The organism is Bacillus sp. FSL R7-0685 (genome assembly GCF_038002425.1).
GTDB lineage: Bacteria > Bacillota > Bacilli > Bacillales > Bacillaceae > Bacillus > Bacillus subtilis.
In genome coordinates this window covers 3253911-3715283 of the sequence record NZ_JBBOCN010000001.1, presented here as the reverse complement: position 1 = coordinate 3715283, position 461373 = coordinate 3253911, and the positions used below count along the sequence as shown (strand labels likewise).

Here is a 461373-nt window from a genome sequence, read left to right as displayed (position 1 = left end):
CAGTGTCTCACCTGTGCGAAATCAATATGGACAAGGGGACGGGGCTGTTTCCGTCATTCACAATGCAGAAATCGATCAAGTCGTCTATTATTCCGATGAACCGGATGATTGCCCGGATATCAGTGACATCACGATTGAGAACCTTGTTGTTGTTCCGCCGTTTTACGGCAGTCCTTTATCGGTGACGGGGACGATTGTGCTTGTACCGGAGCCGGAACCCGTCTACGCGTTTACAGCGAATCCAAATGATCAATCAGTTTCTGTGATTGATACAAACACCCATACTGTTGTGACAACGATTGCTCTTCCGTACAATCCGGCAGGTATTGAAATTACGCCAGATAAAAGCGCTGTGTTTGTCTTACATCCCAACAATAATGTGATTTCTGTCATCGATTATGACACATTAACAGTGACAGCAACTATATTGCTGGATCAGCCGCCTCGATTGATTAGATTTATCCCTAATCATGAGTTTGCTTATGTTTTCACCGGTACTGCCATTTATGTGATTGGAATTGATACGTTGACTGTTGAGAGGTCTATTCCTGTAGAAGGTTTTGATATTGCAATTGACCCCAATGGGTTGTTCGCCTATGTTCTTAATTTTGGGTTAGTGCAAAAAGTGGACTTATCTACCGGTGAAGTCTTAGGAACGATTGAACGAGAGCTTATCGTATCATCCATAGAAACAGATTCTACGGAGCGGTATGCGTATGTATTAGAACAAGAATTCTTATTCAATTATTTGACGGTTATTGATTTAAATACGTTTACGATCAGGGATACCCAAGAGCTGGAGCCTGACGGGCTATATGTAATGTTTACGAGTGGATCAGAGGTGTATTTACATGACAGCTTCACTGGCAATTTATATTCTGTCAGTCCGAATGGAGCAGGTGTAATTGGAAATCTTCCGCAATCAGCAACAGACTATGCGTTTACCCCGAATGGCGATTTTCTGTATGCAACTCGTTTTATAGAACAGAGCATCATTGTTTACAACACAGATGATTATTCTGAGGAAACTGTGATATCTCTTGGGGTTTCACCGGGTGCCATTACGATTTAACCGCTGCATGTTGTGCATTTCTAAAAGGACGTGAAATCATGAAAAAGAATGATCTTTCTGCTTTACAGGAAAATTGTTTCTGTTTTTGTGATGAGGAAATTAGCCGGGAAGCGCCGTTTCAAGTGCCGATAGATATCCCTGAGGGCTTCAAGGTTGATTCGGCAGAAGCGTCAGCGGCTGTTACATGGAGTACAGACAATTTGTCCTGTATCAGTGAGCCTTGCTTAATCCAGACTGGGCCGGAACCAGAAGGTATCGGTGTTCGATATGCCGTGAGAGTACAAGGGACCATTACGCTTCTTGTCAGTGTGTCGCCTGTGCGAAATCAATATGGACAAGGAGACGGGGCTGTTTCGGTGATTCATACCGAAGAGATTGATCAAGTTGTTTATTATGCAGCACAGTCTGACCGCTGTCCTGATTTTAGTCAAATGACAGTGGAAGATCTTCTCATTGTACCGCCTTTCTACGGCAGTCCGCTTACGGTGGCCGGGACACTTGTTTTACCGCCATCGCCAGACCCTCAATCATATGTGTTTACTGCCAATACTGGAGACAGCACGGTTTCGGTCATTGATGCAGATTTAAACACTGTTGTAAAAACAATCCCGTTTTCTGCTGTGCCAACTAATCTAGGCGTTACTTTCGATAAAGCATTCACGTATATCCTCCATGGAAATACCAACCTTGTCTCAGTGATTGATAATAAAACATTAACTATCATAAATACCATTACTGTTGGAGGAGGGCCGAGAAAAATCGAATTTGATCCAACAGATGAGTTCGCATACGTGATGGCCGCCGGATCTATATATGTGATTAACACGGCCTCTCAATCGGTCATTGATGTCATTCCGATACCCGGCGCTTTAGACTTTGCTCTTGATCCGAATGGACAGTATGTCTATACCGCTAATGGAAGCAGTTGGTCGGTTGATAAATATGATGTAAATACTGGGCAGTTGGTAGAAAGTATCATAGATTCATTTGAATTTCCCAGTTTAATTGCAACTCCTTACGCTGGAAATTTTGCGTACGTGTTGAATGGTGAGTTGTGGCCGAAAGGTGTAACGGAGATTAGTTTGTCTCCATTAAGCAGGGGAGGGGACTTCAGCCGTTTATTTGAAACGCTGATGACGATTGTATTTTCTCTCGATAGTACTAGAGCTTATTTTCTAGAGCCATATAGTGAACCGTTTCTCATTAATAACTTATATGTAGTTAATACGGCCAGACAGAGGATCATTGCAAACGTGTCTCTCCCCGGCGCCTTTGACCTCGCCGTAACGCCGGACAAACAGTATATTTATGCGGCACAGCCCAACGACAATGCTGTGACCGTGTACCGCACAAGTGATTATACAGCCGTGACGGTGATTCCGGTTGGCGCGGGTCCGTCTGCGATTGCGATGTAGCTATTTTATAGATCAAGCGGTGCTGCGATAAGAGAATCGTTTATAAATAAATGATCCGATTTGCTGAATGGCAGCCAGGATAATCAGAAACAGCAGTTCACTTATAGAGAAACTGAGCATCCACCAAATCCCGGCTGCTGCCAGCACTCCCGCAAACACTTTTCTGAACAGGCTGCCGTGCCGGAAAAGCTGCCGCAAATACGTTCGCATGCAAAACAATAAATACAGGATCAGTAGCATCGCAAGTCCCATTGAAAGGGCAGGGGGCGTATGAAGGCGGAAAGGGACGGCTTTAACGATTTCGAACATGCAGCCGAATATGAAGACTTGGCACAACACGGCAGCCATCACGTATGTTTGGCGGACGTTTTTATAGCTGTCACGCAGCGATTTGACGTCTTCTGCATATCGGCTGCACAAGTTGTGTTGCTGAAAGTCACAGCAGCTTTGATGAGACTGTGTGAGTTTCTGAAAAGCTGCTGTCATGTTTTTCACGGATTGGGTGACATAATGAAGATAGAGAAAAGCAGGCAGCATCAGGAGGGCAGCGGTACAAGCCAGCAGTCCGAGCCGCACAGCATCATTGTTGATCATCTGTACATATTGGGCGGCGGCTTCGGCAACGGCCTGAACCCAGCCGAAGGAATAAGCCGCCATACCTATAAGCAGCAATAAAAGGGTAAAGACAGTGTTTTTTTTCATTGTCTGATCGCCTCTTTCTGAGAAACGTGAATGATCGCTTTGTTAGAAGATGCCATTGCATCAATGAGAGACAAGAAAACCTGCGCATCCATATCTTGAATGATGTGGTACATGTCAAGAAACGAGCAATCGCACCTGTCACACTCGGCTGCCCACTCGAAGCATTTACGCACATAATCGCTGTCATAAATGATCGCGTCTGTCAAAGAGTCCTTGCCGTATTGAAGCCAGGCGGCAACCTGTTCTTTCTTCTGTGTGACATAGTATGAAGCCACATCGATATAAGCTGAAGAATGGGTCCCTTGACTGTGAAGGATCAAGAAACCGCCGTCCTCATATATATAAGTCTCGGCTGACAAGCGATCGATTTCCAGACGGTACGTTTGCTGAATCTCTTGAAAAAATGGTGAATCTAATTGAAATAGAATACGAGCCGCGATATCCCAATAAAGCTTTATCGACAACAGATCGTTTTGCCCGGGAAGTGCGCCGATCTGTAATCCGGTCCAGGTATCTTCCATCCGCTCCTCATCACCCAGCACCATTTTTTGTGAGAGGGCTGGAGGGCATGCCGGGATGATTTTTCTTTCAGCATGATAATCCGGACGCTTTTCCAGCTGGAGGTGAGGAGGCAAAAGCGTTTCTGTATTTTCTGAGCCCCCAATCAAAAACAGTGTCATCCGATGGGCTTGGTAGGCAGCCTTATAGGCTTTTTGTAAATCATTGATGTCCAGCGCCTCAATATCTTCGATTCTGCCTGCGGGGAAAACGGCAGCTGGTGAGGAGGGAGAAAGCATGCTGATCAGCTGATAATGATATGAGAGCTGATGGTTAAGGTGTGCTGTTTGAATTTCGCTTGTAATCACAGCTTTTTCCTGAGCGACAATCTTCTTGTCAAATGAGTGGTTCCATAAAGCATCAAGCAGGATGGGGATCGTTTGTTTGAGCCGATCCGGTAATGAGGTAAACATGAAATTGGTATCGGTGTAGGTAGTGAATGCGTTTAAAAGCGCGCCATGCGCAAAAAAATCACTGTACAGATTGCGGCCGTTATGCCAGAAGAGAAGATGCTCTAAAAAATGCGCTGTGCCATACGGAAGCAGTGTATCACCGGATTCTGCCCGTATACATACATCCCGGCTTCCAAAATCGATTTTTACATTGCACAGCCGCAGGTGGGCGCGGGGGAATTTCAATCTGAATATTTTTAGTCCGCTGTCTGTGTATCTGATATCGGTTCGTTCATCCAGTTGTTGAAAAAAGGCTTTCTTTTCCATCTCTTCATCCCCTTACTACATGAGCTCCGATATAATTGATGGTCGCTATGAATTGCAATACATCACGGCATGTAACCGCTGAGATGCCATCCAGCAAGGCTTCTTTCGTGTAGGAGAAGCGGCGCAGGATCCCCATATAGGCCAATAGACCTTCGGGAGAATCGAATTGCAGCAGCAATTCATTGCGTAAAAACTGCTTTGCCTGTTCTAGTTCCCGCTCATCTGTATGAAAAGCTGAGACAGCTTCCAAAACGCGCGGGGGAATGTCTATCTCATGAAGCTGATCTGTACATATTGAAACAAGCAGCAAATTGTTCATGACATCGTAACGGGTGATAACGTGATAGACTGCCAGATCCTTCTCTCTGAAGTGCTTGAATAAAGCGGAATGGCCGTACTTTCCCAGTAATCCGTCTATTAGCTGTATTTTGATATAATCGCTGGCATCTTTCATCTCTCCGCAGTCAAATCCGAGTGTCAAGACGGAAGGACCTGCAGCGCTGCGTGTCTCTGTTTCAAAAACATGCCGGTTTACGGGTATTCTTCCGGACGTTACAGCGGACGTTTGCGGGGCATGTCCCCGAACATCACATGCTTGTACTTGTCCCAATATGTTCAGCTGTTTTTGCTGGGACACTAAATCAACGATAAAGTCCGTTGCGTCGTGAAACCGTTTAGGATGAATCGCCTTTATCCTGTCTTTCCGGCCAAACATGCCTGTGCCGTACATCGGGTTTCCGAAGACCTCCTCAGCCAAGCGAGCCGCCGAGTAGGAGAAGGGATCAGTGAATTTCTTTTCGATTTTCAGCAGCAGCTCATTCCTGGCCTTTTCAACTGCTTCGAATGAAAGAGAAGAAGGGAAAGACAAGTCTGCAAAAGTTTTCATCAGGGCGTCAACATGAAGATTCCCGTTATATAATGGGTGAATCAAACGGGTCCCGCAGGTTTTCAGCTGCTGATCAAAAAAGAGATTCGCTGAGTACATGAAACGGCTGCCGGCAGCATAACCAAAAGCGTCAATGATTTGCTCCTTCAGGTATGCGGCGGCGCCGTAAAAATAAATTGTTTCTTCCTCAGGTTCCGCCGCGCTTTCGATCGGTTTCAGAAAGCTCGCGGCGATTGAAATAGTTGAAAATTGATGAGTCTTCAGCAGGTTAACTTCCAAGCCGTTCTCTTTTGCTTGTATCAAAGAAACCACCATCCTGTTTTTGCAGGTAATAGACTATGACCAGACCGGCTATCGGAATGACCGCCAAGGATACAGCGGTGCCGGCTAATGTGGCTAAGAATAGGGGAAGACAAAACAGATAAGACCGATATTTTGAGAAACCGCTCCATAGCTGCTGCTCCGTCTGCCAGCTGAAGGAGGGCCTTTTTTCATCCGCAGTTAACCTGATAAAAGCTCCCGCCAGCAGCAACTCAATGCACTGCAAAAAAGTGAGAACTGAAATCGGACGGCCGCTGATGAAACCCACAATCATCACGACAAGGAGAAATCCGCCTGCCAATAGGCCTGAATAAAAGCGATATTTCGCCCAAAACATCGTTTTCCGCTTGATCGGAAGCGTGATGAGCAACATCCGGTCATTTTTTTCAATTGAGTACAAAAGGGCGATCGGCGAGCAGATGAGCAAAAGCGCGGAAATCACGATATAAATCACTTGCTGATTGAAGATGCCGGTGTTCATCATCTGGAACGAAAAGAAGCCGCTGAACGCCGCCATCACCGCGTAATTTAACAGCATCGCTTTAGAAGAGATAAATCGGTTCCATTCTCTTTTGTAAAACGAAAATTCAGATCGCCGCATAAATGAATGCATCTTGCCCTGCTGCGGAGGTGCCTGCAGAAAGACAGGAAAGTCAATGACCACCGCCCACAGGATATGGACCGCGCAAAGCGGAATCGTGGCGGCCGGCATCAAAGCGGCACTGAGGCATACACAGGCGAATATCGCCGCATGCAGCAGAAACATCAAGTTCTTCTTTTTGACGAAGTGGTTGCTTAGCACAACTCCGAAAATAATGGAGTAAACGGTAAAAAACGAAAACCTGCCGAGCCAAAACAATGTTTGCGCCCCTGACAGCGTTCCGTTTCCAAATAAGAACAGCGGTAAAATAAAAAAGAATAAAGTTCTTCTCAAACAGGTATCGACAAACAAAACGACACTCTGGGCGAGCCAAAAGCTCCGTGAAGAAATCGGCAGCAGGCAGCTCAGTTTCATATAAGATTCCTTCCATTGAGATGTCACAGAAAGAAACACCATATATGCGTTCATTAAGAGAAGCGCGAGTATGATATACGTTTTGCGCAACACCGATTCATCAATGCCGGCCTGGCGGATCAGCCCGATTTCAAACACGGCCAGAATGACAAGGCCTGCGGCAATGCGGATGGCGTCCTTTTTCCCTTGCCGGCTGTAAAGCTGTTTGAACAGCAAAGACATGATGGGGATTATGTTATTCATGGCCGATCACCTCGAAAAATTCCCGCCGCAGATCGGTCTCCTCTCCAATCGGAATGACCTTTTGGATCTGTTTGTTGTGAAGAATAGCCGCATAATCACAAAATCTTTGCACGACATCGAGCAGATGAGAAGAAAACAAAATGGTCCCGCCTGCTTCACAGTACTCGCGCATTTTCTGATAAAAGACCTCTATCGATTCCACATCCAAACCGACGAGCGGCTCATCCAAAATAAATAGGGGAGCGCGCAGCATTAAGCCTGTCATCAATACAACTTTTTGCCTGTTCCCCAAGGACAGCTCCGAAATTCTCCTGTTGATGTATTTCGAAAAATGAAAGGCCTCGGCCAAACTGGCAAACTGCTGCTCTGAAAAATCCTTTTGATAAAGCGAATGGACGAAAGACACATAGTCCTTCGCCGTAATTTCTGTAAATAGCAGCGGATAATCGGCGGCGAAGTAACGGTGAGTCTTCAGCTGATCTGATGTTTTCTGCGGCATGCCGGCCTCCGCTTCAATTCCGCACAGTGTAAAGCGTCCGCTGAAATTGCGGTTCACGCCTGTCAGCGTATTAATCAGTGTCGTTTTTCCGGCGCCGTTTACCCCAAGCAACCCGTAAACGGCGCCTTTTTCTAAATGTAAATCCACTTGTTCTAAGATGACGTTGTCCCGTTCATACCAAACGGATACATCGTGTATATCCAAAATGCTCATCGCGAGTCAGCCTTCCGCGCGCGCATCCCGAACAGAATGGCAATGGCAATGAAAATCAGCGTAAACAGATAATCGCTTTTGACAAAATAGACGACTGCGCCGATGACAAAGATAAATGAAAGGATATACAGTAAAATTCTTCTTTGTGCTGGTGACAAATCGTTTCCCTCCTAAATAAGCTGGACCACGTCTTCTAATTGTTCATTTTTCGCCCAAGAGCAAATGTTTTTCCGGTGATATTTGTTAGAGTTCAGCCCTTTTAAGTAACAGCCTCCGCAATAGCCGCTGAACGGGCATTTGTCTTTCATGCAATGTTCGCTGAACCGCGGCGCTTGCGCTTGCCACAGTTTATGGACGAGAGGGGAGTTAAAGATGCTTTCATAGGAATCATGAAAAATATTTCCCAATGAAAATTCCTTTGGAAAGAGGGCGCAAGGACGTACTTCGCCGAACGGGCTGATCACAATGGACTTCCAGCCAGCGCCGCAATTTGCCGCGCGTTTTCTCTCATAAGGAATAATCGGAATCAGATCTTTAAACTCATCAATCACATTTTGCTCGTATTCCATAAACTTGCGGTGCTGCTCGGCGTCTTTCGTTGGATGGACAATATCCCTGCCTCTTCCGAAATCGTCAACCCAATTGTAAGAGAACGCCTTCGCCCCGAGATCCCGAACCTTTTGGGCCATATCGTGGATTTCCCACATGTTTTTTTCGAAGACAGACATAGCGACTCTGACAAATATACCGTGGTCACTCAACAATTTTATCGTTTTACAAGTTTGGGCAAAAGAGCCTTTTCTCCCTCTAAAGGAGTCATGGACCTCGGAATTGACACTATCAAGAGAAATGCCGACGATGATTTTTTGCTTGTAAGTCTTCAAAAGCTCCAGGCTCTCTTTTCGCATGAGTGTTCCGTTTGTTAAGACAGCGACTTTTTTGAACTTTTTACACACATAGTCAAGAATCTCATTGGCGTTTGGATGGACAAAAATTTCTCCGCCTGTGATTTCGCATGTCAATACACCGTTATCAAACAGCATATCAGCCGTTTTTTTGAATTGCTCAATCGACACGGTGCCGAGCGCTTCAGGTGAGCTTTCCAAATAACAGTGGGCGCATTTCAAATTACAGCGGTGCGTCAGTTCAAAGGTGGCGTGCAGGGGCATCGGAAATTCATTGCTTCCGCTCGTGGTGATTGTATGGCGGCTGGCCCGGTTTCCAAGCTGGATCACCTGCTTGTTCTGGAGCATGTTGAGCATGTCGTAATACCAATCTTTATGGTCTTCCGGTGATTCATCATACACTGCACATTGCTCAGCTAAAATCTGCTCAGCTGTTTTTTGGCCATCCATGCGCATGCAGAGCTCGTAAGCCGTTTTGTTGAGATCCAAATACTCAAAGTCAGAAATGGAGACATTATCGCGCAAGTAGTCGATTTCTAACACGCCGCCCTCAGGAAGCTGGTGAACTCTTACACTTTCATTAATAAATGGAAACATCTGCTCTATAAACAAAATACCATCCCCTATACATATGATTCAAATGAAAAACGGTTGTGTATGTATATCCAAGAGGTAGATTTTAGTTAAAAATTGTAATTTACTTAAAAAGGGCATAGTAGAATGACTATGCCCTTTTGGGAGATCCTTACCCCCATAGACCGAATAGACCTGTTGCACCGGCAATTTCAAAATCAGGGATAGGACCGTCCACTAGACAAGCGGCTCCGATCGAGCATGTTGCACAACCTTTGTTTTCTACAATGACAGCTTTTTTCATAATTGAATCCTCCCTTTTTTTGTTTTTCTAGCAGATCTATGTTGTACTTTTATCTTAAAACTATCAAATTACTAATTCAATACATATATTTTGAAAAAAATGTGAAAAGGAAATGATAGATTTCGGAAAAATGTAACATTTCCTAAAGGTAATTAGTGATATGATTTTCTCTTCTATATAAGGAAATGCTTTTTATGAGGTTTATCTTCAAATCTGATGAGCAATGATGGTAAGATAGAAGCAGTTGAAGTTTACAAACCGAATGATTATACTATTCAAGTCAAAGTGGAATGATGAAAAGGACGTGTCAGAATGAAGCAAGAGACACCGATAACACTCCATGTGAAGTCTGTGATCGAGGATGACGGAAACCAAGAAGTCATCGAATTCCGCACCACCGGATTTTACTATGTAAAACAAAATAAAGTGTATCTATTTTATTATGAAGAACACGACTTAGGCAAAGTCAAAACGATTGTGAAAGTAAGCGAAGGCGAAGTCCTGGTCATGAGGTCAGGCGCTGTCAAAATGAATCAGCGTTTCGTAACGGGAGCTTCCACAATTGCTAAATATAAAATGTCATTTGGTGAGCTTGAGCTGAAAACAAGCACAAAATCGATTCAATCTGATCTCGATGAAGAAAAAGGCCGTATCAGCATCGCATATGACATGCATGTCGGAGACGAGCAGGAGCATTTACATAATATGACGATCACGTATGAGGGAGGAACTCACGCATGAACATTGCGGAACAAATGAAGGACGTGCTGAAAGAAGAAATCAAAGCGGCCGTTCTGAAAGCGGGACTGGCTGAAGAAAGCCAGATTCCCAATGTTGTTTTAGAAACACCGAAAGATAAAACACACGGCGACTACTCAACGAATATGGCGATGCAGTTGGCAAGAGTGGCAAAAAAAGCGCCGCGTCAAATCGCTGAAGAGATTGTCGCTCATTTTGATAAAGGAAAGGCTTCGATTGAAAAACTGGATATCGCCGGCCCGGGTTTTATCAATTTCTATATGAACAATCAATATTTAACAAAGCTGATTCCGTCTGTACTGGAAGCAGGGGAAGCATACGGGGAAACGAACATCGGAAACGGTGAACGAGTTCAGGTAGAATTCGTATCAGCGAATCCGACGGGAGACCTTCACCTCGGGCATGCGCGCGGGGCGGCTGTCGGCGATTCCTTGTGCAACGTGCTTTCAAAAGCGGGTTACGATGTAAGCCGCGAATACTACATTAACGATGCGGGAAACCAAATCAACAATCTGGCGCTTTCTGTTGAAGTCCGTTACTTTGAAGCGCTCGGATTGGAAAAACCGATGCCGGAGGATGGCTACCGCGGCGAGGATATCATTGCGATCGGAAAGCGTCTCGCTGAGGAATACGGTGACCGTTTCGTTAACGAAGAGGAAAGTGAACGCCTCGCGTTTTTCCGTGAATACGGCCTGAAATACGAGCTGGACAAGCTTCGCAAGGACTTGGAAAACTTCCGTGTGCCGTTTGATGTGTGGTATTCCGAAACTTCACTGTACCAAAATGGAAAAATCGACACCGCGCTTGAAGCGCTCCGCGAAAAAGGCCATGTCTATGAAGAAGACGGCGCGACTTGGTTCCGTTCCACGACGTTCGGCGATGATAAAGACCGCGTATTGATCAAGAAGGACGGCACGTACACGTACCTGCTTCCTGATATCGCGTATCATAAGGACAAGCTTGACCGCGGCTTTGATAAGCTGATCAACGTTTGGGGCGCCGATCACCACGGCTACATCCCGCGTATGAAAGCGGCAATCGAAGCGCTGGGGTATGAAAAAGGAACGCTTGAAGTAGAAATCATTCAGCTCGTTCACCTTTACAAAAACGGCGAGAAAATGAAAATGAGCAAACGGACCGGTAAAGCCGTAACGATGCGTGACCTGATTGAAGAAGTCGGCTTGGATGCCGTGCGTTACTTCTTTGCAATGCGAAGTGCAGACACCCATATGGATTTTGACTTAGATCTTGCTGTATCAACATCTAACGAAAACCCTGTGTATTATGCACAATACGCGCATGCACGTATTTGCAGCATGCTTCGCCAAGGGGAAGAGCAGGGGCTTAAACCGGCGGCAGATCTTGATTTCAGCCATATTCAATCAGAAAAAGAATACGATCTGCTGAAAACGATCGGCGGCTTCCCAGAGGCAGTGGCGGAAGCAGCGGAAAAACGAATTCCGCACCGTGTCACTAACTATATTTATGATCTGGCTTCTGCTCTGCACAGCTTCTACAACGCAGAGAAAGTCATCGACCCTGAAAATGAAGAGAAAAGCCGCGCGCGCCTGGCTTTAATGAAGGCAACGCAAATTACGCTGAACAATGCGCTTCAGCTGATCGGCGTATCGGCTCCGGAAAAAATGTAATCACGAACAAAAGGACAAAGTCTTCGGGCTTTGTCCTTTTTTTATGAGAAAAACGTGTGATGTAATTCACAATCCTGTTTGCCGAGTTTTTGTATGATAAGACTGATTATTGAATCATTGAAAGGGGCAAGCCAAATGATCAACCGTCAACACATTCAATTATCGTTACAGTCATTAAGCTTGGTGGCAGGGTTTATGGTTTGGGTGCTGATTTCATCACTCATTTCCCAAATCACATTAGATATTCATTTAAGCAAGGGTGAGATTTCTTTAGTGACCGCGATTCCTGTGATCCTCGGGTCGCTTCTCCGCATTCCTTTAGGGTATTTAACGAACAGGTTTGGCGCGCGGCTCATGTTTATGGTCAGCTTCATCCTGCTTTTATTTCCTGTATTTTGGATCAGTATCGCGGATTCTCTGTTTGATTTAATCGCAGGCGGCTTTTTCTTAGGGATCGGGGGAGCGGTGTTTTCCATTGGGGTGACCTCCCTCCCGAAATATTATCCGAAAGAAAAGCACGGTGTCGTCAATGGGATTTACGGTGCAGGAAATATCGGGACAGCCGTTACGACATTTGCAGCGCCGGTTATCGCTCAAGCCGTCGGGTGGAAATCAACCGTGCAGATGTATTTGGTTTTGCTGGCTGTCTTTGCCTTACTGCACGTTTTGTTTGGCGACAGGCATGAGAAGAAGGTCAAAGTTTCTGTTAAGACTCAAATCAAAGCCGTTTACCGAAATCATGTGCTATGGTTTCTGAGCCTGTTTTATTTTATTACGTTCGGTGCCTTTGTCGCCTTCACTATCTATCTGCCGAACTTTCTGGTGGAGCATTTTGGGCTGAATCCTGCAGATGCCGGCTTGCGGACGGCTGGCTTTATTGCGGTTTCTACGCTGCTCAGGCCTGCGGGCGGATTCCTGGCTGATAAAATGAGCCCGCTCCGCATCTTGATGTTTGTTTTTGCCGGGCTTACATTATCAGGCATTATCCTATCGTTCTCGCCGACAATCGGCCTTTATACGTTTGGATCATTAACTGTGGCCGTCTGCTCAGGCGTAGGAAATGGGACTGTTTTTAAACTGGTGCCTTTCTATTTTTCGAAGCAAGCGGGGATTGCCAATGGGATTGTGTCTGCCATGGGCGGATTAGGCGGCTTTTTTCCTCCGCTCATATTGGCGAGTGTGTTTCAGGCAACAGGCCAGTACGCGATCGGGTTTATGGCGCTTTCAGAGGTGGCGTTAGCCAGTTTTGTCCTTGTCATATGGATGTATTGGCAGGAAAGAATGAAAACACACACGGAGAGAAACAGCCAGAGCATCAACTAACACTGGGCATTCACAAGATTGTTAGTTTTTTCTCGATGGGTACAAATCAATTCACGTTACAATAAACACACAACGTGACTTTCTTCGAGGTGAGCTCATGAATTTTCTCTCTGTTCGACCATCTGATAGTGATCTTATATCCAGCGATCTGCATGAATTGCTGGAATCGATCAGCACGAAAAGAAAAATGGAAAAACACACGTATTTGTTTCGAGAAGGAATGGATGCAGAAGAGCTTTATCTGATTCAATCAGGACTCATTGAAATCGGCAAGCTGACATCTGACGGAAAAGACCTGACGCTTAGAATCTGCCAAAAGCATGATATCGTCGGAGAATTAACACTTTTCACTGAAGAACCAAGGTATATGCTCAGTGCAAAAGTGCTAGAGGATGGCGAGGTGCTCGTCATTAATAAAAATAAACTGGAAAAAGAATTAATCCAAAACGGCGCTTTGACATTTGAGTTCATGAAATGGATGAGCACGCACCTCCGGAAGATTCAGTCCAAAATCAGGGATCTGCTTCTTCATGGCAAAAAGGGGGCGCTCTATTCTACCCTTATCCGCTTATCAAACAGCTACGGAGTGGAGCGAAGCGACGGCATTCTGATTAACATTGTCCTGACAAATCAGGATTTGGCAAAGTTTTGTGCGGCTGCACGGGAAAGCATCAACCGTATGCTGGGAGATCTCCGCAAAAAAGGGGTTATTTCGATAGACGAATCCGGAAAAATTATTTTGCACAAGCGGGACTATTTACGATGTGAGATTGAGTGTGAAAATTGCCCGCTGGAGATTTGCAATATTGACTGAAAAAAACAAGGACAGCGGTGTCCTTGTTTTTTTACCTTGTGATAAACAGGCACATGACGGCAAGAAAGAAGCAGGCATTCACGATTTCCAGAATGCCAATCGTTTTTACGGGCCAATCCCTTCCATGAAAAAACCATGCCCGCAAGCTGCTCGGGATAAAAGCGAGAAACGCCCATCCTGCTCCGAAAAGAGCGGATAAAAAGGGGAGCAGCAGGTGATATCCCCATGACCAGTATGCAAATGCCCTGTTTTTTCTCTCGCGGATCACCGATTTCACATAAAAGGAACTCCCGATAAAAAATAAAGCAGACTGCAAGAAAATAAACCAAGCCCAGCCGTCAAGGGTTCCCATCCCCAGCCAGCAGCTCGCAAACCCGCCCGAACAAAAGAACAAGACACCTGCAACATCATTCAATAAGGCTCGTTCGTTTTTTCTGCGGGCAAAATACATATGTATGAGAAACAGCGGCAGTAAAGAAACGCCCACCCAGATGAGAGGCGGCTTATGAAAGACCGAGATCATCAAAAAGCAGCAGGCGGGAAAACCGTAATAACACATCCACTTTTGATATGGTTTGCTTTGTTTCTTTTTTAAGGCAAGCGTAACGGGATAAACCGCTAAGTATAGGAAAAGCCAACCAAGGAAGAGCGGAATATGCCAAATAACGGGGCCTCCCTTGACCATGCCGAGTAAAAATGGGATCAGCAGCATCGCCCACGCCCCGTGCTGCTTCGGAATCAGCGCCTTCATCGAAATCCTCCTTTTTTCTTTCATTATAAATGCATTCACCCTCCTGATAAGTGACATTCATCATACAGGCTGTGAAATACATCACTGCTGTACAGGCTCAGTCGAGCTACACTAAAGCTATCCTTAGCACAGGAGGTTTTCCTATGAATCAGTGTGACTATTTATTATTTCTGAAACAACTTCCTATGTTTAATGAAGTGCCTCTATCCATTGTCGAAACCTTGCTGAAAAACGGCACGTTTATCCGCGGTTCATGTGATCAGTCTCCATCTTTTCTTCATTCTCAATCTGTTTATATTGTATTAAAAGGCAGTGTCCGTTTTATGGACACAAGGCTCCCTGAAGGGTCGAAAACCGTTGCGCTGTGGGAAAAAGGCGATGTGTTTCCGATTGATGAAAAAGGCGGGCTTTATTTATCGCCCTTTATCTCAGTCAATGCCACTTCAGACATTCTGATTCTCAACATCCCATATTACATATTTAAGAAAATGATGTCTTATCATCCGCAGCTGCAAATGAACTTTTTGGCTATGCTTCAGCAAAATGTTTTTTGTTCCTATCAATTATTTTTGCGGTATTTGCATACATCACAGGATGAAAACGCTGAGCCCGGTTCTTAAATAGAGCCGGTTTTTTTTGATCTTTGAATGAAAGGCAGCTAATGACCCAAGCGTTCTGCCTGAACGCAGCCTTCCTCACATCCTGTGAAAAGCCTTCCTTCTCCTTTGTGTGAACATTTTGTGAAAAAAGCAGAGTGTGTGACATAGTTCACAAGGAAACACGCTGTCTCTGTTTATAGTGAACTTAGCATCACCTGACTCGGAAGGAGTGAACTCTCATGAAGAAAAAGAAAAGGAGTCCGTTGTTTAGGAGATTGAATTATTTCTCTCCTATCGAACACCATTCAAATAAACATAGCCAAACCACCCGCGAAGATCGCGATTGGGAGAATGTATACAGAAACAGATGGCAGTACGACAAAGTCGTTCGCTCCACCCACGGCGTTAACTGTACAGGGTCTTGCAGCTGGAATATTTATGTGAAAAACGGAATTGTCACGTGGGAAGGGCAAAATTTGAATTATCCTTCAACAGGCCCGGATATGCCTGATTTTGAACCGAGAGGCTGCCCGCGGGGGGCCAGTTTTTCATGGTATATCTACAGCCCGCTGCGTGTGAAATATCCATACGTGCGCGGTGTACTGATTAATTTATGGCGGGAGGCACTGCAAGAACATCAAAATCCATTGGAAGCCTGGAAATCGATCGTCGAAAACCCTGAAAAAGCGAAGTCCTATAAACAGGCGAGAGGGAAAGGCGGTTTTGTGCGCGCTGAATGGCCGGAGGTGCTGAAGCTGATTTCAGCCTCTCTGCTGTATACAGTGATGAAATACGGGCCTGACAGAAACGTCGGTTTTTCTCCGATTCCGGCCATGTCCATGATCAGCCATGCATCAGGCTCCCGGTTTATGTCGTTAATCGGAGGCCCTATGCTCAGTTTTTATGACTGGTATGCGGATCTTCCTCCGGCATCCCCGCAAATTTGGGGTGACCAGACGGACGTTCCGGAAAGCAGTGATTGGTACAATTCCGGCTATATCATCACATGGGGCTCCAACGTTCCGTTAACGAGAACGCCTGACGCGCATTTTTTGGCGGAGGCCCGCTATAAAGGCGCTAAGGTCATTTCGATCAGTCCGGATTTTGCGGAATCCTCAAAGTTCGCGGATGACTGGCTGAGTATTCGCCAAGGGACTGACGGGGCGCTTGCGATGGCGATGGGTCACGTCATTCTGCAGGAATTTTACGTGAACCAAGAAACTGAACGTTTTATTGAGTACGCGAAGCAATACACTGATTTTCCATTTCTCGTCACCCTGTCAAAAGAAAATGGCGTATACACAGCGGGACGGTTTCTGCATGCGAAGGACATCGGGCGGAAGACAAAGCATGATCAGTGGAAGCCTGCGGTTTGGGATGAACAGACAAGTTCATTTGCCATACCCCAAGGGACAATGGGCTCGCGCTGGGACGGGCAGCAGAAATGGAACCTGCACATGATTGATGAAGAAACCGGGGAACCGATTGAACCCCGTCTCTCTGTGCTCGGAATAGAGGATGAAATCGGCACGGTGCGCATTCCTTATTTTTCAAATGACGGAAACAAAGTGCTCGAGCGGGATCTTCCTATTAAAAAAATGAACCTGAACGGTGAAGAGACGTACGTCACGACCGTGTTTGACTTGATACTGGCTAACTACGGCGTAAATCGGGGCATCGGCGAACAACAAGCTGTCTCCTATGATGATCCTGAGCCGTTTACGCCTGCCTGGCAGGAACAAATGACAGGAATCAAAAAAGAAGCTGTCGTTAAGATTGCCAGAGAGTTTGCTCAAAATGCGATCGATACAGACGGCCGGTCTATGATTATCGTAGGAGCCGGCATTAACCACTGGTTCAACTCCGACACGATCTACCGAGCAGTGTTAAATCTTGTTTTGCTTGTAGGCGCCCAAGGCGTAAATGGCGGAGGCTGGGCCCATTACGTCGGGCAGGAAAAGCTCCGACCTGCTGAAGGATGGCAGACGATTGCAACTGCAAAGGACTGGGAGGGCGTGCCCAAGCTGCAAAACGGCACTTCATTTTTCTACTTTGCGACAGATCAGTGGCGTTATGAGGACCAGCCGATCAGTGATTTGGCATCACCGATTGCTGCGTCATCCCGCTACAAGCACCACGCTGATTACAATGTGCTGGCGGCGCGGCTAGGGTGGCTTCCGTCTTACCCGACTTTCAATCAAAATGGCATCGATCTGTATAAAGAAGCTGAAAAAGCAGGGGCAGCAACACCTGAAGACGTAGGTGCGTACGTGGCCTCACAGCTCCAAGAGAAAAAACTGAAATTCGCGATTGAAGATCCTGACAATGAAGTGAATTTCCCAAGGAATCTCTTTGTATGGCGGGCAAATCTGATCTCAAGCTCAGGAAAAGGGCATGAATATTTTCTCAAGCATTTGCTGGGGACAACGAACGGTTTAATGAATGACGACAGCGACAGCATCCGCCCAGAAGAAATCAAATGGCGGGAGCAGGCGCCGGAAGGAAAGCTCGACTTATTAATCAATCTTGATTTTCGAATGGCGGGTACGGCGCTGTATTCCGATATCGTGCTGCCGGCGGCGACATGGTATGAAAAACACGATCTCAGCAGCACAGATATGCATCCGTTCATTCATCCATTTGCTCCGGCGATCTCAGCTCCGTGGGAATCGAAGTCAGACTGGGATATTTTCAAGGCGCTGTCAAAAGCCGTTTCCGATCTGGCAGAAGAAGTCAATATGGAGCCGGTGAAAGAAGTGGTTGCGACGCCGCTCCTCCACGACACCATGCAGGAATTGGCCCAGCCATTCGGCAAAATCAATGACTGGAGCAAGGGCGAATGTGAAGCCATTCCGGGAAAAACGATGCCGAACATCCAAGTCGTTGAACGGGATTACAAACACATTTTTCATAAAATGACCGCACTCGGTCCTAACGCTGCTTTAAAGCCGAGCGGAACAAAAGGGATGAGCTGGTCAATAGCCGATGAATATGAATCACTCAAAAAGAGACTGGGAGAAATCACCTCAGACAGCGTGGCAAAGGGATGTCCAAATATAAGTGAAGCAAAGCAGGCGGCAGAAGCGGTTTTAACCCTATCATCCACTTCGAATGGAAAGGTCGCCGTAAAAGCATGGGAATCACTTGAAAACATCACAAACCTGAAGCTGAAAGACCTGGCGGAAGAGCGCGAGGAAGAATGCTTTACGTTCGAACAAATTACAGCCCAGCCGAAAACGGTGATCACGTCTCCGGCATTTACCGGCTCTGAAAAAGGAGGCCGCAGGTATTCGCCGTTTACGACGAATGTTGAAAAATTAATCCCGTGGCGGACACTGACAGGCAGACAATCCTATTATGTCGATCATGAACTGATGATGGAATTCGGTGAAACGATGGCGACATTTAAACCGATCCTCCAGCACCGCCCGTTTCTAAGCAAGCGGCCTGATCAAGAGGGAAAAGAAATCGTCCTCAATTATTTGACGCCGCATAATAAATGGTCTGTCCACAGCATGTATTTTGATTCTCTGCCGATGCTGACGCTGTTCCGCGGCGGGCCGACCGTGTGGATGAATAAAGATGATGCAGAGGACACGGATATCAAAGACAACGATTGGATTGAATGCTTCAACCGAAACGGTGTTGTCGTCGCAAGAGCGGTTTTGTCTCATCGGATTCCTAAAGGAATGGCGTTTATGCACCATGCCCAGGACCGCCACATCAACGTGCCAGGCACAAAGCTGACGAATAACCGCGGAGGCACCCATAACAGCCCGACAAGGATTCACGTCAAGCCGACACAGATGATCGGTGGCTACGCCCAGCTCAGCTACGGCTTTAATTATTACGGTCCAACGGGGAATCAGCGCGACCTGAACGTCGTCATCCGCAAGCTGAAGGAGGTCGATTGGCTTGAAGATTAAAGCGCAAATCGGTATGGTCATGAACTTGGATAAATGCATCGGCTGCCACACGTGCAGCGTCACTTGCAAAAACACGTGGACAAACCGTTCCGGTGCGGAATATATGTACTTCAATAATGTAGAAACAAAGCCGGGCATCGGCTACCCGAAGCAATGGGAGGACCAGGACAAATATAAAGGCGGCTGGACATTGAAAAAAGGAAAGCTCGAGCTGAAATCGGGCTCGAAAACCAATCGGCTTGCAGGCCTTTTCTATAATCCGAATCAGCCGTCAATTGATGATTACTATGAACCTTGGAACTATGATTATGAAACATTAACGAACAGCCCGCAGAAAAAACACCAGCCGGTAGCACGCCCGAAATCGTCCTTGACGGGGGATTTCATGAATATCGAATGGGGACCGAACTGGGAGGACGATCTCGCAGGCGGCCACATTACGGGACTTGAAGATCCCAACGTACAAAAGATGGAGGAATCGATCAAAACAGAATTCGATGACGTCTTTATGATGTATTTGCCCCGTATTTGCGAGCACTGCATCAACCCGGCATGCGTCTCATCCTGTCCATCCGGCGCCATGTACAAACGCGAGGAGGACGGCATTGTGCTTGTGGATCAAAACGCATGCCGTTCATGGAGATATTGCGTCTCATCCTGTCCTTATAAAAAAGTCTATTTTAACTGGCAAACGAACAAAGCGGAAAAATGCACACTCTGCTTTCCGCGTTTGGAGGCGGGACTGCCAACCATCTGCTCTGAGACGTGTGTTGGCAGAATCCGCTACCTCGGCGTCATGCTGTATGACGCGGACAAAGTGGAGGAAGCGGCATCTGTTGAAAATGAAAAGGATCTCTACCATTCCCAATTGGACGTTTTTCTTGATCCGAATGATCCTGAGGTTGCCAAACTGGCAAAAGAACAAGGCATTCCGGCTGAATGGATAGAGGCTGCGCAGCAATCGCCGATTTATAAAATGATCATTGACTGGAAGATTGCGCTGCCGCTTCATCCTGAGTACCGCACCCTGCCAATGGTGTGGTACATTCCGCCGCTCAGCCCGATTATGAATCTCTTTGAAGGAAAAGGCAGCCGGCAATCCGCGGAAGATATTTTTCCGGCTATCGACCAAATGAGAATCCCGATAGATTATTTGGCGCAGCTGTTAACAGCCGGTGATACGGATCATATTCGGTCAACGTTGAAGAAAATGTCTGTCATGCGCCAGTATATGAGAGCGATCCAGACGAATAAATCAATCGACCCGGAACTGATCTCCAGTGTCGGCTTAACAGAACAGCAAATTGAAGATATGTATCGGCTGCTTGCGATTGCCAAATATGATGACCGCTTTGTGATACCGAGCAGTCATCGAGAAGAAGTTTCAGATTTATATGCTGAACAAGGGAGCTGCGGCTTATCATTTTCAGGCGGCCCCGGCTCCTGTTTCTAACTTTTGATAAATGAGGTGTAACAAGATGAACACCACAGACCGGCAAATGACGTTCTCCGCTCTTTCCACTCTTCTCTCTTATCCGGATGAAGAGTGGAGAGCCGAGATTCCCGATTGGAAGGCTCTTATCCATGAAATCAGCAACCGGCAAATCCGGGAGAAGCTGCTGCACTTTTTCGAAGCGTCAGCCAGCTTTTCACCGGAAGCGCTGATTGAACACTATGTCTATACATTCGACTTTGGGAAAAAAACAAATATGTATGTCACCTACTTTAACTCGGGCGAGCAAAGGGAACGCGGCGTTGAATTGCTGCATTTAAAAAACACATACGAGCAATCCGGTTTCCTGCCGACAGAGAAAGAGCTGCCTGATTATCTGCCGCTGATGCTGGAATTTGCTGCGGCTGCAGAAATTGAAGCAGCGAGAAGCGTGTTTGAGAAATATCTGTCCAATGTGAGGGAGCTGGCATCCCGTCTCGAAAAAAATGACAGTATATACGCTGAACTGCTGCACGTGCTGCTGGCCGCGCTTGAAAACATCGGCGTACGTGAAAGCGTTGAAGGGGCTGTTCAGGCATGAGCGGGCAGATCCTCTGGGGTATTATGCCATACATTGTATTGACAATCTTTATCGGCGGCCATATTTACCGCTACCAGCATGACCAATTTGGCTGGACGGCGAAATCAAGCGAGCTGTTAGAAAAGAAAAAACTTGCGGCGGGCAGCACACTTTTTCACTGGGGACTGCTGTGCGTTGTCGGCGGGCATGTCATGGGGATTCTGATCCCGGAAGGCGTGTATGCTTCCCTTGGCATTTCAGAGCATATGTATCACAAAATGGCGATTGGCGCTGGATTGCCGGCGGGCATTGCGGCATGTACCGGACTTGTCATCCTGACGTACAGAAGGCTGTTTGACAAAAGAATCCGCAAAACGAGCTCGCCATCCGATATCCTTACGCTCCTCCTGCTGCTGTTCATGATGCTGTCAGGCGTTGCGGCCACGTTTCTCAACATTGATTCGAAAGGATTTGATTACCGGACCACAGTCGGGCCCTGGTTCAGGGAAATCGTTTTGTTCAGGCCTGACGCCTCTTTGATGGAGAGTGTCCCGCTATGGTTTAAGTTTCATATTGTGATAGGATACGTCGTTTTTATCCTGTGGCCGTTTACAAGATTGGTTCATGTGTTCAGTCTGCCGCTCAAGTATCTGACCCGCAGCTACGTTGTATATCGGAAACGCTCGTGAAAATCCCCCTTGCAAGAGGGGGTTTTTTCTGCCAAGGTAATGGCTGGGCGGCCGGGAATCCTGTTGTGTTTGTATTTGGAAATAACATCAAGAATAAAACGGATTTTACTCATTTTAAACCGGCGGAACAGCAGATTATGACTCAGCCTGACTAACTCCTTATTTTCTTTCTGATCAATATCCCGTTTTATGTATTTTCTCTCATCAGAATGGGTATCAAATTTACTCTATCCACCGTATTTGCAGTCACAGCGCCGCCTCTTTTTCGGCGCGTGCCGGAGTGCTGAGCGGGTTCGGCCTGCCGTTCATGTTGTAGCATCAGGCTTCACTCGGCGTTGCCAATAGTCTTGCTTTATTTCTGCAGAAACGATGCGGATGAACCCCTTGACAATTAGTTTTCTCTAAACCTCTCCTCCTTTGGCGGAGAGGTTTTTTACTTACAAGGTTTATCGATTAGAAAAAAGAGGTAATACAGAGGTAATTGAATCAGATTGGAGAGAATCAGGATGCTGAAAAGGAGACTGGAATTTTTCTTTTTATATATGATGCTCATCGGGGCATATGTCATTTGGTTTTTTCCGGTTTCCAGGCTTGAGTTTTACGGAGGATTGCTTTGCTATATAAGCATTATTTTGTTCAGCATCTATTCATTAATTCTTGAAAACCGCACCTCGCAGCACACGCTGCTATGGATCCATATTCTTGTCTTTTTTCCAATCGCCGGCTACGTGTTTTATCTGTTTTCGGGACAGCTTTATGTAAAGGGAAAGCTGTTTAAGACAAAACGAATGTACAACAGGGAAAAGCTCAGGAAGCTGTTTGACAAGGAGGAAACGCCCGAAGTGACAGGGCTGAAGGACAATCAAGAGAGGTTCTTTACCTATTCCATCAGGGCTGCCCATATGAATATCAATACGAAAAGCAACATCAAAGTGCTGAAAAACGGCGAAGAAACCTTCCCGGACATTTTCAAAGCAATGAGAAAAGCGGAATCTTACATACATATTGAATACTACATGTTTAAATCAGACATGCTCGGACGCGGCATGATGGATATTATGATGGAGAAAGCGGGCCAGGGTGTCGAGGTGAGGTTTTTATACGATGCGGCAGGAAGCATGAAGCTGGCAAGAAGAGATATTATGAGAATGAAACAAGCGGGGGTGGACATCGTCCCGTTTTCTCCGCTGAAATACGGGTTTTTCAACCAGAAGCTGAATTTCAGAAATCACCGGAAAATCGTGATCATCGATGGGAAAACCGGTTTTGTGGGTGGATTAAATGTTGGGAAGGAATATATCAGCAGAGATCCGTACATCGGATTTTGGAGAGATACACACCTGCGGCTTGAGGGGGAAATTGTGCAAACGCTCCACGCTATCTTTATGCTGGATTGGGAATACGTCTCCAATGAAGTGTTAATTGATCAAGAGGAGTACAATACCCCGGTTCCCGTGGAAGGAGGAGGCATTTATCAAATTGTCGCGACAGGCCCTGACATGAAGGAAAGCATGAGCGACCTTTATTATGAAATGATTTCTTCAGCGCAGAAATCAATATGGATCGCAACGCCCTATTTTGTCCCCAATGAATCCATTCGCACGGCGCTAAAAGCAGCGGCGACAAAGGGGGTAGAGGTAAGGGTTATGGTGCCGGAGAAGAACGACAGCTTTTTGACCCAATACGCGTCGAGGTCCTATTTCCCGGAGCTGCTCCTTGAGGGCATTGAAGTGTACTCCTACCAAAAAGGCTTCATGCATCAAAAAGTCATGATCATTGATGGCGATCTCGCCTCCGTCGGCACCGCGAATATGGATATGCGCAGCTTTCAGCTCAACTTTGAAGTGAATGTGTTCTTCACGGATGCCGAAGCGATCCGAACCCTTGAGGCCCATTTTGAAGAAGATATGCAGGAAAGTGAAAAGCTCAGCCCTGTCGGCTTTTATAAAAGAGGCGTGGCTGACCGGACAAAAGAGTCATTTGCCCGCCTGTTTTCAGGTGTTCTGTAAGAAAAAAGAAATCTGATCTTTCAAAACAGCCCGTGTATAGTATAATTGAGAAATATTATCAGTTATTTATACATTGGGGGAAGATAGGGTGCTGCGGCAATTTTTTTCATATTATAAACCATATAAAACGTTGTTCTTTCTCGACTTTTTCTCAGCGATCGCGGGAGGTTTAATGGAGCTGAGTTTTCCTTTGATCGTCAATTATTTTATTGATACCTTGCTGCCGGGCAGGGACTGGGGGCTGATCATCGCGACCTCAATCGGGTTATTTGCGGTGTACGCGCTCAGCTCGGCTCTTCAGTATATCGTGACCTACTGGGGACACATGCTTGGTATCAATATTGAGACTGATATGAGAAAGTCGCTTTTTGACCATTTGCAAAAGCTCTCGTTCAAATTTTACGACAACAACAAGACGGGAACGCTGATGTCGAAGCTCACGAACGATTTAATGTATATCGGTGAAGTCGCCCATCACGGTCCGGAAGACTTATTCATTGCGGTCATGACCATTCTCGGGGCGTTCGGAGTGATGCTGTTTATTAACTGGCAGCTTGCTTTATTAACGTTTATCATTATGCCGATCGTCATTTGGCTAGCGCTTTATTTCAACAAAAAAATGACCAAAGCATTTACCACGCTGAACAAGGATATCGGAGACTTCAGCGCGCGTGTAGAAAATAACATCGGCGGCATCCGGCTTGTGCAGGCGTTCGGAAATGAAGCGTTTGAAAAAGAACGCTTCGCCGTCAACAACCAGCGTTTTCGTGTCACAAAGCTTTCTTCCTACAAAATCATGGCGAAAAACGGGTCAATCAGCTATATGCTGACCCGGTTTGTCACGCTGTTTGTCCTTTTGTGCGGGACGTGGTTTGTCATTCGCGGCTCCTTATCGTACGGGGAATTTGTGGCGTTTGTGCTCCTGACAAATGTGCTGTTCAGGCCTATTGACAAAATTAATGCCATTATCGAAATGTATCCGAGGGGGATCGCGGGTTTCAAAAGCTATATGGAGCTCATGGAGACAGAGCCGGACATTCAGGATTCACCTGATGCGAGAGATGTTTCCGGCCTGAAGGGCAATATCCGCTATAAACATGTTTCGTTTGGCTATGATGACCATCACAATGTCCTCAATGACATCAACCTATCCATTCAAGCGGGGGAAACGGTGGCGTTCGTCGGTCCGTCAGGTGCTGGGAAATCAACGCTTTGCAGTCTGCTTCCGCGTTTTTATGAAGCATCGGAGGGCGACATTACGATTGACGGCATCAGTATAAAAGACATGACGCTTTCTTCGTTGCGCGGGCAGATTGGCGTCGTGCAGCAGGACGTTTTCTTATTCTCGGGCACGCTTAGAGAAAATATCGCCTACGGCCGACTAGGCGCATCAGAAGAAGACATTTGGCAAGCTGTGAAGCAGGCGCATCTGGAAGAGCTCGTCCATAACATGCCCGATGGGTTGGATACTATGATTGGCGAACGCGGCGTGAAGCTTTCCGGCGGGCAAAAACAGCGTCTGTCAATTGCAAGGATGTTCTTGAAAAATCCGTCGATCTTGATTCTCGACGAAGCCACCTCAGCCCTTGATACAGAGACGGAAGCGGCGATCCAAAAGGCGCTTCAAGAGTTGTCTGAGGGGCGCACGACGCTTGTCATCGCCCACAGGCTGGCAACAATCAAAGACGCGGACAGAATTGTAGTCGTCACAAACAACGGTATTGAAGAACAAGGCCGTCATCAAGACCTGATCGAAGCCGGAGGCCTATACAGCAGGCTGCATCAAGCGCAATTCGGGCAAATGGTGCATCGATAGGAGGAGAACATGGAAAGAAAAACTGTGCTGTACATTGCTGTTTCATTGGACGGGATGATCGCAAAAGAAGATGGAAGCATCGATTGGCTGGATGAATTTGAAGGTGAAGGTGACAACGGCTACAGTGATTTTTATCAGCAGGTTGATACAGTCATTTTAGGGCGGAGCACATATGAGCACGTTAAAGTGCTAACACCGGTTTTCCCGTATCAGGATAAAACCTGCTATGTTTTTACAGGATCGCCCGACAGTTATCAAGATGAACATGTGACGTTTATCAATGAGGGAGCCAGAGCCTTCACTGCCCGTTTGAAACAGGAAAAAGGCTCAAACATCTGGATAGCTGGCGGGGCAGAGCTTGTGAATGACTTTATGAAAGAAGATGCCATCGACGAATTCATCATCACTGTTATTCCCGTCGTTTTAGGAAGCGGCATCCCGCTGTTTCACGAACTAACAAATGAAACAAAACTGCGGTTAAAAGGGACAAAACAATTTGGACAAGCGGTTCAGCTCCATTATGTAAGAGCATAAGAAAAAGGATAGACAGATGTCTATCCTTTTTTGTATGTAAGTTAGAGCGCTTCTCTCTCAGCAGGCTCGATGAGATTTTGGAATTTTTCAATGAGCTGTGATGCTTTTGTTCCTTCAACTACGATCAGATATTCCTTTTCATTATGAGCCATGCGGAATGTTTCAAGCTCAATTAAGCTTTTGATTTTGCACATCGTTTTCTTTGAATAAATATAAACCTCGTGGCTTCCGGAATGGCACATTTTATAAAGATGAATCAAATTTCTTAAAGTAAAGGCCTGTGCGGCTACTTTCAGAGACTTGATATTTTTCATGATCTTTCTCCTCCATCGATTGTTGTCTTATATAGCCTAAGTTCCCAAAGCTGACAAGTCGTAAACCTATTTTTGCACATTTATGACTTCCATTGCAGCGCACCGCCCCCGATGCGTTTGACACCGCGGATGGAGCTTAATTCATCCATCAAGCGGAGAAGCGCCTTGTCTTTCTGCTTTGCTTCAATCATGAAATCAATATTAGTTCCCCATTGCCTAAAGCGTTCCAACAGCGGCAGCAAAAAGTTGGCTTCAACATAATCGGCATGGCTGCGTATCGCTTGCTCCGATTTTGGGGAAGACAAGTGAACCTTTGGCTGAAGGCCGATCCGCTCCCACGTTTTGATCATGCGGGGCAGTGCTACATTCAGGTCGGCGTGATCGTCTGGATTGGCGTAAAAATGATGAAAGTCAAAGACAAACGGAACATCCTCCTGCTCACAGACCTGAAGCGTTTCTTCCGTTGTATATGTTTTATCATCATTTTCAAGTGTCATCCGCTCTTTGATCTCCTGCGGCAGCTGTTTTATATTTTGATGAAATTGTGCAGTGGCGGTGTCTTTATTTCCGTAAGCACCGCCAATATGAATGTTGATAACGGAGCGATCAGCAATGCCCATGGCCTCAAGCATGCGGTAGTGATAGGCCATATCGGTTACCGCATTTTTTGTGACGGATTCCTTCGGGCTCGTAAACAGAGTGAATTGATTTGGATGAAAGCTTGTTCGCAGTTGATGTGTTTTAACAAGCTCTCCAATCTCCCGAAACTCTTTTTGAAACGGTGTTACAAAATCCCACATCACGTCGGGATGCGTAGCCAGCGGCACAATCGAACTGGAAAAACGGTACAAAGGAATGCCGTGGCCGATGATATAGTGAAGGGTTCTCATCGTATTGCGCAAATTGGCTTTTGTCACAGTCAGAAGCGCTTCTTTTCTTTCAGTCTTTGAAAGCTTTGAATAACGCGCGAATGTCAATGTTTTAGCGGGAGACGCATCCCAAAGGCTCATCGCATTTGAAACGAACCCGAATCTGAAAATCATAGGAACTCTCCTTTATAAGAAATAAGATAATGCCCTGCCGAGCCATTCCGCCGGGCGCTGCCTGAATGTGCGCTTGCTGAAATCCTCCATCGTCAGCAGCTCCGACTTTTTCATATCCTCCTCAATCGTGGCATAGACTTCACTTGTAAACGCTTCGTCATCAATTTCAACATTCACCTCTTCATTTAAGAACAGGCTTCGTTTATCGAAGTTGGCTGTTCCGATAATGCTGAGATGGTCGTCTATGATGAGGGCTTTTACATGATAAAACCCTTGATAATAACGATAAATAAGGCAGCCGGCATCCAAGAGCTCCGAATAATACGTAAAAGCCGCTTCTCGTACCAGCGGATGGTCTGATTTCATCGGTACAATGATTCTCACGGATACGCCGTTTTTTCTTGCGTTAATAAGGGCCTCTTGAAGCGGTTTTGATGGAATGTAATAAGGCGTGCAAACCGTAAGGCGATTCTTCGCTTGGGCAATGTTGGCCAAGTATATGTTTTCAAGGGAATAACCGTCAGTCGCATAGATCTTGTGAGAAATAGTCCCTTGCTGAAGCTTTGGCCAAACATCCGAACCCAGTTCGATTCCGGTATTTCGTTTTAGATCAGAAGCAAAAAGCGTTTGAAGATCATGTACGCCTTCTCCGATCATGCGCAGATGATAATCCTCCCAATTGCCGAACTTCGCCTTCTTTCCAAGATATTCTTCGGCGATATTAAATCCGCCGATATAACCGATTTTTCCGTCTATCACCGTAATCTTCCGGTGATTCCGTTTTTGCATGTGAAAAAAGAAAAAAGGAAAACGGGGACGATTCATCACATGGACATGGACGCCGGCATTTTTCATCGTCTGCAGCGCCGTTTTTTTAATTGCCCGGCAGCCCGCCCAATCCAGAAGCAAATAAACGGATACGCCAGCTTGGGCTTTTGTTTTCAGCAAGGTATACATATTGTGGCTGACCTCATCATTTTTCATAATAAAAAACATCATGTGAACAGAAGAGGCGGCCTGGCGAATATCATTCATCATCCGCTCAACGAGATCAGCCCCGCAGTGGATCAATTCGATGTCACTCTTCTTTTTTGAAAAAACAGGCTCGTACGCCTTTTTTCTGTATCCGGCACGGCCCATGAAGATATCAAGCAGAATCAAGGCAAAGAAAATAACGACAATGATCATAATCACGATAAATACCTTCATACCGGCACTCCTTTCCGTAGTAAAGGTAGTGTGCCCGAACAGCAGGAATTTAATTATTGACTGAACACTCATTCATTATTTATCATAAAGATAATCTTATACAGATTCGGGGGTAGGGGATCGCGGTCTTTATCAGTAAAAAGGGGGAATTGGAATGAGCGGCTTTCTCATCGCAAATGCATTATTATTTCTGATTGTAACCGCTTACGCTGTCTATTTGTTTGTGTATTTGGTCAAAACGAGACTGGCCTACATCAAGCTCGGCCAGAAAGAACAATTTGATCAACGGTTCAAGGAACGGCTTCACGCCATATGGGTGAATGTATTCGGACAGAAAAAACTGCTCAAGGACAAGAAAAGCGGAATCATTCACGTCATGTTTTTCTACGGATTTATATTGGTTCAGTTCGGAGCAATTGACTTTATCATCAAAGGACTGGCTCCCGGCCGGAATCTGCCGCTGGGCCCAGTCTACCCCGCCTTCACCTTTTTTCAGGAAATTGTTACGTTTCTCATTTTAATTGCTGTTGGGTGGGCATTCTACAGACGTTATATCGAAAAGCTCGTGAGGCTGAAACGCGGTTTCAAAGCCGGACTCGTTCTCATTTTTATCGGAGGATTAATGCTGACCGTTCTGCTTGGGAACGGAATGAATCTGATTTGGCATGAGCATGGGCTTTCTTGGAGCGAGCCAATTGCCTCAGGTATTGCGTTTATGCTTAGCGGTGTCGGGAAAACAGGCGCGGCGGTGATTTTCTATATCGCATGGTGGATCCATCTTCTGTTCTTGCTTAGCTTTTTAGTGTACGTGCCTCAGTCGAAGCATGCCCATTTAATCGCCGGCCCGGCAAACGTCTTTTTCAATCGAATGGAATCTGCCGGAAAACTTGAAAAAATTGATTTTACCGACGAAACGAAAGAAAGCTACGGAGCGGGAAAAATTGAGGATTTCAGACAGTCTCAGCTGCTTGATCTATACGCGTGTGTCGAGTGCGGCCGCTGTACCAATATGTGTCCTGCAACAGGCACCGGAAAAATGCTGTCTCCGATGGACTTGATTTTGCGTCTCAGAGACCATCTCACGGAAAAAGGCGCTGCTGTCACCTCGCGCTCCCCATGGGTGCCCGCAGCAGCGTTTCGGCATACGAGAGGCAATCAGCTGGCTGCGGCGTCAGCGGGCAGCGGATCGCAGGAAGCCGCAGCCGCGCTTGATTACAATCCAAGCTTGATCGGCGACGTCATCACAGAGGAAGAAATTTGGGCATGCACCACTTGCCGGAACTGTGAGGATCAATGCCCGGTCATGAATGAGCACGTGGATAAAATCATCGATCTCCGCCGCTACCTCGTACTGACAGAAGGAAAAATGGACAGTGACGCCCAGCGCGCAATGACAAGTATTGAGCGGCAGGGGAATCCGTGGGGACTCAACCGCAAGGAACGTGAAAATTGGCGTGACGAGGCGCCGGATGCTGAGATTCCGACTGTAAAAGAAATGAAAAAAGAAGGAAAAGAATTTGAGTACCTTTTCTGGGTAGGCTCCATGGGGTCTTACGACAACAGAAGCCAGAAAATCGCAATTTCCTTTGCCAAGCTGCTCAATCACGCGGGCGTGTCCTTCGCGATCCTCGGCAATAAAGAAAAAAATTCAGGAGACACGCCGCGCCGCCTCGGAAATGAATTTTTGTTCCAAGAGCTGGCTGAGAAGAATATTTCTGAATTTGAAAAAAATGATGTCAAAAAAATCGTTACGATCGATCCCCATGCATACAATTTATTTAAAAATGAATATCCGGATTTCGGATTTGAAGGCGAGGTTTATCATCATACAGAAGTGCTGGCCGAGCTTGTGAAAAACGGAAAATTAAAGCCGCAGCACCCGCTTCATGAGACGATTACCTTCCATGATTCGTGCTATTTGGGCCGGTACAATGAAGTTTATGATCCGCCGAGAGAGATTTTGAAAGCCATTCCGGGCGTGCAGCTTGTTGAAATGGAGAGAAACCGGGAAACCGGCATGTGCTGCGGAGCCGGCGGGGGATTAATGTGGATGGAGGAAGAAACAGGCAACAGGATTAACGTCGCCAGGACAGAGCAAGCGCTCGCAGTCAACCCATCGGTGATCAGTTCTGGCTGTCCGTATTGTCTCACGATGCTTGGGGACGGCACAAAGGCGAAGGAAGCCGAAGACCAAGTCAAAACGTACGATGTCGTCGAGCTTCTGGCTCAATCCGTTTTAGGCGCTGATCTGAAAATGGGGGAGAAGCAATGAATTTTTCATTATCAGAAGAACATGAGATGATACGAAAATTGGTGCGCGATTTTGCGAAGCATGAGGTGGCCCCGACAGCGGCAGAACGGGACGAACAAGAACGCTTCAATCGCGAGCTGTTTCGGGAAATGGCAAATCTGGGGCTGACGGGAATTCCGTGGCCTGAAGATTACGGCGGAATCGGAAGTGACTATTTAGCCTATGTCATCGCGGTGGAGGAGCTGTCAAAAGTGTGCGCCTCCACCGGAGTGACGCTTTCCGCCCATATCTCTCTTTGCAGCTGGCCGCTGTTTGCCTTTGGGACGGAGGAACAGAAGACAGAGTACTTAACACAGCTGGCCCTCGGAGAGAAAATCGGCGCATTCGCTTTGACCGAAGCACGGTCTGGCTCTGACGCCGGCAGCATGAAAACAACAGCTGAACGAATCGGCGATGACTATGTGTTGAATGGTTCCAAAGTGTTTATCACAAACGGCGGCGTTGCTGATATTTACATTGTTTTTGCTGTCACCGATCCCGAGAAAAAGAAAAGAGGCATTACCGCTTTTATAGTAGAAAAGGATTTTGAAGGATTTTTTACAGGCAAGAAAGAAAAGAAGCTGGGCATCCGTTCTTCACCGACAACGGAAATCATGTTCGAAGATTGTGTAGTGCCCGCATCAAAGCGTCTCGGAGAAGAAGGAGAAGGCTTCAAAATCGCGATGAAGACGCTTGACGGAGGCAGAAACGGCATAGCTGCACAAGCCGTAGGCATCGCCCAAGGAGCGCTTGATGCGGCGCTTCAATATGCAAAAGAGCGAAAGCAATTCGGAAAATCGATCGGCGAGCAGCAGGGCATCGCTTTTAAACTCGCGGATATGGCGACAATGATAGAAGCTTCAAGGCTATTGACCTATCAGGCTGCGTGGTTAGAATCATCGGGCCTTCCATATGGAAAAGCTTCCGCCATGTCCAAACTGATGGCTGGGGATACGGCGATGAAGGTAACGACCGAAGCCGTGCAGATTTTCGGCGGCTACGGCTATACAAAAGATTATCCGGTAGAACGCTATATGCGTGATGCAAAAATCACGCAAATCTATGAAGGCACTCAAGAAATTCAAAGACTGGTCATCTCCAGAATGCTCGCGGATTAACGGAAAACATCTCTCAGTCGGATCACTCTTGTAAAATTATTTAAATTAACGCTGTTAAGGGTAGCATATTCTGTTTTATTTTGTTTATAATGAGAGGTATGGTTTGTATAAGAACGATACAAAATCGCTTTCATTATTGATAAAACAGATACATATAAGTAATAGAAAGGGAGTGTCCGACCTTGGGTATCAAACAATATTCACAGGAAGAGCTAAAGGAAATGGCTTTAGTTGAAATCGCTCACGAATTATTTGAAGAACATAAAAAACCAGTTCCTTTTCAGGAGCTTTTAAATGAAATCGCATCTTTGCTCGGCGTGAAAAAAGAAGAGCTTGGAGACCGCATCGCTCAATTTTATACAGATTTAAACATTGACGGCCGCTTCCTGGCGCTATCTGACCAGACGTGGGGGCTTCGCAGCTGGTATCCGTATGATCAGCTTGATGAAGAAACTCAGCCGACAGTCAAGGCGAAAAAGAAAAAAGCGAAGAAAGCAGTCGAAGAAGATCTTGATCTTGACGAGTTTGAAGAGATCGACGAAGACGACCTTGATTTGGATGAAGTTGAGGAAGAACTCGATCTTGAAGCCGACGATTTTGACGATGAAGATCTTGACGAAGACGACGACGATCTTGAGATCGAAGAAGATATTGTTGATGAAGATGATGAAGACTATGATGATGAAGAAGAGGAAATTAAATAGTATCAGATTTCATCTTCAAAACGATCTTGACTTTCATAGTCGAACTATGTAGTATGTATTTTGGGCTCTTCAAAAACGAAGAGAGAACATAGTACGTTATGCTCCCTTTCAAGAAATTGAAAGGGAGCTTTCTTATTTTCACCCCTCATTTTTCTTATAAATCATTTAAAAGGCTAAATGATTTTTTATAAAATAGTACATTTTAAAAATGTAGCTAAGAGCGAAGAGAGGAGCAAACGAAATGACGAAATATATTTTTGTAACCGGGGGAGTTGTATCCTCACTTGGAAAGGGTATTGTAGCAGCTTCATTAGGGCGTTTGCTGAAAAACCGCGGACTGAACGTGACGATTCAAAAATTCGATCCATACATCAACGTTGACCCGGGAACAATGAGCCCGTACCAGCACGGTGAAGTATTCGTAACGGATGACGGCGCTGAAACAGACTTGGACCTTGGTCACTATGAGCGTTTTATCGACATTAACCTGAATAAATTCAGCAACGTGACAACAGGTAAAATCTATTCAACAGTTCTTAAAAAAGAACGCCGCGGAGATTACCTTGGAGGAACCGTACAGGTCATTCCGCACATCACAAACGAATTGAAAGACCGTGTTTACCGCGCAGGGAAAGAGACAAACGCAGATGTTGTCATTACAGAAATCGGCGGTACTGTCGGAGACATCGAATCACTGCCATTCCTTGAAGCGATCCGCCAAATGAAGAGCGACATCGGCCGTGAAAACGTAATGTACATCCACTGTACGCTCGTACCTTACATTAAAGCTGCTGGCGAATTAAAAACAAAACCGACACAGCACAGCGTAAAAGAATTGCGCAGCTTGGGCATTCAGCCAAACATCATCGTCGTTCGTACAGAAATGCCGATTTCTCAAGATATGAAAGATAAAATCGCGCTTTTCTGCGACATCGATACAAAAGCGGTTATTGAATGTGAAGATGCGGACAACCTTTACTCCATTCCGCTGGAGCTTCAAAAACAAGGGCTTGATAAGCTTGTTTGCGAGCACATGAAATTGGCATGCAAAGAAGCGGAAATGTCCGAGTGGAAAGAGCTTGTTAACAAAGTCAGCAACCTGTCTCAAACGATTACAATCGGCCTTGTCGGCAAATACGTTGAGCTTCCTGACGCATACATTTCTGTTGTCGAGTCTCTCCGCCATGCGGGCTATGCGTTTGACACAGATGTAAAAGTGAAGTGGATCAACGCGGAAGAAGTGACAGAAAACAATATCGCAGAACTCACAAGCGGAACAGACGGTATCATTGTGCCGGGCGGATTCGGAGACCGCGGTGTTGAAGGCAAAATCGTCGCGACAAAATACGCGCGCGAAAATAACATTCCGTTCTTGGGCATTTGCTTGGGCATGCAGGTGGCGTCTATTGAATACGCACGAAACGTATTGGGCTTAAAAGGCGCCCACTCAGCGGAAATTGATCCGTCAACTCAATACCCGATCATTGATCTTCTTCCTGAACAAAAGGATGTTGAGGATCTCGGAGGAACGCTTCGTCTCGGCCTTTACCCTTGTAAGCTTGAAGAAGGCACGAAAGCCTTTGAAGTGTATCAGGATGAAGTGGTGTACGAGCGCCACCGCCACCGCTATGAGTTTAACAATGAATTCAGACAGCAAATGGAAGAGCAAGGCTTCGTATTCTCAGGCACAAGCCCTGATGGACGCCTTGTTGAAATCATCGAGCTGAAAGACCACCCTTGGTTCGTGGCTTCTCAGTTCCACCCAGAGTTCAAGTCAAGACCGACAAGACCTCAGCCTCTATTCAAAGGCTTTATCGGAGCGTCTGTCGAAGCTGCAAATCAGAAGTAATAAAAAAGACTTGCCGTTTGTCAAAAGCGGGCAAGTCTTTTTTATTTGTTTCCGGCAAGTTCCAGCATGTACAATAAGATATTATGCATACTCTTGCAGAATTTCTTTTAGTGTAAACGATAAAGCGTGATAGACATACAGTGCAGTCATTAAAGAGGGAAACCCGTAACGGGTGCCGTCTTCATCAGGAACAAGCGGCATTTTTAATTTAGAATCAATATGCACATCACAATACTGTTCTATTCCAGCACTGTCTTTGGCTGCGGGCGATACGCATACGACTCCCGCACCTTTTTCATAAAGCTCTTTTGCGAGCGCCTGTTCTTCGGCTGTGTCCGTCCCTGAGCAAAACATCAGCACCCTGTCGCTTTCTGTCACTTCCTCAGCGCTTTCTGGAAAGGCTTTGACAGATGGGAAGGGTTCTTTGCTTTCGGTGGCCTCATAAAAGACGCCCTGAAGCTCATTCGCTCCGTATAAATAAATGGAATGCCCGCTGATCACCGCTTGAGCAAGCAGCCGCGCCCCATCTTCAATCGCGTCAGATTCCTTATCCTGAATGCGGGAAAAAATACCTGTTAACTGCGTCGTGAATATTTTCAACATAAGTGAATCCTCCTTTATAACGTACAATATCAGTATACAACAAAAGAGAAAATGCTCAGAAAATGTCGTAAAGTAGACTATTATAATTAAAGGAAATAGGAAAATCAAACAGAATACATACAATACTGCTTACTTTTGACGAAAATCATAATATTGGGGTGTAAAATGATGAATGAAAAAATTTTAATCGTTGATGATCAATACGGCATTCGTATTTTGCTAAATGAAGTGTTCAATAAAGAAGGCTACCAGACGTTTCAGGCTGCGAACGGCCTGCAGGCGCTTGACATTGTGACAAAAGAACGGCCCGACCTTGTGCTTTTGGACATGAAAATTCCCGGCATGGACGGAATCGAAATCTTAAAACGGATGAAGGTCATTGACGAAAACATCCGGGTCATTATCATGACGGCATACGGAGAGCTCGACATGATCCAAGAATCGAAGGAATTGGGCGCTCTGACGCACTTTGCCAAGCCGTTTGACATCGACGAAATCAGAGACGCCGTCAAAAAATATCTGCCCCTGAAGTCTAACTGACAAAAAGAAGAAACAAATGAATCATGTCATTATGTTGCCGATTTGTCGAAAAGTTGGTATCCTAGTTATGGAGAAAAAGCGATCTGAGTATTTACATATGACAGCAATATATGGGTCATGCTAGGGTGGAAAGCTTTTTTCGCTAGAAGACAATCAGGCTACATAAGGAGGACATTCGACATGCCTTTAGTTTCTATGACGGAAATGTTGAATACAGCTAAAGAAAAAGGGTACGCTGTAGGACAATTTAACTTAAACAACCTTGAGTTTACTCAAGCGATTTTACAAGCAGCTGAAGAAGAAAAATCTCCAGTGATCCTTGGTGTTTCCGAAGGTGCGGGACGCTACATGGGCGGCTTCAAAACAGTCGTTGCTATGGTAAAAGCACTTATGGAAGAGTACAAAGTGACAGTTCCTGTTGCGATTCACTTAGACCACGGTTCAAGCTTTGAATCTTGTGCGAAAGCGATTCATGCAGGTTTCACATCTGTAATGATCGACGCTTCTCACCATCCATTTGAAGAAAACGTAGCAACAACTGCTAAAGTTGTTGAGCTTGCTCATTTCCACGGAGTATCTGTAGAAGCTGAGCTTGGAACAGTAGGCGGACAAGAAGATGACGTTATCGCTGAAGGCGTAATCTACGCTGATCCTAAAGAGTGCCAAGAGCTTGTTGAGCGCACTGGCATCGACTGCCTTGCACCTGCATTAGGTTCTGTTCACGGCCCTTACAAAGGTGAGCCAAACCTTGGCTTCAAAGAAATGGAAGAGATCGGAAAATCAACTGGTCTTCCGCTAGTTCTTCACGGCGGTACTGGAATTCCGACTGCTGACATCAAAAAATCAATTTCACTTGGTACAGCTAAAATCAACGTGAATACTGAAAACCAAATTTCTTCTGCAAAAGCTGTTCGCGAAACATTGGCAGCTAAGCCTGACGAGTACGATCCACGTAAATACCTTGGACCAGCTCGTGAAGCGATCAAAGAAACAGTTATCGGTAAAATGCGTGAATTTGGTTCTTCAAACCAAGCTTAATTCAATTGGAACTTTTTATAGCCGCCTGACAGCTTGACAGGCGGTTTTCCGTCTATCTTTAGAAAGCGCAATCATATTCGCAGTTCAGAAAATTTCTTAATCAGGGAGGCTTTTTGAAAATGTTATTCTTTGTTGATACAGCCAATATCGATGAAATTAGAGAAGCGAATGAATTAGGAATTCTCGCCGGTGTAACGACGAATCCTAGTTTAGTAGCAAAGGAAGCTAACGTATCATTCCACGACCGTCTTCGCGAGATCACAGACGTCGTGAAAGGGTCTGTAAGCGCAGAGGTTATTTCTTTGAAAGCTGAGGAAATGATCGAGGAAGGAAAAGAACTGGCGAAGATCGCTCCGAACATTACGGTTAAAATCCCAATGACGTCTGACGGTTTAAAAGCGGTAAGAGCACTTACTGACTTAGGCATCAAAACAAACGTTACATTGATCTTCAATGCCAACCAGGCGCTTCTTGCTGCCAGAGCGGGGGCAACATATGTATCTCCATTCCTGGGACGTTTAGATGACATCGGCCACAACGGGCTTGACCTGATTTCAGAAGTTAAACAGATTTTTGACATTCACGGCCTTGACACGCAAATCATTGCAGCGTCAATCCGCCATCCGCAGCACGTGACAGAAGCTGCTCTTAGAGGGGCTCATATCGGCACAATGCCGCTGAAAGTCATTCATGCGCTCACTAAACACCCGTTAACAGACAAAGGAATCGAACAATTCCTGGCAGACTGGAACAAATAATGAAAGGGGCGGCAAACAGCTTTATGCCTGTTTGCCGCGGCCTTTGTATTTCACCGACCTGATACAGCGGATCTTCAGATGCTGACGCCGCTTTACAGAGAAGGAATCATTGGGCTGCAGAAGCTGATATCGGAATGAAGGGTATGCGTACTGCTTTTGCCGGATGACGACGATGTCTCTCGAGCCGGCGGGTCTCTGTGCATCTTTTGAAACCTGTACCCCCCAAAGCTTCGCTATTTTCTTCCTGATATTTTACAATGTGTTGTATTCTTTCTCTTCGAATTGGCTAGATTTTGGACATGAGCTTTATTTGCAGAGACAGAATAAAATGACATTTTATTTAGCTCCGCAGCTATCTTCTTATGGAAGGAGACTATCATGGAAAAGTTGAATATTGCCGGCGGTGACTCGTTAAACGGTACAGTACATATCAGCGGCGCTAAAAACAGCGCTGTTGCGTTAATACCTGCAACCATTTTGGCAAATTCCGAGGTGACAATTGAAGGGCTTCCAGAGATTTCAGATATTGAAACGCTGCGTGACCTGTTAAAGGAAATCGGCGGCAACGTGCATTTTGAGAATGGGGAAATGGTTGTTGACCCTACGTCGATGATCAGCATGCCGCTTCCTAACGGGAAAGTAAAAAAGCTTCGCGCGTCATATTATTTAATGGGGGCGATGCTTGGCCGCTTCAAGCAGGCGGTCATTGGATTGCCTGGCGGCTGTCACTTAGGGCCCCGTCCGATTGATCAGCATATCAAAGGCTTTGAAGCACTCGGAGCTGAAGTAACCAATGAACAAGGCGCCATTTATTTGCGAGCTGAAAGGCTGAGAGGCGCACGGATTTATTTAGATGTCGTAAGCGTTGGGGCAACGATTAACATTATGCTCGCCGCTGTTTTGGCAGAAGGGAAAACGATCATCGAAAACGCTGCCAAGGAGCCTGAGATCATTGACGTCGCGACATTGCTTACCAGCATGGGCGCCAAAATCAAAGGTGCGGGCACCAATGTGATTCGAATCGACGGCGTGAAGGAACTGCACGGCTGCAAGCATACGATCATTCCGGACAGAATTGAGGCCGGGACATTTATGATTGCAGGGGCTGCAATGGGCAAGGAAGTCATTATCGATAACGTCATTCCCACTCATCTAGAGTCGTTAACGGCAAAGCTGAGAGAAATGGGCTATCATATCGAAACAAGCGACGACCAGCTTCTCATTGTCGGCGGGCAGAAGAACTTAAAGCCGGTTGACGTCAAAACCCTCGTATACCCGGGGTTTCCGACTGATTTACAGCAGCCGATGACGGCGCTCCTGACAAGGGCGAAAGGGACGAGTGTCGTCACAGACACCATCTACTCGGCAAGATTCAAGCACATTGATGAGCTGAGACGAATGGGTGCCAATATGAAAGTAGAAGGCAGATCTGCCATCATCACAGGTCCTGTCGAGCTTCAAGGCGCAAAAGTGAAGGCAAGTGATCTGCGTGCCGGAGCCTGCTTGGTGGTAGCCGGACTGATGGCTGATGGCGTCACGGAAATTACGGGACTGGAGCATATTGACCGCGGATACAGCAGCCTTGAGAAGAAGCTTGAGGGGCTTGGAGCGACAATTTGGCGTGAAAGAATGACTGACGAAGAAATAGAACAGCTTCAAAATTCATAATGGTTTCTTGTGAGAGGAGATCGTGTTGAAATGGAAAGAAGTTTATCAATGGAATTGGTACGTGTGACAGAAGCTGCGGCATTGGCATCAGCAAGATGGATGGGCCGGGGAAAAAAAGATGAGGCTGATGAAGCGGCAACAAGTGCAATGAGAGACGTTTTTGATACAGTGCCGATGAAAGGGACCGTTGTAATCGGTGAAGGGGAAATGGACGAAGCGCCAATGCTGTATATCGGGGAAAAACTCGGAAACGGGTACGGACCTCGCGTTGATGTCGCAGTTGACCCTCTTGAAGGCACAAACATCTTAGCAAGCGGCGGCTGGAACGCGCTGACGGTTATCGCGGTCGCAGACCATGGCACGCTTCTGAATGCTCCTGACATGTATATGCAAAAAATCGCAGTCGGTCCGGAAGCGGTGGGCTGCATTGACATCGAAGCACCTGTCATTGACAACCTTAAAGCGGTGGCAAAAGCGAAAAACAAGGACGTTGAGGACGTCGTTGCCACAATTTTAAACCGTGAAAGACACGCAAAAATCATTTCCGAGCTTCGTGAGGCCGGCGCCAGAATCAAATTGATCAATGACGGCGATGTCGCAGGCGCCATCAACACGGCTTTCGACCACACGGGCGTTGATATCCTGTTCGGATCAGGCGGCGCTCCTGAGGGTGTGCTTTCCGCTGTTGCGCTAAAAGCACTCGGCGGAGAAATCATTGGTAAACTTCTTCCGCAAAGCGAAGAAGAAATCACTCGCTGTCACAAAATGGGCCTTGATTTAAGCAAAGTCCTTCGCATGGAAGACCTTGTGAAGGGTGATGACGCGATTTTTGCAGCTACAGGGGTTACTGACGGCGAGCTGTTAAAAGGAGTTCAATTCAAAGGCTCTGTCGGTACAACTGAAAGCTTAGTTATCCGTGCAAAATCGGGCACTGTTCGTTTCGTTGACGGCAGACACAGCTTGAAAAAGAAACCAAATCTTGTAATCCGTCCATAACAAACAGAAAAAGCGGGTGTGAGCCCGCTTTAACTTTTGCAGAAAAGCGTCAACTCTATCAATTCCGTGTCAAAACCTTATTTCAGTTGAATAATTTTTTGAAATAAGGTAAAAATAAAGAGTGCTGCGAATTTTACTGCGTAATACCTTCTTTTAAGCACTAGGAAAGTTTCAATTTCTACCGCATACAGACGATATAAGTATTGATCTTCTCATGTTTTTGTCCTCGCTTCCTTCAAAACTCATTAAGACAATCCTTTTAACAAAAGCGCCGATCATGGGTGGAAGTGTTACCGATAGAAGTTCCTTTATGTTAAAAAAAGAATGTGCTTTGGCGGATGTTGTGCAAAAGCAGCAGATGACATGTTCAGAGTAAGATATTGACTATGAAAAGCGTGGTGTTTTTATGAAAGACGTATCTATTTCCTCTTTGGAAAATATGAAATTGAAAGAGCTTTATGAACTTGCAAGACATTATAAAATCTCCTATTACAGCAAACTGACAAAAAAAGAACTCATTTTCGCCATTCTGAAAGCGAATGCAGAACAGGAAGATCTGCTGTTTATGGAAGGCGTTCTCGAGATCATCCAGTCTGAAGGTTTCGGATTCCTGAGACCGATCAACTACTCTCCAAGCTCAGAAGACATTTACATCTCAGCTTCACAAATCCGCCGTTTCGATTTGCGGAACGGAGACAAAGTATCTGGCAAGGTTCGCCCGCCAAAAGAAAATGAGCGTTACTATGGACTTTTGCACGTTGAAGCAGTAAATGGGGATGATCCCGAATCTGCAAAAGAGCGTGTGCATTTCCCGGCTCTTACGCCACTTTACCCGGATCGTCAAATGGTGCTTGAAACAAAGCCGAACTTCTTGTCTACAAGAATTATGGACATGATGGCGCCGGTTGGATTTGGGCAGCGCGGATTGATTGTTGCGCCGCCGAAAGCCGGAAAAACGATGCTGCTGAAGGAAATTGCCAACAGCATTACAGCGAACCAGCCTGAAGCAGAGCTGATCGTGCTTTTAATTGACGAAAGACCTGAGGAAGTAACCGATATCGAGCGCTCTGTAGCTGGGGATGTCGTCAGCTCAACGTTTGATGAAGTGCCGGAAAACCATATCAAAGTGGCCGAGCTTGTGCTTGAACGTGCAATGCGTCTCGTGGAACACAAAAAAGACGTCATTATCCTGATGGACAGCATCACACGGCTTGCCCGCGCCTACAACTTAGTGATTCCGCCAAGTGGAAGAACGCTTTCCGGGGGGATTGACCCAGCGGCGTTCCACCGTCCGAAACGCTTCTTTGGGGCTGCGAGAAATATCGAAGAGGGCGGCAGCTTAACCATCCTTGCTACGGCTCTGGTTGATACAGGTTCACGTATGGATGATGTCATTTATGAAGAATTCAAGGGAACAGGCAACATGGAGCTTCACCTTGACCGCTCTCTTGCCGAGCGCCGCATCTTCCCTGCCATCGATATCCGCCGTTCAGGAACGCGCAAAGAAGAGCTGCTTGTGCCTAAAGAGCATCTTGATCGTTTATGGTCTATCCGCAAAACGATGTCTGATTCACCTGATTTCGCAGAAAAGTTCATGAGAAAAATGAAAAAAACCAAAACAAACCAGGAATTTTTCGATATTCTCAATCAAGAATGGAAACAGGCAAATCTATCATCTGCAAGAAGGTAAATTGTATTTGCAAAAGAAGTAAATCACTGATATAATTTTCTCATATGCGTTTCGGACAATGATCCGAAATAATAACTCTGTTTCCACACGGGATTCAGGGCGGAAGGAGATGGATACAATGAAAGCAGGAATTCATCCTAATTTCAAAAAAGCAACAGTTAAATGCGCTTGCGGAAATGAATTTGAAACAGGCTCAGTAAAAGAAGAGGTACGCGTTGAGATTTGCTCTGAATGCCACCCATTCTACACTGGCCGTCAAAAATTCGCTTCTGCTGATGGTCGTGTTGATCGCTTTAACAAAAAATACGGTCTTAAGTAATAATAGATTTCTCAACAGGCAAGCAGCAGTCTTGCCTGTTTTTTATATTGTCTAAAACACAGCTGGCAGAGAGAGGGGAGCGAAGCCTATGTACATAATGAAACAAAGCGGGTGGCTTGAGCTGATTTGCGGCAGCATGTTCTCGGGGAAATCTGAAGAGCTGATCAGAAGAGTGAAGAGAGCGACTTACGCCAAGCAGGAAGTCAGGGTATTTAAGCCTGTAATTGATAACCGATACAGCGAAGCTGCTGTTGTCTCCCATAATGGAACATCGATGACGAGCTATGCCATTTCGTCTGCTGCGGACATTTGGGATCACATCAGTGAAAGTACAGATGTGGTTGCGGTTGATGAAGTGCAGTTTTTTGATCAGGAAATTGTTGAGGTTTTATCATCTCTTGCCGATAAAGGCTACCGTGTGATAGCAGCAGGCCTTGATATGGATTTTAGGGGAGAGCCGTTCGGTGTCGTCCCGAATATCATGGCGATTGCGGAAAGTGTGACAAAGCTGCAAGCCGTCTGTTCTGTTTGCGGATCACCGGCGAGCAGAACACAGCGCCTCATTGACGGCAAACCTGCTTCTTACGATGATCCGGTCATTTTGGTTGGTGCATCTGAATCATATGAAGCAAGATGCAGACATCATCACGAAGTCCCAGGAAAATCTAAAAAATAGTCCAAAACATGGGTATAAAGATAGAATGCACCGGCTAAAAACACCGGTGTTTTTTTTATATTCTGATAATATTCAATTAAAAAATTTAAATAAGTATATTAAAAAATTAAGTAATTTTCTTCCCTTGAATTTTGATTTTGACAGGCATACAATAGCTTACGTAATGTAAATAGTTTTGAGACATTGTTCGAATAATTGTCACAAAGTCGCATAAAGATCATGATCGGTCATATTTTAGATGGGTTATTACTTAACTTGGTTAACTATTTCAAGAAAGAAGGAGATTTGCTTGAATAACATAAAAAAAACGAAAGAAGGCCACTTAGAAACAACTCTTAGAGGAAAAGAAGTTTTATCTATTCCTACTTTAAATAAAGGCGTTGCTTTTTCACTAGAAGAAAGACAAGAACTCGGCTTAGAAGGGCTTCTGCCGCCAACTGTACTTTCTCTTGATCAACAAGCACAACGCGCGTACGAGCAATTCCAAGCGCAGCCTGACCGCCTTCGTCAAAATGTTTACTTAAGTGATCTTGCAAACCGTAACGAAGTTCTTTTCTATAAATTGCTGAAAAACCATCTTCGCGAAATGCTTCCTGTTGTGTACACGCCAACAGTTGGTGAAGCGATTCAGGAATACAGCCATGAATATAGAAGACCTCAAGGAATCTACTTGTCAATCGACAACATTGACGGTATTGAAAAAGCGTTTGAAAACCTTCATGCGACAGCAGGCGATATTGATCTTATCGTTGCTACTGACTCCGAAAGCATTCTCGGTATCGGTGACTGGGGTGTAGGCGGTATTAATATCGCAATCGGTAAATTGGCTGTTTACACTGCTGCAGCTGGTATTGACCCTAGCCGTGTTATCCCGGTTGTGCTTGATGTCGGTACGAACAACGAAAAACTTCTAAACGATCCTTTATATATTGGTAACAAGCATGAACGTGTTCAAGGTGAACGCTACGAAGCTTTCATTGACGCTTATGTAAAAGCTGCATTGAAATTCTTCCCTAAAGCGCTTCTTCACTGGGAAGACCTTGGCAACAAAAATGCACGCAACATCATGAAAAAATACAATCATGAAATCCTGACATTTAATGATGATATTCAAGGTACTGGCGCGATTACACTTGCAGGTGTGCTTGCCGCTATGAAGAAAACCGGCGCTTCTATTAAAGATCAGCGTGTTGTTATCTTCGGTGCTGGTTCTGCTGGTATCGGTATTGCTGACCAAATCCGTGACACAATGGTGCTTGCCGGATTATCTGAAGAAGAAGCTAACAAACGTTTCTACACACTTGATTACAGAGGCTTGCTGACTGAAGACATCGAAGGCATCCTTGATTTCCAAAAACCTTACCTTCGCAATGCGGATGAAGTGAAAGACTGGAAGCGCGATGAAAAAGGTCAAATTCCATTCGATGAAGTGGTTCGTCAAGCGAAACCAACGATCTTGATTGGTACTTCAGGGGTTTCAGGTGCATTCACAGAGGAAATTGTAAAAGAAATGGCATCTCACGTAGACCGTCCGGTTATCATGCCGATGTCTAACCCGACTCACCTTGCTGAAGCTGTTCCTGAAGATCTGTTCAAATGGACTGACGGAAAAGTGCTTATTGCAACAGGAAGCCCATTTGACAATGTAGAATACAACGGTGTTTCTTATGAAATCGGACAATCTAACAACGCATTCGCGTTCCCTGGTCTTGGACTTGGTTCAATTGTAGCTGAAGCGCGTATCATTACACCTGCTATGTTTGCTGCAACTGCTGATGCGATTGCTGAAATGGTTGATCTTGAAACACCTGGAGCAGGATTGCTTCCAAGCATTGATAAGCTTCAAGAGGTTTCTATCCAAGTTGCGATTGCCGTTGCTGAAGCAGCAATTAAAGACGGCGTGGCAAATCGTCAGCCTGAAGATGTGAAACAAGCGGTACTTGATGCAATGTGGACACCTGAATACAAAAAAGTCATCGCGAAATAATTAGCGAGTAAATTTTTCTGTCCGAGGGAAAGCTTTTTGTAAAGCTAAAGTATACGGACATAGGATTTGGAGGAGAATATTTTGAGCATCTTAGATATCTTAATCCTCCTGGCGCCGATCTTCTTTGTTATCGTGCTGGGTTGGTTTGCAGGACATTTTGGAAGTTATGATGCCAAGTCGGCAAAAGGGGTAAGTACGTTAGTAACGAAATACGCACTTCCAGCTCACTTTATCGCTGGTATTTTGACAACTTCCAGAAGTGAATTTTTATCACAAGTACCTTTAATGATTTCTTTAATTATTGGGATTGTTGGTTTCTATATCATCATTCTTTTGGTTTGCAGATTTATTTTCAAGTATGATTTAACGAACTCATCTGTATTTTCTTTGAACTCTGCACAGCCGACATTCGCATTTATGGGTATCCCGGTATTGGGAAGCTTATTCGGAGCGAATGAAGTTGCGATTCCGATCGCGGTCACAGGTATCGTGGTTAACGCGATTCTTGATCCGCTCGCGATCATTATCGCTACTGTTGGTGAGTCTTCTAAGAAAAACGAAGAGAGTGGCGACAGCTTCTGGAAGATGACAGGAAAATCAATCCTGCATGGTCTTTGTGAGCCGCTTGCAGCTGCTCCGTTAATCAGTATGATCTTAGTGCTGGTTTTCAATTTCACTCTTCCTGAGCTGGGTGTTAAAATGCTTGATCAGCTTGGAAGCACAACATCTGGTGTTGCTCTCTTTGCTGTCGGTGTTACCGTTGGTATTCGTAAAATTAAACTCAGTATGCCGGCTATCGGTATTGCGTTACTAAAAGTTGCGGTTCAGCCTGCGTTAATGTTCTTGATTGCTCTTGCTATCGGACTTCCGGCTGACCAAACAACAAAAGCAATCCTTCTTGTTGCATTCCCTGGTTCTGCCGTTGCAGCCATGATTGCGACTCGTTTCGAGAAACAAGAAGAAGAAACTGCAACTGCGTTTGTGGTCAGTGCGATTCTGTCATTGATTTCACTTCCAATCATTATCGCGCTTACTGCGTAACAAAAAAAGCTCCCTTTACGGGAGCTTTTTGCTTTAGGTTTGAAATTTGAACAGTGACAGCAGCGGTTTTTTTCTTGTTTTGGTTTTTTCAGAAGCAGCAGCAGTCTCGGGGATCGGCTGAGCGGTGAATTCTTTCATTTGTGAGGTCAGTGATTGCAGATCTGCAAGAATATCATCGATTTCTCTGCGGTGCTGAAGCAGCTGGTAAGATACACCTTCATCGGCTTTTTGTTTCAGCTGGCGTTCCAGTTCCGACATCCTTGCCATCAATTCGCTTTCGTCCTGCCTTTGCTGTAAAAGGGTGTCCAGCTTTTGTTCAAGCTGCTCGATTCTTCGTTCTGTGTCGCTACTTGTTTTTTGTACAAGGAAGCCTGTGCGCTTTTTAGCGCTTTTCGGCAGATGAATATCCTGAATCGCCGTGCCTTCAGAGATTTGTTTTTGAACGGATTTTAGAACCTTCACGTCTTCTGCCGTGAACGAATAGTGTCCGAGCTCATTGCGTTCGGCCGGAAGATTCAGCTGCTTCACCCACCGCTGCACCGTTTTTGCGGAGACGCCGAGTTCACTTGCTACCATATTTGTATTCATGATCCCATACCTCCTTTTAAGCTAGGTATTCGACCATAGAATGCGGTTCCCTTCCCGTTAGACAAAACAAGAAAAGATTCGGCAAAGAAAGTGGGTATCTCCTTTTTTTCTTCAAAAACTGTTATTGTTCATACAGTTCTAATGGAAGCTGGTCAGGATCAAAAAAGAAGGTGAAACGCTTGCCGGTCAGCGGATCTGTTCTGATTGGCTCTGTTTCGATTCCTTTTTCATGAAGCTCTTGAACCGCTTTATCCAAGCTGCCGACTGTAAAGGCGAGGTGGCGCAGGCCTGCGGCTTCAGGCCGGGTTTGTCGTTCGGGCGGATAGGGAAACGAGAACAGCTCAATGACATACGAGCCGTTAAGCGACAAATCAAGCTTATAGGAGCCGCGCTCTTCGCGGTACGTTTCTTGAATCACCTGAAAACCAAGCTTATGTACGTAGAAAGCTTTCGACTTTTCGTAATCTGAACATATGATTGCAATATGATGTATGGATTTCAGCAACATCATCCCTCCTCGAATTCCAGTATAGCAGAGGGAGCTTTTCCAGCTGGGATTGAAATGCTTTTGACTGGGGTTAATCACTATACTATAATGAGAATGTTACGCACAGGAAAACAGAGGTGAAGACCGTGTTAGACCGTTTAAAATCAATTGAAGAACGATACGAGAAATTAAATGAGCTTTTGAGCGATCCAGAAGTAGTCAACGATCCGAAAAAGCTAAGAGAATATTCAAAAGAGCAATCTGATATACAAGAAACAGTTGACGTATATAGACAATACAGAGATGCGTCAGAACAGCTGGCTGATGCAAAAGCGATGCTTGAAGAGAAGCTGGATGCTGAGATGCGCGACATGGTGAAGGAAGAGATTTCTGAACTTCAGAAGGAAACGGAAACACTGTCAGAACGGCTGAAAGTGCTCCTGATCCCGAAAGATCCTAATGATGATAAAAACGTTATTATGGAGATCCGCGGAGCCGCGGGAGGTGAGGAAGCCGCTTTATTCGCGGGAAACCTGTACAGAATGTATTCCCGTTATGCTGAGCTTCAAGGCTGGAAAACAGAGGTCATGGAAGCGAATGTAACCGGAACGGGCGGCTACAAAGAGATCATCTTTATGATTACAGGAAGCGGCGCGTATTCTAAACTCAAATATGAAAACGGCGCCCACCGCGTGCAGCGTGTTCCGGAAACAGAATCAGGCGGACGCATCCATACATCCACTGCAACAGTGGCATGTCTTCCTGAGGCAGAAGAGGTAGAGGTTGACATTCATGAGAAGGATATCCGTGTCGACACGTTTGCTTCAAGCGGACCGGGCGGACAAAGCGTTAACACAACAATGTCTGCGGTTCGTCTGACTCATTTGCCGACAGGTGTTGTTGTATCATGCCAGGACGAAAAATCTCAAATTAAGAACAAAGAAAAAGCAATGAAGGTTCTCCGTGCCAGAATCTATGATAAATTTCAGCAGGAAGCCCAGGCTGAATATGATCAAACACGGAAATCAGCAGTCGGATCTGGTGACCGCTCTGAACGTATCCGCACATACAACTTCCCGCAAAACCGTGTGACGGATCACAGAATCGGTTTGACGATTCAAAAGCTTGATCAGATTCTTGAAGGAAAACTTGACGAAGTGGTTGAAGCGCTGATTGTTGAAGATCAGGCAAGCAAGCTTCAGCAGTCGGAAGGTTAAGATGAAGACGATATTCGAAGCCCTGAAATGGGCTTCTTCTTATTTAACCGAAGCGGGAAGAGAAGAAAATGCGGCCGAGCTCCTATTGCTTTATGATACCGGAATGGAGAGAAGCAAACTGCTCGCAAGCTTACAGGAACCGATTGGTGAAGACGAACTGTATCGCTTTAAGCGTCACGTTGAGATGCATAAAGAGGGCGTGCCGGTTCAATACATTATAGGAAAAGAGTTTTTTTATGGACGGGAATTTATGGTGAATGATGATGTGCTGATCCCGCGGCCGGAAACTGAAGAAGTTGTCTTTCATTTGCTTGAAAAATATCGGAGTGTCTTTTCTGAAGACGGCAAGCTCGAAGTTGTTGACGTTGGTACAGGGAGCGGCGCAATAGCCGTCACGCTTGCGCTTGAAAACCAAAGCTTTTCTGTGTCGGCGGTCGATATTTCGAAAGAGGCGCTGCAAGTCGCCTCTGCCAATGCAGAAAAACTCGGAGCGAATGTGCGCTTTTATCAGGGCGATCTGCTTGAGCCTTTTATTAAGGCGGGAAAAAAAGCGGATATCATTGTCTCAAACCCGCCATATATTTCAGAGGAAGAAATGGCTGATTTATCGGAAATTGTCCGTTTTCATGAGCCGCTGCACGCACTCACCGATGGCGGAGACGGGCTGAAATTTTATAAGCGGTTTATGGAAGACATTCCGCTTGTTATGAAGGATAAAGTATTTGTCGTTTTTGAAATCGGCTGGAAACAGGGAGCGGCGGTCAAAGACCTGATCCTCAAGGCGTTTAAGGGGGCGGAAGTGGAAGTGCTGAAAGATATTAATGGAAAAGACAGAACCATATGCGCTCTGATTCATAAAAATAAATAAGCAGCTTGCTGGCGAGTGAATGGATCAAGCTGTTTAACACCAGCAAAGGGGATGTAAACATGAAAAAGGCCCTGACAGCAGGAATCCTGCTCATTGCGATTGAGAGCATGATTGGCACCATTTTTCCGCAGGCTCTTTCATATGAAGCGATTTTTGGCGTTGCGTCTCTCGTTTTAGTGGGGCTCGCGATCATTACATCGGGTTTGGCTGTAAGCGGAAGCGATCAGCGGGCAAACTACCATTCAGAAACCAAAGAAGGCCGTACATCTCGCATGAAAATGGCGGCCGCTTTCTTTGTTGCGGCGATACCTTCCATTCTATGTTATTTACTGACGATTTTGTTTTAATAAAAAAGGAAGCCTCTTAGGCTTCCTTTTTTTGCAGTAAAACAGAATCCCATATCCAATAGATAAGAGCTGTTAATACAGCGAAAAGATAAAAGGCTGTATTTTGAAACAGAGATTGTCCCGAAGGCTGAAGCACGCCGAAAATGATCGCGTTGGCAATAAAAGCAGCGGCAAGGTAATACAGCAGATACAAAGGGCTGAAACGTTTCGGCTTTTTATTCATCATGATTTGAAGCGGCAGTGCGAAGATCAAATAAGGAAACAGAAAATAAAATGCCATTGTGATGAGAGCGGCAATGATAAATGAATGAATATAAATTACTGAATAAAGAACGGACATCGTGAATGCTGATAACAGCACTGTATAATTGTATTTCATCTTAAACCTCCTAAAACACTATCGTACCATAAATAAGATTAACAGCTTGCTAGATTTTTTTCACCCTGCACGTTTATCCCAGGCTCTCCTTGTCCATAATAGGGCTAGAAACAAAGCACGGAGAGGAACGGTGGGGACCGATGAAAAAAACAGTAATCATTTGTATATATATCTTTCTTTTACTATCTGGAGCGCTCGTAGGGCTGGCAAAAGAAGAGACGGCACAGAAATCGGAAAATCAGCCGGTGGTCATACCGGATCAGGCGATTCGTCTGAGAATATTGGCAAACAGCGATAGTGACCAAGATCAGCAATTAAAACGTCATATAAGAGACGCGGTGAATAAAGAAATCACAACTTGGGTAAAGGATATTACTTCTATTGAAGAAGCGCGTCGCGTGATTCGTTCAAAGCTGCCTGAAATCAAAGCAATTGCAAAGGAAACAATGGAGAAAGAAGGAGCGAATCAGTCGATATCCGTTGATTTTGACAAAATCTCGTTTCCGACAAAGCTTTACGGCAACATGGTATATCCCGCCGGTGAGTATGAAGCGATTTTGATTACGCTTGGAAATGGAGACGGAGCCAACTGGTGGTGTGTGCTGTTCCCGCCCCTCTGCTTTCTCGATTTTTCTAACGGGGAAGCCGTCAAAGAACAAGAAGATAAAGAAGCCTCAAAAAAGCAGACTGAAAAAGTGCTTGAGGACGTAACCGCTAAAGCGGAAAAAGCCAAAAAAGAAGAGAACGAAGAAAAAGAAGACGGCACAGAAGTGAAATTCTTTTTAGTCGAATGGATTTCCGACCTTTTTTCCTAATCATCTGGTCTAAAAATAGATTTGCCTCATAGATTGGAAGAAAGAACGCAAAAACGGGGTGAACGGATGTTTTATCAACTGCGGGTGGCAAGGGAAAAAGACGGAGATGTGCTCGAGGCATTTTTAAAACAGGCAAAAACCAGCTATGAAGGCGTGAAAGAAGGCTTCACTCAATTTCTTATGCTGGAGGACAGTGAGAAAAACATTGCCGGATGCCTCGGTATTGAAAAAATAAGCTGTGACCAGGGGCTGCTGCGATCACTTGTCATATCGGACAAGCTTCACCAAGGCCACATCGTCACGCTTTTTCAAAGCATGGAGGTGCTGTGCGAAAAGCATCAGATCAAAACCGTGTACCTAGTAGCAAATCAGCATTCCTCTGCGGACTTTCTGACGGCCATGGGTTTTGAAAGAGCTGAGAGTGTACCGGAGGAGCTGTTTTCTTCTGATCACTTCTGTGAATCGCGGCAAACAGAAGGAGCCGTTTTGATGAAAAAAGCGTCTGGATAAGTGCAGTTTATACACATACTTATCCACTTCTTTATTAGCGTTGTCCACAATTTGTGGATAACGCTTGTTTTATTACAGGACATCTTTTATACTTTCAAAAGGATTACACGCGTAAAACAATCGTTTTATTGTTGTGAATAAGGAGTTTGGTCAGAAATGAAAACGAAAAGATGGTTTGTGGATGTAACTGACGAGTTATCCACAAATGATCCACAAATTGCACAAGCAGCCGCTTTGCTCCGAGAAAATGAGGTCGTTGCCTTTCCGACAGAAACAGTATATGGCCTAGGCGCAAACGCAAAAAATACGGATGCCGTCAAAAAAATATATGAGGCGAAAGGGCGGCCGAGCGATAATCCCCTGATTGTCCACATTGCGGATATCAGCCAGCTTGAGGATTTAACGGGCCCGGCGCCGGAAAAGGCGAAAACATTGATGAAACGGTTTTGGCCGGGAGCACTTACGCTCATTCTGCCTTGCAAACCTGATGCGCTTTCACCTCGTGTAACGGCAGGTCTTGAAACGGTTGCCATTAGAATGCCGGATCATCCGCTTGCCCTTGCATTGATTCGGGAATCGGGACTGCCGATTGCAGCACCGAGTGCCAATCTATCAGGCAAGCCAAGTCCCACAAAAGCGGAGCATGTGGCTCACGACTTGGATGGCCGCATAGCCGGTATTATGGATGGAGGCCCTACCGGAATCGGGGTCGAATCAACCGTGCTTTCATGTGCGGACGACATCCCTGTTCTCTTGCGTCCTGGCGGCATTACGAAGGAACAAATTGAAGCGGTGATCGGGCCGATCCATGTGGATAAAGGGCTCAGCGACCAAAACGAGAAGCCGATTTCTCCAGGGATGAAATATACACATTATGCGCCGACAGCGCCTCTTGCCATTTGCGAAGGCAGCCCAGAGCGCATTCAGCACCTCATTCAAGAATATCAACAGGGCGGAAGACGGGTCGGTGTCCTGACGACAGAAGAAAACGCGGGCGTTTATTCCGCTGATTATGTGAAGAGCTGCGGAAGACGGGCTCAGCTTGAGACTGTTGCGGCAGGGCTGTATGATGCTTTGCGCAGCTTTGATGAGAATAAGGTGGACTTTATTATTGCGGAATCCTTTCCGGACACAGGTGTCGGTCTTGCTATTATGAACAGGCTGATGAAAGCCGCCGGAGGAAGAGTGATTCGCTGAAAGCAGTCAGATGTTCTAACCCTTTTTGGACACGCATAGGCTAAAAAAGCGGGGCGTGTCCAAGGGGGTTATTTATGTATGTCGGATTTGTTTATAGGCGAACTGATTACATTAAGCATCATGGCGTTTGCTTTAGGGATGGATGCTTTTTCTGTCGGCCTTGGAATGGGCATGGTCAAACTTAGAAAGAAGCAGATATTCTATATTGGTTTCATCATCGGCCTCTTTCACGTCATCATGCCTCTCGCAGGAATGGCGGCCGGTAACATGCTGTCAGGGCTCCTCGGCGTGTTAGCGGTTTATATCGGTGGGGCGCTGCTTTTTGTTCTTGGGGTTCAAATGCTTATGGCCTCTTTTAAACAGTCAGAAGAACGATTCATGTCACCGGCAGGGCCGGGCTTATTGCTGTTTGCCATCGGCGTCAGCCTTGACAGCTTTTCCGTCGGCTTGAGCTTGGGGATATACGGCTCGCATCCGCTCCTCACAATTACCCTGTTCGGGCTGTTCAGCATGATGTTGACATGGCTGGGCCTGCTGGTCGGAAAACAAGTGCAGTCATGGCTTGGCACATACAGCGAAGCGCTCGGGGGCATCATATTAATCGTGTTTGGACTAAAGCTGCTTTTGCCAATTTAATATACCAATAAAAGAAACGAAGTCGCCGTTTCTTTTTTCTTCATATATAATAGAGAAAAATAAGGGGTGACTGACATGGATATTATTTTTGTCTGTACTGGAAATACGTGCCGCAGCCCAATGGCTGAGGCGCTTTTTAAATCAATTGCAGAAATGGAAGGGCTGAATGTCAATGTCCGCTCGGCAGGTGTGTTTGCTTCACCTAATGGGAAAGCGACGCCTCATGCAGTCGAAGCGCTGTTTGAAAAACATATTGCCCTTAATCATGTGTCTTCTCCATTAACTGAAGAACATATGGAGTCGGCTGATTTGGTTCTGGCTATGACCCATCAGCACAAGCAGATCATTGCCAGCCAATTTGGACGTTATCGTCATAAAGTGTTTACGTTAAAAGAATATGTCACAGGCAGCCATGGTGATGTCATCGATCCGTTCGGCGGCTCAATTGACATCTATAAACAAACGCGAGATGAGCTTGAAGAGCTTCTTCGGCAGCTGGCAAAACAGCTGAAAAAAGACCGCAGATAAGTTGTCAGAAAATCTGTAAACAGGTCATTTGCAAATCCTGCGTGAAGGAGTAGAATATAGTGAAAAGCACATCATATGGTGTGAATCAAAGAGCGGACAGGCTGCGCGGTCAATAAAGCGGGCGGGCCGCATCACACACGCTGGGAGGAAAAGCAGATGAAAGTAGCCATTGCATCGGATCATGGCGGCGTTCACATTCGAAATGAAATCAAAGAGTTAATGGACGAATTGCAAATTGAATATATTGATATGGGCTGTGACTGCGGCAGCGGCTCTGTCGATTATCCGGATTATGCTTTTCCGGTGGCCGAAAAAGTGGTTAGCGGCGAAGTTGACAGAGGCATTTTAATTTGCGGGACAGGCATCGGCATGAGCATTTCCGCTAATAAAGTAAAAGGGATTCGCTGCGCGCTGGCGCACGATACCTTCAGCGCGAAGGCGACGAGGGAGCATAATAACACAAACATCCTTGCGATGGGTGAACGGGTGATCGGACCTGGTTTGGCTCGGGAAATCGCAAAAATCTGGCTGACTACTGAGTTTACCGGGGGAAGACACCAAACGCGTATTGGGAAAATCTCAGATTATGAAGAGAAAAACCTGTAGGGGTGCTGTTTAATGAATGAGTTGAAACAAACGTGGAAGACGATGCTGTCTGAGTTTCAGGACCAAGCGGAATTGAAACAAGATCAGCTCTTCGTCCTTGGATGCAGCACGAGCGAAGTGGCCGGCAGCCGGATCGGCACATCGGGCAGTGTAGATATCGCTGAAAGCATCTACAGCGGACTTGCTGAGCTCCGGGAAAAAACGGGAATCCATCTGGCGTTTCAATGCTGCGAGCATTTAAACAGAGCGCTTGTCGTCGAAGCAGAAACAGCCAAGCTGTTCAGGCTTCCAACCGTTTCTGCCGTGCCCGTTCCAAAAGCGGGCGGAGCGATGGCGTCTTATGCGTTTAAGCAGATGAAGTCTCCTGTTCTTGTTGAAGCCATTCAGGCTGACGCCGGAATTGATATAGGCGATACGTTTATCGGCATGCATCTGAAGCCGGTGGCTGTCCCTGTGCGTGTCTCTCAAAACAGCCTCGGTTCAGCTCATGTGACATTGGCGCGTACACGGCCGAAACTAATCGGCGGAGTGCGGGCGGTTTATGAGTGCGAATGAAAGGACTGCATAGCCAGTCTTTTCTTTTATTTTAAGACAGTGAAATAAATTCCGAACTTTAAATTAAATTTAAGTTATTAATATTCGTTTTTACCAATAAAAATTTAGATTTTTTAAAAATAATCTTTTACATCGGCCTTAAAAACCATGTACAATAGTGATGGTAAAAACAAAGAACAGGATACGGATAGGAGAGGATCTCGCTGATGAAACATTTACCTGCGCAAGACGAACAAGTGTTTAACGCCATTAAAAATGAGCGTGAACGCCAACAGACTAAGATCGAATTGATTGCTTCTGAGAACTTTGTAAGTGAAGCGGTTATGGAAGCACAAGGATCTGTTTTGACAAATAAGTACGCAGAAGGATATCCGGGCAAACGCTACTACGGCGGATGCGAGCACGTCGATGTCGTTGAAGATATCGCCCGTGACCGCGCGAAGGAAATCTTTGGAGCGGAGCATGTAAACGTTCAGCCTCATTCAGGCGCACAAGCAAACATGGCAGTGTACTTCACGATTTTGGAGCAAGGCGATACTGTACTTGGGATGAACCTCTCCCACGGCGGCCATTTAACACACGGAAGCCCAGTCAACTTCAGCGGTGTTCAATATAACTTTGTTGAGTACGGTGTAGATAAAGAAACTCAATATATTGATTACGATGACGTGCGTGAAAAAGCCCTCGCTCATAAACCGAAGCTTATCGTAGCAGGAGCAAGTGCGTATCCTCGTACAATCGACTTTAAGAAATTCCGTGAAATTGCTGATGAAGTCGGCGCTTACTTCATGGTGGATATGGCACATATCGCAGGACTTGTTGCGGCAGGCCTTCATCCAAACCCGGTTCCTTACGCTGATTTCGTTACAACAACAACACATAAAACACTTCGCGGTCCTCGAGGCGGTATGATCCTTTGCCGTGAAGAGTTTGGCAAGAAAATTGATAAATCGATCTTCCCTGGAATTCAAGGCGGCCCGCTGATGCACGTTATTGCCGCAAAAGCTGTTTCATTTGGTGAAGTATTGCAGGACGATTTCAAAACATATGCACAAAACGTCATTTCAAATGCGAAACGTCTGGCTGAAGCCTTAACGAAAGAGGGCATCCAGCTCGTTTCAGGCGGAACAGACAACCACCTTATCCTTGTTGATCTTCGTTCGCTCGGACTGACTGGTAAGGTTGCGGAGCATGTACTTGATGAAATCGGTATTACGTCTAACAAAAACGCGATTCCATATGATCCTGAAAAACCTTTCGTAACAAGCGGCATCCGTCTTGGTACAGCTGCTGTAACCAGCCGCGGTTTTGACGGAGACGCTTTAGAAGAAGTCGGTGCTATCATTGCGCTTGCATTGAAAAACCACGAAGACGAAGGAAAACTTGAAGAAGCAAGACAGCGTGTAGCTGCTCTGACTGATAAATTTCCTTTATATAAAGAATTAGATTATTAAGATCCTAAAACCCGCTTGGGCTTATGCCCGGCGGGTTTTTTGACGATGTTCTTGAAACTCAATGTCTTTTTTTGTAGAATCAATAGAAGTGTGTAATTGTTGATGGGACAATAAAAAAGGAGCTGAAACACAGTATGGGAAAGGTTTATGTATTTGATCATCCTTTAATTCAGCACAAGCTGACATATATACGGAATGAAAATACAGGTACGAAGGATTTTAGAGAGTTAGTAGATGAAGTGGCTACACTCATGGCATTTGAAATTACCCGCGATCTTCCTCTGGAAGAAGTGGATATCAATACACCGGTTCAGGCTGCGAAATCGAAAGTCATCTCAGGGAAAAAACTCGGAGTGGTTCCTATCCTCAGAGCAGGATTGGGAATGGTTGACGGCATTTTAAAGCTGATTCCTGCGGCAAAAGTGGGACATGTCGGCCTTTACCGTGATCCAGAAACCTTAAAACCCGTGGAATACTATGTCAAGCTTCCTTCTGATGTGGAAGAGCGTGAATTCATCGTAGTTGATCCGATGCTCGCTACGGGCGGTTCCGCAGTTGAAGCCATTCACAGCCTTAAAAAACGCGGTGCGAAAAATATCCGTTTCATGTGTCTTGTAGCAGCGCCGGAGGGTGTGGAAGAATTGCAGAAGCATCATTCGGACGTTGATATTTACATTGCGGCGCTAGATGAAAAATTAAATGAAAAAGGATATATTGTTCCAGGTCTCGGAGATGCGGGTGACCGCATGTTTGGAACAAAATAAAAAAATGAAATCCCCAAAAGGGGGTTTCATTTTTTTATCCAGTTTTTTGCTATTCGGTGAATCTGTATACAATTATAGGTGAAATTGTGAACATTCTGTGGAGACGTAAAGTATAAAAAGTTTTTTAACTTTAAACAGATTGACACATGTTAGGGGCTATTGTATGCTAAACGAGGGTATTATGAGAAGGTTTTCATAGCTTTCATTATAGTCCTCATCCTCAATGTAAATCCTCTCAGCAAACCCGTATTATGAGGATTTATTTAAGCGAATGAAACAGCATCCCTGCAAGGCTTGCGGATGAATGATTTTTTCGAACAGGCCCGTTTTGCCGGTCAAAAAAGGTCTTCTACTAAGGGTTAACCGCTGATTTTTGCCGTATCCAAGCTATACATTATTTTTTCATCAGGAGACAGATAATTGATGGACGATCCCAAGCTTACATTTAGCAGACAACGCAAATATTTATTGTTCATTTTGGCAGTGTATGTACTGGGTTATGGTTTAACAGCGTATAAAACCGTTTTTTTAGGCCTTATTCTGGGAACTGTTTTCAGTTTGTTTAATTTTTTACTGCTCGTCAGAAGAATGAATGCTTTTGACAGAGCTGTTGAGAAAGGAAAGTCCATACGATCTCTCGGGAGCGCAGCGCGGTGGTGCAATGCGATTCTTGCTGTGGCTGTTGCCTATAAAAATCCCGGATATTTTCATATGGCAAGTACAGTTATTGGATTAATGACAATATACCCTGTCATTATGATAGATTCCTTTATCCAGCTTAAACGTTCATCAATGGAAGAGAGGTGAAAACCCTTTGAATCATGGTTACAGAACTATAGAATTTCTAGGTCTTACTTTTAATCTGACAAACATTCTGATGATTACTGTGGCGAGTGTGATTGTTTTATTGATTGCTATATTGACGACAAGAACGCTTTCGATCCGTCCCGGAAAAGCCCAGAACTTTATGGAATGGATTGTTGATTTCGTCCGCAATATTATTGGCAGTACAATGGATTTAAAAACAGGGGCTAACTTCTTGGCACTTGGTGTCACATTGCTGATGTACATATTTGTGTCGAATATGCTGGGGCTGCCGTTCTCTATTACAATCGGACATGAGCTCTGGTGGAAGTCTCCGACAGCCGATCCTGCCATTACATTAACGCTAGCCGTGATGGTTGTTGCTTTAACCCACTACTATGGTGTGAAGATGAAAGGGCTCAAGGAATATTCCAAAGACTATTTAAGACCTGTTCCATTCATGCTCCCGATGAAAATCATCGAAGAGTTTGCGAATACGCTGACTCTAGGTTTGCGGCTGTATGGTAACATCTTCGCCGGTGAGATTCTTCTCGGCCTGCTTGCGGGATTAGCAACAAGCCATTATTCGCAAAGCGTGGCTCTCGGTCTTGTCGGTACAATCGGTGCCATTCTGCCGATGCTGGCATGGCAAGCATTCAGTTTATTTATTGGTGCTATCCAGGCATTTATCTTTACAATGCTGACGATGGTGTACATGTCTCATAAAATCAGTCATGATCATTAAAACATTATATCCAAACGGATAACATTTTAAAGGAGGAACTTTTTCATGAATTTAATAGCAGCTGCGATTGCAATTGGTTTAGGCGCACTTGGTGCAGGTATTGGTAACGGTTTGATTGTTTCACGTACGGTAGAGGGGATTGCCCGTCAGCCGGAAGCAGGTAAAGAACTGAGAACTCTTATGTTCATGGGTATCGCATTAGTTGAAGCCCTTCCTATTATCGCTGTCGTTATCGCATTCTTAGCGTTCTTTGGCTAAGCATAAAAGCCTTATATGAACTAAAAATGGCGAAGATCATTCCAAGAGAACCTTCGCCATTGCTTTATGTCTGATAAGCATCCCGCCTTGCCGGCTGAAAAGAGACAAGTGCGGCTGCTGGATCAGCAAAGAAAAACCTGCAGAAGGGAGTTGCCGTAGTAGATGTCTCAATTACCACTTGAACTAGGATTGTCGTTTAACGGCGGAGATATCCTGTTCCAACTGTTAGCTATGTTAATCTTATTAGCGCTTCTGAAGAAATACGCTTTAGGGCCGCTATTAAACATAATGAAACAGCGTGAAGACCACATCGCTGGAGAAATTACGTCTGCTGAAGAAAAAAATAAAGAAGCGCAGCAGCTGATTGAAGAGCAGCGCGTTCTTTTAAAAGAAGCAAGACAGGAATCCCAAACTCTTATCGAAAACGCAAAGAAACTGGGAGAGAAGCAAAAAGAAGAGATTATTCAGGCTGCACGTGCAGAATCTGAACGTCTGAAAGAAGCAGCAAGAACTGAAATCGTGAAGGAAAAAGAACAGGCGGTTTCTGCTCTCCGTGAGCAAGTAGCGTCTCTTTCTGTCATGATTGCGTCGAAAGTGATCGAAAAAGAACTGGATGAACAAGCGCAAGAGAAATTGATCCAGGACTATCTTAAAGAGGTAGGAGAAAGCCGATGAGTGGATCAGCTGTCTCTAAACGATATGCATCAGCTCTTTTTGATATAGCCAATGAGTCCGCTCAGCTGAATCAAGTAGAAGAAGAGCTAATTGTTGTAAAACAAGTATTTCAAAATGAAAAAGCGCTTAATGATGTGTTGAACCATCCGAAGGTGCCGGCTGCGAAGAAAAAAGAGCTGATTCAAAATGCATTTGGCTCTTTGTCACAGTCCGTACTCAATACGATTTTTCTTTTGATTGACCGCCATCGTGCCGCGATTGTCCCTGAGCTCACAGATGAGTTTATCAAACTCGCAAATGTGGCCCGTCAAACAGAAGACGCAATCGTATATTCAGTGAAACCGCTGACGGATGCAGAAATGTTACCATTATCACAAGTGTTTGCAAAAAAAGCCGGAGTCGCTTCACTGAGAACCAGAAATGAAGTGCAGACGGATTTAATAGGCGGCATTAAAGTCCGCATTGGAAACCGGATTTATGACGGCAGCGTAAGCGGGAAGCTTCAGCGCATCGAACGTCAATTAGCCGGGGAAAATCGATAGAAGGGGTGAAACCTAAGTGAGCATCAAAGCTGAAGAGATTAGCACGCTGATAAAACAGCAAATACAAAATTATCAATCTGATATTGAAGTTCAAGACGTAGGTACAGTCATCCAAGTCGGTGACGGTATTGCACGTGTGCACGGCCTTGACAACTGTATGGCCGGTGAACTTGTCGAATTTTCAAACGGTGTTTTGGGTATGGCTCAAAACCTTGAAGAATCAAACGTAGGTATCGTCATCTTAGGACCTTTCAGTGAGATCCGTGAGGGAGACGAAGTAAAAAGAACAGGCCGCATCATGGAGGTTCCTGTTGGTGAAGAGTTAATCGGCCGTATTGTAAACCCGCTAGGCCAACCGGTAGACGGACTTGGCCCGATCCTTACAAGCAAAACTCGTCCGATTGAAAGCCCTGCACCAGGCGTTATGGACCGTAAATCCGTTCATGAACCGCTTCAAACCGGTATCAAAGCGATCGATGCACTGATTCCAATCGGCCGCGGCCAGCGTGAGCTGATCATCGGTGACCGTCAAACAGGTAAAACATCTGTTGCGATCGATGCGATCCTGAACCAAAAAGACCAAGACATGATCTGCGTATATGTTGCGATCGGCCAAAAAGAATCAACAGTCCGCGGCGTAGTAGAAACATTGCGTAAACACGGCGCGCTTGATTATACAATTGTTGTAACGGCGTCTGCCTCACAGCCGGCACCGCTTCTGTACCTGGCACCGTATGCTGGGGTTACAATGGCAGAAGAATTTATGTACAACGGCAAGCACGTTCTTGTTGTATACGATGATCTTTCTAAACAAGCGGCCGCTTACCGTGAGCTGTCCTTGCTTCTTCGCCGTCCGCCAGGCCGTGAAGCGTTCCCTGGGGATGTATTCTATCTTCATTCCCGTCTGCTTGAGCGTGCAGCAAAGCTTAGCGACGCGAAAGGCGCAGGATCAATTACAGCTCTGCCGTTCGTAGAAACACAAGCTGGAGATATCTCTGCTTATATTCCGACGAACGTCATTTCCATCACCGACGGACAGATCTTCCTGCAATCTGATTTGTTCTTCTCAGGCGTACGTCCAGCGATCAATGCCGGATTGTCTGTATCCCGTGTCGGCGGCTCAGCGCAAATCAAAGCGATGAAAAAAGTATCAGGTACTTTGCGTCTTGACCTTGCGTCATACCGTGAGCTGGAAGCATTCGCTCAATTCGGTTCTGACCTCGACCAAGCGACTCAGGCAAAACTGAACCGCGGTGCGCGTACAGTTGAAGTGCTGAAGCAGGATCTGAACAAGCCGCTTCCGGTTGAAAAGCAAGTAGCCATTCTTTATGCGCTGACAAAAGGATATCTCGATGATATTCCTGTGGCGGATATCAGACGTTTTGAAGAAGAGTACTACATGTACCTTGACCAAAACCATAAAGACCTGCTTGACGGAATTGCGAAAACAGGAAACCTTCCTGCTGATGAAGACTTCAATGCTGCAATCGAAGGCTTCAAACGCACATTTGCACCAAGCAACTAACTCGAATGCTGATGAGAGAAAAAGGTTCTCTTTTTCTCTCTTTTTACGCAGATGAAGAGAAAAGGTGGTGAAATCTTTGGCCTCATTACGCGATATTAAGTCAAGGATCACGTCAACGAAAAAAACAAGTCAGATTACAAAAGCCATGCAGATGGTATCTGCGGCTAAGCTGAATCGTGCTGAAAACAATGCAAAATCATTTGTGCCATATATGGATAAAATCCAAGAGGTTGTGTCAAACGTCGGAAGAGTTTCCGGCAACGTAAAGCATCCGATGCTTCTCAGCAGAGAAGTGAAAAAAACGGCATACCTTGTTATTACGTCTGACCGCGGTCTTGCCGGCGCTTTTAACAGTTCGGTTTTACGGAGTGCTTATCAGGCCATGCAAGAACGTCATCAGTCTAAGGATGAGTATGCGGTGATTGCCATCGGAAGAGTGGGCCGTGATTTCTTTAAGAAACGGGAGATTCCGATCATTTCCGAGTTAACAGGACTTGGGGATGAAGTAACGTTTACAGAAATTAAAGATCTTGCCCGTCAAACGATCCAAATGTTTATAGACGGTGCGTTTGATGAATTGCACCTTGTTTATAACCATTTTGTCAGCGCCATTACTCAAGAAGTAACGGAGAAAAAACTTCTGCCGTTATCTGATTTGGGCAGCGGCGGCGGAAAAAGAACGGCGTCTTATGAATTTGAACCATCTGAAGAGGAGGTTCTGGAGGTTTTGCTTCCTCAATATGCAGAAAGCTTAATCTTCGGTGCGCTTCTTGACAGTAAAGCAAGTGAGCACGCTGCAAGAATGACGGCGATGAAAAATGCGACAGACAACGCGAAGGAACTTATCGATTCACTTTCGCTTTCTTACAACCGCGCTCGCCAAGCAGCGATCACACAAGAAATTACGGAAATTGTCGGCGGAGCAGCCGCTTTAGAATAGAAAGATTTTGTCAGGAGGGATAGCGATGAAGAAAGGACGCGTTAGCCAGGTATTAGGACCGGTCGTCGACGTGCGTTTTGAAGACGGTCACTTGCCTGAAATTTATAATGCGATTAAAATTTCACAGCCAGCTGCAAGTGAAAACGAAGTAGGTATTGATTTAACGCTTGAGGTCGCTCTTCATTTAGGTGATGATACAGTCCGTACAATCGCAATGGCATCTACAGATGGTGTTCAGCGCGGTATGGAAGCTGTAGATACAGGAGCGCCAATCTCAGTACCGGTTGGTGATGTAACACTTGGACGTGTATTTAACGTTCTCGGAGAAAATATTGATTTGAATGAGCCGGTTCCTGCGGATGCCAAAAAGGATCCGATTCACAGACAGGCGCCTTCATTCGATCAGCTTTCAACAGAAGTTGAAATTCTTGAAACAGGTATTAAAGTTGTTGATTTGCTTGCTCCTTACATTAAGGGCGGTAAAATCGGATTGTTCGGTGGTGCCGGTGTAGGTAAAACCGTATTAATCCAGGAATTAATCAACAACATCGCGCAAGAGCACGGCGGTATCTCTGTATTCGCCGGCGTAGGAGAGCGTACTCGTGAAGGAAACGACCTTTTCTACGAAATGAGTGACTCTGGCGTAATCAACAAAACAGCCATGGTATTCGGACAAATGAACGAGCCGCCGGGCGCACGTATGCGTGTTGCTTTGACAGGCCTTACAATGGCTGAGCACTTCCGTGATGTACAAGGACAGGACGTACTGTTCTTCATCGATAACATTTTCCGTTTCACACAAGCGGGATCAGAGGTTTCAGCCCTTCTTGGCCGTATGCCTTCAGCGGTTGGTTATCAGCCGACGCTTGCAACTGAGATGGGTCAGCTCCAAGAGCGTATCACGTCTACGAACGTTGGATCAGTTACATCTATCCAGGCGATCTACGTGCCTGCCGATGACTACACTGACCCGGCGCCGGCGACAACGTTCGCTCACTTGGATGCGACAACAAACCTTGAGCGTAAATTAACTGAAATGGGTATTTACCCTGCGGTTGATCCGTTGGCATCTACATCACGCGCCCTTGCTCCTGAAATTGTTGGAGAAGAGCATTATGCGGTTGCGCGTGAAGTACAGTCAACGCTTCAGCGTTACAAAGAGCTTCAGGATATCATTGCGATCCTCGGTATGGATGAATTAGGCGAGGAAGACAAACTTGTCGTTCACCGCGCACGTCGTATCCAGTTCTTCCTTTCTCAGAACTTCCACGTGGCTGAACAGTTCACTGGACAAAAAGGTTCTTACGTGCCTGTAAAAGAGACGGTACAAGGCTTCAAAGAAATCTTAGCCGGTAAATACGACCATCTTCCAGAAGATGCGTTCCGTCTTGTAGGCCGTATTGAAGAAGTTGTTGAGAAAGCAAAAGAAATGGGTGTAGAAGTTTAATCTGGTCCTAGGAGGGTAAAAGCATGAAGACCGTTAAAGTCAATATCGTTACTCCCGACGGCCCAGTATACGATGCGGATATCGAAATGGTGAGTGTGAGAGCCGAAAGCGGCGATCTCGGTATTTTGCCAGGCCATATTCCAACCGTGGCTCCTCTTAAAATCGGCGCTGTCCGTCTGAAAAAAGACGGGCAGACTGAAATGGTTGCCGTCAGCGGCGGATTTGTCGAAGTCCGTCCTGATCAGGTCACCATCCTTGCCCAGGCTGCCGAGACAGCAGAAGGCATCGATAAAGAGCGCGCTGAAGCTGCACGCCAGCGGGCGCAGGAGCGTTTGAATACTCAATCAGATGATACTGACATTCGTCGGGCTGAGCTTGCGTTACAGCGGGCTTTGAACAGATTGGATGTAGCAGGGAAATAAGAAAAAATCCTTCTCTTTATGAGAAGGATTTTTTTATGAACGAACAAGAGAATCAAACAGCGATAACAGCGGGCGATTCTCTTTTTGGCGCAGGTATAAACCATCACAGGCATTCATTGTATGCCACGATTTGCGATGTCTTCTAAAGCCAAGTGTATAAGCGCCGTCTTTATAGGGGTAAGGTTTTACAACCCATTCAGCATCTTTATGGCGTGCAATCACGCAATCTATAAGATAAACACTGATCATTTTCTCGAATTCTTCAATAGGAAGATTCCAGTCAGCAAGCAAAAGCTCTTGTATACTTTGAAAATAAAGGTTTTCAAGCTCTTCAAGGCTTTCTCTCGTATAGGTAAGAGAAATGTTAAAAAACTGACACAATTCATTCAGTTCTTCAATCTGTGACTGTCTATAATCATAATAGAATGCAATTGCTTCCCATTCCTGATCGAAAATTGGCAGGTCCTCACCATATTGCTTTTCAGGCTGAAAAAAAGAATGATTCACATTTGCCAGCTCCTTCCCAATAAAGTATACCATGTAAAAGAATCGCACTTTAAGCGGGGATTAGCCCTAGATTTGGCTGATTATTCCGTTCTGTATAAAATGTATCATCTTTATCTGTGCTTCTTATATAATAAGAAAGGGTATGAACGCAGAGAAAGGAGTGTAATAGATGAGTGTATTGGGACAGCAGGCTGCAATCGGCATTGTCGTTCACCTGATTTTTATAGCAGTGACTTGGTGGGCGTTGCAAGCCGTCAATATAGATCCGTTAATCAAAAAAGGCAAAGTCGTGCAGGCTAGACTCCTGATGATTTTGCTGACAATTGCCATTGGAACGGCCGTTGCCAATTTCTTTTTAGATTATCTCAATTATTCACAGCAGCTTCCCTATCTATTTTAATAGGTTTTGACCATCGTCATCATGGGAATGGTTGCAGGAAGCAGGTTGAAGCAATAGCTCGAGTTTTGACGAAGATTTTTACGTATGGCGCCTCTTGCCTCCGGTAAAACTGGGGATAAGGGGGAGAGATGAACATGAAGAAAAAACAAGTAAGCCACGCTATTATCATTTCCGTCATGTTAAGCTTCGTCATTGCTGTTTTCCATACCATTCATGCGAGTGAATTAACGCCGTTAGCACAGATGGCAGAGGGGATGGAACGCCAAGATGTGTCAATAGATAAGTGGACATTGCATGCAAAACAAAACATGTCACTGACCGAAAAAGAATTTTATCAAAAAGTGCAACGTTTAAAATCAGAGTATCGTCAATATGATTGGGTGATTGCACAGGAAGATAAAGTCGTAAAGGCAATTGGCACATATACTGACAAAAAAAATCGCACTTCTTTTAGACTGCAGCTTGTCACAACCCTCAAAAAACACAATCCAACTTCGTATTTATTATATGAGCAAATGAGTCTAGAGACACCGGATAGCTGGAATGATACATATGAACAGTTTGAACGGGAGACACTTGGGATATTCCAAGAAAAAGTAGTTATTTTTACTTGTCTAAATGGTCACTTAGATGATAATATGAATATTGTTTTGCAAAAAAAAGCAAATCAGTTATTAAATGAATTTCAAGCAAGATCAGTAGAACATGTAGTTGAGCCAAATTTCGTTTCTATTTCTGCGTTTACAGATGAGTGGGAAGAGTATATTATGACCTCGAAACATAAAATGAATTTGCAAATTGCACTTAGAAGTGCAGGAATGGGCGGAAAACATACCGTTACGGTTGGCACACCAATCGTTACGACTGAATATTAATATAGAGAATTTAGGGACGCGGAGGGGAATACCTTGGAAAAAATCATCGTCCGCGGCGGTCAGAAGTTAAACGGCACAGTCAAAGTTGAAGGCGCTAAAAATGCCGTTTTACCTGTTATCGCTGCATCTTTATTAGCAAGTGAAGAAAAAAGCGTAATTTGTGATGTACCTACGCTCTCCGATGTATATACAATTAACGAAGTGTTGCGTCATTTAGGAGCAGATGTGCATTTTGAAAATAATGAAGTGACTGTAAATGCTTCATACGCTTTGCAAACTGAAGCACCTTTTGAATATGTTCGTAAAATGCGTGCGTCTGTGCTTGTCATGGGGCCGCTTCTTGCGCGTACAGGTCATGCAAGAGTTGCACTTCCGGGCGGATGCGCAATTGGTTCCAGACCGATTGATCAGCATTTAAAAGGTTTTGAAGCAATGGGCGCAGAAATCAAAGTCGGTAATGGCTTCATTGAAGCTGAAGTAAAAGGCCGACTGCAAGGCGCAAAAATTTATCTGGACTTCCCAAGTGTAGGAGCTACAGAGAACCTGATTATGGCAGCCGCTCTAGCTGAAGGAACAACAACGCTGGAAAACGTGGCAAAAGAACCCGAAATCGTTGATTTAGCAAACTATATCAACGGCATGGGCGGGAAAATCCGCGGAGCTGGCACCGGCACCATCAAAATTGAAGGAGTCGAAAAGCTTCACGGCGTAAAACACCATATTATTCCTGACCGTATTGAAGCGGGCACATTTATGGTTGCTGCTGCAATCACTGAAGGAAACGTATTAGTAAAAGGAGCGGTTCCTGAGCACCTCACCTCTTTAATTGCAAAAATGGAAGAGATGGGTGTAACAATTAAGGATGAAGGTGAAGGTCTGCGTGTCATCGGCCCGAAAGAACTTAAACCGATTGACATCAAAACAATGCCTCACCCGGGCTTCCCGACTGATATGCAGTCACAAATGATGGCGCTTCTGCTTCGTGCAAGCGGCACAAGCATGATTACAGAAACCGTTTTTGAAAACCGTTTTATGCATGCGGAAGAATTCCGCCGTATGAATGGTGATATCAAGATTGAAGGACGTTCTGTCATCATTAACGGTCCTGTACAGCTTCAGGGAGCTGAAGTTGCAGCGACTGATTTGCGTGCAGGTGCAGCGCTGATTCTTGCGGGGTTAGTGGCTGAAGGTCACACACGTGTTACTGAATTGAAGCACTTAGACCGCGGTTACGTTGATTTCCATAAGAAGCTTGCCGCTCTGGGCGCAGACATCGAACGTGTAAATGATGAGTCTGCTTCTGGGCAAGAGAATAAAGAAGTCGTTTCTGACTTAAATGCATAAACTTACTTGAAAATCAGTATGTCACTCTGGCATACTGGTTTTTTATTTTTTGTGTATTATCATCATTATGCGCAAAATAGCAAAAAAGAATACGTAAATGACAAATAAAGTTTCTGTCCAAAACGAGAGTCATATTAGCTTGTCCCTGCCCATAGACTAGACTAGAGTCGAATCCCGAGCAGGAGGCAGCTGAATATGAAACAATTCGCAATCACACTATCCGTACTATGTGCATTGATTCTCTTGGTTCCCACCCTCTTGGTTATACCATTCCAGCATAATAAGGAAGCGGGGGCCAGCGTAGAATCAGAAAAGACAGCAGTCAGCACGAAACCAGCATCGAAAGGAGCAGAAACATTGAAAGCATCACCTGTTTCTATTCCCGTCTATCGAACCGCAAATCAATCCGTAGAAGACATTCCGCTTGAAGAGTATGTGATTGGAGTCGTCGCCTCCGAAATGCCGGCAACCTTTGAATCTGAAGCACTGAAAGCCCAGGCCCTCGCCGCCAGAACATTTATTGTCAGACTGATGGTGTCAAATTCAGCGGTTGAGGCTCCTAAAGGCTCACTGGTGGATGATACACAGATGTTCCAGGTGTATAAAAACAAAGCGGAGCTGAAAAAACAGTGGGGCACAAGCTATGAGACAAAACTGAAGAAAATCACAGCTGCGGTAGCCAGTACGCAAGGCAAAATCTTAACGTACAACAACCAGCCGATTGAAGCCTCCTTTTTCTCCACAAGCAACGGCTACACAGAGAATGCAGAAGCATATTGGACAAGTGCTATCCCATATTTAAAAAGCGTCAAAAGCCCATGGGATAAAAAGTCTCCGAAATATAAGGCAACGAAAACCTTTACAGCGGCAGAATTTCAGCAAAAGCTTGGCGTCAAGCTGGATGGATCTAGCGCAGTAGGGAAGATTACCGGCGAGACACCGGGCCACCAGGTTGCAACTGCCGTCATTAACGGCAAGACGCTGAAAGGAAGAGACATACGTGAAAAGCTGGGTCTCAACTCCGCAGATTTTGAATGGAAGCGAAATGGAGACACAATTACAGTCACGACGAGAGGATTTGGCCACGGTGTGGGGATGAGCCAATACGGAGCGAATTTTATGGCGAAAGAAGGCAAAACGGTTGATGACATTGTAAAGTATTATTACCAAGGCACACAAATTTCTGAGGCAGATTCGTTTTTGAATAAATATATGGCGAAAAAGTAGAAAAAGACGCTCATTGGGCGTCTTTTTCTGTTCCTGAATATCTTTTATCTAAGAGCAGCTGAAACGGTTTAGAGGAGCTTCTGACCGTCTTTAAGGATCAGTCCTTTTTTCCTGATTTCAGGCTTTGAGATTGTGGTAAAGTCATCCACATTTGTCGACAGACTTCGACAGACTCATATAACGAAAGCCGAAAGGCGGACAATCTTCTCTTTTCATAGGGGCGTTAGGTGGAAATCACTAATAAAAACATAGGTTTCTATGCAAAAGTAAACAACAGCAATGGGGAAGCCCGCCCTATTTATTTCTCGGTTTTTGTTGATTACGATAGATTATGTTCAGCGTTGAACATCTGCACGCAGAAACAAATTGGTAAAGGGGTACGAACATGAAGAAAAGATTTTCACTGATCATGATGACAGGATTGCTATTTGGATTAACTTCACCTGCTTTTGCAGCTGAAAAGTCAGAAACGGAGGCTAAAGCGCCGGCGAACGTGGCGGTCTTGCTTGATGCCAGCGGAAGTATGGCGAAAAGAATAGATGGTGTATCTAAATTTAATTCAGCCAAAAAAGAAATTTCAAAGTTTGCGAGCTCATTGCCAGAAGGAACTCAGGTGAAAATGAGCGTGTTTGGCTCTGAAGGAAACAATAAAAATTCCGGAAAAGTTCAGTCATGCGAAGCCATTCGCAACGTATACGGCTTCCAAAGCTTTAACGAGCAAAGCTTCCTCAATTCTCTCAATACAATTGGGCCGACTGGCTGGACGCCAATTGCCAAAGCGCTGAACGAGGCGAAATCTTCTTTTGACCAGCTTGATGCAAAAGGGGAAAAAGTGGTGTATCTGTTGACAGACGGTGAGGAAACGTGCGGAGGAAACCCGATTAAAACAGCAAAGGAACTGCAAAAAGACAATATCACTGTTAATGTGATCGGCTTTGATTATAAAGAGGGATACAAAGGCCAGCTGAACGCAATTGCGAAAGTAGGCGGCGGTGAATACTTCCCGGCTTATACCCAAAAAGATGTTGAGAAAATTTTCACTCAGCAATCACTAATGTTATCTAAATAAGAAAAAAGAGGCTGGTGATGGTCAGCCTCTTTTTGTATGTAACAAAAACTTCAAAACTAATTAGCTGTCTGCCTGTAGCATAGTAGCAGATTTCCGTTTTTCTGTCATAATCAAGGCGAAAAAAGAATGAATGATCACACAATCTGTTTATGCTTTCTGGGCGGAAATGGCTAAAAATGAACGGCATTTCAAGCGATTTTGGACAGATCGTGAAAGCAGCACAAAAGGCAGCATGTCCTATATCTTTTTGCATTTTCGTATTCTAGCATAAAGAAGAATCCAACATATAGTTGGAAAATATGAAAAAGAAAGGAAGTAACCGCATGAAAAAATTGCTGGCTGCCGGTATCATTGGATTGTTGACTGTTTCCATTGCCTCCCCGTCTTTTGCCGCTGAGAAACAGGCTGATACAAATGTAGCTGTTTTGTTTGACGGAAGCGGAAGCATGGTTCAAAAAACAGGAGGAGAGCGCAAAATAGACATTGCCAAAAAATCAGTAAAATCTTTTGCCGAACTTCTTCCGAAGGATACAAATCTTATGCTTCGCGTTTTCGGGCATGCAGGGAACAATAAACTGTCCGGTAAAGCCCTTTCGTGCAGTACGACGGAAACCATTTACGGCCTTCATCCATATGAAGGGTCTCTGTTTGACAATTCATTGAGTGAGCTCAAGCCGACTGGATGGACACCGATTGCCAAAGCACTTGCAGACACAAGAAAAGAATTTGAAGCATTTGACGCAGACGGGAAAAACGTGGTGTATTTAATCACTGACGGTGAAGAAACGTGCGGCGGAGACCCTGCGGCAGAAATCGAAAAGCTCCGTGCATCAAATGTGGATACGATTGTAAACATCATTGGCTTCAACTTTGATGTCAAGGGTAATGAAGAGATGAAACAAGCAGCTGTCGCTGGCGGTGGAGAATATATTTCAGCGAACAGTGCGGATGAGTTCGAACAGGCTTGGGAAAAAGAAGCACAAAAATTTACTGAGTAAGGAACCTAAAGATCAGGCGCTCCCCCAGGCGCCTTTTTTTATTGGTTTAAAAACAATTTGGGCGGGAATGATACCCTAAAAAGGGGTTGAACATATGAAATTATTCGGAATGATTTTTCTTATAGCCACCGTTGCATTCATATTGCTTGGTGTTCTTCTAAAACTGGCAGCCTTCTTTTTTGTCAGCATTCTCACCTTGATCGCAGCTATTGTGCTGTTTACGGTTCTGAAAAAGAATCAGCATAATCAAACATAGAGTCCTTTATATAGAGGGCTCTCAGCGTGTCGACAAACCCCGCGTTCGTTGTCAATGCACATTGGTAAAAGGAACGGCGGCTAAATGCTTAGGCGCCCTGCCTAAACACCGCCGTCATCACATCCTGTGAAAGCCCTTTATATAGAGGGCTCTTTTTGTGTCTCAGAATTCGACAAAATCCGAGGAGTGTGAAAAAATATAAAGGCAGGAACATTGCGGAGGGGAAGAGACATTGAACGATAAAGTAACTGCGGTCAGGGATGTATGGCGCTATGAACAAGGGGAAATAAGCAAAGTAGAAGACCGGATGGTGACGGAATTCCCTTTGACAGTGATACTGAATGGCAGTGAATTTGTGACGCTCGTTTGTACGCCTGAGCATATCGAAGAGCTTGTCATCGGATTTCTCGCATCAGAGGGTGTTATACGATTTCAAAAAGAAATTAAAAGGTTTACAATAGATGAAAGTCTCGGTTTTGTATATGTCGACCTCGTTCACCCTGAGACATTGGATCAAAAGGATTATACGAAACGGGTGATCGGCTCATGCTGCGGAAAGGGCCGTCATTTTTATTTTCAGCAGGATGTCAAAACAGCCAAGACGGCTGTCAGCCAAATCAAGATATCGCCTGAGGCATGTCTGGCGCTTATGAAAGACATGCAGCAAGGGAGCGGGACGTTTCAGGATACGGGAGGCGTCCATAATGCGGCGCTTTGCGACACAGAGAAACTTCTGTTGATGCGCACCGATATCGGTCGGCACAACGCACTTGATAAACTATACGGACACTGCCTTCTAAACGGGATGTCCGTACGCGACAAACTGATTGTGTTCAGCGGCAGAATCTCATCAGAGGTCCTGTTAAAAGCGGCCAAAATCGGCGTGTCGATTGTCATTTCCAAATCGGCCCCGACGGAGCTTGCGATTCAAATGGCTGAAGAATTGAATATCACAGCGATTGGATTTGTCAGAAACGGATCATTTAATGTATATACACACCCTGAGAGAATCAGGGAGTAGGAAGGGGCTGTAGCTATGATTACAGAGTCGCGTCAGATGTTGGATAAAAGAAACAGACCGCTGAGAGACCTTCGCATTTCTGTTACAGACCGCTGCAACTTCCGATGCACGTACTGTATGCCCGCCGAATTATTCGGCCCGGATTATCCTTTTTTAAAGAAAGAGGAGCTGCTTTCATTTGAGGAGCTGGAACGGCTTGCGACATTGTTTGTCACAAGATTTGGCGTTGAAAAAATCCGCTTGACCGGCGGAGAGCCCCTCATGAGAAAGGATATGCCGGAATTAATCAAAAAACTGGCCCGCATACCGGGTATTCGTGACATCGCGATGACGACAAACGGATCACTGCTGCCTGTTTATGCTAAGAGGCTCAAGGAGGCTGGGCTGAAAAGGGTTACGATCAGCCTTGATTCTTTAGAAGACGAGCGTTTTAAGAAGATAAACGGGCGCGGTGTTTCTGTCAGCAAGGTGCTGGAAGGCATTGAAGCGGCGAAGCAAGCGGGGCTCGGTGTTAAAATCAATATGGTCGTTCAAAAGGGCGTCAATGAAAAAGATATACTGCCTATGGCCCGTTATTTTAAAGAAAAAGGGCATATCCTGAGATTCATTGAATTTATGGACGTAGGCAACACCAACCAATGGGAAAAGAAAGACGTCATGACAAAGGCGGAAATCATAGATTTGATCAATAAACACATGCCGGTTGAGCCGATAGCGCCTAATTATATAGGCGAAGTGGCTTCCAGATTCCGCTACTTGGACGGCTCCGGAGAAATTGGCGTCATATCATCTGTATCTGATGCATTCTGCGGATCTTGCAACAGAGCCCGTCTTTCTGCGAGAGGAGAGCTGTTTACCTGCTTATTCGCTTCAAGCGGATTTGACCTCAGAGCTCCGGTTCGCCAGGAATTAAGTGATGACGAACTATCAGAAATGATCGGGACAGTATGGAAAAATCGGATCGATCAGTATTCAGTCGATCGTACGCTATCAAAAGCATCTGGCAAAAAGAAAGTGGAAATGTCTTATATTGGCGGTTAATTTGAAGTCAAAAGCTTATCGGCACTGTCCGGTAAGCTTTTTTATTAGAATCCGAGTGCAAAAAATACGTAGAAAAACCGAAATATATAAGGATAGGCATAAAGAAGGAATCATTGTAAGAAAATTTAATTCCAAAGCCATACATTATGATAAAATATAACCAATTAGAAAATAGAAAGGGTTGGAGGGGCATGGCCGCGTACGAGATCCCGTCATCTCAAGTAGGAGTGAAAATCAATAAGTGGTATAAGCACATTTTAGCATTTCAAGTGGCTGATGCCGTAAAGCTGAAAGAAGAAATTGATCTAGATATCGAACAGATGGAAGAGGATCAGCTGCTTCTCCTGTATTATCAGCTGATCAGCTACCGGCACCAAATTATGCTGGATTATGTAAAGCCTGACCTGCACGAGGAATCTCAGCTTCAATATCGTGAATTGATCAAAACGCTGGAAAGCAATCAGGACAGCATCTCCGGATTATCTGAGTATTATTTTCACTTGTTTAGAGGAATGTACGAATTTGAACAGAACAATTACATCTCGGCTATATCCTTTTATCGGAAAGCTGAGAAGATGCTTGCGTTTGTAGAAGATGAAATTGAAAGAGCGGAATTTCATTTTAAAGTGGCGGAAGTCTTTTATATTATGAAGCAGACGCACTTTTCCATGAACCATGCCGTACAGGCGCTGGAGACGTATAAGGCTCACGATTTTTACAGAGTCAGAAGAATTCAATGCCATTTCGTCATATCAGGAAACTACATTGACTACAGAAATTATGAAAAAGCGCTTGAACATTTAGATGACGCGTATCGCCTTGCTTTATTGGAAGGACAGCCCCGTTTGATCGGATCAGCCCTTTATAATATTGGTAATTGCTATGATGACAAGGGGGAGCTGGATCAGGCCGCCGAATACTTTGAAAAAGCGCTTCCTGTCTTCGAGGATTATCAGCTGGAACAGCTTCCAAAAGCGCTCTTCAGCCTGACTCGCGTTCTTTTCAAAAAACAAGATAGCCAAGCCGCGATACGGTACTATGAAAAAGGGATTGCCATTGCCCAAAAACGAAACGACTTCTTCAGTCTGGCAAAATATAAATTTCTGCAGGCATTATATGTGGAATCTGTCAATTTGGATATGATTCAAGAAGTATTTGATTATATGGAAGAAAAGGGCCTGTATGTATATATTGAAGAATTTGCTTTAGATGCAGCCTCTTATTTCAGTCATCGCGAACAATATAAAGAAGCGGTGTATTTTTATGAAAAAGCGGTCAGCATGAGAGAGATGATTCAAAGGAACGATTGTTTATATGAAGTATGAGACAAAACCATCTGCTGGCAGATGGTTTTTTTTTATGCAAAAAAAGGGGAGCATCGGAACGTTTATTTCCGGGGAGAACAGGAAAAATCGCTACAGCACTGTTTTTTGAACAAAAGCCGTTTTGGGATGCAGATATGCATGTGAGGGGGAATTCAATGTTTGGTTTTAATGATATGGTGAAGTTTCTGTGGTCTTTCCTCATTGTTCTGCCGCTTGTACAGATTATACATGTTTCAGGGCACAGCTTTATGGCTTTTATTTTTGGCGGTAAGGGATCGTTGGATATAGGCATGGGAAAAACGCTGCTTAAAATTGGACCCATACGGTTCAGAACGATTTATTTTATCGATTCTTTTTGCCGGTACGGGGAGTTGAAAATTGACAATCGATTCTCAAATGCACTCGTGTATGCAGGGGGCTGCTTGTTTAACCTCATCACGATTTTTGCAATCAATCTGCTGATTATACACAGTGTATTAAAGCCGAATGTGTTTTTCTATCAGTTTGTCTATTTTTCTACGTATTATGTGTTTTTTGCCCTGCTGCCGGTCCGATATTCGGAGAAAAAGTCATCAGACGGGCTGGCGATATACAAGGTGCTCCGTTACGGAGAGCGCTACGAAATCGATAAATAACATTAGAATGTTTATTGCCTCTCAGATCGGGAAGTTAACAAGTACACACATAATTGAGAGGGGAGAATTAACATGGGTAACGATAGTGTAAAAGACAAAATGAAGGGCGGCTTCAATAAAGCCAAAGGAGAAGTGAAGGATAAAGTCGGAGATATGGCTGACAGAACGGACATGCAGGCTGAAGGCAAAAAAGATAAGGCAAAAGGCGAAATCCAAAAGGATATCGGGAAAGCCAAGGATAAATTTTCAGATAAAGATTAATCGTACGGAAGAGGCAGGAAACGAAATGTTTCTTGTCTTTTTTTTTTCGCTTTTTCTGATATGTGAATAAATATAACAAAAAAAGAAGCTGATTTGGTCAAGGTAACTAAATTTTTTAAATATTCTTTGAATTAATAGGCCTCTTCTATATAATGATGACATAAGTTGTAAACTTTTATAACATCATTTGAAGAAATCAAACAAAGGGGTTTTGATGACGGAATGTACTGCACCGAAGAAAGTGTCGGAAGCCACGGGAGTGCGAGAAAACAGTTGATATCGACACAAGCGGGGATTCAGTGAAGGCCGGAATTCTTCACTCATTAAGAGGAACGGTGGCGATCAGCGAAGTGACCGTCCATGATGCGGAGTTAATGGCAATAGTCGGGTTCTCGGTATCGTGGAGGTCGGCGCCTCAGACTGGCCTCCATGCATGCTTCCGGTTGCGGAGCAAAACAACGGGCTGCCATCAGGAATGTAACGTCTGGTTATGATCAATCGATGGTTTTGCACAGCCTTAGCTTCGCCCGGGGCAGATTGTCGCTGTATTAGGCCGACTCCGGCTAAACAGAGGGGGCTATTTGTTTTAATCAAACGTTTGTTCAAAACGAAAAGGCGGTCAACAGCAGCAGCTTGCAATCGCCAGAGCGCTGATGGTAAATCTGGAAAATATTTTACTTAATAAACAATTGGAAGGAATTCAGATTTTAATTGTCGAACTAGTCAGACAAGTTATTATAGAAATTTCCAAAAAAAAAGACATTTGTTATCTTAGTCGAGCGCAGTCTGGAAAACGCGTTAATCTGTGCTGACTATCTTTCTGTGATCGACAGGGGAACGGCTGTTACCATGGGAAGGCCTAAAGAAACGGCATGTCGCTTTGAAAGGCATCTTTCCGTATGACCCCCATTCTCGAAGAAAGGGAGGTGATGTCCCGCCTGACTGTTCCGCAAATTCGTAGTAGCCGCATCTGCTTTATATGACAAAAGAAGGAGGACTACAGATGAAACTGACACCGGTTGAACAAGAGAAATTGCTCATTTTTGCAGCGGGGGAATTAGCCAAACAGCGAAAGGCGCGGGGCGTTCTGCTGAACTATCCTGAGGCTGCTGCTTATATCACCTGCTTTATTATGGAAGGCGCACGTGATGGGAAGGGAGTAGCAGAGCTGATGGAAGCCGGCCGCCATGTATTAACGGAAAAAGATGTGATGGAGGGTGTCCCTGAGATGCTCGACAGCATTCAGGTGGAGGCCACATTTCCGGATGGAGTAAAGCTTGTTACGGTACATCAGCCAATTTCTGCGGAGGTGAAGTCATGAAGCCGGGAGCATTTCAAGTTGCTGAGGGAACCATTACGATTAATGAAGGCCGTGAGATACGGGAGGTAACGGTAAAAAACACCGGATCACGCTCCATTCAAGTCGGCTCGCATTTTCATTTTGCGGAGGCCAACGGGGCTTTATTATTTGACCGTGAGCTGGCGATCGGCATGCGTCTTGATGTTCCATCAGGCACATCGGTCCGTTTTGAGCCGGGAGAGCAGAAAACGGTCTCACTAGTGGAAATCAGAGGACGCAAGACAATTAGAGGGCTGAACGGGATGGCCGACACGTTTATCGATGAACGCGGCAAAGAAAAAACGTTGGCCAACTTAAAACAAGCCGGCTGGATGGAGGGTGTAATCCGATGAAAATGTCACGGGAGGAATATGCGGAGCTGTTTGGCCCGACAACGGGCGATAAAATCAGATTGGGCGACACGGATTTATGGATCGAAGTCGAAAAGGATTTCACAGTATACGGTGAAGAAATGATCTTTGGCGGCGGAAAAACGATCCGCGACGGCATGGGCCAAAACGGCAGAATCACAGGGAAGGACGGCGCTTTGGATTTGGTTATCACCAACGTGGTGCTATTGGATTACACAGGCATTGTCAAGGCGGATGTCGGTGTGAAAGACGGCCGGATTGTCGGTGTCGGAAAAAGCGGAAATCCTGATATCATGGATGGAGTCGATCCGCACATGGTCATCGGAGCGGGGACAGAGGTGATTTCCGGTGAAGGCAAAATTTTAACAGCCGGGGGAGTGGACACGCACATTCATTTTATTTGTCCTCAGCAGATGGAAGTTGCGCTTTCTTCAGGTGTGACAACCCTTTTGGGAGGCGGAACAGGACCCGCTACAGGAAGCAAAGCGACAACATGTACATCCGGCGCGTGGTATATGGCAAGGATGCTGGAAGCGGCCGAGGAGTTTCCGATCAATGTCGGCTTCTTAGGGAAAGGGAATGCATCCGATAAAGCGCCGCTGATCGAGCAGGTGGAAGCAGGCGCCATCGGCCTTAAGCTTCATGAAGACTGGGGCACGACGCCAAGCGCCATTAAAACGTGTATGGAAGTCGGTGACGAGGCTGATATTCAAGTTGCCATCCATACCGATACGATTAACGAAGCGGGCTTTTTGGAAAACACGCTCGACGCGATCGGGGACCGGGTCATTCATACTTATCACATAGAAGGGGCAGGCGGCGGCCATGCCCCGGATATTATGAAGCTCGCCTCTTACGCGAACATTCTGCCGTCATCTACAACGCCAACCATTCCTTATACCGTTAATACGATGGATGAGCATCTTGACATGATGATGGTCTGCCACCATTTAGATGCAAAAGTGCCTGAAGATGTGGCGTTCAGCCATTCCAGAATCAGGGCGGCGACGATTGCCGCGGAGGATATTCTCCATGATATCGGTGCGATCAGCATGACATCATCGGATTCCCAAGCGATGGGGCGGGTCGGTGAAGTGATCATCCGAACATGGCAGGTAGCCGATAAAATGAAAAAACAGCGCGGCGCTCTTGCCGGCGAAAACGGGAATGACAATGTGCGCGCAAAACGGTACATTGCCAAATACACGATTAATCCGGCAATTACGCACGGGCTCAGCCATGAGGTCGGCTCGGTGGAAAAAGGGAAGCTTGCTGATCTCGTTCTGTGGGACCCGGTATTTTTCGGCGTAAAACCGGAACTGGTCTTAAAGGGCGGCATGATTGCACGTGCGCAAATGGGAGATCCGAACGCGTCCATCCCGACTCCTGAACCGGTTTTCATGCGCCAAATGTATGCGTCTTACGGAAAAGCCAACCGCTCAACCTCGATTACATTTATGTCTCAGGCAAGCATAGAGCGTGGTGTAGCGGAAAGCTTAGGGCTGGAAAAAAGGATTTCTCCAGTCAAAAATATCAGAAAGCTGAGCAAGCTGGATATGAAGCTGAATTCGGCTTTGCCGAAGATTGAGATTGATCCAAAAACCTATCAGGTCTTTGCTGACGGGGAGGAATTGTCTTGCCAGCCTGTCGATTATGTCCCCCTTGGACAAAGATATTTCTTATTCTGATAAGACGCGGCCGGAGTGCATCCGGCCGTTCTATTGACTAAAAACGGTGCACAAAACCCGTGTATTTAGTGTATATTAGATGTTGACAAACGAATCAAATGTAACTATTATAGTTACAACGGTGGTGAAAAAACATGATTAACAGCCGTCTTGCTGTTGCCATTCATATTTTATCCCTCATCTCGATGGATGAAAAAACATCTTCAGAAATCATTGCAGACAGTGTCAACACGAATCCGGTAGTTGTGCGAAGAATGATCAGCCTGCTGAAAAAAGCTGATATTCTCACATCACGCGCCGGGGTGCCGGGTGCAAGCCTCAAAAAAGATCCTGCTGATATTTCTCTTTTAGAAGTGTACCGGGCTGTCCAAAAGCAAGAAGAACTCTTTGCGGTTCATGAAAACCCGAATCCGAAATGTCCGGTAGGGAAAAAAATTCAGAACGCTCTGGATGAAACGTTTGAAAGTGTGCAAAAAGCGATGGAAAATGAACTGGCGAGCAAGTCATTAAAAGATGTTATGAATCATCTCTTTTAATCAAAAGGGATGACTTCTCACCGCTAACATGTAACTAAAATTGTTACAAATAAGGAGGAAATGAAAAATGAAAATTGGTATTATCGGCGCAAGCGGGAAAGCGGGAAACGAGATTTTGAAAGAAGCGAAAACAAGAGGCCATGAAGTGACAGCCATCGTCCGAAACGCTTCAAAAGTGCAGGAGCAGGACGTAGCGGTTTTGGAAAAAGATGTGTTTGAACTGACTGCGGAAGACATCAAGCCTTTCGACGCGGTCGTAAACGCTTTTGGAGCAGCACCCGGCCAGGAACATCTTCATGTTGAAGCAGGAAGAGCACTCATCAGCATCTTAAAGGACGCGAAGCACACAAGATTGTTTGTTGTTGGCGGAGCGGGAAGCCTGTTTGTTGATGAAGCCAAAACAACCCGTTTAATGGATACGCCGGAATTTCCGAAAGAATATTTGCCAACTGCATCAAATCAAGGCGAGAACCTGAAAGATTTGCAGCAGACAGACTCCATTTCCTGGACGTTCCTCAGTCCTGCGGCATTTTTTGATCCAGCAGGAAAACGGACTGGCTCTTACCAAAAAGGAAAAGACAATGTCATCGTAAATGCAAAAGGCGACAGCTATATCAGCTATGCAGATTATGCCATTGCCGTGTTGGATGAGCTTGAACATCCCGAACACAAAAATGAACGCTTCACAGTGGTAAGCGAAGCGGAATAATAAAAAACCCGGAGCCAGCTCCGGGTTTTTCTCATTAATAAGTGCTGTACGTATCGCTGAAAAGGCCGTCAGCAATCCCAAGCATTAAAAAGATGAAGAAGGCGATAATCGCAAGAATGGATACAGCAATGCTTACGATCAAATAAATCCCTTGCATCTTTACGAATTTCGCGTAATTCTCCAGCATTAAGTCTTCAGACTGTCCGCTATTGTGTTCAGCCATTTGGCCTGCTTCCCTAGCTGACCTCATCAAAAAGATACCGGAAATAATTTGCAGTACGCCTGGCACGGCACCGATTAGAAAAATGAACGCGCCTGAAAGCGCGGTAATTGCGCCCATAATAATAAATAAAATGCCTGTAGCTTTTCCCCATTTCGAAATGCTGATGAGGGTTTTGTTCATTGTTTCAGGATTCATGTATACTGGCTCCCCTTTACAAAAAAATACTCACTTTTCATTTATACACTATTTGTGAGAAGTTTTGTATAGAAAATAACATTTTGGGGATTGACCCTAACGTTGCGTGATTGTTTACGATAAAAAAGAGGAGGTGTTATGTATGAAATATCAAGTTAAACAAGTGGCGGAGATATCAGGCGTTAGCATTCGGACGCTTCATCACTATGACAATATTGAGCTTCTGAATCCTTCAGCGCTTACTGATGCTGGGTATCGTTTGTACAGTGACGCAGACCTGGAAAGACTGCAGCAGATTTTATTTTTCAAGGAAATCGGGTTTCGTCTGGATGAGATTAAAGAGATGCTGGATCATCCGAATTTTGACCGGAAAGCGGCACTTCAGTCGCAAAAGGAGATATTGATGAAGAAAAAACAAAGAATGGATGAGATGATTCAAACAATTGACAGGACGCTTTTGTCCGTTGATGGAGGGGAAACGATGAATAAGAGGGATTTATTTGCCGGATTAAGCATGAAAGACATTGAAGAGCATCAGCAGACATACGCTGATGAAGTCAGAAAGCTGTATGGAAAGGAAATCGCAGAAGAAACAGAGAAAAGGACATCTGCATACTCGGCAGATGATTGGCGCACGATCATGGCTGAATTTGATTCGATTTACAGACGAATTGCGGCGCGAATGAAGCATGGGCCCGATGATGCAGAGGTTCAGGCCGCAGTGGGGGCATTTCGCGATCATATTTGCCAATATCATTACGATTGCACACTCGACATTTTCAGAGGACTCGGGGAAGTGTATATCACTGACGAGCGATTTACCGATTCAATCAATCAATATGGAGAAGGTCTTGCCGCTTTTTTGCGGGAGGCGATCATCATTTACTGTGACCATCAGGAAAACCCCCGGCCGTAAAGGCCGGGGGTTTTCGCATCTTATAAGATCGGCGACAACAGCCGCGAGACGGATTCTTTTATTCGAATCCACAACGGGCGCTGCAGATACTCCTCATAGGTGAATTTTCTGGATACTAGCAAATCTTCTTTAAAAGTTGAAACCAGTTTTTTAGCAATGGTGATATCGTAAATAAATGCATTAACCTCAAAATTCAGCCTGAAGCTTCGGACATCAATGTTCGCTGTGCCGACTGAAGCGATTTCGTCATCCACCACGATGGTTTTCGCGTGAATAAAGCCGTTATCGTAAATATAGACAGTGGCTCCGGCTTTCAGCAGATCGCCGATATACGAAAGTGTTGCCCAGTATACAAAGGCGTGATCGGGCTTGTTCGGAATCATAATGTTAACGTCAATGCCCGAAAGGCAAGCGATCCTTAAAGCATCCAGCAGGCTTGCATCTGGGATAAAATAAGGTGTTTGTATCAAAATGGAACGCTTGGCGTTCGAAATCATTTTGATGTAGCCATTTTTAATTTGTTCCCATTCCGAATCAGGGCCGCTTGTGACAATCTGCATCCCGACGTTGCCTTTTGGGCCGTAATCAGGAAAGTGATTTGGAATATATGTCAGCGTATGGTGATGAGAAGCTTGGTTCCAGTCAAGGATGAACCGTGTTTGGATGGCGTGCACGGCCGTTCCTTGCAGCCGGATATGCGTATCCCGCCAATAACCGAATTTCGGATTAAGCCCTAGATACTCATCTCCGACGTTAAAGCCTCCGACATAACCGGTCATTCCGTCTATGATCACAAGCTTTCGATGGTTCCGGTAATTCAGCCGCAGGTTAATCGGCCTGAGCTTTGAAGGGAAAAAGACCTCCACATGCCCGCCAGCCTCGCGAAGCTCTTTAAAAAACTTTTTTCTCAGCGTTCTGGACCCGAGTTCATCATAAAGCACTCTGACCTGAACACCTTCTTTCGCCTTTTGGATGAGAGCGTCCCGCAATTTTTTGCCTAATTCATCGCCTTTATAAATATAATACTGTAAATGGATATGATCCTTAGCCTTTGAAATGTCACTCAGCAGCCGCTGAAATTTATCCCGTCCATCTGTAATGACGTCAACTGAATTATCCTCTGTAAACACAGCATGGTTATTCATAATCAGCATATAAATTAAATCTTTGTTATCAAAGGTTGCCCGGTTGTTAAACTGAAATTGCTTGGTTTCTAAATCTTCAAGCTGATGCTTCAGCAGCCTTTCAATTCCAATCTTTTTCCGGTCTTCCCATTGAAACAAATGCTTGCGTCTGAGATTATGGCCGAATAATAAGTATAAAATAAAGCCTAAAACGGGAATAAAGAAAAGAACAAGCAGCCACGCCCAAGATGCACTGGCATCGCGCCGTTCTTTGAAGATGACAATGATGGCCAAAAGAATATTTAAAATGAAAAAAAGTGATAAAAGGATGGAAGAAATACTCACTTTGTAACCCCGCTCATTCATATTTATCAAGAAGATTGCCATTAGTATTCCATGAATAACAGTGATCTGATTCCCATTACAAATTATAACACTCACATTTTAAAAGAATAAAGAGCGGCGATCCAGATTCTTCGTGAAAAATACGGGCAGATTTCTTTAAAACCAGCTTGCACCTGCGTTAAAATAAACACATATGTAACGTTCGTGAAGATTAAATAAAGGGGGAGGATTATATGAACTTTTACAGAGTCGAACAAATGCCGGGGTTCATCAAAACAGAAATGCAAAAAATTCAAAAGGCCGTACAGCCTTTCATGAAAAAAACCGTCATTTACCGTTTTCTTGCTATTCCGCTTGCTGCATTCTCTCTCTTTAATTTAGCTGCTTTTCTATTTCATGCTTCAGCTGACAGGGAGTCCCTGATCAGCGCAGGCATATTCGCCATTTTGGCGGCGCTCGGGCTCGCATTTTTTAAAGAGGCAGGCTATCAGCATAAACAAATCCAAAAAACGGTTCACATCTATATGCTGAACAGGATCAAAAAGAGCGAAATCCTTTCAGAAGAGCGGAAAAGCTCCTACGCACGACAAATAAAGGAAGAGCCTTTTGCGATGCGGAGTTTTGTTGAATTTTTGACTGAGGAAGACAGACGCAAAAAAATGTATTAAAGAAGAGCTGCACCCGGATTGTTGAGTTTTTCCAGACGATCCAGGTGTGTTTTTTTGCATGCAGACACCCGAAATAAAAAGTGCGGTTTCGGATTGATTCCGGACTTCATCCGTTTTTTTGATATTCATTTCTGGGTAACAGCGTTGCTTTGTTGATTTCCTCTACTAGAGATGTCTATTGTATGCTTGCTTCAGGATTTGGTGTTTACGCCGGCCTGCTTTGAATAGTCAAATAAAATAGGCATGGTTCCGTTTATATGGAACTCATGCCCTGTCCTGTCTCATCATTATTCAAACACCGGATCATCCTCATAATAATAAGAATCCGGATCATCATACGAAGGCGTGTTCTCAAAAGCAGCAATGCCGATTACCACCAGCACGAAAATGGCTACAATGATCCCGATCAGGACAGTAACGATACTAGATGCTGCATAAAACAGCTGCATTTTTATAAATGTCCCGTAATTTTCAAGCATGCTTTCGCCAGCGCTGCCGGCTAGATTTCCTTCGGTTTCCGCGGCTGCTTTTGCTGAGCGCATCAAAAATACGCCTGATATAATGAGCAGTACGCCCGGGATGGCGCCAATCACTGTCATCAAAGCAGACAGAGTGACAAGCGATCCCATAATGATTAACAAGATGCCAGAAATTTTGCCCCACTTGGCAATGTCGGATAGCGACTTGACAGCGGAGGCGCTCAGCTGGCGGGTCTCCTGTTCAACAGGTGCAGTCTCCTGTTCAGCGAGGCTATTTTCTTCATTATGATTTTCAATTTCGTTTTCATCTTTATCCAGACTAATCATGAAAGCTCTCTCCCTAAAATTTTTAAATCGTATCTTTTCCCGTCCATTTCGGCGATGCCGGGGAATAGTCCCCATTCTGCAAACCCGTGCTTTTCAAACAGCTTCAGGCTTGGTTTATTATGCCCGAAAATGAAGGCCATAAGTGAGCGGATGCCAAGATTCGGGGCAATGCGGAGCGCTTCTTGAAGCAAATATGATCCAACACCTTTGCCGCGGCATGCTTCGTCAATGTATATGCTGACCTCCGCTGTTTTATTATAGGCTGGCCTTCCATAAAATGTTTCAAAGCTGATCCAGGCAGCGACGTTTCCGTTTTCGTCCTCGGCCACATAGAGCGGGCGTGACTCTGTATGTCCCAAAAACCATTCCATCCGGTCTTCAGGAGTTACCGGTTCGGTATCGGCTGTTACCATTCGAGAAGCAATCGTTGAATTATAAATCGCCACAACAGCCTCCAAGTCTTTATGTTCAGCAAGACGCAATGTCATGTTCATACGTTTTTGGCACTCCTCTCAAAAAAAATACATATTTTCGTTCAGTCTGTGCAAACTACATCTAAAAAAGTTTTTTTGGATAGGTTGTATATATTTTCAGAAAAGTGTTCAGAATGTTGCTGAGGTGATGAAACAATGAGAGAGGAAGAAAAGAAAACTTCTCAAGTCAAAAAACTTCAGCAGTTTTTTCGTAAACGCTGGGTGTTCCCTGCAATTTACTTAGTCAGTGCGGCCGTCATTTTAACAGCTGTCCTTTGGTATCAATCAGTATCAAATGATGAGGTGAAGGATCAGTTGTCTGATAACGGCGGAAACTCCGCATATGACAACAACGACGATGCAGTTGAAGTAGGAAAGTCAATGGAAAATGTCGCAATGCCGGTTGTTGATTCTGAAAACGTTTCTGTTGTGAAAAAGTTCTATGAAACCGATGCCGCAAAAGAAGAGAAAGAAGCAGCACTCGTTACCTATAATAACACGTACAGCCTAAGCAAAGGAATTGACTTAGCTGAGAAAGACGGAAAAGATTTCGATGTCTCTGCTTCTCTGAGCGGTACGGTTGTTAAAGCTGAAAAAGATCCAGTGCTGGGATATGTTGTGGAAGTAGAACATGCCGACGGTTTATCGACTGTGTATCAATCTCTTTCCGAAGTAAGCGTTGAGCAAGGTGACAAAGTAAAACAAAATCAAGTGATCGGAAAATCTGGCAAGAACCTTTACAGTGAAGATAGCGGAAACCACGTGCACTTTGAAATCCGTAAAGATGGGGTCGCAATGAATCCGTTAAACTTTATGGACAAACCAGTTTCTTCTATTGAAAAAGCAGCAGCAGCTGAAGAAAAAGCTACCACCCAAGAAACAGAGGAATCCATTCAGCAATCTTCCGAGAAAAAGGACGGATCAACTGAAAAAGGAACAGAAGAAAAATCCGGTGAGAAAAAGGATGATTCAACTGACAAATCTGGTTCCAAAGAAAGCAGCACAACAGAAGACACTGAACAGTCTTAATGAAGAAAACGTCTATCCTTGTGATGGGCGTTTTTTTCTGTTACTTTTTGCTTTGTTTTACCGTCTATGTAGTTACATGTAGGCACGTACGTTATAAAGGAGGTTATGTCATGAACCGCCTATTGCTCGCAGGCTGGATATTTTTTATCCTGCTTTCTGTCTGTACGGAAAGCTTCAGCGGCATGGTCGTATCGCAAACGGTGGCTTTTCATTTTCAGCCGCACCCTGATCTGTCTCAATTTTTAGTTATGGATTTTACTGAGCTTACTGTCCCTGAAGCGTTTATTCAAAAAATCGGACACGCGTTTTCCTTCTTTGTGCTGACATATTTGCTATGGAGACAGCGGGGCAGCATAAGATCAGCTGCAGCCGGTTCATTCGCGTTTGCTTTTTTCACAGAAGTTCTTCAGCTCTTCTTCAGCAGGAATGGTTGTATCCGGGATGTGCTCATCGATGCTGTTGGAATTGGATTGTTTTATGGTTTATATGTGTTGGCGAAGCGAAGAAAACAAGAGATGTATGAGAAATATTAAAGCCGGCTGTCTTGATTAAAGACGCCGGCTTTTGTCTTTCTTAGAAATTTTGATCGGTTGGTTTTTTCGTCAGTTTATTGATAATGGTTTCATAAATCCTCACGACCAAATCGACGAACGGGCGAAGCAGATCTGAAAATCTAAAGAAAAGGAACCCGATAATGATGGCGACAACGAGGCTGCCTAATACATCTACCGGATAGTGATGTCCCACCCAAATTCTCGAAAAGCCTGTCAAAAGCCCAAAAATGACAAGCGGCCAGCCGATTTTGCGGTTTCTGAAAAGCATCGCAATAGAAATCGCTAATGCACCTGTCGTGTGGTCACTTGGAAATGAAGCATCCGCAGCATGCGGAATCAGTGTATGCACTGTATGCGCAACGAACGGGCGCGGTTCGAAATAAACAAGCGTAATCAAATAGTTGATCACAAGGCCTGCAATTCCTGTGATGCCTGCGTATAGCACATGTTTTCTGCTTTGTGTGTTCCCAAACAGCCAGATTGCCAATAGGATAAGGGCATAGGCGACAATGGCATATTCCGTGATGAAGACCATAATGGAATCGAGAACTGAATTGTGATGAGATAGTCCATGGATTGCTTTAAAAATTTCGTAGTTCAAATAATCACCTTTTACATTTTTATATTTAGTAGACTAATCTTACTCATGAAAAGTTTCAAATAAAAATAGAGATTGTCTGAAATAACGGCGCTTGAAGAGAATTCGAAGAGGAATCGCGGTTTCTGGGGGGATTCTGTGCACAAAAAAAGAGATCCGGAGTGTCCGAATCTCGTACCGATATTAAAGTGCTTCAGGTCCTTCTTCGCCTGTGCGGATGTTGATCGTATTGCTGATTTCATAGACAAATATTTTACCGTCACCCGGTGATCCCGTTTTCAGCACCCTTTTAGCGGTCTCAGTCACTTGATCAACAGGAACCTTGCTGACCACAATTTCTATTTTTAAACGCTCGTATACATTGCTTTCTATTTTTACCCCTCGATAGAGCTCCGTATGTGCTTTTTGAAGGCCGCAGCCGTGTACATTGGAGAAAGTCAGAGAGGTCACTCCGATTTTTCCGAGTTCCTGCTTCAGCTTTTCAAAATTTGCCGGACGCGTTACAATTTCTACCTTGAACATTTGACCGCTCATAGCGTCACTCCTCACATAGAATCTTGATATGCTTTTTCCCCGTGCATCGTTAAGTCAAGCCCAAGTGACTCTTCTTCTTCAGTTGCGCGAAGGGGAAGGAAGAGGCTTACAAATTTAATAATAACGAAAGTGACAATAAATACAAAAACATAAGTGGCGGCGATGGCGACGATTTGTTTCCAGATTAAGCTTGCATCACCGTAAAATAACCCATCTGCGCCCGCTGAGTTAACAGAGGTTGTTGCGAATAATCCTGTTGCGATTCCGCCCCATGTGCCGCCGATCCCGTGCAGGCCAAAGGCGTCAAGCGCGTCGTCGTATCCGAATTTCTTTTTAAGCGAGAATACTCCCCAGAAACAAACAGCTCCGCCGATGATGCCGATAATAATGGAAGCGAACGGTGTGACAAATCCGGCAGCCGGCGTAATGGCGACAAGCCCGGCGATTGCGCCAGATACCGCTCCGAGCATTGTCGGTTTTTTGTTAATGATCCATTCTACTAAGATCCAGCCGGCGATCCCGGCTGCAGCCGCGGTGTTTGTGTTGATGAACGCGTACATGGCTACACCATCTAAAGTCAAAGCGCTGCCGACGTTAAAGCCGAACCAGCCGAACCAAATCAAAGCTCCTCCTAAGAAGGTGTAAATGAGGTTATGCGGAGAAGACGCTGTGCCGTCTTTCCGTTTGCCTAGCACAATGGCAAGAACAAGTCCTGCCACACCGGAGGAAATATGAACAACATTGCCGCCGGCGAAATCGAGCGCTCCAAGCTGGCCGATCCAGCCGCCGCCCCATACCCAGTGCGCTACGGGTGTGTAAACCAAAGAGGCCCATAAAACCGAGAATAAAAGAAAAGCGCCGAATCGCATCCGCTCTGCGAAAGCCCCGGAAATAATCGCTGTAGTCAGAACGGCGAACGTCATTTGGAACATCATAAATAACGAGTGGGGAATGGTATCGCTGTAATCTCCCGGATCAAATCCGACCCCTTTGAGGCCTGCCCACTCCAGCCCGCCGATGATTGAATTGCCTGGTGCGAAGGCAAGTGTATATCCGAACAGCACCCAAACGATGGAAACGATGGCAATGGAAGAGAAACTGTGCATGGCAGTGCTCAGCACATTTTTGCTCTTTACCATTCCTCCATAAAATAACGCTAATCCCGGGGTCATCAGCCACACGAGTAAAGCGCAAAAGAACATAAAAACTGTATCGCCCATTTGCATGTCTCATTCCTCCGTATCTTTCAGAATAAAAAGCAATTATTATATTTCTTCATTATAGAGAAAAAAGAATGATAAAACATTTTCATGTAAGATTTCCTGACATGGTTTTTAAGGAATGTTATCGAGGGACGGAAAGGAAGGAGAATGGCATTTTTTGCGATATAAGACTTTGTATCTATAAAAGAAGCTATTCATATGAGCTGAAAAGGGAATTGACATTAATTAGAATACTCTATACTGTATTAAGTGTACTACATCAAATAATACACTGAGGGGGATGTATGATGAATAAAGGCGGCAGGCTGAGGAAAGCGGTACGCAAGTCGATTCCCGCGACGTTCCGATTGTTTTTAGCCTTTAATTTTTTCGTGTACGGTCTGGCGAAAGTGGTAATTGGCCAGTTTGGCGAGGTGACGCCTGAAATCGAGGCGGCTGCCGGGAAGGGGTTTACGATCGCGTGGACATTTTTCGGTTATTCTCATGTCTATGAACTGTTTATAGGTTTTGGTGAAATCCTGGCAGCTGTTTTATTACTGATTCCGCGAACGGCTGCATTAGGGGCGGTTATTTTTATGCCCATTATTGTGAACATCGTCTTGATTAACTATTGTTTTGATATTGGCGTGCAGGATCTTAGCACGATATTAATGGTTATGTGTCTTATCCTGCTTTGGATGGACCGCCGCAAATTCATGGGCATTTTCAGGCAGGAACCGATAGACAGCAGGCAGGTGATGAAGCGATGACGCCCCTTATGATTACTGTGCTTGCCGGTTTGTTCGTATGCACAACCTGTTACTACTACATAAAAGAAAAATCATGAGAAAACGCTCCTTCTGAGAATTTCACAAGCATCATAAAAGAACTTAGGCAGTGTGAAGAGTAAAATATGCAATGTGAGAAACACTAACAGTATCAGGAGGAGACGTATGATGAATACACTCAACATTGATTTTCAAAAAACAGCATTGGTTATCATTGATTTACAAAAGGGAATTGTGCCGATTGATCAAAGCGGCCAGGTTGTCCCGAACGCGAAAAAGCTCGTAGATGAATTTCGGAAACATAACGGGTTCATCAGCTTTGTAAATGTAGCCTTTCATGATGGAGCGGACGCCCTGAAGCCGCAAACGGATGAGCCTGCGCAGGGAGGTTCAGGGAAAATGCCGGCGGACTGGGCCGAATTTGTTCCGGAAATCGGTGTGCAGGATGGCGATTATACTGTGACAAAACGGCAATGGGGTGCTTTTTTTGGCACAGATTTAGACTTGCAGCTCAGACGCCGCGGCATTGATACGATTGTATTGTGCGGCATCGCAACGAATATCGGGGTGGAAAGCACAGCACGGGAGGCATTTCAGCTTGGCTATCAGCAGATTTTTATTACAGATGCCATGTCCACATTTAGCGATGAAGAGCATGAAGCCACACTGCGCTTTATTTTCCCGAGAATCGGTAAATCGCGAACGACGGAAGAGTTTCTGGAACAAGTGAAATGATGTTGTCGAAAAAAAGCCGGGCTGTTTTTTTAACAGCGGTGGCTTCGGGAACAATGCTGAATCCGCTGAACTCGTCTATGATCTCTCTTGCGCTCCATAGCATCCAGCATGAGTTTCACCTCTCGTTTACAACGGTTTCCTGGCTGATTTCCTCGTTTTACTTGGCGAGTGCCGTAGCACAGCCCGTAACGGGAAAGCTCGGTGATTTGATTGGGCGGAAACGCTTGTTTTTATTCGGGCTTATTCTTGTTGCGATTTCTGCCATCGGGGCGCCGTTTGCGCCGACGTTTATGACATTATTGGTCATGCGGCTGTTTCAATCGGTGGGGAGCAGTGCGATTTATCCGTCAGGTGTCGGCTTGATTCGGAATCATATTCATGAGCGCCAAGCTTCAGCCTTGGCTGTACTCTCTATATTTGCGTCCGCCATGACGGCGCTGGGGCCGACAGTCGGCGGTTTTTTGATTGTATGGGGAGGCTGGCCGGCGATCTTTATCGTTAATTTGCCGTTTATTATCCTCAGCTTCTTATTGGGCCTGTATATGTTCCCGAAAGATCAGAAAAAAGGGGCAGGAATCAAAACCATTATTCGGCAGCTCGACATTCTTGGAATTGTTTTATTTGCCGGGGGAATCATTTTCCTTCTATCCTTTTTGCTGTCGTTCAGCACGTCGCCGCATGCGGTTGAAGGTGTGCTTGGCTTGCTTCTGCTCTGTGCGTTTGTCTGGCGTGAGCTGAAAACGGATAAGCCGTTTATTGATGTCCGTCTGTTTAAAACACAGCGAAACCTGTCAGCCGTGTATGTTCAGTTTATTTTACTGAATGTTTTCTTCTATTGTTTATTCTTTGGTCTGCCAAGTTACTTTCAGGATGAAATGCATCTTTCTGTTCAAACGAGCGGCCTGTTTATGCTGTTTATGTCTGGAATGAGCATCGTTGTGTCACCTCTAACTGGCAAATGGATCGACCGATCTGGTGTCGTCAAGCCAATCTTTGCGGGAGCGCTTTTGATGACGGCTGGAGCCGTGCTCTTAACCATCTTTTTTATCAATGTCCAGACCATCGGTAAAGGCCTCATTCTATCGCTCTTGGGTATAGGCTACGGACTGGGAAATGTCGCGCTTCAGGCAGCGATGCTGAAAACGAGTCCTTCCAACATGGTAGGAACGACTTCAGGCCTGTTTCAAACCTGCCGTTACCTAGGATCGATTTTGTCTTCGGTGATCCTTGGCATTCTTTTTGGTAAAGAAATCACGGCAGCCCATTTTGATATGATGGGAATCATTATGATTATAGCGGGCGGAGCAAGCCTGTTAATGGCTGTGAGATTTGCTGCATTAATGAAAACTGCATCTTAAGAAAGAGGCGGGCTCTGAGGTCTGTCTCTTTTTCTTGTTTAAGCTGTTCAAATACAAACGGGAAAATTGTATATCATAGCCAGTGTTATTGTCTGACTCTTCAGTTATATTAAGTGACATCTAATGTCAAAAAACATAACGTGATGACATATAGACAATATGGAAAGGGGAGCCGGCTATGAAATTAAAAGAGAGTCAGCAGCAATCCAACAGGCTGAGCAATGAAGATCTGGTGCCTTTGGGACAGGAAAAACGGACGTGGAAAGCAATGAACTTTGCCTCCATTTGGATGGGATGTATACATAACATACCGACCTACGCGACCGTGGGAGGATTAATTGCGATCGGCCTTTCGCCTTGGCAGGTGCTGGCGATCATTATTACGGCATCACTTATCCTATTTGGCGCTCTTGCCTTAAACGGCCATGCGGGGACAAAATATGGGCTGCCGTTTCCCGTGATCATTCGGGCTTCTTACGGGATATACGGCGCGAATATCCCCGCGCTTCTAAGGGCGTTTACAGCTATCATGTGGCTTGGCATCCAGACATTTGCGGGTAGCACGGCACTGAACATTTTGCTTTTGAATATGTGGCCAGGCTGGGGAGAAATTGGCGGCGAGTGGAACATTCTCGGCATTCACTTGTCCGGTTTGCTTTCCTTTGTATTCTTTTGGGCCATTCATTTACTTGTATTGCATCACGGCATGGAGTCGATTAAACGTTTTGAGGTGTGGGCAGGGCCTTTAGTGTATCTGGTATTTGGCGGCATGGTATGGTGGGCCGTTGATATTGCTGGAGGATTGGGCCCGATATACTCTCAACCAGGAAAGTTTCATACGTTTTCAGAAACATTCTGGCCGTTTGCTGCCGGAGTTACTGGCATCATCGGCATCTGGGCGACATTGATCTTAAATATACCTGATTTTACACGGTTTGCTGAAACACAAAAAGAGCAAATCAAAGGACAATTTTACGGCTTGCCGGGAACGTTTGCGCTGTTCGCATTCGCCAGTATTACGGTGACCTCCGGCTCGCAGGTCGCGTTCGGAGAGCCGATTTGGGATGTTGTCGATATTTTGGCGCGGTTTGATAACCCTTATGTCATCGTCTTGTCCGTGATCACGCTCTGCATCGCCACGATCTCTGTAAATGTCGCGGCGAACATCGTATCGCCCGCTTATGATATAGCGAATGCCCTGCCGAAATATATCAATTTCAAACGTGGCAGCTTTATCACAGCGTTGCTCGCTTTATTTACGGTTCCATGGAAGCTGATGGAGAGCGCGACAAGCGTGTATGCGTTTCTTGGCTTAATAGGCGGCATGCTTGGACCGGTGGCAGGCGTGATGATGGCCGACTATTTTATCATTCGCAAACGTGAGCTCTCGGTAGATGACCTGTATTCCGAAACAGGACGGTATGTGTATTGGAAGGGCTACAATTACCGTGCGTTTGCAGCCACAATGTTAGGAGCGCTGATTTCGCTGATTGGCATGTATGTTCCTGTATTGAAGAGCTTATACGATATTTCTTGGTTTGTAGGTGTGCTGATTTCCTTTCTTTTCTACATTGTTCTGATGCGTGTTCACCCGCCTGCATCATTGGCAATTGAAACAGTTGAACATGCGCAGGTCCGCCAGGCTGAATAAGATCTATTTAGACGGTATATTTTCATATTTTTGAAATGGTTTTCCATAAATAGAACATTTATAATGGTTTTAGAAATCTATTCTAAAACGAAATGGGAATCGAAAATGAGAAAATGGTATTTTATTCTTTTGGCGGGTGTTTTAACGTCTGTCATCCTCGCTTTCGTTTATGATAAGACAAAAGCGAATGAGGAAGGATCTGGGGATTATCTGTATGTTTCGCCAAATGGCAGTGATCAAAATGAAGGAACAAAAGAAAAGCCGTTTCGTACATTGGCACACGCATCTGAGAAGGCTGCTGCCGGCACAACTGTCATGATTCGGGAGGGCACGTATCATGAGACCCTTGATGTAAAGCACAGCGGTACGGACGGAAAGCCTATCACATTCCGAAACTATGAAAATGAAAACGTCGTGATTAGCGGTGAATCCGTTGCGAACGCTGAATATGAAACACCGCTTATTCGTATTCACGATAAACATGACATTGCCATCAGCGGTTTAACAATTCAAGATCTTTCTGTTTCATCTGAGGAAGCAACTGCTATAGGGATTTATGTATCAGGGTCCAGCAGTCATATCGCCATTAAGGATAATCACATCCGGGGGATTAAGACAACAGCGGATGAAGGAAATGCTCACGGAATCGCAGTTTATGGGACTGGCAGCATGAAAGACATCCGAATCGAGGACAATACAGTTGAGAAACTGACGCTTGGAGCGAGTGAAGCAGTTGTGCTGAACGGTAATATCGACGGCTTCACAGTTGCAGGCAATGTGGTCCGCAACAATAATAACATCGGGATTGATCTAATTGGTTATGAGGGAACCGCGGATAAAAACGATTACGTGCGAAACGGAGTCGTAGAAAACAATACAGTTTATCAAAACTCCACTTACGGCAATCCTGCTTATGGAGATGAATACTCAGCGGGCGGGATTTATGTCGATGGAGGACACGATATCGAAATTAAGAACAACACAGTTTACGATAACGATATTGGGATTGAAGCAACGTCTGAACACAAAGGAAAGCATGCAAATGCCATTCAGATCACAGACAACAAAGTGTACAACAATGCGTACACCGGTATTTCAATCGGAGGATATGACAAAAAGCGGGGCGGCACCAGCAATTCTCTGATTGCCCGCAATATTATGTACCGGAATGACACAAAGGGACTGTACGGCGGACAGCTGCTGCTGCAGTACGATACGAAAAACAACACAATTGAAAAGAATATATTGACGGCCGGTGATTCCAGATTATTTATCGGAAACGATTTTACAGAAAATGAAGGAAATACGGTCAATCATAACGTGTACCACAAGGAAGCGGATCAAGACGGCATATGGATGTGGAAAAAGAAAGAATATGATTCATTTTCGTCGTATCGAAAAGCAACAAAAAACGATCAGCAATCCATTTATGCCGATCCGATGTTTCGTGATGAAGCGTCCTATGATTTTTCGTTAGATCCTGATTCTCCTGCGCGGCCTGTCATTGAATAATTGCTATAAGCGGCGTTCTCTTAGAGAGCGCCGTTTTTTATATGTAAAAAAGACTGCCGGGATTTCCCGGCAGTCTGACAAGTTATTCTGCAATTGACACTTTTCCTTCAGCCTCTGCAGGTTTTTTCTGGCTCCACGTGTAGAGGAGCAGGGCAATTAAAACGAACAGCCCCGCTGTTAAATAAATGGCAGAGAAGCCGGCAGATGCTACAAACAATCCGAATACATACGATCCTACAGCAATTCCGCTGTCAAAGAAGGTAAAGAACGTTGCCGTCGCAAAACCGGAGCGGTGAGCCGGAGATTTCTGAATCGCCAATGTTTGCATGCAAGGAACGATTGATCCGTAGCCAAGACCGATAACCGCCCCTGAAAGCAGAAGCATTAAGCCGCTATGTGTGAAGGACAGCATGCAGAGTCCAACAGAGAAAATCAGGATTGATGGATAAATGACAATGCCCGGTCCGACTTTGTCGAACAATTTCCCTGTGAACGGGCGTGCAATCATCATTGTCACCGCAAAACAAACAAAGAAATATCCGCTGATATCCGAAAGGTCAACTGATTTGGCGAATACAGACAGATATGATGTGACTGTTGAATAACAGAAAGAAATAAACAAACCGACCGTCGCAATTTTGAGTGCGCCCTTTTCAAACATATCCGAGAACGCAAAACGGAATACAGTCGTACCGCTGTCCTTACTTTGCGGCACTTTTATCAAGAACGAAACAAGTAAGCCCGCAACCATAAATAGCGCAAAGGCTGTAAAGAATACAGGAAAGCTTACCACTCTCATCAAATTCAGACCAAGGAAAGGCCCGATCGCCATAGCGAGGTTCATAGACATGGCAAAGTATCCAAGCCCTTCACCGCGCCGTTTGGCTGGAATAATATCAGCGGCAATTGCACCTGTAACAGTCGTTAAAATGCTGAACCAAATCCCTTGGAAGAACCGCAATCCGAGCAGCAGGGAAAAGTTATGAATCGGCATATACAGAAAAGATGATAGGGCGAAGAGCGCCATTGATACAATCGCCATTCTTTTCTTCCCGAAACGCTCAACGATGGCTCCGGAGAAAGGCCGTGTAATGATCGCAGACAGAAGGAACAGGCTGATTAAAAGCCCGCCTTGTGATTCTGTGCCGCCAAGCTCTTGCAGCGTATAGATCGGCAATACAGTTAAAAATGTATAAAAGAACACAAACACAAATAAATTGACAAGCAGGACCATAATAAAATCCTTGGTCCATATCGCATCCGCTTTTTTCAAATGTATGTCACTTCCTTATTTTCATTGTTGTAAAAACATGCGGAATAAATGAGAAAAAGCTTCTTTATCTTCATCCCGGAAATCAGCAAGCAGCTCTTCCTCGAATTTCAGCATTTTCACATTGATTTCTTCGTATTTTTTCTCGGCTTCTTTTGTGAGGACAACAAGTTTTTCCCGTTTGTCTTCACCTTGCCGTCTCTGAACCCAGCCGTTCTCCTCCAGGCGTTTGATCGTCCGAGTCACAGTCGGCGCTTCCACATTTAAATAGGACCAAATCTCTTTTTGAGTCATTGGTCCGATCGTACGCAAACAATATAAAACTGACCATTGAGATGAATAAAGGCCGAATGGCTCTAGCTGTTCATTGGCTTTCTTGGCAATCAGGCGGGCGCTTTGGTTGATTTGATGAATGAGGTGTCTGTTGACGTAGGACATGTCGGTCTCCTTCTAAAAAACTTACCTAAGTAACTAATTGCTTATTTCATTTTACAGGAGCGATCGATAGTTGTAAAGGTGAAAATTTAGTGACGCGAAATAGTTTGCTGAATCTGAAAAAGTTCGTTTCACCCCTTGTCCTTATTGAGTTTTTAGCATATTCCCAAAAGAATGCTAATACACTGTTACAAACCTAACAAAGAGAGTGTTTGAGGTGAGGGATCGTGGGCATATTTCACAAACTTACTTTTAAAACCATACAACGAAGAAGCGGCATAATGAACGACTCTTTACAGAATACGGATCTCATTTCACACTTCTCACATCCATTTTAGGGAGGTCGAGTGGTGTGCACGATTACATCAAAGAGCGAACAATCAAGATAGGGAAGTACATCGTGGAGACAAAGAAAACCGTTCGTGTCATTGCGAAGGAATTTGGTGTTTCCAAAAGTACAGTACACAAGGATTTAACAGAGCGTCTGCCTGAAATTAACCCCGACTTGGCAAACGAAGTGAAAGAAATACTCGATTATCATAAATCCATCAGGCATTTAAGAGGAGGAGAAGCGACAAAGCTCAAATATAAAAAAGATGAAATTCTCGAAGGAGAGCCTGTTCAGCAATCGTAATCACCTGGCATTGCCTTCTTGAAATCGTTCATAAAACATCCGCAAAAATTTGTAAAGAACTTATTGTGCTTCCAACTTTTTTTCTATATTTTATGATAATATATATAATTAGGGCACAATGTGGATATTTACTGTGAAACAGATTTTCAAGGAGGATATAAATAGATGTTTGCAAGGGATATTGGTATTGACCTCGGTACTGCAAATGTACTGATCCATGTTAAAGGTAAAGGAATTGTTCTGAATGAACCTTCCGTTGTTGCACTTGATAAAAACAGCGGCAAAGTGCTGGCGGTTGGCGAAGAGGCAAGACGAATGGTTGGACGTACACCTGGGAATATTGTTGCGATTCGCCCGCTGAAAGACGGAGTTATTGCTGACTTTGAAGTAACAGAAGCAATGCTGAAACATTTTATTAACAAGCTGAATGTAAAAGGCCTGTTCTCAAAGCCGCGCATGCTCATTTGCTGCCCGACGAATATTACATCCGTTGAGCAAAAAGCAATCAAAGAAGCTGCAGAAAAAAGCGGCGGGAAACATGTGTACCTTGAAGAAGAACCTAAAGTTGCCGCTATCGGCGCGGGTATGGAAATATTCCAGCCAAGCGGTAACATGGTTGTAGACATCGGAGGCGGGACGACGGATATCGCGGTTATTTCAATGGGCGATATTGTCACCTCCTCTTCTATTAAAATGGCTGGGGACAAGTTTGACATGGAAATCTTAAATTATATCAAACGCGAGTACAAGCTGCTGATCGGCGAACGTACTGCGGAGGATATTAAGATTAAAGTCGCAACTGTTTTCCCAGACGCACGTCACGAGGAAATTTCCATTCGCGGACGGGACATGGTTTCCGGTCTTCCAAGAACAATTACAGTAAACAGTAAAGAAGTTGAAGAAGCCCTTCGTGAATCTGTCGCTGTTATTGTTCAGGCTGCGAAACAAGTGCTCGAAAGAACACCGCCTGAACTTTCTGCTGATATTATTGACCGCGGCGTTATTATTACCGGCGGAGGCGCGCTCTTAAACGGCCTTGACCAGCTGCTTGCTGAAGAGCTGAAGGTACCGGTCCTCGTTGCTGAAAATCCTATGGATTGCGTAGCCATCGGCACAGGTGTCATGCTTGATAATATGGACAAGCTTCCTAAACGCAAACTAAGCTGATTTCACAAACCTCATTCTGCAAAAAGAATGAGGTTTTTTTATGAAAAAGCCTTCACGAAAAGATGTTAAATGACGATAATAGGATAAAATACTGAGTTTTTATTATAGAACGAACGTTCTTATATGACAACTGGAAAAAATGCCATTTTTAGAGGTGGGAAATTTGTTAAAAGGATTATATACAGCAACATCCGCAATGATTGCCCAGCAGCGAAGAACGGAAATGCTTTCAAATAATATTGCTAACGCAAATACATCAGGATATAAAGCTGATCAAGGCTCGATGCGCGCGTTCCCTGAGATGCTGCTTAGCAGAATAGAATCAAAATCTCCGGCCGGGACATCAAGGACGGAAATCGGTTCCGTGAATACCGGAGTATATATGCAGGAGCTCAAGCCTCTCTTTACACAGGGAAGCCTGAAGTCCACAGACCAGCCTACAGACATTGCATTGATCGAAAATCAAGTTCCGATGAATGCGGAAACCAATGAAAAAGCTGCTCTGTTTTATCCGGTTCAAACAGCGGATGGAATCCGTTATTCAAAAAGCAGCACATTTTCACTAAATGAGAACAATCAGCTGACGATCAACGGACGCCCTATTTTATCGACGGATCGCCAGCCAATCACTGTTGATAATGAGAATTTCACTGTGTCTGAAAACGGTACTGTGACAACGAACGGACGCACAGCCGGCCAGATTGATGTCAGAATGGCGGAAGATGTCCGCAATCTCAAACGGGACGGAAATGATTTGTACAGCACGGCGGACGGTAATGATCTGCCAAGCGCAGTCGGAAATAATCAGGTATCCTATTCATTAAAACAAGGCGTCTCAGAGCTTTCAAACGTGGATGTGACAAGCGCCTATACAGAAATGACTGAAGCGTACAGATCGTTTGAGGCGAATCAGAAGGTTATTCAGGCTTACGATAAAAGTATGGATAAAGCAGCAAATGAAATTGGAAAAATTTAAGATAACGGAAGAAAAAACGGGGGACATCAACTATGCTCAGGTCAATGCTAACGGCATCAACAACCTTAAACCAGCTGCAGCAGCAGATTGACACAATCAGCAGCAACCTTTCAAACAGCAACACAATCGGCTATAAGGCAAAAGATACGAATTTTTCTGAGCTTGTCAGACAGCAATTCGATCAGGTTGATGAAAAAAACGAGGAAGTGGCAAAAGCCCGAAAAACGCCGCCCGGCTTGCGCCTTGGCGTCGGAGCGATGATGAATTCACGCCTGGTCTCTGATCAAGGAAGCATTCAGAAGACCGATCGCGATCTGGATATCGCATTTACGTCTCCATACCAGTATCTTCAGGTAAATGTAAATGGAAACCGCCAGTATACGAGAGACGGAGCATTATATTTAACGCCTTCAGCCAATAATGCCAACCAGCTGCAGCTCGTCACTGGAAATGGGTATCCCGTACTTGATGAGAACGGCAATACAGTGAACATCGACAGCTCAATGAAGAATATCACCATCAATAAGAACGGCACCTTAACCGCATCTGACGGAAACGCGGTTCAGCGGTTTAATCTTGGCGTTGTCCAAGTGAATAACCCTCAAGAGCTGAAATCCGAAGGGAATAACCTTTTCTCTATTGATAATGCGGCAGCTTTTGAAGAGCTGAACGGCGCTAATAGACAAAACATCGGCATGCAGCAGGGCTCACTTGAGATGTCCAATGTCGATATTTCAGAACAAATGACAGATTTGATTACGTCCCAGCGTTCATATCAGCTGAACAGCAGAACGATCACAATGGGAGATCAAATGCTCGGTTTAATCAATTCAGTCAGATAATAAGAAAATGGGCGTTTTTCAATCAGCCGCGCATGATAAAAAAAGCGGCTTTTTCGAAATCGTCCTTTTTTTTGTAGTATTCCGTAATATCTTCTAACAGCACTTCTAAATCCACCCACGCCTCGATTTTTTCTAATTCAAGCACATATTCGAGCAGCTGCTCATAGGGATCTTCCACTGAGGTGTAGAGGGCTTCAAGCGTTTTTAATTTTAAATAAATGGTTTGAATGTCTACCTTTTCAGATAATTCTTTTCCTTTTTGAAGGACGGCTTTAGCTTCTGTGATGTTTCCTGTTTTAAAAAGCGCTCTGACAGACTCGTACACACAATGAAGATATGAGACTGGTGAATTCATTTCAAATTCTTGATTCTTTAATACTTTCCTAAAGTAAAGAAGCGCTTCCTGGTCTTTTTTCTCGGTCGCTTTTAAAAAGCCAAGGTTATAATAAGCATGGCATAGCAGGTTTTCGTCATGTAGTTGCTGGGTTTTCTTAATGATTTCTTTGAAAAGCTGTTCAGCTTTTTCATAGCGTTCTTGATCAATATAATTCACGGCGAGCAAAAGTTTACAGGTGATTACCTTTTTGATATAGCCGAATTGGTGCAAATAGATGTGTAATGCTTTTTTGACGTATTGGACGGAAAGCGGCGGTGATTTCATCAAGTAATAGGCGCCGGCGGTTTGATAATATAAATCAGCGGCTTCAAACGTATTGTGAATGGCGGCCAGGTACTGTTCAGCTTTTTTAAAATGATGTACTGCATGTTTCGGAGCTGTTTTTACCATCTCATATAACCCAGAGAAAAAATACAGATAATATTTCAATTCATCATCCATTTTGTCTTCCAAGCCATATAGGTCATCGAACAATGAATCGAGTCCGTTCTGGTTTTCAAAAAGCAGCTGATGGCGGGCCTGAAACAATTGATAACGCATCCAAAGTTTTGTGTTCTTTTTGATCTTTGGAAGGTGCTGATCAATTTTCTCTTTCAGTGTGCAAACGTGATTCATTTTGCGTTTGCTCATTGCGGAATACCACTCGTCTAACATGTTTAGCATTCTTTTTTCAATAAACTTCGAAATCATTTTCCTACCTCTTTGCTATTGGTAAAATCTATAATTATCATATCATAACTTTTGACGGCTCTCATTGACAGTTGGTTACATTTTAGCGCGGTTGAAAAAGAGATTAATTCATAATATACTTTTCAAATGTACAGATTGGATCTTTGATGATTGCTATACATACTAATGCAGATGAAGGAGATGTCAAGACAATGCTTGATACTCAGCAAATTAAAGAAATTATTCCTCACCGTTATCCGTTTTTGCTTGTGGATCGGATTACGGAAGTTGAAGAGGGCAAACGGGCAAAAGGTTATAAAAATGTAACCGCTAATGAAGAGTTCTTTAACGGACATTTTCCTCAGTACCCGGTTATGCCCGGCGTATTAATCGTAGAAGCACTCGCTCAAGTCGGAGCTGTTGCGATGTTGATTAAAGAAGAAAACCGCGGCAGACTGGCTTTTTTTGCAGGCATTGATAACTGCCGCTTTAAAAAACAAGTCAAGCCTGGTGACCAGCTTCACCTTGAGGTTGAAATCATTCGTGCCCGCGGCACAATCGGGCGCGGAAAAGGCGTTGCCACAGTTGATGGCGAAGTCGTTTGCGAAGTAGAACTGACTTTTGCCCTCGGAGAATAATTGAAAAAAGGCAGATGGCCAGCGGCACATTTGTCTTTTTTTCTTTACAAATATAGAAAAGCAGGTGATTGTATGTGGAATGAATTTAAAGCCTTTGCCATGCGGGGGAATATCGTAGACCTTGCGATTGGTGTTGTGATAGGCGGCGCTTTCGGAAAGATCGTCACATCTCTAGTAAATGATATCATTATGCCTTTGGTCGGTTTGCTGCTGGGAGGGCTTGACTTTTCAGGCCTGTCGTTTACGTTTGGCGATGCTGTAGTGAAGTATGGCAGCTTTATACAGACGATTGTGAACTTCTTAATTATATCGTTCTCCATTTTTATCGTCATTCGGACTTTGAATGGGTTAAGGCGCAAAAAAGAAGCAGCAGAAGAAGAGGCTGCGGAGGAAGCGGTGGATGCGCAGGAGGAGCTGCTGAAAGAAATCAGAGACCTGCTGAAGCAGCAAGCAAAGACGCCGGAATAAAAAAGATGCCGTTAGAAACGGCGTCTTTTTTTATCTCAATTTTCGTTTAGGTTTGTTCTGTGTCCTTCAGTTCTTTAGGGCTTCCTGTTGTTTCAGCGAGATGAATGAGCATTGAGACAGAGGTGCCTGCATCCGGAGTGCTGCTGATCATCAACTCGCTTCCGCAAAAATGTTTCAGCCGCTGATTGATATTTTTCAATCCGACGCTGCGATCAAAATCCGTTGATAAGAGATCTATTTGTTTTTCCGGAGTTATCCCGGGACCGTTATCCTCTACTTTGATGTGATACTCATTTTTGCATTGTTTTTTAGCTGTCAGTTTGATCCATCCTCCGCCTCTTTTCTTGCTGACACCATGAAGAACGGCATTTTCCACCAAGGGCTGAATCATTAAAGGCGGAAGGATAAAGTCAATGTCTTCATCTATATCGAAAAGAACCTCAAGCCGATTACCGAATCGCGTCTTTTCTATAGAAAGATAGGAATTGATAATCGAAAGCTCATGTCTGAAGGAACTGATGGCTGATGTATTTTGAAAGTCAAAACTCATTCTTAAATAGTTGGTAAATTCCTCTGTTACCTCCCGGGCCTTTTCAATATCCAAATGAGTGAGAGAAATAATCGTGTTTAATACATTATAAAGAAAATGAGGCTTGATTTGCGACTGGAGAAACGCCATTTCCATTCTTGTGGCTTGATTTGCTGTATGTTTCATCATGATCAGGTTTTGAATACGCGCCATAAATTCAGAGTAATGATAAGGTTTTTGCAAAATGTCATTCGCTCCGGCATGAAAAGCCTTGTATTTGTCATGGCCGATAATGGCAGCTGTAATGATCAGAACCGGAAGATCAACCATGCTGAATCGTTCACGAATTTTCATACAGACTTCGAAACCAGTCATATCCGGCATCATCAAGTCCAAAATAACCAAATCAAGGTTTGTGCAAGAGATGATTTCTAATGCTTCCTTTCCGTTCTTCGCAGCAATCACATTGTAGGGCACACCTTCAAGCATATCGCTCAAAATTTTTAAACTGTCAATGTTATCATCGACAATCAGGATGGTTGGAGCGTCAATATGCTCAGAGTAATAAGGCGTGCTAAATGAGATATCTGATAGATCTCTCTCGGATTGTAATTCAGGAAGGCGTTTTTTTGTTTCAGATACAGGTTCATTTTGGGCGATCGGCAAGGTGAAATGGAATGCCGAACCTTTTCCTTCTTCCGATTCGACCCAAATGTCTCCGTTATGGAGCTGAACCAGCTGTTTGACAATGCTGAGGCCAAGACCAGCACCATCGTCTTTATTCTTTTCGGCTTGCTGAAAAGACTCAAAGATGGTTTGCCGATCGGCTTCTGAAATGCCGCTTCCTGTATCTGCTACTGTCACTTTGATCATGTTATCGTTCAGTCTTGAAGCAGAAAGTGTGATTTGGCCCTCTGTTGTATATTTGATTGCATTGTCTACTAAATTGGTTAATATTTGGCGGAAGCGGTTTTCATCTGCGAGCACTAAAGGAAGATCGTCAGGGATATGGTTCATCATATTCAAGTTTTTATGTCTCGATAAAAGATTGTAGAAATTCATTTCCGAACAAACTAAAGTATAAATATCAACAGGAACCGGGTGGATTTGAAGCATGCCTTGCTTTATTTTTTCTAAATCCAGGATGTCATTTACCAGATTGGACAGCCTGTAGCCCATGCGGATGACGAGCTGCATGTTTTCTTTCTCTTCTTCTATCGTTCTTTTTCCTTTGCCGGCCAGCAGGGTCTGGCATATATTAATGATGCTGTTCAGCGGTGTTTTGAATTCATGTGATGTTTTGGCAATGAATTCATCCTTTAGCCGGTCACTTCTGAGCAATTTCCACGACAGCACTTCATTTTCACGGAATGCTCCGGCAAATTGCTGCGCCATCAGCAGAACGATCGCCAGTAAAGCGATAACTGTTGGCAATGAATAAATCGAATTAAAAGAAAAGGCCGTTTTGCCGCTGTAAGCTGAAATGGTGGTTAAAATGACAAAAGCACTCATTGATATAGATGCAATAGTAAGATACAGACTTCCTTCCATTTTGCGGATCGCAGCAATCGTAAAAATATATGTAATATAAACCAGAGTCGAGACGGCTAGCACAGAATGTAAGATGTACGAGGTATGGCCGATAAAACCCACGGTTAAAAAATCTGTGACTAAGACCAGCCCGGAAGAAACAGTGGCAATGCGAATAAAACGCTTTGAAACAATCCCTCTGTAAGCAAAAAAGAGATAGAGAAAAACCGCAATGCTGACGAGCACAGTAGAGATTGCCCTCAATGAATTTAGCAGTGAAAATGAAATTGACGGATAGAGGAGAAATATAATCCGCTCTTTTCCGATCATCAGAATAATGAACGAAAACAGAAGACACATAACAGAAAAAAACAACAAATGTTTATCTTTTTTTCTTTGCAGGAAAAAGCCCAGAAAATATAATCCGGTAATGAAAAAAGCTGTAATCATGATTGTATCATTAAGAAAGGAAATTTTGTTTTCCCGCACTATTTGCTCCTGGGTGCCAAAAGTAATTGGCTTTGCGATTCCCCATCCCGGCGTTTTTCCGAAGTTCGAAAATTGTACGACAAGTTCATTGTCACCCTTGTGAAGCGTAAAAAAGCTCGTATATGGGCGGTTTTGTGCCGCAAAATCAGGTTTATTTGAAGGGTTGCCGCTTTGGCCAATGAATTGTCCATTAAAATAGATGCGATTGGCACTGTAAATAAACGACGTGCTGATCCCAAAAACCTGATTGTCTTGCTTTGATCTGATGGTCAGCTTATACGTTCCGTAATCCACATTGATACCCTGCTTGGCTAGCTTCACATTGCTGGGGACATCAACGAAGAGAGGATCTTTTCCTTTTGCTGAAGCGATCTCTTTTGGTGACAGAATCTGATTTGGATACAATGTCCATTCTCCGTTCAGCTGTACATTCCCATCCTTCTGAAAATTCCACTTCTCCAGGTTCATGACCCCATGCCTTGCCGCAGGAAGCGTTGTTCCGGAAAAATGGTCAATGGCAATGAAAACCATAAAAAATGCAGCGTAACCGAAAATAATCGAAGTAAAGATGAATTTTTCTTTCATATTATAGCTCCTTTATTCAAGCAGGCTCATTCTAAATTCCTACCTTTTTATAAATATTGTAAGTGCAAAATTTCAAAAACTACAATAGAAAGAAAAAGAATCCAGATAAAGGGGTTATTTGTCATGATATAATAGAAGTTATTTACTGATATCTCGATTTTACATATAGGGTGGGATGTTTTGTGAAAGCGTTAATTGTTGATGATGAGCACTTGGCATTGCTTCATTTTAAGAAAATGCTTGAACGAACAAACGCCTTTCAATCTATTATGGCGTATCAAGATCCAGTTGAAGCCTTAGAGCATCCTGAGACTCCTGCTGTAGATGCGGTGTTTCTTGATATTGAAATGCCGGGGGTAAACGGCATTGAGCTTGCTGAGGCGATTCAATCGATGAATGAAAACATCCAAGTCGTTTTCATCACGGCTTATAATGAGTTTGCTATCAAAGCGTTTGAGCTGAATGCCATTGATTATTTGCTGAAGCCTGTCATATACAAGCGGCTTGAGACAACTGTTGAACGAATCAAAACGAATAATATGCTCAGACAAAATGCAGAAAATACCGAGGCGCATTTTTCCATCCAATGCTTTGGGAGCTTGCAGTTTCATCAAACCTTAAAGGATGTCAAAACAAGCATTCCAGTCAAGTGGAGAACGTCGAAAGCACGTGAAATATACTTATTTTTGCTTCACAATCAAGGCCATGTGGTCAGTAAAGACATGCTAATCGATCTTTTTTGGCCTCATTACGATGTTTCAAAAGCAAGCACCCAACTTTACTCCACCATTTACCAAATACGAAAATTATTCAGCCAGATCCCTTTCAGCCAAACTATCGAGAAGACTGATACTGGATATATTCTTCGGCTTTCAGGCGCAAAAATCGATGTTGTCGAATGGGAAAAATCATTAAAAGGGGCGCCGCCGCTCAATACGGCTACATTACATCTGCACATGGATATTTTCATGTCCTATCAAAATCATTACCTACTGGAGCACGGTTATCTTTGGGCAGAACCGGAAAAGACGCGTCTTTCCCAGCTTTGGCTTGGAAAGGCCTATGAACTGATCGATTATCATATTCATGAAATGAACGATCATCAAGCGATGGACATTTGCCTGCAAGCCGAGAAAATTGAGCCATGCGATCATAAAATTATGCAATACAAGCTGCAGCTATTCAACAAAAACGGGAAGGTAGAAGAGGCGATAAAAGAATATCAGCGTTACAAACAAATGAAGGATCAAATTAATTAAAGAATTCCAAACCAGTATGTGTCGATTGCTTTTCGATGCACACTGGTTTTTTTGTGCACTTAAAGGGAAGGCCTTCGCCATATGTCTCCTGGGTGAAACTTCAACTCTCTCCAATTCACTTCAATCATACATGATTTCTGAGTTGTACAGAAATTGTATAGTTCCATTTCATACAATGTAGTTTGGTTCGGATGGTAAATCTTAGTTTTGAAACTCATTCGGTATTAGCAGTTCTTTTTGGGGGATGAGACATGATGTTATGGTCTCGCGGATCAATCGGCAAGTGAAAGATAGATAAGAAAGGGAGGAATGAAAAGTTGAGAACGAGGAGTTTTCCCTTAGGGCTGAAAAAAAGCGGGCGGATCGTTATGATCATAAGCCTTGCCATCTTTTTCTTCTTCAGCCAGATTGCCAGCTATACTCTTACGGCACAGGCTGTGGACGTAACGTCCAGTGACAGCCAATTTTTCGATTTGGTAACAGTTAAGGACGCCAAAGGCCAGATAGTTGACGGATCAAAAGGAAACGAACCGGCACTAACACCGGGGGACGAAGTGACACTGACATATGAATGGTCATTGAAAAAAGACAAAAAAGCAGATAGCGAACAGGATATCAATGTGGAGATACCTAAAAGCTTTACATTTGATAAAGGTGCTGAAGGTGAGATCAAATCTGCTGATCAGGTCATCGGCAGCTATCAAGTGCCGGCGGGCAGCAGCACCATGACAGTAAAATTAACAACTGCATCCGCGGATTCTCTTGATGCCAAGGGGACCATTACACTGCCAGCTAAGTTTACTGCAGATGTAAAAGAAGATGAACATACAGCAGCAGCCCTTTTTCAGCTAGGCGGAGGCAAAACCCAGCAGGTGATCATTCCTGTTAAGAAAGAGGAGACACCAGATGCCGAGGCGGAAGAGCCAAAAAACGACTCTTCTGATACTGCGGGTGATCAGGAAGGGAAAGATGACAAACCTGCACCTTCAGTCAGCAAGGATCAAAAAGAGGAAGAACAGCAGCCGTCAGATGACTCTAAGAGCGGCGAAGCCTCTAAGAGTGATGATTCAAAAAAAGTGTCATCCTCAAGTCAATCAGCTTTCAAAAGCTTGCAAACTGAAGAAAAACAAATCACGCAACATATTTTAACTGGCGTGACGTTGACGGACGAAAACGGAAAGCCATATGACAAGGGCAATCGCGCCAATACGAATTCTCCGGTGAAAATTTCAATTGATTGGGCTATTCCTGACGATTTAGGAAAAACGATCAATGCCGGCGATGAATATGAATTTGATTTGCCTAAAGAATTTATTATGCATAATGACATTGTGAACCTGCCGTTAGGCGCCGGAGACACCACCTACGGGACATTTTCTATTGATACGAACGGACATGTGGTGATGACATTTAACGGCGAGGTAAAAGAAAGTTCTAATGTCAAAGGCACATTGGTTATCAATACGCAGTTCAACGAGAAAAAAATAACGGGTTCGACAACACAAAAGATTCCATTCCCTGTGAATGCCGATACTCCTGAAACAACAGTTTATTTTAAACCCAATGTGAGTAAAACCATTGATAAATCAGGTGTGCTGGATAAAGGCATCAACCCTGGTAAAGTAACATGGACGGTCGATGTCAATAAAAAGTTGGATCAAGTCAAAAATGCTAAACTCACGGAAAGCCTTCCAGATGGCGTAATCTACCGTTCAGTTAAAGTGTATGAACTCAATGTGAACATTGATGGTTCTGTCAGCAGAGGAAATGAAGTTTCTTCCGGCTACAGTGTTGATTCAAAAGGAAATGTCACATTTGACGGGACAATTGATTCAGCCTACCGCCTTGTATACGAAACCGACATTGACAATGGTGCGAAGCCGAGTGAAGGCGGAAATATAACGCTGACAAATAAGGCGGCATTCAGCGGAGACAACCTGGAACCCATTTCTGCAGAAGCCACTGTTGCAGCCAAGTATGGAAAAATGATCGCGAAATCATCGACCGGCTATGATGGAGAATCTCAAACATTCAGCTGGGCTCTTGCATACAACTACGGTGAGAAACAGATCGACCAATCCAAGGCCAGCATTAAAGATTCTTTTGGAACTGGTGATTTGCATCTTGTGAAAGATTCTTTGAAGGTTATTCCTATTACCTTTGGTCAGAATGGCAGCGAGCAAGCGGGCAGGCCTTTAAAGGAAGGCGAGGACTACACGCTCATCGATAATGGAAGCGGATTTGAAGTCAAATTTAATAAAAACGTAACGAGCGCTTACAAAATCACATATCAAACAAAGGTCAACAGCGGAGTGATCATTGATAAATCTACAACATACACCAATAGCGTTGTGACCGGAACAGGGGATTCAAAAGAAGCTTCTGGAATAGCCATTCAGCAAAATCTCATCAAAGGATATTCAAACGTTGATTATGAGAAGAAGACGGTTGATTGGACGATTACAGTTAATAAAAATAAATACTTGATGAACAATTGGACTTTGGATGATCAATTTGAAAGCGGCGGAATGGTTCTGCTTGATGAATCGTTCAAGCTTCAAGACACAACGAACAACAAAACATTACAGAAAGACAAAGACTACACGTTAACAAAAAAACCTGATCATAAAGGCTTTACTTTGGCATTGATCGGGGATTATGCAAAAACAGACAGTCAATTTAAGATCACTTATACGACAACGTTCAATGCCGATTATTCTAACGAAAGCGTTAAGAATACAGCTCAGTCGACATGGACTGATCAAAACGGCAATGAGCGCACGAATAAGGTATCAAGCGGTTTTACGCCGAATAATCAGACGACAAACAATGGTTTCAAGAACGGTTCATACAACGCGGTTTCAAAGGAAATCACGTGGAAAATCGGCGTCAATTATAATGGCGAGCCGACGAAAAACCCTTATATCAAAGATGCCATAACAGATCCTCAGCAATTTGTGCCGGGTTCCGTTGTGGTTAAGAGCTATACGATCAATAAAAACGGCTCCATCACAGAAGGAGACGCGCTTGATCCTTCCAAGTATGATGTCGAAGAGCCTTCTGCAAAAAATGAACGCACTCTGACGGTACACCTTAAAACAGGCGATTCTGTACCATATCTGATTGAGTTTAAGACATCACTCAAAGGACAGGTCATTGATCAGAATCAGTACACAAACAAGGCAACCTACTATAATGACGGTTATGCAGACCGCACACTGACGGGCTCTGTTTCAGTTACGAACGGAGGAAGCCTGGTTTTCAAAGGCGGCAAACAAAATGGAAGCTACATCGATTGGAACATCAATGTCAACTCCAGCCAATCAACGCTGGATGACGTAAAAGTTACTGACACGCCGGATGAAAATCAAATACTAGATGCAGATTCTTTTAAAGTATATCAAGCAAAATATGATGAAAACGGAGTGGTCAAAGACAGCAGCGGAAATCTGACCGCGGGAGATGTCGAGCTTCAAAAAGACAAAGACTACACGTTAGACATCAAAACGGACAATACAACAGGTGAACAATCGTTTGTCCTGAAATTCATAGGCAGCTATAAGCAAATTGATCGCGCCTATGTGATCAAATACCGGTCTCTGATTAACATAGCCGGCACGAGCGGCCATGTTAAAAATAAGGTGTTCATTTCAGGAACAAATGTGAAGGAGCAGACTCAAGAAAACAGCAGCTCGATCTTTGTTGCCATTTCAAGCGGCGACGGTTCCGGATCCGGAGAAAAAGGAAGCCTGACGATTTTTAAGACTGGAGAGGACGATAAAGCTCTTGAAGGAGCAGAATTCCAGTTATGGTCTGAGGACTCCAAACAGCTCCTCCGCACTGGTACGACGGATGCCGGCGGGAAGCTTACATTCGGAAATATTCGCTACGGTTCCTATGTATTAAAAGAAGTAAAAGCGCCTGACGGATATACCATCAGTGATGCTTATGCAAAAGGAGTCTCTGTAAAGATAGACAGCAACTCCTCCAAGCCAGGAGCGCTGTACAAAGTCGTAAATCAACAGAACAAGGTGACGCTTATCAAACAAGACGAACAAAACAATCCTTTGGCGGGTGCTGTTTTTAAGCTGGAGAAAAAATCAAATGACGGCACCTATACTCTCATACGAACAGATATAAAATCTGATAAAAACGGAAAAGTAGAAATGAACGGTTTGCCGGCGGGCTACTATCGCTTGACAGAAACACAAGCTCCTGAAGGCTTTATCGTAAATACAAAAGCGATTCACTTCTCAATCGCAAAGAATGAAAAGAATCAAGTGTCTGACGTCAATTTGGGGGCAATGACCAATTATCAAGGAAAAGTCTCTCTGACGAAGGAAAATGCTGAAGGCCAGAAACTTGAAGGCGCAGTATTCAACATTGTCGATCAAGATGGAAAGATCGTTCAAGAGAAGCTGACTTCAGATAAAGACGGAAAAATTGAGGCTTCGGGTCTTGCACCGGGCCATTACGCCTTTGTGGAAACAAAAGCGCCAGCCGGCTATGTGCTGAATACAAAGAAAAAAGAATTTACCATCTCAGCATCTGCAGCAGGAAAGCCTGAAGCCGCAGATGCTGGAATCGCCGTTAACGATAAAGGCTCTGTTGAGCTGACGAAGGAAGATGCAGATGGCCAGAAGCTTGAAGAAGCCGTCTTTAAGATTATCGACAAGGAAGGTAATACGGTTCAAGAAGGACTGACCTCAGATAAAAACGGGAAAGTCACAGCTTCAGGCCTTGCACCGGGACAATACGCTTTTGTTGAAACGAAAGCGCCAGCGGGCTATGTGCTGAATACAGAGAAAATTGAGTTTGAGATCTCTGATTCCTCTGAAGGAAAGCCTGAAGCTACAGATGCCGGGATCGCTACTAACCATAAAGGCACCATTGAGTTGACGAAGGAAAATGCTGAAGGCAAGAAGCTTGAAGGTGCAGTTTTTAACATTGTCGACGAAAAAGGAAATACGGTTCAAGAAGAGCTGACTTCCGATAAAGACGGAAAAGTAAAAGCTTCGGGCCTTGCGCCGGGACGTTACGCCTTTGTTGAAACGAAAGCGCCAGCCGGTTATGTGCTAAACACGGAGAAAAAAGAGTTTACCATTTCTGAATCAGCAGCAGGAAAGCCAAAATCCGCTGATGCCGGGATCGTCGTGAACTATCAAGGATCGGTTCAGCTGACGAAGGAAGATCAGGATGGAAAAGGCTTAGCAGGCGCGGTATTCAAAATCACTGACAGCAATGGGAAAACAGTGAGAGACGATCTAGTCTCAAAAGAAGGCGGCAAAATTGAAGTTGACGGGTTAGCGCCAGGAAGCTATCAATTTATCGAAAAACAGGCGCCAGATGGATATCTTTTATCCGAAAAGCCAGTGTCATTCACCATTAAAGGAGAATATGGCGGCAAACCTGAGCAAGTGAAAGCAACAGCGGTTAATACGAAGAACCTTGTTGTCCTCACCAAAGTGGATCAGCATGATCAGCATAAAGTTCTGCAAGGTGCGGAGTTCAATTTGACAGATGCCAACGGCAAAGTGCTGAAGTCCGGTTTGGTTACCGATGACAAAGGACAAATCACGGTGCACGGCCTTAAAGCTGGCGAATATCAGTTTGTTGAAACAAAAGCGCCTAAAGATTATGAGTTGGACCAAACTCCTATATCGTTCAAGATCACAAACACAGACACGAAAACAGTCGAAATCACCGCGGAAAACATATTGGCACCAGGTGACGTAAATGTGAAAAAAGTGGATCAAGACGATAAAAATACCGTTTTGGAGGGCGCTGAATTCAAGTTATTGGATGAAAGCGGCAAGCCTGTAAAAACTGACGGGTATGGAAAAGAGCTTTCTGAACTCTGGAAAACAGATCAAAATGGGCAGTTCACTGTAAAAGGCCTTGCGCCGGGAAGCTACCAGTTGATTGAAACGAAGGCACCCGAAGGTTACAAACTTGACGAAACACCGATTGAATTCACAATTGAAAAAGGACAGTCAAAAGCTGTTGAGATCGTTGTTTCTAATCAAAAAGTGAAAACACCAACGCCTGATAAGCATGATCATCCTGATAAACCTGCACCGGGTGGAAATGGAAAAGATGATGGAGATCATCCGAATACCAATGGTACAGATGGCAGCTCGGATGGTCAGTCGAACACAGACAAAACCCTCCCAAAAACCGGAGATACAGACAGCATGCTGACAGCAATGATCGGTATCCTGCTGCTTATGGCAGGCGGAGGCTTAGCTGTTGCCTCAAGAAAGAAACAAAGAAAAGGATAAAGTTGAAGGCACCTGATCATCGAAGAATCGATCAGGTGCTTTTTTGAAAAGTGACACGAAGCGTTTTTAGAAGGATGCATAAGAAAGGGTTTTTTGCATGTACAAGAAAATGATCATTACAGTGTTCATCCTTTTCGGACTGCTGCTGATCTCTTCTCCTTATATCAAAGGTGGAATTATAGCTTATCTTAGCAAAAGCCAGAGTGAATCGGCCTTAACTGTGGAGCAGCTGAAAAAAAATAATGAGAGAGAAGCGGAATTTGAATTTGATTCAATCGAGCCGCCTGAGTTAATGGATGCTGTAAAGGCCGGCTTTGATCACGATCAAAAAGCGGTTATCGGGCGGATAACAATTAAAAGTGTCGATCTGGAGCTTCCGATCGTAAAAGGCACAACCAATGAAAATCTTTTGATAGGGGCGGCAACAATGCGCCCGGATCAAAAAATGGGTGAGGGAAATTATCCGTTGGCGGGCCATCATTTGAAGCAAAAGAATCTTCTGTTCGGACCTCTGGAAAACATAAAAACAGGTGCCCAAATTGTCATCACGGATTTTAAAAAGGATTATATCTATTCTGTAACATCTAAAGACATCATATCGGAAATGGGTGCAGATGTAATTGAGGAGACGAACAAAAAAGAGATTACGTTAATCACATGTGACAAGGCGGTCAAAACTGAAGGGCGCCTTGTTGTGAAAGGGGAATTGGTTGATTCTTTTGGCCATACAAATTAAATATGCAAGAGTGAAAGCACGAAAAGAAAAGCTGCCGTTCAAAACGGCAGCTCTTTTCATGCAGAACATATCTATTCTAAATGTCTATTGTGATGCTCTTCGGTTCTGTGTCTGTTTTGGGGAATATGCCCCCTCATATTTATAACTTTTGCTTAAATGCCTCAATGAGTTTTGTTCCTGTATAGCCCTCTTTTACAAGGGACTCGAGAATGGTTTCAGTGCCCTGCTGTTTTCTTGTGACCATTTGTCCGTAGAGTAAAACCTGGATGCTTTCTTCCAGCTTGACGATATTTTTCACTGCTGCTGTCAGCTGGGCGGGGCGATTGCTTTTTTTCGTGATCGTTACAAATACTTTGGCTTCAGATTGGCTGTTTTGAAGCTGTTCAAAAAAAGACAGATGTTCTTTCTGTACAAGCGCCTCAATCAGCCAGTGATTTTCACCGTCTTCTTTATTTATAATCAGTCCGTCAATAAGGGGAAACTGTTCAATTGATTGTTCTTCCTTGTCCACTCGTTCCACATTCAGGTCAACCAGTTTAAAGGTTTTCATTTCTTCTCACCCCGATTACTTCCAAAGTTTTCTTGCCTTCCATTATAACATAAACGTTTTCGAGGAAAAAATCCTGCAATGCTGGGGCTAAAGAATTTTGTATGAGCGAAACATTTAATAATTTCTATTTTTTCATTATACTGTAACTGACTATGGATTACGGAGAGATGTGGTATGAATCAATTTCGTTTAAAAGAAATTTATATTGACGGCGCTCCTTCTGAAAGCCATTTGATTCAAAAGGAAGTAACATATATGTTAAGCCGTAAAGAAGTGTTTGAGGTTCATCTGAACAAAAAAGGAAGAATAAGTTTTTTATACGAAACACAAGATGGCATGGAGCAGTATAAAATCAAGCTGTCAATGCCGGAAAAAAAATTGAGCTTTCAGTGGTTTGCGTGGGATGGCTCTTCCTATGTGCGCATGAATACGCAAAACTGGCTGACAAAGCAAATCTTTTTCCGTTTTTTAAAAAGTACATATTTCTTCAAAGGAAAAAAGCAAAAGATGTTTTTAGCTGAAGGAAAAATGAAAACGAAAGATAAAAACAGAGGCTGAAAGCCATTTTTAAGCGTTTTTCTTTTCTTGTTGCATCATTTACAATACATACAACCGCAAGGAGAGGAGGAATCGCATGTTCAATCAGGTCATGCTTGTCGGACGTCTTACAAAAGATCCTGATCTTCGCTACACTTCCGCCGGTGCGGCAGTTGCACATGTTACGCTCGCGGTGAACCGCAGCTTCAAGAATGCTTCAGGTGAAATCGAAGCTGATTACGTCAATTGCACACTTTGGAGAAAAACAGCTGAAAACACGGCGTTGTATTGCCAAAAAGGTTCTCTCGTCGGCGTAAGCGGACGGATTCAGACAAGAAGCTATGAAAACACGGAAGGCGTTAACGTGTATGTAACAGAAGTGTTGGCTGACACTGTTCGTTTTATGGACCCTAAACCCCGGGAAAAAGCTGCTGATTGACACCCCTGCTCCTCCCGTTATCTATCCATTCACTATTATCCGGATCTTCGCATCATCCCCTCAAAATTGACCAGTCGACCAGACTGGTTCTTTCTTTTTGCCTACTTAGGAAAAATTGGTTCTCTCGACGCATTTTTACTTAAAACCACTTATTAATGTTGAATAAAATCAAATAAAAACTTATAATTACTTATAAATGATTGCTGAGAAAAGGAATGAGGGCGTGTACCAAGAAGAAAGATTAGTAGCGATTTTGGATTTTTTAAAACAGCATAACCGAATTACAACGGAGCAGATCTGTACGCTCCTGCAAGTGTCAAGGGATACAGCGCGACGAGATCTTGTGAAACTTGAGGAACAGAATGCCATCATCCGCACAAGAGGCGGCGCCATTTTGCCGACTGTGCATCAGAAAATTCAAAGCTATTCCGGCCGCCTGAAAACAGTGTCTGAGGAAAAAAATAAGATCGGCAGGCTTGCAGCATCGCTTATTCATGATGGAGACCGGGTGATTTTAGACGCCTCTACAACTGTTCAGGCATGTGCAAAGCATTTGAATGCGGTTGATTGTACGGTAATCACCAATTCGATTAATCTTGCGGATGTGCTGTCCGATAAAGAGGCAATTGAAATTTATCTGCTGGGAGGCAAGCTGGAAAAGGAGCACCGCTTTCTGTACGGGTCCTCTGTGATTGAAAAGCTCTCAAGCTACCATGTTGATAAAGCGCTGATTGGTGTGGTCGGTATTTCCGAACATGGCATTACAATTGCGCATGAAGAGGATGGCATGGTGAAGCGGAAAATGATACAGCAGGCAAAGCAGGTCATCGCGCTTGCAGATCATTCGAAGCTGGGCAGCACCAGTTTTTATCAGTATGCGGAGCTGAATGAAATCGACCTTTTGATTACAGACAGGCTGCCGAATCAGGCATTTTGTGACTTGCTTGACCGAAACGGCGTTGAGCTTCTCGTGACAGAGCAGGATGAAGGAAAGGACTGACAAACGTGAAATTAATTGCGATTGATTTAGATGGAACCTTACTCAACAGCAAGCATCAGGTAAGCTTGGAAAATGAAAACGCACTGCGGCAGGCGCAGCGGGATGGCATTGAAGTGGTGGTGTCAACTGGGCGCGCTCATTTTGACGTCATGTCAATCTTTGAACCGCTGGGGATCAAAACATGGGTGATCAGTGCAAACGGCGCCGTCATTCACGATCCCGACGGCAGGCTTTATCATCACGAAACGATTGATAAGAAACGGGCGTATGACATTCTCTCATGGCTTGAGTCGGAAAACTATTATTATGAGGTATTCACAGGTTCAGCGATTTATACGCCTCAAAACGGCAGAGAACTTCTTGATGTTGAGCTGGACAGATTCAGAAGCGCAAATCCGGAAGCGGATCTTTCTGTCCTTAAGCAGGCGGCCGAGGTGCAATACAGCCAATCGGGCTTTGCTTACATTAACTCCTTTCAAGAGCTGTTTGAAGCCGATCAGCCAATCGATTTTTACAATATTCTCGGCTTTTCTTTCTTCAAAGAAAAGCTTGAGGCAGGCTGGAAAAGATATGAGCATGCCGAAGATTTGACGCTTGTCAGTTCGGCTGAGCACAACTTTGAGCTTTCTTCCCGCAAAGCTTCCAAGGGGCAGGCGCTGAAGAGGCTTGCGGAACAGCTGAATATTCCGCTCGAGGAAACCGCTGCTGTAGGTGACAGTTTAAATGACAAATCGATGCTGGAGGCTGCGGGAAAAGGTGTAGCGATGGGCAATGCCCGGGAAGACATCAAATCGATAGCCGATGCTGTCACCTTAACCAATGACGAACATGGTGTCGCACATATGATGAAACATTTGTTGTAAGTATATGTGCTGCCACAAAAGCGCATCCTGTTGATAACCGGCGTAACGGATTTTTTGGAAATTCGGCGTGACGGCTATGAACGGAAAAAAGCTGGCTCTTTTAGAGCCAGCTTTTTTAGTCATGATCATTGCGCTGTTGCGCTTAATGTAAACAGTTCTTCAAGCTCCTGTGTGGAAAGCTCGGTAATCCAGTTTTCACTTTGGATAATTTGATCGTTCAGGGTTTGCTTGGATTCAAGCATGACATCAATTTTTTCCTCGATTGTTCCCGTCGTAATCATTTTATGAACGTGGACAAAGCGCTCTTGGCCTATGCGGTATGCACGGTCAGTCGCTTGATTTTCAACCGCCGGGTTCCACCATCTGTCATAATGGATGACGTGATTGGCGGCAGTCAAATTAAGTCCGGTGCCCCCAGCTTTGAGTGAGAGAATCAGTGTCGGATATTCTTTCCTTTGAAATTTCTCAACGAGTGTATCCCGCTCTTGCTTGGAGAGACTCCCGTTTAAAAATTGCACAGGTTCCCCGAACGTTTTTTCAAGCAGCCGCTTCATCATGTTCCCCATCTGAATGTATTGCGTGAAAATCAGGCAGCTTTCGTTTTGGGCGCGGATCGCTGTCATCAGTTCCAGCAATTTTTCAAGCTTGACTGATCTGCCGGCCAGCAGCTCGGTTTGCTCTTCCTTTAAATAAAGCGCGGGATGATCGCATATTTGCTTGAGCCGTCCAAGCATGCTGAGGATCAGCGCTTTTCGCTGCATGCCGGTCAGTGATGTCATATGGTCAAAAGTGTCTTTGACGAGCTGCTCATAAAGGGATGCCTGCTCGGCTGACAGCGGGATAAATTCTTTTTCTTCCAGCTTCTCAGGAAGATTAAGCGCGACCTCTTCATCCCGTTTCGTCCGGCGGAGAAGGAATGGCCGGATTAATTGCTGAAGCTGTCCGATTCTCTTTTCGTCCCGGTCTTTTTCGATCGGCAGCACATAGCGTTTATGGAAGCCGGTCAAACTGCCGAGGTAGCCTTTATTCATGAAGTCAAAAATAGACCACAGCTCAGTCAGTCGGTTTTCCATCGGCGTGCCGCTCAGCGCGATATGGTGAAGCCCCTTCAGCTTCCTGATTGCGCGTGATTGCTTCGTATGCGCGTTTTTAATATTTTGCGCTTCATCAAGGCAGATCGTGTTCCATGTCACAGAAGTAAGCTCTTCAGTATCGGCATGTGACAGTCCATATGAAGTGAGCACCACGTCTGCGTTTTCATAATGCGCGGCGAAATCATCACCCTTTGGCCGGCGCGGCCCATAATGGAGCGCGACAGACAGATCAGGGGCAAAGGTTTGAAGCTCCCGCTGCCAGTTGCCAAGTACGGATGTCGGCGCAATAATCAAATTAGGCGTTTTTTGCCGGCCGCTTTCCTTCACGTGAAGGAAATAGGCGATCATTTGAATCGTTTTCCCAAGCCCCATATCGTCAGCCAGACAGGCGCCAAAACCGCTTTCCCGAAGAAACAGCAGCCAGTTCATGCCGTATTTCTGATAAGGGCGGAGCGTTCCTTTGAAAGAAGGACTGACTTCGTGCTCCGGCAGGTTTTCCGCGGCAGTGAGCTTTCGAATCAGTGACCTGAGCTGTTTAGACAGATCAAACTGAATGCCGGCGAAAGCGGATGTATCAATCAGATCCGAATCCTCAAGTCCGCCATCCTGCTGATCCATTAGCTCACGCGCCAGAATATCAGACATGTGGAGTCCCTCTGATTCTGCTTTTTCCATCAGGCGTTTCATCTGTTTGATAAACTGCGGATCGATTTTAACCCATTGCCCGCGGATATTAACAAGGCGCCTGTTGCTGGCGACAAGCTCATTAAATTCAGCCTCAGTCAGTTCAATTCCATTTGTCGCAAACCGCCAGTTGAAATCAAGCAGTGCATTCATGCCGACAAATGACTCGCCGCGCGGGGAGGACGACACCTTTGCTTTCAGCATCATGTTGCTGTCTCTGACAATCTGCCACCAGGACGGCAGGAGGATTTCTACCCCCATATCGACAAGCGTCTCACTTGCTTCTGACAGGAAGATCCAGGCTTCTTCCTCCGAGATCAGCGTTGTCCCGGAATCAAACGACAGCCACGGAACCGTTCTGTGAAAGCGGTCCTGCTCACGCGCGATTTTATCGCTGTACGCCTGCCACGATTTTTTGAGGCTCTTCAGTCCGTCAAAGAATTCTACAGCGCCGCTCTTTTTATCGCGTAAAAACATCTCGATCTTCCATTCGTCTCCGTCAAAGTCCGGTTCATTTAAGCGCAAGCCGACAGTAAATGGAGATTGATCGTCAATCCAGCCAATGCCTTCCAGAAAATCCTCTTCATCAAGAAAATGGCCGCGGAATGTCGTAACCGCAGGCGATTTTTCCTTGATATGTTCCCATTTCTCCCGCAGGTCATCGTCGTACTGGATGTAATCCTGTACGGCAGCGGAAAACCATTCCGCAGTAAAGCCTTCCAGTATATTATCGCGGTCTTTCCAGCGAAAAACACCGTTTGTCCATGCGTCATAGTCAGGCAGAAAATCGCCGTCCGCGATAAATTCATAGATGGTCGATGCCGCCTCGATCAGCGGCTCCGTTTCTTCTGTAAGCTGCACGGAGCTGAATGAGTTGAACGAGTTTTTGCCGAGAAGCTCTACAGTCATCCATGGCGATAGCAGGACAGCAGTCGTCCCGATGAAGCTGACATCCTCTAGAAAGGTTCCGTAAAATGAGGATTCATGCCATTGGAACAAATGCTTTTTCATATGGCTGTAGGGAAGAGGCTGCTCATTTTCATCAAAGGCTGAGAGCGTAAATGACCCATCTTCCATTTGTTCGACGTGGATGAGAATTTCTTTAAGACTCGCCATCAATCAACTTTCCTTTCTGCAGTTCTTCTTGAAGCGCACGCAGGCGCTTGTAATGCGAGCTCAGCAGCTGAATATACCGCTCCCACACCTTCTGCTTTTTCGCTTTTTTGTACAGGGTGCGCAATTTTTTCAAATACCGGGCGGCTTCCTTGTACGAGCTGCGGTTCTTCTGATCAATGAAAAAAGCCACTTCTCTATGGTAAGCCGGTATAAGCGCCTCAGGGTCGCTCGCTGCAATTTCCTTGAGCATCATTTTATCCATTTCATTGATGGAAAAGCCGACAAGGCTATGAATTTCAATCCACTCGGCATAGCGTTTTTTTTCATATAAATGATGGCTGTATTCTGTGAACGTATACGGCAGACAGCCCGCGGCAAAGCGCTCAAACAGCGCTTGATCATTGGTTTGCTGCACATAGGCATTCAACAGAAGGAACAGCTCGCCGATCACATCGCGAATCTCTTTAAACGGCTTATCCAGCTTCGTATAACCCATCGCAATTGGCTCAATTTGCTGGTACCATGTTTTAAGCCGTTTCCAGTCCTTCTTGGCAGTCATTTCACTCAGCCATTGGAACGTATAAGGGAGCGCTTCCGGCGGGAATTGATCCGCTTCCGCAAAAATAACGTCATCATTCTTTTGCAGGAATTCCAAATGCAGGCGCCCGAATTGCAATTCGGGAGAAAAACGCCGTCCAGCTTCTTTTTTCAATATCTCCTGTTCGCGTGCCACCCATTTTGGCCGCGACAACAGCGCACTCCAAATTTCACCGAAGACGCGGATGCGTTCATATTGGAAAATTTCTTCTTTCAACAGCAAAGGTCGGATAACATCCGGTGTTTTATCCAAAAACGGATCAAGCGCAAAAGACAGCGCGTACGTTTTTAATTTGTCAATAGAGCTGTAGATTGTATCCATCAGCTGTTCAACGTACGGATTGAGGGAATAAAAATCTTGTTCGGGGTTCAGCTTGCCCGCTTCAATCAATGTGAACATGCGAAGCCAAACCGCAATCGCGGAATGAATCTGATACAGGCTTTTCAGCTCCGGCTTGTTCGGCGCATGTTTTTTTAATGCGGACAGGTAGCCGTAATAGAGGCCCTGCATGTTTTGGCTGCCTTCTGGCGTACGTGCCTGCCAGAGAGAAAACTCTGAATCAAAAAAAGCAAGCCAGCTTGAAAGCGATTCTTCATTAGGCAGCACCTTTTCCTGAAACTGGCGGCGGACGAGCTCTTTGCTTTCCTCAAGCTTTTCCCTCTCCAGCCAATGCTCTGTAAAAGTACCCACTCGCTCGAACATTGCATATACATATAAAAACACAGCCAGCATATGGCGGCAGATTCTTCCGGACGGACATGAACAGCCGCTTTTGACTATGACAAACAAGTTCAATGTGACCCGCACAGGCACAACATCCTGCACGTAAGCCGTAACTTCCGTCGGACTCACTGCTTGTAAACGATAGACTGAATCCTGCCGATATAAAATAAGGGCTTTTTTGATCAGCTGAACATTTTCCTCATTGTAAGGAAGAAGTTCTTTTAACTGTTCAGCAGATGCCAGCACATCGTCTTTGGAAATCATATTCTGAAGCATGATTATCGCTCCTAACCGAGTCACGTAATAAAAAGATCCAATTTCTCTATTATATCGCAACACATCGGCCTTAAAAAGTTTTTCCTAAAAAAGGACATAAAAAATGGGATGTGTCGAATGATGTATTAGAGATTGCAAATTGATAACCAGCATCATATAATAATCGTGTTTTCAACTTAATGGAAGCTGAAAGGAAAAAAAAGATGAGTGAAAAGAAATTGAATCAAGAAGAATTTCTGAAAATTTTGATGCATGCACATGAAATTGGTGAGCAGTCATCTGAGATGACGACGAAGGAAATGCTTGAAAATTTGATTTCTCATATTAAAAATGGATATGCAACATAAAAATCCCGCACGCCTTTAGCGGGATTTTTTTATGCGAGGTTACGTGACTGCACGAATAAGAGAAAATGAGACAGCACTGTCAACACAGTAAATATAGCGCTTACATAAAAAAGAGTAACATATCGTTTTGTGAAAAAATGTCGAATTATGTCACGTGAAAAGCTGGAGAAATGCGGTTTCAACGTTGTATAATCGTAGATGGAAAAGGATGTTATAAGAGATTTGGAGGTATCATGGGAGAATCTACAAGCTTAAAAGAGATATTATCAACGTTAACAAAACGCATACTTTTGATTATGATTGTAACCGCGGCTGCCACTGCTGCCGGCGGACTCATTAGTTTCTTCGCACTTACACCCATCTATGAAAATTCAACTCAGATTCTGGTCAACCAATCGAAAAATGAACGAAAAGAAGTCCAATTTAACGATGTCCAAACCAATCTTCAGTTAATCAATACGTACAATGTCATCATTAAGAGCCCTGCCATCTTAGATGAAGTCATTAAAGAAATGGGCCTGTCGATGACATCCCAAGAACTGAATGACAAAATTACCGTATCCAGCGAACAGGACTCCCAAGTGGTCAACATATCAGTCAGGGATGAAAACGCGGAAACAGCGGCTCATATTGCCAATACTATAGCATCTGTTTTTCAAGACAAAATCACATCCATTATGAATGTTGACAATGTCAGCATTCTGTCAAAAGCCGAGGTTTCAGAACATCCGTCCCCTGTATCGCCAAAGCCGCTACTAAACATTGCCATCGCGTTTGCGGCCGGATTGGCGGGAAGCATCGGACTGGCCTTCCTGCTTGAGCATTTGGATAATACGATCAAATCGGAAGAGCAGCTCGAATCCTTGCTGGACATACCTGTTTTAGGGACAGTTTCCACCATTGCGAATGAGCAGAAAACAGCAAAGACCTTACAGGGTTTCCAATCTGAAAAAACGGGGAGTGGACATTTTGGCGCTTAGAAAAAGCAGAGACTCGCGGATGCGGAGAAATGTCATTGCAATGACAGAGCCGAAATCCTTGAACTCTGAACAATATCGGACGATTCGCACGAATATAGAATTTGCTTCAGTGGACCGGCAAATGAAATCAGTCATGATTACATCGGCTTGTCCGGGGGAAGGAAAATCAACAACGGCCGCCAATCTGGCTGTCGTATTCGCCCAGCAGGGAAAAAAAGTGCTCCTGATTGATGCTGATTTGCGAAAACCAACAGTACATACTGCCTTTTTTCTTGAAAATACGGTTGGCTTAACATCTGTTTTATTAAAAAAAAGCTCTATGGAGCAGGCTGTACAAGCATCGAATGAAAAACATCTTGACGTGCTGACGAGCGGCCCGATCCCGCCGAACCCGGCCGAGCTTCTCTCCTCGAAGTGGATGAAGGAGCTTGCATACGAAGCGTGTGCGGCATATGATATGGTCATTTTTGATACGCCGCCTATTCTTGCCGTAGCAGATGCACAGATTTTAGGCAACGTGGCAGACGGTTCTGTTCTGGTTATTTCAAGCGGGAAAACAGAAAAAGAACAAGCCGCAAAAGCGAAAGAGGCGCTTGAAACGTGCAAAAGCAAGCTCCTCGGGGCGATTATGAACGGCAAAAAGCTTTCGAAGCACTCTGAATACGGATATTACGGAAACAAGGACAATTTCATGCAAAATAAATAACGTGCATCGTGCCCGTTATTTATTTTTGCGAAAAAAGGGGGCTAGGACATGATCGATATTCACTGTCACATTCTTCCCGCATTGGATGACGGGGCAGGTGATTCGGCCGACAGCATAGAAATGGCAAGAGCAGCTGTTCGTCAGGGAATCCGGACGATCATTGCGACACCTCATCATAACAACGGTGTGTATAAAAACGAGCCAGCCGCAGTCAGAGAAACAGCAAATCAGTTAAACAAACGTTTAATCAAAGAAGACATTCCTTTACATGTGCTTCCGGGACAGGAAATCAGAATCTACGGCGAGGTGGAACAAGACCTTGCCAAACAGCAGCTGCTTTCGCTGAATGATACAAAATATATCTTGATTGAGTTTCCGTTTGATCACGTTCCCCGATATGCGGAGCAGGTTTTTTATGATTTGCAGCTGAAAGGATATATTCCGGTTATCGCCCATCCTGAACGCAACAGGGAAATTCGCGAAAACCCGTCTTTGCTGTATCATCTTGTGGAAAAAGGAGCAGCATCTCAGATTACTTCAGGAAGTCTTGCGGGGACCTTCGGCAAGCAGCTGAAAGCATTTTCTCTCCGGCTGGTTGAAGCCAATTTGATCCATTTCGTAGCCTCAGATGCCCATAATGTGAAAACTAGAAATTTTCACACTCAAGAGGCTCTTTATGTTCTAGAGAAAGAATTCGGCTCGGAACTTCCTTATATGCTGACGGAAAATGCAGAGCTTCTCCTGCGGAATCAGACCATCTTCAGACAGCCTCCGCAACCGGTCAAAAGAAGAAAATTGTTTGGTCTTTTTTAACAGCCGATTCTCATTTCACCACTTTCTTTTTGAGAGCGATATAATAGTGTATTGTATGATTGAATCACATTTCAGAAATCTGTACAGGCTGTACCCGACAGGCTATGCGGGAGATCATTCGCATTCATGATAGGATGTTCTCATACGATATTACGGAAGCTGCAAAGCAGCAATTTAACTGTTGGAGGGAAACAATGAATATAACAGTCATCGGAACAGGCTATGTCGGTCTTGTGACAGGTGTTTCTCTTTCTGAGATTGGACATCATGTAACCTGCATTGATATTGACGCTCACAAGATTGATGAAATGAGAAAGGGCATTTCCCCCATATTTGAACCAGGTCTTGAAGAGCTGATGAGAAAAAATACAGCTGATGGACGGCTGAACTTTGAAACGAGCTATGAGAAAGGCTTGGCACAGGCAGACATCATTTTTATAGCGGTCGGCACACCGCAGAAAAGCGACGGGCACGCCAATCTGGAGCAAATTACAGATGCGGCCAAACGCATCGCAAAGCATGTCAAACGAGATACAGTCGTGGTAACGAAAAGCACAGTGCCCGTTGGGACAAACGATTTGATTAATGGACTGATCACTGAACATCTAGCGGAGCCTGTCAGTATTTCGGTTGCATCCAATCCGGAATTTTTGCGTGAGGGGTCGGCGATCTATGATACCTTTCATGGTGACAGGATCGTGATCGGGACGGCCGATGAGAAAACAGCAAATACGCTGGAGGAGCTCTTCCGTCCGTTTCAAATCCCGATTTACCAAACGGATATCAGAAGCGCCGAGATGATCAAATATGCCTCAAATGCTTTTCTGGCCACTAAGATCAGTTTTATAAACGAAATTTCGAATATATGTGAAAAGGTCGGCGCCGATATTGAAGCAGTCGCATACGGGATGGGACAGGATAAGCGGATCGGGAGCCAGTTTTTAAAAGCGGGCATAGGCTACGGCGGCTCTTGTTTTCCAAAGGACACAAACGCCCTCGTGCAAATTGCCGGCAATGTCGAGCATGATTTTGAACTGCTGAAATCGGTTATCAAAGTCAACAACAATCAGCAGGCGATGCTGGTTGATAAAGCGCTGAACAGGCTCGGCGGGGTGACGGGAAAAACGATTGCCCTTTTAGGCCTGTCATTTAAACCGAATACGGACGATATGAGAGAAGCGCCGTCAATTGTTATTGCAGACCGTCTCGCTGCGCTCGACGCCCGTATCAGAGCCTACGATCCCATTGCAGTTGGTCATGCAAAGCATGTTCTCCCGCAAGCTGTTGAATATAAAGAGACGATCGAGGAAGCTGTCAAAGGTTCTGACGCCGTCATGATTTTAACCGACTGGGCCGACATTAAACAATTTCCGTTAGCGGCTTATCAGGATTTGATGGAATCGCCGCTCATATTTGACGGCAGAAACTGCTACACATTGGATGAAGCTGCGGCTTCAGGAGTGGAGTATTATTCTGTCGGTCGGAAGGCGGTTGTTCCGTCAGGTGCAATTCAATAGATGAAAAAGAAAGGCTGGTTGCGCACCAGTCTTTTTTTCATCTATTGCGGGGTGCTGAATACATTTGCTAATATTTAACTATAGTTTGGAAAATTATACAGAAGTAGGGCTTCTTTAAACAATCGTTTGAAAAACATTAGAAGAAACGAAGAAAACCAGAAAATAAAACCTTGGAGATGCCGGAAAAGGAGAGAATCTGATGAATCATCTGCCCGAAAAAATGAGACCGTACCGCGACTTGCTGGAGAAATCAGCAAAAGAATACGTGAAACTGAATGTGAGAAAAGGGAAAACAGGACGATATGACAGCAAAATTGCCGGTGATCCCTATTTCCCCAAGCATGAAACATACCCGACTGATGAAAATGGACAGCCGATGAAGCTTCTGGCACAGATTAATTTCTCACACATTCCCCAGCTTGACGGCTACCCTTCTTCAGGTATCCTACAGTTCTACATTTCTGTTCATGATGACGTCTATGGATTGAATTTTGACGATCGATGTGAACAAAAGAATTTCAGAGTGATCTATTTTGAAAATATCATAGAAAACGAAGACGAGCTTGTTTCTGATTTTTCATTTATTGGCACAGGCGAATGTGATTTTCCGATTTTATCAGAAGCGGCAGTCGAGCCTGTGAAATCTTCGGAATGGGTGCTGCCTACAGATTTTCAATTTGAGCAGTATACGGGCATGGAAACAATGGAGTTCTTTGGTCAGTTCGGCGAGGATGAAGAAGACATTTATAATGAACTGGCTGAAAACGGATTTGGCCATAAAATCGGCGGATACGCTTCTTTTACCCAGCATGATCCGCGGGAATACGCATATAAAGAACACACCATCATGCTTTTACAAATTGATTCAGACGATGATATCGATTCAATGTGGGGAGACGTCGGCATCGCCAATTTTTTCATCACACCTGACGATTTAAGGAAGAAAGACTTTTCAAACGTTCTGTATAACTGGGACTGCAGCTAATACAAGCTTTTGATCCAAAGGGTCAGAAGCGGGGAATAATAGAAGCCAAAGACAAAATCAGACGTGATCGACCTGATGAACAATAAGCTCAGCACGGTAAGAGGCAGGCCAACAAAATCTGCCTCTTTCAAGTGCCTTTATAACTATGACATTAGGTATTTCTATTTGATAAAACGCTTTTATTAACTGTATAACGAACAAAAACAAGATCAAATACCTACATTTCAAGAGCGTTATATGCCTAAATTAAGCCATTTACCCTATTTAAGCCGCCTTCTGGCTATTTTAAAATATAATATATGGAAATAAAGTATGGAAAAGTCTATCTTCATCAGCCCCTCCATACGACTTTTTGAGTATTAAGAGGTGATTCAGATGGGTTATGAAAGTATGCTGGCGGATATCAAAAGTTCGCTCAACGGAAAAATTTCCGACGTGGAAGACAAGATCGAAAAGCTGAAAAAAGCAAAAAAGGACATAGACACGCTGCAAGAAGAGGCAATCACTGAAATCAAAGAAATTGTAAAACCGGAATTGGGCAAGCACTGGACGGGAACAAAAGCCGATGATTTCGACAAGGGAAGAGAAGAAGCGAAATCGGAAGCATCTAAGATTGTGAATGATAAATATAACGAGTATATGGCTTCGATTCAGATGGAGATTATTCAGTTGGAATCTATGAAATTTCTCTATGACAAAGAATTAAAGCTAGCGAATTTTGCTGGTCATACTCTTGCTAAGGGTGAAGAATTCTTGGAGGATGCTGTTAATCAAATTAAATCTATTAAATTGTGGTGATCTTTTTTATGTCAGAAATTAAATTGAAATACGATACTGTAATCAAAACATTAGATTCTGTCAAAGATGCGCTTGCTGACGTAACAATCGGCGCCGCGGGGTCCAATGGAAAAAATAAACTCGATTATACGAAAAAATATCATGAGCGTGAGGAGAACATCAAAACCATGCTCGGAGATTACAAAAAAGCGGTACAGAAAAATATCGAGGATACAAAGGATAACGTAGATTCACTCAAAGAGCAGGACGAGGCGATAGCGGTAAAATAGAACAGAAAGGGCAGTGCGATGAGTAAAGTATTTGAATCAAAATCTTTAATCGAAGAAGCGAAGAGCAGAAAAAAGCAATATGAGACGCTTGAAGAGCAGCTGAATACGCTGAAAAAAGCGTTTCAGGGAGTTGCAGATTTAGGCGACAATTTTAAAGGAAAAGGCGCGGACAATATTAAAGATTTTTTTCAGGGGCAGGCGGAAATCGTAGACAGCTGGCTGACGCTTGTCTCTGCTCAAATTGCGTTTTTAAACGGCATTTCAGGAGATATTAAAGATCAAGAACTCAATGATTCATATGTGGAAACTTCATTTTTGGATCATGAGCTGCCCAATGGAGACCTGAAAGCCTCAGAGATAGTCTCCGCTCATAAAGAAGAAATCGATTCTATTTTGTCAGGCATCAGCGATATTATTGATCTCGACATGTACACGCTTGACGAGTATGCAGATAAGATGGGCGATGCCCAAAAAGTCAGACGTGACACGATCACAGCTGTCGATAAGCTTGATGAATCCCTGACCACTGAATATCAAAATTTAGAATCTCTGGACAACGCAGTGCTCACCAAATATTCTGTTCTCATGCAGGCCACCAGCAATGGGAAGAGCGCATCCCCTATGTACTATGACAAAAAAGCCTTCCACAGCAATGAAGTTTACAAAAGCGTGATTGAAGTAGAAAATCAAGGAACAACCTATATCGATGCAAAATCCCAGCAAGCAGAAGCAAGACGTCTCCAGGAAAAAGCCGAGGAAGAAGCAAACAAACCATGGTACGAAAAAACATGGGATGGAGTTTGCAACTTTACTGGAGAAGTCACTGGCTATTATGATTATAAAAGAGCAACTGAAGGCATTGACCCGGTTACCGGAGAAAAACTCTCCACCGCAGAACGTGTGACAGCAGGAGCTATGGCCGCAGCCGGATTTATACCAGTCGTCGGCTGGGCAGGCCGCGCCTTCAAAGGCGGAAAAGCCATCTACAAAACTGGAAAAGCTGCTATCGCGGCTGAACACGCTTTAGATGCCTACAAAACAGGCAAATCCTTAGACATTCTCAAAATGACAGAAATGGGCGCATACGGCCTTGTTGCGTCAAACGGATTCTCAGAAGCCGTCACGGGACGGGATATGTTTGGAAACAAAGTGTCTGAGGAGAAGCGGAAGCAAGGGGCGCTCGAAGCGGCATTGAGCTTGGTTGGAGCCGGTGCATTGGCGAAACATATTGATAAAGGCATCCCGCTTGCAACCCATTCAAAAGTCCAAAAAGCAAACAAAACACTAGAGAAAGTAAAACAATTCAAAGTCCCAACAAACGTCCGCGTGTACGCAGAACGCCCAGTAACTCCGGAGGGCTTCACATTCGGAATCCCGACAGTACGTGTCGATGTGGAAAAGACGGCTGTTAAGGATCTTGGGATTGTGAAGATGGTTAGTAGTGGTAAAGGTATTAAGGGTACGGGTAAGTCATCTAATAAGAATCCATTACCGTCTTGGCTTAAAGAACGGTGGGAAGCAGGAAATAATTTCAATAAGGAAAATCGCCCCCGTTACCCTTATAATGAAGTAGAGCTAGAAGCAAAAGAAGCAGGCGGCAAAAAGTACGTAGTTGATTCATATTCTCCAAATAAGGAGATAGTTTCCAGGAAGTATACTCAACTTAGTGACGTTCAAGAAAAGACAGCATTGAGTTACTTGAACGAGATTACTAAAAAATATTCTTCAGGGTCTAAAATATCAAATGGTCCTTTTAATCCAAAAGCTCTTAAAGGCGGACGACTGAAAGGTGAATTGATATTAGAAGTACCTGTTCAAAATAAAGCTATTCCACAAAAAATTCTTGATGAAGCAACAAAAAATAGGATTATTATTAGGGATATAAATGGGAAGGTGTATAATTGACTATGAAAGTTTATTATTGTGATGAATGGTCGGACATAAAAAAACAGCCTTGGAATATTCTTGATGATTGTACCGCATACTTACATCACCAAAAACATGAACCATATACTGCGGTATTAACCGAAGGCGAAAAACCTAAATATGTTGTAAATGTAACAAATGAATGGGTTTCAGTGGGTTTTTATGATGACTTGACTCGTAAGTATCTGAATTATGATTTTGAAGTTATAAGTGATGGTAAAATCTTCTTAAGAACAGCAATGTATTGGGAATATGATGATGCAACTGATAATGAAGTTAGCAGTTTGATTATAGGCTTTCGCGAAGATGGTCATATAGCAATGGAGAAGACAGATTTCAAGACCGGTTCGGTCGAAGAGCGTGAGACTAGCGACAACCTTAAGAGCAACTGGGATGTTTTCCCTAAATTTGGTGAATATAATCACTTGTGCAGAGAGGAAAGATAATATGAGATGCAGCTAATGTTCTCATAACGTTTTTCCTGAAAGAATATCAGTTTTAATCCTTTTACAAGTAGAAAAAAACTAACCTTCCCTCGATTGGCGCTTGCCTCTCGAGGTTTTTTAAACTTAAAATTTTTACATTGAAACTGATCTATAAGATAATTAGTAAGATGAATATAGATGCAAGGGGCAGCCTTGTAAAATGAAGTTCGTACAGCTAAGTAAATATTATTCATAATCTACATTTTCACCTTTCAGGTCTCCCACTCAAATAGTTGGTTGACAAGTTATCTAAAAACAGACTTTAAGAATAACGGCTCTCTAAAGAGGTTATATAAATGAGAAAACATATTAAATTAGATGTTCCAAAAGCTAATATACATCCCTTAAGAATAACACAAGGTTGGAAAGTAAATTATAATCATTTTGTTGAAATAGATCCAAGAACATTAGAACCGAATGATGATTCCTGGTTTTTGTTCACAGACAGTTTGTTGCAGCTTTATCATGAACAATCCTCAATAACGCTTGATTTAGGCTGGGTTCCTGACATTTCTCCTGAAGGTAATTATCTGGTTTTACTAGTCAAAGATAATGATTGGGAAGATCCTATTAAAGAATTTTCATCAGATGACTATAAAAAAGTGATTTTATATATTGAATATCATTTAAAACAAGTAACAACTACTTGGTGGAATGAAGTTTAATGATTCTTAATTAATGGATGGAATGGTTACTATTTATGGAACATGGAATCAGGTTTATTAACGAATATCCTGAAATTGGTGAGTTGCTTTATCGTCTATTTGTGAATAGGGAATTAGACGAATGGTACAAGAACAAATGCGCAGAGAAAATAAAAGTACCTGATGAATTTAATCAAATAAAAGGTTTGAAAAAAATTGAAGTTAGAGATTTAAACAATCCTTCAGGAGAAATTGATATCCATTTGCAAGATCTTTCTGGGGAAAATGGTTTTCATTTAGAACAGCAAATCAATATGAAAGTATCTAAATTGGTTCCTGTTTATGTATTAGATTATAGTTATTCCCTAAGACACGATTTAATCGATGGCGCTTATGATATTGTAGGCACCGCTGAATCTTTAGAATTCATTCAGGGAACGAACTATATTAATAAAATAATGCAAGAGTAAGGGTTTATTGAACTCAGTTATTTGTATGATTACTACGATACTGTGTATGAGTGGAGTGAATTGCCGCATATACAGCCTTTCAACAGGAGATTAACATTAGGAGATGCCTTGTTTACTGATGTATTAGAATTGCTGTAGCTAAAACTTGTCGTGTTGTCATCGGCAAGTTTTTTTATAGAGAGTATAACAATATGGAGTGCAAGGAGAAGCGGGATGGAAAGAGACCATATTTCTCTATTGCGGCCATTAAAAATCTGCAATGGCTGGTCTGTAGTACTGAACAATTTATGTTCAGAAAAAAGAATTCAAGAAAAATGTGAATTACTAATACTGCAAAATGAAGAACGTAAGGCCTTTATTAAGGTAAGTTATGAAAATAATCAATACCATATCAAAGTAGCTGGCTTAAAAACAGATAAGATTTATGAAGATGAGTCTTTTAATGAGATAGAACAATTATTAGAAGAGTTAGAATATCAAATCTGGAGTGTGGGAAGCGGGGTTTTAGAGGGTTTGCAGCCACTAAGCCCAGGGTGGTAACCAAAAGGTGATCCAGCCGGAAGCTATCGGATTGAACTGATAAAAAACGAAGATTGGGAAAATCCTTTAGAGGATATTATGTGTACTGAACTTAAAGAATTAATTAAACAATTGGATTATATTTTTATGAAAGAAATGAAAAATGAATAGTAATAAAAAAGCAGATTATACTATCTGCTTTTTTCAATGATATAATTTGGTGTCATTGCTAGATTCGACATGCAGGACAATTGAGCGCGAAGAGAGGGAAACAAGTAAAATGGAAATACATCAAATTCACGATTTTCATCTAAAAGATGAATCGGATTTTGTTCAAACACAACAATCCCTTAAAAATCGAATCAACCTATCCCCCACGACCCATCCCAACTCCATCAACACCTGCGCAGGCGTCGACCTGGCCTATTGGGAGCAGGATGGAGAACCGTACGGAGTGTGCAGTATTATCGTGATTGACGCTGATACAAAAGAAGTCATTGAAAAAGTGCACAGCATGGGGAGAATCAGTGTGCCTTATGTTTCCGGTTTTCTTACGTTTCGTGAGCTGCCTTTGATCATCGAGGCGGCGAAAAAGCTGGAGACGGAGCCGGATGTCTTCTTGTTTGATGGCAACGGATATTTGCATTACAACCATATGGGCGTTGCCACCCATGCGGCTTTTTTTCTTAATAAGCCGACGATTGGGATTGCGAAAACCTATCTCAAAATCAAAGGCTGCGATTTCGTGACGCCTGAAAATGAAGTAGGCGCATATACCGATATTATCATTGACGGCGAGGTATATGGACGGGCGCTGCGAACGCGGCGGGACGTGAAGCCTATTTTCTTGTCTTGCGGTAATTATATTGATTTAGACAGCAGCTATCAGATCACGATGAGCTTGATCAATCAAGAAAGCAGGCTGCCGATCCCTGTCCGCCTGGCTGACCTTGAGACGCATGTTTTGCGAACGTTTTATCAGAAAAATCACATGTAACACTTGGGGCTCTAAGTCATCAAGTGTTTTTTTGTATGTGTGTGCTTTCCTGGTCTCAAAAACCTTGTCGTCCTTGTGGAGAGGTTTTATTTGAATGTTTTCCGTGTCAAATCGATAAAAGCCTTTAATGGCGCAGACATCCATTTGTCCTTATGCCATGCTAATTGAGTGAAAACGGGGCAATCGCTCTGCCAATTGAGTTCTTTCATCCGGCCTGCTGCAATATCATCTTTTACTGTCATTTCAGGCAAGATTCCAATCCCAAGTCCGGCCATCACGCATTGTTTGATGGCTTCTATGCTGACGAATTCCAATTTGTTAGGATAGACACCGGAGTCATGCAAATTGTTCTCAAAGAGCGTGCGGTACGAGCAGCCGTCCTCTGTCAGCAGAAGAGTTTCGTTTTGAAGATCCTTCAATGTTACTGGTAAATCCGCAGGAAAAGGATGGTCATTAGCAGCCACCATTTTGATCTCATCCTGAATCAAAGATTCAACGTGCAGTGCGTCTTCCATCCGGTTTACATCCAAGATGAAGGTGATATCAAGCTGGCCCTGTAAGAGCTGTTCTTTCGCTTGTTCATTGGAGATATATGGTTTGAATATGAGCTTTACTTGGGGAAAAGCCTGTTTAAATTCTTTTATGATAGGCGGCAGGCGGTATGTGCACTGGCTTTCCGTCGCCCCGATTTTTAAGGTTCCGGTTGTTTCTCTTACTTGATTTGTGGCCATTTTCGCTTCTTCTGTTAACGCAATGATCTTCTGTGCATAAGATTTGAACGTTTTTCCTGCTTCTGTCAAGATAAGCCGCTTGCCGAGCCGTTCAAATAAAGGCGTCCCAATTTCTTCTTCAAGTGATTTGATCTGAGAGGTAACGCTTGATTGTGCATAATTAAGCATTTTGGCGGTTAGGGTGAAGTTTACATGTTCTGCCGCCGTAATAAAGGTGATCAGCTGCTTCAATTCCACTTGTTCTCTTCCTTTCTAAATCGGTTTTAGCGATTGGATTAATCGAAATAATCATCTGTATTGATTGATGAATCCATTATAAGATGAAGAAAATCATTCGTAAACAAAGGAGCAGATGCATCATGAAAATTGCGGTTATTAAAGGCGGAACTCGGTCTGGCGGAAATACGGATGTTCTTGCGGAGAAGGCTGTTCAAGGATTCGATGCGGAGCACATTTATTTGCAGAAATATCGAATTCAGCCAATTGAAGATCTGCGTCACGCCCAAGGCGGCTTTCGTCCTGTTCAAGATGACTACGATTCTATCATTGAACGGATATTGCAGTGCCATATTCTTGTATTCGCCACCCCAATTTATTGGTTTGGCATGTCAGGGACATTAAAGCTGTTTATTGATCGCTGGTCACAGACGTTGAGAGATCCGAGATTTCCTGATTTTAAACAGCAAATGTCAGCGAAACAGGCATATGTAATAGCAGTGGGCGGAGACAATCCAAAAATAAAAGGGCTGCCGCTGATTCAGCAATTCGAACATATTTTTCATTTTATGGGAATGCCCTTTAAAGGTTATGTGCTGGGAGAAGGCAATCGTCCAGGCGATATTCTTCGTGATCATCAGGCGCTGTCCGCTGCGAGCCGCTTACTGAAAAGAAGCGATGCGATATGAAGTTTTTGCTGTCGGTCATTGCTGGCTTGCTGATTCTTGCATTCTTTTTATTTTGGAAGGTCCAGCCTCCTGTTTGGATACATGTTGAAACCAATTCGCCCGAGTTGAAGCAATATGTGAGAATGGCAGGAACCACGCTGCAAGTCAAGCACATCATCAAGAGTGACGCAGGAGAAGAAACAGCTGTCATATCAAACGGCATTTCTGGGCCAAAATAAAAAAGCACCTGTCCAGGTGCTTTTTTCTATAAATAAGGGATCACAAGGCCCCCATATAAAAACGCCGCAATAATCAAAAATGCCGGATGCATTTTGAATTTTGTCATGGCAAGGAGCGAAATTCCCGTAATCACGATCGATTGGACCCAGCCGATCGCTTTGATGCCGTCTGCGCCGATTTGCCAGGTAAGAATGAGCATCATGACCGCGATGACAGGCTGGACGGACAGCGTCATGCCTTTGATGACAGGTGATTGGCGGAAGCGCTGGATGATGCGCAGCAGGACGATCAATGCGAGCGCCGACGGTACGACGGTTGCGATCAGGGCAATTAGGAAGCCGGGCCACCCGCCTGCGCTGTAGCCGACATACGCAGCGATTTTCGTGGCGATCGGGCCCGGCAATGCGTTCGCAAGTGCGAGCATATTTGAGAATTGATCGTTTGAGAGCCAGCTGTATCTGTTTACGACTTCTTCAAACATTAGCGGGATAGACGCAGGTCCGCCGCCATATCCCAGTAGGTTTGCGATAAAAAACGCCATAAATAAATAGATCGATATCATGAGGCTGACATTCCTTTATCTTTTGAATGTTTATTTGTGATTTTGTCTTTCAGTTTAAAATGAAACGCCCCGTAAGCTAAGAAAATGATAATGACCAGGCCGGGATTAATCTGTAAAGTTTGCAGGCCGATAAAAGCGATGATAAAAAACAGGATGCCGGTAACCCAGCCGAAACCTTTAAGCGCTTTTTGGCCAAACTCGTACGCCATGATTCCGAGCATGACCGCAATTACCGGCGTGACGGCACCAATCATACCTGCAACAATTGCTGAATGGCTTAACACATTTACAGCCGCAAACAAGCCCACCATCGCAAGACATGTAGGCAGAATGTGGGCGAGGATCGCCACAATTGCACCTAATGTGCCTTTTAGCTTAAAGCCCAGATAAGCAGCCATTTTGGTGGCAATCGGTCCGGGAAGCGCATTAGCGATTGCTAATATTTCTCCGAATTCATCATCGTCAATCCATTTATATTTATTGACCGCTTCATGGCGGATCAGCGGAATCACGGAAGGTCCGCCGCCGAACCCTAATATGCCGGTGCGAACCATTGCGGCCGTCATATCCCGATAAGGATGGTTTTTCATTTGTTTCTCTCCTTTACAGCTTCATTCCCATACGGCTTTTGTATCGTTTGATCAGCATCTGGCAATCAACACTGACGACGCCTCGCAATGGATACAGCCGTTTTGTTAAGAATTCTTCCATTTCTTGATCGTTGGTAAAGATCCCATGCATATGCAGCTTGCTCGGGCCTGTCATGTGATAAAGGCTGGTGACCGCAGGCTCTTCCTCAAGCTTAAGAGCGACCTCTTCTAAAAATTGCGGTTCTACCTCGACATTGAAAAACACGGAAACATGGATGCCGATTTTAGCGGGATTGATGACAGCGGTGAATTTTTCAATAACACCGGCTTCAATTAATTGGTTGATACGGGCCTGAACGGCGACCCGTGACAAATCGACTCTTTTGCCAAGATCCGTATAAGAAATTCTGCCTTCTTCATGCAAAATCGTGAGAATTTGTTTATCAGTCTCATCAAGTACAAGGTTGGGGATTTGATATTCATGACTCAATTGCTTCACCTGCTTTCGTAGCCTTTTAGCAATCATTTTATCATAAAAGTTACGTATAGAAATAATAATTTTTCATTTGTTTTCGAAATGAATGCGAAAATATCTTATTATTTGCGAAAAGAAGAAAGTTCGTCAGTTTTTCTGCCGGATCAGTAGATGTGAAAAATCAGGCTCCCTATACTGAAGAAAATTTCTTAAAAAAGGGGACTTGTGATGAACAAATCTGTCATCGGTACAAAGCAAATGGTCGTCAGTCCGCATTATCTCGCTTCTCAAGCCGGAAACCGCATACTGGATAAGGGAGGCAACGCGTTTGACGCCGCTGTTGCGGTGAGTGCTTGTCTTGCGGTTGTGTACCCGCATATGACCGGACTTGGCGGGGATTCCTTTTGGCTGACCTTTCACCAGGAAACAAAGGCAGTAAAAGTCTACAATGGCAGCGGCCGTTCAGGAAAAAACGTAACGAGAGATGTATATAAGGGAAAAAGCGCGATTCCGCTGCGGGGAATTGACAGTGCTATTACCGTGCCGGGAATGGTTGATAGCTGGGATGCGGTCCTGAAGGAGTACGGGCGTCTGTCTCTTGCAGATGTATTGGAGCCCGCACGCGATTATGCCCAAAATGGGTTTCCTGTATCAGCTGATCAGTGTCGTCACACAGAAAAGAATATTGAACTGCTGGCTTCCACGCCTTACACGGCTGACATCTTCACGAGAAGGGGCAAAGCACCTGTCCCGGGAGAGCGGTTTGTGCAAAAAGAGCTTGCAGACAGTCTGAACTTGATTGCTGAAAAAGGAAGAAGCGCATTTTATGAAGGAGATCTCGCTCAGCGGATTGTCTCACATTTACAGAATAACGGCAGTTACATGACAATCGATGATTTTAAAGCGCATCGGGGTGAGTGGGCAGCGCCTGTATCAAGTGATTATCGAGGATACAGTGTGTATCAGGCGCCGCCGAATTCTCAGGGATTTACCGGTTTATTAACACTGAACATTTTGGAAAACTATGATTTCACCCAAATCGAACACGGTTCATTTGAGTATTATCACGTGCTTGTGGAGGCATTGAAAAAGAGTTTTCTAGATCGGGATGCCGTCCTGACTGATCCGGCGTTTGCAGACATTCCGCTTGAAAGGCTTTTGGACAAACGTTATGCAAAACAATTGGCAGAAGAAATCGGCTATCTCGCAATACCGGCAGAAAGCAGGCCGGTGGGAAGTGATACGGCATATGCGGCCGTAATCGATGCGGATGGCAACGCAGTGTCATTCATTCAAAGCCTGTACTTTGAATTTGGCTCGGCAGTCACTGCCGGTGATACAGGCATATTACTGCAAAACCGCGGATCGTTTTTCTCACTGGATGAAAATCATGTCAACACGCTTGAACCGAGAAAGCGCACCTTCCATACGTTGATGCCGGCTATGGTCTGTAAAGGCGGAAAGCCAAAAATTCTGTACGGCACACAAGGCGGCGAAGGCCAGCCGCAGACCCAGACGGCCATCATTACCCGAATGCTGGACTACGGAATGCATCCACAGCAGGCAATCAGCGAACCGCGCTGGGTATGGGGCAGAACGTGGGGAGAGGAATACGAAGGTCTCAGAGTCGAGGGCAGATTCACAGACAAAACAATCCAAAAACTGAAAGACAGCGGGCATCTCGTGGAGGTTGTCGGTGACTATGATCCGCTGATGGGACAAGCGGCTGCAATCAAAGTTGATGAAGAAGGCTTTCTCCAAGGCGGAGCCGATCCTCGGGGAGACGGAGCGGCTGTGGGGATTTAAATAACTATAGGGTACAAACATAAATCAAAAGCATAAACATAAGGGAGACCTCTACAATGTGGTACATATACTGTTTATCTTCAGGTCTATAATGCCACTCCATAAAAATACGTATTGAGTCAATCACAATAAAAAATAAAAGAAGCAAATATTCAACTGGAAAAAAGGAGAGTGAAAACACAAACAAAATAAGTAAAGTGATTTCGATCCATTTGTGTGTATTGCTGACATGCTTATATCGCCAGCCGGATTTATCAATACCGTATTTTTTCTTTATAAAAAATTGAGAGGCGAGACTGATGGTAATAGCGATCAGCATTAAAATCCAAAAGTTTGTCATTCCAATTCCTCCTAATCTACCTTTATACGAAGAAAAAGGAAAAACGTTTCATAAAAGAACACCCCGAGCTTGCTCTGGGTGTTCTTTTTTTTGATATTTTTTCAGTTATTTACAGGCGATATTTTGTAATCATAAGGTCTTTTTGACTAGTTTCTTCTATTTAAATAGTCCTTCTCTTCAGCTGGGACGAATCAGTGTGAATTCTTCCCCCAGCTTGGCATAGTGATTTCCCGCCAATCGTGAGGCAGGCTTTAATTCATCCGTTAAAATATATCCCTTTTCTGCATCATACACCTTTTCATCTAGGTGGAAGCAGACAACTCTTCCGATGAGCAGATCTGCTGTAGTGATGCCTTGATCATTGTCAAAGGTAATATGCCGCTCTAATTTGCACTCAAAGCGAACGCGGGCTTCCTTAATGCCGGGAACTGAAACAGCTTTGCTTTCAACAGGATGAAGCGAGGTGCGTGTAAGCTCGCTTTCATCCGGCCTTAAGCTTGCAGCTGTTTCATTGATATCTTCAATGATGGCTTCATCACTGACATGAACGACAAATTCTCCGTTCTCCACTGCGTTTCGCGCTGTATCTTTTTGGCGTCCTTCCGTCCTGTTAACAGAAATACTGAGAAGCGGAGGATCTGAGCTGACGACGTTATAAAAACTGAAAGGCGCGGCATTGACCGCTCCTCCTGAAGAAAGTGTTGTCACAAATGCAATGGGGCGGGGAATAACGGTACCTGACAATAGCTTGTATGTGTCTTTGGCACTAAGCTGATCAGCTTGAAATATGTACATAGCAACAACCACCTTTATCGTTAGGATACCTTGATTATAACGAAATGGTTTAAAGGAAACCAAATGATGCGGGTTGCATATGTTATGTCATGACATATATCTAATACAGGGCAAATAAAAAAATAGGCTTCCGTACCTCCGCCGGCAGCCTATTGAAACAATGAAAACTTAGATTATTTGTATTTCTTTTTGACTACCCAGCAATTGCCGTCTTTCCAGTATTCTTTTTTGCTGTCATAATCATCGTGTCTTTTGTAGTCGTCGCAGTGGTGGTGCGGTTTTTTGTAGTATTTCTTATGGGAACGATAAGATTTTTTGTGTGTGCGGCATGACTTTTTATAGCTGCGAGATTTTTTCTTGTGAGAACAGTATGACTTTTTGTAGCTGCGAGATTTTTTGTAAGAACGGCAAGATTTTTTATAGCTGCGAGATTTTTTGTAAGAACGGTAAGATTTTTTATAGCTGCGAGATTTTTTGTGAGAACGGTACGATTTTTTGTGGCTGCGAGATTTCTTGTGAGAGCAGTATGATTTTTTGTGGCTGCGAGATTTTTTGTGAGAACAGAATGATTTTTTGTGACTGCGAGATTTTTTGTGAGAGCAGTATGATTTTTTATGGCTGCGAGATTTTTTGTGAGTGCGGTGCGACTTTTTATGACTGCGTTTTTTTCCATGAGGCTCTTGGTATAAATAATCCTTTAAACCTTCTTTTTTTGCGGATTTCACCGCTTCTTCGATGTCAGAATGGGAATAGTGGCCCAATTTGAAATCCTCCTTTTAAAAATATGTTAAGGATGAAGATCCTTACTACCCTCATAGTACGCGCGGTTTTAAAAAGTGTATAAGTGTTCCGCTGAGATCTTATAAAAATAAAAGCCTAAAATTTGTAAGGAGGATTATGGATGAAGAATCAATCCAATTTACCGCTTTATCAGCTGTTTGTTCATCCAAAAGACTTGCGTGAATTAAAAAAGGATATATGGGACGATGATCCGGTGCCAGCTGTGATGAAGGTAAATCAAAAAAGGCTGGATATTGATATCGCTTATCGGGGATCACATATCAGAGACTTCAAAAAGAAGTCATACCATATTTCCTTTTATCAGCCGAAAACATTCCGCGGCGCGAGAGAGATTCACTTAAATGCGGAGTATAAAGACCCTTCCTTGATGAGAAACAAATTGTCTCTGGATTTTTTCTCGGAGCTAGGGACACTGTCTCCAAAGGCAGAGTTTGTGTTTGTAAAGATGAATGGGAAGAATGAAGGGGTTTATCTTGAACTTGAATCCGTAGATGAATATTATTTGGCGAAAAGGAAGCTGGCTGATGGCGCGATTTTTTATGCGGTGGATGATGATGCCAACTTTTCTCTGATGAGCGATTTAGAAAGGGAAACGAAAACATCGCTGGAGCTTGGATATGAAAAGAAAACAGGGACTGAGGAGGATGATTTTTATTTACAGGATATGATTTTTAAAATTAATACGGTCCCTAAAGCTCAGTTTAAGTCAGAAGTGACAAAACACGTGGATGTCGACAAGTATTTGCGCTGGCTTGCCGGTATTGTATTCACCTCGAACTATGACGGGTTTGTCCACAACTACGCATTATACAGAAGCGGGGAAACCGGATTATTTGAGGTGATTCCTTGGGATTATGATGCGACTTGGGGCAGGGATATCCATGGAGAGCGGATGGCTGCCGATTATGTAAGAATTCAAGGATTTAATACACTAACCGCCCGGATATTGGATGAATCCGAGTTTCGCAAGTCCTACAAGCGCCTGTTAGAAAAAACGCTCCAATCTCTTTTTACAATAGAATATATGGAACCGAAAATCATGGCGATGTATGAACGGATTAGGCCGTTTGTCCTCATGGACCCGTATAAAAAGAATGATATTGAGCGTTTTGACCGTGAGCCGGATGTGATCTGCGAGTATATTAAAAACCGTTCACAATACCTCAAAGATCATTTAAGTATTTTATGAATGCGTGAAAATGGGTATTCGCGGAAAAAGCGACAATTAGGCTATTGAATTAGTTCAACAAATAAATGTGACACGTATATATGCAGTATGTTTATCATCTATGTATAAGTGACTAGGAGGAATTTGAATGAGCAAGAGGAGAATGAAATATCATTCAAATAATGAAATATCGTATTATAACTTTTTGCACTCAATGAAAGATAAAATTGTTACTGTATATCGTGGAGGTCCGGAATCTAAAAAAGGAAAATTAACAGCTGTAAAATCAGATTATATAGCTTTACAAGCTGAAAAAAAAATAATTTATTATCAGTTGGAGCATGTGAAAAGTATTACTGAGGATACCAATAATAGCACCACGACAATTGAGACTGAGGAAATGCTCGATGCTGATGATTTTCATAGCTTAATCGGACATTTAATAAACCAATCAGTTCAATTTAACCAAGGGGGTCCGGAATCTAAAAAAGGAAGATTGGTCTGGCTGGGAGATGATTACGCTGCGTTAAACACAAATGAGGATGGGGTAGTGTATTTTAATATCCATCACATCAAAAGTATAAGTAAACACGAGCCTGATTTGAAAATAGAAGAGCAGACGCCAGTTGGAGTTTTGGAAGCTGATGATTTAAGCGAGGTTTTTAAGAGTCTGACTCATAAATGGGTTTCAATTAATCGTGGAGGTCCGGAAGCCATTGAGGGTATCCTTGTAGATAATGCCGACGGCCATTATACTATAGTGAAAAATCAAGAGGTGCTTCGCATCTATCCTTTTCACATAAAAAGCATCAGCTTAGGTCCAAAAGGGTCGTACAAAAAAGAGGATCAAAAAAATGAACAAAGCCAGGAAGACAATAATGATAAGGACAGCAATTCGTTCATTTCTTCAAAATCATATAGCTCATCAAAATCATCTAAACGATCACTAAAATCTTCAGATTATCAATCATCCAAATCTGGTCGTTCGTCACGTTCAAAAAGTTCTTCAAAATCATCTAAACGATCACTAAAATCTTCGGATTATCAATCATCCAAATCTGGCCGTTCGTCACGTTCAAAAAGTTCTTCAAAATCATCTAAACGATCATTAAAATCTTCAGATTATCAATCATCAAAATCATCTAAACGATCACCAAGATCATCAGATTATCAATCATCAAGATCACCAGGTTATTCAAGTTCAATAAAAAGTTCAGGAAAACAAAAGGAAGATTATAGCTATGAAACGATTGTCAGAACGATAGACTATCACTGGAAACGTAAATATTAATAGATAATGGAGGAGCATCAGATTAAGTGATGCCCTTTTTCAGTTAAAGGAGGAGAATCGTGAAAGGTTTGAATCAATTTCTTAACACAGATGTTGAGGTTGTCATTTCAGGAGATACAAGGTTTGTCGGCACCCTTATAGATATCGGACAGGATATTTTTGTTATTTTTGATGGCTGCAATTATCTTTATATTCCCTTGTTGCATCTTCATCAAATGAACAAGGCGAAAATAGTGACCAGTACTGAGAAGCCATTTTTGATCAATCCGGAAGATCCAATGATAGAGGCAGAAACTCAAGCTTTTTCATATAGAAATACATTAAACAAGGTCAAAGGCCAGTTTATTGAAGTTTATGTAACTGGGGGTCGATCGATCCATGGGTATGTTACAAATGTTTTAAACGATTATATTGTATTTTTCTCACCTGTATTTAAAATACTTTTTATATCTATGCATCATTTAAAATGGTTTACCCCTTATTCAACTGAACAAACACCGTACACTCTTGACAACTCACAATTGCCTGTCATGCCTTCCAAAGTTCCTCTTGTGCGTAATTTTGAGGAGCAGATCAAAAAAAATATTGGTGAATTGGTCATATTTGATATGGGAGAGGTGCCAGAAAAAGTTGGTCTATTAAAGGATGTCTCTAATAATATCATTGAGCTTATTAACGCAAATGGAGAGCCAATCATTTGGAAGTTAAATCATCTAAAGACAATGCATCTTCCCTAGTGTATGCAAAACTGCCCTCTTGAATAGCAGAAGGCAGTTTTTCGTTTCATACTGTGCTAAAGAAATAACCAACTGATCCAAAAATATAAACATGTTAACGTAAAAAGAACAGTCAGCGGAATGATGATAATGGTCGTTTTTATATATTCGCCCCATGAAATACTTTCATCATGCTGTTTTAATATATGCATCCAAATAAGCGTTGCTAAGGTTCCCATAGGTAATAATAATGAACCGATATCACTGCCGATAATATTTGCCAAGTAGATGATTTTTGTTGTTGAAGGATTCAGGGTCATTTCAGTTAAGGTAAAAGTACTGATCATTAACGCTGGATGGTTGTTAAAGAGATTAGAAAAAACTGAAGTAGAGATACCTGATGCGAAAGTTGCATGGGCGAGGCTTCCAGAAACCACAGGTTCAAAATAATTCACAAGTAACTCTGTGAATCCAATATTATGCAGACCATAAATTAAGACATACATAGTAAAAGCGAATATAAAAATGTGCCAAGGCGATTTATATAACAAGTCTCTTGGGGAGGTTTTGAAATAAATCCATCTCCAGCTCAACAGGATAAAAGATCCGATGACAGCGACTAGAGGAACAGAAATACCGGTATATGATGCTGCAAATAGACTCATTCTGACGAGAAAAACAAATGCAAGCACAAACAACATGATTTTTGTTTGATTTCGTTCTGGTAAAGGAGCTGATGGCGAATGAAGAGGATGGTACCTTCTATGCCGCAGAGACTGAAAATGGCCCGGTATATCTGGCAGGTTCTTGGGAAGACGTTTATAAAAGAACATAAACAGTAGACAAGTCATAAAAATGAGTCCCATCATACTAGGGACAAACATCATGGCGGTGTGAAGATATAGATCCATTCCAATGATTTTGAGAGAAATTAAATTAACAATATTACTTACGCCAATCGGTGCGCTAGAGGCTGTGGCTATTAAAACACCGCTTAATAAATATGGGGCTTTTTGATGTTTTTTTAAACCTAAATATTTTAGTACAAGCAAAAGGATTGGAGTTGTGATCAAAATGCTCCCATCATTATTAAGGAAAATGGTCATGAGAAAGCAGAGCAAATTGGTTAGCCAAAAAAGCTTGATGCCTGAACCCTTGGATTGTTGAAGCAGTTTTGCAGCCACCCAATAAAAGAAACCAAAGCTTTCTAGTGCAATGGCCATAATCATAGTGGCAAGGATTGTAACCGATGCACCCGTGACTTTTGTTCCGATTTCCCCTAAGTCTGCCAATGACACACTTCCGCACAATAAAACCATTAAAGCGCCAAATGTGGCGGGGATAGCTTCATTTAGTCCTTTTGGTCTCCAGAAAATAAAAATCATTGTTACGAAAAAAGCGAGCAATGTGAATATGCCGGTGAACTCAATAATTTACTTCACCTCTCTATCTTTCATTTTTAAAATCAAACTAATGTCCTGCGCTTACTGATGTCCTTGCCAACTATTTGTACTGTATGTATACGTATACTGATATAAAGTTGTACTAAGCGATTATATTAAATTAATAAAAATTCCATAAGAATCCCAAAAGAAAAAAGAGATTGCAAGTATTGTTCATGTACCTGCATCACTCTCTTTAGTTCTTGTCTGCTGACAATTTGAAATATGAATAAAATGCTTTATAAGCGGATTATGATTGTCTTTGCGGTAAGCGATAACCCATTCTGCATTAAGCTGTATTTGGTCCATTTTTCGATAAGTAACATCCAAATTAAATAATTTTTTGGCTGAGGAAGGAACAAATGTCATACCAATTCCGGCACTGACTAAACCAATCACCATTTGATATTCTGTGGCTTCCTGGACAATGTTGGGTCTGAAGCCCGCTTGTTCACAGAACTGAATAAAATCCATGTATAGAGTAGGCCATGCTTCTTTAGCAACAGTAATAATTGGTTCATCTCTTAAATCCTCAATCGTAATTGATTCCTTAGAAGTCAATGGGTGTTGCTTAGGCAAAGCTAAAACACAAGGGCTGCTTTGGGCGGTTTCGATATGTAAAGCTGTATGCTGTAAGGGAGGATGAAGTATACCAATATCAATGTTGCCCTTTAGTAGCTCCTCCTGCTGCCTAGACGAGGATATTTCACGCAGTTCTATTTTCACAGATGGGAATTTTTTACGATATTCCCGGACAATCGGCGGCAGAAATTCATATGTAGCTGATCCGACAAAACCGATTACGAGAAGGCCTTGCTCGCCGCGGGCCGTCCGCTGTGCCAGTTCAATTCCTTGTCCGATTTGCATCAATGCCATGCGGCAATGATTTAAAAAGATTTCTCCTGCTGCGGTAAGCTCGACAAATCGTTTTGTCCTTTTCAGAAGCGTAACTCCGACTTCTTCCTCCAGCTGTTTGATCTGCTGGCTGAGAGGAGGCTGCGTCATGTTCAGCCGCCGGGCAGCCTTTCCGAAATGAAGCTCTTCGGCTACTGCGATAAAGTATTGAAGATGGCGAAGCTCCATTCAATATGCATTCCTTTCCATAGGTTAATAATTCGTATTACATATTAATCATAAGGCGAATCGATATTGGAGGTCAATTTCCAAAGAGTGTATAGTGAAACTTATCACAAGATATTTAAAATTTTACGTTTAAAATGCATAATAAGGAGTGAGGGTGTTGACAAAAGCAACAAAAGAACAAAAATCCCTTGTGAAAAACAGAGGGGCGGAGCTTGTTGTTGATTGCTTGGTGGAGCAAGGTGTCACACATGTATTTGGCATTCCAGGTGCAAAAATTGATGCGGTATTTGACGCTTTACAAGATAAAGGACCTGAAATTATCGTTGCCCGGCACGAACAAAACGCAGCATTCATGGCCCAAGCAGTCGGCCGTTTAACTGGAAAACCGGGAGTCGTGTTAGTCACATCAGGACCGGGTGCCTCTAACTTGGCAACAGGTCTGCTGACAGCGAACACTGAAGGAGACCCTGTCGTTGCGCTTGCTGGAAACGTGATCCGTGCAGATCGTTTAAAACGGACACATCAATCTTTGGATAATGCGGCGCTATTCCAGCCGATTACAAAATACAGTGTAGAAGTTCAAGATGTAAAAAATATACCGGAAGCTGTTACAAATGCATTTAGAATAGCGTCAGCAGGGCAGGCTGGGGCCGCTTTTGTGAGCTTTCCGCAAGATGTTGTGAATGAAGTCACAAATACGAAAAACGTGCGTGCTGTTGCAGCGCCAAAACTCGGTCCTGCAGCAGATGATGCAATCAGTGCGGCCATAGCAAAAATCCAAACAGCAAAACTTCCTGTCGTTTTGGTCGGCATGAAAGGCGGAAGACCGGAAGCAATTAAAGCGGTTCGCAAGCTTTTGAAAAAGGTTCAGCTTCCATTTGTTGAAACATATCAAGCTGCCGGTACCCTTTCTAGAGATTTAGAGGATCAGTATTTTGGCCGTATCGGTTTGTTCCGCAACCAGCCTGGCGATTTACTGCTAGAGCAGGCAGATGTTGTTCTGACGATCGGCTATGACCCGATTGAATATGATCCGAAATTCTGGAATGTCAATGGAGACCGGACAATTATCCATTTAGACGAGATTATCGCTGACATTGATCATGCTTACCAGCCTGATCTTGAATTGATCGGTGACATTCCGTCCACGATCAATCATATCGAACACGATGCTGTGAAAGTGGAATTTGCAGAGCGTGAGCAGAAAATCCTTTCTGATTTAAAACAATATATGCATGAAGGTGAGCAGGTGCCTGCAGATTGGAAATCAGACAGAGCGCACCCTCTTGAAATCGTTAAAGAGTTGCGTAATGCAGTCGATGATCACGTTACAGTAACTTGCGATATCGGTTCGCACGCCATTTGGATGTCACGTTATTTCCGCAGCTACGAGCCGTTAACATTAATGATCAGTAACGGTATGCAAACACTCGGCGTTGCGCTTCCTTGGGCAATCGGCGCTTCATTGGTGAAACCGGGAGAAAAAGTGGTTTCTGTCTCTGGTGACGGCGGTTTCTTATTCTCAGCAATGGAATTAGAGACAGCGGTACGACTAAAAGCACCAATTGTACACATTGTATGGAACGACAGCACATATGACATGGTTGCATTCCAGCAATTGAAAAAATATAACCGTACATCTGCGGTCGATTTCGGAAATATCGATATCGTGAAATATGCGGAAAGCTTCGGAGCAACTGGCTTGCGCGTAGAATCACCAGACCAGCTGGCAGATGTTCTGCGTCAAGGCATGAACGCTGAAGGTCCTGTCATCATCGATGTCCCGGTTGACTACAGTGATAACATTAATTTAGCAAGTGACAAGCTTCCGAAAGAATTCGGGGAACTCATGAAAACGAAAGCTCTCTAGCACTCTGCGCATCACGACACTGTTTTATGAACAGCACTAAATAAAAGGAGTGAAGGGAAATATGAAACGAGAAAGCAACATTCAAGTGCTCAGCCGTGGTCAAAAAGATCAGCCTGTGAGCCAGATTTATCAAGTATCAACAATGACTTCTCTATTAGACGGAGTATATGACGGAGATTTTGAACTGTCAGAGATTCCGAAATATGGAGACTTCGGTATCGGAACCTTTAACAAGCTTGACGGAGAGCTGATTGGGTTTGACGGCGAATTTTACCGTCTTCGCTCAGACGGAACCGCGACACCGGTCCAAAATGGAGACCGTTCACCGTTCTGTTCATTTACGTTCTTTACACCGGACATGACGCACAAAATTGATGCGAAAATGACACGCGAAGACTTTGAAAAAGAGATCAACAGCATGCTGCCAAGCAGAAACTTATTTTATGCAATTCGCATTGACGGATTGTTTAAAAAGGTGCAGACAAGAACAGTAGAACTTCAAGAAAAACCTTACGTGCCAATGGTTGAAGCGGTCAAAACACAGCCGATTTTCAACTTCGACAACGTGAGAGGAACGATTGTAGGTTTCTTGACACCAGCTTATGCAAACGGAATCGCCGTTTCAGGCTATCACCTGCACTTCATTGACGAAGGACGCAATTCAGGCGGACACGTTTTTGACTATGTGCTTGAGGATTGCACGGTTACGATTTCTCAAAAAATGAACATGAATCTCAGACTTCCGAACACAGCGGATTTCTTTAATGCGAATCTGGATAACCCTGATTTTGCGAAAGATATCGAAACAACTGAAGGAAGCCCTGAATAAAAGAAAAAAAGAAAGCCCCTTTTACAGGGCTTTCTTTTTATTTGGCTCTTTTCCTGATTTTAGATAAAATAACATCAAAACAGTAAAGGTGTGGTCTGATGAAAATATTGGTTTTGGCAGTTCATCCTCATATGGAGACCTCAGTTGTCAATAAGGCGTGGGCTGAGGAATTGAGTAAACACGACAATATCACAGTACGTGATCTTTATAAGGAATACCCGGATGAAGAAATAGATGTTGCGAAGGAACAGCAGCTGTGCGAGGAATACGATCGGATTGTCTTTCAATTCCCGCTATATTGGTACAGCTCTCCGCCGCTCTTGAAAAAATGGCAGGATCTTGTGCTGACTTACGGCTGGGCTTTTGGTTCAGAAGGAAATGCCTTGCATGGCAAGGAGCTGATGCTGGCTGTATCAACAGGGAGCGAAGCGGAAAAATATCAAGCGGGCGGAGCAAATCATTACTCGATTAGTGAGCTATTGAAACCATTTCAGGCCACGAGTAATCTGATCGGCATGAAGTATCTGCCTCCATATGTGTTCTATGGCGTGAATTATGCAGCTGCAGGGGATATTTCTCACAGTGCAAAACGGTTAGCCGAATACATCCAGCAGCCTTTTGTTTAAAAATCCGGCAGCTCAGACAGGTTATTTTCCTTGATGCCGTCCGGTTCACTTCGCAAAATGTCACGCCCGTATTTATGGAAGACATCAACATGAGCGAGTTTTCCTGATTTTGCTTCTGACAGCGCAGTAGGATAGTCGAGCTCTCTTCCTGTATTGGTTTTCACTGCGATAATATTGTCTTCCTCATTTCTTCTAACCGCAATAATTTCTTCTTTTCCAGATGGAACATTTTCTTGATCGACAGTTGTTTGCCGGGCTTTATACGATTCATATGCTGCTTCAAATTGATCCATATTTACACCTCCGCTTTTTAGCGTGAACAAAAATGTTGATGATCATGTAAGGTTTCGACACAGCATACGACAATATTTCCTGAGAAATATCTTGGGAATGTGACAAATCAATTCATAATAAAAGGGATTCCGCATTTATGCGGAATCCCTCTCAGTTATTTTGTCATGTGTAAATCCTTTGTTTTCATATAACCTGTCGCACCGCCGTAATCAACGAATACCCAATCAAAATCAAAACCGCCTTTATTCGTTTTACTCCAGCCTAAAAAAGAAACGCTTGTGTCTGCTGGAAGAGTCTTAATGCTCTTTCCATCAGCGGATGTATATACTTTTGTTTTTGTTTTGGTTTTTACCGTTGTCGCTGCTTTTACAATGTAATGAGTGGAGACAAATCCTATTTTTCCGTTTTTATACTGAACCTTTGCCCAGTCAGCATTTGAGAAGGAAATCAGCTTTAGGCTATCTCCTAAGTGCAGCGTATCGGCTTTTTGGCTTGATGCGGAAGCCTTCGTTCTGACATTTAGAGCCTCTGCTGATACCAAATAAGAATCAATCGGATAACTGTATAAATCATCAATGCTTACCGTTGTTTCTGGCTGTTGAGCATGGATCGTGCCAGCGCCGCCAGCAGCCGCCGCAGTCATTCCAGCCGCAAGTGCTAATGTTGAAAATAGTTTTGTTGGTTTGTTCATGCCGTTCCTCTCCTCACGTAAGAGAAATAATTCATTCTATATCTCTATTCACGTTATCGCAGGTTCCTAAACATCAGACAATTATTTTTGTGTTTCTAGTTTGAGAGGCGCGGATATTGTTTTTTGCACTTTTTTCCCGTGCAAAATATCATCTGCTGCTTCTGTAGCCAATTTACCGATTAATTCAGGCTGCTGAGCGACGGTGGCTGACAGCTTTCCGTTTTTAATGGAAGCGAGCGCATCTTTATTGCCGTCAAAACCGATCACCAATATGTCTTTCCCCGAGCTGTTAATTGCCTCGAGAGCACCGAGCGCCATTTCATCGTTGTGAGCAAAAACAGCTTGGATATCAGGATGTCCCTGCAGCAGGTTTTCCATGACAGTCAGGCCTTTCGTGCGGTCAAAGTCAGCTGATTGTTTTGTGACAACTTGGAGTTTTTGGTCTGCGATGTTATGGAATCCTGAGCCGCGTTCCCGTGTGGCAGATGCGCCGGGGACGCCTTCAAGCTCTGCCACCTTTGCTCCTTTTCCAAGTTTGTCGGCAATAAACGTCGCGGCCATTTCACCGCCTTTTACATTATCGGAAGCAACGAGGGTTTCAACTTTTCCTTGTTCGGCAGATCGATCGATTGTTACGACGGGCACACCGACTGCGTTTGCAGATTCTACTGCCGTTGAGATCGCCGAAGAATCAGTCGGGTTGATTAATAATGCATCAACACCTTGCTGAATTAAATCTTCCACGTCACTCGTCTGTTTCGATGAATCATTTTGTGCATCAACAATGATGACTTTCATTCCCCGTTTTTTAGCTTCTTTTTCGATACCCTTTTTTAATGAGACAAAAAAAGGATTATTAAGTGTTGAGACGGACAAGCCAATGGTGAATTCCTTTTTGTTCCCCGAGTTTGACGGCTTTGCCCATTGGGGAGGCTCAAGCGAACAGGCGGTTAACAAAAATAATGATAACGTTAAAATGACGGATACAGCCTTTTTCATGTGAAAACCCTCCTAAGCTGACTTCTTGCGGTCTAATAATACCGCAATTAAGATAACAATCCCTTTGACAACCAGCTGATAAAATGATGAAACGCCAAGCAGATTAAGCCCGTTATTAAGTGTGCCGATGATCAGGACCCCGATCAAAGTGCCGACAATGCGTCCGCGGCCGCCGGAAAGACTTGTCCCTCCTAAGACGACTGCCGCGATAGCATCAAGTTCGTACGATTCTCCCGCAGTCGGCTGGGCCGAATGCAGGCGGGAAGTCAATATGGCACCTGCAAGAGCGGATAAAAGCCCGGCTAAAGAATAGATCATCACTTTCACGCGCGTCACTTTGATGCCTGAAATGAGCGCGGCTTTTTCGTTGCCGCCGATAGCGTACGTTCGGCGGCCGAATGGTGTTTTATGAAGAAGCACCCAAAGGATGACAAAGGCAAGAACCATCGTAATTGCCGGTACAGGAATGCCTAAAAAGTAACCGCGTCCGAACATCTGAAAAGCGTAGTTTGTGCCAAGTCCGGTAATCGGATTTCCATCTGTATACACTAGCGTCAGTCCGCGAAACACAGTCATGGTCGCAAGCGTGGCGATAAAGGGCGCCATTTTTCCTTTAGTAATCAATAATCCGTTGATCATGCCTAGTACGGCACCAATGATACAGCCAAGGATGATCGCGAGAACCGGATCGACACCGGACACAATCATCCCCGCAACTAAAGCACTGGACAGGGCAAGAATAGCGCCGACAGAAAGATCAATGCCGCCTGTCAAAATGACAAAGGTCATCCCGAACGCGATTAATCCGTTAATGGCGACCTGGCGAAGCAGGTTTAAAATATTCAGCGGTTCAAGAAAGCTTGGATTTAAAATAGATACAATGATAACGAGAATAAATAAACCAAGAAACGGGCCGAGTTTTTGCATGACTCCGTCGAAGTGAATCCGTTTTTGTTCTGTTTGCAGTTGTTCCGTTTTCATATTACCGCCCTCCCGTGGCAAGTGTCATAATTCGTTCTTGTGTTGCTTCTCGCGCATGGATTTCTCCGCTGATTCTGCCTTCATGGACAACGATAATCCGATCGCTCATTCCCAGAATTTCAGGCAGCTCTGATGACACCATGATGATTGCGACGCCGCGTTCGGTCAGCTCATTCATCAGCGTATAAATCTCTCGTTTGGCGCCAACATCCACACCTCTGGTCGGCTCATCCAAGATAAGCACTTTCGGTCCGATGCCGATCCACTTGGCTATCACCACTTTTTGCTGGTTTCCTCCTGATAAATGGCGTGCGTGCGTTTCCGGTGATGCTGTTTTGATAGTGAGTCGTTTGATTAACAGATTGACAAATTCAGCCTCCCGCTTATGATCAATGAGACCCTTTGGTGAGAAGCTGGACAGATTGGGCAGGGCAATATTTTCGCGGATCGAGGTGTCGAGCAGAAGCCCTTCATCCTTGCGATTCTCTGTAATAAAGCCGAGACCTTTTTTCACGGCTTCCTGCGGGTTCTTAATAGCCGTTTTTTTCCCAGCGATCCATATCTCACCCGTGTCCAGCCTGTCAACGCCGAACAGCGCTCTCATCATTTCTGTCCGGCCGGCTCCCATTAATCCTGAAACACCGACGATCTCACCGGAACGCACATAAAAGCTGACGTCCTCAAAACTCCCTTTTACGGAAGCATTTTTCACCTCGAATACTTTGTCACCGAGAGAAGGAGTGCGTTTTGGATATCGTTCAGTCAGCTCCCGTCCGACCATTTTTTTGACGACTTCATCAAAATCAGTTTCTGAGATGTTTGTTGTATCTACCGTTTTTCCGTCACGCATGATGGTAATTCTGTCGCAAATCGCAAAAATTTCTTCCATGCGATGCGAAATATAGACAATGGAGACGCCGTTCTTTTTTAACGCTGTAATGACCTCAAAGAGCTTGCTGATTTCACGTTCAGTCAACGCTGCGGTCGGTTCATCCATAATGATTACCTCGGCATTTGTCATAAGCGCTTTTGCGATTTCGATCATTTGCTGCTGTCCGACGGAACATTCGCCGGCTTCTTGATCAAGAGAAAGAGAGACGGAAAGTTTGTCAAATTGCTCTTTTGCTAGCGCTTTCATTTTTCTTGTTTGTAAGACGCCCAGCTTGGAGGATATCTCCTTACCGATAAATAGATTCTCAAGAACGGTCATTTCCGGCCAGATATTCAATTCCTGATGGATAAAGGCTATTCCATGCTGTTCCGCTTCTTTTGGATTGGAAAAATACGTTTCGTTTCCGTTTATGCTGATTTGACCTTTATCTGCTTTGTGCAGGCCTGTCAAAATGTTCATAAGCGTGGACTTGCCGGCGCCGTTTTCTCCCATTAATGCGTGAACCTCGCCAGGCATGAGCTGAAAGGAAACGCCTGACAGCACCTGGTTTTTTCCGAATGTTTTATGAATGTCTTTCATTTCAATCTGCATGTTTCCTCCTCCTTTCTAAAAAAGCACACCCGCCTGCAGGATGCAGTTGGCATATGGTGTGAATTCTCCTGTTCTTATGACTGCCTTTGCTTCTTTTGTCAGCAGCTTAAACTCCTCGTGAGAAAGGTATTCAATCTCTTGTTCAGAGAAAAGATTTTCTAGAAATTTCGCATTCTCCTGATTGGATGCTTTTATTTCAGCTGCAGCAATGACTTTTTCGACCGCCATTTCCTCAGCCAGTACTGCCGCTGTATCTTGGAAAGCCGGAAGGCCCGGCTTCAGTGAAAGATCAATTTTCAAAACGCCGTCAGGAACCGGCAGTCCGGCATCCGCGATGACAATTTTATCAGTGTGGCCAAGGTCGGCTAAAATCTTGGCAAGATGGCTGTTCAGTATACCGTGTTTTTTCATGACAGCAGCTCCTCTACTTTATTTCTTGTCGGCATTCCGCCTTGGGCACCGAAGGAGCAGACAGAAAGGGAAGCGGCACGATTGGCAAACCGCAATGCGGCTTCAATGTCTTTTCCCTCAGCCAGGGCCACGGCAAATGCTGCGTTAAACGTATCACCGGCTCCGGTTGTATCAACGGGCTCTACAGGGAAGGACGGGATGAGCACCTCTTTGCTGCCAGCCGAATAGCGGACGCCTTGTTTTCCTTCCGTAATAAAGAGCTTTGCCGGATAAAGCGCAAGAGCTTCAGAAATGGTAAGATCAGGGAATAAAATCGAAGCCTCGTGTTCATTCGGCGTCAGATAGGTAGCGTGATCAATTGTTTCCTGCTTGAGCGGGCGGGCCGGTGCTGGGTTTAGTATGATCGGGATATCGTGAGAATGGCAGTATTTGCACACCTCATCAACCGTTTCTTCTGGGATTTCCTGCTGAATCAGCACCATATCGACCTTTTCAATCTGTTCGAGCGCGTTTAACGCATACGCTGGGGTGATGTCATCGTTCGCGCCTTTGACAACGACAATGCTGTTGTCGCCTTCAGCAAGCACAATATGAGCGGTTCCGCTTTCCGTATGTGTAACCGGTTCCATATAGTCAGTGCGAACGCCGTTAGCTTTGAGATTATTCAAAATAGCTGTTCCATAATGATCGTCTCCAACCTTGCCGACCATAAACACTTGCGCCCCAAGCCTGGCTGCGGCAACGGCCTGATTTGCTCCTTTGCCGCCCGGCACAGTCTGAAATGACGTGCCAAGAACCGTTTCACCGGCTTTTGGGCGTTTGTCCGAGGTGACCACTAAATCCATAGAACAGCTACCAATCACACAAATATTACGCATCTTAATCTTCCTTTCTTGTCGTCTTTCTTCCTATATAGGTGACAGGCATTTGAATTGCCGTTTCTGCCAGCGGCTGTTTTTTGATGATACCCAAAAGCAGTTTGGCAGCTTCTTTCCCCATATCATATGCGGGCTGTTTAATTGTAGAAAGTGGCGGGAACAGAAGTCCGCTTTGCGGAATGTCATCATAGCCGATAATTTGAATGTCCTCCGGCACGTTTTTTCCGCGCCGCAATGCTTCATGTAAAACGGCAGCGGCTTGAATATCATTACTCGCGATCACACCATCTGTCGCTGGATAAGCGGCAAACAGCTCCTTCGCCATCGATTGTGCATCTTTAATTGAAAATGAAGCCGTCTCAATGACCTGAAAATCAACTTCAGCCTGCTTTAAGATTTCCAAAGCGCCGTTAAAGCGGTCTTGAGCGGTCGGCAGGTGAGCGGGTCCTCTCAAGAGCGTAATGCGCTGGCTTTTTCCGTGAATGATAGCCTGAGCGGCTAACTTTCCTCCTGTATAGCCGTCACTGGACACAGAAGGAGCCCCTTCAAGTGTTCTGTCCAGAAAAACAACTGGATAATTCATGCCGCTGTATTCCTCGAGATCCGGGTAATTTGTTGCGGCAATAATGCCTGCGACATGATTTTGCTTAAAGGTTTGAAGGTATTCAAGTTCTTTTTTCAATTCCTCGTCACTGTTGCCGAAAATAAGGCGATAGCCTTCCCGGTTCAATTCATCTTCCGCACCGCGGGCAAGCTGGGGGAAGAAAGGGTTTGTGATATCCGGGAGCAAAAGTCCGATCAGTCGGGATTCTCTTTTATATAGAGATCTGGCGACTTCATTCGGGTAATAGTTCAGCTTCGCCATCGCCGCTATGACACGCGTTCGTGTTTCTTCGTGTACATAGCCGTTATCATTCAGGACGCGGGAAACCGTCGCAACTGAAACGCCCGCCGCTCCGGCGACATCTTTAATTGTAGCCAAAACAGCTCCTCCTTGTTTATGTAACCGTTTACATAGATAGATTATCATGAACAATCCGAAGTTAGCAATAAAAATATCAAAAGAAATCTAATTGTAAATTGTATATATAATTGAAAAAATTAAGGTTTTCACTCTTTTTTTGACAAAGTCTTCACAAATATGGATGAAGATTTCTTGAACAAATATTAAGTTTTATTAAAATTGTTTCAAAGTCATGCGTTTAGACCTGTAAATGGTGAGAAACAGAAAAGACTATCATCCCAGAAAATGTTTAATTATGTTAGAGAATTCGGACTCGTATGTTTAGCGTTTTCATCTCGAACCTCCTTAGTCATTTTGGAATGGGCCTAATATTGCTTATTCCATGCAGAAAGGATGACATTATGACCTTGTCCTTAAGAAACAGGATAAAATTATTTTGTGTTCATAAGAACCGGAAACACGCATGATAGCAGGAAATGCTTGATAACACAGGCTGAAAAAAAGATTGATTTGAAATGCATATTAAATACAAACACCAGGGTGTGACTATACGTCCAGAAGGATATCAGGGGAAAAATGAAAGCGCATTCTCTTCGATTTTTAAAAAAAGTGATGAGGTATAAGTCCTGCTGTTTTCCAAAAATAGAAAACAGTTTGTAGGTATAAAATCTCTTTCAAAAGAGAAGTTTGGCTTAGTCGATTAGGGAAGATTATGTTACATAATGCCGATTGAGAATTCATAGTGATTCTATATACTGATGAATGAATTTACAACAATATAGAAGGAGATGTCGAAAAGCAATGTGGTTACTCATTATAGCCTGTGCTGTCATACTGGTCATCGGAATATTAGAAAAACGACGACATCAGAAAAACATTGATGCCCTCCCTGTTCGGGTGAATATTAACGGCATCCGCGGAAAATCGACTGTGACAAGGCTGACAACCGGAATATTAATAGAAGCCGGTTACAAGACTGTTGGAAAAACAACAGGAACAGATGCAAGAATGATTTACTGGGACACACCGGAGGAAAAGCCGATTAAACGGAAACCTCAGGGGCCGAATATCGGAGAGCAAAAAGAAGTCATGAGAGAAACAGTAGAAAGAGGGGCTAACGCGATTGTCAGTGAATGCATGGCTGTTAACCCAGATTATCAAATCATCTTTCAGGAAGAACTTCTGCAGGCCAATATCGGCGTCATTGTGAATGTTTTAGAAGACCATATGGATGTCATGGGGCCGACGCTTGATGAAATTGCAGAAGCGTTTACCGCTACAATTCCTTATAATGGCCATCTTGTCATTACAGATAGTGAATATACCGAGTTCTTTAAACAAAAAGCAAAAGAACGAAACACAAAAGTCATCATTGCTGATAACTCAAAAATTACAGATGAGTATTTACGTAAATTTGAATACATGGTATTCCCCGATAACGCTTCTCTGGCGCTGGGTGTGGCTCAAGCACTCGGCATTGACGAAGAAACAGCATTTAAGGGAATGCTGAATGCGCCGCCAGATCCGGGAGCAATGAGAATTCTTCCGCTGATCAGTCCGAGCGAGCCTGGGCACTTTGTTAATGGGTTTGCCGCAAACGACGCTTCTTCTACTTTGAATATATGGAAACGTGTAAAAGAAATCGGTTACCCGACCGATGATCCGATCATCATCATGAACTGCCGCGCAGACCGTGTCGATCGGACACAGCAATTCGCAAATGACGTATTGCCTTATATTGAAGCAAGTGAACTGATCTTAATCGGTGAAACAACAGAACCGATCGTAAAAGCCTACGAAGAAGGCAAAATTCCTGCAGACAAACTGCATGATCTAGAGTATAAGTCAACAGATGAAATTATGGAATTGTTAAAGAAAAGAATGCACAACCGTGTCATATATGGCGTCGGCAATATTCATGGTGCCGCAGAGCCTTTAATTGAAAAAATCCACGAATACAAGGTTAAGCAGCTCGTAAGCTAGGGGGAAATGCAAACATGTTCGGATCAGATTTATACATCGCACTAATTTTAGGTGTACTACTCAGTTTAATTTTTGCGGAAAAAACAGGGATCGTGCCGGCAGGACTTGTTGTACCGGGATATTTAGGACTTGTGTTTAATCAGCCGGTCTTTATTTTACTTGTTTTGCTAGTGAGCTTGCTCACTTATGTTATCGTGAAATACGGTTTATCCAAATTTATGATTTTGTACGGACGCAGAAAATTCGCTGCCATGCTAATAACAGGGATCGTCCTAAAAATCGCGTTTGATTTTCTATACCCGATTGTACCATTTGAAATCGCAGAATTTCGAGGAATCGGCATCATCGTGCCAGGTTTAATTGCCAATACCATTCAGAAACAAGGTTTAACCATTACGTTCGGAAGCACGCTGCTATTGAGCGGAGCGACCTTTGCTATCATGTTTGTTTACTACTTAATTTAATGTAAGGTGTGTCAAACGATGAAAAAAGAACTGAGCTTTCATGAAAAGCTGCTAAAGCTGACAAAACAGCAAAAAAAGAAAACCAATAAGCACGTATTTATTGCCATTCCGATCGTTTTTGTCCTTATGTTCGCTTTCATGTGGGCGGGAAAAGCGGAAACGCCGAAGGTCAAAACGTATTCTGACGACGTACTCTCAGCCTCATTTGTAGGCGATATTATGATGGGACGCTATGTTGAAAAAGTAACGGAGCAAAAAGGGGCAGACAGTATTTTTCAATATGTTGAACCGATCTTTAGAGCCTCGGATTATGTAGCAGGAAACTTTGAAAACCCGGTAACCTATCAAAAGAATTATAAACAAGCAGATAAAGAGATTCATCTGCAGACGAATAAGGAATCAGTGAAAGTCTTGAAGGATATGAATTTCACGGTTCTCAACAGCGCAAACAACCACGCAATGGATTACGGCGTTCAGGGCATGAAAGATACGCTTGGAGAATTTGCGAAGCAAAACCTTGATATCGTTGGAGCGGGATACAGCTTAAGTGATGCGAAAAAGAAAATTTCGTACCAGAAAGTCAACGGGGTAACGATTGCGACGCTTGGCTTTACCGATGTGTCCGGGAAAGGTTTCGCGGCTAAAAAGAATACGCCGGGCGTGCTGCCCGCAGATCCTGAAATCTTCATCCCTATGATTTCAGAAGCGAAAAAACATGCGGACATCGTTGTTGTGCAGTCACACTGGGGCCAAGAGTATGACAATGATCCAAACGACCGCCAGCGCCAGCTTGCAAGAGCCATGTCTGATGCGGGAGCTGACATCATCGTCGGCCATCACCCGCACGTCTTAGAACCGATTGAAGTATATAACGGAACCGTCATTTTCTACAGCCTCGGCAACTTTGTCTTTGACCAGGGCTGGACGAGAACAAGAGACAGTGCACTGGTTCAGTATCACCTGAAGAAAAATGGAACAGGCCGCTTTGAAGTGACACCGATCGACATCCATGAAGCGACACCTGCACCTGTGAAAAAAGACAGCCTTAAACAGAAAACCATTATTCGCGAACTGACGAAAGACTCTAATTTCGCTTGGAAACTAGAAGACGGAAAACTGACGTTTGATATTGATCATAGTGACAAACTAAAATCTAAATAATCGGAGTGATAAAGATGAAATTTGTCAAAGCCATCTGGCCGTTTGTTGCCGTAGCCATCGTGTTCATGTTTATGTCAGCTTTTAAATTCAATGATCAGCTGACAGATCAGGAAAAACAGAAGATTGATATGGAAATGAATAAAATCCAACAGCAGGAAGAACCGGTAAACGCCAATAAATAATTCAAAAAAGAGAGTGTCTGATGAGACACTCTCTTTTTATTTGCCCAGCATATTCATTCTGTAAAAATATTAAAAAGTCTCTTAACATATTCAAAAAAATACCGATGTTAAAACTGCAAAAAGAGGAGGAGATAATAAAAGTGAACACACTGGCAAACTGGAAGAAGTTTTTGCTTGTGGCGGTTATCATTTGTTTTTTGGTTCCAATTATGACAAAAGCGGAGATTGCGGAAGCTGATACATCATCAGAATTGATTGTCAGCGAAGCAAAAAACCTGCTTGGATATCAGTATAAATATGGCGGGGAAACGCCGAAAGAGGGTTTCGATCCATCAGGATTGATACAATATGTGTTCAGTAAGGCTGATATTCATCTGCCGAGATCTGTAAACGACCAGTATAAAATCGGAACAGCTGTAAAGCCGGAAAACCTGAAGCCGGGTGATATTTTGTTTTTCAAGAAAGAGGGAAGCAACGGCACTGTTCCGACACATGACGCCCTTTATATCGGAGACGGCCAAATGGTTCACAGTACACAGTCAAAAGGGGTTATCATCACCAATTACAAAAAAAGCAGCTATTGGAGCGGAACTTATATCGGGGCGAGAAGAATCGCTGCCGATCCGGCAACGGCTGATGTTCCTGTCGTTCAGGAGGCCGAAAAATATATCGGTGTCCCATATGTGTTTGGCGGAAGCACGCCGTCAGAGGGCTTTGATTGCTCGGGGCTTGTGCAATATGTGTTTCAACAGGCACTCGGCATTTATCTGCCGCGATCAGCAGAACAGCAGTGGGCAGTGGGCGAGAAGGTAGCCCCTCAGAACATAAAGCCTGGTGATGTCGTCTATTTCAGCAATACGTATAAAACGGGAATTTCACATGCAGGCATTTATGCGGGCGCAGGCAGGTTCATCCAGGCAAGCCGGTCAGAAAAAGTAACCATTTCCTATTTGTCAGAGGATTACTGGAAATCGAAGATGACGGGTATTCGCCGATTTGACAACCTGACAATCCCGAAAGAAAATCCGATTGTTTCCGAAGCGACGCTTTATGTCGGAGAAGTACCTTACAAACAGGGCGGAGTAACACCTGAGACAGGATTTGATACAGCTGGATTTGTCCAATATGTATACCAGAAAGCAGCCGGTATTTCCCTGCATCGATACGCAACAAGCCAGTACAATGCCGGAACTAAGATTGAGAAGGCGGACCTGAAGCCGGGAGACATTGTGTTCTTTCAATCAACAAGCTTAAATCCCTCCATCTATATCGGAAACGGACAAGTTGTTCATGTCACATTATCAAACGGCGTGACCATCACCAATATGAAAACGAGCACCTATTGGAAGGATAAATACGCAGGAAGTATACGGGTGCAATAAAAGAAAAAGACTCCAATCTCTGGAGTCTTTTCTTTATGCATATTGTCCTGAAAGAAGCTGGTCTATAAAGTAGGCCACACCATTTTCGTCATTGCTTTTTGTGACAAAGGTGCTTTTTTCTTTTAATTCATCAATCGCATTTTCCATGGCGATACGGTGTCCGGCGACTTCAAACATGGACAAATCGTTTGGACTATCGCCGATCGCATAGATATCCTGTGTTTCAATTCCGTATATGTCCGCCAGCTTTGTTAACGCGCGTCCTTTTCCTGACGAGGCCGGCAGGATTTCGATAATATGTTTTCCTGAAGAGGTTTGCGCCAGTTTTTTATGATGCTTCAGTTCTTCCTTCGCTTGTTTCAGCTTGTCCATATCAAAGGAGAAGCAAAGAAGCTTATAAATGTTTTCACCGCCGTCAAAAACCGATTCGATATGAGGAATTGGTTTAATGCCAAACTGTTTGAATTGAGTCATGGCTCCTTGCCACAAGTCATCCGTCTGCTCGTTTGGGTTTGCGCTCTTTAGAATGTCAAGCTCCGCGTGCAGCTTAGCTTCGCCGTCAAAAGGAGAAAGCAGATGGTCATCTGTATATACCTCAAAGTAAATGTTTTTTGAAAGTAAGTAATCAGCAATCGCTTTACCGGCTTCCTGATCCATTAATGTCCGGCTGATCAAACGGTAACCCGTGTCATGGATCGTGCCGCCATTAGCTGCAATGATAGGGATGTCCAAGTCATCCAGCAGCGCTTTTACATCAAATGTCGCTCTTCCCGTGCAAATGGTGACGAGGATGCCGGCATCAACGGCCCGCTTGATCGCCTCTCTGTTTTCCGCAGAAATGACGCTTTCTTTATTCAGTAATGTTCCGTCTAGATCAATCGCAATACATTTCATATGTAGGGGAACCTCCTTAAAAATGAAGCTGCTTCGTGTAGTATGTTCAGCTTGCCTGTGAAACATAATCCATATAAATTAAGGCTAATCGTTACTTTGATAATTTTCAACAAATTGAGCGAAAAAAACGGAATGGCAGTAAACCATTCCGGTAAAATTAGTTGTTTATGTCATTTTTCAGTTCGGTTTTTACTTCTTCTAGCTTATCACTATTTAGTTTCAAATAATAAAGTTTTTTTCGCTCACGAGAGCTGTAGAGATACATGTCAGATCCGGTAAGTTGTTCAGTATCAACTGATTTTAATGAAGCTATAAAAGGAAATAAACCGATTGCATCATTTAACGATAAATTCATCTTTAAATTTTCCCCTAAACTATCAACGATATCATCATATGCTGGTATAGAGCTCAATGATTTCGATTTTTTTATAATGGCATTTAGAACTTCCATCTGTCTTTGGCCGCGTTGAAAATCTGTATCAGCTTTACGTGTCCTTACATAAGCTAGTGCTTCTTCACCGTTTAGTGTTTGAACGCCAGTTTTTAATATAACTTTTCCTTTTGTATCTTTTTTAATTTGATTAACTATTTTTTCACTTTCCACATTTATACTAACTCCATTTAATTCATCCACAACATCTTTAAAAGCGTCAAAATTACTTTCTATTACATAATCTACTGGAATATCTAGAAGGTTTTCAACTGTTTTCGCCGAGAGTTTTACTCCTCCGTATGCATGGGCATGTGTAAATTTATCATATCCATAACCAGGGATGTTAACATAAGAATCTCTCGGTATACTTAACATTGTTGCTGATTTATTTTTTCGATTAAAGGTTACTAAGACATTAGCGTCACTTCGAGCATCGTCAACCGTCTCACCTTTGAAATCTCTTGAATCAATTCCTAGAAGTAATACAGTAAATGAGTCTTTTTTTGGATCAAATTCTTTGATACGTTTAACGGATTGACCATTGTCATTTAGATCAATATGTGCTTGTTTTGACGCATTGTTCAACTTTATATAAGCATACGTACTAATTGAACCAGTCACAATAATTAGAATAGCAAATAAACCAATTGTGAATTTCACCCATTTTTTCAGACGTCTCTTTTTCTTCTTGTGTTGTAATCGTTCCTCCATATCAATACCTCACGTTTCCTTAATATTTGAAGCTTACCATTTTATTTGTTGTAGCAAAACTTAAAAAAGGAATTTTTAGAAAAAAATACCTATATGTTAGTATTAGACAAATAAGATTACGGATGTGTAGAACTACCTTTATTAGACGCCGCAGCAGGTAAAATGTTTCGGCGACATTGAAAAAAATACAAGTAAATGATTGGAAAACTTATGATCAGCAAAATAAAAAGGTTTAATGGATGGAAAAAGAGGCTAAAAGTTTTCTAAAAAAATCCCACAGACAATGTCATTGCAGCTGATGGAGAAAGGGAGTCATCTTTATGAAAAAGCAGTCAAATATATGGCTTTATTTTTTCGGAGCTCTTGGAGGCGCGTTATATGGCTATGATACCGGAGTGATTTCCGGAGCTATTTTATTTATGAAAAAGGAGTTAGGCTTAAACGCGTTTACAGAAGGTCTTGTTGTCAGCTCCTTGCTGGTTGGGGCGATATTGGGCTCAGGAGCGGCCGGCAAGCTGACTGACCGTTTCGGAAGAAAAAAAGCAATTATGGCAGCCGCGCTGCTGTTTTGTATAGGCGGTCTTGGTGTGGCACTGGCCCCAAATACAGGAGTCATGGTGCTGTTTCGCATCATTTTGGGACTTGCAGTCGGAACATCGACGACAATCGTGCCCCTTTATTTATCTGAACTGGCGCCAAAACATAAACGCGGGGCGCTGTCATCACTGAATCAGCTGATGATCACGGTCGGCATCCTTCTTTCTTACATTGTCAATTACATATTTGCCGATGCCGAAGCGTGGCGCTGGATGCTTGGATTGGCTGCTGTGCCGTCATTGCTCTTGCTCATTGGCATTTTGTTTATGCCGGAGAGCCCGCGCTGGCTGTTCACGAATGGCGAAGAAAGCAAAGCGAAGAACATTCTTGAAAAATTGCGTGGCACAAAAGATATTGATCAGGAAATACATGATATAAAAGAAGCGGAAAAGCAGGATGAAGGCGGCCTGAAGGAGCTGTTCGATCCATGGGTGCGCCCAGCACTTATTGCCGGTTTGGGACTCGCTTTTTTGCAGCAATTTATCGGAACGAATACGATCATCTACTATGCGCCAAAGACCTTTACAAACGTCGGATTCGGAAACTCCGCTTCGATTTTAGGCACGGTCGGAATCGGCACAGTCAATGTTGTCATGACATTAGTAGCGATTAAAATCATCGACAAGATTGGAAGAAAGCCGTTACTGCTATTCGGGAATGCGGGCATGGTGATCAGCTTGATCGTTCTCGCTTTAGTAAATCTCTTTTTCGATAACACTCCGGCTGCCTCATGGACGACCGTCATTTGTTTAGGCGTGTTTATCGTTGTCTTTGCGGTCAGCTGGGGACCGGTTGTATGGGTGATGCTTCCTGAATTGTTCCCGCTTCATGTCAGAGGAATCGGGACCGGTGTTTCGACCTTAATGTTGCACGTTGGGACACTGATTGTTTCACTAACCTATCCAATATTAATGGAAGCGATCGGAATCAGTTATTTATTCCTGATTTATGCCGCGATCGGTATCATGGCGTTCTTATTTGTCCGATTTAAAGTGACAGAGACAAAGGGAAAAAGCCTTGAAGAAATTGAGCAGGATTTACGGGACAAAAACGGACAGGGAGGATCGGCCGGAAAACAGCAGACTGTTGGGACATAAAAAAGGGTGCGCGATCATGCGCACCCTTTTGATTGCTTACTTTCCCACCGTGCCAAAGTTAATGATTTTAAAAGAAATATCGTACTTAAAATCAGCCTCAGAAAATATTTCATCCCAATGCCCTTTTACTTTATTCCAGTAGTCAGGGTGTTGAATCCTTATGTGGTCTGATAAAAAGACCGGATCGGTTTTATACTCGTGCTGCAGTTTATCCATCACCTGCTTTACATCTCGTTCAAGCTTTTTTTCAAAAATGTTTTCCAGCCTGTGCAAATAACTTTTGCTGAACGAGTTTTCATTCGGGTTTTGGTCTTCTGTCAGGATGCCCTTCGTTTTAACAGAAATATGAAAGACAGGTTTTCCGTTTTCAATGACCGGCTTAATTTTCGTTTTCGACTTTTTAATTTCAAACGTAATCGGATGTCCTTTATCTGTCGTTGGCATGACACCGCCTTGGATCGTCCCCATGACCCATGTCAGTGTTTGGGTTTCATCAGCTGAAAGAAACCCAACGAGTTTATTGCTGCCTCTTTTGATAACGCCTGAACCGTCATACTTGGCTTTTCCCTTTTGGTTTTTCACGGCTTGAATAAGATAACTGTACCCGTTCTGAGAGTATATAGATGCTCTGCCGATGCGCAGCGGTATCATAATCTTACCGTTATATCCGCTGTGAGTTGTCAAATCAATCAGTTTTTCTGAGGGCATCGGCTGCTGCTGATTGGGGTTTCCTTTTGTGAAAACATCAGCTGCATTCCCTCTGGCTGCCATCAAATAGCTGCTTCGCCGCAGCTCATCATCCCGGATAAAGTGGTTAAAGACTTGGTCTACATTTTGATTCCTCATCAGTTTTTCTCCCAAAAGAATCACTTTTAAATGATCGCTATAAACAGGAGGGTCCTTGATGGATACATCACTGACTGCTTCCAGAATAGTTTTCCCGTAGGACGTCACATTGACAAATTCGGGTTTTCCGGATGCTTGGCTGTCTTCGCTTTGGGGAAGAAGGTTTTGATACGTCAGTTTGTACTGGTGATCATCTGTCTCATCGATCGCCAGCCCTCTGGCGAAAGATAGTTTCTCAATATTTTTGACATCCCAGCACCCGCAGAGAACCTGCAGCATAAGAAACATGACTGCGAGTTTTGTTGCTGTTTTCATTGCAGCTGACCCCTCCCAAGTTTTTTCTGTACCCAGCTTAAAAGCCAGACGAAGAATGGAATTGCAATCACAATTAAGAAAGCATATCCAAGAAGCGTCCCGTAATAAAAAACGTCATTCAAGTCCTTGGGATACATCGTTATGAAAAACGTCGCAACCAGCATTGCAGTCAGCAGCCAAGCATTGTTTTTATTTTTTAGATGAAAGATTTCCGTTAACCCGATATGGGCGCCTTTGAAGGATCCGAGCATACAGGTAAATTGCTGAGCTGTCCAGGTCAGCTGTAAAAACAGATCAAATCGTTCAATAAAAATACCCGGAACCTCTAATGCGTGAATGAGGGAAATGGTCGGCCATGTCACCGTTTTTGCCTCAGCCACAGTCATACAGCCAATCACAATGAACAAAGTAATGCTGTAGAACACTGTAGAAGTCCCGATCCCAAAAGCAACAGCCTTTTTCGCTTGCTTCGGATCTCTCATAAATGGGACGAGATAAAAGATGATTTCAAATCCTGAGAAATATAAAAGTGTTTTTGGGAATAAAGAGAAAAAACTTTGATAGCCTCCTTCAAAAACAGGCCGGATAAAATCGAACTGGAACAAGCGAAAGCTGAACATCAAAAGCATCATAAAAATAATAAGGGTTATAGGAAAAATATAAGCGTATACTTTTGCAATTGAATAAACGCCTCCGCCCACATGATAGATGGCAACTGCAAGAAATATAAACACCACAACTGCCATTGGCGTATTTTTCAACAAAAAGAATCCGACAACCTCTCCCAAAATCCGAGCTTGAAAGCAAACAATCCCAATGAAATATAGACAGATATATAAATTCAATAGAAAGCCGATGAATTTTCCAGCTACAATGCTGTTGAGCTTAAAAAGAGTTTTTTCGCTGTTTTTTTGAAGGAAAGGCAAAAAAAGCAGAACAATGATAATAAAAATAACGCCCTGCAGCAGTATCATAAGCCATCCGCTCGGACTGCCGGTTTCGGCAGCTGAGCGGGGAAGGGTTAGGACCCCGGCACCGATCAGTGTGCTGCTGATCATAATGAGCGTCTGCATAAATGTCAGTTTATGCTCTGATTTCCTCATAGCCATCACCTTTGTCTGATGTTATCTTCAGGATCGTTTCGTGTCGGTCTTCTTTTTAAAAACATCGTGGGAATACGGATGACTGTGTCTTTCAAATCCTGTCCAGGCTGCGCCATGATCGGGATAATGTAATCCTGTCCAAAGCTTTTCAGGCGCATGAGATGGCCGATCACAAACAGATAAACCATTATAACGCCATACATGCCAAGCGCTGTTGCACTTATCATAACCCCGATCCGAATGATCCGCAGCGGAAAGTTATAGGCGTATGAAGGAACGGTAAAGGATGCCAGTGCTGTGACAGAAACGACAATGACCATAAGCGCACTGACAATTTGTGCCTGAACAGCTGCCTGTCCGATGACGACCCCGCCGATAAGGCCAATTGTCTGTCCAATCGGCTTAGGCAGCCTTAATCCGGCTTCTCGAATCAATTCGATCGTAAAGATCATGATAAAGGCCTCTATAAAAGGCGGGAACGGTACGTTAAGCCTGCTGCCTGCAATGGAAATGGCCATTCTAGTCGGCAATAGCCCGGTGTGAAAAGAAACGAGAGAAATATACAGACCGGGCAAATAAATGGTGATCAGGATGCTGGAATAACGAAGAAGGCGTACAAGTGACATTGGGATCCAGCGCTGGCTGTAATCATCGGGCGAATGAATAAATTCGTCAACCGTAGCCGGTACAATCAAAGCAAACGGCGTACCATCCACTAATATGGACACTCGTCCTTCTAATAGAGCAGCCTCTACACGATCTGGCCGTTCTGTACTTAAAATCGTGGGGAAAATTGAAAATGGTTCGTCTTCAATCAGCTGTTCAAGCGTCCCCGATTCCGGCAAATTATCTATATTGACTGATTTCAGCCTTTTAAACACTTCTTTGACGACATAATCGGGGGCGATATCCTGAATATAAGCGACAGCGATTTTCTTTTTCGTCCTTTTTCCGAGTGTCATTTCTTTGATGACAAGATTAGGGTCACTCGTCCGTTCACGTAAAAGCGCCGTGTTTGTCCGCAGTTTTTCAATAAATCCTATTTTAGGGCCGCGTTCCACGACTTCGGAGGAGGGTTCATCAAGACTGCGTGTTGCGACTGACTTTGTGTCGAAAGCTAATCCTCCGCGATAGCCATCAGCGAGCAAAATGGCTTGCCCTGAAAAAACGAGTTGCTCTATTTCTTTCATTGTAGAAACAACGCTGTGGTGAAAGCCGAAAAAAAAGGCGGATAAGTCTTCAATCGAGCTTTCCTTATGGGCTAACGCCTCTTTTTGTAAAGGAGAAATGACGTATTGCGCCAGCATTTTATTCTCTGTCAGACCGTCAATATACAGTAAACACGCCTTTTGTCTGCTATCTCCGAAAGCAAATGTATAAAACATCATATCGTCGTTTTGTCCCAATGTTTTTTTCAGTGTGTCTAAATTGTTCTGGAGATCAGAGTCGATTTGCATAGTTTCTCTCCTTCGTAAACAGATTGACGGTTTTTATTAATTTGTATCAAAAAAGGAGAATTATTCTTATCGAGGAAAAGGCTGAAACAAAGCTTCTTTTCGACGTGATATAATAGATAGGAAGCGTTTTCTTTGAAGGGGTAATGAAAAGATGATGCTTTGTACATATGTTGTCATCGGAAAAAGACAGCTTATACGGGCGTTTGTAAGAGGGGCGCACCGGGAAAATGATGATCAGTTATTTACAGGGGAGGGGTACGGATCATGACGCAATCACCGATTTTTCTAACGCCTGTGTTTAAAGAAAAAATCTGGGGCGGAACCGCTTTACGAGATAGATTTGGATACAGTATTCCTTCAGAATCAACGGGGGAATGCTGGGTCATTTCCGCTCATCCAAAAGGACCGAGCACTGTTGCAAATGGCCCGTATAAAGGAAAGACATTGATCGAGCTTTGGGAAGAGCACCGTGAAGTATTCGGCGGCATAGAGGGGGATCGGTTTCCGCTTCTGACAAAGCTGCTGGATGTGAAGGAAGATACGTCAATTAAAGTTCACCCTGATGATTACTATGCCGGAGAAAACGAAGAGGGAGAACTCGGCAAGACGGAATGCTGGTACATTATCGACTGTAAGGAAAACGCAGAAATCATTTACGGGCATACGGCCCGCTCAAAAACCGAACTTGTCACAATGATCAACAGCGGTGACTGGGAGGGCCTGCTGCGAAGAATCAAAATTAAACCGGGTGATTTCTATTATGTGCCGAGCGGAACGCTGCACGCATTGTGCAAGGGGGCCCTTGTTTTAGAGACTCAGCAAAATTCAGATGCCACATACCGGGTGTACGATTATGACCGTCTTGATAGCAACGGAAGTCCGAGAGAGCTTCATTTTGCCAAAGCGGTCAATGCCGCCACGGTTCCCCATGTGGACGGGTATATAGATGAATCGACCGAATCAAGAAAAGGCATAACCATTAAAACGTTTGTTCAAGGGGAATATTTTTCGGTGTATAAATGGGACATCAATGGCGAAGCTGAAATGGCTCAGGATGAATCCTTTCTGATTTGCAGCGTGATAGAAGGAAGCGGTTTGCTCAAGTATGAGGACAAAACATGTCCGCTCAAAAAAGGTGATCACTTTATTTTGCCGGCTCAAATGCCCGATTTTACGATAAAAGGAACTTGTACCCTTATCGTGTCTCATATTTAAACTTAATCTCACTTCGAGATTAAGTTTTTTTTATTAGAAAATGGAAGTGATTCACCTATAAATGAAGCATGCGCGTGCCGATAAATAAACTAGTTTTATATACTCATAGAATAAGAAAGAGGAGAAGGAATGAAAAAGAGACTAATCGCACCTATGCTTCTATCCGCCGCGTCCCTTGCCTTTTTTGCCATATCTGGTTCTGCCCAGGCAGCCGCGTATACCGACTACTCACTATATAAAGTAGAGCCGTCGAATACGTTCAGTACAGAAAGCCAAGCCTCACAAGCTGTCGCCAAACTGGAAAAAGATACTGGCTGGGATGCATCCTATCAGGCTTCAGGCACAACAACGACCTACCAAATTTCCGCCTCAGGCATTCATAGCGAATCAGAAGCGAAAGCAATACTGAGCGGACTCGCCAAACAGACATCAATTACAGGAACGTCAAGTCCTGTTGGAAGCAAACAGCCATATGTCACCATCTCGTCAGGTGCCATCTCCGGAGAAAAACAGGCCAACACTACCCTAGCAAAGCTGAAACAGGAGACGGGAGTGGCTGGCGCTGTAAAAGCTTACGGAGCAGCTCGGCCCTATATGAACGTCATGACATCAGACATTGCTGATGAGACAAAAGTCAAGGCGCTTATCCAGAGCCTGGCTAAGCAAACAGGGATTAAAAGCTCGTATCAGCCCATCACACACACGGTGTCTGTCACAACCATTCAGTCTGGCACAATCGTGGGAGACAGCAGAGCAGCGCAGATCAAAAACGCCTTCCAAAAGGAATCCGGGCTGCATGCATCATTAAAGGAAACGGTGAAAGGACAAGCCTATTATACGTTCACAACTGCCGCTATTTCAGGTGAAGCGAATGCCAAGACTCTATTGCAGCAGCTGAAACAGAGCACTGGCATCACAGGCAGCTACAAGTCCATCAATCAAAAAACAACCGTTGAGTCATACAATGTCCAATCAGCTTATTTCAAAGGCCTGAATACAGTAAAGGACGCCATCAGCCAGATCAAGAAAAACACCGGTGTATCCGGCAGTTATCAACAGGTTGGAAAAAGCACATCATATACCGTGAATATGAAGGGGATAACAAAACAGCAGCTCCAAAAAGTAGATACTTTCTTTAAAAAGAAAAAATGGCATTATACGTCATCCAGCGTCAAAAAAACAACAACGTCTGCGGCTTACCAAATCACGACAGCCAAGATGTTAGGCGAGCAGCAAGCAAACAAAGCAGCAGCCTTCTTTGCTCAGAAAAAAGTAAAAGCCACAAAAACAGCAGCTGGATCAACAGCAGAAAATCAATATCAGCTCATCTCAGAAGAAACATCAGATCAAGCAAAAGTCACAAAGGGTTTGAACATATTAAAGAAAAATCAGCTGAGTGCTTCTGCGAAATCCGTCAAAAAACAAATAGCTGACACGTTTAAAATCACAACCGAATCTCTGTTTGACCAAACGAAAGTCAATCAGGCACTCACGTTTTTCAAATCGAATCATATATCAGCAGCAAGCCAGAAAACCGGTCAGACAGCTGCGAGCAGCTATCAAATCACAACTGAAGCTATCATCAGCCAAGAAGAGATTGACCGCGTTTTAACATTTTTCAAACAAAATCATATCGCAGTCACAACATCAAAAACAGGCCAGACAGCATATACACAATACAAAATCGTGACAACACAGCTCAGCAGCAAAACAGCATTGAATAATGGGTTAACCTATCTTAAATCGAAAAGTGTAACCCCTAGCTATACAACGAAAAGCAATACGCTTTATAAAATCAGCGTAAATGAGCAGTTCACAGGCAATGATACAGCTGCTGCGGCATCAACGAAGCTAAAACAATTATACGGATGGACATCATCTATCGTGAAGATCAAAAACGGTCCGCAAATCATGAAAACAAATTACAATCTCTCGCTTCGTGATATGGTCCAAAAACAAATGACAGTAAGTCCGCAAACAGACGGAGCGGCTTACGTATCGCTCACGTACATTAATACAGCAACATCAACCGTTACGGCTGACGTACTAAATATCCGGTCAACGCCGGAAGTCAGCCCGACAAACGTGATCGGCCAATTTAAAAAAGGCGATAAAGTGAAAATCATCGGACAGATAAACGGCTGGGCTAAGATCAATTTGGGCTGGCGAAACGCAAGCAGTGATGAAGTAGTTCAATACGTGGATCCAAATAACTTTACCAGAGACAGCAAATACTACTTCCAATTTCTCAAGCTGTCACAGACAGCGGGCCTCAGCGTTACTGAGGTCAATCAGAAAGTGCTTGCGGGTAAAGGCATCCTGACAGGGAGAGCAAAGGCATTTATCGATGCCGCCAATCAATATAGCATCAACGAACTGTATTTAATCTCACACGCTCTTCTGGAAACAGGAAACGGGACATCCGCCTTAGCCAATGGATTAACCTATAACGGAAAAAAAGTATACAACATGTATGGAATTGGAGCATACGACAGCAATCCGAATTACTACGGAGCCAAATATGCGTACGAGCAGGGCTGGTTCACACCAGAAGCGGCCATTATCGGCGGAGCTAAATTCATAGGCTCATCGTATATCCACAACACAGCTTACAATCAGGACACACTGTACAAAATGAGATGGTCAGCTACAGCGACACATCAATACGCAACAGACATCGGCTGGGCGTACAAACAAGTAAACCGCATGTACAGCCTGTATTCATTGCTGGACGGCTATACACTTTACTTTGATGTTCCGGAATATCGATAATCATCATAAAAAGACCGGCCATGTTCCATTAGGAACCGGCCGGTCTTTTTTCATTTTCTGTCATATGCTCGCTCATAAAGTTCAACAGGCGCATGCTGGCATCACCTGTTGAATATTGATGCCACTCTTTCGCAAACCTCTTGAAGTTTTCCTTTGTATCGGACATTTCTTTGATTTCTTTCAACAGCATTTCGGTGTCCATGCAGGCTCTGCCGGGGATGACTGCTTCAAAATCATCGATCAGTCCGCGTTTTTCATTATACTCTGCCATATCATACGTGAAAAACAAAATCGGTTTATTTAACAAAGCGTACTCAAAGGCAACTGACGAGTAGTCGGAAATCAGGATGTCACTTTCCATCAGCAAATTCTTTAACGGAACGTCTGATACGTCTTTGATCAACCCTTCGTGTTCTTCAAAAGTAATCTGTTTCCGCACGGCTGGATGTAGTTTGACCAGTAGCAAAAATTCTCCCTTCAGTTCTCTGGAGAGCTGCTCCTTAGAGAAAGGGAGACGAATGGACGTCAAACAATAGTCCCTGTATGTCGGCGCATACAGAATAAGCTTTTGGTTCGGGCGGTCAGCTGTTTTTCTTTTGACATGAAAGTATTCATCAGTTAACGGAACACCCGTCCGCAAAAAACGGTCATCTTTCACTCCGAATGACCGCTTGAAAATATCCACCATTTTTTCAGAGCCGACAACGATATGATCAAATGAACGATACACCTTTTTAAACCGTTTGATATCTCCGGCGGATCGATAGCGGTTTCCGATATCTTCGAGTCCAAACTTCTTCAAAGCGCCGGACGCATGCCAAATTTGAATGCATGTCGTCTGAGGACGTTTATTCAAAACACTTGTCAGCAGAAAATAATTATCCGTTAACACAAATTTACACCTAAACATCCGGTATACGGCTTTAATGAGATGAATCGGATTTTTCTCGTTGATTATTTGCGATCGAACAGAAGGATATTCATCTGCAAGGGAAACGGCGTGCCTTGTAAAAAGGACTTCCATTTCAAACGGCCAGCTGCTGCTGACATACTCATCAAGCAGCTCGCGCGCATTATCCGGAAAGGAAGCAAGCAATACAGCTCTATCGCGAGCTTTTATCCTTCTGAAAATAAAACCGGTCAAAGCGAGACCGGCCGAGTAAATCATAACCAATAAAGAACGTATATTCATTCGTTACTCAAACTCTTTTCTACACATCGATTTTAGATTGTTCTTTGATCTGCTCCGGATAGTAGTGCCGCTGTTTTTGAACTCTTTCCTCTTTCAGAACGGAAAAGACATATTTCGGGATGTTCAGCATCCGCTTCCACCTTGTCGGATTGGTCAGCAGGCGGTACATCCATTCAAGATTAAGCTTAATGAATATTTTCGGCGCTCTTTTCACTTTTCCGCTGAAAACGTCGAAGCTCCCGCCGATGCCGATCGCAATCGCCTGAGGAAATAGATGCTTATGTTCATAAATAAACTTCTCCTGATGAGGATATCCGAGAGCCACAAAAACCATGTCAGGCTTGGCAGCCGCGATTTGCTTCGCAACTTCGTCTTTGTCTTTGACATAGCCGTGCGAGTATCCGGCTAGCTCAATTCCGGGATATTCGGTTGAAAGCCGATCTGCAACAGCTTGAATAATCTCTTGTTTGGCCCCGTATAAAAATACCCTTTTCTTTTTGCGGTCAGCCAGGCCGAGAAGGTTGATAAATACATCGTACCCCGCGATCCTCGATTTTAATCTGCTGTTGATCAGCCTTGACGTCAGGACGATGCCGATTCCGTCAGGCAGGATAAAGTCAGCAGATGAAACTGTTTTAAAATAATCCTTGTCTTTTGCAGCCGCATACCCGATCTCAGGGTTTACCGTTGCGATAAATGCCCCCTCATTGCGGTCGATAAAGGATTCTTCAAGATGACTCAAAAATCCGGGCAAATCCCCGTTAACATATGCAAGATGATGAACCGTTTCCGTTTGCAGCATAGTTTTTTCCTCCTTCCGGTTTAAGAAGTGTAAGTATATACGAATGTATGATAGTCGAAGATTAAGAGACCAGCCCATAAATTCAGGAGGTCTAACGTATATTTTAGCATAGATCATTCATAAAAGTTTAACAATATCTTTACATTAGTTTTAGATTTTTTACGTCTTATTCAGAAAAGGTTCAAATTTTTTTAGATAAAATTTGGAATTTCATTTACACTAAACAATACTTAACGTTTGATAGGCGATGTGCTATAATGAATGATCAGTAAAGACCTGTGAAATAAATGTAACTTATCGAGTGTTTTTGATATATTAATATAGCTTTTCGCCTTAAGATTAGAAAGGAGAGCGCATGACAATGAAGAAAGTCATCACATACGGAACGTTTGATTTATTACATTGGGGACATATCAAGTTATTGGAACGGGCAAAACAATTGGGGGATTATCTAGTCGTAGCGATTTCGACTGACGAATTCAATCTTCAAAAGCAGAAAAAAGCATATCACAGCTATGAGCACCGCAAGCTGATTCTTGAAACGATCCGCTACGTAGACGAAGTCATCCCGGAAAAAAACTGGGATCAAAAGGTACAAGATGTGATCAATCATGATATCGATGTATTTGTCATGGGGGATGACTGGGAAGGGAAATTCGACTTCCTGAAGGACCACTGCAAGGTTGTTTACCTCCCGAGAACCGAAGGGATTTCCACGACGAAGATCAAAGAGGAAATCGCGAACCTTTAATGTCGGCTCAGCATAATAAAAATTCAAAAAAGTACTTCTTAAAAAAGATAAGAAGTGCTTTTTGTTTCGTATACGAGTCATTTTAATATAATAAGTATGAACAGCTTTGTTTTTGAATAAAAAAAGAGGAGTAGACAGACTTTATGGATAGTGCAATTCCGATAAAATTTCAGCTGCTGGAAATAAAAATTAATGATACTGGCCTCTATTTTGTGTTCGAAAGTTCTGTCTCTCTTGATCATGTCGATGTTTTGGCAGTTAACCGCAATACGAAAAAAGACATGCGTGTAACATGTAACAAAATAAGCGATTCAGAGCAGTTAAAAGCAGCGAAAGTATCTTTAGATGACCTATCTAACCTGATGATAGACGAAGCGGTCATTGATTTTTATGTACTATATAAAAATAATAAGAAATATCAATGTAAAAAGAGGATTTACACAGCATCAAAACCGATCGAGCTGTCTTGGCATAAGGATCGAGCCAATCAGTTCATTTATTTACCGTATAAGACCCTAAAAGGCCACTTCGCTCTCGATGTTTTACGAAGTAAAGCAGTGGCTGAACCAGACAGCATGAAGTTATGCTCCGACGGAAAATTAATGATCGGAGGCTATACTTTTCTGCTAGATGCTGAAGAACGTTCAATAGTAAAAAGCAGAAAGCTGGTTTTAAAGGAAATTAGCCAAAACGATAAGGAGAGGTTTTTTGATTTCCCTTTAAAAGACGTTCAGCGCGGCGATCTATCAGCTGATTCTTCAGATCATACCGTAGGGTTTGAGGTGGAAATTGATCTGAAAAAGCTATATGAAGAAAACAGGATGCCTGCTTTCTTTCAGTTTTATATAGAATACGTAGGTGAAGATGCTGCAACAGGGGAGGAAATCATTATAAAAAGCAGGGCATTCAGGCTGATTGATGATATAGACAGTTTTTCAATTGTTGACACAAAAAAAGGACCGGCTCGTTTTCACATTTATCCGCAGAAGCGAAAACGGAGCATGTGTCTAAGAATGAATGATTACACGATCAGAACCCGTGCGGTTTATTTTGCCAAAGGAAAAGGTAAAAGGCTGATGTCAGTCATCCGCAAAGGCAAGAATGAAGTAAAGAAAAAGATTTCGGGCATGGTGAAGAGGGCATACTATTTTACTTTTGGACTGGCCGGCAAACTGCCTGTTAAAAAGAAAACCGTCATTTTTGAAAGCTTTGCCGGTAAGCAGTACAGCTGCAATCCAAGAGCAATTTATGAATATATGAAGGAACATCACCCGGAATACAACTTAATATGGAGTGTAAATCCGAGTTATACAGAAATTTTTGAAGAAAAAAATGTCCCTTATATTAACCGATTCACGCTGAAGTGGCTGTTCGCCATGGCAAGGGCGGAATATTGGGTTGTAAACAGCCGGCTCCCTTTATGGATACCCAAACCAAAGCACACGACATATGTGCAGACGTGGCACGGGACTCCGCTGAAAAGGCTTGCCGTCGATATGGAAGAAGTGCACATGCCGGGCACCAACACTGAGAAGTACAAGCAAAATTTCACTAAAGAAGCATCGAAGTGGGACTATTTAATATCCCCGAATCGATATTCAACCGAGATTTTTGCCCGCGCTTTTCAATTTAACAAAACAATGATTGAGTCCGGATACCCAAGGAATGACTTTCTGTATACAGACAACCGCCCGGAAACAATGAAGGCCATAAAGAAAAAAATGAATATCCCCGAAGATAAAAAGGTTATCTTATATGCACCAACATGGCGGGACGATCAGTTCTATAAAAAAGGAAAATACAAATTTGACCTTGATTTGAATATGGAAAAGCTGCGAGAGGAGATCGGCGATAATTACGTCATCATTTTAAGAATGCACTATTTAGTCGCGGAAAACTTTGACCTTTCACCGTACAAAGGATTCGCATATGATTTCTCAGCATATGAAGATATTCGCGAACTTTATATGGTATCTGATTTGTTAATTACAGATTACTCTTCAGTATTCTTTGATTTCGCAAATTTGAAACGTCCAATGATTTTCTTCGTTCCAGACATTGAAACCTATCGTGACAAGCTGCGCGGCTTTTATTTTGACTTTGAACAAGAAGCACCAGGTCCGTTAGTCAAAACGACTGAGGGAGTAATTGAGAAAATCAAGGAAACAGAGACATCTGACTATCGCCTGCCAGACATTTTTGAACCTTTTTATGAAAGGTTTTGTTACCTGGAGACGGGCAACTCTTCGGAAAAAGTAGTGAATAGAATTTTTGAGTAAAAAATCTCCATTAATGACTATTTCAAAGCCATTGTATTATTGCAATGGCTTTCTTAAAATTGGTTAGTGTATTGCAATGATCCTATTGGCTAAATGTGTTCTTAACTTTTAGAGAAACTTATGCTATTATGGTTCTCATGTATAGAACTAGAGAGCAAATAGTAAGATACTTACTCCTTATTCTTTAGGTGATTAAGTTTAAGTTTAATCAACCAAAACGTAGAAGTAACTGAAGAGTTTTTTTCTTGTATATGAATAATGAACTAATAAATTTACCTTTAAAATAAGTAGGAAAATAGAGGAGATTGGAATGAATAAGAAATTAAAAATAGCAAAAAGAAGAGCGAAGTTTTTATTAGAACCATTTAAAACATACACTAACAACAAAAATTTTAAACGAACTGTTGAATACACGAGAAATTTCAAGAAAAATAAAATCGATCCCCATATTATTTTCTATGAATCTTATCATGGAAAAGCGATGAATGACAATCCATATGCAATATTTAAGCATCTAGTTAACAATGAAGAATACAAAAATTTTACACACGTATGGGCGTTAAATGATCAGGACAATCCATATGCCAATAAATATAAAGGCTTGAAAAATGTAAGATTTGTTAAAGTTCATAGTGAGGAATATATTAAATATTTGACAAAGGCAAAATATTTAATTAATAATGTTACTTTTCCTACCTACTTTCAAAAGAAGGATGAACAAATTTATATTAATACTTGGCATGGAACTCCTCTTAAAACTCTTGGAAAAGATATGGAGGGGCCTATTGGTCAGCATAAAAATATCCAAAGAAACTTTTTGCATAGTGACTATATCTTATCTCCAAATAAATTCACTTCAGAGAAATTAATTGATTCTCATGATTTAGAAGGCCTTTACAATGGGGAAATCATCGAAGAGGGTTATCCAAGGATGGATTTAACCTTTAATACAGATAAAGAAGAACTTAGAAAAACGTTAGAAAACATTATAGAACTTGATCCTCATAAAAAAATTATTCTGTATGCACCTACATGGAGAGGAGAAGTAGGAAGTGTCTCCAACATTAATGAAGAGCTATTTAATCATATTTCGGCATTGAATGAAAAGATTCCGGATGATTATCAGCTTATATTAAAGGTCCATACTCTTTTATTTAAATACATTAAACACGATGAACAATTAATGAATAAGTGTATTCCGGATTGTATAGATACAAATGAGTTACTATCGCTTGTAGATATCCTGATAACGGATTATTCAAGTATTTTCTTTGATTATATGGCAACCAACAAACCAATTCTGTATTTTATGTATGATAAAGAGCAGTATCTGAAAAAAAGAGGCATGTACTTGGATGTTAACACACTAGCGGGTCCAATATGTAAAACAACAGATGAGCTTGCAAAATGTATCAAAGAAATTGAGTCTGTACAAGACCGATATCAGTCTGTATACCAAGAAATGAATGAGGTCTATATCAAAAGAGTTGGAGATTCTACTCAAAAAATAGTTGATATTATATTTAAAGGCAAACAGGAACAGTCTGACTGTGTCTTTGATGTTAAAGAACCTCACAAAAAAAACATTTTGATTTATTGTGGCGGTTTCTTGAATAATGGTATTACATCTTCAGCTATAAATTTATTAAACAATATCGATTACGAAAAGTATAATGTTATTGTGATTGATAAAGGAAACTACGATAAAGAATCTTCTTACAATATAAGCAGGATAAATGAAAAAGCAAAGCGGGTCTATCGAGTAGGAAGCATGAACTTAACCATAAAAGACTGGTATCTACATGGATTGATGAATAAAAGGGGTTACACCGAGGAATTAGCGAAAAGGAAGCCTGAAGAGATTTTTAAAAGAGAAATAAATCGTATGTTAGGAAACGCGAGAATTGATATAGCGGTCGATTTTAGTGGATACGTACCTTTCTGGACGATGGTCATGTCTTTGGGAGAATTTCCCCAAAAAAGCATATATCAACATAATGATATGCTTGCTGAGACCAATAAAATCATAAATGGTAAGTATAAGCATAAACGTAAATTAGGCATAGTCTTTTCTCTATATAAATGCTTTAATAAAATCGTGTCTGTTGCAAAACATACTAGGGATCTAAATGCTGAAAATTTAGCACAGTATGTTGATACAAATAAGATGGTTTATGTTCATAACTCATTAAATGTAGACAAAATTAAAGATTCTGTGGAAAATCATGGTTTTTTAATTGAGAGCTATGAGGGACAAGACTATATTATTCAAAAGGAAGAAAAGCCAGGAGCATTTAGTATTAAAGGCATTAGGCTGCCTAAACATAACGAAATCAACTTTGTAAACATGGGAAGGTTATCACCAGAAAAAGATCAAGAAAAATTAATTAAAGCATTCTCTCAACTGATTAACAAATATGAAAATTTAAAAATGAAGCTTTATATTATTGGTGACGGTATCTTAAAGGAAACTTTAAATGATTTGGTTGAAACATTGGGACTAGAAGAAAGTGTTATATTCACTGGACAAATGAAAAATCCATTTTTCTTGATTAATAAAGCTGATTGTTTCGTTTTATCTTCTAATCATGAAGGCCAGCCAATGGTGTTGTTAGAAACGCTGGTACTAAATAAACCAATAATTGCTACTGACATTGCAGGATCTCGAAGCATTTTAGAAGATGGGTATGGTACGCTTGCTCCGAATGATGTAGATGGACTTTTTTCTGAAATGGAAAAATTCGTGTTAGATAACTCGGAAGACAGGGGTAGGGCATTAAATAAGGATTTAAATTATAATAGAAGATTCAAGAGATTTGACTACGAAAATTACAATCATCAAGCAATGAAAATGTTTTATAGGGAAGTTTGTTCCGAGGAAGTTTAAGTAATGCTTGTTTAATTTTTGGACTTTAAGCCAGTCCAGTTATAACTTTTCTTGTTACGGCCTTAACTCGTTTTTCTATTTCGAGTTAAGGTCGTTTATTTATGACTTCATGTTAAATTAAATTATGGAAAGTAATAATTTAAAGAACAGCGTGTAGCGTGTTGACATATAAGTTCGTGTTGCTTTATGTATGTCTATTTGAAAACTAGAGGGTAACATTACTTCCATCTTTTAAGCTTAAATTCCTCCCGTTAAACACGTTATATTCCCATATAATAGATAAAAATCCCCCTATAAGGTACACTCTCAGTGTTTTAAAGGAGGATTCTATTTTTTGATTAAATTCAAACAAACCAACGAATATGAAAAGGATACCAGGATAAATTATCAGCATTTTGATTAGTGACTCTTAATAATTTCAACCGTCCATTGGGTTGTACTTGCCAATATGCTAAACTGCCATGAGAAGAAACATTGGTATATTGAAAGTTTCGATCCGGTGCCATTTCTTTTGGAAATTCAATATATTCTTCTGACTTCCCTTTAGAAATCCCTTTAATAGCTCCAGATAATTCCACTTCATTTCCTATTTTTCTAATTCGAGGAAGGGTATCTTGTGCATAAACTTTTGCATTATTTAATAACTTGACCTCATTATAAATAAAACCACTATCATACTTGGAAGGGTAAATCGAGTTAGTTAAGGTATTGGGCTGGGTATTTTTCAATTCCTCTATTTTATTTAAAGCTGACTCAAAATCTTTTACTAGCATATATTGTAATGACTTTTCATTCTCTAGGTTAGTGTATCTTAAATCAATATCTTTTGTATTCAAGGGCTCAAATATTAGTTCTTCTTTAAAGCTTTCTTTATCAGTGCATTTATAAAGATATGAGAATAGATCATTGGGTGACAATTTTAAATTCCTGTCTAATAGATATTTATAAGAATTTCTCCAATGTACACCAATAGTGTTTTCAGCATGTAATAAGGCAGGATTGTTAAACATTAGAGAGAGCCAATTCAATATATTTTTGTTGGTGAATTGATTGGTTGATCTATAAGGGAAATGAGCTAATTTCAGATTCAACTTGCCGTCTATTTTTTGTTTTCCTTTATAATAAACGTAATGGTTCCCATTCCCTATTTTATAATTTGTATAATCCTTTTTGTCTTGACAAATTAAAGATTTTGCCGATTGATACTTTTTTCTTCTATACCTTATCTTTTCTAAAACGTTTTCGTTAAACGAAACGTTTTCTAAGTAAACGTACTCAAGCCTATCCATTTGATAGACATTTCCTGGCTTAATGTTTTCTTTGATTTCAGTTATATCTCCATAAATAAACTCGTCAGCATCCAAAAAAACAATTGCGTCAAAATTAAGTTCCTTGGAAATTCTATGATAAGCTTCAGTGGTTTTTTTATTTTGTTCAAATGAAGGATCGTCGTCCTCCCATAGAGTTAAAGGTAATCCTTCTTTCAATAAATTTTTTAATATTGTTCTAGTTTCATCATTTGGACGGTTAATCGAAATAAACATATGATCAAGAAATTTTAAATTGTATCTAACGAAAACTTCTATAATATAGCTTCATTCTTTACCCTTGTAAAGGGAACAATAGTTCTTTTAATTAAAATTTATTTTCTTTCTACCATCGCCTTCTTTTTATTCTATACAAAAAAAGATAATAACAAGTTTTAGATATATTGAATTGTAATATGAAAAGGTTCCATATTGTACTTGAGTGTCAAATATTCTACAGATCAGCTCAGAGTAACCTTTAATAATTAACAGGGTAACATTGGGAATTTTGGTATCATGCTTTGGTTAAGTCCAAAAGTGAAAAATTAATCATTATCTGTTACAATAGAGAGCAGTGTTAATTTAGACTTTTTGTGAACCAAAACTAATATTTTAAGGAAGATTAGAATGAATGCATTAGTGAGAATACTGAAAGAGCAAGCAACGTCATTTTCTTTAATATTACGCTTGGCAGCTTACGAAACAAAATCAAAATACCAAATGAACTATTTGGGTGTGCTGTGGCAGTTGTTAAATCCACTCATTCAAATGTTGGCCTACTGGTTTGTTTTTGGGATCGGGATTAGAAAAAGCACTGATGTGGTTACGGGTATTGGTGAAGTGTCTTTTATCATTTGGATGCTAGCCGGTTTGATTCCGTGGTTTTTTATCAGCCCGACGATTCTAGATGGTTCAAACAGTGTATATAAGCGAATCAACATGGTGGCCAAAATGAATTTTCCAATTAGCTCGCTTCCTTCAGTAGCGATTGTGGCAAACCTGTTCAGCTATTTTGTGATGATGGTGATTTATATCGTTGCATTAATAGCGTCTGGTATTTATCCAAGTCTTCATTGGATTGAATACATTTACTATTTTATCTGTATGGTTATATTTATGTTTGCCTTTAGTTTGTTTAATTCAACCATTAGTGTGCTTGTTAGGGACTATCAGTTTTTGCTCCAATCTGTGACAAGGCTGCTGTTTTTTTTGTTGCCTATCTTTTGGGATATAGCACATCAGTTAGGGAAAGAGCATCCCGTTTTACTAACAGCTATTAAACTGAATCCACTTTTTTATATTTTAGATGGATTTAGAAGCAGCTTTTTCGACGGAAGCTGGTTCTTCGAAGATATAACATACACGTTGTATTTCTGGGCTTTCACATTATTGCTCTTGACCGTAGGATCTGTCCTGCATATGAAATTCAGGGATAGGTTTGTTGACTTTCTTTAATACGTAAGGAGATTTTAAAGATGAAACTAAAAGTTTCGTTTCGAAATGTTTCAAAACAGTATCAGCTTTATGAAAAACAATCGGATAAAATTAAAGGGCTGTTTTTTCCGAATAAGGATAAAAGTTTTTTTGCTGTTCGGAATGTCTCCTTTGACGTGTACGAAGGGGAGACGATCGGATTTGTGGGGATTAATGGATCGGGAAAATCGACGATGTCCAACCTGCTGGCAAAAATCATTCCGCCGACAAGCGGTGAAATTGAAATGAACGGGCAACCTTCTCTGATTGCGATTTCCGCAGGATTAAACAATGCGCTGACGGGCAGAGACAACATTCGTCTCAAGTGTTTAATGATGGGTCTCACAAATAAAGAAATTGATGAGATGTATGAAAGCATCGTTGAATTTGCAGAAATCGGTGAGTTTATCAATCAGCCGGTCAAAAGCTATTCCAGCGGAATGAAATCCCGGCTTGGCTTTGCGATCTCAGTGCATATTGATCCCGATATTTTAATTATTGACGAAGCGTTATCAGTAGGTGATCAAACCTTCTATGATAAATGTGTCGACAGAATTACTGAGTTTAAAAATCAAGGGAAAACCATTTTCTTTGTCAGCCATTCAATCGGTCAAATCGAGAAAATTTGCGATCGGGTCGCCTGGATCGATAATGGCGAGCTTCGCATGTTTGATGACACAAAGACGGTCGTAAAGGAATATAAAGAATTTATCAGCTGGTTTAAAAAGCTTTCCAAAAAAGAGAAAGACAAATATAAAAAAGAGCAATTAGCAAGTCGCAAAAAGGTTTTGTCCGAAGAAGATCTAGCTCATCCTGAAAAAGAAAAGAAAAAACAAAAATCTTTGGCAAATATCATTCCGATTGCAGGTTTATCCATCCTGCTCGTATTGGCCGCCGGAGCGATGTTTGTTTAAAAGTTAAAGCTATTGGATATGGGCTGACCCATAAATGAAACACCTTCTAGTTTGGAAACGGATAGTTGTTATCCGATATAAGACTAGGAGGTGTTTTTTCTATGGGAACAAGAGGGAGTGATCCGGTTGAAGTTAAACAGAAGGCTGTAGAAATGAGACTGGCAGGCGTGCCTATGAAAGAAAACATTAAGAAATTGAATATCAAGAATAAGACGCAGGTTTAGACGTGTGTTAGATGGCTCAAGGCTGGGGATAACATCGATTCGAACAACCTGTTGGAAGCAATACACATTTTCGGAAAAGGGCCGGAGTATACTTCCGAATTTAGAGAAGCTGCAGACAGAGAATAGTTACCTGAGAAAACAGAATAAGTGTTAAAACTGTCAAACTTGCAGAGGTATTGCACAGCGGAATGATCGTGCAGGATATCTGTGTTCATTTAGGTATCTCACGAGCGTCTTATTTTCGTTGGAAGAAGAAATCACCTCAAAAACATTTGGGAAAACAAATCGGCACGTTGTGGACAGCACAAGTATCAATATGAATATCGGAAATCACAGCCATATTAAAAAGGGGATGCGAATCAACCATAAAACGGTTCAAGTAATTATGCAGAAAAATCAGTGGCAATGCGGGGCTAATATGTAAAAGCTTAAGAAGAATGGACAGTCATATGCGTGGTCGATAATATATTAGTGGGAACTAACAGTCTGATCAAATTCTTGAAAAACTAGTAACGTATATCTTGTATTTTTGCCTTATGGACAGAACAAATTGGACCTTTCCAGTATATTGGATGTATACAATGGAGAAGTTATTGCTTTTGCGTTTGGAGATAAGCAGGACAGAAACTTTGTTTTATACACATTTGATCAGCTGCCAACATACCTGAGAACTTCGTGTTACATAGTGATCATATACATCTTACTAGTATCAGAAATCTGTTAAAACACCATGAGCATATCCCGCAAAGGGACGTCCGCTGATAATGCTTCCATCGAATCGTTTCATTCCTCACTAAATTATCAAACGTTTTATTTATCTTAACAGCATTGATCAAACCACGATCGCCATTTTAGAACGCACTGTCAAAGAATACATTTATTTATAACAACATTCGTATTCAAACGAAATAAAACAACCAATTACCGATAAACGATCGGCAATTGGCTGTATAAACTGTGTTTTGATCGATCCCTGTCTCAAAAATGGGGGGTAGTCCCCATATCTATCCAATACTTTTTATTAAAATTCTTCTTTTGACAGAAGGTCCTGCATAAATGGAATCAGTGAATCCTTCAGTTCGCTGTCCTGCATGGCAAATTCGAGAGTTGTCTGGATAAAACCGAGTTTTTCTCCAACATCATAGCGTTTGCCTTCAAAGTCATAAGCAAATACGCGCTGGATTTCGTTTAACTGCTGAATAGCATCGGTCAGCTGGATCTCTCCCCCTGCACCGATTTGCTGTTTATCTAAGTACATGAAAATTTCAGGAGTAAAGACATATCGTCCCAAAATCGCAAGGTTAGACGGTGCCGTGCCCGGTTTTGGTTTTTCTACAAAGTTTTTGACCTGATATAGGCGCCCTTCGTTTGTCAGAGGATCAATGATCCCGTAGCGGTGTGTTTGGTCTTCAGGCACTTGCTGAACGCCAATAACGGAAGAGAGAGTCTTTTCGTACTCGTCCATCAGCTGGCGAAGACCAGGTTTTTCTCCTTGGACAATGTCGTCTCCAAGGAGCACTGCGAATGGCTCGTCTCCGATAAAGTTGCGGGCGCACCAAACGGCATGCCCAAGTCCTTTTGGTTCTTTTTGGCGAATATAGTGGATATCAGCGAGGTTTGATGCTTTTTTTACTTTTTCAAGCAGTTCGGTTTTACCCTTTTCCTCAAGGTTTCTTTCGAGTTCCGGCGAGAAATCGAAATGGTCTTCAATCGCTCGTTTGCTTTTACCTGTTACGATGATAATATCTTCAATGCCGGCTTCAACGGCTTCTTCAATAATATATTGAATGGTTGGCTTATCTACGATTGGAAGCATTTCTTTAGGCATCGCTTTCGTTGCAGGGAGGAAACGTGTTCCAAGGCCCGCTGCGGGAATTATCGCTTTACGAACTTTCTTCAATTCAATACACCTTCCTTAAACTATGTTTTCTAGTGAGCCAGAAAAATATGCTTGGCAAGCGGAGAATATATGTATGCTATACCCCGAAAAATTACAATTACAAACACATCATATAAGAAAAACAATTCTTAAACAAGTCTAAACAAGTATAAAGCGTAAAGGTGTTATATAATGAAAGGAAATTTCATTCTTCAACAGGAAGGTTTGCGGTTTGATCACTGGATGTTTTATGATGAGTATATCGTCTTGAGAAATACAAGGGTTCGATATATTTCCAACCAGAAAACTTAGCAAAAAAAGCTACTCATATAGAAAACAGGTGATAGAAAAATGAAGAAACTAAAAGTCATGACAGTATTCGGCACGCGCCCTGAAGCCATAAAAATGGCGCCGCTCGTACTTGAATTAAGAAAATATCCTCAAATTGAGTCTTATGTGACGGTTACAGCCCAACATAGGCAAATGCTTGACCAGGTACTTGAAGCTTTTGACTTAAAGCCTGATTTTGATTTGAATATCATGAAAGAAAGGCAAACGCTGGCTGAAATTACGTCTAATGCGCTTATGAAGCTGGACGAGCTGTTTCAGTCCATCAAACCGGACATTGTGCTTGTTCACGGCGATACGACAACGACATTTGCGGGTAGTCTTGCTGCTTATTATCATCAGATTTCCGTCGGCCATGTAGAGGCGGGGCTTAGAACCGGGAACAAATATTCGCCGTTTCCTGAAGAGCTGAACAGGCTGCTGACGGGATCGATTGCCGATTTTCATTTTGCGCCGACAGAGCAGGCCGAAAAGAATTTACTCTACGAAAATAAAGATCCGGAGACGATTTTCGTCACCGGAAATACCGCAATTGATGCACTTCGCACAACAGTAAGGGACGGCTATTCACATCCCGTCCTTGAAAAAATCGGAAGTGACAAGATGATTTTACTTACCGCACATCGGCGTGAAAATTTAGGGAAGCCGATGGAAAACATGTTTAAAGCGATCAGGCGAATCGTCGAAGAATTTGACGGCGTACAGGTCGTTTATCCCGTTCATCTCAATCCCGCTGTCCGTGAAGCGGCTGCAAAGCACTTCGGCGATTTGGATAAAGTCCATCTGTTAGAGCCGCTCGAAGTCATCGATTTTCACAACTTCGCTGCTGAAGCTCACTTCATCCTCACCGACTCGGGAGGGGTGCAGGAAGAAGCGCCGTCGCTTGGAAAGCCGGTCCTCGTGCTTCGCGATACAACGGAACGGCCAGAAGGCGTTCGAGCCGGTACGCTTAAACTGGCAGGAACGGATGAAGATAAGATATATCAACTGACTAAACAGCTGTTGACCGATCAAGAAGAATATCGCAAAATGTCCCAGGCTTCAAATCCATACGGGGACGGATGGGCTTCGCGGCGAATTGCGGAGGCGCTGCTTTATAGTTACGGATACCGAAGAGCACGGCCTGATGTGTTTAAAGATAAATAAAAAAGCTTCCTTTACAGGAAGCTTTTTTATTTATTAAGGCTCTCTTTCAGTTGATCTGTAATGTCGTACAGAGAGCTTTGTCGGCGGCTTACAGTAATAGATTCGTTTATTTTTGTGCCGTCGTATTTCAGCTCATGCTGAATGACTTTTGAGCGTGCTTCTTTAAAACCGGATTGGATATCCCACTGATAGTTAAACGTGAGATTCGTTTTAACGTTGTTTTCGAACACTTTGAACATATCTCCGAATTTCGTGATGGACGATATATTATGCCTTTATTAATGATTCCTTCGATAACTTGACGCTGTCTGTTCTGGCGCCCGAAATCGCAGTTCCGATCCTCTTTCCTCATTCTCGTATAAGCGAGCGCTTCTTTTCCATTCAGCGTAATCTCGACTTTGCCGAATGAATAGCCGTCATAGCGAAAGCGAACGTACTGTTCTCGGTAATGCCCCGCCAAGCATATCTACGACTTCTCTGAAACTTTCCATGTTCACTTTAACAAAATAATCGACCGAAACGTCGAGAAAATTATCAACCGTGTCTGCCGTCATCTGAACACACCGAATGCGTATAAATAGTTGATTTTATCCATCTTTAGATTTGTTAATATTTTCATGAATGTTTGCCACAGTAGATGCCGTTTTATTCCTTAAGTAATAGGAGTAGCCTTCTGTGCTGAGAACAAAAAATTCCAATCAAGCAATAATTATAAGGGGCTTTTTTTCTATTTATTTCTCTTTTCAGCTCTCATATAGCCCAGCCCTCAACTTTTAATAGCTACTTAGATTAAAAGTTTCTTAAAATTCAAAAATATAAAAATATAGGTGTCCTTTTGGATAGACGAAATTCTTAGAAAAATGTTTCAAAAAAACCAACCAATCTGCAATATTTTTCGCTAAAATTAAAGAATCTGTTGGAATTTGTCGATAAAAAGGGAGAGGTGAAGAAGATGAAAAAACTCATAGTTCTGACATTATCAATGCTGCTTTTGTTGTCAGCCTGCGGCACTTCGGGCCAATCGGAGGACAAGTCAAGCTCAGGCAATAAAAATGCGGCATCTGAAGAAACCATCACTAAAGAAGGTTCATTCGCGGGGTTGGCTGACAGCCACACAATTGCGGTGAACATCGATGGCAAAGAAACAACGCTTCAAATTGATGAAGATCTTCAGGAAAAAGTCAATTCCATTGAAGAGGGCAAAAAAGTCGAAGTCCAATATACAAAAGTCGAGAATGGCGTCTTGGAGCTGAAAAGCATCGAAATCAAATAAAGAGCTGAATCAAGGGAGGCATAACGTTTTGAAAAAGATGAAGCTTCTGGTTCTGTCGTCAGTAACTGTTGCAGCTCTGATGTTTACGCAATCTGCCCAGGCTGCCGACAAAACAATTTCGGTAAAGTTAAGTAATTATTTGGGCAATAAATCAAGTGTTGATATCGACATTACCGGCTCATACGAAATTCCGGGCTCGGGAATCTCAGCGACAGAGCGGTACGGCGGGGCGACCCGCTTTGATGTGGCAAACAATGTCGCATCTGCCGGATGGACGAACTCGAGCACAGTCGTGATTGTCAACCGAGACGCTTTTGCGGACGCGCTCTCTGCAACTCCGCTTGCAAAGAAGTACGATGCGCCGATTCTTTTAACAGATGCGGGAACGCTGACGGCGAAAACCGAAACTCAAATTGCCAAGATGAAGCCAGATAACATCTTAATTATCGGTGGAACAACGAGCGTTTCCAAAAATGTTGAAAACACGCTGAAAAAGTATGGGGCAATTGTCCGTATCGGCGGCGCCAATCGATATGATGTGTCTAAAAATATTGCGAGCCGGATGGGGTCCTACAGCCAAGCGATTGTTGCCACCGGTTTGGTCTTCTCCGACGCTCTGTCGATCGCGCCTTATGCGGCAATGAACGGTTATCCGATACTGCTCTCAGGGAATAATACGATTCGAAGCGATTACAATATTCCGAGCAAAGTTACAATCGTCGGCGGTCCGTTGAGTGTCAGCACAAGTGTTGAAAACACATTAAAGAAAAAAGCGGCTGTTACCCGCATCGGCGGTGCGAACAGATATGAAGTGTCTGCGAATATTGTTAACGCGCTTAACATGAACGCATCAAAGGTTTTCATGTCTAACGGAATGACTTTTGCGGATGCACTGGCCGGTTCCGTCCTTGCAGCCAAACAAAAGCATCCTTTGCTACTTGTCCAATCGGGCAGTTTGCCGGCTCCTGTCGCAGATGTAGTCGCCAAAAAAGGAACACAGTCTTTTGCTTTGCTTGGAGGGACCGCCTCGATCACGGATTCGTTGAAAAACAGCCTGGCAGATATGATTACCGGGAACGGATACTCTGTTAATCTATCGGGCGGAAAGCTTGTGCTCAACAAAAATAATAAAGCTGTCAAAACGTTTGGAACTTCATTTACGACATCACCTAAAAAATATTCGACTTCAAATTCCATCAGCATCAACGGAAGGCCTTATTTAGGCAATATGAAGTTTACGATTGAATCAAGCAAATATATTCGACCGATAAACGAAAACATTCCGTTCGAAGATTATCTAAAAGGTGTTGTGCCGCACGAAATGCCGGCAAGTTGGCAGACTGAAGCTTTAAAAGCCCAAGCGGTGGCAGCGAGAACATATTCGGTCGGTTCCGCAGGAAAAGTAGTGGCTGATACGCAATCGTTTCAGGTTTACGGCGGATATGACTGGAATTCGAAGACATCCAGCGTTGTAAATTCCACAAAAGGACAAGTTTTAAAATATAACGGCAATTTGATTTCGGCCGTTTACTCATCAAGCAACGGGGGATATACGGAAGCAAGTGCAGAGGTATGGGGCGGCAATGTTCCATATTTAATCGCCAAAGCGGATACATATGACCCGAAAACCAGCTGGTCGATATCTTTGAATAAAACGCAGATCAATACCAGCGGCTTAAATCTGAGCAGCCCTAGCACTTGGTGGAATTCGACTAATGAAACGAACTCCGCCTATTTATCGGGACTGAAAAGCTGGTTTATGACCAATAAATATCCTAGTGCGGAATCTATTAAGATCACGAAAATCTCAAGCCTGAGCCTGAGCAGTGCAAAAACTGCCGGTCATCGGCCGAAAACAGCAGAGGTGAAGTTTTCTTACTTTGTCAAAGAAAAATCAAACGGCTATGTTCTGTCAAACGGAAAACTTTCAGAAAAAACAGCGACGATTTCCGTGACGACGACTCAATTAAGATCGATGTTGGGCGGCATGAATATGAAGAGCACGTATGCTTCTTTATCAAACAATACGAACGCTTTTACTCTCAGCGGTAAAGGATTCGGCCACGGAATCGGCATGAGTCAGTATGGAGCAAATGCCAGAGCTGCTGCCGGGCACGATTACAAGAAGATTTTAAGTTTCTATTATCCAAATACGACTCTATCAAGCTATTAATAGAGTTAGAGCAGGAGGCAGCGGTGCCTCCTCTGTTCATGTTCAGGGGAAAACATAACATTTACATTTTTGGAGGTTATTTTTTTGAGGGTTTTTCTTAAAGCTGTACCTATGTTGTTGTTAGGGTTCTTTTTGTTTATGCCTAATGTATTTGCGGCCAACTCTGTCACAAGATTAGACGGTGTAAACCGTTATGAGGTTGCGGTGAACGTTTCCAAGCAGGGATGGTCAAGTGCAAGCACTGTCATTGTTGCAAATGGAAAGGCATATGCAGACGTCCTTTCAGCGACTCCATTTGCCTATCGAAACAACGCGCCTGTTCTATTAACTGAAGCGTCTAAATTACCAACGGCGACAAAAAACCGAATTAGTCAGTTAAAACCTAGCAAAGTGATCGTAATCGGCGGAACCGTCAGCGTTCAAAACGGCGTCGTAAACGAGATTAAAAAGCTTGGTGTGTCATCTGTCGAACGCATCGGCGGAGCGAATCGCTACGAGGTTGCGGCGAATATTGCGAATAAGTTGCCGAAAAATTCAAAAGCTGTCATCGCAAACGGAACGGCGTATGCTGACAGCCTAGCGATCGGCGCATATGCCGCAAGAAACGGCATTCCGATTCTTTTAACATCGTCAAATTCCATACCGACAGCGACAAAAAATGCAATGAAGAGCAAAGGAACAACATCGACCATTGTCGTAGGCGGTGAAGTCAGCATCTCCAGCAGTGTATACAAACAGCTTGCTTCTCCGACGCGGATCGGCGGCAGCAACCGCTATGAAGTCGCGGCAAATGTCGTCAAGAAATATTATTCTTCTGCGAAGAATGCAATTATCAGCAACGGCTATGCGTATGCCGATGGATTAACAGGATCTGTTCTGGCGGCTAAGCAAAACCGTCCGATGATGTTCACGAATGCATCGTCTTTGCCGACACCGACAAGAGAAGTGATCGGTTCCAAAAACATGACGACGTTTACCGTGCTTGGCGGAACGGTTTCTCTTCAATCCAATGTCGTGTCACAGCTGAAAAATCCGATCGTCGGCAAAAAAATCTTCATTGATGCAGGGCACGGAGGTACAGACAGCGGTGCTATCGGCAACAGTCTATATGAAAAAAGTGTGAACCTTGATGTTGCAAAATTAATTAATACGAAATTATCAAACGGCGGTGCTCTGCCAATAATGGCGAGGACGAACGACACTTACCTGACGCTTGCACAGCGCGTGTCAAAAGCACAGTCAAATAAAGCAGATTTGTTTGTCAGCATCCATGCAAACTCGGCAACGCCTGCTGCTTCCGGAACAGAAACTTACTATTATACGACGTATGAATCAGCCAATAGTAAAAGGTTGGCAACCGAGATTCAAAATCGTCTCTATGTAGCGCTGAATACAACAAACCGTGGTGTGAAAATCGGCAACTTCCATGTCATCAGGGAATCCAAAATGCCAAGCTGCCTTGTTGAACTTGCGTTTATCACCAATATCAACGATGCGGCTAAGCTCAAAAGCTCAATTTACAAAGAAAAAGGCGCTAAAGCGATTTACGACGGAATCGTTGCTTACTATTAAAATATAAACAGAAAGTTCGTTTTTCGGAAAAACTGCCTATGCTGCCTTTGTTTTGTCTTTATAATATAGTATGATATTTTTGGTGAATTTAAAGACAAAACGGAGGCATGCACTTTTAACAAAAAATCAATGAATTTACTAATTTTAATAACTCCTTTACATTATGTTTACGTTCGTATGCTACACTGACGAAAAGATCTAACAGTAACATACTAATCGAGGTGTATGCTAGTGAGTATCGACAAAAGTTTAAGAATGTACAATGAATATTCAAGCCAGCAAACATATTCCTGTGCTCTATCTAAAAAAGCAGTACGATATTTATATATGAAACGGGTAATGGACATCGTCCTTTCCTTGATTGGGCTCGCTCTTACACTACCGTTTATTCTGCTGTTTTGTATATTAATCTGTATCGAAACACCAGGTTCCCCTTTATACCGCCAGGAACGCGTCGGAAAAGACGGGAAGCATTTTAAGGTGATCAAATTGCGTTCTATGAGAATTGACGCAGAAAAATCCGGTGCAAAATGGGCGCAGAAGGATGATCCGCGCATTACTGCAGTCGGGTCTTTTATAAGAAGAACAAGAATCGATGAACTTCCGCAGTTGATCAATGTGCTGGCTGGTGACATGAGCCTTGTGGGGCCAAGGCCTGAAAGACCGATGTTTACCGCTCAGTTTCACAACGAAATTCCGGGATTTAAAAATCGCTTAATTGTTAAACCGGGGTTAACGGGACTTGCTCAGGTAAACGGAGGCTATGATATCAGTCCGAGAGAAAAATTGGTGCACGATCTGTATTACATTCGGAACTTAACGTTTCTTCTCGATTTAAAGGTTATACTAAAAACGATTAAAGTTGTATTGACTGGCGAAGGAGCCAGATAATACGAGGAAGTTAGGAATATGCTATGTCTACCATTACGAAACAAATATTAAGCGGTGCAAAATGGACAAGTGTTTCAACCTTGATCGTCACGGTTATTCAAATTATACAGTTTGCACTGCTCGGCAATATCATGACAATTGCTGAATTCGGTTTGGTCGGGATGCTGACCACTGTTACTATTTTCATACAAATTGTACTCGATATGGGATTTGGAGCCGCTTTAATTCAAAAGGAGAATATCAGTGAACGCCAATTATCTACTTTGTATTGGCTGAATATATTAACAGGCATCCTTTTGTTTATCGGCCTGTTTTGCCTGAGTCCCTTTATCGCAGACTTTTATCAGCGTGACGAACTGGTTTTTCTTGTGCGGATTTTGGCCGGCATGTTTTTAATCGCCCCGGTCGGGCAGCAGTATCAATATATGCTGCAAAAAGAACTGAAGTTCAATGTGTTGAGCAAAATAGAAGCCGGGGTCACCATTTTGTCATTTGTGCTCCTGCTCGTTTTGGTTTTTCTGATGGATCCAATTGTGGCCTATGCATTTTCACAAGTTTTTCTTAATTCGGTTAAAGGCATCTTGTTTTTTGCTGTATATTTTAAAAAATGGCGTCCTTCTTTTGTCTTTGCATTAGGGGAAGTGAAAGAATTTTTCTCTTTCGGCGCATTTCAGCTTGCTTCCAGGCTTGTAAACAGACTTGGCGCCAATATCGACATGATTTTGATCGGACGGTTTCTCGGTGCGGAAGCTTTGGGAATCTATAACCTAGCTTATCAGATTATTACGATTCCCGTGTTAAAAATCAACCCGATCGTGACACGGGTAGCGTTTCCTGTCTTCTCAAAAAATAAGGGAGATAACCGAACGCTGCGCGAAGGTTTTTTAAATATGACAAAGCTTCTCGCACTGATTTCATTCCCGCTTCTGATCGGACTGATGACTGTTTCAGATTTATTTATTGAAGTCGCCTTCGGAGAAAAATGGCTGCAGGCTGTACCAGTTCTGAACATCCTCGCGATTGTTGGACTCCTCAGGGTTCTGATGAATCCGAACGGATCGGTTTTGCTGGCGAAGGGGAGAGCAGACCTGGCATTTTATTGGGACAGCGGGATCATGCTCCTTTATGGGCTGTCACTTTATGCGGCGGTACTAACGAATGATTTGACGACCACCGCCTGGACATATGCAGCGATCAGCCTGATTAATTTCTTTATTGGCAGATGGCTGCTCAAATATGTCATTCAGCTGAAGCTGGGCGTATATTTTCGAACCGTTGGAAAACCGCTCACCTTGACGCTGCTTATGGCATTGCTGGCGCTTGTCTTGAGCGTTGGCAGCAGACATCTGCTTCACGGCGCCATGCTTCAGCTGACAGTTTCAGTCGGGATAAGCGGGATTTTTTACGTTTTTTTGGTCAGCAAATTATATCGGCGGGCTATGAGGGCCCAATTAGGAAGATGACAGCAGAAAGGGCGGTTCATCATTGAAGGTTCTTTGGATTACCAGTGTTTATCCAAGTAGTCAAAAACCGGGAGAAGGTGTTTTTCATGAAACACAGGTTCAGGCGTTATATATGCAGGGCGTTGATGTGACAGTCATATGTCCATTGCCTGTGAACCCTGCTCCTCTGAGGCTGTTGAAAAAAAAGTACCGCCAAACACGAACAGTCCCGGAATATGAAGAAAGAAAAGGTATCCCGATTTACAGACCACCATATACAGCTCTGCCGGGACAGCTAAAATGGGCTCAGCCGCATCGCCGGATCGCAAAGTCAGTATTGAGGACGATCGAGAAGTACAGCCTTGCGCCGAATCTTATCCATGCCCATTTCGCGATGCCATCCGGGGGTGCCGCTGCCGTTATTGCACAGAGGCTGAAGGTTCCTTATGTTCTAACTTTGCACGGAAGCGATGTCAATATTTATCCTCATTACAGCAAAGGCGCTTTTCGAGCATTTGATATGGCTGTGCATGCTGCAGCTAAAGTTTTGGCTGTCAGCGATGCTTTGAAAGCCAAAACAAAAGAAATGACCGGTGCTGATTGCTCGGTGCTTCCTATCGGCGTCAACCTGGACAATTTTCAAAAAAACTCCGCTTCAACACTTGAATTGAGGGAGAAACTTGGCTTGCCGACAGACAAAAAATTGCTGACGTTCGTCGGTCGCTTGGTAAAAGGAAAGGGTGTAGCCGAGCTGGCTGAAGCGGTCAGGTCGCTTGATGACAGCTACAGAGCTGTATTCATCGGCGATGGACCGGAGAAGCAGCATATCCGTCAAATCGCCGGTGAAAAAGCAATATTAACGGGGCAGGTCTCAAACCTTCAAATATCTGAATATCTGGCTGCCTCTGATCTGTTTGTGCTCCCTTCGTATTCAGAAGGGATGCCGACTGTTGTCATTGAAGCGCTCGCCCTCAAGGTTCCGGTGCTTTGTACGGCGGTCGGAGGGGTTCCGTCTTTATTCGGAAAGCATGAACATCTGCTGATCAAGCCCCGCTCGGCTTCAAGCATTACAGAAGCTGTCAAGGGATATTTGGAAGTCGGCACTTGGCAAGAAGTCATTGCTGAAGAACTGTATCAAACGGTGCTCGATGATTATGACGCCTTTCAAAATGCCGGCAAGTTGCTGGATGTGTATAAGGATGTTGTCAAGAACAATTAAGTTAGGATCTGTCGGTTAATATGGTATATGAATGTGGAATATAATACTGTCTAAATCCATCTATTTGCGTCTAAGCTAATAAAATAATGATTGGGAAAACAAAAAACCCAGATTTTTTCAATAGAAAGAGATAAAGTCATTACCTAAATCAAGCTATTGGATTTGAAGGGTCAGCTGAAAGAAGGGAATGATAATGTTGAAAAGAATTGCTGTCATTGGGACGGGATATGTCGGGCTGGTGTCTGGAACTTGTTTTGCTGAAGTGGGAAACTCAGTTGTCTGCTGTGATATCGACGCTGAAAAAATAAGAGGACTCTTAGCCGGAGTAATGCCGATTTATGAGAACGGCCTAAAAGAGCTTGTGGATAAAAACGTAAACGAAAATCGCTTATTTTTCTCTACTGATATTCCAAAAGCGATTGAAGAAGCTGAGATTATTTATATTGCAGTCGGAACGCCGATGTCGGAAACAGGGGAAGCAGATCTGACATTTGTTAAATCTGTTGCCGAAATGATCGGAAAGCATCTGAACGGCTATAAAGTCATCGTCAACAAAAGCACTGTCCCTGTTGGCACTGGAAAGCTCGTACAAGGTATCATACAACGTATTTCAAAAGGAGAAGTTCCTTTCGACGTCGTTTCGAATCCCGAATTCCTTCGTGAAGGAACAGCTATTTACGATACGATGAATATGGAAAGAGCCGTCATCGGCGCGACAAGCGAAAGGGCTGCTGCGATAATTGAAGAACTTCATAAGCCTTTTCAAACGAAAATTGTCAAGTCTAACCTTGAAAGTGCAGAAATGATTAAATATGCTGCAAATGCATTTTTGGCTACAAAGATCTCGTTCATTAATGATATCGCGAATATTTGCGAAAGAGTCGGAGCTGACGTATCAAAGGTGTCTGAAGGTGTCGGACTCGACAGCAGAATCGGCAATAAATTTTTAAAAGCCGGAATCGGCTTTGGTGGCTCCTGCTTCCCTAAAGATACAATGGCTTTATTGCATATCGCGAAGTCAGTCGGCTACCCTTTTAAAATGATTGAAGCCGTCATCGAGACGAACCAAAAGCAGCGTGCCCACATTGTGCAGAAGCTCCTTGATGTGTTCGGCGATTTAAACGGCAAGACCATTTCAATTCTTGGTTTGGCATTCAAGCCTAATACAAACGATATGCGCTCGGCTCCATCTCTGGATGTCATTCCGACGCTGAGAAGTCTTGGTGCTAAAGTCAAAGCGTTTGATCCGATTGCGGTTCCTGAAGCAGAAAAGATTCTGGGCGATCAAGCTGTTTACAGCGAAGATCTGTATGAGACGATTCAAGATACGGATGCCTGCGTCATATTGACAGAGTGGCATGAGATACAGAACATGGATATTACCAAACTCAAGGCCGCTTTGAAAAATCCCGTCTTAATCGATGGACGTAATATATTTGAAGTTGAAAAAATGAGAAACGAAGGTATGATCTATCATTCAATCGGACGGCCGGAAGTACAGGTAGAAGGAATTCTGACCAACGTATAAATGATGGGAGATAACAATGGGAAAAGTACTAATGACAGTGGGTGCGCTTTATCGGCTCGCATATTGCTGAACACCTTCTGAAAGAGAATTAACGGAGTTTCAATTCTTGTTAAGTTAACTACGGGACACCAAATCAACATTGACGGCCTCCCGATTGACTTTCATGAGCAGGATATTACGAAGCCGAAAGGCATCGATGTATCAAAAGCATTGATCTCGATTATATTATTCATTTAGCTGCACAAATGAGCATAGCAGAATCTGTCAGCGTTTTTTAGATGATGAAAACATCAATATTAGGGACTAGCTCCATATTCTGATAGCAGTGAGTGAATGCAATGTGAAATAGATCGTCTTTGCATAATCAGCGGCTGTTTATGGATATCCGGATATATCCGCCTGTCGACATCTGTCATAAAATAAAAACAAATCCAGACTCACCATACGGGGCGAAACTTACGGTAGATGAGCTAATTAAAGCCAGCCTATGATCTGTATGGAACAGAGTCTAGCATTTTACGATATAGCAACGTATATGGGCCACGCCAGGACGGAATAGGAGAAGAGATCTTGTATCTACTTTCTCCAATTTGCTGAACCAGTGGTAAGGCTCCGGTGATTTTTGGATACGTGGATTTTATTGCAATGTTGTGGCTTCTGCCAACGTCAAGGCGCTCAAAGCCTAATCAAACGGGAGAATATCCACATCACACTGTACGGAACATAGAATATCTAAAACTGGTAACCAAAATGCCAATCGCTTAAGGACTGGAAAAGAACGTATCAAATCATAAAATAGAAAGAATATGTAAAATTACTGGCTGCTGTCTGATATCGGCAGCCCTTTTCCAGAAAGAAGCGGAAGGAGGGGGAAAAATGAGTCTCAAACGTTCCGCGGTCAATGTTCTGGTTTGGCTCGCCGCATTGACCGCAGGGTTAGCATGCATTGTATTGGCCCAATCCAATGCAAAAAAAATCTTGCTAGCATGTCTAATTATGATTGCACTGACTTCGATGGTTGTGCTCAGGAAGTATATGTCATCTGAGCAATTGCTAGTGCCCGTATTATATTTGCTGATCGCTGCAACTTTTGCCAACAATGCTTTTTTTACGATTAAATTGGGCTTTTTCAGCCTGTTTCCATATCGAATTCTTCTGATTCTGGCAGGATTCATATTCATAGCAGAAATGTTGAAAGGCAGCCGACACCTTGAAAAGTGGAATCAGGTGCGTGTCAAAGGCATACTAATGTTTTTCGCATTTTGGTTCTGTTATGGAATGATTTCACTGCTTTGGGTCAAATCTGTTACTGATGGCATAAAATATATGTTCCTATTGGCAATGGGAATGTTCTTCGTTTTTCTGATTGTCATGTTTTTTCAAAAATTGGATCGCATTTTCGCATTTTATTACATATGGCTGGTCATGACCGTATTTGTAATGGGTATAGGGTTTTACAATCACTTTACATTCAACCACCTGCCGAGCTCGACCCTTTACAACGGGCCGCACTATAAACAGCACTATCCGACATCCGTTTTTTTCAATCAAAATGACTTTGCGACATTTCTGTCCATCAGCTTTTGCTTTTATTTATCTTTTTTCAAAAACATTAAAAACAGCTATTTAAAAATAGCGGGATTGATCCTTGCGTTCTGTTCGGCCTACTTGATTTTTCTGACTGGATCAAGAGCCAGTATCCTAGGAGTTATAGCCGGACTTGCCGTTTATACGTTCATTTTGCTGCCGAAGATACTTAAAAAATGGGCGCTCATCGCCGCAGCTGCAGGATGTATCGCTTTTGTCACCCTGTTTGCAGGAAAGATTACTGGAGCTTTTTATACATACTTTTTAGCTCCGCAAACAACACACGATTTCAGCGAGCCGCTGCCATCCAATGTAGGGAGGGCAAACTTGTTGAAAAACGCCGGCCATTATGTGCTGGATACTTACGGATTTGGGGTTGGCGCAGGCAATGTACCTTATTATTTGGAACATCATGCACTGTTCGATACGGATCAGGTCGTCGAGGTTCATAACTGGCTCGTTGAGATCATGACGAACTTTGGAGTTGTGATGATGCTCGGTTATTTAACAATGTATATTTATTTAATAACTGTGCTTTACCGGTATTATAAAAGATCACTTGGAAGGCGGCCAAAGCTTCTCATTGAAGGTTTGACAGCCGCGCTTGTCGCTTTCCTTGTGTCAAGTATCAGCCCGAGTTCCGTTTCGAATTTATACTTCCATTGGGTGTTTCTCGCCCTTGTTATAGCGGCAATTAACACTTTTAGAATCAGCGGAACAGATGAAACCGAACAGTATAGATAATTTTTGAAAGCTAATTTAAAAATAGGGAGAAATTCATGTGATGAATTTAATCAAACGTATTGCTGGTAGAGTGAAAAAGTTTATTGTGGCGATAATTGTGCTTCCTCTTATTCTTGGTCTTGTCGGCTATTTTATACCGAAGGGGAGTGTTGCTCCGTCTGATTACACGGCTACTGTAACGATATCAACCGGAAACTATGGAGAAGCTAAGTACAACAATGCAAAACAAGTACCGCTGCTGTTGAAAAACGGAGCTTTTTTAAAGGATATTTTCCCGGGGATGTCGGAAGAGGATTTGGCGCAGTTGAAAGATGATCTGGTGATTGAAATCAGAACGGATTCGCTTTTTAATTTAAGCTACACAGGGCCTGACAAACAGAAAACATCGGATACTTTAGAAAAAATCAAAGACTCCTATATGAAAGGAGATAAGGCGCTTTTTTCAAAAAGGGAAGAAGTCATTGAAAATAATATCAAGGCGCTTGAAGGCGAAACAGTCAGCGCTGATTCAAAAGTTGACAAACAGCGGTTTTTGTATGAACTTGAAACAAGCAAGCTTGATATGAAGGCTGCTGAAGAAATTGAGCCCTTGACCGTACTTGATAACCAGGTTGTCGGCATGTCGCCTAAAAAAAGAGCGGTATTGGGGGTATTGATTGGTTTGGCGCTGTCATTTTTTATTATTGTTGTTCCGGAAGTTTTCAGAGAACGTTAAATTTATAATTGGGGATGTGGATCAGGACCATGACGAGGCAAAAACCTTTAATCTCTGTCATTACGCCTTCCTATAACGCGGAGGAATATATCGAAAAAACCATTCAGTCCGTCTTAAATCAGACGTTTTCCGACTGGGAAATGATTATTGCGGATGATTGCTCAACAGATGGGACAAGAGACATTTTGAAGCGCTATGAAGAAGATGATGACCGGATCCATGCTATTTTTCTGAAAGAAAATCAAGGTGCTGCAGCTGCGCGAAATGCGGCGCTCAGCAAAGCCGAAGGGCACTATGTCGCATTTTTGGACAGCGATGATGTATGGAAAGCAGAAAAGCTGGAAAAGCAGCTTGCCTTCATGAGGAAGCATCAGCATGCTTTCACATTTACGGCATACGAGCTGATCAGCCAAGATGGCAAACCAATTCATAAAACCATTCATGCACCCGTGAGCCTTACATATGATGATGTATTAAAAAATACGATTATTGGTTGCTTGACGGTAATGATTGACAGGGAGCAAACCGGTGATATCCGTATGCCGAATATTAGAACCCGTCAGGATTTGGCGACATGGTTATCCGTATTAAAACGGGGATTCAAGGCATATGGACTGAACGAACCCCTCGCCGAATACCGCATCGTTGAAACATCGATATCCAGAAACAAATGGAAGGCTGCGAAAAAAACGTGGTATGTCTACCGAGAGATCGAACGGCTTCATTTTATGAAAGCAACATGGTGTTTTGTTCAATATGCCAAAAACGCGGTGAAAAAAAGATTATAGCCGCAAACAGAGAGAAAAGGTGATGAAGGTGGAAACAAAAGAAGCAATCATTCATGTCATCGTTGCCACTGCTGAATGGGGAAAAGACCAATTGAGATACAGAAGGCACCGGCTGGCAGAATTTTTAGCTGCTCAGGAGGAAACGAAGGAAGTCATTTGGGTATGTCCGGCTCCGCATCCCCAAGGGAAAGAGTTTCAGGAAGTCCATTCTGGCATCAGGCAATTCGCTGTTAAAGACCTGCTGCAGAAAAAAATGTTTCGCTTCGGACGATATACAGATGTCTTTTACAGACATAAGCTCACCCCATTGCTCGATGAGCTTACATTAGCTTCTGCAAACGGTGAACGCTGCTGTTTATGGTACACGTTTCCCGGATTCCCGCTGCTGTCTTCGCTTTATCCTTGGGATCAGGTCATTTATGACTGCAGTGACTTATGGGCGGCGCCGATCAGCGGGCGTTCAAATCTGCTGTCTGAATTCCGGCGAAAAGTCATTAAATCGGCAGAGCTGAGAATTATACAACAAGCAGATTCAATAACCTGTTCATCAGATTATCTTCACAAGGAAGTAGACAAAAAACTGACTGCAGGACGAGAAAAGGTTCATACTGTGGAAAACGGTGTGGAGTATGAGCTGTTTTCTGCAAATAAACAAGCTCCCGATCGCAGTATACTGCAGGGGAGAGAAGGAACAGTGTTAGGTTTTATTGGCGGGATTAAACCGAAGCTCGATTTTAAAATGATTAAAGCCGCCGCCCTGCAAAAGCCTGATTGGACATTTTTATGGGTTGGCCCGGATGCCACCAATGGTGACGTTTCATTTCAAGAGCTGCTGAGACTTCCCAATGTTATATGGACCGGTCCGGCAGATCCAAAAGAAGTGCCTCATTATATGGAGCTTATCGACATTGGCATCATGCCATATAAACAATCACCGTATAATCAAGCTGTGTTTCCGCTGAAACTATTTGAATTTTTAGCGGCAGGAAAACCTGTCGTCGGCTCTAATCTTCCGTCAACCTCAAAAATGCAAAAGCCGTATGTGTACGAATATGTAGAAGGTGATCATCCAATTGATTTTATAGCAGCTTGTGAAAAAGTTCTCGGACAAAACGGAGATGAAACTTATAAAGAAATGCGTCGAAACATCGCTCGCACAAAAGATTGGAATTGCTTGTTTAGACAAATTATGAAATATACAGGGATTCAAAAACATGCGTAGTCCTATAAATTGGGATGCGCGTTTTTTGATTATACGTGTTTCTTTTTGATGAAGCTTGTTATAATAACTAAGGAGAAGGTATAATGGAAGGAACGGTTCTCTATATAAATAAAGACTTTATTTAATGCCAAAGGAGACTTCTTTATGCTTGACGAACGCATGATTCGCATTGTTGTTGCGTTTATTGTCTCGCTGCTGACAGTTTTAATCATAACCCCTATCGTAAAAAGGATTGCGATTAAAATAGGTGCAGTTGACCAGCCCAGCAATCGAAAAGTACATGACAAAATCATGCCCCGGATGGGCGGGCTGGCCATATTTATCGGGGTGGTTGCAGGCGTGCTTGCATCCGGTATTTACACAGAAACAAGGATGACGGCAATTACAGTCGGAGCATTCATCATTATTGTGTTAGGTATTCTTGACGATAAATATCAATTAAGTGCAAAAGTTAAGTTTTTGATTCAATTAGGTGTAGCCATTATGATTGTAAGCACGGGCTTAAAAATGGACTTTTTCTCAGTACCTTTTTTAACAGAACGATTTGAGTTAGGATGGATGGCTTATCCGCTGACGGTATTATGGATTGTCGGCATCACGAACGCAATTAACCTGATTGATGGATTGGATGGCCTTGCTGCCGGTCTTTCTGTTATTGGCCTGTCAACGATTGCTGTCATGGCGCTATCCGGCGGAAAAGTGCTCATTCTGTCACTCTCATTAGTCGTTATTGCCAGCACGCTTGGGTTTTTGTTTTACAACTTCCATCCGGCTAAAATCTTTATGGGAGATACGGGATCACTATTTTTAGGGTATAGTATTTCGATTCTTTCATTATTAGGCCTGTATAAAAGTGTCACATTGTTCAGTATCGTTATCCCGATTATTATATTAGGCGTACCGATTTTTGATACAACATTTGCTATTATCAGAAGAATATTAAACAAACAGCCGATTTCAGCGCCTGATAAGTCGCATATTCACCATAGACTGATGGCCTTTGGCCTTTCACATCGGATGTCAGTCTTAGTTATTTATTTGATTGGATTTATTTTCAGTATCAGTGCGATTGTGCTTAAAAGTGCCACAATTTGGCTTTCTTTGTTTATTATCTTCATTTTAATCATTTTTATGCAGATCATAGCAGAAGTGACAGGACTCGTAAATGAAAAATTTAAGCCGTTTACGAAGTTTTATAAACGTCTGGTGAAAAGGAATTAAAGAACGAATGAAAAAAGGATTTCTAAGATGATGAAAGTACATTCAACTTAGAAATCCTTTTTTTAATATTGTTTATAGCTTAATTGCTTTAGCATAACGAACCCCTTGATCATATTTATCATGGACTTCATTATTATACATTTTAGTTGGCAGATACAGTTTTAATTTTTCACTTCTATCTTGAAGGGCAAAGTCATCAACTTGATAAACCAATTTTATTTTAGTTGACTGATGTGGCTTCAATTTTTTTAATTTGCTCATATCAAAATTGCCTTCATTCGTTTGACTTGTATAATTGTCTATACCGAGCATTGTTTCCATAAACAATGCTCCATCAGTTGTTACATGATTACTTTTATTTTGAATTTCTGCTTCAATTGATATTGGAATTATATTGTCTTTTTCGTCTCCTATTTCTGAAGATAAAACCTTTATATTTATATTATCACATGTTATCACTTCTTTTTTAGGAAAATACTCAATTGAAAATTCAGCAGGAACATTTTTGTTTATTACGTAGACACGATAAACAAAAAATAATATTAAAAAACTTATTAGTAATAAAATACATGTTTTCTTTTTAAACATTTTAAATTCTCCCTTGAATTTAATGTCTCATGATTTTAGTATTGTATGATTGATAATTTTCCCTTTCTCTACCATGAAAATTTCATCTGAAAGAAACTCTAAACTTTCCGATTCATGGCTAGCAAGAAGGATTAACTTATTTTTCTCTTTTAGTTCTATTAATAAATTTTTTACAAGTGATATTCCATCTTTATCAAGAGCATTGGTAGGTTCATCTAAAATAATTAGTTCTGGATCTTCCATAATTGCCTGGGCAATTCCAAGTCTTTGTTTCATACCTAAAGAATAATCTTTAAATTTTCTTTTATCATCAGGGTTTAAACCGACGGATTCTATTGTGTTTTTTATTTGATCCTCAGTGAGTATTCCTTTTATATCTGCTATCATCTTAAGGTTTTTAAACCCTGTATAGTTTGGTAAAAATCCTGGATATTCTATTATAGCTCCAACGCTCTCTGGGAAAGAGATTTTCCCTCCAAGTTTTTTTCCGTTAATTTCAATAAATCCGCTTGACGGTTTAATAAGACCACATATTGCCTTAAATAGCATTGTTTTTCCTGATCCATTTTTTCCTGTAAATCCATAAATTTTCCCTCGATCTAACTGTAAACTGATATCGTCTATTAGAACTTGCTTTCTTATTTTTTTTGTAAGGTGTTCTACTTTTAAATATGCACTCTTTGACATGTTAATCCTCTGCTTTCATTTAAATTAAATCCCTTTTTTTAAAAGAAATATAAATAGCAAAAAATAAAAAAATGCTTAACAAGACGTTATAGCATATCGAATATTGAAGCGTAAGATGATGACTGGGTTCAAAAATAGTATGTTTAAGAATCATTGAATGTATTGCCGGGAGCAATGGGTTATTTATAAATATAGAAAGACATATTAGGATAGCAATTATTAAAAAACTATAATTGGAATTCATATAAAAAGAGAAAAACACATGAATTAAAGTCAGTGATATAGATGTTAAAGCATATAGTGTGAAAATGATAATTAAAAATTTTCCTTCAGTAACCTGTTTAAAGCTTAAGTCATTTATAATATTGACAGCAGGCATGTTCCAATTCAAAGAGTTTAAATTGTATATCAAACCTACTATATAAGTAACAAGTAATAAAACTAGATAGGTACTTATAATATTTAAAATAATAAACAAGGTTTTAGAAATCCAATATAGATGGATTTTCTGAACTCTTAGTAAAAGGTAAACATTTAATTTGCTATCATAGTACAATGCATCGCCACAAATAAATATCACGAATATATTTATAATCATCCAAATTGTTGGGACACTGTTTAATTCATAGTTATTAATAAAGCCTACATCCTTAAAGTTCAGATAAAAAAGTTCAATTATACTCATAGATGTATCTTCAAACTGATTAGAATTCATTATTGATATGTAACATACTAATATACTAAGTAAAAAATACTTCCACTTATTCCTGTGAAAATTGTTGCGTATATCTCTTATTAGCAGTTTGAATACAATAATTATATCATTCAAGTAGTATTTTTCCTCCTAATTTTTAAAGTCCTTTTTCGAGTATAACTCACGGCCTATGAAATATAGAGCAAATAGTAAGGTGATGAAATAAACATTATTAATTAATACATTCCTTAAATTCAACCAGTTATTTACATCAAGGATGGATTTATTTATAAATAAAGAAGGATTTAGATACATAGCATCAATGTAACTGTATATGCATATACACAAAAGAGTCAAACTGCTATTTTTTATAATGGTTTTAATAATGGCCGTACTTAATGCTATTATTGATAAGCACAAAAATTTAGTTAAAAAAATGATTGTTAAAACATTAAATGTTGAAAGCTTATTTAAGTATTGTTCTGGATTCGGTATCTTGTTATTGTTTAAGAGTACAGTGATTTGTCCGTTGGTTCCTATCCATTTATTTTCGTAACCAAAAATTAAACCACCTATTAAATATCCTCCCAAGACTAAAATAAATGTCAATATAAAGGTGTAAACCAAAGAGATCATTACAGTTTTATTCCAAACCGATGTTCTAGATGATAATTTAATTATTCTATTATATGTTTCTTCTCGTTTCATAATTAATAATATTGTTAAACAGATAAAAGGGATAAGTATAAATACCATCACATTCTTATTAGTAAGTCCCATGATACCATTTAAGTCAGACAGAAAATCAAATATCGAAAGTTTATCAAAGTCAATGTTATTTTTTATTTGGTAATACATGAGTAAAGCAGCGAGATAAACTGTTAACAATATAGAATATTTAGTGTGATTGCATACATAAATGAAGAGTCTAAATGTTCTCACTCTTTTTACCTCCAACACAAAAGACAACAAAAAGTATGATTATTGTTACCGTTGCAATGACGTAGATTCCATATGTAAAGGGGACATCTAAAAATAAAAATTTAAGCGGAGAGTAGCTTTGAAAGTTAAATGTATCTAAAATAATGTCTAAAATTGTGTAAATAAAAAAAGGTATACCAATAGCAATATAACGATTTTCTACAAAAAGACTGCAGGTCAAAGCAATTGAAGCAAAAATGCCTCCAAAAATAAAACAGTTTCCAATTCTTAAAATTATATATATTAAAGGATGATTTACATATAGATCAGGTAAAAAACCAAAAACGGGAATATTACCAAAGTATATGTTTGGTTTAATAGCTGGTAACAATGAGAAATAAACGATTAAGTTTAATACAAGTGGAGTAATCGATGCCATCCCACCAATTAAAAAGTTAATGAAAAACTTTGTTGTTAAATACTTGTTTTTGTTTTGCCTTAGTAGAATATTTTTTAAAAATCCACTTTTCTTTTCTTCGATATAAGAATCTGCATATGGTACTGATGCTAGCAATGGAAAAACAGTGATAATGATTGAAAGGTATATTTCTGGATTAAATAAAAACCACCAGTTATATACACCGAGAGGATAATCCCAATAATCAGATGGTTTTAAATGAATAACATTATTTTCTATCACATCTAAGATAGCAATTAAAGAACCTAAAATCAAAATGAATAAAGTTGTACTTTTAGTGAATCCTCTAGTTGTTATACTTTTAAACATTACAAATCTCCTTTACATAAATGATAAGATATGAAAGAAACTTTCATATCTTATCATTTGAGATTAAATTATCTTTTAGACGGAGTCAGGACTCCAAACACCAGCAGCACCCCAACTATTAACTGTTCCATAGCCTGTTGCTTCAATTTTTACTTTAATTGTTTTTTTGTAATCCTCGTGAGCATAGTTTTTTAAGTATTGTGTTTTAGGATAAAGTCTGAAGTTGTTTCCAAATACGTAGCGATACCGTTTGGAAAAACTTTTTCCCGAGCTGGTAACAAGTTCTGCAGAATAATGAACAGCACCTGTCATACTAATGCTTTTAAGGCTCATATAAGCGCTTGTATTATCACGCTTTTCTCTTGAACCAGTATATTCATATTTTCCACTTGTACTGTTGGTGAAATGAAAAGAAAAATTGGTATCTTTAGTATTTCCTTTAGCACTTACATTACTTACAGCAAAACCTGTAAATACTAAACTTACGATCGCTATAGCTCCAATAAGTTTTTTGAATTTAGCCTTCATATATGATTCTCCTTATTCATAATTTAAAATTAAAGAACCAGTTAAACTATTTAGATGGAATCAGGGCTCCAAACACCACGGGAGTGCCAATTATAGCTAGCGGCTCCTCTATAACCTTTTGCTTTAATTTTTACACTAACGGGGGAACCTTTACTATCTTCCATAGCATAATTCTTGATATAGTGTTTAGCTAATTTAGGATTTTCAGCATCATATGTGCCGAATGTATATGTCCATGTTTTAGAGAAATTTTTCCCGTTTGACTTTACAAGAGATACTTTATAGTACGGATCGCCGTCACTAATTGTTTTGACATTAATGTATGCACTTGTAGAGTTGTATTTAGTTCTAGCTGGAGTATAAGCTGTACTATTACCATTAAACTTCAAATTGAAACTGGAATCACTCGTATTTGCTTTTGCTTGAGCATTAGTTGCAGCAAAACCAGTTAATACTAAACCCGTAATAGTTACTGCTCCAATAAGTTTTTTAAATTTAGTTTTCATATACGATTCTCCTTATACACAATTTTCAATTTTCAATTTTAAAGAGCTTACTTTTTTAGATGGAATCAGGGCTCCATACACCACGGGAGTGCCAATTATAGCTAGCGGCTCCTCTATAACCTTTTGCTTTAATTTTTACACTAATGGGGGAACCTTTACTATCTTCCATAGCATAATTCTTGATATAGTGTTTAGCTAATTTAGGATTTTCAGCATCATATGTGCCGAATGTATATGTCCATGTTTTAGAGAAATTTTTCCCGTTTGACTTTACAAGAGATACTTTATAGTACGGATCGCCGTCACTAATTGTTTTGACATTAATGTATGCACTTGTAGAGTTGTATTTAGTTCTAGCTGGAGTATAAGCTGTACTATTACCATTAAACTTCAAATTGAAACTGGAATCACTCGTATTTGCTTTTGCTTGAGCATTAGTTGCAGCAAAACCAGTTAATACTAAACCCGTAATAGTTACTGCTCCAATAAGTTTTTTAAATTTAGTTTTCAATTTTTTCACCTCCTTAACCAACCCTTTAATTAGATTTTCTGTGTAATTATACCATAGTTTATAAGGAATTAAAGGTTTAAATAGAAAATTAATCTAATTTTAAAGGATAATTTGTTTATATTTTAACAGTCTCTGCTTCTTAAAGTACTAATTGACTAAATACTGATTTTAAGGTGTCTTGAATGCTTGTTTGGATTTAGTGGAGTTGGCTTTTAACATGTAGGGGGAGAGTATCTAAAAGAAAGAATAGTATGGGTATTAAGTCTTTACGTTAAGAGAGTTAATTCCCCTAAAATTGGTGTGGATTTAATGTGGGTATTTGTACCATAGTGGCAGGGTTTGCATTTAATGTTGCAAACCTATGATTTTTCCGGAGGAAATCCTTCAGTTATCCTCAAAATTAAACTGAAGAATATGTGGAGTATCGTGAATTCATACCAAATCAATTAACTTTAACTATTGGTCTTTAAGAGTTTTTTTGGGCATATAAAGATCTGATGCCTAAGGATATAAAAAACAAAAAAGAGGCAAAGAAATTAAATTCTTTGCCTCTTTTTAATCAAAGTCTAAAACCTTGTCAGTAAAAGTACGGATATTGTGAATTATTATTTATCAGGGTACAAAAAGTTATAAAGTTCTTCTTGAACTTTTGTTAATTCTTCATCATCAGGTTGAAAGAAGTACTTATTTCCGATATATAAATCTGAGCCTTTTAGAGTTAATGTTTCAACATCGTTACCTTTAAAACCGCTAAAAATTTGTTGAAGTGCTAGGACTTGGGTAATCCTTAAATTTGTTGTTATGTTATCACTTACTTGATCTGCTAGGGTATCAATTTTTGCAAGATTAGAAGGTTTTGAGACTTGATCTAACATGGCCATCAAAATTTGTTTTTGTCTATCATTACGCCCGAAGTCACCCCGTGGATCTTGTTTTCTCATCCGTGCATAGGCAAGAGCCTCTTCCCCATTTAGATGCATATTCCCTTTTTGAAAATAGAATTTTTTAGATTTTGATGTATCACTTTTCTCATTAAAATCAAAGGGGACCTCAACATCAACTCCACCAACTTCATCAATTGTTTTTTTGAAGCCTTTAAAATCCACAGTAGCATAGTAATCAATTGGTATATTTAAGAGCTTTTCAACCGTTTCAACAGTTGTTTGAGCTCCGCCTTTCCCATATGCAGAATTAATTCTCGTTTTTGTCCCAGAAGTATCACCAGATATTTCAACTCTTGTATCTCGAGGTATGCTTAGTAACTTCATGGTCTTTTGTTTAGGATTGATAGTAGCGACAATAATAGAATCGGTTCTTCCTCCTTTTCCGCCTGTTGCATAGTCTTCGACTCCTAACAAAAGTACAGAAAAAGGTTGTTTTTTCTTAAGATCAACTACTTCTTTGCGTAATTTCGACTTTTCACCACGATCTAATTCTTTATAGGAACTATCGGCTGCTTGAAGCGTTTTATATACTTTATATCCAATTATTCCTGCGAATACTATAGAAAATAGGAAAAAGAGCAATAATATACGCTTTAAAATAATTTTTCGTTTATTTTTTTTTTTCTTTACACGAACCTTAACTCGTTCTGGCATCATTTATTCTCCTTTTGATTTTCAACTTGTTTTTCAAGATATATCAAAATACCCTTTTTAGTATAACATGATCCATTCGTTAAATTTAAAATCCATTGAGAGTATTCTGAAATTCTTTTCTCATTTACGTATACTTCAAATTCAACGTTTTCCGCATAATGGATTTCCTTTAACAGAAATTGTGACTCCCTTAATTCATTTTCAATCTTGCCAAGCCATGTGTAATCTGCAGAAGTATGCATGATTCGCATAAGCTTCCGTTCTACAACACCTATATGATTTAATCCTTCAGACACTGATTTCCCATAAGCGCGAATTAATCCGCCAGCACCAAGCTTAATGCCTCCGAAGTAGCGTGTAACGACGGCGCAAGTATCCTTCAGTCTGCGTTTTTTTAAAACCTCGAGCATCGGCACTCCCGCTGTACCGCTTGGTTCCCCGTCATCATTGGCTTTTTGGATATGATCATTCTCGCCAATAACATAAGCCGAGCAATTATGAGTCGCATTCCAGTGCTGTTTCTTTATTTTCTGTATAAAATCCTGTGCCTCTTGTTCGGTAGAAACACGGCTTAAATGACAGATAAAACGCGATTTTTCTATAACAATCTCGTGTTCTCCCGCTTCTTTCACAGTAAAATAGCTGTGCAGCATGCTAGCTGACCCTCCTGCTAAGCATAAAAGACTGCCTATACAAATTCGTACAGTCTTTAGAATTTTTGTGCGTATTTTGGTATCATAAAGAGTAGATAGTATATAAAAATGTTTTTTTCTAGAATATACGCATTCTTTCATTATAATTCGACATAATTTGCAGATCAATTACATTTATAATAAAAATATATGACAACGCCGTGACGGAGGGAAATTATGAATAAAACAAAGATGGATTCCAAAGTGCTGGATTCTATTTTGATGAAGATGCTGAAAACCGTTGACGGGAGCAAGGACGAGGTTTTTCAAATCGGGGAGCAGTCACGCCAGCAGTATGAACAGCTGGTCGAAGAACTGAAACAAATTAAACAGCAGGTGTATGAAGTGATCGAGCTTGGCGATAAACTTGAAGTGCAAACCCGCCATGCGAGAAACCGTTTATCCGAAGTCAGCCGTAATTTTCATAGATTCAGTGAAGAGGAAATCCGCAATGCTTATGAAAAAGCCCATAAGCTGCAGGTAGAATTGACGATGATCCAGCAGCGTGAGAAGCAATTGCGCGAACGGCGGGACGATTTGGAGCGCAGATTGCTAGGGCTTCAGGAAATCATTGAGCGGTCAGAATCATTAGTAAGCCAAATTACAGTTGTACTCAACTACTTGAATCAGGATTTGCGCGAAGTTGGACTGCTTCTTGCTGATGCTCAGGCAAAACAGGATTTCGGCTTAAGAATCATTGAGGCGCAGGAAGAAGAGCGAAAAAGAGTCTCAAGAGAAATCCATGACGGACCCGCTCAAATGCTGGCGAATGTTATGATGAGATCGGAATTAATCGAGCGGATTTTCCGTGACCGGGGCGCAGAGGACGGATTCCAAGAAATTAAAAATCTCCGCCAAAATGTTCGGAATGCCCTTTACGAAGTGAGAAGGATTATATATGATTTAAGACCGATGGCCCTTGATGACCTAGGCCTGATTCCAACTTTAAGAAAATATCTATATACAACCGAGGAATATAACGGGAAGGTCAAAATACATTTTCAGTGCATTGGAGAAACAGAGGATCAGAGGCTAGCGCCTCAGTTTGAGGTTGCGCTCTTCAGGCTCGCACAGGAAGCTGTGTCTAATGCGCTAAAGCATTCTGAATCTGAAGAAATTACAGTCAAAGTTGAGATCACAAAGGATTTTGTGATTTTAATGATAAAAGATAACGGTAAAGGGTTCGACCTGAAGGAAGCGAAAGAGAAGAAAAACAAATCATTCGGCTTGCTGGGCATGAAAGAAAGAGTAGATTTATTGGAAGGAACGATGACAATAGATTCGAAAATAGGTCTTGGGACATTTATTATGATTAAGGTTCCGTTATCTCTTTGACTATGATTTGTAAAATAGAGCCAAAAGGCATATTGACCGAATGCTAGAGTATATAGAACAATAATACAAGGAGGCGTGGCTTGTGACTAAAGTAAACATTGTTATTATCGACGACCATCAGTTATTTCGTGAAGGTGTTAAACGGATATTGGATTTTGAACCTACCTTTGAAGTGGTAGCCGAAGGTGATGACGGAGACGAAGCGGCTCGTATTGTTGAGCACTATCATCCTGATGTTGTGATCATGGATATCAATATGCCAAACGTAAATGGTGTGGAAGCTACAAAACAGCTTGTAGAGCTGTATCCTGAATCTAAAGTAATTATTCTATCAATTCACGATGACGAAAATTATGTAACACATGCCCTGAAAACAGGTGCAAGAGGTTATCTGCTGAAAGAGATGGATGCTGATACATTAATTGAAGCGGTTAAAGTAGTGGCTGAGGGCGGATCTTACCTCCATCCGAAGGTTACTCACAACCTCGTTAACGAATTCCGCCGCCTTGCAACAAGCGGAGTTTCTGCACACCCTCAACATGAGGTTTACCCTGAAATCCGCAGACCATTACATATTTTAACTAGGCGGGAATGTGAAGTGCTGCAGATGCTTGCAGACGGAAAAAGCAACCGCGGTATTGGTGAATCATTGTTTATCAGTGAGAAAACCGTTAAAAACCATGTCAGCAATATTTTACAAAAAATGAATGTAAACGACCGGACGCAAGCCGTTGTGGTCGCCATAAAAAATGGTTGGGTAGAAATGAGATAGTATAATAGGAGACTTGCCTTTTTCTAGGCAGGTCTTTTTTTAGGCTGCCGTTTCCCTTACAATAGAGTTATAAAGCAATAAGGCAGGTATCGAAGCTATGAATATTGCAGTCGTAACAGACAGCACGGCATATATTCCGAAAGAAATGCGTGAACAACATCAGATACATATGATCCCTCTCCAGGTTGTTTTTAGGGAGGAGACTTACCGTGAAGAAATTGAGTTGGACTGGAAAAGCTTTTACGAAGAAGTGAAAAAACATAATGAGCTCCCGACGACTTCTCAGCCGCCAATCGGCGAGCTGGTTGCGTTGTATGAAGAGCTTGGCAAGTCTTATGATGCGGTTATCAGTATCCATCTTTCCAGCGGGATCAGCGGAACATTCAGCAGTGCAGCAGCGGCTGATTCGATGGTCGACAATATTGATGTGTTTCCATTTGACTCAGAGATCAGCTGCTTGGCTCAAGGCTTTTATGCCCTTAAAGCTGCTGAATTAATCAAAAACGGAGCATCATCGCCGGAAGATATTATAAAAGAACTGGAAGAAATGAAAAAAACAGTTCGAGCTTATTTTATGGTAGATGACTTAGCTCATCTTCAGCGCGGCGGGCGATTAAGCAGCGCCCAAGCCTTCATTGGTAGTCTTCTAAAGGTAAAGCCTATCCTTCATTTTGACAATAAGGTAATTGTGCCTTTTGAGAAGATTCGCACACGTAAAAAAGCCATTTCGAGAATTTATGAGCTTTTAGACGAAGATGCGAGTAAAGGGTTGCCTATGCGAGCTGCTGTTATCCACGCTAATCGAGAGGAAGAAGCAGCGAAAATCATTGAAGAGCTTTCTGCAAAATATCCTCATGTTGAATTTTATAACAGCTATTTTGGCGCGGTAATCGGCACTCATTTGGGTGAAGGTGCGTTAGGAATTTGCTGGTGTTTTAAATAAGGCCAAATCTCCGTTTTTAGAGCGGAGACTTTTTTATATTCTTATTTTAATAGTTGGACAGAAAATATTCATTCAGGCATACTGTCTCGAAAGGAGGCGTGCTATGTGAATGTGCCAGTTGAAAAAAACAGTTCCTTTTCAAAAGAATTGCAGCAGACGCTTCGAAGCCGTCATTTGCTCAGGACTGAGCTCTCATTTTCCGATGAGATGATTGAATGGCATATCAAGAATGGATATATCACTGCTGAAAATTCTATATCCATAAATAAACGGAGATATAGATGTAATAGGTGCGGACAAACTGATCAGCGGTATTTTTCTTTTTATCACTCATCTGGAAAGAATAAGCTGTATTGCCGTTCCTGTGTCATGATGGGCAGAGTGAGTGAGGAGGTTCCTTTATATTCATGGAAAGAGGAAAATGAATCAAACTGGAAGTCTATTAAGCTGACATGGGATGGCAAGCTTTCAAGCGGACAGCAAAAAGCCGCCAATGTTTTAATTGAAGCAATATCAAAAAAAGAAGAGCTCCTCATCTGGGCGGTTTGTGGCGCTGGCAAAACAGAAATGCTGTTTCCTGGTATAGAATCAGCGTTAAATCAAGGACTGCGTGTATGTATTGCAACACCTCGCACCGATGTTGTATTAGAGCTTGCTCCAAGGCTCAAGGCTGCCTTTCAGGGTGCTGAAATTTCAGCGCTTTACGGAGGAAGCGATGACAAAGGGCAGCTATCTCCGCTTATGATTTCCACTACGCATCAGCTTTTGCGATATAAAGATGCAATCGATGTTATGATCATTGATGAAGTGGACGCTTTTCCATATTCTGCTGATCAAACCCTTCAATTCGCTGTTCAAAAAGCAAGAAAGAAAAACAGCACCCTCGTTTATTTAAGTGCAACACCTCCTAAAGAATTAAAAAGAAAAGCACTGAACGGACAGTTACATTCAGTTTGCATCCCCGCAAGACACCACCGGAAACCTTTACCCGAACCGCGCTTTGTATGGTGTGGAAACTGGAAGAAGAAATTAAACCGAAATAAAATTCCGCCAGCGGTGAAAAGATGGATAGAGTTTCATGTAAAAGAAGGGAGGCCTGTTTTTTTATTCGTTCCTTCCGTTTCTATTCTGGAAAAGGCTGCTGCGTGCTTTAGAGGTGTTCATTGCCGAACCGCATCTGTGCACGCGGAAGACAAGCATAGAAAGGAGAAAGTGCAGCAATTCAGAGATGGTCAGCTCGATCTATTAATCACAACAACAATACTGGAAAGAGGCGTCACAGTCCCCAAGGTGCAAACGGGTGTACTAGGAGCGGAATCACCTATCTTTACGGAAAGCGCACTTGTTCAAATTGCAGGAAGAACCGGCCGGCATAAAGAATATGCGGACGGCGATGTCATTTTCTTTCACTTCGGCAAAACAAAGAGAATGCTCGATGCAAGAAAGCATATAAAAGAAATGAATGAATTGGCAGCAAAAGTTGAATGTACAGACTAGCCATTATTTGAAAACGTGGTACAGTATACTCATATAACCGATGATGAGGAGCTGTAAAAATGCTTGTCAATTCAAAAGAAATCGTAATGAAAGAACTGCTCGACCGATATATGGACCAGCTTCATATGGCCTGTACTTGCCAAGTATGCCAGAACGATGTATTGGCACTTTCTTTAAACAAAGTGAGTCCATCCTACGTTACTGATCTTAAAAAGATCGCATATACGAAAGCTGAGCTGGTAGATAAACAAAAAAACACAGCAATGCTTGTCATTTTGGCTGAATCTGCTGCAGTAGTTTCAGAGAGTCCAAGCGATTTATGTCACACGAAGCAGGAGGAGGTATTCATAAACTGATCTGTTTATTATGTGATTCGCAATTTTCTCAAGATGTTACATGGAGAGCCCTTTTTTTACTAAAGCCTGATGAAAAGGTTTGTTATTCTTGTAGAAGCAAATTAAAGAAAATCACAGGACATATCTGCCCCCTGTGCGGCAGACCTCAATCTGTTCATGCCGTATGCAGGGATTGCGAGGTGTGGAGAACAAGGATCAGAGACAGTTTGCTATTGCGTCAGAACCGTTCAGTTTACACATATAATGATATGATGAAAGAAACGCTCTCCCGTTTTAAATTTAGAGGAGATGCAGAAATCATAAATGCATTTAAAAGTGATTTTTCTTCAACCTTTTCTAAGGTTTACCCCGATAAGCATTTTGTTCTTGTACCTATTCCGCTGAGCAAGGAACGGGAAGAAGAGCGCGGATTTAACCAGGCACAGCTCTTGGCAGAATGTTTAGACCGGCCTTCCCACCATCCCCTCATTCGCCTGAATAATGAGAAACAGTCAAAGAAAAAGAAAACAGAACGCCTGCTGTCAGAGCGCATTTTTGATACAAAAAATAATTCAGCAGAAGGTATGAATATCATTTTAATAGACGATCTTTATACAACAGGCGCCACCTTGCACTTCGCAGCCCGCTGCTTATTAGAAAAAGGAAAAGCCGCTTCAGTGTCATCTTTTACCTTGATCAGAAGCTAAATGATTCTGTTTTTATGCCGATATAATCACTAGAAATTGACACAGGCATATTATCTAATAAGGAGAAAAAAGATGGGAGAACTGGCTAATTGTCCGAAATGCAATGCTTTATTTTTAAAAACAAAGCTGCAAACTGTATGTCAGGCGTGTATTAAGGAAGAAGAAAAATCATTTGAGACTGTCTATAAATTTTTAAGAAAACAGGAAAACCGGCAATCAACTTTGAGCCGGATAACTGAGGAAACAGGTGTGGAAGAAGAGCTGATATTGAAATTCATCAGGCAGAAGCGAATTCAGATCACTCATCTTCCTAATTTGGCATACCCTTGTGAAAGGTGCGGGACATCGATTAGAGAAGGCAAGTTCTGCAAGGCTTGCCAGTCCGATATTAAGGATCAAATGGATCATTTGAACCACGAGGATGCTCTGAAAATCGAGAAAGAAAATAGTAAAAAAGACACATACTATGCCTATAATACCAAAAACAGCTGATTCCCTAAACTAACTGAAAACGCAGTCGATAAAAGGGTTAAGATTGTTTAAAGACTGCAACGGAAAGCGAGAGGAATCCTATGAAAATCAATCAATTTGGAACACAATCCGTTAATCCATATCAAAAAAATTATGATAAGCAAGCGGTGCAAAAAACTGCTGCACAGCCTCAAGATAAAATTGAAATTTCATCACAGGCTAAAGAAATGCAACATGCATCCGACGCAGTCGCTGGTTCACGACAGGAAAAAATTGCGCAGCTTAAAGCGCAAATTGAAAACGGGTCATACAAAGTAGACGCAAATCATATCGCGAAAAATATGATTAATTTTTATAAAAAGCAATAAAAAAGGAGAAAGCCCATGTCAGCGAAGGCAATTATTGAACAATTGAAGCGACTTTGCGTTCTGCATGAGCACCTGCTCACGCTGTCTGAAGAAAAGACGGAAGCGCTCAAAGCCGGCAAAACAAAAGAGCTTTCTAACATTTTGACAAAAGAGCAAAAATATATTCAAGCGATCACGCAGACAGAAGATGACCGGATCAAAACAACTTCGGCCTTTCTCGGATATAGCGAAAATAATACTATTTCCGCATGTATCGCCAAAACCTCAGGCAGTGAAAAGGAAGAGCTGGAACAACTATACGAATCTCTTTCTCAAGTTCTCGGACGTCTGAAAAAAGTAAATGAGATGAATAGGCAGCTGACAAGAGACGCGCTGCAATTCATCTCTATTTCGTACGATATGCTGGTTCCTAAGGAAAATAACTTCAATTACAGCAAATCAATTAAAACTGAGCTGCCGAAAAGCAGCAAAATGAAACTGTTTGATTCAAAAGCTTAGCAGAAAGGAATTCAGAAAATGACATCTACCTTTATGGGGCTTGAAACTGCAAGGCGGGCGTTAAGCGCTCAGCAGGCAGCGTTAAGCACTACTGCAAATAACGTGGCAAATGCCAATACTGATGGTTATACAAGACAGCGGGTCTCATTGGAGGCAACTGACTATTTCCCTGCTGTATCTAAAAACGCAGAAAAAACAGCGGGACAAATGGGTACGGGCGTTCAAGGAAAATCAGTTGAGAGAATAAGAGATATCTTTCTTGACTACCAATACCGTCTTCAAAACAACAGTGCCGGATACTATGACACGAGGGCCAAAGCGCTGTCCCAAATGGAAGGCGTTTTAAATGAAACGGATGACAGCGGCTTGAACAGTGTGCTCAATTCGTTTTGGAATTCTCTGCAGGAATTATCGAATAATACAAATGAAGAAAGTGCACGTTCTGTTGTTGCTCGAAAAGGACAAGCTGTAGCTGAAACGTTTAATTATATTTCTGAATCACTTACAAATGTCCAATCGAATTTAAAAGCAGAGCTAAATACAACTGTGTTGGATGTCAATTCTCTGCTTTCTCAGTTAAACAGTTTAAATAAGCAAATTGCACAAGTAGAGCCGGTCGGGCTTCTTCCGAATGGCTTATATGACCAGCGAGATTTGCTGATCGATAAATTATCCTCAATGGTTGATATCAAAGTCAGCTACAACAAATCAGGCGGGAATGCACTTGCATCTGCTGAAGGAACTGTATCAATTGAAATCCTTGATAAAAATAAACAGTCGCTAGGAACTGTTTTGGACGGTAAAAATTACGAGGTTTCAGAACTTGCAGCCAACTATGATAATGAAACTGGGTTAGTATCAAGTATTTCAATCGGGGATACAGCTGTGCAGGCGGAGTCCTTTAGCAGCAAGGGATCCCTTTTAGGATTTATAGATTCTTACGGGTATATAACAGCAGACGGCCAAGAAAAGGGCGTATACCCGGAAATGCTTTCTGATCTTGACAATATGGCGCTTGAATTCGCGAAAGCTTTCAATGAAGTGCACAGAAATGGTGTGACCAAGAGCGGTGAACAAGGCGGAGACTTTTTTGATTTTACTGGCGGTGAAACTGAACCTGCCAAGGGCGCGGCGGGCAAGATCAAAGTGGCTGACAGCATAATAGATTCAAAAGGCGCAAACATTGCTTTCTCACTGACTGGTGCAGCCAACGATAACGCAAATGCTACAAAATTAGCAAATGTTTTAACCGGTAAAATAACCATTAACGGTAAAGAAACTAGTGTTTTAGATTATTATGCGGGTCTGATTGGCGAGCTAGGGATCGAAGCTCAAGAGGCTAATCGACTGGCGTCTAATACAGAAACACAGCTAAATGATGCTGACATAAACCGTCAGCAAATGAGCGCAGTTTCTTTAGACGAAGAAATGACGAATATGATTCAATTCCAACACGCATACAATGCAGCTGCAAGAATGGTGACTTTACAAGACGAATTACTTGATAAAGTGATCAACGGCATGGGTGTTGGAGGAAGGTAGGTAGAGTCACATGAGAGTAACACAAGGCATGATACAGCAAAACTCACTGAGATATATCGGTTCGAGCTACTCGAAGCTGGATAAACTCCAGTCGCAGATTTCTTCAGGGAAAAAAATCTCAAAAGCTTCCGACGATCCTGTAGTAGCAATGAAAAGCTTAAAGTATAATACGCAACTGTCTCAAGTGCAGCAGTACAAAAGCAATGCTTCTCAAGCCTTTACCTGGCTCGAAAACACAGAAACAAACATTACAGAAGGAATTGACATCTTGTCAAAGGTCAGAGAATTAGCGGTTGAAGCTCAAAATGATACAAACGGCGAGGCGGAGCGGCAAGCGATTGGCGTAGAAGTAAAGCAGTTAAAGGAACAGCTTTTAAATATTGCGAATACACAAGTGAACGGCAGATATATCTTTAATGGCACAAATTCAGATAAGCCTCCGGTTACAGATAACGGAGACGGAACTTATACAATTTCTGATACAGCTGATGTCGTAGTCAATATATCAAATAATATGTCATTGAAAGTGAATTCAGATCCAAAGTCAGCTTTTGGAGGCACTTCTGAAAGCGGGCAAAATGTATTTGAAATGCTTGATTCTTTTGAGAAAGCACTAAATTCTGGTTCGCTAGATGGCATGGACAATGTTTTAGATGATATTGATCATTTTTCTGACGGCATGAGTGCTGAACGATCTGATCTTGGAGCGAGATATAATCGTCTTGAACTGGTTAATACAAGACTGTCAGCGCAAGAAGAAACAGCTACCAAAGTGTTATCAGACAATGAAGATGTAGAACTGGAAGAGGTAATAACTGAATTTATTGCGCAGCAAAGTGTGCACAGGGCTACTCTGGCCGTTAATGCGCAAATTGTTCAGCCTACATTGATTGACTTTTTAAAGTAAGCGGCTCTTAGGAGTTCGCTTTTTTTATAGTTCAGGAGGTAGAGTGATGCAGATTCCCAGATTGATTATGCATAGTGTTCAAGGAAAAATTGGTTTAACAACGACGCCTGCCAGCTTAAAAATGGAGCAGCCTCAAGCTGATCTAGAGATCGAACAGCCGAGTGCGGAAATGAAAATATCGGTGACACCTGGAAAACTCACGATTGACCAGACACAAGCATGGGAAGAATTAGACAGAAAGCATGTTTTCAAGAGAATTGAAGAAGCCGCCCAACAAGGGCATGAGGATGTAATGAAGGGAATAGCGCGCACGGCAGAAGAAGGCGACGAGCTTATGAGAATTGAAAATAAAGGGAACCCAATCGCTTCGCAAGCAAGGAGGAACTCTGAGATGCACCAAATTCAATTAGGCGAAAATTATGCTCCTTCTCTATCTAGGGTGAAAATACAATATACTCCGTCACAGCTTGATGTTCAGATTACGCCGCGAAAGCCTGTTATTCAAGCTGAGCCGCATAAGCCAATTGTTGAATATACGCCAGGAAATGTTAAGGTTGACATGCTCCAATACCCTGATTTAAATATAGATGTAGAATACCCGAAAGAATCACCCGAAAAGTAAAAAGAAAAGGATCGTGAACAATGATCATTCATACGAAGTACCATGGCCAAATGAACATAAAAGAAGAACAAATCATTCTTTTTGAAAGCGGGATTCCAGGCTTTTTAGAAGAAAAACAATTTGTCATACTTCCGCTTTCAGAAGACTCTCCATTCGTGGCACTGCAGTCCGTCACTTCAGAAAATCTTGCGTTCATCGTTGTAAGTCCGTTTATCTTTTTTAAGAATTATGAATTTGACCTTGATGAATCAACTGCTGAACTTTTGGATATCGATAATATTCAAGACGTAGAAGTCATGACAATATTGACCATGGCAGAGCCATTCGAAAAATCTACTGCTAATTTATTGGCTCCCATTATTGTGAATCGCAAGAACATGATGGCTAAGCAAGTCGTTTTACACGACTCCTCATATACGACAAAGCATCCGATTGGAGGAGAATCATGCTAGTTTTATCGCGGAAAATAAGCGAAGCGATTCAAATAGGTGCTGATATTGAAGTAAAAGTGATTGCGGTTGAAGGGGATCAAGTGAAGCTTGGAATTGACGCCCCAAAGCATATTGATATTCACAGGAAAGAAATTTACTTGACCATTCAGGAAGAAAATAACCGTGCAGCAGCGTTATCCAGCGATGTGATCTCCACATTATCCTCACAAAAAAAGTGAGGATTTTTTTATTTTTGTATTAACAAAATCAGAGACAATCCGATATTAATGATGTAGCCGGGAGGAGGCGCAAAAGACTCCGCCAGTTACAAAATAAGGGCACAAGGACGTGCCTTAACAACATATTCAGGGAGGAACAAAACAATGAGAATTAACCACAATATCGCAGCACTTAACACACTAAACCGTTTAGGCGCAAACAACGGTGCGAGCCAAAAGAACATGGAGAAACTTTCTTCAGGTCTTCGTATCAACCGTGCGGGAGATGACGCAGCTGGTCTTGCGATCTCTGAAAAAATGAGAGGACAAATCAGAGGTCTTGAAATGGCTTCTAAAAACTCTCAAGACGGAATCTCTCTTATCCAAACAGCTGAGGGTGCATTGACTGAAACTCACTCAATTCTTCAACGTGTTCGTGAACTAGTTGTTCAAGCAGGAAACACAGGTACACAAGATGGTACAGATCTTGGAGCAATTCAAGATGAGATCAAATCTCTTGTTGAAGAAATCGGTGGCGGAGCAAACGCTAACGGTATCTCTGACCGTACTGAGTTTAACGGTAAAAAACTTCTTAATGGCGATTTCTCGCAAGCTGGCGGTAAATCATTAACATTCCAAATCGGAGCTAACAGCAGTCAACAGCTTTCTGTCAACATTGAAAGCATGGCAGCTACAGCAATTGGTGCTTTAGATACAGACGGTACGACACTTCTTACTGGACAAGCAGTATCTGACATCGACGTAACAAAATTTAAAGATAATGCGGCTGACACTGCTACTGTAGGATTCAATGCTCAACTTAAAACAGTTGATGACGCAATCAACACAGTTTCTAAACAACGTTCAAAATTAGGTGCGGTACAAAACCGTCTAGAGCACACAATCAACAACTTAAGCGCTTCTGGTGAAAACCTGACAGCTGCTGAGTCTCGTATCCGCGACGTTGACATGGCGAAAGAAATGAGCGAGTTCACAAAGAACAACATTCTTTCTCAGGCTTCTCAAGCGATGCTGGCTCAAGCAAACCAACAACCGCAAAACGTACTTCAATTATTACGTTAATTTTAAAAAAGACCTTGGCAACGCCAAGGTCTTTTATTTAATATTTCTAGCTCCGAATACTTCCCCCTTGCTGTCACTAACTCATGATATAATAACCGGATTCTCCACTAACTTTTTATAAATGTATTTCCAAACAAGAAATCTAAAACAGAAGATTTTTTTCCAAAAATATGTGTAATCTTATCTCCATTTAGTCGATATAAACGATAGATTGGGGCATAGGGGATGATCAATTGAACATTGAAAGGCTCACTACGTTACAACCTGTTTGGGATCGTTATGATACTCAAATACATAATCAGAAAGATAATGATAACGAGGTTCCTGTTCATCAAGTTTCAGATACCAATCTTGCTGAAATGGTGGGGGAAATGAACAAGCTTTTGGAACCTTCGCAAGTTCATCTGAAGTTCGAGCTTCATGACAAGTTAAATGAATACTATGTAAAGGTAATAGAGGACTCTACAAATGAAGTGATCCGCGAAATTCCACCAAAACGGTGGCTCGATTTTTATGCGGCTATGACTGAATTTCTCGGGTTATTTGTAGATGAAAAAAAGTAGAATAGGAGTGGTTTGAGATGGTCACAAGAATAACAGGACTGGCGTCAGGAATGGATATAGATGATATCGTATCAAAGCTGATGCAGACAGAAAGAGCCCCGCTTGATAAGCTGAAGCAAAAAAAGCAGACTCTTGAATGGCAGCGTGACAGCTATCGTGAAGTCAATACAAAAATAAAAGAATTGCAAGATTATATGTCTAAAAATACGTTGACATATCCTAGCACGTATCAGAGCAAAACTGTGACAAGCTCTAATGAGTCTGTGTTAACTGCTACAGGAAGCGCAAGTGCACCAAACTCTTCTTCTACTGTTGAAGTGGCGAGCTTGGCAACCGCAGCAACGTATAAGGCAAACAATTATACGGGATACACTCAAGGCGATTATAATTTGGCATTTAACGTTGTTGCGCCTGGCGAAACAACGGCAAAAACAGTGAACATTAGTGTGACGAGCGCCGATACGATTGATAATGTGATTTCTAAACTTAACAGCTCAGATCTAGGAGTATCAGCTTTTAAAGATAAAATTTGGAATGGTACAGAGTACGTAGAAACCATTGCGTTTTCTTCTAAAGCAACAGGTGCAGGGGGCAGTATACAGGCAGCAGACTCTGCTACAGCTGACTTTATGTCCGGTCAGCTTGGTTTTTCTTTGGATGCTGATAATAAGCTCACTGCTTACAAAGAAGGCACAAATGCCAAAGTCACAATTAACGGCTTTGAAATGGAGAAGCTGACAAACAATTTCACGGTGAATGGTGTTACTTACTCGATTAAAAATACAACTGCAGCCACAGGCCCTGTTACCACATCTGTTTCTACTGATGTTGACGGGATTTATAACCAAATCAAAGAGTTTGTAGATAAATACAATGAAATGGTTGACAGCCTGAATGAAAAGCTGAAAGAAGAAAAATACCGAGACTATACTCCGTTGACAAGTGAACAAAAAGAAGCCATGTCCGATAAAGAGGTAGAGCTCTGGGAGGAGAAGGCAAAAAGCGGATTGCTGAGAAATGATTCCAGCATCAGCACCGGCACAAACCAAATGCGGACTGACTTTTATACTCAAGTTAATGCGGCTGGGAAAACCTATCAATTGACAGAATTCGGCATAACAACCTCAAGTGCTTACCAAATGCGGGGACATTTAGAGATTAATGAAGACAAACTGAAAGCCAAAATACAAGAAGATCCGCAAAGCGTTGCCGCTTTATTTACAAGTGGGTCGAACAGCAGCGCCTATAGTGATAAAGGGATTATGAAACGCATCGGTGACACCCTGAAAAGTACGGTGAAGAGCATTGAAGCAAAAGCCGGAAACTCGACAATGGGAACCAATGATTATTCAATCGGTAAAAATTTAAATACGATCAGCACTGATATTACCAAAATGCAGGACCGGTTAACCACAATAGAAAACCGCTATTATTCAAAATTCAGTGCAATGGATTCTGCGATTCAAAAAATGAACGAACAAGCGTCCTATTTATCACAGCTTCTTGTACAATAAATGTAATTTGGAGGATGACACATGGCGATCCAAAATCCATATACAGCCTATCAGCAAAATTCAGTGAATACGGCTACACCCGGTGAACTGACGCTTATGCTGTATAATGGCTGTTTAAAATTTATAAGACTTGCCTCTCAGGCCATTGAGAATGATGATATGGAACGTAAAAATGAGAATCTGATTAAAGCGCAAAATATTATTCAGGAATTAAATTTTACACTTAACCGTAACATAGAGCTTTCCGCTTCCATGGGTGCGATGTACGATTATATGTATCGAAGATTGGTACAGGCAAATATCAAAAATGATACGGGCATGCTGGCTGAGGTTGAAGGTTATGTAACAGATTTTCGCGATGCTTGGAAACAAGCCATTCAAAGTGAACGGAAGGACCGGCACGGATCAGGCGGGATCGCATGAATAATATAGATCAACTATACACTGAGACGAAGAGTATGCTGTCACACATACAAAATACGCCGGAAAGCGATGAACTTTTAAAGCAAATTGAAGACTTTGTGGCTACACGGTCTGAACTGATTCAGGAGATATCTCTGCCGCTTTCAGAAGAAGAGCGAAAGCAGATGAAACTTATTTTGACATGGGATCAGCTGATTGTGAAGGAAATGGAACGACTGAAGCAGTCAATCGCAGCAGAACTTCAGCAGATGAAAAGAAAACGTGTGATGCATACGACGTATTTAAACCCTTATAACAACATTACGATTGACGGCACATATTATGACAAGCGTAAATAGGTGAGTGCCTTGAAGAGCATTGAAGATTATACGCTTTTATCAGCTTATTATCATCTTCTTTTTACCATTGAAGAAGGGTTGTGTTATTTGATAGAGGCTGAAGAGAATTTATCAAAAACAGAAGGGGATCGGATCTACCAAGATCTGATCCAAGCCTTTTTTTATTTGGATTCAACACATTCAACACTTCTCTTCATTATGGATTCGCGGTGTGCTGAAATTTGTGTGAAAGCATTTGACCAAATTTTTGCGGAGTTTGATCAATTGGTCTCTTTCTCTTTTCCCTCTCATGAGTTCTGTGAGTATTTAAAGGAACATTTTCTGATTCATTATAGAAAATGGATGCTGTCTATTCATCAATGTATGGAACCCTTTTTAATCAATTAGGCGTGTGTGAGGTATTTGTTTCGTTCAATCAGCATATACATATACCTCCGAACCGCCAATAACAGAGCAAATACAAACAAAATTCGACAAAGTTCACTGAATTTTCACAAAAGATTTATGTTTCAGCAGGAATTGTAAAGGGTAAAAGAGAAATAGATACATATCCTTAATAAAAGGGAGGCGTTCTTTGATGAACTATAACATCAGAGGAGAAAATATTGAAGTGACACCCGCGTTAAAGGATCATGTCGAGAGGAAGATCGGCAAGCTGGAGCGCTATTTTGACCATAGTGTGGATGCCGATGTGAACGTCAACTTGAAGTTTTACAATGACAAGGAGTCTAAGGTTGAGGTTACGATTCCGATGACAGATCTGGCGCTTCGGTCCGAGGTGCATAACGAGGATATGTACAACGCAATTGATCTCGCAACAAACAAACTGGAACGTCAAATCCGTAAGCATAAAACGAAAGTAAACCGTAAATTCCGTGAGCAGGGCTCTCCAAAATATTTATTGGCAAACGGCCTTGGCTCTGATACAGATATTGCGGTTCAGGATGACATAGAAGAGGAGGAGAGCTTGGACATTGTCCGTCAGAAACGCTTTAATTTAAAGCCGATGGATAGTGAAGAAGCGATCTTGCAAATGAATATGCTTGGCCATAATTTCTTTGTTTTCACAAATGCGGAAACAAACCTTACAAATGTCGTGTACCGCAGAAATGACGGGAAATATGGCTTAATTGAACCGACTGAATAATGAAAAGAAGCCTTCCGTGATGTCCGCGGAAGGTTTTTGTTTTTCTTATTTGCAAATTCTTTGGAAATAACAAAAGGTATGATATGATAATGAGAGGTATACATGGACTAGTAAATTATTTATACATGCCTTTAAAATAGGCATGTGATGATAGAGGAGCGTTATAAATGCTTGGAATTTTAAATAAAATGTTTGATCCAACAAAACGTACGCTGAATAGATACGAAAAAATTGCTAACGATATTGATGCGATTCGCGGAGACTATGAAAATCTCTCTGACGACGCGTTGAAACATAAAACAATTGAATTTAAAGAGCGCCTTGAAAAAGGGGCGACAACGGATGATCTTCTTGTTGAAGCTTTCGCTGTTGTTCGAGAAGCTTCACGCCGCGTAACAGGCATGTTTCCGTTTAAAGTACAGCTCATGGGGGGCGTGGCGCTTCATGACGGAAATATCGCGGAAATGAAAACAGGGGAAGGGAAAACATTAACGTCTACTCTGCCTGTTTATTTAAATGCGTTAACAGGTAAAGGCGTACACATCGTGACTGTCAACGAATACTTGGCAAGCCGTGACGCTGAGCAAATGGGGAAAATTTTTGAGTTTCTCGGTTTGACTGTCGGCTTGAATTTAAACTCAATGTCAAAAGACGAAAAACGGGAAGCTTATGCCGCTGATATTACTTACTCCACAAACAATGAGCTTGGCTTCGACTATTTGCGTGACAATATGGTTCTTTATAAAGAGCAGATGGTTCAGCGCCCGCTTCATTTTGCGGTAATTGATGAAGTTGACTCTATTTTAATTGATGAAGCGAGAACACCGCTTATCATTTCTGGACAAGCTGCAAAATCCACTAAGCTGTACGTACAGGCAAATGCTTTTGTCCGTACGTTAAAAGCGGAGAAGGATTACACGTACGATATCAAAACAAAAGCTGTACAGCTTACTGAAGAAGGAATGACGAAGGCGGAAAAAGCGTTCGGCATCGATAACCTCTTTGATGTGAAGCATGTCGCGCTCAACCACCATATCAACCAGGCCTTAAAAGCTCACGTTGCGATGCAAAAGGACGTTGACTATGTAGTGGAAGACGGACAGGTTGTTATTGTTGATTCCTTCACGGGACGTCTGATGAAAGGCCGCCGCTACAGTGAGGGGCTTCACCAAGCGATTGAAGCAAAGGAAGGGCTTGAGATTCAAAACGAAAGCATGACCTTGGCGACGATTACGTTCCAAAACTACTTCCGAATGTACGAAAAACTTGCCGGTATGACGGGTACAGCTAAGACAGAGGAAGAAGAATTCCGCAACATCTACAACATGCAGGTTGTCACGATCCCTACCAACAGGCCTGTTGTCCGTGATGACCGTCCGGATTTAATTTACCGCACGATGGAAGGAAAGTTTAAGGCAGTTGCGGAGGATGTCGCACAGCGTTACATGACGGGACAGCCTGTTCTAGTCGGTACGGTTGCCGTTGAAACATCTGAATTGATTTCTAAGCTGCTTAAAAACAAAGGAATTCCGCATCAAGTGTTAAATGCCAAAAACCATGAACGTGAAGCGCAGATCATTGAAGAGGCCGGCCAAAAAGGCGCAGTTACGATTGCGACTAACATGGCGGGGCGCGGAACGGACATTAAGCTTGGCGAAGGTGTAAAAGAGCTTGGCGGACTCGCTGTAGTCGGAACAGAACGACATGAATCACGCCGGATTGACAATCAGCTTCGAGGTCGTTCCGGACGTCAGGGAGACCCGGGGATCACTCAATTTTATCTTTCTATGGAAGATGAATTGATGCGCAGATTCGGAGCTGAGCGGACAATGGCGATGCTGGACCGCTTCGGCATGGACGACTCTACTCCAATCCAAAGCAAAATGGTATCTCGCGCGGTTGAATCGTCTCAAAAACGCGTCGAAGGCAATAACTTCGATTCGCGTAAACAGCTTCTGCAATATGATGATGTTCTCCGCCAGCAGCGTGAGGTCATTTATAAGCAGCGCTTTGAAGTCATTGACTCTGAAAACCTGCGTGAAATCGTTGAAAATATGATCAAGTCTTCTCTCGAACGCGCAATTGCAGCCTATACGCCAAGAGAAGAGCTTCCTGAGGAGTGGAAGCTTGACGGTCTAGTTGATCTTATCAACACAACTTATCTTGATGAAGGTGCGCTTGAGAAGAGCGATATCTTCGGCAAAGAACCGGATGAAATGCTTGAGCTCATTATGGATCGCATCATCACAAAATATAATGAGAAGGAAGAGCAATTCGGCAAAGAGCAAATGCGCGAATTCGAAAAAGTTATCGTTCTTCGTGCCGTTGATTCTAAATGGATGGATCATATTGATGCGATGGATCAGCTCCGCCAAGGGATTCACCTTCGTGCTTACGCGCAGACGAACCCGCTTCGTGAGTATCAAATGGAAGGTTTTGCGATGTTTGAGCATATGATTGAATCAATTGAGGACGAAGTCGCAAAATTTGTGATGAAAGCTGAGATTGAAAACAATCTGGAGCGTGAAGAGGTTGTACAAGGCCAAACAACAGCTCATCAGCCGCAAGAAGGCGACGATAACAAAAAAGCAAAGAAAGCACCGGTTCGCAAAGTGGTTGATATCGGCCGAAATGCCCCATGCCACTGCGGAAGCGGGAAAAAATATAAAAATTGCTGCGGCCGTACTGAATAGTTCGCCCCGGCAAGTTTACTGACCGCGGCGCCTGCAGGCGCCTGCGGATCTTTTAATGAGGTGAATGAAATGGAATTATCAGAAATTAGAGCAGAGCTCGAAAATATGGCTTCTCGTTTAGCGGACTTTAGGGGGTCTCTTTGACCTCGAATCAAAGGAGGCCCGCATTGCTGAGCTAGATGAACAAATGGCTGATCCGGAATTCTGGAATGATCAGCAAAAAGCTCAAACGGTTATAAATGAAGCAAACTGTTTAAAGGATTATGTCAATTCGTATAAAAAATTGAATGAATCCCACGAAGAATTACAAATGACTCATGATCTTTTGAAAGAAGAGCCGGACACTGATCTCCAGTTTGAGCTTGAAAAAGAACTAAAATCATTAACAAAAGAGTTCAATGAGTTTGAGCTTCAGCTTCTTCTCAGCGAGCCGTATGATAAAAATAACGCGATTTTAGAACTGCACCCTGGTGCTGGCGGTACAGAGTCACAGGACTGGGGCTCTATGCTTCTTAGAATGTATACAAGATGGGGAGAGCGCCGCGGCTTTAAAGTAGAGACTCTCGATTACCTTCCAGGTGACGAGGCGGGAATCAAGTCAGTGACATTGCTCATCAAAGGACACAACGCTTACGGGTATCTCAAAGCAGAAAAAGGTGTTCATCGTCTTGTGCGGATCTCACCATTTGATTCATCAGGCCGCCGCCACACATCTTTCGTTTCATGTGAAGTCATGCCTGAATTTAACGATGAAATTGATATTGATATTCGTACGGAGGATATTAAAGTTGACACGTACCGTGCAAGCGGCGCGGGCGGACAGCACGTCAATACGACGGATTCAGCCGTTCGGATTACTCACTTGCCGACGAACGTAGTTGTGACATGCCAAACGGAGCGCTCACAAATTAAAAACCGTGAAAGAGCCATGAAAATGCTGAAGGCCAAGCTGTATCAGCGCAGAATTGAAGAGCAGCAGGCAGAGCTGGATGAAATTCGCGGTGAACAAAAAGAAATCGGCTGGGGCAGCCAAATCCGTTCTTATGTATTCCATCCGTATTCCATGGTAAAAGACCATCGGACCAATACAGAAATGGGGAACGTTCAAGCTGTAATGGATGGTGACATTGATACGTTTATTGATGCCTACCTGCGTTCTAAGCTTTCATAAGCTGAAAAACACACCTGATGCATACGGGTGTGTTTTTTTATTTCTTATATCCTTGATTTCACTGCTGCTTTAGCATATTACCACTGTATTTGGGTGTTATTTACATCTAATCAGGGAAAGATTAAAATGCTATCGGAGAGCATTGGAAGAAACGGAGGATATATGATGGACGTACGGAATAAAACATTGTGGATTTTGCGGGATTATGTATACATATTGATAGGAGCAGCGATTACGGCCGTGTCCTTTAATGTATTTTTGCTTCCGAATAAGATTGCCGCCGGCGGGGTCAGCGGGATCAGTACGATTTTACAATCATATGGTTTTGAAGCAGCGTATGTACAGTGGATTATTAATATCCCTTTATTTATTGCTGGCGTCATTTTGCTCGGCGGGAAATTTGGACTAAAGACGCTTGCAGGTTCTGTGTTTTTGCCGCTAGTGGTGTTTCTGACAAGGGATATTCAGCCCGCCACTCATCATGAACTCTTGGCGGCGATTTTTGGCGGTGTCGGGATAGGTATCGGAATTGGTATTGTGTACTTAGGGAAAGGGTCGACGGGAGGAACAGCCTTGGCTGCACAGATCATTCATAAGTACTCCGGTCTGTCATTGGGGAAGTGCCTCGCCATCATTGACGGAATGATCGTTGTTACGGCTATGATCGTATTTAATATTGAGCAAGGCTTATATGCCATGCTTGGCGTCTATGTGTCCAGCAAAACCATTGATGTTGTGCAAGTCGGCTTTAATCGTTCTAAAATGGCGCTCATCATTACAAAGCAGGAGCAGGCTGTCAAGGAGGCTGTCTTACAGAAGATTGACAGAGGCGTGACAAAAATTTCTGCAGTCGGCGGATATACTGACGATGACCGTCCGATTTTAATGTGCGTGGTTGGGCAAACTGAATTCACCAAATTGAAACAAATCGTCAAACAGATTGATGAGTCAGCTTTTGTAATTGTAGCAGACGCGAGCGAGGTGCTGGGCGAGGGTTTCAAACGCACTTAAACGAGGTTATAATATGGAAGAGATCGTAAAGGAGTTGTGCTTCTCAACATGAAATCAAAGTTATCGATATTAATGATTGGATTTGCGCTTTCTGTTCTGTTGGCTGCCTGCGGATCAAACGATGCAAAAGAAGAGAAGGCAGACATCGGCAGCAAGACGGAAGCCACTGCATCTGAAGGGGAAGAATTATATCAGCAAAGCTGCGTAGGCTGCCACGGCAAGGATTTAGAAGGTGTGTCAGGGCCTAATCTCCAAGAGGTCGGAGGCAAATACGATGAACACAAAATTGAAAGCATTATTAAAAACGGCCGCGGCAATATGCCAAAGGGGCTTGTAGAGGATAACGAAGCCGCTGTTATTGCCAAATGGCTGTCAGAAAAAAAGTAAGATAAAAACATCCTTGCCGAGTGCCGGCAAGGATGTTTTTATGCCTTGACAATATGAATGAAAAGAAACTGTAATAGTATTATGTCTAAATTTGACGTATAATGAAGTGTATTGAAAAAGGGAACTTTCAGATTTTTCATCTTTTTACAAATGAATGGGTCATAAATTGTCGAATGCATTCGAAGAGTATGACCGTGTGATAGATAAAATGATATAAAAGATTAGGTGATTTCATGATAGAGATGAAGGAAGTATATAAAGCCTATCCGAACGGCGTAAAAGCGCTCAATGGGATTTCTGTTACCATTCATCCCGGCGAGTTTGTGTATGTTGTTGGTCCGAGCGGAGCAGGTAAATCTACTTTTATTAAAATGATTTACAGAGAAGAAAAACCGACAAAAGGACAAATTTTAATCAATCATAAAGATCTCGCGACAATTAAAGAAAAAGAGATTCCTTTCGTGCGCCGAAAAATAGGCGTTGTCTTTCAAGATTTCAAGCTTCTTCCGAAACTTACTGTTTTTGAAAATGTGGCATTTGCCCTTGAAGTGATTGGAGAACAACCGTCTGTCATTAAGAAACGGGTGCTTGAAGTGCTTGATCTTGTGCAGCTGAAGCATAAAGCGCGACAATTTCCTGACCAGCTTTCAGGCGGGGAGCAGCAGCGTGTATCTATTGCAAGATCAATTGTGAACAACCCTGATGTTGTCATTGCTGATGAACCGACAGGAAACCTTGATCCGGATACGTCTTGGGAAGTCATGAAGACGCTGGAGGAAATTAACAACCGCGGGACAACAGTCGTGATGGCGACACATAATAAAGAAATCGTAAACACCATGAAGAAACGTGTCATTGCAATCGAAGATGGTATCATTGTGCGTGATGAGTCAAGAGGGGAGTATGGTTCATATGATTAAAATTCTCGGGCGCCACTTGCGTGAGAGTTTTAAATCTCTCGGGAGAAACACATGGATGACATTTGCATCCATTAGTGCTGTAACCGTTACGCTGATTTTAGTCGGCGTGTTTTTAGTGATTATGCTGAATTTGAATAACATGGCCACGAATGCAGAAAAACAAGTCGAAATCAAAGTGCTGGTTGATCTGACTGCAGATCAGAAGGCACAGGACAAGCTTCAGAACGATATTAAGGAACTGAAGGGCATTCAGAGTGTCACTTTTTCATCTAAAGAAAAAGAGCTTGACCAGCTGGTTGACAGTTTTGGTGACAGCGGAAAATCCCTGACAATGAAGGATCAGGAAAACCCGCTTAATGATGCGTTTGTCGTCAAAACGACAGATCCGCATGATACGCCGAACGTGGCGAAAAAGATCGAAAAAATGGATCATGTTTATAAAGTCACTTATGGAAAAGAAGAGGTCAGCCGTTTGTTTAAAGTAGTCGGCGTTTCCCGCAACATCGGAATCGCGTTAATTATCGGCCTGGTATTTACGGCGATGTTCTTAATTTCCAACACCATTAAAATTACAATTTTCGCAAGAAGAAAAGAAATTGAAATCATGAAGCTTGTCGGCGCGACAAACTGGTTTATCCGCTGGCCGTTTTTCCTTGAAGGATTGCTGCTAGGCGTATTCGGTTCTGTGATTCCGATTGCACTGGTGCTGAGCACTTACCAATACGTCATCGGATGGGTCGTTCCAAAGGTTCAAGGATCATTTGTCTCTCTTCTTCCTTATAATCCATTTGTATTCCAAGTTTCGCTAGTGCTGATTGCAATCGGCGCAGTAATTGGAGTATGGGGAAGTCTGACTTCCATCCGCAAGTTTCTGCGAGTATAAAGTGAAAAAGCCGTTCCGTTTTCGGGACGGCTTTTCATTTGCCTTCTTTTTCTTCTATGATTACATGAAATCTCCATCCTTACATATACTATCTCTAGGTTTTGGTAAAGACAGTCTGGCATACAGGAGGAGTAAAGGATGAATCAAAAAATAATGGCTGTGATAGCAGCAGGGAGCATGCTGTTCGGAGGCGCCGGTGTATATGCGGGAATCAACCTGCTTGAGATGGATAAGCCCCAGACTGCAGCAGTTCCCGCGACGGCACAAGCTGACTCTGAACGGGATAAAGCTATGGACAAAATCGAAAAAGCGTATGAGTTAATTTCGAATGAGTACGTAGAAAAAGTAGATAGAGAAAAGCTGCTCGAGGGAGCCATCCAGGGAATGCTGTCTACGCTAAATGATCCTTATTCTGTTTACATGGACAAGCAGACAGCTAAGCAATTTTCTGATTCTCTTGATTCCTCATTTGAAGGCATCGGGGCTGAGGTTGGAATGGAAGACGGCAAAATTATTATTGTTTCTCCATTCAAGAAATCGCCAGCGGAAAAAGCCGGGTTGAAGCCTAATGATGAAATTATCAGCATCAATGGAGAATCGATGGCCGGCAAGGATTTAAACCACGCTGTGTTAAAAATAAGAGGAAAAAAAGGGTCCAGCGTTTCAATGAAGATTCAGCGGCCTGGAACGAAGAAGCAGCTGTCATTCCGGATCAAGAGAGCTGAGATTCCGCTCGAAACGGTTTTTGCATCAGAGAAAAAAGTACAGGGGCATTCTGTCGGATATATTGCCATCTCTACTTTTTCTGAGCACACCGCAGAGGATTTTGCAAAAGCGCTGAGGGAGCTTGAGAAAAAAGAAATAGAAGGACTTGTCATTGATGTACGCGGCAACCCGGGCGGATATCTTCAAAGTGTGGAAGAAATTCTTAAGCATTTTGTTACAAAGGATCAGCCGTATATTCAGATTGCTGAACGCAATGGGGATAAAAAACGTTATTTTTCAACATTGACCCATAAAAAAGCGTACCCTGTCAATGTGATTACGGATAAAGGAAGTGCCTCTGCATCAGAAATTCTTGCCGGCGCATTAAAGGAAGCTGGCCATTATGATGTTGTAGGCGATACGTCTTTTGGAAAGGGAACGGTTCAACAGGCTGTGCCAATGGGGGACGGCAGCAACATCAAATTAACGCTTTACAAGTGGCTGACGCCAAATGGAAACTGGATTCATAAGAAAGGAATTGAACCGACCATTGCGATTAAGCAGCCCGATTATTTTTCCGCCGGGCCTTTACAGCTGAAAGAGCCGCTTAAAGTGGACATGAACAATGAAGACGTCAAGCATGCGCAGGTATTGTTAAAAGGTCTCAGCTTTGATCCGGGACGTGAGGATGGCTATTTCAGCAAAGACATGAAAAAAGCGGTTATGGCTTTTCAGGATCAAAACAAGCTGAATAAAACCGGTGTGATCGACACTCGCACTGCAGAGACATTAAATCAGCAGATAGAAAAGAAAAAATCAGATGAAAAAAATGATTTGCAGCTTCAAACAGCATTGAAATCATTATTTGTCAATTAAAGGAGATGGTATCCCATCTCCTGTTTCTTTGTGCTTAAAGAGATTATGGATCATAAGTCACATAAAAAACGAGTTTTTGACAAGAAATTAAAAAAATTTTCACAAATAAACATTTATAAAGGACTGTTATTACCCGATATCAATATATGAGAGAGACTTTCTAACGAGTTAATATGCATTTAAAATGAAACTTTTGCAAGTTGCCTAGTCTTTGTTTACTTCATACAATATAAGAAGGTTCTAAAAAGAACAGTAATCAGGTTAATGGCAGCTGAACGACAGGTATTTAAAGAGTAACGTTAGCGAGAATGCTTGTTAGCACTCCAGTACTGCTGCTTATACTGGCCCGTGCTTATCTGTATAAAGAAAATGGGGGTTCACAATTGAAGAGGGCAAGTATTGTGCGTGAAAAAAAATATTATGAATTAGTGGAACAATTAAAAGACAGAACACAAGACGTAACATTTTCAGCTACAAAAGCACTAAGTCTTCTTATGCTGTTCAGCAGATATTTGGTCAATTACACCAATGTCGAATCAGTAAATGACATTAATGAGGAATGCGCCAAACATTATTTTAACTACTTAATGAAAAACCATAAGCGATTAGGAATTAATCTGACAGATATAAAAAGGTCGATGCATCTAATCAGCGGGTTATTGGATGTGGATGTAAACCACTATTTAAAGGATTTTTCACTATCGAATGTCACGCTGTGGATGACGCAAGAGAGATAAACTCTCCTGAGGATATCCAAGCCATTTAATATTTGATAGAATATGAGTAACATGTTTGGCTTGAGGCGGTGAGAGATAGTGTCTGTTCAATGGGGAATTGAACTGTTAAAAAGCGCGGGCTTGTTCTTCTTACACCCGCTTTTCTGGTTTTTTATCATCATAACCCTGGCTTTCGGCTATGTAAGAATCAAACGGGAACGAAAAACCTTTCATACAAGAATAGCAGATATTTATGATGATCTGAAATTTACATATACAAAGGGACTGATTCCAGGTCTTCTTTTGTCAGTTATTTTAGGTGGACTCGGAATATCGATTCCTCTCGGTTTACTTGCGATTATTGCCGTTATCACTGCAGCGGCAGCGTTCACTCTTCGCGCAAACTGGATGTCTGCTGCATATATCGTCAGTGTGAGTATGCTGATAGGTTTTGGACTGCAAATATATCAGGCGGAGCCCTTTCTAGAGAGATTTCCGCAAGGATTTGCAGTTGTTTGGCCGGCTGTGGCTGTGTTTCTAGGTTTGCTGATTATCACTGAAGGAGCGGTTGCTTATCGTTCTGCGCATGTGAGAACATCACCGGCACTTGTCGTAAGCAGCCGCGGTTTGCCGATCGGACAGCAGCTGGCAAACCGGGTTTGGCTTTTGCCGCTGTTCCTTCTCGTGCCCGGTAATGGTTTAGAATCGCACCTTAGCTGGTGGCCCGTGTTTACGGTTCCCGGCGGCTCATTCCATTTTCTATGGATTCCTTACTTTGTCGGATTTGGACAAAGGGTACAGGGATCGCTGCCTGAAACGAGTATAAGGATCACAGCGAAACGCGTTTGTATTCTCGGTCTTGCCGTCGCAGTTCTCGGTGCAGCGAGCTTACTGTGGACGCCGCTTGCGGGTGCAGCGGTCTGTACTGCTTTGTTAGGGCGCATTTTTCTGTCCATAAAGCAAAGAGTGAATGATAACGCGGCTCCGTTTTATTTCTCGAAAAGGGATCAGGGCTTAATGGTGCTTGGGATTATCCCCAATACGCCGGCTGAGGATCTGGAATTGAAAATCGGGGAAATCATAACGAAAGTCAATGGCATACCGGTTAAGAACGTTTCTGATTTCTATGAAGCGCTTCAGCATAACCGTGCATATGTAAAGCTTGAAATTATCGGTTTGAATGGAGAAATTCGTTTTGACCAGCGAGCTTCTTATGAAGGAGAACATCATGAATTGGGCATCCTCTTCGTAAAGGATGACCGTGAAGACGAAGCAGCCGCTTCTGGATCATAAAAGGCAGCCCGGCACCGCAGGAAGATGCGATGCCGGGCTGTTTTGTGTTACGCTGAGTTTTTTTCTATCCGTGCCGTTTCATCAGATTTGATGCCCAATGAAACAAAAACGCCGATGATGGATACAGCAAAGAGAATCATAAATAGGGTGTGATATCCCGAAATCAGACCAATTAAGGCTGATGAAATGATGCTTCCGAAATAACGGAAGGTCGAGAAAATCCCGGATGCCACTCCTGACATTCCGGGGTCTACTGTGGCAAGGGATGAAACCTGCATGCTGGTCAGGCCGACTCCGGAAGCGAGCCCGCCAAGGATAAGAGAGACCATGAGGAACAAGACAGAATGCGAGCTGCTTAACAGCAAAAATAATAGATTCGCACCAGCCATCATGGCAAATGAAAGAAAAATGATTTTTTTGGCTCCCCATTTGTGATGGAGCTGCGCGCCCACCCAGTTGCTGGCTGACATGAAGATCGAAAATACAGAAAGCGCCATCCCGCTGTTAGACGTATTAAGCCCAAATTGGTTCGTCATAAATAACGGCATAATCAATAAGACGGCATACATCATCAAATTGCTTAACAAGACTGATAGATTCGCATTTGTAAAGGTTGAGCTTTTAAACAGTGCAAAGTCAATGATGGGGTGCTGGGTACGTTTTTCTCTTCTGAAAAAAAGCGGAACAAAAAGAAGTATCAATACACTGTATACCGCATATCCCCATGGAGCCTCATTTTTCGTCAGCAGGATAATTGAAACGATGCTGCCTGCAAGCAAGAGAGAGCCGATGATATCCAGCGGCGCGTCAGATTTATTTTCTTTATATTGAGGAAACATCGTTAATGCCGTAAATAAAGCAATAGCGAGGAACGGGATGTTGACCCAAAAAATCGAATGCCAGCTGAAGCTGTCAATCAGTATAGAGCCGATAAAAGGCCCGAGTGCTGCACCAAGTCCCGCGCCCAGTCCGAAAAATCCAAACACTTTCGGTAGGCGTTTTTCAGAAACAACATGCCGGATAATGGCAATGCTGTTTGGCGTAAGCAATGCCCCGCCGACAGCCTGCAATGCCCGAAAAACAATTAACAGGAGCAGACTCGGTGAAAGGGCGCAGCCTAGAGATGCGATTAGAAAAAGGCCGACTCCCCATAAGTACATTGTTTTATTGCCGTACATGTCACCGAGCTTTCCTGCAATCGGCTGTGTGACTGCCATCACGATTAAATAAACGGTAACCACCCAAGTGATGCTTGCGATGGACTCGTTATACGTATGGGAAATAGATGAGAGCGCGACCGCGATCATCGTTGAGTTAATGGGAACCAGAATGGCCCCCAATAATAGCGAGACGATCAGCGCCCATTCTTTTCTTGAGCTCATTGGGATCCTCCTTTTTATTATGCCAAGGAGTTAATCAGCAGAAATTCCTTTGACAAATAGAGCTGTGCTGTGCTCCAGCATTTTTTCCTGGGGCATTGATATGACCCTGTCTCCTAAGTGGAGACGGTGAATGAAATAACCGAAGATAATCGACAGGAATACGTCGGAATTCTCCGCTTCATTTCCTGTCTGAATAACCCCTTTCTCACCCATCGATTTGAGATAATCAACCAATAGCTGTTTCATAGATTGGGGATATTCAGTGACGTGGTTAATGACATCCTGAAACATGGCCGGTTCACGAAAGCTGATTTTAATGATATCTTTTCTATGTTCGAGCTCCTCCAAGAGACAGGTTCCGATATGAAGCAGGTCTTTGTACAAATCCCCTTCTGTTTGTTCCAAAATGCTGCCTCTGTTTGAAGAATGCTGAGAAAGCAAAGCCTCAACTAGTCCTTGTTTGTTTTTAAAGTTCCTGAAAATCGTCGCTTCACTTACATTTGCTTTTTCTGCAATTTCTTTTGTAGTTGTTGCGCGATATCCTTTTTTGACGAGCAGCTGCATGGCAGCGTCAAGGATTCTCTTGTTTGTCGGTCTCAATACGTTTCACCTCACGAATATACTGGCAGGACAAGTATACACCCGCCCCGCTTGTATAAGAAAGAGGGGGACGCATCAGGACCGGCTGACAACTGTGATTTTGCCGCTGCTTCCGTCAACAGTGATGATGTCACCGTCTCGCAGTCTTTCGGTTGCCGTGCGTGTGCCGAGAACGGCTGGAATGCCGTATTCACGGGCAATAATCGCAGCGTGAGACAAAATGCCGCCTGTGTCTGTAATAATCGCTTTGGCGTCTTGAAACAGGCTGGTCCATAGCGGTGTGGTCATCTTGCAAACGAGTACGTCCCCAGGCGCGAATTGAGAAAATTCATTGGCGTCCCGAATGATTTTCACCGGACCTGTCGCAATGCCGCTTGATGCCGCAATGCCAAAAATATGATTCTCTGTGTTTTTTTCATCCTCTATCACAGCGCCGACAATTTCTTCAGCTGCTTTGAGCTGTTCTTTTGTCGGGGTGCCGAGGTAGGCCGGGGCTTGGGCCAGCTCATACTCATGAAAAATCTGTCTGCGTTTTTCAGCCTTTTCTTGCAGGGATACAGGGTGAAGAAGCGCTTGTTCCACTTCGTCGTCATATAAGAACCAAAGGTCCTCACGATCTTGAATGACACCGTTTTCCGCCAGCAATTCACCTATCTTCAGCAGAAAGATTCTCGCCTTGGCATCCAGCATGGCGTCAATATAAAAGTGGTGATCATCTTTTATATTTGCAGAGTTCAGTGTCCATTGATAATAGCGGTCAAATTCGGTGCGTAAACCGGGATCTTCTATGTTTTCCAAGAATTCATTGTATAATTTCTCTCGTTTTTCTTTCGTTTTCTGAAATTCATTGTCAAAATGATAGCCATTACGGACATAATTTTGAATATTGGCCAGAGCGAAATACGGATTTTCCACCCAGATTTGTTCAATCAGATCATGACTTTTAACAGATCTCCATCCGTATTCTTGCAAGAATTCATGGACGTTCTTCAGGAAGTGTCTTCCCTCATCTGTTTGTTCCAATTTATCCTGGAGCTGTTCAGGCTTGTTGTTTTCAAAAATGGCCAGAAGGTTCGGGTTCTCTTGAACTTCCACAGAAAATAGCCATAAGCAACGGTCCGTTTCCAGTGATTTGTTCATTTTTCCTGTCAGCATCTCGTAAAAATGAGCGTTTTCGGACTCTCCTTGAATGTCCTGATACATCGCTTGCAGTTTGTTTGTTAAAAGGATTTGCGGGAAAACGATATTGAAGTGCTCTTCATAAGCCGTGAGATAAAAGGCCTTTAGTTTTTGAAAAGCATCCAGTGCGCTTTCTGCGGTATGCTCAGTTTGTGCGAGCTGGTCCAGTGTCCGGTAAAAAGGGAGATATGTGTGATTGATGATGTCATACATATGCTCCGATAAAATCGGGAAAAGCTCTTTGCCACAGTCTTCAGAAGGAGGATGCTGTCCGCCTTGGTTTTTGGAATAAATATGTCCGCGATAAAGTTTTACTTCATCAACAACTACACCAATCGGAAACTTTTGCATGCTCTTCTTCAAGCCATATTCCAATGCCGGCACGATGAAGGATGAAAATAACGGACTCACCGGACCTTCAATATTAGACTCCATGTTAAGCCAGAAATCATTCATATCAGTGTCGGTAATCATGAAGCTGCGTTTTTCTTCTGCCGCTTTTTTGTCCTGATCAATAGTTGTAATCGGGCGAGCTTGCAGAAGGTATATTTGATGATCAGCAATTCCAAATTCTATATCAACAGGATATCCGTACAGGTCTTCGGTTTTTTTTGTGATTTCAGCCAATTCAATCACTTGTTCATCTGTAAGGCAAAAACGGCTGCGCATGTCTTCACTCGTTTCTTTTTCAGCAATTCCTTCTGCCGCAGACTCCATGTAGATTTCCTTTGCACCTATTTCTTTCTGAATCTCAAACGAAGATTTATTAACAATGAACGTGTCTGGGGTAACACTTCCTGAAACAACAGCTTCACCCAACCCGTAGCTGGCGCTGATTAAAAGCTCTCTATCATCATGGGTAACAGGGTTGCGGCTGAAGATAACACCTGACATTTCTGAATCGATCAGCCCCTGAACGACTATTCCCATTAACGGCTCTGCGATTTGATTGTTCATTTTTTTCTTATAGCTGCTGACCCGCCCAGAAAAAAATGAGGCCCAGCATTCTTTCACTTTAGCCAGAAATTCTTCCTCTGTTTTGATATTTAAGTAGGTTTCATATTGACCCGCGAATGAGGCGCCTTCTAAATCTTCCGAGGCAGACGAAGAACGCACGGCTACGGATCGATATGATTCTCTAAGCTTATAAAAGGAACTAGTCAGCTCATCTTTCAGCTCATCCGAAAATGTTCCGGAAATGATCCCGCTTTCGACGTTTTCGCTAGTCTCTTGAAGCTGGTTGTCCTCCATAAAACGTGCGAGCGCATTCGTTTGAATAATAAACCCGTCCGGAACAGGAAGACCGTGTTTGGTCAATTTAATCAAATTCATTCCTTTTGCTCCAGCCAGCTGGCTGGACTCTTCTGCCTGGCGAAATAAAACAGAATACATATTTGAAACCCCTCTTTTCTTCATTCATTTTGTTTTTCTCTCTAGTCTTTTTATTGCGGAGCCTGTGTTTTAAAAAAAATGATAGTAAACACTATCATTCAATTGTAGGTTTTCAGGAAAATGCTGTCAAACGCAGAAAGTCCTAAATAAAATGAATAGTTAAGTTAGTTAGATTATCATGAAAAATGCGGCCGTACTGGTACTGTATGCCTATTTTCTTTTATTCTCGGAATCTGGCGGCGTACTTGATGATGTAATAAAAAAAGTGCCGCTGATTAGAACAGCGGCACCATGGAATAAGTTTTGACCGGCACCAAAATGCAAATATGGTGATTGATTTTGGCTGAAAAGGGGTATGGTGTAGTAGAGGGAGCGAATGCACGATTGTCCGATTCTTCATTTTTTACTATAATCAGATCAGATGAAGAATCCCTGAGGAGGGTTTTTGTTGATTACAAAAGCCGTTTTTGCATTGTTTTTCCCTTTTATGCTTGTTGTTCTATTTACTAGAGTCACCTTTAATCATTATGTGGCGATCGCTTTAACAGCTGCATTGCTGTTTGCCTCTTATTTAAAAGGCTATACAGAAACGTATTTTATTGTAGGATTGGATGTTGTGTCTCTTGTGGCTGGCGGACTGTATATGGCCAAAAAAGCTGCAGAGAAAAAAGAAGAATAAATCGGACATAATGAATATAAAGACTGAATACCTGCTTTTACGTTTTAAAAGCAGGTTTTTTATACACAAAAACAGCTGGAAATAAAAAACCACCGAACTTTAGTTCGTATTTTTAGTGATTTTGCTTTCCATTGTGTTACTATATCTATAGGAAGATTTCGTTAAAGAAACGGAGGCTTATTTTTGTGAAAGATCGCTTTGAGTTAGTCTCGAAATATCAGCCCCAGGGAGATCAGCCGAAAGCCATTGAAAAGCTTGTAAAAGGAATTCAGGAGGGCAAGAAGCATCAGACTCTGCTGGGTGCGACAGGAACTGGGAAAACATTTACGGTGTCTAATTTGATTAAAGAAGTCAATAAGCCGACTCTCGTGATTGCCCATAACAAAACCCTTGCTGGACAGCTTTACAGTGAGTTCAAGGAATTTTTTCCGAACAATGCTGTCGAGTATTTTGTCAGCTACTATGATTATTATCAGCCGGAGGCGTATGTGCCTCAAACGGATACATTTATAGAGAAAGACGCTAGTATTAATGATGAAATTGATAAACTGAGACACTCCGCCACATCAGCTTTGTTTGAGCGTAGAGATGTCATTATTATTGCGAGTGTGTCTTGTATATACGGCCTCGGTTCGCCTGAGGAATACCGGGAAATGGTCGTGTCACTGCGGACTGAAATGGAAATTGAGCGCAACGAGCTGCTCAGAAAACTTGTAGACATCCAATATGCCCGCAACGATATCGACTTTCAGCGCGGTACATTTCGTGTGCGCGGGGATGTAGTTGAAATCTTTCCGGCATCCCGTGATGAGCATTGTATCAGAGTTGAATTTTTCGGTGACGAAATCGAACGGATTCGGGAAGTGGATGCGCTGACAGGAGAAATTCTCGGCGACCGAGATCATGTTGCGATTTTCCCGGCATCCCACTTCGTAACGCGGGCCGAGAAAATGGAGAAGGCGATTCAAAATATCGAGAAGGAGCTTGAGGAGCAGCTGAAGGTCATGCACGAAAACGGAAAGCTCCTTGAAGCGCAGCGTTTAGAGCAGCGGACAAGATATGATCTTGAAATGATGCGTGAAATGGGTTTCTGCTCCGGCATCGAGAACTATTCAAGACATTTGACTCTGCGGCCTCCAGGTTCAACGCCGTATACGCTTCTTGATTATTTCCCAGACGATTTTATGATCGTGGTGGATGAGTCGCATGTGACAATTCCTCAGGTGCGCGGCATGTTTAACGGAGACCAGGCGCGGAAACAGGTGCTCGTGGATCACGGCTTCCGGCTTCCATCAGCGCTTGATAACCGTCCGCTTCGTTTTGAGGAATTTGAAAAGCATATGCACAATATCGTGTATGTATCAGCAACACCAGGGCCGTACGAGATTGAACATACAGATGAAATGGTCGAACAGATTATTCGTCCGACGGGGCTTCTTGACCCGCTTATTGACGTCCGTCCAATCGAAGGTCAGATTGACGACTTGATCGGCGAAATTCAAGCAAGAATCGAGCGGAATGAACGGGTGCTTGTGACAACTTTGACGAAGAAGATGTCAGAGGATCTGACCGATTATTTAAAGGAAATCGGCATTAAAGTAAACTATCTGCATTCTGAGATCAAGACGCTTGAACGGATTGAAATTATCCGCGACCTGCGCCTTGGCAAGTACGATGTGCTTGTCGGCATCAACCTGCTGAGGGAAGGTTTGGACATTCCCGAAGTATCCCTTGTTGCGATTTTGGATGCGGATAAGGAAGGTTTCCTTCGTTCGGAGCGGTCGCTGATCCAGACCATCGGACGGGCAGCGAGAAATGCGGAAGGCCGCGTCATTATGTACGCCGATAAAATAACGAAGTCTATGGAAATTGCGATTAATGAAACAAAACGCCGCCGCGAGCAGCAGGAGCGGTTTAATGAAGAGCACGGCATTACGCCGAAAACGATAAATAAAGAAATTCGCGATGTCATTCGTGCCACAGTAGCAGCTGAGGATAAAGCGGAATACAAAACAAAAGCCGCGCCGAAGCTGTCGAAACTGACGAAGAAAGAACGCCAGAAAGTCGTTGAACAGATGGAGCATGAAATGAAGGAAGCCGCCAAGGCGCTTGACTTTGAAAGAGCCGCGGAGCTTCGCGATTTACTTTTAGAGCTAAAAGCGGAAGGATGATGAACAAATGGCTATGGATCGGATAGAGGTGAAGGGAGCCAGGGCGCATAACCTGAAAAATATTGATGTAACGATTCCGAGAGATCAGCTTGTCGTTGTCACGGGTTTGTCCGGATCAGGTAAATCCTCCCTTGCCTTTGACACGATATATGCTGAAGGACAGAGACGGTATGTCGAGTCGCTGTCTGCTTATGCCCGCCAGTTTTTAGGGCAAATGGATAAGCCTGATGTGGATGCAATTGAGGGGCTCTCTCCCGCCATCAGCATTGATCAGAAAACAACAAGCCGCAATCCGAGGTCTACTGTCGGTACGGTAACTGAGATTTATGATTATCTGCGTCTTTTATATGCGAGAGTAGGGAAGCCTCATTGTCCGGAGCACGGAATTGAGATTACATCCCAGACTATCGAGCAAATGGTGGACAGAATTCTGGAATACCCGGAACGGACGAAGCTTCAGGTGCTGGCGCCGATTGTCTCGGGCCGAAAAGGCGCTCATGTCAAAGTGCTTGAACAGATTAGAAAACAAGGCTATGTCAGAGTCAGAATTGACGGCGAGATGGCTGAGCTTTCTGACGATATCGAATTAGAAAAGAACAAGAAGCATTCCATTGAGGTAGTCATTGACCGGATTGTCGTGAAAGAAGGCGTGGCAGCCCGGCTGTCAGATTCATTGGAAACGGCGCTCCGTTTAGGTGAAGGACGGGTTATGATCGATGTCATCGGTGAGGAAGAGCTGATGTTCAGCGAGCATCATGCCTGTCCGCACTGCGGATTTTCAATTGGTGAGCTTGAGCCGCGTCTGTTTTCGTTTAACAGTCCGTTCGGGGCGTGTCCGACGTGTGACGGTCTCGGAATGAAGCTTGAAGTGGATGCCGATCTTGTCATCCCCAATCAAGATTTGTCATTGAAGGAGAATGCGGTCGCCCCTTGGACACCGATCAGCTCACAATATTATCCTCAGCTGCTTGAGGCAGTCTGCACCCACTACGGGATTGATATGGATGTGCCGGTCAAAGATTTGCCGAAGCATCAACTGGATAAAGTGCTGTACGGCAGCGGAGATGACCTGATTTATTTCCGATATGAAAATGATTTTGGACAAATCCGCGAAGGTGAAATTCAATTTGAAGGCGTATTGCGCAACATTGAAAGACGCTATAAGGAGACAGGCTCCGATTTCATACGTGAGCAAATGGAGCAGTATATGTCTCAGAAGTCTTGTCCGACGTGCAAAGGCTATCGGTTAAAGAAAGAGGCGCTTGCCGTACTGATTGACGGTCGCCACATTGGAAAAATTACCGAGCTGTCTGTCGCCGACGCACTTGCCTTCTTTAAAGACCTTACCCTTTCTGAGAAGGATATGCAGATCGCCAATTTGATTTTGCGCGAAATTGTGGAGCGCTTAAGCTTTCTGGACAAAGTCGGTCTCGATTACCTGACATTGAGCAGGGCAGCGGGTACATTGTCCGGGGGAGAGGCGCAGCGCATCAGGCTGGCGACTCAAATTGGCTCGCGTTTATCCGGTGTGCTTTATATTTTAGATGAGCCGTCTATCGGTCTGCATCAGCGTGATAACGACCGCTTGATCAGCGCTCTGAAAAATATGAGAGACCTCGGGAACACGCTGATTGTTGTCGAACATGATGAGGACACGATGATGGCAGCAGATTATTTAATAGATATTGGACCGGGAGCCGGCATTCACGGCGGACAGGTGATATCTGCGGGTACGCCGGAAGAAGTGATGGAAGATCCAAACTCATTAACGGGCAGCTATTTATCAGGGAAAAAGTTTATCCCATTGCCTCCTGAAAGAAGAAAGCCGGACGGACGTTACATTGAAATTAAAGGTGCTTCAGAAAACAACCTGAAAAAAGTGAATGCCAAGTTCCCGCTTGGGACGTTTACAGCAGTTACAGGTGTTTCCGGTTCAGGAAAGAGTACACTCGTTAATGAAATTTTGCATAAGGCGCTGGCGCAAAAGCTTCATAAAGCGAAAGCGAAGCCCGGAAGCCATAAAGAGATTAAAGGTTTGGATCATTTAGATAAAGTCATTGACATTGACCAGGCGCCAATCGGAAGAACGCCGAGATCCAACCCTGCGACATACACCGGTGTATTTGATGACATTCGTGATGTATTCGCGCAGACAAATGAAGCGAAGGTCCGCGGCTATAAAAAAGGCCGTTTCAGCTTCAACGTGAAGGGCGGACGATGTGAAGCCTGCCGCGGCGACGGGATTATTAAAATTGAAATGCACTTCCTTCCTGACGTATACGTTCCATGCGAGGTGTGTCACGGCAAACGCTATAACCGTGAAACGCTTGAAGTGACGTACAAAGGAAAAAGCATCTCTGATGTGCTTGATATGACGGTTGAAGATGCTCTTTCTTTTTTTGAAAATATCCCGAAAATCAAACGCAAGCTCCAAACCCTTTATGATGTTGGTTTAGGTTATATTACGCTTGGCCAGCCGGCGACGACCTTGTCAGGCGGAGAAGCGCAGCGCGTGAAGCTCGCGTCAGAGCTGCACAAACGCTCGACCGGACGCACGCTCTACATTTTAGATGAGCCGACGACAGGTTTGCATGTCGACGATATCGCCAGGCTACTTGTCGTGCTGCAACGGTTGGTAGACAACGGAGACACTGTACTGGTTATTGAGCACAACCTTGATATCATTAAGACGGCCGATTACATTGTGGATTTGGGCCCGGAAGGCGGAGCCGGGGGCGGAACCATTGTCGCGTCAGGAACGCCTGAGGAAATCACTGAAGTGGAAGAATCGTATACAGGCCGTTATTTGAAGCCTGTTATCGAACGTGACAAAACACGCATGAAATCGCTCTTGAAAGCGAAAGAAACAGCTACATCTTAAAACCCTCTGTTAAGAGGGGACAGCTTGTCAGCAAGTCCATCCTTGGGCTTAGCAGGCAAGCTTTTTCTTTACGGCATAATAGGTTTAGAATCGTCTTTGGGTAAAATTTCTTTGGAAAAACGCCTAAACATTTACAAATTGCTGTCGATATATGAATTGAAAGGCGGATGATGATTTCCAAATTAAGCAGAAAAACCCTATTAAGGGGCTTAAAGGCATCCTTAATCAATAACTGAATTTACATAGGTTAGAAGCTTTATTGGAATCTGATACGCCAGAAATCAAAGAAAAGGAAGTCTTTGATTTCAAAAACATATACACATGGAGGTATTTTTCACATGAGAATCAACCACAATATTGCAGCGCTTAACACACTGAACCGTTTGTCTTCAAACAACAGTGCGAGCTCAAAAAACATGGAGAAACTTTCTTCTGGTCTTCGCATCAACCGTGCGGGAGATGACGCAGCGGGTCTTGCGATTTCTGAAAAAATGAGAGGACAAATCAGAGGTCTTGAAATGGCTTCTAAAAACTCTCAAGACGGAATTTCTCTTATCCAAACAGCTGAGGGTGCATTGACTGAAACTCACTCAATTCTTCAACGTGTCCGTGAGCTAGTTGTTCAAGCAGGAAACACAGGTACTCAAGATGGTACTGACCTTCAAGCCATCCAAGACGAGATATCTTCACTTGTTGAAGAAATCGGGGGTGGCACAAATGCTAACGGTATTTCTGACCGTACTGAATTCAACGGTAAGAAACTCCTTAACGGTGCTTTCTCAGAAGATAGTGGTAAATCACTAACATTCCAAATTGGTGCCAACGGTAGCCAACAGCTTTCTGTCAACATTGAAAGTATGGCCGCAACAGCAATCGGTGCTCTAGATGATGATGGTAATCTTGTTGCTGATCAAACAGTAGCTAAAATCGATGTAACCAAATTTGCTGATAATGCAGCTGACACTGCAACTGTAGGATTCGATGCTCAACTTAAAACAGTTGATGACGCTATCAACACTGTTTCTAAACAACGTTCAAAATTAGGTGCGGTACAAAACCGTCTAGAGCACACAATCAACAACTTAAGCGCTTCTGGTGAAAACCTGACAGCTGCTGAGTCCCGTATCCGTGACGTTGACATGGCGAAAGAAATGAGCGAGTTCACAAAGAACAACATTCTTTCTCAAGCTTCTCAAGCGATGCTTGCTCAAGCAAACCAACAGCCGCAAAACGTGCTTCAATTGTTACGTTAATTTTGAACGGCTATCTCTTTCTGATAGTTACAGCTTGCCGACAGAGTCCATTAACTGGATGTGCCGGCAGGCTTTTTTTGTTACAATCATTTTGTGACAGCCAGGGAATCACTTGTTTTTTCAAAACAAAAAAGGCAAGATATTGTCATCTAACCTTTAGCTTTGTTTCAGTTATAATGAATGATATGTTTTCCGCAATTACAAAGTCTTCTTATACAGCTGCTTACTTACACTCATTAAATCTTGAACAATATGTGTGTTGCTGCTGTCGAGCAGCACTTTTATATATTGGATATCGTGAGAGATCGGGAAGGGTCCGTGAATCTGCTCAAGCTCGGCGATCATTTCACGATTCATTCTTTTTTGTTCATGAATCAGCTTTAACACTGATTCTTGTGTTACTGTATAGTCACTGGGATCTTTCTCCATTGCTTGTCCAGCCTCCTTGGTTGCCGTAAGCTTTTTACATATTGTAATCGGTATAGCCGGAAGATTCTACTTCTAAAACTTTTTAAAATCCAATTTCCGTAAATCGGAGCATGTCTAAAGAATGAATTTGAAACCTGAAGAGATTTTAAACGTATAAATAAGTAAAACGTCCCTGATCTTTTGTCATGGACAATTCACAATAGGAGTGTGGAATGAATTGAACCGTAATCAAGCTATTATTGCATCACTTTGTTATTTCAGTGTGTTCATTGCGCCAATCATTGTGCCGATTGTCGCATATTTTGTTGTAAATGAGAAAGAAACAAAACGCCATGCGATACGCTCTCTTATTTCTCACATTGTTCCGTTTGTCGGCTGGCTGTTCCTTTTTATTGCTTTACTTGGCGGAGCCGTTGCGATTGATGGAGACAGCTTGCTTCCTGTATTTGTAATCATCGGGGGAGCGGTTATTTATTTCTTAGTTGTCATTGGCATTATCATTTGGAATGTGATTCAGGGCATTAAGGTCCTGCGTGCAGCATAAGTAGACAATGGGGAGGAGATCGTAATGAAGCAAGAAAAGGAACGAATCCTTAAGCTTGTTGAGGAAGGAAAGCTTACAGCACAAGAAGCTTTGACACTGATTGAAAAGCTTGACAGCGACTACAAGGAAAAAGAAGAGAAAATCACAGCGCTCTCAGTTCACGTTCATGACGAGGAAGAGCCATTTACAACGGCAAAAAAAGAAAGCGGCAAACCGTCTTTAGGAGCCAAGCTGTTTGACTGGATTGATTCTGCTGTGAAAAAGGTCAAGGAAGTTGACCTTGATTTAAACTTTGGCCATGCGTATGATGTTCAGCACATTTTTCAATTTAAAGATACTGACTTTTCCAGTGTTGAGCTGCAAATTGCCAATGGCAGCGTAAATATCGTCCCTTGGGAAGATGACGATATCAGAGCGGAATGCCAGGCGAAGGTATATCGCGCTGACAGCCAGGATGCGGCGAGACACGCATTTCTTCAGCATATTGAATGTGAAATCAAAGGTAATAAGTTTTTTATCCGTACTGAGAAAAAGACGATGAAAACGAATGTCACTTTGTATATTCCTCAGAAGGAGTATGATAAGATTCGGGTGAAGCTGTTTAACGGTCCAGTCAGAGGGGAACATTTACATGTAAAAGAGTTCTCAGCGAAAACGACAAACGGCGTGCTGTCGTTCTCGTATTTAACAGCCGAAAAAGCCATAGCTGAAACGGCCAACGGGCAAATTAAGCTCGCAAGCCACAGCTGCGGTACGATAGAAGCGGAAACCATTAACGGATTGATCGATCTCCGAGGGAAAAGCGAATCCATTGACGTTCAAAGCTTTAACGGAAATATTGCGATTAACGTAACAGAATCAGACTGCCGCTCCATTTATGCAAAAACAACGACTGGAAATGTAGAGCTTGCAATTCCGGACGATCTCGCAGTGAAGGCAGAGCTGAAAAGCAATCTTGGTACGCTGTCCCATGAATTAATGGATGTAGAGATGCTGAAGGAAAAAAATGATACGATTCAAAAAGAAATGATGTTCACTTCAAATCAGGCACATGATCAAAACATCACCGTCTTCTCAGAATCACTAACAGGCGCCATCAAACTAAAGTACTCACAGAGGTGATCGAATGAATAAGCTTTATCGCTCAGAAAAAAATAAGAAAATCGCCGGTGTTATCGGAGGTCTCGCGGAATATTTCAATTGGGACGCATCACTCCTCAGAGTCATAACTGTCATCTTAGCCATTATGACAAGTGTCTTGCCGGTTTTGCTCATTTATATCATTTGGATTTTTATCGTCCCGTCAGAAAGGGATATGAAATGACATGGTAAAATGGGCAGTCAGCATTTTAGTCAATGCATTGTTATTAATCGTCATTGATGGATATATTGACTCCATCCATATCAGCAGCATTGGGGCAGCGATTATTGCCAGCCTCATTTTATCGATCTTAAACGTGCTGATTAAACCGCTTTTAATTATATTTACACTGCCGGTCACCATGGTGACGCTTGGACTCTTCTTGTTTGTGATTAACGCCATCACGCTTATGATGACCGCGTCCATTATGGGTGACAGCTTTCAAATCGACGGCTTCGGCACAGCGATATGGGCATCCGTTATCCTGTCGGTCTTCCATTTGCTGATTCAAAAAGGCATTTTAGAGCCGCTTAGAAAAAAATAAAAAAAAGCTGCCCGCAAAGGCAGCTTTTTTACATGTGGTGCTTTTTTTGTTTCGTGCGCTTCTGCGGCGAAAACATTGGCGGAAGAAGGCAAAAGCTCAATGCGGCAAATCCAAGGCCTAGGAGGCTAAAGGACATGGCAGACGGCATCATTGTGAGCAAGTAGGCAGATACCATCGGACCTGCTGCCATGCCTGTATATCGGATAAAGTTAAACATTCCGATTGCACTCCCTCTGTTGTGCTCAAATTCATTAGTAATCATTGTAGAGTACAAGGGAGGAATAACCCCCATCGAGATGCCAAACAGTGCCAGCGTCAGAGCCATGAGAACGAGAGAAACGGAATGTGTAACAGCAAATAAAATGATGCTGCAGGCGGCAATCACATTGCTTCCGATAAACAAGGTGTGCAGCCCGATTTTTGCCTGTATTCTTTTAAACAGAAACGTACCTGCAATCGTGCTCAGCGCCAGCGGCAAATATAACAGTCCTGCTATACCCACATCTATATGGTAATGCTCTGTCAGCAATATTGGGAGGTAGACAATTACTGCAAAATAAATGAAAAAGAGAACAAAACTTAAAGTCAAAATGACGTTCCCTGTTCGATTTGTAAATATTGATTTATAATGAGCGAACACATTGCCTTTGGCTTGCTGCATAGATTCAGTTGGAGAATCTTTAGGAAAGGTGATGCTGTTTGTCACCAGCAAAACGATAGAGATGGCCGCAAGTATCCAAAAAATCCCTTCGTATCCGGCTGCTCCGCCTATGAATCCTCCTAGAACTGGAGCAATAGCCGGTGCGACAGACAGGAGCATTTGATACGTTCCCATTGCACTCCCGCGTTCATTTCCTGTAAACAGCTGTCCGATCGTTGTGGCAGCAATAAGAGGCAGTGCTGCGGAACCGGCTGCCTGTATCATTCTGAATATCAGAAACAAGGTAAAGTCAGTAGTCACCGCACAGCCGATGCTGGCTGCTGCCGTTGCCAGAATACCGGTAATCAAGACGATCCGAGCGCCTTTAAAATCAATGATCGCTCCTAATATAATTTGCATTATTGCTGTCACAATCATAAAAACTGAGACTGACAGGTTCACCATAGCTGTGGAAACATGGAATGATTCTTTAATGATCGGAAGAATAGGTGAATAAATGTTCTGGCTTAAAGATGCAAAAAATGCACTGAAGCAAACAGTGTATAAGATCAATACTGCCTTTGATTTTGTATGAGCCAAAGTGTACACCGCCTTTTTGTTTACTTTACAGGTTTGTCTGGAGTCCCATCGGTTTGTTCTGCTTCAAGTGTTGACGTCAACTGCTCTAGAAACTTCAATACAGCCTTTTGTTCTTCTTGTGAAAATGAATTGAGGAATTGGTAAAAAGCCAGCTCCTTTTTTTTATGCAGTTTCTCATGTAAGTCGAAAATCCGTCTGCCTTTACGGGTTAATTTAAAATAAACTTCTTTTTTGTTATCTGTCAGCTGATAGCTGTTAATGAATTCTTCCTTGATCAGTTTTGTGCTGATTTTCGTTACATTCGCTTTCGATAAGTTCATTTTTCTGGCAATTCCGGCATTATTAATGGGTTCATGTTGGCCGATACAGTCAATGACATGTATGCTTGTCATGTTTTTAGGGATATCAATCACATCCTCTTCTGCGGCCTCCTTAAAAAATTGCTGAAGTGAAGTGTTCGCTTTTTGTTCATTAAGGTGCAGCAGTCTCACGTATATGTCGTATATCATCTGTTTTGTCAAATCAGACATAGGCTACCTTCTTTCTTAGGAATAATAGTTTACGATGAAACAATAAAACAAATAGTTTACTGGTGAACAATTTTATTTTATCTTTTCTTGTTTTCATTGTCAATTGTTGGTGTTTAGACTATTTGTTGATATGTCATGCTGAATATGCGTGTAAAAAGTGTGTGGAAAATGTGATGTTTACATTTATTTTCAAATATTTGGGCACAGATCATATTGACGTTTGGAAGGAAAAGGGATAAAATGACTAATGTTTACTAGTAAACATTTATCATGATATGGGTATTGAAAATGATTATTAAAATCTTAAAAAACATTTGGAAACTTTAAGTGATGCCTGCCATTCGTCTTGTTCAGTTGATCTAGCTATTCCATCTTGTATTTGAGGGTGATGACTTAAAGCGGGATAAGTTTTAGGGGTGAATGAGATGACCGGAATGGTAACGGAAAGAAGGTCTGTGCATTTTATTGCTGAGGCATTAACAGAAAACTGCAGAGAAATATTTGAACGGCGCAGGCATGTTTTGGTGGGGATCAGCCCATTTAACAGCAGGTTTTCAGAGGATTATATTTACAGATTAATTGGATGGGCGAAAGCTCAATTTAAAAGCGTTTCAGTTTTACTTGCAGGGCATGAGGCGGCTAATCTTCTAGAAGCGCTTGGAACTCCGAGAGGAAAGGCTGAACGAAAAGTAAGGAAAGAGGTATCACGAAACAGGAGATTTGCAGAAAGAGCCCTTGTGGCTCATGGCGGGGATCCGAAGGCGATTCATACATTTTCTGATTTTATGGATAACAAAGCCTACCAGCTGTTGAGACAAGAAGTTGAACATGCATTTTTTGAGCAGCCTCATTTTCGACATGCTTGTTTGGACATGTCTCGTGAAGCGATAATCGGGCGTGCGCGGGGCGTCAGTTTGATGATGGAAGAAGTCAGTGAGGATATGCTGAATTTGGCTGTGGAATATGTCATAGCTGAGCTGCCGTTTTTTATCGGAGCTCCGGATATTTTAGAGGTGGAAGAGACGCTCCTTGCTTATCATCGTCCGTGGAAGCTGGGTGAGAAGATCAGTAACCATGAATTTTCTATTTGTATGCGGCCGAATCAAGGGTATCTCATTGTACAGGAAATGGCGCAGATGCTTTCTGAGAAACGGATCACATCTGAAGGATGATAGGGGGAGTAAAACATGAGCCAATCGATTAAATTGTTTAGTGTGCTTTCTGATCAATTTCAAAACAATCCATATGCTTATTTTTCACAACTGCGGGAGGAAGATCCGGTTCATTATGAAGAGTCGATAGACAGTTATTTTATCAGCCGCTATCATGATGTCCGCTATATCCTTCAGCATCCGGATATCTTCACGACGAAATCACTTGTTGAGCGTGCCGAACCAGTCATGCGAGGCCCTGTGCTGGCCCAAATGCATGGAAAAGAACACTCTGCCAAAAGAAGAATTGTAGTGAGAAGCTTTATCGGTGACGCACTGGATCATCTGTCTCCATTGATTAAACAAAATGCAGAAAACTTGTTAGCGCCTTATCTTGAAAGAGGGAAAATTGATCTCGTCAATGATTTTGGAAAGACGTTTGCGGTGTGCGTCACGATGGACATGCTCGGGCTGGATAAAAGAGACCATGAAAAAATCTCTGAGTGGCACAGCGGAGTTGCCGATTTTATCACGAGTATCTCTCAATCTCCTGAAGCGCGGGCACATTCGTTATGGTGCAGCGAACAGCTTTCCCAATACTTGATGCCGGTCATTAAAGAACGTCGCGTCAATCCGGGATCAGATTTAATTTCGATCCTATGTACTTCTGAATATGAAGGCATGGCGCTGTCGGACAAGGATATACTCGCACTCATTCTTAATGTGCTGTTAGCCGCAACGGAACCGGCTGATAAGACGCTGGCACTGATGATCTACCATTTGCTCAACAATCCTGAGCAGATGAATGATGTTTTGGCTGACCGTTCGTTAGTTCCGAGAGCCATTGCGGAGACATTGCGTTATAAACCGCCGGTTCAGCTGATTCCGCGGCAGCTGTCCCAAGATACAGTGGTCGGCGGTATGGAAATCAAAAAAGATACGATTGTTTTTTGTATGATCGGTGCGGCTAACCGGGACCCTGAAGCATTTGAACAGCCTGACGTGTTTAATATTCATCGGGAAGATCTTGGTATCAAGAGCGCTTTTAGCGGCGCCGCCCGGCATCTCGCTTTCGGATCCGGCATTCATAACTGTGTAGGAGCAGCTTTTGCCAAAAACGAAATCGAAATTGTAGCTAATATTGTGCTGGATAAGATGCGGAATATCAGATTAGAGGAAGATTTTTGTTATGCTGAGTCCGGTCTGTATACACGCGGACCTGTTTCACTTCTCGTTGCGTTTGACGGGGCATAATAGAATTCCAAAGGTCTCTCCCATGCGGGTGAGACTCTTTTTACATATATTTGATCCACAAGTTGAAAAACGCAGTCACTGTTTTTAAATCATCAATTGAAAATTCATTGAAAAGCTGTTTATATTGCTCCTTTGCTTTCTCATGAAGCTGTTCATGTAATGCCGCCAATTTTCTGCCGCTATCAGTTAGCGTATAAAAAATTTCTTTTTTGTTGCCAGGCTTTTTTGTCACTGTAATGATATTGTGTTTCAACAAAGCATGAACCGCTTTTGAAACAGCGGCTTTTGAGATGTGTAAACGGGATGCTAAGAAGCTGTTGTTCACATTTTGGCTGGTATGTATGCAGGAAACAATGTGAAGCTGGGTCAAAGTCCAGTCTTTTTTGAGGTGATCGTGATGTTGTGAGGATATGCCAATGGATGGTATCTGCACCTTTTGCCAGACGCGTTTATCCCTTTTTAATGCGAATTGTTGTATAGCTTGAAATAATTCATCATGAATGCTGTTGTCCATCAATTTGCCTCTCTGATTTAATTGTTAACTGGTTAACTATCCTTAGTTTACTGGGTAATAGTGGAATTTTCAAGAGACAGACGTTTTTTTGTTCTTTATGCACAAAAATGAACTCATAAGCTTCCCTGTTCAGACGCAAAATACATGAAAAGGGAGGTGCTTTGATGAGGAAATACACGGTTATTGCTTCTATATTACTGTCTTTTCTTTCCGTTTTGTCTGGCGGCCATCATGAATCGAAAGCTTTTCCTGTTGTACAGCAGGAACTATTTCAAACGCCTCATTACATACCCTTGCTTGAAAATCCTCCTCAAATTGATGTGAAAGCTGAAATGAGAAGCAATCTAATGATTGAGGCTCAAGTTCGCGATAATTCGTATCAAGCATTTTCCGCCTTTCTTTTTTATAAACAAAGTAATGAGCTGGGCTACAAAATGGTGCCGATGGACCCGACCCCCGGAGCGGTCCGCAAGTTTTTGGCACAAATTCCGAAACGTTTGATTTGGAACAGCGAGCTTGAGTATTACATTGTGATGTCGAATGGGAAGCAGCGGGTTGAGTCGGAGACGAAGAAACTGAAGCTTGAAGGATACCAGGCTGACCTTGCCCATATTCCGGAGCTTCTGATCACAGAACTGGCGGTTGATACGAAGAATATAGGACGCGCAGACGGTTATGAATTTATTGAGATTTTTAATACGACTGACAGAACGATTGATTTTAAAGACTACCATATCCGTTACCGCTACCCAAAAGAAGGGCCTGACTCCGATCTGATTTGGAGACCTGATGAAAGGATCTTGATACCATCCGGCGAAACGTTTGTCGTCTGGCTGAAGCCTGCCGGGCATCCAGAATTGACGGCGGAGGATTTCAATCGATATTACCAGACACAATTAACGGAAGGAAAAAATCTCGCGGTGATAGACGAGACAGAGGGTATGGCCAATACGAGGCCGCGGGCCGTTGTGATATCAACGAATACAGGAAAGGACATTTCGGTTGCGCATTATCGGAAACATGCGCTGCGCCGGCTGTCATCAGTGCTTTATAAGTATCCGTTGAACGGAACCGCAGAACTTCTGAACATTTCAATCGGAGAAAAGAATCCGTCTCCCGGAACCGTATTACAGGCACAGGTGCCCGAGCAGAAACGGAAAATCAAGCTCGATAAAGAAAAGCCGGTCATTGAGGATTTGACTGACCGCAAGCCTGTCCGCCCTGCTGAAAGCATTGAGCTGCGGGCTGACATACGGGACCGAAGCCTAGTGAAAACAGCGGCCTTTTACTACCGGACGGATGAGAACAAACCGTTTAAGCGAATTCTTGCTGAAAAAGACCGCAACGATAATCTCTTCCATTATATTGTGTATTCGCCTGAATTGATCGGGAAGGATCAGCTAGAGTATTATGTGGCGGCCGGGGACGGGATCAATGAAGCGAGAACGCCGGTCAAAATGATTGATATTAAACAAACAAGCAAGGCGCACGGTCTGCGGTTGAATATTGAAAACAGAGACACGCTGTCGGGAACTCAATTTCTCAAAGCCACGACAGAAGGGCGAGCTGACCGCATTAAGCTATGGATTGACGGGAGAAAACAAGTGACAGAGCCCGCGATGGAAAAAGAAGTATATTTTGCATTCGATACGAGGAAAACGAACCTTTATTTTAAAAACGCGGTAACGATGGAAGGCAAAGTGCTGAAGGTGTTCGATGATACAACAAATAAATACCGCACCTATTCTGTTCCATTGCCAGAGACACTGCTTCGGAAAGGGAAGCAGCTGCAGCGTATTACGATACGTTCAGGTTCGAAGGTGTCTCCGTTTGATACTGCTGAAAACCGTGATGACTTCTTAGTCAAAAACGCCCGATTGGTGTTATCAGATGGAACGGTGATCAGGGATCAGAGGGTGTCCCCTGAGAAGGAACTCTTTATTGGCGATAATCAGCGCTCGAATAAAAGCTGGCAATTTCAGTTCAATCTGCCTGACGGACTATTTACATCACAGCTGCTGGAGTGGGATACATCAAAGCTTTCTGAAGGCGCTCACCATATTCAAGCAAGCGACGGGAAGGAAAATGTCAGCCTGGTTGTACGGGTAGATAATTCAGGACCTCACATTGAGCCGAATATCACCGAGGGGCAAACGTATAAAGGAAACCTTATCCTGCAGGCGGATATGTATGATAAATGGAGCAGAATTGAGGAAGCGGAGGCGTCGTTAGATGGAGAAAGCATTACACTCCCATATCATACGTCATCTTCTGACCTTTTGCCGGGAAAACATTCTCTAAAAGTGACAGCAACGGATCTCGCGGGCAATAAAACAGTGATTGAGAGGATATTTAAAACCGAACGAGAGCATCCGGACCAGCCGGAGGTTATAGACAGCGAAGCCGACACGCATAAGGCCAAGATTTCTGTACGGGTGAAAGATCCGACGAATGATGCCATGGATGTTGGTTTTTATAGGGGATTTCAATATACAGCGCGCAATCATGTGAAAATATTTAAGCACGCGTCACTGACTGAACCGCCGAAAAGCTTTGTGCCGGAAAGGGAGACCCCATTTACGAATAAAGAATTGGAGCGGGTATCAGCTGCTGATGGAAAAACAGTATCGACAGAAAACAAAGAGCTTTTCCCTTATCATCGCTTTGAAGTGACGGTTGATCCATCAATTGATGAGAATGATCTGGCAGAAGCAGTCTGGAAGGGCAGTTCTTTGCCGGGGAGAAAGGTGACGATGTATGCTTGGAATTATCGGACAAACGAATGGCAGCCTGTTGACAGCTTCGTCGCGAAGGATGACAAACCGTTTACGCTGAAAGCGTCTGTGATTGCCGCCGATTTTGTACGGGAGTCGAAAATGAATGTGATTGTACAGGATGAAATTCCTCCTGCGAAGGATATGTACACATTTGTCTGGATGTCTGATACACAGTATTACGCCGAAAGCTATCCGCATATTTTTGATAAACAGACCGAATGGATAAAAGATAATCAAAAGCAGCTCAATATCAAATATGTGTTCCACACGGGTGATATTGTAGATGATTCCGCCGATATCAGACAGTGGAAAAACGCTGATCGGTCAATGTCCGTTCTGGATAAGAGCGGAATTCCTTACGGCGTGCTGGCCGGCAATCACGATGTCGGACATAAGGACGGCTCCTACAGGGCGTTTGGCAAATATTTTGGCAGCGATCGTTTTGATAAAAAATTGCATTATGGCGGTTCCTATAAAAATAACCGCGGACATTATGACCTGATTTCTAGCAACGGCAATGATTATATCATGCTGTACATGGGATGGGGCATTACGGATGAAGACATCGCGTGGATGAATCAGGTGCTGAAGAAGCATCCTGACCGGATGGCCATTTTAGCTTTTCATGAGTATTTGCTGGTCAGCGGAAACAGAAGCCCAATCGGAGAGAAAATATTCAAAGAAATCGTAAAGCCGAACCCGAATGTCGTGATGGTGTTGAGCGGGCATTATCATAGTGCGATGAGAAAAACAGATGAGCTGGATGATGATGGTGATGGGAAACCGGATCGTCTTGTGCATCAAATGCTGGCCGATTATCAGGGCGGGCCAGAAGGCGGCCAAGGGTATTTGCGTTTGCTTCAATTTGACCAAGCCAATGACATGGTGCACGTATCGACGTACTCTCCGTATGTAAAGGATAAGAACTACTATGATACGGATACCTATGGCAACAAGGATGAATTTTCCCTTTCGCTTGATTTGAAGCCAAGAATCAAAAAGGTGGAAACCGATTATTTTGAATGTAACGTATATACCAATGAAGAGCTCGGAAAACGGGAGCAAGTGAAGAGCGGGGACACAGCTGAATTCCGCTGGGATCATCTTGAACCGCAGTCTGTTTATTATTGGTACATTATAGTGGAAGACAGTTTTAACGGCAAAACGAAATCACCGATCTGGAAGTTCAAGACGAAAAAAGAAACATATCGTCCGGCACCAGACCAGTTTGATTTTCGCCATGTCTCCAATCCTTAAAAAGGGTTGGAGGCTTTTTTTATGAAAGACGATCCATATAGTGGACAAATGTATAACGGTCGCCTCTGTATACGGATTTTGCATGCTCAAAAGCAGTTCCGTTCTGCAGATATGTTGTTCGTTTAATTAATAGGACAGGCGCTCCCTTTTGAATACCAAGAATATTCGCTTCTTCCGTGGTGGCAGCGCTTGGCTCAAGCTCCTGTTTTGCACGGGAAATCGGTATGCTGTTGTACCTTTCAATATGATCATAGATCGACGACTGAAAATGCGATTCGTTCAATTCACCCGCAAGCTCAAACGGAATATGTGAGGACTCAATCGCCATCGGAATATCATTTGCCAGCCGCACCCGAGTGATTTTATGGATAGAGGAGGGGTGCCCGCAGCCTAATATAGCCGCGAGCTCCTCAGTTGAATCAATAAGCTGATAATCAATGAGCCTGCTGCCCGGTGTCATCCCGCGGCTTTTCATATCCTCGGTAAAGCTTGTCAGCCCTTGAAGTGCTTGTTCCATTTTTGGCTTGCTGACAAAGGTGCCCCGCCCTTTCAGGCGATAGAGCAAGCCTTCATTAACTAAATTAGAAAGCGCCTGGCGAACTGTCATCCGGCTGATCCCGAATTGTTCGGCATATTCGCGCTCGGAAGGAAGAGGCATATCCGGCTGCAGCTCTCCGTTCTTAATTTGGGTTTTTAATTGCTCCATAATCTGATAATAAATCGGAATAGGCGATTGTTTATTGATATTCATAAGTCAGCATGTTCCTTTCAAGGTCTTAATGACGCGGCTTCACGATCAATCAAAACCGTAACATCGGAATGCAGGTGCAAAGCAGATGCGGGAAAATCTTCGCTGATGTTTCCTTCTAACAGCTTACGAACAGCTTCCGCTTTGCTTTTTCCAGAAATAAGCAGCAGAATGCGCTTGCTTGAGAGTATCGTTTGAATTCCCATTGTCAATGATTTTTTTGGCACGCTGTCTATGGAGGGAAAATATCTGGCATTTGCCTGGCGAGTTTGTTCATTTAAAGTCACAACATGAGTTCGCGACTTGAAAGACGTTCCCGGTTCGTTAAAGCCGATGTGTCCGTTTCGGCCGATGCCGAGAAGCTGAATGTCAGTGCCGCCGAGGGACTCGACTAGCTGTTCATACCGTCTGCATTCGGCCTCCAAATCGTCTGCATTTCCATTCGGAATAAAATGCCGGCTAGGCTTGCTGTCGATATGCTGAAAAAAACGGTCGTTCATATAGAAGTGATAGCTGTTCGGGTCATCGCTTGAAAGTCCGGCGTACTCATCCAAATTAACTGTAGTGACGTTTTGAAATGAGAGATTCTCAGTTTGGTGCAGGCGGATCAGCTCGCGATACGTGCCTTCCGGTGTGCCGCCTGTTGCTAAACCGAGAACGGCATCAGGTTTTTCCTTGATTGTATCTGCCGTTATTCTGGCTGCTTTTTGGCTTAGCTCTTCATACGTTTGACATTCCATTACTTTCATATCTGGTCAGCCTCCTTGGATATAAATGCAATGTTTCCGCGGCAAATGGTGAGAATCACCTCGCAATCACTGCTGACAATCACCAAATCTGCATCTTTTCCCACAGTCACACTGCCTTTTCGGTCAAAGATGCCCAGCTGTTTGGCCGCGTTTGCAGAAGTTATATTAGCTATATCCGTCCAAGAGCAATTTGTAAACTCACGCATATGCCGTGCGCCTTCGTTCATTTTGAGGATCGAACCGGCAAGGGTTCCGTCTGAAAGAAGAGCTGTTCGTCCTCTTACCGTCACACTTTGGCCGCCAAACTCATATACGCCGTCTTTCAGGCCTTTTGCCCTCATGGAATCGGTAATTAAAATGAGCTTGCTGCTGCCTTTCGCCAAAAAAGCAAGCTTTGCAGCTAAAGGATGGGAGTGAATGCCATCGGCGATAAGCTCTGTCACAAACCCATCATGGGCCAGCGCCGTTCCGATCACTCCGGGCTCTCGGTGATGAAACGGGCTCATCGCGTTGTACAGATGAGTCATTTGGCTCGCCCCTGCTTTTGCGGCATCCGACAGCAATGCGGAATCGGCATCCGTGTGCCCCATGGACGCGATAATCGATTCGTCTTTCAAATGGCGGATCAGTTCAAAATGCTGATCCTCCTCCGGCGCAAGTGTAACAATTTTGATCAGTCCGCCCGCCTCCTGCTGCCACTTTTTGAAAAGCGCAACATCCGAAGGCCTAATCCACTCTTTTGGCTGCGCTCCGGCTCTTTTAGGCGAAACAAAGGGGCCCTCTAAATGAATGCCGAGCAGTTCTGCACCTAATAAAGAGGACTCTTCAGCCGCTTTCCACTCTCTTGCGTTCACCAAAGCTTGAGAAATATTCCCATGCTCTTGGGTAATCGTTGTGGCTAAAAAGCTCGTCGTGCCTTCTTCGGGAAGTCTTGACGACATGATGTCGAGCGCAGAAAAGCTTGCATCCATTGTATCTGCGCCATAGCCGCCGTGGATATGAATGTCAATCATGCCGGGAAGCAAAACGGAATCCGCAGGTGCTTGAATCTCTTTTGAATATGACTCCTTGGGCCGTTCTGTTGAGACTGTGCTGATTTTTCCGTCATTGATTCCGACATAGCCGTTTTTGATTACTTCATTTTCTGTCACAATCGCAATGTCTTTGATAAGAAGACTCTCTGCCATAGATGATCCGCCTTTCTGGAATTTGAATACCTTTATTTTACTCTTTTTCAGACTAGTGATCTAGACCAGCTGAGGTGTTTTCCCGCCTTTTATAAAATCTGTTTTAGGTTCAAGCCTGAAAGTGATAAAATGAAAGTATTGTGAGCAAGCTCGGGGCAGCCCGGAACAGGAGGAACATATCGTGGCAAAGGTTCGCACAAAAGACGTAATGGAACAGTTCAATTTGGAATTAATCAGCGGAGAAGAAGGAATTAACCGCCCGATTACAATGAGTGACCTATCAAGACCAGGCATTGAAATTGCCGGATATTTTACATATTACCCGAGAGAGCGCGTGCAGCTTCTCGGAAAAACAGAGCTTTCTTTCTTTGAACAGCTTCCTGAAGAGGAGAAAAAACAGCGAATGGATTCTCTGTGCACTGATGTAACACCAGCTATTATTCTTTCTAGAGATATGCCCATCCCGCAGGAGCTGATTGACGCTTCTGAGAAAAATGGGGTGCCAGTCCTCAGATCGCCGCTGAAAACGACAAGACTGTCAAGCCGTTTAACCAACTTCCTTGAGAGCCGGCTGGCGCCTACCACGGCGATTCATGGCGTTCTTGTCGATATATATGGTGTCGGCGTGCTGATCACAGGAAAAAGCGGCGTCGGGAAAAGTGAAACAGCGCTGGAGCTTGTGAAAAGAGGGCATCGCCTTGTTGCCGATGATTGCGTTGAAATTCGGCAGGAGGATCAGGATACTCTTGTCGGAAACGCTCCGGAATTAATTGAGCATCTCCTTGAAATCAGGGGGCTTGGCATTATCAACGTGATGACGCTGTTTGGCGCCGGCGCGGTCAGAAGCAATAAACGAATCACGATTGTCATGAACCTTGAACTTTGGGAGCAGGGCAAGCAATACGACCGTCTCGGGCTTGAGGAAGAAACCATGAAAATCATTGATACAGAAATCACAAAACTGACGATTCCCGTCCGTCCAGGCCGAAATCTGGCAGTCATCATCGAAGTGGCAGCAATGAACTTCAGATTGAAGCGGATGGGGCTGAATGCCGCTGAACAATTTACCAACAAGCTGGCGGATGTCATTGAAGACGGTGAACAAGGAGAATAGGAGTTGGCGTTAAATGAATGAAGCGATAGAACCACTCAATCCGATAGCTTTTCAGCTGGGGCCGTTAGCCGTCCATTGGTACGGAATCATTATCGGTCTCGGCGCTTTGCTCGGGCTGTGGATTGCGATGAGGGAAAGTGAAAAACGGGGGCTGCAGAAAGATACGTTTATTGATCTTGTCCTGTTTGCCATTCCAATTGCGATTATTTGCGCACGAATTTATTACGTTGCCTTTGAATGGGACTATTATGCGGCACATCCGGGAGAAATCATTAAGATTTGGAAGGGCGGCATTGCCATTCATGGCGGATTAATCGGCGCCATTTTAACGGGTTATGTGTTTTCGAGAGTGAAAAACCTTTCGTTCTGGAAGCTTGCGGATATTGCCGCGCCCAGCATTTTGCTCGGCCAGGCGATCGGGCGCTGGGGGAACTTCATGAATCAGGAAGCGCACGGCGAGGCTGTCAGCAGAGCCTTTTTAGAAAACCTGCACCTGCCTGAATTTATCATCAATCAAATGTACATCAATGGGCAATATTATCATCCTACTTTTTTATATGAATCAATATGGAGCTTTGTCGGCGTCATTGTTTTACTGCTGCTGCGCAGAGCGAACTTGCGTAGAGGCGAGATGTTCTTGATCTATATCATTTGGTATTCAATCGGAAGATACTTTATTGAAGGAATGCGGACTGACAGCTTAATGCTGACTGATTCACTTCGCATCGCTCAGGTGATTTCAATCGTATTGATTGTTTTGGCTGTGGCAGCCATCATCTTCAGACGCGTCAAGGGATATTCGAAGGAGCGGTACGCGGAGTAGACGAGACGTCAACAAAGGGGGATGAGGGATGAAGAAGATCTTTCTGGCCGGTCTTGCAGCAGGTTTTCAAACAACATGGACGCTGGGTAAAGTGATTTTCCCGGTAACGCTATTGGTCACTTTGCTTCAGCATACCCCTGTCATGGATTGGCTTGTACGGCTGATTACACCGGTAATGGGTCTCTTCGGGCTTTCTGGTGAAGCGGCCATTCCGCTTGTACTGGGAAATATGCTGAATCTGTATGCGGGAATTGCCGGGATTTTAACATTGGATTTATCTGTGAAAGAAGTCTTTATTTTAGCTGTTATGCTTTCTTTCTGTCATAACTTGATTATCGAATCGACAGTTGCCGCAAAGGTTGGCATCAGAATTGGCGTCATATTGGCCGTGCGCATCGGTTTGGCCGCTGTGTCAGCCATCGTCATCAACCTCATTTGGCATGGCGGAAAGGAAACGGCGCAGTACGGTTTTATCGCTGCGAAGAGCGCGGCGCCAGACAGCTGGCTAGGAATGTTGGCAGAAGCATTAACGAAAGCCGGACTTGGTGTTTTGCAGCTGGCGGCAATAGTGATCCCGCTGATGATTATCATCCAGTTTTTAAGAGATTTAGGCTGGCTTTATCGGTTTTCCAGGTGGCTGTCGCCGTTTACGCAGCTGCTTGGCATGAATAAAAATACGTCTATGACGATGGTGGCGGGACTGACGATTGGTCTGGCCTACGGAGCGGGTGTCATGATCAAAGCTGTCGAGGATGACGGCGTGAGCAAGCGGGACATGACATTGGCATTTATATTTCTCGTTGCCTGCCACGCGGTCGTGGAAGATACACTTGTCTTTATTCCGCTTGGCATACCGGTCTGGCCGCTTCTTTTGATTCGTGTCACCACAGCAGTTCTGCTGACAATGGCTATTGCGCACACGTGGAAAAAATGGAAACCCTCAGCGGTTGGAAAGGAAGCAATATGAGTGACAAACAAGTAACGACGATTCTGTTTGATTTAGACGGAACGCTTATTAATACGAATGAATTAATTATCGCGTCCTTTTTGCATACACTGGAGCATTATTATCCGAGCAAGTATAAACGAGAAGATGTCCTTGCATTTATCGGGCCGTCTCTTTTTGAAACGTTCTCTTCGATGGACCCTGATAAATGCGAGGATATGATCGCTATGTACAGAGCGTACAATCATGACATGCATGATTCACTCGTGACTGAATATGAAACGGTATATGAGACCCTGGATGCATTAAAAAAAGCCGGCTTTACATTAGGAATTGTGACAACAAAATTAAGAGATACTGTCAATATGGGCCTCAAGCTCACGGGAATCGGCGAATTCTTTGAAACAGTTGTCACCCTTGATGATGTGACGAATGCAAAGCCTGATCCCGAGCCTGTGCTGTTAGCGCTGAAACAGTTAGGAAGCAAGCCCGAGGAAGCCATTATGGTCGGAGATAATTACCACGATGTGCTGGCAGGCAAAAACGCCGGTACAAAAACGGCAGGAGTCGCATGGACGATTAAAGGGCCGGAAATGCTGGCGAAGCATGAGCCGGATTTTATGCTTGAGAAAATGAGTGATCTATTACAAATCGTTGGAGTGAAGTAATCTGTGAGAAAAACAGATCGTCATCCGGTCTCGGGGGCCAACTCACTGTGGCATGTCTATCAAACGGTACCTTTTCTAAAGGTCGTCAAAAATTTCATTGTCATTCAAATTGCGAGATATACGCCGTTTATAGGGATGAAAAACTGGCTGTACCGTACATTTCTGCGGATGAAGGTTGGAAATCAGACATCCTTTGCCCTCATGGTGATGCCAGATATCATGTTTCCGGAAAAGATCTCAGTCGGAACAAATACAATCATCGGGTACAATACGACCATTCTGGCCCATGAGTATTTGATTCACGAATACCGGATCGGCACAGTTCTGATCGGAGACGAAGTGATGATTGGTGCCAACACGACCATTCTGCCCGGGGTGAAAATAGGAGATGGCGCAGTTGTGTCCGCCGGAACGCTTGTCCATAAGGATGTGCCTGACGGGGCATTTGTCGGCGGAAATCCGATGAGGATCATCTATACGAAGGAAGAAATGCAAGAAAGATTGAAAAAGTCCGCTGAATAACATCAGCGGACTTTTTTGGTTAAAATTGAGTGTTGTTGTTTTCGTAAATATGCTGAACACCAATCCATTTTTGACCGACATTAGAGTAGCGTGTATTTGTCATTCTGACCGTGCTTGTTTTGCTGTCCGTCCGGAATATCGCTTCCTTCATGTTTGTGATGGTGCACTTATCGATGATCACATCAACGTGGAAGGTTGAACCGCCAAGCTGTCTTATGAACTTTCCGCCATTGTCTGCCGTGAAGTTTTTCACTGTGAATGTACTGGCTTTATTGATTTGGAATATCTTATCTGACGCTTTTTGAGCAGAACCGCCGTCGATCGTCACTTTTCCTTCCTTCTTCACCGTTAACGCATCCTCACCAACATCTTCCCATTTCACATTCTGAATGTTAACGTTTCCATAAGTGTGCACGCCATCAGCTGCAGGTGCACCAAGCACCACATTTTTCAGGGTTGCTCCATCCTCCACACGAAAAACAGGGTCTTGGTTTTCTGACTGGCTTCCGTCACCTAATTCTTTCCCTGCCACAAACCGCTGTCCTTTCCCGTCATATGTTGTATTTTTTGGTACGATAATTGTTTCGTGAACCACTTTGTCAGCTGCAAAAGCGGTTGATGGCTGAAACTGGCTGAAACCCATAACCAAACCGAACATAAATAGGATAGACACGATTTTTTTCAATGATAAATCCTCCCTGGATATCTTTCATTTTTTGCAAGAGAAGCGTCAGCGACTTGCACCGGCTTCTCTCACATAGATCGGGGCAAGGCTGAATCTGCTTTAATCATAAAAACAGACAGCCTGAAAGTAAAGACAATTTTGGGTGGAAAATGGAAAATGAATCGATCTTACCGATTGAAACAAAAAGCATGAATATTGTCGTATTTGCTCAGGATAGAGCATAGTGAGGCTTCAGGTGTTTACTTTTGAATAACTACGGCCTGGCTGCCCATTTGTTTCCACGCTTTTTCAAAGCTTGTTCTATCGGTTTTTCTGTTTTTATAGCCATACGGATCATTGAGATACACATATTTATCATCATATCCCGTAACGGCGACGCTGTGTTCGCTGTACGTAATCTCTATCGTTCCGTTTGGCGTTTTCCATGTCTGCATGTTGTCAACTGGCGTAAAGTTGGCTGTCGTAATAACCCAAACTGGATTGCCTTTTTCAAGCTGTTCATAAACAGCAGAAATGCTTTTTCCAGTCAGATCAGACACTTTGTCTCCCGCATAGGTTTTCGCCAGCTGATAGATCGGTCGATGGTAGACACCGAGACCAGGGCCATTCGCCATATCCCCGACAAATCCGTCATTCGGATCACCCTTTAATCCGCTGCTGTATGTCAAAGGCACTGTGGCAACCTGATTTGCCAGGGTGTTTTTTGTCACGTCGTATCCCGCGTAATTCAGCACCATTGCAAGGCTTGTTACTTCACAGCCGTTATAGAGCCGGGGTGCGTCCATTTGATTGTAAAGGATGACATCCAGCGGTTTTGCGCTTCCCTTCAGCTCCTTTTTGCTATTCGCACCTGTATCTGTATCGCTATCAGAAACCACTTTTTTAAGGCTGTTCAAAAAAGGAATATCTATATCTTTTGCATCTATTTTAAGTCCGAAAAAAATAACGCCTGAAAGAATCATCAGGACACATAGAGTTCGCAGTGTTTTCATCTTTATCTCCTTGTTCTCTATTTGATTTGTATTATAGCATGCCAAACATAAAGAATTTGAGATATTACGTACCTTTAATACATTATTCATGATTTTTTCATAATGAGGAGAAGGATATTTGAACTAAAAATATCCTTACTGAAGTTAAGCGTTGATTTTCATTCTTTCATCTGCTAACATATTATCATATTAGCGAACTAAAGGATTCGGAATTTTCCTTCATAAGATAACAGCGGAGGTGCTCGGGTTGATGTTTATGTTTGAAAAACCGCACGGCATGAGAGATACACTGCCCGGTTTATACGAAACGAAAAAAAAGGTGAGACGATCGTTAACCGATTTGATTGATAAATGGGGATATCAATTTATGGAAACGCCGACACTGGAGTTTTACGATACGGTTGGCGTCCAGTCAGCAATTGAAGAGCAGCAGCTGTTTAAGCTACTTGATCAGGACGGCAAGACATTGGTGCTTCGCCCGGATATGACGGGGCCGATTGCAAGGGTGGCGGCATCGAAGCTTCTGAAACACGGTCATCCGCTAAGAGTCGGCTATGCGGCAAATGTATTCAGGGCTCAGGAGCGTGAAGGCGGACGTCCGGCTGAGTTTGAGCAGGTCGGAGTGGAGTTAATCGGTGACGGCACGACGAGCGCGGATGCGGAGGTCATTGCTTTAGTCGTCGGGGCATTGAAAAACGCTGGGCTGGCATCCTTTAAAATTGCCATTGGCCATGCCGGCATTGCGGATGCTTTGTTTGTTGAGGTGCTCGGGAACGTTGAACGAGCTGATGTGCTGCGGAGGTTCTTATATGAAAAGAACTACGTCGGCTACAGAGAGCATGTCAAGTCTCTCCCGCTTTCCTCCATTGATAAAAGCAGGCTGCTTGAGCTCCTTGAACTGCGGGGCGGTATAGAAGTATGCGGACGTGCCGAGGAAATCGTCGATTCTGCACAAGGAAAAAGCGTGGTTGATGAGCTGAAGGCGCTGTGGGACATTCTTGAGGATTACGGATGTACGGAAAATGTCCGCCTGGATCTGAATATGGTCAGCCACATGAGCTATTACACAGGGATTTTATTTGAAGTGTACGCCGAGAATGTCGGTTTTGTCATTGGAAGCGGCGGCCGTTACAACAAGCTGCTGGGCCATTTTGATTCACCTGCACCGGCAACAGGCTTCGGGCTTCGGATCGACCGGCTGATTGAAGCCCTTCATATGAAAGAAGAACCTTGTGATATAGACGCTGTTATTTTCAGCAAAGAGCAGCGGGCACAAGCCATCGCTTATGCGAATGAAGAACGCATGAAAGGGAACAAAGTGGTTCTTCAAGATTTATCGGGAATAGAAAATATCGACCAGATGACAAAATCTTTTGCAAACGTCACTTATTTTATCGGTGCCAGAAAGGAAGAGCAAAATGGGTAAGTTACTCACAATGGCGATGCCAAAGGGCCGGATATTTGAAGAAGCGGCAGGGCTGCTGAGGCAGGCAGGCTACAGGCTCCCTGAGGAGTTTGAAGATTCGAGAAAATTGATCATCGATGTGCCGGAGGAAAATCTTCGTTTCATATTAGCGAAGCCGATGGACGTAACTACGTATGTGGAGCATGGCGTGGCAGACGTCGGAATTGCGGGCAAGGATGTCATGCTGGAGGAGGAACGCGACGTGTATGAGGTACTGGATTTAAAAATCAGCAAATGCCACTTAGCTGTCGCCGGACTTCCGAATACAGACTGGAGCGGAGTAGCGCCAAGAATCGCGACAAAGTATCCGAATGTGGCTTCCAGTTATTTCAGAGAGCAGGGAGAACAAGTCGAGATTATTAAGCTCAACGGTTCAATTGAACTGGCTCCGCTCATTGGGCTTGCAGATCGGATAGTGGACATTGTTTCCACAGGACAGACGCTGAAAGAAAATGGGCTTGTTGAAACGGAGCACATTTGTGACATTACCTCTCGCTTTATTGTCAACCCGGTAAGCTATCGCATGAAAGACGATGTGATTGACGAAATGGCATCCCGCCTATCTCTCGTTGTGGAAGGAGAGACGGCAAAATGAAGATCAAAACCATCAGCGGAGCGGAACGGCTTTCTCTCAAGCGTTCCATCGATGCCGGAACGGAAGAGCAAAGAAAGACGGTCCGGTCCATTATAGAAGATGTTAAAGCAAACGGTGATCAGGCGGTTCGCAGCTACACGGCGAAATTTGACGGCATCGAAATAGACAGTCCGCTGGTCACAAAAGAAGAATTTGAGGAGGCATACACCTCACTGGATTCACGTCTTCTTCAGGTGATTAGGCAGGCAATCGAAAATATTAGGGAATATCACGAAAGACAGCTGCAATCCTCCTGGTTTTATCACAGAAAGGACGGCACAATGCTGGGGCAGAAAGTGACGGCGCTGGATTCCGCCGGTGTATATGTGCCGGGGGGAACGGCCGCATACCCTTCATCTGTTTTGATGAATGTGATTCCGGCGCTCGTAGCGGGCGTTGAAAGAATCGTTCTCGTCACGCCTCCGGAAAAAGACGGTCTGCTGTCTCCTGGAGTTTTGGTTGCTGCAGCCGAGCTGGGCATAAAAGATATTTACAAAATGGGCGGCGCTCAGGCGATTGCGGCGTTAGCATACGGAACAGAAACCATTGAACCGGTGGATAAAATCACGGGTCCGGGCAACATTTATGTCGCGCTTGCCAAACGAGAAGTGTTCGGCGATGTCGATATCGATATGATTGCCGGACCTAGTGAAATCGTCGTGCTGGCTGATGAAACAGCGATTCCGAGCGAAATTGCAGCCGATCTGCTGTCACAGGCGGAACACGATAAGCTCAGCTCATGTGTGTTTGTCACAGATTCCATGGCGCTGGCCGAGGCGGTTTCAGCCGAGGTGAGTAAGCAGCTGAAAACCTTGCCGCGAAGAGAAATAGCGGAAGCTTCAGTGAGAGATTACGGTTGTATATATGTGGCGGAAACAATGGTGGAAGCGATTAATACTGTCAATACACTCGCGCCAGAGCATTTAGAAATCATAACACAGTCTCCGGAAGCTTTGCTTGGCAGTATCAAACATGCGGGTGCAATTTTCTTAGGCAGATACAGCCCTGAGCCTGTCGGTGATTATTTTGCCGGACCGAACCATGTGCTTCCGACAAACGGAACAGCCAGATTTTCAAGTCCATTAAACGTAACTGATTTTCAAAAGAAATCGAGCATTATTTCTTACAGTCAATCAGCCTTTGAAGAACATGCCGAAAGCATCGCGGCTTTTGCCAGACTGGAAGGGTTAGAAGCCCATGCCAGATCAATTGAAGCGAGAGAACGGAGGATTTCTAAATGAGAAAAGCGGAACGCGTCAGGAAAACAAACGAAACAGATATTGAACTGGCATTTACAATAGACGGCGGGGGACAAGCGGATATCAAAACAGATGTGCCGTTTATGACACATATGTTGGATTTATTCACGAAACACGGCCAATTCGATCTTTCCATTAACGCAAAAGGCGATGTTGATATAGATGATCACCACACGACTGAAGATATCGGCATCTGCTTAGGGCAGGCGCTGCTCGAAGCGTTAGGCGATAAAAAAGGAATCAAACGCTACGGATCGGCGTTTGTGCCGATGGATGAGGCACTTGCTCAAGTTGTGATTGATTTAAGCAACCGGCCGCACTTAGAAATGCGCGCTGATTTCCCGGCTGCTAAAGTCGGAACTTTCGATACGGAGCTTGTACATGAATTTTTGTGGAAGCTGGCGCTCGAAGCTCGAATGAACCTGCACGTCATCGTTCATTATGGCACAAACACCCACCACATGATTGAAGCCGTTTTTAAAGCACTGGGACGTGCGCTTGATGAAGCGACAACGATCGATCCGCGAGTTAAAGGAATACCGTCAACGAAAGGGATGCTGTAAATGATCGGCGTGATAGATTACGGAATGGGGAATTTATACAGTGTCTCAAAGGCGCTTGAACGTGTCGGCGTGCCGTATTTTGTTTCTGAAAAGCCGGAGGAGCTGAAAGAAGCTGATGCCTTCATTTTGCCGGGAGTCGGTTCATTTGGAGACGCGATGGACAATTTGCGCTACACGAAGCTTGATCAATTGATTCACGATATGGTCTCAGAGGGAAGGCTGCTTCTAGGGATCTGCCTCGGCATGCAGCTTTTATTTGAAGAAAGCGAAGAAAACGGCACCGCTTCAGGACTCGGGCTGTTAAAAGGAAAAGCAGTCAGGCTGAAAGCAGAAGATGAAAAAGGAAACAAGCTGAAGGTTCCGCATATGGGCTGGAATCGTCTTTCCTTTCATAATGAATCTCCGCTGCTGACTAAAACAGAACAGGGCTACGCTTATTTCGTTCATTCCTATTACATTGACGGGATGGAGGAGAACGCGCTTCTGGCAAGCGCCGATTATGGTGTACGAGTGCCTGCTGTAGTCGGAAAAAGAAACGTCTTCGGCGCCCAATTTCATCCGGAAAAAAGCAGCACGGTCGGAATGTCTATTTTAACTCAATTTACGAAAATGGCAGCAGAACAGAAGGTGAAAAAATGAGTGCTTTTACATTATATCCGGCAATTGATATGAGAAACGGCAAATGTGTCCGCCTTGTTCAAGGGGATTACAATAAGGAAACGATATATGGCGATTCACCGTACGACATGGCTGAGTTATTTGCGAAAGAGGGTGCCGAATGGATCCATCTCGTTGATCTCGACGGGGCCAAAGAAGGGAAAAGAGTGAATGACCGCCATGTGATTGAGATTACGCAAAAGCTGAACCTGAAAGTCGAAATCGGTGGCGGGATCCGTTCCGAAAATGACGTCTATGAATATTTATCAGCAGGAGTCGATCGGGTGATCCTGGGAAGCTCAGCAGTTTCTAACCCTCCGTTTGTCAAAAAAATGCTGAAACAATATGGCGAGAAAATTGCAATCGGACTGGATGCGAGAAACGGTTTTGTTTCAACAGAGGGATGGCTGGAAACATCAACCCTTAAGGCAACTGAACTGGGCAAAGAGCTAGCCAATGAAGGTGCGGAAGTCTTTATTTTTACTGACATCGCGACAGACGGAATGCTGTCAGGCCCCAATGTTAAAAGCACAGTCGAGCTTGCTAAGGAAACGGGGAAATCGGTGATCGCGTCCGGAGGAGTCAGCTCTGTCGCGGATCTCGAAGCTCTCGCCCGCTATCAGGAGGATGGCGTCTCTGGAGCGATCATCGGAAAAGCGCTGTATACCAATCAGTTTACGCTGAGTGAGGCGCTTGAAAGGGTGAAGTGCAAATGATCACAAAACGGATTATTCCATGCCTTGATGTCAAAGAAGGACGCGTTGTCAAAGGAATTCAATTTCTCGAATTGAAGGATGCCGGTGACCCAGTTGAACTCGCCGAAGTGTACGACCGGGAAGGTGCGGATGAACTTGTTTTTCTTGATATCTCCGCCTCGCACGAAGGACGAAAGACGATGGTTGACGTTGTGGAACAGGTTGCCGCGAAGCTTGCCATTCCGTTTACAGTCGGCGGCGGCATCAATCAGCTCAGTGATATGAAAACGATACTGCGTGCCGGAGCGGACAAAGTGTCGGTGAACACGGCAGCTGTTCTTCGCCCTGAGCTGATTGCAGAAGGAGCCGAGTTTTTCGGTTCTCAATGCATCGTTCTTGCCATTGATGCCAAGTATGACAAAGAATCTGACACATATAAGGTCTACACGCACGGCGGCAGAAAGAAAACAGATTGGGAGGTCACCGCGTGGGCAAAAGAAGGCGTCAAACGCGGGGCAGGAGAAATATTGCTGACAAGCATGGACTCTGACGGTGAGAAAAAAGGCTTCGACCACAGGCTGACAAAGCTTGTTTCTGAAGCTGTCCCCGTCCCTGTTATCGCTTCGGGAGGCGCGGGAAACGCACAGCATATGCTTGAGGCTTTTACAAAAGGAGAAGCCGACGCCGCGCTGGCCGCCTCAATTTTTCATTATAAAGAAACATCGATTAAAGAAGTGAAATCATACTTGAAAGAGTACGGGGTGAATGTGAGATGAAACAGGCAGATGAACTGCGTTTTAACGAGGACGGATTAATTCCTGCCATCGTGCAGGATGCGGCAAGCAAAGAAGTGCTGACACTTGCGTATATGAACAAGGAATCGTACGAAAAAACGCTGGAAACGAAGGAAACATGGTTTTACAGCCGCTCACGCCAAGCGCTATGGCATAAAGGAGAAACCTCAGGGAACACGCAAGCCGTCAAAGGTATCCGGTATGACTGCGACCAGGACGCGCTGCTCGTACTCGTAGAACCGTCAGGCCCGGCATGCCACACTGGCAGCTACAGCTGTTTTACAAAGGAACAAACAGAAGAACAGGCCGCGGACCGATTCGGCATCATGAACGAACTGGAGCGGGTAATCGCGGAACGCCAAGCGGAAATGCCTGAAGGAGCTTACACCACGTACCTCTTCCGTGAAGGCGTCGATAAGATTTTGAAAAAAGTCGGAGAAGAAGCATCCGAAGTCATCATCGCCGCGAAAAACCGGGATCATGAGGAACTCAAATGGGAAGCGGCAGACCTGCTGTATCACCTGCTTGTCCTGCTCAGAGAACAAGCCTTGCCGCTGGATGATGTGCTTGACGTATTGAAAAAACGCCATTCTGAGAAATAAAAGGATTGGAGCTGCTCATATGTCAGCTCCTTTTTTATGTATTTGTTTCAGCTGAACCATTTGTCTTGTCCTAATAGAAGAAATAAAAAAACCAATCGAATTTCCTATTTAACAAAAATTTCCCGTGATGTAACATGACTTAGAATGAAAATCTCAAATGGATATCAGGTCTTTAGGATTATTTTATACAAACCGGTCAGGATAGTGAGGAAAAGACATAGTATGAAAAAGCGGCTGCTAATTATTCGAAAAATGAGGAGAGAATGGTGAACGAAAAAATTGATGAACTGAACAAAAGAGTTGGACGTTTAGAACAAGAACTGGAAAGTGTCAAAAGGGAGATCGCAAATCTCGCTGCTGGCAAGAAAGAACAAACAGTAGTCAAAACGGATGAGCACCCAAAAATCAACAAGGAAACCGAAGTTCCACAAAAGACGCCGGCTCCGCGAAAAGAGAACCGTACTTTAGAAAACATGGCGGGAAATTGGCTTCCGAAGATCTTTATTTTTGTTTTTCTTCTTGGTATGATTTGGGCATTTGTGGCAGCTGCAGAAAAAGGCTGGATCAACGCATATATGAGGGTAGGGGCAGGACTTATTGTCTCTATTGTGCTATATGTTCTCGGTAGCAGGTCACATAAGAAAAATGCCAGTGTATTGGGCAGTTCATTATTGGCGGGCAGTAATATTGTCTATATTGTTTCTTTGTTTGCGGGTAACATGCTGTACCAGATTATACCAACGCCGCTTACAATGATCCTTCTTGCTGCAGGCGTTGCGGGCGGTGTGTACATATCAAGGAAATACCGATCACAAACACTGATTGCGATTATCGTCGCAGGTGTTTACTTGTATCCTTTTTTATTTGGCGGGAAACAAGGAAATGAATACATCTTTTATGTATATGAGTCATTGGTTTTCGCAGGCTTAATATATGAGACAGTTAAACAAAAGTACAGCGTAGCATGGAATATAGCTAACTATGCTTTCATATTAGCGATTTTTGCTTTCTTATCATTTACAGATGCGCAGGTGACGGGTTGGACACTTGCTGTATTTATCCTACAGCAGGCGATTACGATTCTATCAGCCTTACGATCGAACAGCCAATTTAAAAAAGCTGTCTATCTTACAGCTGTTACAATCGGAGCTCTTGTCGTTTTCATCACAGGGGTTGTCCTGTACATGAAAAACGATACAGTCTTATACGTCTTTTATACTGCTGCATTTGTGTTTTACCTGTTGTTAAGCTTATGGAAAAGTAAAGAATTTGCCGAAATCAAACATACGTTTTTTCTCATTTCTATGATTTATTTTAATGTATTGGCAGCGGATGCATTATCTGAAAATGTGATCTTGCTGTACATCATATTCACCTTACAAGGAATCATGATGTGTTACGTGTCATACCGCAAAAAAAGCTGGTTGATCGGCATTGCCGGAGTGATTGTATTATTACAGGCAGCCTGCGGCCTCATACAATACCCGGCACGTTCATTACACGTTCTCAGCATTGTCTCTTGGCTGCTGCTGATCAGCTCACTTTTTGGCGGCTATCTGTATTCGAAGAAAATACATTATAAACAAGTCACAACTGTTGTTTCGTCCGCTGTTTCATTACTGCTGCTTGTATTCTTCAGCAAATTATCCATATGGATGTCGGATAGGATTGACGGCGTATCAGTAAACGTAGGAGTATCCCTGTCATGGTTTATATTTGTCATTGTGATGTATGCTGTTTATTACGCAACCAAAGACAAGACATGGAACCGAATTGGGCTGATCTTTTTATTCATTACACTTGCCAAAATAATTTTAATAGATTCTGCTTCGATTGACATTGTTTGGAGAGCGGTCTTATTCATCTTGTTAGGAGTCATTGGCCTGTTTATATCCAGAGTATTTTATTCGAAAAGAGAGTAACAATCATGTCTGGTCAAGACTGCCGATAGAACGCGGCGGTCTTTTTTCAGTATGATTCTATATTGTAATACGGATAGAACTAAATAATCATGTTGTAACAATCTATCAGTTAAACGCGTGGAGGTTTGTCATGAAAAAAATCATCTTGCTTTGCTTCTGCTTATTACTTACTCTGACAGGCGGATGCAGTATGAACACCAATGAAAAAAACAACACAAAAGACAATAACACAGAAGCCTTAAAACCAAAAGATATGGATCCAAAAGACCTGCCGCAAGTTCTGGCATTTCAAGATGAGAAGACGAGAGAGTACATGGTGTCAACGAAGGAAGAGGAGCCGGGGTATTATTTGCTAGAGTCTAGGCTGAAAGGGTTTAGGATGTTGTTTCCGGAGGATGCGGAGTATTCCGACTCAGAAACTTCAAAGACAAACGAGTCACTATTTTTTGATAGTTTTAATAAAAAAACGAATATAGTAATGAATGCTTCAGTTAAGTTTTATCAAAATGAATCGTTTATAAACGAACCGGAGAATATGTTGGATATTATTAGCGGTAAAAATGAATACAAAGGTGATTTTGAGAAATTAGAAACGAAGGATAAAGATATTTACTTTGCCTCAAGACAAGAAAACTTTGACAAAGAAGAGACACCATCTTATATCTTCCTTGGTTATATAAAATCGAAAAAACAAGATTATTTAGGGATGGAATATTCTTTTATGTTTAGCTGCTCCGCCAATGCAAATACATGTGAACAAAACCCGAAAGACAATGAAGAAAAAGTTAAAAAAATAATAAACTCTACTACCTTTGGCGATATGTAAAGGAAAATACGAAGAAAGAGAGATATCTGCTCAAAGAAAAAGGCTTTTGATGATATAGAGGGAAAGAATAGTTTTTCTTATAGAGAATTAAGGGAAATAGAGTATTCGTTTCGATTCACCTACTATAAAGATGAAGAGGTTAAGTAAGAGCCGTATGATAAACGATTTTATGAAAAAAGAAATAGGTATTTTGATGTGTTTGTGGTGTTTTGCTTGATTTGTTAGTGAAAGGAGATCAAAACCAAGTCGGATTTCCTATTTATCCAAATTCCACCATGATGTAACATAGAAAAGGATAAAATAATCACGTATTAACCAGGTCAATAGGATTATTTTCGGTATGAAAATAGAATTCTATTCTCACAAAACCCGTGGAGGTTCGTAATGAAAAAGATCATATGTATTTGCTTTAGCTTATTACTTGCCCTGACAGGAGGATGCAGTATGCAAGACAATGATAAAAACACCACAAATGACAATAAAACAGAAGCCGTAAAACCAAAAGAAATGGATCCAAAAGACCTGCCGCAAGTTCCGGCGTTTCAAGATGAAAAAACGAGAGAGTACATGGTGTCAACGAAAGAAGAGGAGCCAGGGTATTATTTGCTTGAATCTAAGCTGAAAGGGTTTAGGATGTTGTTTCCGGAGGATGGGGAGTATGTACCTGATCTTTCAAGTAAAGGTGAAAATGAGGAAACAATAGTATTTGATAGTTTCAATAAAAAAACTAACATTCAATATGACGGGCAATTAGATTATCATCAAGAAAAAAGTTTTGCGAATGACAAGGATACAATGCTTGACATTGTAAGCGGCAGAAATAGCTATAAAGGAAAATACGAAGAAAGAGAGCTATCTGATAAAATTGTATATTCTGCTCAAAAGAAAAGCAGTTTTGATGATGTGGATGAAAAGAATAATTTTTCTTATAGATTTTTTGGTTATGTTAAATCTAAAAAAGAGGAATATTTAGGAATAGAGTATTCTTTTCGTTTTTCTTGCTATAAGGGTAAAGAGGTTTGTTCATTAAAGAAAGAAGAAGCAGAAAAAAAAGTTCGAAAAATAATTGATTCTATTACCTTTTTAAAAGTTAAAAAGGAGAAATAGAGAAAATGGAAAATAAGAATATATTTGAAAATGAAAATGTAAAGCTGCGTTTAATTGACTTGGAGTACGATTATAAAGAAAAATTTGCTTCTAATATTGAAAGTGAAATAAAGAGAGCTAAAACAGATTTTGAAGTCGAGGTGCGTCGAATATACAAAGAAGAAACACATCGAGATCTTCCAAAAAATCTGGAAATATACACATCTAATGAACTTATTAAAAAAAATTCGAAAATAGATACATCAATAAGAGAGTCCGGATATGATGGTACAGCTATTTATATTAAGGATGATAAACAACACGTTAATCAACTTCATATTATTTCAGAGGGGAGTGCTGATAACGAAGACTGGTCATACAATTTCTTTGGTCTCTTTTTAGGGATAGATGACAGCCAGTACCAAGCGACAAAAGAGTTTGTAAGAAATGCCAAAAGAGAAACAGAGAATTCTCATGATTTAAAGACCTTTGCTATGGGCCACTCACTGGCAAATAATAATCAGGTGATGGTTCAATTAATTGACGGAGAATTTGATGAGGTTTATGGGGTTAACGGAGCTCAAATAAGCGTTGACCACCTGCTAGCAACTGATTTGAATTTGAGAGATAGGCTAATGCATAAATTTCATATTAGACGCTTAAAAGATATAAATGATATCCCACCAGATAAGCTAAAAAAAGAAATCCAAAAATATTATGAAGACAAAGGCGTAACAGCAAACATCACCCAACGCATCTCAAAAGATGACCCGCTGTATGGAGTCAGCGGCAAGGCCGATTTCATTACATTCGGTGATGTGAAGATGGCAGATACAAATACAAGTGTAAAAGGCATCCGAAATATTATGGATGGGGTTCCTGACGAAGATGTGAGGTCAATTCAAAAATTCCTTCAAAAATATAAGGATGACTATGAAAAAGACGGCTTGAACGGTTTTATAAAGGCAGCCAGCGGGATAGACATAGACCTGATTGAAAAAGTGAAAAACACAGACGGCGCTTTAAAGAAAGTAAGTGTCCTATATGAGCATTTTGATGATGTTAAGCAAATGTATGGCCGAATAAAAGAGGAACTGCCGTCGTTTTTAGGTTTTCTTCATACCTTGTTGAGAAACAGCGGACCGGTCGTAGATCAGTTAGCTGAAAACGGTTATATTGATGAAACGCAAAAGAAAGTCATCAAAAAAGAATTAACGAATATTAATGCGAGTATGCGAGGCATAGAATTACGGTACGAACAATTCATTGACCATTTAAAGCATGGCCAATTTATGCAAGCTTTAAAAGACGTTGGTGAAATAGTGGACTATGTAAAATCAATTCTATCCTCATTGAAAACACTCGACACAGAAACAAAAGACGCACTAAAACTTATCGTCGACGGCCACAGTATCGTTCAAATGCTCAACGCCTTGTCAAAGGAAAAAGGCTTCAGCTATAAAGGCTCCGATATTTATTTTACAGGGAAGAGCGGCTCGGGAGAAACGATTCAAGTCAATCTCTCATCCGCTGTTAGAATCTATCAAAACGGTATGAAAATCGTTGAAGATATGGAAGATGCGATTTCTAAGTACCAGAAGGTTTACAGTCAGGAAATCGATGAAGATTTCATAGACAAAAAGCAGGCGATCATCACGGCTATTCATCATATGGAAGAAAACCCTTCGCATTATGCCTTCGATCTTCAATTCCGGCTTGCAGCTGGTTTCAGCCACACATTCGATAAATTGGAGAAAATCTCTGTTCATGAATCATTCCACACAGGTGCGCTTCCTGCAAATGATGGAATTGTTGCTGAATTAAAAAAACAGACAACAGAAAAAAGAGATTTTATCAAAAATATCCGCGAGAGTATTGAAAAGCTGTTTGAAAAAGAAGAAATGATTTCTCAGTTATTTGATTTTCAGCCTTAGGAGGAATATGAAGAGTGACTTCCTTATTTTCAGAAAGTGAAACAGAAATTGTATCAACGACCTATATGTTTCTTACCCAAGATGAAATGAAGGGGAAAGCGGGCACCCTCAATCAACCGATCAACGACTTTCTCAGCCTGACAAAGAAATTTGAGTCTTCATTAAAAGAGGAAATCAAAGGGCAAAAAGGGTTGATTGTAAAAAAAATAAAAGAAGAACTTGAGTCGAAAAGCGAAAAACGAAAAGCTGCCCTTCAGATGATAAAAGAAGAACATACCGCAAAAGTTGATCGGTACAAAATGATAATAGAAGACCTGCGACAGCAGGATGTAACATTGACTTACAGAAAAAAGAAGCCTGTGAAAGATGTCTAACATAAAAATCTCCTATTCAAACAATGAGTGGGAGATTTTTATTTTGATCACGGCAAAAATATACTGAAAAAGTCTTTCTCCATTGATATGATTGAGAAAGAGTAAAAATCATCCTTTTGCTATGACTTTTCACCTTTCTGAACGCTGAAACAGGAGGAAAATATATGCCAACCAAGAAACAAAAATCTAAAAGTAAATTGAAACCCTTTTTTGCCTTAGTAAGACGGACCAATCCTTCTTATGGAAAGCTCGCCTTTGCGCTTGCCCTCAGTGTAGTAACCACGCTGGTCAGCCTGCTCATTCCATTATTAACGAAGCAGCTTGTCGATGGTTTTTCTATGTCAAATCTGTCAGGCACGCAAATCGGTTTGATCGCGCTGGTGTTTTTCGTTCAGGCGGGTTTAAGCGCTTATGCCACCTATGCGCTTAACTATAATGGACAAAAAATCATTTCCGGGCTGCGGGATTTATTATGGAAGAAATTAATTAAGCTGCCTGTCTCTTATTTCGATACAAATGCTTCCGGAGAAACAGTCAGCCGTGTAACGAACGATACGATGGTTGTCAAAGAATTGATTACAACCCATATCAGCGGATTTATTACAGGCATCATTTCTGTCATTGGATCATTGACAATCTTGTTTATTATGAACTGGAAGCTGACACTGCTTGTGTTAGTGGTCGTTCCGCTGGCCGCTCTTATTTTGGTGCCGATTGGACGGAAAATGTTCTCCATTTCACGGGAAACACAAGATGAAACAGCCCGTTTTACAGGCCTGCTGAATCAAATTCTCCCGGAAATCAGACTTGTCAAAGCTTCAAATGCGGAGGATGTCGAATACGGCCGCGGGAAAACAGGGATTTCCTCATTATTTAAGCTTGGCGTTCGTGAAGCTAAGGTTCAATCACTTGTCGGCCCGCTTATCTCACTCGTGTTAATGGCAGCCCTTGTCGCAGTCATCGGATATGGCGGCATGCAGGTATCTTCAGGCGAGCTCACGGCCGGAGCGCTCGTGGCTTTTATTTTATATTTGTTCCAAATTATTATGCCGATGGGCCAAATTACAACATTCTTTACACAGCTGCAAAAATCAATCGGTGCAACAGAACGAATGATTGAGATCTTGGCAGAGGAAGAGGAAGATACAGTGACGGGAAAACAAATTGAAAATGCGCATCTGCCTATCCAGCTTGATCGCGTGTCTTTTGGATATAAGCCCGATCAGCTGATCTTAAAAGAGATCAGCGCCGTCATTGAAGCAGGGAAAGTGACAGCGATCGTCGGTCCGAGCGGCGGGGGAAAAACGACGCTGTTTAAGCTGCTTGAACGCTTTTATTCTCCGACTGCAGGGACCATTCGGCTGGGGGACGAGCCGGTCGATACTTACTCGCTTGAATCGTGGAGGGAGCATATCGGGTATGTATCACAGGAAAGCCCGTTAATGTCCGGGACAATCAGAGAAAATATTTGCTACGGGTTAGAACGAGATGTGACGGATGCTGAGATCGAAAAAGCCGCGGAGATGGCATATGCGCTCAATTTTATAAAGGAGCTGCCGAATCAGTTTGATACAGAAGTGGGCGAACGCGGCATTATGCTGTCAGGCGGACAAAGGCAAAGAATCGCGATTGCGAGAGCGCTTCTCCGTAACCCAAGCATTCTTATGCTCGATGAAGCTACCTCAAGTCTCGACAGCCAATCTGAAAAATCAGTTCAGCAGGCGCTGGAGGTGCTGATGGAGGGCCGCACAACGATTGTTATCGCTCACCGCCTATCTACCGTTGTAGATGCGGACCAGCTTTTGTTTGTTGAAAAAGGAGAAATTACCGGTCGTGGAACACACCATGAGTTAATGGCTTCCCATGGCCTTTACCGGGATTTTGCTGAACAGCAGCTGAAAATGAATGCGGACTTAGAAAACAAAGCCGGGTAAATTTTGGTCGAATCAGCCAATAAAAAAGAGGAGGGATTTTCCCAATCCTTCCTTTTGAACTATTGAGGGGCTTACGATTTATGGTATACTACTGACGGTAATATTGTATAAAACGGAGGGTAGTTGTGGGAAAACACACTTCTGAACATAAAAATCACGCACAAATTGTCCAGCTGCTTCAAGATGGACAATATTTTTTTCATAAAGGCTTGAAAGCGTATAAAGAGCGCAATCTAAAACGGGCAAGCAAACTGATTCAGCGCGCGGTTCATTTGGAGCCGGAGGATTCAGAGATGCTTTCACAGCTTGCGGTCATTTATTCGGAAATGGGCCAGTATCAAGAGTCGAACGATCTTCTTGACTATATCATGGCAAATCTGGAGGCCGAAATGCCGGAGTGCCATTACTTTAAAGCGAATAACTTTGCCCATCTGGGGCTCTTCCAGGAAGCTTATAAAGAAGCGGCCGCTTATTCTGATGCGGACCCGGATGGTGAATTCGCCGAAGAAAACGATAGTCTGCTTGATTTGCTCGATTTAGGAGACGACGGCATTGAGGATTCGTTGTATGACCAGGATGAACTGCTGGTGAAACAGGATCGGGCAAAGTCATTGCTGGAAAGCGGCCAGCTTGCTGAAGCGGTTGCGGCGCTTGAGGAAATCACAGCTGAATATCCGGAGCTTTGGTCAGCATACAACAATCTCGCGCTTGCCTATTTCTATTCAGGAAACGTTGTAAAAGCGAAGCAAACCGCTTATGAAGTGCTTTCTCATAATGAAGGAAATCTTCACGCCTTATGCAATCTTCTCGTTTTCTACTATTATGAAAGAGAAGACGAAAAAGTGGCGGAATTGAGTGATCAGCTCTCCAATGTCTATCCGATGCTATTGGAGCAGCGTTATAAATTGGGTGCTACATTGGCACTTGTCGGCCGCTACGAGATCGGATATAAATGGCTCAAATCATTATATAAAACCGGCTTTGAAGGTGACGACACCTTCTTTTACTGGCTTTCCTGCTCTGCTTATTTTACGGGACATACCGACTTTGCCGAGACGATCTGGAGAAAAGTCGAGTCGCAATATCCCGGCGAAGACCGCCCGGCGCCTTGGATTGAGCGGAGGGAAGCTCTTCCTTCATCTGTGGAACAGCGTCTCGCAGCCTATTATATCAGCAGCACAAAGGGAGAAACGGAGCATCTTGAAGCGGTGATACGCTCAAAGAGAATTACCGCTCCTTTTGAAAATCATTTTGTAAAGCTGCTTCTGAATGGAGATTCTGCTGCTGCTGACGTTTCAGAGGATGCACTTTTCGCTTATCAAACGGTCAAATTATTAGAGCAAGCTGAAAAAGAAGAGATGAAAACAGAAGTCATGAGCTGCTGGGTTTTCCATGTCATCCAGCAAATTCGTGCAGCCGCTCCGTTGAAGAATGAGAAAGGCTGGGCAGCAGCCATCTGTTATATTTGGAAGGAAGCCCATGGCAAGCAAGACACGAAAAAAGACACAGCGACCCGATTCGGCATCTCTCCGGCAACTTTGACGAAATATATGAAATATATTGATGATATTCTAGAATAGTAAATTTTAAAGAGTCGATTTATTTAATCGACTCTTTTTTTGTTGGATAGATTATATTGAGAAAATAATATCGACAGTTTTTTTGCACGCTTAAGAAAAATGACAAATGATGTGTGACTTGACATCTGTTTGAAACATAAATGTAATAAAATTTATCGCTAATTTGTCGAAACTTGATGGTATAATGATTCTCGTACATAAGGAATTAGTGTTTTTTACATATGATGTGAAATAAACGCTATACAACCAGAATAAGAGATGCACAGAATAATTAACCATAAACAACCATCATTCCTCGTAGAGTATGAGGAACGAAACTTGATGTTCAAAATACGATTCCAAATGAGGACAGGTTCACAGTAAAAGGGAGGATATAAAAAGTGAGAAAGAGTTTAATTACACTTGGTTTGGCTTCCGTCATCGGGACAAGCAGTTTTTTGATCCCATTTACAAGTAAAACTGCATCGGCGGAAACATTAGATGAAAAGAAACAAAAAATCGAAAGCAAGCAATCTGAGGTTGCTTCCAGCATTGAAGCGAAGGAAAAAGAATTAACTGAGCTTCAGGAAAATCAATCAAAGATTGAAAAAGAACTGAAAGACATTAACGCTAAGGCGCTTGATACAAGTAACAAGATCGAAGATAAAAAAGAAGAAAATGATAAAACAAAAGAAGAAATCAAAAAACTGAAAAAAGAGATTAAAGAAACTGAAGCACGCATCGAAAAACGCAATGAAATCCTGAAAAAGCGCGTTCGTTCTTTACAGGAAAGCGGCGGATCTCAAGGATACATAGATGTTCTTTTAGGATCAACAAGCTTTGGTGACTTTATCTCTCGTGCGACTGCGGTTTCATCTATTGTGGACGCAGACAAAGATTTAATCAAACAGCAAGAGCAGGATAAAGCGAAGCTCGAAGATTCTGAAGCGGATTTGAATGACAAGCTGAAAGAAGTTCAAGCTGCATTGGCTAAATTAGAAACAATGCAAAAAGACCTTGATAAACAGCTTAATGAAAAAGACAAGCTTTTCGACGAAGCAAAAGCAAGCCAAAAGAAAACGGCTAAAGCGATTTCTGAATTAAAATCAGAGGCGTCTGAACTTGCAAATCAAAAAGCAAATACTGAAGCTGAACAAGCACGCATCAAAAAAGAACAAGAAGCAGCGGCTGCTTTGATCAAAAAGCAGGAAGAAGCACAAAAAGCATCTGATGAAACACAAACAGATGACAGTCAAACGGCGACAACTGAATCAGCAAAAGCAAGCTCATCTGATGATTCTTCAGACAATTCTTCTAACAGTTCATCAAACAGTTCGTCAAACGGCTCATCTTCTAAGAAGAGCAGCGGCTCAAACAGCAATTCAGGCGGAACTGTTATCAGCAACTCTGGCGGAATTGAAGGCGCGATCAGCGTTGGTTCAAGCATTGTAGGACAATCTCCGTACAAGTTTGGCGGCGGACGCAGCCAATCTGATATCAACAACCGTATTTTTGACTGCTCATCATTCGTACGCTGGGCATACGCTTCTGCAGGTGTTAACCTTGGGCCTGTAGGCGGAACAACTACTGATACGTTAGTTGGCAGAGGACAAGCTGTCAGCGCGTCTGAAATGAAACGCGGAGACCTTGTGTTCTTTGACACTTACAAAACAAATGGACACGTAGGAATCTACTTAGGAAACGGTACTTTCCTAAACGACAATACATCTCATGGCGTATCTGTTGACTCTATGAGCAATCCTTACTGGAAAAAAGCATTTAAAGGCGTTGTAAGACGTGTTGTTCAATAATAAATATGACAAGGGCCTTCTATAAACAGAAGGCTCTTTCTTTATTAACATATACCCTTTTCGAATACATTTAATCGTGTTGAGCAAAAAAATAGCGTATCACCATGAGATTTTATAGGATATGGGTAAGGAATACGTTTGATGGGGATTCTTATCTTATAAGAAAGAGCCCAAACTTGAAAAGATGGTTTAAGGAGTGAATAGTGTGTCAGAAGAAAAAATTTATGACGTGATTATAATCGGCGCGGGCCCTGCTGGGATGACGGCCGCTGTATACACATCAAGAGCGAATTTATCGACATTAATGATTGAAAGAGGAATTCCTGGCGGACAAATGGCCAATACGGAAGATGTAGAAAACTATCCTGGATTCGAAAGTATCCTTGGGCCTGAGCTTTCTAACAAAATGTTTGAACATGCGAAAAAGTTCGGCGCTGAATACGCTTATGGCGATATTAAAGAAGTCGTTGACGGCAAAGAGTATAAAGTAGTCAAAGCCGGTTCAAAGGAATATAAAGCCCGTGCTGTCATCATTGCTGCTGGTGCGGAATATAAAAAAATCGGCGTGCCTGGCGAAAAAGAATTGGGCGGCCGCGGTGTATCTTATTGTGCAGTATGTGACGGCGCTTTCTTTAAAGGCAAAGAACTAGTCGTTGTTGGCGGCGGAGATTCCGCGGTTGAAGAAGGCGTATATCTGACTCGTTTCGCTTCAAAAGTAACGATAGTTCACAGACGTGATAAACTCCGTGCTCAAAGTATTCTTCAAGCGAGAGCATTTGATAATGAAAAAGTTGACTTCCTATGGAACAAAACCGTGAAGGAAATTCATGAGGAAAACGGCAAAGTCGGTAACGTAACGCTTGTCGATACGGTAACCGGTGAAGAAAGTGAATTCAAAACAGACGGCGTATTCATTTACATTGGCATGCTTCCTCTGTCTAAACCGTTTGAGAATCTGGGCATTACGAATGAAGAAGGCTACATTGAAACAAACGACCGCATGGAGACAAAGGTTGAAGGAATTTTCGCTGCCGGAGACATTCGCGAAAAATCACTGCGCCAAATCGTAACGGCTACAGGAGACGGAAGTATTGCGGCGCAAAGCGTACAGCATTATGTTGAAGAGCTTCAAGAAACGCTGAAAACCTTAAAATAAAAAGGGCTGTCATACGAGTTTCACATTACGTTACTGGGTTTTAATTCCGCTGTAACACATGTGTAATGCTTTTCGGTTATGATTAATAAAGTAATTGACCCCCTTTTTATAATGAATACACTTTTTTGGCACGGATTCTCCAGTTATCCGTGTCCTTTTTTTGTCCATAAATAAAAGATGAATGCCAGTTACAGCAAAATCATCTGAATTAAGGAATGAATATGCTGTAAAATAGAAGAAAAGATTGTCAATGTCTCTTCATTGTGGGAGGCATCTTGAAGCGGTATAATAAAGAGACGATGACAGGACGAAGGTTAGGTGACGTACTTGCAAAGAGTGACAAATTGTGTGCTTAAGACGGATGACAAAGTTCTTCTGCTTCAAAAGCCGAGACGCGGATGGTGGGTCGCGCCGGGAGGCAAGATGGAGAGCGGAGAATCAGTCAGAGACTCCGTCATCAGAGAGTACAGAGAAGAGACTGGTATCTATATCATAAATCCTCAATTAAAAGGCGTTTTTACCTTTATTATTAAAGACGGTGACCACATTGTCTCCGAGTGGATGATGTTTACGTTTGTCGCGGATTCTTATACAGGACAAAATGTATCAGAATCAGAGGAAGGCAAACTGCAGTGGCACGATGTCAATGACATTCAGAACCTGCCTATGGCCCCTGGAGACGGCCATATCCTTGATTTTATGATGAAGGGACAAGGGCTGCTGCACGGCACATTTACGTATACACCGGAATTTGAGCTGCTCAGTTATCGTTTAGACCCGCAGCACATCAAATAGAAAGACAAGTCAGGGGGGAGAAAGATGAGTGTTAGTGAATCACATGATATTCAGCTTGTCATTATAACCGGAATGTCGGGAGCGGGGAAAACTGTCGCGATCCAAAGCTTTGAAGATCTCGGCTATTTCTGCGTCGATAATCTTCCGCCTTCATTGCTTCCGAAGTTTTTAGAGCTGATGAAGGAATCAAATTCTAAAATGAGCAAAGTTGCGCTCGTGATGGATTTGCGCGGCCGCGAATTTTTTGACCGGCTGATTGAAGCGCTGGATGAAATGGCCGAAAATCCGTGGATCACACCGCGAATTTTATTCCTGGACGCGAAGGATTCCATTCTCGTCACAAGATATAAAGAAACGAGACGCTCGCATCCGCTGGCAGCGACTGGCCTGCCGCTTGAAGGCATCGCGCTGGAACGAGAGCTGCTTGAGGAATTAAAAGGCCGCTCTCAAATCATTTACGATACGTCTGACATGAAGCCGCGTGATTTGCGTGAAAAAATCGTGAAGCACTTTGCGACAAACCAAGGAGAGACATTTACCGTGAATGTCATGTCATTTGGTTTTAAATACGGTATTCCAATTGATGCAGATCTCGTCTTTGATGTCAGATTTTTGCCGAATCCGTACTATATCGAAAGCATGCGGCCGCTGACTGGCAAGGATAAAGAGGTTTCCTCTTACGTCATGAAGTGGAATGAAACACAAAAGTTCAATGAGAAATTAATTGATCTGCTGAGCTTTATGCTTCCATCTTACAAAAGAGAAGGAAAAAGCCAGGTTGTCATTGCGATCGGCTGCACAGGGGGCCAGCACCGCTCTGTGACATTAGCCGAGAATTTAGCTGATTATTTCAAAAAGGATTACTATACTCATGTTACTCACCGGGACATTGAAAAGAGAAGCCGGAAATAAGATGGGACAAAAGCCGAAAATCGCAATCTTTGGCGGCGGTACAGGTCTTTCTGTATTGCTTAGGGGCTTAAAGCATAAACCTGTTGACATCACGGCCATTGTAACAGTTGCCGATGATGGGGGAAGCTCTGGCCGTCTGCGGAATGAACTGAAAATTCCGCCTCCCGGAGACATCAGAAATGTGCTTGCCGCTTTATCCGATGTGGAGCCGCTTGTTGAAGATCTTTTTCAGCACCGCTTCAATAAAGGGAATGACTTAACAGGCCATTCTCTCGGGAATTTGATTTTGGCAGCGATGACAAATATAACCGGTGATTTTTTTCACGCTGTCACTGAAATGAGCAAGGTGCTGAATGTAAGAGGAAAGGTTTTGCCGGCTGCCAATGCCAGTGTCGTTTTGCATGCTGAGATGGAAGACGGCCGCGTGGTCTCAGGCGAGTCAACGATCCCGGAATACGGACAGCGTATTAAGCGTGTTTTTCTCACGCCTGAACAGATTGATCCGCTGCCGGAAACAATAGACGTGATCAGGGAAGCGGATTTGATTATTATCGGCCCGGGAAGCCTCTATACAAGCATTCTTCCCAATTTGCTCGTCCCAAAAATCGGGGAAGAAGTGATAAAGGCGCCGGCGAAAAAAGTATACATTTGCAACGTGATGACTCAGCCCGGCGAAACGCTCCATTACACCGCTGCTGATCATGTGAAAGCGCTCAATCAGCATATGGGCTGTGGTTTTATTGATACGATATTAGTAAACAGTGAAGACATTCCCGACGAAATAAAGCGTAAGTACGAAATGGAATCGGCGCGTCCTGTTGATTTTGATATTGAAGAGCTGAAAGCGATGGGGCTTGAAGTCATCAGAGATCAAATTGTAACGTATAAAAATGACGTAATACGTCACGATACACATAAAGTGGCCTCTCTTCTTGTTGATTTACTGAAAGAATGAAGCCTTGAAATGAGGTGGCTATATGTCATTTGCATCAGAAACAAAAAAAGAATTAACGAATCTGGAAGTGAAGGACTGCTGCATTAATGCCGAGCTGTCTGCACTCATTCGGATGAATGGAGCTTTATCATTTACAAACCGCCATCTCGTACTCGATGTTCAAACCGAAAATGCGGCGATTGCCCGCCGCATCTATACATTGCTGAAAAAACAATATGATGTGTCGGTCGAGCTGCTGGTCAGAAAGAAAATGCGGCTGAAAAAGAATAACGTCTATATTGTGCGTTTTTCAGAAAATGCAAAAGCGATCTTAGAGGATTTAAAAATACTCGGGGAGAATTTTGTGTTTGAACGAAGTATTTCGAAAGAGCTGGTCAAAAAGAGATGCTGCAAGCGTTCTTATATGAGAGGAGCATTTTTGGCAGGAGGTTCGGTCAATAACCCGGAAACCTCCTCGTATCATTTAGAAATCTTCTCTCTTTATAAGGAGCATAACGATTCATTATGTGACCTGTTAAATGAGTTTCAGTTAAACAGCAAAACGCTTGAACGGAAAAAAGGCTACATTACCTATTTAAAAGAGGCTGAAAAGATTACAGAGTTTCTGAACGTAATCGGCGCTCACAATTCGCTTCTGCGATTTGAGGATGTCAGAATCGTTCGGGACATGAGAAATTCGGTCAACCGCCTCGTCAATTGTGAAACAGCCAACTTAAACAAAACGATCGGCGCATCGCTGAGACAGGTGGAAAATATTAAATACATCGATGAAAGAATCGGCCTGGAGGCGCTGCCTGAAAAACTTCGGGAAATTGCGCAGCTTCGGATTGATTATCAGGAAGTGACGCTGAAAGAGCTGGGGGAAATGGTAGCAAGCGGGAAAATCAGCAAATCAGGGATCAATCACAGGCTGAGAAAACTTGACGAAATCGCAGAACAGCTGCGGACAGGGCAAACCGTCACTTTAAAATAACCGTAAAGAAAAGGGGAGATCTTATGGTTCAACAGAAAGTGGAAGTTCGATTAAAGACAGGACTGCAAGCACGTCCTGCTGCTTTGTTTGTACAAGAAGCAAACCGGTTTACGTCAGATGTGTTTCTTGAGAAGGATGGGAAAAAAGTAAACGCCAAAAGCATCATGGGGCTGATGAGCCTCGCGGTAAGCACAGGCACTGAGGTTACCTTGATTGCCCAGGGAGAAGATGAACAAGAGGCGCTGGAGAAGCTGGCTGCTTACGTTCAAGAAGAAGTTTAGGTGATAAAAATGAGTGACTTTCTAAAAGACTGCTTTCAGAAAATCGGCTGGGAGAAAGACCATGTCAGCTTCGGCGATCTTCCCCTTTTTCTCAAAGCAATGGCATACCGTTTTCCATTCGAAAACCGTGCCGTACTTGCAAAAGAGAATTATAGGGTAACAAAAGAAGATCTATGGCGCCGTCTGCTCAAAGATCAGCACGGTGGCCTATGCTACGATCTAAATGGTTTCCTTTATTTTGTTTTGCGTGAGGCCGGGTTTCATGTGAAGCTTATTCGAGGAACGGTTTATGCAGGCGATCAAGAGGGATGGGCACTAGAAGGGACGCATGCTGCTGTATGGCTGTCTGCGGAAAACGGCGATTACCTCGTTGATATCGGCTTCGGCATCAACCTGGCGCTCCAGCCGATACCGCTTTCCGGAGAAACGGTACAGTCACCAGTCGGGTCATTCCGAATCAAAAAGGAAGAGACAGAAAAGGGCAGCTATGTTCTGCTGATGGACAAAGGAGAAGGCTGGCAAATTGGGTACGCCTTTACCCTTGAAGAGAGTGATCTCGGTGATTTAGATAACATGAAGGACATCATTCACTCTCATGAAAAATCTCCTTTTAACAAATCCCTGCTTGCCTCAAAGCTGACGCCGAGCGGAAGGATGGTCATGTCAGAGCGCCATTTTACGATTTATGAAAACGGCGGTAACATTCAAAAAAGCGACATCGGCCCTTCAGAATTTGAAGAGAAATTAAATACTCATTTTTTGTAACGTGAAAAGCTTGCAGGTTATCTGCAAGCTTTTTCTTATGAACAAGTGTAGATTGCTGTATCAAATGCGTCTTCTGGGATATACAGTTTTCCCTTTTCGTATTTATAAGGAATTTCATTCTCTTTAAAGCACTCTTTGGTATAGTCAGTTAGTGTATCCCCAATTTCTATGTATTTCCCGGTATAGTTGGGCTGACATGCTGAAAGAATTGACGTCATTGCCAGAAACAGCATGATTTTCTTCATCACGACACCTGCCTATTATGAAAATTTTACCTTTATCATTCTATCATAACAAAAAGAAAAAGACCGATTTACTATTCCGCACATGCTATAATAATTTTGGAATCTTCTAGAAAAATCATCGAGATGTACATATAAGGGGGATCAACGTGTATCGGATTTTGCTTGTGGAAGATGATGAGCGGATTGCTTCTTTGCTGGGCGGTCATCTTCAAAAATACGGATATGAAGTGAAAATTGCTGAACAGCTGAATGATATAAAATTGGAATTTGCAGAAATGAAGCCTGATCTTGTCCTGCTTGATATTAACCTTCCTTTTTTTGACGGGTTTTATTGGTGCAGGCAAATCCGTACCATTTCCAATGCGCCAATTATTTTTATTTCAGCGCGGACTGATGAGCTGAATCAGGTAATGGCGATTGAAAATGGCGGCGATGATTATATCACAAAACCGTTCCATTTAGAGGTAGTGATGGCCAAAATCAAAAGCGTCCTGCGCCGCACATATGGTGAATACTCGCCCTCTTTGCCGCAGGAATCAAGAATAGTGGAGCTTGGCGGGCTAACGATTTATCCTGATCAAAATGAAGCGGAGTGGAACAGCGTCCGTATTCTGTTTTCCCAAAAAGAATTTCAGCTTCTCTCTATTTTTGTGAGGGAGCATAAAAAAATTGTTTCTCGTGATGAACTATTGGAGGCGTTATGGGATGACGTTGATTTTGTCGATGACAATACGTTAACGGTCAATGTCAACCGGCTGCGGAGAAAACTGGAGAATGCAGGACTGACAGATTGCATTTCCACAATCAGAGGACAAGGCTATCAATTTCAAGTCAATCGGAAGGATGAAGCGGAATGTTAAAGACTTATCTCATCGACCGCTTAGCCATTATTCTATTTTCATTATTAGGGATAGGATCCGCCATGCTGATTGCGTATTTAAGCATTATCGAGAGCGGCGCAGAACCTTCCAAAGAAAATATGATGTACATATGGATTTTGCCCGGTACTCTTTTAGCCGCAGGTTTTGCTGCTGATTATGTTCGGCAAATTTCCTTTCTCACCTATGTTAAAAAGCTTGCAGAACAAGCCTCTTCTTCGAATGACATCGGACAGTCTTTGAAAGCCCGAAAGCCAAGAACAGGAGAGCAAGCGCTTTGGACGAAAATGATCAACGCACTCGGGCAGCAATACGAAAGCAGGCTCTCACAATATATCAATCAGCAAAAACAGCATTATACCTTCACCAACCAATGGGTCCACCATATGAAAACACCGGTATCCGTCATATCCTTAATGATTCAGGAAGGAAAAAACGGAACCTCATCCTCTTTTCCGACGTTTTTAGAGGAGCTAGAGGATGAGAATGAGAGATTTCGCCACGGTCTTGATATGATGCTGCAAACGGCTCGGCTGGAGGAATTTGCATTTGATGTAAAGCCGCAAACCTTTGATTTGACAGAAATGGTTCGTTCACTGATCAATCAGGAAAAACGTCAGTTTATTAAACGGCGCCTTTTTCCAACATTACATGTGCCGCCAAATGCCATTCAGATTTCCAGTGATCAAAAGTGGCTTTCCTTTGTTGTTGAGCAAATCCTTTTCAACGCCTTAAAATATTCCAAGCAAGGTGTGGGAGACCCTATTACAATCCGTATTGAAACGCAGGGACATGAGACGCGATTGTCGGTTGCCGACGAAGGAATCGGCATACAGCCGCAGGATCTGCCGCGGATTTTTGACGCGTTTTTTACCGGAGAAAACGGACGAACCATGAAAGAGGCAACTGGAATGGGCCTTTATTTAGCAAAACAGGTGTGCAGTCGTCTCGGCCATAAGCTATATGCGGAATCAAAAGAAGGGGCTGGCACTGTGATGACCATCGTGTTTTCAAGTGACACCCTCGTGAATGTGACAGCATTGTAAGGTTGGGGAGCGGAATTGCAAGAAAGTTCGATGGGAGGATGCTGACTTCCTTTTTATAATAAAGAAAAAGGAGGAGCAGAACATGAACGTGTTGCAAACAACGAACCTATCGAAAACGTACTATTCAAATAAAGGAACAATATCATACCAAGCGCTCAGCGCCTTTGATCTTAGTGTGTCAAAAGGGGAATTTGTCGGGATTATGGGGCCGTCGGGAAGCGGAAAAACCACGCTTTTGAATTTGCTGGCTACCATTGATAAGCCGACCCAGGGCGAGATGATGATCAACGGCATTCAGCCGAAAACGTTAAAGGACCAAGAGCTGGCTTTGTTTCGCAGAAGAGAACTCGGCTTCGTCTTTCAGGATTTTAATCTGCTTGATACGCTGACGATTCGTGAAAATATTCTCTTGCCGCTCGCATTGGATAAGGTAAAGCTGAGAGAAATGGAAGCCCGATTGGATGAACTGGCGGATACGCTGCAAATCAAGCACATTCTCGATCATCGCACATATGAGGTTTCGGGCGGACAGCAGCAGCGGGCAGCCTGTGCCAGAGCGATTATTCACAATCCGGCGCTCATCCTTGCCGATGAACCGACAGGAAACCTCGACTCAAAATCGGCAAAGCAAGTGATGAACACACTGGCTCAGTTGAATGAGGAAAAGGAAGCGACGATTCTGTTGGTTACGCATGATGCCACAGCAGCAAGTTTCTGTAAACGAATTGTTTTTATTAAAGACGGACGTTTCTTTTCAGAGATTCACAGAGGAACAAACAGGCAGGTGTTTTATCAAAGTATATTGGATACCTTGAGTGTGTTGGGAGGCGATTTTCATGAATTTGAGAACTATCGCCCGTAAAAACATTCTTGGGAATCTGCAACGGTATGTGGCCTACTTTTTAAGCTGTGTGTTTGCCGTTTCGGTGTTTTTTGTCTTCACATCATTTATTTTTCATCCTGATGTCAATGAAGACAATATATATGGAGGAAGTCTTGTCAAAACATGCTTGAGCGCAGCTCTTGTCGTCATCATTGTGTTTTGTATATTTTTCATCACATATTCCAATTCAGCGTTTTTGCAGGCAAGAAAGAAAGAGTTTGGGCTGCTAACACTGTTTGGCACATCAAAGCAGCAGCTTCGCAAGATGATTTATTATGAGCAGTCACTTATTTCTCTTGCGGCGATTGCGGCCGGCATTGGAGCAGGCCTGTTATTTTCAAAACTGTTTTTTATGATTATGACATGGATGCTCAGCGTGAAGGTACCGATTTCGTTTGCCATTGTGCCGAAAGCGTTTGTGATGACAATTGCCGGCTTTCTCATCCTGTTTCAGACGCTGCTCATTTTATCACTGGGACGGATTCGGAAGCTGGAAATCATTGAACTGATTAAATCGGCCAAAAAGCCGAAAAGTTTGCCGGTTTATTCGAAATGGCTCACTGTATTGTCTTTGCTATGTCTTGGCAGCGGTTATTATCTATCTGCAACAGCCAATGCCATTGACATGATGTTTCGGGTATTTCCAATTTTGATTTTAGTGTTAGTTGGCACGTATTTCTTTTTTACACAAAGCAGTGTGGCGTTTTTCCGCATGCTGTACCAAAAGAAACACAGCTTCTACAAAGGCACGAATATCATTGTGCGTTCCAACATGATATTCAGGCTGAAGGATCATGCGCGCATGCTGTTTTTAACCTCTGTCATTACAGCGGTCATACTAACAGCTACAGGTGTCATCTATATGTTTTATTCCGATTTACAAAGGCAGGAGGAGCAAAGCATTCCTCAGTCTGTTTCCTGGGTGGAAAAGGATGCTTCCCGCTTTCAGGTCATGAAGCCTGAGACAGCTGAGAATACATTGAAAAAAGCTCATGCTGTTATCAAGTATAAGGTGGATGCCACAGGGATTCCTGTCACTTTTCAGTCAGACTTGCCGTATGGAAATAAGAAGATGGAAGCGGAAGCTTTGCTGATTTCAGAAAAAGTCTATAATCAAGTCGCAAAGGAAAAAGGATTCCCAGTTATTCATTTACAAGAAAATGAATCATTTATTAATGTTTCTTTTCAAATGATGGTGAAAGACACATTTGGAGAAGGGGAAACAGCAGCATTTCATATGAAGTCAGGAAAAACCCTTTCCTACGTCATGAAAAAGCAGCAAAACAAAGGGATATTGATGTCTGTCGATGGAGTCAGCCGTTTATTGGTTGTCAGCGAAAAGAGCTTTGACAGTCTGTCACAGGATGTGCCGCTGAAGGAACAGATGAGAATGGTAGGTTATGAGCTTGAGCATTGGCAGGAGACGGTGGATGTCTCTGAAAAGCTTGAAAACATGGTGCCGAAAGAACATACATCTGATTTTCAAACACGTGCTCCTAGTTATCAAATTGTGAAGCAGGGAGTTGCATTAATGCTGTTTATTGGTCTGTTTGTCAGCGTGCTGTTTTTTATCGTGCAAGGAAGCATGCTGTATTTGCGGATGTTTACGGAAATAGAAGATACGAGAGTGCAGGTGTTAGCGTTAAAGAGGATAGGGGTTACGGACAAAGAGATTCACTCGATCCTTGGAAAGCAAATAGGATTTTTATTCTTCATTCCATTTATCGCAGGTACGATTCACGCCGGCTTTGCGTATGCAGCGTTAAGTAATATGCTGAATTCCAATTTATTTCTTGAGGCCGTAATTGTCATCTTCATTTATTTTGTATTCCAGGCTGTTTATTATATCGTCACCCGCCATATTTATAAGCGTGCTGTTCTTCAGCGTATGTAATGTGAAATCCGGTCTGTTATCAGACCGGATTTTTGATTTATTGAAATTCTCTTGTGAGATTTTTCGGTGTTTGCCCTTGGATCGCTGCGAGCATATTTTCGGCAGCCTGTTTGCACATGTTGAAGCGCACTTTAGCTGTTGCTGAACCGATATGAGGAAGCAGCGTGACATTATCCAGCTGCAGGAGCGGATTATCTTGGGTGACAGGCTCTTTTTCGTATACATCTAAGCCGGCTCCCCTGATCCAGCCTTCCTGAAGAGCGCGAATCAGTGCTTTCTCATCAACTGTCTTTCCCCGGGAAATATTGACGAAAATTGCTGAATCCTTCATCAATTTAAATTCGCGTTCTCCTATCATGTGATAGGTTTCGTCAGTCAGCGGCGTAATGAGAAGAATAAAATCAGATTGCTCCAGCAATGTATCAAGCTCTGCATACTTAACGCCGATGCTGTCTTCTGTTTCTTGTTTGCGATGTCGGTTATGATAAAGCACTTCCATATCAAAACCAAATTTGGCGCGTCTCGCTGCTTGTTCTCCAATTCTGCCCATGCCGATAATGCCTAACGTTTGATGATGAACATCAATTCCGAAAAGCGCTTCCTCTTCCACGGTCCCCCATTTTCCTGCTCTGACAAAACGGTCCAGTTCGGCAACACGTCTGGCGGAAGACAGAATCAGTGAAAAAGCCAGATCTGCAACTGTGTCATCCAGTGTATAAGGTGTATGAGTGCCGACGACTCCTCTTTCTTTCATTGCTTCTATATCGAAGTTATCGTAGCCTACTGATTGGTTGCTGACCACTTTGAGCTTAGGCGCGTGTTCCAGCAACTCACGATTGATTGACGGTCCGGACGTCCCTGATGTTAAAAGCCCCTCCGCTTCTTTTAATTTTTCAAATAGCACGTCACTCGGAAGCGTATCCTCCTGCCATACTTCATAACGGCAATGTTCACCGATGAATGCTTCAATCTCTTCAGGAATCGGTTTTGTGATAAATACAAATGGTTTCAAGAAGGCTCCCCCTTTATGGCTGTTGTCTAATTCATTATATCGGAAATAAATAGATGTTAAAAATATAGCTGCGTTTTTTTAATTTCTGGTTCTTTTGAACTTAAAATGAAGATCGAACAGCTAAATCTGCTTAAAAAAGTTTTTTAATTATCAGAATTCACCCATATTTTTTGTCAGACAAATCATCGATATGCGAACTGCAGCCGGATTATAGGATGCATTAAATATAAATTTTATTATCTTTGAAAGATATAAATGTTTATGTTTTGATTCTACAGTCCAATTATAGTGTCTTTTTTTGAAAACCTTTTCTTGGCTTATTCCTATGCTATAATTCCTTACTGTAAGCTGGGTAAGAAGGCTTGCAAAATCATATGGATGGGAGATGAATCAAATGGTTTCTTTAACATCAATTTTGGAACACAATCAGCGGTTTGTCAGTGAGAAGAAGTATGAACCGTACAAAACGACAAAGTTTCCTTCGAAAAAGCTCGTCATTGTCACCTGTATGGATACAAGGCTTACAGAACTTCTTCCGCAAGCAATGGGGCTTAAAAACGGTGATGCTAAAATTGTAAAAAACGCGGGAGCCATCGTTTCTCACCCATTTGGAAGCGTGATGCGAAGCATACTGGTCGCGATTTATGAATTGCAGGCTGAAGAGGTATGCATTGTCGGCCATCATGAATGCGGAATGTCAGGGCTGAATGCGTCCTCGATTCTTGAGAAAGCAAAGGAACGCGGGGTGGAGGATAGCTGCCTGAATTTGCTGACGAGTGCCGGACTCGATTTGAAAACGTGGCTGACTGGTTTTCACAGCGTGGAAGAAAGCGTTTCCCACAGTGTGAACATGATTAAGAACCATCCGTTGCTTCCGAAAAAAGTGCCGGTTCACGGGCTTGTCATTCACCCTGAAACAGGAAAACTTGATGTGGTCATTAACGGTTATGAAACTGAGCTTATAAACAATCACTCATAAGGGAGGTTATAACAAAATATGCGATTCTCAGGGAGATTCAAGGGATACAATTTGCAGAAATTTCAGAAAGACTTGATTGCAGGTATCGTAGTAGGTGTCGTGGCAATTCCTTTAGGAATGGCGTTTGCCATTGCCTCGGGAGTCGAGCCTGAATATGGGCTATACACTGTTGTTATAGCAGGGATTTGTATTTCTTTATTTGGAGGATCAAAATATCAGATTGGCGGTCCGACGGGCGCCTTTGTCCCGATTTTATTCGGCATTATCATGCAGTACGGCTTGGAAAATCTGCTGATTGCGGGGTTTATGGCAGGAGTGATGCTGGTGCTGTTTGGGCTGTTTAAGCTCGGAAAAATAATGAAATTCGTGCCCAAACCCGTTATCGTCGGTTTTACAGCCGGAATTGCCGTGCTGATCTTTACGGAACAAATCGCTAATTTTCTCGGATTGAGAAATGTTGAAAAACATGAGAACTTTCATCACAACATGTTTGAAATTGTGCAGCAGCTCGGCACCTTTAACGTGTATGCCATTTTGACAGCTGTGATCGGGCTCGTCATTTTGCTTGTATCCGCCAAGGTGATGCCTAAAGTGCCGGGCGCTTTGTTGGCGCTTCTTATTTCCACAGTGGTCGCGGTTGTCTTTTTCCCTGACCGCATGGCAACGATTGGGTCAACTTATGGAGAAATCCCCCGCCATTTGCCTGAATTTCAGTTTCCTGAGCTTACTTTGGATAAAATGGTTATGCTGTTTCCGGCTGCGCTTGTCATCGCGCTTCTTGGAGGACTTGAGTCGATTTTGTCCGCAATGGTCGCTGATAACATGAAGGGCTCAAAGCATGACAGCAACAAGGAGCTTGTCGGCCAGGGAATTGCGAATATGGCAGCGCCCCTGTTTGGCGGAATCCCCGCTACAGGAGCGATTGCGAGAACGGCGACCAATATAAAAAACGGAGCGGTTTCCCCTGTTTCCGGCGTCGTTCACGGCGTAGTCGTTCTCCTTGTCCTGCTTGTATTTGCGCCTTATGCGTCCCATGTGCCGCTTGCCAGTATGGCACCGATTCTCATGGTGGTCGCATGGAATATGAGTGAGCGCAAGGAAGTCGCAAACATGCTGAGACTGAAAAATGCTGATTCCTTTATTTTGGCGGCGACCTTCGCCCTTACGGTTCTGTTTGACTTAATCATCGGTGTGGCAACCGGATTGCTGCTTGCATTCGTGTTCTTTATCAGAAGAATGAGCGAAGCGACCCGCATCCACAATCAGGAATCGCATCCTGTTCTGGCGAAGAGAGAAGATCCATCTGTCAGCATGTATGCCATAGAAGGGCCGCTGTTTTTCGGATCAATTGATTCCCTTGAATCGTCATTGCTGGAGCATGTACAGAAAAAACCGAAAACCCTCATTCTGCTCATGAATAAGGTGCACTATATGGATACGTCAGCTGAAGCGGTGCTTGGGAACATTATGAATCGAATTAAGCGCCACAATGGAAAGCTGATGATTGTAGGATTGCAATCGCAGCCAAAGGAGCTGCTGCATAAAACAGGCCTTTTTCACAAAATAGGAAAGCAGCATTTCTTTGATCACCATGATGAAATCACAGGTTAAAAAAAGCGGCCATCGCGGCCGCTTTTTTATGCATGCTCAAATCGTTTTGTCAGTTTTTCTTGGTGGGCCTTCATGACGTCTTCTAAAGAGACACCATACATATCAGCAAGAATGGCGATATTTCCGATGACATCTCCCATTTCTTCAATCAATTCTTGTTTTTGCTCAGCGCGTGACGATTCTTTCTCATCTGGCCGGTCTCTGCCGATTTCATACGCCCTGACAGCCCGGGCCAGTTCTCCGGCTTCCTCCATTAAAAAGCCGACGCGAATAAAAGGTCCGTATTCTGTCCAGCCTCTTTTTTCGTAAAACTCTTTCATCCATTTTTCTGCATCAGCCAGCTGCAACCTCATCACTCCTGCATTCTTTATGTATTTCATATTGATATTATCACATGAAGATGGGACAATATATAGTGTGTTTTTGAATGTTTAACACGATATATAGATGCGGAGATGACAAGATGAAAACCATTTGTGTATTTGCGGGATCAAACCCTGGGGGAAATGAAGCGTATAAAAGAAAAGCGGCAGAGCTTGGCGTGTATATGGCTGAGCAGGGAATCGGCCTTGTCTATGGGGGCTCCCGCGTCGGCTTGATGGGCACGATTGCTGACGCGATTATGGAAAACGGCGGAACTGCAATCGGGGTCATGCCGAGCGGTTTATTCAGCGGGGAGGTTGTCCATCAAAACCTGACTGAGCTGATTGAAGTAAACGGGATGCATGAACGAAAGGCTAAAATGAGCGAGCTGGCGGACGGCTTTATCTCGATGCCGGGCGGCTTCGGTACATATGAAGAATTATTTGAAGTGCTGTGCTGGGCACAGATCGGCATCCACCAAAAGCCAATCGGACTGTACAATGTAAACGGATATTTTGAACCAATGATGAAAATGGTGAAATACAGCATTCAAGAAGGGTTTTCTAACGAATCGCACCTAAAACTGATTCACAGCTCGTCACGGCCGGATGAGTTAATTGAGCAAATGCAAAATTATTCTTATCCGATTTTAGAAAAAAAGTGGACAGAAATTTAAAAAAGAGACTTTCTCATGGAAGTGGAGAGAATGAGTCTGACACCTAGCGTATGAATCCATGAAAAATCGAGTGTTTTTAACAAAGTGAGGTTTCCTTAAGGGAAATCTCTTTTTTATTTCTCTTTTGCCTGCATCGTATATTTAACAGTAATAGAGGACTTTATCACTAGTTTGGATAATAAGCACAGATAAGGAGGGGATGAAAATGGCAACATTGTCAGATGTGGCGAAAAAAGCAAATGTTTCGAAAATGACGGTATCACGAGTGATCAATCACCCTGAGACGGTGACAGATGAATTGAAAAAGCTTGTTCATTCTGCGATGAAAGAGCTGAATTACATCCCTAATTATGCGGCGAGAGCGCTCGTGCAAAACAGAACACAGGTTGTGAAACTATTGATACTTGAGGAAATGGATACGACAGAACCATATTACATGAACCTGCTGACAGGAATCAGCAGGGAGCTGGATCGCAATCACTATGCTCTCCAGCTTGTAACAAGAAATTCTCTTAATATTGGCCAATGTGACGGCATTATTGCCACCGGCTTGAGAAAGAACGATTTTGAAGGTGTAATAAAAGCGTTTGAGAAGCCGCTTGTCGTATTCGGGCAAAATGAAATGGGCTATGACTTTATCGATGTGAATAACGAGAAAGGCACTTTTATGGCAACCCGCCATGTTATGGGGCTGGGGGAGCGGGAAGTTGTCTTTTTTGGCATTGATTTAGATGAGCCTTTCGAACGTGCAAGAGAACAGGGGTATATACGGGCGATGAATAAAAGCTTTAAAAAATCGAATATGTTTCGGCTCGACAATAGTTCTAAGAAAAGTGAAGGCCTTGCAAGAGAACTGCTGAAATCCATGGACAATCAAGCCGCATTTGTCTGCGCATCTGATCGAATCGCGCTCGGCGTCATTCGTGCGGCGCAATCCCTTGGAAAGAGAATTCCAGAAGACGTTGCGGTTACCGGGAATGACGGTGTGTTTCTTGATCGCATCTCCTCGCCGCGCTTGACTACGGTCAGACAGCCTGTTGTTGAAATGGGGGAAGCCTGTGCGAAAATGTTGCTGAAAAAAATGAATGAAGACGGTGCTGCACAAGGAAGTCTATTTTTTGAACCAGAGTTAATTGTACGAGAATCAACGCTGTAAGCGCCTTATTCTGTTATCGGTAACAGGGTGAAAAGGATTGTTCCCACAATTTCATCATGATACTTTCAAACTATGAGCCGGCTTCAATAAAACGGAAATCAAAGGGGGAAACATGATGGAATATGCAGCGATTCACCACCAGCCATTCAGCACAGATGCTTATTCTTATGATGGGCGGACTGTGCATATCAAGATTCGGACGAAAAAAGGTGATGCAGATCACATTCGATTCATTTGGGGTGATCCCTATGAGTACAATGACGGCAAATGGTCGGCAAATGAGCAGCCGATGAGAAAAATTGCTGCTACAGAAATGCATGACTATTGGTTTGCTGAAGTGGTGCCGCCATTTAGGCGTTTACAATATGCGTTTGTTGTAACAGACGATCATGAAGACATCTTTTTCGGAAGTTCGGGTGTATGCCCTTATAACGAAAAAACACTGGAAACGATTCATTATTACTTTAAATTTCCGTTTGTTCACGAGGCTGATACATTTCAAGCGCCTGAATGGGTCAAGTCAACGGTTTGGTATCAAATTTTTCCGGAGCGTTTTGCAAATGGAAGAGAAGACTTGTCACCGAAGAATGCATTGCCGTGGGGGAGCAAGGACCCGGGCGTCAATGATTTTTTTGGAGGAGATTTACAAGGAATTGTTGACAAGCTTGATTATTTAGAGGATTTAGGGGTGAACGGCATTTATCTGACACCGATCTTTTCCGCGCCTTCTAATCATAAATACGACACGCTGGATTACTTTTCTATTGATCCGCATTTCGGGGATCCTGAGCTTTTTCGTACATTGGTCAGCCAGCTGCATCAGCGGGGGATGAGAATTATGCTTGATGCGGTTTTTAACCATATAGGAAGCGCGTCTCCGCAATGGCAGGATGTCGTCAAAAACGGAGATCAATCCCGCTATAAGGACTGGTTCCATATTCACTCTTTTCCCGTCACAGACGACAATTATGACAGATTTGCTTTTACAGCTGATATGCCGAAGCTAAACACGGCTAATCCCGAGGTGCAGAAATATTTGCTTGATATTGCTTTGTACTGGATTCGCGAATTTGACATTGACGGCTGGCGTTTGGATGTCGCAAATGAAGTGGATCACGTTTTTTGGAAGACATTTAGGCAGGCTGTATCTACTGAAAAGCCTGATGTTTATATTTTAGGTGAGATCTGGCATTCTGCCGAACCCTGGCTTAGAGGGGATGAATTTCATGCGGCGATGAATTACCCTTTTACAGAGCCTATGATTGAATACTTTGCTGACCAGACGATCTCAGCTTCACGTATGGCTCACCGTGTCAATGCACATTTGATGAATGGGATGAAGCAGGCCAATGAGGTGATGTTTAATTTACTGGATAGCCATGATACAAAGCGCCTTTTGACCAGATGCCGCAATGATGAGAAGAAAGCACGCGCATTGCTGGCCTTTATGTTTGCTCAGGCAGGTTCTCCCTGCATTTATTACGGAACAGAAATCGGGCTGGACGGCGAAAATGATCCATTATGCCGGAAATGTATGGTTTGGGAAAAGGAGAAGCAAAACCAAGACATGCTGCAATTTATGAAACGGTTAATTGCTTTACGCAAGCAGGAAAACACTTTATTGACTGAAGGACATCTTGAGTGGAATCGGCTGGACGACAAAAATGATTTCATTAGCTTTTCGCGGACTCTTGATGAAAAAATACTGATTTATTTCTTTAATCAAGGGAATGTGGTTCAACACGTCAGTTTACGAGAGTTGAATATTGATAGGAATAAGAAAATCTGTGATGCATGGACAGAGCAGCCGCTTCATCATCACGATGTCATTACCGTTCAGTCGGGAGAATTTTTGATTTTGAGTGCTGCCGCCCCTGTATAACATTCTGTTATCGGTAACAAATCGAAAGTTGTTGTAACCGCTTTCTACAGGACAATACAATTGTTATAGTTTCGTAAATAGAAGGGGGAAAAGAGATGGTTCTTTTTAAAAAGGGGTTCGCCATATTGGCGGCATCATTTCTGGCAATCGGCCTTGCCGCCTGCTCAAGTTCAAAAAATCCAGCAAGCGCTGATGGCAAAAAGGTGCTGACTGTGTCTGTCGAAGAAACGTATAAAGAATACATTGAAAGCATAAAAACAAAGTTCGAAAAAGAGAATGATGTCACAGTAAAAATTGTTGAAAAGCAAATGTTCGAACAGTTGGAGGCGCTTCCTCTTGATGGCCCGGCGGGTAATGCGCCTGATGTTATGCTTGCTGCATATGACCGGATCGGCGGTTTGGGACAGCAAGGACATTTACTTGACATTAAGCCATCTCATACAAAAAGCTTTGGTGATAAAGAAATGCAGCAGGTGACAGTTGACGGCAAAGTGTACGGAATGCCGCTAGTCATTGAGACACTTATTTTGTATTACAACAAAGATCTTTTAAAAACAGTGCCAAAAACATTTAAAGACCTTGAAAAGTTAACGGAAGATCCTCGATTCGCGTTTGCTTCGGAAAAAGGAAAATCAACCGGATTTTTAGCAAAATGGACTGACTTTTATATGTCGTACGGCTTATTGGCTGGATACGGCGGATATGTGTTTGGAAAAAACGGCACAGATTCCGGGGACATCGGCCTGAACAATAAAGGAGCTGTAGAAGCGGTGAAATATGCGGAGAAATGGTTTGAAACATATTGGCCGAAAGGAATGCAAGACAATTCAAGCGCAGACGACTTTATTCAGCAGATGTTTTTAGAAGGCAAAGCGGCTGCGATCATTGGCGGTCCTTGGTCAGCTGCCAATTATAAAGTGGCTAAATTGAACTACGGAGCGGCTCCCATTCCGACATTGCCCAATGGAGAAGAATATGCCCCTTTTGCGGGCGGGAAGGGCTGGGTAGCTTCAAAATATACAAAAGAGCCCGAGCTGGCTGAAAAATGGCTTGAGTATGCTGCAAATGATGCCAATGCTTACGCTTTTTATGAGGATACAAACGAAGTTCCGGCCAACACGGCTGCAAGGAAGAAAGCCGATGAGCAAAAGAATGAGCTGACGTCGGCTGTGATTAAACAATATGAAACAGCGACGCCGACTCCAAATATTCCGGAAATGGCTGAAGTATGGACAGGAGCGGAAAGTTTAATTTTTGATGCAGCTTCAGGAAAAAAATCGACACAAACATCAGCGAATGATGCTGTAAACGTCATAAAGGAAAATATTAAAGAAAAGTATGTGAAATAAAACGGCGGGATAGCGTCCGGAAGAATAGAGGGCGGAAAAAAATGAATAAACATCACACACTTGCAAAGCAAAAACGAAAGGCAGGGCTTTTATCGATCATTCCAGGACTTGGGCAGATTGCGAATCAGCAATTGTCAAAGGGGCTCTTATTTCTTGCCATCACAGGCTTGTTTGCTTTTGAATTATGCGTTTTCGGTATACAGGCGCTAACCGGATTGATGACATTGGGAAGTGTTCCCGGTGAAGACCACTCGCTGTTTATGCTGATTGAAGGCACGCTGCAATTGATCGTGACGGTGATTTTCCTCATGTTCTATATCTTTAATATTCATGATTCACGTAAGACCGCCGCTATGAAAGCGGCGGGTTTGGAAGTCAATACAACAGCCAAGGATATGATCTGTCATGCGGGCGATAAAGGGTTTCCATATCTATTTACACTTCCGGCATATATCATGATGGTGTTTGTGATTATTTTTCCGGTTTTGGTGACTCTGTTTGTTGCATTAACAAACTATGATTTTTATCATATTCCGCCTAATCGTCTGATTGACTGGGTCGGGTTTAAAAATTTCTTGAATATTTTTTTCCTTGGCTCCTATCGTGAAACATTTGTGAATGTACTGGGCTGGACGGTTATCTGGACAATCTGTGCAACAACGCTGCAAATCATTTTAGGTATTGTGACGGCCCTTTTCGTCAATCAGGATTTTATAAAAGGCAAGCGGATATTTCGAATGATTTTCTTATTTCCATGGGCTGTTCCGGCTTTTATTACAATCATGAGTTTTTCCAACATGTTTAACGACAGCATAGGAGCGGTGAATGCACAGGTGATTCCACTATTCAATCACCTGCCGTTTGTTGAGCTGCCTGCGATCGCGTGGAAGACTGATCCTTTCTGGACAAAGACAGCCCTCATTATGATTCAGACGTGGCTCGGCTTTCCATATATTTATGTCATGGTAACGGGAGTGCTTCAGGCGATTCCAGGTGAATTGTATGAAGCGGCAAAGATTGACGGGGCCACTTTTATTCAGCGTTTTCGGCATATTACATTCCCGATGATTTTATTTGCGACAGCACCCGTGATGATTACTCAGTATACGTTTAATTTCAATAATTTCTCGATCATCTACTTATTTAATGAGGGAGGACCAGGCAGTGCGGGAGCCGGGGCCGGGTCGACCGATATCTTAATTTCGTGGATTTATAAACTGACAACAGGCACATCACCCCAATATTCCGTTGCGGCGGCTGTGACACTGTTAATTTCTTTCATTGTCATTGGGATTTCACTGATTGCTTTCAAAAAATCGAATGCTTTTGGCAATGAGGAGGTTATGTAGGTGAACGCGAGAACTGCCAGAATGCTTAATAAAATCTGTACGTATTTATTTTTGACGCTTTTAAGTATTGTCATTATATATCCGTTGCTGATTACGGCATCATCAGCCTTCCGTGTGGGGAATTCGGCGGCTTTTCAGCTCGATTTTTCGGGTTCTTGGACATTGGATCATTTTAAGCGGCTATTTGACGAAACGCTTTATCTCAATTGGTACAGCAATACACTTGTCATCGCGCTATCGGTCATGGTTTTGCAGGTTACGATTGTGACACTTGCCGGGTACTCGTACAGCCGCTATCGGTTTGCAGGCAGAAAAAAGAGCCTGATATTCTTTTTAATCATTCAAATGGTGCCGACAATGGCGGCGCTGACTGCTTTTTATGTCTTGGCGATGCTGATAGGCGCACTCGATCAATACTGGTTTTTAACAGCGATCTATATCGGCGGCGGAATTCCGATGAACACGTGGCTGATGAAAGGTTATTTTGATACTGTGCCGAGAGAAATTGATGAAGCCGCGCGAATTGACGGAGCGGGACATCTGAGGATTTTCGCTTCAATTGTTCTGCCGCTTGTTAAGCCAATGCTCGCGGTACAAGCGCTTTGGGCGTTTATGGCACCATTTGGCGACTATTTGCTGGCGAAATTTCTGCTTCGCTCACCGGAAAGGCTGACCATCGCTGTAGGATTACAATCCTTTATTTCTAATCCGCAGCAGCAAAAAGTAGCTCTATTTGCAGCCGGTGCCATACTAGCCGCACTGCCGATATGCGTCTTATTCTTTTTTCTCCAAAAGAACTTTGTGTCCGGATTGACAGCCGGCGGAACAAAGGGGTAATTCAATGAAGAATCTGGAGAATAAAAGCTTTATCATCCGCTGCCTGAAGGCGGCTGCATCCCCATCAGGTGTTTGCCGCTACGGGAATACCTTCAGCTGGCTGCAGCTCTCTTTTCTCTTTCTGTTTTTAACGGCCTGCTTAATGGCGCCGTTAGCGGTTTCGTTTGTGAAAATGGATCGCTTCAGCGTTGCATCTTTTATGCCGTCAGCGATTCAAGGGGTTAATGATCAATTTGCTGATCAATTACAGGGTTTTCAAATCAGGAACGGAAAACTAACAGGCGGGAAGAGCTCTGAGAGGATTGAAGATGGGCAGAATGTGATGGCAGTCGATATGAAGCATGAATATGAGACAAGCGGTGAAAATGGGCGATTGAAAGTAACTGGATTTGAAAACGCCGTCATATTTCAACCTGATCAACTGGTGATCACCGATCAAAACGAAACGGGGTTTTCTGTTGGCTATGCGAAAATGGACGTTAAGCTCGAGAAGCCAAACGTCCATGATGTAGAGGTCTTGATCGATACATTGTGGTTGGCACAGTATAAGCCGATGATCATGATGCTGGCATATACGGTGGTTTCTATGATCCAGTTTTTGTTAACGTTTGTTCTTGCCGGAGGCCTTTGGATCACAAAAATAACAAACATGATCTCTATTGCGTCATTCAAGGAAGCAGTATCTACGGCGATTTGCGCCTCGGCACTGCCGGTATTTGCGGCAGCTGCTATCGGCATGGTTCATTTTGATTTGATTACTGTATTGATGATCCATTCGTGTGGCGTTACTTTGATGATCTCTTTTGCATTTAGATATTTGACCAAAGCCCGCCGTGATAATGGAAACTTACATTCGGGAGGAAATGATGATAAATCAGCGGTTATTTGAGATTGATGAATGGAAAATCAAAACAAATACATTTAATAAGGAGCATACACGGCTGCTGGAAAGCCTGACGTCTCTTGCCAATGGCTATATGGGGGTCAGAGGGAATTTTGAAGAAGGCTATTCAGGTGACAGTCACCAAGGCACATATATTGCAGGCGTGTGGTTCCCCGACAAAACGCGAGTCGGCTGGTGGAAAAACGGGTATCCGGAATATTTCGGAAAAGTGATCAATGCGATGAACTTTATGGGCATAGGCTTATATGTTGACGGTGAAAAAATCGATCTCCATCAAAACCCAATCGAATCATTTGAGGTAGAACTCAATATGAAAGAGGGGATTCTGCGGCGAAGCGCTGTTGTCAGCATTCAGGATAAATCCGTCAGAATCAGGTCAGAGCGGTTTCTTAGCCTTGCTGTAAAAGAACTCTGTGCGATTCATTATGAAGCGGAGTGCCTGACGGGAGATGCTGTCATTACGCTTGTTCCTTACCTGGATGGAAATGTGGCAAATGAAGATTCTAACTACCAAGAACAGTTTTGGCAGGAGGAAGCGAAAGGTGCTGATTCTCACAGCGGCCATTTAGCGGCAAAAACAATCGAAAATCCATTTGGAACACCGCGCTTCACGGTTTTAGCCGCAATGGCAAACGAGACGGAGGGTTTTGTCAATGAAAGCTTTAAAACGACTGAAATGTATGTCGAGAATCGCTACAGTTATCAAACGAAGGCATCATTGAAAAAGTTTGTGATTGTCACGACTTCACGTGATTTTCGTGAGGAAGAGCTTTTATCGAAAGCCAAGGAGCTTTTGGCGGATGTGGTTGTGTACGGCTATGAAAAAGCAAAACGGAGGCACACTGATCGATGGAAGGAAAGATGGGCAAAAGCGGACATTGAGATTAAAGGAGATGAGGAGCTACAACAAGGAATACGCTACAACATCTTTCAGTTATTCTCGACATATTACGGGGGCGATGCCCGTTTGAATATCGGGCCGAAAGGATTTACTGGCGAGAAATATGGAGGTGCCGCATATTGGGATACTGAGGCGTACGCCGTTCCGATGTATTTGGCGACAGCCGAGCCGGAGGTGACGAAAAACCTGCTTTTGTATCGCTTTCATCAGTTGGAGGCTGCCAAACGAAACGCTGCAAAATTGGGGATGAAGGGGGCACTTTATCCGATGGTGACGTTCACCGGTGATGAATGCCACAACGAATGGGAAATCACCTTTGAAGAAATTCACCGCAATGGCGCGATCTGTTATGCGATCTACAATTATATCAATTATACAGGCGACCGAGACTATATGGAAGAATACGGGATAGACGTTCTTGTGGCAGTCAGCAGATTTTGGGCCGACCGTGTTCACTTCTCGAAACGAAAAAATAAGTATATGATCCATGGCGTCACAGGGCCGAATGAATACGAAAACAACGTTAACAACAATTGGTATACGAATGTCATTGCGGCTTGGACGTTGGAGTATACTCTACAAAGTCTCGAAAGTATCTCAGCGGAGAAACGCCGCCTTCTGGATGTGCAGGAAGAAGAATTGAAAGTCTGGAGAGAAATCATCCAGCACATGTACTATCCGTATAGTGAAGAACTGCAAATTTTCGTTCAGCATGACACGTTCTTGGACAAAGACCTGCAAGCAGTAGATGAATTAGATCCAGCGGAGCGACCTCTTTATCAGAATTGGTCATGGGACAAGATTCTCCGCTCCAATTTTATTAAGCAGGCAGATGTTCTCCAAGGCATTTATCTTTTTAATGACCGTTTTACAATGGAAGAAAAACGGCGAAATTTTGAATTTTATGAGCCGATGACTGTTCATGAATCAAGCCTATCGCCCTCTGTCCATGCGATTCTCGCAGCCGAACTCAAGCTGGAAAAGAAAGCGCTCGAATTATATAAGCGCACAGCAAGGCTTGATCTTGATAATTACAATCATGATACGGAAGAAGGCTTGCATATTACTTCAATGACGGGGAGCTGGCTGGCAATCGTTCATGGTTTTGCAGGCATGCGCACCGCGAATGAGACGCTGTCATTTGCTCCGTTTTTGCCGAAAGAATGGGACGAATATTCATTCAACATCAATTATCGAAATCGATTAATCAATGTGACGGTTGACGAAAAGCGCGTTATTTTTGAGCTTGTAAAAGGCGAGCCGCTGCACATGAACGTTTATGAGGAACCAGTTGTCCTACAGGGACGATGTGAAAGGAGAACGCCTAATGAGTGAATGGTGGAAAGAAGCTGTCGTTTATCAAATTTACCCGCGCAGTTTTTATGATGCCAATAGAGATGGATTCGGGGATTTGCAAGGTGTGATTCAAAAGCTGGATTACATCAAAAATCTCGGGGCGGATGTCATCTGGCTCTCCCCGGTATTTGATTCCCCGCAGGATGACAACGGATATGATATCAGCGATTACAAAAACATGTACGAAAAGTTTGGGACAAATGAAGATATGTTTCAGCTGATTGATGAAGTCCATAAACGCGGAATGAAAATCGTCATGGATTTGGTCGTGAACCACACGTCGGATGAGCATGCTTGGTTTGCTGAAAGCCGCAAGTCGAAGGACAATCCTCACCGGGATTATTATTTTTGGAAAGATCCTAAATCGGACGGCTCAGAGCCGAATAATTGGGGATCGATCTTTTCAGGCTCAGCGTGGACATACGATGAAGGAACAGGGCAGTATTATTTGCACTACTTTTCGAAAAAACAGCCTGATTTAAATTGGGAAAACGAAGCCGTTCGCCGGGAAGTTTATGATGTAATGAGATTCTGGATGGATAGAGGCGTTGACGGCTGGCGGATGGATGTGATCGGCTCTATTTCTAAATACACCGATTTTCCGGACTACGAAACGGATCACAGCCGCAGCTATATTGTCGGCCGTTATCACTCTAACGGCCCACGTCTTCATGAGTTTATTCAAGAGATGAACAGGGAAGTGCTTTCTCATTACGACTGCATGACAGTCGGAGAGGCAAACGGCTCTGATATTGAAGAGGCGAAAAAGTACACAGATGCAAGCAGGCAAGAGCTGAATATGATCTTTACATTTGAACATATGGATATTGATACAGAACAAAACTCGCCAAATGGGAAATGGCAGATCAAGCCGTTTGATTTGATTGCTTTAAAAAAGACGATGACAAGGTGGCAGACCGGGTTAATGAATGTCGGCTGGAATACCCTGTATTTTGAGAACCATGACCAGCCGAGGGTTATTTCCCGCTGGGGCAATGATGGGAAGCTGCGTAAAGAATGTGCGAAGGCATTTGCAACGGTTCTACACGGCATGAAAGGAACGCCGTTTATTTACCAGGGAGAAGAAATCGGCATGGTCAACAGCGATATGCCGCTGGAGATGTATGATGATCTTGAAATAAAGAATGCATATCGTGAACTAGTCGTCGAAAACAAAACGATGTCAGAAAAAGAGTTTGTCAAAGCCGTGATGATAAAAGGAAGGGATCATGCGAGAACACCGATGCAGTGGGATGCCGGAAAACATGCGGGATTCACAGCCGGAGACCCGTGGATACCGGTAAATTCCCGCTATCAAGATATCAATGTGAAAGAGTCCTTGAAAGATCAAGATTCGATTTTCTTTTACTATCAGAAGCTCATTCAATTACGAAAGCAATATAAGATTATGATATATGGCGATTATCAGCTGTTGCAGGAGAATGATCCGCAGGTCTTTTCTTACCTTCGAGAATATCGAGGGGAAAAGCTTCTTGTCGTTGTGAATTTATCGGAAGAAAAGGCTCTGTTCGAAGCGCCTCCAGAACTGATTCATGAGCGTTGGAAAGTGCTGATTTCAAACTATCCGCAGGAGCGGGCTGACTTAAAGAGTATTAGCCTCAAACCTTATGAAGCTGTGATGGGCATTAGTATATGAAAGCGGTCATTTTTGATTTAGACGGAGTGATAACAGATACTGCTGAATATCATTTTCTCGCTTGGAAGCACATCGCAGAACAAATTAATATCCCTTTTGACAGAGACATGAATGAAAGGCTAAAAGGAATCAGCAGAGAAGAGTCACTTGAAAGCATATTGATCTTTGGCGGTGCGGAAACAAAGTATACAAATGCGGAGAAACAAGAGCTTATGCATCGGAAAAATCACAATTATCAAACGTTGATCAGCAAATTGACGCCGGAAGATCTTTTACCGGGGATTGGCAGGCTCCTATGTCAATTGAAAAACGAAAATATAAAAATCGGGTTAGCATCTTCAAGTCGCAATGCTCCTAAGATTTTAAGACGTTTGGCAATTATCGATGATTTTGATGCTATTGTTGATCCGACGACTCTTGCGAAGGGGAAGCCTGATCCTGACATCTTTTTAACAGCTGCAGCGATGCTCGATGTTTCCCCTGCTGATTGCGCGGCAATAGAAGACGCAGAAGCAGGCATTTCCGCAATCAAATCTGCAGGGATGTTTGCGGTTGGTGTCGGTCAAGAACAGCCGATGCTTGGTGCTGATCTGGTTGTGAGGCAGACGAATGATTTGACGCTTGAGCTGTTACATGAGGGATGGGAGCAGTATAGAATAAAAAGTGTTTAAATGAAAAAACCTGCAAGAGACGCAGCTCTTGCAGGTTGTGTTATTACTTTTTGTCTTCTGTGTGAGTCAAAATTTTGTCAATCAGGCCGTATTCAAGCGCTTCTTCAGCAGACTTGAAGTTATCACGGTCTGTGTCGCGTTCGATCACTTCAAGCGGCTGGCCAGTACGTTCAGCTAGGACTTTGTTTAATTTGTCACGAAGCAAGAGAATGCGTTTCGCAGCAATTTCAATTTCTGTCGCTTGACCTTGCGCACCGCCAAGTGGCTGGTGAATCATGACTTCACTGTTTGGAAGCGCATAGCGTTTGCCTTTTTCGCCGGCTGCAAGCAGGAACGCGCCCATTGACGCAGCCATACCGATACAAATTGTAGATACCTTCGGCTTAATAAACTGCATGGTATCATAGATCGCCATACCGGCTGTAATAGAGCCGCCCGGGCTATTGATGTAAAGAGAAATTTCTTTTTCAGGGTCTTCTGCTGCTAAGAATAAAAGCTGTGACACGATGGAGTTCGCAACGTTGTCATCAATCGCAGATCCAAGCATGATGATACGATCCTTTAATAGACGAGAATAAATGTCATACGCTCTTTCCCCGCGGTTCGTTTGTTCAATGACTGTAGGTATTAAATTCATAATGCTCCTCCTTCACCTTTTAGGTAAGTATGTAGTTACATGATACATTTTTGGTCAATAAAGGTCAAACAAAAAGCTGGCCTGATATGCAAAGTCGTCTCTTTTTCCCATTTTCCCCAAAAATACAGGGGTTCAAACCATCGTATGTCAGATTGCCAATTAAGATGCTTTGTCTATTTAAAAAACGGCCTCTCGAAATAGAGGGTTGTTATTTGAATGGAATTATCGTATAATTAGTTGTGCTGACGTTCTCATAACGCAGTCATTCTGCGCTCGTAGCTCAGTTGGATAGAGCGGTGGTTTCCGGTACCACGTCTGTCGGGGGTTCGAATCCCTCCGAGCGCGTCCAATAGAACAACAGGAAAGACAAGGGTTTGGCGATTTGCCGCTCTTGTCTTTTTTGTGTGAAAAAGGGAATTGCATACCTTAGAGTAACATTTCAATTACATTCTTTAGTTTGAACCCTCACTTTCAAAAGAAGAAGTATGAATTGATTTTTTCATTCATCTTATTAGCTTGTGATTAACAAACCTTTAAAAAATCCGGTTCTACCCATTGCCTGTATTTATTTTGAGAATCTTCTCTCGGACAAAATTGGATAAGTGAGAATAGTTTTAAAATAAAAATTTATTTGCTCCCCCAGTTCTTCTCTATAAATTGAATCGCAGGCTGTAAGTTGGTTTTGTTCGCAATTTCAATGACAGCGGGAACGACGGCAGGGTCCGTTTTGGAGAAGTTCGGAATCCGTGGATCTAACCGGAAAAAACGATCTCCCAGAAGATTCGCACTGACCATGGATTCATAGTACCCATTACCGCCAGCAATCATCTGAAGAAATGGCAGTAAAGGTTCATTAGGCGACCTGTCCAAAAGAACTCCCCAATTTGGAGGAAGGTTCTTCAGATTTTCGGGGCGGATGTTATCTGCACTTACCATTCCCCATCCCTTCGTATCTCTTCTTAACCGGGTCGGGGCTTCACCTGTTCCGATGGACAATACCGCAATTTGATCCAATGGCACGTTGGCTTTACCAACTGCAAACGCGATACTGGCTGTACTAGGGTTCGTTGCTACTACATACCCATCCACATAGTTTTGATAGGCCCGTTGCGTCGCGGGAGCACCGCTGCTCCGCAGTATGACATCACTTACTTTCTCATTTAAATAGGGAGAGCCGGGAAAATTGTGAAATAAGACAGGAGTCCAACGATCCAGTTTTTGAGAGTATAATTTGAATGATGGGACAACAATTCGTTTTCTTAAATCTATAAGTTGAAGATCTGCTGGGAAAAAATTTCTTACCGCTTTAATAAAACCGGAATAGGGTAATTGTTGGTTGAAAACAGGTCCGCCTGGCCGGGAAATGCTGAATGCGGGTAGGATTTCATCCTCAAAATACTGAAGTGTTTCCCTCGGAGATCTTCCGCTTGCTAATGCAAGGGCAGTAAATGAACCGATTGAATTTCCCGAAAATACATGGGTTCGACTAATTAACTTCGGGTTTTGCCTAGCCAATCTGTTTAATAGTTGTAAACTTAAAGCACCTAAGGTACCGCCGCCGTCAAAGGTCATAATCCGATATTTTGCCAAAGCTGATGTCTCCTTTCTACATACATTCAGTATATGATGATCTAGAGTCTGTTGTATGGATGTATACCTCTGGTACTAAACACTTCTTCATCGCTCTTTTCTTTTGGCCTAAACGAATATTCACTCCGAAAAAAACTGGACACTGCTCCTAAAAACGATAAGAAAAAACGCTTGTTGGAGGTTTGGACAGGAAGTTTGCTCAAAATTGTTTGAAAAATGTTTCTCAGCAGACCTTACCGACGAAAAAGGCCTTAGCGTATTATATTTATAGTTCGTAGATCATTTGTCTATGCGATTATCCAGCTCCTGCATATTTTAGTATCTGAATCGAATTTCTTTGGGAGTGAAATAATATATGGGATCAACACAGTTGACAGGGCGTGTAATCTTCAAAGGAGACCCCGGCTATACAGAGGCTATTAAGAATTGGAACCCTTATGTGGATGTCTATCCTCTTGTCTTTGTTTTTGCGCAAAATTCATACGATGTAAGTAATGCCATTAAATGGGCTCGTGAGAATAAAGTGCCCTTACGTGTCAGAAGCGGTCGCCATGCTTTAGATAAGAACCTTTCAGTAGTAAGTGGAGGAATTGTTATTGATGTGAGTGACATGAATAAAGTTTTGTTAGATGAAGAAAACGCTATTGCAACCGTTCAAACTGGTATTCCCGTTGGCCCGCTTGTAAAGGGATTAGCTCGAGACGGTTTTATGGCTCCGTTTGGAGATAGCCCAACAGTTGGAATCGGGGGAATTACGATGGGCGGCGGATTTGGTGTACTCTCACGATCGATTGGCCTTATAAGTGATAACCTTCTCGCGCTGAAAACGGTAGATGCAAAAGGAAGGATTATTCACGCAGATCAATCTCACAATGAGGATTTGCTATGGGCTTCTAGAGGCGGAGGAGGAGGTAACTTTGGATATAATACCCAATATACATTCAAAGTTCATCGTGCCCCTAAAACTGCAACCGTCTTCAATATTATCTGGCCGTGGGAACAATTAGAAACGGTATTTAAAGCTTGGCAGAAATGGGCTCCGTTTGTAGATGAACGATTAGGATGCTACCTTGAAATTTACAGCAAAATAAATGGTTTGTGTCATGCAGAAGGAATTTTCCTCGGTTCGAAAACTGAATTGATTCGATTATTAAAACCTTTATTACATGCGGGAACTCCAACAGAAGCAGATATCAAAACATTATACTATCCAGATGCTATAGATTTCTTAGACCCTGACGAACCCATCCCTGGCAGAAATGATCAGAGTGTTAAATTCTCCTCGGCATGGGGTCATGATTTTTGGTCTGACGAACCCATTTCAATCATGAGAAAATTTTTGGAAGATGCTACTGGAACAGAAGCCAATTTCTTTTTTATCAATTGGGGTGGTGCTATAAGCAGAGTCCCTAAAGACGAAACTGCCTTTTTTTGGCGCCATCCATTATTTTATACGGAATGGACGGCTAGTTGGAAAAATAAATCACAAGAAGATTCAAATCTTGCATCAGTTGAAAGAGTGCGTCAGCTGATGCAACCATATGTAGCAGGTTCATATGTTAATGTTCCAGATCAAAACATTGAAAACTTCGGAAAAGAATATTATGGCGCAAACTTTGCGCGGCTTCGAGAAATAAAGGCGAAATATGACCCCGAAAATGTATTTCGTTTTCCGCAAAGCATCCCGCCATCTCGTTAAAGTTTATTAAAGACAGAATCAATGACTCATACTAAAAAGCACTTGAATGGTTTCCGGTATCTTGTCTGTCGGGGTGCGAATCCCTTCAGTGCGTCCAATCAAACAACAGGAAAGACAATGGTTTGGCAACTTGCCACTCTTGTCTTTTTTGTTTTGTTTCATTTCATAAATCTTTTCCGCTGAAACATAAATGTTCCTCCGCTTGGGCACGTTATGAAATGTGCAATATTGAATATGGGAGGAGAATGAGCATGGGTATTTTAAGCGGAAATCCGCAGGATGAACCGATGCATTACGGTGAGGTATTCGGCTTGTGGAGTTATGTGATGGCGGGCAATAAAATGGTCGGCAATTACCAAATGCTATTGAATCATGTCGGTGATGACGACCTGAAGAAGCTGCTTCGTGAGTCTATTGAGAAATGCCAAGATGAAATCAAACAGGTCAGCACGATCCTGAAAGAAAACGGGGTGGCGCTGCCGCCGGCTTCTCCTGAACCGCCGACAGCAGATCTTAACGATATTCCGCCTGGTGCACGGTTTCTCGATCCGGATGTGGCGGCTTCCGCGGCAGCAGAAAATGCTGCAGGTCTTGTGACATGCAGCAAAATGATGGGGCAATCGATTCGTGAGGATATTGCCATGATGTTTGGGCAATTTCATATGTCGAAAGCGGCAACCGGCGCAAAATACTTAAGGTTGCTAAAAAACAAAGGCTGGCTCATCCCGCCGCCGCTTCATCTTCAAAAACATCACGAAGCTTAATGGCAAAGGCATATACAGCTGTATATGCCTTGATTTTATGAAGATGACGTAAGACGCAGGCCGATGACGCCGGCTAGGATAAGGCAAAGTGAAATCACCTGTGAAAGCTGAAACCGCTCCTTAAACCAGATGAGCCCGACCGCCGAAACACCAATGCTTCCAATGCCAGTCCAAACGGCATATGCGACTCCGGCAGGCAGGACGATCATCGCTTGGGACAGGCAGTAAAAGGATAAGCCGAATCCAACAGTCATCACAATGATCGGCCATTTTTTTCTTGTTCCGTCTATATATTTCATGGCAATGGCAGCTATAATTTCTTCTATGCCGGCAATCACTAATAAAAACCATGCCATTATTTTTCACCTCCCGGCTGAGATTTGCTTTCTTTCGTAAATAATTTCATTCCTAAAATGCCAGCCAGCAATAAAGCTAAAAAGAACATTTGGGCTGCTGAGAAGGATTCGCCCAGAACAATTCCAGTCAGATATGTTCCGACGGTTCCGATTCCCACAAACACAGTGTACGCGGCGGCCATCGGGATTTTTTGATAAGAGCGGATCAACAGGATAAAGCTGACCGCGATTAAGATAAAAATGATGATCCAATCCAAAAGCGAATCGGCATGTTTGAGGGAAGAGGCCCAAACAACCTCTAAAAGCCCTGCAATAAAAACAAGAACCCAATTCAAATGAAACACCTCTCTATTTTATGAATGAACGTCAGTCATTTTTAGGGCATTAAAAAATGAGCGGTGTTACCCAGTCATTTTTTAAGCAGTACCTAAGCTCCGTTTTAAGAAAGTGAAAATTTCCTTTTTATACACTTCAACATTTTCATCTTGTTCAAATCCGATATAGAATCGTTCCGCAGTATTCTCGACCAAGTTGATAATCGTTCTGGCCGTCCATTTTGAATTGATTCCTTCCGTTACCTCATGGTTTGCAATGGCCTTGTTGATGATTTGTTCAAGCCAGGAATAATAAGGCTGATAGATCGTCTCCCATTTTTCCATGGAGTGGTCGATCGCAAGCCCGGAATAACAGAGGACAATAATATCCTTATGGCGTTCTGTAATGAGAAATGTCTCATCAATTAATATATCTAAAACGGTCCAAAAATCTTCGTCCCCATGCAGCCTACCTTTGATTTGATCAAGTGTATGGGTGAGAAGATTTTCTGCAATGGCCGGTATGAGGGCATTTTTAGATGAAAAATACAAATAGAATGTTCCTTGGGCAGTGCCGGCCTTTTTGACAATATCAGAAATAGAAGCCTTGTCGAGGCCTTTTTCAGAAATGACTTCTATGGCAGCCTGCAAAATTTTTTCATATTTGCCCGATGTTTGTTTTGGCATGAGGAACACCTCCAGTAATGACTGACTCTCATTCATTTTATCGCGTGTATGTTTGTTTGTAAAGAATAAAGAAGCAAGAAAACCTCTTGCTTCTTTATTTATCGTAATCAATGGCGGCTTTTGGGAGACCGGTATACTTTGCCCAGTAATAAATCGCAAGTGAGCCGATCGCGACTAAAATGAGGTCGACGGGATTGCTGATAATCCCTAAACCATGTCCGAAAGAACCGATGTAGGAAAAGATCAGCATCATAATATAAAACCCGATAAGCCACCAGGCTGATTTCAGCTGCTGAGCGAGGCTGACATCTTCTTTAGGCGTATATTTGCTGAAACAGAGATAGATCAAAAACATCACGAGCTGTGAACCAAGCAGCCAGGAGACTGTTTTCCATCCTGACCAGTACACGATAAACGCTGTAAATATAAAGGAAAGCGGCCCGATAATGCTCATTCCCTTTAAATAAAACGGCCTGTTTAAGTCCTTCGCGTTGACCCTCAGCGCAGCTGAAGAAATGGGTGCAATCGCATATGAAAGAATGAGCGCGACTGAACAGACATTGACGAGCGCGTTCCACGAAGGAAAGGGAAGTGTCCAGAAAATGGACAGGGCAAACGAAAGCCAAAGCGAAGCGCGGGGTGTCCCCGTATCTTTATTGACCTTTGAGAATATGCCAAATAATGTGCCGTTACGCGCCCAGGCGTAAACAAGGCGGGATGTCGTATTCATAAAGATATTCCCGTTTCCTCCGGGAGACAGAATGGCGTCTAAAATGACAAGCGTTGCAAGCCAGCCTAACCCGAGCATGACCGCAATATCCTTAAACGGCAATGAGAACTCCCGTCCAATTGCCGGCCAGCCATGTTTCAGTGTTTCTGTCGGGATTGCACCAATAAAGGTGACCTGCAAAACAGTATAAATGATGGTTGAAACGATGATGCAAATGATTAAAGCGATCGGGATATTGCGTTTTGGATTTTGGACTTCACCTGCTACAGATACAATCGGATGCAGGCCGAGATACGCAAACATCACGCCGCCTGTCGAGATGGCAGCCTGAATACCTGTAAATCCAAACGGTGCAAATCCTTCAACAGATAAATTCTCCGGCTGAAAATGAAAGATCAGCACAATAATGATGGTAATCGGCACAATATATTTAAAAATCGATATGATGAAATTCGCCTTAGCGAAGGTTTTGACGCTCCAATAATTCAGCAGGAAAAACAAGCATAATAGGGCAAACTGCAAGATCCAGCCGGAAATGGTCGGCGAATCAGACCCTTTAATGGTCAGGCCGGGAAACCAATAGGCCACATACTGGCGCACAGCTGTCACTTCAATTGAAATCAAGCTTGTATAAGCGACAATCGTGACAAACGAAATTAAGTAGCCGACAAGGTGGCCATGTGAATAAACGGGGTATCGAATGATGCCTCCGGTACGGGGCAGAGCGGCTCCGAGCTCCGCATATACGAGCCCGATTAACAAAATAATGGCTCCTCCGAGGATCCAGGAAAAAGCGCCGGAGGGTCCTGCTTTTGAAGCGACATTACTGACAGCGAATAGCCACGCTGATCCAAAGATGGCTCCCATCCCAATCAAAATCAGATCAAACAGCGACATTGATTTTTGAAAATTTCCTTGTTTAGACATTCGCTTCCTCCTTTGAAACCAGCCTTATATTCCTTACAATGCCCAATATGTAACAGAGAATACCGCTCCTAATAAAAAAACAGGGGCAGCCTGCGCCGCCCCTGTTTTTATTCATGAATCGAATCAAAGTGTTTCACTGTTATATTTTTGAAGGAGGCTGTGCCGCTGTCAGAATAAAGGGTAATTCCTTTATCTTCAGGCTTTGGGAAGACTTCATTTGAAAAAACGGTTTTCCCGTCGCCAACAAATACTTCTATCGTTGTTTTATCGACAAGTATTTTCAAATGCACTTTACGTTTGCTTACATCATAAGGAGCTTTGCTTTCGACATAGGTATTGCTTTTGTCAGGCTGATTTGTGGCTGCTCTATTGACATAAGCATAGCCGCCTTCAGCGAAAATACCGACATCAATATGGCGTTTTTGGTCTTCTGATTCTCTGAGCCTGACGCCTGCATTCTTTAGCTCTGACCAAGAAAGATCCGTATCAAGCTGGTACGTATCACCTGTTATCGACAATGTTTTTGATCCGTTCACATCCTGATCCTCTATTTCGTCAGTTGAAACAGTCAGCTGCTCCAAAGCTTCAATCGGCTGTGAGACGAGGCTGTATGTTCCATCCTGCTCCTTCAGCCGGATTTCGCGTATGACAGAATCTGTGCCGTTAAAGCCGTTCTTCATTGTCGGGGTGTTGTTGGCATAATCCCAATTGTTCATCCAGGCAAGCGCGTACCGCTTTTCTAATGGATCTGTGCTTTTGCTGTCTTCGAACGTCACACCGCCATACCAGTCGAAGCCATAGTCAAGCCATTGGGCTTCAGTCTGATCCGCTTTGAATTCTTTTCCGTCGAAGCTTCCGGTCCAGTAGGCGTACGTATTTGGTTTGCCCCACGGTTTGCCATTCGCGCTGGCACCGAGAACCCACTTATTCGTTCCGTCGCTTGCCCGCATCATGTAGAGGTCGGGACATTCCACCATTCCCGCCTGTTCTGGGAAGAATCCGCTTGTGTAATGCCAGTCCTTAAGATTATCGGATTCATAAAAGCCGATTTTTGATCCTTCAGCCATGACCATGACCCATTTGTTATCCTGGTCATCCCATATGACTTTCGGATCTCTGAAATCGTCTGTGCCCGGATTAGGCATAACGGGGTTGCCACTGTAGAATTTGAATGATTTTCCCTTATCTGTGCTGTACCACAAATATTGTTCCTGTTTTTTGTCTTTGGCTGAGGGCTGTGTCACAATCGCGACAAGCGCATTTTTCCCGAAGCCGGCTGTGTTCTCTTTATCCACCACGACGGAACCGGTCCAAATATCACCGTCCGGGTTTGTATATTTCGGAATCGCCACGCCTTCATCTGTCCAGTGCACCAAATCCTCTGAGACGGCATGGCGCCATTCTGTGCCGTTGCCTTTTGGGTAATCCCGGTTATATAGATAGAAATAATGATACTTGCCATCAAAATAGATCGGTTTTTGAGGGTCATTTTTCCATTTATCCGGCGTCGTAAAATGATATGCCGCCCGGTAGTCCGGCTTCTGTTTTGATTTTGTTTTTTGGTCATGTCCTTCTTTTGGAAATAAGTCGATAAACAGCAATATTCCTAAAAAGGTTAGGAATACGGTTAGCCATTTGCCTGCTTTTATATAGTTCATATGGGATTCACCTTTATGTTGATAAGAAATAAAAGAAAATGCCAATAGGATATCGGCATTTTCTTTTGCGTTTTTATTTGTTAACTGTTAATTGTCCTTGTTCAAGGATGCTGTCTTTGACAACAGATGTTTTCTTGCCTTTGATGTTCAGCAGGAAGCTTGGCGCAAACGTTGATTGTTTGTCTGCGTAGAATCCTCTGTTTGTCATATAGCTTGTAATCACGACATTGTTTCCTTTCGCTTGAGGTACAGCGAAGTGTGAGTAAGTAAAGGTTACATCGTTAGGATCAAGATCCATTTTTAACACAAGGCCAGTTTTGTTCAGCGGCTTGTATGGGCCAGTTAAAGAATTAGAAACATAGCCAAGCATGTAAATATCGTTAGACGTGATGCCGTCAATCGTCATTTTTGACCCGCGGGAGTCAGTGAACAGGTACCATTTGCCGTTCATTTTAAAGACGTTCGCGCGTTCAATTTCATCTGTTACTGTGTTAGATGCAATCAGCGGTTTCATCACTTTTTTCAGTGTGTAATCATCGTTTAGCTCAATCATACCGAGAGCGCCGTTAGCTAATTCAGCAGTGCGTTTTTTATCACTTTGCAGAAGCTTTTGACTTTCTTGACGGAAGAATGATGTGCTTTTGCCATAGTATGCTTTGTTAAATAAAGATTCTTCGCCTTGGTAGCCATCTTCAGTTCCAGTGTTTGCTTCAAATACTAAGTATTTGTGGCCTTTATCTTCTACGTAGTGAGGATCTCTCAGCGTATGGTTGTCGCCTGAGCTGTAGTTGCCTTCATCGATGAACTGCTGTACATTTTGATACGTTTTGCCGTCACCGTCAAAGATTGATTTATAATCCTCTACACCGTTGATGTTCAGAGAGCTGTCTGATGCTGATACGTTAACCTGTGCAGTTGTCAGTGTTTGTTTGCCGTAATGTTTACCGGAGAAATCAGTGTAGAATAAACGGATTTTTCCGTCAGATGTAAATGTGGCTGAACCTGACCATTCTTGCGTTTGGTCTTTTAGGATAGAATCATTTGCATCGAATTTGTCGCTGTCTTTAAAGACGCGGCCAGCGTTTTTCCAGCTGTCAATAGAAGTTTCGCCGACTTTTTGATAGAACATGTAAATCGATGTGTCATCCGCATTTTTAGGATCTCCGGCTAATGCAAAGACGATGTGGTAGCCGTGATAGTTTGCGACAGTGCCGTCAGCGTTTTGTAATGGCCAGCTGTCCCAAACGTCCAGGCCTTTTGCAGAAGAGATATTTTTAATTGTGGACGAATCGAATTCAGGCACTTGATATTTTTCATTTTTTTGCTGTTCAGGGATTTGCAGCATATCATGGCGTGTAATATGGGAAATGCCGTATGTTTCCTTATATGGCTTTTGGTTCGTTTCTTTCGCAAACGCTTGAGTTGCGCCTCCTGCCAGCAGTGCGGTAGTAAAGGTTAATACTGTTGCTTGTTTTGCAAACTTTTTGATGTTCATCGTTCATGTCTCCTTTTTTATGTACTGTGTTAGCGGTCTGCTTCTTCCAGCCCTCCTGTTTGAAGATGGCAAGTTAGTTACGCACAATAAAAAAAGACCTAAAATATGTAAGGGGTGACGCCAAAGTATACACTTTGCCCTTTACACATTTTAGGTCTTGCCTGCTTTATCAGTAACAAACCCGCGCGATTTACTTTTCGACCTCATTCTATTAGACTCTCGTTTGGATTGCAACTGGTCTATTTTCCTCTTTTGTTTGATAGAAAATCATAAAAGGATTTGCAGACTACGGGCCTAAAGAACTAAAAAATCTATCTGTTTCTTTTCATTCTCTGTATTTTTTATAGTTTCTGTTGCATGGGCATAAAGTTGCCTTTTTAATCACAATTCAGAAAATATCATAATATCTCATTTCACTAAATAATAGTGAACGGCAGGTATACGTGATGGGTTAAAAAGGATCTCTAACTGAAGGGTTTTTCAAAATATTTGAAACGTTAGTAGGTTAGTAACGTACAGAGATATGGGAGGTGGAGGAATGAAGCAGAATAAAAGAAAGCATCTTCAGACGTTATTTGAGACATTAGGCGAAAAACATCAGTTTAACGGGACGGTTCTGGCTGCGGAGGGTGGCGATATTTTATATCACCACTCTTTTGGCTATGCGGAAATGACGGAAAAACGCCCGTTGAAAACCAACTCTTTGTTTGAGTTAGCGTCTTTGTCAAAGCCTTTTACAGCATTGGGAATCATCTTGCTGGAGGAGAAGGGGATTCTTGGCTATGAGGATAAAGTGGATCGCTGGCTGCCCGGTTTTCCGTATCAGGGCGTAACGATTCGGCATTTATTGAACCATACGTCAGGGCTTCCTGATTATATGGGATGGTTTTTTGCCAATTGGGATTCACACAAGATTGCGGTGAATCAGGATATTGTCGATATGCTGATGAATGAGGGGCTATCTGGTTATTTTGAACCGAATGAAGGCTGGATGTACAGCAATACGGGGTATGTGCTGCTGGCGGTTATCATTGAAAAAGCATCTGGCATGAGCTATGCGGATTTTATGAAAACAAGTATTTTTTTACCGGCAGGCATGAATGAAACAAGAGTGTATAACAGGAGGCTTTCGCCTGAGCGAATTGATCATTATGCATATGGATATGTGTATGATGTACATTCCGAAACATACGTCCTCCCTGATGAGCTGGAGGAAACGAACTATGTTGTGTATCTCGATGGCATACAGGGGGATGGGACGGTGAACTCTGTCACAAGCGATTTGTTTCGATTTGATCAGGCTTTATATCAGGACGATTTCATCAGCAAGGCTTCTAAGGAATCTGCGTTTTCTCCAGTGCGCCTCAACAATGGAGAAACAATTGATTATGGCTTTGGCTGGGTACTGCAAAATAGTCCTGAAAAAGGGCGGATTGTCAGCCACAGCGGAGGATGGCCCGGCTATTCGACGTTGATGATCCGATATATCGATCATCGTAAAACGCTGATCTATTTGAGTAATAAGGAAGAGGATACTGAATATGAACAAGCGATTCTGAAGGCGGCGGAACATATTCTATTTGGCCAGCCATATGAGGTCCCGGAACGTCCTGCTGATAAAAAGAAAAAAGCAATTGATACGGCGATATACAGCCGCTATGTTGGCAGCTACCTGTTGCAGGATGGAACGGCTGCACAGGTGACAGCCGAGAATGAACGGCTTTATTTGGAGATCACCGGACAGCTGAGACTGGAGTTATTTCCTTCCTCGGAAACCCGTTTCTTTCTGCGAGCATTGTCTGTTGAAGTCGAGTTTATGTTAGGCGGGGATGCTGCGAAAAGCTTTATCCTCTATGAGGATGGCTCAGAAGAAGAAGCTGTCCGTACGAATTAGAAAGGAATGAATTTGATGATCGGAATATTAGCCGGAATGGGGCCGAAATCGACCTCGCCGTTTATTGATAAGGTGATTGATTACTGTCAGAAGCTGTATGGGGCTTCAAACGATATTGACTACCCGCACATGATGATCTATTCATGCCCGACGCCCTTCTATGCAGATCGTCCAATTGACCATGACGAGATGAAAAAAGCGATTATCGACGGAGCGGTAAAGCTCGAGAAAACAGGCGTGGATTTCATTGCGCTGCCTTGTAATACGGCGCATGTCTACTATGAAGAGATTCAGCAGGCATTGTCGGTTCCTATGTTGCATATCGTTGAGGAAACGATAAAAGAGATTCCGCATCCTGCAAAAAAAGCGGTGGTTTTAGGAACAGAGCCAACCATCCAATCCGCCATCTACCAAAAAGTTCTGAAGGCAAATGGACAAGAAGTTGTTCACAAGGACCATTGGCAGCAGGCTGTGAACCAGCTTATCGCCGCAATCAAACAGCCAAATCATATGCAGCATTCAAAAGCATTGTGGCAGACGCTATATGAAGAAATCAGTCAGCATGCAGACATCATCATTTCAGCCTGCACGGATTTAAATGCGGTGTTAGATCATACTCAAAGTGAGATTCCGATTATAGATTCCTCTGCCTGTCTTGCCAAAAGCACTGTCAGCACATATCTTGCTTATCAAAGCTAGCTTCAGACAAGGACTGTCTTCAAACAGTCCTTGTTTTTTTATGTTCCTATTGTTTGACAGTTAACTGCAATGATGTTAAAGTAAACATGTAAATAGTTACATGATTTTTTCTGAAGGTGAGGTGGTTCTCGTGAAGAAGCCGGTTTTAAAACCATTCGCCTCTTTAGAAATCAAGGTTGATCCGCCTATCACGATTGGTGAGACAAGCCTGGGACTGAGACGATTCATTCCGATTCGTTCGGGAACAATAACCGGGGAAGTAAAGGGACGTATTTTGCCGGGCGGTGCCGATTCGCAAATGATTCGCGCTGACGGCAGAACCGATTTATCTGCCAGGTATGTGATCGAAACAGCAGATCATGAACTGATTTACATTGAAAACAATGGAATACGGCAAGTCAGCGAGCCGTTTCGAAAACAAGCGGCAGCCGGGGAAATCATTGATCCGGAGCATGTTTATTTTCGTACGGTACCGACGTTTGAAACAGGCAGTAAAGTCTATCAATGGCTCCATGACCGCTTGTTTATCGGTTCCGCAGAAAGAACCCCTGATTACGTTCGACTAGACATTTATGAAGTGCAGTAAAAGACTAAGGAGAGTGTGAAAAATGGAAAACTTTATCGGAAGCCACATGATTTATACGTATGAAAACGGCTGGGAATACGAGATTTATATTAAAAATGACCATACAATTGATTATAGAATTCATAGCGGAATGGTTGCCGGACGCTGGGTTCGGGATCAGGAAGTGAATATTGTCAAACTGACAGAAGGCGTATATAAAGTGTCTTGGACAGAGCCGACTGGCACGGATGTTTCATTAAACTTTATGCCAAATGAAAAACGCATGCACGGCATTATTTTCTTCCCGAAATGGGTGCATGAACATCCTGAAATTACGGTTTGCTACCAAAATGACCACATTGATTTGATGGAAGAATCACGCGAAAAATATGAAACGTATCCAAAATACGTTGTACCTGAATTTGCGGAAATTACATTTCTGAAAAATGAAGGAGTCGACAACGAAGAAGTGATTTCGAAGGCTCCTTATGAGGGAATGACAGACGATATTCGCGCGGGAAGATTATAATAAACATAAAAACCCGGAAAAGAGAATTACTTCTCTTTTCCGGGTTTTCTTTTTGCTGAGTATGCGGGAACCATCACAATTCCCGCGAAAAACAGTATGATGCCAGTCCAGCGCATAGGCTGGTAATAGACTGTGTCCCGTAAACATACCACGGCCGACAAAATAATGATACAAGCTGCCACAACAATGGCAGCACCAATGTATCCTGTTTTCCCCATATTTATTCTCCTTTTGAAGGGAATAGCTTCTGCCTTTTTTCAGATTCGGGATCGTTTTCGATCGTAATCTCTGAGTCTAAAATCAGCGTCTCTCTCGTTTCTTCATGATACGCCGGCCAATTCACAGCTTCGGTGCTTGGGTTTCCTGTTTTAGCGAACGTGATCCACGCTGATTGTATCGTGTGAGAAAGCTGTTTCACCTCATCCGTAATCTCCGCTTTTGCCATTCGTTCCAATCCGTCCAGATTTCCAAAGACAAAAGGAAGCTCTAATGCGTGAAACGCTTTATTGTACGGCGGCTTCTTCGGGTGCCAATCGAACCTGTACATCCAGACAGGGGCGTAATGAGACTGTGCGGATGCATAGGCGACGGCAGGGCGCCAAAATAATAAATCAGTCATCATATGAATTTGGCTTTCCAGAGAACGCGGATACAAATCGGCAACTTTCTCTGCCAGCGGCTTCCCTAGTAAATACTCGAGCGCTGCATCAAGCGTTTCCTGAGAATGAACGTCTGAATCCGGGGTGAAAAATAAATATCCTTCATCACGGGTTGTTCCAATTAATAGCGGAATACCGGAAGCAGCCCCTTCTGCGATCGCTTTTTCTGGTTCTTCAGGCAGCGTTTTCGGATCAAGGGCGGGCTGGAAGAACAGCTGAAAGATATTTTCTTTTTCTGCAATCCGAAGCTGATCAGCCGCTTTTAGCAAATCTTCCGCAGAAACCGTATGCAATTTATCCAGTTGGCCCTCGTTAATCCCAAGGACCTGTAAAAAGGCTGCCGAGGTGCTCGCCGCTTGTTCTTTCGTCATCGTTCGAGAAGCGCCGCTTTCCATGATTGCTTTCTGGAACAGGCCTTTTGCCGCAGGCATAGCAAGCAGCGCGGCAATGCTCATCCCGCCGGCGGATTCTCCAAATACTGTTACGTTATCGGGATCACCGCCAAACGCTGAAATATTCTCTCGCACCCATTTCAGCGCGGCGGCTTGGTCTAAAAGCCCAAGGTTATCAGAATACGCCTCATTAAATGAAGACAAGTGCAAAAAGCCAAACGGCCCCAGCCGATAGTTCAATGTAACGACAATGACTTCTCCCTGTGCCGCAAGTTTTGATCCGTCATACAATGGCTCACTGCCCGCTCCTAGATAAAAAGCGCCTCCGTGAATCCACACCATGACAGGAAGATTTTGGCTTGGAGTGTCAGGCGCAAATACATTGACATACAAGCAATCCTCGGACTGGCGGGGCAGCTCAGTATACGAAAGTGACAGCAAATCAGACGGCTGCGGGCAAATAGAGCCGTACGCTGTGGCATCAAGCACATCTTCCCACACTTCAGGCGGCTCAGGTGCTTTAAAACGCCATTGTCCGACAGGCGGCTTGGCATAGGGGATGCCTTTCCACTTATGTACGCCGTTTTCCGTTGTGCCTTTTACTTTGCCGTATTGAGTCGTTACTATTTGATGAGTCATTGTGTTCTCTCCCTTTTTCCCCCATTATAAACAGATTTCCCCTATAGATGCGAACGTTAGCCCTTTAACCGATCATCATCTTCCCATTGTTTTTAAAAAGGATTTGACTTCATGGACAGACAAGCCGATTTCTCTTGCCTCCGCCATCAGCGCTTTCCATTCTTCTATATTGGATTCCGTCAGTTTGCGGTTGCGGTAAGAGGCAGTTTCAGGCTGTTCTTTCTTGAGTCTGTTCGTAAAAGTGAACAATTCTTCCTTTTCCATCCCGGCTTGTACGGCTTGCACTAAATGTACGCGCCATTCTTCTTCACCGCCGCTGATTTTTTCATACATCATTGTTTCTGCGTCAAATAATTCTGTTAATTCAACTTCCAGTGTGGCAGAAACTTTTTTTAAAAATTGAACGGACGGATTCGTGTGAACGCCTCTTTCAATCTTGCTTAAATAGGATTTGGATACGCCTGACTCAACAGCCAGCTGATTAATAGAATAGCCTTTTCTTTTACGGTACAAACGGATAATTCTTCCAATCATAATATGAAATTCTCCTCTATTCCTGTCGTTATTTTGTTCATTATAAGGAATTTTTCGTTCTTTATAAAATTTAAAATAATAAGGGAAGTGCAGTAAATTAGAGGAAAATCATGATTTTGTTCTCTAAAGAGAACTTATTGGCTTATTTTGCAATTTTTAAATAATAACGTTTTCTTTTATAATCCAATCATTAACAGAAAGGGGCGCGGGAAGCCAGCCGCGGGAAGGCTGAAGGCTATGAATACATGAATGAGAATATGAGTTTCAAAGAATTATATGCGATTGTCAGACACAGATTCGTGCTGATTCTGCTCATCACAATCGGCGTCACCCTTATTATGGGTTTTGTGCAATTTAAGGTCATTTCACCGACCTACCAGGCGTCGACACAGGTGCTGGTTCATGAATCAGACGGTGAAGAAAACTCGAATCTCAGTGACATCCAGCGAAATCTTCAGTATAGCAGCACGTTCCAATCGATTATGAAAAGCACTGCCTTGATGGAAGAAGTTAAGGCGGAATTGCACCTATCTGAATCGGCTTCCTCGCTGAAAGGAAAAGTGGTTACCAGCAGTGAAAATGAATCAGAAATAATCAACGTTGCCGTTCAGGATCACGATCCGGCGAAAGCAGCTGAGATTGCGAACACGTTAGTGAACAAGTTTGAAAAAGAAGTAGATGAAAGAATGAATGTACAAGGCGTACATATATTATCAGAGGCGAAGGCTTCTGAAAGCCCGATGATCAAGCCAGCCAGGCTGCGAAATATGGTCATGGCTTTTGGCGCTGCTGTCATGGGCGGCATTACACTGGCATTTTTTCTGCATTTTCTCGATGATACTTGCAAAAGCGCACGGCAGCTCAGCGAGAGAACCGGATTGCCATGCTTAGGCTCCGTTCCTGATGTCCACAAAGGGCGGAATCGCGGGATAAAACATTTCGGGGAGTGAAGCGAGTGATCTTTAGAAAAAAGAAAGCAAGGCGAGGTTTGGCTCAAATATCTGTTTTACACAATAAATCAGTTGTTGCGGAACAATATCGCACCATTCGGACAAACATTGAGTTCTCATCTGTCCAGACCAACTTGCGATCTATCCTCGTCACCTCCTCTGTGCCTGGTGAAGGTAAATCGTTCAGTGCAGCGAATCTTGCGGCTGTCTTTGCGCAGCAGCAGGAAAAGAAAGTACTGCTGGTGGATGCCGATTTAAGAAAGCCGACCATCAATCAAACGTTTCAGGTTGATAATGTAACCGGGCTGACAAATGTGCTGGTCGGCAATGCTTCACTCAGTGAGACGGTGCAAAAGACGCCGATCGATAACTTATATGTACTGACAAGCGGGCCGACCCCGCCAAATCCGGCAGAACTGCTGTCTTCAAAAGCAATGGGAGATTTAATATCTGAGATCTATGAACAATTCAGCCTCGTCATCTTTGATTCCCCTCCTCTTTTGGCTGTTGCAGATGCTCAGATTCTAGCAAATCAGACAGACGGCAGCGTGCTCGTCGTTTTAAGCGGAAAAACAAAAACCGATACCGTTCTGAAAGCAAAAGATGCACTGGAACAATCCAATGCGAAGCTGTTAGGCGCTCTTTTAAACAAAAAGAAAATGAAAAAATCGGAACACTATTCCTACTAGTTTTTGTAAAGGTGATGTCTCCTGACCTGTATCAATGGAGGCACTCGGCTCTGCTGTGGGCAGCTGAAGTTGCTGCCTTAGATGCTGGTCGTCGCTGGCGGGGCGTGAGGATGGGTTAAATGCCCACTTATCTCATATATACATAGGACGTATTGTCGGTTTAGCTGCTGCCGATTTTTTGGAGAGACGAAAACCGCCGCAGCTAAACCGATAAAAGAATTAGGGGGGAAAAGGTTGAGTTACCGGAGAAGACTGTCAATGATTATTGCGCTGGATACTTACCTCGTTTTAAATTCAGTTATTGCAGGATATCAATTTTTAAAAGATTCCTATCAATTTTATGACTCCGGAGCATTACTGCTTACCGCTGTCAGCTTGCTCCTCAGCTATCATGTGTGTGCTTTCCTGTTCAATCAGTATAAACAGGTGTGGACATACACCGGACTTGGCGAGCTGATTGTCCTGCTTAAGGGCATTACGCTTTCCGCCGCTGTGACCGGTATCATTCAGTATGCTGTGTATCACACGATGTTCTTCCGTCTGTTAACCGCGTGCTGGGTGCTTCAGCTTTTGTCTATTGGAGGGACCCGTATTTTATCTAGAGTATTAAACGAAAGCATCAGGAAAAAACGCTGCGCCTCGTCCCGCGCGCTGATTATCGGGGCGGGCTCAGGTGGGACTCTGATGGTCAGGCAGCTGCTTTCGAAAGATGAACCTGATATCATACCTGTCGCTTTTATTGATGACGACCAAACGAAGCATAAATTAGAAATTATGGGACTGCCCGTAATCGGCGGAAAAGAAAGTATCATGCCTGCGGTGCAAAAGCTCAAAATTAATTATATTATTATTGCCATTCCTTCACTCCGCACCCATGAGCTTCAGGTGTTATATAAAGAATGTGTGCGAACCGGAGTAAGCATTAAAATTATGCCTCATTTTGATGAAATGCTGCTTGGCACACGAACTGCAGGACAAATCAGAGATGTAAAAGCTGAGGACTTGCTCGGCAGAAAGCCGGTAACCCTCGACACTAGCGAAATTTCGAACCGCATCAAAGGAAAAACAGTTCTCGTCACGGGAGCGGGCGGATCAATCGGCTCGGAAATCTGCCGTCAGATCAGCGCGTTTCAGCCTAAGGAAATTATTCTGCTCGGCCATGGGGAAAACAGCATTCATTCGATTTATACAGAGCTGAATGGACGATTCGGCAAACACATTGTGTTCCATACGGAAATCGCTGATGTGCAGGACCGCGATAAAATGTTTACCTTGATGAAAAAATACGAGCCGCATGTTGTCTATCATGCAGCTGCCCATAAGCATGTGCCTTTAATGGAACACAATCCAGAAGAGGCGGTCAAAAACAATATTATCGGAACAAAAAATGTCGCGGAAGCAGCCGATATGTCGGGAACTGAGACATTCGTGCTGATTTCATCGGACAAAGCGGTGAACCCAGCCAACGTAATGGGGGCGACAAAACGATTCGCAGAGATGATTATTATGAATCTTGGGAAAGTCAGCAGAACCAAATTTGTTGCTGTTCGCTTCGGCAATGTACTCGGGAGCCGCGGCAGCGTCATTCCAATTTTCAAAAAACAGATTGAAAAAGGCGGCCCGGTGACAGTAACACATCCGGCAATGACCCGCTATTTCATGACGATTCCCGAGGCATCAAGGCTTGTGATTCAGGCTGGGGCACTGGCGAAAGGGCGTCAAATTTTCGTTCTCGATATGGGAGAGCCCGTAAAGATTGTGGATCTTGCCAAAAACCTCATTCATTTGTCCGGCTACACGACTGAGCAGGTTCCAATCGAATTCACTGGCATTCGTCCGGGCGAAAAAATGTATGAAGAATTGCTGAACAAAAATGAAGTCCATGCTGAACAAATCTTTCCAAAAATTCACATCGGTAAAGCGGTGGACGGCGATTGGCCGGTGCTGATGCGCTTTATCGAGGATTTTCATGAGCTGCCGGAAGCCGACCTGAGAGCGAGGCTGTTTGCTGCAATCAATACATCAGAAGAAATGACGGCTGCCAGCGTTCATTAGGGGGAGTGAAAATGACGAAAAAGATATTGTTTTGCGCGACTGTTGATTATCATTTTAAGGCCTTTCACCTCCCTTATTTTAAATGGTTCAAGCAAATGGGCTGGGAGGTTCATGTCGCCGCGAACGGACAAACCAAGCTGCCGTATGTGGATGAGAAATTCTCCATCCCGATTCGCAGGTCACCTTTTGACCCTCAGAACCTGGCCGTTTATAGGCAGCTGAAGAAAGTGATTGACACCTATGAATACGACATTGTCCATTGCCATACACCGGTCGGCGGCGTTCTCGCCAGACTGGCGGCGAGGCAGGCACGGCGGCACGGAACAAAGGTGCTGTACACAGCGCACGGATTTCACTTCTGCAAAGGGGCACCGATGAAAAATTGGCTTCTTTACTATCCGGTTGAGAAATGGCTTTCAGCATATACAGACTGCCTGATTACGATTAATGAAGAGGATTACATACGGGCGAAAGGACTTCAAAGGCCGGGCGGAAGGACGCAGAAAATTCACGGCATTGGCGTCAATACCGAGCGTTTCCGGCCTGTCAGTCCGATAGAGCAGCAAAGACTCAGAGAAAAGCACGGGTTCCGTGAAGATGATTTTATATTGGTTTATCCGGCTGAGCTCAATCTGAACAAAAACCAGAAGCAGTTAATTGAAGCCGCAGCCTTGCTAAAAGAAAAAATTCTCTCACTCCGCCTTGTGTTTGCCGGGGAAGGGGCAATGGAACATACGTATCAAACGTTAGCTGAAAAGCTTGGTGCCTCCGCCAATGTCTGTTTTTACGGCTTTTGCAGCGACATACATGAGTTGATTCAGCTTGCGGATGTATCTGTCGCATCCAGCATTAGAGAAGGCCTCGGTATGAATGTGCTTGAGGGAATGGCGGCAGAAAAACCGGCGATCGCCACAGATAATCGCGGGCATCGGGAAATCATCCGCGACGGAGAAAACGGTTTTCTGATCAAAATCGGTGACAGTGCTGCTTTTGCCCGCCGGATTGAACAGCTTTACCATAAGCCGGAGCTCTGCCGAAAGCTGGGACAGGAAGGCCGAAAAATAGCCTTGCGCTTCTCGGAGGCGCGAACGGTGGAAGAAATGGCAGATATTTATTCCGCGTACATGGATATGGATACAAAGGAGAAAAGCGTATGAACTCAGGACCGAAAGTTTCTGTCATTATGGGCATTTATAATTGCGAACGCACTTTGGCAGAAAGCATAGAATCCATACTCAGCCAATCCTATAAAAATTGGGAGCTGATTTTGTGCGATGATGCGTCAACAGACGGCACGCTCCGCATCGCGAAGCAGTATGCCGCTCATTACAGCGACCGCATCAAACTGATTCAAAACAAAACAAATAAGCGGCTTGCCGCATCATTAAATCATTGTCTTTCGCATGCGACAGGAGATTATATCGCACGTCAGGACGGAGATGATCTTTCGTTCCCGCGCCGCCTGGAAAAGCAGGTCGCGTTTTTAGAAAAGCACCGACACTATCAGGTGGTTGGCACCGGCATGCTTGTGTTTGATGAATTTGGCGTAAGAGGCACCCGCATTCTGCCTTCTGTTCCGGAGCCGGGCATCATGGCAAAAGGGACCCCATTTTGCCACGGCACGATTATGATGAGAGCGAGTGCCTACCGCACGCTGAAAGGCTACCGGTCGGTGTGGCGGACGAGACGAATGGAAGATATTGATTTGTGGCTTCGCTTTTTTGAAGAGGGCTTCAGGGGCTATAATCTCCAGGAAGCCTTGTATAAAGTGAGGGAAGACAGCGATGCATTCAAACGGCGGTCATTTACGTATTCAATCGACAATGCCATTCTTGTCTATCAGGCGTGCAGACGCTTGAAGCTTCCTTTATCTGATTACATATATATCGCAAAACCGTTAATCCGCGCGTTTATGCCTGCAGCCGTGATGAATCGCTACCACAAAAAAAGAGTGATGAACCAAAAGGAAGGGCTTGTCAAGCATGAATAGCAGCCAAAAACGCGTGCTCCATGTTCTCAGCGGCATGAACAGGGGCGGCGCGGAAACCATGGTGATGAATTTATATCGGAAAATGGACAAAAGCAAAGTGCAATTTGACTTTTTAACGTATCGAAATGATCCGTGCGCTTACGATGAAGAGATTTTATCTTTAGGCGGGCGGCTTTTTTATGTCCCGAGCATTGGGCAAAGCAATCCCCTTACATTTGTGAGGAATGTGAGAAACGCGATAAAAGAAAACGGGCCGTTCAGCGCCGTTCATGCGCACACGGATTTCCAAACAGGCTTTATCGCCCTTGCGGCAAGGCTCGCCGGAGTGCCGGTCAGGGTATGCCATTCCCACAATACGTCTTGGAAGACCGGCTTCAATTGGAAGGATCGCTTGCAGCTGCTGGTGTTCAGGCGGCTCATCTTGGCGAATGCGACAGCGCTGTGTGCCTGCGGAGAGGATGCGGGCAGGTTTTTATTTGGACAGTCCAACATGGAGCGGGAGCGTGTTCACCTTCTTCCGAATGGGATTGACCTTGAGTTGTTCGCCCCAAATGGGCAGGCGGCTGATGAAGAAAAAGCAGCACGCGGCATTGCAGCCGACCGGCTCATCATTGGCCATGTGGCCCGGTTTCATGAAGTGAAAAACCACGCGTTCCTGCTGAAACTTGCCGCACATCTCAAAGAAAGAGGCGTTCGCTTTCAGCTCGTTCTGGCGGGAGACGGGCCGTTGCGCGGGGAGATAGAGGAGGAGGCGCGGCAGCAGAATTTACTATCAGACGTCCTCTTTTTAGGCACGGAAGAACGGATCCATGAACTGATGCGAACATTCGATGTATTTGTCATGCCGTCTCTGTACGAAGGCTTGCCGGTTGTGCTTGTGGAAGCGCAGGCATCGGGGCTTCCATGCATCATTTCAGACAGCATTACAGAAAAAGTCGACGCCGGTCTCGGGCTTGTCACAAGATTAAGTCTTTCTGAGCCGATCAGCGTCTGGGCTGAAACCATTGCAAGGGCGGCCGCCGCAGGCAGGCCGAAGCGTGAGCTCATCAAGGAAACACTCGCCCAACTTGGCTACGATGCACAGCAAAATGTAGGAGCGCTGCTGAATGTATACAACATCAGCACGGAAAAGGACCATAACCGATGATTGTATATGCCGTCAATATGGGGATTGTATTTATTTGGTCTTGGTTCGCTAAAATGTGCGGCGGCCGGGACGATTCGCTTGCCACGGGGTATCGGCCGAATAAGCTTTTGATCTGGATTCCGCTCGCTTCACTTGTGCTCGTGTCAGGTCTCCGCTATCGAGTCGGCACGGATTTTCAGACGTACACGCTGCTGTACGAATTGGCGGGCGATTATCAAAATGTGTGGCAGATATTCGGTTTCGGCACAGCGAAAACAGCGACAGATCCGGGGTTTACCGCACTCCTTTGGCTGATGAATTTCATCACGGAAGATCCTCAAATCATGTATTTTACGGTGGCGGTCGTGACCTACAGCTTTATTATGAAGACACTCGCCAACTATGGCAGGCCGTTTGAGCTGAGTGTCTTTTTGTTTTTGGGAACCTTTCATTACTACGCGTCTTTTAACGGCATCAGGCAATACATGGTGGCAGCTGCTTTGTTTTGGGCGATCCGTTATATCATCAGCGGGAACTGGAAGCGATATTTCCTGATTGTGCTGGTCAGCTCGCTCTTTCATTCGTCGGCGCTGATTATGATTCCGGTGTACTTTATTGTCAGAAGAAAAGCCTGGTCTCCGGCGATATTCGGCCTATCCGCTTTATTTCTCGGCATGACATTTTTATATCAAAAATTTATTTCTGTGTTTGTCGTTGTACTTGAAAACAGCTCATACAGCCATTATGAAAAATGGCTCATGACGAACACAAATGGAATGAATGTGATCAAAATCGCTGTGTTGGTTCTGCCGCTGTTCCTTGCATTTTGCTATAAAGAACGATTGCGGAGTCTGTGGCCGCAAATCGATATTGTCGTTAATTTGTGCCTGCTTGGTTTTTTGTTCGGCCTTTTGGCCACAAAGGACGTGATTTTTGCCAGATTCAATATTTATTTCGGTCTGTATCAAATGATCTTAGTCCCTTATTTCGTCAGGATATTTGATGAAAAATCGAACGCCCTTATCTATATCGCTATCGTTGTTTGTTATTTTCTTTACAGTTATTTGCTTATGCCGGTTGATTCATCCGTTCTGCCTTACAGAACGATTTTTTCCCGGTAATTTATGCACGAGGAGCCGGTCATTATGGAAACACCTGCGGTTAGTCTGTTAGTCGCTGTTTATAACACAGAAACATATATCAGAACGTGTCTCGAATCACTGCGGAACCAGACAGTGGACAATATTGAAATCATCATTGTCAATGACGGTTCAGCTGACGCCAGCCCGGATATCGCAGAAGAATACGCCAAAATGGACAACAGGTTCAAGGTGATTCATCAGGAAAACCAGGGACTCGGTGCGGTTCGGAATAAAGGCATTGAAGCTGCACGCGGCGAATTTATCGCGTTTATCGATTCAGACGATTGGATTGAGCCTGATTATTGCGAGCAGATGCTCCGGGCAGCAGGCGATGAAACTGATCTGGTCATTTGCAATTACGCCGCAGAGTTTGAGGACACTGGCAAAACCATGGACTCAGACATTGCCCAAACCTATCAGGATCAGCCGAAGGAGCACTATATCAAGGCGTTATTCGAAGGGAAGGTCAGAGGGTTTTCATGGAACAAACTGTACAGAAGAAGCATGATTGAAGCCCATCGGCTATCGTTTCCGCTCCGAGGCGAGCTGGAGCATGTCGAGGATCAGTTTTTCAGCTTCAGGGCTCATTTTTTCGCCCGCTCAGTAGCCTACGTAAAAACGCCGCTCTATCATTACCGAATTCACCTTTCCTCCATTGTGCAGCGCTATCAGAAAAAATTGTTTGAATCAGGACTTGCGCTGTATGAGGCGAATGCGGCGTTTTTACAGGAGAACAACAAACTGGAGGAGTATCGCAAGGAGCTTGATACCTTTATCGTTCTTCACAGCAGCATCTGTATGCTGAATGAATGGAAAACGAGCGGCAGCCGCCGGCTGTTTGAAAAGCTTAGAAATGTTGGCGTGATATGCGCGGACCCGGTGTTTCAAGAAAGTCTTTCAAAAACGGGTACTGCTCCTTTTGACGCAAAACGGTCATGCCTTCTTCTGATGGCGAAATACAGAATGATTCCGTTCGTCGCTATGGCATCGGCTGTGTATCAGCGGGTGATCGAGTACAAAATGAGAAACAGAGGGTGAGGACATGTCGTTACAATCGTTGAAAATCAATTTTGCAGAATGGCTGCTGCTAAAGGTCAAATACCCGTCCCAATATTGGCTGGGAGCGGCAGATCAACCGGTAAAGGCCGCAGCACATCAGAAAAAAATCATACTGACCCTGCTGCCGTCCCATGACAATTTGGGAGATCACGCAATTGCTTATGCCAGCAAGGCATTTCTTGAGCAAGAATACCCGGACTTTGACATCGTCGAGGTCGATATGAAGGACATTTACAAATCAGCAAAAAACCTGATCCGCTCGCGCCATCCGGAGGATATGGTCTTTATCATCGGCGGCGGAAATATGGGGGATTTATACCGTTATGAGGAGTGGACGCGCCGCTTCATCATTAAAACATTCCATGACTATCGGGTTGTCCAGCTTCCGGCAACGGCTCATTTTTCTGACACGAAAAAGGGGCGCAAAGAGCTGAAACGGGCACAGAAAATTTATAATGCGCACCCCGGCCTATTGCTCATGGCACGGGATGAAACAACGTATCAATTTATGAAACAGCATTTTCAAGAAAAAACAATTTTGAAGCAGCCGGACATGGTGCTGTATTTAGATAGAAGCAAGACCCCCGCAGAACGCGAAGGGGTTTATATGTGTTTGCGCGAGGATCAGGAAAGCGTGCTTCAGGAGGACCAGAGGAACCGGGTCAAGGCTGCGCTATTTGAGGAATTCGGCGAGATCCAATCCTTTACGACAACGATCGGCCGCCGGGTCAGCCGCGATACACGCGAACAAGAACTTGAAGCGCTGTGGTCTAAGCTGCAAAGCGCAGAAGCCGTCGTCACTGACAGGCTTCATGGCATGATTTTTTGCGCGCTGACAGGAACGCCGTGTGTTGTCATTCGCTCCTTTGACCATAAGGTGATGGAGGGCTATCAATGGCTTAAAGACATCCCGTTCATGAAGCTGATAGAACATCCGGAGCCAGAGCGCGTAACAGCCGCAGTCAATGAGCTTTTAACAAAAGAAACATCCCGTGCAGGCTTTCCGAGAGATGTGTATTTTAAAGGTCTGCGTGACAAAATCAGCGGTGAAGCGCAATGACCCCGCTCGTCAGCATTATTGTCCCGATGTATAATGTTGAACCATTTATAGGGAAGTGTATTGATTCTTTGCTTCATCAAACGCTTTCTGATATTGAAATCATCCTCGTGAATGACGGAACACCGGATCGTTCAGGCGAAATTGCAGAGGACTATGCAAAACGGGATGCGAGAATCCGGGTCATTCATCAGGCAAACGGCGGGCTTAGTTCAGCGCGAAATACGGGAATAAAGGCCGCGCGGGGCACTTACATCGGCTTTGTAGACGGAGACGATTATGTATCATCCGCCATGTTCCAGAGGCTGACTGAAGAAGCGGAGCAAAATCAGCTTGACATCGTCGGATGCGGTTTTTACAAGCAGTCATCGGACAGGCGGACATATGTGCCACCGCAGCTTGAGGCAAACCGCGTGCTGACGAAACCAGAAATTACTGAACAGCTTAAACATGCTCACGAAACGAGATTTATCTGGTATGTATGGCGTTATCTTTACCGTCGTGAGCTTTTTGAAAGGGCGAATCTGTTGTTTGATGAAGACATCCGTTTTGCTGAAGACTCTCCCTTTAATTTGTCCGCTTTTCGCGAAGCGGAGCGGGTGAAAATGCTTGATGAAGGATTGTACATTTATCGTGAAAACCCGAACAGCCTGACAGAAATCCCTTATAAGCCGGCGATGGATGAACATCTTCAAAAACAATATCAGGCTAAAATCGCATTCTACAATCACTACGGCTTAGCAGGCGCATGTAAAGAAGATTTGAATGTGTACATTTGCAGGCACCAGCTTCCGATGCTTTTGGCAAATGCCTGTGCTTCTCCGAATTCGCCGAAAGACATCAAAAAGAAGATCAGACAGATTTTATCCTATGACATGGTGCGGCAGGCTGTCAGACATACACCGTTTCAGCATGAGAAATTATTAAGAGGAGAGCGTTTGGTATTAGCACTGTGTAAATGGCGGCTCACTTTTCTCATCAAGCTGTTTTTCGAGCAGCGGGGGACAATGAAAGGCAGTGCGAAGCAGGCATGAAATTCACGATAAATTTCAGCGCGAATCTCACGGCTTTTCTCTTGTCTGTTTTCCTATCGGTTTGGATGACGCCTTTTATTGTCAAAACGCTCGGTGTCGAAGCGTTTGGCTTTGTTCACTTGACACAAAATGTGATTAATTACTTTTCGGTTATTACCGTGGCGCTCAGCTCGGTTGTCGTTCGGTTCTTTTCTGTTGCTGCCCACAGGGGAGAGCGGGAGAAAGCAAATGCGTATATCAGCAATTATTTAGCGGCCTCTGTTTTGATTTCATTGCTGCTCTTGCTGCCGCTTGCGGGTTCGGCTTTTTTTATTGACCGCGTCATGAATGTGCCGCAAGCGCTTTTGGCAGATGTGCGCTTGTCGATTTTGATCGGCAGTTTGCTGTTTATTTTAACGTTTCTGATGGCGGGTTTCGGTGCTGCACCATTTTATGCCAACCGCCTTTATATCACCAGTTCCATTCAGGCGGTGCAAATGCTTATACGGGTGCTGTCTGTGCTGCTCCTGTTTGCATGCTTTGCGCCGAAAATCTGGCAGATCCAGCTTGCAGCTTTAGCTGGTGCTGTTATTGCGTCTGTGCTGTCTTTCTATTTCTTCAAAAAGCTGATTCCGTGGTTTTCGTTTCGTATGAAGGATCTTTCATTCCGCACAAGCAAGGAGCTGTTTCAAGCGGGCGCATGGAGCTCCGTCAATCAAATCGGCGTCCTGCTTTTTTTGCAGATTGATCTGTTAACCGCCAATTTGATGCTGGGGGCGTCTGCATCCGGGAAATACGCGGCGATTATCCAGTTTCCGCTGCTTTTGCGCAGCTTGGCCGGAACGGTCGCATCCCTGTTTGCGCCCATCATGACTTCATATTATTCAAAAGGCGATATGGAAGGATTGATGAATTACGCCAATAAGGCAGTAAGGCTCAATGGTCTTTTGCTTGCACTTCCTGCTGCCTCATTGGGCGGATTGGCGGGACCTTTTCTGACAATCTGGCTCGGACCGTCCTTTTCAACGATAGCACCGCTTTTATTTATTCATGCCGGATACTTGGTTGTCAGCCTCGCCTTTATGCCGCTGTTTTATATATGGACCGCTTTTAATCAACAAAAAACACCGGCGATTGTTACCCTGCTGTTAGGTGCGGTGAATGTGGTGCTGGCGGTCACGCTGAGCGGGCCGGCTCATCTCGGTCTGTACGGCATAACATTGGCAGGGGCCATTTCTCTTATTTTAAAAAATGCCATCTTTACGCCGCTTTACGTATCCCGCATTACAGGCTACAAAAAGCACGTGTTCTTTAAAGGCATCATCGGGCCTCTTTCAGCCGCTGTGTTTGCCTGGACGGTCTGTAAGGCAATTCAGTTCATTGTGAAGATTGACAGCTGGCCGTCATTGATAGCGACGGGAGTGACAGTCAGCTTTTTCTACGCTGTTTTCGCTTTTATGCTCGTTTGTACAAAAGAGGAAAGACAGCTGGTATTAAAACGGTTTCGAAAAACGAAAGGAGCTGTGAATCTTTGATCCTGAAACGACTTTTTGATCTGACGGCCGCCATTTTTTTGTTGTGCTGTACAAGTGTGATCATTCTGTTCACCATCGCCGTTGTCAGGCTGAAAATAGGATCACCTGTCTTCTTTAAGCAAGTAAGGCCAGGCCTGCACGGCAAACCGTTCACCCTATATAAGTTCCGGACAATGACGGATGAACGGGACGGTGAGGGAAATCTGCTGCCCGATGAAGTCCGGCTGACGAAAACGGGCAGGCTGATCAGAAAGCTGAGCATTGATGAGCTTCCGCAGCTCCTGAATGTCCTGAAGGGCGATCTGAGCCTTGTCGGGCCGCGGCCGCTTTTGATGGACTATCTGCCTCTTTATACAGAAAAACAGGCACGGCGCCATGAGGTGAAGCCGGGTATCACAGGCTGGGCGCAAATCAATGGCAGAAACGCGATTTCCTGGGAAAAGAAATTTGAATTAGATGTTTGGTACGTTGACAACCGGTCATTTTTTCTCGATTTGAAAATTTTATGTTTGACGGTGCGAAAGGTCCTTGTTTCAGAAGGGATTCAGCAAACCAATCATGTGACCGCGGAACGGTTTACCGGAAGCGGAGATGTGTCCTCATGAAAAACGTGGCCATTGTGGGTGACGGCGGACACGGAAAGGTGATCAGAGAGCTGATAAACGCCCGCTCAGATACGCGCTTAGCCGCGGTGCTGGATGATAAATTCAAAACGTTCGAAGGCGGAAAAGAATGGTACACAGGACCGCCGGAAGCCGTTACTGAACTACGCAGGCTCATTCCTGATGTGCTGTTTCTGATTGCTGTTGGGAATAACAGTGTCAGAAAACAGCTGGCGGAGCGACTGGGACTGAGGAAAGATGATTTTATTACATTGATTCACCCGTCAGCCATCGTCAGCAGGTCGGCTGTCATTGGGGAAGGGACAGTAATTATGGCGGGCGCGATCATTCAGGCGGATGCGCGCATCGGCGCTCATTGCATCATCAATACGGGTGCAGTGGCAGAGCACGACAATCAAATCAGCGATTACGTTCATCTTTCCCCGCGTGCCACGCTGTCAGGAGCGGTTTCCGTTCAGGAAGGCGCTCACGTCGGAACCGGTGCATCCGTCATACCGCAGATCACAATCGGGGCTTGGAGCATTGTCGGAGCCGGCTCCGCGGTGATCCGTCCCATACCGGACAGGGTAACGGCGGCCGGTGCACCGGCACGCATCATTTCTTCCATTCAAACATCAAACAAAGGATGATTCTATGCATAAAAAAATCTACTTATCTCCCCCTCATATGAGCGGCAGGGAGCAGCACTATATTTCAGAAGCCTTTCGCTCAAACTGGATCGCGCCGCTTGGGCCGCTCGTGAATTCATTTGAAGAACAGCTGGCAGAACGAGTCGGTGTAAAAGCAGCAGCTGCGGTCAGCTCAGGAACGGCGGCGATTCATCTGGCCCTGCGTTTGCTTGAGGTAAAAGAAGGTGACAGCGTGTTTTGCCAGTCCTTCACATTTGTAGCAACCGCCAATCCGATTTTATATGAAAAAGCGGTGCCCGTCTTTATTGATTCTGAGCCTGATACGTGGAATATGTCGCCGACAGCCCTTGAAAGAGCATTGGAGGAAGCGAAAAGAAACGGAACACTGCCAAAAGCGGTTATTGCCGTCAATCTATATGGGCAGAGTGCGAAAATGGATGAAATCGTAAGCCTGTGTGATGCATACGGAGTTCCTGTCATTGAGGACGCAGCCGAATCTCTCGGCACAGTCTATAAAGGGAAGCAAAGCGGAACATTCGGGCGCTTCGGCATTTTTTCATTTAACGGGAACAAAATCATTACCACATCAGGTGGAGGGATGCTCGTTTCAAATGATGAAGCCGCAATTGAAAAAGCAAGATTTCTCGCTTCGCAGGCACGAGAGCCGGCTGTTCATTATCAGCACAGTGAAATTGGACACAATTACAGGCTGAGCAATATCTTAGCCGGCGTCGGCATTGCCCAGCTTGAGGTGCTGGATGAGCGAGTGGAAAAAAGAAGGACCATTTTCACGAGATACAAAAATGCGCTCGGTCACATAGCTGGCGTCCGCTTTATGCCGGAGTACGCAGCCGGCGTATCCAATCGCTGGCTCACCACGCTCACACTTGATAACGGGCTCAGCCCATATGACGTAGTTCAACGTCTTGCTGAAGAAAACATTGAAGCCCGTCCGCTGTGGAAGCCGCTCCATACCCAGCCGCTGTTTGATCCGGCTTTATTTTATTCTCATGAAGATACAGGAAGCGTATGCGAAGATTTGTTCAAGCGAGGAATCTGTCTCCCATCGGGGTCCAATATGACAGAAGATGAGCAAGACCGGGTCATTGAAGTGCTACTGCACTTATTCCAAACTGCCGAGGTGAAGAAATGGACAGCAAGCATTCGATGATCAGCCTGAAACAGAAACTGTCCGGGCTGCTCGACGTCATTCCGAAACAATCAGAGATTATATATGCTGACTATCCTCTATATGGGAATGTAGGGGATTTATTTATTATGAAAGGAACAGAAGCCTTCTTTAAAGAACACGGGATTCGGGTCAGAAAACGCTGGAATCCTGACAATTTTCCAGTCGGGCGAAAGCTGGATCCTCATCTCATCATCGTCTGCCAGGGAGGCGGAAACTTCGGGGATCTGTATCCGTACTATCAAGGCTTTAGAGAGAAAATCGTTCAAACCTATCCGAACCACAAAATTGTGATCCTGCCGCAATCGATTTATTTTCAAAACAAAGACAACCTCAAACGGACGGCAGAGATATTTTCTAAGCATGCGAACCTTCACATTATGACAAGGGAAAAAGCCTCCTATGCTACGGCACAGGCTTATTTTTCAAGAAATCACATTCAGCTTCTGCCTGATATGGCTCATCAGCTGTATCCCGTCATTCCCACGCAGCAGCCGTCCAATCAAAAGCTGAGATTTATCCGAACAGATCATGAAGCAAACCAGGCGCTTCAGGAACACGCAGAAGCGGAAAGCTACGACTGGCGCACGGTGCTGTCAGCTTCAGACCGCCGGACGATTGCTTTTCTGCAAACGCTGAACGTCCTGAATAAAAAAGCAGGCAACCCTTTGCCCATTGCGTATATATGGGAAAAATACTCGGATTATATCGTCCAAAAAGCGATTCGGTTTTTCAGCCGTTACGAATCGGTGGAAACATCAAGGCTGCACGGCCACATTCTGTCTTCTCTTCTTCAAAAAGAAAACACGGTCATTGATAATTCCTACGGGAAAAACGCCAATTACTTTCATACCTGGATGGAAGGCGTGCCAAGCACCCGTCTCATCCAGCACGCCTCAAAGAAGGAAAACCTTCCTGCTCACATGTGAGCGGAAGGTTTATTTTGATTCTCCACGTTTGACTTTGTTGTATGCTTCATCTAAATGCTGAATCCGTTTCAGGACAACTGCGTTTTTCGTCAGCTGGTCCTGCACTAGTGTTGAAACAACGGAACGGTAGTAGCTGTTCATCGCGTGGATTTTATCCTCAGACTGATTCATTTCAATATGCTGTTTTAAATTCTCAATAAAATAAGGGACGGAAAAAAGTTCAGACATTTCTTTGGCAGCTCCTTTTTCATAAATGTATACGGTGTGATCTCAATCATGTACAATGAAGAAAGGGGAGTGAGCAAGATGGATATGAAACTTCAGCAAGTACAAGTATTAAAGCCTCAACTGACACAGGAGCTCAGGCAGGCCATCACGCTGCTTGGCTATCATTCGGCAGAACTCGCCGAGTACATTGATGAGCTCTCACTGGAAAACCCTCTTATTGAACGAAAGGAAACAGACACACCGCCACTATCTTACCATAAAACAAACAAAAACAGGATGAATGCACAGGAAGCGGGCCTTCAATTAAGTAATCCGCAAAAAACATTGCAGGATGCGTTAAAACAGCAGTCACTCGATATGAATCTGACAAACACTGAAAAAAAGATTTTTAATTATCTGATTCATTCGCTTGATTCAAACGGGTACTTGGAAGAAGATATAGAGGAGGCAGCACGGCGATTATCTGTATCGGCCAAGGAAGCGGAGGCTGTTTTGGCAAAACTCCAGTCATTAGAACCGGCTGGAATTGGCGCGAGATCTTTGCAGGAATGCATCCTTCTTCAATTACAGCGGCTGCCGAACAGAAATGAACAAGCGGAAATGCTGGTTTCAGCTCATTTTGATGCTTTTGCGCAAAAAAAATGGAAAGCGCTTTCAGTGGAGGTAGGAATTCCGCTTCATACTATTCAAGATATCTCAGATGATATCGCGGCTCTTCATCCTAGACCTGGCCTTCTGTTTGCCCGGCCAGAGCAAGATGTGTATATTGAGCCTGACATTTTTATCACTGTAAAAAACGGGCACATCGCAGCGGAACTGAATACCCGCTCGTTTCCCGAGATCGATCTGCATCCGCAGTACAGAACGCTTTTATCATCCGGCTCCTGTCAGGATACTGTCTCCTATTTATCTGCGAAATATCAGGAGTGGCGCTGGCTGAGCCGCGCGCTGAGGCAGCGAAAACAGACAATCACGAGAATTATCAATGAACTGATCACACGCCAAAAGGATTTCTTTCTGAAAGGGCGAAGCGCAATGAAGCCGCTGACTCTGAGAGAGGTGGCGGACTGTCTAAGCCTTCATGAATCAACTGTGAGCCGGGCCATTAAAGGGAAAACAATACAAACGCCTTACGGGCTGTTTGAGATGAAGCTCTTTTTCTCAGCAAAAGCCGAGGCTTCAGGAGAGGGAGATGCGTCGAATTATGCAGTCAAAATGCATCTTGAAGACCTGATCAATCAAGAGGACAAAACAAAACCGCTTTCAGATCAAAAGCTTGTCGATTTGCTGTATGAACAACACGGCATCCAAATCTCGAGACGCACCGTGGCAAAATATCGCGATCAAATGAATATTCCGTCATCGGCAGCGAGAAAGCGATATAAATAAAATCCTCCCTAGACGGGAGGATTTTTTTAAGGAATCATCCAGCTGAATACGTGATGCTGCAAAAAGGTGATGATACAAACGAGCAGCAGCAAAAACAGACTGTGTTTAATGGTAAAGCGGAAAAGATCTGACTCCTTTCCGGCGAGTCCTACCGCGGCGCACGCCACCGCTATCGACTGCGGTGAAATCATTTTTCCTGTGACACCGCCTGAAGAGTTGGCGGCCACAGACAGAACGGGGTCCATGCCGACTGATAATGCGGTGACTTTCTGCAGGTTGCCGAACAGCAGGTTGGCGGAAGTATCCGAGCCGGTAATGAAGACGCCGAGCCAGCCGAGGACGGGCGAAAAGAAGGTAAACATCGAACCTGTCAGCGCGAGTGTCATCCCGAGTGTCGTGCTCATTCCCGAGGAGTTGGTGACATAGGCAAAACCAACGACAGAAGCAATGGTCAAAATCGGAAGCTTCAATTCTTGGACTGTTTCTTTAAAAACGGTTCCCCAGTCTTTCCATGAAATCGCCGTGATGAACTTTGACAGCACTGCGGCAATCAAAATCGCGGTGCCGGCCGAACCAAGCACCTCCAACTTGTAAACCGCTTCAATCGGTGTACCGTCAGCATTGACAATCTGATTGTTCAAAAAAGGCACACCTGGGGAAAAAGTCAGTTTTTCTCCAACAGCATTCAGCCACTTCAAGAACACCGCAGAGCCTTCATAATGCCCGGTCAGCGCGGATTTGACAGATGGAATGCCCCATACGGAAATCATCGCCGTCAGCAGCAGAAATGGCGACCAAGCCTTAAAAATCTGTCCGCCGCTGTACGCAGGCGCCGCCGGATTTGTGCGCGCCGTTTCAATTGAGGCGGCCGACTCTTGTTCACCGGCAAACCGGAATGTTGTTTTCGGCGTCCACCATCTCAAAAACACAGCAAGCGCAGCCATTGAAACAAGAGCTGACAAAACATCGGGCAGCTCAGGCCCTAAAAAATTGGAACTGAGATATTGAACAACGGCAAAGGAAACACCAGATACGAGAATCGCCGGCCAGATCTCCAAGGCTTTCCTGAACCCGCTCATGATGATGATTAAATAAAGAGGAATAAATACGGATAAAAACGGCAGCTGCCGCCCGACCATTTGCGAAATCTCCATCGCCGGAATCCCTGTCGGCCCTTCTACGGCTGTAATTGGAATCCCAATTGCCCCAAAGGCAACCGGCGCCGTATTGGCGATCAAACAGATCCCCGCAGCATAAAGAGGATTAAAGCCGAGACCGACCAGCAGCGCGGCAGAAATGGCGACCGGCGCTCCGAAGCCTGCTGCCCCTTCTAAAAAAGCCCCGAATGAAAAAGCGATCAAGAGAGCTTGAAGCCGTCGGTCATCAGTAATCGAGAGAACAGAGCTGCGAATGATATCAAACTGTCCCGTTTTCACAGTGATTTTATACAAAAAAACAGACGTCACAATGATCCAGCCGATCGGCAACAATCCGTATACGGCTCCTTGTGTCGCGGACATCAGCGCTTTTTCCGCCGGCATACGATAAACCAATACAGCAATGATAAGGGCGATCCCCAATGTGGCCAAGCCTGCTGTATACCCCTTCATCCGTTTAATCGCGAGTGCCCAAAAAAAGAAAATAATCGGTACAAGTGCGGCAAGCGCTGATAATAGCAAATTTCCCCCTATAGGCGTATATGCCTGTGTCCATTGCATCCCAAACCCCTCCTTGAAACATAAACTGGCGCTATATGTAAGCGGTTTCTATAGATGATATGATCATCTGATGACTGGGTAATAAGACCAGTTACCTAGCATTATATTTTGAAAAAAATCAAAGTACAAGACTTTTTGACAAAATAGTCAAAATCTTTTGGCGGCCCACAAAACAGAGTATAATAGATCGTAAACAGCCAGACCTACAAGTTACGGGGTGAATTGCATTGAAATATAAACAGATTAAAACAAAAAAAATATATGAAGAAGTAGCGGATGCCCTATTAGATATGATCAAAAATGGCGAATTGAAGCCGGGGGATAAACTGGACTCTGTTCAGGCGCTTGCTGAGAGCTTTCAAGTCAGCCGTTCAGCGGTTCGCGAAGCACTTTCTGCGCTAAAAGCGATGGGGCTTGTCGAAATGAAACAGGGAGAAGGCACGTATCTGAAGGAATTTGAGCTCAATCAAATTTCTCAGCCGCTCTCAGCCGCCCTTCTGATGAAAAAAGAGGACGTCAAGCAGCTGCTCGAGGTCAGAAAACTGCTTGAAATCGGAGTGGCTTCACTAGCGGCTGAAAAAAGGACAGAAGCAGATCTCGAAAGAATTCAGGATGCACTAAAGGAAATGGGCAGCATTGAAGCGGACGGGGAGCTGGGAGAGAAAGCAGACTTTGCATTTCATCTTGCGCTTGCGGACGCTTCTCAAAATGAACTTCTTAAACACTTGATGAATCACGTGTCATCATTGCTGCTGGAAACAATGAGGGAAACGAGGAAAATCTGGCTGTTTTCCAAGAAGACCTCCGTTCAGCGGCTGTATGAGGAGCACGAACGGATTTACAATGCTGTGGCTGCCGGGAACGGTGCAGAGGCGGAAGCCGCCATGCTGGCGCATTTGACGAATGTGGAAGATGTGCTTTCGGGATATTTCGAGGAAAATGTGCAATAACCAACTCATTTCCCGGGCAATTCCACCGGTTCCGAATGATACGAACAACTGAGACTGAGCCGCAAATGGTTCAGTCTTTTTACATGGCAGCCAGAGGGCTTTGTGCACTTGACATTTGTGAAAAAGAAAGTAAAATATTTTACTAAAACAATGCGAGCTGAATAATGGAGGCAGATACAATGGCGACAATTAAAGATATCGCGCAGGAAGCGGGATTTTCAATCTCAACCGTTTCCCGCGTTTTAAATAACGATGAAAGCCTTTCTGTTCCTGATGAGACACGGGAGAAAATCTATGAAGCGGCGGAAAAGCTCAATTACCGCAAAAAAACAGTAAGGCCGCTGGTGAAACATATTGCGTTTTTATATTGGCTGACAGATAAAGAAGAATTAGAAGATGTCTATTTTAAAACGATGAGATTAGAAGTAGAGAAACTGGCGAAAGCATTCAATGTCGATATGACCACCTATAAAATAGCGGATGGAATCGAGAGCATTCCTGAACATACGGAAGGGTTTATTGCCGTCGGCACATTTTCAGATGAAGAGCTGGCTTTCCTCAGAAATCTCACTGAAAACGGCGTGTTCATCGATTCAACTCCTGATCCCGATCATTTTGACTCGGTAAGGCCCGATTTGGCACAAATGACAAGGAAGACGGTAAACATCCTGACTGAGAAGGGGCATAAGAGCATCGGTTTTATCGGCGGCACATACAAAAATCCGAATACCAATCAGGATGAAATGGACATCCGTGAACAAACCTTCAGATCCTATATGAGGGAAAAAGCCATGCTGGACGAGCGCTATATTTTCTGTCATCGCGGATTCTCTGTAGAAAACGGCTACCGCCTGATGTCAGCAGCGATCGACACATTAGGCGATCAGCTTCCGACTGCTTTTATGATTGCAGCGGACCCGATAGCAGTGGGCTGTCTGCAAGCCCTGAACGAAAAAGGAATTGCTATACCAAACAGGGTAAGCATTGTGAGTATCAACAACATCAGCTTCGCGAAGTATGTCTCGCCTCCTCTGACGACGTTTCATATTGATATACATGAATTATGTAAAAATGCTGTTCAATTACTGCTTGAACAAGTGCAGGACAAGAGAAAAACGGTAAAAACATTATATGTGGGCGCAGAATTAATCGTCAGGAAGAGTATGAATTAAGGATGACTTAGGACACTAAGTCATTTTTTATTTGGGTAAAAAAATTTACTATAGGAGGTAAATAGTTTGTTTACACATTTTCTCAGGCGTGCTATATTATCTTTAAAGCGCTTTCATTCATATCGAAAGGGTGACAATCAATGAAAAAGGCAAAAAGGTGTTCCGTATTCATGCTCTGCGCAGCTGTGAGTTTATCCTTGGCGGCTTGCGGCCCAAAGGAAAGCAGCAGCGCCAAATCGAGTTCAAAAGGGTCAGAGCTTGTTGTATGGGAGGATAAAGAAAAGAGCAACGGCATTAAAGACGCTGTGGCTGCATTTGAAAAAGAGCATGATGTGAAGGTCAAAGTCGTTGAAAAACCGTATGCCAAGCAGATTGAAGATTTGCGAATGGATGGACCGGCCGGCACAGGCCCTGACGTGTTAACAATGCCAGGGGACCAAATCGGAACCGCTGTCACGGAAGGATTACTCAAGGAATTACATGTCAAAAAAGACGTTCAATCACTTTATACTGACGCTTCCATTCAGTCTCAAATGGTAGATCAAAAGCTTTATGGACTGCCAAAAGCGGTCGAAACGACTGTCCTTTTTTACAACAAAGATCTCATCTCCGAAAAGGAATTGCCCAAAACGCTGGAAGAGTGGTACGACTATTCCAAAAAGACTGCTGATGGCAGCAAATTTGGCTTTTTAGCCCTATTCGATCAAATTTATTATGCAGAAAGTGTGATGAGCGGATATGGCGGATACATTTTTGGAAAGGCCAAAGATGGGAGCTATAACCCGTCAGACATTGGAATCAATAATGAAGGAGCTGTCAAAGGTGCGGCGCTGATTCAGAAGTTTTACAAAGATGGCCTGTTCCCGGCTGGCATTATTGGAGAACAAGGGATTAACGTATTGGAATCGCTGTTCACAGAAGGAAAAGCCGCCGCAATTATTTCTGGTCCATGGAATGTAGAAGCCTTTTCGAAAGCAGGAATCAATTATGGCATTACGAAACTGCCGAAGCTGGAAAATGGGAAAAACATGAGCTCCTTTATCGGCGTCAAAAGCTACAACGTCAGTGCATTTTCAAAGAATGCAGAGCTGGCGCAAGAATTAGCCGTTTTCCTGGCCAATGAAAAAAATTCTAAAACACGATATGAAGAGACGAAAGAAGTTCCTGCTGTGAAATCCCTAGCCAATGACCCGGCTATTATGAAAAGCGAGGCGGCACGGGCAGTTACTGAACAATCCCGTTTCTCAGAGCCAACACCAAATATTCCGGAAATGAATGAAATATGGACGCCGGCTGATTCAGCATTACAGACGGTTGCAACAGGGAGGGCGGATCCGAAACAAGCATTGGATCAAGCCGCTGAAACCGCCAAAGGACAAATTAAGGCAAAGCACAGCGGAAAATAAAGAGAAAGCTAGATTTGTATTGTAAGAGAGGTGAAAACGGTGCAGCATCGTCAAGTCGCTTTGTTGCTTTCTATCATCCCGGGGCTCGGGCAATTTTATAACAAGCAATGGATAAAAGGTATTGTCTTTCTTTTCTTAGGCGCATCGTTTTTTGCAGTCTTTGGAGATCTGCTCAATATGGGGTTTTGGGGAATCTTTACACTGGGAACAGAAGTGCCGCGGGATAATTCCGTTTTTCTGCTGGCGGAAGGAATTATCGCTGTCATCGTGACCTGCTTTGGCCTTGCGGTGTATTATGTGAATCTTCGCGATGCGTTCCAAAGCGGAAAACAGCGTGATGAAAATAAGCCATTAAGTTCCTTAAAGGAACAATACCAACATATCATTTCTGAGGGCTATCCTTATGTCGTCAGCGGCCCATCTTTGTTTATTTTAATTTTCGCCGTGATCTTTCCTATCTTATTCAGCTTTGCATTAGCGTTTACAAACTATGATTTGTATCATTCTCCTCCTGCAAAATTAATTGATTGGGTCGGTTTTCAAACGTTCGCAAATATTTTCACAGTTGATATTTGGAGGTCGACTTTTTTTGATGTACTGGCTTGGACGGTGGTTTGGACACTTGCTGCATCCACACTGCAAGTCAGCTTGGGGATTTTTCTCGCGATCATTGTTAACCAGAAAGACCTTCGGTTTAAACGTTTTTTCCGGACGATTCTGATTTTGCCATGGGCCGTTCCCGGTTTTGTGACGATTTTAATTTTTGCGGGACTGTTTAATGATAGCTTCGGTGCGATGAATCACGACATCTTGGCTTTCTTCGGGATAGATCCGCTTCCGTGGATGACAGATGCCAATTGGTCGAGGCTTGCGTTGATTCTCATGCAGGGCTGGCTTGGATTTCCGTACATCTTTCTCGTCTCAACAGGCGTATTGCAATCCATCCCGGACGATCTGTATGAAGCAGCTACGATTGATGGCGCTTCTGTCTTTTCAAAGTTGAGATACATCACGCTTCCAATGGTGTTCATTGCAATGGCTCCGATTATCATTACCCAGTTTACGTTTAATTTTAATAACTTTAATATTATCTATCTATTCAATGGCGGAGGTCCGGCTGTAACCGGATCAACAGCCGGCGGGACAGATATCCTCGTTTCATGGATTTATAAATTGACAATGCAGTCAAGCCAATATTCTCTTGCGGCGGCTTTAACCATTTTATTATCTGTATTTGTTATCTCCATCGCATTGTGGCAATTCAGACAGACAAAGTCTTTTAAAGAGGGGGCATAAGGCATGCTGGCAGATATGAAAGTCAGAAAATATATCCGTCTCCTTTTCTCTTACTTGTTGCTAGCCTTTATGGCGGTCATCATTGTTTATCCTCTCCTTTGGACGGCAGGCGCAAGCTTTAACCCTGGCAACAGCTTAATCAGTACATCCATCATTCCGAAGCATCCGACATTCGACCATTACAAGGAATTATTTGCGGGCAAAGAAAGCCTTCAATATGTGCAGTGGTATGTCAACTCAATGAAGATCAGCCTGTTTACAATGGCAGGGTCTTTGCTCTGTGTGACATTTACAGCCTATGCGTTTTCGCGCTTTCGCTTCAAAGGCAGGAAATACGCTTTAACGCTCTTTTTATTGCTGCAGATGATTCCTCAGTTTTCAGCTTTAATTGCCTTGTTTGTGCTGGCGCAAATCTTGGGAATGATCAATAGCCATTGGCTGCTAATCTTGCTTTATATCGGCGGCCTGATCCCGATGAATACGTATTTGATGAAAGGGTACATGGATTCCATTCCGATGGATTTAGACGAAAGCGCCAAGATTGACGGAGCCAGCAGCACCAGAATTTTCTTCCAGATCATTCTGCCATTATCAAAACCGATGGCGGCAGTCGTGGCCATGAACGGCTTTACCGGTCCGCTCGGAGATTTTGTGCTGTCCTCAACCATATTGAGAACGCCTGAATCATATACATTGCCCGTCGGTCTATTCAATTTAGTGAATGATGTCATGGGGGCCAGCTATACGACATTTGCGGCCGGAGCCCTGCTTATCAGCATACCGGTGGCCATCATCTTTATCATGCTGCAAAAGAATTTTGTGTCCGGACTAACCGCAGGCGGAACGAAGGGCTAAGAGAAAAAGGAGGAGAATGTGATGTCAAAGCTTGAAAAAACGCACGTAACAAAAGCGAAATTTATGCTCCATGGGGGAGACTACAACCCCGATCAGTGGCTGGATCGGCCCGATATTTTAGCTGACGATATCAAACTGATGAAGCTTTCTCATACGAATACGTTTTCTGTCGGTATTTTTGCATGGAGCGCACTTGAGCCGGAGGAGGGCGTATATCAATTTGAATGGCTGGATGATATTTTTGAGCGGATTCACAGTATAGGCGGCCGGGTCATATTAGCAACGCCGAGCGGAGCCCGTCCGGCCTGGCTGTCGCAAACCTATCCGGAAGTTTTGCGCGTCAATGCCTCCCGCGTCAAACAGCTGCACGGCGGAAGGCACAACCACTGCCTCACATCTAAAGTCTACCGAGAAAAAACACGGCACATCAACCGCTTATTAGCAGAACGATACGGACATCACCCGGCGCTGTTAATGTGGCACATTTCAAACGAATACGGGGGAGATTGCCACTGTGATCTATGCCAGCATGCTTTCCGGGAGTGGCTGAAATCGAAATATGACAACAGCCTCAAGACATTGAACCATGCGTGGTGGACTCCTTTTTGGAGCCATATTTTCAATGACTGGTCACAAATTGAAAGCCCTTCGCCGATCGGTGAAAATGGCTTGCATGGCCTGAATTTAGATTGGCGCCGGTTCGTCACCGATCAAACGATTTCGTTTTATAAAAATGAAATCATTCCGCTGAAAGAATTGACGCCTGATATCCCTATCACAACGAATTTTATGGCTGACACACCGGATTTGATCCCGTATCAGGGCCTCGACTACAGCAAATTTGCAAAGCATGTCGATGTCATCAGCTGGGACGCTTATCCTGTCTGGCACAATGACTGGGAAAGCACAGCTGATTTGGCGATGAAGGTCGGTTTTATCAACGACCTGTACCGAAGCTTGAAGCAGCAGCCTTTCTTATTAATGGAGTGTACGCCAAGCGCGGTCAATTGGCATAATGTCAACAAGGCAAAGCGCCCGGGCATGAATCTGCTGTCGTCCATGCAAATGATTGCCCACGGTTCGGACAGCGTTCTCTATTTCCAATACCGCAAATCACGGGGGTCATCAGAAAAATTACACGGAGCGGTTGTGGATCATGACAATAGCCCGAAGAACCGCGTCTTTCAAGAAGTGGCCAAGGTAGGCGAGACATTGGAACGGCTGTCCGAAGTTGTCGGAACGAAGAGGCCGGCTCAAACCGCTATTTTATATGACTGGGAAAATCATTGGGCGCTCGAGGATGCTCAGGGGTTTGCGAAGGCGACAAAACGTTATCCGCAAACGCTTCAGCAGCATTACCGCACATTCTGGGAACACGATATCCCTGTCGACGTCATTACGAAAGAACAAGACTTTTCACCATATAAACTGCTGATCGTCCCGATGCTGTATTTAAGCAGCGAGGACACCATTTCCCGTTTGAAAGCGTTTACGGCTGACGGCGGCACCTTAGTCATGACGTATATCAGCGGGATTGTGAATGAGCATGACTTAACATACACAGGCGGATGGCATCCGGATCTTCAAGCTATATTTGGAGTTGAGCCTCTTGAAACGGACACCCTGTATCCGAAGGATCGAAACGCTGTCAGCTACCGCAGCCAAATATATGAAATGAAGGATTATGCAACTGTGATTGATGTAAAGACTGCTTCAGTGGAAGCGGTGTATCAAGAAGATTTTTATGCGCGCACGCCAGCGGTCACAAGCCATGAGTATCAGCAGGGCAAGGCGTATTTTATCGGCGCGCGTTTGGAGGATCAATTTCAGCGTGATTTCTATGAGGGTCTGATCACAGACCTGTCTCTTTCTCCAGTTTTTCCGGTTCGGCACGGAAAAGGCGTCTCCGTACAAGCGAGGCAGGATCAGGACAATGATTATATTTTTGTGATGAACTTTACGGAAGAAAAACAGCTGGTCACGTTTGATCAGAGTGTGAAGGACATGATGACAGGAGAGATATTGTCAGGTGACCTGACGATGGAAAAGTATGAAGTGAGAATCGTCGTAAACACACATTAGGCTGATGCTCCGCTCGATATGGGCGGATTCTTTTTTCTGCATTTTGGAAAACGCTTACTAAATCGTGAGGGGTGGAGTCATGAGGAATGGAGTGAAAATGTGCTTAGCGGCTGCCATCGTGTGGAGTGCATTCAGTTCACCGGGATCTGCCGCTGCCGTTGAGAAGGAGAAGTATATGCCAGAGCTTCGGGCAGAGGATCTTTTTGTTAAAAAAGTAGAGGGAATGAACAAAGACTTTATTAAAGGGGCAGATGTGTCCAGCGTTATTGCTTTGGAAAATAGCGGTGTCACCTTTTATAATACAAGCGGAAAACGCCAGGACATCTTTACAACCTTAAAACAGGCTGGGGTCAACTATGTTCGCGTCCGCATCTGGAATAACCCGTATGATTCAAATGGCAATGGGTATGGCGGGGGAAACAATGATGTTCAAAAAGCCATCGAAATCGGAAAAAGAGCGACAGCGAACGGAATGAAGGTGCTGGCCGACTTTCACTACTCTGATTTCTGGGCCGATCCAGCGAAACAAAAGGTGCCCAAAGCCTGGACGAATCTCAGCTTTGAAGCAAAAAAAGCAAAGCTCTATGAGTATACGAAACAAAGCCTGCAAAAGATGATCAAGGAAGGCGTTGACATCGGCATGGTTCAGATCGGAAATGAAACAACAGGAGGATTTGCCGGTGAGACTGATTGGACGAAGATGTGCCAATTATTTAATGAAGGAAGCCGAGCGGTCAGGGAGACAAATTCAAATATTTTGGTTGCCCTGCATTTTACCAATCCTGAAACGGCTGGAAGGTATTCATTTATTGCGGAAACACTCAGCAAAAACAAAGTGGATTATGATGTGTTTGCGAGCTCCTATTATCCTTTCTGGCATGGGACATTACAAAATTTGACCTCCGTGCTGAAGGCTGTTGCCAATACGTACGGCAAAAAAGTCATGGTGGCGGAGACATCGTACACCTATACCGCCGAGGATGGCGATGGGCATGGAAATACAGCACCAAAAAGCGGGCAGACGCTGTCATATCCAATTTCTGTTCAAGGCCAGGCAACTGCAGTAAGAGATGTAATGGAGGCAGTGGCGAATACGGGCAAAGCAGGACTTGGTGTTTTCTACTGGGAGCCGGCGTGGATTCCAGTCGGGCCGAAGACACAGATAGAGAAAAACAAAGTGTTATGGGAAACATACGGGTCAGGGTGGGCGTCCAGCTATGCTGCTGAATACGACCCTGAAGACGCCGGGAAGTGGTATGGGGGAAGTGCTGTAGATAATCAAGCTTTATTTGATTTTAATGGACACCCGCTGCCTTCTTTGCAGGTGTTTCAATATGCGGAGTCAGGACATATTCCAAAGAAACGCTGAAACAAAAAAATCCATGAGATGTAACAAATCATTGTTATGTCTCATGGATCATTTTATTTTACATCAACTAATATAAAACATTCGTCATCACTCTTATGATGAGCTTCCTTTTGATGCTGCAGTGATGTAAGGATGTTCTCCTTCAGGTCAGCGATCGGCGAATCAGGATGATCCTTTAGTAAATCAAATAAATAACATGAAGCCGTAGGATCCATCACGCCATCCGTATACAGAAGCAATCTTCCGTCCTCCGTGTATGAAAGGCTGCTTGACTGAAACTCTAAGTCTTCAAACATCCCGATCGGAGGCGAGGTCGCGTGAAGCAGATGTTGAGTTCCGCTATCGTCCTGCCAAAGTGCCGGCGGATGCCCTGCGTTGACATAATCAATTCTTTGCCGTGCTATATCAATCTCGAGATAAATAGCAGTGCAATAATGTCTTGCTTCCTCATCATTTTGAAACAAGCTGTGAAGGTGCCGGTCCAATTCCTTCATAACTTTAACGGGGCTGAGACCTTGCGTGATCTGGCGCTGGAACAAAGGATGAAGAGACATCGTAATCAATGCAGATGAAATTCCGTGCCCCATCACATCAAGGATAATAATGCCGTAACGGTGTTCATCGATTTGATAATATCCGTAAAGATCACCTGACAATTCACTCGATGCGTTGTAATAAGAGTCAATCTGAACCTGATCGTTTACAATCGGTTCAGTCAACGAGTTTTTCTGGATCTTTCTGGCGAGTTCAAGCTCTCTTTTGGTGTTTAATTTAAATTGTTGATTTTGTTTATTGATCTCAAGAAGTTCTTCTTGTTTTGCTTTCAGCGTTTCCAAGGCAATTTCTAACTCCGCATTGGCTTTCTGTTTGGCAAGCAATGCTTCCTGAGCCTCATTTCTGGCTATCAGCAGCTCATTTTCATATTCATTTCGCTTTCGCATTGGAATAAGAACACAATCAAAGACAGAAGCCTCGCTATCGTGTCTCGCAATAGCATTGATAAGGACGGGAATTTCTTCTCCATCTCTTGCTTTCAAGGAAATGTATATTTCTTCGATGTGATGCTCCAATTTCAAAAGCGGAAAAAAATAAAGCTGGCAGAAAAGCTGTGCGGGAATGGTCAACATCATATTCATGTGCTGGCCGATAACCTGCTCCGGCTCATAATCCAGAATCTTGATAAGGGTGCGGTTGGCAGCTATGATCGACCCCTCTTCTGACAAAGCGAGGAAACCGCATGGTGCATCATTCAATTGTTTGTCCATCTAAGAGGGTCACCTCTATCCCTTTCGTTCCTATATCACACGTGTGCTTTTAAATAATCGCCGATCAGCTGTATCGTCTCATCTGGATGGCTCATATGAGGGCAATGTCCGAGAGCCTCCATTTGTTTCAGACTGCTATAAGGCAGATGCTGATGCATATACTTACCTACTGTTGCAGGTGCGATGATATCATCTGCACATTGGAGAATAAGAGAGGGAACCGTTACCTTCGAAAGATCCTCTCGGTGATCAGAAAAAAACGCCGCTTTCGCGAATTGGCGGGCAATGACAGGATCAGTAGAACAAAAACGGCTTTCAAGCTCTTCCTTAATTTCAGGCCGATCTGGCTGATTCAGAACGGTTGCCGCAAATACAGTCGCCCAGCCGATATAATTTTTCTCCATCATCTCCAGCAAGCCAAGGAGCTGCTCCTCTTCAAATCCTCCGTAATACTCAGGCGGATCATTCAAATAGCAAGGAGAAGGCCCCACCATCACCAGATGGGAAAAAAGCTCCGGGCGGCGGATGGATGCAAGCATCCCAATCAAGGCCCCGACGGAGTGACCCACAAACACGGTTTCCTTCAGATCTAAAGCTTCACAAACATCAAGAACATCCTGGGCATAGCCGTCAAGTGTCTGGTAACGATTCAGGTCATATGCGCGCAAATCTGAATGTCCCGAACCGACGTAATCAAATAAAATCACCCGATGATCTTCTTCAAAGGCAGGTGCCACGGCATTCCACACGCTTTGATCGCATCCAAAACCAGGTGCGAACATGATAGATGCTTTGCCGCTGCCTTTCACCTTCACATGATTTCTAGACAAAATCGCTTCGTTCATGATTGGCTCCTTTCAGCCGGAAAGTAATATAAAGTTCAATATTTCTATCATAACACTCGGATGGTTTGAAGAGTGTATCTTTCTATGAATGTCACAGCAGTTTAAAAGAAAGAGGACATGGGAGATAGAAAAGATGGATGAATTGGAAGATGCAGGAGGAGGATTGCCTAGACACCGGGGTGAGAAAAAAATGACATTTGTCACTCCATCATCATGACACCCCATACTAACATCGTCTTCTCCGTCATTTTACAATCAATGTAAACGATCAGGAGGTGCTCATGTGATGAAAGAAGCAGTAACAGTAAGCAACGTGACAAAACATTTCCAGCGAAAAACCGCTGTAAACCACATCAGCTTCAGTATTGAAAAAGGAGAAATTGCAGCCATTCTCGGGCCAAATGGGGCAGGGAAGACGACCGTCGTCTCGATGATATTAGGATTGCTGAAACCGAGTGAGGGAGAAATCAAACTATTTAACCGGGTTCCCGATGATCAACAGGTTCGTGAAAAAATAGGTGTAATGCTTCAGGAAGTAAGTGTCATGCCGGGCCTTAAGGTGGATGAAATCCTTGAACTCTTCCGGAGCTATTATCCGAATCCATTGTCCATGAAAGAACTCGTTTCGTTAACAGCACTCACCAAAGAAGATTTGAAAACAAGAGCAGAAAAATTATCCGGCGGACAAAAACGCCGTTTGAGCTTTGCTTTGGCTCTTGCCGGGAACCCGGAGCTGCTTATACTTGATGAACCGACAGTCGGCATGGACACTTCATCAAGACACCGATTCTGGCAGACCATTCACGGACTGTCGGACCAAGGAAAAACGATTATTTTTTCAACTCATTATTTACAGGAAGCAGATGATGCCGCACAGCGAATCCTATTTTTTACTGAAGGACAGCTTGTTGCAGACGGCTCACCAATGCAAATCCGCTCAAGAATTCAAAAACAGTCTGTTTCCTTTACGCTTCATTCAAGTGAATCATTGGAAAGGCTGTCTTGTCACCCGGAAGTCGAGAGAGTGATCCACGAGCATGAGAGAACCATCATCCAGACATCAAATACAGACAAAGTGTTGGCGCTGATCTTTCAAGAAAACATACATGCACGGGATATTCGAATTGAGCAAGCAACGCTCGATGAGGCATTTCGCCAGCTGGCTGACGGCAACAGGGAGGCGATGTGAGTGAACGTGCTGCAAAAGCAAAGCATCGCTGAAATGAAAAGGGTGCTTAGGAACAAGTACTTTGTGCTTTGGTCTCTGATCATGCCGATTGCCTTTTATTATTTCTTTACAAATGTAGTGAATACCAACGTCCCTGATCAACGTGCATGGGAAGCCCATTACCTGATGTCGATGACAGTCTTCAGCGTGATGGGTTCCTCTATCATGACGCTTGGCATCCGAATGGTACAAGAACGGTCACAAGGCTGGGCCGCCTTTATCCGCCTTACGCCTCTTCCGGATCATATCTATTTATCAGCTCAGATGATCGGCCAAAGTGTCATTCACGTTTTATCAATTACCGTCATATTTCTGTTCGGCGCAATCATCAATGATATTGCCTTGTCACCGTTTGAATGGATGATGAGCGGACTGTGGATTTTGTTTGGCGCATTGCCTTTTTTAGCATTAGGCACACTAATCGGCCTCATGAGAAAAGTAGAAACAGCGGCCGGAATCAGTAATGTGCTTTATATGCTGCTGGCTTTAGGCGGAGGGATGTGGATGCCGTTTGAGGTCATGCCTGACATGATGCAGAGCATTGGCCAGTGGCTTCCGTCTTATCATTTCGGGAGCGGAGCGTGGGAACTTGTCCGGGGTGGGAGTCCGACTTGGAAAAATATTCTGATATTAATCGCTTATATGATGCTCTTCATGCTACTATCTAAATATATAAGAAGAAAACAAGAAGCGGTGTAATACATGAAAAAGGCAATATCTATTTTCCCGAAGGAATTCGGGTTTTTCCCTTATATCTTTCTGGTGTATACGATTATGCCGTTCCTCTCTTTATTAAAAGAATCAGGTGTCAAACAGGGGATCGGATATGGCATGCTGCTCCTTTTTGTAGCGGCATATCGCCAGTTATTCTGCAGCGTGGGCAAAGCTTCGTTTACATATTGGCTTATCGTGCAAATGGCGGTTATTTTGATGTATAGTGTGTTTTACAATATCACCTATATATACTTAGGTTTTTTCCCGGCAAACTTTGTTGGCTATTTCAAAGAGAAAACGAATTTTAACCGTGCGTTCTGCGCTTTAATCTTTATACTGCTTTTTCCATGCCTATACCAATTTATCGCGAATTCGGTCTCGCTCCGGGAGCTTTTTTCTGTTCTCCCGTTTCTCGTCATTATGCTCATTTCTCCATTCGGCATTCGTTCTATGTTTCGGAGAATTGAGCTTGAAAATAAGCTTGCACAAGCCAACGAACAGATAAAAGAACTCTCTAAAAGAGAGGAGCGTGTTCGAATCGCCCGTGATCTTCACGATACTCTTGGCCACACCCTGTCGCTGCTTACATTAAAAAGCCAGCTCATTCAGCGGCTGGCTGCATCTGATCCAGAACGGACCAAGCTTGAGGCAAAAGAAATGGAAACCAGTTCACGCTCCGCACTCAAGCAAGTTCGAGAGCTGGTTTCTGATATGAGAACGGTCACGATAACAGAGGAGCTCGTAAACATTCAGCACATATTAAGAGCGGGGAACATTACCTTTCAATACGAAGGAGCGGACGACTTTTCAGCGATATCTCCCGTCACTCAAAATATTATCAGTATGTGTATGCGGGAAGCCGTGACTAACATTATCAAGCACAGCAAAGCAACCCACTGTGCCATCACCATTTCTCAGTTTGCTGACAAAATGAGGATCGTGATACGGGATGACGGAAAGGGAGCGCCGAAGGAGAAAATGTTTGGAAATGGCCTGCGGGGAATGGAAGAACGGCTCATGCTCATTGAAGGGGGATTAACGGTTTCAGATCATAACGGAACGGTTGTGGCACTGACGATTCCGCTTATTAAAAAAGCAGAATGATTGGAGGACGAAAAGAATGATTCGTCTGTTTATTGCTGAGGACCAGCGCATGCTTTTAGGCGCTTTGGGATCCTTGCTTGATTTAGAAGAGGATATGACAGTCATCGGACAAGCATTGAACGGGGAAGAGGCGCTACATGCTATTTTGAAGCTGGAGCCGGATGTATGCATTATGGACATTGAAATGCCGGTTCGAAGCGGGCTGGATGTGGCAGAGGAATTAATGAAAAAAGGCTGCGTCAGCAAGGTCATTATTTTAACCACCTTTGCTCGCCCCGGATATTTTGAACGCGCCGTAAAGGCCGGTGCACATGGCTATCTGCTGAAAGACGGCGAAATTGACGATCTGGCCGATGCCATTCGAAAATGTGTAAAGGGAAAACGTGTCTTCAGCCCTGAGCTGACGTTTAATATGATGCGAGACGAAAATCCGCTAACCGTTAGAGAGCAAGAAATTCTGAGGCTTGCGGCTTTAGGCAAGACAACAAAAGACATTACGCTGGAGCTCTATTTATCTCAAGGCACAGTTCGAAACTATATCTCAGAAATCATCCAAAAGCTTCATGCGAAAAATCGGACAGAAGCCGCCAGCATTGCTGAGGAAAAGGGCTGGATCTAACCATATACTTCACTCCTGGGAGATCGGGAGTGTTTTTGATATGCCACAAATGAAAATATCCCTAGAAAACCCTTTCCTTCCATTGTCAGAATAGTGTACGATATTCATATAGTTATTTTAACTCAGGTCATCAGATGACCTGATCATATATTGGAGATGAGAGAGGGGTTCATCATGAAAGTCTCACTTTTTGTCACTTGTCTTGTTGATATGTTTCAAACAAATGTCGGAAAAGCAACGGTTGAGCTGCTGGAGCGGCTTGGGTGCGAGGTTGATTTTCCGGAAGGGCAGATTTGCTGCGGGCAGCCGGCTTACAACAGCGGCTATGTACATGACGCCAAAAAAGCAATGAAACGGATGATCGAAACGTTTCAGGATTCCGAATATGTTGTCAGTCCTTCCGGTTCCTGCACAACGATGTTCCGAGAGTATCCGCACCTGTTTCAGGATGATCCGAAATGGGCCGATAAAGCGCAAAAGCTGGCGGATAAAACGTATGAACTGACAGATTTTATTGTGAACGTCCTTGGGGTAGAGGATGTCGGCGCGACCCTTCATACAAAAGCGACCTTACATACGTCGTGCCATATGACTAGGCTGCTGGGTGTTCGGGAGGAGCCGATGAAGCTGTTGAGCCATGTGAAGGGCCTGCAGTTTACAGAGCTTCCGGGCAAACATAACTGCTGCGGATTCGGAGGAACGTTCTCCGTCAAGATGGCGCAGATTTCTGAGCAGATGGTCGATGAAAAAGTCGAATGTGTGGAGGAAACGGGAGCAGAGGTGCTGATCGGTGCTGACTGCGGCTGTTTGATGAATATCGGGGGACGGCTTGGCCGAAAAGATAAGAATGTCAAAGTGATGCACATCGCCGAAGTGCTCAACAGCAGATAAAACTGGATACAGAGGGGGAAAGGATCATGGCGATGAAAATCGGTACTGACGCTTTTAAAGAGCGGGTATCACAGGGGATTGATAATGAATTTATGAGAGGCGCTGTTTCGGGTGCACAGGAGCGTCTGCGGACGCGGCGCCTAGAGGCAGCAGAAGAACTGGGAAACTGGGAGGAGTGGCGCTCATTATCAGAGGAAATCAGGCAGCATGTCCTTGAAAACCTTGATTTCTATCTTGGACAGCTTGCCGAAAATGTGGCGAAAAGAGGCGGACATGTCTATTTCGCGGAAACAGCGGAAGAGGCGTCTTCTTATATTCGCGATGTCATTCAAAAGAAGAACGGGAAGAAAATTGTGAAATCTAAATCAATGGTCACAGAGGAAATCAATCTGAATGAGGTGCTGGAGAAGGAAGGCTGTGAAGTCGTAGAAACCGATCTCGGCGAGTATATTTTGCAGATTGATGATCACGATCCGCCGTCACATATCGTAGCGCCCGCCCTTCATAAAAATAAAGAGCAGATACGCGATGTGTTTAAAGAAAGACTGGACTATCAACATACAGAAAAACCGGAAGAGCTGGTGATGCATGCGCGCGCCATTCTCCGGAAAAAGTTTCTGGAAGCGGATATCGGCATTACCGGCTGTAACTTCGCCATCGCTGACACGGGTTCCGTCAGCCTTGTGACCAATGAAGGAAATGGACGGCTTGTGAGCACCTTGCCGAAAACACAAATTACCGTCATGGGAATGGAGCGGATTGTCCCGTCATTTTCTGAATTTGAAGTGCTAGTCAGCATGCTGACTAGAAGTGCTGTCGGACAGCGGCTGACAAGCTATATTACAGCTTTGACGGGTCCGAAGCTGGAAGGTGAAGTGGACGGTCCGGAAGAATTCCATCTTGTCATCGTTGACAATGGACGATCCAATATCCTTGGAACGGAATTCCAGTCTGTGCTGCAATGTATCCGCTGTGCCGCCTGTATCAATGTCTGTCCTGTGTACCGCCATGTCGGCGGACATTCATACGGCTCAATCTACTCGGGACCGATCGGAGCGGTTTTATCGCCGTTGCTCGGCGGTTATGACGATTATAAGGAGCTGCCGTACGCGTCTTCACTGTGCGCGGCTTGTTCAGAAGCCTGCCCGGTCAAAATCCCGCTTCATGAGCTGCTACTCAAGCATCGTCAGAATATCGTCGAAAAAGAAGGCAGAGCGCCGATCAGTGAAAAGCTTGCAATGAAAGCATTCGGACTTGGCGCATCCTCTTTATCGCTTTACAAAATGGGCTCAAAATGGGCGCCGGCCGCCATGACGCCTTTTACAGAGGACGAAAAAATTTCGAAAGGGCCCGGCCCGCTTAAAAATTGGACACAGATCCGTGACTTCCCGGCACCGCATAAATCGAGATTCAGAGACTGGTTTGCGGACAGAGAAACAAGTGAACGCACGAAGGAGGAGCAGTGATGACGAAGGGAACCATTCAGAATCAAGAGAGCTTTTTAAATCGAATCGCATCCAGCCTGGGCCGTGAAAGAAGAACAGGAGGCGTGGCAGTCCCTGAATGGGCGCATCAGCCGCAATATAAAACACTTGAAGGTTATTCAGCAGATGACTTAGTCACAGTGCTCAAAAACCATTGTGTCAAAATCCATACAGAGCTGATTGAAACGGATTCAACCGGCCTTTATGATGCCCTGCGCGAGCAAGTCAGCCGCTTTTCCGGAGGCCCTGTCATCATTCCGAAGGACCCCCGCTTTGAAGAATACGGACTGAAAAGCCTGCTCACCAAGGACTGGCCGAGTGAAGGAACGCCGGTCTGGGAGTGGGATGCTGACAAAGGCGAGGAAAATATCAAAAAAGCGGAGCAAGCCAATGTAGGGATTACATTCAGCGAAATTACATTGGCTGAGTCGGGGACGGTTGTCCTCTTCTCCTCAAAAGACATCGGCCGATCTGTCAGCCTTCTGCCGACGACTTATATTGCGATCGTGCCGAAATCAAGCATTGTACCGAGAATGACACAAGCCAGTGATATCATCCGCCAAAACATTGCGAACGGTGTCACTGTTCCTTCATGTATCAACTACATTACCGGACCGAGCAACTCAGCAGACATTGAAATGGATTTAGTTGTGGGAGTGCACGGACCTGTAAAGGCAGCATATATTCTCGTCTCTGACCGCTGAACTCAGGAAGCCCGGCAGGCATATGCCGGGCTTTTTGCTTGTAAAAACTTCAACTTCCAATTTTTTGGCCGATGAGAAGAGTATGACTTGATACAGGAGGAAATGCGATGAAAAAATGGCTGATCATAGCGGTTTCACTGGCGATTGCGATTGTTCTGTTTATGTATACAAAAGGAGAAGCGAAGGCAGCCGGTATGACAGTAGGCTACACGACTGGGGATACGGCTTCATACAATTCTCTTACGAAATATCATACATACATGAATGCCATCGCAACCGATACATTTGCGTTTGAAAAAAACGGACAAATCATTGGCGATGCCCCAACTAAGCAGCTGACATATGCGAAAAAGAAAAAAATCAAGACATGGGCTGTCATTTCAAACTATAATGATGCCATTTATGATTTTGACGGAGATTTAGCGAGTCGGGTCATGAGCAATAAAACAGCGAAAAAACGATTCACAGATCAGTTAATTACACTGGCCAAAAAGCACTCATATTACGGAATCAATATCGATTTTGAAGCAGTAAATCCAGAAGACCGCGCTGCATACTCGAACTTCATTCAATATGTCTCACAGGCTTTGAATAAGAAACATATTAAAACAATGGTATCCGTTCCGGCCAAAAGCGCCGATGATAAAAATGATGACTGGAGCTGGCCGTATGATTATGCGAAAATCGGCAAATATGCCGACTTCGTACAAGTCATGACCTACGATGAACACGGCATTTGGGGTGAGCCGGGGTCAGTGGCAAGCACAAACTGGATCAAAAGCTCTCTGCAGTTTTCAGTCAAAAAGATCAAAGCCAATAAAGTCATCATGGGAATCCCTGCGTACGGCTATGACTGGGATGTAAAAGACGGAAGTACCAGCACAATAAGGGAATGGAATGAGCTCAAATCCCTCATCCAAAAACAAAAAGCAAAGCCGGCATTCAACAAAAAATCAGGCTCGATGACATTTTCTTATGTTGACAAAAAGAAGCATAAACATGTCGTGTGGTATGAAAACGAAAAAACCGTTCAAACGAAAAGCCATCTGGCAAAGCAATATAAAATAGCAGGTGTTTCAGTTTACGCATTAGGAAACGAGTCAGAATCCTTTTGGAAAGCCATTCGAAAAGGGACAAAATAACAGTTTCTTTTTTCTCTGAAGTTATTGACAGTTAAAAGAGAAGCACGTATATTATGTTAATATATTCAGATCATAAAATTTGAGTTTTTCAGAAAACTAAAACACATAGATTGGGAGCAGTAAAAGAAAGTGATCAGAACAGAGAGCTGCGGGGTGGTGCGACGCAGCCTGATTCTTCTTTGAACTCGCCCGGGAGTGGTAAGACGGAACGGAATAGATTGAATATTCCCTATGTTTTAACGGCTAACCTTCGTTACAGGTCAAAAGCAGGATTCTTCATGAAGAATCAACAAGAGTGGTACCGCGGTCAGCCGAAGGCTCGTCGTCTCTTTATCTATTAGATTAGGTAGGAGACGGCGGGCTTTTTTGTTTTTGAAAACGAGAAGGAGAGGTAGAAGAGGATGAAAAACGACAATCAAACGTTAAAACGCACGATGACGTCCCGTCATATTATGATGATGGCGCTGGGCGGAGCAATCGGCGCAGGTTTATTTAAGGGGAGCAGCTCAGCGATCGATGTGGCAGGGCCATCTGTCATTATCGCATACCTGCTCGGCGGGATTATTTTGCTGTTTATTATGCAGGGGCTGGCGGAAATGGCTGTTCGAAACCGTAACGCCAGAACCTTCCGTGATCTTGTCCAGCAGGTATTGGGAAATTACGCCGCTTACTTTTTGGACTGGATCTACTGGAAAATGTGGGTGCTCAACATTGCGGCTGAAGCTGTAGTAGCTGCGATTTTCATTCAATATTGGCTGCCGGGCTGCCCGATCTGGGTGTTGGCATTAGGAATTTCTCTTATCGTCACGATTGTAAACTTGCTTTCTGTTAAAATCTTCGCCGAAACTGAATATTGGCTGGCAATGATCAAGATTACCGTTATTATTATCTTTATTATTCTGGGATTGCTGCTCTTATTTGTATCATTCGGTGATCATACAGCATCCGGATTTTCCAACCTGACAGACCACGGCGGATTTTTCCCGCACGGCGGCACAGGGTTGATCACGGCGATGCTTGTCGTCATCTACTCTTACGGCGGTACAGAAATTATCGGTGTAACGCTTGCAGAGACAAAAAATCCGGAAAAGGTTGTCCCGAAAGCTGTCCGCAGCACACTGACACGGATTGTCGCGTTTTACCTGCTGCCGTTTTTCATCATCGTCAGCCTGATTCCATGGAACCAAGTCAATTCCGTTCCGGAAAGTCCTTTCGTGATGGTCTTTAAAATGGTAGGCATTCCGGGCGCGGATCATATCATGAATGCAGTCATCCTGCTGGCGATCATTTCTTCTATGAATTCAGGTTTATACGGATCATCACGCATTTTGTATACACAGGCAAGTGACGGAAGGCTTCCAAAGGTCTTCTCGAAGCTTTCATCGAAAAACGTACCGATGTTTGCGATTCTGATGTGCACTTCTTCTCTCTATATTGGCGTATTGATTTCTCTGTTCGCAGGAAGCCAAACATTTAATTATTTAATGGGATCATTGGGATATACCGTTTTATTCATTTGGCTGATCATCGGATTCGCTCATTTAAAATCGAGAAAACAGCAAACGGAAACACCGGCCTATTATGTAAAATGGTTCCCGTACACGACATGGTTTGCGATTGTGGCATTACTCGCCATTCTGATCGGGGTCATCATGACAACATCAATTGTCATTACCGGTATTACTGCGGCGATCTACCTTTTGATTACAGTTGCATATTTGGTCAAAGGACGCAAGCATCAGTAAATAAGAAACCCTCTTGCCGCATCCGGCAAGAGGGTTTTTATTATTGTGCAGCTTTCTCGTTTATACCAATCGCCGCAGCTTTCTGCGCTTTTGATTTTGTATTCACGAGACAGATGCTCGTGACAATCAGCAGCAGCCCTGCCAAGAGGCTAAGGGTGAGCGGTTCATGCAGGAAAATGGAGCTGGCCACGATTGATATGAGCGGAATCAAAAAAGTATAAGATGCGACCTTGCTTGCTTCTCCTGAACCGACAAGCGTAAAAAAGACAAGCCAGCCTAGCGCGATAACGAATACGGAGATGAACAGCAGGCTCGTGATAAACGGAGCTGTCCATTGGATCGCCGAAAAGCTTTCTGTCCAAAAGCCGGATATAAGCAGAAACACGCTTCCGATCGTCAGCTGCAGAGCGACCATCCAGATGGAATCGACGCGGCTGCCTGTTTTTTTCATATATACCGTCCCGAGCGCCCAGCTGACTGCGGAGCCGAGAGCCAGCAGAACCCCAATGACAGAAATATGCCCGCCAAAGCCCGCAGCACTAATGACGGCTACTCCCGCAAAACCGAGGATGAGGCCGATCACTTTCATTACAAACATGGATTCGCCGAGCCACAGCCAAGAAAATACACCCATCAGAACAGGCTGGAAGAAGACGATTGCAGAAAACAGGCCGGCCGGAAGATAATTCAGCCCGATCGTTTGCAGGCCGTAGAATAACGTAATATTTAAAAGAGCAGAAACAAGATAAATCGGCCACGTTTCTTTTAAGCGTAATTTATGAATACGCGGCAGTGCGACAATGACTAATAAAAGCCCGCCGATCAGCGTTCGGATGCCCGCGAACAATAATGGCGGAGAATAGGCGAGCGCGGCTTTGGACAGCGGCCAATTGACGCCCCACATGATGACGAGAAATGCGAGCAGGAGAGCTGTCCGCGTTTTTGAGAGCTGCTTCATTGTTCATTCACTCCTTGTAGAACTTTTCCATCATATGATACGGTAGAACATAAGATAAATAAAATGAATCTTTTTTATAAGGAGCATAAGTAAATTGTTATGACCATTACACAATTAAAGGTTTTTGTGAAAATAGCTGAAACGGGAAGCTTTACAAAAGCGGGTCAGGCGCTGAACATGACACAGCCGGCTGTCAGCCATGCGATTTCTGCGATCGAAGCTGAGCTTGATGTAAAGCTGATCATTCGTGACCGCCGCAATGGCCTGATGCTGACGGATACGGGAAAACAGATCTTAGTACACATTAGAGAAGTCTTAAAAGGCATTGAAAAAGTTGAGCAGGTAGCAGCGGCGGAAAAAGGGCTTGAACTGGGAACGATCCATATCGGCACATTCTCAACTGCCTCGGCTTATTTTATGCCGAAGCTGATCAGTGAATTTAAACAAAAATATCCGAAACTTGAGCTCGTGCTGCACGAGGGAACTGTAAATGAAGTCAAGGAGTGGCTTCATACGCGGATGATAGATGTCGGCATTCTTCTGTATCCAACAGAGGAGATGGAGTACATTCATTTGAAAAAAGACAAAATGGCTGTCGTGCTCAGGGACGATCACCCGCTTGCCAGTCATTCGACCATTACGCTGAAAGATCTTGACCATGAACCGATGATCGTCTGTGACGGAGGCTATGAATCACCATTTGTCGATATGTTCAGGCAGGCGGGCGCTACGCTGCACCCAGCTTTCACGGTCTATAACATCAACACCTCGATCAGTATGATCAGAGAAGGACTGGGTCTCGCGATTTTATCAGAAATGTCCATGTCGGGGATGCCGCTGCCGGAGCATGTGGTGACCCGGGAATTGGACCCGCAGGTATACCGTGATGTGCAGCTTGCTGTTCCGTCGATGAAGGAAGCTTCTCTGGCGGCTAAACTCTTTATTGAGATGGCGCAGGATCTGTTTGGGACAGAATAATGATGCCCAACTGTTCGTTTTATATTGTTCGAATTTCATCGAATCAAATTCTTTTATTCCTGAATGCAGTTGTGTTATGGTGTGATAGAAGTCCTTTCGATCATGACTTGACAGCTTGAGGCTGTTTATTGATATCACAATTGCAAAGGAGAAAAACATGTCTACTCAACAACGCAAAGATACCTTGCTTTCTGTCTTGAATTTATCTCCGGTTGTTCAGGGAGGAACGATCGCAGAATCATTCCGAAACAGCATGGACTTGGCGCGCCGGGCAGAGGAATGGGGCTATCACCGTTACTGGCTTGCTGAACATCATAATATAGAAGGTGTTGCAAGCTCTGCCACCGCAGTTTTGATTGGCCATATTGCCGGAGGCACGAAGAAAATCCGCGTCGGTTCCGGCGGCATTATGCTCCCGAACCACTCTTCATTAGTCATTGCTGAACAATTCGGCACACTGGAAACACTGTATCCCGGGCGGATTGATCTGGGGCTTGGACGTGCGCCGGGAACAGACCAATTGACAGCCAGAGCGCTCCGCAGAAACATCAACAGCGGGGAGGATTTTCCAGAACAATTAGAGGAACTGCGCAATTATTTTAAACCGTCAGGAAATGTGCGCAATCAAGTTCGCGCCATTCCCGGAGAGGGCATAGATGTGCCGATTTGGCTGCTGGGCTCAAGCGGCTTCAGCGCCCGTCTGGCAGGTGAACTAGGTCTTCCGTTTGCCTTTGCCGCTCATTTCTCACCAGCGAATACGGTTCCTGCATTGGAGCTTTACCGCAATTCCTTCACGCCGTCAGACGTGCTCGACGAACCGTATGCGATGGTCGGTGTCACCATTATCGCGGCAGATACAAACGAGAAAGCGCAGCACCTTGCGACTTCGCATTATCAAAGGTTTCTTGATCTTGTCCGCGGTACGCCGAACCAGCTTAAACCGCCTGTTGAGGATATGGATCAAATTTGGAGCCCGTATGAAAAAGCGATGGTCAATGAGCAGCTGAGCTCCACGATTGTCGGAGGTCCGGAAGAAGTGAAGGCGAAGCTTGAAGATTTCGTCAAAATGACACAGGCTGACGAAATTATGGTTAACTCAGAAACCTTTGAACACGCAGACAGAATGCGTTCGTTTGAAATCATCGCTGACGTTTGGAACAACAGATAACAGCTATAAAAAAAGCAATGTAGCGGGGAGACCCATACATTGCTTTTTTTATTCATTCAGTTTTCGTGCGGACTGGCGAATGATCAACTCAGGCTCAAATATGACATCCTCTTGCTTCGGCTTTTTATGCTCTAAGCAGTCAATGACATATTTGGCGGCTGCTTTTCCAAGCACTGATTTCGGATGTTTGACAGAGGTTAGTTTCACTTCTGAGATTTGGGCGAAATGTGAATCATCGTACCCGACAATAGACATATCCTCCGGCACTTTAAGATCCATCTCCCTCAGCATATCAATCACCTTCAGCGCAATTTCATCGTTATAACAAAGAATGGCTGTCGGCATGTGCTTGCTGTTTTTCTCCAGTGTGGCTTTTACTTTCTCCAGAAGTTTTGATTCTTTTTCTTCCGTTGTAAATGTCACGATCATATCCGGAGAAGGAAACAACTCACGCTCCCGGTGCGCCTGTATAAATCCGTTCATCCGTTTCACGCCTTGTGTGTCATCAGCTTTAAAAATACCCATCATATGCGTGTGGCCGAGAGAAAGCAAATGCTCCGCCGCCATCATCCCGCCTTTCACATCATCCAAGGTAAAACTTGGCGCGGCAAGCTCGGCATATGACGCGTTAATCATCGCAAAAGGAATGCCGTTTTTCTCCAAGTTCAGATAATAGCCGATGTTTGGGGTTTGAAGGGCGCTTTTTGTCGGTTCTACGATGAGTCCGTCAATATGCTGGGACAGCAGGTTTTCTAAGCCTCTTCTTTCATTGTCCGGGTTGTTGTTTGTGCTTGTCAAAAGCATAGAATACCCCTGCTCGCTTAAATAGGACTCGATTCCTCTGATGATGCTCGGGAAAATATAGTCTGATATGTAAGTTGTCAAAACACCGATCGTTTTATTGGAATGCAGCGCTGACTTAGCAGAGCGTGAAGCGACAAAGGTGCCTCCGCCTTGCACGCTGTACAGCAGACCTAGTGATACGAGGTCTCCGATCGCTTTGCGGATGGTATGCCGGCTGACGCCGAATTGCTGCATTAATTCGTTTTCGGTAGGGATTTTTTGATCGGGCAGTATTTTGCCTTGATTAATCCAAGAACTGATTTCTTCTTTTACTTGCGCGTATTTTGGTAACATATCCATTCCTCCAAAATGTATACGGACAAATTTCAGTATATCACAGCGTTCTTTGTAAGAAAACATTGACAGAAAATGCAAACAAGATTATTCTATATTTGTACGTACTAATTAAATGTAATTTTCGTTAAATTTTAATATAAGTACGTACAATTGAAGGTTTAAATGAAAACGCTTTACTCAACATTCGGGAGGGCAGGGAAATGAAGAATACTCCAACTCAATTAGAACCAAATGTTCCTGTAACACGAAGCCATTCAATGGGATTTGTCATTTTGATCTCATGTGCGGCGGGGCTTGGCGGCTTATTGTATGGCTATGACACGGCAGTGATTTCTGGCGCCATCGGTTTTCTGAAAGATTTATACAGCCTGAGTCCGTTTATGGAGGGACTTGTCATTTCAAGCATTATGATTGGAGGAGTTGTGGGCGTCGGGATATCCGGCTTTTTAAGTGACAGATTCGGCCGGAGAAAAATTTTAATGACAGCCGCTTTGTTATTTGCGATATCAGCAATCGTTTCAGCGCTTTCTCAAGACGTGTCCACCTTAATCATTGCAAGGATTATCGGGGGGCTGGGAATCGGGATGGGCTCATCGCTCTCTGTTACGTATATTACAGAAGCGGCACCGCCCGCCATACGCGGAAGTTTATCTTCCTTATATCAGCTCTTTACGATACTGGGTATTTCCGCTACATACTTTATTAATCTAGCTGTGCAGCGGTCCGGAACATACGAATGGGGCGTGCACACCGGCTGGAGATGGATGCTTGCTTATGGAATGGTGCCGTCCGTCATCTTTTTCCTTGTCCTGCTCGTCGTCCCGGAAAGTCCGAGATGGCTGGCGAAAGCGGGCAAAACAAATGAAGCTTTAAAGATCCTGACACGTATTAATGGAGAAACTGTTGCAAAAGAAGAATTAAAGAACATTGAGAACTCTTTAAAAATAGAACAAATGGGGTCGCTCTCCCAGCTGTTTAAGCCGGGGCTCAGAAAGGCGCTTGTCATTGGAATCCTGCTGGCGCTCTTTAACCAAGTCATCGGCATGAACGCCATTACTTACTACGGGCCGGAAATCTTTAAAATGATGGGATTCGGGCAAAACGCCGGATTTGTGACAACTTGTATCGTCGGTGTTGTAGAAGTCATCTTTACCGTTATTGCGGTGTTGCTGATTGATAAAGTCGGACGAAAAAAACTGATGTCCATCGGTTCTGCTTTTATGGCTATTTTTATGATTTTAATCGGGACGTCGTTTTACTTTGAGTTAACAAGCGGGATCATGATGATCGTCCTTATATTAGGTTTTGTCGCTGCTTTCTGTGTCTCGGTCGGACCGATCACATGGATTATGATTTCTGAAATCTTTCCGAACCATCTGCGTGCGCGGGCCGCGGGCATTGCGACCATCTTTTTATGGGGAGCAAACTGGGCGATCGGACAGTTTGTGCCAATGATGATCGATTCTTTCGGGCTCGCCTATACATTTTGGATCTTTGCGGTGATTAACATCCTTTGTTTCCTGTTTGTCGTTACGATCTGTCCGGAAACGAAGAACAAATCGCTCGAGGAAATTGAAAAGCTTTGGATAAAATGAAAACGCTTTAATGAAACAGCCCTTTCTACGGGAAGGGCTGTTTATATTGGGATGCACCATTTGGCGCTTTCTGTATAAGATAAAGATATATAGGATAAAATATTGCTGGATAAAACGACGCGGCATGAAAACTCTGCGAATATTGTCGATGAATTGGCTCTTAACAGTTGAATAAACAATTCCACCCTGTTAAAATAATTAAAGAAAGCAGAAATGATTTTTTTTGGCTATGACGGGACGTTTTTTGTCATAGCGGGACATATAACGTCCAGCAAAAAAGGAAGGAACGTTTGAGTCATGAACCAGTTAATACAAGCTCAAAAAAAATTATTGCCTGATCTTCTGCTCGTTATGCAAAAGAGGTTTGAAATCTTGCAGTATATCAGGCTGACAGAACCCATCGGGCGAAGAAGCCTGTCTGCCAGTCTCGGAATCAGCGAGCGTGTGCTGAGGGGCGAGGTTCAGTTTTTAAAGGAACAGAACCTGGTCGATATTAAGACAAACGGCATGACATTGACAGAAGAGGGCTATGAACTGCTTTCTGTTTTGGAAGATACGATGAAAGATGTTTTAGGTTTGACTCTTTTGGAAAAGACATTAAAAGAACGTTTAAATCTAAAGGATGCCATTATCGTATCCGGAGACAGCGATCAATCCCCATGGGTCAAAAAAGAAATGGGAAGAGCGGCTGTCGCATGTATGAAAAAAAGATTTTCAGGCAAAAATATCGTCGCTGTAACTGGCGGTACGACAATTGAAGCTGTCGCCGAAATGATGACGCCGGATTCTAAAAACCGCGAGCTTTTGTTTGTGCCTGCAAGAGGCGGTTTAGGCGAAGACGTGAAAAACCAGGCGAACACCATATGCGCGCATATGGCGGAGAAGGCTTCAGGCACTTACCGGCTTTTGTTTGTTCCGGGACAGCTGTCACAAGGCGCCTATTCATCTATTATTGAAGAGCCTTCTGTCAAAGAGGTGCTGAACACCATTAAATCAGCGAGTATGCTGGTTCATGGAATCGGCGAAGCTAAAACTATGGCTCAGCGCAGAAACACGCCTTTAGAAGACTTAAAGAAAATAGATGATAACGACGCGGTGACGGAAGCGTTCGGCTACTATTTTAACGCGGACGGCGAAGTGGTTCACAAAGTGCATTCTGTCGGAATGCAGCTGGATGACATAGACGCCATCCCCGATATTATTGCGGTAGCGGGCGGATCATCAAAAGCCGAGGCGATCGAGGCTTACTTTAAAAAGCCACGCAACACGGTTCTCGTCACAGACGAAGGAGCCGCAAAGAAGTTATTAAGGGATGAATAATCCCTCAATATAAATATCTCTCACTTATTTAAAGGAGGAAACAATCATGGCAGTAAAAGTCGGTATTAACGGTTTTGGTCGTATTGGACGTAACGTATTCCGCGCAGCATTAAACAATCCTGAAGTTGAGGTAGTAGCGGTTAACGATTTAACAGATGCTAACATGCTGGCTCACCTTTTACAATATGATTCTGTACACGGAAAATTAGACGCTGAAGTTTCAGTTGACGGTAACAACCTTGTTGTTAACGGCAAAACAATTGAAGTTTCTGCAGAACGCGATCCTGCTAAACTTAGCTGGGGCAAACAAGGCGTTGAAATCGTAGTTGAATCTACTGGTTTCTTCACAAAACGCGCAGACGCTGCGAAACACTTAGAAGCTGGCGCGAAAAAAGTAATCATCTCTGCTCCTGCTAACGAAGAAGATATCACAATCGTTATGGGTGTTAACGAAGATAAATACGATGCGGCTAACCACGATGTTATCTCTAACGCATCTTGCACAACAAACTGCCTTGCGCCGTTTGCAAAAGTACTTAACGATAAATTCGGCATCAAACGCGGTATGATGACAACTGTTCACTCTTACACAAACGATCAGCAAATCCTTGATCTTCCGCACAAAGACTACCGTCGTGCGCGTGCAGCAGCTGAAAACATCATCCCAACATCAACTGGTGCTGCTAAAGCAGTTTCTCTAGTTCTTCCTGAACTAAAAGGCAAACTGAACGGTGGAGCAATGCGTGTTCCAACTCCAAACGTTTCTCTAGTTGACTTGGTTGCTGAACTGAACCAAGAAGTAACAGCTGAAGAAGTAAACGCAGCTCTTAAAGAAGCGGCTGAAGGCGACCTTAAAGGAATCCTTGGCTACAGCGAAGAGCCATTAGTTTCTGGCGACTACAACGGAAACAAAAACTCTTCTACAATCGATGCTCTTTCTACAATGGTTATGGAAGGCAGCATGGTAAAAGTAATCTCTTGGTACGATAACGAAAGCGGCTACTCTAACCGCGTTGTTGACCTTGCAGCTTACATCGCAAAAAAAGGTCTTTAATTTATAGCTGAAAAAGGACCTGACTTGGTTCTTTCGAATAGAAGCGCTATAATGAAAGCGGACAAGGGAAGGGGACGGACTCCCTTTCCCTTTTTCCATGAAGACCGGCTTTCAGAAAACGCTCTGTGATAGAGAAACGACCGCGTTTTAAGCAGCTTTGCCGGCGCTTTCGCCTAAGGTCGCTGCCCTGGCTTTTAGACGAACTGCCCTGTGCCGAAAAAGAATGCGATCTGCCCTAGCGGAGTTATCGCTTGAACAGACGGTTTCACGTTTTTCGTGCTGTATGCAAACCATTTTGAAGGAGGATCTCCTAGGCATGAATAAAAAAACTCTCAAAGACATCGACGTAAAAGGCAAAGTTGTATTCTGCCGCGTTGACTTTAACGTTCCAATGAAAGACGGGGAAGTAACAGACGATACACGTATCCGTGCTGCGCTTCCAACAATCAAACACCTTGCAGACCAAGGCGCCAAAGTCCTTCTTGCGAGCCACTTAGGCCGCCCGAAAGGCGAAGTGGTTGAGGAGCTTCGTTTAACTCCTGTCGCTGCACGTCTCGGCGAACTGCTTGGCAAAGAAGTGAAAAAAGCGGATGAAGCATACGGCGATGCTGTAAAAGCACAAATTTCCGAGATGAAGGACGGAGACGTTCTTGTATTGGAAAACGTACGTTTCTATCCTGGTGAAGAGAAAAATGATCCTGAGCTTGCAAAAGCATTTGCTGAGCTTGCAGATGTATATGTAAATGACGCATTCGGTGCTGCCCACCGTGCTCACGCATCTACAGCTGGAATTGCCGAGCATCTGCCAGCAGTTGCAGGTTTCTTAATGGAAAAAGAGCTTGATGTACTTGGAAAAGCGGTTTCCAATCCTGACCGCCCGTTCACAGCGATCATCGGCGGAGCGAAAGTAAAAGACAAAATCGGTGTAATCGAAAGTCTTCTTGATAAAGTAGACAACCTGATCATCGGCGGAGGTCTTGCTTATACTTTCGTAAAAGCGCTTGGCTATGAAGTCGGTAAATCTCTTCTTGAAGAGGATAAAATCGAGCTTGCGAAATCATTTATGGACCGCGCTAAAGAAAAAGGCGTTAACTTCTACATGCCTGAAGATGTACTCGTTGCAGATGATTTCTCTAACGATGCAAACGTGAAAATTGTGCCGATCTCTGAAATCCCTAGTGATTTAGAAGCAATCGACATTGGTACGAAAACACGCGAAACGTATGCTGACGTCATTAAAAAAAGCAAACTTGTCGTGTGGAACGGACCAATGGGCGTATTCGAAATCGACTTGTTCGCTCAAGGAACAAAAGCGGTTGCGGAAGCATTGGCAGAGGCGAAAGATACATACTCTGTCATCGGCGGAGGAGACTCTGCGGCAGCGGTTGAAAAATTCGGCCTTGCTGACAAAATGAGCCACATCTCAACAGGCGGCGGCGCATCCCTTGAGTTTATGGAAGGCAAAGAGCTTCCAGGGGTAGCTGCACTGAACGATAAATAATCTCAAAACTGCTATAAGGAAGTGGAACAGATGAGAAAACCAATTATCGCCGGTAACTGGAAAATGAACAAAACACTCGGCGAAGCTGTCAGCTTCGTTGAAGAAGTGAAATCTTCCATTCCAGCAGCAGACAAAGCTGAAGCTGTTGTTTGCGCGCCAGCGCTTTTCTTAGAAAAGCTTGCTTCTGCTGTGAAAGGCACTGACCTAAAAGTCGGCGCTCAAAACATGCACTTCGAAGAAAGCGGCGCGTTCACAGGCGAAATCAGCCCGGTTGCTCTGAAAGACCTTGGCGTTGACTACTGCGTCATCGGCCACTCTGAGCGCCGTGAAATGTTCGCTGAAACTGATGAAACAGTTAACAAAAAAGCACACGCAGCTTTCAAACACGGCATTGTGCCGATCATCTGTGTAGGTGAAACGCTTGAAGAGCGTGAAGCCGGCAAAACAAATGATCTTGTTGCTGACCAAGTGAAAAAAGGCCTTGCTGGTCTTTCTGAAGAACAAGTTGCTGCTTCTGTTATTGCGTATGAGCCAATCTGGGCAATCGGAACAGGCAAATCTTCTACAGCGAAAGATGCGAATGACGTGTGTGCGCATATCCGTAAAACCGTCGCTGAAAGCTTCAGCCAAGAAGCTGCAGACAAGCTTCGCATCCAATATGGCGGAAGCGTAAAGCCTGCAAACATTAAAGAATATATGGCAGAGTCCGATATTGACGGTGCTTTGGTCGGCGGCGCGAGCCTTGAGCCACAGTCATTCGTTCAATTATTGGAGGAAGGTCAATATGAGTAAAAAACCAGCTGCACTCATCATTCTTGATGGGTTCGGATTACGTAACGAAACAGTTGGGAACGCAGTCGCTTTAGCGAAAAAACCGAATTTTGACCGCTATTGGAACCAGTATCCTCATCAAACATTGACTGCTTCAGGCGAGGCTGTAGGTCTTCCTGAAGGGCAAATGGGGAACTCCGAAGTAGGTCACTTAAATATCGGTGCGGGACGTATTGTGTACCAAAGCTTAACACGCGTAAATGTTGCCATTCGTGAAGGAGAGTTCGAACGCAATCAAACATTCCTTGACGCGATCAGCAACGCGAAAGAAAACAACAAAGCCTTGCACCTGTTCGGTCTTTTATCTGACGGAGGCGTGCACAGCCATATCAATCATTTATTCGCACTGTTAAAGCTTGCGAAAAAAGAAGGGCTGACAAAGGTTTATATCCATGGCTTCCTTGACGGCCGTGATGTAGGTCCGCAGACAGCGAAAACGTACATCAACCAGCTGAACGATCAAATCAAGGAAATCGGTGTAGGTGAAATCGCCAGCATTTCCGGACGTTACTACTCTATGGACCGCGACAAACGCTGGGACCGTGTAGAAAAAGCGTACCGCGCAATGGCGTACGGCGAAGGCCCATCTTACCGCAGCGCCCTGGATGTTGTTGATGATTCATATGCAAATGGTATCTACGATGAATTCGTGATTCCATCTGTCATCACAAAAGAAAACGGTGAGCCTGTTGCGAAAATCCAAGACGGCGATTCTGTGATTTTCTATAATTTCAGACCGGACCGCGCCATCCAGATTTCCAACACGTTCACAAACAAAGACTTCCGTGACTTCGACCGCGGCGAGAATTATCCAAAGAACCTGTATTTCGTCTGCCTGACTCACTTCAGTGAAACAGTTGACGGCTATGTAGCGTTTAAACCGATAAATCTTGATAACACAGTCGGAGAAGTATTATCTCAGCACGGGTTAAAACAGCTTCGAATTGCAGAAACTGAAAAGTATCCGCACGTCACGTTCTTTATGAGCGGCGGCCGTGAAGCTGAATTCCCGGGTGAAGAGCGTATTCTCATCAACTCGCCTAAAGTTGCAACGTATGACTTGAAGCCTGAGATGAGTGCTTATGAAGTGAAAGACGCGCTTGTCAAAGAAATTGAAGCTGACAAGCATGACGCGATCATTCTTAACTTCGCAAACCCTGATATGGTCGGCCACTCCGGAATGGTTGAACCAACAATTAAAGCAATTGAAGCAGTGGACGAATGCTTGGGCGAAGTCGTTGACGCGATCCTTGCTAAAGGCGGACACGCTATCATTACCGCTGATCACGGTAATGCTGACATTCTGATTACAGAATCAGGCGAACCGCACACTGCGCATACAACAAACCCAGTCCCTGTGATTGTAACGAAAGAAGGCATTACGCTGCGTGAAGGCGGAATCCTAGGCGACCTTGCACCAACGTTATTAGACCTTCTTGGTGTTGAAAAACCGAAAGAAATGACAGGAACATCTTTAATTCAAAAATAATTTGAAAATCAAAAGGAGAGACAAAACTCATGCCATACATTGTTGATGTTTATGCACGCGAAGTATTAGACTCCCGCGGCAACCCAACAGTTGAAGTTGAAGTATATACAGAAACAGGAGCTTTCGGCCGCGCATTAGTGCCAAGCGGAGCTTCTACAGGTGAATACGAAGCGGTTGAGCTTCGTGACGGCGACAAAGACCGTTACCTTGGAAAAGGCGTGTTAACAGCTGTTAACAACGTAAACGAAATCATTGCTCCAGAGCTTCTTGGCTTTGATGTAACTGAACAAAACGCAATCGATCAGCTTTTAATCGAGCTTGACGGTACTGAAAACAAAGGCAAACTTGGTGCGAACGCAATCCTTGGCGTATCTATGGCTTGTGCGCGGGCTGCTGCTGATTTCTTACAGATTCCTCTTTACCAATACCTTGGAGGATTCAACTCAAAAACGCTTCCTGTACCGATGATGAACATCGTAAACGGCGGAGAGCATGCTGATAACAACGTGGATATTCAAGAATTCATGATCATGCCTGTAGGTGCTCCTAACTTCCGTGAAGCACTTCGCATGGGCGCTCAAATCTTCCACAGCCTGAAATCAGTATTAAGCGCAAAAGGCTTAAACACTGCTGTAGGTGACGAAGGCGGATTCGCTCCAAACCTTGGTTCTAACGAAGAAGCGCTTCAAACAATCGTTGAAGCAATCGAAAAAGCCGGCTTCAAACCTGGCGAAGAAGTTAAACTTGCTATGGATGCTGCATCTTCTGAGTTCTACAACAAAGAAGACGGCAAATACCATCTGTCTGGCGAAGGCGTTGTGAAAACATCTGCTGAAATGGTTGACTGGTATGAAGAGCTTGTTTCTAAATACCCAATCATCTCTATCGAAGACGGACTTGATGAAAACGACTGGGAAGGCCACAAGCTTCTTACTGAGCGTCTTGGCAAAAAAGTTCAGCTTGTTGGTGACGATCTCTTCGTTACAAACACGAAAAAACTTTCTGAAGGTATTAAAAACGGCGTAGGCAACTCTATCCTGATCAAAGTAAACCAAATCGGTACATTGACTGAAACATTCGATGCGATCGAAATGGCGAAACGCGCAGGCTACACAGCTGTTATCTCTCACCGTTCTGGTGAAACTGAAGACAGCACAATCGCTGACATCGCTGTGGCAACAAACGCAGGACAAATCAAAACAGGTGCTCCGTCTCGTACGGACCGTGTTGCGAAATACAACCAGCTTCTTCGCATCGAAGATCAGTTGGCTGAAACTGCTCAATACCACGGTATCAACTCTTTCTACAACTTGAATAAATAAGCATAAAAAGGGCTTGGCGGCTACAGATGCAGCCAAGCTCTTTAAGTGTGAAAGCTGAATTTCCTTTACCCTGACACGAGCTGTCAGGGTTTTTGATTACAATAAGCTTTATCAATTGCGATTGGAGTGTTATTGGATGCAGTCAAAAATAGTTTATCTTTATGCTATACAATGTCAAAAATGACGTGAACTCAGGAAGGTATTTCAAAAAAATGCAGCACCTTAAAAGTCATGACAGCAGGAGTGAATAAAGAAATGGAGACTGCGTTAGGAAGGGCTTGTCCATAAAACTGGATATCTCCCTTGATGTTGTTCTAAAATTGTTTTATGAAATATATGAAGCAAAATATAAAGTCCCAAATATTCCAAGGGAAACAGTTGACATATAGGACCTTTAATGTATATATTAGGAAATATAAGGAGGTGATGTATAAAATGGTTCAACCTGTAATCGTAAAAGAGATAAAGGATCCACAGAAATTAAATGAGTTATTTAAGCAAAGATATAAGACATTCGTGATTGATCAGAAAGCAGCTCCAGCTAAATTATATAAAGATCAATTGATGAAAGATGATTTTGATGATAAGGCAATACATTTAGGAGCATATGTTGACGGGATGCTATTAGGATCAGTATCAGTAGTTATTAAGAAACAAGATCAAGGACTTTTATTTATAGAAAAATGTCACAATATTCAGCTTAAAGTTGGGGAGAGTGCAGAAGTTATGAGGTTAATCATTCCAAATAATTCAGTGACTAATAGTTTTATTAACAAAAATAGGATACTCAAAAAATTACTTCAAGCAGTGAAACGCATTATAATAACTCATAATATTCAGGAAGTATACTTACAAACAACAAAATCAGCTGAGAAAATTTACAAAAAGATAGGATTTGAACAAATTGGCCCTTATCGTCTTTATGAAGGTATTTCTGATGAGGCTCCAATGATGCTTAAAATTCATAATGTAAACAAGAATATAATATAACGGGGGATAAAGATGAGTGAAACAACAAGCAAAAAAGTTAGATTAATTATTTCTGACGTCGCAGAAATGGAGATTGAGCAAATTGACTTTAATAGTGATTTAATTGATGATCTTGGTATTGATTCTATGATGACTCTTGAGATAGTTACTGAACTTGAAAGAACATTTCATATTAAGTTGGAAGAAGAAGAACTTCAGGATATTACAGATGTGAATTCTGTTATTGAGGTTGTATCGAAAAAAATTAAATAAGGGGCTTTCTTTAAGATGACAAACCTTGACTTCCTATATATTCAAAAACATTTACCACACAGACATCCATTTATATTTATAGATAAAATTATCGAGTTGAGAAAGGAAGAAGTAATCACTTGCAAAAATACTACAATTAATGAAGCTTTTTTCGCTGGGCACTTTGAGGATATAAAAATTTTTCCAGGTGTTCTAATTATTGAAGCAATCGCTCAGTCAGCAGTTCTTTTATTTACGAATAATGAAAATGAAAATATTCACGAAGGTATTCCATTATTGTATCGTACAGACATAAAATTCTTAACGCCAGTCTTTCCAGGAGATGTACTGATAATTAACGTCAAAACAGAAAAAGTTATCAATAACTCTATGAAAGTATCAGCAACTGTGAAAAATGATGAAGATTCAATAGTTTGTAAAGGTAAATTATCCTTTGTTGTTAAAATGAAAAACTATGTTATTGGAGAGAATTAAATTGGAAAAAAGGGTTGTTGTTACTGGGATAGGAATAATTTCATCTCTGGGAACAGAAAAAAATGAATTTTGGGAAAATTGCAAAAGAGGGGCTTCAGGTATTAGCAAGATTGATAAATCAAATTTAAATTTGTTAGATACCTTGTATGGGGGACAGGTAAAAGATTTTAAAGCATCAGATTATAATATTCCGAAGCAGGTTATTAAACAATGTGGACGAGCTGCACAGTTTTTAATTGCTTCAATGGAACAAGCAATCAAGGATTCTAAAATCGATAATAAGTCGATAGAGCAATCCTCTTTATATGTAGGATCCACTATGGCGGAAATTGAAATTGAAAATTCTAGAAAATTAGAGCATGTTTCAAATAATGATAAGAAAATAAATGACCCTTCAAGTATTATTAAAAATGCTTCAAAACATTTCGGAATAAGGGGATATAGTACATTAATAACTAATGCATGTTCAGCAGGAAACTATGCTTTAATTGAAGGTTATGAGTCCATTAAAAGAGGCGACTCTAAAACAAGTTTTGTTGGAGGAACGGATCCATTTTCAACAGTAGCGTACTATGGATTTAATAGTCTAAAAGCTGTTGCACCAGAAAAGTGTAGTCCATTTGACAAAAATCGAAAAGGAATGCTGGTTGCAGAAGGTGCAGGTGTACTTTTACTGGAAGACCTACAGTCAGCGATAAATAGGAATGCTCCTATATATTGTGAAATAGCTGGATATGGGGTAAGTAATGATGCTTATCATATAACTTCTCCCCATCCACAGAGTAAAGGCATTATTAAATGTGTACAGAATGCACTTGACTATGCAAATATTACTTCCAATGACATTGACTACATTTGTGCACATGGGACAGGTACTAAAGCAAATGATAAGGTTGAATCTTATGCCATTAAGAGTTTGTTTGATACCTCTAAAGTCTGCGTAAGCTCTATTAAGTCAATGTTAGGCCACTCAATGGGAGCAGCAAGCGCCATTGAGAACATAGTATGCTGTTTAGCAATTAAAGATAATATTGTCCCACCGACAATAAACTTTAAAAACAAGGATGATGAGTGCAATATAAATTGCATTCCGAATAAATTGATTAAAAAAAATATTAACTATGCTTTAAATAACTCATACGCATTTGGTGGAGCAAATGCTAGTGTAATCTTAAAAAAATTTAAGAAGGGGGCAGTTTGAAAAAGTGTTCATAAACAGTAGCTATTCTCTAAAAGAAAATGATTTTCTAAAAAGAGAACAAAAAACTGAATATGGTGATATTTTCAGCTATGACTTTGATTTTAAGAGCTATATAAATAGAAGAGGATTAAAAAATATAAATCATTCAACTAAATTAGCTCTTATTTCAGTAAATGAGATGTTGAATAATTCTAATTACTGTATTGGTGAAAGAACAGGAGTTTTTGTAGGAACAACTACAAGCTATTTAAATGATAATTATTTATTCCTAAAAGATGCAGATCAATATGGACCTGAATATGTAAGCCCTTTGAAATTTCCAAACACAGTTTTGAATTGTACCTCAGGTTGGCTCTCTATTGTTTTCGGAATATTGGGTGTAAATAATACAATTTATAACGGTGTTACGGCATATACAGATTCATTAAAGCTGGCTTACGAATATTTAAAAAGAGACTTAATAGAAACAGCTATTGTAACAGGGACAGAAGATATCAATGAACTGACCTTAAAACAAATAGCTTTAACAAAGAAAAATAAATATCTTGAGACTTCTGGATCTTTATTTATTAGTAAAGAAAAGAAGGGAGCATGTTCAAAAGAAATTATTAGTATTATAAGCTGGTCAAATCCATATGATTCTATAAATGATGACATTGAAAAACTGAGTAAATGTATAAAAAGTTTTAACCCTGAAATGTTTATATATACAGGTGAAGTTTATGAACGAAAATTATCTAAAGAATTAAATCAGCATAAGACCAGTTTTATTCTAGATAAACATCCATTTGCATTTTGTGTTAATGGTTATTTAAAAGTAGAAGAGGCATTAAGAAAAAAAGAAATGATAGCAATATTTGATTATAACCCTGAGGGAACAAGAAATCTAATTATCCTTAAATGAATAGGAGAGATTTAATGAAGAAGGTAGCTTTAATAACTGGCGGAACCAGGGGGATAGGATACGAAATTTTAAAGAAGTTTACACAGGAAGGTATTGTTTGCTATTTCACTTATTTTTCTAGTGATTCTTTTGCAAATAAAATAGAAAGCGAATATAAAAATGCTTTTGGTATAAAAGCTGATGTACGTAATTATTCGATTGCGAAAAATATTATACAGAAGATTTATGGGGAAGAGGGAAAACTCGATATTCTTATCAATAACGCGGGAGTAAACCAAGATAAAACTATAAGATTTATGAATGAAAAATCGTGGAAGGAAGTAATAGACACAAACTTAACGGGAACATTTAATTATTCAAAGTTCGCTTCACAAGTAATGAAAAAAAATGGAGGCGGTTGCATTATTAATATTTCTTCAGTTTCTTCATTGAAATCAATAACTGGACAAACAAATTATTCAGCTTCAAAAGCTGGTATAAATAGTTTGACTATGACGTTTGCACATGAATTGGCAAACGACAATATTAGAGTAAATGCCATTGTTCCGGGATACATCGATACAGAAATGGTGGACTCACTTAATTTAGAGGAGATAATAAAAACAATCCCGCTTAAAAGACTGGGCACTGGAGCTGAAATTGCAAGCTTAACTAATTATTTAATTAGTGAAGAAGCCAGTTATATTACAGGTCAATTATTTGTAATAGATGGAGGATTAACACTGTGATGAATATAGTGAAATATCATAGTATTAAGAAAATAAACAGAGAAGCATTAGAAAATCTGGGGGTTGATATTGAGTGGTACATATACCTTGAAACCTATCACAATTCATATGAATTTACATATTACGCATTTTACCGAAGAAATGAATTAATTGCAGTATTAACTGGTTTTGTATTCCGAAAATTAGATGTGCAAGAGTATATTCCTGAAAAATATAAAAAAGTTATAAAAGGAATTCGTGTTTTTAATCGGCAAGCTCTTTACTATGATGTATACTTTATTGTTAAACCCTTATCAAGCGGTGAAGGTATCTATATAAAAGACAAATATACTGAAAATGTTACTTCAATAATTAATCATTTACTTGCACATTTCTATAAAATAGAAAATTACGATAGCGTATATATTACTAATTTGTATGATCTCAGTCTTTTAAATGCCTTCGAAAAGAATGACTTTATATCATTTGATTTTTATCCTAACACAGTATTGCAATTAAAGACAACAAACTTTGACGAGTACTTAAAAACCCTAAAAAAGAAAAAGCGATGGGATATAAAAAATAAAATAAAAAAAATGAAGGAGTATGGAATTGAGTTTCAAATTCAGTTAGCAAGTGAAATATCTGAGGAATATTATCTTCAGATATACAAATTGTATTTAAATACAAAGAACAAAAGTAATGCAGTCTCTAGTCCAATTAACTACGATTTTGAATCTTTTAAAGGTTTGAGAAATTTGTGTACTAACTACAAATTCATTCTATTTGAATATAAAAGCGAACTGATAGCCTTTGGACTCATCGTTGTCCATAATGAAACCGAAATAACATTGAAACATGTAGGAATGGATTATAATCATTCTGTCCCTTCTTATGCTTATTTCAATATTTTTTATTTAACCATTCAGTTTGCAATTGAAAATAGGTATAAAAAAATTTATTTTGGATCAACCACTTACGATGTAAAAAAGGATATAGGATGTGAGCTAATACATAACAAATCACTAATCAATTTCAACCCTTCAGGATTGGGTAAATTAAATTATTATCTCACTAAGAAAGTAGCTGGTGGATCATGAAGCAAATTTTCACTATAAACATGCTTTTCTCATTTCTCTTTGGAGCACTGACCGCTATATTGCCATTGTCCATCCTTATGACAGGGGCAGCAAGTGGTATGTCTGGAAATGTAATTGGTATTTTCATGATCGCTCTTTTTGTCACTAGAATTATTCTTATGTTCCTCAACCCCTCTAAGAAGATACTGTTATTAGGATGTTTATTATTTCTAATCGGTATTTTGCTTTGGTTATTTTTCTATCATGTTCTTTTTGTTTATTTTTTAGTGGGAATTATTTTAGGAATTAGTGTAGGAGTTATACCTCCGTTATTGATTGTATTTGCTTTAGGATTAAAAAAAGAAGAGGCAGGAAAAAGTTTATCGTGGATCAACATTTCACAGGCCGCGGGTTCTGCATTTGCTCCTTTACTTGCCGAAGTGGTTTTTAAACAGTTTAGCCTTGTGCTTTTACTGCAGATTTTCTTAATTATGAGTTTGACGATTTTACTCATCTCTTTTTTTATTCAACCTCCGGTAAGCAATACAATGGGAATTAGCAATAAAAGTGATGTGAAATTTCTTTTAAAAGATAGAGGTTTTTGGAAATACTGTTTTTTTTATCTTTTGGGTTCGTTGAGTTATGGATGCGCGATCGCCTACGGTCCAATATTACTTTCAGGTGAGGGCGGCGGCAGTATTGGCTTGTTTTATTTTTTATTTTGGCTCTTTTTTGTGATCTCTCAATTCTTAATTCGCAAGATTCCTCAACATATTCATTCAGAACCCATTAATCTGCTCATTTGTTTTATCCTCATGTTTTTTGGATCGGCGGGCTTGTGGTTTGCTAACATTCAAATCTTGTTTGTTCTATGCTCATCATCATTCGGTTTTTCTTTTGGTTTCATTACGATATTTCTACAAAAAACAATTGCAAAAAGTATTGCAGATCACCTTCAAACAAGTGCATTTTCACTTTTTAGTTTAATGTCTTATTTAGCCGTAGGGTTAAGTGGATTTATTTTTGCGCCAATTGTTAATTACAGTATTAAACTTCCGTTTCTGATTTCCCCGGTGTTTTCATTGATTTTTGCTGCGATCCTAATATTTTTCAGCTGGCCTTTAAAAAAGGCTCTAAATGAAAAGTCGATGTGAATATTGGATGTTTTAGCAGGACAGGATATAGACCAATTATTAACCAGGGTCAATTTTAAGAATGGATCAACTGTTCATTAAGACACACGGTATAAAAAAACGGTAGAAGTTTGATCACCTTATTTTGAATGAAAATTAAGAGTTAGAAAAACAGGGAAAGAAAATTGGAAAGAAAATAAACAAAAAGCTGATACCCCGGTGGATCAGCTTTTGTTTTTTAGCATTTTTTCTTCTTCAAAGAACAAAAGAGCCGCTCCTATCTAAAAAACGGGGAGGCAGTCTCATCAACGGCAGCCCTTTTTTAGAGATCCAAATAAAGCCTCACCATATCACGGCATTGAATGCCGTTTTCAAAGATCTCCTCATCATAGTGTCTAATAAAAAAATCATGGTCGATCGCCTGAAGACGAAATCCGCATTTTTGATAAAGCGACAGCTGATGGATGCTGGAATTTCCAGTGCCAATCTCAATCACCTTTGCTCCCATGTGTTTCGCTTTTTCAATGGCGTCGCGGATAAGAAGCTTGCCAATGCCCTGTTTTTGCATTGTTTGTTTTACTGCGATGTTAACGATTTCTGCGGTTTGCGGTCTAGTTGTGATGATCACGTATACACCAGCTAATTCGCCCGATATATAAGCTGTGTAGCATTCTCCTCTGGCAATGTATTCATCAACAATCTCTTTTGAAGGGTCGGCGAGTAGAAGAAGCTCATACAGCGCTTGATCATGGTTTATTGCTTTTTGAATGGTGAGATGTTGCATCGTCATTCCACCTTTTCATATGTTAATAGAGATATTTTCGTGATTTCCTCCAATTTCATACCATTCTATTATAAAATATGTAACATAGTAAATATGTACAAAATAGTGGATAACAAATAGGAGGAAAGTCACATGTTTTGTAAGGAATGCGGTCAAAAAAATAATGAAGGAGCCAAGTTTTGTAAACAATGCGGCACCCCGATCGGAGGGGGCAGCAAACAGGCAAATCAAGAAACAACTAACACTGCAGAAACAAGGCAGGCTCCGCGAAAACCGATCCCTAAGAAAACCATCATTTTATGGAGCAGCATTGCCGCGGCGTGCGTTATATTATTCGCCGCATATAAAACCGGAGCGTATTTTACTTCAAAGGATAGGTTAGTAGACAAGTTTGAACAGGCCGTAAATGATGGGGATCAGGACCAAATCGCGACTCTGCTTACACCGGTAAATGACAATCTTAAACTCACTAAAAATAATGTAAAACCGTTTCTTACATATTTGAAGGATCATCCAGACAAAAAAGATGAACTTTTTGCATCGCTGCGGGATGAAACAGCCCAGAAGGATATCGTATATGCAGAAAAAGACGGGAAAAGCCTGCTGGTATTTGACCATTATGACTTAAAGGTAGCACCTGTTTATTTTGAAGTGAGCAGCAATTATAAAAATACCGATCTATATGTCAATAAAGAGGAAGCCGGATCTGTAAAGAAAGCAGATCAAGCACAAACCCTTGGTCCGTACATTCCCGGCGAATATACAGTCTCAGCCAAACTGAAAAACGATGTCGTTGACCTTGTGAAAAAGGAAGACATTCAGGCGATTGGCGATAGCAGCTTTCGTGTTGATCTCTCATTGGAAGCAGACGATGTGACATTCAGCTTAGCGGATGACATCAAGAGCGGGAAGGGAGATTTGCTGATTAACGGCAAGTCAATTCATAAAGATCCGTTCAAATCCGTAACATATGGTCCGCTGCTGACAGATGGATCAATGACAGCTTCAGTCGAGGCAGAATTTCCGTGGGGAAAAACAAAAACTGCCGGCGTTCCGATCGATGATAAAGAAATGGAGTTAACGTTAATTCCTGATCAAGATACACAGGAACAGATTATGAACACAATTGTCAAAACAACAAAACAATACTCCAAAGCTCTATCTGATGGGAATACAGCCCAGATGACAGAGGCAAGTGCCAATTGGAAGGCGGAGACGAAGGACACCGTCGATTCTATGAAAAGCGCGGATTCATACTTAAAAGATAGATACTTGGAAACTGATTTTGACCTGGACACATTTGCCCTCTCTCAGAAAAACGACGGAACGTGGCAGGTATCGGTAACAGGAAAAGAACTTCACCAGTCTTCTTCGTATAACGACTATACAAAATCTGAAATGACTGACGACAGTCCGAGTTATGAATATCTTCTTTCATATGATAAAAAACAGAAAAAATGGATTTTCGAAGATGCAGAATCAACATTCGAATCTGCAGGCACAAATATAAAGAAAATCAAAAATGATAAACCAGAGACATACACTTCCGCCTGGGCTGGCTCGAAAAACAAAGGCAGTGAAAGCTCTGCAAGCGGCGATGTTACAGATGAACAAGTGACATTATTTATGGGCAGTTATCTGCAAAGTCAGGCAGATGCCGTGAATCAAAATAATTTCTCGCTGATGGAAGACAGCCTTGAAAAAGGCAGTTCCCTTTATTCCGACCAGCAGCATCTCGTGTCGAAATTAAATAAAGAGGGGACAACAGAAGACTTTAATAACTATGAAGTGAAAAGCTGGAGCCAAAATGGGTCGGCTATCACGATTAAGACGTATGAAGAATTCTATATCACAAAATCAGGCGGCAGTCCAAAGCTCAGAACATATAACTGGACCTACACCGGCGTAGTGAAGAACGGAAGAATTTACTTAACGTCTATTCAATAAAACAATCCCATCACCAGCAGGTGATGGGATTGTTTTTAAAAGAGCATATAACGGAAAATTTCTTTGACATAGTGTTCGATAATAAGCTGAAATGTAACGCAGATGATCAGATAAATCACAATCGTTGAGTAAATGACATCAACCTTCCCTTTATATGAATGCTGGTAACTGCTCAGCATCGCAGGAGGAATGGCGAAGAATGCACCGATTAAACCAACGGCTAATATGGTAAAGCAAATGTCTGTATGTAATAAAAAGAAGAAAAGGGCAAGAATCAAAATAGCCGTAAAAGGAATAAGAAATGCTCCGAATCTTGAGAATGAATCCTTGAAAGACACTTGGTTTCCCGCGATTTTCAGGGCGAAAAAGATGCATGCATGCAGGCCAAATAGAAATAAAATAAAATAAATGGTTGGCTCTAAGAAGATTGCTGTAAAGCTTACGCTTCCGGGACCGTCTGAAAAAAGAATATAAAACATCAAAGGGGTCAGCAAACTGAAAAGAACCATCGTAATGATTGCGCTGATCAGCTGTTCTCCGCCTGTTGCTTTACATTCCTGATAAGGGCGTTTCAGGACGGATAAGACAAATGAACCGAACTGTTTTGCTGCTTGCTTTGCAGCGGCTCCAGTTTGAGCTGCATGCTGGTGGCCTGATTGACCGGGGAGCGGTGATCCGCATTTCTCACAAAAATTTCCGCCATCTGTTTGATGGCCGCATTGAGGACAATACATAAAATAACTCCTTTATCTGTAATATAGGGAAAATAGACTAATAGTTTTATTATAAAAGAAAAAAGTTGTAAAGTAATCAATATTCATACAAAAAAAGACACGAGCCCGATAGCAGCTGTGTCTTTTTTTATCTAGTTATTAATATATTTCTCAAATACATCCCCAAAATCCTTAATATGATACTGCGAGCGAACGGATGTCAGCCAAGTAAATCCGAATTCGGTCAGCTCTTTGTATTGCGTTTCAATATTGACGTGCTCAGGGCGGGTATGGTGAAGAATCGTCACTGCTTTATCTAAGCTTTGCTCCGCTTGATTGATTAAAATGTCATTTTCATAGGTTGTTTCAGCGATGCGAAGCAGTGCTTTATAAAGGTCTTTTAACTTTTCAATCTGGTCTTTGTGGACATCAATGTCGAATTGTTCACCGCCCAGCTTGAACTTAATTTCAACATCCAAATCCACTTTTCCGGCAGTTTCAAGAAAAACGTCAGAGATTTTATATTGCGAATAAGGATAGCGTTTCAACGTTCGTTTCGAGGAAGTGGCGCGTTCGCCGTCTACATGGATCAGGGCCAGGTTCGTAAAGCAATACTCGTCTGCTTTTGTTTTAATCAAGAAATAAATTTTCTCATTATCTTCATGCATGACATAGTCATCTGCGTCTGTTTTGTCATAGTCCTGAGGTTCGATAATTTTTCCGATATCAGATAAGCCCAAGGCATCTGCCGCAATTTTTTTGAACATCTGTTTACGTCCTTCCTATTCAATTTGTCACTTCATTGTAGCATGGCGCGTTTCTGACAGGCTATAAAGGTTTACCGGGAAATCGCCTCCGGGTAAAAGGGTGGAGAATAATTCTATTTCCTGTGCAGAGACTATCAACAAGGAGGTATATGATGTTCTCATTTATCGTTCACGTCTTCATTTCTTTATTCGCAGTATCGAATCCGATCGGAAACGTACCGATATTTCTGACGCTGACAGAAGGCTATACTGCAGCGGAAAGAAAAGCGATTGCCCGGAAGGCAGCTATTTTATCCTTTTTTATTCTCGCAGCTTTTTTGGTTTTCGGTCATCTTATCTTTAAACTGTTTGATATCAACATTCACGCGCTCCGAGTGGCGGGCGGCATATTCATTTTCGGCATTGCCTATAATCTATTGAATGCGAAAGAATCGCACGTGCAATCTCTTCACCATGATGAACATAAGGAAAGCAAGGAAAAAGCGGATATATCAGTCACACCTTTATCCATTCCGATCATTGCTGGGCCCGGAACGATTGCAACAGTGATGAGCCTTTCCGCCGGACATAGCGGCATTGGTCATTATGTGGCTGTCATGATCGGCATAGCCGCCGTTATTGCCCTGACCTTTCTCTTTTTCCACTATTCTGCTTTTATCAGCAGCAAACTCGGAAAAACTGAGATGAATGTGATTACCAGATTGATGGGATTAATCTTAGCCGTGGTTGCGGTCGGGATGATTGGTGCGGGGCTGAAAGGCATGTTTCCGATCTTAACCTCATGATGCAAAAAGCAGCTCCTTATTTTAGAGAGCTGCTTTCTTTTGTTTTTGGCACGTACCGAAAGACTTCCTCACTCTCAAAAAATTCAATCAACCTGCTCAGCCAATCATAGTAATGAAGCCATTCTTTTAATTCATTCAGCAGCTGATTGACTTTATCTTCCGCTTCCGGGGTAAGCCCGTCCCTTTGTAAAAGATCACTCAGCTCCCGGTTTAATTTTTTATACAGCACTTTGTTTTTGCTCACGACCTTTGTCCAATTCGCCGCAAATAAAGAAATGAAGGTTTGATAATAATCCTGCTCGACGTCATAAAGGTCTTTTCGTACGCCTTTTTCAAACACCTTTTCGGCGATATTGGCATCGATCATTTCCCGGACAACCTGGCTCATCCGTGTTTTGCTCATGCCCGTTGCCTCAGAGAGCTCGCTTAAGGTCATTGGTTTTCGATTCATATAAATAATTCCGAGCACACGTCCGACAGTTGAAGGCATTCCAAACGTATGCATATTTTCGGCAATCTTCTCAATGAGATGCTCTTCAGCATGTTCAATGATGTCGAGAGCGGTTTTTTTCACAGCTGATCATCCCTTCAAATGGCAATTGATGGTGTCAATATATCATATTTCTTCCTGGTGTTGAAAATAGCTGAATGCAGAGGAAGTGGGAGGTATCCGGCGTAATTGTAAGAACACCCTTTCCGTCTCGGTCATAACAATAAATAATCTATAAATAACATATAATTTCAACACATTGTAAACTTTTTATTTTACAAAGTTCAAACTATAATAAGGATTATACTTTTCAGAAAATTTAAAGGAAACCTGCGGAGGTGCACGGATTGCTGAAATTGGAACAAGTGTCAAAAGTATATAAAGGCGGCAAAAAAGCTGTGAACAGCATTGATTTAGATATTGCAAAAGGTGAATTTATCTGTTTTATCGGCCCGAGCGGCTGCGGAAAAACGACAACGATGAAGATGATCAACAGACTGATAGAACCATCGTCTGGAAGGATCTTTATCGACGGAGAAAATATTATGGAACAGGACCCGGTTGAGCTGAGAAGAAAAATCGGCTATGTGATTCAGCAGATTGGTTTGTTCCCCCATATGACCATCCAGCAGAACATCTCACTCGTACCAAAGCTGCTGAAATGGCCTGAGGAAAAACGGAAAGAACGGGCGCGCGAGCTGTTAAAGCTTGTGGATATGGGCCCAGAGTATTTAGACCGTTATCCGCATGAGCTCAGCGGCGGACAGCAGCAGAGAATCGGCGTGCTGCGCGCCCTGGCAGCGGAACCCCCTCTCATTTTAATGGATGAACCGTTCGGAGCGCTTGATCCGATTACGCGTGATTCCCTTCAGGAAGAATTCAAAAAACTGCAGAGAACCTTAAACAAAACGATTGTGTTTGTAACCCACGATATGGATGAAGCGATTAAGCTTGCCGACAGGATTGTGATATTAAAAGCGGGAGAAATCGTTCAAGTCGGCACACCTGATGAGATTCTTCGAAACCCGGCAAATGAGTTTGTTGAAGAATTTATCGGGAAAGAGCGCCTGATTCAGTCAAGACCGGATATCGAGCGGGTAGAGCAAATGATGAACAGAACGCCGGTGACGGTATCTGCGGACAAAACGCTTTCTCAGGCGATTCAGCTGATGAGAGAAAAACGTGTTGACTCGCTGCTCGTTGTGGACCGGCAAAACGTGCTGAAGGGCTATGTTGATGTGGAAATGATTGATCAAAACCGCAAAAAAGCGAGCATCGTTGGCGATGTATACCGTTCAGATATATATACCGTTCAAAAAGGGGCGCTTCTTCGCGATACAGTCCGAAAAATTTTGAAGCAGGGGATCAAGTATGTTCCGGTGGTCGATGAACAGAACCATTTAGCAGGGATTGTGACAAGAGCGAGCCTCGTTGATATCGTATACGATTCCATTTGGGGCGACGAGGAAAACCAGCTCATGACGATCTGACCAGGGGAGGAGCTCTTTTAAGATGAATCAAATGATGACTTTTTTGCAAACGAACGGCGGAGAGCTGTTGTATAAAACAGGAGAGCATTTATATATTTCACTCATAGCCGTTGTATTGGGCATTATCGTTGCAGTGCCGCTCGGCGTTGCTCTTACCAGAATGAAAAAAGGCGCAGGTGCGGTAATCGGTTTCGTAAACATTGTGCAAACCCTCCCGAGTCTGGCGATTTTAGCCTTTTTTATTCCGCTTCTCGGTGTAGGAAAAGTGCCTGCGATTGTCGCTTTATTTTTCTATTCGGTGCTGCCGATCCTGCGCAATACGTATACCGGCATTAAAGGTGTAAATAAAAACCTCCTGGAATCGGGGAAAGGGATTGGCATGACCGGCTGGGAGCAGATTCGGCTCGTCGAAATCCCGCTGGCGATTCCCATCATCATGGCGGGGATCCGCACATCAACGATCTACCTAATTGGCTGGGCGACACTTGCGTCGTTTATCGGGGGAGGCGGCCTCGGGGACTATATTTTTATCGGACTGAACCTATACCAGCCTGAATATATCATTGGCGGTGCCGTGCCTGTCACAATTCTGGCAATTATTATTGATTATGTGCTGGCTGTGACAGAACGAAAGGTGACGCCGAAAGGCTTGCAAGGGATGAAGGAAGTTTCGTAAGGAGTTGGCACTGTTGAAAATGACAAAAATCAAATGGCTTGGCGCGTTTGCTCTCGTCTTTGTCATGCTGCTAGGCGGCTGCTCTCTGCCGGGTCTCGGCGGCGCTTCTGACGACACGATCAAAATCGGGGCGCAAAGCATGACAGAATCAGAAATTGTAGCGAATATGATCGCGCAGCTTATTGAACATGATACAGATTTGAATACCGCTTTAGTGAAAAACCTCGGCTCAAACTATGTTCAGCACCAAGCGATGCTGGGCGGTGACATTGATATTTCAGCCACGCGCTATTCCGGAACAGATTTAACAAGCACCCTCGGCAAGGAAGCGGAGAAAGATCCGAAAAAAGCGCTGAACATTGTGCAGAACGAGTTTCAAAAGCGCTTTTCTTATAAATGGTTTGATTCCTACGGCTTTGATAACACATATGCCTTCACCGTAACAAAAAAGTTTGCGGAAAAGGAGCATATTAACACCGTGTCTGACCTGAAGAAAAATGCTTCCCAATATAAATTAGGCGTCGACAATGCTTGGCTGAAACGAAAAGGCGACGGGTATAAAGGCTTTGTCAGCACATATGGCTTTGAGTTCGGCACAACTTATCCAATGCAGATCGGGCTAGTCTATGACGCAGTCAAAAACGGGAAAATGGATGCGGTTTTGGCTTATTCAACGGATGGACGGATTAAAGCATATGATCTGAAAATCTTAAAAGACGATAAGCGTTTCTTTCCGCCGTATGACTGTTCACCGGTGATTCCGGAAAAGGTGCTTAAGGCGCATCCGGAACTTGAAGGTGTGATCAATAAGCTGATTGGGCAAATCGACACGGAAACGATGCAGGAACTTAATTATGAGGTGGATGGCAAGCTGAAGGAGCCGTCTGTCGTAGCAAAGGAATTTTTAGAGAAACATCATTATTTTGACTAAGAAAAGAGGTGGATCATATGGAAGTACTACAGCAGCTTGGCACATACTATTCGCAAAACGGCGGTTACGTGCTGCAGGAATTTTACCGCCATTTTCTGATGTCGGTGTATGGCGTTTTATTTGCCGCCATTGTTGGAATTCCGCTCGGCATCCTGATAGCCAGATACAGAAGATTAAGCGGATGGGTTTTTGCGGTCACGAATGTCATTCAGACCATCCCGGCTCTCGCCATGCTCGCCGTGCTGATGCTTGTCATGGGGCTGGGCGCTAATACGGTGATATTGTCATTATTTCTGTATTCTCTTCTGCCGATTATCAGAAATACGTATACAGGGATTATCAGTATTGAGCACGCCTATCTTGAATCCGGAAAAGCAATGGGGATGACAAAATTTCAAGTGCTGCGGATGGTCGAGCTTCCGCTTGCGCTTTCGGTCATAATGGCCGGCCTGCGCACCGCGCTTGTCATTGCCATCGGCATTACGGCCATCGGGACATTTGTCGGTGCAGGCGGTCTCGGGGACATCATCGTCAGGGGATCAAACGCCACAAACGGAACCGCGATTATATTAGCGGGAGCGATCCCCACAGCTCTGATGGCGGTGATTGCCGATTTGGTCATGGGCTGGCTTGAACGAGCATTAAGCCCGATTAAAAAGAGAAAGAAGAAAAACCTGGCAGGTGCCGCATAAGAAAAAACGCCTTGTAATGACAGGGCGTTTTTTACGGCTTCGGCACATATTTAAAAATTTCTTCGCTCTCAAAAAATTCAATCAAACGGCTGAGCCAATTATAATAATCAAGCCATTCCTTTAATTCTTTCAGCAGTTCATTCACTTTTTCTTCCGCTTCAGGAGTAAGCTCTTCATCCAACACGCTAAGCAGCTCCCGATTGAGTTTTTTATGCATCATTTTGTTTTTGCTGACGACTTTGCTCCAGGTGGCTGAAAACAGCGTGATAAATGTTTGATAGTAGTCCTGCTCAACCTCATATAAATCTTTTCGCACGCCTTTTTCGAATACCTTCTCGGCAATGTTGGCATCAAGCATTTCCCGCACTACCTGGCTCATGCGTGTTTTACTCATGCCGGTGGCCTCAGATAATTCCGTAAGCGTCATCGGTTTTCGATTCATATAAATAATGCCCAGCACTCGTCCGACGGTAGAGGGCATTCCAAATGCATGCATGTTTTCCGCGATTCTTTCTATAAAATGGTCCTCGGCTTGTTCAATGATCGTTAACGGATCTTTCTCCAACGGTTTCATCCTTTCAGCTAACAATTCCGATGTCAATATACCACATTTTTGATACGGCGAAAATGCTGTCAAAAGAGAATTTGGCAGGAAATTGGAGCAATAAGGAGATCAACACACGTCAATGCGGGTAAATCAGCGTTTACACATACTTTATAAATAATATGAACAAATTGTAAACTTTTTATTTTATAAACTTTATTCTATAATGGGAAGCATTCAATTGTCTGAAAAATTAAATTTAAACTGAACAAATTGAATAAACTTAATTTTGGAGGTGCGATGTTTGCTGACATTAGAAAATGTCTCGAAAACATACAAGGGCGGCAAAAAAGCTGTGAACAACGTAAATCTTAAGATTGCAAAAGGCGAATTTATCTGCTTTATCGGACCGAGCGGCTGCGGAAAAACGACAACAATGAAAATGATTAACCGATTAATTGAGCCTTCCGCCGGAAAGATTTTCATTGACGGCGAAAACATCATGGACCAGGATCCTGTAGAGCTCAGGCGCAAAATTGGCTATGTGATTCAGCAGATCGGCCTGTTTCCCCATATGACCATTCAGCAGAATATCTCACTCGTCCCAAAATTGCTGAAATGGCCGGAGCAGCAGCGGAAAGAGCGGGCGCGTGAGCTTTTAAAATTGGTCGATATGGGGCCAGAATATTTAGACCGTTATCCTCATGAATTAAGCGGGGGGCAGCAGCAGCGAATTGGTGTATTACGGGCACTTGCCGCGGAGCCGCCGCTTATCTTAATGGATGAACCGTTTGGGGCACTCGACCCGATTACGAGGGATTCCCTCCAGGAAGAATTTAAAAAACTGCAAAAAACCTTACATAAAACCATCGTATTTGTTACCCACGATATGGATGAAGCGATTAAGCTGGCAGACCGGATTGTGATTTTAAAAGCGGGAGAAATCGTTCAAGTTGGAACGCCCGATGACATTTTAAGAAATCCGGCAGACGAATTTGTTGAGGAATTTATCGGCAAGGAGCGGCTGATTCAGTCATCCAGCCCGGATGTTGAACGGGTTGACCAGATTATGAACACACAGCCTGTAACGATCACCGCGGATAAAACGCTTTCTGAGGCCATTCAGCTGATGAGGCAGGAACGGGTCGATTCATTGCTGGTCGTCGATGACGAGCGCGTTCTGCAAGGCTATGTCGATGTTGAAATCATTGATCAATGCCGGAAAAAGGCCAATCTCGTCAGTGAAGTTTTACATGAAGATATATACACAGTACTGGGCGGCACACTGCTGCGCGACACGGTCCGCAAAATTTTAAAACGGGGTGTCAAATATGTTCCCGTTGTGGATGAAGACCGACGCCTGATCGGAATTGTGACGAGGGCAAGTCTGGTCGACATCGTGTATGACTCCCTCTGGGGAGAAGAAAAGCAGCTCGCAGCATTGTCATAGGGAGGGGCGATAAGTCATGCATCATATTGTTCAATTTTTGCAAACCAATGGGGGCGAGCTTCTTTATAAAACATACGAGCATATTACGATATCGCTCATTGCTGTGATCCTGGGCGTGCTGGTTGCCGTCCCCCTCGGGGTTGTGCTTACCAGAATGAAAAAAGGAGCCGGCACCATTATCGGCATTGTCAATATCATTCAGACGCTGCCGAGTCTGGCCATCCTCGCTTTTTTTATCCCACTCCTTGGTGTAGGGAAGGTTCCGGCCATTGTGGCTTTGTTTTTCTATTCCGTATTGCCGATTCTTCGCAACACGTATACCGGCATTCGCGGCGTCAACAAAAATCTGCTCGAGTCTGGTAAAGGAATCGGAATGACGCCGGCTGAACAAGTCCGCTTGGTGGAGCTGCCGCTTGCCGCACCAGTGATCATGGCGGGAATCAGGACATCGACGATTTACTTAATCGGCTGGGCCACGCTTGCTTCCTTTATCGGAGGCGGCGGATTGGGTGATTACATTTTTATCGGACTGAATTTATATCAGCCGGAATATATCATCGGGGGCGCGGTACCTGTCACAATATTGGCAATTGTGATTGATTATGTGCTGGCAGTTGCTGAACGAAAACTGACACCTGCCGGCATGCAGAGATTGAAGGAATTGTCATAAGGAGGCGGCTCATGAAAAGAAAATATCTCAAATTAATGATAGGTTTAGCACTTGCGGCAACGCTGACGCTGAGCGGCTGTTCGCTTCCTGGTCTCAGCGCTGCTGCAGACCAGACCATTAAAATCGGCGCGCAAAGCATGAGCGAATCAGAAATCATCGCCAGCATGCTTGGCCAGTTGATCGAACACCATACTGATCTCAAAACAACAACGATTAAAAATCTTGGCTCCAACGCGGTGCAGCAGCAGGCTTTAATGAATGATGAAATCGACATTGCGGCCACAAGATATACGGGAGACGCGCTGACAGGCACGCTGAGAATGCAACCTGAAAAAGACCCGGACAAAGCGCTGGCGCTTACTCAGCGGGAGTTTAAAAAAAGATATGATTTAAAGTGGTATGACTCCTACGGGTTTGATAATACATATGCCTTTACAGTCAGCAAGGAGCTGGCCGACCAATACCATTTAGAGACCGTATCAGACGTTAAAAAATGGGCGCCGCAATTAAAGCTGGGCGTTGATAACTATTGGATGAAGCTCAAAGGAAACGGCTATCAGGATTTTACGAAAACCTACGGCATGACATTCGGCGGCACGTATCCGATGCAGATCGGCCTTGTGTACGACGCGGTGAAAAGCGGAAAAATGGACATTGTGCTTGCGTATTCAACCGATGGAAGAATCAAGTCCTATGGTCTCAAAATGCTAAAGGATGATAAACAATTTTTCCCGCCGTACGACTGCTCTCCGGTTGTTCCGGAAAAGGTGCTCAAAGAACATCCTGAGCTTGAAGGCATCATCAAGAAAATGCTCGGAAAAATCGACACAACCACGATGCAGGAGCTTAACTATGAAGTCGACGGCAATCTCAAAGAACCGTCTGTCGTTGCCAAGGAATATTTAGAAAAACATCACTACTTCGAATCGTGAAAGGGGGAAGAGGTCAATGAACGTGCTTGAACAGTTAATGACGTATTACGCGCAGAATGGCAGTTACGTCATGGATGAATTCGGCCGCCACTTTCTCATGTCGGCTTACGGCGTTTTATTTGCCGCTGTCGTCGGGGTTCCGGCCGGAATCCTCATCGCGCATTTTCGCCGTTTGTCAGCCTGGGTGTTTGCCGTAACAAACGTTATTCAAACAATCCCGGCGCTCGCTATGCTGGCCGTCTTAATGCTTGTTATGGGGCTCGGCGCAAATACCGTGATTCTATCATTATTTCTGTATTCCCTGCTGCCGATTATTCGAAACACGTACACAGGCATTATCAGTATTGAACATGCCTACTTAGAATCGGGAAAAGCAATGGGCATGACGAAATTCCAAGTACTCAGAATGGTTGAGCTCCCGCTCGCACTTTCTGTCATTATGGCGGGCCTTCGCACGGCTCTCGTCATTGCCATCGGAATTACAGCGATCGGCACATTTGTCGGTGCCGGAGGCCTTGGGGACATGATTGTCCGCGGCTCAAACGCAACAAACGGAACTGCGATTATTCTAGCCGGAGCGATACCAACTGCGGTGATGGCGGTAGGGGCGGATTTGCTCATGGCTTGGCTGGAGCGGGCATTAAGTCCGGTGAAGAAAAAAAGAACCGGGGCGAAACATGTTCAATCAGCTGCATAGAATAGAAAAAGAGGCTGGAGTCCAGCCTCTTTTTTCTATTTAAATCGTAAACTGACCCATCTTCTCATTAAGCTCATTGGCCAGCTGCTCAAGCTCTTCAGCATTTAGAAGCACTTGATCCATCGAATGGGCGGATTGCTCAGTTATTGAAAATGTTTCTTCAATGCCGGCGGCCGACTCTTCGGATACAGAAGCGATATTTTCAATCGATTGATTGATAGTAATCGATTGGTTTGTTAACTGCTTCAGGCCATCCGTTACTTCCTTAATGCTGTCTGCAACATGGGTGACGGATTGCTTGATATGCCGCATAGCCTGCCCGGTGTCTGTCAGGTTTTCCGTTCCTTTTTCGACTTCTGTAAAGCTGCTTTCCAAGTACGTAATGACAGTGTGGATCTCCTCCTGTGTCCCGCCTACAATCCGGGTAATATCCTGCACGGAATCAGAAACGCCGTCAGCCAGCTTTCTGACCTCCTCTGCCACAACGGCGAAGCCTTTGCCGCTTTCTCCTGCGCGGGCAGCTTCAATCGCGGCGTTAAGGGACAGCAAATTCGTTTGCTCGGCAATTCCGTTGATGACTTGAACGAGCTTGTTGATATCCTGAGAATGCTGTTCCAGTGATCTCACTTTATGCACGGCTTCTTCAACAATATGATGGATGGTTTTCATTTGCTGTAATGACGTAGCCATATTTTCGTTTCCGCTTACCGCGAGTTCGAGAACGTTTTGAGACGTATCGCTGATGGTGATGCCGTGATTATAGGCTTTATCAATGCTTTCAGTGAACTCATTCATCGATTCGGCAATCGTCACGGCGTCTTGGGCCTGCTGTTCAGAGCCCTCAGCCATTTCGTTCATCGTCTCGGTAATATGTTTGCTGCCGGATCTTGTTTCATTCGTTGCGGTTGCAAGCACCTGTGAAGAAGAAAGAACCCGGCTTGATATGTCTTTAGAATATCCGACAATATCTCTCAGATTCCCTACCATTTTTTGCAGCGCTTCATTCAGATCACCCAGCTCGTCTTTTGAGTTGAGCGGCTCCATATCGTTCGACAGATCGCCTTCGGCAATATGATTGGCAGATTCCTTCATGCGAATGATAGGCTTTACAATGTTTCGCGTGATATAAAGCCAGATGAAAATGCTGATGAGGATCGAAGCTGCCACAAGCAAAGCAGTGTAAATGAGCCCTTTATGATAGACGGCCTTCGTTTCTTTTACCGCTGTGTTGCTGCCTTCTTGATTTAAGTCAACAAGCTGAGTGATTGTTTTTTTCATATCCTCAAAGCTGGCCTCAGTCTGAACCAATAAACCTCTTGCTTTGTCCATGTCATTCGTGCGGCCGCTTTCGATAATTTGCGCATGAATATCCATATAGGTATTCACTTCAGTTTGAAGCTGCTCGAACAGTTTCTGCTCTTTATCAGTGGAGATCGTTTTTTCGTAGTTATCGAGCTTTTGGTTAATGTCTTCCATGATTTGATTCATTTCTTGATCAAGTGTATCCATTTTGCTTTTGTCTGTATAAATCAGAAAGTCCTTTTCTTTAGAAGACAGGTGCTCGGTTACATAATTAATTGAAGTGATTCCTTTGATGCCGTCAATCCATTTTGTGTTGATTTCATCTGTTTTTTGAATGATATGCTGCATATTAAGAACGCCTATTCCGCCTACAAGTAAATTGATCAGGATCAGTGTCAAAAATACCAGGCTGAATTTGCGGGAAATCGTCAGTCGCATATAGTGGTCTCCTTTAAAAACGTAATGTGTGGATGTACTATATATCGGCTGAGAAATCGTTTTTTCACCTGGGAAAAAATAAAAAACGGCTCTTTTCTCGTCTTTGAGATCAGAACCGTTTTAGCAATTAGTCAAGAAAGGAAGGGTCAATCCATTCAGTCGCCCATTTAGAAATTTCACCTAGAATGGGGGCCAGTGCCTTTCCTTTATCAGTCAATGAATATTCGATGCGAACCGGAGTTTCCGGGATGACATCCCGCTTCACTACTCCTTCAAGCTCAAGTTCTTTCAGCCGTTCTGACAGAACTCTGCCGCTTAGATTTGGAAGTGCTGCTTCAATTTCGCTAAATCGCTGAGACCCGTTCAAGAGCTGAAATACGATTAAAGCGACCCAGCGTTTACTTAAGATGTCGACTGCTTTTTCAAATCTAGGACACATTTCTGATTGGTTCATACTTTTCACCTCGTCTGTCACTATTATAACGCAAATAACGAGGGAGGGTATGCAAGCGTGATTGATAAAATATAGAAAGAGAAACAGGGGATTATGAGGAAGAGGCGCGTTTTTTTGCTTCTGAAGACAAAAAATCGAAGTATTTGCTGAGATTTTCAATATCCTGCTTTGAGAGATGTTCCCATTTTTGACTATTGAAAATCGGGAGGTGCTCCGCTCCGCGAGTGACAGCCGTCTGGTAAATTTCATAAACGGATTGATAGCTTTCAGATGCTTCGCGGATTTCTTCAGGAAAGGCCTGAATATGGCCTGCGGCGGCCATTAGGTTTTCGTACGGCACTTTCAGGACGGCTGCCAGTTTTTTAATCGTGGCGGGTTTTGGCGTCCCGCGTTTGCCGTTTTCAATTTTTGAAATGGTGGCAGAGCTGATGCCTGAGTACACCGCAAGCTGATTCACTGTCAGTTTGCGGGCGCGGCGCAGCTCCCGTAATTGCTGTCCGAACGGTGACATGGTCTATCGCCTCACATTTCTATCAAGAGTCAGTCATCAGCAGACCGTTTTTTGGCTTCGTCTGAAATAAACGAAAAATAATGATCCAGCATGAGCAAATCTTCTTTATTGAGATATTGCCATTTTTCGTTCTCAAGAAGCGCAAGGTTTTTCAGGTCATAGGCCTCCGCTTTTTCGAGCAGCTTGCACTTCGTTTCATAAGGAGCCTTGGCTTCATGCACTTCTTCGATGTAACCAGCCTTGTACATAAGCCCCTCATAAGGGATTTTTAAGGCTTCCGCCAGTTTTTTGATGGTGGCAGGTTTGGGAACGCCCCGTTTTCCGTTTTCGATTCTGGAGATGCCGGCCGCGCTTACGCCTGAATAAGTCGCCAGCTGGTTGACTGTTAACTTTCTCTCTTCACGCAATGCCCGTAATTGTTCGCCAAAGCTTTCCATATATCTCACCCCGTCCCTCACTGTTACTCATATTTTAGTATGTTTATTGACTAAAGGGAATAGGTAGACTGGAAATGTATTGACAAAAGTTAACATAAGCCGTAATGTAAAAGTATAGAAAAAAGTTTTTCAGGAATGGACGGTGAGGAAAGTGCCAGTAGAAAAGATACAGATTAGACGTGATTATGTCTTGCAGTATATGGTTAATAACGATTATTCCCTTAATCAGCTTGCGCTGGAAATCGGAGTCTCACCCGCCACACTGAGCCGCGTGCTGAATGGAGAAAGACGGCCGGGGCAGCTTGTGATCGGTAAAATGCTTCACTATTTTAATTTGAAATTTGAGGATCTTTTTTACTATGATTTTGTTGACAAAAGTCAATAAAATATAGAAAACGCAAGGAGATCCAAGCGTTTTCTATATTGAATGATGTGTCAGCACAAACCCTGTCACCAGCTCATTGCACGTTTTCCATTGTTTTGTCGGCAATTGATGTCCCTGATATTCCAATCTGAAAAATTCGGCATGTCTGCACGATCTTCGGTAATAGCCTGCGTTTGTAAAGGTCCAGTCCCGCAGGCCGCCATACATAAACAGCATTGGCATTTCTAGGCGGGGCAGCTGTTCAATGCAGTTGTAGCCAAGCGAATCCAGATAATACTGATGCCAATGGGCCAGGTCTGCTTTTTTCATATGGTCTGTTAATATGCTGCGAAGCTGTCTGTCTTTTGTGTGGCTGCCAGCGAGGATTTTCATGAGCAAACCGGGGTTTTTTTCAAGCAGATACATTCCCAGTTTGTGCAGCTTCTGGCCGATTACGTTATGAACAGCGGGGTAGGCGCCGGACAGAATAAGGTGTGACACTTTGTCGGGGCGGGTGAAGCCGGTATGCTGCGCGATTAAGCCTCCGGCAGAATACCCGAATAACACAGCTTTATCAATATCCAAAGCGTCCATGAATTGCGCGATCTCGTTTGCGTAATAGGAAATAGACGCTGGCTGATCGATATGATCACTATCACCGTGGCCGCTTAAATCGGGAAAAATCACCCTGAAATGCTTGGATAGAAGGCGCTGATAATAAAAAACCTTGCGTCCCATGCCCGGCGGGTGGATAAAAATGATAGGGATTCCCTGTCCATATTCTTCATAAAAAAGATGTTTCCTGCTGTCTATGCTGATAAGCGGCATCGCTTTTCTCCTTTGGCCTTTTCATATGAATAGGGTAACCAAGATAAAACGTCTTATCCGGCCTTTTGGCGTCTGATACAGCGTGACATGCCAACCCTTTTCATGTAAAATAGAAGTAATGTAGCCAGTGAGTCTGGAGGTGTATGGGATGCACGCAGTTTTGATTACCTTATTGGTTATCGTCAGCATTGCACTTATTATTGTCGTTTTGCTTCAATCCAGTAAAAGCGCCGGATTATCTGGTGCGATTTCAGGCGGAGCGGAGCAGCTCTTCGGGAAACAAAAAGCAAGAGGTCTTGATTTAATTTTGCACCGCATTACGGTAGTGCTGGCAGTCTTGTTTTTCGTGTTAACGATTGCGCTTGCTTATATCCTATAGGGCAATGTTTGTATAAGGTCTGATGTGAAGTCAGGCCTTTTTCACGTTTCTGGATGATATTCAAAACGTTTTTTTCTGATTAAACTGTGGAAAACTAAAATGATCGTGCAGATAGAAAGGGAGACATGAGCATGAAAGTTGTGACACCAAAACCATTTACATTTAAAGGCGGAGACAAAGCGGTGCTTTTGCTGCACGGCTTTACAGGCAATACAGCGGATGTAAGGATGCTGGGACGATATTTGAATGAACGCGGCTATACGTGCCACGCGCCTCAATATGAAGGACATGGCGTCCCGCCTGAAGAACTTGTACATACGGGGCCCGAAGACTGGTGGAAAAACGTAATGGATGGCTATGAATACTTAAAATCTGAAGGCTATGAGAGCATTGCTGCCTGCGGACTGTCGCTTGGCGGGGTTTTTTCGCTGAAATTGGGTTACACTGTACCCATAAAGGGAATTGTCCCAATGTGCGCACCGATGCATATTAAGAGTGAAGAGGTCATGTATCAAGGCGTTCTTTCATACGCTCGCAATTACAAAAAGTTTGAGGGGAAAAGCCCGGAGCAAATTGAAGAGGAAATGAAGGAATTCGAAAAAACGCCGATGAATACCCTCAAGGCGCTGCAAGACTTAATTGCTGATGTGCGGAATAATGTCGATATGATTTATTCACCGACATTTGTGGTGCAGGCCCGTCATGACCACATGATTAATACCGAAAGCGCCAATATTATTTACAACGAAGTGGAAACTGATGATAAACAGCTGAAATGGTACGAGGAATCAGGGCATGTCATTACACTCGACAAAGAACGTGACCTCGTCCATCAGGATGTGTATGAATTTTTAGAGAAGCTCGATTGGTAATCAACAGGAGGTCGGATAATGGAAAAAGAAGCATTTATGGAAAAGCTTCTCTCGTTTATGAAGGAAGAGGCGTACAAACCTCTGACCGTTCAGGAACTTGAGGAGATGTTAAATATTACGGAAGCCGAGGAGTTTAAAGAGCTCGTCAAAGCGTTAGTCGCCTTGGAAGAAAAAGGGCTTATCGTACGGACGAGAAGCGACCGCTACGGCATTCCGGAGAAGATGAACTTAATAAAAGGAAAGATTTCAGCCCATGCGAAAGGATTCGCCTTTTTGCTGCCTGAGGATACGTCGTTAAGTGATGTGTTTATTCCGCCTAATGAGCTAAATACGGCAATGAACGGCGATATCGTCATGGTGCGTCTGAACTCACAGTCAAGCGGCTCCAGGCAGGAAGGAACCGTCATACGGATTTTAGAAAGAGCGATTCAGCGGGTTGTCGGCACGTATACAGAAACGAGAAACTTCGGCTTTGTCATTCCGGACGACAAAAAAATCACGAGTGACATCTTCATTCCGAAAAATGGGAAAAATGGAGCTGCGGAAGGGCATAAGGTTGTTGTCAAGCTGACGAGCTATCCTGAAGGCCGCATGAACGCAGAGGGTGAGGTTGAAACCATTCTCGGCCACAAAAACGACCCGGGCATTGATATTTTATCGGTCATTCATAAGCACGGCCTGCCGGGAGAATTTCCAGCTGACGCGATGGAACAGGCATCAAGTACGCCTGACACGATTGATGAAAAAGATCTGAAAGACCGCCGTGATCTCCGTGACCAGGTGATTGTCACCATTGATGGTGCGGATGCGAAGGATTTGGATGATGCAGTTACCGTGACGAAACTTGATGATGGAAGCTACAAGCTTGGCGTTCACATAGCTGATGTCAGCCATTACGTAACTGAAAACTCGCCGATTGACAAAGAAGCGCTTGAAAGAGGGACAAGTGTGTATCTGGTTGACCGTGTCATCCCGATGATTCCGCACAGATTGTCAAACGGCATCTGCTCCTTAAATCCAAAGGTTGACCGCCTGACGCTTTCTTGTGAAATGACAATTAACAGTCAGGGACAGGTGACAGAGCACGAGATCTTCCAAAGTGTCATCAAAACAACGGAAAGAATGACATATTCAGATGTGAATAAAATTCTTGTTGACGATGATGAAGAGCTGAAGCAAAAATACGAGCCTCTTGTTCCGATGTTCAAAGACATGGAGCGCCTGGCTCAAATTCTTCGCGATAAGCGGATGGACCGCGGCGCCGTTGACTTTGATTTCAAAGAAGCAAAGGTGCTTGTTGATGACGAAGGAGCGGTTAAAGACGTTGTGATCAGAGAACGCTCTGTCGCCGAGAAGCTGATTGAAGAATTTATGCTTGTAGCAAACGAAACAGTGGCAGAGCATTTCCATTGGATGAACGTCCCGTTTATATACCGGATTCACGAAGAGCCGAATGCTGAAAAGCTGCAAAAGTTTTTAGAATTTGTGACGACATTTGGCTATGTGGTGAAAGGAACGGCGGGGAATATTCATCCGCGCGCGCTGCAAAGCATTCTGGACGCTGTGCGTGACAGACCAGAGGAAACGGTTATATCTACTGTTATGCTCCGTTCGATGAAACAGGCGAAATACGACCCGCAAAGCTTGGGGCATTTCGGTCTGTCAACGGAATTCTATACGCATTTCACATCGCCGATCCGCCGTTACCCGGACTTAATCGTTCACCGTCTGATCCGAACGTATTTGATCAACGGCAAAGTCGATGAAGCGACACAGGAAAAGTGGGCTGAACGCCTGCCGGATATCGCCGAACATACATCATCTATGGAGCGCCGTGCAGTTGACGCCGAGCGTGAGACGGATGATCTGAAAAAAGCGGAATACATGCTTGATAAAATCGGTGAAGAGTTTGACGGCATGATCAGCTCTGTGACAAACTTCGGAATGTTCGTCGAGCTGCCGAATACAATTGAAGGACTCGTCCATGTCAGCTTTATGACAGATGACTACTACCGCTTTGACGAACAGCATTTCGCAATGATTGGCGAGCGGACAGGCAACGTCTTCCGCATCGGGGATGAAATCACAGTCAAGGTTGTCGATGTCAATAAAGATGAGCGCAATATCGACTTTGAAATTGTCGGCATGAAGGGCACTCCGCGGCGTCCGAGAGAATTGGACAGCAGCCGGAGCAGAAAACGCGGAAAGCCTGCCAGAAAACGTGTTCAAAGCACCAATACGCCTGTTTCTCCAGCTCCGTCTGAGGAAAAAGGGGAGTGGTTCACTAAGCCGAAGAAGAAAAAGAAAAAACGCGGCTTCCAGAATGCTCCGAAACAGAAACGGAAAAAGAAGAAATAGCAGCTCAACCAGCAAATAGGGCCGCAGCGCTCTATTTGCTTTCTTTCGGAAACAGCTTTTCATTGTAGCGGTACGTGACATTTGGTAAAATAGAGCGTATCGCAAAAGGTGGACAGTTTTTCCTTAGAGAGAGGAGGTTCTGGCATGCCAAAAGGGTCAGGAAAAGTATTATCTCAAAATAAGAAAGCCAACCACGATTATTTTATAGAAGAAACCTATGAAACAGGCATCGTTCTGCAAGGAACCGAAATCAAATCGATTCGCGCCGGCCGCGTAAACCTTAAAGATTCCTTCGCCAAAATCGAACGGGGAGAAGTGTTTCTCCACAATATGCACGTCAGCCCATATGAGCAGGGAAACCGCTATAACCACGATCCGCTTCGGACAAGAAAGCTGTTAATGCACCGCAAGGAGATTAATAAGCTGATCGGGTTAACAAAGGAAAAAGGCTATTCTCTCGTTCCGCTGAAGCTGTATTTAAAAAACGGCTTTGCCAAAGTGCTTCTCGGCCTTGGAAAAGGGAAGAAGAACTATGACAAACGGGAAGATCTGAAGCGCAAGGACGCGAAGCGGGAAATCGAAAGAGCGTTCAGAGACAGTCAAAAAGGCTTCTAAAGGCATAGTGCTTGATTCGAAAATCAGGCCTGTGCTATACTGTGTTCACGATCAGATCACGACGCCATTCATTTGAAGGATTTGACAATTGAAAAGAGCCGTGATCATGTTATAATAAGACTATAGCCAGTTTGAGTGAGAGCTTGATATTTTCTCCCGTATTTCCCTTATACCAAGGGGACGTTACGGATTCGACAGGGATGGATCGAGCTTGAGCTGCGAGCCGAGAGGCGATCTCGTAAACACGCACTTAAATATAACTGGCAAAACTAACAGTTTTAACCAAAACGTAGCATTAGCTGCCTAATAAGCGCAGCGAGCTCTTCCTGACATTGCCTATGTGTCTGTGAAGAGCACATCCAAGTAGGCTACGCTTGCGTTCCTGTCTGAGAACGTAAGAAGAGATGAACAGACTAGCTCTCGGAAGGCCCGCCCGCAGGCAAGAAGATGAGTGAAACCATAAATATGCAGGCTACGCTCGTAGACGCTTAAGTAATCGATGTTTCTGGACGTGGGTTCGACTCCCACCGTCTCCATACATACTGACAATAAAGCAGAACCTCTTAAGAGGTTCTGCTTTATTTTTTCTCCAAACCACAGGCACCAAAAAGTGCGTACTTCCATTTCAATCCCAGCTGTTTCATACTGATTGCAGAGCAGATGTTTCACCAATCAGATTTCTGTCAATAAATAAGAGGAATCAAAAACGGAGGGATGAATAATGAAGCTGAATTTACAAGGAAAAACCGCACTGGTGACCGGTTCGACATCAGGGATCGGAAAAGCTATTGCCTCTTCGTTAGCTGAAGAAGGTGCGGCAGTGATCATTAACGGACGCCGGGAAGAGAAAGTGAATCAAACGATAGATGAACTGAAAACACAACATGCTGAAGCGGTTCTTTATCCGGCTGCATTTGATTTGGGAACAGAAGAAGGCTGCAATGAGCTGTTTCAGGCATATCCAGAGGTTGATATTTTGGTCAACAATTTAGGGATTTTTGAACCGGCGGAGTACTTTGATATTCCCGACGATGAATGGTTTCGTTTTTTTGAAGTGAATATTATGAGCGGTGTAAGGCTGACACGCAGGTATTTGCATAACATGATAGAGAAAAAAGAAGGGCGTGTGATTTTCATTGCCAGTGAAGCAGCGATTATGCCGTCACAGGAAATGGCCCATTACAGTGCGACAAAAACGATGCAGCTGTCCATTTCCCGCAGTTTGGCGGAGCTGGCAACCGGCACGAATGTCACAGTCAACACCGTCATGCCGGGCTCTACCTTAACAGAGGGTGTGGAAACCATGCTGAACTCGCTGTATCCTGGTGAAAACCTGACTGTTCAAGAAGCTGAGGCACGTTTTATGAAAGAAAACCGGCCGACATCTATTATTCAAAGACTGATCCGTCCGGAAGAAATCGCCCACTTCGTTACATTTTTAAGCAGCCCGCTTTCCTCTGCGATCAATGGTGCGGCACTTCGGGCAGACGGCGGTTTGGTCCGCAGTGTCTTTTAAACCTCTCCCAACAGGAGAGGTTTTTTATATATTGTTGATTTCCATAAATTTCTGCCGTATAATATTGGTACCGAAATAGTTTTATTGGTACCGGAAGTGGGGGATTAATGTGGAAAAAAGAATTATGGCGGAAACCATCCGGCTGATCAAGCAGAAAGGATTTTCATTTACGATGAATGATTTGGCGGCAGCGCTGGGAACGAGCAAGCGGACGCTCTATGCATATTATTCATCTAAAGATCAGCTTGTTGAGGCGGTTGTCGAACAATTTATAGCTGAAATGAAGCAAATAGAAAGAGACATCTATGAAAATGAAAGTTTAAATGTGCTCGAAAAGGTGAAACAAATGCTGATCAGCCTTCCGCAGGGGATGGAACTGCTGAACATGGGATTATTAAATGAACTAAAGAAATACCATTACGATGCGTGGCTTACATTAGACGCGTTTATTAAGGAAGAATGGGCGATTGTCCTAGCATTATTAAACGAGTGCAAACAGCAAAAGAGAATCAGAAACATCAATCCGGACCTGTTTGTTCACATGTATATAGGGAGCATCAATCAAGTGTATGACCCTGAATATCCGCTGAAACATCAGTTCACGACAGGAGAGGTGCTTGAATCAATTGTAGATGTTTTGTTTAACGGTATAACAGCTGATGAGGAGGCTGATGCGACATGAATTGGGTGTTTCTATGCTCGGCGATTTTGTTTGAGGTTGCGGGAACGGTCAGCATGAAGCTATCGTCCGGTTTTACAAAGATTATTCCCAGTTTGCTGTTGATTTTCTTTTATGGAGGGAGTCTTTTCTTTCTGACGCTTACGCTTAAATCCATTGATGTATCTGTTGCTTATGCTGTATGGTCAGGGATGGGAATTGTCCTGATTACAGTCGTTGGTTTTTTGTTTTTTCAAGAACATGTGAGTGTCATGAAAGTCATTTCAATTGGATTGATTATTGCCGGTGTTGTGTCTTTAAACCTGATCGAGCATGCTGCGGTGTCTGAGCCGGTACATAAAAGCGGGCAGTACAAATGAGATATATGAAGCTGTTTTTTCTCGTGACTGATATCGGTTTTATCTTGTACTGGCTGTCAGCCGGATTTTCGCTCATACCGGAAAGCTGGGCTTTTAAACATCATGACCATCCGTTTATGATCGCTTGGAACTGGTCTTTTTTTCCGCTGGATATCCTGATTTCTGTCACAGGGTTGTACAGCTTGTACCTACAGCGGGTGAATCGTGCTGACTGGAAGCTGATGGCGCTGATTTCTCTTGTGCTGACCTGTTGTTCAGGTCTGCAGGCGCTATCATTCTGGACATTCAGCAGTGACTTTGATCTTGTGTGGTGGCTGTTTAATGGGTATCTATTGATTTATCCTTTATTTTTTATTCACCTGCTCTTAAAGGAAGGCAGAAGGACAAAACAGTCCTGACAGGTGCCGCTTTTATGATAATAAACTGATGTAATAAAGCAGAGACGGTATAAGTCTCTGTTTTTTTATCGGGCGCACCAATTGAGAAGCTAACCGCGTTTTTGGGCATACTAAAGCGAAGAAACGGGAAAAGTTCTACACATTCATTGAAAAGGATTTTGTCAAATGAACAAAACTGCTGCGAACAATCAAAGAATCATGCCTATCGTGAAGGATGCCTTTCGCATTCATGCAAATCCATTTCCTTGGAAAAAGGCTATCGGATCAGGTTTCGCTTCAGGGTTTCCTGTGCTGGTCGGTGCATTGGCAGGTCACACGGATTACGGATTAATTGCAAGTATCGGAGGCTTTGTTTATTTATATGCGGGCGGTGAATCATACAAAAAGCGCGCCTTGAAGCTGCTCTTGGTTTCTATTGGGATTGCCCTCTCATTTGGTTTAGGGACGCTTTTGTCCGGGATGCTTTGGATGATGGCGGCTGTTTTGGGGCTGATCGGTGCAGCGGCGATGTTTATTTTTAGCGCGCTCGGCATTCAAGGCCCTGCGCCGATGTTTTTTGTCCTTGCCTTTTTAGTCAGTTCCGGTTTGCCGGCCGATCCTTCACAAGCGCTGTTCAGAGCGGGACTGACGTTTCTCGGCGGCATTTTCGCCATGGGTATCGCTTTAATCGGCTGGTTATGGAACAAACATGGACCGGAGGGAGCGGTGCTGCAAAAAACATATCATCAGCTGGCTGCATGTCTTTCAGCCGTCGGAACGCCAGGTTTTCATAACGCACAGCATCAGACCGTGCTCATGCTTAGAACAGCCCGCCAAACGGTTCTTGGGAAAGGGAACAGACGGAAAAAATCGCGGCATGATGAACGATTTTTCCGCCTCCTTGAAAAAGCTGACGACATATTCATTGCCATTATTCATTTTTCAGCTGAAACGCCGGACAGAGAGACCGCGCAGATTGAAAAGGCACTTCGCCAAACCGGAGATATGCTTGCGCATGCACGGGTTTTCGGTACGTATCAGATTAATGAGAACGAATATGAGCCTAGGCGGAAGCTGTTTGAAGAAATCAATGAGGTTTTGCATATCGCTTCAGGACGTTTTGATAAGCAGCTTGACGGGGAACCAAGCCGCCTGCCATCCTCTTTTTACTTTTTGAGAAATGCCTTTGACTGGAAGTCTCCGGTTTTGATTAGAGCGTTAAAGTACGGAATTGTTCTGTTTGCCGCCGATATGTTTGCCCTCGCATTCGGCTTTGCACGCTCCTATTGGATTCCGCTTTCGGCAGCAGCAGTCATGCTTGGCACTACTGTTGTTTTTACGCTTCACAGGGCTATTCAGCGTTCGGCCGGAACGGTGATCGGTGTTATGCTGGCAGGCGCAATCCTGTTTTTTAAGCCGGGCGGTGTTTATATTGCGTTTTGTATTGCAGCGCTGCAATGTCTTCTTGAGATGCTGATCGTCCGCAATTATGCGCTGGCTGTTCCCTTTTTAACCGCAAATGCGCTTGTTATCACAGAAAGTATGCATGGCGGCGCGGGTGCCGGTTATTTTATGATAGCGAGGCTGACGGACGTAGCTGTCGGCAGCGTGATCGGGCTGTTGGGAACAATGCTTTTGTGGCGGCGGTTTTCAACGAAGCGGCTGCCTGAACTGATGAGGAACGTCATCCGGTTGGAAGGGCAGTTTATGGAGAAACTGTTAACCGGGCAGAATGCCGACGAACACAAGTTAAGGGTGAGCCTTGTCAGGCTTCGGGATGCGTATGACAAGGCCCTTGGAGAGTTTCCTCATGCGAGTGCGGAGGCGCTCTGGCCTGCCATTTCCGGTGCTCAGCACTTGGGGTACTATTTGCTCTCGGCCCAAGCTCACCGCCGTCCGCCTGCTCCGTTTTCTGATGAAGAGATCAACCAGCTGCGGGCGTTTTTTGAACAGGCTGAGCAATCCTTTATAGTGAAAAGGATGCCTGCGGATATTCAAGTGCCGCATGTCCCTCATTATCCTCGAATCAGTAAAGAACTGTCCGCGCTGTATTCCGGCTTGAGAACAGCTTTTGAAAAGTAATCTGTTTGGGAAAGTTAAATAATCTTTAATTCGAGATATTTTACTTGAAAGTAAATTTCTTTGTCTCTATAATAAAGTCTAAGAGAGACAGAATAATCATTATGCATCTGTATGATAATAATTGGTGTGTGATTTTTAAAAACGAAAGGGCTGGTAAAAATGGCAAAAGTATTATATATCACTGCTCATCCGCATGACGAAGCAACTTCGTACAGTATGGCAACAGGTAAAGCATTTATCGAATCTTACAAAGAAGCGAATCCAAATGATGAAGTTGTACATATCGATTTGTACAAAGAAAACATCCCGCACATTGACGCAGATGTATTCAGCGGATGGGGAAAGCTTCAGTCAGGTACAGGCTTTGAAGAGCTTTCTGAAAGCGAAAAAGCGAAAGTAGGCCGTTTGGGAGAGCTTAGCGATCAATTTGCATCAGCTGATAAGTACGTATTTGTTACTCCTTTATGGAACTTCTCATTCCCGCCAGTGATGAAGGCGTATCTTGATTCTGTTGCTGTTGCAGGAAAATCATTCAAATACACAGAACAAGGTCCTGTCGGCTTGTTGACTGATAAAAAAGCAATTCATATCCAAGCTCGCGGCGGCTACTATTCAGAAGGCCCTGCGGCTGAGATGGAAATGGGACACCGCTACATCGGCATCATGATGAACTTCTTCGGCGTACCATCATTCGAAGGCATTTTCGTAGAGGGACATAATGCGGAGCCTGATAAAGCACAGCAAATCAAAGAAGACGCGATTGCGCGTGCGAAAGAAGCAGGAAAAACATTCTAATGAAAAAGCCTCCCCTTATTTGGGGAGGCTTTTGTTTTAGTGCTCCAGCATAATGGTTCGTTTCTCTTTACTGCTTTTCATCGCGGCTTCAATGATGCGGATGACATTAATACCTTCCTCAGCAGTGACTGGCAGCGCAGCACCTTCCCGTATGCTTTCCGCTATTTTGCGGTAATAAGTAAGGTAGGAGCCATTTACTGATGGGATCGTTTCTGTTTTTTTGTCGGAGCCACGAATGGTTGTAAGCTGTCCGTAAAACTCCGGATCATCTGCACCCCAGCTGTCATCCTCTGGTTTTCTTCCCGCTCTGAGTGCGTCTTCCTGTCCGTCAATTCCGTATTTGATAAAGCTGGAATCTTTTCCATGGATTTGATAACGAGGTCCGTTTGCCGGAACGATTGATCCCCCGTATAGAATGGCTTGAAGCTTGCCATAGTCCAGGGTTAAATGAAAATAGTCAACCGTTTCGGCATTTTCCCGCTGGGCCATCACGTTTGCAGTCACGGCTTTAGGCATCCCAAACAAATGCAGGGTTTGGTCTATGATGTGGGAGCCGAGATCATACAGCGTACCAGTGGCAATGCCTTCTTTTTCCCGCCACCGCGCTTGAACTTCAGGTCTGTAGCGGTCATAGGAAACTTGATATGTATTGATATCTTCAAGAGATCCCTCAGAGATCAGCTTTTTAATCGTTAAAAAGTCGTTATCCCAGCGTCGGTTATGATATACGCTTAATAATACGCCTTTTTCATCGGCAGCCCTTTTTAATGTTTCCCCCTCTTCGGCTGTTGCTGTCATTGGTTTTTCCATCACAACATGTTTTCCGGCCTGTATGCATGCCATAGCATGCTCGTAATGAAGGCCGCTCGGGGTGGTGACAATGACAAGCTCAATGGCAGGGTCATTTGTGATTTCCTCAAGCTCATGTACAACCTCAGCATCTGGAAAGTCCCGTTTCACTTCTTCTGTCCGAGATGTCATGATTTTGCTGATTTGATATTCATCCAGAACATCCAGCAGCGGCCCGTGAAAAACAGAACCGGACAATCCGTATCCTAATATTCCAACCTTGATCGTATCCACTTTCCTTCTCCCCTTTAAAAGCGTTATCAACAGAAGTATATACCCTCCTGGTCAAATGGTAAAACCTAACTGATTCATTTTTTGCGTCGGCATGCTTAGACAACCGTTTGGACAATCAGTATAATGGGAATTAATATCATTAAACAGAGGTGTACGCATGGAAAAGCATAACGAACATAAAACATTAAACCATAAAAGCTCGAAAGAAAAAGATCAGATTACAAACCGGCTTAAGCGGATTGAGGGTCAAGTCCGAGGCATTCAAAACATGGTGGAAAACGACAGATATTGTGTAGATATTCTTGTGCAAATTTCAGCTGTTCAGGCGGCAATGAAAAATGTGGCGCTTCATTTGCTTGAGGATCATGCCCATCATTGTGTAGCAGATGCCATCAAAAGCGGAGACGGGGAACAGGCCATTTCTGAGCTTTTGGACGTATTTAAAAAGTTCACAAAATCATAAAGCGTTTTTTTATTGTAATACCCTACGGGGGTATGGTAGGATGAAAATAGAAAGAATAAACAGGAGGAATTGATTATGGAACAAAAAACATTGCAAGTTGAAGGAATGTCTTGTCAGCACTGCGTCAAAGCAGTAGAAACAAGCGTAGGAGAACTGGACGGCGTCAGTGCCGTTCATGTCAATCTGGAAGCGGGTAAAGTCGATGTTTCGTTTGATGCTGACAAAGTATCAGTCAAAGATATTGCGGATGCGATAGAAGATCAGGGCTATGACGTAGCTGAGTGATTCAAGGTATCGCGCCTATAGGGAGGCGCGATATTTCTTTCATTTTTATATACCCCCCAGGTGTATATAAAGGAGTGAGTATGTTGAGTGAACAAAAGGAAATCGCGATGCAGGTCTCTGGTATGACCTGTGCGGCATGTGCTGCCAGAATTGAAAAAGGACTGAAGCGGATGCCCGGTGTCACGGATGCAAATGTTAATCTGGCAACGGAAACATCAAATGTAATCTACGATCCTGCTGAAACAGGGACTGCAGCGATTCAAGAAAAAATAGAAAAGCTGGGCTATCACGTCGTTACAGAAAAAGCTGAATTCGATATTGAAGGCATGACCTGTGCGGCTTGCGCCAATCGGATTGAAAAACGGCTTAACAAAATAGAAGGCGTCGCAAATGCTCCAGTAAACTTCGCTTTAGAAACAGTTACGGTCGAATACAATCCAAAAGAAGCGTCTGTCAGCGATTTGAAAGAAGCGGTAGATAAGCTTGGATATAAGCTAAAGTTGAAGGGTGAACAGGACAGTGAGGCTGCTGCTGCTAAAAAGAAAGAAGAAAGGAAGCAAACGGCGAGACTGATTTTTTCAGCTGTCCTGTCGTTTCCATTGCTTTGGGCGATGGTGAGCCATTTTACATTTACATCATTCATTTGGGTACCGGATATATTTCTCAATCCGTGGATGCAGTTTGCGCTGGCGACACCAGTCCAGTTTCTGATCGGCTGGCCGTTTTATGTGGGTGCTTATAAGGCGCTCAGAAATAAAAGCGCCAATATGGATGTATTGGTCGCCCTCGGTACGACGGCTGCTTACGCTTATAGTCTTTACCTTACTTTTCAAAGCCTTGGCTCTCACGGGCATACAGAAGGTCTTTACTATGAAACAAGCGCGATTTTGCTGACGCTGATTTTATTAGGCAAGTTGTTTGAAACAAAAGCAAAAGGCCGTTCCTCGGATGCGATTAAAAAGCTGATGAAGCTTCAAGCGAAAACAGCGACTGTTGTAAGAGACGGACAGGAGCAAATCATCCCGATCGACGAAGTGCTTGTTAATGACATTGTTTACGTCAAACCTGGCGAACGAATTCCTGTCGACGGAGAAGTGGTTGAAGGCCGTTCAGCGGTTGACGAATCGATGATTACAGGAGAAAGTCTTCCTGTTGACAAAAATCCTGGTGACAGCGTGACAGGTTCAACCGTTAACGCAAACGGCTTTCTGAAAATTAAAGCTGTCAACGTCGGAAAGGATACTGCGCTTTCTCATATCATCAAAATTGTTGAGGAAGCACAAGGGTCAAAAGCACCGATCCAGCGTCTCGCTGACCAGATTTCAGGCATTTTTGTACCCATTGTATTGGGGATTGCCGTTCTCACTTTTCTCATTTGGTACCTTTGGGCGGCTCCTGGCGATTTTGCTGAAGCGATCAGCAAGTTCATTGCGGTTCTTGTCATTGCCTGTCCTTGCGCCCTCGGTCTTGCCACTCCGACGAGCATAATGGCTGGATCCGGACGCGCTGCTGAATTCGGGATTTTATTTAAAGGCGGCGAGCATTTAGAAAAAACACATCGTCTCGATACCATTGTTCTTGATAAAACCGGAACCGTGACAAACGGGAAGCCGCATCTGACAGATGCCATTCCATTCGGCCATTTTGAAGAAAAAGATTTGCTTCAATTTGCAGCGGCAGCGGAAACGGGATCAGAGCATCCGCTTGGCGAAGCGATTATTGCTGGCGTGAAAGATAAAGGGCTTGAGATACCGAAACTTACCCGCTTTGAAGCAAAAGTCGGCGCAGGCATTTTGGCTGAAGCCGGAGGAAAAAGCATTCTCGTCGGCACAAGAAAATTAATGGAGAGCGAACAGGTTGAGCATGGGGCTCTTCTCGCCCAAATGGAAGAGCTAGAGGCCGAAGGGAAAACAGTTATGCTTGTATCCATTGATGGAGAAGCAGCGGGGCTAGTAGCAGTTGCAGATACGATTAAGGATACGTCGCGGAAGGCTGTTGCCCGTCTGAAAGAGTTGGGCCTTGATGTCATCATGATGACAGGAGACAATCGCAGAACCGCAGAAGCCATCGCGAAGGAAGCGGGAATTGCGAATATCATTGCGGAAGTCCTTCCTGAACAAAAGGCGGCGGAAATCGCCCGCTTGCAAAAAGAAGGCCGCCAGACAGCAATGGTAGGCGACGGAATTAACGATGCGCCGGCGCTTGCCACAGCTGACATCGGCATGGCGATTGGAACTGGCACGGACATTGCCATGGAAACAGCAGACATTACACTTATTCGCGGCGATCTAAACAGCATTGCTGACGCAATCCGCATGAGCAGATTGACAATGAAAAACATTAAACAAAACTTATTCTGGGCGCTTGGCTATAACAGCCTCGGCATCCCAATCGCAGCACTTGGATTTTTAGCACCGTGGATAGCAGGAGCAGCAATGGCATTCAGCTCCGTTTCCGTTGTTCTGAATGCTCTTCGTCTGCAGAAAGTAAAATGAAAAACCGGCTATATGCCGGTTTTTGTTTTTCATTGACACTTTCTTGGAAAACAACATATAATAGGTGTAACTATTATATGAGTATATGCTCATATATTATAAAGAATGCAATACTCATTGATACGCTTTGAAGAGGGAACCCTAAATCGGAAGGTAAGGTGAGACTAGTGAAACAGGAATACGTTCTGGACGGTTTGGATTGCAGCAATTGTGCCCGAAAAATCGAAAATGGAGTCAAAGGCATAAAAGGCATTGACGGATGCGCGGTAAATTTTGCGGCAAGCACCTTAACTGTCTCAGCCGATGGGAAAGAAGAGCAATGGGTCACGAATAAAGTAGAGAAAAAAGTGAAATCAATTGATCCGCATGTAACGGTTCGCCAAAAGCATAAAAAGAAATCAGCTGATGATGGCTATCGTAATCGAATGGTCAATATGCTGATCAGAATGGCGGCGGCTGTCATTCTCGGCGCAGCGGCATATTTGGTTCATTCGGGAACCATTGAATTTTTCCTTTTCCTCGGTGCTTATTTGATCATCGGCGGTGACATTATGATCCGCGCAGTCAAAAACATCATCCGCGGTCAGGTGTTTGATGAGCATTTCTTAATGGCTCTTGCCACAATCGGCGCTTTTCTGATTCAGCAATACCCTGAGGGGGTCGCCGTAATGCTGTTTTATCAAATCGGTGAGCTTTTTCAAGGAGCCGCGGTCAGCCGTTCCAGAAAATCAATTAGTGCGTTAATGGACATACGGCCTGATTACGCCAATCTCAAAACAAAGAACGGCATCGAACAGGTTTCCCCGGAGGACGTTCAGACAGGAGACATCATTGTGGTTAATCCGGGAGAAAGCATACCCTTGGACGGTAAGGTCGTGCAAGGGTCAGCGATGGTTGATACATCTGCGTTGACAGGTGAGTCCGTTCCGAGAAAAGCTGCGGAAGGACAAGATGTAATGTCAGGCTTTATCAATCAAAACGGCGTTCTGCATATTGAAGTCACAAAGGGCTATCAGGAATCAGCAGTATCAAAAATATTAGACTTGGTTCAGAATGCGAGCAGCCGTAAAGCCCGGACAGAAAACTTTATCACGAAGTTTGCCAAGTATTATACACCTGCTGTTGTGATCATTGCGGTATTGCTGGCCTTTGTTCCGCCGCTTGTTCTTTCTGGCGCCGCGCTTTCCGATTGGGTGTACCGCGCGCTTATCTTTTTAGTGATTTCTTGTCCTTGTGCGCTTGTTGTCTCTATTCCGCTCGGTTTCTTCGGCGGAATCGGAGCGGCCTCAAAGGCCGGAGTGCTTGTAAAGGGAAGCAATTATTTAGAAGCTTTGAATCAAGTCAAATACGCTGTGTTTGATAAAACGGGAACATTAACAAAAGGCAGCTTTGAAGTGACAGAAATCAAACCTGCGGAAGGTTTTACAAAGGATAGATTACTTGAAGCGGCGGCATACGCTGAGCTTCATTCACAGCATCCGATTGCTGAATCTGTGCGTAAAGCTTACGGGAAAATGCTTTCCTCCGATGAGATAGAGTCATACGAAGAAATCTCTGGCCACGGCATTTTTGCAAAGGTAAATGGAACTGAGATCCTTGCTGGGAATAAAAAGCTCATGGAAAGAGAACAAATTGAGGATGTCCCGGATGAAAATGCTGGAACAATCGTACACGTTGCTGTTGATCAACGCTATGCCGGAGCAATCATCATAGCGGATGAGATAAAGGAAGACGCAGCACAAGCGGTTGCTGATCTGAAGTCGCTTGGGATCAAACAGACAGCTATGCTGACGGGTGATTCGAAACAAACGGGAGAAGCCGTCGGAAAACAGCTTGGGATTGGTGAGGTATATGCAGAGCTGCTGCCGCAAGATAAAGTCGCGCAGGTCGAAGCATTAGAAGCTAAGCTTTTGCCTAATGAAAAACTCATTTTTGTCGGTGACGGTATCAATGATACACCAGTGCTTGCCCGCGCAGATATAGGGATCGCGATGGGAGGCCTTGGCTCAGATGCCGCGGTAGAAGCCGCAGACATCGTGCTAATGACAGATCAGCCGTCAAAAATTGCGGAAGCGATTCGGATTGCGAAACGGACACGGCGAATCGTGTGGCAAAACATCGGCTTTGCTTTAGGTGTGAAAGCGATCTTTCTCATTCTTGGTGCATTTGGAATTGCGACCATGTGGGAAGCGGTTTTCTCAGATGTCGGCGTTACACTGCTTGCTGTGGCGAACGCCATGCGCGTCATGCGTCTCAAAAACAAATAAATTGTCGGAGAGAATTCATTTTTTCGGGGTTTTCTTATCAGCGCTTGTCTTGTTAAAATAAAGAAGTGGGTCAATTGCGATCCGCTTCTTTTTTAATTTTAAAACGATGAGGTGTCGGAGTGAAAAAGAAACAGCAGTCTTCTGCGAAATTCGCGGTCATCCTTACGGTTGTGGTTGTTGTATTGCTAGCAGCCATTGTCATCATTAATAACAAAACGGAACAAGGCAATGATGCGGTTTCCGGACAGCCGTCTATCAAAGGGCAGCCTGTGCTTGGCAAGGACGATGCACCGGTAACTGTAGTAGAATTCGGAGATTACAAATGTCCGTCTTGCAAGGTGTTTAACAGTGACATCTTTCCAAAAATACAAAAAGACTTTATTGATAAGGGCGATGTGAAATTTTCTTTCGTGAACGTCATGTTCCATGGAAAAGGTTCAAGATTAGCGGCTCTTGCATCTGAAGAAGTATGGAAGGAAGACCCTGACTCTTTCTGGGATTTCCATGAAAAGCTGTTCGAAAAACAGCCGGATACGGAACAGGAATGGGTAACCCCAGGCCTCCTTGGTGATCTTGCAAAAAGCACCACAAAGATAAAACCTGAGACGCTCAAGGAAAATCTTGATAAGGAAACATTCGCTTCTCAAGTGGAAAAGGATTCTGACCTTAATCAAAAAATGAACATACAGGCAACACCGACGATTTACGTCAATGATAAAGTGATCAAAAATTTTGCGGATTATGATGAAATCAAAGAGACAATAGAAAAAGAGCTGAAAGGGAAGTAACAATATGAAAAATAGAATCGTATTTTTATATGCTTCCTGGGTTGTGGCTCTTATCGCTATGCTGGGCAGCCTGTATTTCAGTGAAATCAGAAAGTTTATTCCATGTGAACTGTGCTGGTACCAGCGTATCCTCATGTATCCGCTCGTCCTGATTTTAGGCATCGCCACCTTTCAAGGGGACACACGAGTGAAAAAATATGTGCTCCCGATGGCGATTATTGGGGCATTCATTTCGATCATGCATTATTTAGAGCAAAAAGTGCCCGGCTTTAGCGGCATTAAGCCATGTGTCAGCGGCGTGCCGTGCTCAGGCCAATATATTAACTGGTTTGGTTTTATTACGATTCCATTCCTGGCCCTGATTGCTTTTATCCTGATTATCATTTTTATGTGCCTGCTGAAAGGCGAAAAATCTGAATAACAAAAAAAAGCGCCCGCGTATGCCGGGCGCTTTTTTAATTTCGCAAACTCATGTCCATCAGCAATAGCCGTATTCCCTCTAAATTTATCTTTTTTTCTCATAAAAATGTTATTGATTTTACGCTGGAGCGATTATAAAATCTAGAGGTCGTCAGAAAATTTAACAAACATAAAAGGGAGTCATCAGAATGGCTTGGGAGCTGCTCAGTGTGATTGGCATCATTGCGTTTGCAGTCAGCGGCGCAATTGTTGCGATGGAAGAGGAATATGATATTTTAGGAGTTTATATATTAGGGATTGTCACAGCTTTTGGAGGAGGAGCGATCCGCAATTTGCTGATCGGTGTTCCGGTGTCAGCGCTATGGGAGCAGGGAGCGTACTTTCAAATCGCGCTTTTATCTATTACAATTGTGTTTCTGTTTCCGAAGCTGCTGCTGAAGCATTGGAATAAGTGGGGCAATTTATCAGATGCGATCGGCCTCGCTGCTTTTGCTATCCAAGGCGCACTGTATGCCGTCAAAATGGGCCATCCGCTTAGTGCCGTGATCGTGGCTGCTGTGCTGACGGGAAGCGGGGGCGGAATCATCCGTGACCTTCTTGCCGGGCGCAAACCGCTTGTGCTGAAGGCAGAAATTTATGCAGTCTGGGCGGCTCTCGGCGGTTTAATCGTCGGCTTGGGCTGGCTGGGGAACTCGTTCGGCTTATACGTTCTGTTTTTCGTGCTCGTTGTTTGCCGGGTTTGTTCCTATATGTTTAATTGGAAGCTGCCAAACCGTTCTTTTCGCTTAGATAGTCAGTAAAATAAAAGAAACCTCTCCATGACGGAGAGGTTTCTTTTATGGTAGCCTGCCGGGATCAAATAAAAAGTCCTTTTCGAATGCTGACCGCGCAGAGCAAAGCTATTTGAAATTAATAGGTAGCCCAAAAGGTATAGCTGATGGTTTTTTTAGTTCCTGTGTTAGTGAATTTGAATCTGTATTTTGTTTTGTAGCTTTTAGAAGCTTGTTTGTAACTTAAATTTGTAGAGCCTTTTTTCGTTGCGTAAAAAGTTTTAACATTTTTCCAGCCTTTATTTGTCTTTTGTTGCAGAGTTGCTGTAATTTTCCCGCTGCCTGATCCATTTGATGTCATGTTGGCCCAAGTTCCTCGTCCTGGATAATAAATATGAAAAGTTGGCGAGTAAGTATAGTTTTTAAATGAGCCCGAATGGTAATGAGTACTCCATATTTGACCTTTTTTAACCCAATCTTTAGCTTCCGCTTTGTTGTTTACTAGGTCAATTGACGTAAAACTTGTTACGGCTACGACGAATGCCAGCAACAACATAGATAGCTTTTTCTTCACTGAGTATTTCCTCCTAACTAATTCTGGTTCTTTCTTCATGTTCATATCATAAACCGAGAGAAATAATGTAACATCGTCCTATTCTCCCAAATGAAAAACTTTAATTTGTTGAAATATGTCGAAAATGGGTGAAAAATGACTATTTTACTGCGACTATAGATACGATAGCAGAGATGTAGTTGCTTTATGGAAGATGACAATAACAGCCAGTTTAGTCATTCTTCACGTTAGATGAACAGACAAATACGGTAAAGCTCTGCGGTGTTTTTAAAATGAAAAAGATATATTATATCGAAGATTGAAAGGAATAAGGAATCGATACTGATGAAAGAGAAGATTCGCAACCTAAGAAAAGCACGTCCAACAGTGATCAATGTGAAATCATAAGAGAAAAAACCGATTTCGAGTTGAAATCGGTTTTTTCTGCATATAAATAACCCAAACCTTGATTGGTATTGGGTGAATGTGCTAAGATAAATTGTATTTGCCAGTTTCGTCATACATTCTATATATGTATCCAATTATATTTTACAGTATTTCATCTATGTTTGTCAACTATTTTCTGGAGGTGCCGTTCATGAATCAGCAGGATAAGGAATGGAAGGAAGAGCAGTCGAGAATAGATGAGGTGCTGAAGGAGCTCGAAAAAAAAGAGCGGTTTCTGGAAACGTCTGCGGGCGGGTTGAAGCATGATATCATCGGATTAAGAAAAAGCTTTTGGGAGGATGTTAAGGTTAATTTTGATGATGCCCATGAAGCGATTGAAACGATGGCAAGCATTAAGCAGCAGGCAGAGCTCCTGTCTGATCGGGAACACAATCATCGGCGCATGGATCAGCAGCTCAAACGAATTCATCAATTAAAAAAATCGCCTTATTTCGGCCGGATTGATTTTATTGAAAACGGCGAGGAGCAGGCAGAGCGAATTTATATCGGTTTAGCTTCCTGTTTGGATGAGAAGGAGGAACACTTTCTGATTTATGACTGGAGGGCGCCGATATCAAGTTTGTACTACAATTATTCCCCAGGAAAAGCGGAGTACGAGGTGCCCGGTGAAACGATAAAAGGGGAAATGGTGCTGAAACGCCAGTTTATGATCAAAAACGGCGCTCTCAAGGCGATGTTTAATACCGATATGACGATTGGTGATGAAATGCTGCAAGAGGTATTAAGCCATCACTCCGATACCCAAATGAAAAACATCGTGTCTACGATTCAGAAAGAACAAAATCAGATTATCCGTAATGAAAAAAGCAAGATCCTGATCGTGCAGGGAGCGGCTGGCAGCGGGAAAACATCGGCTGCGCTTCAGCGTGTCGCTTATTTGTTATACAGGCACCGCGGCGTCATTGATGCCGGACAAATCGTTTTGTTTTCTCCCAACTTCTTATTTAACAGCTATGTATCCTCTGTTTTGCCTGAGTTAGGAGAAGAGAATATGGAGCAGGCGACGTTTCAGGAATATATCGAGCATCGCCTTGGCCGCAAGTTCAAATGTGAAAGCCCCTTTGATCAGCTCGAATATTGCCTGACCGAAACTAAGGAAGGCGATTTTCCAACAAGGCTTGCGGGAATCACATGGAAGGCGGGTTTATCCTTTCAGCAATTCATTGATGAATACGTCACACGGCTTTCCTCTGAAGGGATGATTTTTAAAAATATTATATTCCGCGGACAAAAGCTGATCACAAAGGAGCAAATTCAATCCTATTTTTACTCATTGGATCAAAATCACTCCATTCCGAATCGGATGGAGCAAACCGCGAAGTGGCTGCTGAGTGAGCTTAACAAGCTTGAGAAAAAGGAACGGCGAAAGGATTGGGTCGTTCATGAAGCTGAGCTGCTTGACAAAGAGGACTACTTGGACGTGTACAAAAAACTGCAGGAAAGGAAACGGTTCAGCGAGAGTACGTTTAACGATTATCAAAGAGAGCAGCAGCTGCTTGCCGCCATCATTGTGAAAAAAGCTTTCAAACCGCTCAAGCAGGCAGTCAGGCTCCTTGCATTTCTTGATGTTTCACAACTTTATTTGCAATTGTTTTCTGGCTGGGGAGGGAAATTTCAGGATGAGAAGATGGCCGTGATAGGTGAGCTGACCCGTTCGGCATTTACGGATAATAAATTGCTCTATGAGGACGCGGCACCGTTTCTTTATATGCAGGATCTGATTGAGGGCAGAAAGAAAAATACGAAGATCAAACATCTATTTATTGACGAAGCCCAGGACTATTCACCGTTTCAGATGGCTTACATGAGAAGTATTTTTCCGGCTGCCAGCATGACAGTGCTCGGTGATATCAATCAGTCCATCTACGCGCATACCATACACGGGGATCAGCGTATGGATGCGTGCTTTGAGGATGAGCCTGCTGAGTATGTTCGTTTAAAGAGAACATACAGATCTACAAGGCAGATTGTCGAGTTTACCAAAGCGATGCTTCAAGATGGAGCGGATATTGAGCCGTTTAATAGAAGCGGGGAAATGCCGCTCGTTGTCAAAACTGAAGGACATGAGAGCCTTTGCCAAAAGCTCGCGCAAGAAATTGGCCGGCTCAAGAAAAAAGGGCACGAAACAATAGCCGTCATCTGCAAGACTGCGCATCAATGCATACAGGCGCACGCCCACATGAGTGAATATACAGATGTTCGCCTGATTCATAAAGAAAATCAACCATTTCAAAAGGGTGTTTGCGTGATTCCGGTGTATTTAGCGAAGGGAATTGAATTTGACGCAGTGCTTGTCTATGATGCATCTGAAGAACACTATCATACAGAGCACGACCGCAGGCTTTTATATACTGCGTGCACCCGTGCGATGCACATGCTGGCGGTATTTTATACAGGTGAAGCCAGTCCGTTTGTAACCGCTGTGCCGCCTCACTTATATCAGATTGTTGAATGAAGAGAAGGGAGTCCTTCTCTTTTTTCTATTTACATGAAGCATAGCCGTTTTATCATTAGGATTCTTAATAGTTATCATCATGTAAATATATTTTACTTAAGCCTAGTATTCCGGTAAAGTTCAATTAGATGCAATTTTCGATCAGTTTATAACTTTGTGAGGTGGATACGTTGCAACTTCAGGTAATGAACAGTCCGTTTAATCAGGAGCAGGCAGAGCTCCTTAACCGCCTTCTGCCGACCTTGACCGAATCCCAGAAAATCTGGCTGAGCGGATACTTATCCGCGCAATCTGTTTCCGCCCAAGAAACTGCGGGTGCGCCGGCGGCAGCTGTGTCTGCGGAAGCACCGGCCGTTTCAAAAGAAGTGACCGTTCTTTATGGTTCACAGACGGGAAACGCACAGGGGCTTGCTGAAAATGCCGGCAAGCAGCTTGAACAGAGCGGTTTTCAAGTGACCGTCTCATCCATGAGCGATTTTAAGCCGAATCAGCTGAAGAAGGTAACCAATCTTTTAATCGTCGTCAGTACGCATGGAGAAGGCGAGCCGCCTGATAACGCGCTGTCGTTTCATGAATTTCTGCACGGAAGACGGGCGCCTAAGCTTGAAGACCTGCGCTTTTCCGTTTTGGCGCTTGGTGACAGTTCGTACGAATTTTTCTGCCAGACAGGGAAAGAATTTGATCAGCGCTTAGAAGAACTCGGCGGAAAACGGATTTCTCCGCGCGTTGATTGCGATCTTGACTATGATGAACCGGCAGCCGAATGGCTTGAGGGTGTATTGAAGGGATTAAATGAAGCTGGGGGCGGAACCGCCGCGCCTGCGCCGGCGGCTGCGTCTCAAACCGATGAGTCTTCGTATTCCAGAACAAACCCGTTTCGGGCTGAAGTGTTAGAAAATTTAAATTTAAACGGCAGAGGATCAAATAAAGAAACACGCCATGTGGAGCTGTCTCTTGAAGGATCAGGCCTGACTTACGAGCCTGGTGACAGCCTCGGCGTCTATCCAGAAAACGATCCGGAACTTGTCGAGCTGCTCCTTAAGGAAATGAATTGGGACCCGGAAGAAATTGTGACGCTTAATAAGCAAGGTGATGTCCGTCCGCTGAAAGAAGCGCTGATTTCTCACTATGAGATTACCGTTCTCACAAAACCGCTTCTTGAACAGGCAGCCCAGCTGACAGGGAACGATGAGCTTAGAGAGCTTTTAGCCCCGGGAAATGAGGAGAATGTAAAAGCCTATATTGAAGGGCGCGATTTGCTTGATCTCGTCCGTGACTATGGCCCATTTAGTGTATCTGCGCAGGAGTTTGTCTCGATTTTGCGAAAAATGCCTGCCCGCCTTTATTCGATTGCAAGCAGTTTATCCGCAAATCCGGATGAAGTGCATTTAACAATCGGCGCAGTCCGCTACGATGCGCACGGCCGTGAACGAAAAGGCGTCTGCTCGATTTTGTGCGCGGAACGTCTGCAGCCAGGAGACACACTGCCGGTTTATGTACAGCACAATCAAAACTTTAAGCTTCCGAAAGACCCTGAAACACCGATTATCATGGTGGGCCCTGGGACAGGCGTCGCACCTTTCCGTTCCTTTATGCAGGAGCGTGAGGAGACGGGAGCGGAAGGAAAGGCATGGATGTTCTTTGGCGATCAGCACTTTGTCACGGATTTCCTTTACCAGACAGAGTGGCAGAATTGGCTCAAAGACGGTGTGCTGACAAAAATGGATGTGGCGTTCTCACGTGATACGGAAGAAAAAGTATATGTGCAGCACCGCATGCTTGAACATAGCGCAGAATTGTTTGAATGGCTTCAAGAAGGAGCGGCTGTTTACATTTGCGGAGATGAAAAGCATATGGCGCATGACGTCCATAACACATTGCTTGAAATTATCGAAAAAGAAGGCAATATGAGCCGCGAAGAAGCGGAGGCTTATCTTGCCGATATGCAGCAGCAAAAACGCTATCAGCGTGATGTATATTGATTTGACTTGAAAGGAGTTTTTCAACATGGTGACCAAAATTCTAAAAGCACCGGACGGCTCTCCAAGTGATGTTGAACGCATTAAAAAAGAAAGTGATTATTTGCGCGGCACGCTGAAAGAAGTGATGCTCGATCGAATCAGTGCGGGAATTCCGGATGATGATAACCGCCTGATGAAACACCACGGCAGTTATTTGCAGGATGACCGCGACCTCCGAAATGAACGCCAAAAGCAGAAGCTTGAGCCCGCATATCAGTTCATGCTGCGCGTGCGTATGCCAGGGGGCGTCTCGACGCCTGAACAATGGCTTGTCATGGATGACCTGTCCCAGAAATACGGGAACGGCACATTAAAATTGACGACACGTGAAACATTCCAAATGCACGGAATTCTGAAATGGAACATGAAGAAAACCATTCAGACGATCCACTCAGCACTTTTGGATACGATCGCAGCCTGCGGAGACGTAAACCGTAACGTCATGTGTGCATCAAACCCTTATCAATCTGAAATCCACTCAGAGGTATACGAGTGGTCTAAAAAATTAAGTGATGATCTGCTGCCGCGGACGAGAGCATATCATGAAATTTGGCTTGATGAGGAAAGAGTTGCCGGCACGCCGGAGGAAGAAGTCGAGCCAATGTACGGACCGCTCTATCTGCCGCGGAAGTTTAAAATCGGTATTGCCGTTCCGCCGTCTAATGATATTGACGTCTTTTCACAAGATCTGGGATTCATTGCGATTGTCGAGGATGGCAAGCTGATCGGTTTTAACGTGGCAATCGGCGGCGGTATGGGAATGACGCATGGCGATACTGCGACATATCCGCAATTAGCCAAGGTGATCGGTTTCTGCCGGCCTGAGCAAATGTATGACGTTGCTGAAAAAACGATTACGATTCAGCGTGATTACGGCAACCGTTCTGTCCGTAAAAATGCGCGGTTCAAATACACAGTTGACCGCCTCGGTTTAGAAAACGTAAAAGAAGAATTGGAAAACCGTCTCGGCTGGAGCCTGGAAGAAGCGAAGCCGTATCATTTCGATCATAACGGCGACCGCTATGGCTGGGTGGAAGGCATCGAGGATAAATGGCATTTCACGCTGTTTGTCGAAGGCGGCCGTATAACGGATTACGATGATTATAAGCTGATGACTGGCTTGCGGGAAATCGCCAAAGTTCATACAGGTGAGTTCCGGCTGACAGCCAATCAGAACTTAATGATTGCGAACGTTTCAAGCGATAAAAAAGAAGAAATCAGTGCTTTAATTGAACAGTACGGACTAACTGACGGCAAGCACTATTCAGCACTTCGCCGCAGCTCGATGGCATGCGTCGCTCTTCCGACCTGCGGATTGGCAATGGCCGAAGCAGAACGTTATTTGCCGACCCTGTTAGATAAGATTGAAGAGATTATTGACGAAAACGGCCTTCGTGATCAGGAAATCACCATTCGCATGACAGGGTGTCCGAACGGCTGCGCACGTCATGCACTCGGTGAGATCGGATTTATCGGAAAGGCGCCGGGCAAATATAATATGTATCTTGGCGCTGCGTTTGACGGAAGCCGTTTAAGCAAAATGTACCGTGAAAACATCGGTGAAGCAGACATTTTAAGCGAGCTGCGCATCCTTCTTTCCCGCTATGCGAAAGAACGCGAGGAAGGCGAGCATTTCGGTGACTTTGTCATCCGCGCGGGCATTATCAAAGCAACAACTGACGGTACGAATTTTCATGATTGAGAAAGAAAGACGAGAGACAGGGAGTAGCTTCCTGTCTCTTTTTTCTGTAATTTGCTCTGCTGCAAAAAAGTTCACTGTGAGCATATCATGAGAAAAAATACCCTAAAAAGGGTACTATAAAAGAAGACAAGTGTGGAGAGAACTCCTGCAAAACCACATAGCGTATGCAAGGCCACCCTAGCTCAAGGGCTTTTAGACAAACAGATTTTTTGGCTCATCATGCCGACACACAACAGACGAAGGAGGTCATGCATTTGGACATATTTTTAGTTGTGCTCGTATTATTAACGATTATTGCGATTTCTAATATCGTGAACCGGTTTATTCCGTTTATTCCGGTGCCGCTGATTCAAGTGGCTCTTGGGATTCTTGCCGCCTCATTTCCACAGGGACTTCATTTTGAATTAAACACCGAATTGTTTTTTGTTCTTTTTATCGCGCCTCTGCTATTTAATGATGGAAAGAGGACACCGCGGGCAGAGCTTTGGAATTTAAGGGCTCCGATTTTATTGCTTGCACTCGGCCTTGTATTTGCGACTGTGATTGTAGGCGGCTACACGATTCACTGGATGATTCCTGCTATTCCGCTGGCAGCGGCCTTTGGACTTGCGGCCATTCTTTCACCGACTGATGTCGTCGCTGTCAGCGCATTATCAGGAAGAGTGAAAATGCCAAAAGGGATTCTTCGCCTGCTGGAAGGTGAGGGGCTGATGAATGACGCATCAGGTCTGGTGGCCTTTAAGTTTGCGATTGCAGCGGCAGTGACTGGTGCATTTTCATTAGCACAAGCGGCTGTCAGCTTTGTCTTTATTTCTCTCGGAGGCTTGCTGTGCGGGGTTGTCATTTCATTTTTGATTATTCGTTTTCGCCTATTTCTGCGCCGCCTTGGCATGCAGGATGTCACGATGCATATGCTGATTCAAATTCTGACGCCGTTTGTGATTTATTTGGCAGCTGAAGAAATCGGCGTTTCCGGCATTTTAGCAGTTGTGGCTGGCGGTATTACCCATGCGGTTGAACAGGATCGTCTGGAATCTACGATGATCAAGCTGCAAATCGTCTCCTCAAGTACGTGGAACATTATTTTATTTATTTTGAACGGCCTGGTCTTCGTTATTCTCGGCACGCAAATCCCTGATGTTATTTCTGTTATCTTTAACGACACTGCCATCAGCAACATGAAGGTGATCGGCTATATCCTAGTCATCACATTTACGTTAATGCTCCTGAGATTCCTGTGGGTGCTGTTCTTCTGGAACGGCAAATGGTTCTTTAATAAAGATCAAAACATCTATAAACCGGGTCTTCGTTCGACGCTGTTAATTTCGATTTCCGGTGTGCGTGGAGCAGTAACGCTTGCAGGTTCTTTTTCCATTCCGTATTTCCTGGAGGACGGCACGCCGTTTCCGGAAAGAAATCTGATTCTCTTTTTAGCAGCCGGCGTCATTTTATGCACGCTTGTCATTGCTACCGTTGTGCTGCCGATTCTGACTGAAAAAGAAGAAGAGGACGAGGAACGAAACAAGAAGCTGCTGACGGCGAGACGCAAATTGATCAAAACAGCCCTTCAAACGATTAAAGAGGACATGAATGAGACAAACAAAACGGCCTCTCTTGCGGTGATAGCTGAATACAATGAGAAAATGAAAAATCTTCGTTTTCAGCAATATACCTCATCTAATCGCATCAAAAAACACGAGCGAAAAGTCCGTGCGCAAGGGGTTAAGGCAGAGCAAGAGGCGCTGATGAAAATGCTGGAGCGGGGAGACATCCCGGAAGAAACAGCAAATGTGCTGCAAGAACGATTTAACGAGTTGGAAATTTTGTATGCGAACCCGTTTAAAGTTGGATTATCAAAAACAAGGCTCAAGAGGCTGATGTATTGGATTTTCTTCGGTGAACATAAAAAGCCGGAGATGTCGATTTTAAATGAAGCGGGATTGATACGGGCAACAAGAGTGAAAACGGCAAAAGCAGCGATAGAATATCTGGAAAAACATAAGACGGAAGAACATAAAGAAGTATTTTTATCTGTCATTTCGTTCTATAAACAGTTAATTTTCAGGCTGGAGCACAGCCATCATGAGCTGAAATCAAGCGCCCATTTTGAAAATCAGAAGCTGGAAGTAAAGCTGAAGGCTGTGCAGGCGATCAGAAATGAAATTCAAACGCTCTTCGAAGAGAGGGAAATTTCCCGGGACATTTCCCATGAGCTTCGCCAATACATTAATGATGTCGAAGCCGCCATGCTTGAAGGCGGCGAATAAATGCAGCAAAAAAGCTGGCGTTAGAGCGCCAGCTTTTTTCTATATTAAGGGCGATGAAATGCGACAGTGCTGCCATCCCGGTCGAACCAGCCTCTGAAGGCCCAGTTGATCCAGCCGCCATCGCCTTTGTTTGTAAAGGTTCCATCTTCAAATACCCAAATGCCATACGTAATGCCGTCGTAAACGGCTGAGCCGTAAAATTGCACACCGTTCAAATGATCTTCATATTCCTGGCTTAAATTAAAGACCATGACATTATATTTTTGGCCGGATGCGTAGAAGGAAGACTCCATGAGGTTTTTCACAAAGCCATCCCTGTTCTGTGCGGATTTGATGGCATCAGCGATCTGGTTGGCAATTCCAAGTACATCCAGATTGACGTTTAAACCTACATCAGCGGCAGTTGTTCCAGCAGCAGTTGTCTGCGACATCTTCGGAGCAGGATTTTCTTCAGCGGAAGCAAAGGACAAAGGGGCAATTGTCAAAGCGGCACCAAGAGCAAGTGTCATTGGGATACGAATACGTTTCAAGTTGTTTCCTCCTTTGTTTTCATTTGGTTACACTACACGCATACCCTGCTCAATGTATTTGTAATCTCAATATTGTTAAAATAGGAAAAAAATAGTGTTTGGATTTGCCTGTGCTGTGAAAAAAGAAGCAAAAAGAGGGTCTTAAGCGTATTATTGGTATCGGCTGAGAGGAATGTGAGATAATATAGACGCTTACATTTCAGTGAAAGGGTGGATGTTCAAGTGCCAACAAGTTTAAAAGATACTGTAAAGTTACATAACGGAGTTGAAATGCCTTGGTTCGGTCTGGGTGTTTTTAAAGTAGAAAATGGTAATGAAGCGACTGAATCAGTGAAAGCGGCAATTAAAAATGGCTATCGCAGCATTGATACAGCAGCGATCTACAAAAATGAAGAAGGCGTTGGCATCGGGATTAAAGAATCCGGTGTGGCAAGAGAAGAGCTCTTCATCACATCAAAAGTGTGGAATGAAGATCAAGGCTACGAAACAACGCTTGCTGCCTTTGAAAAGAGTCTGGAAAGATTGCAGCTTGATTACTTAGATTTATATTTGATCCACTGGCCTGGCAAAGATAAATATAAAGATACATGGCGCGCGCTTGAAAAGCTGTACAAAGACGGCAAAATCCGCGCGATCGGCGTCAGCAACTTCCAAGTTCATCATTTAGAAGAGCTGTTGAAAGATGCTGAAATCAAACCGATGGTGAACCAAGTTGAGTTTCACCCTCGCTTGACGCAAAAAGAATTAAGAGATTACTGCAAAGCGCAAGGCATTCAGCTGGAAGCGTGGTCTCCGCTCATGCAGGGACAGCTTTTGGATAACGAAGTACTGACACAGATTGCTGAAAAACACAATAAATCTGTGGCTCAAGTGATTTTGCGCTGGGATCTGCAGCATGGGGTTGTAACCATTCCAAAATCCATTAAAGAACACCGTATCATCGAAAACGCTGATATTTTTGATTTCGAATTGTCTCAAGAAGACATGGACAAAATTGACGCATTAAATAAAGATGAGCGTGTCGGCCCAAATCCTGATGAGCTTCTGTTTTAATCAAAAAACTCCCCGTTATGGGGAGTTTTTTTAGTGCGTTTTTTTCTGTTGAATGAAAAACAGCATCAAAAAGGAAATGACAACAATACAGACGACCCACGCCCAGGCAAGGGTATTGTTGCCGGAATCCAATGCGACATATATCGCCGTCGGCAGTGTTTGCGTAACACCGGGGATGTTCCCTGCAAACATGAGTGTTGCGCCAAATTCTCCGAGCGCCCGCGCAAGGCTGAGGATGCTTCCGGTCAGTAACGAAGGATAGGCAAGCGGGACGGAGATATGGATAAACACTTTCCATCTGCTAGCGCCGTCTACCATTGCCGCACCTTGTATATCGGGATCAATGTCAGCAAATCCGGTTTTGGCTGATTGATACATAAGCGGAAAGGCTACAACAGCCGAGGCGATCACAGCGGCCCACCAGGTGAAAATGACAGGCTGCTGGAAAATCCACTCGATGGCTTGTCCGATGAAGCTGTGCTTTCCGAAAATGACGATCAGAATAAAACCGACAACAGTAGGCGGAAGAACGAGCGGAAGCATAAAACATGTTTCGAGTGCCGTTTTTCCGAAAAATGATGCCCGTGACATCCATGCTCCAGCAAGTGTTCCGAGAATAATGACAGCAATTCCGGCAACTGCCGCCACCTGAAAGGAAAGCACAACGGGTGTGAAAAATTCTGAAGCGCTTATGCTACTTGGCAGTAAAGCCATATTTCTCAAATACTTTCATTGCTTCATCAGATTGCAGGTATTCGTAAAATTCCTTCGCTTCCTTACGGTGTTTTGTATCTTTTACGATTCCTAACGGATAGACAATTGGGCTGTGTGTATCTGCTTTTGCCTCGTCAATAATGTTGACCTTTTTCGAGACCAGGGCATCTGTTTTATAAACAATACCTGCGTCTACATTGCCGGTTTCAACATAAGAAAGAACTTGGCGAACGTCTTTTCCATACACAATTTTATCCTTCACTTTGTCCCATAAAGACAGCTTTGTCAGTGATTCTTTCCCATAAGCTCCTGCCGGTACGGATTCCGGAGTGCCAAGGGCGATTTTTTCTGATTCAGCCAGATTGCTGAAGCTTGTCACAGGTGAATCTCCGTTTTTCGGTACGACCAGCACAATTTCATTACCGACTAAATCAGTGCTGTCTTTTTTTGCGATATCTCCATCATCCACCAGCTTTTTAAATTTATCCTCAGCAGCTGAGAAGAACAGATCTGCTCCTGCTCCTTGAGAAATCTGTTTTTGCAAGGCGCCGGATGAGCCATAGTTATCTTGGATGGTTATATTTTGATGATCTTTTTCATAATTTTTTTGGATTTCCTCAAGTGCATCCTGCGCGCTGGCGGCAGCTGAGATGGTTAACGTTACTTTTTTCTCGCTGTCCGTTGAAGACTGGTTTGAAGAACAGCCTGCTACAAGCAGAAAAGCAGTTAAGGCTGCGATGAAAATAGAATACTTCTTAAACATGATTGCACCCCTTATCATTAGATATAACTAATTATAACTGATTATGTTTGGTTTATGTGGGTTTTTTTACATTCGGCGAAAAGGTATAATAAAATAGGAGAGTGATGATGATGAATGAAACCTCTTCCTATACGATAGAAGAAGTTGCAGGTCTGCTGAAGGTATCAAAGCTGACCGTTTATGACTTGATTAAAAAAGGCGTGCTGCCTGCTTACCGTGTCGGAAGGCAGATGCGTGTGGATGAAGAAGATTTAAAGCAATATAAAACGAATATGAGAATGTCTCAGCCCATCGCTGCAACAGAAGCACCGAAACAGGTGCAGGAGGCTGAGCCGGACGGCAGACCGAATGTCATGATCAGCGGACAGGACATTTCGATGGATCTTCTCAGCAAGCATTTGGAGAATGCCATTCAAGAGACGCCGCTCCGTAAATACAAAGGAAGCTTAAACAGCCTGATTGATATGTATCAAGGCAAGTGTGACATTGTCAGCCTCCATTTGTACGATGCTGAAACGGGCCAGTATAACGCTCCTTATGTAAAACGGATTTTGACAGGTGAACCTTTTTGTCTCATCAATGTCGTTCTCCGCAAAGCAGGACTGTATGTGCAAAAAGGGAATCCGAAAAACATTCAAGGCTGGAAAGACTTGAAAAGAGCTGATATCCGGATCATCAACAGGGAAAAGGGTTCTGGCGCAAGGGTGCTCCTTGATGAACAGCTTGGCTTGCTTGGTGTGAATCCGGCTGATGTAAAGGGATACGACGATATCGTGACTGATCATTACGCTGCCGCTTCACAAGTTTCAAGCGGACAGGCTGACGCGGGAATCGGGGCGCAGCACGCGGCACATATGGGCAGTGTTGATTTTATCCCGCTCATCGACGAACAATATGATATCGTTGTTTTGAAAAAAAATGAGCAGCTGCTCAAAGCCGTGAAGGAGATTTTGAATTCTGAGGACTATAAGGCGAATCTGTCTCATTTAAACGGCTATGAAACGAAGCTGACTGGCAAGGTGATGTTGGAAACATAAAAAATCCCTCTTGATAGAGGGATTTTTTCATTCGGAAAACCTGAGCAGGTCACCATTTAAAATTTTATCAGAGAGAGACAGTTCTTCGTTTGCTTTCTCCTTGTAAGGGAGGCACGCATCCTGATCTTCCAGCACTTCACCTGTTTTTTGGCTATAGCACGTGTTCTTTGTGTATACATAATCGTTCGTAATAAAGCTGCCGTTTCGCAGAACGGCGAATGGGGTGCGGTCGCCCGACAGCAAATCATTGCCGAATTGGATATCGCCTTTTGTCTCAACGCCGAGCAAATGCATCAGCGTCGGCCTGACGTCGACCTGTCCCCCGGCATCAGGGATGGTTTCCGGCTGTTGATCGGTGATTCCCGGGATATGTATGATAAACGGCACCCGCTGGAGCTGAACGTTGTCATACGGTGTGATTTCGTCTTTCCCTAAAAACTCAGCCATTGCCTCGTTATGGGCTTCAGAAATGCCGTAATGATCTCCCATAAATACGATCATCGAATTTTCGTATAAGCCTTCGTCCTTCAGTTTTTTGATAAAATGCTTCAATGCTTCATCCTCATAGCGAACCGTGGTCACATAGCGGTTTAACAGATCACTGCTTGAATCGAATTCATCTATCAGCTGATCCTTTTCATCAATCTCAAACGGAAAATGATTCGTTAACGTGATAAAACTGCTGTAGAACGGCTGCGGCAGGCTTTTCAGCTTTTCGGCGGACTGCTCTAAAAATTCTTTGTCTTTTAAGCCCCAGCTTGTCGATGTCCCGGGAGTGACATGAAAATCATCAACATCAAAAAAACGGTCAATGCCAAACGTATCGTACATGACATCTCTGTTCCAAAATGTTTTATGGTTAGCATGAAAGACGGCTGAATAATAATCGTGCTGCTTCAGCGATTTATACATCGTATGAAATTGATGGTCGCTTTTCGTGAAAAAGACGGCGCCGCTAAGGGAAGGATACAGTGAGTTAGCGACGATAAATTCTGAATCTGATGTTTTGCCTTGTTCTGTTTGCTGATAGAAATGATCAAAGGAATAGCTTTTTTTAATGAGATCATTCATAAATGGGGTAATTTCTTTTCCATTTACTTTTTCATTCAGAACAAAGCTTTGGGTCGACTCAAGTGTTACAAAGATGACATTGCGCCCCTTTGCAAGACCGAATTTGCTTTGATCAGGCTTGCTGTAATCAGCCTCTGTGTAGTTTTTAATGGCAGTTATACTGTCTTCATCGGCAAAAGCTTTCGCGCTGATATTAACAGTCTGAGAAATTGTATCGTAAATATGGAACTGAAACAGGCCGATGCTTTTGACTAGCATTTCCCGGTCAAAAGAATGTGCCAAAAGCTTCGGCTGCTGTACTTCTGCAAGTGCCAGTGTGCATAAAAGCATGCCGCAGGAAGCTGCATAGTACCGTTTGATCGTGCAGGGAGCGGCTTTTGTCTGTGGGTGTTTGGTTTTTCTGGCGAACAGCAGCAGAAAAACCAAATCCACAAACAGGGCGATAAACAGAGGATGGAACAGTTCTTTTACACTGCTGCCCATATCGCTCATGTTGCTGGCCTGAAATAAAACCGGAATGGTAATAAAATCGATATAAAAGCCGTAAAAAATCGTATTAGAGATCAAGATAACAGTCAGAACCAAATTGGCAATCAGCAAAAAGGCCCGCTGCTTGTTTTCTTTTAGAAACAGGCCGATCCCGAATAAAGGAAGAATAAAGCTGAGCGGGTTGACCAGCAGCATTAGCTCCTCCAACAGAGTATCGATTTGCAAATCAAAGCCGAGTTTATATATCACATACGTTTTGATCCACATAAATAAGATCGAAAAACATAAAAACCGCTGATTGTGAAAAAAGGTTCCTTTCATCAATATGACTCCTCACGTTTTCTTGATCATCTGCATGAAATGCTTCTTAAGTAAAACCTACTAAAAACAGCCGGTTCAGACAAGTCTCAGCACTCATGTTTAAAACATGCGGCCATGAAACAGCATATAAAAGTAGTAACATGAAGCAAGGGTCAGGCCGGCTAGCACGAGCTGCTCAGAAAAACTGCCTGTCTTCATATATAATGGAAGCCGAACGCGGATCGTGGAAGGGAATAATAATTTGATTCCGTTCACCGTCCAAGCGTCAAGAATCAAGTGGCTCGCCATTCCGATCATCAGGCCGGCTGATATGTTTTTATCTGGAATGTATGTAGAAGTGATAAAAAACATGATGAGCATAAACAGCAGGCTGTGTGTAAAGGTGCGATGGCCAAAAACGGAGCTGACCACTTTCGATAAAATAGGAAATTTTCTCCCGATTTTGCTTTGTGTGTGGCAGATATCGGGTATTAATGCTCCAACCGCGCCTGACGCAGCCATAAGCACTGGATCAAATCCATAATAATAAGCCGCTGCCGTACAAGAAGCGATGCCTCCCATGATGTGTGTTTTTCCTGTCATTTGCCGCTTCTCCTTTTATCTTTTGCAAAAAATCTCTGAATTACAAATATATCAAGAGAATGTATGTTTGATCAACAGGACTTTGGACGATAAAAAATATCCCGCATAATTTTTCAGGAAAAAGGCATCTTAAACATGTACCTATTTTTTAAAAGAGGTGATACGAATGGGTTTCTTTAATAAAGATAAAGGAAAACGTTCCGAAAAAGAAAAAAACGTAATCCAAGGAGCTCTTGAAGATGCTGGTTCAGCTCTAAAAGATGATCCGCTTCAAGAAGCTGTGCAAAAAAAGAAAAATAATCGATAACCACATGCGGATAGGGCTTGGCTCTATCCGTATTTTCCATCTGTTCCCTTTGACAGATCATCCTTTCTTTGATAACCTTCTGGGAGTAACTGAATAATTAAATCCTCACTCTTTCTCAGTGAGGTAGAGGTTGCGCGGATGATGAGTCACACATGCTAGGCTGACAGGGGCTGTTAAACATGTGTAAAAGGCATCAGCGCCGAAGTGTGGAGAAAGCCGATCCTTCTCTATGCTGGGACTGTATCTGAATAAGTGCAGGACTGCCGCGTGCTTTTTCGCGGAGGGCTATCCGGAGATCAAGGGTGTGTGTTTCTTTAAGCATGGACTTTTGTTCAGGCTTTTTTTGCGTTTATATGATCTCGGGGTCTGGTCCGTACAAAGAATCATGGAGGTACTGGAATGGAACAGACAAAAAAATGGGGTTTTTGGTTATTAACGGCGTTTGTCGTTGGAAATATGGTTGGATCAGGAATTTTCTCCTTGCCGAGCTCGCTTGCTTCAATTGCGAGTCCGTTTGGAGCTACGTCCGCCTGGCTTTTGACAGGTGCCGGCGTGCTGATGATTGCACTTGTGTTCGGACACTTGTCCATTCGCAAGCCTGAACTGACAGCGGGACCGCAAAGTTATGCAAGAGCGCTGTTTTCTGACCCGAAAAAAGGCAACGCTGCCGGTTTCACAATGGTGTGGGGCTACTGGGTGGCGAGCTGGATCAGTAACGTGGCGATCATCACAAGTCTCGCCGGTTACTTGACTTCGTTCTTCCCGATCTTGGTTGATAAACGTGAGATGTTTTCGATCGGCGGGCAAGAGGTGACACTCGGCCAATTACTGACGTTTGCCGTATGTACGATCTTGTTATGGGGAACGCACGCGATTCTTGTTGCCAGCATTAACGGCGCAAGTAAATTAAACTTTGTCACAACGCTTTCTAAAGTATTAGGTTTTGTCTTCTTTATCGTTGCCGGTTTATTTGTGTTTCAAACGACATTATTCGGTCATTTTTATTTCCCGGTTCAAGGAGAAAACGGCACAAGCATTGGAATTGGCGGCCAGGTTCATAACGCCGCGATTTCTACACTGTGGGCGTTTGTCGGAATTGAATCCGCGGTGATCCTGTCCGGCCGTGCGCGCTCTCAGCGTGATGTGAAACGTGCGACAATTACCGGCTTGCTGATTGCCTTGAGCATATATATTATTGTGACTTTAATTACGATGGGTGTTCTGCCGCATGATAAGCTTGTCGGCTCTGAAAAACCATTTGTTGATGTACTCTATGCGATTGTTGGAAACGCGGGAAGCGTGATTATGGCGCTTTTGGCTATCCTTTGTTTATTCGGAACGATGCTCGGCTGGATTTTGCTTGGCTCTGAGGTGCCATACCAAGCAGCTAAAGCAGGAGATTTCCCGGCATTTTTTGCAAAAACGAATAAAAAGGGAAGTCCGGTCATTGCACTCATTATTACAAACGTCATGTCACAGGTCTTCATTTTCTCGGTTATTTCCCGGACAATAAGTGACGCATTTACATTTTTAACGACAGCCGCTACACTCGCATATTTAATTCCGTATCTGGTATCTGCAATCTACAGCTTGAAGGTAGTCATCAAAGGTGAAACGTATGACCAGCTGAAAGGCTCCCGTGTAAGAGACGGATTGATCGCGATACTGGCGTGTGCATACTCCGTGTTTGTTATCGTAACAGGCACAGCAGATTTAACGACATTTATCCTCGGCATCGGTTTATTCTTTGTCGGCTTAATCGTTTATCCATTTGTGAGTAAAAAGTTCCAGAAAGAAAAACATGCATAATGAAAAGACACCTGATTTGCTCAGGTGTCTTTTTTTATAAAAAACGAATTTCTACTGATCGTTAACATAGTTGACAGGAAAGCTGGAATCAAAAAATTAAGGGGCAATCAAATATGCAACTTCCTGTGATTTGGCAAGAAAATATCCGATCAAATTGAACGATCCTTATAAATGAGACAGCCGCGGGCAGGCGGCTCTTTTGTTTATTTAGTCAAGCTTTCCGTAATAAACTTCAGTTGTCCTTCTAATGAAATCGGGTCAGAGAAATAGAAACCGATCGGATCCATCTTGTAGACATGGCCATTTTTAACGGCATTCAGATTCTTCCAAATGGAGCTTTCAAAAACGCCGCCATCATCACCGCCTGATTGCCATGGGCCCGCGAAAATGTAATCTCCGGCGAAGTCAGGGAGCTTCTCTAATGAAATACTTGTATAACCTGGCCCCTGGTCAATGGCTTTTTCTTTTGTCAGCTTTGTAGCCTGCAGGCCGAGGTCTTTGTAAATGATGCTTCCGCCTCTTCCAAAGTCTTTACCGAATACGTAAATGTCTTTTCCGTTCGTTTGCATAATGGAAATGGTTTTGTCACCGACCGCTTTTTTGATTTTTGTTTTAGCGGCCGCAACTTTTTTATCCCACTCGGCCAGCCATTTTTCAGCTTTATCTTCAGTTCCCGTCATTTTTGCAAATTCTTTCAGCTGTTCGATGTTGTCGAGCTTATCGTATTTTACTGCGACAGTCGGCGCAATTTTTTCAAGCTTTTTAATATCAGCGCCCTGTGTTGTCCAGACGATAATCAGGTCAGGGTTCAAATCAATGACCTTTTCAACCGAAGTGCCGTCTCCGATGTTTTCGACGCCGTCAGTTTTTCCTTTGTAGTAAGGGTTTTTAAATACATTCTCAGGCGCACCGACAACGTTGATGCCGAGTGTTTTGAAGTAGCCGTAATAGCCGTCTGCCATGACAACCACCCGTTTAGGATGCTTCGGGATTTTTACATTTCCGTTTTCAGCCTTGTATGTAAAGGTTTCTGCGCCTTTTGAATCAGAGGCAGAACCTTTGCTTTCTGAGTTATTCCCGCAGGCTGCCAGCGCTGCAATCAATAACAGGGCAAAAAACGCGGCTCCGAGTTTCTTGTATATATGGGTCATATCTCATACCTTCTTTCTAAAAAATAGATGAAAAAGAGAATCATTATCATCTGTGATTATACCACTGCAAGTGCCGGTTGACACGATATTTTTGCAAATGCATTTTCATTTTTGTTCAAAACACTCTATTAAATCAGCTGAAAAAAGTGATATACTGAAACAGCAATTGATAATCATTATCAGTAACAGAAAGGAAGTACGGCAGTTGAGTCAACATAAAAATATACGGACTGCATCAGAAGAAATCCAATGGACGTCAAGGACATATGGCGCGGTCATCGTCCTTATTGCAGGTCTATGCCTGCTTTGCCTTGGCGCATTTTTATCCATATCCCTCGGTGCAGCGGATATTCATTTGCGCACTGTATGGGACGCCATTTTTCATTATCAGCCGACAAAGACATCTCACCAAATTATACATGATCTTCGGCTTCCGAGAACGGCGGCTGCCGCGCTTGTAGGCGCATTGTTGGCAGTGTCGGGAGCAATCATGCAGGGGATGACGAGAAACCCTTTGGCAGAGCCTTCGATTATGGGTGTGACATCAGGCTCTGCGTTTGCGGTTTCGATTGCGTTTGCCTTTTTTCCCGGACTTTCTGCAATGGGGCTTGTGCTATGGTCCTTTGCGGGAGCGGGGCTGGGGGCATCGACGGTAATGGGCATCGGCATGTTTTCAAGGGGCGGACTTACGCCTGTAAAGCTTGCTCTGGCGGGTACGGCAGTTACTTATTTCTTTACCGGCATTTCAACTGCCATTGCAATCCGCTTTGATGTCGCTCAGGATATCAGCTTTTGGTACGCTGGCGGGGTAGCGGGTGTGAAATGGCCGGGGGTCCAGCTTTTGCTTATTGCAGGGGCTGTCGGTTTAACGCTCGCGTTTTTTATCGCCCGGTCTGTGACAGTGTTAAGTCTCGGTGACGATCTGGCAAAAGGGCTTGGACAATATACATCAGCAGTGAAACTGGTTGGCATGCTTATTGTAGTAATTCTAACCGGAGCTGCGGTTTCCATTGCCGGCACCATTGCATTTATCGGGCTGATCATTCCGCATATTACCCGTTTTTTGGTCGGTGTGGATTATCGGTGGATCATTCCTTGCTCGGCGGTGCTCGGTGCTGTTTTGCTTGTTTTTGCTGACATAGCGGCCAGACTCGTAAATGCGCCCTTTGAAACGCCTGTCGGCGCGCTGACTTCTCTTATCGGCGTTCCCTTTTTCTTTTATTTGGCACGTCGTGAAAGGAGAGGGCTGTAATGAAAACAAAAACAAACAAACCGCTCATTGTAATGGCTGTGACCTTTTTGCTTATCGTGGTGGTCTTTTTTATCAGTCTCAATTTGGGCGTTATCAAAATTGCACCGCTTAAAACGCTTCAGGTCTTTTTCGGCCAAGGAACGGCGCGTGATGAACTTGTCTTATTTGAGTTCAGGCTGCCCCGGATCATCCTTTCTTTGCTTGTTGGAGCAGGGATTTCCGTAGCTGGAGCCATTTTGCAAAGCGTGTCTCAAAATGAACTTGCCGAGCCTGGTATTCTCGGAATTAACGCCGGCGGTTCACTTGCTGTAGTGCTTTTTATATACTTTTTTCAAGGGTCAGCTTCAGATCTCAGCTTTTTCGGAACATTTATGCTGCCGTTCAGTGCTTTGGCAGGAGCAATCCTCGCTGCGTTTCTCATTTATATTCTGGCATGGAAAAAAGGCGTGACACCGATTCGGCTGATTTTAGTCGGCATAGGGGTGAATGCCGGATTCAACGCCCTGTTGCTGATTTTTCAGCTCAAGATGGACCCTCATGATTTTATGCAAGCCGCGGTTTGGATATCCGGCTCAATATGGGGGGCGAACTGGAATATGATCTGGGCGATTCTCCCTTGGATTGTGATCTTGCTTCTGTTTACTTTATATAAGGCACGCTATTTGAACATTATGCAGCTCGGAGACCAATTGGCGACCGGACTGGGCACCGCTGTTGAAAAGGAAAGACGGATTCTTCTTCTGGCAGCGGTCACTCTTGCCGCTTCATGCGTGGCAGCTGCGGGGGGCATTGCGTTTCTCGGATTGATCGCGCCGCATGTGGCTAGAAGGCTGACCGGTCCACGTCACCAGACGCTGATACCGGTCTCCGCCTTCATCGGCTCATTCCTGTTTTTGCTTGCTGATACGCTGGCGAGAAATGTATTGGCACCATCAGAAATTCCGGTCGGACTTGTCATTTCCGTGCTAGGTGCGCCTTACTTTATTTATTTATTGATGAAAGCGAATTAGAGGAGGGGGCCGAATATGAATTCATTATCAACGGAACAGCTTGGAATCGGTTATGGCGACAGGGTGATTGTAGAGGATTTAAATATATCGATTCCTAAAGGGAAAATTACCACCTTAATTGGCCCGAACGGTTGCGGGAAATCAACGATTTTAAAAACAATGTCCAGAATTATGCGTTCACATGCAGGTGCCGTCTATTTAAACGGCAAAGCGATTCATAAAATGTCTACAAAGGACATTGCAAAAGATATGGCGATTCTTCCACAGACACCTGAAGCGCCGAGCGGCCTAACAGTGCACGAATTGGTGTCGTACGGCAGGTTTCCGCATCAATCAGGATTCGGCAGATTAAATGACGAAGACCGCCGGATTATCAAATGGGCGCTTGAAGAAACAGGCATGGCTGAATATGCTGAACGGCCGATTGAGGCATTGTCAGGCGGACAGCGTCAACGTGTGTGGATTGCCATGGCGCTTGCGCAAGGGACGGAACTGCTTCTGCTGGATGAACCTACAACGTATCTTGATCTTGCACATCAGCTTGAAATTCTGCAGCTGCTTGACAGACTCAACAAAGAGCAAGGGCGGACGATTTTAATGGTCATTCATGATCTTAACCATGCAGCTCGTTTTTCTCATTATATGATCGCGCTCAAAAAAGGCACGGTCATCAAGGAAGGAACTGCTCTGGAGGTCATGACACCAGACATTTTGAAGCAGGTATTTCAGATTGATGCCGAAATCGTGACTGATCCCCGTACAAATAAACCTGTATGCTTGACATATGACTTGATTAAAAATGAAAAAGAGCTAGTTACTGTATGAAAAAATCCCGGTTTGAAGCCGGGATTTTTTTTATTCGGCTTTGAAAATACAATTTTTCTATTTGATTCCGTCATTTCAATAAAAGGATTGCAAGTCTTTTTGAATTAATAGATAATATTGGTTAGAATGTTTCGGAAATATTACATAGTTTACAGAAAGAGGAGATCGTTGTGTCCAAGAAGAAAAAATGGCTTATTGGCGGTGCGATATGTGCCGGTGTGCTTGTATTGGCTGGGATCGGCGCTGGCGGTTTTTACTTTTTTACTCACATGAACCAAGTTGCCGTATCATCGGAGCCCTATGCTGAATCGGTCGCGGTATACATGGGAGGAGATTCAGAATCAGGCCAAACGTTTTCTGGAAAGGTTGAACCTGAGAAACAGCAGAAAGTATACATAGATTCAGAAAAAGGCAGCATTAAAAAAACATACGTCAAAGAAGGCGATCAGGTTAAAAAGGGCGATAAGCTTTTTGAGTATGAGGGCAAGGATCATTCTGATGAAGTGGAGCAAGCCAATTTGCAAATTGAAATGACAAATCTGCAAATCAACCGTTTGCAAAAATCAATAACGGAAACGGAAAAGAAGCTGAAAGTTGCAGGGAAAGAAGAGAAAACCCAGCTTCAAGATGAACTTGACCAAGCCAATTTCGATTTGAAAACAAGCCAGCTTGAACTGAAGCAGCATCAAAAAGAACTGGCTGGCCTGACGAAAAACAAAGGTTCCAATGTCATTACAAGCAAGCATGACGGAATCGTTCAAAGCGTCAATCAGGATATCGCTGACGGTGCAACAGGCGACCAGGCAGCAGGCCCGTATATCCAGATTGTTTCGACAGGCAAATATCTGGTCAAAAGCCAAATCAATGAGCTGTTAATGGACACGATCAAAAAAGGCAGCAAAGTCAGGGTCACGCTGAAAACAGGCGGTGAGGGCGAGTGGAAAGGAAAGGTCACCTCGATCGGCAAGCTTCCAGCGGGAGCAGGCGAGGGTGAAGAATCAGATAGCTTTGCTGATGAAGAAATGAACCCCCAGTCCTCTAACTATCCTTTCACCATTTTATTAGACAGCCATAAAGGTCTTGAAGTCGGCTATCATGTCAACATCGAAGTGATGAGTGATAATGCTGATGCGGACACGATCAAGCTGCCGTCCGACATGGTCATTCAGGATGACGGCGAACCGTATGTGTGGAAAGCTGATGAGAATCAGAAAGCGGTTAAGCAGCCTGTTGAAATCGGAGAGACTGATGAAAATGACATGGTGGAAATTAAGAGCGGCCTGACGCCGGAAGATTATGTGATCTATCCTGATCCCGCGGTCAAGGAAGGAAAGCAGGTTACAGTCAATGCTGACACTGAATAATATTTCGAAGTCGTACAAGCTGGGAAAAGAAGAAGTTCCAATCTTGAAACATATCAATCTGACTGTTCAGGCGGGGGAGTTTTTAGCTATTATGGGGCCTTCCGGTTCTGGAAAGTCAACGTTAATGAATATTATCGGCTGTTTGGACAGGCCAACCTCAGGAACCTATACGCTTGACCAGATCGATATATTGAAAGGGAAAGACGGGGCTTTAGCTGAAATTCGCAATGAATCAATCGGGTTTGTATTTCAAACTTTTCATTTGCTGCCGCGTCTCACCGCGCTGCAAAATGTCGAGCTGCCGATGATCTACAATAAAGTGAAGAAAAAAGAGAGAAGGCAACGGGCATATGAAGCGCTGGAAAAAGTCGGATTAAAAGACAGGGTCTCCTACAAACCGCCTAAGCTGTCCGGCGGCCAAAAGCAGCGGGTGGCGATAGCGAGGGCCCTTGTCAATCAGCCGAGGTTTATTTTAGCTGATGAACCGACCGGGGCGCTTGATACCAAATCAAGTGAACAAATTTTGTCACTGTTTTCTGAACTGCATCGGGAAGGCAAGACCATTATTATGATAACCCACGACCCGGACGTCGCCAAAAAAGCTGACAGAACCGTTTTTATCAGAGACGGAGAGCTGGTTTTAGATGAGAGAGGGGATATCAGCCATGCTTGAACATATTCGAATCTCCTTTCAATCCATTTTCTCTCATAAATTAAGATCCATTCTGACAATGCTCGGCGTGATTATCGGCATAGCGGCAATCATCGCGATTGTTTCAATGCTGAAGGGCCAAAGTGAGCAATTAAAGCAAAGTATGATCGGCATGGGAAACAACGCGATCAACGTTGTCTACCAGCCGTCTGGCGGAGAAGAGGAGAGCGGCGGCCCTCAGGTGTCGTATGCGTCCGCGCCGCCTGTAGCGGAAGAAACAGTAAAGGCGATCAAATCAGATCCGATGGTCAAAGGATTATCCTTATATTACTTGTCAGAAGGCGCGAGCGTTTTTCATTTAACAAACGTTTCGTATCCCCAAGTGTATGGAGTGGACGATGATTACTTCGACATGTTTCCAATCCGAATAACCGAAGGGAGAAAGCTAACGGAAAACGATTTAAACAGCACACACCAAGTAGTGATGATCAATGAAGCTGTCAGAGATGAACTGTTTCCAGACGGAGAAGCTCTGCATAAAAACATTGAGATGAATGGTGTGCCGTTTAAGGTCATCGGTGTTTTTAAAGAAAAAAATCAACAGGAAAGCATGTTTGAAGGCGACTATGCGAACCCGGTTTTGTACGTGCCGAAAAAAGTGTGGCCGCTTATTGAAGGATTTGACGCGCCGACGCAGATTGCCGTGCAGGCTGATTCTTCTGAGCATATCCAAGAAGCGGGTGTAATGGCTGCAGATCTTTTAAATCAGGGACTGTCAGAAGCTGAGCTGGAAAAAGCAGAGTACAGTGTAATGGATCTTCAGGAGATCGCGCAGGAAGTGGAGTCCTTTAATCAGTCATTTGCATTGCTGCTTGGCGGAATCGCCAGTATTTCACTTTTGGTGGGCGGTATCGGCGTCATGAACATTATGCTCGTTTCCGTAACGGAGCGCACGAGGGAAATCGGAATTAAGAAAGCGCTCGGTGCTAAGCGGCGTGTGATTTTATTTCAATTTTTAACCGAGGCTGTCGTGCTGACAAGCATTGGCGGAATACTCGGTGTGCTGGCGGGCTTCGGCATCGCCAAGCTGCTGACGGTCATTTTTCCGATGCCTTTTATCGTCTCCATTCCAGCTGTTGTCGGAGCACTCATCTTTTCAATGGCAGTCGGCATTATCTTCGGCTTGCTTCCGTCTATCAAGGCTTCGAAGCTTCAGCCTGTAGACGCGCTTCGCTATGAATAAAAAGAACGCATCCAATTGGAATGCGTTCTTTTTTTTAGCTGGGAAGAGCCGAGTTGCATTTGTCTAAAATCAAAAAAACGGCTGCGACGATCATTTCTTCTGTGGTGGACAGCCAGATGTCGCTGATCAATTGGTCTGTTGTATGAGCAGTCATCCACAAAAATAGCAGCTGTACGATGCCGGCAAGGAGAATGAATAGACGTTTTCCTGTCTTGAAAAATGTAAAGCTATGTATCATCAGCCGTTCAAATGGTTCAAAGCATAATCCGAGAACAAGAAATACCACGGCAAAAAGCAGGACATGAGCTGCTGAGCGGTAGCTCGTTTCCGCTAAAGAAAACAATATATAGATGACAGCAAAATAGGTCAACACCACTGCTGCTGCGGCCAGCAAGTACTTTATGGAGAGCCGCAATAAGCGTTTTGAAGGGTTTTGATGTTTCACTGGTTCAGCTCCTTATGAAGGCTTGCAGAGAACGAGTGCTCTCTGCAAGCCGCAAGTCTTTTATTTACTGCATTTCTTTTTCACTACTGGGTGCTTTTCTTTTGAAAGCACATCAGTAAAGTCTTTGCCCAAGTCAAGGTGCGCTTGAACAAATTTTTCAGGAAGCATGGCAAGCCATTGGTTTAAAGATACATCAGCATAATGGTCGTCTTTGAAGATTTCTAAAAAGACAAGCGGTTCATCCCCGATGTTTTCAACGTAATGACCCATTGCAAATGGTACATATCCGACATCACCGGCTTGGTAATTAAATGTTCTGGCATGGCCGTCAGATGCAAAAACGGTCATCCTAGCTTTACCGGAGATGTAGTATTGCCATTCGTGTGTATTCGGATGCCAGTGCAGTTCCCTCATGGCGCCGGGTTCTACTGTTACGAGCGCTGATGCGATGGTTTTAGACACTTTGAAGTTTGTCGAATCTGCAATGTATACTTTTCCTCCCTCAGATTCGATCGGCTCTTGTTCAAGAAGGCGGTAAGTAAATGGATAAGGCACTTCGCCATTCGGCCCTTCCACAATATCATCTTTTAAACTGCCAGGGAGTTGGTTTTCAAATATATATTTTTCTTTGCCAGGCAAATTGGCAATCTCTTCTTTTGTCACGCCGAAGTTCGCAGCAATGACTTCTTTTGGAGTGTGGGCAAGCCAATCTGTCAGCTGGAACGTGCTGTTTTCAGAGAATGATCCATCGTCAAACACGAGCAGGAACTCAGCTCCCTCATCCAGCGCTTGGATGGAGTGCGGCAGGCCTGACGGGAAGTACCAAAGGTCTCCTTCACCTACATCGTCAATAAAGCTGCGCCCTTTTTCATCTACAATTGTGACTCTTGCACTTCCGTAAATCATATAAGCCCATTCAGCTTCTTTATGCCAGTGAAGCTCGCGAATCGCGCCTGGCTTCAGCCGCATATTTACGGATGCAAGGTTTTCTGAAATCGGCAATTCACGTACTGTCACTTCCCGGGCATATCCGCCTTTTTCTAATCGGTTATGAGTATCAGAGAATGAAAACTTCATATTGCTGACGGTGCCATGATCGGTTTCAGGCGGAACGAGCATATCAGGGTTTTGCCGGTCTCTTTCAATATTGCGCGGGATTTTTACCGTTGCTCCTTTGTCTCCTCTAATTGGCTGCGGAATGTCATTTTGTTTTTTCATGAAATGTTTCCTCCTTACATTTAAATGTGATAGCAGAAAGAGAAGGTGAAAGGCCTTTCGTTTTCCCTTCTGTTTTGTTAAGTGAAAAAAACCAGTGAAAAGTCAACTTCGATTGAAAAATTATTTTTTTGCATGATCTTTCATTTCTGTCATTAGTTCTATTAGTTGATCAAACTTCTTTTCGAATCGGGTCAGCAGATACATTGCAATCAGCGCGGGAAACCCCAAATTGCCGATCTGTTTTACGACTTCCTCTATAAAAACCTGATCCATAGGAAAATACCTCCCTTCTTTTTCTGCAGTCATGTATGTAAGTGAAGGAAAACCGATAAAACGTAAACTGCTGCAAAGTATTTTGGAAGACACTAGTCGGAAAGTAGTAGTTTACTTTTTTTTGCTTTCCTTCATTTAATTTAGTAGGGAGGCGGTTTGATGGACTATCAAAGTCTTTTACGGTCAAAATGTAAGGAGATAATGAAGCATCCCATCGTGAAGCATTTTTTGAGCAATCCTCAGCATTACCGTTTGTTCAAAAACGTAATGGAAAGCCCTAACGAAAAAGATGCAAAATCATTGGACGAGCTATTTAAGCAATTTTATAAAGAAATCCGCATCGTCAAGTATATGAATTCAATGATTCGCATCTTTTCTATTGATTTTGATAAGCGGGTTCGCAAAAACCAAAAACGGTATCCGCTGACGGTAGATCATCCGGAGGCGGGAGATCGGCTTCCTTCCGAAACAGGAAGCGATGCATTTGAAGAATTTTTAGACAGGCAGGATGATTTGAGCCAGCATGTCCAGGATTACCAGCTCTACCAAGCGATCCAGAAGCTGACTGACAAACAAAAAAGTGTGCTGACGAAAGTGTATCTTCACGGTGCCACGATGCAGGAGATTGCAGATTCATTAGGGGAGTCCCGACAAAACATTTCCAACATTCATAAAAAGGGGCTGGAGAATATCAGAAAGCAGCTAGCGGCGCAAAAAAAGGGGGAAAAGTAAGCTGTGGACGGCCAGTTTGAACAAAAAAAGAAACAAAAAGACGAGACTTATGACATTGAGCACCTGATTGCATGCTTTTCACCGATGATCAGAAAAAAACTCAGCAATACATCCTATCAAGAAAGAGAAGATTTAGAGCAAGAGCTGAAGATCAAAATGTTTGAAAAGGCTGATATGCTTTTGTGTCAGGATGTCCCGGGATTTTGGGAGTTTATTTTGTACATGGTGGATGAGAACTCATAATATTTTCATATGAAAAAACATCAAAAGGGAGCGCTTGTTTGCTCCTTTTTTGCTGTTTTGATTTGCCAAGCTCCAATGTATTCAAAAATGTACCATAAATAAACGATATAATGATAAGATGAAAAAAAACAGTGACAGAAAGGAACATAAAAGTGGAAAATGCGTCAATTTTAATCGTAGACGATGAGAAAGCGATTGTGGACATGATCAAACGCGTTCTCGAAAAAGAAGGTTATCGAAATATACTGGATGCGGCAAGCGCAGAAGAAGCGATTCCCGTTGTGAAGGCCAATAAGGTTGACTTGATTGTGCTGGATGTCATGATGGGCGGAATGTCCGGTTTTGAAGCCTGCACATTGATCAGAGAGTATTCAGACGCTCCGATTTTTTTCCTGACGGCAAGATCATCCGACGCGGACAAATTATCGGGCTTTGCGGTTGGAGCTGATGACTATATCACAAAACCATTTAATCCGCTGGAATTAGCGGCGCGGATCAGAGCACATCTCAAGCGTACATATCAATCAAAAGAAACAAGTTCAAATCAAACCTACACATATGATTATTTTACTTTTTCTCCGCAAAATGCCGAGCTGATCGTAGGCGGGGAAGCCGTTGCCTGTTCAGCCCAGCTTCTGCAGCTTTTGCAGTATTTTTGTGAACACCCTAACGTGGTGCTTTCCAAAGATCAAATATATGAAAAAGTATGGGGCTATCCTTCCTACGGTGACAACAACACCGTCATGGTTCATATTCGCAAGCTTAGGGAGAAGATTGAGCGCGATCCGAGCAATCCGGAGTATATTGTAACCGTTCGAGGTCTCGGCTATCGTTTTATCCCAAATCCTGAAGGCAAGCGGTCATGAGGTTAAGATGGAAGTTTTTGTTTCACTTTTTCGGCCAGATGCTGATTGTGATCCTGCTGCTTACGGTTATGCTTGTTGCGTCGTTTTTCTATTTAGACGCCCGTTTTAGCGATGCGGAATCCAATTCAGGGCTGACGAAGGCAACGACCGACACACTTGAGGCATATCTCGATGTAAACGAAGACGGGACATGGGAAGTGGATAATTTCCTGAAGAAATCTGTTGATAAACAGCACGGCTGGATGCAAATCATTGATTCGGAAGGAAACACTGATTATTCCTACGGCGTGCCAAAAGACGTGCCGGGCACCTATACCAAGAAAGAGCTTTTGTCTATTTATAAAACCAAAAAGCTTCATAACTATAAACTGAATTATTGGGCCATCAATATTGAAGATAAGTCGTATCTTCTATTGTCCGGCTGGAAATCAAAAAGTGAACAGCTCCTGACTTCCGTTGAAAAGCGCGAACAAAAGATAGACTCACTAGCGCACTATAAGTCTAGTACCATCGACTATATTAAACGGAAAAAAGGCGCCATTTACCTGTTAGACAGCAATGGAAAGATTCTCGACAGCATCAACAGCACAAAAAGCGAAAGAAAAACGATGAACCAGCTGGAGCTGCTTAAATACAGCTCTAAGCCTTGGAACTATAAGCGGGAAATTTCCGTTAAGATCCTCAATAAAGACAGATGGATGGTCGCTACGGTGCCAAACCCAGTCTATGTAACCGATCAGGAGTTTAACAAATCATTCCTGAAGGTTGTATTAAAAGCGATGTTTCTCGTGATGGCCGTTTTGTTCATGTATATCATTTGGATGACCGTTTGGTATATGTTCCGATTCGGGCTGCCGATTTTTCACACGATTAGATGGCTGGTCAATCTGTCAAAAGGGAAGCTTGAGGAACCTAGAAACCGGGAAGGCCGTCCTGTCAGCAAAAATAAAAAGGGAAAAATCAAACAGCCGTACCGCTTCTTCGGTGAGATATTTGAATCAATGGATCAGCTGACTGAAACGCTGAGAAGGGATAAAAGAAACAGAGAAAAAATCCAGGCGACAAGGGAAGAATGGATTGCCGGTTTGTCACATGACTTAAAAACACCGCTCAGCAGTATTTACGGCTACAGCATGATGCTCGAGTCGAAGCAGTATGACTGGTCGCCGGAAGAAGTGAAAGAAATGGGGCAGGTTGTCAGAGAAAAATCTGAATACATGTCTAAGCTGATTGAAGACTTAAATTTAACGTATCGGCTGAAAAATGATGCTCTTCCTATTGAGAGAAATCTCACTAGCCTTATCCCGTTTTTTAAAAATGTCATTGAGGATTTTAAGAAAAATCCGTTTTCTGAAGGCTATGATATCTCGTTTGTATCCAAAGAAGAGCATATTGAATTTGCCCTTGATGAAGCGTGGTTCAGGCGCATATTAGAAAACCTCCTTGGGAATGCCGTGAAGCACAACGACAAAGGAACAGAGATTCAAGTCATTCTGGAGCAAACAAAAAATCATATATCTTTAAAGGTGAAGGACAATGGGAAAGGAATGGATGAAGAAACGATTACCCATTTGTTTAACCGTTACTACAGAGGGACGAACACAAAAGATTCAACTGCCGGAACGGGTCTCGGGCTCGCGATTGCCAAGGAGCTTGTCCATCTGCATAACGGAACGATACATGTGAACAGCAGAATGAACATTGGAACGGTCATTACCATCCTTTTTAAAAAACAATAAACATCAAGTGGTTTGGACACCTCTTTGCCGGGAATAACAATATATAGACTGAAGCTAAAGAGGTGTAACACATGGATGCAGTATTGGAAGCAGACACTCGGGCAGTGATTGGAGAAGGCCCGTTATGGGATGAAGAAAACGGCCGCTTATATTGGGTTGATATCCTGGGGAGCGAGCTCCATATCTTTGACCCTGAAGAAAAAATCAACCGATCAATCAAATTCAAATCCTTTGTGACGGCGCTTGCGAAATATTCAAAGGATGAACTGATTATGACGATGAAGGACGGGTTTTACCTGTATCATCTTCGGGATGACAGCTTGGAAAAAATTAAACAGCCGAAGGACATGCATGAGAGCCTGAGATTTAATGATGCTAAATGTGACCCGTACGGAAGGCTTTGGGCGGGGACGACGAGCATGGAAGGCGAGCAAAAACAGGCGTCGCTGTACCGTTTGAATCTAGACGGCAGTCTTGTCAAAATCAAGGATCAAGTCTCCACCTCAAACGGTTTGGATTGGGACCGCGAGCGGAATTTGATGTATTATATCGATACGCCGACGCAGGAGATTGTGCGTTACAGCTATGATCCTCAAAGCGGAGATGTTTCGAATCCAGAACCTGTCTATCGTTTTGATCAGTCGGACGGATTGCCGGACGGCATGACAATTGACCAAAATGGCATGCTGTGGGTGGCGCTGTTTGGCGGCAGCCACGTTGTTCACATTGACCCGTTTCAGAAAAAAGAAATCAATTCAATCAGCGTGCCGGCTAAATATGTCACGTGCTGCGCGTTCGGCGGCAGAGACTTAAAAACCCTTTACATTACATCGGCAACAGAACAAATGACAGAAAAAGAGAGATACGAGCAGCCTCACGCTGGAGGGTTGTTTTCAGCACAACTGGAAACAGGCGGATATCAGCCGGTACCATTTGCTGGAGACGTATAAAAAAACGCATCCGAAACACGGATGCGTTTTTTTATACTACAGAGAACGGATAATGCCGCCTTCCACACGCTGTGCCGTGCCGTTAATGGCGGATGCGGCGTCAGACGCGAGGAATACGATTGTGTTGGCGACTTCTTCTGCTGTCGCGTATCGCTGAATAAGCGAAGTTGGCTCATTGACCTTGAAATAGTCTTTGATAAATGTATCTGTATCCTGGCCGGCTGCTTGTGCGGCGCCTTCCATATAGGATGCCACGCCCTCTGTCCAAGTAGGTCCCGGGAGCACTGAGTTGACCGTCACATTTGTGCCTTTTGTCATTTCAGCCATTCCTCTTGAAAGGCTGATCAGCGCCGTTTTTGTCATTGAGTATGGAATCATCGTTGGCAGCGGTTTGACGCCTGCTTCACTTGCAATATTTAAAATGCGGCCGCTGTTTTTGGCAAGCATTTTTGGAAGGAAGTGACGGCTTGTCCGAACGGCGCTCATCACGTTCACTTCGAAATATTGATTCCACTCTTCATCTGTCACATCGGCGAAGTCTTTTACCTCGAAGAAACCAAGGTTGTTGACAAGGATATCGATATCACCGATTTCATTTACTTTTTCGATAAAAGCCGCTGCTTCATCTGTTTTTGACAAATCGGCAGCAGCACCGTGCACTGTTCCATAGCCAGAAAGCTCTTCAATCGTGCGATCGACAGTCTCCTGTTTGCGTCCGTTGA

At 43.6% G+C, this 461373-nt stretch carries 446 protein-coding genes, 1 tRNA gene, 1 other RNA gene, 9 pseudogenes, 1 riboswitch and 1 other annotated feature (2 of these 459 running past the window's edge); of the genes and pseudogenes, 333 read left to right on the top strand and 124 right to left on the bottom strand.

Annotation, left to right across the window (positions count from 1 at the left end):
• Both MKY50_RS19325 and MKY50_RS19320 read left to right on the top strand, forming a co-directional pair.
• Positions 1-1072: the 3' portion of a YncE family protein gene (locus MKY50_RS19325; protein ID WP_015250986.1), read on the top strand. It extends 284 nt beyond the left edge of the window; only the last 1072 of its 1356 coding nucleotides appear in the window; its start codon lies off the left edge, out of view; the stop codon is at positions 1070-1072.
• Positions 1073-1110: 38 nt separating this feature from the next.
• Positions 1111-2487 (top strand): YncE family protein, encoded by a 1377-nt coding sequence (locus MKY50_RS19320; RefSeq protein ID WP_167408506.1) that lies wholly within the window; start codon positions 1111-1113, stop codon positions 2485-2487.
• 12 nt (positions 2488-2499) lie between these two features.
• Here MKY50_RS19320 and albG read toward each other — a convergent pair whose 3' ends face one another.
• The 9 genes from albG to sboA are packed head-to-tail and all read right to left on the bottom strand — an operon-like array spanning position 2500 to position 9425.
• Entirely contained in the window at positions 2500-3189 is a 690-nt protein-coding gene (gene albG, locus MKY50_RS19315; protein WP_167408505.1) for an antilisterial bacteriocin subtilosin biosynthesis protein AlbG, read from the bottom strand.
• Positions 3186-4466, bottom strand: coding sequence for a M16 family metallopeptidase (locus MKY50_RS19310; RefSeq protein ID WP_167408504.1), 1281 nt, complete (start codon positions 4464-4466; stop codon positions 3186-3188). Before MKY50_RS19310 ends, albG begins: the two co-directional genes overlap by 4 nt.
• 4 nt (positions 4467-4470) lie before the next feature.
• Complete coding sequence (albE, locus tag MKY50_RS19305; protein WP_341117347.1) at positions 4471-5631, bottom strand: antilisterial bacteriocin subtilosin biosynthesis protein AlbE; 1161 nt, start codon at positions 5629-5631, stop codon at positions 4471-4473.
• Positions 5621-6931 (bottom strand): antilisterial bacteriocin subtilosin biosynthesis protein AlbD, encoded by a 1311-nt coding sequence (gene albD, locus MKY50_RS19300; protein ID WP_029318698.1) that lies wholly within the window; start codon positions 6929-6931, stop codon positions 5621-5623. Before albD ends, albE begins: the two co-directional genes overlap by 11 nt.
• Positions 6924-7643: an ABC transporter ATP-binding protein gene (locus MKY50_RS19295; protein ID WP_029318699.1), complete on the bottom strand. Its 720-nt coding sequence runs from the start codon at positions 7641-7643 to the stop codon at positions 6924-6926. Before MKY50_RS19295 ends, albD begins: the two co-directional genes overlap by 8 nt.
• On the bottom strand, positions 7640-7801 hold the full coding sequence (gene albB, locus MKY50_RS19290) for an antilisterial bacteriocin subtilosin biosynthesis protein AlbB (RefSeq protein WP_003222006.1): 162 nt from the start codon (positions 7799-7801) through the stop codon (positions 7640-7642). The genes MKY50_RS19295 and albB overlap by 4 nt, the downstream gene beginning before the upstream one ends.
• A 12-nt stretch (positions 7802-7813) precedes the next feature.
• A complete protein-coding gene (gene albA, locus MKY50_RS19285) occupies positions 7814-9160 on the bottom strand; it encodes a subtilosin maturase AlbA (protein ID WP_024573031.1) in 1347 nt (448 codons plus the stop codon).
• A gap of 24 nt (positions 9161-9184) precedes the next feature.
• Entirely contained in the window at positions 9185-9337 is a 153-nt protein-coding gene (gene sboX, locus MKY50_RS19280; RefSeq protein ID WP_010886632.1) for a bacteriocin-like protein SboX, read from the bottom strand.
• Positions 9294-9425 carry a subtilosin A gene (sboA, locus tag MKY50_RS19275; RefSeq protein ID WP_003222002.1) on the bottom strand — a complete coding sequence of 44 codons (132 nt, stop codon included), beginning with the start codon at positions 9423-9425 and terminating at the stop codon, positions 9294-9296. Before sboA ends, sboX begins: the two co-directional genes overlap by 44 nt.
• Positions 9426-9737: 312 nt before the next feature.
• Here sboA and MKY50_RS19270 point away from each other — a divergent pair, with 312 nt between their 5' ends.
• The 4 genes from MKY50_RS19270 (at position 9738) to fnr (ending at position 13970) form a co-directional block, all read left to right on the top strand.
• On the top strand, positions 9738-10166 hold the full coding sequence (locus tag MKY50_RS19270; RefSeq protein ID WP_167408503.1) for a DUF1934 domain-containing protein: 429 nt from the start codon (positions 9738-9740) through the stop codon (positions 10164-10166).
• Positions 10163-11833, top strand: coding sequence for an arginine--tRNA ligase (gene argS / locus MKY50_RS19265; protein WP_015250994.1), 1671 nt, complete (start codon positions 10163-10165; stop codon positions 11831-11833). The genes MKY50_RS19270 and argS overlap by 4 nt, the downstream gene beginning before the upstream one ends.
• Before the next feature lie 135 nt (positions 11834-11968).
• Positions 11969-13156 (top strand): nitrate transporter NarK, encoded by a 1188-nt coding sequence (gene narK / locus MKY50_RS19260; protein WP_015250995.1) that lies wholly within the window; start codon positions 11969-11971, stop codon positions 13154-13156.
• Positions 13157-13253: 97 nt separating this feature from the next.
• The gene (gene fnr, locus MKY50_RS19255) at positions 13254-13970 is read left to right on the top strand and encodes a fumarate/nitrate reduction transcriptional regulator Fnr (RefSeq protein ID WP_014481215.1); all 717 of its coding nucleotides are present in this window, start codon (positions 13254-13256) and stop codon (positions 13968-13970) included.
• Positions 13971-14001: 31 nt separating this feature from the next.
• Here the strand turns inward: fnr and MKY50_RS19250 are convergent, their stop codons facing one another.
• Entirely contained in the window at positions 14002-14721 is a 720-nt protein-coding gene (locus MKY50_RS19250; RefSeq protein WP_014481214.1) for a YwiC-like family protein, read from the bottom strand.
• Positions 14722-14864: 143 nt separating this feature from the next.
• Between MKY50_RS19250 and arfM the strand changes: the two genes are divergently transcribed.
• From arfM to MKY50_RS19205, 9 genes and pseudogenes are all read left to right on the top strand, one after another.
• Positions 14865-15341: a Crp/Fnr family transcriptional regulator ArfM gene (gene arfM, locus MKY50_RS19245; RefSeq protein WP_003243032.1), complete on the top strand. Its 477-nt coding sequence runs from the start codon at positions 14865-14867 to the stop codon at positions 15339-15341.
• 218 nt (positions 15342-15559) lie between these two features.
• Positions 15560-19246: a nitrate reductase subunit alpha gene (locus tag MKY50_RS19240; RefSeq protein ID WP_041334664.1), complete on the top strand. Its 3687-nt coding sequence runs from the start codon at positions 15560-15562 to the stop codon at positions 19244-19246.
• Complete coding sequence (gene narH, locus MKY50_RS19235; RefSeq protein WP_341117124.1) at positions 19236-20699, top strand: nitrate reductase subunit beta; 1464 nt, start codon at positions 19236-19238, stop codon at positions 20697-20699. Before MKY50_RS19240 ends, narH begins: the two co-directional genes overlap by 11 nt.
• Positions 20700-20724: 25 nt before the next feature.
• Positions 20725-21279: a nitrate reductase molybdenum cofactor assembly chaperone gene (narJ, locus tag MKY50_RS19230; RefSeq protein WP_017696266.1), complete on the top strand. Its 555-nt coding sequence runs from the start codon at positions 20725-20727 to the stop codon at positions 21277-21279.
• Positions 21276-21947 (top strand): respiratory nitrate reductase subunit gamma, encoded by a 672-nt coding sequence (gene narI / locus MKY50_RS19225; protein ID WP_003242665.1) that lies wholly within the window; start codon positions 21276-21278, stop codon positions 21945-21947. The genes narJ and narI overlap by 4 nt, the downstream gene beginning before the upstream one ends.
• A 158-nt stretch (positions 21948-22105) precedes the next feature.
• Positions 22106-22323, top strand: a pseudogene (locus MKY50_RS19220) (YitT family protein); the annotation flags it as partial.
• Between the two features lie 130 nt (positions 22324-22453).
• Positions 22454-23956 carry a cardiolipin synthase gene (cls, locus tag MKY50_RS19215; RefSeq protein WP_341117122.1) on the top strand — a complete coding sequence of 501 codons (1503 nt, stop codon included), beginning with the start codon at positions 22454-22456 and terminating at the stop codon, positions 23954-23956.
• Positions 23957-24044: 88 nt separating this feature from the next.
• Positions 24045-25772: an ABC transporter ATP-binding protein gene (locus tag MKY50_RS19210; protein WP_003227593.1), complete on the top strand. Its 1728-nt coding sequence runs from the start codon at positions 24045-24047 to the stop codon at positions 25770-25772.
• Positions 25773-25781: 9 nt separating this feature from the next.
• Positions 25782-26306 carry a dihydrofolate reductase family protein gene (locus tag MKY50_RS19205; RefSeq protein WP_015251001.1) on the top strand — a complete coding sequence of 175 codons (525 nt, stop codon included), beginning with the start codon at positions 25782-25784 and terminating at the stop codon, positions 26304-26306.
• A 41-nt stretch (positions 26307-26347) separates the two neighbouring features.
• Here MKY50_RS19205 and MKY50_RS19200 read toward each other — a convergent pair whose 3' ends face one another.
• From MKY50_RS19200 to cls (MKY50_RS19190), 3 genes are all read right to left on the bottom strand, one after another.
• On the bottom strand, positions 26348-26620 hold the full coding sequence (locus MKY50_RS19200; protein ID WP_003227597.1) for a hypothetical protein: 273 nt from the start codon (positions 26618-26620) through the stop codon (positions 26348-26350).
• A gap of 80 nt (positions 26621-26700) precedes the next feature.
• Entirely contained in the window at positions 26701-27663 is a 963-nt protein-coding gene (uvsE, locus tag MKY50_RS19195) for a UV DNA damage repair endonuclease UvsE (RefSeq protein WP_017696270.1), read from the bottom strand.
• A 12-nt stretch (positions 27664-27675) separates the two neighbouring features.
• Positions 27676-28872: a cardiolipin synthase gene (cls, locus tag MKY50_RS19190; protein ID WP_003227602.1), complete on the bottom strand. Its 1197-nt coding sequence runs from the start codon at positions 28870-28872 to the stop codon at positions 27676-27678.
• Between the two features lie 154 nt (positions 28873-29026).
• Between cls (MKY50_RS19190) and MKY50_RS19185 the strand changes: the two genes are divergently transcribed.
• The 4 genes from MKY50_RS19185 to pyrG all read left to right on the top strand — a co-directional run bounded on the left by MKY50_RS19185 (position 29027) and on the right by pyrG (position 34833).
• On the top strand, positions 29027-31144 hold the full coding sequence (locus MKY50_RS19185) for a heterodisulfide reductase-related iron-sulfur binding cluster (RefSeq protein ID WP_029318706.1): 2118 nt from the start codon (positions 29027-29029) through the stop codon (positions 31142-31144).
• Positions 31141-32280 carry an acyl-CoA dehydrogenase AcdA gene (acdA, locus tag MKY50_RS19180; protein ID WP_341117121.1) on the top strand — a complete coding sequence of 380 codons (1140 nt, stop codon included), beginning with the start codon at positions 31141-31143 and terminating at the stop codon, positions 32278-32280. The genes MKY50_RS19185 and acdA overlap by 4 nt, the downstream gene beginning before the upstream one ends.
• Positions 32281-32462: 182 nt before the next feature.
• Positions 32463-32984: a DNA-directed RNA polymerase subunit delta gene (gene rpoE / locus MKY50_RS19175; RefSeq protein WP_014665742.1), complete on the top strand. Its 522-nt coding sequence runs from the start codon at positions 32463-32465 to the stop codon at positions 32982-32984.
• A gap of 241 nt (positions 32985-33225) precedes the next feature.
• Positions 33226-34833 carry a glutamine hydrolyzing CTP synthase gene (gene pyrG, locus MKY50_RS19170; RefSeq protein WP_003227612.1) on the top strand — a complete coding sequence of 536 codons (1608 nt, stop codon included), beginning with the start codon at positions 33226-33228 and terminating at the stop codon, positions 34831-34833.
• Positions 34834-34914: 81 nt separating this feature from the next.
• On the opposite strand, the gene MKY50_RS19165 is transcribed toward pyrG, so the two are convergent.
• Positions 34915-35436 carry a DUF2529 domain-containing protein gene (locus tag MKY50_RS19165; RefSeq protein WP_029318708.1) on the bottom strand — a complete coding sequence of 174 codons (522 nt, stop codon included), beginning with the start codon at positions 35434-35436 and terminating at the stop codon, positions 34915-34917.
• Between the two features lie 165 nt (positions 35437-35601).
• Here MKY50_RS19165 and spo0F point away from each other — a divergent pair, with 165 nt between their 5' ends.
• From spo0F to MKY50_RS19110, 11 genes are all read left to right on the top strand, one after another.
• Entirely contained in the window at positions 35602-35976 is a 375-nt protein-coding gene (spo0F, locus tag MKY50_RS19160; RefSeq protein ID WP_003227621.1) for a sporulation initiation phosphotransferase Spo0F, read from the top strand.
• 180 nt (positions 35977-36156) lie between these two features.
• Entirely contained in the window at positions 36157-37014 is an 858-nt protein-coding gene (locus tag MKY50_RS19155) for a class II fructose-bisphosphate aldolase (protein ID WP_003243339.1), read from the top strand.
• A 119-nt stretch (positions 37015-37133) separates the two neighbouring features.
• Positions 37134-37772 (top strand): fructose-6-phosphate aldolase, encoded by a 639-nt coding sequence (fsa, locus tag MKY50_RS19150; RefSeq protein ID WP_003227626.1) that lies wholly within the window; start codon positions 37134-37136, stop codon positions 37770-37772.
• Between the two features lie 378 nt (positions 37773-38150).
• Positions 38151-39440: a UDP-N-acetylglucosamine 1-carboxyvinyltransferase gene (locus MKY50_RS19145; RefSeq protein ID WP_003227628.1), complete on the top strand. Its 1290-nt coding sequence runs from the start codon at positions 38151-38153 to the stop codon at positions 39438-39440.
• Between the two features lie 30 nt (positions 39441-39470).
• On the top strand, positions 39471-40436 hold the full coding sequence (gene glpX, locus MKY50_RS19140) for a class II fructose-bisphosphatase (protein WP_003242962.1): 966 nt from the start codon (positions 39471-39473) through the stop codon (positions 40434-40436).
• A 214-nt stretch (positions 40437-40650) separates the two neighbouring features.
• Complete coding sequence (locus tag MKY50_RS19135) at positions 40651-40812, top strand: hypothetical protein (protein ID WP_003227632.1); 162 nt, start codon at positions 40651-40653, stop codon at positions 40810-40812.
• A gap of 30 nt (positions 40813-40842) precedes the next feature.
• Positions 40843-42126, top strand: a complete 1284-nt coding sequence (rho, locus tag MKY50_RS19130) for a transcription termination factor Rho (protein ID WP_003221939.1) — start codon at positions 40843-40845, stop codon at positions 42124-42126.
• A 118-nt stretch (positions 42127-42244) separates the two neighbouring features.
• Positions 42245-42445: a 50S ribosomal protein L31 gene (rpmE, locus tag MKY50_RS19125; protein ID WP_003151132.1), complete on the top strand. Its 201-nt coding sequence runs from the start codon at positions 42245-42247 to the stop codon at positions 42443-42445.
• An 88-nt stretch (positions 42446-42533) separates the two neighbouring features.
• Positions 42534-43121 (top strand): thymidine kinase, encoded by a 588-nt coding sequence (locus MKY50_RS19120; RefSeq protein ID WP_024572668.1) that lies wholly within the window; start codon positions 42534-42536, stop codon positions 43119-43121.
• Between the two features lie 289 nt (positions 43122-43410).
• Positions 43411-45108 (top strand): oxaloacetate-decarboxylating malate dehydrogenase, encoded by a 1698-nt coding sequence (gene malS / locus MKY50_RS19115; protein ID WP_003244309.1) that lies wholly within the window; start codon positions 43411-43413, stop codon positions 45106-45108.
• Positions 45109-45189: 81 nt separating this feature from the next.
• Positions 45190-46149, top strand: coding sequence for an AEC family transporter (locus tag MKY50_RS19110; protein WP_003242497.1), 960 nt, complete (start codon positions 45190-45192; stop codon positions 46147-46149).
• A gap of 33 nt (positions 46150-46182) precedes the next feature.
• Here MKY50_RS19110 and racA read toward each other — a convergent pair whose 3' ends face one another.
• Both racA and gloA2 read right to left on the bottom strand, forming a co-directional pair.
• Positions 46183-46737, bottom strand: a complete 555-nt coding sequence (racA, locus tag MKY50_RS19105; protein ID WP_015251007.1) for a chromosome-anchoring protein RacA — start codon at positions 46735-46737, stop codon at positions 46183-46185.
• A 121-nt stretch (positions 46738-46858) separates the two neighbouring features.
• Positions 46859-47245 (bottom strand): SMU1112c/YaeR family gloxylase I-like metalloprotein, encoded by a 387-nt coding sequence (gloA2, locus tag MKY50_RS19100; protein WP_341117346.1) that lies wholly within the window; start codon positions 47243-47245, stop codon positions 46859-46861.
• Positions 47246-47370: 125 nt separating this feature from the next.
• Between gloA2 and prfA the strand changes: the two genes are divergently transcribed.
• Genes prfA through MKY50_RS19085 form a run of 3 tightly spaced genes read left to right on the top strand, consistent with a single transcriptional unit; the run spans position 47371 to position 49656 of the window.
• Positions 47371-48441 carry a peptide chain release factor 1 gene (gene prfA, locus MKY50_RS19095; RefSeq protein WP_003227645.1) on the top strand — a complete coding sequence of 357 codons (1071 nt, stop codon included), beginning with the start codon at positions 47371-47373 and terminating at the stop codon, positions 48439-48441.
• Position 48442: 1 nt separating this feature from the next.
• Positions 48443-49309 carry a peptide chain release factor N(5)-glutamine methyltransferase gene (prmC, locus tag MKY50_RS19090; RefSeq protein WP_003227647.1) on the top strand — a complete coding sequence of 289 codons (867 nt, stop codon included), beginning with the start codon at positions 48443-48445 and terminating at the stop codon, positions 49307-49309.
• Between the two features lie 59 nt (positions 49310-49368).
• Positions 49369-49656: a DUF5316 family protein gene (locus MKY50_RS19085; protein WP_003244050.1), complete on the top strand. Its 288-nt coding sequence runs from the start codon at positions 49369-49371 to the stop codon at positions 49654-49656.
• A 16-nt stretch (positions 49657-49672) separates the two neighbouring features.
• Here the strand turns inward: MKY50_RS19085 and MKY50_RS19080 are convergent, their stop codons facing one another.
• The gene (locus MKY50_RS19080; protein ID WP_014478265.1) at positions 49673-50035 is read right to left on the bottom strand and encodes a UPF0715 family protein; all 363 of its coding nucleotides are present in this window, start codon (positions 50033-50035) and stop codon (positions 49673-49675) included.
• Positions 50036-50175: 140 nt separating this feature from the next.
• On the opposite strand from MKY50_RS19080, the gene spoIIR reads away from it, so the two are divergent.
• The 18 genes from spoIIR (at position 50176) to MKY50_RS18990 (ending at position 64458) form a co-directional block, all read left to right on the top strand.
• Complete coding sequence (gene spoIIR / locus MKY50_RS19075) at positions 50176-50850, top strand: stage II sporulation protein R (protein WP_003227654.1); 675 nt, start codon at positions 50176-50178, stop codon at positions 50848-50850.
• A gap of 66 nt (positions 50851-50916) precedes the next feature.
• Positions 50917-51360 carry a GNAT family N-acetyltransferase gene (locus tag MKY50_RS19070; RefSeq protein WP_003244265.1) on the top strand — a complete coding sequence of 148 codons (444 nt, stop codon included), beginning with the start codon at positions 50917-50919 and terminating at the stop codon, positions 51358-51360.
• 156 nt (positions 51361-51516) lie between these two features.
• A complete protein-coding gene (locus tag MKY50_RS19065; RefSeq protein ID WP_019712588.1) occupies positions 51517-52557 on the top strand; it encodes an L-threonylcarbamoyladenylate synthase in 1041 nt (346 codons plus the stop codon).
• 78 nt (positions 52558-52635) lie between these two features.
• Positions 52636-53193, top strand: coding sequence for a manganese efflux pump MntP (locus MKY50_RS19060; protein WP_003227661.1), 558 nt, complete (start codon positions 52636-52638; stop codon positions 53191-53193).
• A gap of 75 nt (positions 53194-53268) precedes the next feature.
• A complete protein-coding gene (prpB, locus tag MKY50_RS19055) occupies positions 53269-53721 on the top strand; it encodes a protein arginine phosphatase PrpB (RefSeq protein WP_221777244.1) in 453 nt (150 codons plus the stop codon).
• Positions 53722-53877: 156 nt separating this feature from the next.
• Positions 53878-54327: a ribose 5-phosphate isomerase B gene (rpiB, locus tag MKY50_RS19050; RefSeq protein ID WP_029318712.1), complete on the top strand. Its 450-nt coding sequence runs from the start codon at positions 53878-53880 to the stop codon at positions 54325-54327.
• Positions 54328-54339: 12 nt separating this feature from the next.
• Positions 54340-54882, top strand: a complete 543-nt coding sequence (locus MKY50_RS19045; protein WP_029318713.1) for a TIGR01440 family protein — start codon at positions 54340-54342, stop codon at positions 54880-54882.
• Positions 54883-55088: 206 nt separating this feature from the next.
• Positions 55089-56336, top strand: coding sequence for a serine hydroxymethyltransferase (gene glyA / locus MKY50_RS19040; protein ID WP_003227669.1), 1248 nt, complete (start codon positions 55089-55091; stop codon positions 56334-56336).
• A gap of 134 nt (positions 56337-56470) precedes the next feature.
• Positions 56471-57100 (top strand): uracil phosphoribosyltransferase, encoded by a 630-nt coding sequence (gene upp, locus MKY50_RS19035; protein ID WP_003227670.1) that lies wholly within the window; start codon positions 56471-56473, stop codon positions 57098-57100.
• Between the two features lie 423 nt (positions 57101-57523).
• A complete protein-coding gene (atpI, locus tag MKY50_RS19030; RefSeq protein WP_015251014.1) occupies positions 57524-57907 on the top strand; it encodes an ATP synthase subunit I in 384 nt (127 codons plus the stop codon).
• A gap of 7 nt (positions 57908-57914) precedes the next feature.
• Positions 57915-58649, top strand: coding sequence for a F0F1 ATP synthase subunit A (gene atpB, locus MKY50_RS19025; RefSeq protein WP_003242621.1), 735 nt, complete (start codon positions 57915-57917; stop codon positions 58647-58649).
• 45 nt (positions 58650-58694) lie between these two features.
• Complete coding sequence (atpE, locus tag MKY50_RS19020; protein ID WP_003151167.1) at positions 58695-58907, top strand: F0F1 ATP synthase subunit C; 213 nt, start codon at positions 58695-58697, stop codon at positions 58905-58907.
• A 162-nt stretch (positions 58908-59069) separates the two neighbouring features.
• Entirely contained in the window at positions 59070-59582 is a 513-nt protein-coding gene (gene atpF / locus MKY50_RS19015; protein WP_003244051.1) for a F0F1 ATP synthase subunit B, read from the top strand.
• Positions 59579-60124: a F0F1 ATP synthase subunit delta gene (locus MKY50_RS19010; protein ID WP_221777245.1), complete on the top strand. Its 546-nt coding sequence runs from the start codon at positions 59579-59581 to the stop codon at positions 60122-60124. The genes atpF and MKY50_RS19010 overlap by 4 nt, the downstream gene beginning before the upstream one ends.
• Positions 60125-60140: 16 nt before the next feature.
• Positions 60141-61649 carry a F0F1 ATP synthase subunit alpha gene (gene atpA, locus MKY50_RS19005; protein WP_033883369.1) on the top strand — a complete coding sequence of 503 codons (1509 nt, stop codon included), beginning with the start codon at positions 60141-60143 and terminating at the stop codon, positions 61647-61649.
• Between the two features lie 76 nt (positions 61650-61725).
• Positions 61726-62589 carry an ATP synthase F1 subunit gamma gene (gene atpG / locus MKY50_RS19000; protein WP_003244388.1) on the top strand — a complete coding sequence of 288 codons (864 nt, stop codon included), beginning with the start codon at positions 61726-61728 and terminating at the stop codon, positions 62587-62589.
• 25 nt (positions 62590-62614) lie between these two features.
• A complete protein-coding gene (gene atpD, locus MKY50_RS18995) occupies positions 62615-64036 on the top strand; it encodes a F0F1 ATP synthase subunit beta (protein ID WP_003227686.1) in 1422 nt (473 codons plus the stop codon).
• A gap of 23 nt (positions 64037-64059) precedes the next feature.
• Positions 64060-64458, top strand: coding sequence for a F0F1 ATP synthase subunit epsilon (locus tag MKY50_RS18990; protein WP_021480810.1), 399 nt, complete (start codon positions 64060-64062; stop codon positions 64456-64458).
• A gap of 33 nt (positions 64459-64491) precedes the next feature.
• On the opposite strand, the gene MKY50_RS18985 is transcribed toward MKY50_RS18990, so the two are convergent.
• On the bottom strand, positions 64492-64965 hold the full coding sequence (locus tag MKY50_RS18985) for a hypothetical protein (protein WP_341117117.1): 474 nt from the start codon (positions 64963-64965) through the stop codon (positions 64492-64494).
• Between the two features lie 169 nt (positions 64966-65134).
• On the opposite strand from MKY50_RS18985, the gene MKY50_RS18980 reads away from it, so the two are divergent.
• The 19 genes from MKY50_RS18980 (at position 65135) to MKY50_RS18885 (ending at position 80060) form a co-directional block, all read left to right on the top strand.
• A complete protein-coding gene (locus tag MKY50_RS18980; protein WP_003227691.1) occupies positions 65135-65365 on the top strand; it encodes a DUF1146 family protein in 231 nt (76 codons plus the stop codon).
• Positions 65366-65499: 134 nt separating this feature from the next.
• Complete coding sequence (locus tag MKY50_RS18975) at positions 65500-66240, top strand: YwmB family TATA-box binding protein (protein WP_341117116.1); 741 nt, start codon at positions 65500-65502, stop codon at positions 66238-66240.
• A gap of 33 nt (positions 66241-66273) precedes the next feature.
• A complete protein-coding gene (gene murA, locus MKY50_RS18970) occupies positions 66274-67584 on the top strand; it encodes a UDP-N-acetylglucosamine 1-carboxyvinyltransferase (protein WP_128738334.1) in 1311 nt (436 codons plus the stop codon).
• Positions 67585-67779: 195 nt separating this feature from the next.
• Positions 67780-68811 (top strand): stage II sporulation protein D, encoded by a 1032-nt coding sequence (gene spoIID / locus MKY50_RS18965; protein ID WP_029318715.1) that lies wholly within the window; start codon positions 67780-67782, stop codon positions 68809-68811.
• 385 nt (positions 68812-69196) lie between these two features.
• Positions 69197-69880: a vWA domain-containing protein gene (locus MKY50_RS18960; RefSeq protein WP_014478248.1), complete on the top strand. Its 684-nt coding sequence runs from the start codon at positions 69197-69199 to the stop codon at positions 69878-69880.
• A 130-nt stretch (positions 69881-70010) separates the two neighbouring features.
• A complete protein-coding gene (locus MKY50_RS18955; RefSeq protein WP_014478246.1) occupies positions 70011-70151 on the top strand; it encodes a hypothetical protein in 141 nt (46 codons plus the stop codon).
• 52 nt (positions 70152-70203) lie between these two features.
• Entirely contained in the window at positions 70204-70878 is a 675-nt protein-coding gene (locus tag MKY50_RS18950) for a vWA domain-containing protein (RefSeq protein ID WP_003243553.1), read from the top strand.
• A gap of 94 nt (positions 70879-70972) precedes the next feature.
• Positions 70973-71134: a hypothetical protein gene (locus MKY50_RS18945; RefSeq protein ID WP_003227706.1), complete on the top strand. Its 162-nt coding sequence runs from the start codon at positions 70973-70975 to the stop codon at positions 71132-71134.
• A gap of 232 nt (positions 71135-71366) precedes the next feature.
• The gene (gene fdhD / locus MKY50_RS18940) at positions 71367-72155 is read left to right on the top strand and encodes a formate dehydrogenase accessory sulfurtransferase FdhD (RefSeq protein ID WP_003227709.1); all 789 of its coding nucleotides are present in this window, start codon (positions 71367-71369) and stop codon (positions 72153-72155) included.
• Positions 72156-72170: 15 nt separating this feature from the next.
• Complete coding sequence (gene moaA, locus MKY50_RS18935; RefSeq protein ID WP_003243488.1) at positions 72171-73196, top strand: GTP 3',8-cyclase MoaA; 1026 nt, start codon at positions 72171-72173, stop codon at positions 73194-73196.
• A gap of 191 nt (positions 73197-73387) precedes the next feature.
• A complete protein-coding gene (rapB, locus tag MKY50_RS18930) occupies positions 73388-74521 on the top strand; it encodes a response regulator aspartate phosphatase RapB (protein WP_341117114.1) in 1134 nt (377 codons plus the stop codon).
• A gap of 155 nt (positions 74522-74676) precedes the next feature.
• A complete protein-coding gene (locus tag MKY50_RS18925) occupies positions 74677-75156 on the top strand; it encodes a hypothetical protein (RefSeq protein ID WP_003244390.1) in 480 nt (159 codons plus the stop codon).
• A gap of 72 nt (positions 75157-75228) precedes the next feature.
• On the top strand, positions 75229-75417 hold the full coding sequence (csbD, locus tag MKY50_RS18920; RefSeq protein WP_003227718.1) for a stress response protein CsbD: 189 nt from the start codon (positions 75229-75231) through the stop codon (positions 75415-75417).
• Positions 75418-76070: 653 nt separating this feature from the next.
• Complete coding sequence (locus MKY50_RS18910) at positions 76071-76229, top strand: hypothetical protein (protein WP_341117113.1); 159 nt, start codon at positions 76071-76073, stop codon at positions 76227-76229.
• A 191-nt stretch (positions 76230-76420) separates the two neighbouring features.
• Positions 76421-76738 carry an urease subunit gamma gene (gene ureA, locus MKY50_RS18905; RefSeq protein WP_003227724.1) on the top strand — a complete coding sequence of 106 codons (318 nt, stop codon included), beginning with the start codon at positions 76421-76423 and terminating at the stop codon, positions 76736-76738.
• Positions 76735-77109 carry an urease subunit beta gene (ureB, locus tag MKY50_RS18900; RefSeq protein ID WP_341117112.1) on the top strand — a complete coding sequence of 125 codons (375 nt, stop codon included), beginning with the start codon at positions 76735-76737 and terminating at the stop codon, positions 77107-77109. Before ureA ends, ureB begins: the two co-directional genes overlap by 4 nt.
• A complete protein-coding gene (ureC, locus tag MKY50_RS18895) occupies positions 77106-78815 on the top strand; it encodes an urease subunit alpha (protein ID WP_341117111.1) in 1710 nt (569 codons plus the stop codon). The genes ureB and ureC overlap by 4 nt, the downstream gene beginning before the upstream one ends.
• 134 nt (positions 78816-78949) lie before the next feature.
• Positions 78950-79351, top strand: coding sequence for an Rrf2 family transcriptional regulator (locus MKY50_RS18890; protein ID WP_003235720.1), 402 nt, complete (start codon positions 78950-78952; stop codon positions 79349-79351).
• Between the two features lie 67 nt (positions 79352-79418).
• A complete protein-coding gene (locus MKY50_RS18885; protein ID WP_341117110.1) occupies positions 79419-80060 on the top strand; it encodes an NAD(P)-dependent oxidoreductase in 642 nt (213 codons plus the stop codon).
• Between the two features lie 34 nt (positions 80061-80094).
• Here MKY50_RS18885 and MKY50_RS18880 read toward each other — a convergent pair whose 3' ends face one another.
• Positions 80095-80478: a DUF5362 family protein gene (locus MKY50_RS18880; RefSeq protein ID WP_014478231.1), complete on the bottom strand. Its 384-nt coding sequence runs from the start codon at positions 80476-80478 to the stop codon at positions 80095-80097.
• Positions 80479-80620: 142 nt separating this feature from the next.
• Between MKY50_RS18880 and mta the strand changes: the two genes are divergently transcribed.
• Positions 80621-81394, top strand: a complete 774-nt coding sequence (gene mta, locus MKY50_RS18875) for a transcriptional activator Mta (protein ID WP_015483809.1) — start codon at positions 80621-80623, stop codon at positions 81392-81394.
• A 20-nt stretch (positions 81395-81414) separates the two neighbouring features.
• Here the strand turns inward: mta and cls (MKY50_RS18870) are convergent, their stop codons facing one another.
• Positions 81415-82863 (bottom strand): cardiolipin synthase, encoded by a 1449-nt coding sequence (cls, locus tag MKY50_RS18870; protein ID WP_003243311.1) that lies wholly within the window; start codon positions 82861-82863, stop codon positions 81415-81417.
• Between the two features lie 233 nt (positions 82864-83096).
• On the opposite strand from cls (MKY50_RS18870), the gene MKY50_RS18865 reads away from it, so the two are divergent.
• The gene (locus tag MKY50_RS18865; RefSeq protein WP_015251026.1) at positions 83097-83531 is read left to right on the top strand and encodes a YwnF family protein; all 435 of its coding nucleotides are present in this window, start codon (positions 83097-83099) and stop codon (positions 83529-83531) included.
• On the opposite strand, the pseudogene MKY50_RS18860 reads toward MKY50_RS18865, so the two are convergent.
• The 3 genes and pseudogenes from MKY50_RS18860 to MKY50_RS18850 form a co-directional block, all read right to left on the bottom strand.
• Positions 83528-83660: pseudogene (locus MKY50_RS18860) on the bottom strand (hypothetical protein). The gene MKY50_RS18865 and the pseudogene MKY50_RS18860 sit on opposite strands and share 4 nt — an antisense overlap.
• 158 nt (positions 83661-83818) lie before the next feature.
• On the bottom strand, positions 83819-84337 hold the full coding sequence (locus MKY50_RS18855) for a DUF5362 family protein (protein WP_069322959.1): 519 nt from the start codon (positions 84335-84337) through the stop codon (positions 83819-83821).
• Positions 84334-84825, bottom strand: a complete 492-nt coding sequence (locus tag MKY50_RS18850) for a GNAT family N-acetyltransferase (RefSeq protein ID WP_072692832.1) — start codon at positions 84823-84825, stop codon at positions 84334-84336. Before MKY50_RS18850 ends, MKY50_RS18855 begins: the two co-directional genes overlap by 4 nt.
• 141 nt (positions 84826-84966) lie before the next feature.
• Here MKY50_RS18850 and spoIIQ point away from each other — a divergent pair, with 141 nt between their 5' ends.
• Together spoIIQ and MKY50_RS18840 are read left to right on the top strand one after the other, a co-directional pair.
• Positions 84967-85839: a stage II sporulation protein spoIIQ gene (gene spoIIQ / locus MKY50_RS18845; protein WP_341117109.1), complete on the top strand. Its 873-nt coding sequence runs from the start codon at positions 84967-84969 to the stop codon at positions 85837-85839.
• A 110-nt stretch (positions 85840-85949) separates the two neighbouring features.
• Positions 85950-86372, top strand: a complete 423-nt coding sequence (locus tag MKY50_RS18840) for a VanZ family protein (RefSeq protein ID WP_128993498.1) — start codon at positions 85950-85952, stop codon at positions 86370-86372.
• Positions 86373-86412: 40 nt separating this feature from the next.
• Here MKY50_RS18840 and bcrC read toward each other — a convergent pair whose 3' ends face one another.
• The 3 genes from bcrC to amtB all read right to left on the bottom strand — a co-directional run bounded on the left by bcrC (position 86413) and on the right by amtB (position 88751).
• The gene (bcrC, locus tag MKY50_RS18835) at positions 86413-86994 is read right to left on the bottom strand and encodes an undecaprenyl-diphosphate phosphatase BcrC (RefSeq protein WP_024573494.1); all 582 of its coding nucleotides are present in this window, start codon (positions 86992-86994) and stop codon (positions 86413-86415) included.
• Between the two features lie 180 nt (positions 86995-87174).
• Complete coding sequence (locus MKY50_RS18830; protein ID WP_003221829.1) at positions 87175-87525, bottom strand: P-II family nitrogen regulator; 351 nt, start codon at positions 87523-87525, stop codon at positions 87175-87177.
• Between the two features lie 11 nt (positions 87526-87536).
• Positions 87537-88751: an ammonium transporter AmtB gene (amtB, locus tag MKY50_RS18825; RefSeq protein ID WP_015251031.1), complete on the bottom strand. Its 1215-nt coding sequence runs from the start codon at positions 88749-88751 to the stop codon at positions 87537-87539.
• 281 nt (positions 88752-89032) lie between these two features.
• Between amtB and MKY50_RS18820 the strand changes: the two genes are divergently transcribed.
• The 5 genes from MKY50_RS18820 to MKY50_RS18800 all read left to right on the top strand — a co-directional run bounded on the left by MKY50_RS18820 (position 89033) and on the right by MKY50_RS18800 (position 94771).
• Entirely contained in the window at positions 89033-89497 is a 465-nt protein-coding gene (locus tag MKY50_RS18820) for a hypothetical protein (protein ID WP_003244424.1), read from the top strand.
• Between the two features lie 183 nt (positions 89498-89680).
• Complete coding sequence (locus tag MKY50_RS18815) at positions 89681-90250, top strand: hydrolase (RefSeq protein WP_015251033.1); 570 nt, start codon at positions 89681-89683, stop codon at positions 90248-90250.
• Entirely contained in the window at positions 90250-91608 is a 1359-nt protein-coding gene (locus tag MKY50_RS18810) for an MFS transporter (RefSeq protein ID WP_185184162.1), read from the top strand. The genes MKY50_RS18815 and MKY50_RS18810 overlap by 1 nt, the downstream gene beginning before the upstream one ends.
• A 178-nt stretch (positions 91609-91786) precedes the next feature.
• Positions 91787-93259: an allantoin permease gene (gene pucI, locus MKY50_RS18805; RefSeq protein ID WP_003243156.1), complete on the top strand. Its 1473-nt coding sequence runs from the start codon at positions 91787-91789 to the stop codon at positions 93257-93259.
• Positions 93260-93364: 105 nt separating this feature from the next.
• The gene (locus MKY50_RS18800; RefSeq protein WP_341117345.1) at positions 93365-94771 is read left to right on the top strand and encodes a right-handed parallel beta-helix repeat-containing protein; all 1407 of its coding nucleotides are present in this window, start codon (positions 93365-93367) and stop codon (positions 94769-94771) included.
• A gap of 82 nt (positions 94772-94853) precedes the next feature.
• Here MKY50_RS18800 and MKY50_RS18795 read toward each other — a convergent pair whose 3' ends face one another.
• Complete coding sequence (locus tag MKY50_RS18795; RefSeq protein ID WP_003227769.1) at positions 94854-96044, bottom strand: MFS transporter; 1191 nt, start codon at positions 96042-96044, stop codon at positions 94854-94856.
• A gap of 21 nt (positions 96045-96065) precedes the next feature.
• Positions 96066-96479, bottom strand: a complete 414-nt coding sequence (locus MKY50_RS18790) for a MarR family winged helix-turn-helix transcriptional regulator (RefSeq protein WP_003227771.1) — start codon at positions 96477-96479, stop codon at positions 96066-96068.
• 224 nt (positions 96480-96703) lie between these two features.
• Here MKY50_RS18790 and MKY50_RS18785 point away from each other — a divergent pair, with 224 nt between their 5' ends.
• The 5 genes from MKY50_RS18785 to flhP all read left to right on the top strand — a co-directional run bounded on the left by MKY50_RS18785 (position 96704) and on the right by flhP (position 100095).
• On the top strand, positions 96704-96814 hold the full coding sequence (locus MKY50_RS18785) for a protein usd (RefSeq protein WP_010886628.1): 111 nt from the start codon (positions 96704-96706) through the stop codon (positions 96812-96814).
• Between the two features lie 14 nt (positions 96815-96828).
• On the top strand, positions 96829-97110 hold the full coding sequence (gene spoIIID, locus MKY50_RS18780) for a sporulation transcriptional regulator SpoIIID (RefSeq protein ID WP_003221804.1): 282 nt from the start codon (positions 96829-96831) through the stop codon (positions 97108-97110).
• 165 nt (positions 97111-97275) lie between these two features.
• Positions 97276-98277, top strand: a complete 1002-nt coding sequence (gene mbl, locus MKY50_RS18775) for a cell shape-determining protein Mbl (RefSeq protein WP_003227776.1) — start codon at positions 97276-97278, stop codon at positions 98275-98277.
• A 163-nt stretch (positions 98278-98440) separates the two neighbouring features.
• Positions 98441-99253, top strand: coding sequence for a flagellar hook-basal body complex protein FlhO (gene flhO, locus MKY50_RS18770; RefSeq protein ID WP_341117107.1), 813 nt, complete (start codon positions 98441-98443; stop codon positions 99251-99253).
• 32 nt (positions 99254-99285) lie between these two features.
• Positions 99286-100095: a flagellar hook-basal body complex protein FlhP gene (gene flhP, locus MKY50_RS18765; protein WP_341117106.1), complete on the top strand. Its 810-nt coding sequence runs from the start codon at positions 99286-99288 to the stop codon at positions 100093-100095.
• A gap of 22 nt (positions 100096-100117) precedes the next feature.
• Here the strand turns inward: flhP and rapD are convergent, their stop codons facing one another.
• Entirely contained in the window at positions 100118-101182 is a 1065-nt protein-coding gene (gene rapD / locus MKY50_RS18760) for an aspartate phosphatase RapD (protein WP_015251038.1), read from the bottom strand.
• A 191-nt stretch (positions 101183-101373) separates the two neighbouring features.
• Between rapD and fabZ (MKY50_RS18755) the strand changes: the two genes are divergently transcribed.
• Together fabZ (MKY50_RS18755) and mscL are read left to right on the top strand one after the other, a co-directional pair.
• Positions 101374-101799, top strand: a complete 426-nt coding sequence (gene fabZ, locus MKY50_RS18755) for a 3-hydroxyacyl-ACP dehydratase FabZ (protein ID WP_003221796.1) — start codon at positions 101374-101376, stop codon at positions 101797-101799.
• Between the two features lie 72 nt (positions 101800-101871).
• Positions 101872-102267: a large conductance mechanosensitive channel protein MscL gene (gene mscL, locus MKY50_RS18750; RefSeq protein ID WP_101172332.1), complete on the top strand. Its 396-nt coding sequence runs from the start codon at positions 101872-101874 to the stop codon at positions 102265-102267.
• A 46-nt stretch (positions 102268-102313) separates the two neighbouring features.
• Here mscL and MKY50_RS18745 read toward each other — a convergent pair whose 3' ends face one another.
• A complete protein-coding gene (locus MKY50_RS18745; protein WP_341117344.1) occupies positions 102314-103285 on the bottom strand; it encodes a histidine kinase in 972 nt (323 codons plus the stop codon).
• A 177-nt stretch (positions 103286-103462) separates the two neighbouring features.
• Positions 103463-104776: pseudogene (locus MKY50_RS18740) on the bottom strand (sensor histidine kinase); the annotation flags it as partial.
• 806 nt (positions 104777-105582) lie between these two features.
• Between MKY50_RS18740 and MKY50_RS18735 the strand changes: the two are divergent.
• The 3 genes from MKY50_RS18735 to MKY50_RS18725 all read left to right on the top strand — a co-directional run bounded on the left by MKY50_RS18735 (position 105583) and on the right by MKY50_RS18725 (position 113676).
• Entirely contained in the window at positions 105583-106659 is a 1077-nt protein-coding gene (locus MKY50_RS18735; protein WP_029318733.1) for a response regulator, read from the top strand.
• A 317-nt stretch (positions 106660-106976) separates the two neighbouring features.
• A complete protein-coding gene (locus tag MKY50_RS18730) occupies positions 106977-112940 on the top strand; it encodes a SpaA isopeptide-forming pilin-related protein (RefSeq protein WP_341117104.1) in 5964 nt (1987 codons plus the stop codon).
• Between the two features lie 97 nt (positions 112941-113037).
• Positions 113038-113676 carry a class A sortase gene (locus tag MKY50_RS18725; RefSeq protein ID WP_015251045.1) on the top strand — a complete coding sequence of 213 codons (639 nt, stop codon included), beginning with the start codon at positions 113038-113040 and terminating at the stop codon, positions 113674-113676.
• Between the two features lie 139 nt (positions 113677-113815).
• On the opposite strand, the gene MKY50_RS18720 is transcribed toward MKY50_RS18725, so the two are convergent.
• Positions 113816-114226, bottom strand: coding sequence for a YwpF-like family protein (locus MKY50_RS18720; RefSeq protein ID WP_003227794.1), 411 nt, complete (start codon positions 114224-114226; stop codon positions 113816-113818).
• A 174-nt stretch (positions 114227-114400) separates the two neighbouring features.
• Between MKY50_RS18720 and ywpG the strand changes: the two genes are divergently transcribed.
• From ywpG to ywpJ, 4 genes are all read left to right on the top strand, one after another.
• Complete coding sequence (gene ywpG, locus MKY50_RS18715; RefSeq protein WP_014478204.1) at positions 114401-114784, top strand: DynA interaction protein YwpG; 384 nt, start codon at positions 114401-114403, stop codon at positions 114782-114784.
• Between the two features lie 76 nt (positions 114785-114860).
• The gene (gene ssbB / locus MKY50_RS18710; RefSeq protein ID WP_198878443.1) at positions 114861-115202 is read left to right on the top strand and encodes a single-stranded DNA-binding protein SsbB; all 342 of its coding nucleotides are present in this window, start codon (positions 114861-114863) and stop codon (positions 115200-115202) included.
• Between the two features lie 223 nt (positions 115203-115425).
• Positions 115426-116202, top strand: a complete 777-nt coding sequence (gene glcR, locus MKY50_RS18705; protein ID WP_015251048.1) for a transcriptional regulator GlcR — start codon at positions 115426-115428, stop codon at positions 116200-116202.
• Between the two features lie 5 nt (positions 116203-116207).
• A complete protein-coding gene (ywpJ, locus tag MKY50_RS18700) occupies positions 116208-117065 on the top strand; it encodes a phosphatase YwpJ (protein ID WP_015251049.1) in 858 nt (285 codons plus the stop codon).
• A gap of 125 nt (positions 117066-117190) precedes the next feature.
• On the opposite strand, the gene MKY50_RS18695 is transcribed toward ywpJ, so the two are convergent.
• Positions 117191-119959 (bottom strand): DEAD/DEAH box helicase, encoded by a 2769-nt coding sequence (locus tag MKY50_RS18695; protein ID WP_327842583.1) that lies wholly within the window; start codon positions 119957-119959, stop codon positions 117191-117193.
• Positions 119946-121556 carry an SWIM zinc finger family protein gene (locus tag MKY50_RS18690; protein WP_101172241.1) on the bottom strand — a complete coding sequence of 537 codons (1611 nt, stop codon included), beginning with the start codon at positions 121554-121556 and terminating at the stop codon, positions 119946-119948. The genes MKY50_RS18695 and MKY50_RS18690 overlap by 14 nt, the downstream gene beginning before the upstream one ends.
• A gap of 203 nt (positions 121557-121759) precedes the next feature.
• Here MKY50_RS18690 and MKY50_RS18685 point away from each other — a divergent pair, with 203 nt between their 5' ends.
• The 15 genes and pseudogenes from MKY50_RS18685 to MKY50_RS18615 all read left to right on the top strand — a co-directional run bounded on the left by MKY50_RS18685 (position 121760) and on the right by MKY50_RS18615 (position 133012).
• On the top strand, positions 121760-121903 hold the full coding sequence (locus MKY50_RS18685; RefSeq protein WP_003242876.1) for a hypothetical protein: 144 nt from the start codon (positions 121760-121762) through the stop codon (positions 121901-121903).
• A 233-nt stretch (positions 121904-122136) separates the two neighbouring features.
• Entirely contained in the window at positions 122137-122883 is a 747-nt protein-coding gene (gene tkmA / locus MKY50_RS18680; protein ID WP_003227811.1) for a protein-tyrosine kinase activator TkmA, read from the top strand.
• Positions 122873-123589 (top strand): tyrosine-protein kinase PtkA, encoded by a 717-nt coding sequence (gene ptkA / locus MKY50_RS18675; protein ID WP_015714839.1) that lies wholly within the window; start codon positions 122873-122875, stop codon positions 123587-123589. The genes tkmA and ptkA overlap by 11 nt, the downstream gene beginning before the upstream one ends.
• Before the next feature lie 48 nt (positions 123590-123637).
• Entirely contained in the window at positions 123638-124402 is a 765-nt protein-coding gene (locus tag MKY50_RS18670) for a tyrosine-protein phosphatase (protein ID WP_160221868.1), read from the top strand.
• A 194-nt stretch (positions 124403-124596) separates the two neighbouring features.
• Positions 124597-125919, top strand: a complete 1323-nt coding sequence (gene uglF, locus MKY50_RS18665; protein WP_041334780.1) for a UDP-glucose 6-dehydrogenase UglF — start codon at positions 124597-124599, stop codon at positions 125917-125919.
• A gap of 199 nt (positions 125920-126118) precedes the next feature.
• Positions 126119-126904 carry a YwqG family protein gene (locus tag MKY50_RS18660; protein ID WP_015714838.1) on the top strand — a complete coding sequence of 262 codons (786 nt, stop codon included), beginning with the start codon at positions 126119-126121 and terminating at the stop codon, positions 126902-126904.
• Between the two features lie 75 nt (positions 126905-126979).
• Positions 126980-127060 (top strand): annotated as a pseudogene (locus tag MKY50_RS18655) (hypothetical protein); the annotation flags it as partial.
• Between the two features lie 219 nt (positions 127061-127279).
• Positions 127280-127702, top strand: a complete 423-nt coding sequence (locus MKY50_RS18650) for a YwqH-like family protein (protein ID WP_017696586.1) — start codon at positions 127280-127282, stop codon at positions 127700-127702.
• An 8-nt stretch (positions 127703-127710) separates the two neighbouring features.
• Complete coding sequence (locus tag MKY50_RS18645; RefSeq protein WP_014478191.1) at positions 127711-127971, top strand: YwqI/YxiC family protein; 261 nt, start codon at positions 127711-127713, stop codon at positions 127969-127971.
• Positions 127972-127989: 18 nt separating this feature from the next.
• Complete coding sequence (locus MKY50_RS18640; protein WP_341117099.1) at positions 127990-129876, top strand: ribonuclease YeeF family protein; 1887 nt, start codon at positions 127990-127992, stop codon at positions 129874-129876.
• 2 nt (positions 129877-129878) lie between these two features.
• Positions 129879-130343, top strand: coding sequence for a hypothetical protein (locus MKY50_RS18635; protein ID WP_341117342.1), 465 nt, complete (start codon positions 129879-129881; stop codon positions 130341-130343).
• A gap of 335 nt (positions 130344-130678) precedes the next feature.
• The gene (locus tag MKY50_RS18630; protein ID WP_341117098.1) at positions 130679-131047 is read left to right on the top strand and encodes a hypothetical protein; all 369 of its coding nucleotides are present in this window, start codon (positions 130679-130681) and stop codon (positions 131045-131047) included.
• A gap of 35 nt (positions 131048-131082) precedes the next feature.
• Positions 131083-131634, top strand: a pseudogene (locus MKY50_RS18625) (hypothetical protein).
• Between the two features lie 75 nt (positions 131635-131709).
• Positions 131710-132186: pseudogene (locus MKY50_RS18620) on the top strand (hypothetical protein).
• Positions 132187-132295: 109 nt separating this feature from the next.
• Positions 132296-133012 carry an endonuclease V gene (locus tag MKY50_RS18615; RefSeq protein ID WP_341117097.1) on the top strand — a complete coding sequence of 239 codons (717 nt, stop codon included), beginning with the start codon at positions 132296-132298 and terminating at the stop codon, positions 133010-133012.
• 86 nt (positions 133013-133098) lie between these two features.
• Here the strand turns inward: MKY50_RS18615 and MKY50_RS18610 are convergent, their stop codons facing one another.
• On the bottom strand, positions 133099-133980 hold the full coding sequence (locus MKY50_RS18610) for a LysR family transcriptional regulator (protein ID WP_003227833.1): 882 nt from the start codon (positions 133978-133980) through the stop codon (positions 133099-133101).
• Positions 133981-134102: 122 nt separating this feature from the next.
• Here MKY50_RS18610 and MKY50_RS18605 point away from each other — a divergent pair, with 122 nt between their 5' ends.
• Both MKY50_RS18605 and MKY50_RS18600 read left to right on the top strand, forming a co-directional pair.
• A complete protein-coding gene (locus tag MKY50_RS18605) occupies positions 134103-134648 on the top strand; it encodes a flavodoxin family protein (protein ID WP_019712697.1) in 546 nt (181 codons plus the stop codon).
• Positions 134645-134866: a hypothetical protein gene (locus MKY50_RS18600; RefSeq protein WP_003227837.1), complete on the top strand. Its 222-nt coding sequence runs from the start codon at positions 134645-134647 to the stop codon at positions 134864-134866. Before MKY50_RS18605 ends, MKY50_RS18600 begins: the two co-directional genes overlap by 4 nt.
• 26 nt (positions 134867-134892) lie before the next feature.
• Here the strand turns inward: MKY50_RS18600 and chrA are convergent, their stop codons facing one another.
• The 3 genes from chrA to chrS are packed head-to-tail and all read right to left on the bottom strand — an operon-like array spanning position 134893 to position 136509.
• The gene (gene chrA, locus MKY50_RS18595) at positions 134893-135429 is read right to left on the bottom strand and encodes a chromate resistance efflux protein ChrA (RefSeq protein ID WP_003227840.1); all 537 of its coding nucleotides are present in this window, start codon (positions 135427-135429) and stop codon (positions 134893-134895) included.
• The gene (chrB, locus tag MKY50_RS18590; RefSeq protein ID WP_003227843.1) at positions 135426-136019 is read right to left on the bottom strand and encodes a chromate efflux transporter subunit ChrB; all 594 of its coding nucleotides are present in this window, start codon (positions 136017-136019) and stop codon (positions 135426-135428) included. Before chrB ends, chrA begins: the two co-directional genes overlap by 4 nt.
• 13 nt (positions 136020-136032) lie before the next feature.
• Positions 136033-136509: a chromate efflux transcriptional regulator ChrS gene (gene chrS / locus MKY50_RS18585; RefSeq protein ID WP_003242900.1), complete on the bottom strand. Its 477-nt coding sequence runs from the start codon at positions 136507-136509 to the stop codon at positions 136033-136035.
• A 213-nt stretch (positions 136510-136722) separates the two neighbouring features.
• Here chrS and ggt point away from each other — a divergent pair, with 213 nt between their 5' ends.
• Entirely contained in the window at positions 136723-138300 is a 1578-nt protein-coding gene (gene ggt, locus MKY50_RS18580) for a gamma-glutamyltransferase (protein ID WP_003227847.1), read from the top strand.
• A 4-nt stretch (positions 138301-138304) separates the two neighbouring features.
• Here ggt and MKY50_RS18575 read toward each other — a convergent pair whose 3' ends face one another.
• The 3 genes from MKY50_RS18575 to cotG form a co-directional block, all read right to left on the bottom strand.
• Positions 138305-138640: a DUF4181 domain-containing protein gene (locus MKY50_RS18575; protein WP_003227850.1), complete on the bottom strand. Its 336-nt coding sequence runs from the start codon at positions 138638-138640 to the stop codon at positions 138305-138307.
• A 177-nt stretch (positions 138641-138817) separates the two neighbouring features.
• A complete protein-coding gene (locus MKY50_RS18570) occupies positions 138818-139435 on the bottom strand; it encodes a flavin reductase family protein (protein ID WP_003227852.1) in 618 nt (205 codons plus the stop codon).
• 173 nt (positions 139436-139608) lie between these two features.
• Positions 139609-140196: a spore coat protein CotG gene (gene cotG, locus MKY50_RS18565; protein WP_010886627.1), complete on the bottom strand. Its 588-nt coding sequence runs from the start codon at positions 140194-140196 to the stop codon at positions 139609-139611.
• A gap of 140 nt (positions 140197-140336) precedes the next feature.
• On the opposite strand from cotG, the gene cotH reads away from it, so the two are divergent.
• The 3 genes from cotH (at position 140337) to MKY50_RS18550 (ending at position 143432) form a co-directional block, all read left to right on the top strand.
• Positions 140337-141425 (top strand): spore coat protein CotH, encoded by a 1089-nt coding sequence (cotH, locus tag MKY50_RS18560; RefSeq protein WP_015251067.1) that lies wholly within the window; start codon positions 140337-140339, stop codon positions 141423-141425.
• A 127-nt stretch (positions 141426-141552) separates the two neighbouring features.
• The gene (cotB, locus tag MKY50_RS18555; RefSeq protein WP_069322948.1) at positions 141553-142695 is read left to right on the top strand and encodes a spore coat protein CotB; all 1143 of its coding nucleotides are present in this window, start codon (positions 141553-141555) and stop codon (positions 142693-142695) included.
• Positions 142696-142754: 59 nt separating this feature from the next.
• The gene (locus MKY50_RS18550) at positions 142755-143432 is read left to right on the top strand and encodes a DUF2642 domain-containing protein (protein ID WP_069322947.1); all 678 of its coding nucleotides are present in this window, start codon (positions 142755-142757) and stop codon (positions 143430-143432) included.
• 56 nt (positions 143433-143488) lie between these two features.
• Here the strand turns inward: MKY50_RS18550 and MKY50_RS18545 are convergent, their stop codons facing one another.
• Together MKY50_RS18545 and alsR are read right to left on the bottom strand one after the other, a co-directional pair.
• Positions 143489-144817, bottom strand: a complete 1329-nt coding sequence (locus MKY50_RS18545; RefSeq protein ID WP_029318749.1) for an arsenic transporter — start codon at positions 144815-144817, stop codon at positions 143489-143491.
• Between the two features lie 210 nt (positions 144818-145027).
• Positions 145028-145936: an acetoin biosynthesis transcriptional regulator AlsR gene (alsR, locus tag MKY50_RS18540; protein ID WP_003227859.1), complete on the bottom strand. Its 909-nt coding sequence runs from the start codon at positions 145934-145936 to the stop codon at positions 145028-145030.
• A 157-nt stretch (positions 145937-146093) separates the two neighbouring features.
• On the opposite strand from alsR, the gene alsS reads away from it, so the two are divergent.
• The 3 genes from alsS to MKY50_RS18525 all read left to right on the top strand — a co-directional run bounded on the left by alsS (position 146094) and on the right by MKY50_RS18525 (position 149261).
• On the top strand, positions 146094-147806 hold the full coding sequence (gene alsS / locus MKY50_RS18535; RefSeq protein ID WP_014478171.1) for an acetolactate synthase AlsS: 1713 nt from the start codon (positions 146094-146096) through the stop codon (positions 147804-147806).
• Between the two features lie 61 nt (positions 147807-147867).
• Complete coding sequence (gene budA, locus MKY50_RS18530) at positions 147868-148635, top strand: acetolactate decarboxylase (protein ID WP_003244457.1); 768 nt, start codon at positions 147868-147870, stop codon at positions 148633-148635.
• A 98-nt stretch (positions 148636-148733) separates the two neighbouring features.
• Positions 148734-149261: an NAD(P)H-dependent oxidoreductase gene (locus MKY50_RS18525; protein ID WP_017696598.1), complete on the top strand. Its 528-nt coding sequence runs from the start codon at positions 148734-148736 to the stop codon at positions 149259-149261.
• Here the strand turns inward: MKY50_RS18525 and MKY50_RS18520 are convergent.
• From MKY50_RS18520 to MKY50_RS18485, 8 genes are all read right to left on the bottom strand, one after another.
• Positions 149258-149554, bottom strand: coding sequence for a DUF3892 domain-containing protein (locus MKY50_RS18520; protein WP_003227867.1), 297 nt, complete (start codon positions 149552-149554; stop codon positions 149258-149260). The genes MKY50_RS18525 and MKY50_RS18520 overlap by 4 nt on opposite strands.
• 155 nt (positions 149555-149709) lie before the next feature.
• Positions 149710-150246: an SH3 domain-containing protein gene (locus MKY50_RS18515; protein WP_017696599.1), complete on the bottom strand. Its 537-nt coding sequence runs from the start codon at positions 150244-150246 to the stop codon at positions 149710-149712.
• An 81-nt stretch (positions 150247-150327) separates the two neighbouring features.
• Positions 150328-151245 (bottom strand): ribose ABC transporter substrate-binding protein RbsB, encoded by a 918-nt coding sequence (rbsB, locus tag MKY50_RS18510; RefSeq protein WP_015251072.1) that lies wholly within the window; start codon positions 151243-151245, stop codon positions 150328-150330.
• A gap of 12 nt (positions 151246-151257) precedes the next feature.
• Complete coding sequence (rbsC, locus tag MKY50_RS18505; protein WP_003227873.1) at positions 151258-152226, bottom strand: ribose ABC transporter permease RbsC; 969 nt, start codon at positions 152224-152226, stop codon at positions 151258-151260.
• A gap of 1 nt (position 152227) precedes the next feature.
• On the bottom strand, positions 152228-153709 hold the full coding sequence (gene rbsA / locus MKY50_RS18500) for a ribose ABC transporter ATP-binding protein RbsA (RefSeq protein ID WP_341117095.1): 1482 nt from the start codon (positions 153707-153709) through the stop codon (positions 152228-152230).
• A 15-nt stretch (positions 153710-153724) separates the two neighbouring features.
• Positions 153725-154120 carry a D-ribose pyranase gene (rbsD, locus tag MKY50_RS18495; protein ID WP_087614750.1) on the bottom strand — a complete coding sequence of 132 codons (396 nt, stop codon included), beginning with the start codon at positions 154118-154120 and terminating at the stop codon, positions 153725-153727.
• On the bottom strand, positions 154117-154998 hold the full coding sequence (rbsK, locus tag MKY50_RS18490) for a ribokinase (RefSeq protein WP_024572787.1): 882 nt from the start codon (positions 154996-154998) through the stop codon (positions 154117-154119). The genes rbsD and rbsK overlap by 4 nt, the downstream gene beginning before the upstream one ends.
• Position 154999: 1 nt before the next feature.
• Positions 155000-155980: a LacI family DNA-binding transcriptional regulator gene (locus tag MKY50_RS18485; protein ID WP_032722637.1), complete on the bottom strand. Its 981-nt coding sequence runs from the start codon at positions 155978-155980 to the stop codon at positions 155000-155002.
• Between the two features lie 783 nt (positions 155981-156763).
• Here MKY50_RS18485 and pgsB point away from each other — a divergent pair.
• The 5 genes from pgsB (at position 156764) to pgdS (ending at position 161134) form a co-directional block, all read left to right on the top strand.
• On the top strand, positions 156764-157945 hold the full coding sequence (gene pgsB / locus MKY50_RS18480) for a poly-gamma-glutamate synthase PgsB (RefSeq protein WP_003227883.1): 1182 nt from the start codon (positions 156764-156766) through the stop codon (positions 157943-157945).
• 14 nt (positions 157946-157959) lie between these two features.
• A complete protein-coding gene (gene pgsC / locus MKY50_RS18475; protein WP_003227889.1) occupies positions 157960-158409 on the top strand; it encodes a poly-gamma-glutamate biosynthesis protein PgsC in 450 nt (149 codons plus the stop codon).
• A gap of 18 nt (positions 158410-158427) precedes the next feature.
• Positions 158428-159570 carry a capsular polyglutamate synthetase PgsA gene (gene pgsA, locus MKY50_RS18470; RefSeq protein WP_221777251.1) on the top strand — a complete coding sequence of 381 codons (1143 nt, stop codon included), beginning with the start codon at positions 158428-158430 and terminating at the stop codon, positions 159568-159570.
• A gap of 14 nt (positions 159571-159584) precedes the next feature.
• Complete coding sequence (gene edmS, locus MKY50_RS18465) at positions 159585-159752, top strand: extrachromosomal elements maintenance protein EdmS (protein WP_003227896.1); 168 nt, start codon at positions 159585-159587, stop codon at positions 159750-159752.
• Between the two features lie 140 nt (positions 159753-159892).
• Positions 159893-161134, top strand: a complete 1242-nt coding sequence (pgdS, locus tag MKY50_RS18460) for a gamma-DL-glutamyl hydrolase (protein ID WP_341117340.1) — start codon at positions 159893-159895, stop codon at positions 161132-161134.
• Positions 161135-161167: 33 nt separating this feature from the next.
• Here the strand turns inward: pgdS and ywtE are convergent, their stop codons facing one another.
• Entirely contained in the window at positions 161168-162028 is an 861-nt protein-coding gene (ywtE, locus tag MKY50_RS18455; protein WP_003244395.1) for a 5-amino-6-(5-phospho-D-ribitylamino)uracil phosphatase YwtE, read from the bottom strand.
• A gap of 157 nt (positions 162029-162185) precedes the next feature.
• The gene (locus tag MKY50_RS18450; RefSeq protein WP_116315778.1) at positions 162186-163172 is read right to left on the bottom strand and encodes an LCP family protein; all 987 of its coding nucleotides are present in this window, start codon (positions 163170-163172) and stop codon (positions 162186-162188) included.
• A 320-nt stretch (positions 163173-163492) separates the two neighbouring features.
• Between MKY50_RS18450 and MKY50_RS18445 the strand changes: the two genes are divergently transcribed.
• The gene (locus MKY50_RS18445) at positions 163493-164866 is read left to right on the top strand and encodes a sugar porter family MFS transporter (RefSeq protein WP_024571920.1); all 1374 of its coding nucleotides are present in this window, start codon (positions 163493-163495) and stop codon (positions 164864-164866) included.
• A gap of 36 nt (positions 164867-164902) precedes the next feature.
• Here MKY50_RS18445 and gerBC read toward each other — a convergent pair whose 3' ends face one another.
• The 3 genes from gerBC to gerBA are packed head-to-tail and all read right to left on the bottom strand — an operon-like array spanning position 164903 to position 168587.
• Entirely contained in the window at positions 164903-166027 is a 1125-nt protein-coding gene (gene gerBC, locus MKY50_RS18440) for a spore germination protein GerBC (protein WP_024571919.1), read from the bottom strand.
• Entirely contained in the window at positions 166024-167130 is a 1107-nt protein-coding gene (gene gerBB / locus MKY50_RS18435) for a spore germination protein GerBB (protein WP_024571918.1), read from the bottom strand. The genes gerBC and gerBB overlap by 4 nt, the downstream gene beginning before the upstream one ends.
• Before the next feature lie 5 nt (positions 167131-167135).
• Entirely contained in the window at positions 167136-168587 is a 1452-nt protein-coding gene (gerBA, locus tag MKY50_RS18430) for a spore germination protein GerBA (RefSeq protein WP_086344390.1), read from the bottom strand.
• Between the two features lie 264 nt (positions 168588-168851).
• On the opposite strand from gerBA, the gene manA reads away from it, so the two are divergent.
• Both manA and lytD read left to right on the top strand, forming a co-directional pair.
• Entirely contained in the window at positions 168852-169802 is a 951-nt protein-coding gene (gene manA, locus MKY50_RS18425; RefSeq protein ID WP_341117093.1) for a mannose-6-phosphate isomerase, class I, read from the top strand.
• Positions 169803-169931: 129 nt separating this feature from the next.
• Positions 169932-172574 carry a beta-N-acetylglucosaminidase LytD gene (gene lytD / locus MKY50_RS18420; protein ID WP_341117092.1) on the top strand — a complete coding sequence of 881 codons (2643 nt, stop codon included), beginning with the start codon at positions 169932-169934 and terminating at the stop codon, positions 172572-172574.
• 28 nt (positions 172575-172602) lie between these two features.
• On the opposite strand, the gene MKY50_RS18415 is transcribed toward lytD, so the two are convergent.
• Positions 172603-173766 (bottom strand): CDP-glycerol glycerophosphotransferase family protein, encoded by a 1164-nt coding sequence (locus MKY50_RS18415; RefSeq protein ID WP_116315784.1) that lies wholly within the window; start codon positions 173764-173766, stop codon positions 172603-172605.
• 19 nt (positions 173767-173785) lie between these two features.
• A complete protein-coding gene (locus MKY50_RS18410) occupies positions 173786-174565 on the bottom strand; it encodes a WecB/TagA/CpsF family glycosyltransferase (protein ID WP_043858968.1) in 780 nt (259 codons plus the stop codon).
• A gap of 364 nt (positions 174566-174929) precedes the next feature.
• Between MKY50_RS18410 and tagD the strand changes: the two genes are divergently transcribed.
• The 3 genes from tagD to MKY50_RS18395 all read left to right on the top strand — a co-directional run bounded on the left by tagD (position 174930) and on the right by MKY50_RS18395 (position 180485).
• The gene (gene tagD, locus MKY50_RS18405; protein WP_116315785.1) at positions 174930-175319 is read left to right on the top strand and encodes a glycerol-3-phosphate cytidylyltransferase; all 390 of its coding nucleotides are present in this window, start codon (positions 174930-174932) and stop codon (positions 175317-175319) included.
• A gap of 143 nt (positions 175320-175462) precedes the next feature.
• Positions 175463-177598 carry a CDP-glycerol glycerophosphotransferase family protein gene (locus MKY50_RS18400; RefSeq protein ID WP_341117091.1) on the top strand — a complete coding sequence of 712 codons (2136 nt, stop codon included), beginning with the start codon at positions 175463-175465 and terminating at the stop codon, positions 177596-177598.
• 310 nt (positions 177599-177908) lie between these two features.
• Positions 177909-180485, top strand: a complete 2577-nt coding sequence (locus MKY50_RS18395) for a glycosyltransferase (protein WP_076457506.1) — start codon at positions 177909-177911, stop codon at positions 180483-180485.
• Between the two features lie 344 nt (positions 180486-180829).
• Here the strand turns inward: MKY50_RS18395 and MKY50_RS18390 are convergent, their stop codons facing one another.
• Positions 180830-182029, bottom strand: coding sequence for a hypothetical protein (locus tag MKY50_RS18390; RefSeq protein WP_341117090.1), 1200 nt, complete (start codon positions 182027-182029; stop codon positions 180830-180832).
• Positions 182030-182419: 390 nt separating this feature from the next.
• On the opposite strand from MKY50_RS18390, the gene MKY50_RS18385 reads away from it, so the two are divergent.
• From MKY50_RS18385 to MKY50_RS18375, 3 genes and pseudogenes are all read left to right on the top strand, one after another.
• A complete protein-coding gene (locus MKY50_RS18385) occupies positions 182420-183247 on the top strand; it encodes an ABC transporter permease (protein ID WP_341117089.1) in 828 nt (275 codons plus the stop codon).
• Positions 183248-183267: 20 nt separating this feature from the next.
• Positions 183268-184173 (top strand): annotated as a pseudogene (tagH, locus tag MKY50_RS18380) (teichoic acids export ABC transporter ATP-binding subunit TagH); the annotation flags it as partial.
• A gap of 107 nt (positions 184174-184280) precedes the next feature.
• Positions 184281-185315: pseudogene (locus tag MKY50_RS18375) on the top strand (IS3 family transposase).
• Positions 185316-185424: 109 nt separating this feature from the next.
• Here MKY50_RS18375 and galU read toward each other — a convergent pair.
• Positions 185425-186303: a UTP--glucose-1-phosphate uridylyltransferase GalU gene (gene galU / locus MKY50_RS18370; RefSeq protein ID WP_014481080.1), complete on the bottom strand. Its 879-nt coding sequence runs from the start codon at positions 186301-186303 to the stop codon at positions 185425-185427.
• A gap of 330 nt (positions 186304-186633) precedes the next feature.
• Between galU and wecB the strand changes: the two genes are divergently transcribed.
• A complete protein-coding gene (gene wecB, locus MKY50_RS18365; RefSeq protein WP_076457510.1) occupies positions 186634-187776 on the top strand; it encodes a non-hydrolyzing UDP-N-acetylglucosamine 2-epimerase in 1143 nt (380 codons plus the stop codon).
• Positions 187777-187802: 26 nt separating this feature from the next.
• On the opposite strand, the pseudogene MKY50_RS18360 reads toward wecB, so the two are convergent.
• Positions 187803-188401: pseudogene (locus MKY50_RS18360) on the bottom strand (LCP family glycopolymer transferase); the annotation flags it as partial.
• 327 nt (positions 188402-188728) lie between these two features.
• Between MKY50_RS18360 and MKY50_RS18355 the strand changes: the two are divergent.
• The 12 genes from MKY50_RS18355 to MKY50_RS18300 all read left to right on the top strand — a co-directional run bounded on the left by MKY50_RS18355 (position 188729) and on the right by MKY50_RS18300 (position 204151).
• Positions 188729-189049 (top strand): hypothetical protein, encoded by a 321-nt coding sequence (locus MKY50_RS18355; protein WP_076457511.1) that lies wholly within the window; start codon positions 188729-188731, stop codon positions 189047-189049.
• Positions 189050-189077: 28 nt separating this feature from the next.
• Positions 189078-191222 carry a SpoIID/LytB domain-containing protein gene (locus MKY50_RS18350; protein ID WP_341117087.1) on the top strand — a complete coding sequence of 715 codons (2145 nt, stop codon included), beginning with the start codon at positions 189078-189080 and terminating at the stop codon, positions 191220-191222.
• An 84-nt stretch (positions 191223-191306) separates the two neighbouring features.
• Positions 191307-192794, top strand: a complete 1488-nt coding sequence (locus MKY50_RS18345) for an N-acetylmuramoyl-L-alanine amidase (RefSeq protein ID WP_033881223.1) — start codon at positions 191307-191309, stop codon at positions 192792-192794.
• 255 nt (positions 192795-193049) lie between these two features.
• A complete protein-coding gene (locus tag MKY50_RS18340; RefSeq protein ID WP_014481072.1) occupies positions 193050-193685 on the top strand; it encodes a sugar transferase in 636 nt (211 codons plus the stop codon).
• Between the two features lie 23 nt (positions 193686-193708).
• Complete coding sequence (gene tuaB, locus MKY50_RS18335) at positions 193709-195148, top strand: teichuronic acid biosynthesis protein TuaB (protein ID WP_341117086.1); 1440 nt, start codon at positions 193709-193711, stop codon at positions 195146-195148.
• 22 nt (positions 195149-195170) lie between these two features.
• Positions 195171-196346, top strand: a complete 1176-nt coding sequence (tuaC, locus tag MKY50_RS18330) for a teichuronic acid biosynthesis protein TuaC (RefSeq protein WP_076457513.1) — start codon at positions 195171-195173, stop codon at positions 196344-196346.
• Between the two features lie 187 nt (positions 196347-196533).
• The gene (gene tuaD, locus MKY50_RS18325) at positions 196534-197874 is read left to right on the top strand and encodes a UDP-glucose 6-dehydrogenase TuaD (RefSeq protein WP_284690152.1); all 1341 of its coding nucleotides are present in this window, start codon (positions 196534-196536) and stop codon (positions 197872-197874) included.
• Positions 197875-198750: 876 nt separating this feature from the next.
• Positions 198751-200205, top strand: coding sequence for a teichuronic acid biosynthesis protein TuaE (tuaE, locus tag MKY50_RS18320; RefSeq protein WP_046160914.1), 1455 nt, complete (start codon positions 198751-198753; stop codon positions 200203-200205).
• Between the two features lie 40 nt (positions 200206-200245).
• On the top strand, positions 200246-200920 hold the full coding sequence (gene tuaF, locus MKY50_RS18315; RefSeq protein WP_046160913.1) for a teichuronic acid biosynthesis protein TuaF: 675 nt from the start codon (positions 200246-200248) through the stop codon (positions 200918-200920).
• 29 nt (positions 200921-200949) lie between these two features.
• Positions 200950-201708 carry a teichuronic acid biosynthesis protein TuaG gene (gene tuaG / locus MKY50_RS18310; RefSeq protein ID WP_046160912.1) on the top strand — a complete coding sequence of 253 codons (759 nt, stop codon included), beginning with the start codon at positions 200950-200952 and terminating at the stop codon, positions 201706-201708.
• A gap of 28 nt (positions 201709-201736) precedes the next feature.
• A complete protein-coding gene (gene tuaH, locus MKY50_RS18305; protein ID WP_213385649.1) occupies positions 201737-202930 on the top strand; it encodes a teichuronic acid biosynthesis protein TuaH in 1194 nt (397 codons plus the stop codon).
• Between the two features lie 144 nt (positions 202931-203074).
• A complete protein-coding gene (locus MKY50_RS18300; RefSeq protein ID WP_003227975.1) occupies positions 203075-204151 on the top strand; it encodes an MraY family glycosyltransferase in 1077 nt (358 codons plus the stop codon).
• Between the two features lie 72 nt (positions 204152-204223).
• On the opposite strand, the gene MKY50_RS18295 is transcribed toward MKY50_RS18300, so the two are convergent.
• The 9 genes from MKY50_RS18295 to MKY50_RS18255 all read right to left on the bottom strand — a co-directional run bounded on the left by MKY50_RS18295 (position 204224) and on the right by MKY50_RS18255 (position 211624).
• A complete protein-coding gene (locus MKY50_RS18295) occupies positions 204224-204739 on the bottom strand; it encodes a hypothetical protein (RefSeq protein WP_046160910.1) in 516 nt (171 codons plus the stop codon).
• Positions 204740-204766: 27 nt separating this feature from the next.
• Entirely contained in the window at positions 204767-205426 is a 660-nt protein-coding gene (locus MKY50_RS18290; RefSeq protein ID WP_046160909.1) for an ATP-binding cassette domain-containing protein, read from the bottom strand.
• An 844-nt stretch (positions 205427-206270) separates the two neighbouring features.
• The gene (locus MKY50_RS18285) at positions 206271-206978 is read right to left on the bottom strand and encodes a hypothetical protein (protein WP_341117083.1); all 708 of its coding nucleotides are present in this window, start codon (positions 206976-206978) and stop codon (positions 206271-206273) included.
• 70 nt (positions 206979-207048) lie between these two features.
• Positions 207049-207828, bottom strand: coding sequence for a membrane-spanning protein (locus MKY50_RS18280; RefSeq protein ID WP_116315792.1), 780 nt, complete (start codon positions 207826-207828; stop codon positions 207049-207051).
• Positions 207829-207903: 75 nt separating this feature from the next.
• Entirely contained in the window at positions 207904-208356 is a 453-nt protein-coding gene (locus MKY50_RS18275) for a hypothetical protein (protein WP_014481058.1), read from the bottom strand.
• 50 nt (positions 208357-208406) lie between these two features.
• On the bottom strand, positions 208407-208862 hold the full coding sequence (locus tag MKY50_RS18270) for a hypothetical protein (RefSeq protein ID WP_014481057.1): 456 nt from the start codon (positions 208860-208862) through the stop codon (positions 208407-208409).
• Between the two features lie 55 nt (positions 208863-208917).
• Positions 208918-209382 (bottom strand): hypothetical protein, encoded by a 465-nt coding sequence (locus tag MKY50_RS18265; protein WP_228394534.1) that lies wholly within the window; start codon positions 209380-209382, stop codon positions 208918-208920.
• Between the two features lie 596 nt (positions 209383-209978).
• On the bottom strand, positions 209979-210971 hold the full coding sequence (locus MKY50_RS18260) for an LCP family protein (protein ID WP_014481056.1): 993 nt from the start codon (positions 210969-210971) through the stop codon (positions 209979-209981).
• Positions 210971-211624 (bottom strand): YigZ family protein, encoded by a 654-nt coding sequence (locus MKY50_RS18255; RefSeq protein ID WP_341117082.1) that lies wholly within the window; start codon positions 211622-211624, stop codon positions 210971-210973. The genes MKY50_RS18260 and MKY50_RS18255 overlap by 1 nt, the downstream gene beginning before the upstream one ends.
• A 216-nt stretch (positions 211625-211840) precedes the next feature.
• Between MKY50_RS18255 and degS the strand changes: the two genes are divergently transcribed.
• The 30 genes from degS (at position 211841) to minJ (ending at position 238032) form a co-directional block, all read left to right on the top strand.
• Entirely contained in the window at positions 211841-212998 is a 1158-nt protein-coding gene (gene degS, locus MKY50_RS18250; RefSeq protein ID WP_003227983.1) for a two-component sensor histidine kinase DegS, read from the top strand.
• Positions 212999-213080: 82 nt separating this feature from the next.
• Entirely contained in the window at positions 213081-213770 is a 690-nt protein-coding gene (gene degU / locus MKY50_RS18245; protein WP_003219701.1) for a two-component system response regulator DegU, read from the top strand.
• A gap of 97 nt (positions 213771-213867) precedes the next feature.
• On the top strand, positions 213868-214713 hold the full coding sequence (locus tag MKY50_RS18240) for a DegV family protein (RefSeq protein ID WP_116315794.1): 846 nt from the start codon (positions 213868-213870) through the stop codon (positions 214711-214713).
• Between the two features lie 105 nt (positions 214714-214818).
• Complete coding sequence (comFA, locus tag MKY50_RS18235) at positions 214819-216210, top strand: ATP-dependent helicase ComFA (protein ID WP_341117080.1); 1392 nt, start codon at positions 214819-214821, stop codon at positions 216208-216210.
• A gap of 59 nt (positions 216211-216269) precedes the next feature.
• A complete protein-coding gene (gene comFB / locus MKY50_RS18230; RefSeq protein ID WP_116315796.1) occupies positions 216270-216566 on the top strand; it encodes a late competence protein ComFB in 297 nt (98 codons plus the stop codon).
• Positions 216530-217252: a comF operon protein ComFC gene (gene comFC, locus MKY50_RS18225; protein WP_033884179.1), complete on the top strand. Its 723-nt coding sequence runs from the start codon at positions 216530-216532 to the stop codon at positions 217250-217252. Before comFB ends, comFC begins: the two co-directional genes overlap by 37 nt.
• A 72-nt stretch (positions 217253-217324) precedes the next feature.
• The gene (locus MKY50_RS18220; RefSeq protein ID WP_003227995.1) at positions 217325-217744 is read left to right on the top strand and encodes a TIGR03826 family flagellar region protein; all 420 of its coding nucleotides are present in this window, start codon (positions 217325-217327) and stop codon (positions 217742-217744) included.
• 80 nt (positions 217745-217824) lie between these two features.
• The gene (gene flgM / locus MKY50_RS18215) at positions 217825-218091 is read left to right on the top strand and encodes a flagellar biosynthesis anti-sigma factor FlgM (protein WP_015384783.1); all 267 of its coding nucleotides are present in this window, start codon (positions 217825-217827) and stop codon (positions 218089-218091) included.
• 15 nt (positions 218092-218106) lie between these two features.
• The gene (gene flgN / locus MKY50_RS18210) at positions 218107-218589 is read left to right on the top strand and encodes a flagellar protein FlgN (protein ID WP_341117078.1); all 483 of its coding nucleotides are present in this window, start codon (positions 218107-218109) and stop codon (positions 218587-218589) included.
• Positions 218590-218607: 18 nt separating this feature from the next.
• On the top strand, positions 218608-220131 hold the full coding sequence (gene flgK / locus MKY50_RS18205; RefSeq protein ID WP_341117077.1) for a flagellar hook-associated protein FlgK: 1524 nt from the start codon (positions 218608-218610) through the stop codon (positions 220129-220131).
• A gap of 10 nt (positions 220132-220141) precedes the next feature.
• A complete protein-coding gene (gene flgL, locus MKY50_RS18200) occupies positions 220142-221038 on the top strand; it encodes a flagellar hook-associated protein FlgL (RefSeq protein ID WP_014481046.1) in 897 nt (298 codons plus the stop codon).
• A gap of 46 nt (positions 221039-221084) precedes the next feature.
• Positions 221085-221660 carry a DUF6470 family protein gene (locus tag MKY50_RS18195; protein ID WP_341117074.1) on the top strand — a complete coding sequence of 192 codons (576 nt, stop codon included), beginning with the start codon at positions 221085-221087 and terminating at the stop codon, positions 221658-221660.
• A 20-nt stretch (positions 221661-221680) separates the two neighbouring features.
• The gene (gene fliW, locus MKY50_RS18190) at positions 221681-222112 is read left to right on the top strand and encodes a flagellar assembly protein FliW (protein WP_003228007.1); all 432 of its coding nucleotides are present in this window, start codon (positions 221681-221683) and stop codon (positions 222110-222112) included.
• Positions 222106-222330, top strand: coding sequence for a carbon storage regulator CsrA (csrA, locus tag MKY50_RS18185; RefSeq protein ID WP_015714796.1), 225 nt, complete (start codon positions 222106-222108; stop codon positions 222328-222330). Before fliW ends, csrA begins: the two co-directional genes overlap by 7 nt.
• Before the next feature lie 144 nt (positions 222331-222474).
• Positions 222475-223392, top strand: a complete 918-nt coding sequence (gene hag / locus MKY50_RS18180; RefSeq protein WP_021480711.1) for a flagellin Hag — start codon at positions 222475-222477, stop codon at positions 223390-223392.
• Positions 223393-223625: 233 nt separating this feature from the next.
• Positions 223626-223955 (top strand): flagellar protein FlaG, encoded by a 330-nt coding sequence (gene flaG, locus MKY50_RS18175; RefSeq protein WP_015714794.1) that lies wholly within the window; start codon positions 223626-223628, stop codon positions 223953-223955.
• 17 nt (positions 223956-223972) lie between these two features.
• Positions 223973-225469: a flagellar hook-associated protein 2 gene (locus MKY50_RS18170; RefSeq protein ID WP_341117073.1), complete on the top strand. Its 1497-nt coding sequence runs from the start codon at positions 223973-223975 to the stop codon at positions 225467-225469.
• A gap of 21 nt (positions 225470-225490) precedes the next feature.
• Complete coding sequence (gene fliS, locus MKY50_RS18165) at positions 225491-225892, top strand: flagellar export chaperone FliS (RefSeq protein ID WP_014481041.1); 402 nt, start codon at positions 225491-225493, stop codon at positions 225890-225892.
• A complete protein-coding gene (fliT, locus tag MKY50_RS18160; protein ID WP_172861527.1) occupies positions 225889-226230 on the top strand; it encodes a flagella biosynthesis regulatory protein FliT in 342 nt (113 codons plus the stop codon). The genes fliS and fliT overlap by 4 nt, the downstream gene beginning before the upstream one ends.
• A gap of 9 nt (positions 226231-226239) precedes the next feature.
• Complete coding sequence (locus MKY50_RS18155) at positions 226240-226617, top strand: hypothetical protein (RefSeq protein WP_003244377.1); 378 nt, start codon at positions 226240-226242, stop codon at positions 226615-226617.
• Positions 226618-226807: 190 nt separating this feature from the next.
• Positions 226808-227377, top strand: coding sequence for a ribosome hibernation promotion factor (hpf, locus tag MKY50_RS18150; RefSeq protein ID WP_003228031.1), 570 nt, complete (start codon positions 226808-226810; stop codon positions 227375-227377).
• 167 nt (positions 227378-227544) lie between these two features.
• Positions 227545-230070, top strand: coding sequence for a preprotein translocase subunit SecA (gene secA / locus MKY50_RS18145; RefSeq protein ID WP_024571530.1), 2526 nt, complete (start codon positions 227545-227547; stop codon positions 230068-230070).
• A 69-nt stretch (positions 230071-230139) separates the two neighbouring features.
• Positions 230140-231241, top strand: a protein-coding gene (gene prfB, locus MKY50_RS18140; RefSeq protein WP_341117070.1) for a peptide chain release factor 2 whose coding sequence is annotated in 2 segments (ribosomal slippage) — positions 230140-230211 and positions 230213-231241 — 1101 coding nt in all. Because the reading frame shifts where the segments join, the coding sequence is not laid out codon by codon here.
• A 165-nt stretch (positions 231242-231406) separates the two neighbouring features.
• A complete protein-coding gene (locus MKY50_RS18135; protein WP_341117069.1) occupies positions 231407-232252 on the top strand; it encodes a YitT family protein in 846 nt (281 codons plus the stop codon).
• A gap of 48 nt (positions 232253-232300) precedes the next feature.
• A complete protein-coding gene (gene cccB / locus MKY50_RS18130; RefSeq protein ID WP_341117067.1) occupies positions 232301-232639 on the top strand; it encodes a cytochrome c551 in 339 nt (112 codons plus the stop codon).
• A gap of 233 nt (positions 232640-232872) precedes the next feature.
• The gene (ftsE, locus tag MKY50_RS18125) at positions 232873-233559 is read left to right on the top strand and encodes a cell division ATP-binding protein FtsE (protein ID WP_003228039.1); all 687 of its coding nucleotides are present in this window, start codon (positions 232873-232875) and stop codon (positions 233557-233559) included.
• Positions 233552-234442 (top strand): permease-like cell division protein FtsX, encoded by an 891-nt coding sequence (ftsX, locus tag MKY50_RS18120; RefSeq protein WP_015251119.1) that lies wholly within the window; start codon positions 233552-233554, stop codon positions 234440-234442. The genes ftsE and ftsX overlap by 8 nt, the downstream gene beginning before the upstream one ends.
• 138 nt (positions 234443-234580) lie before the next feature.
• Positions 234581-236023 carry a carboxy-terminal processing protease CtpB gene (gene ctpB, locus MKY50_RS18115; RefSeq protein ID WP_003228041.1) on the top strand — a complete coding sequence of 481 codons (1443 nt, stop codon included), beginning with the start codon at positions 234581-234583 and terminating at the stop codon, positions 236021-236023.
• A gap of 383 nt (positions 236024-236406) precedes the next feature.
• The gene (swrA, locus tag MKY50_RS18110) at positions 236407-236760 is read left to right on the top strand and encodes a swarming motility protein SwrAA (RefSeq protein ID WP_015251121.1); all 354 of its coding nucleotides are present in this window, start codon (positions 236407-236409) and stop codon (positions 236758-236760) included.
• A gap of 78 nt (positions 236761-236838) precedes the next feature.
• Complete coding sequence (gene minJ, locus MKY50_RS18105) at positions 236839-238032, top strand: cell division topological determinant MinJ (protein ID WP_003228042.1); 1194 nt, start codon at positions 236839-236841, stop codon at positions 238030-238032.
• A gap of 47 nt (positions 238033-238079) precedes the next feature.
• Here minJ and MKY50_RS18100 read toward each other — a convergent pair whose 3' ends face one another.
• The 3 genes from MKY50_RS18100 to MKY50_RS18090 all read right to left on the bottom strand — a co-directional run bounded on the left by MKY50_RS18100 (position 238080) and on the right by MKY50_RS18090 (position 242585).
• Positions 238080-239414 (bottom strand): MFS transporter, encoded by a 1335-nt coding sequence (locus MKY50_RS18100; RefSeq protein ID WP_144482866.1) that lies wholly within the window; start codon positions 239412-239414, stop codon positions 238080-238082.
• Positions 239415-239444: 30 nt separating this feature from the next.
• Positions 239445-240014: a TetR/AcrR family transcriptional regulator gene (locus MKY50_RS18095; RefSeq protein ID WP_341117066.1), complete on the bottom strand. Its 570-nt coding sequence runs from the start codon at positions 240012-240014 to the stop codon at positions 239445-239447.
• A gap of 75 nt (positions 240015-240089) precedes the next feature.
• The gene (locus tag MKY50_RS18090) at positions 240090-242585 is read right to left on the bottom strand and encodes a PEP/pyruvate-binding domain-containing protein (RefSeq protein ID WP_341117064.1); all 2496 of its coding nucleotides are present in this window, start codon (positions 242583-242585) and stop codon (positions 240090-240092) included.
• A 448-nt stretch (positions 242586-243033) separates the two neighbouring features.
• On the opposite strand from MKY50_RS18090, the gene MKY50_RS18085 reads away from it, so the two are divergent.
• The 4 genes from MKY50_RS18085 to hag (MKY50_RS18070) all read left to right on the top strand — a co-directional run bounded on the left by MKY50_RS18085 (position 243034) and on the right by hag (MKY50_RS18070) (position 249569).
• A complete protein-coding gene (locus MKY50_RS18085; RefSeq protein ID WP_003228053.1) occupies positions 243034-243264 on the top strand; it encodes a CsbA family protein in 231 nt (76 codons plus the stop codon).
• A 185-nt stretch (positions 243265-243449) separates the two neighbouring features.
• Positions 243450-245435 (top strand): excinuclease ABC subunit UvrB, encoded by a 1986-nt coding sequence (uvrB, locus tag MKY50_RS18080; RefSeq protein WP_029318327.1) that lies wholly within the window; start codon positions 243450-243452, stop codon positions 245433-245435.
• Positions 245436-245442: 7 nt separating this feature from the next.
• Positions 245443-248316: an excinuclease ABC subunit UvrA gene (uvrA, locus tag MKY50_RS18075; protein WP_003228057.1), complete on the top strand. Its 2874-nt coding sequence runs from the start codon at positions 245443-245445 to the stop codon at positions 248314-248316.
• 338 nt (positions 248317-248654) lie between these two features.
• The gene (gene hag / locus MKY50_RS18070; protein WP_046160896.1) at positions 248655-249569 is read left to right on the top strand and encodes a flagellin Hag; all 915 of its coding nucleotides are present in this window, start codon (positions 248655-248657) and stop codon (positions 249567-249569) included.
• 198 nt (positions 249570-249767) lie between these two features.
• On the opposite strand, the gene MKY50_RS18065 is transcribed toward hag (MKY50_RS18070), so the two are convergent.
• Positions 249768-249998: a hypothetical protein gene (locus MKY50_RS18065; protein WP_003235419.1), complete on the bottom strand. Its 231-nt coding sequence runs from the start codon at positions 249996-249998 to the stop codon at positions 249768-249770.
• A 217-nt stretch (positions 249999-250215) separates the two neighbouring features.
• Between MKY50_RS18065 and yvlA the strand changes: the two genes are divergently transcribed.
• The 4 genes from yvlA to MKY50_RS18045 are packed head-to-tail and all read left to right on the top strand — an operon-like array spanning position 250216 to position 252227.
• A complete protein-coding gene (gene yvlA, locus MKY50_RS18060) occupies positions 250216-250542 on the top strand; it encodes a protein YvlA (RefSeq protein WP_003244375.1) in 327 nt (108 codons plus the stop codon).
• 24 nt (positions 250543-250566) lie between these two features.
• Entirely contained in the window at positions 250567-251664 is a 1098-nt protein-coding gene (locus MKY50_RS18055) for a DUF4097 family beta strand repeat-containing protein (protein ID WP_003228061.1), read from the top strand.
• Positions 251665-251668: 4 nt separating this feature from the next.
• Positions 251669-251866 carry a PspC domain-containing protein gene (locus tag MKY50_RS18050; protein WP_003228065.1) on the top strand — a complete coding sequence of 66 codons (198 nt, stop codon included), beginning with the start codon at positions 251669-251671 and terminating at the stop codon, positions 251864-251866.
• A 1-nt stretch (position 251867) separates the two neighbouring features.
• Positions 251868-252227, top strand: coding sequence for a phage holin family protein (locus MKY50_RS18045; RefSeq protein WP_003228066.1), 360 nt, complete (start codon positions 251868-251870; stop codon positions 252225-252227).
• Positions 252228-252255: 28 nt separating this feature from the next.
• On the opposite strand, the gene MKY50_RS18040 is transcribed toward MKY50_RS18045, so the two are convergent.
• Both MKY50_RS18040 and pchR read right to left on the bottom strand, forming a co-directional pair.
• Positions 252256-253467, bottom strand: a complete 1212-nt coding sequence (locus tag MKY50_RS18040; RefSeq protein ID WP_003228068.1) for an MFS transporter — start codon at positions 253465-253467, stop codon at positions 252256-252258.
• A 20-nt stretch (positions 253468-253487) separates the two neighbouring features.
• Positions 253488-253997, bottom strand: a complete 510-nt coding sequence (gene pchR, locus MKY50_RS18035) for a pulcherriminic acid biosynthesis transcriptional regulator PchR (protein WP_341117063.1) — start codon at positions 253995-253997, stop codon at positions 253488-253490.
• Positions 253998-254422: 425 nt separating this feature from the next.
• Here pchR and pchC point away from each other — a divergent pair, with 425 nt between their 5' ends.
• Positions 254423-255169, top strand: a complete 747-nt coding sequence (gene pchC, locus MKY50_RS18030) for a cyclo(L-leucyl-L-leucyl) synthase (protein ID WP_033884614.1) — start codon at positions 254423-254425, stop codon at positions 255167-255169.
• 15 nt (positions 255170-255184) lie between these two features.
• Positions 255185-256402, top strand: coding sequence for a pulcherriminic acid synthase (cypX, locus tag MKY50_RS18025; protein ID WP_017695292.1), 1218 nt, complete (start codon positions 255185-255187; stop codon positions 256400-256402).
• A 40-nt stretch (positions 256403-256442) separates the two neighbouring features.
• Here cypX and MKY50_RS18020 read toward each other — a convergent pair whose 3' ends face one another.
• Positions 256443-256916: a MarR family transcriptional regulator gene (locus MKY50_RS18020; protein ID WP_003228083.1), complete on the bottom strand. Its 474-nt coding sequence runs from the start codon at positions 256914-256916 to the stop codon at positions 256443-256445.
• 164 nt (positions 256917-257080) lie between these two features.
• Between MKY50_RS18020 and MKY50_RS18015 the strand changes: the two genes are divergently transcribed.
• On the top strand, positions 257081-260950 hold the full coding sequence (locus MKY50_RS18015) for a metallophosphoesterase (protein WP_341117057.1): 3870 nt from the start codon (positions 257081-257083) through the stop codon (positions 260948-260950).
• Between the two features lie 19 nt (positions 260951-260969).
• On the opposite strand, the gene nagR is transcribed toward MKY50_RS18015, so the two are convergent.
• The 3 genes from nagR to nagA are packed head-to-tail and all read right to left on the bottom strand — an operon-like array spanning position 260970 to position 263634.
• A complete protein-coding gene (gene nagR / locus MKY50_RS18010; protein ID WP_003228089.1) occupies positions 260970-261701 on the bottom strand; it encodes an N-acetylglucosamine utilization transcriptional regulator NagR in 732 nt (243 codons plus the stop codon).
• A 17-nt stretch (positions 261702-261718) separates the two neighbouring features.
• Complete coding sequence (nagB, locus tag MKY50_RS18005; protein ID WP_128993457.1) at positions 261719-262447, bottom strand: glucosamine-6-phosphate deaminase; 729 nt, start codon at positions 262445-262447, stop codon at positions 261719-261721.
• A complete protein-coding gene (nagA, locus tag MKY50_RS18000) occupies positions 262444-263634 on the bottom strand; it encodes an N-acetylglucosamine-6-phosphate deacetylase (protein WP_341117053.1) in 1191 nt (396 codons plus the stop codon). Before nagA ends, nagB begins: the two co-directional genes overlap by 4 nt.
• Positions 263635-263815: 181 nt before the next feature.
• Here nagA and hprK point away from each other — a divergent pair, with 181 nt between their 5' ends.
• The 5 genes from hprK to hprF are packed head-to-tail and all read left to right on the top strand — an operon-like array spanning position 263816 to position 267707.
• Entirely contained in the window at positions 263816-264748 is a 933-nt protein-coding gene (hprK, locus tag MKY50_RS17995) for an HPr(Ser) kinase/phosphatase (protein WP_122894771.1), read from the top strand.
• Between the two features lie 13 nt (positions 264749-264761).
• Positions 264762-265571, top strand: a complete 810-nt coding sequence (gene lgt, locus MKY50_RS17990) for a prolipoprotein diacylglyceryl transferase (RefSeq protein ID WP_213385595.1) — start codon at positions 264762-264764, stop codon at positions 265569-265571.
• 28 nt (positions 265572-265599) lie between these two features.
• Positions 265600-266538 carry a nucleoside recognition domain-containing protein gene (locus MKY50_RS17985; RefSeq protein ID WP_213385596.1) on the top strand — a complete coding sequence of 313 codons (939 nt, stop codon included), beginning with the start codon at positions 265600-265602 and terminating at the stop codon, positions 266536-266538.
• A complete protein-coding gene (gene ppaX / locus MKY50_RS17980) occupies positions 266535-267185 on the top strand; it encodes a pyrophosphatase PpaX (RefSeq protein ID WP_014481021.1) in 651 nt (216 codons plus the stop codon). The genes MKY50_RS17985 and ppaX overlap by 4 nt, the downstream gene beginning before the upstream one ends.
• A gap of 3 nt (positions 267186-267188) precedes the next feature.
• Positions 267189-267707, top strand: coding sequence for a heptaprenylglyceryl phosphate O-acetyltransferase (gene hprF / locus MKY50_RS17975; RefSeq protein WP_087960989.1), 519 nt, complete (start codon positions 267189-267191; stop codon positions 267705-267707).
• Positions 267708-267726: 19 nt separating this feature from the next.
• On the opposite strand, the gene pelC is transcribed toward hprF, so the two are convergent.
• Complete coding sequence (gene pelC / locus MKY50_RS17970) at positions 267727-268392, bottom strand: pectate/pectin lyase PelC (protein WP_144482860.1); 666 nt, start codon at positions 268390-268392, stop codon at positions 267727-267729.
• A 239-nt stretch (positions 268393-268631) separates the two neighbouring features.
• Complete coding sequence (locus MKY50_RS17965; RefSeq protein WP_144482859.1) at positions 268632-269384, bottom strand: C39 family peptidase; 753 nt, start codon at positions 269382-269384, stop codon at positions 268632-268634.
• A 250-nt stretch (positions 269385-269634) separates the two neighbouring features.
• On the opposite strand from MKY50_RS17965, the gene MKY50_RS17960 reads away from it, so the two are divergent.
• The 23 genes from MKY50_RS17960 (at position 269635) to MKY50_RS17850 (ending at position 293336) form a co-directional block, all read left to right on the top strand.
• Positions 269635-270810 carry an ATP phosphoribosyltransferase regulatory subunit gene (locus MKY50_RS17960; protein WP_014481016.1) on the top strand — a complete coding sequence of 392 codons (1176 nt, stop codon included), beginning with the start codon at positions 269635-269637 and terminating at the stop codon, positions 270808-270810.
• Complete coding sequence (gene hisG, locus MKY50_RS17955) at positions 270803-271444, top strand: ATP phosphoribosyltransferase (RefSeq protein ID WP_015251138.1); 642 nt, start codon at positions 270803-270805, stop codon at positions 271442-271444. The genes MKY50_RS17960 and hisG overlap by 8 nt, the downstream gene beginning before the upstream one ends.
• On the top strand, positions 271441-272724 hold the full coding sequence (gene hisD, locus MKY50_RS17950) for a histidinol dehydrogenase (RefSeq protein ID WP_003228115.1): 1284 nt from the start codon (positions 271441-271443) through the stop codon (positions 272722-272724). Before hisG ends, hisD begins: the two co-directional genes overlap by 4 nt.
• Positions 272721-273305, top strand: a complete 585-nt coding sequence (hisB, locus tag MKY50_RS17945) for an imidazoleglycerol-phosphate dehydratase HisB (protein ID WP_003243389.1) — start codon at positions 272721-272723, stop codon at positions 273303-273305. The genes hisD and hisB overlap by 4 nt, the downstream gene beginning before the upstream one ends.
• Entirely contained in the window at positions 273306-273944 is a 639-nt protein-coding gene (hisH, locus tag MKY50_RS17940) for an imidazole glycerol phosphate synthase subunit HisH (RefSeq protein WP_015251140.1), read from the top strand. It abuts the gene before it with no gap.
• A complete protein-coding gene (gene hisA / locus MKY50_RS17935) occupies positions 273941-274678 on the top strand; it encodes a 1-(5-phosphoribosyl)-5-[(5-phosphoribosylamino)methylideneamino]imidazole-4-carboxamide isomerase (RefSeq protein WP_341117048.1) in 738 nt (245 codons plus the stop codon). The genes hisH and hisA overlap by 4 nt, the downstream gene beginning before the upstream one ends.
• Positions 274675-275433, top strand: coding sequence for an imidazole glycerol phosphate synthase subunit HisF (gene hisF / locus MKY50_RS17930; protein ID WP_047183257.1), 759 nt, complete (start codon positions 274675-274677; stop codon positions 275431-275433). Before hisA ends, hisF begins: the two co-directional genes overlap by 4 nt.
• Positions 275430-276053 carry a bifunctional phosphoribosyl-AMP cyclohydrolase/phosphoribosyl-ATP diphosphatase HisIE gene (hisIE, locus tag MKY50_RS17925; protein WP_116315809.1) on the top strand — a complete coding sequence of 208 codons (624 nt, stop codon included), beginning with the start codon at positions 275430-275432 and terminating at the stop codon, positions 276051-276053. The genes hisF and hisIE overlap by 4 nt, the downstream gene beginning before the upstream one ends.
• A gap of 263 nt (positions 276054-276316) precedes the next feature.
• Positions 276317-277975 (top strand): DUF2339 domain-containing protein, encoded by a 1659-nt coding sequence (locus MKY50_RS17920; protein ID WP_116315810.1) that lies wholly within the window; start codon positions 276317-276319, stop codon positions 277973-277975.
• 130 nt (positions 277976-278105) lie between these two features.
• A complete protein-coding gene (locus tag MKY50_RS17915; RefSeq protein WP_341117047.1) occupies positions 278106-278801 on the top strand; it encodes a lipoprotein YvcA in 696 nt (231 codons plus the stop codon).
• A 384-nt stretch (positions 278802-279185) separates the two neighbouring features.
• On the top strand, positions 279186-279908 hold the full coding sequence (locus tag MKY50_RS17910; protein WP_015251145.1) for a hypothetical protein: 723 nt from the start codon (positions 279186-279188) through the stop codon (positions 279906-279908).
• A 5-nt stretch (positions 279909-279913) separates the two neighbouring features.
• Complete coding sequence (locus MKY50_RS17905) at positions 279914-281821, top strand: DUF6792 domain-containing protein (protein ID WP_273796509.1); 1908 nt, start codon at positions 279914-279916, stop codon at positions 281819-281821.
• 14 nt (positions 281822-281835) lie between these two features.
• Positions 281836-282195, top strand: coding sequence for a hypothetical protein (locus MKY50_RS17900; protein WP_085185647.1), 360 nt, complete (start codon positions 281836-281838; stop codon positions 282193-282195).
• 164 nt (positions 282196-282359) lie between these two features.
• Entirely contained in the window at positions 282360-284129 is a 1770-nt protein-coding gene (gene bmrA, locus MKY50_RS17895; RefSeq protein ID WP_032726926.1) for a multidrug resistance ABC transporter ATP-binding protein/permease BmrA, read from the top strand.
• Positions 284130-284254: 125 nt separating this feature from the next.
• On the top strand, positions 284255-285709 hold the full coding sequence (locus tag MKY50_RS17890; protein ID WP_212060921.1) for a tetratricopeptide repeat protein: 1455 nt from the start codon (positions 284255-284257) through the stop codon (positions 285707-285709).
• 380 nt (positions 285710-286089) lie between these two features.
• Positions 286090-287499: a peptidoglycan DL-endopeptidase CwlO gene (gene cwlO / locus MKY50_RS17885; protein WP_041333275.1), complete on the top strand. Its 1410-nt coding sequence runs from the start codon at positions 286090-286092 to the stop codon at positions 287497-287499.
• 205 nt (positions 287500-287704) lie between these two features.
• Positions 287705-288655: a thioredoxin-disulfide reductase gene (trxB, locus tag MKY50_RS17880; RefSeq protein ID WP_003228139.1), complete on the top strand. Its 951-nt coding sequence runs from the start codon at positions 287705-287707 to the stop codon at positions 288653-288655.
• 318 nt (positions 288656-288973) lie between these two features.
• Complete coding sequence (locus tag MKY50_RS17875) at positions 288974-289450, top strand: 8-oxo-dGTP diphosphatase (RefSeq protein WP_273796507.1); 477 nt, start codon at positions 288974-288976, stop codon at positions 289448-289450.
• Between the two features lie 24 nt (positions 289451-289474).
• Positions 289475-290362, top strand: coding sequence for an RNase adapter RapZ (gene rapZ / locus MKY50_RS17870; RefSeq protein WP_003243903.1), 888 nt, complete (start codon positions 289475-289477; stop codon positions 290360-290362).
• Position 290363: 1 nt separating this feature from the next.
• Positions 290364-291317 carry a gluconeogenesis morphogenetic factor gene (gene mgfK / locus MKY50_RS17865; protein WP_003244450.1) on the top strand — a complete coding sequence of 318 codons (954 nt, stop codon included), beginning with the start codon at positions 290364-290366 and terminating at the stop codon, positions 291315-291317.
• Between the two features lie 22 nt (positions 291318-291339).
• Positions 291340-292290, top strand: coding sequence for a DNA-binding protein WhiA (whiA, locus tag MKY50_RS17860; RefSeq protein WP_003243775.1), 951 nt, complete (start codon positions 291340-291342; stop codon positions 292288-292290).
• A 23-nt stretch (positions 292291-292313) separates the two neighbouring features.
• Entirely contained in the window at positions 292314-292571 is a 258-nt protein-coding gene (locus MKY50_RS17855) for an HPr family phosphocarrier protein (protein ID WP_003219835.1), read from the top strand.
• Positions 292572-293336 carry an arylamine N-acetyltransferase family protein gene (locus MKY50_RS17850; protein ID WP_341117045.1) on the top strand — a complete coding sequence of 255 codons (765 nt, stop codon included), beginning with the start codon at positions 292572-292574 and terminating at the stop codon, positions 293334-293336.
• Positions 293337-293371: 35 nt separating this feature from the next.
• Here MKY50_RS17850 and MKY50_RS17845 read toward each other — a convergent pair whose 3' ends face one another.
• Positions 293372-293581, bottom strand: a complete 210-nt coding sequence (locus MKY50_RS17845; RefSeq protein WP_003243327.1) for a lipoprotein — start codon at positions 293579-293581, stop codon at positions 293372-293374.
• A gap of 146 nt (positions 293582-293727) precedes the next feature.
• Here MKY50_RS17845 and psdR point away from each other — a divergent pair, with 146 nt between their 5' ends.
• The 4 genes from psdR (at position 293728) to psdB (ending at position 298282) form a co-directional block, all read left to right on the top strand.
• A complete protein-coding gene (gene psdR, locus MKY50_RS17840) occupies positions 293728-294441 on the top strand; it encodes a two-component system response regulator PsdR (protein WP_003244535.1) in 714 nt (237 codons plus the stop codon).
• Positions 294435-295505 (top strand): two-component sensor histidine kinase PsdS, encoded by a 1071-nt coding sequence (gene psdS / locus MKY50_RS17835; RefSeq protein ID WP_327842573.1) that lies wholly within the window; start codon positions 294435-294437, stop codon positions 295503-295505. Before psdR ends, psdS begins: the two co-directional genes overlap by 7 nt.
• An 82-nt stretch (positions 295506-295587) precedes the next feature.
• Entirely contained in the window at positions 295588-296367 is a 780-nt protein-coding gene (gene psdA / locus MKY50_RS17830; RefSeq protein ID WP_003228167.1) for a lantibiotic ABC transporter ATP-binding protein PsdA, read from the top strand.
• A complete protein-coding gene (gene psdB, locus MKY50_RS17825) occupies positions 296342-298282 on the top strand; it encodes a lantibiotic ABC transporter permease PsdB (RefSeq protein ID WP_341117043.1) in 1941 nt (646 codons plus the stop codon). The genes psdA and psdB overlap by 26 nt, the downstream gene beginning before the upstream one ends.
• 37 nt (positions 298283-298319) lie before the next feature.
• Here psdB and MKY50_RS17820 read toward each other — a convergent pair whose 3' ends face one another.
• Positions 298320-299294 (bottom strand): 2-hydroxyacid dehydrogenase, encoded by a 975-nt coding sequence (locus MKY50_RS17820; protein WP_029725971.1) that lies wholly within the window; start codon positions 299292-299294, stop codon positions 298320-298322.
• A 385-nt stretch (positions 299295-299679) separates the two neighbouring features.
• Between MKY50_RS17820 and MKY50_RS17815 the strand changes: the two genes are divergently transcribed.
• Both MKY50_RS17815 and MKY50_RS17810 read left to right on the top strand, forming a co-directional pair.
• Positions 299680-300273 carry a beta-class carbonic anhydrase gene (locus tag MKY50_RS17815; RefSeq protein ID WP_010886620.1) on the top strand — a complete coding sequence of 198 codons (594 nt, stop codon included), beginning with the start codon at positions 299680-299682 and terminating at the stop codon, positions 300271-300273.
• Between the two features lie 18 nt (positions 300274-300291).
• The gene (locus MKY50_RS17810; protein WP_003228175.1) at positions 300292-301884 is read left to right on the top strand and encodes a SulP family inorganic anion transporter; all 1593 of its coding nucleotides are present in this window, start codon (positions 300292-300294) and stop codon (positions 301882-301884) included.
• Positions 301885-301910: 26 nt separating this feature from the next.
• Here MKY50_RS17810 and MKY50_RS17805 read toward each other — a convergent pair whose 3' ends face one another.
• Positions 301911-302231, bottom strand: a complete 321-nt coding sequence (locus MKY50_RS17805) for a MazG nucleotide pyrophosphohydrolase domain-containing protein (protein WP_003242570.1) — start codon at positions 302229-302231, stop codon at positions 301911-301913.
• 116 nt (positions 302232-302347) lie between these two features.
• Here MKY50_RS17805 and MKY50_RS17800 point away from each other — a divergent pair, with 116 nt between their 5' ends.
• From MKY50_RS17800 to pgmB, 10 genes are all read left to right on the top strand, one after another.
• Positions 302348-302923 carry an LOG family protein gene (locus MKY50_RS17800; protein WP_003228180.1) on the top strand — a complete coding sequence of 192 codons (576 nt, stop codon included), beginning with the start codon at positions 302348-302350 and terminating at the stop codon, positions 302921-302923.
• 205 nt (positions 302924-303128) lie between these two features.
• Positions 303129-304079, top strand: a complete 951-nt coding sequence (locus MKY50_RS17795) for a LacI family DNA-binding transcriptional regulator (RefSeq protein ID WP_116315822.1) — start codon at positions 303129-303131, stop codon at positions 304077-304079.
• Between the two features lie 112 nt (positions 304080-304191).
• Positions 304192-305961: a maltogenic alpha-amylase gene (gene mdxD / locus MKY50_RS17790; protein WP_341117041.1), complete on the top strand. Its 1770-nt coding sequence runs from the start codon at positions 304192-304194 to the stop codon at positions 305959-305961.
• A 95-nt stretch (positions 305962-306056) separates the two neighbouring features.
• Entirely contained in the window at positions 306057-307310 is a 1254-nt protein-coding gene (gene mdxE / locus MKY50_RS17785) for a maltodextrin ABC transporter substrate-binding protein MdxE (RefSeq protein WP_326248625.1), read from the top strand.
• A gap of 41 nt (positions 307311-307351) precedes the next feature.
• Complete coding sequence (gene mdxF, locus MKY50_RS17780; protein WP_014478063.1) at positions 307352-308659, top strand: maltodextrin ABC transporter permease MdxF; 1308 nt, start codon at positions 307352-307354, stop codon at positions 308657-308659.
• Complete coding sequence (gene mdxG, locus MKY50_RS17775; protein WP_080479591.1) at positions 308660-309496, top strand: maltodextrin ABC transporter permease MdxG; 837 nt, start codon at positions 308660-308662, stop codon at positions 309494-309496.
• A gap of 4 nt (positions 309497-309500) precedes the next feature.
• Positions 309501-310385 carry a DUF1189 domain-containing protein gene (locus tag MKY50_RS17770; RefSeq protein ID WP_341117039.1) on the top strand — a complete coding sequence of 295 codons (885 nt, stop codon included), beginning with the start codon at positions 309501-309503 and terminating at the stop codon, positions 310383-310385.
• The gene (mdxK, locus tag MKY50_RS17765; RefSeq protein WP_341117037.1) at positions 310363-312636 is read left to right on the top strand and encodes a maltose phosphorylase; all 2274 of its coding nucleotides are present in this window, start codon (positions 310363-310365) and stop codon (positions 312634-312636) included. Before MKY50_RS17770 ends, mdxK begins: the two co-directional genes overlap by 23 nt.
• Positions 312629-314314, top strand: coding sequence for an oligo-1,6-glucosidase (malL, locus tag MKY50_RS17760; protein ID WP_181217464.1), 1686 nt, complete (start codon positions 312629-312631; stop codon positions 314312-314314). Before mdxK ends, malL begins: the two co-directional genes overlap by 8 nt.
• Positions 314311-314985: a beta-phosphoglucomutase gene (pgmB, locus tag MKY50_RS17755; protein WP_264099284.1), complete on the top strand. Its 675-nt coding sequence runs from the start codon at positions 314311-314313 to the stop codon at positions 314983-314985. Before malL ends, pgmB begins: the two co-directional genes overlap by 4 nt.
• A gap of 43 nt (positions 314986-315028) precedes the next feature.
• On the opposite strand, the gene clpP is transcribed toward pgmB, so the two are convergent.
• Positions 315029-315622 carry an ATP-dependent Clp endopeptidase proteolytic subunit ClpP gene (clpP, locus tag MKY50_RS17750; protein ID WP_003228214.1) on the bottom strand — a complete coding sequence of 198 codons (594 nt, stop codon included), beginning with the start codon at positions 315620-315622 and terminating at the stop codon, positions 315029-315031.
• Between the two features lie 269 nt (positions 315623-315891).
• Here clpP and MKY50_RS17745 point away from each other — a divergent pair.
• Positions 315892-315967, top strand: a tRNA-Arg gene (locus MKY50_RS17745).
• A gap of 282 nt (positions 315968-316249) precedes the next feature.
• On the opposite strand, the gene cotR is transcribed toward MKY50_RS17745, so the two are convergent.
• Complete coding sequence (gene cotR / locus MKY50_RS17740) at positions 316250-317212, bottom strand: sporulation hydrolase CotR (protein ID WP_029725962.1); 963 nt, start codon at positions 317210-317212, stop codon at positions 316250-316252.
• A gap of 355 nt (positions 317213-317567) precedes the next feature.
• On the opposite strand from cotR, the gene MKY50_RS17735 reads away from it, so the two are divergent.
• Positions 317568-318911: an FAD-binding oxidoreductase gene (locus MKY50_RS17735; protein ID WP_341117036.1), complete on the top strand. Its 1344-nt coding sequence runs from the start codon at positions 317568-317570 to the stop codon at positions 318909-318911.
• 251 nt (positions 318912-319162) lie between these two features.
• Positions 319163-319675, top strand: a complete 513-nt coding sequence (locus tag MKY50_RS17730) for a DUF3231 family protein (protein ID WP_003243249.1) — start codon at positions 319163-319165, stop codon at positions 319673-319675.
• 35 nt (positions 319676-319710) lie between these two features.
• Here MKY50_RS17730 and MKY50_RS17725 read toward each other — a convergent pair whose 3' ends face one another.
• From MKY50_RS17725 to sacB, 6 genes are all read right to left on the bottom strand, one after another.
• Entirely contained in the window at positions 319711-320031 is a 321-nt protein-coding gene (locus MKY50_RS17725) for a QacE family quaternary ammonium compound efflux SMR transporter (RefSeq protein WP_003228222.1), read from the bottom strand.
• The gene (locus MKY50_RS17720) at positions 320031-320366 is read right to left on the bottom strand and encodes an SMR family transporter (protein WP_003242480.1); all 336 of its coding nucleotides are present in this window, start codon (positions 320364-320366) and stop codon (positions 320031-320033) included. The genes MKY50_RS17725 and MKY50_RS17720 overlap by 1 nt, the downstream gene beginning before the upstream one ends.
• Before the next feature lie 81 nt (positions 320367-320447).
• On the bottom strand, positions 320448-321032 hold the full coding sequence (locus MKY50_RS17715) for a TetR family transcriptional regulator (RefSeq protein ID WP_003228226.1): 585 nt from the start codon (positions 321030-321032) through the stop codon (positions 320448-320450).
• 94 nt (positions 321033-321126) lie between these two features.
• On the bottom strand, positions 321127-322689 hold the full coding sequence (gene aspP, locus MKY50_RS17710; RefSeq protein WP_015384716.1) for an aspartate/proton symporter AspP: 1563 nt from the start codon (positions 322687-322689) through the stop codon (positions 321127-321129).
• A gap of 107 nt (positions 322690-322796) precedes the next feature.
• Complete coding sequence (gene levB, locus MKY50_RS17705) at positions 322797-324347, bottom strand: 2,6-beta-fructan 6-levanbiohydrolase (RefSeq protein WP_341117035.1); 1551 nt, start codon at positions 324345-324347, stop codon at positions 322797-322799.
• A 73-nt stretch (positions 324348-324420) separates the two neighbouring features.
• A complete protein-coding gene (gene sacB, locus MKY50_RS17700) occupies positions 324421-325842 on the bottom strand; it encodes a levansucrase (protein ID WP_001022105.1) in 1422 nt (473 codons plus the stop codon).
• A gap of 538 nt (positions 325843-326380) precedes the next feature.
• Between sacB and MKY50_RS17695 the strand changes: the two genes are divergently transcribed.
• From MKY50_RS17695 to padC, 4 genes are all read left to right on the top strand, one after another.
• On the top strand, positions 326381-327736 hold the full coding sequence (locus MKY50_RS17695) for a serine hydrolase (RefSeq protein WP_038429683.1): 1356 nt from the start codon (positions 326381-326383) through the stop codon (positions 327734-327736).
• A gap of 15 nt (positions 327737-327751) precedes the next feature.
• Positions 327752-328435, top strand: a complete 684-nt coding sequence (gene racX / locus MKY50_RS17690; protein WP_015251173.1) for a broad specificity amino-acid racemase RacX — start codon at positions 327752-327754, stop codon at positions 328433-328435.
• Positions 328436-328565: 130 nt separating this feature from the next.
• A complete protein-coding gene (locus tag MKY50_RS17685; protein WP_341117033.1) occupies positions 328566-329021 on the top strand; it encodes a DUF3237 domain-containing protein in 456 nt (151 codons plus the stop codon).
• A 22-nt stretch (positions 329022-329043) separates the two neighbouring features.
• Positions 329044-329529 (top strand): phenolic acid decarboxylase, encoded by a 486-nt coding sequence (gene padC / locus MKY50_RS17680; RefSeq protein ID WP_003228238.1) that lies wholly within the window; start codon positions 329044-329046, stop codon positions 329527-329529.
• Between the two features lie 26 nt (positions 329530-329555).
• Here the strand turns inward: padC and MKY50_RS17675 are convergent, their stop codons facing one another.
• From MKY50_RS17675 to slrR, 3 genes are all read right to left on the bottom strand, one after another.
• Positions 329556-329747: a hypothetical protein gene (locus tag MKY50_RS17675; RefSeq protein ID WP_003228241.1), complete on the bottom strand. Its 192-nt coding sequence runs from the start codon at positions 329745-329747 to the stop codon at positions 329556-329558.
• Positions 329748-329749: 2 nt separating this feature from the next.
• Positions 329750-331219: a para-nitrobenzyl esterase gene (pnbA, locus tag MKY50_RS17670; RefSeq protein WP_341117032.1), complete on the bottom strand. Its 1470-nt coding sequence runs from the start codon at positions 331217-331219 to the stop codon at positions 329750-329752.
• A 75-nt stretch (positions 331220-331294) separates the two neighbouring features.
• Positions 331295-331753, bottom strand: coding sequence for an HTH-type transcriptional regulator SlrR (gene slrR / locus MKY50_RS17665; protein ID WP_014478046.1), 459 nt, complete (start codon positions 331751-331753; stop codon positions 331295-331297).
• A gap of 245 nt (positions 331754-331998) precedes the next feature.
• Between slrR and MKY50_RS17660 the strand changes: the two genes are divergently transcribed.
• The 15 genes from MKY50_RS17660 (at position 331999) to MKY50_RS17590 (ending at position 347739) form a co-directional block, all read left to right on the top strand.
• A complete protein-coding gene (locus tag MKY50_RS17660) occupies positions 331999-332703 on the top strand; it encodes a YveK family protein (protein ID WP_003228247.1) in 705 nt (234 codons plus the stop codon).
• A 5-nt stretch (positions 332704-332708) separates the two neighbouring features.
• Positions 332709-333392, top strand: a complete 684-nt coding sequence (gene epsB, locus MKY50_RS17655) for a protein tyrosine kinase EpsB (RefSeq protein ID WP_003228249.1) — start codon at positions 332709-332711, stop codon at positions 333390-333392.
• A gap of 234 nt (positions 333393-333626) precedes the next feature.
• Positions 333627-335447: a polysaccharide biosynthesis protein gene (locus MKY50_RS17650; RefSeq protein WP_171518537.1), complete on the top strand. Its 1821-nt coding sequence runs from the start codon at positions 333627-333629 to the stop codon at positions 335445-335447.
• Between the two features lie 11 nt (positions 335448-335458).
• Positions 335459-336604, top strand: coding sequence for a glycosyltransferase family 4 protein (locus tag MKY50_RS17645; RefSeq protein ID WP_341117031.1), 1146 nt, complete (start codon positions 335459-335461; stop codon positions 336602-336604).
• Positions 336601-337437 carry a glycosyltransferase EpsE gene (gene epsE, locus MKY50_RS17640; RefSeq protein WP_341117030.1) on the top strand — a complete coding sequence of 279 codons (837 nt, stop codon included), beginning with the start codon at positions 336601-336603 and terminating at the stop codon, positions 337435-337437. The genes MKY50_RS17645 and epsE overlap by 4 nt, the downstream gene beginning before the upstream one ends.
• Positions 337430-338584, top strand: coding sequence for a glycosyltransferase family 1 protein (locus MKY50_RS17635; RefSeq protein WP_341117029.1), 1155 nt, complete (start codon positions 337430-337432; stop codon positions 338582-338584). The genes epsE and MKY50_RS17635 overlap by 8 nt, the downstream gene beginning before the upstream one ends.
• Positions 338581-339684 (top strand): biofilm exopolysaccharide biosynthesis protein EpsG, encoded by a 1104-nt coding sequence (epsG, locus tag MKY50_RS17630; RefSeq protein ID WP_319620220.1) that lies wholly within the window; start codon positions 338581-338583, stop codon positions 339682-339684. Before MKY50_RS17635 ends, epsG begins: the two co-directional genes overlap by 4 nt.
• A gap of 24 nt (positions 339685-339708) precedes the next feature.
• Entirely contained in the window at positions 339709-340743 is a 1035-nt protein-coding gene (locus MKY50_RS17625) for a glycosyltransferase family 2 protein (RefSeq protein WP_029318366.1), read from the top strand.
• 4 nt (positions 340744-340747) lie between these two features.
• A complete protein-coding gene (locus MKY50_RS17620; RefSeq protein WP_341117027.1) occupies positions 340748-341824 on the top strand; it encodes a polysaccharide pyruvyl transferase family protein in 1077 nt (358 codons plus the stop codon).
• Positions 341821-342855, top strand: coding sequence for a glycosyltransferase (locus MKY50_RS17615; protein WP_033883459.1), 1035 nt, complete (start codon positions 341821-341823; stop codon positions 342853-342855). Before MKY50_RS17620 ends, MKY50_RS17615 begins: the two co-directional genes overlap by 4 nt.
• Positions 342852-344369 carry an MATE family efflux transporter gene (locus tag MKY50_RS17610; RefSeq protein ID WP_341117026.1) on the top strand — a complete coding sequence of 506 codons (1518 nt, stop codon included), beginning with the start codon at positions 342852-342854 and terminating at the stop codon, positions 344367-344369. The genes MKY50_RS17615 and MKY50_RS17610 overlap by 4 nt, the downstream gene beginning before the upstream one ends.
• The gene (locus tag MKY50_RS17605; RefSeq protein ID WP_015251185.1) at positions 344366-344974 is read left to right on the top strand and encodes a sugar transferase; all 609 of its coding nucleotides are present in this window, start codon (positions 344366-344368) and stop codon (positions 344972-344974) included. Before MKY50_RS17610 ends, MKY50_RS17605 begins: the two co-directional genes overlap by 4 nt.
• Entirely contained in the window at positions 344971-345621 is a 651-nt protein-coding gene (locus tag MKY50_RS17600) for an acetyltransferase (RefSeq protein WP_070547799.1), read from the top strand. Before MKY50_RS17605 ends, MKY50_RS17600 begins: the two co-directional genes overlap by 4 nt.
• Before the next feature lie 4 nt (positions 345622-345625).
• Positions 345626-346792, top strand: a complete 1167-nt coding sequence (locus tag MKY50_RS17595; protein ID WP_341117025.1) for a DegT/DnrJ/EryC1/StrS family aminotransferase — start codon at positions 345626-345628, stop codon at positions 346790-346792.
• Complete coding sequence (locus tag MKY50_RS17590) at positions 346771-347739, top strand: polysaccharide pyruvyl transferase family protein (RefSeq protein WP_033883455.1); 969 nt, start codon at positions 346771-346773, stop codon at positions 347737-347739. Before MKY50_RS17595 ends, MKY50_RS17590 begins: the two co-directional genes overlap by 22 nt.
• Before the next feature lie 9 nt (positions 347740-347748).
• On the opposite strand, the gene yvfG is transcribed toward MKY50_RS17590, so the two are convergent.
• On the bottom strand, positions 347749-347967 hold the full coding sequence (gene yvfG / locus MKY50_RS17585; RefSeq protein ID WP_003219905.1) for a protein YvfG: 219 nt from the start codon (positions 347965-347967) through the stop codon (positions 347749-347751).
• Between the two features lie 78 nt (positions 347968-348045).
• Between yvfG and rpoN the strand changes: the two genes are divergently transcribed.
• Positions 348046-349356: an RNA polymerase factor sigma-54 gene (gene rpoN, locus MKY50_RS17580; RefSeq protein ID WP_341117024.1), complete on the top strand. Its 1311-nt coding sequence runs from the start codon at positions 348046-348048 to the stop codon at positions 349354-349356.
• A 26-nt stretch (positions 349357-349382) separates the two neighbouring features.
• Here the strand turns inward: rpoN and lutP are convergent, their stop codons facing one another.
• Positions 349383-351074 (bottom strand): L-lactate permease LutP, encoded by a 1692-nt coding sequence (gene lutP, locus MKY50_RS17575; RefSeq protein WP_326131738.1) that lies wholly within the window; start codon positions 351072-351074, stop codon positions 349383-349385.
• 227 nt (positions 351075-351301) lie between these two features.
• Here lutP and lutR point away from each other — a divergent pair, with 227 nt between their 5' ends.
• From lutR to ganB, 7 genes are all read left to right on the top strand, one after another.
• Positions 351302-352024 (top strand): L-lactate utilization/bacilysin biosynthesis transcriptional regulator LutR, encoded by a 723-nt coding sequence (lutR, locus tag MKY50_RS17570; protein WP_029318374.1) that lies wholly within the window; start codon positions 351302-351304, stop codon positions 352022-352024.
• 179 nt (positions 352025-352203) lie between these two features.
• Positions 352204-353196, top strand: a complete 993-nt coding sequence (gene ganR, locus MKY50_RS17565) for a galactan degradation operon transcriptional regulator GanR (protein ID WP_326237032.1) — start codon at positions 352204-352206, stop codon at positions 353194-353196.
• Between the two features lie 140 nt (positions 353197-353336).
• Positions 353337-354602, top strand: coding sequence for an arabinogalactan oligomer ABC transporter substrate-binding protein GanS (gene ganS / locus MKY50_RS17560; RefSeq protein ID WP_341117022.1), 1266 nt, complete (start codon positions 353337-353339; stop codon positions 354600-354602).
• A 39-nt stretch (positions 354603-354641) separates the two neighbouring features.
• Positions 354642-355898, top strand: coding sequence for an arabinogalactan oligomer ABC transporter permease GanP (ganP, locus tag MKY50_RS17555; protein WP_015714738.1), 1257 nt, complete (start codon positions 354642-354644; stop codon positions 355896-355898).
• A 3-nt stretch (positions 355899-355901) separates the two neighbouring features.
• Positions 355902-356753: an arabinogalactan oligomer ABC transporter permease GanQ gene (gene ganQ / locus MKY50_RS17550; protein WP_015714737.1), complete on the top strand. Its 852-nt coding sequence runs from the start codon at positions 355902-355904 to the stop codon at positions 356751-356753.
• A gap of 18 nt (positions 356754-356771) precedes the next feature.
• Entirely contained in the window at positions 356772-358835 is a 2064-nt protein-coding gene (gene ganA, locus MKY50_RS17545; RefSeq protein ID WP_341117020.1) for a beta-galactosidase GanA, read from the top strand.
• Positions 358836-358914: 79 nt separating this feature from the next.
• Positions 358915-360204 (top strand): arabinogalactan endo-beta-1,4-galactanase, encoded by a 1290-nt coding sequence (gene ganB, locus MKY50_RS17540; RefSeq protein ID WP_167408450.1) that lies wholly within the window; start codon positions 358915-358917, stop codon positions 360202-360204.
• A gap of 53 nt (positions 360205-360257) precedes the next feature.
• Here ganB and rsbP read toward each other — a convergent pair whose 3' ends face one another.
• Together rsbP and rsbQ are read right to left on the bottom strand one after the other, a co-directional pair.
• Positions 360258-361469, bottom strand: a complete 1212-nt coding sequence (gene rsbP, locus MKY50_RS17535) for a phosphoserine phosphatase RsbP (RefSeq protein ID WP_341117019.1) — start codon at positions 361467-361469, stop codon at positions 360258-360260.
• 35 nt (positions 361470-361504) lie between these two features.
• Positions 361505-362314: a sigma factor SigB/phosphatase RsbP regulator RsbQ gene (rsbQ, locus tag MKY50_RS17530; protein WP_341117018.1), complete on the bottom strand. Its 810-nt coding sequence runs from the start codon at positions 362312-362314 to the stop codon at positions 361505-361507.
• Positions 362315-362597: 283 nt separating this feature from the next.
• Here rsbQ and MKY50_RS17525 point away from each other — a divergent pair, with 283 nt between their 5' ends.
• The 9 genes from MKY50_RS17525 to MKY50_RS17485 all read left to right on the top strand — a co-directional run bounded on the left by MKY50_RS17525 (position 362598) and on the right by MKY50_RS17485 (position 371945).
• A complete protein-coding gene (locus MKY50_RS17525) occupies positions 362598-363503 on the top strand; it encodes an ABC transporter ATP-binding protein (RefSeq protein ID WP_072692770.1) in 906 nt (301 codons plus the stop codon).
• Positions 363504-364241, top strand: a complete 738-nt coding sequence (locus MKY50_RS17520) for an ABC transporter permease (protein WP_003228297.1) — start codon at positions 363504-363506, stop codon at positions 364239-364241.
• 3 nt (positions 364242-364244) lie between these two features.
• On the top strand, positions 364245-365360 hold the full coding sequence (yvfT, locus tag MKY50_RS17515) for a two-component system sensor histidine kinase YvfT (RefSeq protein ID WP_029318384.1): 1116 nt from the start codon (positions 364245-364247) through the stop codon (positions 365358-365360).
• 16 nt (positions 365361-365376) lie between these two features.
• Positions 365377-365979 carry a two-component system response regulator YvfU gene (gene yvfU / locus MKY50_RS17510; protein ID WP_014478018.1) on the top strand — a complete coding sequence of 201 codons (603 nt, stop codon included), beginning with the start codon at positions 365377-365379 and terminating at the stop codon, positions 365977-365979.
• Positions 365980-366153: 174 nt separating this feature from the next.
• Positions 366154-366870, top strand: a complete 717-nt coding sequence (gene lutA, locus MKY50_RS17505) for a lactate utilization iron-sulfur protein LutA (RefSeq protein ID WP_014478017.1) — start codon at positions 366154-366156, stop codon at positions 366868-366870.
• A 26-nt stretch (positions 366871-366896) separates the two neighbouring features.
• Positions 366897-368336 carry a lactate utilization iron-sulfur protein LutB gene (lutB, locus tag MKY50_RS17500; protein WP_014480926.1) on the top strand — a complete coding sequence of 480 codons (1440 nt, stop codon included), beginning with the start codon at positions 366897-366899 and terminating at the stop codon, positions 368334-368336.
• Positions 368336-369058 carry a lactate utilization protein LutC gene (gene lutC / locus MKY50_RS17495; protein ID WP_003228309.1) on the top strand — a complete coding sequence of 241 codons (723 nt, stop codon included), beginning with the start codon at positions 368336-368338 and terminating at the stop codon, positions 369056-369058. The genes lutB and lutC overlap by 1 nt, the downstream gene beginning before the upstream one ends.
• A 107-nt stretch (positions 369059-369165) precedes the next feature.
• Positions 369166-370200 (top strand): glycosyl hydrolase family 18 protein, encoded by a 1035-nt coding sequence (locus MKY50_RS17490; protein WP_033883449.1) that lies wholly within the window; start codon positions 369166-369168, stop codon positions 370198-370200.
• 97 nt (positions 370201-370297) lie between these two features.
• Positions 370298-370533 (top strand) — a binding site (T-box leader).
• 68 nt (positions 370534-370601) lie between these two features.
• Positions 370602-371945, top strand: coding sequence for an amino acid permease (locus tag MKY50_RS17485; RefSeq protein WP_003228313.1), 1344 nt, complete (start codon positions 370602-370604; stop codon positions 371943-371945).
• 40 nt (positions 371946-371985) lie between these two features.
• Here MKY50_RS17485 and MKY50_RS17480 read toward each other — a convergent pair whose 3' ends face one another.
• Positions 371986-372903, bottom strand: coding sequence for a DMT family transporter (locus tag MKY50_RS17480; protein WP_003228315.1), 918 nt, complete (start codon positions 372901-372903; stop codon positions 371986-371988).
• Positions 372904-373002: 99 nt separating this feature from the next.
• On the opposite strand from MKY50_RS17480, the gene MKY50_RS17475 reads away from it, so the two are divergent.
• Both MKY50_RS17475 and MKY50_RS17470 read left to right on the top strand, forming a co-directional pair.
• Entirely contained in the window at positions 373003-373881 is an 879-nt protein-coding gene (locus MKY50_RS17475) for a LysR family transcriptional regulator (RefSeq protein WP_341117017.1), read from the top strand.
• A gap of 157 nt (positions 373882-374038) precedes the next feature.
• Positions 374039-375049, top strand: coding sequence for an LLM class flavin-dependent oxidoreductase (locus MKY50_RS17470; protein ID WP_341117016.1), 1011 nt, complete (start codon positions 374039-374041; stop codon positions 375047-375049).
• 48 nt (positions 375050-375097) lie between these two features.
• Here MKY50_RS17470 and araR read toward each other — a convergent pair whose 3' ends face one another.
• The gene (araR, locus tag MKY50_RS17465) at positions 375098-376186 is read right to left on the bottom strand and encodes an arabinose utilization transcriptional regulator AraR (RefSeq protein WP_033883444.1); all 1089 of its coding nucleotides are present in this window, start codon (positions 376184-376186) and stop codon (positions 375098-375100) included.
• A 203-nt stretch (positions 376187-376389) separates the two neighbouring features.
• Between araR and araE the strand changes: the two genes are divergently transcribed.
• The 15 genes from araE (at position 376390) to MKY50_RS17390 (ending at position 392062) form a co-directional block, all read left to right on the top strand.
• Entirely contained in the window at positions 376390-377784 is a 1395-nt protein-coding gene (gene araE, locus MKY50_RS17460) for an arabinose-proton symporter AraE (protein ID WP_003243899.1), read from the top strand.
• 297 nt (positions 377785-378081) lie between these two features.
• Positions 378082-379104, top strand: a complete 1023-nt coding sequence (gene cggR, locus MKY50_RS17455; protein ID WP_009968188.1) for a gapA transcriptional regulator CggR — start codon at positions 378082-378084, stop codon at positions 379102-379104.
• Positions 379105-379150: 46 nt separating this feature from the next.
• Positions 379151-380158 carry a type I glyceraldehyde-3-phosphate dehydrogenase gene (gene gap / locus MKY50_RS17450; RefSeq protein WP_003219957.1) on the top strand — a complete coding sequence of 336 codons (1008 nt, stop codon included), beginning with the start codon at positions 379151-379153 and terminating at the stop codon, positions 380156-380158.
• Between the two features lie 316 nt (positions 380159-380474).
• The gene (locus tag MKY50_RS17445; protein WP_341117012.1) at positions 380475-381659 is read left to right on the top strand and encodes a phosphoglycerate kinase; all 1185 of its coding nucleotides are present in this window, start codon (positions 380475-380477) and stop codon (positions 381657-381659) included.
• Between the two features lie 30 nt (positions 381660-381689).
• Entirely contained in the window at positions 381690-382451 is a 762-nt protein-coding gene (tpiA, locus tag MKY50_RS17440; protein WP_003243394.1) for a triose-phosphate isomerase, read from the top strand.
• Positions 382444-383979, top strand: coding sequence for a 2,3-bisphosphoglycerate-independent phosphoglycerate mutase (gpmI, locus tag MKY50_RS17435; protein ID WP_003228330.1), 1536 nt, complete (start codon positions 382444-382446; stop codon positions 383977-383979). Before tpiA ends, gpmI begins: the two co-directional genes overlap by 8 nt.
• Positions 383980-384008: 29 nt before the next feature.
• Positions 384009-385301 carry a phosphopyruvate hydratase gene (gene eno / locus MKY50_RS17430; RefSeq protein ID WP_003228333.1) on the top strand — a complete coding sequence of 431 codons (1293 nt, stop codon included), beginning with the start codon at positions 384009-384011 and terminating at the stop codon, positions 385299-385301.
• Positions 385302-385736: 435 nt separating this feature from the next.
• Positions 385737-386291: an N-acyl amino acid synthase FeeM domain-containing protein gene (locus MKY50_RS17425; RefSeq protein WP_162868956.1), complete on the top strand. Its 555-nt coding sequence runs from the start codon at positions 385737-385739 to the stop codon at positions 386289-386291.
• Positions 386292-386303: 12 nt separating this feature from the next.
• Positions 386304-386543 carry an acyl carrier protein gene (locus MKY50_RS17420; RefSeq protein ID WP_116315851.1) on the top strand — a complete coding sequence of 80 codons (240 nt, stop codon included), beginning with the start codon at positions 386304-386306 and terminating at the stop codon, positions 386541-386543.
• A gap of 15 nt (positions 386544-386558) precedes the next feature.
• On the top strand, positions 386559-387017 hold the full coding sequence (gene fabZ / locus MKY50_RS17415; protein ID WP_172640896.1) for a 3-hydroxyacyl-ACP dehydratase FabZ: 459 nt from the start codon (positions 386559-386561) through the stop codon (positions 387015-387017).
• Position 387018: 1 nt separating this feature from the next.
• Positions 387019-388218 carry a beta-ketoacyl-[acyl-carrier-protein] synthase family protein gene (locus MKY50_RS17410; protein ID WP_224443386.1) on the top strand — a complete coding sequence of 400 codons (1200 nt, stop codon included), beginning with the start codon at positions 387019-387021 and terminating at the stop codon, positions 388216-388218.
• Between the two features lie 4 nt (positions 388219-388222).
• A complete protein-coding gene (locus tag MKY50_RS17405; RefSeq protein WP_116315854.1) occupies positions 388223-389122 on the top strand; it encodes a beta-ketoacyl synthase N-terminal-like domain-containing protein in 900 nt (299 codons plus the stop codon).
• Between the two features lie 14 nt (positions 389123-389136).
• Positions 389137-389850: an SDR family NAD(P)-dependent oxidoreductase gene (locus MKY50_RS17400; RefSeq protein WP_162868957.1), complete on the top strand. Its 714-nt coding sequence runs from the start codon at positions 389137-389139 to the stop codon at positions 389848-389850.
• Complete coding sequence (locus MKY50_RS17395; protein WP_224443736.1) at positions 389850-390929, top strand: peptidogalycan biosysnthesis protein; 1080 nt, start codon at positions 389850-389852, stop codon at positions 390927-390929. Before MKY50_RS17400 ends, MKY50_RS17395 begins: the two co-directional genes overlap by 1 nt.
• Positions 390926-392062 (top strand): MFS transporter, encoded by a 1137-nt coding sequence (locus tag MKY50_RS17390; RefSeq protein WP_116315857.1) that lies wholly within the window; start codon positions 390926-390928, stop codon positions 392060-392062. The genes MKY50_RS17395 and MKY50_RS17390 overlap by 4 nt, the downstream gene beginning before the upstream one ends.
• Positions 392063-392363: 301 nt before the next feature.
• Here MKY50_RS17390 and MKY50_RS17385 read toward each other — a convergent pair whose 3' ends face one another.
• Complete coding sequence (locus tag MKY50_RS17385) at positions 392364-392825, bottom strand: GNAT family N-acetyltransferase (protein ID WP_003235206.1); 462 nt, start codon at positions 392823-392825, stop codon at positions 392364-392366.
• 132 nt (positions 392826-392957) lie between these two features.
• Here MKY50_RS17385 and MKY50_RS17380 point away from each other — a divergent pair, with 132 nt between their 5' ends.
• Positions 392958-394772, top strand: coding sequence for a zinc ribbon domain-containing protein (locus tag MKY50_RS17380; protein ID WP_341117004.1), 1815 nt, complete (start codon positions 392958-392960; stop codon positions 394770-394772).
• A gap of 35 nt (positions 394773-394807) precedes the next feature.
• On the opposite strand, the gene MKY50_RS17375 is transcribed toward MKY50_RS17380, so the two are convergent.
• Both MKY50_RS17375 and MKY50_RS17370 read right to left on the bottom strand, forming a co-directional pair.
• Positions 394808-395506: a zinc ribbon domain-containing protein gene (locus tag MKY50_RS17375; RefSeq protein ID WP_029318392.1), complete on the bottom strand. Its 699-nt coding sequence runs from the start codon at positions 395504-395506 to the stop codon at positions 394808-394810.
• A gap of 131 nt (positions 395507-395637) precedes the next feature.
• Positions 395638-396252, bottom strand: a complete 615-nt coding sequence (locus tag MKY50_RS17370) for a PH domain-containing protein (protein WP_003243118.1) — start codon at positions 396250-396252, stop codon at positions 395638-395640.
• 149 nt (positions 396253-396401) lie between these two features.
• Between MKY50_RS17370 and MKY50_RS17365 the strand changes: the two genes are divergently transcribed.
• Positions 396402-397037, top strand: coding sequence for an NAAT family transporter (locus MKY50_RS17365; RefSeq protein ID WP_003228343.1), 636 nt, complete (start codon positions 396402-396404; stop codon positions 397035-397037).
• 16 nt (positions 397038-397053) lie between these two features.
• Here the strand turns inward: MKY50_RS17365 and opcR are convergent, their stop codons facing one another.
• Complete coding sequence (gene opcR / locus MKY50_RS17360) at positions 397054-397611, bottom strand: opuC operon transcriptional regulator OpcR (RefSeq protein WP_341117003.1); 558 nt, start codon at positions 397609-397611, stop codon at positions 397054-397056.
• Between the two features lie 263 nt (positions 397612-397874).
• On the opposite strand from opcR, the gene opuCA reads away from it, so the two are divergent.
• Genes opuCA through opuCD form a run of 4 tightly spaced genes read left to right on the top strand, consistent with a single transcriptional unit; the run spans position 397875 to position 401316 of the window.
• A complete protein-coding gene (gene opuCA, locus MKY50_RS17355; protein ID WP_003243370.1) occupies positions 397875-399017 on the top strand; it encodes an osmoprotectant ABC transporter ATP-binding protein OpuCA in 1143 nt (380 codons plus the stop codon).
• A 22-nt stretch (positions 399018-399039) separates the two neighbouring features.
• The gene (gene opuCB, locus MKY50_RS17350; protein WP_003228349.1) at positions 399040-399693 is read left to right on the top strand and encodes a glycine betaine/carnitine/choline/choline sulfate ABC transporter permease OpuCB; all 654 of its coding nucleotides are present in this window, start codon (positions 399040-399042) and stop codon (positions 399691-399693) included.
• Between the two features lie 19 nt (positions 399694-399712).
• Positions 399713-400624: an osmoprotectant ABC transporter substrate-binding lipoprotein OpuCC gene (gene opuCC, locus MKY50_RS17345; RefSeq protein WP_015384655.1), complete on the top strand. Its 912-nt coding sequence runs from the start codon at positions 399713-399715 to the stop codon at positions 400622-400624.
• A gap of 17 nt (positions 400625-400641) precedes the next feature.
• Positions 400642-401316, top strand: coding sequence for a glycine betaine/carnitine/choline/choline sulfate ABC transporter permease OpuCD (gene opuCD, locus MKY50_RS17340; protein ID WP_014478003.1), 675 nt, complete (start codon positions 400642-400644; stop codon positions 401314-401316).
• Between the two features lie 31 nt (positions 401317-401347).
• Here opuCD and MKY50_RS17335 read toward each other — a convergent pair whose 3' ends face one another.
• On the bottom strand, positions 401348-401881 hold the full coding sequence (locus MKY50_RS17335) for a GbsR/MarR family transcriptional regulator (RefSeq protein WP_014478002.1): 534 nt from the start codon (positions 401879-401881) through the stop codon (positions 401348-401350).
• A gap of 283 nt (positions 401882-402164) precedes the next feature.
• Here MKY50_RS17335 and opuBA point away from each other — a divergent pair, with 283 nt between their 5' ends.
• From opuBA to opuBD, 4 genes are read left to right on the top strand one after another with little or no spacing between them, the layout of a single operon-like run.
• On the top strand, positions 402165-403310 hold the full coding sequence (gene opuBA / locus MKY50_RS17330) for a choline ABC transporter ATP-binding protein OpuBA (protein ID WP_042974790.1): 1146 nt from the start codon (positions 402165-402167) through the stop codon (positions 403308-403310).
• Between the two features lie 16 nt (positions 403311-403326).
• Positions 403327-403980, top strand: a complete 654-nt coding sequence (opuBB, locus tag MKY50_RS17325) for a choline ABC transporter permease OpuBB (protein WP_003228370.1) — start codon at positions 403327-403329, stop codon at positions 403978-403980.
• An 11-nt stretch (positions 403981-403991) separates the two neighbouring features.
• Positions 403992-404912, top strand: coding sequence for a choline ABC transporter substrate-binding lipoprotein OpuBC (gene opuBC / locus MKY50_RS17320; protein WP_341117002.1), 921 nt, complete (start codon positions 403992-403994; stop codon positions 404910-404912).
• A gap of 16 nt (positions 404913-404928) precedes the next feature.
• Positions 404929-405609 (top strand): choline ABC transporter permease OpuBD, encoded by a 681-nt coding sequence (opuBD, locus tag MKY50_RS17315; protein ID WP_003228374.1) that lies wholly within the window; start codon positions 404929-404931, stop codon positions 405607-405609.
• A gap of 39 nt (positions 405610-405648) precedes the next feature.
• Here the strand turns inward: opuBD and MKY50_RS17310 are convergent, their stop codons facing one another.
• The 4 genes from MKY50_RS17310 to rghR all read right to left on the bottom strand — a co-directional run bounded on the left by MKY50_RS17310 (position 405649) and on the right by rghR (position 408751).
• A complete protein-coding gene (locus MKY50_RS17310; protein WP_160243207.1) occupies positions 405649-407349 on the bottom strand; it encodes a methyl-accepting chemotaxis protein in 1701 nt (566 codons plus the stop codon).
• Positions 407350-407476: 127 nt separating this feature from the next.
• A complete protein-coding gene (catR, locus tag MKY50_RS17305; protein WP_003242888.1) occupies positions 407477-407803 on the bottom strand; it encodes a catDE operon transcriptional regulator CatR in 327 nt (108 codons plus the stop codon).
• A 91-nt stretch (positions 407804-407894) separates the two neighbouring features.
• Complete coding sequence (locus MKY50_RS17300) at positions 407895-408314, bottom strand: helix-turn-helix domain-containing protein (protein ID WP_014480905.1); 420 nt, start codon at positions 408312-408314, stop codon at positions 407895-407897.
• Positions 408315-408343: 29 nt separating this feature from the next.
• A complete protein-coding gene (rghR, locus tag MKY50_RS17295) occupies positions 408344-408751 on the bottom strand; it encodes a transcriptional repressor RghR (RefSeq protein ID WP_014665397.1) in 408 nt (135 codons plus the stop codon).
• Positions 408752-408902: 151 nt separating this feature from the next.
• On the opposite strand from rghR, the gene MKY50_RS17290 reads away from it, so the two are divergent.
• Positions 408903-409136: a helix-turn-helix domain-containing protein gene (locus MKY50_RS17290; RefSeq protein ID WP_009968172.1), complete on the top strand. Its 234-nt coding sequence runs from the start codon at positions 408903-408905 to the stop codon at positions 409134-409136.
• A gap of 33 nt (positions 409137-409169) precedes the next feature.
• Here MKY50_RS17290 and MKY50_RS17285 read toward each other — a convergent pair whose 3' ends face one another.
• Complete coding sequence (locus MKY50_RS17285) at positions 409170-409943, bottom strand: alpha/beta fold hydrolase (protein ID WP_106073403.1); 774 nt, start codon at positions 409941-409943, stop codon at positions 409170-409172.
• Positions 409944-410091: 148 nt separating this feature from the next.
• On the opposite strand from MKY50_RS17285, the gene secG reads away from it, so the two are divergent.
• From secG to azoRB, 11 genes are all read left to right on the top strand, one after another.
• Positions 410092-410322: a preprotein translocase subunit SecG gene (gene secG, locus MKY50_RS17280; protein WP_003220028.1), complete on the top strand. Its 231-nt coding sequence runs from the start codon at positions 410092-410094 to the stop codon at positions 410320-410322.
• A gap of 131 nt (positions 410323-410453) precedes the next feature.
• On the top strand, positions 410454-411194 hold the full coding sequence (locus MKY50_RS17275) for an alpha/beta hydrolase (protein ID WP_003242610.1): 741 nt from the start codon (positions 410454-410456) through the stop codon (positions 411192-411194).
• 18 nt (positions 411195-411212) lie between these two features.
• Positions 411213-413552: a ribonuclease R gene (rnr, locus tag MKY50_RS17270; protein ID WP_003228386.1), complete on the top strand. Its 2340-nt coding sequence runs from the start codon at positions 411213-411215 to the stop codon at positions 413550-413552.
• A gap of 144 nt (positions 413553-413696) precedes the next feature.
• Positions 413697-414167: an SsrA-binding protein gene (smpB, locus tag MKY50_RS17265; protein WP_003220025.1), complete on the top strand. Its 471-nt coding sequence runs from the start codon at positions 413697-413699 to the stop codon at positions 414165-414167.
• 176 nt (positions 414168-414343) lie between these two features.
• Positions 414344-414706, top strand: a transfer-messenger RNA (tmRNA) gene (gene ssrA, locus MKY50_RS17260).
• 182 nt (positions 414707-414888) lie between these two features.
• Positions 414889-415683, top strand: a complete 795-nt coding sequence (locus tag MKY50_RS17255; protein WP_003228388.1) for an SDR family NAD(P)-dependent oxidoreductase — start codon at positions 414889-414891, stop codon at positions 415681-415683.
• 109 nt (positions 415684-415792) lie between these two features.
• The gene (locus MKY50_RS17250) at positions 415793-416365 is read left to right on the top strand and encodes a TetR/AcrR family transcriptional regulator (protein WP_080529787.1); all 573 of its coding nucleotides are present in this window, start codon (positions 415793-415795) and stop codon (positions 416363-416365) included.
• Positions 416362-416721, top strand: a complete 360-nt coding sequence (locus MKY50_RS17245; RefSeq protein ID WP_341117000.1) for a DMT family transporter — start codon at positions 416362-416364, stop codon at positions 416719-416721. Before MKY50_RS17250 ends, MKY50_RS17245 begins: the two co-directional genes overlap by 4 nt.
• The gene (locus tag MKY50_RS17240) at positions 416718-417119 is read left to right on the top strand and encodes a YvaD family protein (protein WP_003242541.1); all 402 of its coding nucleotides are present in this window, start codon (positions 416718-416720) and stop codon (positions 417117-417119) included. The genes MKY50_RS17245 and MKY50_RS17240 overlap by 4 nt, the downstream gene beginning before the upstream one ends.
• A gap of 165 nt (positions 417120-417284) precedes the next feature.
• Complete coding sequence (locus tag MKY50_RS17235; RefSeq protein ID WP_341116998.1) at positions 417285-419180, top strand: FUSC family protein; 1896 nt, start codon at positions 417285-417287, stop codon at positions 419178-419180.
• Between the two features lie 159 nt (positions 419181-419339).
• The gene (azoRB, locus tag MKY50_RS17230; protein ID WP_003228400.1) at positions 419340-419975 is read left to right on the top strand and encodes an FMN-dependent NADH-azoreductase AzoRB; all 636 of its coding nucleotides are present in this window, start codon (positions 419340-419342) and stop codon (positions 419973-419975) included.
• Positions 419976-420011: 36 nt separating this feature from the next.
• On the opposite strand, the gene iolW is transcribed toward azoRB, so the two are convergent.
• On the bottom strand, positions 420012-421088 hold the full coding sequence (gene iolW / locus MKY50_RS17225; RefSeq protein ID WP_029725934.1) for a scyllo-inositol 2-dehydrogenase: 1077 nt from the start codon (positions 421086-421088) through the stop codon (positions 420012-420014).
• 127 nt (positions 421089-421215) lie between these two features.
• On the opposite strand from iolW, the gene csoR reads away from it, so the two are divergent.
• From csoR to MKY50_RS17190, 7 genes are all read left to right on the top strand, one after another.
• A complete protein-coding gene (gene csoR / locus MKY50_RS17220) occupies positions 421216-421521 on the top strand; it encodes a copper-sensing transcriptional repressor CsoR (protein WP_003228404.1) in 306 nt (101 codons plus the stop codon).
• Positions 421522-421596: 75 nt separating this feature from the next.
• On the top strand, positions 421597-421806 hold the full coding sequence (copZ, locus tag MKY50_RS17215) for a copper chaperone CopZ (RefSeq protein WP_003228406.1): 210 nt from the start codon (positions 421597-421599) through the stop codon (positions 421804-421806).
• Between the two features lie 83 nt (positions 421807-421889).
• Positions 421890-424301: a copper-exporting P-type ATPase CopA gene (gene copA, locus MKY50_RS17210; RefSeq protein ID WP_341116997.1), complete on the top strand. Its 2412-nt coding sequence runs from the start codon at positions 421890-421892 to the stop codon at positions 424299-424301.
• Positions 424302-424459: 158 nt separating this feature from the next.
• Positions 424460-426568 (top strand): heavy metal translocating P-type ATPase, encoded by a 2109-nt coding sequence (locus MKY50_RS17205; protein WP_341116995.1) that lies wholly within the window; start codon positions 424460-424462, stop codon positions 426566-426568.
• 119 nt (positions 426569-426687) lie between these two features.
• Complete coding sequence (gene bdbD / locus MKY50_RS17200) at positions 426688-427356, top strand: disulfide bond formation protein BdbD (protein ID WP_003228414.1); 669 nt, start codon at positions 426688-426690, stop codon at positions 427354-427356.
• A 4-nt stretch (positions 427357-427360) separates the two neighbouring features.
• On the top strand, positions 427361-427777 hold the full coding sequence (locus MKY50_RS17195) for a disulfide oxidoreductase (protein WP_003228417.1): 417 nt from the start codon (positions 427361-427363) through the stop codon (positions 427775-427777).
• A gap of 187 nt (positions 427778-427964) precedes the next feature.
• Positions 427965-428576, top strand: coding sequence for a trimeric intracellular cation channel family protein (locus MKY50_RS17190; RefSeq protein ID WP_003228419.1), 612 nt, complete (start codon positions 427965-427967; stop codon positions 428574-428576).
• A gap of 109 nt (positions 428577-428685) precedes the next feature.
• Here the strand turns inward: MKY50_RS17190 and MKY50_RS17185 are convergent, their stop codons facing one another.
• Positions 428686-429120: a hypothetical protein gene (locus tag MKY50_RS17185; RefSeq protein WP_042974768.1), complete on the bottom strand. Its 435-nt coding sequence runs from the start codon at positions 429118-429120 to the stop codon at positions 428686-428688.
• A gap of 577 nt (positions 429121-429697) precedes the next feature.
• Between MKY50_RS17185 and helD the strand changes: the two genes are divergently transcribed.
• The 4 genes from helD to MKY50_RS17165 all read left to right on the top strand — a co-directional run bounded on the left by helD (position 429698) and on the right by MKY50_RS17165 (position 438012).
• Positions 429698-432022, top strand: a complete 2325-nt coding sequence (helD, locus tag MKY50_RS17180) for a DNA helicase IV (protein WP_341116993.1) — start codon at positions 429698-429700, stop codon at positions 432020-432022.
• Between the two features lie 170 nt (positions 432023-432192).
• Positions 432193-434004 carry an assimilatory sulfite reductase (NADPH) flavoprotein subunit gene (locus MKY50_RS17175; RefSeq protein ID WP_341116992.1) on the top strand — a complete coding sequence of 604 codons (1812 nt, stop codon included), beginning with the start codon at positions 432193-432195 and terminating at the stop codon, positions 434002-434004.
• A 25-nt stretch (positions 434005-434029) separates the two neighbouring features.
• A complete protein-coding gene (gene cysI, locus MKY50_RS17170) occupies positions 434030-435745 on the top strand; it encodes an assimilatory sulfite reductase (NADPH) hemoprotein subunit (RefSeq protein ID WP_003243849.1) in 1716 nt (571 codons plus the stop codon).
• A gap of 254 nt (positions 435746-435999) precedes the next feature.
• Positions 436000-438012, top strand: coding sequence for a Na+/H+ antiporter (locus tag MKY50_RS17165; protein ID WP_124059098.1), 2013 nt, complete (start codon positions 436000-436002; stop codon positions 438010-438012).
• Between the two features lie 44 nt (positions 438013-438056).
• On the opposite strand, the gene yvgO is transcribed toward MKY50_RS17165, so the two are convergent.
• Positions 438057-438542, bottom strand: a complete 486-nt coding sequence (yvgO, locus tag MKY50_RS17160; RefSeq protein ID WP_014480858.1) for a stress response protein YvgO — start codon at positions 438540-438542, stop codon at positions 438057-438059.
• 222 nt (positions 438543-438764) lie between these two features.
• On the opposite strand from yvgO, the gene pgoN reads away from it, so the two are divergent.
• Positions 438765-439595, top strand: a complete 831-nt coding sequence (gene pgoN, locus MKY50_RS17155) for a glyoxal/methylglyoxal reductase (RefSeq protein ID WP_029318405.1) — start codon at positions 438765-438767, stop codon at positions 439593-439595.
• Between the two features lie 30 nt (positions 439596-439625).
• Here the strand turns inward: pgoN and modB are convergent, their stop codons facing one another.
• Together modB and modA are read right to left on the bottom strand one after the other, a co-directional pair.
• On the bottom strand, positions 439626-440318 hold the full coding sequence (modB, locus tag MKY50_RS17150) for a molybdate ABC transporter permease subunit (protein ID WP_154217723.1): 693 nt from the start codon (positions 440316-440318) through the stop codon (positions 439626-439628).
• Positions 440290-441072: a molybdate ABC transporter substrate-binding protein gene (modA, locus tag MKY50_RS17145; RefSeq protein WP_341116990.1), complete on the bottom strand. Its 783-nt coding sequence runs from the start codon at positions 441070-441072 to the stop codon at positions 440290-440292. The genes modB and modA overlap by 29 nt, the downstream gene beginning before the upstream one ends.
• 110 nt (positions 441073-441182) lie before the next feature.
• Here modA and MKY50_RS17140 point away from each other — a divergent pair, with 110 nt between their 5' ends.
• Positions 441183-442109: a substrate-binding domain-containing protein gene (locus MKY50_RS17140; protein ID WP_340958437.1), complete on the top strand. Its 927-nt coding sequence runs from the start codon at positions 441183-441185 to the stop codon at positions 442107-442109.
• 27 nt (positions 442110-442136) lie between these two features.
• Here the strand turns inward: MKY50_RS17140 and MKY50_RS17135 are convergent, their stop codons facing one another.
• Together MKY50_RS17135 and MKY50_RS17130 are read right to left on the bottom strand one after the other, a co-directional pair.
• Positions 442137-443990 (bottom strand): LTA synthase family protein, encoded by a 1854-nt coding sequence (locus MKY50_RS17135; protein WP_341116989.1) that lies wholly within the window; start codon positions 443988-443990, stop codon positions 442137-442139.
• 99 nt (positions 443991-444089) lie between these two features.
• Complete coding sequence (locus MKY50_RS17130) at positions 444090-444572, bottom strand: metal-dependent hydrolase (protein WP_003228444.1); 483 nt, start codon at positions 444570-444572, stop codon at positions 444090-444092.
• Positions 444573-444738: 166 nt separating this feature from the next.
• Between MKY50_RS17130 and sspJ the strand changes: the two genes are divergently transcribed.
• A complete protein-coding gene (gene sspJ / locus MKY50_RS17125) occupies positions 444739-444879 on the top strand; it encodes a small acid-soluble spore protein SspJ (RefSeq protein ID WP_003221612.1) in 141 nt (46 codons plus the stop codon).
• Positions 444880-444995: 116 nt separating this feature from the next.
• Positions 444996-445175: riboswitch (Lysine riboswitch) on the top strand.
• 103 nt (positions 445176-445278) lie between these two features.
• A complete protein-coding gene (locus MKY50_RS17120; RefSeq protein WP_029318410.1) occupies positions 445279-446688 on the top strand; it encodes an amino acid permease in 1410 nt (469 codons plus the stop codon).
• A 203-nt stretch (positions 446689-446891) separates the two neighbouring features.
• On the opposite strand, the gene MKY50_RS17115 is transcribed toward MKY50_RS17120, so the two are convergent.
• On the bottom strand, positions 446892-447839 hold the full coding sequence (locus MKY50_RS17115; protein WP_049139696.1) for an iron-hydroxamate ABC transporter substrate-binding protein: 948 nt from the start codon (positions 447837-447839) through the stop codon (positions 446892-446894).
• 205 nt (positions 447840-448044) lie between these two features.
• Here MKY50_RS17115 and MKY50_RS17110 point away from each other — a divergent pair, with 205 nt between their 5' ends.
• From MKY50_RS17110 to MKY50_RS17085, 6 genes are all read left to right on the top strand, one after another.
• On the top strand, positions 448045-449091 hold the full coding sequence (locus MKY50_RS17110) for a FecCD family ABC transporter permease (protein ID WP_038829342.1): 1047 nt from the start codon (positions 448045-448047) through the stop codon (positions 449089-449091).
• Complete coding sequence (locus MKY50_RS17105; protein ID WP_003244298.1) at positions 449091-450101, top strand: FecCD family ABC transporter permease; 1011 nt, start codon at positions 449091-449093, stop codon at positions 450099-450101. The genes MKY50_RS17110 and MKY50_RS17105 overlap by 1 nt, the downstream gene beginning before the upstream one ends.
• Positions 450102-450116: 15 nt before the next feature.
• Entirely contained in the window at positions 450117-450926 is an 810-nt protein-coding gene (locus MKY50_RS17100; RefSeq protein ID WP_003243882.1) for an ABC transporter ATP-binding protein, read from the top strand.
• A 170-nt stretch (positions 450927-451096) separates the two neighbouring features.
• A complete protein-coding gene (locus MKY50_RS17095) occupies positions 451097-452290 on the top strand; it encodes an efflux RND transporter periplasmic adaptor subunit (protein ID WP_341116987.1) in 1194 nt (397 codons plus the stop codon).
• Positions 452274-452963, top strand: a complete 690-nt coding sequence (locus tag MKY50_RS17090; RefSeq protein ID WP_014480848.1) for an ABC transporter ATP-binding protein — start codon at positions 452274-452276, stop codon at positions 452961-452963. The genes MKY50_RS17095 and MKY50_RS17090 overlap by 17 nt, the downstream gene beginning before the upstream one ends.
• Positions 452956-454185 carry an ABC transporter permease gene (locus MKY50_RS17085; RefSeq protein ID WP_213377084.1) on the top strand — a complete coding sequence of 410 codons (1230 nt, stop codon included), beginning with the start codon at positions 452956-452958 and terminating at the stop codon, positions 454183-454185. Before MKY50_RS17090 ends, MKY50_RS17085 begins: the two co-directional genes overlap by 8 nt.
• A gap of 34 nt (positions 454186-454219) precedes the next feature.
• Here the strand turns inward: MKY50_RS17085 and rsiO are convergent, their stop codons facing one another.
• The 3 genes from rsiO to MKY50_RS17070 all read right to left on the bottom strand — a co-directional run bounded on the left by rsiO (position 454220) and on the right by MKY50_RS17070 (position 456121).
• Positions 454220-454630, bottom strand: a complete 411-nt coding sequence (gene rsiO, locus MKY50_RS17080) for an acid stress-sensitive anti sigma factor RsiO (RefSeq protein WP_341116985.1) — start codon at positions 454628-454630, stop codon at positions 454220-454222.
• A 60-nt stretch (positions 454631-454690) separates the two neighbouring features.
• Positions 454691-455848: an oxalate decarboxylase gene (gene oxdC / locus MKY50_RS17075; RefSeq protein WP_015384622.1), complete on the bottom strand. Its 1158-nt coding sequence runs from the start codon at positions 455846-455848 to the stop codon at positions 454691-454693.
• A gap of 120 nt (positions 455849-455968) precedes the next feature.
• The gene (locus tag MKY50_RS17070; RefSeq protein ID WP_038429609.1) at positions 455969-456121 is read right to left on the bottom strand and encodes a YvrJ family protein; all 153 of its coding nucleotides are present in this window, start codon (positions 456119-456121) and stop codon (positions 455969-455971) included.
• Positions 456122-456322: 201 nt separating this feature from the next.
• Between MKY50_RS17070 and sigO the strand changes: the two genes are divergently transcribed.
• The 5 genes from sigO (at position 456323) to MKY50_RS17045 (ending at position 460651) form a co-directional block, all read left to right on the top strand.
• A complete protein-coding gene (gene sigO, locus MKY50_RS17065; RefSeq protein ID WP_014477957.1) occupies positions 456323-456853 on the top strand; it encodes an RNA polymerase sigma factor SigO in 531 nt (176 codons plus the stop codon).
• Positions 456854-456856: 3 nt separating this feature from the next.
• Positions 456857-457096 (top strand): sigma-O factor regulator RsoA, encoded by a 240-nt coding sequence (rsoA, locus tag MKY50_RS17060; RefSeq protein WP_003228484.1) that lies wholly within the window; start codon positions 456857-456859, stop codon positions 457094-457096.
• A 152-nt stretch (positions 457097-457248) separates the two neighbouring features.
• On the top strand, positions 457249-457962 hold the full coding sequence (gene yvrH, locus MKY50_RS17055; RefSeq protein ID WP_003243545.1) for a two-component system response regulator YvrH: 714 nt from the start codon (positions 457249-457251) through the stop codon (positions 457960-457962).
• Positions 457959-459701, top strand: a complete 1743-nt coding sequence (gene yvrG, locus MKY50_RS17050; RefSeq protein ID WP_032726840.1) for a two-component system sensor histidine kinase YvrG — start codon at positions 457959-457961, stop codon at positions 459699-459701. Before yvrH ends, yvrG begins: the two co-directional genes overlap by 4 nt.
• Before the next feature lie 71 nt (positions 459702-459772).
• Entirely contained in the window at positions 459773-460651 is an 879-nt protein-coding gene (locus tag MKY50_RS17045) for an SMP-30/gluconolactonase/LRE family protein (RefSeq protein WP_341116981.1), read from the top strand.
• Between the two features lie 36 nt (positions 460652-460687).
• Here the strand turns inward: MKY50_RS17045 and MKY50_RS17040 are convergent, their stop codons facing one another.
• A protein-coding gene (locus MKY50_RS17040; protein WP_015384617.1) for an SDR family NAD(P)-dependent oxidoreductase crosses the window boundary here: on the bottom strand, positions 460688-461373 show its 3' portion. The gene runs 106 nt beyond the window's last position; 686 of the gene's 792 nt are visible here — the last part of the coding sequence; its start codon lies beyond the right edge, outside the window; it ends in the stop codon at positions 460688-460690.

Coding starts and splice junctions, on each gene's coding strand:
- MKY50_RS19320 (WP_167408506.1), top strand. CDS start 1,111: ATGAAAAAGAATGATCTTTCTGCTTTACAGGAAAATTGTTTCTGTTTT.
- albG (WP_167408505.1), bottom strand. CDS start 3,189: ATGAAAAAAAACACTGTCTTTACCCTTTTATTGCTGCTTATAGGTATG.
- MKY50_RS19310 (WP_167408504.1), bottom strand. CDS start 4,466: ATGGAAAAGAAAGCCTTTTTTCAACAACTGGATGAACGAACCGATATC.
- albD (WP_029318698.1), bottom strand. CDS start 6,931: ATGAATAACATAATCCCCATCATGTCTTTGCTGTTCAAACAGCTTTAC.
- MKY50_RS19295 (WP_029318699.1), bottom strand. CDS start 7,643: ATGAGCATTTTGGATATACACGATGTATCCGTTTGGTATGAACGGGAC.
- sboA (WP_003222002.1), bottom strand. CDS start 9,425: ATGAAAAAAGCTGTCATTGTAGAAAACAAAGGTTGTGCAACATGCTCG.
- MKY50_RS19270 (WP_167408503.1), top strand. CDS start 9,738: ATGAAGCAAGAGACACCGATAACACTCCATGTGAAGTCTGTGATCGAG.
- argS (WP_015250994.1), top strand. CDS start 10,163: ATGAACATTGCGGAACAAATGAAGGACGTGCTGAAAGAAGAAATCAAA.
- narK (WP_015250995.1), top strand. CDS start 11,969: ATGATCAACCGTCAACACATTCAATTATCGTTACAGTCATTAAGCTTG.
- fnr (WP_014481215.1), top strand. CDS start 13,254: ATGAATTTTCTCTCTGTTCGACCATCTGATAGTGATCTTATATCCAGC.
- MKY50_RS19250 (WP_014481214.1), bottom strand. CDS start 14,721: ATGAAGGCGCTGATTCCGAAGCAGCACGGGGCGTGGGCGATGCTGCTG.
- arfM (WP_003243032.1), top strand. CDS start 14,865: ATGAATCAGTGTGACTATTTATTATTTCTGAAACAACTTCCTATGTTT.
- MKY50_RS19240 (WP_041334664.1), top strand. CDS start 15,560: ATGAAGAAAAAGAAAAGGAGTCCGTTGTTTAGGAGATTGAATTATTTC.
- narJ (WP_017696266.1), top strand. CDS start 20,725: ATGAACACCACAGACCGGCAAATGACGTTCTCCGCTCTTTCCACTCTT.
- narI (WP_003242665.1), top strand. CDS start 21,276: ATGAGCGGGCAGATCCTCTGGGGTATTATGCCATACATTGTATTGACA.
- cls (WP_341117122.1), top strand. CDS start 22,454: ATGCTGAAAAGGAGACTGGAATTTTTCTTTTTATATATGATGCTCATC.
- MKY50_RS19205 (WP_015251001.1), top strand. CDS start 25,782: ATGGAAAGAAAAACTGTGCTGTACATTGCTGTTTCATTGGACGGGATG.
- MKY50_RS19200 (WP_003227597.1), bottom strand. CDS start 26,620: ATGAAAAATATCAAGTCTCTGAAAGTAGCCGCACAGGCCTTTACTTTA.
- uvsE (WP_017696270.1), bottom strand. CDS start 27,663: ATGATTTTCAGATTCGGGTTCGTTTCAAATGCGATGAGCCTTTGGGAT.
- cls (WP_003227602.1), bottom strand. CDS start 28,872: ATGAAGGTATTTATCGTGATTATGATCATTGTCGTTATTTTCTTTGCC.
- MKY50_RS19185 (WP_029318706.1), top strand. CDS start 29,027: ATGAGCGGCTTTCTCATCGCAAATGCATTATTATTTCTGATTGTAACC.
- acdA (WP_341117121.1), top strand. CDS start 31,141: ATGAATTTTTCATTATCAGAAGAACATGAGATGATACGAAAATTGGTG.
- pyrG (WP_003227612.1), top strand. CDS start 33,226: ATGACGAAATATATTTTTGTAACCGGGGGAGTTGTATCCTCACTTGGA.
- MKY50_RS19165 (WP_029318708.1), bottom strand. CDS start 35,436: ATGTTGAAAATATTCACGACGCAGTTAACAGGTATTTTTTCCCGCATT.
- spo0F (WP_003227621.1), top strand. CDS start 35,602: ATGATGAATGAAAAAATTTTAATCGTTGATGATCAATACGGCATTCGT.
- MKY50_RS19155 (WP_003243339.1), top strand. CDS start 36,157: ATGCCTTTAGTTTCTATGACGGAAATGTTGAATACAGCTAAAGAAAAA.
- fsa (WP_003227626.1), top strand. CDS start 37,134: ATGTTATTCTTTGTTGATACAGCCAATATCGATGAAATTAGAGAAGCG.
- MKY50_RS19145 (WP_003227628.1), top strand. CDS start 38,151: ATGGAAAAGTTGAATATTGCCGGCGGTGACTCGTTAAACGGTACAGTA.
- glpX (WP_003242962.1), top strand. CDS start 39,471: ATGGAAAGAAGTTTATCAATGGAATTGGTACGTGTGACAGAAGCTGCG.
- MKY50_RS19135 (WP_003227632.1), top strand. CDS start 40,651: ATGTTTTTGTCCTCGCTTCCTTCAAAACTCATTAAGACAATCCTTTTA.
- rho (WP_003221939.1), top strand. CDS start 40,843: ATGAAAGACGTATCTATTTCCTCTTTGGAAAATATGAAATTGAAAGAG.
- rpmE (WP_003151132.1), top strand. CDS start 42,245: ATGAAAGCAGGAATTCATCCTAATTTCAAAAAAGCAACAGTTAAATGC.
- MKY50_RS19120 (WP_024572668.1), top strand. CDS start 42,534: ATGTACATAATGAAACAAAGCGGGTGGCTTGAGCTGATTTGCGGCAGC.
- racA (WP_015251007.1), bottom strand. CDS start 46,737: ATGAATACAAATATGGTAGCAAGTGAACTCGGCGTCTCCGCAAAAACG.
- gloA2 (WP_341117346.1), bottom strand. CDS start 47,245: ATGTTGCTGAAATCCATACATCATATTGCAATCATATGTTCAGATTAC.
- prmC (WP_003227647.1), top strand. CDS start 48,443: ATGAAGACGATATTCGAAGCCCTGAAATGGGCTTCTTCTTATTTAACC.
- MKY50_RS19085 (WP_003244050.1), top strand. CDS start 49,369: ATGAAAAAGGCCCTGACAGCAGGAATCCTGCTCATTGCGATTGAGAGC.
- MKY50_RS19080 (WP_014478265.1), bottom strand. CDS start 50,035: ATGAAATACAATTATACAGTGCTGTTATCAGCATTCACGATGTCCGTT.
- spoIIR (WP_003227654.1), top strand. CDS start 50,176: ATGAAAAAAACAGTAATCATTTGTATATATATCTTTCTTTTACTATCT.
- MKY50_RS19070 (WP_003244265.1), top strand. CDS start 50,917: ATGTTTTATCAACTGCGGGTGGCAAGGGAAAAAGACGGAGATGTGCTC.
- MKY50_RS19065 (WP_019712588.1), top strand. CDS start 51,517: ATGAAAACGAAAAGATGGTTTGTGGATGTAACTGACGAGTTATCCACA.
- MKY50_RS19060 (WP_003227661.1), top strand. CDS start 52,636: ATGTCGGATTTGTTTATAGGCGAACTGATTACATTAAGCATCATGGCG.
- prpB (WP_221777244.1), top strand. CDS start 53,269: ATGGATATTATTTTTGTCTGTACTGGAAATACGTGCCGCAGCCCAATG.
- rpiB (WP_029318712.1), top strand. CDS start 53,878: ATGAAAGTAGCCATTGCATCGGATCATGGCGGCGTTCACATTCGAAAT.
- MKY50_RS19045 (WP_029318713.1), top strand. CDS start 54,340: ATGAATGAGTTGAAACAAACGTGGAAGACGATGCTGTCTGAGTTTCAG.
- glyA (WP_003227669.1), top strand. CDS start 55,089: ATGAAACATTTACCTGCGCAAGACGAACAAGTGTTTAACGCCATTAAA.
- upp (WP_003227670.1), top strand. CDS start 56,471: ATGGGAAAGGTTTATGTATTTGATCATCCTTTAATTCAGCACAAGCTG.
- atpI (WP_015251014.1), top strand. CDS start 57,524: ATGGACGATCCCAAGCTTACATTTAGCAGACAACGCAAATATTTATTG.
- atpE (WP_003151167.1), top strand. CDS start 58,695: ATGAATTTAATAGCAGCTGCGATTGCAATTGGTTTAGGCGCACTTGGT.
- atpF (WP_003244051.1), top strand. CDS start 59,070: ATGTCTCAATTACCACTTGAACTAGGATTGTCGTTTAACGGCGGAGAT.
- MKY50_RS19010 (WP_221777245.1), top strand. CDS start 59,579: ATGAGTGGATCAGCTGTCTCTAAACGATATGCATCAGCTCTTTTTGAT.
- atpD (WP_003227686.1), top strand. CDS start 62,615: ATGAAGAAAGGACGCGTTAGCCAGGTATTAGGACCGGTCGTCGACGTG.
- MKY50_RS18990 (WP_021480810.1), top strand. CDS start 64,060: ATGAAGACCGTTAAAGTCAATATCGTTACTCCCGACGGCCCAGTATAC.
- MKY50_RS18980 (WP_003227691.1), top strand. CDS start 65,135: ATGAGTGTATTGGGACAGCAGGCTGCAATCGGCATTGTCGTTCACCTG.
- MKY50_RS18975 (WP_341117116.1), top strand. CDS start 65,500: ATGAAGAAAAAACAAGTAAGCCACGCTATTATCATTTCCGTCATGTTA.
- spoIID (WP_029318715.1), top strand. CDS start 67,780: ATGAAACAATTCGCAATCACACTATCCGTACTATGTGCATTGATTCTC.
- MKY50_RS18960 (WP_014478248.1), top strand. CDS start 69,197: ATGAAGAAAAGATTTTCACTGATCATGATGACAGGATTGCTATTTGGA.
- MKY50_RS18955 (WP_014478246.1), top strand. CDS start 70,011: ATGATCACACAATCTGTTTATGCTTTCTGGGCGGAAATGGCTAAAAAT.
- MKY50_RS18950 (WP_003243553.1), top strand. CDS start 70,204: ATGAAAAAATTGCTGGCTGCCGGTATCATTGGATTGTTGACTGTTTCC.
- MKY50_RS18945 (WP_003227706.1), top strand. CDS start 70,973: ATGAAATTATTCGGAATGATTTTTCTTATAGCCACCGTTGCATTCATA.
- moaA (WP_003243488.1), top strand. CDS start 72,171: ATGATTACAGAGTCGCGTCAGATGTTGGATAAAAGAAACAGACCGCTG.
- rapB (WP_341117114.1), top strand. CDS start 73,388: ATGGCCGCGTACGAGATCCCGTCATCTCAAGTAGGAGTGAAAATCAAT.
- MKY50_RS18925 (WP_003244390.1), top strand. CDS start 74,677: ATGTTTGGTTTTAATGATATGGTGAAGTTTCTGTGGTCTTTCCTCATT.
- csbD (WP_003227718.1), top strand. CDS start 75,229: ATGGGTAACGATAGTGTAAAAGACAAAATGAAGGGCGGCTTCAATAAA.
- MKY50_RS18910 (WP_341117113.1), top strand. CDS start 76,071: ATGGTAAATCTGGAAAATATTTTACTTAATAAACAATTGGAAGGAATT.
- ureA (WP_003227724.1), top strand. CDS start 76,421: ATGAAACTGACACCGGTTGAACAAGAGAAATTGCTCATTTTTGCAGCG.
- ureB (WP_341117112.1), top strand. CDS start 76,735: ATGAAGCCGGGAGCATTTCAAGTTGCTGAGGGAACCATTACGATTAAT.
- ureC (WP_341117111.1), top strand. CDS start 77,106: ATGAAAATGTCACGGGAGGAATATGCGGAGCTGTTTGGCCCGACAACG.
- MKY50_RS18890 (WP_003235720.1), top strand. CDS start 78,950: ATGATTAACAGCCGTCTTGCTGTTGCCATTCATATTTTATCCCTCATC.
- MKY50_RS18885 (WP_341117110.1), top strand. CDS start 79,419: ATGAAAATTGGTATTATCGGCGCAAGCGGGAAAGCGGGAAACGAGATT.
- MKY50_RS18880 (WP_014478231.1), bottom strand. CDS start 80,478: ATGAATCCTGAAACAATGAACAAAACCCTCATCAGCATTTCGAAATGG.
- mta (WP_015483809.1), top strand. CDS start 80,621: ATGAAATATCAAGTTAAACAAGTGGCGGAGATATCAGGCGTTAGCATT.
- MKY50_RS18865 (WP_015251026.1), top strand. CDS start 83,097: ATGAACTTTTACAGAGTCGAACAAATGCCGGGGTTCATCAAAACAGAA.
- MKY50_RS18855 (WP_069322959.1), bottom strand. CDS start 84,337: ATGATTAGTCTGGATAAAGATGAAAACGAAATTGAAAATCATAATGAA.
- MKY50_RS18850 (WP_072692832.1), bottom strand. CDS start 84,825: ATGACATTGCGTCTTGCTGAACATAAAGACTTGGAGGCTGTTGTGGCG.
- spoIIQ (WP_341117109.1), top strand. CDS start 84,967: ATGAGAGAGGAAGAAAAGAAAACTTCTCAAGTCAAAAAACTTCAGCAG.
- MKY50_RS18840 (WP_128993498.1), top strand. CDS start 85,950: ATGAACCGCCTATTGCTCGCAGGCTGGATATTTTTTATCCTGCTTTCT.
- MKY50_RS18830 (WP_003221829.1), bottom strand. CDS start 87,525: ATGAGCGGTCAAATGTTCAAGGTAGAAATTGTAACGCGTCCGGCAAAT.
- amtB (WP_015251031.1), bottom strand. CDS start 88,751: ATGCAAATGGGCGATACAGTTTTTATGTTCTTTTGCGCTTTACTCGTG.
- MKY50_RS18820 (WP_003244424.1), top strand. CDS start 89,033: ATGATGAATAAAGGCGGCAGGCTGAGGAAAGCGGTACGCAAGTCGATT.
- MKY50_RS18815 (WP_015251033.1), top strand. CDS start 89,681: ATGATGAATACACTCAACATTGATTTTCAAAAAACAGCATTGGTTATC.
- MKY50_RS18810 (WP_185184162.1), top strand. CDS start 90,250: ATGTTGTCGAAAAAAAGCCGGGCTGTTTTTTTAACAGCGGTGGCTTCG.
- pucI (WP_003243156.1), top strand. CDS start 91,787: ATGAAATTAAAAGAGAGTCAGCAGCAATCCAACAGGCTGAGCAATGAA.
- MKY50_RS18800 (WP_341117345.1), top strand. CDS start 93,365: ATGAGAAAATGGTATTTTATTCTTTTGGCGGGTGTTTTAACGTCTGTC.
- MKY50_RS18790 (WP_003227771.1), bottom strand. CDS start 96,479: ATGTCCTACGTCAACAGACACCTCATTCATCAAATCAACCAAAGCGCC.
- mbl (WP_003227776.1), top strand. CDS start 97,276: ATGTTTGCAAGGGATATTGGTATTGACCTCGGTACTGCAAATGTACTG.
- flhP (WP_341117106.1), top strand. CDS start 99,286: ATGCTCAGGTCAATGCTAACGGCATCAACAACCTTAAACCAGCTGCAG.
- rapD (WP_015251038.1), bottom strand. CDS start 101,182: ATGATTTCGAAGTTTATTGAAAAAAGAATGCTAAACATGTTAGACGAG.
- fabZ (WP_003221796.1), top strand. CDS start 101,374: ATGCTTGATACTCAGCAAATTAAAGAAATTATTCCTCACCGTTATCCG.
- mscL (WP_101172332.1), top strand. CDS start 101,872: ATGTGGAATGAATTTAAAGCCTTTGCCATGCGGGGGAATATCGTAGAC.
- MKY50_RS18745 (WP_341117344.1), bottom strand. CDS start 103,285: ATGCTTGAAGGTGTGCCCTACAATGTGATTGCTGCGAAGAACGGAAAG.
- MKY50_RS18725 (WP_015251045.1), top strand. CDS start 113,038: ATGTACAAGAAAATGATCATTACAGTGTTCATCCTTTTCGGACTGCTG.
- MKY50_RS18720 (WP_003227794.1), bottom strand. CDS start 114,226: ATGAAAACCTTTAAACTGGTTGACCTGAATGTGGAACGAGTGGACAAG.
- ywpG (WP_014478204.1), top strand. CDS start 114,401: ATGAATCAATTTCGTTTAAAAGAAATTTATATTGACGGCGCTCCTTCT.
- ssbB (WP_198878443.1), top strand. CDS start 114,861: ATGTTCAATCAGGTCATGCTTGTCGGACGTCTTACAAAAGATCCTGAT.
- MKY50_RS18695 (WP_327842583.1), bottom strand. CDS start 119,959: ATGGCGAGTCTTAAAGAAATTCTCATCCACGTCGAACAAATGGAAGAT.
- MKY50_RS18690 (WP_101172241.1), bottom strand. CDS start 121,556: ATGCTTCAGAATATGATTTCCAAAGACGATGTGCTGGCATCTGCTGAA.
- MKY50_RS18685 (WP_003242876.1), top strand. CDS start 121,760: ATGAGTGAAAAGAAATTGAATCAAGAAGAATTTCTGAAAATTTTGATG.
- tkmA (WP_003227811.1), top strand. CDS start 122,137: ATGGGAGAATCTACAAGCTTAAAAGAGATATTATCAACGTTAACAAAA.
- MKY50_RS18670 (WP_160221868.1), top strand. CDS start 123,638: ATGATCGATATTCACTGTCACATTCTTCCCGCATTGGATGACGGGGCA.
- uglF (WP_041334780.1), top strand. CDS start 124,597: ATGAATATAACAGTCATCGGAACAGGCTATGTCGGTCTTGTGACAGGT.
- MKY50_RS18660 (WP_015714838.1), top strand. CDS start 126,119: ATGAATCATCTGCCCGAAAAAATGAGACCGTACCGCGACTTGCTGGAG.
- MKY50_RS18650 (WP_017696586.1), top strand. CDS start 127,280: ATGGGTTATGAAAGTATGCTGGCGGATATCAAAAGTTCGCTCAACGGA.
- MKY50_RS18645 (WP_014478191.1), top strand. CDS start 127,711: ATGTCAGAAATTAAATTGAAATACGATACTGTAATCAAAACATTAGAT.
- MKY50_RS18640 (WP_341117099.1), top strand. CDS start 127,990: ATGAGTAAAGTATTTGAATCAAAATCTTTAATCGAAGAAGCGAAGAGC.
- MKY50_RS18635 (WP_341117342.1), top strand. CDS start 129,879: ATGAAAGTTTATTATTGTGATGAATGGTCGGACATAAAAAAACAGCCT.
- MKY50_RS18630 (WP_341117098.1), top strand. CDS start 130,679: ATGAGAAAACATATTAAATTAGATGTTCCAAAAGCTAATATACATCCC.
- MKY50_RS18615 (WP_341117097.1), top strand. CDS start 132,296: ATGGAAATACATCAAATTCACGATTTTCATCTAAAAGATGAATCGGAT.
- MKY50_RS18605 (WP_019712697.1), top strand. CDS start 134,103: ATGAAAATTGCGGTTATTAAAGGCGGAACTCGGTCTGGCGGAAATACG.
- MKY50_RS18600 (WP_003227837.1), top strand. CDS start 134,645: ATGAAGTTTTTGCTGTCGGTCATTGCTGGCTTGCTGATTCTTGCATTC.
- chrA (WP_003227840.1), bottom strand. CDS start 135,429: ATGATATCGATCTATTTATTTATGGCGTTTTTTATCGCAAACCTACTG.
- chrB (WP_003227843.1), bottom strand. CDS start 136,019: ATGAAAAACCATCCTTATCGGGATATGACGGCCGCAATGGTTCGCACC.
- ggt (WP_003227847.1), top strand. CDS start 136,723: ATGAACAAATCTGTCATCGGTACAAAGCAAATGGTCGTCAGTCCGCAT.
- MKY50_RS18575 (WP_003227850.1), bottom strand. CDS start 138,640: ATGACAAACTTTTGGATTTTAATGCTGATCGCTATTACCATCAGTCTC.
- MKY50_RS18570 (WP_003227852.1), bottom strand. CDS start 139,435: ATGTACATATTTCAAGCTGATCAGCTTAGTGCCAAAGACACATACAAG.
- cotH (WP_015251067.1), top strand. CDS start 140,337: ATGAAGAATCAATCCAATTTACCGCTTTATCAGCTGTTTGTTCATCCA.
- cotB (WP_069322948.1), top strand. CDS start 141,553: ATGAGCAAGAGGAGAATGAAATATCATTCAAATAATGAAATATCGTAT.
- alsR (WP_003227859.1), bottom strand. CDS start 145,936: ATGGAGCTTCGCCATCTTCAATACTTTATCGCAGTAGCCGAAGAGCTT.
- budA (WP_003244457.1), top strand. CDS start 147,868: ATGAAACGAGAAAGCAACATTCAAGTGCTCAGCCGTGGTCAAAAAGAT.
- MKY50_RS18525 (WP_017696598.1), top strand. CDS start 148,734: ATGAAAATATTGGTTTTGGCAGTTCATCCTCATATGGAGACCTCAGTT.
- MKY50_RS18520 (WP_003227867.1), bottom strand. CDS start 149,554: ATGGATCAATTTGAAGCAGCATATGAATCGTATAAAGCCCGGCAAACA.
- MKY50_RS18515 (WP_017696599.1), bottom strand. CDS start 150,246: ATGAACAAACCAACAAAACTATTTTCAACATTAGCACTTGCGGCTGGA.
- rbsB (WP_015251072.1), bottom strand. CDS start 151,245: ATGAAAAAGGCTGTATCCGTCATTTTAACGTTATCATTATTTTTGTTA.
- rbsC (WP_003227873.1), bottom strand. CDS start 152,226: ATGAAAACGGAACAACTGCAAACAGAACAAAAACGGATTCACTTCGAC.
- rbsA (WP_341117095.1), bottom strand. CDS start 153,709: ATGCAGATTGAAATGAAAGACATTCATAAAACATTCGGAAAAAACCAG.
- rbsD (WP_087614750.1), bottom strand. CDS start 154,120: ATGAAAAAACACGGTATACTGAACAGCCATCTTGCCAAGATTTTAGCC.
- rbsK (WP_024572787.1), bottom strand. CDS start 154,998: ATGCGTAATATTTGTGTGATTGGTAGCTGTTCTATGGATTTAGTGGTC.
- pgsB (WP_003227883.1), top strand. CDS start 156,764: ATGTGGTTACTCATTATAGCCTGTGCTGTCATACTGGTCATCGGAATA.
- pgsC (WP_003227889.1), top strand. CDS start 157,960: ATGTTCGGATCAGATTTATACATCGCACTAATTTTAGGTGTACTACTC.
- pgsA (WP_221777251.1), top strand. CDS start 158,428: ATGAAAAAAGAACTGAGCTTTCATGAAAAGCTGCTAAAGCTGACAAAA.
- edmS (WP_003227896.1), top strand. CDS start 159,585: ATGAAATTTGTCAAAGCCATCTGGCCGTTTGTTGCCGTAGCCATCGTG.
- ywtE (WP_003244395.1), bottom strand. CDS start 162,028: ATGAAATGTATTGCGATTGATCTAGACGGAACATTACTGAATAAAGAA.
- MKY50_RS18450 (WP_116315778.1), bottom strand. CDS start 163,172: ATGGAGGAACGATTACAACACAAGAAGAAAAAGAGACGTCTGAAAAAA.
- MKY50_RS18445 (WP_024571920.1), top strand. CDS start 163,493: ATGAAAAAGCAGTCAAATATATGGCTTTATTTTTTCGGAGCTCTTGGA.
- gerBC (WP_024571919.1), bottom strand. CDS start 166,027: ATGAAAACAGCAACAAAACTCGCAGTCATGTTTCTTATGCTGCAGGTT.
- gerBB (WP_024571918.1), bottom strand. CDS start 167,130: ATGAGGAAATCAGAGCATAAACTGACATTTATGCAGACGCTCATTATG.
- gerBA (WP_086344390.1), bottom strand. CDS start 168,587: ATGCAAATCGACTCTGATCTCCAGAACAATTTAGACACACTGAAAAAA.
- manA (WP_341117093.1), top strand. CDS start 168,852: ATGACGCAATCACCGATTTTTCTAACGCCTGTGTTTAAAGAAAAAATC.
- lytD (WP_341117092.1), top strand. CDS start 169,932: ATGAAAAAGAGACTAATCGCACCTATGCTTCTATCCGCCGCGTCCCTT.
- MKY50_RS18415 (WP_116315784.1), bottom strand. CDS start 173,766: ATGAATATACGTTCTTTATTGGTTATGATTTACTCGGCCGGTCTCGCT.
- tagD (WP_116315785.1), top strand. CDS start 174,930: ATGAAGAAAGTCATCACATACGGAACGTTTGATTTATTACATTGGGGA.
- MKY50_RS18400 (WP_341117091.1), top strand. CDS start 175,463: ATGGATAGTGCAATTCCGATAAAATTTCAGCTGCTGGAAATAAAAATT.
- MKY50_RS18395 (WP_076457506.1), top strand. CDS start 177,909: ATGAATAAGAAATTAAAAATAGCAAAAAGAAGAGCGAAGTTTTTATTA.
- MKY50_RS18390 (WP_341117090.1), bottom strand. CDS start 182,029: ATGTTTATTTCGATTAACCGTCCAAATGATGAAACTAGAACAATATTA.
- MKY50_RS18385 (WP_341117089.1), top strand. CDS start 182,420: ATGAATGCATTAGTGAGAATACTGAAAGAGCAAGCAACGTCATTTTCT.
- wecB (WP_076457510.1), top strand. CDS start 186,634: ATGAAGAAACTAAAAGTCATGACAGTATTCGGCACGCGCCCTGAAGCC.
- MKY50_RS18355 (WP_076457511.1), top strand. CDS start 188,729: ATGAAAAAACTCATAGTTCTGACATTATCAATGCTGCTTTTGTTGTCA.
- MKY50_RS18340 (WP_014481072.1), top strand. CDS start 193,050: ATGTACAATGAATATTCAAGCCAGCAAACATATTCCTGTGCTCTATCT.
- tuaB (WP_341117086.1), top strand. CDS start 193,709: ATGTCTACCATTACGAAACAAATATTAAGCGGTGCAAAATGGACAAGT.
- tuaD (WP_284690152.1), top strand. CDS start 196,534: ATGATAATGTTGAAAAGAATTGCTGTCATTGGGACGGGATATGTCGGG.
- tuaE (WP_046160914.1), top strand. CDS start 198,751: ATGAGTCTCAAACGTTCCGCGGTCAATGTTCTGGTTTGGCTCGCCGCA.
- tuaF (WP_046160913.1), top strand. CDS start 200,246: ATGAATTTAATCAAACGTATTGCTGGTAGAGTGAAAAAGTTTATTGTG.
- tuaG (WP_046160912.1), top strand. CDS start 200,950: ATGACGAGGCAAAAACCTTTAATCTCTGTCATTACGCCTTCCTATAAC.
- MKY50_RS18300 (WP_003227975.1), top strand. CDS start 203,075: ATGCTTGACGAACGCATGATTCGCATTGTTGTTGCGTTTATTGTCTCG.
- MKY50_RS18295 (WP_046160910.1), bottom strand. CDS start 204,739: ATGTTTAAAAAGAAAACATGTATTTTATTACTAATAAGTTTTTTAATA.
- MKY50_RS18290 (WP_046160909.1), bottom strand. CDS start 205,426: ATGTCAAAGAGTGCATATTTAAAAGTAGAACACCTTACAAAAAAAATA.
- MKY50_RS18285 (WP_341117083.1), bottom strand. CDS start 206,978: ATGTATTACCAAATAAAAAATAACATTGACTTTGATAAACTTTCGATA.
- MKY50_RS18280 (WP_116315792.1), bottom strand. CDS start 207,828: ATGTTTAAAAGTATAACAACTAGAGGATTCACTAAAAGTACAACTTTA.
- MKY50_RS18275 (WP_014481058.1), bottom strand. CDS start 208,356: ATGAAGGCTAAATTCAAAAAACTTATTGGAGCTATAGCGATCGTAAGT.
- MKY50_RS18270 (WP_014481057.1), bottom strand. CDS start 208,862: ATGAAAACTAAATTTAAAAAACTTATTGGAGCAGTAACTATTACGGGT.
- MKY50_RS18260 (WP_014481056.1), bottom strand. CDS start 210,971: ATGCCAGAACGAGTTAAGGTTCGTGTAAAGAAAAAAAAAAATAAACGA.
- MKY50_RS18255 (WP_341117082.1), bottom strand. CDS start 211,624: ATGCTGCACAGCTATTTTACTGTGAAAGAAGCGGGAGAACACGAGATT.
- degS (WP_003227983.1), top strand. CDS start 211,841: ATGAATAAAACAAAGATGGATTCCAAAGTGCTGGATTCTATTTTGATG.
- MKY50_RS18240 (WP_116315794.1), top strand. CDS start 213,868: ATGAATATTGCAGTCGTAACAGACAGCACGGCATATATTCCGAAAGAA.
- comFB (WP_116315796.1), top strand. CDS start 216,270: ATGCTTGTCAATTCAAAAGAAATCGTAATGAAAGAACTGCTCGACCGA.
- comFC (WP_033884179.1), top strand. CDS start 216,530: ATGTCACACGAAGCAGGAGGAGGTATTCATAAACTGATCTGTTTATTA.
- MKY50_RS18220 (WP_003227995.1), top strand. CDS start 217,325: ATGGGAGAACTGGCTAATTGTCCGAAATGCAATGCTTTATTTTTAAAA.
- flgM (WP_015384783.1), top strand. CDS start 217,825: ATGAAAATCAATCAATTTGGAACACAATCCGTTAATCCATATCAAAAA.
- flgN (WP_341117078.1), top strand. CDS start 218,107: ATGTCAGCGAAGGCAATTATTGAACAATTGAAGCGACTTTGCGTTCTG.
- flgK (WP_341117077.1), top strand. CDS start 218,608: ATGACATCTACCTTTATGGGGCTTGAAACTGCAAGGCGGGCGTTAAGC.
- flgL (WP_014481046.1), top strand. CDS start 220,142: ATGAGAGTAACACAAGGCATGATACAGCAAAACTCACTGAGATATATC.
- MKY50_RS18195 (WP_341117074.1), top strand. CDS start 221,085: ATGCAGATTCCCAGATTGATTATGCATAGTGTTCAAGGAAAAATTGGT.
- fliW (WP_003228007.1), top strand. CDS start 221,681: ATGATCATTCATACGAAGTACCATGGCCAAATGAACATAAAAGAAGAA.
- csrA (WP_015714796.1), top strand. CDS start 222,106: ATGCTAGTTTTATCGCGGAAAATAAGCGAAGCGATTCAAATAGGTGCT.
- hag (WP_021480711.1), top strand. CDS start 222,475: ATGAGAATTAACCACAATATCGCAGCACTTAACACACTAAACCGTTTA.
- MKY50_RS18170 (WP_341117073.1), top strand. CDS start 223,973: ATGGTCACAAGAATAACAGGACTGGCGTCAGGAATGGATATAGATGAT.
- fliS (WP_014481041.1), top strand. CDS start 225,491: ATGGCGATCCAAAATCCATATACAGCCTATCAGCAAAATTCAGTGAAT.
- fliT (WP_172861527.1), top strand. CDS start 225,889: ATGAATAATATAGATCAACTATACACTGAGACGAAGAGTATGCTGTCA.
- hpf (WP_003228031.1), top strand. CDS start 226,808: ATGAACTATAACATCAGAGGAGAAAATATTGAAGTGACACCCGCGTTA.
- secA (WP_024571530.1), top strand. CDS start 227,545: ATGCTTGGAATTTTAAATAAAATGTTTGATCCAACAAAACGTACGCTG.
- MKY50_RS18135 (WP_341117069.1), top strand. CDS start 231,407: ATGGACGTACGGAATAAAACATTGTGGATTTTGCGGGATTATGTATAC.
- cccB (WP_341117067.1), top strand. CDS start 232,301: ATGAAATCAAAGTTATCGATATTAATGATTGGATTTGCGCTTTCTGTT.
- ftsE (WP_003228039.1), top strand. CDS start 232,873: ATGATAGAGATGAAGGAAGTATATAAAGCCTATCCGAACGGCGTAAAA.
- ftsX (WP_015251119.1), top strand. CDS start 233,552: ATGATTAAAATTCTCGGGCGCCACTTGCGTGAGAGTTTTAAATCTCTC.
- ctpB (WP_003228041.1), top strand. CDS start 234,581: ATGAATCAAAAAATAATGGCTGTGATAGCAGCAGGGAGCATGCTGTTC.
- MKY50_RS18100 (WP_144482866.1), bottom strand. CDS start 239,414: ATGAGCTCAAGAAAAGAATGGGCGCTGATCGTCTCGCTATTATTGGGG.
- MKY50_RS18090 (WP_341117064.1), bottom strand. CDS start 242,585: ATGTATTCTGTTTTATTTCGCCAGGCAGAAGAGTCCAGCCAGCTGGCT.
- uvrA (WP_003228057.1), top strand. CDS start 245,443: ATGGCTATGGATCGGATAGAGGTGAAGGGAGCCAGGGCGCATAACCTG.
- hag (WP_046160896.1), top strand. CDS start 248,655: ATGAGAATCAACCACAATATTGCAGCGCTTAACACACTGAACCGTTTG.
- MKY50_RS18065 (WP_003235419.1), bottom strand. CDS start 249,998: ATGGAGAAAGATCCCAGTGACTATACAGTAACACAAGAATCAGTGTTA.
- MKY50_RS18055 (WP_003228061.1), top strand. CDS start 250,567: ATGAAGCAAGAAAAGGAACGAATCCTTAAGCTTGTTGAGGAAGGAAAG.
- MKY50_RS18050 (WP_003228065.1), top strand. CDS start 251,669: ATGAATAAGCTTTATCGCTCAGAAAAAAATAAGAAAATCGCCGGTGTT.
- MKY50_RS18045 (WP_003228066.1), top strand. CDS start 251,868: ATGGTAAAATGGGCAGTCAGCATTTTAGTCAATGCATTGTTATTAATC.
- pchR (WP_341117063.1), bottom strand. CDS start 253,997: ATGTCTGATTTGACAAAACAGATGATATACGACATATACGTGAGACTG.
- pchC (WP_033884614.1), top strand. CDS start 254,423: ATGACCGGAATGGTAACGGAAAGAAGGTCTGTGCATTTTATTGCTGAG.
- cypX (WP_017695292.1), top strand. CDS start 255,185: ATGAGCCAATCGATTAAATTGTTTAGTGTGCTTTCTGATCAATTTCAA.
- MKY50_RS18020 (WP_003228083.1), bottom strand. CDS start 256,916: ATGGACAACAGCATTCATGATGAATTATTTCAAGCTATACAACAATTC.
- MKY50_RS18015 (WP_341117057.1), top strand. CDS start 257,081: ATGAGGAAATACACGGTTATTGCTTCTATATTACTGTCTTTTCTTTCC.
- nagR (WP_003228089.1), bottom strand. CDS start 261,701: ATGAATATCAATAAACAATCGCCTATTCCGATTTATTATCAGATTATG.
- nagB (WP_128993457.1), bottom strand. CDS start 262,447: ATGAAAGTAATGGAATGTCAAACGTATGAAGAGCTAAGCCAAAAAGCA.
- nagA (WP_341117053.1), bottom strand. CDS start 263,634: ATGGCAGAGAGTCTTCTTATCAAAGACATTGCGATTGTGACAGAAAAT.
- lgt (WP_213385595.1), top strand. CDS start 264,762: ATGAATGAAGCGATAGAACCACTCAATCCGATAGCTTTTCAGCTGGGG.
- MKY50_RS17985 (WP_213385596.1), top strand. CDS start 265,600: ATGAAGAAGATCTTTCTGGCCGGTCTTGCAGCAGGTTTTCAAACAACA.
- ppaX (WP_014481021.1), top strand. CDS start 266,535: ATGAGTGACAAACAAGTAACGACGATTCTGTTTGATTTAGACGGAACG.
- MKY50_RS17965 (WP_144482859.1), bottom strand. CDS start 269,384: ATGAAAACACTGCGAACTCTATGTGTCCTGATGATTCTTTCAGGCGTT.
- MKY50_RS17960 (WP_014481016.1), top strand. CDS start 269,635: ATGTTTATGTTTGAAAAACCGCACGGCATGAGAGATACACTGCCCGGT.
- hisG (WP_015251138.1), top strand. CDS start 270,803: ATGGGTAAGTTACTCACAATGGCGATGCCAAAGGGCCGGATATTTGAA.
- hisD (WP_003228115.1), top strand. CDS start 271,441: ATGAAGATCAAAACCATCAGCGGAGCGGAACGGCTTTCTCTCAAGCGT.
- hisB (WP_003243389.1), top strand. CDS start 272,721: ATGAGAAAAGCGGAACGCGTCAGGAAAACAAACGAAACAGATATTGAA.
- hisH (WP_015251140.1), top strand. CDS start 273,306: ATGATCGGCGTGATAGATTACGGAATGGGGAATTTATACAGTGTCTCA.
- hisA (WP_341117048.1), top strand. CDS start 273,941: ATGAGTGCTTTTACATTATATCCGGCAATTGATATGAGAAACGGCAAA.
- hisF (WP_047183257.1), top strand. CDS start 274,675: ATGATCACAAAACGGATTATTCCATGCCTTGATGTCAAAGAAGGACGC.
- hisIE (WP_116315809.1), top strand. CDS start 275,430: ATGAAACAGGCAGATGAACTGCGTTTTAACGAGGACGGATTAATTCCT.
- MKY50_RS17920 (WP_116315810.1), top strand. CDS start 276,317: ATGGTGAACGAAAAAATTGATGAACTGAACAAAAGAGTTGGACGTTTA.
- MKY50_RS17915 (WP_341117047.1), top strand. CDS start 278,106: ATGAAAAAAATCATCTTGCTTTGCTTCTGCTTATTACTTACTCTGACA.
- MKY50_RS17910 (WP_015251145.1), top strand. CDS start 279,186: ATGAAAAAGATCATATGTATTTGCTTTAGCTTATTACTTGCCCTGACA.
- MKY50_RS17905 (WP_273796509.1), top strand. CDS start 279,914: ATGGAAAATAAGAATATATTTGAAAATGAAAATGTAAAGCTGCGTTTA.
- bmrA (WP_032726926.1), top strand. CDS start 282,360: ATGCCAACCAAGAAACAAAAATCTAAAAGTAAATTGAAACCCTTTTTT.
- rapZ (WP_003243903.1), top strand. CDS start 289,475: ATGAGTGTTAGTGAATCACATGATATTCAGCTTGTCATTATAACCGGA.
- mgfK (WP_003244450.1), top strand. CDS start 290,364: ATGGGACAAAAGCCGAAAATCGCAATCTTTGGCGGCGGTACAGGTCTT.
- whiA (WP_003243775.1), top strand. CDS start 291,340: ATGTCATTTGCATCAGAAACAAAAAAAGAATTAACGAATCTGGAAGTG.
- MKY50_RS17855 (WP_003219835.1), top strand. CDS start 292,314: ATGGTTCAACAGAAAGTGGAAGTTCGATTAAAGACAGGACTGCAAGCA.
- MKY50_RS17845 (WP_003243327.1), bottom strand. CDS start 293,581: ATGAAGAAAATCATGCTGTTTCTGGCAATGACGTCAATTCTTTCAGCA.
- psdS (WP_327842573.1), top strand. CDS start 294,435: ATGTTAAAGACTTATCTCATCGACCGCTTAGCCATTATTCTATTTTCA.
- psdA (WP_003228167.1), top strand. CDS start 295,588: ATGAACGTGTTGCAAACAACGAACCTATCGAAAACGTACTATTCAAAT.
- psdB (WP_341117043.1), top strand. CDS start 296,342: ATGAATTTGAGAACTATCGCCCGTAAAAACATTCTTGGGAATCTGCAA.
- MKY50_RS17815 (WP_010886620.1), top strand. CDS start 299,680: ATGAATCAAATGGTTTCTTTAACATCAATTTTGGAACACAATCAGCGG.
- MKY50_RS17810 (WP_003228175.1), top strand. CDS start 300,292: ATGCGATTCTCAGGGAGATTCAAGGGATACAATTTGCAGAAATTTCAG.
- MKY50_RS17800 (WP_003228180.1), top strand. CDS start 302,348: ATGAAAACCATTTGTGTATTTGCGGGATCAAACCCTGGGGGAAATGAA.
- MKY50_RS17795 (WP_116315822.1), top strand. CDS start 303,129: ATGGCAACATTGTCAGATGTGGCGAAAAAAGCAAATGTTTCGAAAATG.
- mdxD (WP_341117041.1), top strand. CDS start 304,192: ATGATGGAATATGCAGCGATTCACCACCAGCCATTCAGCACAGATGCT.
- mdxE (WP_326248625.1), top strand. CDS start 306,057: ATGGTTCTTTTTAAAAAGGGGTTCGCCATATTGGCGGCATCATTTCTG.
- mdxF (WP_014478063.1), top strand. CDS start 307,352: ATGAATAAACATCACACACTTGCAAAGCAAAAACGAAAGGCAGGGCTT.
- MKY50_RS17770 (WP_341117039.1), top strand. CDS start 309,501: ATGAAGAATCTGGAGAATAAAAGCTTTATCATCCGCTGCCTGAAGGCG.
- mdxK (WP_341117037.1), top strand. CDS start 310,363: ATGATAAATCAGCGGTTATTTGAGATTGATGAATGGAAAATCAAAACA.
- malL (WP_181217464.1), top strand. CDS start 312,629: ATGAGTGAATGGTGGAAAGAAGCTGTCGTTTATCAAATTTACCCGCGC.
- pgmB (WP_264099284.1), top strand. CDS start 314,311: ATGAAAGCGGTCATTTTTGATTTAGACGGAGTGATAACAGATACTGCT.
- clpP (WP_003228214.1), bottom strand. CDS start 315,622: ATGAATTTAATACCTACAGTCATTGAACAAACGAACCGCGGGGAAAGA.
- MKY50_RS17735 (WP_341117036.1), top strand. CDS start 317,568: ATGGGATCAACACAGTTGACAGGGCGTGTAATCTTCAAAGGAGACCCC.
- MKY50_RS17730 (WP_003243249.1), top strand. CDS start 319,163: ATGGGTATTTTAAGCGGAAATCCGCAGGATGAACCGATGCATTACGGT.
- MKY50_RS17725 (WP_003228222.1), bottom strand. CDS start 320,031: ATGGCATGGTTTTTATTAGTGATTGCCGGCATAGAAGAAATTATAGCT.
- MKY50_RS17715 (WP_003228226.1), bottom strand. CDS start 321,032: ATGCCAAAACAAACATCGGGCAAATATGAAAAAATTTTGCAGGCTGCC.
- aspP (WP_015384716.1), bottom strand. CDS start 322,689: ATGTCTAAACAAGGAAATTTTCAAAAATCAATGTCGCTGTTTGATCTG.
- levB (WP_341117035.1), bottom strand. CDS start 324,347: ATGAACTATATAAAAGCAGGCAAATGGCTAACCGTATTCCTAACCTTT.
- sacB (WP_001022105.1), bottom strand. CDS start 325,842: ATGAACATCAAAAAGTTTGCAAAACAAGCAACAGTATTAACCTTTACT.
- MKY50_RS17695 (WP_038429683.1), top strand. CDS start 326,381: ATGAAGCAGAATAAAAGAAAGCATCTTCAGACGTTATTTGAGACATTA.
- racX (WP_015251173.1), top strand. CDS start 327,752: ATGATCGGAATATTAGCCGGAATGGGGCCGAAATCGACCTCGCCGTTT.
- padC (WP_003228238.1), top strand. CDS start 329,044: ATGGAAAACTTTATCGGAAGCCACATGATTTATACGTATGAAAACGGC.
- MKY50_RS17675 (WP_003228241.1), bottom strand. CDS start 329,747: ATGGGGAAAACAGGATACATTGGTGCTGCCATTGTTGTGGCAGCTTGT.
- pnbA (WP_341117032.1), bottom strand. CDS start 331,219: ATGACTCATCAAATAGTAACGACTCAATACGGCAAAGTAAAAGGCACA.
- slrR (WP_014478046.1), bottom strand. CDS start 331,753: ATGATTGGAAGAATTATCCGTTTGTACCGTAAAAGAAAAGGCTATTCT.
- MKY50_RS17660 (WP_003228247.1), top strand. CDS start 331,999: ATGAATGAGAATATGAGTTTCAAAGAATTATATGCGATTGTCAGACAC.
- MKY50_RS17645 (WP_341117031.1), top strand. CDS start 335,459: ATGACGAAAAAGATATTGTTTTGCGCGACTGTTGATTATCATTTTAAG.
- epsE (WP_341117030.1), top strand. CDS start 336,601: ATGAACTCAGGACCGAAAGTTTCTGTCATTATGGGCATTTATAATTGC.
- MKY50_RS17635 (WP_341117029.1), top strand. CDS start 337,430: ATGAATAGCAGCCAAAAACGCGTGCTCCATGTTCTCAGCGGCATGAAC.
- epsG (WP_319620220.1), top strand. CDS start 338,581: ATGATTGTATATGCCGTCAATATGGGGATTGTATTTATTTGGTCTTGG.
- MKY50_RS17625 (WP_029318366.1), top strand. CDS start 339,709: ATGGAAACACCTGCGGTTAGTCTGTTAGTCGCTGTTTATAACACAGAA.
- MKY50_RS17620 (WP_341117027.1), top strand. CDS start 340,748: ATGTCGTTACAATCGTTGAAAATCAATTTTGCAGAATGGCTGCTGCTA.
- MKY50_RS17615 (WP_033883459.1), top strand. CDS start 341,821: ATGACCCCGCTCGTCAGCATTATTGTCCCGATGTATAATGTTGAACCA.
- MKY50_RS17610 (WP_341117026.1), top strand. CDS start 342,852: ATGAAATTCACGATAAATTTCAGCGCGAATCTCACGGCTTTTCTCTTG.
- MKY50_RS17600 (WP_070547799.1), top strand. CDS start 344,971: ATGAAAAACGTGGCCATTGTGGGTGACGGCGGACACGGAAAGGTGATC.
- MKY50_RS17595 (WP_341117025.1), top strand. CDS start 345,626: ATGCATAAAAAAATCTACTTATCTCCCCCTCATATGAGCGGCAGGGAG.
- MKY50_RS17590 (WP_033883455.1), top strand. CDS start 346,771: ATGGACAGCAAGCATTCGATGATCAGCCTGAAACAGAAACTGTCCGGG.
- yvfG (WP_003219905.1), bottom strand. CDS start 347,967: ATGTCTGAACTTTTTTCCGTCCCTTATTTTATTGAGAATTTAAAACAG.
- rpoN (WP_341117024.1), top strand. CDS start 348,046: ATGGATATGAAACTTCAGCAAGTACAAGTATTAAAGCCTCAACTGACA.
- lutP (WP_326131738.1), bottom strand. CDS start 351,074: ATGCAATGGACACAGGCATATACGCCTATAGGGGGAAATTTGCTATTA.
- ganR (WP_326237032.1), top strand. CDS start 352,204: ATGGCGACAATTAAAGATATCGCGCAGGAAGCGGGATTTTCAATCTCA.
- ganS (WP_341117022.1), top strand. CDS start 353,337: ATGAAAAAGGCAAAAAGGTGTTCCGTATTCATGCTCTGCGCAGCTGTG.
- ganQ (WP_015714737.1), top strand. CDS start 355,902: ATGCTGGCAGATATGAAAGTCAGAAAATATATCCGTCTCCTTTTCTCT.
- ganB (WP_167408450.1), top strand. CDS start 358,915: ATGAGGAATGGAGTGAAAATGTGCTTAGCGGCTGCCATCGTGTGGAGT.
- rsbP (WP_341117019.1), bottom strand. CDS start 361,469: ATGGACAAACAATTGAATGATGCACCATGCGGTTTCCTCGCTTTGTCA.
- rsbQ (WP_341117018.1), bottom strand. CDS start 362,314: ATGAACGAAGCGATTTTGTCTAGAAATCATGTGAAGGTGAAAGGCAGC.
- yvfT (WP_029318384.1), top strand. CDS start 364,245: ATGAAAAAGGCAATATCTATTTTCCCGAAGGAATTCGGGTTTTTCCCT.
- yvfU (WP_014478018.1), top strand. CDS start 365,377: ATGATTCGTCTGTTTATTGCTGAGGACCAGCGCATGCTTTTAGGCGCT.
- lutA (WP_014478017.1), top strand. CDS start 366,154: ATGAAAGTCTCACTTTTTGTCACTTGTCTTGTTGATATGTTTCAAACA.
- lutB (WP_014480926.1), top strand. CDS start 366,897: ATGGCGATGAAAATCGGTACTGACGCTTTTAAAGAGCGGGTATCACAG.
- lutC (WP_003228309.1), top strand. CDS start 368,336: ATGACGAAGGGAACCATTCAGAATCAAGAGAGCTTTTTAAATCGAATC.
- MKY50_RS17490 (WP_033883449.1), top strand. CDS start 369,166: ATGAAAAAATGGCTGATCATAGCGGTTTCACTGGCGATTGCGATTGTT.
- MKY50_RS17485 (WP_003228313.1), top strand. CDS start 370,602: ATGAAAAACGACAATCAAACGTTAAAACGCACGATGACGTCCCGTCAT.
- MKY50_RS17480 (WP_003228315.1), bottom strand. CDS start 372,903: ATGAAGCAGCTCTCAAAAACGCGGACAGCTCTCCTGCTCGCATTTCTC.
- MKY50_RS17475 (WP_341117017.1), top strand. CDS start 373,003: ATGACCATTACACAATTAAAGGTTTTTGTGAAAATAGCTGAAACGGGA.
- MKY50_RS17470 (WP_341117016.1), top strand. CDS start 374,039: ATGTCTACTCAACAACGCAAAGATACCTTGCTTTCTGTCTTGAATTTA.
- araR (WP_033883444.1), bottom strand. CDS start 376,186: ATGTTACCAAAATACGCGCAAGTAAAAGAAGAAATCAGTTCTTGGATT.
- araE (WP_003243899.1), top strand. CDS start 376,390: ATGAAGAATACTCCAACTCAATTAGAACCAAATGTTCCTGTAACACGA.
- cggR (WP_009968188.1), top strand. CDS start 378,082: ATGAACCAGTTAATACAAGCTCAAAAAAAATTATTGCCTGATCTTCTG.
- gap (WP_003219957.1), top strand. CDS start 379,151: ATGGCAGTAAAAGTCGGTATTAACGGTTTTGGTCGTATTGGACGTAAC.
- MKY50_RS17445 (WP_341117012.1), top strand. CDS start 380,475: ATGAATAAAAAAACTCTCAAAGACATCGACGTAAAAGGCAAAGTTGTA.
- tpiA (WP_003243394.1), top strand. CDS start 381,690: ATGAGAAAACCAATTATCGCCGGTAACTGGAAAATGAACAAAACACTC.
- gpmI (WP_003228330.1), top strand. CDS start 382,444: ATGAGTAAAAAACCAGCTGCACTCATCATTCTTGATGGGTTCGGATTA.
- eno (WP_003228333.1), top strand. CDS start 384,009: ATGCCATACATTGTTGATGTTTATGCACGCGAAGTATTAGACTCCCGC.
- MKY50_RS17425 (WP_162868956.1), top strand. CDS start 385,737: ATGGTTCAACCTGTAATCGTAAAAGAGATAAAGGATCCACAGAAATTA.
- MKY50_RS17420 (WP_116315851.1), top strand. CDS start 386,304: ATGAGTGAAACAACAAGCAAAAAAGTTAGATTAATTATTTCTGACGTC.
- fabZ (WP_172640896.1), top strand. CDS start 386,559: ATGACAAACCTTGACTTCCTATATATTCAAAAACATTTACCACACAGA.
- MKY50_RS17400 (WP_162868957.1), top strand. CDS start 389,137: ATGAAGAAGGTAGCTTTAATAACTGGCGGAACCAGGGGGATAGGATAC.
- MKY50_RS17395 (WP_224443736.1), top strand. CDS start 389,850: ATGAATATAGTGAAATATCATAGTATTAAGAAAATAAACAGAGAAGCA.
- MKY50_RS17390 (WP_116315857.1), top strand. CDS start 390,926: ATGAAGCAAATTTTCACTATAAACATGCTTTTCTCATTTCTCTTTGGA.
- MKY50_RS17385 (WP_003235206.1), bottom strand. CDS start 392,825: ATGCAACATCTCACCATTCAAAAAGCAATAAACCATGATCAAGCGCTG.
- MKY50_RS17380 (WP_341117004.1), top strand. CDS start 392,958: ATGTTTTGTAAGGAATGCGGTCAAAAAAATAATGAAGGAGCCAAGTTT.
- MKY50_RS17375 (WP_029318392.1), bottom strand. CDS start 395,506: ATGTATTGTCCTCAATGCGGCCATCAAACAGATGGCGGAAATTTTTGT.
- MKY50_RS17370 (WP_003243118.1), bottom strand. CDS start 396,252: ATGTTCAAAAAAATTGCGGCAGATGCCTTGGGCTTATCTGATATCGGA.
- MKY50_RS17365 (WP_003228343.1), top strand. CDS start 396,402: ATGATGTTCTCATTTATCGTTCACGTCTTCATTTCTTTATTCGCAGTA.
- opuCB (WP_003228349.1), top strand. CDS start 399,040: ATGAATCAAATGATGACTTTTTTGCAAACGAACGGCGGAGAGCTGTTG.
- opuCC (WP_015384655.1), top strand. CDS start 399,713: ATGACAAAAATCAAATGGCTTGGCGCGTTTGCTCTCGTCTTTGTCATG.
- opuCD (WP_014478003.1), top strand. CDS start 400,642: ATGGAAGTACTACAGCAGCTTGGCACATACTATTCGCAAAACGGCGGT.
- opuBB (WP_003228370.1), top strand. CDS start 403,327: ATGCATCATATTGTTCAATTTTTGCAAACCAATGGGGGCGAGCTTCTT.
- opuBC (WP_341117002.1), top strand. CDS start 403,992: ATGAAAAGAAAATATCTCAAATTAATGATAGGTTTAGCACTTGCGGCA.
- opuBD (WP_003228374.1), top strand. CDS start 404,929: ATGAACGTGCTTGAACAGTTAATGACGTATTACGCGCAGAATGGCAGT.
- MKY50_RS17310 (WP_160243207.1), bottom strand. CDS start 407,349: ATGCGACTGACGATTTCCCGCAAATTCAGCCTGGTATTTTTGACACTG.
- catR (WP_003242888.1), bottom strand. CDS start 407,803: ATGAACCAATCAGAAATGTGTCCTAGATTTGAAAAAGCAGTCGACATC.
- MKY50_RS17300 (WP_014480905.1), bottom strand. CDS start 408,314: ATGTCACCGTTCGGACAGCAATTACGGGAGCTGCGCCGCGCCCGCAAA.
- rghR (WP_014665397.1), bottom strand. CDS start 408,751: ATGGAAAGCTTTGGCGAACAATTACGGGCATTGCGTGAAGAGAGAAAG.
- MKY50_RS17285 (WP_106073403.1), bottom strand. CDS start 409,943: ATGCCGCTTATCAGCATAGACAGCAGGAAACATCTTTTTTATGAAGAA.
- secG (WP_003220028.1), top strand. CDS start 410,092: ATGCACGCAGTTTTGATTACCTTATTGGTTATCGTCAGCATTGCACTT.
- MKY50_RS17275 (WP_003242610.1), top strand. CDS start 410,454: ATGAAAGTTGTGACACCAAAACCATTTACATTTAAAGGCGGAGACAAA.
- rnr (WP_003228386.1), top strand. CDS start 411,213: ATGGAAAAAGAAGCATTTATGGAAAAGCTTCTCTCGTTTATGAAGGAA.
- smpB (WP_003220025.1), top strand. CDS start 413,697: ATGCCAAAAGGGTCAGGAAAAGTATTATCTCAAAATAAGAAAGCCAAC.
- MKY50_RS17255 (WP_003228388.1), top strand. CDS start 414,889: ATGAAGCTGAATTTACAAGGAAAAACCGCACTGGTGACCGGTTCGACA.
- MKY50_RS17245 (WP_341117000.1), top strand. CDS start 416,362: ATGAATTGGGTGTTTCTATGCTCGGCGATTTTGTTTGAGGTTGCGGGA.
- MKY50_RS17240 (WP_003242541.1), top strand. CDS start 416,718: ATGAGATATATGAAGCTGTTTTTTCTCGTGACTGATATCGGTTTTATC.
- MKY50_RS17235 (WP_341116998.1), top strand. CDS start 417,285: ATGAACAAAACTGCTGCGAACAATCAAAGAATCATGCCTATCGTGAAG.
- azoRB (WP_003228400.1), top strand. CDS start 419,340: ATGGCAAAAGTATTATATATCACTGCTCATCCGCATGACGAAGCAACT.
- csoR (WP_003228404.1), top strand. CDS start 421,216: ATGGAAAAGCATAACGAACATAAAACATTAAACCATAAAAGCTCGAAA.
- copZ (WP_003228406.1), top strand. CDS start 421,597: ATGGAACAAAAAACATTGCAAGTTGAAGGAATGTCTTGTCAGCACTGC.
- MKY50_RS17195 (WP_003228417.1), top strand. CDS start 427,361: ATGAAAAATAGAATCGTATTTTTATATGCTTCCTGGGTTGTGGCTCTT.
- MKY50_RS17190 (WP_003228419.1), top strand. CDS start 427,965: ATGGCTTGGGAGCTGCTCAGTGTGATTGGCATCATTGCGTTTGCAGTC.
- helD (WP_341116993.1), top strand. CDS start 429,698: ATGAATCAGCAGGATAAGGAATGGAAGGAAGAGCAGTCGAGAATAGAT.
- cysI (WP_003243849.1), top strand. CDS start 434,030: ATGGTGACCAAAATTCTAAAAGCACCGGACGGCTCTCCAAGTGATGTT.
- modA (WP_341116990.1), bottom strand. CDS start 441,072: ATGTTTAAGAAGTATTCTATTTTCATCGCAGCCTTAACTGCTTTTCTG.
- MKY50_RS17140 (WP_340958437.1), top strand. CDS start 441,183: ATGAATGAAACCTCTTCCTATACGATAGAAGAAGTTGCAGGTCTGCTG.
- MKY50_RS17135 (WP_341116989.1), bottom strand. CDS start 443,990: ATGAAAGGAACCTTTTTTCACAATCAGCGGTTTTTATGTTTTTCGATC.
- MKY50_RS17130 (WP_003228444.1), bottom strand. CDS start 444,572: ATGACAGGAAAAACACACATCATGGGAGGCATCGCTTCTTGTACGGCA.
- sspJ (WP_003221612.1), top strand. CDS start 444,739: ATGGGTTTCTTTAATAAAGATAAAGGAAAACGTTCCGAAAAAGAAAAA.
- MKY50_RS17120 (WP_029318410.1), top strand. CDS start 445,279: ATGGAACAGACAAAAAAATGGGGTTTTTGGTTATTAACGGCGTTTGTC.
- MKY50_RS17115 (WP_049139696.1), bottom strand. CDS start 447,839: ATGACCCATATATACAAGAAACTCGGAGCCGCGTTTTTTGCCCTGTTA.
- MKY50_RS17105 (WP_003244298.1), top strand. CDS start 449,091: ATGAAAACAAAAACAAACAAACCGCTCATTGTAATGGCTGTGACCTTT.
- MKY50_RS17100 (WP_003243882.1), top strand. CDS start 450,117: ATGAATTCATTATCAACGGAACAGCTTGGAATCGGTTATGGCGACAGG.
- MKY50_RS17090 (WP_014480848.1), top strand. CDS start 452,274: ATGCTGACACTGAATAATATTTCGAAGTCGTACAAGCTGGGAAAAGAA.
- MKY50_RS17085 (WP_213377084.1), top strand. CDS start 452,956: ATGCTTGAACATATTCGAATCTCCTTTCAATCCATTTTCTCTCATAAA.
- oxdC (WP_015384622.1), bottom strand. CDS start 455,848: ATGAAAAAACAAAATGACATTCCGCAGCCAATTAGAGGAGACAAAGGA.
- MKY50_RS17070 (WP_038429609.1), bottom strand. CDS start 456,121: ATGGATCAGGTTTTTATAGAGGAAGTCGTAAAACAGATCGGCAATTTG.
- sigO (WP_014477957.1), top strand. CDS start 456,323: ATGAAGCATCCCATCGTGAAGCATTTTTTGAGCAATCCTCAGCATTAC.
- yvrG (WP_032726840.1), top strand. CDS start 457,959: ATGAGGTTAAGATGGAAGTTTTTGTTTCACTTTTTCGGCCAGATGCTG.
- MKY50_RS17045 (WP_341116981.1), top strand. CDS start 459,773: ATGGATGCAGTATTGGAAGCAGACACTCGGGCAGTGATTGGAGAAGGC.